Origin of the sequence: Paraburkholderia lacunae (genome assembly GCF_003353175.1) — a bacterium.
Taxonomy (GTDB): Bacteria; Pseudomonadota; Gammaproteobacteria; order Burkholderiales; family Burkholderiaceae; genus Paraburkholderia; species Paraburkholderia lacunae.
Genome location: NZ_QHKS01000001.1, coordinates 1 through 457,381 on the forward strand (window position 1 = coordinate 1; position 457,381 = coordinate 457,381).

Below are 457,381 nucleotides of genomic sequence, written 5' to 3' on the forward strand. Positions count from 1 at the left end.
ACGAACTGCTTCTTCCACTGCGATTTCGTCGAACGGATTCATCGACATCTTCACGTTCGCGATGTCGACGCCCGTGCCGTCCGACTTCACCCGGACTTTCACGTTGTAGTCGACCACTCTCTTGACTGGCACCAGGATTTTCATGCACACGCTCCAAAGTTACGAATACGTCAACCCAGCGAACATTATAGCGACTGCCCTTACGGTAGCCGTGTCGCGGGCGCTTCAGCAGGAGGATATCGCTCCTCTGCGGCGTGACGGCAATATCGAACGGTCGTTCTATTTTAATCTCGAAAAAACCCGGGCGGCAACCCCGGGTTAAGACTTACGACTCTAATTTAGCTTTGCCGCCATGTCTTGCTTCGTCGAATGGCCGTCAGATCACCAGGCGGCGATCACCGACCCGCCGAATTTGCTTTCGACAAACTGCTTCACTTCCGGCGAATGATACGCCGCGACCAGCTTGGCGACCCACGGCTTGTTGCGGTCGGCTTCGCGGATCGCGATGATGTTCACGTACGGCCCCTTCGGGTCCTCGATCGCGATGGCGTCCTGTTTCGGCTTCAGGCCCGCTTCCATTGCGAAGTTGGTGTTGATCGCGGCGGCGTCCACGTCGTTCAGCGAGCGCGGGATTTGCGCAGCGTCGAGTTCGACGATCTTCAGCTTCTTCGGGTTGTCGACGATGTCGAGCGGCGTCGCCTTCAGGCCTGCATCCGCCTTCAGTTTCAGCAGACCCTGCTTTTGCAGCAGCAACAGCGCGCGGCCGCCATTGGTCGGATCGTTCGGCACCGCGATCTTCGCGCCCGGTTGCAACTCGGCGAGCGCCTTCACCTTCTTCGAATAGATGCCCATCGGGTACGTAACCGTGTCGGCCACGCGGATCAGCTTGTAACCGCGGTCCTTCACCTGCGCCTGCAAGTACGGATCGTGCTGGTAGCTGTTCGCGTCGAGGTCGCCGCCGGCGAGCGCCGCGTTCGGCTGCACGTAGTCGGAGAACTCGACGATCTTGATGTTCAGGCCGCTCTTCGCCGCGACCGTCTTCACGACTTCCATGATCTGCGCGTGCGGGCCGCCGGTTACGCCGACCTTGATCGAGTCGTCGGCTTGAGCAGCCGTAGCGGCAGCGAACAGCGACACGGCGCCGAGCGCGGCGGCCAGCTTGAGAATGAAACGACGTTGCATGTTGGACCTTTCCGAATCTATCGATTCTGTTGAGCGGGTTCCGATGACCCTTGTTTACTTATGGCTCAAACGGCGCACGAGCCAATCCCCGAACGACTGCACCAGTTGCACGAAGACGATCAGAATCACCACGACCGTCAACATCACTTCCGGCAGGAAACGCTGATACCCGTAACGGATGCCCAGGTCGCCGAGCCCGCCGCCGCCGATCGCGCCGGCCATCGCCGAATAGCCGACCAGCGAAACGAACGTGATCGTCAAACCGGCTACGACGCCCGGCAGCGATTCCGGCAACAGCACCTTGAAGACAATCTGGCTGGTGGTCGCGCCCATCGCCTGCGCGGCTTCGATCAGACCGCGATCGACTTCGCGCAAAGCGGTTTCGACCAGCCGCGCGATGAACGGCGCAGCGGCGATCGTCAGCGGCACCACGGCCGCGGCCGTGCCGATCGACGAACCCACCACCAGCCGCGTGAACGGAATCACCGCGACCAGCAGGATGATGAACGGCGTCGAGCGCACGGCATTGACGATCACGCCCATCACGCGGTTCACCGCGACGTTCCGCAACACACCCTGGCGATCCGTCAGATACAGCAGCACGCCGAGCGGCAAACCCACCAAAGCGCCGACCAGCCCGGAAATGCCCACCATCACGAGCGTTTCCCAGAACGACTGGACGAACATGTCGAACATTTCACTCAACATACGAGAGCTCCTCTACCACCACACCCTGTTCACGCAGATACGTCAGCGCCTGGGCGACCTTCGCCGGTTCGCCGCCCGCGAGCACCGCGAGCGAGCCGAACGCCTGCCCCTGGATCTCGTCGATCTGGCCATGCAGGATGTTGAAGTCGAGCTCATAGCGGCGAATCGTTTCCGACAGGATCGGCTGATCGACGCCCGAGCCGGTGAAGGCGAGGCGCAGCAAATGGCGGCTGCCGGTCTTCAGGCGTTCGGCCACACGCGCCTTCATCGCGGGCGGCAGCTCCTGGGCGATCACGTCGCCGATCAGCGCGCGCGTGACTTCGTGATGCGGTTGCAGGAACACGTCGATGACCTTGCCCTCTTCGACCACGCGGCCCGCGTCCAGCACCGCGACGCGGTCGCAGACCTGCTTGATCACGTCCATCTGGTGCGTGATCAGCACGACCGTGAGGTTCAGCTCGCGGTTGATGCGCTTGAGCAGTTCGAGAATCGCGCGGGTGGTTTCGGGATCGAGCGCGGAGGTGGCTTCGTCGGAGAGCAGCACTTTCGGCTTGCTCGCCAGCGCACGCGCGATGCCCACGCGCTGTTTCTGCCCGCCGCTGATCTGCGCCGGATAGCGATCCTTCTGCGCCGACAGCCCGACCAGTTCGAGCAGCGGCAGCACGTTCGCCTCGATCTCGTCGCGCTTCATGCCGGCCAGTTCGAGCGGCAACGCCACGTTCTCGTACACCGTACGCGACGACAACAGGTTGAAGTGCTGAAAGATCATGCCGATCTCGCGACGCGCCTCGCGCAATTGCGCGGTGGGCAGCGTCGTCAGATCGCGGCCGTTGACGACGATGTTGCCTTCGGTCGGGCGCGTCAGCAGGTTGATGGTGCGCACGAGCGTACTCTTGCCCGCGCCGCTGCGGCCGATGATGCCGAACACTTCGCCCGCCGGAATCGACAGATTGACGTTGTGCAGCGCCTCGACCCAGCCCCGGGGCCCCTCGAAGCGCTGAGAGATATTGCGTATTTCGATCATGGAAAAACGAAACGGCGGAGGTTGCCAGCGAGCGTTTTGCGCTCCCGACAAGCGGCCGCCGTTGCTTTTATTGGGATTTGAGGCGGCAATTCTACCGCAGCACCGACATACCCTTTAATAATCAATTACGATCTTTTCATAACCAGAGAGAATTAGAGGCACGCCCGGCAAGCGATTCTCGCTGCGCACGACGGCTGCGACTATGATCGGGCGGATCAAAATCAGGACACATGGCGGCTATGGAGACAACCCAACCCAGCAATGCGCGTCCCGCGGCGGAGATCCGCACTGGCGCCCCGTCGAGCTCGACGGTCACGACCAGCGACGGCTTCGAACTGCCGCTCTATCGCTGGCCGGCCGCCGCGCCGCTGCGCGCCACGGTCGCTCTGTTGCATGGGCTGGCGGAACACGCAGGGCGCTACGCCGCGCTGGCAGCGCGCCTGAACGCGGCCGGCATCGAACTGGTCGCGATCGATTTGCGCGGGCACGGGCAAGCGCCCGGCAAACGAGCCTACGTGAAGCGTTTCGACGACTATCTGCTGGATGCGCAGGCCTTGCTCGACGCCGCGGCGCAGAGTTGCGCCCCGCTCTTCCTGATGGGGCACAGCATGGGCGGCGCAGTGGCAGCGCTCTACGCGATCGAGCGCCTCGATCCGACCGGCCGGCGACTGAGCGGCCTGATCCTGTCGAGCCCCGCGCTCGCGCCAGGCCGCGACGTACCGCGCTGGATGCTCACGCTGAGCCAGGTGATCAGCCGCCTGTGGCCGACCTTCCCGGCGATGAAAATCGACGCGGCTTTGCTGTCGCGCCTCGAGTCAGTGGTGAACGCCAATCGCCGCGATCCACTGGTGCACCACGGCTCAATACCCGCGCGCACCGGAGCGGAAATCCTGCTGGCGATGACACGCATAGAACGAGGCCGCGCGGGCTTGCGCGTGCCGCTGCTGGTGTATCACGGCACCGCGGACAAGCTCACCGAACCCGATGGCAGCCGCGATTTCGGCAAGCACGCAGGTTCACCGGACAAGACGCTCACGCTGCACGAGGACAGCTACCACGAAACGATGAACGATCTGGACCGCGACCGGGTGATCGGGGAATTGATTGGGTGGATCGAGGCGCGCCTGCCCAGGACCTGAGCGCTGCGGCGACAGCCTCGCATGACGGCGAGGCGCCGCTAGCGCTTCCAGTCGGGCGCGCGTTTGTCGATGAAAGCCTGCACGCCTTCGAGCGCGGAGTCGTCCATCATGTTGCAGGCCATCGTCTGACCGGCGAGCTGGTACGCCGCTTCAATGCCCATCTCCAGCTGACGGTAGAAGAGGCCCTTGCCGGCGCTGACGGCTTCGACCGGCTTCGCGCAAATGCTGGTGGCGAGTCTCGCGACCTCGGCATCGAGCGCGTCCGCCGGCACCACACGGTTCACAAGACCCTGATGCTTCGCCTCGGCTGCATCGATGAAGTCGCCGGTCAGCAGCATTTCGAGCGCTGCCTTGCGCGACAGGTTGCGCGACAGCGGCACCGAAGGCGTCGCGCAGAAGAGCCCCAGGTTGACGCCGGAGACCGCAAAGCGCGCGGTATCGGCAGCGACCGCGAGATCGCACATCGCCACGAGCTGACAGCCGGCCGCCGTCGCGATGCCGTGCACGCGCGCGATCACCGGCTGCGGCAAGCGCTGGATCGTCAGCATCAGCTTCGTGCAGCGCGCGAACAATGCCTGATAGTAAGGAAGCGCCGGCGCCGCGCGCATTTCCTTCAGATCGTGCCCCGCGCAAAAGGCGCGGCCCGCGCCGGCGATCACGACCACCCGCGCGCCGGACTGCCCGAGCTCGGTCAACGCGGTCTGCAGTTCGTCGAGCAGGCCCTCGGAAAGCGCGTTGAACGCGTCCGGCCGGTTCATCGTCACCAGCACGACGCCCGGCAAGCCGTACGCGCCGTATTCGATCTCCACCAGTGAAGCGCTGCGCATATCGGCATTCATGGCTCGCTCCTTTGAAGTTCGGGGTTGGTTCGCTGCGGCGTTCAGATCCCGGCCAGCGCGCGCACATGCGCGACCACGCTGCGTCCGAGCGCCGACAGGTTATAGCCGCCTTCCAGGCAACTGACGATACGTCCTTGCGCATAACGCCTTGCGATCTCGCGAACCTGGTCGGTGATCCACGCGTAGTCGTCTTCGACGAGGCCCATATTGCCGAGATCGTCCTCGCGGTGCGCGTCAAAGCCGGCCGAAATGAAGATCATCTCCGGCTTGAATTCGTGCAGACGCGGCAGCCACAGCATATCGACCACCTCGCGCACCGCCATGCCGTTCGAGCGCGCCGGCATCGGCACGTTGCACATGTTGGGCGCCTGGTTGTCGGCGCCGGTGAACGGATAGAACGGATGCTGGAAGATGCTGCACATCAGCACGCGCGAATCGCCCGAAAAGGCGGCTTCGGTGCCGTTGCCGTGATGGACGTCGAAGTCGACGATCGCGACGCGCTCCATACCGTGCACCTCGAGCGCATGGCGCGCGGCAATCGCGACGTTGTTGAAGAAGCAGAAACCCATCGCACGCGCCGGCTCGGCATGATGGCCGGGCGGGCGCACGCTGCAAAACGCGTTGTCGTAATGGCCTTCGACGACGGCGTCGGTCGCGGCCACCGCGGCGCCCGCCGCGCGCAGTGCGGCCTGCCAGGTGTGCGGGTTCATCGACGTGTCGGGGTCGATTTCGGCGAGGCCCTCGGCGGGCGAGCGGCTACGGACGTAATCGATGTGCGCCTGGGTATGCACGCGCAATAGTGCGGCTTCGTCGGCAAGCGGCGGCGACTCGCGTTCGATCAGCGAGTCGATGCGGCTTGCGATCAGCTGGTCTTCGATTGCCTGCAGGCGCGCCGGGCATTCGGGATGCCATTGCCCCATATCGTGCAGCAGACAGTCGGCGTGGGAATAAAAGCCTGTTGCCATGGTTCTCTTCTGCACCGCGGCGCCTTCAGGGCGCGCGGCGTGTCTCCGTCCAAGGGCGCGCACCCGCGGCGCGCCAACTATCGTCAAGTTACCACACGATGCGGTTATGACGTGCCAGGCTCAGTTTTGCAGAAGGCGTCGGGTATACTGCCCCCGATCCGTTTTCCCCCGTCTCTTTTGCACCGCGCCCCAGCTCACTATGACCGTCAAGCTTGCTCTGTCTGCACGAACCCGGCTACGCACAACGAACGTCGCCGCCGCACTGTCCGTCGCGTGGTGCGCGTTCACAGCAGCCAGTCCGGCAATGGCGCAAAGCACCGCGCAAAAACCGCCGCTGCTGGTCGCGCAAAGCCAGCCGCAACCGGCGGTGCCGCAAGGGCAAACCTTCGAAGAAGAGATCATCCCGCAGCGCTATGCGGATAATCCCAACGTCGACGCGTTCATCAACGACATGTCCGCGCGCTACGACTTCGACCAGGCCGCGCTGCACGCGCTGTTTGCACGTGTGAGCTATTCGGCGACCGCGGTCAAGCTGGTCACGCCGTCGCCCTCGCCGTCGGTCAAGAACTGGCGCGTGTATCAGTCGCGCTTTCTCGACCAGGTTCGCATCAACGCCGGCGTGCGCTTCTGGCGCGCCAACCAGGCGACGCTGCAACGCGCTTACGAAGAGTTCGGCGTACCGCCGGAAGTGATCGTCGGCATCATCGGCGTGGAGACGATCTACGGCCGCTTCATGGGCAACTTCCGCGTGCTCGATGCGCTGACCACGCTCACTTTCGACTATCCGAACACCGCCAATCGCGCGGATCGTCAGGCGACCTTCCGCAAGAATCTCGAAGACTACCTGGTGTGGACGCGCGATTCGCAAATCGATCCGACCACGGTGCTCGGTTCGTACACCGGCGCAATCGGCATCCCGCAATTCCTGCCCAGCAGCATCGTGCAATACGCGGTGAGCTACGACGGCAACAAGCAGATCGATCTGCGTACGAGCGAGGCGGATGCGATCGGCAGCGTGGCGAACTATCTGCGCCAGAACGGCTGGGAAAACGGCCGGCCCGTGGTATGGAAGATCGGTTCCGACGCGGGCAGCCTGGGCGTTGCGCAAGCTGCCGCGGACGGTCAGCCGGAACCGCACTGGCCGTTGCAGCAACTGCTGCGCGCCGGGCTGGCGATGGACGAGCCGGGGCTCGATATCGCGTCTGAAGCGGGTACGCCGGTGACGGTGGTCGATTTGCCCTCGCCGGGGCGGGGCACCGAATACATGCTGGGCTTGAAGAACTTTTATGTACTGACGCGCTATAACCGCAGCTTCTTTTATGCACTCGCGGTTTATCAGTTAGGCGAGCGGGTCAAAGCGCAGATGGCCGCGAGCGATGCGGCGAACGGCAACCATGCGGCGCCGCCAAATGCGGCTTCGCAGTAGACTGCGCTGCGGGGCCCTGGGTCCCCCGCTGCAACCAGATACAAAAAAGCGCCGGCTGAAACCGGCGCTTTTTTGTTGGTTCGCGCGATCAAGCGCAAGCGGGCATGATCAAGCCGGAAACACACCTGTCGACAGATAACGGTCGCCGCGGTCGCAGACGATAAACACGATCGTCGCGTTCTCGACCTGGCGCGCGACCCGCAGCGCCACTTCGCATGCACCGCCCGACGAAATGCCTGCAAAAATCCCTTCGACGGACGCGAGGCGCCGCGCCATCGCTTCAGCGGCGGCCTGGCCCACGTTCTCGACGCGGTCCACGCGGCTGCGATCGAAAATCTTCGGCAGATACGCTTCCGGCCACTTGCGGATGCCAGGAATGCGCGAGCCCTCTTCCGGCTGCGCGCCGATGATCTCGATCGCCTGATTCTTTTCCTTCAGATAGGCGGAGACGCCCATGATCGTGCCGGTCGTGCCCATCGACGACACGAAGTGCGTGATGCGCCCTTCGGTGTCTCGCCAGATTTCCGGGCCGGTTCCTTCGACGTGCGAGGCCGGATTGTCCGGGTTTGCGAACTGGTCGAGGATGACGCCCTTGCCCTCGCGCTGCATCTGCTCGGCGAGGTCGCGGGCGTATTCCATGCCGCCCGTGACCGGCGTCAATACGATCTGCGCGCCGTAGGCCGCCATGCTCTGACGGCGCTCCACCGAAAGATCCTCCGGCATGATCAGCACCATCTTGTAGCCGCGGATCGCCGCTGCCATCGCCAAAGCGATGCCGGTGTTGCCGCTCGTCGCCTCGATCAGCGTGTCGCCCGGCTTGATGCGGCCGCGTGCTTCCGCTTTCTTGATCATCGACAGTGCCGGGCGGTCCTTCACCGAACCCGCGGGGTTGTTGCCCTCGAGCTTCGCGAGGATCACGTTGTTGCGGTTGCGGATATCGTCATCGGGGAGCCGGACGAGTTGCACGAGCGGCGTATTGCCGATCGTGTCTTCAATCGTTTTATAAGCCATATCGGTTCTGGAGCTGTCGATGCGCGGAGTGTTCAATCCATCGATTCTAAACCACCGTGCGTGAGCCCGCCGCGCGGCCCTTCTGCCCGCATGGATGCAGCGTCGACGTACCGCCGATACATGGAGCCCATTCACCGCGGAAAACCGGCGCAAAAATACACGCAAAAAACCCGCGGCCGAGAACCGCGGGAGCCAGTCATCTGCATGACAGCTGAAGGAGTGTTCCTGCCAACTCCGACCATGAAGGGGAACTACATCAGCAGGCCTTGCGCGCACGGGAGCAGCCCCGCGCACAAGGCCCGCGCGAGGCTATTTCTTCACCGCCACAGTGGCGCTGCTCTTTTGCGTATTGCCCGCAGCGGGCGCGCCTTTGGTTTGGCCAGCCGCCGCAGTCTGCGCGCCAGTAGCCGCGCCAGCCGGACCGACAGCGAGACCCTCCGCCTGCAGGCGCTCGACGGTATGCCCGCCCAAGCCTTTGACGCGCGCGCCGAGATCGGCCGGGTCCTTGAATGGACCATGCGCAGCACGCTCGTCGAGAATGGCTTTCGCTTTGGCGGCACCGATGCCCTTGATGCCGCGCAGCGCATCCTCGTTTGCCGTGTTGACGTCGACCGCCGCATACGCGTGGCCGAAAGCGGCGAGCATGGCCGCGGTAACCAGAATTTTTCGAAACATATGGAATCTCCTCGTACAACCGGTTGGCGACCATCACCAACCGGGAGATTCCAGTTTAAAGAGGGATCCGAAAGATTTACACCTGGCCGAATAGCCAACGTACGTAACGATCGACGCCTTCCTGCACGCTCAAAAACGGCGCGTCATAGCCCGCCGCGTGCAGCTTCGTCAGGTCTGCTTGCGTGAAGCATTGGTACTTGCCGCGCAATGCATCGGGGAACGGAATGTATTCGATCAGCCCGCGCTGCACCTGATCGGCGAGCGACAACGGCGCTTCGTGGTTCAGCGAGCGCAGCGTGTTGACCACCGTGCTCGCGATGTCGTTGAACGGCTGCGCGCGGCCGCTGCCCAGGTTGAAGATGCCCGACTTGTCCGGATTGTCGAAGAAGAACAGATTGACCTTCACCACGTCTTCTACAGAGACGAAATCGCGCGTCTGTTCGCCCGCTGCATAACCGTTGTATTCGCCGAACAGCTTGACCTTGCCTTCGGCGCGGAACTGGTTGAAGTTGTGAAACGCCACCGACGCCATGCGCGCCTTATGCGTTTCACGCGGACCGTACACGTTGAAGTAACGGAAGCCCGCGATCTGGCTCTTTGCGGTGGGCAGCACGCGACGGATCACCTGGTCGAACAGGAACTTCGAATAGCCGTACACGTTCAGCGGCTGCTCGACTTCGCGCTCTTCGACGAAACGGCTCGAGCCACCGTAAGTGGCCGCAGAGGACGCATACAGGAACTGGATGTTCTGCTGCTGGCAGACATCGAGCACGTCGCGGCTATAGCGGAAGTTGTTGTCCATCATGTAGCGGCCGTCGGTTTCCATCGTGTCCGAGCAGGCGCCTTCGTGGAAGATCGCGCGCACTTTGCCGAAGTCGCCGCGCTTGAAGCGTTCGACAAATTCGGTCTTGTCGAGGTAGTCGTCGATTTCGCAGTCGACGAGGTTCTTGAACTTGTCCGCGCGCGTGAGATTGTCGACAGCGATGATGCGTTGCTCGCCGCGCTCGTTGAGCGCCTTCACGAGATTGCTGCCGATAAAGCCGGCCGCGCCGGTGACGATGAGGGTCATGATGGTCCTGCGCTAATGAAGTTCAGTTGACGCTCCGCGGTCTCTGCCCGCGCGCCGCGATCCGGCGCAAAGCAGGAGCCTGAGCGAGCCGCATCAATGAAAGAGTTCGTCGTAGTCGACGGTGGCGGTGCCGAGTTTGCCGACCACGATGCCGGCTGCGCGATTCGCGAGTCCGACCGCCTCGACCAGCGTGAGGCCCGCGCCGAGCATGGCGGCAAGGGTGGCGATCACGGTGTCGCCCGCGCCCGATACATCATACACTTCGCGTGCCACGGCCGAAGCGTGCAGGATGCCGTCGTCGGAGAAGAGCGTCATACCCTCTTCCGAGCGCGTCAACAGCAGCGCCTTGAAATCGAGATCGGCGCGCAATCGAGTCACGCGCGCGATCAGATCTTCTTCGGATTTCCACTGGCCGACCACTTCGCGCAACTCGGCGCGATTCGGCGTGATCAGCGTCGCGCCGCGATAGCGCTCCCAGTCGTCGCCCTTCGGATCGACCAGCACCGGCTTGCCCGCCGCATGCGCCTTCGCAATCATCTGCGTGACGTGCGTGAGACCACCCTTCGCGTAATCGGACATCAGGATCACGTCGTGCGACGGCAGCAAGTCGTCGAAACGGGCGAGGCCCGCGAGCAGCACTTCGTGCGCCGGCGTGTTTTCGAAATCGACGCGCAGCAACTGCTGCTGACGCGACAGCACGCGCAGCTTGATCGTCGTGAGCAACGCGGGATCGCGTTCGAGATGCGACGTCACGCCGCTATCGCCGAGCAGCTGCACGATGCGCTCGCCGGGTTCGTCGTGGCCAACCACGCACAGCAAACCCGCTTGCGCACCGAGCGCCACCGCGTTGCGCGCCACGTTCGCCGCACCGCCGAGCCGGTCTTCCTGCCGCTGCACATGCACGACCGGCACCGGCGCCTCAGGCGAGATGCGGTTCACGTCGCCGAACCAGTAGCGATCGAGCATCACGTCGCCAACTACCAGCACGCGCGCCGCGCCGAGCTGCTCGCGCGACACGACAGTGAGCGCCGGCGCCGGCGTGGACAGAGCGCCCTCAGGCATTGCTGGGGACATCGGCCGGAAGTTCGGAGGGTTGGGCATAAGGGCGTCCAATCGAGTGATAGTCGATGCCGAGCTCGGTCATCGCGTCCGGTTCGTAGAGATTGCGGCCATCGAAAATCAGTGGCGTCTTCAGCACCGATTTCAGATGCACGAAATCCGGGCTCTTGAATTCCTTCCATTCGGTAACGATCACGAGCGCGTCGGCGCCGGTAAGCGTTTCGTCCTGGGTACTCGTGAAATTCAGGCGCGCGAGCTGGTCCGGCGCATCGTGCAAATCGATGGCGAAAACGCGGCGTGCTTCGGTCACCGCGACCGGATCGTACGCGCGAACCTGGGCGCCACGCTTGAGCAATTCAGCGATCACGCGACGGCTCGGCGCTTCGCGCATGTCGTCGGTATTCGGCTTGAACGCGAGGCCCCACACCGCGAACGTGCGGCCGCTCAGATCCTCACCGAGCTTCGCCGTGATCTTGCGGACCAGCACGTCCTTCTGTTTGTAGTTCACTTCCTCGACCGCTTCGAGAATGCGCAGATTGTGACCGATTTCGCTCGCGGTGCGGATCAGCGCCTGCACGTCCTTGGGGAAGCACGAACCACCATAGCCAGCACCGGCATACAGGAAGTGATAGCCGATGCGCGGGTCCGAGCCGATGCCGCGACGCACCGCTTCGATGTCCGCGCCGACGCGATCCGCCAGATTCGACATCTCGTTCATGAACGAGATGCGCGTGGCGAGCATCGCATTGGCGGCGTATTTCGTGAATTCAGCCGAGCGAACGTCCATATACAACGTGCGATCGTGATTGCGATTGAACGGCGCGTACAGACGCTTCATCAGCTCGCGCGCGCGCAGGCCGGCTTCGTCTTCGTCGCTGCCGATCACGATGCGATCGGGGCGCATGAAGTCGTCGACCGCCGCGCCCTCTTTCAGAAACTCAGGATTGGAGACTACCGAGAAGCGGTGCTGCTCACTGTTGGCGAGCCCACGTTTGACCAGTTCCTCCTCGACCACCGCGTGCACGCGCTGCGCGGTGCCGACCGGCACCGTCGATTTGTCGACGATCACCTTGAAGCCGTTCATCGTGCGGCCGATGTTGCGCGCCGCCTCGAGCACGTATTGCAGATCGGCCGAGCCGTCCTCGTCGGGCGGCGTGCCGACGGCGATGAACTGTACGTCGCCGTGCGCGACACTCGCTTCGATGTCCGTTGAAAACGTGATGCGGCGAGCCGCGCGCGTGCGGGCAATGATCTCCTGCAAACCCGGCTCGTGGATTGGCACGCCGCCGTTGTTGAGGATTTCGATCTTGCGCGGGTCGACGTCGAGACAGAAGACGTCGTGGCCGATTTCAGCGAGACACGCGCCAGTGACGAGGCCGACATAGCCTGTGCCGATAATGGTGATTTTCATACGCTTTCCGGTTGAAGGTTCCGGTGATGATTCCCGGTGGTGAAGCCGGTCATGAACACGTTACGAGGTCCGCCCACGCCTGCGCTGTTGCCATGCGCGTAGCGCAGCAATCGCGCAGGCCGACGCACGGCCACCGCGGCGTCAATTCGACGCGGTGATCGGTTCGACGCGACGCGGCGCGTAGGTTTCCCAACCGCTGCAGCCCGGGCACTGCCAGTAGAAAAGCCGCGCCCGAAAGCCGCAATTCTGGCACGTATACCGTGGCAGATTTTTGGTGCGCTGGCGGATCAGCGTACGCATCAACTCCAGTTCGCTGCGCCGCGGCTCTTCCGCGACGGCTTGCTGCGCTTCCAGCAGACGCGTCATGCCCGCCAGATTAGGCGACTTCTGCATCTGCGAGCGCGCCAGCGCATGGGCCGCATCGGGCCCGCGCAACGCCGCGACGTGCTGATACGCAACGTCGAGCAGATCGTTCGACGGGTAGCGATCCACCCACGTGGTCAGCAGATCGGCGCCCTCTTGCGGACGGCCGAGCGCTTCGTAGGCCTTCATCAGTTTTTCGGCGATGAGCGGCAGATACGCCGGATTCTGCTCCTCGACGCGCCGCCATTGGCCGACGGCAGCTTCTTGCGCGCCGCCTGCCGCATCGACGTCGCCGAACAGGATCGTTGCGCGCACGTTGGTCGGATTGGCCTTCAACGCAAGGCCAAGCTGGCGGCGTGCCTCGTCCGGGTTTTTCTGTTGCAGCGCCTCCTGCGCCAGTTCGCAATGGAACTGCGCGATTTCCTTGTCGAGCGATTCGGCGCCCATCGTTTCCAGATGGCGCGCGGTGTCGATCGACTTGACCCAGTCTTTCTCGATTTCGTAGATGGTCAGCAACGCGCGTTGCGCACCCAACGCGTAGTCGCCAGTTTCGAGCGAGCGGAAGGTTTCCTCCGCGCGATCGAGCAGGCCCGCTTTCAGGAAGTCTTGCCCCAGTTCGTAGAGCGCATGATCGCGCTCAGTGACAGGCAGATCCGCACGGCTCAGCAGATTCTGGTGCACGCGGATCGCGCGATCCGTTTCACCGCGGCGCCGGAACAGATTTCCCAGCGCGAAGTGCAACTCGACCGTCTCCGGGTCGAGCTTGACCACTTCGATGAACGCATCGATCGCTTGATCAGGCTGCTCATTGAGCAGGAAATTCAGACCGCGAAAATACGAACGCGGCAGGTTGGCGCTTTCGGACAGCAGCGTCTTGAGGTCGTAGCGCGCGGCCATCCAGCCGAACGCGAAAGCGACGGGTATGACAAGCAGCCACCAGAAGTCTAGATCCATGCGATTAATGCAAAAGAACGGGAAGGCGAAAACCGAAAGCCGCGCGCTTGCCGTACGCGCGGCGGAAGAAAACTTAGATCAGCGGCGGCATCGGCGGTTGTTCGACCACCACCGGCGTTTCGCGCGCCACCCGCAACTCGCGCTTGAGCCGGCCGTTCTCCATGCGCAAACGCACCATGGCCGGCATCGACGACAGCAGTCCGGCCAACAGCCCGACCACGAAAAAGGCGAGCCCGATCAGTATCAGCGGAGCCTGCCATGCGTAGCCAGCCAGGAAATTCAGCGTAGCGGGTTGCGTATTGGAGAGCGCGAGCACCAGCAGCAGCACGAACACCAGTACACGGATCAGCCAGACGATAAATTTCATGAATAGGTCTCTTGACGGCAGTTGCGGGGTGACGCCGGCTTGATGACGCGTCGCGCCACGGTGTTGCCCGCGCCGAAGTGACCCGTATTGTAATTGAAGCCCTCGCGGCTGGGCAGGAACTGGCTGATTGCGGACTTACACGAGCTATATCCTGCTGCGATCGAATGCATTGACCAGGCCTGCTCGATTTCGGGACGCACCGTGCGCGCCAGCGACGCCACACCCAGCGTACTGACGAAAACGCAGACGAAAACGCAGACGAAAACGCAGACGAAAAAAAAAGCGCCCGAAGGCGCTTTTTCTGGTGTTTTGCCGTCTGGCTTTGGCCGCTGACGCAACCGATGCCGCGCTGCAAACCGCACAGCGGAGCATTTACAGGTCGTCGTCATCCGGCTCTTCGGCCTTCAGTGGTTCGCCCGAACGCCGATCGACCCGCTCGCGCAATTCCTTGCCTGGCTTGAAGTGCGGTACATACTTCTCGGGTACCAGCACCTTCTCGCCCGACTTCGGATTACGCCCGACACGGGAAGGACGACGGTTGAGGCCGAAGCTGCCGAAGCCGCGAATTTCGATGCGATGACCGTTGGCAAGCGCCTCCGACATCGCATCAAGCATCGTCTTCACCGCGAAATCCGCATCTTTCAACACAAGCTGCGGGAATCGCGTAGCCAACTGGGCGACCAATTCCGATTTGGTCATACTGCAGCAGACCTCTCAAGAAAACGCCGGACCGCCCCCAAGTTTTCCGCCCCGCAGGAAGTCCCCTTGGGGGATTGCCCCCCTTGGGGGGCCTGACGCGAAGCGACAGGTTGTTTGGGGGCGCTTCTCAATTTACTGGCTCTGGCCGTCGAGCTTGGCCTTCAGCAGTGCGCCGAGGTTCGTCGTGCCGGTTGCAGCCGCGCTGTTGTCCGACGCGAGGCCGCGGATGGCTTCCTGCTGTTCGGCCGAGTCCTTGGCCTTGATCGACAGGTTGATGCCGCGCGACTTGCGATCGATGTTGATGATCATCGCGTTGACCTTGTCGCCTTCCTTCAGCACATTGCGAGCATCTTCCACGCGGTCTTGTGCGATTTCCGAAGCGCGCAGGTAGCCTTCGACTTCAGCCGACAGCTGAACCACTGCACCCTTGGCGTCCACCGACTTGACCACGCCGTCGACGATCGAACCCTTGTCGTTCATTGCAACGAAGTTGCTGAACGGGTCGCCTTCGAGCTGCTTGATACCCAGCGAAATACGTTCCTTCTCGACGTCGATGCCGAGAACGATCGCTTCCACTTCGTCGCCCTTCTTGTACTTGCGAACAGCTTCTTCGCCCGTTTCGCTCCACGACAGGTCCGACAGGTGAACCAGACCGTCGATGCCGCCCGGCAGACCGATGAAGACGCCGAAGTCGGTGATCGACTTGATTGCGCCTTGCAGCTTGTCGCCCTTCTTGAAGTTGCGGCTGAAGTCGTCCCACGGGTTCGGCTTGCATTGCTTCATGCCGAGGCTGATACGGCGGCGGTCTTCGTCGATTTCGAGAACCATGACTTCGACTTCGTCGCCCAGCTGAACAACCTTCGACGGTGCAACGTTCTTGTTCGTCCAGTCCATCTCCGACACGTGGACGAGTCCTTCGATGCCCGATTCCACTTCGACGAATGCGCCGTAGTCGGTGATGTTGGTGACCTTACCGAACAGGCGCGTGCCCGACGGGTAACGGCGCGAGATGCCTTCCCACGGATCGTCGCCCAGTTGCTTGATACCCAGCGAAACGCGGTTCTTCTCTTGATCGAACTTGAGGATCTTCGCGGTGACTTCCTGACCAACCGACAGCACTTCGCTCGGATGACGCACACGACGCCATGCGATATCCGTGATGTGCAGCAGGCCGTCGATACCGCCGAGGTCCACGAACGCGCCGTAGTCGGTGATGTTCTTGACCACGCCTTCCACGATCGCGCCTTCCTTCAGCGTTTCGAGCAGCTTTGCGCGCTCTTCGCCCTGAGTCGCTTCGATCACGGCACGGCGCGACAGCACGACGTTGTTACGCTTGCGGTCGAGCTTGATGACGCGGAATTCGAGGGTCTTGCCTTCGTACGGGGTCGTGTCCTTGACCGGGCGCGTATCAACCAGCGAACCCGGCAGGAACGCGCGGATGCCGTTGACCATGACGGTCATGCCGCCCTTGACCTTGCCCGTGATCGTGCCGGTCACGAGTTCGTTGTTGTCGAGAGCCTTTTCCAGCGACAGCCACGAAGCCAGACGCTTCGCCTTGTCGCGCGACAGGATCGTGTCGCCATAGCCGTTTTCCAGCGCGTCGATCGCGACGGAAACGAAGTCGCCCGCCTGCACTTCTACCTCGCCCGCGTCGTTCAGGAACTCTTCGAGCGGGATGTAGGCTTCGGACTTGAGACCAGCGTTGACGACCACGAAGTTGTGGTCAACGCGCACGACTTCGGCGGAGATCACTTCGCCGGCGCGCATGTCTTGCTTGGTCAGCGACTCTTCGAACAGAGCCGCAAAAGATTCGGTATTCGGGGTAGAGGTTTGCAGGTCGGACATAAAAATCAAAATTTGCATGGTTCTCGCGGTGCCCGGCTGGCCGGACGGCCAGCAATTTCGGCAAGAGTGCGAATGCCACGCGGGGTTAAAGGGTTAATACACGCTCCACGACCATCGCGGAGCACCTACTGACAACACAACTTCTACTGCGCCCGATGTCGATGCGCAACTCGTACATTCATCAAGCATGCGGGACTAAGGCTTCATACCACTGCACCACCTGTTCGACCGCCTGGTCGACCGACAATGCCGAGGTATCAAGCAGCTTTGCATCCGCTGCGGGCTTGAGCGGCGCGGCTGCGCGCTGACTGTCACGCTCGTCGCGCTCACGCAAATCCCGGAGCAAGTCATCTATATTAGCAGAAAATCCTTTTTGGATCAATTGCTTATACCGGCGCGCGGCGCGCGCCTCCACGCTGGCGGTCAAGAACACCTTCAGCACGGCGTCCTGGAAGATCACGGTGCCCATGTCGCGGCCGTCGGCAACCAGCCCCGGCTCCTTGCGAAAAGCCCGCTGACGCGCCACCAGCGCGGCGCGCACGGGAGCGTGCACGGCAATCGCCGAGGCCCGGCTGCCGACTTCCTCCGCGCGAATCTCGGCGGATACATCGACGCCGTCGAGCTGCGCCAGGCCCTCGCGAAAGGTGATGTGCAGGTCGTCGATCAGCATTGCAAGCGCGTCGGCATCGTCCGGCGCGATGTTGTAGCGCATGCTCGCGAGCGCGGCGAGCCGGTACAGCGCACCACTGTCCAGCAAGTGAAAACCGAGGCTCGCGGCAACCAGCGCGGCCACCGTGCCCTTGCCGGAGGCGCTCGGGCCGTCGATCGTGATGACGGGCGTCTGGTGAAAGGGACGGGTCGGTTTCATCGAAAAAGTCGCACGTCAGTCGATTTGGGGTCGAATCAGGGTTGGGCGAGCGCGGTGAAGCGCTCGAAATAGTCAGGGAACGTCTTGCCGACGCACTTCGGATCGTTGATCCGGATCGGCACGCCGCCGAGGCTCACCAGCGAGAAGCACATCGCCATGCGGTGATCGTCGTAGGTGTCGATCGAGGCGTTCGGGATCAGTTTTTCCGGCGGCGTGACGACGAGGTAATCCTCGCCCTCCTCCACTTTGGCGCCGACCTTGCGCAGCTCGGTCGCCATCGCCGCGATCCGGTCGGTTTCCTTCACTCGCCAGCTAGCGATGTTACGCAGCGTGGTGGTGCCGTCGGCGAACAGCGCGGCTACGGCGATCGTCATCGCCGCGTCGGGAATCAGGTTGAAGTCCATGTCGATCGGCTCGAGCTTGCCGTGGTCGTGGCCGACGCCGCGCACCTCGATCCAGTCGTCGCCCATCTGCAGGTTCGCGCCCATCCTGATCAGCGCATCGGCAAAGCCGACATCGCCCTGAATGCTGGCCCGGCCGACGCCCTCCACCCGTAGCGGCCCGCCGCCGAGCGCGCCCGCGGCGAGAAAGTACGACGCCGACGACGCATCGCCTTCCACCATGATCGTGCCCGGCGACTGATAGCGCTGTCCCGCCGGCACGACGAACTGGTGCCAGCCGTGGCGTTCGACCTTGATGCCGAAGCGCTCCATCAGCTTGATCGTGATCTCGATGTACGGCTTCGAGATCAGTTCGCCGTCGACCTGCACGGTCGTGACACCGCTTTCGGTGCGCAACAGCGGCAGTGTCATCAGCAGCGAAGTGAGGAACTGGCTCGACACGTCGCCGCGCACGCGGATCGGCGCGTCGGCGGAAATCTGCCCCGGGCGAATCCGCAGCGGCGGATAACCTTCATTCGCTTCGTAATCGATCCTCGCGCCGATCTGCCGCAAACCGTCGACCAGATCGCCGATCGGCCGCTCGTGCATGCGCGGCACGCCGTGAATGCGATAGTCGCCGCCATTGACCGCGAGTGCCGCCGTGAGCGGACGCACCGCCGTGCCCGCATTGCCGAGGAACAGATCGGCAGTGCGAGCGGTGAACGCGCCGCGCGTGCCGGTGACGACGCAGGTGTCGCCATCGCGCTTCAGACGTACACCGAGCTTTTCGAGCGCGTCGAGCATGACGCGCGTGTCGTCCGAATCGAGCAGGTTGGTGATGGTCGTTTCGCCTTCGGCGAGCGCGGCAAGCAGCAGCACCCGGTTCGAAATGCTCTTCGAGCCTGGCAGACGAACCGTGCCGGACGCACGGGAAAACGGTCCGAGATCGAGGAATTCCATGATTGAGTCCAGTTTCCAGTTATTTCGATGCGTCGCTGGGCGCAACCGCTGCGCCTCGCTGGTCCTGCCATTCGGTACGCGCGACCCGCGAGCGGGCGAACACGGCTTCGAGGGCGGCGCCGTCGGCAGCCTCGATCGCCGTCCGCAAGCGCGCGAGCACCGCTGTGTAGGCATCGAGCTCGTCGAGCAAAGCGACGCGATTCGCGACGCATACGTCGCGCCACATTTCCGGGCTCGACGCGGCAATGCGCGTGAAGTCGCGGAAACCGCCCGCAGCAAAGGCGAATTTCAGCGCGGCGTCGGGCGAATTGAGAATCTGCTCGACCAGCGCGAACGACAGCACGTGCGGCAGATGGCTGACCGACGCGAACACGCGGTCATGCTGCTGCGACGTCATCTCGTGAACGGCGGCGCCGGTGGCGCGCCACATGGCGGCGACACGCGCGACGGCTTCGGCCGAATTCTCCGGCAGCGCGCACAGCACGACGTTGCGGTTCACATACAGATCGGGCAAGGCGGCATCCACACCGCTCGACTCGCGTCCGGCGATCGGATGCCCCGGCACGAACTGGCCGATGCGCGCCCCGAGCGCCGCTCGGGCGGCGGCGACCACGTCGGATTTGGTGCTGCCGGCATCGGTGACGATCGTGTCAGCGTCGAGAAACGGCGCGATGCGTTCGAGCAGAGGCTGAGTCTGCGCGACGGGTGCGGCAAGCAGCACGAAGTCCGCGCCGGACAATGCTTCGCGCAACGCGGCGGCGTCGTTCAGCGCAGCGGTTCCGTCGATCACGCCTAGCTCCAAAGCGCGCGCCGTCGACGCGGACGAACGTCCGACACCGACTACTGTGCGCGCGCCTTCGGCTTCACCCCGCTCGCGCAACGCGCGCGCAAGCGATCCGCCGATCAGGCCGACACCGAAAATCACCAGTTTGTTAAAAGAGAACGCGGCCACGTCGGTCACAGAAAAAGCGCGCCTTTCAGGTAGCGAGGCGCGCGGGTCAAGAACTACCGCTTACGCGGTGGCGAGCGTTTTTTCAAGCGCCACGAGGAACGTTTCATTTTCTTCCGGCAGACCGATCGTGATGCGCAGCCATTGCGGCAAACCGTAATTGCCGACCGGACGCACAATCACGCCCTGCTTCAACAATTCGAGGTTCACGCGGTTGCCGGCTGCGTCGTCGTTGCCGACGCGCACCAGCACGAAGTTGCCGTCCGACGGCACATACTCGAGACCGAGCTTGTCGAACGCCTCGGTCAGACAGCGATAGCCCTGCGCGTTCAACGCCGCGCTCTTTTCCAGAAACGCCTTGTCGTTCAGCGCCGCGATCGCCGCGGCTTGCGCCAGCGTGTTGACGTTGAACGGCTGACGCAGACGGTTCAGCAGATCGGTCAACTCGGGTTGCGCGATCGCGAAACCGACGCGCAAGCCAGCCAGACCAAACGCCTTCGAGAACGTGCGCGACACCAGCAGATTCGGATAACGGCGCACCCACGCGATCGAGTCGTAGCGCTTTTCTTCCGGCAGATATTCGGTGTACGCCTCGTCCAGCACGACGACCACGTTACGCGGCACTTTGTCCAGAAACGCTTCGAGCTTCGCGCCTTCAATGAACGTGCCGGTCGGGTTGTTCGGGTTCGCGACGAAAATGAGGCGCGTGTCGCCGGTGATCGCAGCGAGCATTGCGTCGAGATCGTGACCGTACCTGAGCGCCGGCACAACGATCGCGCGCGCGCCGACGCCTTGCGTGGCCAACGCGTACACGGCGAACGAATACTGCGAATAGACGATCGACTGGTCCTTCTCGACAAACGCGTGCGCCGCGATTTCGAGGATGTCGTTGCTGCCGTTGCCGAGCGTGACCCACTCGGACGGCACGCCGTAGCGCTCGCTCAACGCGGCCTTCAGCTCGAACGCATTGGCGTCCGGATAGCGGCCCAGTTCACTTGCGGCTTGCGCCATGGCGCGCTGCGCCGACTCCGGCATGCCGAGCGGATTTTCGTTCGACGCCAGCTTCACGATAGTCGCTTCGTCGAGGCCGAACTCGCGGGCCACTTCCGAAATCGGTTTGCCGGCGATATAGGGCGCAATCGCGCGCACGTAGGAAGGGCCGAAGGACGTTGTCATGAAATCTCCGAACGACTATTAGTCAATGAATGTGCAGCCGGCGCGCTCGAATGCGATAAGCAAGGCATTAGCGAGCGCGCGGATACGAGCCGAGTATCTTCAGGAACGCGGCCTTCTGGCCGAGTTCGGCGAGCGCGGCGGCAACCGCCGGATCGTCGCGATGACCTTCGACGTCGATGTAGAAGTAGTACTCCCACGTGCCGACGCGCGCCGGACGCGATTCGAAACGGGTCATCGATACGCTGTGGCGCGCGAGCGGCTCGAGCAGCTTGAATACCGCGCCAGGTTCGTTCGCCACAGAAACGATCAGCGACGTCTGATCGTGCCCGCTTGCGCCGGTGCGCTCCTTGCCGATCATCACGAAGCGGGTGCGGTTGTGCGGATCGTCCTGGATCAGCGCGTATGCGACCTGCAAACCGTAGTGCGTCGCGGCGCGATCGCCAGCGATCGCGGCGACCGTCGGATCGTCCGCCGCCATCCGCGCCGCTTCCGCGTTGCTCGACACCGCGTGGCGCTCCAGATGCGGAGCGTTCGTGGAAAGCCAGCGCTGGCATTGGGCGAGAGCCTGCGCATGCGCGCACACGCGCGTCACGCCGGTGAGGCCGCCGTTCAGCGTCAGCAGGTTGTGGTGAATCGGCAAAGCCAGTTCGCCGCCGATCGTGAGCTGCGTTTGCAGCAGCAGATCGAGCGTGCGCGACACCGCGCCTTCAGTCGAATTCTCGACCGGCACGACGCCAAATTCAGCGGCGCCCGCCTCGACCGAGCGAAATACTTCGTCGATCGACGGGCATGGCAGACCTTCGATCGACTGACCGAAGTACTCGTGCATCGCCTGTTCGGTATACGTGCCGACCGGGCCGAGGAAAGCGGCCTTGATCGTTTTTTCGAGGGCGCGGCTCGCGGCCATGATCTCGCGCCAGATCGCGCTGATATGTTCGCTCGCGAGCGGCCCTTCGCTCATGTCCTGCAAGCGCGCGATCACCTGCTGCTCGCGTTCGGGGCGGAACACCGGCGCGTTGAAATGCTTCTTGACCTCGCCCACTTCGAGCGCGACCGCCGCCCGTTGATTGAGCAGCGCGATCAACTGCGCGTCGAGCGCGTCGATGCGTTCGCGAAGCGGTTTGAGTCGGGTATTGAGTTCGTCGTCCATGCGTGAAAACGGCCCTGCCGGGTAACTTGCTGGAAAGGATACGCGCGCCTGAATGCCTGACACTGTCAGGCGCTGCGCTGTTCGAATTCCTTCATGTATTCGACAAGCGCTTTGACGCCTTCGAGCGGGACGGCGTTATAAAGCGACGCCCGCATGCCGCCGACGGACTTGTGGCCCTTTAGCTGCACCATTCCCCGCGCTTTCGCGCCGGCCAGGAAATCTTCGTTGCGCGACTCGTCGGCGAGGAAAAACGGTACGTTCATCCGCGAGCGCGAGCCACGTTCGACCTTGTTCAGATAGAAGCTGCTCGAATCGATCGCGTCGTACAACAGCTTTGACTTTTCGAGGTTGCGCGCCTCCATCGCGGCAAGGCCGCCCTGCTTCTTCAACCACTTGAACACCAGCCCGGCGATGTAGATCGCGTAAGTGGGCGGCGTGTTGTACATCGAATTGTTCTCGGCGACGGTTTTCCACTCGAACGCCGACGGGCAGATCGTTTGCGCGCGATCCAGCATATCTTCGCGCACGATCACGACCGTCACACCCGCCATGCCGATGTTCTTCTGCGCGCCGCCGAACAGCACGCCGTATTTGGCGATGTCCATTGGGCGCGACAGGATGTGCGACGACGCGTCCGCAACCAGCGGAATATCACCCATATCGGGAATCTCGAAGGTCTCGACGCCGTGAATCGTCTCATTGGTGCACAGATGCACGTACGCCGGGTCGGCTGACAGTTGCCATTCGGAGCGTGCCGGCGCGCGCGTGAAGCCGTCCGCCGTCTGGCCGCTCGCCGCGAGATGCACGGTGCCGTACTTTTGCGCTTCCTTGAACGATTTTTGCGACCACGAACCCGTCACGACGAAGTCCGCGCGCGGTTTCGCGCCGAGCAGATTCATCGGGATGATCGCGTTTTCGCCCAGACCGCCGCCTTGCAGGAACAGGATGTGGTGGCTGGCCGGCACCGCGAGCAAATCGCGCAAATCGACGAGCGCTTCCTCGTGGATCGACATGAACTCTTTACCGCGATGGCTCATTTCCATCACGCTCATGCCGCTGCCTTGCCAATCGAGCATCTCGTCGGCCGCCTGGCGCAGCACTTCTTCTGGCATCGCCGCAGGGCCGGCGGAGAAATTAAAGACGCGCATCGTGGAGTTCCCGGAAGCAGGGGCGAAAAAAAACGTAAATCGCGTAAAAATCTGCGAAGTTGCCAACCGCGCAGCTTGACGTCGCAAAGCTGGCAACGCGAATTTGACGACGCAAGTTTGACGACGATTTCGCGCCCAAAAAGATAATGGCCGTCTGCGCGTGTGCGCAAACGGCCATTATCGCATTGTCGCCGCCAACCCGCCAAACCCGGACGCTGTAAAGCGTACCGATCGGCGGCTAGCGCGATGTCAGCGCAGCCTTTCGATCCCGGCTTACTTAGCCGGCTTGACCGATGCGACTTCCTTGTCGGCCTGGTCGCGCGTTGCCTTGATCGATTGCGGCATGTACTTCTGCATCAAGCCATTCACGACGTCGCGGCCAACCTGGTCCTGGACCTGGATGAACTTGCGGCCGGTCGGGCTCTTGTAGAACGTGGTCAGATCCTTGATTTCCGAGGTGCTGTAGTACTTCGCGTAAGCGTCGTACTGAGCTTGCATGGCGTCTTGACGGAAACTGTCCGTTGCGAACACCTGGCCTGCACCGTCAACCAGCTTCGGCACTGCATTCTTTTGCAACGTCGGGACGGAAGCCTGCTTCTGCTTGTCCGTCAGCGTCTTGTTTTCGCTCAGCGCGTCCGACAGGATGGCCGGAACCAGTTGCTTGGCTTGCATTTGCGCGCTGTTGCCGATGGCGCCGACGAGCTTCTGTGCGTCGATTGCGTCCAGCAGATCCTTGATAGCAGCCTGCTTGGTCGGATCAACCGGTGCTGCGGCAGCAGCCGGGGCCGCCGGAGCCTGGCTTTGAAGCGCTTGAGCCATAGCAAAGGTCGGCACGATAGCAGCCAGCAACATCAGTTGTTTGAATCGTTTTTGCATCATTACTCCCTAAGAGAAATTAACCTGAACTGCCAGCTGCGCGGGATACGTATCGGCCCGATACGCCATTCTCCCCTGCACAGCTTTCACCCAATAACTGAGACTGAGAACCGCCGACGAGGATCAGGCCGCACCACCGTCTTCACCGCCGTTGTCGCTTTCAGCGGGACCCTCTGCGTCACCTTCGACATCCACATCTGCTTCCGCCTCAGCAACCTGTTGCAGACCTGAAAGCTTGGTCCCTTCGTCAAGGCTGATGAGTGTAACACCTTGGGTTGCACGCCCCATTTCTCGAATTTCCGACACGCGCGTGCGGATCAGCACGCCCGTATTGGTAATCAGCATGATTTGCGCTTCTGGATCCACCAGCGTGGCGGCAACCACTTTGCCGTTACGCTCCGATGTCTGGATCGCGATCATCCCCTTCGTACCGCGTCCGTGACGGGTGTACTCGGTGATCGGGGTGCGCTTGCCGAAACCGTTTTCGGTTGCGGTGAGCACCGACTGCTGCTCGTCGCCGGCCACCAGCAGCGCGATCACGTTCTGACCGTCTTCGAGCTGCATGCCGCGCACACCACGCGCCTCACGGCCCATCGGACGCACGTCGTTCTCGTCGAAACGCACCGCCTTGCCCGAATCCGAGAACAGCATCACGTCGTGCTCGCCGTCGGTGATGGCAGCACCGATCAGGTAGTCGCCGTCATCCAGACCGACCGCAATAATACCCTTGCGCAGCGGCCGGCTGAAGGCTTCCAGCGGCGTCTTCTTTACGGTTCCCAACGCGGTTGCCATGAAGACGAACTTGTCGGCCGAGAACTCCTTGACCGGCAGCACGACCGTGATCTTCTCGCCGTCCTGCAACGGGAACATATTGACGATCGGCCGGCCGCGAGAGTTCCGCGAACCTTGCGGCACTTCATAAACCTTGACCCAATACACGCGGCCGCGGTTCGAGAAGCACAGAATGTGATCGTGCGTGTTCGCGATGAAAAGCGTGTCGATCCAGTCGTCTTCTTTCATCGAAGTCGCCTGTTTGCCGCGACCACCACGCTTTTGCGCGCGATACTCGGACAACGGCTGCGATTTCACGTAACCCGCATGCGACATGGTCACGACCATTTCTTGCGGCGTGATCAGGTCCTCTGTGTTCAGTTCGGTCGCGTTCAACTCGATCTTCGAGCGGCGCGCGTCGCCGAATTCGGCCTTGATCGACGTGAGTTCGTCGACGATGATCGCCGTAATGCGCTCCGGGCGAGCCAGGATGTCCAGCAGGTCGGCGATCTGCGCCATCACTTCGCGGTACTCGCCGATGATCTTGTCCTGCTCCAGACCGGTCAGGCGCTGCAGACGCATCTGCAGGATTTCCTGAGCCTGGGTGTCGGACAAGCGGTAAAGGCCGTCGGCCTGCATGCCGAACGCCGGATTCAAACCGTCAGGGCGATACGCTTCGCGGCCGCCGGCCGACGCGTTTTCCGCCTCTGCACGCGACAGCATCTCCCGCACCAGCGACGAATCCCACGGACGCGCCATCAATTCCTGCTTGGCGATTGGCGGAGTCGGCGCGGCCTTGATAATCGCGATGAACTCGTCGATGTTCGCGAGCGCGACCGCCAGACCTTCCAGCACATGGCCTCGTTCGCGCGCCTTGCGCAGTTCGTATACAGTGCGCCGCGTCAGCACTTCCCGGCGATGCGACAGGAAGCAGGTCAGCATCTCCTTCAGGTTCAGCAGTTTCGGCTGGCCGTCGACGAGCGCGACCATGTTCATGCCGAACGTGTCCTGAAGCTGGGTTGCCTTATATAGATTGTTGAGGATGACCTCGGGCACTTCGCCGCGCTTCAGCTCGATCACGACGCGCATGCCGCTCTTGTCGGATTCGTCGCGGATATCGGAGATGCCTTCGAGCTTCTTCTCGTTGACCAGTTCGGCGATACGCTCCAGAAGCGAGCGCTTGTTCACCTGATACGGCAGTTCATCGACGATGATCGCCATGCGCTGGCCGCGGTCGATTTCCTCGAAATGCGTGAGCGCGCGCATCACCACGCGGCCACGGCCGGTGCGATAGCCGTCGCGCACGCCGGCCACGCCGTAGATGATGCCGGCGGTCGGGAAGTCGGGCGCCGGGACGATCTCGATCAATTCGTCGATCGTTGCTTCCGGGTTTTTCAGCAGATGCTGACACGCGTCGACAACTTCGTTGAGATTGTGCGGCGGGATATTGGTCGCCATGCCGACCGCAATACCGGACGAGCCATTGATCAGCAGATTGGGAATGCGCGCCGGCAGGATGGCCGGCTCGTTTTCGCTGCCGTCGTAGTTCGGCGTGAAGTCGACCGTTTCCTTGTCGATATCGGCCAGCAGTTCGTGGCCGATCTTCGCCATGCGGATTTCGGTGTACCGCATCGCCGCGGCATTGTCGCCGTCGACCGAGCCGAAGTTGCCCTGACCGTCCACCAGCATGTAGCGCAGCGAGAAATCCTGCGCCATCCGGACGATCGTGTCGTAGACAGCCGTGTCGCCGTGCGGGTGATATTTACCGATGACGTCGCCGACAATACGCGCCGACTTCTTGTACGCCCGGTTCCAGTCGTTGTTCAGTTCGTGCATCGCGTACAGCACGCGCCGGTGCACCGGCTTCAGGCCATCGCGAACATCGGGAAGCGCACGCCCCACAATCACGCTCATCGCGTAATCGAGATACGAACGGCGCATTTCCTCCTCTAGGGAGATTGGCAGAGTCTCTTTGGCGAATTGATCCATTATCCGTATCTTTTACGTGCGAAGACGACGACAACACCGCGCCTTCGCGTAAGCATTGCAGGCGCAACGCATCACGCGATTCTAACATGCCGCGCATCCGCCCCCGACGAGGGTACGTATACCTATTAGCAGGCGCACGCGAAAGCCACCTGGGCGACCGGCGATTGAGCCTGGGCAGGCTCGATTCGTGCATGAGCCAATCCGCCGCTCAGCCATGACTGGCGGCGCCTTCGGCCGATTGCTTCTGTTGCGCATGCACCACAATTGGAGGGTGATTTGATCGGGGGCAGATTTTTTTATCGTTGGAAGGGAACGATATGGCAAAATGCCAACGCACAAAGAGTTAGACACTGCTCGAAGTCTACACAGCACGTTTTTTGTTCTACACCGATGTTATACTTCGAGCAATGTATGACTTGTCTTCGTCAACAGGCTCGCAGTAAACCTGCGGTAATCTCAATTTCGAGAGGAGAAATATGAATAAACTTTCAAAGCTCGCGTTCATTGCAGCTACCGCAGTTATGGCTGCATCCGCCATGGCGCAGTCGGTGCCGGCGTCGCGACAAGCTACGAACGACAACTGGGTGAATGGTACCGGCGAATACGTGTGGATGAACGGCACGAACGAGCTTTGCTGGCGCGATGCATTCTGGACGCCGGCAACGGCCAACGCTAAGTGCGATGGCGCCCTGGTTGCCCAGGCTCCGACCCCGCCGGCTCCGGTCGCACCTCCCGCACCGGCCATCACGAGCCAAAAGATCACGTATCAAGCTGATGCGCTGTTCGACTTTGACAAGGCTATCCTGAAGCCGGCTGGCAAGGAAAAGCTGGACGATCTCGCATCGAAGGTCCAAGGCCTGAACCTGGAAGTTATCGTTGCAACGGGTTACACGGACCGCATCGGTTCGGACAAGTACAACGACCGTCTGTCGCTGCGTCGCGCTCAAGCTGTGAAGTCGTACCTGGTGAGCAAGGGTATCGAAGCCAACCGTATCTACACGGAAGGCAAGGGCAAGCGCAACCCGGTCACGACCGGCTGCAACCAGAAGAACCACAAGCAACTCGTCGCCTGCCTCGCACCGGACCGCCGCGTGGAAGTCGAAGTTGTCGGTACTTCGAAGCAGTAAGCTACAAGTTACCGCAGTATCAAAGCCCCGCTTCGGCGGGGTTTTTTTATGCGGTTGTTCTTTTCGTTGCGTTTTTCGTCGAGCGAAGCAAGCTCGACGAAAAACGCAACGCAATGGCATCGGACGCTCAAACCGGTCACGCGAAGCGGCATTTTGCCGCCCCGTCCGCCGGCCTATATACTCAGGGTTTATCCTCGAGCGCCCGCTCGCCGCTCTCATCGAGGCTGCCTCCCCATGACCAACGCCGATCCCCACGAACTGCAGAAATTTAGCGATCTCGCGCATCGCTGGTGGGACCCCAACGCCGAATTCAAGCCGCTGCACGAACTCAATCCGATCCGCCTTGGCTGGATCGATACGCACGCCCATCTGGCCGGCAAACGTGTTCTGGACATCGGCTGCGGCGGCGGCATTCTGTCGGAATCGATGGCGGGACTGGGCGCGCACGTGAAGGGAATCGACCTGTCGAGTCAGGCACTCGGCGTGGCGGACCTTCACAGCCTTGAAAGCGGTGTAACCGTTAATTACGAAGAAATCGCAGCTGAAGCACTCGCGGCCCGCGAACCCGGCACGTACGACGTCGTAACCTGCATGGAAATGCTCGAGCACGTGCCCGAACCGGCCGCCATCGTCGCTGCCTGCAAGACGTTGGTGAAACCCGGTGGCTGGGTGTTTTTCTCCACGCTGAACCGCAACGTGAAGTCGTACCTGTTCGCCGTGCTCGGCGCCGAATACATCGCGCGGATGCTGCCTAAAGGCACGCACGACTACGCGCGCTTCATCCGTCCCTCGGAATTGGCGAGCTTCGTGCGCGCTGCGGACCTGCGCACAGCCGATATCAAAGGTATCGTGTATAACCCGCTCAGCAAGCACTTCGCTCTGTCCGACGATACGAGCGTGAACTACATGCTCGCCTGCCGTCGCGACGCCTGATCCGCCCCGACCTCTGTCCAATCAATGAGCGATCCCACGCCCCTGCCCCAACGCGAAGACGACGACACCGCGATCAGTCTTTGCGAGGCTGTGCTGTTCGACCTTGACGGCACCCTGGCTGACACCGCGCCCGATCTCGCCGCCGCCGTCAACAAAATGCGCCACGACCGCGGCCTCGACATGGTGCCGCTCGAAGACCTGCGCCCGCTCGCGTCCGCAGGCGCGCGCGGACTGATTGGCGGCGCCTTCGGCATCGGTCCTGACAACCATGAGTTCACGTCGATGCGCGAGGAGTTTCTCGCCAATTACGAGGCGGATTTATGCATCGAGACCACCCTGTTTCCCGGCATCCCCGAATTGCTCGACGAACTCGACGCACGCGGCGTGCGCTGGGGCATCGTGACCAACAAGGTGGCGCGGCTGACCGACCCGCTGGTGGCGCAACTCGGCCTCGATGCGCGCGCGGGCTGCGTGGTCAGCGGCGATACGACACCGCATTCGAAGCCGCATCCGGCGCCATTGCTATACGCCGCCCGCGAACTGGATCTGGCGCCGGAGCGCATTGTCTACGTCGGCGACGACCTGCGCGATGTGCAAGCGGGTTTCGCGGCCGGCATGAAGACAGTGGCAGCCGCGTACGGCTACTGCGGCAACGATATCCCGCCGACGCAATGGCATGCGCAGCACGTCGTACGGTCGCCGGCTGAATTGCAGAAGCTGCTGCGCGAAATCGGCTGAGCCTCGCCTGGCGCGCCGCCGCAACGCAACACGCATTCGCTCAGGTAATCAGCAAAGACGCGGCCGTCAAACTATTGTAAAATCTACGTTGGCCCAGAAGTTTGGGCAACGAACCGCGGGGGCGACCTGGTTTCGACAGGGGTTGCGAAGCGGCTAGGGCATGTCGAGGACCCGTCACCTCGTTAATCAATGGGAAAAACGTAACTGCAAACGACGATACGTTCGCACTGGCAGCCTAAGGGCCGCCGTCCTCTGCCTAGTTCACTGACGGGCTAGTGTCGCAAGACCGGTAGCAATATCGCCAGAGGTCATATACGTCAGTTAAGCCTTGGTGGCGTCACGACATCCGGGTCGAAAATCTAGTGAATCGCCGTAGTGCAGCGTGTTCGTCCGCGTCACTACGGTTAAATCAAATGACAGAACTAAACATGTAGAACTGGTCGTAGAGTGCTTCTGGACGCGGGTTCGATTCCCGCCGCCTCCACCAACACATAGTCCTGACCCAACTCAGGATGTCCGAGAAGCCCCGCCAACTAACGGTTTGCGGGGTTTTTTCTTTTCTTGATCGTCTAAAATCGTCCTGCCTGATCCGGGGGGTAATCGGGGCTTCATGAAATAGACCATTGAAGTCGCAGATCTCCTCCTCAAAATCCTGTCTTGCGTCGCGCAATTCCTGGCGCGGAGCGATGGGCGCTTTACACCTTCCGGCTCGTCGGGGCAGATAGCTAACCGAGCAATGCGACCCTCGTCACTGTTCAGGAAGCTCGACCGTTGATTGAGTTCCGTTCGCAGAAATCACCGCGATAAACTCGACGACGGTCATCTGATAGCGGACTTCTCGACGAACGCCCGGCGTTCTGCAGTCGATATCGGTCAGCACGACAACGCTACCGTCGATCGATGCCTCCAGACGCAATGTGTGAATCTCGCGCGCAGATGTGGCGTCTGTCTCGGACAAGAGCGTCATCGTGCCTGTCGCACCGTGGCTTGGCATGGTCAACTCCTTCTGTTTTCTAGGTCAACACAGCGCCGGTGACATGCGATACGAATTTCAGTGAAATCGCCGTTTTCCTGATCATGCGAATTGCATCGGAGCATCGTACGGAATCGGAATATGACCGTCAATATAAATGCGAACGATTCGCATCTGTATTACTAAACCGTAATCTTCCGCTTTGACCGTGACCAGTGGGATGCCGTGAGGAATGGTGCTGCGCCAAGGTTCGTCTGTAGACCACCCTGTGCCTACTGTCACCCGGCTGCCGCTGGTCAGCGCACGACTTGAGGGTGATCCTTTTCTTTACGCGACGGGCGACCTATGCTCAGCCGTTACGGGTTTATCCGGCCACCCGAGAAACCGGTCCACGCCACGCGGTGTGCATGACGCGATGCCTACCTTTTCCAATCGACCGCTGGGGCAACAGTCCCATCCCTGCAGGGCGTTGCGCCCTAATGCAGCCTCGCTGAGCGTGCAATTTTTGATGGCTGAGAGCGATGCGCTGGAACACATTGCCACGGCTAGCAGAGAGGACAAGAACGGGCTCCGCCAAGCTAACGCTTCGCCAGGCGTCCTCTTTTTCCGCGCGGTCAGTGAGCCATGCCTTGCGGCGCTGACGGCCTATCCCCAGGCATAAGCAGCGAGTTCACCTGCGCCACCTCGTCGATCGTCAGCGATGCGGCCGCCGACTTCAGTTGCAGCAGTGCCAGCAAGGTGTCGTAGCGGGTGCGGATCAGATCGCGGCGAGTTGCATAGAATACGTCCACGGCTCGCAGCACATCGGAACTGGCACGGCTACCCACCTTGAAACCCACTTGCGCTGCTGCGACAGCGGCGCGAGATGTCTGCAACAGCCGCGCCAGTGACTCGGCCCGCACCGTCCCCGAGCGAAACCGCGCCCAGTTCTCGCGCGCCGCTCCCCCCGCCTGACGGGTGGCCGATACCAGGTCGTTTTGCGCCTTGTCCTTGAGCGCCACCGACTCGTCGAGTTTTGCTTCTGTCTCGCCGCCTTCGAAGATGGGAATGGTGATCGCGAACATCGCCGTCGTAGTTGTGGTCGGGCGGGTAAAGCCGCCCGCAGCCCCGGCCGGCGAATGGCTCGCGGTCACACTGACCGTCGGATAATGGTTGGCGCGTGCCTTCTCGACGTCGAACCCGGCGATCTTGCGATCGATCTGCTTAAGTTGCACAACATAGTCGTGCGCTTCCGCCTGGTCAGCCCACGCTTCGCAGCCGTCCGGTTCCAGACGCGGCAAGGTCGCGGTGTTCGACAGACGCGATAGCGCGGACAACGGTTGCCCTGTAAGTTGCTCGAGGGCGAGACGCTTCAACTGCAAATCGTTACGCGCGTCCATGAGCTGCAACTGGGCCTGCTCCCTCCCGGACTGCGCTTCTTGCAAGTCGATCACCGTCGCCTCGCCAGCAGCCTGCCTGCGCCGAAGCTGGTCCATATGCGCGTCGAGCGCCGCGTTATAGTCAATCGCTCTGGCGAACTCATCCTCCGCCGCCAGTTCGTCAAAGTAGGCGCGCGCGGCACGCAAAATCGACGCTTGCTGGGCACGCGCAACGTCGACCACACCGCGCGCCTCGACAAGGCCGGCCTGCCGGTAGGCAGTCCAACGGCTCCAGTCGACAATTGGCTGCGTCAGGTTGACGATCCAGCCGTTCTGCCAATAGCTGGTGCGTGGCAATGCTTCGATTGCCGTGCTGTTATAGGCTCGTCCCCAGCCGCCCTGCACTCGCGGCAGCAGTCCCGCCCGTGCCTTCGGCACAGCCTGCCGCGCTGCGCTTGAAGCGGCGCGCAACGCGGCAAGGTCCGCGTCATGGTCGACAGCTTGCTCGACGACTGAAAGCAGATCGACTGCGCAAGCGTCATTCGAGTGCCCCCACAAACCGACCATGGCAGCAACGCACGCCGCCAGCAACGCCTGCTTATTCATGGGTCACCACGCCGGGATGCGCCCCACCATGCCGCACTTCGCGCAGCAGTTCGCCATCCACAAGTCGGTAGCAGGTGTCGAACGCCGACGCCAGCGACATGTCGTGCGTGATCACGACCACGGTCCGGTCGAGCCGCTGCAGCAGCGCGACAATCCGCCGTACGGATGCCGGATCCAGGTTGGAGGTCGGTTCGTCCAGCAGCAACAGTTCCCGCTGCTGATACAACGCGCGCGCCAACAACAGACGCTGCCGCTGACCTGCGGAAATATTCGCAATCGTGTCGCTGACGACGGTCCGCGTGCGCATCGGCAAGCGCATCACGTCAGCGAGCAACCCGACTTCATCGAGCAGCGCATGGATGCGTGCTTCGTCGGCGTTGCCGGCGAACAGCGAGACATTTTCTGCAATCGAGCCATGCAGAATGAGATCGCCCTGACGCATGTGCACCGCGTGCCGACGAATCTCGTCGACGGTGAGGTTCGACCACGCAATGCCGTTCAGCGTGATCTCCCCCGCCTGGAGCGGCTCAGCGGCTGCCAGCAGCTTGAACAGCGTGGATTTGCCGCTGCCCGACGGCCCGGTAATCACGATCTTGTCGCCCTTGCGAATGGTGATGTTCGCGCGCGTTAGCACCGGCTGATCCGATACGCCATAACGGAACGTGACATCGCGTACGTCGATCTGGTGGAACGTCTGAACCTCCACCGTTTTGTGGCTATCGCTCGCGGGCGTATAGCGTTCCGGTTCGCAGTCGACGATATCGCCAACGCGCGTGACCGGCACACTGAGCATGAAGTACTCGAACGTGGCATTGATGGAACGCGCAAAACGCTCCGACAGCAACGACTTGTAAATCAGGAAGGAATAAAACACGCCCACCGAGATAGCGCCGCCTAGCATGAGCCGTGCGGCAAACCACGTAATGGCCAGCATTTCCACGTAGTTGACGAGCTTCAGGACGGCGTCGCGTGCGCTGGATAGCCGGCCGCTGTGCACCAGCGCCGCGATATAAGCGCGGTATTTCGCCATGAACATGGCCGTGCGCCGCACTTCGCCTTGCGACAGCTTGACGAGCGAAGCAGCTCGTATCGTCTCGAAGAGCGTGTCATCGCAGCGCGCCGATTCTTCGAGTACGAGCGCATGCGTGTCACGCATCCGGGAAAAAAGCAGAAGCGAAATCAACGCGTACAGCGTAAAGAGTCCGAGCGCGATCGCCGTCAACAACCGGCTCTGTATGAGCATCAATGCAAGGGCCAGGATGCCGACAGCGATATCGATGCCCAGCGAGATGAGCGTACGCGTGCAGAATGTGCTGATTTCATCGTGTGCCTTGATGCGCGCAAACAGGTCTCCAACGTGCCGCTTTTCGAAGTAAGGAAGGGGGTTGCGCAACAGGTGAGACACCATACCTTCGGTTGCATTCATCTGTACGAGTCCGTGCGCCAATTCGACCAGGTAACTCTGAACGTACTGGCTGAACGCACCGATGAAAAAAATCGCGCCGAAGGTCACGACGAGCACGTGCAGCAGATTCAGGTTATCCGCGGCCACGACGTTGTCGAGCACGAGGTTGCCCAGATAGGGCATGGCGAGAATTGCGGTCTGGCTGCCAAGCGCGACGAACATCACCTTCGCGGTCCGCGCCCGCAATTGAGGGTTCAACGCTCGCACGCGCGCAAGCGCCGCCGGCACGCGGGACCGTTCTCGCAGCCTGGGCATCGCCGGTGTCGGCGAGCATTCGAGCATGTAACCGGAGATGTTGCTGAGGAAGGTATCCATCGACACGCGGCGGCGGCCGCTCGCCGGGTCGATCACTTGCACATAACCGCGCCCCTGCTTTTCGAAGACGACGAAATGGGCGCCGCCAAAGTGCAGGATCGCACCCTTCTTGATCTCCTTCAGGTCCGATGCGTCGAACTGATAGGCCTGCACAGCCAGACCGAAGTCGACCGCAACGTCGTACAGATCCATTAAGGTCAAACCATTTGCGGAGATCGACCGATACGCTTGCAACTCGCGAACTTCGGTGGCGCGGCCAAAATGCGACAACACCATCGCAAGACACGCATAACCGCACTCGGCCACTTCGTTTTGATAGATTGCGCGCACTTCAACCTCGCAGAATGCGGAAAAACGGCGCCAGCACCCACTCGGCGATCGTGCGGCGCTCGATGACGACGCTTGCGGTCCCAGTCATGCCAGGCAGGATGTCGAAACGTTGCCGCCCGAATTCGAACTGGTTGCCGTTAAGGGTGGCCCACGCCATATAGTCGCCGTCCGGCGCACGCGGTTCGGATGCGCCTGCCGCCGACATGGTCGAGCGCAACGTGGTGCGCGAAATCGAATCGATGCGGGCTTCGTAGCTGCCGAAGCGGGCATAAGGAAACGCATCGAGCTTGAGGCGTACGATCTGTCCTTCATGCACGAAGCCGCGTCGTCGTGACGGGATACGCAGCGCGGCGCGCAGCCCACCGCCTTTGCTTGTGGTGATCACGAGCGCGACATCGGCCGGCGTCAGCGTGCGGCCCGGCACCAGGTCGGAGTATGCGACGACGCCCGCCTTCGGCGCGGAAATGGTCGTGTTCTGACGGTTCTCCTCGAAGCGGATGCGGATGTCCTGTATGTCGCGCGCTTGCCGCGCGTCCATTTCATTCAACTGCGCTGCGAGTTCCATTTGCGTGGTTTTCGCGGCACCCCGTTCCGCGAGCAACTGCTGGCGCCGCGCGGCGCCCTGCGCAACCGCCACCTTTGCCTGGTGCGTGTCCGCCCGCGCCTGCTCGATGCGGTCCACGGTGACGTAGTCCGAGACAGATTCGAGTCGCGCAAGCTTGTGACCGGACTCGTCCACGAGGTGGCGGTTCTGCGCAATCTGCTCGTCAATCGCGCCCAGCTCCGCGCTTCGGCTTCGCTCGGTTAGCCGGGCATTGTCGAGTTGCACGGTCAGCGCGGCCCTGCGTTGGCCATATTGCGCTTCGACGGAATGAATCTGTTCATCGCGCATGTGCTCGTCGAACCGCGGGCGCGGCTGGCCGTTGCTCGTCAGCGTGAGGTCGCGCTCAAGACGAAAGAGCGGCGTGCCAGCCGCCACGCGATCGGTGCTATGCACATACACGTCCGCAACGAGCCCGCTCAATCCCTGAACCTTGACGTCGGAGGGCGAGACGATTTCAGTGCGCACGTCCTGCTTGAGTTCGACCTCGTGCACGAAGGAGAAAATAACCGCCGCAATGACAATCGCTGACGTCGTATAGGCAATCCAGCGGGACGAAACATCCCTGAATTGCGGAAGATTGATGGGTTTCATTATCTGTTCTTGCCAGCCTGAGCCGGCACTACTTTCTTTGAGACCGTCCGACTACCGCACATCACGCCGGCCGCGCAACTTCAGCGACGCGCGTCACTTGCTTGCCGAGAACGAGTACATCGACGGATGCCCGGCAATGAGTGAATGACGGCAGTTATCGATCAACGCATTTTCGATCTGTTGAGCGAGTCGCTGCGGCGCGTCTGGCTGGGTCAGCTCTAAAGGCGCCAGTACTTCACCGCTGAAACGTCCTCGTTCGAACCTGAGATAGAACGGCAGCAACAACGCTTCGAATTGCGCGCCGAGACGAAACACGCCGTTGTGAATTCGGGCGGCACGCCCGAACATCGATACGTCGACGGTCTCCATTGGAAAACGGTAAAGCGCGAACGGCGGCACGTCGGCAAACAGCACGGCTATGCCGCTGCGCCTGAGTGATCGCGCGAGACGCAGGCCGAGGCCGTTGCGATTGTCTTCGCCGTAGGTGTAAAGCACCTGCACGCCGGGAATCTGCGCGTGATCTTCACCGTACTTATTGCGCGGCACGCCCGACACTACAGCGATCGATTCGAGACCAAGCAGTGCCCGCAACTCGTCAATCACGTAAATATTTGCGTATTGCGATACGTAATGAAACGGGGACACGAAGATCGGCCGCCCCGGACTGGCGGCTTGCAATTGGCGAATCAGAGCCGCCAGTTCGTTCGCGACGGACTGCAGATCTGGCCATGCTTCGGCGCCACGCAGGTGCCTGCCGAAGTAAATACGTTGGTCAATCAGTCGCTCACGCAAATCTGTCGTGGCGACGCTGCACGTGTCGATTGGAGCCCCCCCGGCGATGCTCAGGGCGAATTCACAACGCTCGGCGCCGCGCCAGCGAGCGCGGGCGTCAAAGAGTGTTTGAACGCGCCAAGCCACGGCGGCCAGGGGAGCGATAGCGGCTACAGGCAGCCGCGCGATCAACGCACCCTTGGCACGATAAGACTCGCGCACGGTGAAGTTTCTCAACGAAGCCCGCCACATCGTTAGTCTGCTGAAATCCATATTCATGCGGAAGGCGGGAGACCAGCCGCTCAAGGCGGTCTCCCGCGGCATGTCAATTACGCCTTCGCAACCGGTTTCGCCGGCGTCGGCTTCACGGAAGCCTGTGAGCTTCTGCCGCTGTATTTGCAGCAGCCACCGGCAACAGCGGATTTAGCAAGCGCGGTGCGATCGATTTTTTGCATCTTAAACCTCTATTAATAAAGTCAATAAATTTGCCCAGCTGAATTAATACGCCCTGCCGAGCGGGGCGAATCCTAGCACGACAAACTTCCATTGTGGAATGACCGAAAAATGTGGTTTTCGGCGGTCTTGCGAGACGTTTGTATAATTGAAACACCTAACCTTTCGAACCTTGATTCAGGCAGGACACCCTCCCACAACAATAGCTGGAAGCCTTTCGCATCAAGCTTTTCGACGCCCGCCTCGCGGGGCAGTGGTGAGCTACACCGTCACTTGAAAACCAGTTAAACCCGATTCATCTCTTCAATAAAAAACAAATACCGGAATTTTCCATTCATTAATAAGAATAATCAAAATTGGAAATTCACAAAAACCCATAAAACATCCGAAAATCCATTGTATTTCGTCGAAAAATGAACGTCGAACTCCGGAAAATTCTTATTGGCCGAGCGACCCGTACGCTCGGTCAAATCGTTTGGGTCACGCCGAACAACTGTGGCCCCTGCCCAGTACCACCGGACTCAATCGAACGTATCGACGCGCACCCAACTCCGACGAGCCTGTCGGTACCGACGTGCAGTAATTTTCAGCCACAGCGAAAACGTACAAAGCGGCCGGGCGGCACTTCACTACCCGGTTCACCGAGCCAGGCAATGTATTTAAATTCGAGCTGGAATGAGCGCCTGCGTCCGCGCGCCGACATGCTTCGGGAGGTCGGAGGAGCGTACGGTTGAGCCTCAGCCGCAACGGACGCCGAAAGGTCGAATCGGTCGGCACAAATAGGCAAGGAGCACAGAGTAGTTGCGCCGCCGGCACGCGCGGTGTTCGAAAATTGCTAACCCTCGAACAAGGCTCGGCTCTGCTCGTCCTGTTCGAGCCAGAGCCGGCTGTCGGGAAACCAGAATGCATCCGGACGCGGGGGCGACGCGAGCCGCACCCGAAGCGACGGATTGAATATTTTCGACCACGCGGACAAATACGACGGCGTCTTCACGAGAAATCCGCAATTCGAAAGCAGCAAGCTGGAAATCAGCGCTTCACGGCCGATTTCAAGTCCTGGATAGCCGCTGAAATGAACAGGCGTGCTGCCGTTTGCGAGTAGCTTTGCGGGCGCTACCTTGATTGGCTTGCTGAATGGCCACGCGACGAAGAAGTCGATAAACGCCTGCTCGTCGCTCGATACGAAAATACTGGTTAAATGCGGATTTTCCGCGAGCATCGATTCCACCAGCCGGCAAAAGTTGCTTCGGGAAACCGGCACGGCTTCCCGGCTCTTATCCGTGCCTCTGAAATGGGCGCCAAGCGTTGACGGGCCGATTTCGAGCCTTTCACAGATCGAGCTGACCTCATCGAAGATGTGCGCAGCCGGCCGATAATGCGCGAAAAAGAGTTCGCTCGCGCTCTTGAGTTGAAGCCGCTGTTCATACCGCTGGCGAAAGCCCAACTGAACGAGATCGCGAACCGTCGACGTTCTCACATTTTGCGTAGACGTTGTGCCTGATGGCTTCTGCACGGTTTCGAAGAAGGCCGAAAACCAGTCCATTTTTCCCTCGGGATCTCCGTAGATCCCTCTGCGAGCCGAGATTCGCGGAGTCAGTTGTTTTTCGTCGCAATACATCAGAATAAACAGGACCATCTGCATCACTGAGAAAAACCCGGAATTCTCCTGGATCTCAATAGCAAACACGCCCTTGTTCAAACGCTGCGTGGCATGGAGGGACATTCGACTGGGCATCGCCACGGAATGCTTGAACCCCTCGCTGCGCCGGATCTGTTTTGCGCGCTCGACTACCTTTCTCAACATGCCTAACTCCGGATTAATTAGGTGGTAGCTGAAAAACGGAACCTGCCGATTTGCGCTTCAAGACCCATGCAAGTCAGGTCTTGCGTACCAGCACGCAGTCATGCCCCTGGTAATCGCACGCCCAGGAGAAACACCTGACAAGAGCCGGATCGAGAACCGCGGAATGCGAAGAAAAGCGCCGCGCCGATCGCTGTTTCCCTGGATGTTCTGGCCTGAAAGCTGGCCACAAAAAAACGCGTTCAGCATAGCATCATGGCGCTATTTGTTGAGTAAGTTTGGCTCATGTTGGTGAGCCAGCACACTAAGTTCGGCAACCTTTTCCTCGCCCATACTCAACCCACACTCAATCCACACTGAGCGCAGCACGGCGCACCGAAACGGCCTATAAAACAGAAGGCCCACTCGACGAATCATCGAGCGGGCCTGTTTGCTGGCAAGCAGTTCAGCGGCGAATCGAGCCGCCAATGGAATAAATGCACACGTTCGGTCGTTTATTCCCACGCGCGTCCGCACGCCGCGTGCCGCGCGAGACCAACACCAAAATCAGGAGCCGACATCATGCGCAAAACTCTTTTCTGCCTCTCCACGCTCACCCTGCTCGCGCTGCAACAAGCGGCTTTCGCCGAAGCGCCGAAAGTCGTCGATGGCCGTTTCGTCACTGCTGACGGCATGACGCTCTATACCTTCGACAAAGACACCACGCCCGGCGTGAGCGCCTGCACCGGCGGTTGCACGAGCTACTGGCCTGCGGCGGTAGCGGGCCCGTCGGACAAGCCGTCGGGCGACTGGACGCTGATCCCCTCTGCCGACGGCAAACAGCAATGGGCGTACAAAGGTCATCCGCTCTACCGCTACTCCGCCGACAAGCAGACGGGAGACATGAAGGGAGAGGGCTTCAAGGACATGTGGCACACCGCCAAGCCCTGATGATCACCAGCCGCTAGCAGCAACCGGTACGGCAAACGGAAAGCAGACAAGAAAAGCGCCGGCAGAACGCCGGCGCAGCACAAACGAACCAGCGAGGAACCCGCGACGAACCCGCGCGCGAACACCAGCGCGAGCACGAAGACAGTCAGCCTGGATTCACTCGTCTTTAGGACACTGCAGATTGCAGCCGTTCGGATCGCCCAAATCGCCCCGTTTGCGCATGGCTGATTTCTTACCGGACTGATATTTGTCCGAGGGCGCCGATGCGGCGAACGGCATTTGCGGATGCTCAGCAAGGCGGAACTGCTCTTGCAAAATACCGCCCGGCACGCCGGGCGCATTCTGGGCGAAGGCAACCGGAACGGCAGCGAGAAGCGCACCGGCCGTCGCGGCGGCAACACATGCGTGAAGAAGAACGTTCATATCGGGTCAGCGCGGCACAGCGCGCGGTCAAGGCGGAAGCGGAAGCTTAGAGAGTATCCGAAACGAACGCTAGACGCAGCGCCGTCGGCAGCGTCATGTTTTACCGTCGCTTACGCGGCTGCTTCACCGAGCCCCACGTCGAGATCGAGCAGCTTGCCGCAGTAGCTCGGATCGTAGCCTTCGAGTTGTTCGACGCTGTGGCGAAACGCGTCGCCGCGCAGCAGGTCGATCACCGTCGCGAGCGGCGCGCGCTCCAGCCGCGCGCGATCGCAGGCAAAGTAATAGTCCTCGTCGACGATCGGGATGAAGTCGAGCCCGAAGTGATGCGCCGCCGGCTCGACGCCGAAGCCCACATCCGCCATGCCGCTCGCCACGAACGCGGCAATCGCCGAGTGCGTCAGTTCCGTCGACGCATAACCGTTGACCCGATCCGGGTCGACGCCGACCTGCCTCAGCGCGAGATCGAGCAGCATCCGCGTGCCGGAACCGGGCTGGCGATTGACGAAGCGGATATCGTCGCGCGCGAGATCGCGCAAGCCGCCGATGTTCCTGGGATTGCCCTTGCCGAGAAACAGACCCTGCTTGCGCCGTGTCAGATGGACCAGCACGTGACGCTGCGGATCGAGCCAGCGCCGATACGTATCGGCGCACACCGCGCGAAACTCGCCGAGCGGCAAATGGAAGCCGGCCAGATCGCATTCGCCGCGCGCCAGCGCGCTGACCGCGTCCGCGCTGTCGCGGTACTTGATATCGACCGGCAGATCGTGTGCGACCAGCGCCGTCACCAGCGCAGCGACGGCGTAGCCGTGCGACGCGTGAATCCGCACATCGTCGGCGGGGGACGCGAGCCAGCGGTTCAGCTCGCTCGCGACCTCGCTGGCGAGCGCCTGCATATTGCCGTCGAGCCGTTCGCCGCATAGACGCTGCGCACGCAGCACCGCCTGGCCCAATTCGGACAGCACCGAGCCGCGGCCACGCTCCTTCGCAACCAGCGGACCGCCCAAACGCTCTTCGATGCTGCGCAGCAAACCCCATGCGTGCCGGTAGGACAAACCCTTAAGCGCCGCCGCCTGCGCGATGCTGCCGGACTCGTCCACCAGCGCGAGAAGCGGCACCACGTCCGACAGGCTTGCCTCGCGGCCATCGGGACCCCTCACGACCAGCTGCGCCTGACACTCGATCCTGACCATATATGCTGATCTCTTTCCTATTGCACGAGCCGTTTCACCCGCCTATTGTTCGGCTATCCCATATTCATAAACGAAGCATAAATGCACGCATTATGAATGACAAGTGCATATATGACTTTGGAGGAGCCCCACTTGGACGATTCCCTCGCTAGCGCGCCGGATCAACTCGTGCAACGCCACGCCCAACCGGGCAGGTCGTTGCTCGCGGTACTGCACGCGATTCAGGACGAACTCGGCTACGTGCCGCCCGCCACGGTTGCGCCGCTCGCACGCGCCATGAACCTGTCGCGCGCGGAAGTCCACGGCGTCATCACCTACTACCACCACTTCCGCACGCAGCCCGCCGCGCCCGTCACGGTGCAGCTGTGCCGCGCGGAAGCGTGCCGCAGCATGGGTACCGAGGCGCTCGCGCAGCATATCGAGGCGCGCACCGCTTGCCGCTTCGATGGGGAGCACCAGCATGACGCGACGGTGGAACTGGAATCGGTGTATTGCCTCGGCCAATGCGCGCTCTCGCCGGCGCTGATGATCAACGGCACGCTGCACGCGAAAGTCACGCCGCAAAAGTTCGACGCGCTCCTTGCCGCCGCCAGCAAATGTGTGGAGGTAACGGTATGACGCGCGTCTATGTCCCCTGCGATTCGTCGGCGCTGGCGCTCGGCGCCGACGCCCTGGCGCAAGCGATCGAAGCCGAAGCCGCGCGCCGCGGTATGGAAATCGAACTGGTTCGCAACGGCTCACGCGGTCTGCTGTGGCTCGAACCGCTTGTCGAAGTCGCTACGGCTGAGGGCCGCGTTGGCTACGCGAACGTCGAAGAGACCGACGTCGCCTCGCTGTTCGATAGCGGCTTCATCGAAGGCGGCGAGCATGCGCGCCACGTCGGCGTGGTCGACGAAATTCCGTACCTGAAGAAACAGCAGCGCCTGACCTTCGCACGTATCGGCATCACCGACCCGCTGTCCATCGACGACTACGTCGCGCACGGCGGCCTCGAAGGCTTGCGCAACGCGCTGCAAGCCGACGGCGACGCCGCCTGCGAAGCGCTGATCGAATCGGGCCTGCGCGGCCGCGGCGGCGCGGCGTTCCCGGCCGGCATCAAGTGGCGTACGGTGCGCGGCGCGCAGGCGGCGCAGAAGTACATCGTCTGCAACGCGGATGAAGGCGATTCCGGCACCTTCTCCGACCGCCTCGTCATGGAAAGCGACCCGCTCATGCTGATCGAAGGGATGATCATCGCGGGCATCGTGACCGGCGCGACGGTCGGCTACATCTATGTGCGCAGCGAGTATCCGCATTCGATCGCGACGCTCGAAGCCGCGATCGCCAGAGCGCGCGCCGCCGGCTGGCTCGGCGACAGTGTGCTCGGCGCGGCAGCGCATCGCTTCGAGCTGTTCGTCGCGAAGGGCGCAGGCGCTTACGTATGCGGCGAGGAAACCGCGCTGCTCGAATCGCTCGAAGGCAAGCGCGGCATCGTGCGGGCGAAGCCGCCGGTGCCAGCGCTAGTCGGCCTGTTCGGCCAGCCGACCGTGATCAACAACGTCATCACGCTGGCGACGGTGCCGCTCATCTTCGCGCGCGGCGCGGCGTTCTATAAGAACTTCGGCATGGGCCGCTCGCGCGGCACCCTGCCGTTCCAACTGGCGGGCAACGTGAAGCAAGGCGGTCTGGTCGAACTCGCGTTCGGCGTGACGCTGCGCGAATTGATGTACGACTACGGCGGCGGCACGGCAAGCGGCAGGCCGGCGCGTGCGGTGCAAGTGGGCGGCCCGCTCGGCACCTATCTGCCGGAAAGCCAGTGGGACATTCCGATGGATTACGAGGCTTACGCGGCGGTCGGCGCGGTGGTCGGCCACGGCGGCATCGTCGTACATGACGACACCTCGAATCTCGCCGAACTCGCCCAGTACGCGATGCACTTCTGCGCACTCGAATCGTGCGGCAAATGCACGCCGTGCCGGATCGGCTCGACGCGCGGCGTCGAAGTGATCGGCCGGATTCGCAATGGCGACACCTCGACGCGGCAAGTGCAGTTGCTGCGCGATCTGTGCGACACGATGGTGTCCGGATCGCTGTGCGCGATGGGCGGCATGACGCCGTTCCCGGTGCTCTCCGCGCTCGATCATTTCCCCGAAGATTTCGGTCTCGATAACGTGCACGATCACGCGCCCAAAGCGGCCGCGGCCTGATCCAGGAGCCTCACATGTCCGACATGCTCAACTCCCCTGCCGGCGCCCCGCAGGAAGTCCCCCGCTCCGAAGAAGGTCCCCTTGGGGGATTGGGGGGCGGCTGCGGTTCCGGCAATTGCGCGTGCAAGTCGCAAGCCCTGCAAGCGCAACGACGCGCGCCCCGCTCGTTCTTCGACGACACCGACTACGGCACGCCCGAGCGCCACGCCGACGTCGACGTCACGCTCGAAATCGACGGCCAGTCGGTCACGGTGCCGGCCGGCACGTCGGTGATGCGCGCCGCCGTGGAAGCGGGCGTGAACGTGCCGAAGCTCTGTGCGACCGATTCGCTCGAACCGTTCGGCTCCTGCCGGCTGTGTCTGGTCGAGATCGAAGGCAAGCGCGGTTATCCGGCCTCGTGCACGACGCCAGTCGAAGCCGGCATGAAAGTGCGCACGCAGACCGACCGCCTGCAATCGCTGCGCCGCAACGTGATGGAGCTGTACATCTCCGATCACCCGCTCGACTGTCTGACCTGTCCCGCCAACGGCGACTGCGAACTGCAGGACATGGCGGGCGTGACGGGCTTGCGCGAGGTGCGCTACGGCTTCGACGGCTCGAATCATCTGAAGGACAAGAAAGACGAATCGAATCCGTACTTCACGTACGACCCGTCGAAGTGCATCGTCTGCAATCGCTGCGTGCGAGCCTGCGAAGAAACGCAAGGCACGTTCGCCTTGACCATCGCCGGGCGCGGTTTCGAATCGCGCGTGGCGGCGAGCGAAAACCAGCCGTTCATGGAATCGGAGTGCGTGTCGTGCGGCGCTTGCGTCGCGGCCTGCCCGACCGCGACCTTGCAGGAAAAGTCCGTGATCATGCTTGGCCAGTCCGAGCATTCGGTCGTCACCACGTGTGCGTATTGCGGCGTCGGCTGCTCGTTCAAGGCCGAGATGAAGGGCAACCAGGTCGTGCGGATGGTGCCGCACAAGAACGGCCAGGCGAACGAAGGCCACGCCTGCGTGAAAGGCCGCTTCGCGTGGGGTTACGCGACGCACAAGGACCGCATCACAAAGCCGATGATCCGCGCGAAGATCACGGATCCGTGGCGCGAAGTCAGCTGGGAAGAAGCGCTCAATTACGCCGCGTCGGAATTCCGCCGCATCCAGGCGAAACACGGCCGCGATTCGATCGGCGGCATTACCTCGTCGCGTTGCACGAACGAAGAAACGTATCTGGTGCAGAAGCTCGTGCGCGCCGCGTTCGGCAACAACAACGTGGACACGTGCGCGCGCGTGTGCCACTCGCCCACAGGCTACGGCCTGAAGACGACGCTCGGCGAATCGGCCGGCACGCAGACCTTCGCGTCGGTCGATAAAGCCGACGTCATCATGGTGATCGGCGCGAATCCGACCGACGGCCACCCGGTGTTCGGCTCGCGTCTGAAGCGCCGCGTACGCGAAGGCGCGAAGCTGATCGTCGTCGATCCGCGCCGCATCGATATCGTCGATACGCCGCATGTGAAGGCATCGCATCACTTGCAACTGCGTCCGGGCACCAACGTGGCGGTCGTCAACGCGCTCGCGCACGTGATCGTCACCGAGGGGCTGCTCAACGAAGCGTTCATCGCCGAGCGCTGCGATACGCGCGCGTTCCAGCATTGGCGCGACTTTGTCGCGCTGCCGGAGAACGCGCCTGAGGCCACGGAAGAGATCACCGGCGTGCAGGCCCAGGACGTACGCGAAGCCGCCCGCATCTACGCCACCGGCGGCAACGCCGCGATCTACTACGGCCTCGGCGTCACCGAACACGCGCAAGGCTCGACCATGGTGATGGGCATCGCCAACCTCGCGATGGCGACCGGCAACATCGGCCGCGAAGGCGTGGGCGTGAATCCGCTGCGCGGCCAGAACAACGTGCAGGGTTCGTGCGACATGGGCTCGTTCCCGCATGAACTGCCGGGCTATCGCCACATCAGCGACACGGTCACGCGCACGCTGTTCGAAGAGGCCTGGAACGTCACGCTGCAACCGGAACCCGGTCTGCGCATTCCGAACATGTTCGATGCCGCCGTGCACGGCACCTTCAAGGGCCTGTACTGCCAGGGCGAAGACATCGTGCAGTCCGATCCGAACACGCATCATGTGTCGGCGGCGCTGTCGTCGATGGAATGCATCGTCGTGCAGGACATTTTCCTCAACGAGACCGCGAAGTACGCGCACGTGCTGCTGCCGGGCTCGTCGTTCCTCGAAAAGGACGGCACCTTCACCAACGCTGAGCGCCGCATCTCCCGCGTGCGCAAGGTGATGCCGCCGGTGCCGGGTTACGCCGACTGGGAAGTCACGGTGATGCTCGCGCGCGCGCTCGGCTATGAAATGGACTACACGCATCCGTCGCAGATCATGGACGAGATCGCGCGTCTCACGCCGACCTTCCACGGTGTTTCGTACAGGAAGCTCGACGAGCTCGGCAGCATCCAGTGGCCGTGCAACGAGAACGCGCCCGACGGCACGCCGACCATGCACATCGACACCTTCGTACGCGGCAAGGGCAAGTTCGTGATTACGAAGTTCATCGCGTCGCCGGAGAAGGTCACGCGCAAGTTTCCGCTGCTGCTCACCACCGGCCGAATTCTGTCGCAGTACAACGTCGGCGCGCAGACGCGCCGCACCGAGAACTCGCGCTGGCACGACGAAGACCGTCTGGAACTGCATCCGCACGACGCGGAGGAACGCGGCATCAGGACAGGCGATTGGGTCGGCATCGAATCGCGCGCGGGACAAACCGTGTTGCGCGCGAAGGTCACCGAGCGGATGCAACCGGGCGTCGTCTATACGACGTTCCACTTCCCCGAGTCCGGCGCGAACGTGATCACCACCGACAGCTCGGACTGGGCCACCAACTGCCCGGAATACAAGGTCACCGCGGTGCAGGTGATGCCGGTCGAGCAGCCGTCGCAGTGGCAGCAGGACTATTCGCGCTTCAACGCGGAGCAGCTCGATCTGCTGAAGCAGCGCGAGTTGGCCAATGCAACGTCGGGTAAGTGAGGAAAAGTATGAACCACCCCCACGCTCACATACGTTCGCTGCCCCCCGAGGGGGCTCATGCCTCCCTTGGGGCAGCCCGGCAGGAGGCATATATGAACCACCCCCACGCTCACATACGTTCGCTGCCCCCCGAGGGGGCTCATGCCTCCCTTGGGGCGGCCCGGCAGGAGGCATGATGGATGACCAGAACCTGATCGACATGGCGAACCGGATCGGCGATTTTTTCGATTCGATGCCAGACCGCGAAGAAGCGCTCGCCGGCATCGCCGATCATATCCACCGCTTCTGGGAGCCGCGCATGCGGCGCGCGTTGCTGGCATCGCTCGACCACCCGGATGCCAGCGGCATCGCGATGTCGGGCATCGTCAAGGAAGCGCTCGTCAAACATCGCGAGCAGCTGACGCCAGCCGCGGCTTCTTTCGCGTAAGCGCAACGCGCACGGCGGCATCGGCGGCCTCGGTGGCCGCCATTGCGCGACGGCGGCGGCCGGCTCAAAGCGCCGCCTGCTCCGGCACCACCCCGCCGACGGCGAACCACGCCTCGCAGTGCCGCAGCAAGCCATGCAAATCCGAGCCGGTGCGGCCGCGCGCCGCTACGTAACCATCCGGCCGCACCAGGTAGAACGACGGCCGCGTGCGGCCATACGATTCGGCCAGCGGCGGCGCGCCCTCGCCGCTCGTATCCGTCACGCGCCAGATGCGCACCGCGCCCAGCAATACCTTGTCGACCTCGGCGGCGAGCCGATCCAGTTCCGTGTTCAGCGGCGGCTCGTGCTTGGCGGCCGGATCGAGCGGCGTTTCGTCGGCGGGAACAGGGCGCACCAGCAGAAACAGCGAAAAGAACGCTGGGTCGTGCAGATCGAAAATACAGCCGACGCCGGGCGCGCGGCCGAGCGGCCCGTCCACCACATGCACCAGCGCGTCCGGCGCGCGCTCGCCGGCGCGCGGGCCGCCGTCGAGTATGCGTTCGAACGTCAGCGGACTGCGCCGATACTGGATCGACAATTCGCTGATCGTCAAACGCGCCGCATCGCGCAGCGGACCGAGCGCGGCCAGCACCGGCATCACACGTTCGCGCAGCAGCTTCAGCGGTCCGTGATCGGCCTCGGCCATCTGCGTGATGAAGCCGGTTTGCCGCAGCACGTCACGTTCGATCGGATGCCGCTCCAGATTGTAGGTATCGAGCAGGCGGTCCGGCGCCGCGCCGTTGAGCACCCGCGCGATCTTCCAGCCGAGGTTGAAGGCTTCCTGAATGCCCGTGTTCATCCCTTGCGCGCCGGCCGGGCTGTGCACATGAGCGGCGTCGCCGGCAAGGAATACACGTCCGACGCGCAGCCGCTCCACCATCCGGCTGTTCAGATGGAAATACGACGACCACGCCAGGTCCGACACCGTGACCCGTTCGTTGACACGCCGCGCGACCAGCGCCCGGCATTCGTCGAGCGAAGGCGGCGGCACGATGTTCAGCGGCGGCTCGCCGAGCACCGCGGGCGTCGCGGGCGCGGCACTGGCGGCGGGCTCCGCCGGATGATCGGCAATCAGACGATGGCGGCCGTGGCCCATCGGAAACACTGCGACCAGACCTTCACCGGAAGCGAAGATATGAAACTCGTCTTCGGGCCAATCGGTTTCGGCGTGCAGGTCGGCGAGCAGGAAAGTCTGCTCGAAAGTCTTGCCCACAAAGCTCAAACCGAGCCGGTGACGGATCGAGCTATGCGCGCCGTCGGCGGCGATCATGTACGACGGGTGCAGGGTCTCGGTGTGACCGCCGGCGCGGCGCAGCGTCGCCTGAATGCCGGCCGCGCCTTGCGAGAACATTGTCAGTTCGACGCCCCGTTCGATCGTCACGCCGAACGTCGCCAGATGCTCGGTCAACAGGCGCTCAGTGGTCGCCTGGTCAAGAAACAGCAGATACGGATAGCGCGTGTGCAGCGGATCGAAATCGAGCCGCGCGAGGCGGTGCCCATTCGAAAAGAGATTGGCGACGCGCGCCCGATGACCGAGTTCGAGAAACGGCTCGATCAAGCGATGCTGTTCGAGCAGTTCGAGCGTGCGCGCCTGGATGCCGATGGCCCGCGAGTGCGGGTTCGGCTGCATCGCCTTGTCGATCAGACGCACGGGAACGTGGGCACGCGCCAGGCTCATCGCCGCGGCGAGTCCGGTCGGACCCGCGCCGACGATCAGCACCGGTGACGCGTCGTGGGGAGCAGCGTCCATGCGGAACTCCGGAGGCAGCACTGCGCTCTAGTGTACGCCGCCCGCTTGCCGTTCGGCGGTGCGCTGCGTCAATCACGGAGCCGGCGCGGGCTTGACTCAGGATTTGCCCGAACCTCAATGCGCGTGCGGCGGATGATCCATCGCGCAGCGGTGCTCGGTGGTGCCGAGGTCGACTTGCAGCGTCGCGTGCTGCATCGCAAAACGTTCGCGCAGCGCGACGACCATGCCGTCGATCGACTCGTCTCCTGGGTGGCCCGCCGGCATCACCAGATGCGCGCTGAGCGCATTGCCGGTGGTCGACAACGGCCAGACGTGCAGGTCGTGCACGTCGGTGACGCCCGGCTGGCCGGCGAGATAATCGCGGATGCGTTGCAGGTCGACGCCGGGCGGCACGGCGTCGAGCGCGAGCCGCACCGAATCGCGCAGCAGTCCCCAGGTGCCGTACACGACCACCGCGACCACGAGCAGGCTCATCACCGGATCGAGCCAGCTCCAGTTGGTGCCGAGAATCACCAGACCGCTGATTGCGACCGCCGCCGAGATGCCTGCGTCCGCGGCCATATGCAGAAACGCGCCGCGAATGTTCAGGTCTTCCTTCTGGCCGCGCATGAAGAGCCACGCGGAAATCCCATTGACGACCATGCCGAGCGTCGCCACGACGAACACGGCGAGCCCCGCAACCGGCGCCGGATTCATCAGGCGTTCGAGCGCCTCGGCGACGATCAGGCCGCACGCGAACAGCAGCAGCCCCGCATTGGCGAGCGACGCGAGAATGGACGAGCTGCCGTAGCCGAACGTGTAACGCGCCGACGGACGACGCCTGGCGAGCCAGGTGGCGCCCCAGGCGAGCAGCAGGCCGAGCACGTCCGAGAGATTGTGGCCGGCGTCGGCGAGCAACGCGGTGGAATGCGCGATCACGCCGTAGATGCCCTGAATCACCACGATCGCGACGTTCAGCGCGACGGCGAGCGCGAAGGCTCGGCCGTGGCCTGCGACCGGTGCGTGGGCGTGGTGATGGTGGCCGGCGTGACTGTGGCTGTGGTTATGTCCGGCGTGGCCCGCGTGGTGGTCGTCGCCGTGGCTATGCTGATGTCCAGGCTCTGCGTGACCGCCCGCGCCCTGCGCGGGGGTCGAATGGGCGTGAGCCGCGCCATGCTCATGCTCATGCTCATGCTCATGCTCATGCTCATGCTCGTGCTCGTGCTCGTGCTCGTGCCCGGCATGATCGTCAGCGGCAGCGGCCTCGCCGTCGATGCGCGTGTCTTCGCCGTCGATTCCGTCAAGCGCCCCGTCGAACCACACCGGCGCGTGCTCGTCCTCCCGCTCTTCGGCGGCACGGTTCGGGATGGTGGTTTTCTTCATGACAGATCCACAGGAAGTTCGGCGGCCGGTTCGGCCACATGCTCGAGCATACCGGCCAGCATCGCGCTGATGTGACGGTCGGCGGCAAGGTAAAACACCTGCTTGCCCTGCCGCTCCGCACGCACGACACGCGCCGCGCGCAACAGCCGCAGATGGTGGCTCACCAGCGAAGGCGACAAACCCAGCGCCTCGGCAATCGCGCCAACCGCGCGCCGTTCGTCCAGACATGCGAGCACGATGCGCAAGCGCGTCGGATCGCCCAGCAGGCGGAACAGATCGGCCAGCGGCACGATGGTGTCCGGCGAACGGTCTGCGAAGCTGACAGGCAGGGGGATGGAAGCCATAACAAGCACGACATCGACATACATATGAACAGGTATTCACATGATATAAGTGATGACGCACCAGGTCAAATCCGGAGCGGCGCCGACGAGTGTGGGAAAATGCGGCGTTCGCCTTACCCGAAATCCCATCCCTCCGTCATGCAACCTGTTTTTGACCGCGCTTACGCGGCGCATCGTGACGGTCGCCTCGACGACGCCGAGCGCGGCTATCGCGCGACGCTCGACGGCAATCCGACGCACGTCGATGCGCTGCACCTGCTGGGCGTACTGCGCCACCAGCAGGGCCAGCACGCCGAAGCCGCCGAGCTCGTGCGGCGCGCGGTCAACCTGCGCCCGGAAGACGCCGCGCTGCAACTGAACCTCGGCAACGCGCTGAAGGCGCTGGGCAAACTCGACGATGCGATCGAGCAATTTCGCAATGCGCTGACGCTCGCGCCGTCCTTCCCGATGGCGCACTACAACCTCGGCAACGCCTATGCGGCGGCAGGCCGTCACGAAGACGCAGCCGACGCGTTCGAGAAATCGCTGCGTCTGCAGCCGCAGGACGCGTCATCGCATAACAATCTCGGCAACGCGTTGCATGCGCTCGGGCGCCATACGGAGGCGATCGCGTCGTTCCAGCGCGCGCTTGAATTGCGCCCCGGGCATGCGGGCGCGCTCAACAACATGGGCATGTCGCTCAACGCGCTCGGCCACGCGGACGAGGCGATCCCGCGCTTTCGCGCGGCGCTGGCCGCCGAGCCGCGCTTCGTTGCCGCGCATTTCAACCTTGCCAATACGCTCGACGCCACCGGCCGCCACGCGGAAGCCGTCGCCTCGTTCCAGGCGACGCTCGCCTTGCAGCCCAACCTGCCGCCCGCGATCTTCGGCCTCGGCAACGCCCTTGCGGCATCGGGTCGCCATGCGCAGGCGCTGCCGTATTTCGAGCGCTCGGTCGGGTTCGATCCGCAATTCGCGCTCGCGTGGCTGAGTCTGGGCACTACACACCAGGCGCTGGGCGGGCACGCCGCGGCTGTGCGCGCGTTCGATCAAGCGCTGCGCTTGCGCCCCGACCTCGCCTCCGCACATATGAACCGCGCGTTTGCGTGGCTTGCGCAGCGCGATTTCGCGCGTGGACTGCCCGAATACGAATGGCGGCTGCAAAACACGGCACAACCCGTGATGCAGACGCTGCCGCGCTGGCACGGCGAGCCGATCGAAGCGCGCACGCTGTTCGTGCACGCGGAACAGGGTTTCGGCGATACGCTGCAGTTCGTGCGCTTCGTGCCGCTGGCGGCGCAACGCGCGGCCCGCGTCGTACTCGAGGTGCAGCCGCAGTTGCTGCCGCTCCTCGCGCCTGCCGCGCAAGCCTGGCGCGTGACGCTGATCGCCCAGGGCGCAGCGCGTCCGGCCGCGGATCTGCAATGTCCGCTGCTGAGCCTGCCGCTCGCGCTCGGCACGACCTGCGACACGATTCCCGCCCGCATGCCCTACCTCAGCGCCCCCCCGACTTACCGCCGCAAATGGCGCGGCTCGCTTGGCGGCCACGCGAAACGCAAAATCGGCATTGCGTGGTCGGGACGCATCCAGCAGAACGAAAACCGTTCGATGCCGCTCGGCGCGCTCGAGCCGCTCTTCGCACTCGAGGGCATCGACTGGATCGTGCTGCAGCCCGCCCTGAGCGACGACGAAAGCGCCGCGCTCGACGCGCATCCGCGGGCCACGTCGATTCATCGCTTCGATACGCGGATCGGCGACTTTGCGGACACCGCCGCGATCATCGAGCGGCTCGACGCGGTAGTGTCGATCGACACGTCGATTGCTCACCTCGCCGGCGCGCTGAACAAGCCGCTTTGGCTGATGCTGCCGTTCGCGGCGGATTGGCGCTGGTTCGTCGGCGAAACGCGCAGTCCGTGGTATCCGGGCGCGACGCTGTTGCGCCAGCCGCAGCCGGGCGCGTGGGGCGAGCTGGTCGAAGCGGTGGCTGACGAATTGCGCCGCGGCTAGCGGCTGCCGTGCGGTTCAATCCCGTCGTCGGCAACTTCTAGCATCGGCTCGTCTCGACCGGAAAGCCCCGAAAAGTGGCTCTGGTGGCCTGTAAGCGGAAGCTGCTGACAATCCTCAACGCGATTGCAAAAACGAGAAAGCCGTGGGATGAATCCATCCACACGGCTTGACTGGTAAGACGGTTGCTCATTACCCCCGCACTCGTAAGAGCACGGGGTTTTTTGCTGCTGATCCAAAGGCACCCAGGGTGCCTAAGGCAAGCCGACGCTATGCCGCCCGATACTGATTGCGCGACTCCGGCGTGCGATACAGCACCAGCGTGGCAATCAAGCCGCAGATCGCCGCGACGCCGAGGAACAGGCCAGGCGCGGCCTTATTGTTGGTGGTATGAATCAGCAGCGTCGAGATGGCCGGCGTGAAGCCGCCAATCGTGGTCGCGAGACTGTAGGCGAGCGAGAAGCCGGCGGTGCGCACTTCGACCGGCATCACTTCGGTCAGCGCCACCACCATGGCGCCGTTGTAGCTGCCGTACAGGAACGACAGCCACAATTCGACCGCCAGCAACCGCGCGAACGACGGTTCCGCGACCAGCCATTGCAGCGCCGGATAAGCGGTGACGATCGTCAGGGCCGTGAACGCCAGCAGCACCGGACGACGGCCGATGCGGTCCGACAGCGCGCCCGCAAGCGGCAGCCAGATCAGATTCGACAGGCCGATACAGACAGTGACGATCAGCGTATCGATCGACGACAGCTTCAGCACTTCCTTGCCGAAGGTCGGCGTGTAAGCGGTGATCATGTAGAACGACACCGTGGTCATGATGACCATGCCCATGCCGCCCAGCACGGTGCCCCAGTTCGCGGCCATTGTCTTCAGGATCTCGCCCATGCTCGGATGATGCTTGCGCGCGGTGAACTCCTCGGTTTCCTGCAACGAACGGCGGATCAGGAACAGGAACGGCACGATCAGGCAGCCGATCAGGAACGGCACGCGCCAGCCCCAGGCGGTCATCTGGTCGGCCGGCAAAAACTTGTTGAGCAACACGCCGATCAGCGCGGCGAACACCACGGCGACCTGCTGGCTGCCCGACTGCCACGCGCAATAGAATCCCTTGTTGCCCTTGGTGGCGATCTCCGACAGATACACCGAGACGCCGCCCAGTTCGACGCCTGCGGAGAAGCCCTGCAACAGCCGGCCGCCTAGCACGAGCACCGGCGCGAGCACGCCGATCGTCGCATAGCCTGGAATCGACGCGACCGTAAGCGTGCCGAGCGCCATCAGGCCGAGCGTGAGGATCAGGCCTTTACGCCGGCCGTGATGGTCGATGTACGCGCCGAGCACGATCGCGCCCAGCGGCCGCATCAGGAAGCCCGCGCCGAACACGGACAGCGACAGCATCAGCGAGGCGAATTCGTTGCCGCTCGGGAAGTAGGTCTTGGCGATCGCGGATGCGTAATAGCCGTAGACCATGAAGTCGTACATTTCAAGAAAGTTGCCGCTGACGACGCGGAAAACTGTCTTGACCTTGGATTCTTGGGACGAAGCCGGGTTGGCGGGTGACGCGGTAGACATGACACTCTCTGAAAAACCCGTCGCCACACGGACCGGCGGCGATCAGGCAGTTGAAACGATCCACTGCGCTCGGCAAGCGGATGCCACGGCACAATGAAAGGCTGCGCCGGGGGCGCAGGATCCTCAGGCCAAACGCATGACTGCGATATCAGGGTAAACGTTGCGAATTGTCCGAAGTCCGCAACGCGCAATGTTACCGCTCCCGCCGCTGTCGCGTAAAACATACAGTTTCATTGCAAACTCCGCCGGGCGGGCCGCGCAGTACACTTTGCAGTTGAACACTTCCGTTGATTGCCATCCCGATGCAAACTGCCCACGCTATTTCGCTGCGCCCCGCGACCCTCGCGGACGCCGCGCTGATCGCTTCGATCCACAGCATCAGTTGGCAGGCCACTTACCGCGGTCTGTTGCCCGACGCGTTCCTTGACGGCGAAGTCACCAGGGAGCGCGCCGCCTATTGGGAAGCGCGTCTGAGCGCACCGGGCGGCGAGCGCCGCATCGTGCTGATCGCCGAACTCGCGGGTGAGCCGATCGGCTTCGTGTGCGTCGAACGGCAACCGGAGTCGGTGTGGGGCGTGCTGCTCGACAACCTGCACACGCTGCCGGCGCATCAGGGCATCGGCGTGGGCAAGCTGCTGATGCGCGCCGCCGAAGACTGGGCGCGTGCGCAAGGCGAAGCGCAGCTCTATCTATATGTGCTCGAAGGCAATACGGCGGCGATCGGCTTCTATGAACGGCAAGGCTGGCAGTTCGTCGGCGCCGAACCCGATCATATGGGCGGCGTGGATATTACTGCGTTGCGCTATGTGTACCCGCTGGATCGATAGAACTGGCGCGCCTGGTTTGATCGTTGTCCAGACTCATACAAACCGGGACCCTCTTGTCAGACCATCAGACCATCAGACCAGTCCGATCGCCGGTCACGCCGCTTCCCGGCATCATCTTCCGCATCCCGAAGGGTTCATGGTGAAAACGCGCACGTGCCAGCGGGATCGACTGGGTGAATTCCTGTTACAGCGCCCCGCCGACCTCGAACAGGCAGCCAGGATGGTCGAACAGTCAGTGCGCATCGACAACCATGAACCGTGAGCGACCGCATGCCGCTCTCAATTACAAAACGCCCGATGCGGTGCATCGGGCGTTTCAGTGAGCCAGGACTGTCAGCCTATTCCAGGACTTGACAGCTTCCGCCTACTTTTGCGCCGGCAACCCCAGCTCGGTCTGCCGCTGCAACCGCATCACTTCGCTTTGCACCCGACGCAACTGCGCCTGCGCCCTTTCCTTGTCTGCGTGCAGCGCTGCCGCTTCGCCCTGCGTTTGCCGCTGATAATCGTTGACCTTGGCCTGTTGCGTACGGGCGACGTCGAGATCGGCCTGCAGCTGCTTCGCGCGATCTTCCGACAGCGCGATGATGTCCTCGATAAAAGCCTTCTGCGCCTGCAATTGCGTGCGGCGAATCTCGACATCCGCGAGTTGCACGGTTTGCTGGACAAAGCCGGCGTAGACCGCTTCGGCCCGCGCCATGTCTTTTGACTTGATCACACGCCAGAAATGCTTGTCTTGAAATAGCGCGACGTAATACGCCATTTCCTGCGGATAGAAAAACAGGCTCGCACCATAACTGCCGTTATAAGTTGTACGCAGTTCACTCAGCTTCGCGTCGTGAATCATCTGCATCAACTCGGCGACATTGCCTTGTGCATCGCTCGCCGTGCCCGACTCCGATATGCCCGATGCGGATATGCCCGATGCCGGTATGGCCGAGCTGGCGCTGCGTAGCGCGGCGGCGACCGGCTGCGGCGTGAGCGTATTCATGGCCGGCCGGGTGCCGGCCAGAGGCGCGGCTTCGTCATTCGACGCTGCCAGCACGAGGCCGCCTTGCTGCAACAGCGCACACGAGGTCGCGAGCAGCATGGTGCGCCGTACAACTAAGGGGTACTTCATACGTGCATGCTCCATGCAAATCCAAAACAGCCGTGGATTATCGCCCGGATTAGTCATTAAACGAAGCATTCAAGTGTCGCGCGCCCGCACTTTAAATCGAGATAAATCGATAGCGGATGATTTGGCCAGGTGAATCCATCAATCGCGCAATAAACGCTTTCGCAGACGCCCCAAACGCAACGATCCGACTCCTGCGGATGCTTGCAATCCGTGTTGGATTCGCGCCAATCCAACGCTAATCGTGAACCGCAATATGGAGATAGATGGATGGACCCAGGCGCGCGTTATATCGCATACCTGACTATCTTATAAACGCGGATACGAGTGACCGGCAAATCGAACGCCTGCCGGCGATAGGTCTGAAAAAACAAGCGGGAAAGAAGCGAAAGGAAAAATGCTGCACGAGACGCCGCACCCAACAACAGGGTGGCGTCTCGTGCACATCGGCTTCATCAACGCGGATCCAGGAGCGCGGCTTTAAAAGCGCGTCTCGCGCGCCACACGCAGGAACGTATCGAGCAACGGCGTGCAATCGAGCAACTCGGCGCCGCCCGCGCGATGAAACTCCGGGTGCCACTGCACGCCCATCACGAAAGGCGCGCGCCGATAGCGCACGGCCTCGATGATGCCGTCCGACGCCGATACCGCCTCGATATTCAGATCGCGGCCCAGCGACTTGACCGCCTGGTGGTGGATCGAATTGACAATCGCGTCGCGGCGCCCCGGGAACATATTCGCCAGCGTCGAGCCGTCCGGGAAGTGAATGCCGTGGCGATGCTGATCGTAGTTTTCGTTGACGTGCGCGCCGGCGGTCGGCACATCGGTGGCGATGTCCTGGTACAAGGTGCCGCCGAACGCCACGTTGATCAGCTGACAGCCGCGGCATACGCCAAGCACCGGCTTGCCCGACTCGATGAATTCATGCAGCAGTTCGAGTTCGTACATGTCGCGCACCCGATCGCCCGGCCACTCGTGGCTGGTCGCGACTTCAGCATACGATTGCGGCGAGACGTCCGCGCCACCCTGCAACAGCAGGCCGTCGAGATGCTTCGCATAGTCGCGCAAGCGGATGTTGCTCGGATGCAGCATGCCCTGATGGCCGACCGTAGGAATCATGAACACCAGCACGTCGCGCGACATCACCCAGTGCGCGATCGATTCCTCGAGGTATTGCAGCGTCTTGCCGCGCAGCCCCTTCGCACCTGGCTCAGGATGGAAGATGCGCGCCGACACGCCGATGCGCAGCGTGCGCTGCGTGATCCGCTGCCCCGCGCGATCGAACAATTGGCGCGCGCGCGCTGCGATGATGCGGCCGAACACGGTCCACGCCGAATCGTCGCGCTTCAGGTAACGCGGCGGAGACGGCGGCAAAGCATTCGGCGGCGGCGGGTTCGACGCAGTGAAGTCGGGCGCGGCGCCGAAACCCGGCGGCGGCGAGCCGGCCCGACGCGCCGACGAGGTGGCCGGCTCTTCGGCGGCGGGCGCATTGGCTGAAGAATCAGCCGGCAGTGAGCTCGAGCTCGATGCGCCGGGAACCGGCGTTACGGCCGCAGTGGCGGTCTCGTCCGGCCCGAACGAAGCAGCCGCCGTCACCACGTCCTTGATCGGGGATTGGATGGAATCTTCGTGGGAGATCGGCAGAGAGACCGCCGGTTCACCCAGCGTGATGTCGGGCTTCGCCGCCCCCGTGGTTGCGCCGGACGGTGACGCCGATGACGGCGCGGGACCGCCGGGCTTGCCGGCATTTTCAGGTTTGTTTTCGCTCATGACAGTCAGACAGGCGCCTTCCACGCGAACGAATGAATATGCCCTGATTATCCGTCAGCGGGCCAAGCCCCGCAAACCCGCACACAATTGCTCACATTGTTCTGCGCCACGGCGCAAGCCCGACTGGCTTGGTGATCGCCTGGAGATCACCTGGACGATCACCTGGGGATCGCTTAGGGATCCGGCTGTTCGTCGAAGGTTTCGCGCAAGGCGATCTGCATCGCCGCATGGATTTTCACGCACCAACGCCATAGCAGCGCCAGCAGCAGCGCGGCGCAGAGCAGCACCGCGGTCAGCAGGCCGGCTGGCGGCAAGATGCCGCCCGAGAGCGCCGCGACCAGCAGAAACACGCCGGCCATCGAGAGCACCGGCACCAGATCGGAAATCGCGTAGCGGATCGCGCTCGTGAAGCGCCCCGCTATCGCCGGCTGCACGCTCACCTCGGCGAGCAGCAGCGCGAGCGACTTGGTCTTACGATAGACGGCCACCAGGAACGGCATCGAAACGAATAGCGCGAGGCTCCACATCACGACACGCTGCAGCGGCTCGGAGGTCAGCCAGCGCGCGAGCCAGGTGCTGGTGTAAGGCGCGCTATAGGAAACGATCAGAAAAATCGCCGCGACCAGCGCGAGATTCACGGCAATCTGCAGCATGATCCGCCGCGTCATGCTGAACAGCGTCGGCTCGCCGCTGCCGGTGCTCAAGCCGCGCAGCCACTGCCCGTACATGCCGAACACGTTGGCGAGCGTGCGAGGCATCGCCCGGCCAAGGCGCTGGGTCAGCGGATCGGCGGCGCGAATCAGGTACGGCGTGAAGAGCGTGGTCAATGCGGATACGGCAACCGCGATCGGATACAGGAACGCGCTCGTCACCTTCAGCGTCAGTCCGAGCGACGCGATGATGAACGAGAACTCGCCGATCTGCGAGACGGTCATGCCGACCCGCATCGCCGTACGGCCATCCTTGCCGGCCAGAAAAGTGCCGAGCCCGCACGAGACGATCTTGCCGACGATCACCGCCACCGTGATCACCGCGATCGGCCATGCGTAGTCGACCAGCACGGCCGGATTGAGCATCAGGCCGATCGTCACGAAGAAGATCGCGGAAAACGCGTCGCGCAGCGGCGCGATCAGATGCTCGATCCGATGCAGATGGCGCGACTCGGCCATGATCGCGCCGATCAGAAACGCACCGAGTGCGATGCTGTAATTGAGCTTCACCACCAGCAGACAGAAGCCGAAGCAGAAACCGAGCACCGACACCAGCAGCATTTCGTCGCTTCTGGTACGCGCCACGTAGTTCAACGCGCGCGGCACCAGCAGAATGCCGACCACCAGCGACACCGTCATGAACAGCAGCAGCTTGCCGAGCGTAACCACCGCCACACCCGCGCTCAGCTGCCCCGTCTGCGCGATGCCGGACAGCAGCACCAGCATGGCGATGCCGAGAATATCCTCGACGATCAGAATCCCGAACACCAGTTGCGCAAAGCTCTCGCGCTTCAGGCCCAGCTCCGAGAGTGCCTTGACGATGATGGTGGTCGACGAGATCGCCAGAATTGCGCCGAGAAACAGCGAATCCATCGAACTCCAGCCGAACGCGCTGCCGATCTCATAACCGATCCACAGCATCAGCACGATCTCCGAGAGCGCCGCGACGATCGCCGTCGCACCGACCTGGAAGAGTTTGCGCAGACTGAATTCGAGTCCGAGCGAAAACATCAGGAACACCACGCCGAGCTCCCCGAGCGTCTGGATGGTCTGCTCGTCGTGGATCAGCTGGAACGGCGGCGTGTACGGCCCGATGATCACGCCCGCGGCAATGTAACCCAGCACCACCGGCTGTTTCAGGCGATGGAACAGCACGGTGACGACGCCGGCGAGCGCCATCACGACCGCCAGATCCTGAATGAAGCCAATGCCGTGATGCATGGATGTGTCCCTTACAAAAAGTAATGTTCGAAAATGCAGTGTACCGCACGCATGCGACGCGCCGAAAAGCGCAAATGCCGACAGGACCGTGGGTTGGTCATACCAAAAGGGATCACCGGGGTCATCAGACAAAATGTTTTTGGCACGCTGGACACCTGTGAAATATCACAATAATATTTGCCGAATATTTATTTTGGAGTCGAGTGATGCGGCAGGTGTCTTTCAATGTTGTGGAGCGTTCCGGCGGCAGCAGCGCCGAGGTCGTCGAAGTCAATCGTCTGACCATCGCCGGTTGGGCCGGGCGCGACCAGGCCGCGATCGAGCATCACATCGCCGAACTGGCCGAACTCGGCGTGAAGCGGCCTTCAACCACGCCGTGCTTCTACCGCCTCGGCGCGGAACTGCTCACGCAGGCCGAGCAGATCGGCGTGGTCGGCGTGAAATCCAGCGGCGAAGCGGAGTGCGTGCTGGTGCGCGCGAACTCCGGGCTGCTCGTCACCGTCGGCTCCGATCACACCGACCGCGAAGTCGAGGCCTACGGCGTCACGGTGTCCAAGCAGGTCTGCCCGAAACCGGTCGCGCGCGATGCATGGCGCTTCGAGGACGTGTCCGGCCACTGGGATCAATTGGAGTTGCGCGCGTATGCGGTCGCCAACGGCGCGCGGCGCGTCTATCAGCAAGGCAGCGTCGCTTCGCTGCTGCCGGCCGCCGATCTGCTGGAACGCGCACCGCTCGCACAGGGCGCTGCGATGTTCTGCGGCACGCTGACGGTGCAAGGCGGCATCGTCGGGATGACCGACGGCGAGGCGCTCGAACTCGAACTGCACGACCCCGTCCTGAACCGCACGCTGCGCCACGCGTATCGCGTGCGCGCGCTTGCTGTCGTCGAGTGAGGCCTTCATGAACGCCCCTTCGCTATCCGCTGCCGACACCTCTTCTGACGCATCGCTCGAAGCCGCCGCCTTGCGCAAGATCACCTGGCGCATCATGCCGTTCCTGTTTCTCGTCTACGTCCTGTCGTACCTGGATCGCGTCAACATCGGTTACGCGAAGCTGCAGTTCACCGGCGACCTCGGCCTCTCTAACGCGGCGTACGGACTCGGCGCGGGGATCTTCTTCTTCGGCTATTTCGTATTCGAAGTCCCGAGCAATCTGCTGCTGAAGAAGTTCGGCGCGCGTGCCACCATCGCCCGCATCACGATGCTGTGGGGCCTGCTGTCGTGCCTGATGATGTTCGTGCGCTCGGAAACGATGTTCTACGTGCTGCGCTTTTTCCTCGGCGTCGCCGAAGCCGGGCTGGTGCCGGGCGTGGTGCTGTATCTGACCTTCTGGTTTCCGTCCGACCGGCGCGCGCGGATGGTCGCCGTGTTCATGGCGGCGATTCCCGTGGCGGGCATCATCGGCGCGCCGCTGTCGGGCTTTCTGATGTCGGCGCTGCATGAAGCGCACGGCTTGCGCGGCTGGCAGTGGATGTTCCTGATCGAAGGCATTCCGTCGATCCTCGCCGGCTTCTGGGCCTTGGCCATCCTGCGCAACACACCCGCCGAAGCCGCATGGCTCGCCGATGACGAAAAGCGCGTGATCCTTCACCGCCTCTCGCGGGAAAACACCGCCGCAGCGGCGGCCGGCGCCGAACATAGTCTGGCGGCCGCGTTGCGCTCGGGCCGCTTCTGGCTGCTGACGCTGATTTACTTTTGCCTCGTCACCGGCAACGCGGGCTTCTCGTTCTGGCTGCCGCAGATCGTCAAGGATCTCGGCGTGACCAATCTCGTCAGCAACGGCTTCGTCACCGCGATCCCTTATCTGGCGGCGGGCATCGGCATGATCCTGATCGGCCGCTCATCGGATATCACGGGCGAGCGCCGCTGGCACTACGCGGTGTGCTGCTTCATCGGCGCGGCGGGCCTGCTCGGCAGCGCCTCGGTGACGAACTCGATTCCACTCGCCGTCACCGGCTTGTCGATCGCGTATATCGGCATTCTGGCGGGCTTCGGCATCTTCTGGTCGATGTCCACCACGTTCCTGCAAGGCACGGCGGCGGTCGCGGGCATCGCGGTGATCAACTCGATCGCGAACCTCGCCGGCTACGTGAGCCCGTATGTGCTCGGTATCGTCAAGGACGCGACGCATAGCGTGACTTTCGGGCTGGTGCTGATCGCGGGGGCGCTGATCGTCGGCGGGCTGGTCACGCTGACGATGCCGCGCGTCAAGGTGCAGCACGCCGTGGCGGTCACGCCGAGCAATGCCTGATCTGCCATGACGCGGCGGCTCGCCGCGATGCCAGGACGGCGCGGGTGATCCGCCCGGCGCTCACGCCGTCCGCGCAAAACCTTGCTCTACAATGCGGACGACATTGCCCGCTCCCTCTTCACATGACGCTCCTGCAGACTGCCCGCCCTCCGAAGCCCACCCGCGAGACCGCCAGCGCGAGCCTCGCCGAACAGGCCTATGCGTTCGTCAAGCGCGAGATCATCACGATGCGCCTGCGGCCGAGCGAGGTGCTCAACGAAGCGGAATTGATGGCGCTGACCGGCATCGGCCGCACGCCCGTTCATCAGGCATTGCACCGGCTGGTGCATGAAGGCATGCTGACCATCATGCCGCGCAAGGGCATCATGGTGCGCCCGGTTTCGCTCGACGACGTGCTGGCGATCATCGACGTGCGCCTCGTGAACGAGAGCTACTGCGTCGAGCTGGCCGCGCGCCACGCGCAGCCGCACGATTACGATGCGATGCAGGCGTTGCTGGAGCGCTCGGCGGTCTGCGTCGCGGCGCACGATATCGAAGGCATGATGGATATCGACCGCGAGTTTCATCTGGCGATTTCAGCGGCTTCACGCAACCCAGTGCTGGCCGACATTCTGCGCGGCTTGCATGAACGGTCGCTGCGCTTCTGGTTCATTTCGCTGTCCGAGCCGCACCATCTCGAAGATGTGCATCAAGAGCATCTCGAACTGTTTCGCCTGCTGCGCGAACGCGATGCCGAAGGCGCCCGCCAATCGGTGCAAAAGCATATCGAAGCGTTCCGCGCGACGCTATTCAACCGGATTTGACCGAATCCGACCGACCCCAATCGACCCTAATCGGATCTGGACCACCATCATGGCCACTGAATTCACGCCCTTCCCGCCGCTTGCCCAGCTTGCCGCCGATCTCGCCGCCGGCCGCACCACGAGCCGCGCGCTCGTCGAAACCGCGCTCGAACGGATCGCCGATCCGGCTGGCCAGGGCGCGGTCGCCTTCATGCACGTCGATGCCGACAGCGCCCGCGCCGCCGCCGATGCGCACGACCGCCTGCGCGCCGCCGGCACGGTGCTCTCGCCGCTCGCCGGGATTCCGGTCTCGGTCAAGGACCTGTTCGATATCCAGGGCCAAGTGACGCGCGCCGGTTCGGTCGCGCTGGCCGACGCGCCCGCCGCCACCACGGATGCGGTCGCGGTCGCGCGTTTGAAGCGGGCCGGCGCGGTGATCGTCGGGCGCACCAATATGAGCGAGTTCGCGTTTTCCGGCCTCGGCCTGAACCCGCATTACGGCCACCCGCTGTCGCCTTATCGGCGCGGCGTGAAAGGCGACGAGCGGATTTCGGGCGGTTCGTCGTCCGGGGCGGCGGCGTCGGTGGCGGACGGCATGGCGGCCGTCGCGCTCGGCACGGATACCGGCGGCTCGATTCGCATTCCGGCCGCGTTGTGCGGCCTGACCGGCTTCAAGCCGACCGCCGCGCGCATCCCGAAACAGGGCGGCGTGCCGCTGTCGCCGACGCTCGATTCGTTCGGGCCAATCGGCGTCTCGGTGGCGTGCTGCGCGCTGGTCGACCGGATGCTGGCCGGCCTCGAGCCGCGCATCCCGGCGGCCCGGCCGCTCGAAGGCGTGCGTCTCGGTGTGTTGACCCACTATGTGACGGACGGCGTCGAACCGGCGGTTGCCGCCGCGCTGGACACGGCGCTCAAGCATCTGGAAGCGGCCGGCGCGATCGTCACCGAAGTGCGTTTCGCGCCGCTCGACCGCCTGCCCGAAATCAACCGCTTCGGCTTTGCGCCGATCGAAGCGTATGCATGGCACCGCCCGCTGCTGGAGAAGCATCGCGAGCAATACGATCCGCGCGTGCTGGTCCGCATCCTGAAGGGCCAGCCGGCGAGCGCCGCCGACTATCTCGATCTGCTCGCCGAACGCGAGGCGCTGCTCGACGAAGCCGCGCGTACGCTATGGCAGCGTTTCGACGCGGTCGTCGCGCCGACCGTGCCGGTCGTGCCGCCGCGCGTGGCCGATCTGGAACACGACGACGACGCCTTTGGCCGCACCAATGCGCTGATCCTGCGCAACCCGAGCGCCTTCAATTTCCTCGACGCCTGCGCGCTGTCGCTGCCCTGCCATCTGCGCGGCGACGCGCCGGTCGGCCTGATGCTGGCAGGCGCGCCGCACGCCGACGATGCGTTGCTGGCCATCGGGCGCGGCGCCGAAGCGGTGCTCAACGCGATCCGCTGACGCGGGGAATACGCAAAATCGCGCAAAATCGCGCCAAAGCGCGCAAACGCCCGTAGCAGCACGCGAGGGCACGCTAAGCGTCAGGGCAGGGGTTCGCGCTAGAATCGCGGGCACCCGCCCTTTCTCGTTTTTTCCGTCCATCGACAGCCACACGATCCATGAACAACGACAACGCAATGCTGCGCCGCGAGCGCTCCCTGCTGGTTCTGCTTGGCCTGATCTGCATCGGGCTGGTGGCCGGCGCACTGTATTTGCAGTACGTCAAGCACGAAGACCCCTGTCCGCTGTGCATCATCCAGCGTTACTTCTTTCTGCTGATCGCGATTTTTGCGTTCCTCGGCGCGCGCTTCAACAGCTGGCGCGGCGTGCGTCTGCTGGAAGCGATGGCCGCCCTGGCGGCGCTGGCCGGCATCGTGACGGCCGCGCGTCACGTGTATGTTCAGGCGAATCCGGGCTTCAGCTGCGGCTTCGATGCCCTGCAACCGGTGGTCGACAGCTTGCCGCCCGCACGTTGGCTGCCGGGTGTGTTCAAGGTTGCCGGGCTTTGCGAAACGCCGTATCCGCCGATACTCGGCCTTTCTCTGCCGGCATGGTCGCTGGTGGCGTTCGTGGTGGCTTTCGTGCCGCTGGCGCTGAGCCTGTACCGCAATCGCCGCCGGGTCAGCTGATCCTTTAGCGTCGCACGGGCTCTCGCCGAACCGTCCAGGCGGCGCCCGAGGGCCGGCAAAGCTTCCCCGCCGGCCCCCTTCCCCCTCTGCGCCTTTCCCCTCTGCGCCTTTCCCCGCTGCGCCTTTCCCCTCTGCGCCCTTGCCCCTCTGCGCCCTTGCCCGCTGCGCCCCTTCCCCCGCTACGCCCCGCCCCGCAAGGCTTCGCAGCATCCGCCCCCGCCTCACGCAACTTCCCAGTTTTGCCCGAATCGTACTTATCTCATGACCGCTTCCGAATAAGCTTCATGCGATATGGGAAATATTTTCGGGACAAGGTGGTGATATCTTCGAACATGGATGGCGATCTACGTGCGCGAGGCCGGTTTTGGCACGACCCCATGCGTAACGCGCGCCCGGTCCGCAATGTCTTTCGGATTCGCCATGACAACGCAAACCATCCGTTTCTACCATCAGGGGTCCGTCCGTGAAGTCGCGGACGTGCCTGCGTCGCGCACCGTGCTCCAGCACCTGCGCGAGGATTTGCATTGCACCGGCACCAAGGAAGGCTGTGCGGAAGGCGACTGCGGCGCCTGCACCGTCGTGCTCGGCGAGCTGGACAGGCAAGGCGGACTGGCGCTGAAAGCGGTCAACGCGTGCATCCAGTTCCTGCCGACACTCGACGGCAAAGCCCTCTTCACCGTCGAAGACCTGCGCGCCGCCGACGGCGCCCTCCACCCCGTGCAACAGGCCATGGTCGATTGTCACGGCTCGCAATGCGGTTTCTGCACGCCCGGCTTCGTGATGTCGATGTGGGCGCTGTACGAAAACCAGCCGGCCGCCGCGGGCTTGCCCACCCGTGACGAAATCAACGCCGCCTTATCCGGCAATCTGTGCCGCTGCACCGGCTACCGGCCGATCGTCGATGCGGCGCAGAAAATGTTCGACTATTCGCAGTACCCGCGCGTCGTGCTGGACCGGGCAACCATCGCGGAAAAACTGCGCGCGATCCAGCGCCGCGACACTTTCGAATACAGCGCGCCCGACACGCGCGGCGCCGCCTTCGGCACGCCCACCTTCCGCGCGCCGCTCACGCTCGAGGCGTTCGCGACGCTGCGCGCCGCGCATCCTCACGCGCGCCTGCTGGCGGGCAGCACCGACGTCGGCCTGTGGGTCACCAAGCAGTTCCGCGATCTCGGCGACATGCTGTATATCGGCAACGTCGCCGAATTGAAGACGATCGAGCGCGACGCGCAGACGCTGACGATCGGCGCCGCCGTCACGCTCGAAGACGCCTACGCGGCACTCGCGGTCGACTACCCGGAGTTGGCCGAAATGTGGACGCGCTTCGCCTCGCTGCCGATCCGCAATGCCGGCACGCTCGGCGGCAATGTCGCGAACGGTTCGCCGATCGGCGATTCGATGCCCGCGCTGCTCGCGCTCGGCGCCGAAGTCGTGCTGCGGCACGGCCCGACAACCCGCACGCTGCCGCTCGACGCGTTCTACCTCGGCTATCAGAAGAGCGCGCTCGCGGCCGGCGAATTCGTCGCCGCGCTGCGCGTGCCGCGGCCGGCGCGCGATCTGCGCTTTCGCACGTACAAGGTGTCGAAGCGCTACGATCAGGACATCTCCGCGGTGTGCGCCGCGTTCGCGCTGCATATCGGCGAAGACGGCGCGATCAGGCAAGCGCGCATCGCGTTCGGCGGCATGGCCGCCACGCCCAAACGCGCCGAGCAAACCGAAGCCGTGCTGAACGGCGCGACGTGGGACGAAAGCACCGCGCGGCAAGCGATGAACGCACTCGTCGCCGATTACCAGCCGCTCACCGACATGCGCGCCTCGAGCGCCTATCGACTGAAGGTGGCGCGCAACCTGCTGTGGCGCTTCCACCTCGAAACGCGCGACGACGCGCCGCTCGCCCTCTTCGACGTGAATGCGTTCGCGTTCGAAGCCGGCGCGCCCGACGCACCCGTCGAGAAGGAGCCGTCGTGATGAACCGGACCGATGCTTTCGTCGAACATGCTGGAAAGCGGGTTGAACAGCATCCAGCCGTTCATGACCGCGAGACCGCGATCGGCGCGCCGCTACCGCATGAATCCGCCGCGCTGCACGTGAGCGGCGAGGCCACCTACACAGACGACGTCCCCGAACTGCAGGGCACGCTGCACGCGGCGCTCGGACTGTCGCGCCATGCGCACGCACGGATCGTCTCGATCGATCTGGAGGCGGTGAGAACAGCGCCGGGCGTGATCGCCGTGCTGAGCGCCGCGGACATTCCCGGCGAGAACAACTGCGGCCCGGTGCTGCACGACGACCCGATTCTCGCCGTCGACGAAGTGCTGTATCTCGGTCAGCCGGTGTTCGCGGTGATCGCCGAAACGCATGACCTTGCACGGCGCGCCGCCGCGCTCGCAAGGAGCGACGACGTGATCCGCTACGAGCCGCTCGAAGCGATCCTCACGCCCGCCGAAGCCAAGGCCGCGAAACAGTTCGTGCTGCCGCCGCTGCATCTGAAACGTGGCGCGCCCGACGCGAAAATCGCCGCCGCGCCGCATAAGATCAGCGGCACGTTCGAAGTGGGCGGTCAGGAGCAGTTCTATCTCGAAGGTCAGGTCGCCTACGCGGTGCCCAAAGAAATGGACGGCATGCTCGTCTACAGTTCGACGCAGCATCCGAGCGAAATGCAGCAGGTGGTCGCGCATATGCTCGGCTGGCCGGCGCACAACGTCGTTTGCGAATGCCGGCGCATGGGCGGCGGCTTCGGCGGCAAGGAGTCGCAATCGGCGCTGTTCGCCTGTGTCGCCGCGCTGGCAGCGCAACGGCTGCGCCGGCCGGTCAAACTGCGCGCCGATCGCGACGACGATTTCATGATCACCGGCAAGCGGCACGATGCGGTCTACGAATACGAAGCCGGCTTCGACGGCAGCGGCCGCATTCTCGGCGCGCGCGTCGAAATCGCTTTGCGTGCGGGCTATTCGGCCGATCTTTCCGGCGCGGTGGCCACGCGCGCCGTCTGCCACTTCGACAACGCGTACTACCTGTCCGACGTCGATATTGTCGCGCTGTGCTGCAAGACCAATACGCAATCGAACACCGCGTTCCGCGGTTTCGGCGGCCCGCAGGGCGCGCTGGTGATGGAAGTGATGCTCGACAGCATTGCGCGTCAACTGAAATGCGATCCGCTCGACGTGCGGCTCGCCAATTACTACGGGATCGGCAAACGCGATACGACGCCGTACGGACAACGCGTCGAAGACAACATCATCGCGCCGCTGACCGACGACCTGCTGGCCGCGAGCGACTACCGCGCCCGCCGCGCGGCACTGGCCGCCTTCAACGCGAAGAGTCCGGTGCTCAAACGCGGCATCGCGTTCTCGCCGGTGAAGTTCGGCATCTCGTTCAACGTGCCGTTTCTGAATCAGGCGGGTGCGCTGGTGCATGTGTACAAGGACGGCTCGGTGCTCGTCAATCACGGCGGCACTGAGATGGGCCAGGGGCTCAACACGAAGGTCGCGCAAGTGGTGGCGAACGAATTCGGTTTGCCGCTCTCGCGCGTGCGCGTGACGGCGACCGATACGTCGAAGGTCGCCAATACCTCGGCGACCGCCGCCTCGACCGGCAGCGACCTGAACGGCAAAGCCGCCGAAGCCGCCGCTCGAACGATACGCGCACGCCTCGCCGAACTGGCCGCGAAGCAGCTCGGCGGCACCGCGGACGCCGTGGAATTCGCCCACGGCGAAGTGTCGGTGAACGGCGGGGCGATGCCGTTCGAGCAGCTGGTCGGCGCCGCGTATCTGGCGCGCGTGCAGCTGTGGTCCGATGGTTTCTACACGACGCCGAAAGTGCATTGGGACGCGAAAACGCTGACCGGTCACCCGTTTTATTACTTTGCCTATGGCGCGGCGGTGTCGGAAGTCGTGGTCGACACGTTGACCGGCGAATGGAAACTGCTGCGCGCGGACGTGCTGCACGACGCCGGCCAGTCGATCAATCCGGCGATCGACATCGGCCAGGTGGAAGGCGGTTTCATTCAGGGCATGGGCTGGCTCACCACCGAAGAACTGTGGTGGAATCGCGATGGCCGCCTGATGACGCACGCGCCGTCGACGTACAAGATTCCTGCTGTGAGCGATACGCCCGCCGCGTTCCATGTGCGGCTGTATCACAATCAGAACGCCGAGCCGACCGTGTTCCGCTCGAAGGCGGTCGGTGAGCCGCCGTTGTTGCTGCCGTTCTCGGTGTTCCTCGCGATTCGCGACGCGGTTGCGGCTGCGGTGCCCGGCGCGGACAACGCGCCGCCGCTGCGCGCACCCGCCACGCCCGAGGCGATTCTCGATGCGCTGGACGCATTGCGAGCGCCCACGATAACCGCAACGGCAACCGAACCGGTGATCACCGACACAACTGCCTAAGCACGCTGTCAAGCACGTTGGCAAAGCAAAAAGCCATGGCCTGACGTGACACGAACGCTTCAGACCACACTCAACCGGCCGCACGGACACCCCGCGAGGCCACGCATGGAGAACCGCCGGATGCAAGCCTGGCTACCCGATCTGCAACAACTGCTCGCGCACGGCGACGCCGCCGTGCTGGTGACGGTCGCGCGCGTCGAGGGTTCGGCGCCCCGCGAAGCCGGCACCAAGATGATCGTCACGCGCGATTCGGCCAAGCACACGATTGGCGGCGGACACCTCGAATGGAAGGCCATCGAGACCGCTCGCCAGGTGCTGCGCGACGGCATGCGCTCGCCGCATATGCGCCGCCTCGAACGCTTCGCGCTCGGGCCCAGTCTCGGCCAGTGCTGCGGCGGCGCGGTGATTCTCGCGTTCGAGCGCCTCGACATCGGCGACCTCGGCTGGATCACCTCGCTCGCAAAACGCGTGGCTGCGGGTCAATCGACGGTGCGTAGCGTATCATTCGGCCCCGCACCGGATGTGGTGATGCTGTCCGACCCCGAGCCCGGCGTCGATGCCGCCGACTGCCTGCTGTGGGACGGCGCCGGCTTCGACGACAGTAGCGCACTGCTCACCGAGACCATCGCGCCAGGCGACTTCGCAGTCGTGCTGTTCGGCGCGGGTCACGTGGGCGCGGCGCTGGTTCGCGTGCTCGCCACGCTGCCCTGCCGCGTGCGCTGGGTCGATGAACGCGACGCGCAGTTTCCGCCCGCGGACACGCTGCATGCGCCGAACGTGCAGATCGATCCGAACGACGCCCCCGACGAAGCGATCGACCAGGCCGCGCCGAACACGTACTTCATCGTGATGACGCACAACCATGCGCTCGATCTCGAGTTGGCCGAACGCATCTTGCGGCGCGGCGACTTCGCGTTCTTCGGCATGATCGGTTCGCACAGCAAGCGCAAGCAGTTCGAGCATCGGCTGGCCGCGCGCGGCATCGATCCGTCGCGGATCGCGCGGATGAAGTGCCCGCTCGGCGTGGACGGCATCGTCGACAAGTCGCCGGAGATCATCGCGATCTCCGCGGCCGCGCAGGTGTTGCAGGCCGTCGAGGCGAACGCGAACACGCATCATGCGGCGCAGACGGCCTGATAGCCTGATAGCCCGATGATCTGACCGTCTCACGCAACGCTCATTGCATTCCGGCGCAAACGACTCCAACGAACCCCAGAAGAATCGCCCATGAACACCACTACGACTACCCCTACCGCTACGTCGCTCGCCGAAAAAACCGCGCGTGCACCGAAAGCCGAGTTGCATATCCACATTGAAGGCTCGCTCGAACCCGAGCTGATCTTCGCGCTCGCCGAACGCAACGGCGTGAAGCTCGCCTACGACTCGATCGAAGCATTGCGCGCGGCCTATGCGTTCACCGATCTGCAATCGTTCCTCGACATCTATTACGCAGGCGCGAGCGTGCTGCTGCACGAGCAGGACTTCTACGACATGACGATGGCGTATGTCGAACGATGCCTGGCCGATAACGTGATTCACAGCGAAATCTTCTTCGACCCGCAGACGCACACCGAACGCGGCGTGCCGATCGCAACCGTCGTGGCGGGCATCGAACGCGCACTGGCCGACGCCGAACAGCGCGGCATGACGAGCAAGCTGATTCTGTGTTTCCTGCGCCATCTGTCCGAGGAAGATGCACTCGCGACGTTCGACGAGGCGCTGCCGCTCTTCGAGCAGTACAAGCATCGGCTGATCGGCGTCGGGCTGGATTCGTCGGAGCGCGGCCATCCGCCTTCGAAGTTCGAGCGCGTGTTCGCCAGGGCGCGCGCGCTCGGTCTGAAGCTGGTCGCGCACGCGGGCGAGGAAGGTCCGCCGTCGTATATCTACGAAGCGCTCGATCTGCTGAAAGTGGACCGCGTCGATCACGGCGTGCGCAGCATCGAAGATCCGGCGCTGGTCGCGCGCCTCGCCGACACGCGTGTCGCGCTGACCGTGTGTCCGTTGTCGAACCTGAAGCTCTGCGTGTTCGACGACATGACCCAGCACACGCTGAAAGACCTGCTCGACCGCGGCGTCGCCGTCACGGTGAATTCCGACGACCCGGCCTACTTCGGCGGCTACGTGAACGCCAACTATTTCGCCACCATCGACGCGTTGAAGCTCAACGATGCCGAGGTCTACACGATCATCCGTAACAGCTTCGAAGCGTCGTTCGTCACGCCCGAGCAACGCAGCGAACTGATCGCGAAGCTCGACGCGCACTGGCATCAAAGCGGTCCGCACTGACGGGCCGATGTTCGGCGGCCGGCGGCGGCACGGACTCTCAGCCGAAAGGAGAGCCTGGAACGAGCCGCCGTCCGCGCTGTTCAGCTTTTCACATTCGGAGACGGTTTTTCCATGACTCAATCGGCTTACCGCGCACAACTGCTGACCTTCAACGGCGATCCCGCGCAATCGTCCAACGCGGCCGTCTTCAACGAAGACGGCCTGCTGATCGTCGAAGACGGCCATGTGGTCGCGACGGGCGCCTATGCGGCGCTCGCGGCGCAGCTCGCGCCCGGCACCCAGGTGCAGGACATGCGCGACAAGCTGATCGTGCCGGGCTTCATCGATACGCACATCCACTATCCGCAGACCGACATGATCGCGTCGCCGGCGCCGGGGCTGCTGCCCTGGCTCGATACGTACACGTTCCCGACCGAGCGCCGCTTCGGCGACCCGGCCTACGCGCGCGACACGGCGAGCTTTTTCGTCGACGAATTGCTGGCTTGCGGCACCACCACCGCGCTCGTGTATTGCACGGTGCATAAGGATTCGGCCGATGCGCTCTTCACCGAAAGCGAGACGCGCAATCTGCGCATGGTGGCGGGCAAGGTGTTGATGGACCGCAACTGTCCCGAGTTTCTGCGCGACACCGCGCAATCGGGCTATGACGACAGCGCGGAACTGATCGGCCGCTGGCACAATCGCGGACGCCAGATGTATGCGCTCACGCCGCGTTTCGCGCCGACTTCGAGCGAAGCGCAACTCGAAGCGTGCAGCGTGCTGGCGGGCCAGCATCCGGACATCTTCATCCAGAGCCACGTCGCCGAAAACACCGACGAAGTGAAATGGGTCGCCGATCTGTTCCCCGGCCACCGCAGCTATCTGGACATCTACGATCATTACGGCCTGCTGCGCCGCCGCGCGGTGTACGGCCATTGCATCTACCTCGACGAGGAAGACCGCAAGCGCATGGCGCAAACCGGCACGGTTGCGTCGCACTGCCCGACCTCGAACCTGTTCCTCGGCAGCGGCCTGTTCGACTTCGACAAGGCCGATGAAGCCGGCATGCCGATCGGGCTCGCGACCGACGTGGGCGGCGGCACCTCGTTCTCGATGCTGCAAACGATGAACGAAGCGCACAAGGTGGCCCGTCTTAGCGGCCATCATCTGACGGCCACGCGCATGTTCTATCTCGCCACCGCGGGCGCGGCCGAGGCGCTCGATCTGGCGGACAAGGTCGGCACCTTGAAGCCGAAGTCGGAAGCGGATTTCGTCGTGCTCGATCCGCAAGCGACGCCGCTGCTCGCACGCCGCACCGCGCGTACCGGGTCGCTCGAAGAACTGCTGTTCGCGTTCGCGCTGCTCGGCGACGATCGCGCGATCTACGAAACGTATGCGGCGGGCAAGCGCGTGCATCGTCGCGACGGCGGGCGTCAGCCGGCGCCGCATGCGACGCGGATCGCGGCTTGATCCGCGCTTGATCCGATTCAGGCAGTGAATAAAAAACGGCGCTTCGTTTTTCCGAAGCGCCGTTTTTTTGCCTATCCGTCCAATCCGATCACTGCTGCGTGCAAACCTCGTGCAGCGCATTCAGCCGCCTGACCGGATCGGCGACATACGGATTCGTCTCGTCCCACGCATAACCGGCGAGTACCGCGCTGATCATCCGCCGGATCGACGGCGTCTGGTCGGGATAAAAGATGATGTCCTGCAACTCGCCCGTGTACCAGCGCTCGACGAACGCGCGGAACGTATCGATGCCCTTGCGCAAGGGCACGTCGTAGGCAGCGGACCAGTCGACCTGTTCGCCGTCCAGTTGCCGGTTCAGCGTCTGTACAGCCAGATGCGCCGAGCGCAGCGCAATCGTCACACCCGAGGAAAACACTGGATCGAGAAATTCGCCGGCGTTGCCCAGCAGCGCGTAACCCGGTCCGTGCAAACGCTCGACGTTCGCCGCGTAACCGCCGATATGGCGCACCGGCATCAGAAACGGCGCGTTGCCGATCAGCGAGGCAAGCGTGGGTTCCTGCTGGATCAAAGCGCGCAGCTTCGCATCGCGCTCCGCTTCCGGCACATCGAGAAAACTCGCTTCAGCCACACAACCCACCGACGAGCGCCCGCCCGCCAGCGGAATCATCCAGAACCACACGTCGCGGCGCTCCGGATGCGTGGCCACGCAGATCTTGCTGCGATCGGTCGCGCCCGCCGGAATGCCGTCGCGCACGTGCGTGAAAATTGCGGCGCGCGTCGGCATCCGGGTCGGCGCTTCGAGGTTCAGCAAACGCGGCAGCACACGGCCAAAACCGCTCGCATCGAATACAAAGCGCGCCTCGATTTCGTATGCGTTCTGCGCTTCGTCGATCACGTCGAGCAGCGGGTTTGTGTCCGTGCGGCCCGGCTCGCCAGGCTGCATCGCGCGAACCGTGTGGCCGAAGCGCACATCGGCGCCCTGCTGCGCCGCGCAGCGAATCAGCAGATCGTCGAACACCGCGCGCTCGACCTGATACGTGGTGCCCCACCCCGCCGTATGTTTGTCGCGGAAATCGAACGCCGACGATCGATCCCGGTAGATGAAATGCGCGCCGTTCTTGTACTGGAAGCCGGCCTCGACCACCGCTTGCAGCATGCCCGCCTCTTCGAGGTACGCCATGCTTTGCGGCAACAAACTCTCGCCGATCGAGAAGCGCGGGAAATGCTGGCGTTCGAGCACCAGCACCGAGCGGCCCGCTTTGCGCAATAGTGCCGCCGCGACGGCGCCGGCCGGACCGGCGCCGATAATCGCCACGTCGGCGCTCATGCGTGTTGACGAATTCTTGTTCAAGTTTGCCTCGGTCATTCGATCATTTGCCTGCATTTGACGGCGCACTACACCGCCTTACTTGCCATTACAATGACGCGCATCGCAGCAGAAACAACAACCATCTGCGGGGGAAGCCAGCGTGTCGCCATCCGAAACATCCAGCGTGCCTTTCGTGCCGGAAACGGCATTCGGGATATGGTTCCTGCGCACCCATACCTGGGAACATCATGTGCTGCGGGTCGCCATCAACGATCTCAAACGCCTGATCGATACGCCGCTGCCCAGCGCGCCGACGATCGTCGACGTGGGCTGCGGGCAAGGCATTTCGTTCCGCCTGCTCGCCGATGCGTTCAAGCCGCGCCGCATTGTCGGCGTCGATTTTCACGAGCCGTCGCTCGCGCTCGCCGCCGGGGCCGCCAACGCCTGCCGCGATAAAGTCGCCGAGATCGAACTGCTGCACGCCGACTGCGCGAAACTGCCGCTGCCCGATGCCTGCGCCGACATCGTGTTCTGCCATCAAACCTTCCATCATCTCGTCGAGCAGGACCGCGCGCTCGTCGAGTTCCGGCGCGTGCTCAAACCGGGCGGCATCCTGCTGTTCGCCGAATCCACCGACGCGTACATCAAGTCGTGGGTGATCCGCCTGCTGTTCCGCCACCCGATGCAGGTGCAGAAAAGCGCGGACGGCTACCTCGACATGATCCGCGGCGCCGGTTTCGGGTTCGGCCCGCGCAACGTCTCGCTGCCCTATCTCTGGTGGAGCCGCGCGAAAGACTTCGGTCTGCTCGAACGTATCGGCCTGTCCCACCCGCGACCCGGCAAGCGCCGCGAGACGCTGGTCAATGTCGCGGCGATCAAGACCGGCTAGACGTTATAAGCGGCGCAATGCGCCGCCCTCCGACACCTTAGTTGTTCTCGAGCACGACGAGTTGCCCCTTCACCGCGATCGCCGCGGCGCTGCCGCTCACGCCGCAGGTGAAGTCGGTCGGCGAAGCGGTTTCGACGCTGTGAAAGCGCGTGGACACGTCGATCACCGCGTTCGCGTTGCGATCCTGTGCGGCCTTGCGCAGTTTCTGCACGGCTTCGGCGAGGGCCTCGCGGCACGCTTCGTCGGCACCCGCCACCTTGCGCGCGATGCGCACCGAATACGATACGTCGCCCAACTGGCTCCTTACCGCCGGATGCGCCTGCGAGCCGAAATACACCCGCACGCCGCCAGTCTGCTGCGCGCGCGCCGCGTCGAGCGGCAGCGATTTCACGTCGGTGGAGCAGCCCGCCTGCGTCAGCACCACGGCCGCCAGCGCGACCAGTACGAAACTTTTTTTCATTGTTGTTGGCCTAGTTGTCTTTAGAGTTGAAGGTATTTCATGGTCACTTCGTGATCACTTCGTTACCGCTGCCTGGGTACTTCAGCCCCGTTTCCAGGCGTCGAACATCAGGCTCGCGCAACTGCCGCCGAACCCGAATGAAACCGACATCGCCGTGTCGATGCGGGCGTCGCGCGACGCTCGCACCAGCGGCATCTCGCCCACACTCGCATCCGGCGTCTCGAGCCCCGCTGTCCCGGCGATGAAACCGTCGCGCATCATCAGCAGGGTGTAGATCGCCTCGTGCGCACCGCTCGCGCCGAGCGGATGACCGCTCAGGCCTTTGGTCGAAGAAAACGGCGGCACGTCGTCGCCGAATACCGCGCTCAACGCATGCAGTTCCTCGACGTCGCCAAGCGGCGTGGATGGCGCATGCGTGTTGATGTAATCAGGGCGCTTGCCGGCTTCCTGCACGGCGCTACGCATCGCGCGCGCGATGCCGGCCGCGTGCGGCGTGACCATGCTGGCGCCGTCGGTACAGTCGCCGAAACCGGTCAGTTCCGCATAAATGTGCGCGCCGCGCGCCAACGCGTGATCGAGCGATTCGAGCAGCAGCACACCGCCGCCCGAGGCGATCACGAGGCCGTCGCGCGCCGTGTCGTAGGGACGCGATGCATGCTGCGGCGTGTCGTTGAAGCGGCGCGACAGCGCACCCATCGCGTCGAACATCAACGTCATGTTGTCGTGCAGCGCTTCGCTGCCGCCGGCCAGCACGATCTGCTGGCGGCCGGTCTGAATCAGTTGCATGGCCTGGCCGATCGCGAGCGTCGAACTCGTGCACGCGGACGACGGCGAATAGCTCGCGCCCTCGATCCCGAACATCTGCACGACATTCGCCGAAGCGGTGCTGCTCATCGACTGCGGTACCGTATAGGGCGGCACTTTATCGACGCCGCGCGCGGCGGCGATCGCGAGCGCCGCGTCGTAGCTCGCCAGCGAGCCGACGCCCGAGCCGATCACCGCGCCCGCGAACGGCGAGCGCAACGCGGCCGGATCGAGCCCGGCGTCGGCGATCGCCTTGCGGGCCGCGTGGCACGCGAAGCGCGCCGTATCGCCCATGAAGCGTTCGAACTTGCGCTCGAACGGCGGCTCGTCGGCCACCGACGCCACGCCCGCCACCTGGCTCGCCAAGCCGCGCTCGCGCCACGCGCCGATCCGCTCGATGCGCGAGCGGCCCGCGCGCAACGCGGCGGACACTTCGTCGAGCGTATTGCCGAGGCACGACACGATCCCCATGCCGGTGACGACCACCCGTTGCAGCGCCACGCTCATCGGACGCGCCTGAAAATCAGCGACGTATTGATGCCGCCGAACGCGAAGTTGTTGCTCATCACGTGTTCGGCGTCGATCGTGCGTCCGCTGCCGACGATATAGTCGAGCGGCGAACAAGCCGGATCGACGTCGGTCAGATTCAAGGTCGGCGCGTACCAGTTGCGCTTCATCATCTCGATGGTCCACCACGCTTCGAGCGCGCCGCACGCGCCGAGCGTATGGCCGACATAGCTCTTCAGCGAACTGATCGGCATGCGCTCGCCGAAGGTCCGCGCGGTCGCATGGCTTTCGGCGATGTCGCCGCGATCCGTGGAGGTGCCGTGCGCGTTCACGTAGGCGATCGCTTGCGGCGGCAGTTGCGCATCGCTGAGCGCGAGTTGCATAGCGAGCGCCATGGTCTCGGCGGTCGGCTGCGTCATGTGCGCGCCGTCCGAGTTGCAGCCGAAGCCGACGATCTCCGCGTGAATCCGCGCGCCGCGCGCCATCGCGTGTTCGTATTCTTCGAGCACCAGCGTGGCCGCGCCTTCGCCGACCACGAGCCCGTCGCGCGCGGCATCGAACGGACGCGGCGTCAGATGCGGTTCGTCGTTGCGCGTACTGGTCGCGTACAGCGTGTCGAACACGGCAACCGCCGGGCCCGACAATTCTTCCGCGCCGCCCGCCAGCATCAGCGCCTCTTTGCCCGCCTGAATCGTTTCATATGCGTAGCCGATCGCCTGGCTGCCCGACGCGCACGCACACGAGGTCGGCACGATGCGCCCTTTCAGATCCCAGAACAGGCTCACGTTGACCGCCGTGGTGTGCGGCATCATCTGCACGTAGCTGTTCGACGTGACGTCGCTCATCGAGCCGGTTTCGAGCATCGTGCCGAACGCGCGAATCGGCTGGACCGATCCCGACGACGAACCGTAGGCGACGCCCATGCGGCCGTCCTTGATGCGCTCGTCGTCGGCGAGACCGGCGTCGGCCAGCGCCAGTTCGCTCGCGCGCACCGCGTACAGCGACACCGGCCCCATCGAGCGGGTTTTCTTGCGCGGATAGTGCGCGGGCGTGGTGAAGTCCGGCAACGGGCACGCGAGCCGCGTATGCAGCGACTCGAAAAAATCCCACTCGGGCATGCGCCGCACCGCGTTCACGCCGCGCTTCAAGCGCGCTTCGATTTCGTCCCAGCGGTCGCCGAACGCCGTGACGCCGCCCATGCCGGTAATGACGACGCGCTTCATCACACCATCCCGCCGTTGACACCGATCACCTGGCGCGTGACGTACGAGGCCGCATCCGACATCAGGAAGCTGACCACGGACGCCACTTCGGCAGGCTGGCCGACGCGGTTCATCGGCACCGTTCTGAGTGCGTGTTCGAGCGGCACATCGTCGAGCATGCCGGTTTCGATCAAACCGGGCGCGACGCAATTGACGGTGATGTGGCGCGTCGCCAGTTCGACGGCGAGCGCCTTGGTCGCGCCGATCAGACCGGCCTTCGCGGCGCTGTAGTTGACCTGGCCGCGATTGCCCATCACGCCCGACACCGACGCGATCGTGACGATGCGCCCGCCCTTCTTCGCACGCACCATCGGCATGGTCAGCGGATGGACGACGTTGTAGAACGAATCGAGACCCGTCTCGATCACGATGTCCCAGTCTTCTTCGGTGAGCGCCGGGAAGGCGGCGTCGCGGGTCACGCCCGCGCTGCACACGATGCCGTAGTACGGGCCGTTCGCGGCCACGTCGGCTTCGAGCACTTCGCGGCACGCAGCACGCTCGCGCACGTCGAATTGCAGTACGCGCGCCGCGCCGCCTTGCGCGGCGATGCCCGTCGCGACCGCTTCGGCTTCGCTGCGGCCCGTGCGGCAATGCACGGACACCGCGAAACCGTCGGCGGCCAACTTGTACGCAATCGCGCGGCCGATGCCGCGGCTTGCGCCGGTAACGAGAACACGCCGGCTCATGAACTGAAACTCCCCTCGATGAATGACTGAAAATCGGGTGGTTGAAACACTTTGACGACCGCTTCGGCGCAACTCACGTCGCCGTGATGGATCGTGCATTCGTAGGCGCCGTGGCCTTCTTCGCTGCGCAGCAATTCTGTCACGCCGATGCGCAATTGCGCGCCGCTCGTGAAGGCCGGCACGAGCGCCTTGTAGCTGCGCGAGCCGAGCAGCACGCCCGGACGCGCGCCGCCGCCCGCGCGCATCGCCCGCAGCGCGACATGCGCGGCGATCGCCTGCGCCATCAGCTCGATGCCGATCCACGCGGGCATTGCGCCATCGGCGTCCGCATACCATGCGTCGGCGTGCACGGTGGCCAGTGCGCTCAGCGCTTCGTCGCTGAACGTGCTCACCGCGTCGATGAGCAACATGGTGCCGCGATGCGGCAGGATCCTGTCGATCGGTTGCCGCACGAGATCCTGGATAGAGAGCGTCTGAGTCATTGCGCGCGTCACCGGCCGAGGATCAGGCTGACATTGCTGCCGCCAAAGGCAAACGAATTGCTCATCACATACTGCGTGCCTCGTCCGCGCGGCAAAAACTGCTCGCTCTCGACGAGCTCCAGCGCAGGCAGCGCCGGATCCGCTTCGCCGTCCCACAGATGACGCGGCAACGCGACGTTTTCATGCGCCAGCGTCAGCCATGCGAAGCCGAGTTCGGTCGCCCCCGCCGCCCCGAGTTGATGGCCGGTCAGCGGCTTGGTGCCGCTGGTTGCGACGCCGTCGGTGAACACGCGCGCCATCAGATTCGCTTCCATCTGGTCGTTCTTGCGCGTGGCGGTGGCGTGCAGGTTCACATAGCCGATCGCCGACGGCGCGACGCCCGCATCGGCCAGCGCCTCGCGCAACGCGAGTTCGCCGCCGATGCCTTGCGGATCCGGCGCGGAGATGTGATGCGCGTCGCTCGATTCGCCTGCGCCCGCCAGCCTCACCGCGCTTTCGTCCCGGCTCATCAGGAACACGGCGGCGCCTTCGCCGATGTTGATCCCGCAGCGGTTGCGGCTCATTGGATTGCTGCGCACCGTGCTGGTCGATTCGAGCGACGCGAAACCCTGCACCGTCAGCTCGCACAGGGAGTCGACGCCGCCCACCACCACGGCGTCGCAGAGCTGCAATTGCAGCAGCCGGCGCGCCGACACGAAGGCTTTCGCGCTCGACGTGCAAGCGGTCGAGATCGTGTACGCGGGACCGTGCAGACCGAGCGCGGCGGCGGCGAACGGCGCGGCGGTGCCGATCTCCATCTGCCGGTAGTTGAAGTTGGCCGGCAAGTCGCCCGCCTGCGCCTGGTAGACGAATGCGGCCTCGGCCGCCTCGATGCCGGACGTGCTGGTGCCGAGCACCACACCGATTCGATGCGCGTCGTAACGCTCGCGCGCCGCTTCGATCGCGGGTGCGATCTGCGCGAGGGCGGCGAGCAGCAGCCGGTTGTTGCGGCAATCGTAACGGGCGAGCGACGCCGGCGGCGCGAGATCCAGCGGTGCCAACACGCTACCGACAAACGCCTCGCCGATGCCGGTATGCGCATGCGCCATGCCAGGCGCGCGCGCTGCAGCCAGCGCGGGAACAATCGCATCGAGATCGCCGCCGAGCGCGTTGATCATCCCGAGCGCGTGCAAATAAACGGGTGGCGCGTTCATGCGACCCTCCTTGATTCCGATGGCATGCCGATCGGCGCGAGCAGCACCGACACCGCAATGCCGAGCGCAAGCGTGCCGCCGAAGCTCGTCAGCGCGGGCATCGCGCTCATGCTGAGCATGCCGAACGACAGCAGCGTGGTCGCCGCCGACAGCAGCACGCCGGTCCACACCGCGCCGAGATCGGCGTCCGCGCGCAAACAGCCTTCACGCAGGAACACGGCATAGTTTGCGCCGACGCCGAGCACCAGCATCAGCGCGAGCCAGTTGAAAAGATTGAGCGGCACGCGAGCGTAGCCGAATACCGCCAGGGTGACGCCGATCGCGAGCAGCACCGGCAGCGTCACGGCGACGCCGCCGCGCACGCGGTCCCTCAATCCTCCACCCAAGGTGACTTCCTTCGGCGCCCCCTCCAATCCCCCAATCCCCCAAGGGGACTTCCTTCGGGGCGGGGGACTTCCTCCGGGGCGGGTGACTTCCTTCGGGGCGTAACGCAGCATCAGCAGCATCAGCACCAGCGCCAACGCACCGCCGAGCCACCAGCCGCTATCCACGCGATACGCGCCGAACAGCTTCGACACGCTCGCGGCCTTGTCGACAAAAGCGACCCCAGGCAACGCTTGCGCCGCGGCGATCAGCGCCGGTTCGTTTTGCGGGCTCACGCCTTGCGGAATCACGACGGCGGCGTAGGCGCCGGCGGCCCCATCGACAACGCCCAGCCACAAATGCCGGTAGGGTTGCGACCACGGTGCGGCGAGCCACCGATCGACCGTCAGCAGCGGCTGCGGCTTTGCATAGGCGGCGAGCCACGCGTCGGCGACTTCGTCCTTGAAGCCGGCCTGCAGCAGCGTTGCGCGCAATGCCTCCGGATCGTTGAAGACATGCTGCGCGAGCCACGCGCGGTCTTCATTCTGCCGCTTCGCGGACGGCACGAATTGAGCCACCGACTGATAGCTGCCGACCTTGTTCGCGGTGCCGTTCAACGCGTCCAGTTTCGCGCCCAGTGCTTCGGCGCGTTGCAGCACGAGTTCCTGCGTCTCGCCGCGCACGACAAAAAACTGCGCGCTGTTGTCGACGCCGACCGCGTCGCGCACCTTGTTTTCCTGCGCGACCAGCGACGGATCGCGCTGGATCAACAAATGAATATCGTCATCGCTCGTCAGCCGCAACCAGCCCGGAAGCGCGGCGATCAGCAACAGCGCCGCCACGAACCACGCACGCTTGCCGCCGATCGTCCGATGCCACGCCGCGAGCAAGCGCGAGGCCCCGGCGAACAGCCGCCGCGGCCCATGCTTGGGCGCACCCGGGAGCAGCGCCGGCAACAGCCACAGCACGGAGGCGAACGCGGTCACGATGCCGACAATCGCGAAGCACGCGATCTGCCTGAGCGCGGGAAACGGCACCCAGGTCAGGATCGCGTAGCCAAGCAGGCTGGTGGCGAGCGCCACGCTCAAGGCCGGGCGCACTGCGCGGGCGCCGCGGCGCGCGTCCCATCCGCGCCCGCCGCCCAGATAGACGACGAAGTACTGAATCGAATAGTCGATCGCTTCGCCGATCAGGCTCGCGCCGAACACCAGCGTCAACAGATGCAGCTTGCCGAACACCAGCATCGTCACGGCCAGCGCGCAGACGATGCCGAGCGCCGACGAAACGAAGCCAAGCACGAGCAGACGCGGCGAGCGGAACACCCACAGCATCAGTAGCGCGATCCCGCACAGCGACCCGACGCCGATCAGATGCACCTCACGCTCGGACGCGCTGCGCGCCGATTCCGCATAGAACACCGCGCCGGTTCTCGCCACCGAGACATCGGGAAACGCCTGCTTCAACACGCTCTCGCCGTGGGCGAGCGCATCGAGCACGGCGTGCTGCGTCTTCGTTTCGTACGCGGAGCCCGGCAGCGTTGCGACAATCAGCACGCTGGTGGCCGCGCCGCGATGCGCAACCAGCAGGTTGTCGTCGACTTCGAGATTCGAGGTGGCCAGCGGCAGGTCCGCGAGCCAGTGTTCGAGCCAGCCGAACGGGTCGTCGGCGAGCGGCGTCGTCAGGCCGCCACGCAATGGGCTGTAGATGCGTTGAGCAAGCGCGTCGTGCAAAGAGGTGGCCGAAGCTACTGAGCCGACCGAGGCGCTTGAGCCACTTGAGCCGCTTGAGCCACTTGAGCCACTTGAGCCACTTGAGCCACTTGAGCCGCTTGAGCCGCTTGAACCGCCTGTCAGCGCCGCGCGGTCCGCAGGCGTCAGCAGGCCGAAGCGATACGGCAAGTACAACGCGGCAATCCGCGACAGGTCGAACGGCGGCAATTCCGCCGTCACCGAGCCGAACGCCCCGCTCTTCTGCAACGAAGCGCCGAGTTGTCTGGCCGCCGCTTTCGCGTGCGCGTCGTCATTGCTGGTGACGAGAAATACCGTGCGGTCGCCGAGCGCGCTCGCCAGCTTATCGACCGCTTTTTCGGCGACCGGGTCCGCTTCAGTAGCAGGCAACAACGCGAGCAGATTGGTCTGCAACGGCGACGGCCCGGCGAAACGCCAGCCGCAGTACAGCGCCGCGACGAGCGCGAGCAGCAGCCAGGCGGCGCGCATGCCCCACGCCGGTTTCGCGGACCGCTGTTGCAGCACGTCCATTACGGCGCTCCGAGCAAAGTGCGCTCGGCAGGCGTCGGCTCGATGACCGCGGCGCTCTTTGCGAAGTCGAGCTTCGTGACGTCGCCGTTCGCCAGCGTGATGCGCAGGCTTTGCAGATAGTCGCCGCCGTTCATCTGCAAAGCTTTGATCGATTGCGCGAGTTGCGGCTGGTTCGGCGTGAGCTGCATGCGCCATTGCGCGGCGCTGCCTTCGGCTTGCACGTCGAATTGCGAGTACAGCGCCGACAGATCGCCGCCGAGCATCGCGCGCATCATCTTCGACACCTGCGCGACGCCGCGGGTGCCTTGCGCGTTGTGTGCCGTGACACGCTGGCCGCTGGGGTTGATTTCGGCGACGCCTGCATCGGTGATCACGTAAGTGGCTTTGTACGGCGTGTCGATCTGCCAGATCACGCCGCGCTCGCGAAAGAACAGCAACGAGCCGGTGCTGACGAGCGGCTGCTTCATCGCGGCGAGCGTTTGTGTCTGGGTGAATTGCGCGCGAACGCCCTTCGCTTGCGCGAGATGCGAGGCGATAAGCGAGACCAGGGCGGGGTTGCCTGCCTCAGGCGTGGCTGCCGCCGCCAAGGCGGGCATGGCCGCCGTCACGTTTAACGCGAACACCACGCCCGCCGCCATGCCGCGCAATTTCATCGTGCCCATGCGCGCTCCAGTTTGTCGAAAACGACGGGCGGCGACACGAACTGCAATTCCTGGGTCGCGGCATCGACGGCGACCTGAATCGTGTAACCCTTCGTCAGCCGCGTGCCTGATGCGCAGTCGACGATTTCATAGCCTATTTTCAGGCGGTTTTCGTGTTCGAGCAGTTGCGCGCGCACTTCGATCTGCTGACCATAGGTGGCCGGCCGCACATACTTCAGATGTGCCTCGACGATCGGCCACAGATAGCCCGAGGCCTGCATCTCGCGATAGTCGTAGTCGAACGTGCGCAGCAGCGCGGCGCGGCCGATCTCGAAGTACTTCAGATAGTGGCCGTGCCAGCACACGTTCATCGCATCGACATCGTGAAACGGCACTTCGACCGTCGCGCTCGCCGTGAGCACTTTGCGGGATCCGGTCATGCGTTCGCGCCTCCGCGATAGTCGTCCAGCAACTCGCACGCGGCGATGCGCGAGGTCAACGCACGCAGTTCATGTTCCAGCGCGCGGTCTTCATCGACGAACGGCGATTGCGCCGTCACGCTGTCGATGAACCGCTGCAGCGGCGCGGGGACCGGCGTCGCGCTGTCGATCCGCAAGCGCAAGCGCGCCGCCTGCACCGTTGCCAGCGTGTGCGCGGCGGCGACCTGCTCGGTCAACTCCAGCACGCGCAAACAGTCGCGCGCGGCGATCGTGCCCATGCTCACTTTGTCCTGATTGTGCGCTTCGGTCGAACGCGAAAACACGCTGGCAGGCATGGTGTTCTTCAACGCTTCGGCCGTCCATGCGGACGACGAAATCTGCACCGCCTTGAAGCCGTGATTGATCGCGGCGCGCGCCGGCGCGGCGCCCGACAGATTGCGCGGCAAGCCGTTGTTGAAGTTCACGTCGACCAGCAGCGCGAGTTGCCGGTCCATCAGATCGGCGAGATTGGCGACGGCCACCTTTAGCGCGTCCATCGCGAACGCAATATGGCCGCCGTAGAAGTTGCCGCCGTGCAGCACGCGTTCGTTGTCCGGGTCGATCAGCGGGTTGTCGTTGGCGCTGTTCAGTTCGTTCTCGACATCGCGGCGCACCCACGACAAAGCATCGCGCGCGACGCCGATCACATGCGGCGCGCAGCGAATCGAATAGCGGTCCTGCAAGCGATGTCCCGGCGTATCGTCGCGTCCTGCCAGATCGGCGCGAATCCACGCAGCGGCTTCGGCCTGGCCCGCGTGCGGCTTCACTTCGAAGAGCATGGCGTCGAAGTGCGCGGCGCGGCCGTCGAGCGCAACGGTCGAGAGCGCCGTGAGGCGTGCGGTCAGCCGCGTCAAATGATCGGCTCGCGCGAACGCGAGACACGCGAGGCCGGTCATCACCGCCGTGCCGTTCATCAGCGCGAGGCCTTCTTTCGGCGCGAGCGTCAACGGTGAGCGGCCAAGTTCGAGCCACACTTCACGCGCCTCGCGGAAGCGCCCTTCGAACACGACGTCGCGCTCGCCCGCCAATGCGGCGGCGACATACGAGAGCGGCGTCAGATCGCCGCTCGCGCCGACGGAGCCTTCCGACGGAATGCGCGGCAACACGCGATGGTTGATCAGATCGGCCAGCCGTTCGAGCAACACGGTACGCACACCGGAAAAACCATAGGCCAGCGAGTTCAGGCGCGCGGCGATCACCGCAAGCGTCTGCGCGTCGTCGAGATAGGCGCCCATGCCGCAGCCGTGATAGCGCGTCAGTTGCAGCGGCAATGCTTCGACCAGTTCCATCGGCACGTCGACCACGCAAGCGTCGCCGTAACCGGTGTTGACGCCATACACGGTCGCGCCCGCCGCAAGATGCCGCCGCAGGAAATCCGCGCCGCGTTCGATGCGCTCGCACCACGCCGGATCGCCGCTCAACGCAACCGGCGCGCGAAGCCGTGCGATCGCGACGACCTCCTCGATCGTCAGCTTGCGGCCGCCCACAACCACCTGCGTCACCGGCGCCGCCTGAGCTGCCTGTGCGTTCACATTTGCGTCGTCGATCAGATCATGTTCGGCCATTTGCGCCTCGCTTGGGGCTGGCCCAAAAATCGAAAAAGTTGAACCATTGATAAGGCGCCTTGCGGCAATAGTGTTCGAGACGCGCCGCATAACGCTGCGCCCACGCCGCCAGATGCTGCGCGCGCTCGCGGCGCGGCAACTCGATGCGCTCGGCGAACGGCTCGAAATAAAGGTGATAGCCGTCGCGCTCTTTCAGGCAGAAGAACAGAAAGACCGGGCAGCCGAGGGCGTGCGCGAGCACATACGGGCCCTGCGCGAACGGCGCGGCCGAGCCGAGAAATTGCGCTTCGGTCGTGCGGCCCGTTTCGTGCGCGGGCACGCGGTCGCCGACGATCACCAGCAACTCGCCCGCATCGACGCGCTCCTGCATCATCATCGCGGTCTGCGGCCCGAAGTCGCTGACTTCGAGCAGATGCCGCGCGAACTCGCTGTTCGCCGACGCCAGCACGCTATTGAAGCGCCGCGCGTGTTCGGTGTAGACGACCGCCGTGACCTTCGCATGCGCGCCTTGCGCGGCGAGTGCGCGGGTCATCTCCAGATTGCCGAGATGCGCGCCGATCACGAGCGCGCCCTTGCCGCTCGCGACCAGCGCCTCGAAGGCCGACGGATCGTCGAACTGGACGTCCGCGTTGCTGACACGGCCGGACCATGCGGCCAACTTGTCGAAGCCGGATTGCGCGAAGGCCAGCATGTGCCGATACGCCGACAGCCATCCCGGACGCGGCGTGCGCTCCTGCGGCGCGGCTCGGCTGAGACGCGTGAAGTAGTTGCTCGACGCTGCGCGCGCGGCGCGTCCCGTCAGCAGAAAATACGCGACGATCGGATGCAGCCACAGTGCGGTAAAACGCCGGCCGAAGAGCTTGCAGCTGAGCGCGAGCAAGGACATGCCGAGGTGACTGCCGCGCTCGGCGATACGCCACCAGTGCTGCTCTTCCTGCTCACCCGCAGTTGCCGCGCGAACGGACGCACGCCGCGGCATCGCTTTGTGCGCGAGCAGCATCGGCAGACGCCACAGCATGCCGAACACGAGCCGCGTATGACTGCGGCTGATGCGCACGTTGTCCCACAGCACGTCGAAATGCGATACGCCGTCGGTGGCGTAGGTGACGCGTGTGGGAATCGAGCGAAACGCCACGCGCCGCCAATGAAAACGCACGAGAATCTCGATGTCGAAGTCCATCCGCGTCGGCAATCGCACGCTATCGATCAGTTCGCAGACCAGCGCGAGCGGATACAGACGGAAACCGCACATAGAATCGCGGATCGTCAGCGAGAGCGTTTCGATCCACACCCACACATGCGTCAGATAACGGCCGTAGAGGCGCGACTTCGGCACGCTGTCGTCGTAGACCGGACGGCCCAGGATCACCGCGCCCGGTTCGGCTTGCGCGGCTGCGATGAAACGCGGCACGTCGGTGGCGTCGTGCTGGCCGTCGGCGTCGATCTGCAACGCGTGCGTGTAGCCCGCCTGGCGCGCCGCCCGCAGGCCCGCCATCACGGCCGCGCCTTTGCCGCCGTTGACCGGCAGGCGCAGCAGCGTGAGCTGGCCCGCATGGTGTTCGGCGAGCGCGGCGAGCACCTGCTGGGTCGCCTCGTCGCTGCCGTCATCGACGACGAAAAGCGGCAGCCCGTGCAGCGCCAGATTGCCGACGGTCGTGCCGATCGCCTCTTTGTGGTTGTAGATCGGAATGACGATGCACGGGACAAAGCTCATCACGCGGGCTCCCGATACACGATCACACCGGACGCGCATTCGCGTCCGTCCAGCCGGTACGCGAACTGCACGCGCCGACGTGCGGCATCGTGCGCGAGCGTCAGATTCAGCAGCGCGCCCGGCGGCACCGGCGCCATGAATTTGAGCCGGTCGATCGACCCAAGCTGGCGCACCGCCGGCACGTGTTCGGCGGCAAGACGCATCGCCCAGTCGACCTGCACGACGCCCGGCAGAATCGGCAGGCCGGGAAAGTGCCCGGCGAAATGCACGAGCGTCGGCGGCACGCGCAGTTCGTAATGCAGCGTGTCGGCAGAGCGCGCTTCAGCGAGCACTTCGACGCCGTCCGCACGGGCCTCGAAAGCGGCGGCGACGGCGGCCACCGGCAGCTTGCCACGTGCATCGAACGGCAACGTGATGCGAAAGCGCCAATGGCGCGGCAGCACCACCGCATCGAAATACGCGGACAGATGGCGGCGCAGCGTTTGCGCGAGCAGCACGCGGCCCTCGCCGCGCAAGGCCTCGCTACCCGCTTCAGTCAGCGCGACCACCGCGCCGACACGCTCGCGCGACGCGCCTTCCAGCGGCGCGATTGCCGCTTGCGCGACATACGGATGCAGCGCGAGACGCGCTTCGAGTTCCGGCAGCGACACGCGCTTGCCGTCGAGCTTGAGCACGCGATCGAGTCGGCCCTGCAGGCGGAAGCGGCCATCGGCATCGAAGGCGATCTTGTCGTCGGTGCGATGCCAGCCGCTGTGGTCGAGATGGGGCGAGCGAACGTTCAGCGCACCGTCTTCGTCGCGGCGCACTTCGATACCCGCCACCGGTTGCCATGCATCGGTCTGATCCTGGCGGCGCCACGCGATGCCGCCGGTTTCCGTGCTGCCGTAGATTTCGAGCGGCGCGGCGCCGTAGGCGGCGGCGTATTCCTGTGCGGCTTCCAGGGCGAGCGGGCCGCCGGATGAGAACACCGCGCGCGGCGCCGGCGTCAACGCGGCGAAGCCGGGCAACGCCGGCCAGCGCGACAATTGCGCGGGCGTCGAAACGATCGCCGCCGCGCCGCATTGCGCGATTTGCGTTTGCAAATGCAGCGGCTCGATGCTGATCGCGCGGTCGAACGCGCGGCCGGCGGCGAGCGGCCACAACACGCGAAACAGCAAACCGTAGATATGGTGATGCGGCACGCTTGCGAGCATCGTCGCGTCGCCGAGCAAGGCGCCCCACTGCTTTTCGAGCGTATGCACTTCGGCGTTGAATTGCGCGAGCGTCTTGCGGATCGGCTTCGGGGTGCCGCTGCTGCCCGATGTGTAGAGCGTCAACGGGGCTTGCGGATCGATCGCATGATCGATGATTGCTTGCGCTTCAGCCGGCGCCGGCACGAACGCACGCAGGTCCGCATCGGTCAGCACGGCGTCGTAGGCGCCGGCGAGACCGGCAAGATAGCCGGGGGTCGCATTCGCCGGAATCACCGGCTCCTTGCCGCACGCGAACAGCGCGAACAGCGTGCAGGCGAAATCGAACGGATCGTCGATGCACAGCGCGTAACGTTTCGCGTCCTGCTCGCGCAAGCCCGCTACCAGGCTCGACACGCGCGCGCGAAACGCCACGCGATCGAGTACCGTACCGCCGTCGCGGCATACCGGCGCATTCACAGGAGCATGAGCGGCCGCCGTGCCATGCGCTGCCGACAGCAGATCGTGCAGCGCGATCATGCGGCCCCCCTGGGGGGCAGCGAACGAATGTGAGCGTGGGGGTCGTTCATCATGCCTCCGAACGCGCGGCTCGCGGCAGCACCACCAGATAACGCCAGACTACTTCGGCCACCAGCAGCAGGCCGACCAGTCCGTATGCGATCGCGCCGTTGTAGAGCGACCAGTTCGCGCGGCTCCAGTACAAAGCGGTGTAAGCGGACAACGCGCCGTTCAGCACGAAGAACACGCACCACATCTGCGTCACGCGGCGCGTATGGCGCACGGCGGCCGGCGGCAGATCCGGATTGCCCAGCCGGGCGAATTTTTCGATCATCGACGGGCCGCGCACGAGCGTCGCGCCGAACGCGATCAATAGCCCGAGATTGACGAGCGACGGATAGAGGCGCAACAGCAGCTCGCTATTGGTCAGCACGATCGCCGCCGATGCGCAGCTCAGCAACAAGGCCACCGCCCAATCGATCGCTGAGAGCCGCCGCAGCGACGTCGCGACCGCGCCGCTGCCGGCCCAGCGTTGCAGCCACAAAATAGCGAACAGCATGCAGCCGACATAGCGCGGCGTGTCCCAACGCCACGCGCACAGAATCAGCGCGGGATAGGCGAGCTTCAGCACGACCTGAACGACGGTCTTGGTCCAGCTGCGCTCAGTGCCGGGCGTGGCCTCGCCGGGCGGACTGACCGCCGCTTGCATGCGCGAACGCACGGATGGCATCAGCCCTGCGCCGCCAGCAGCGATTCGACCGCGCCGATCACATCGCCGACCGTGCGCACCGACTTGAACTCTTCCGGCTTGATGCGGCGGCCGGTCATTTCCTGCAATTTGATCGCGAGGTCGACGGCGTCGATGCTGTCGAGATCGAGGTCTTCAAACAGGTTCGCCTCGGGCGTCACGCGTTCCGGCTCGATCGCGAAGTTCTCTTTGAAGATGGCACGGATGCGCTCAAGAATATCTGCCTCGGACACGATTTATTCCCCCCTCTTTGTGGTTTCGTTCGCAGCGTGCGCCGCTTCGCGCTGGCTGGCGACCAGCGCGGCCAGTGTACTGATCGAACGGAAGTGCTCACGCGTGCGTTCGTCGTTCGCTGCGATGGTCAGTTGGTATTGTTTGCGCAGCACGATGCCGATTTCGAGCGCGTCGATCGAATCGAGCCCGATGCCGTCGGTATCGAACAACGGTGCATTGTCGTCGATATCGGCGGGACTCAGGTCTTCCAGATCGAGCGCTTCGATCAGAAGCTGTTTAATTTCCAGTTTTAAAGAATCCATAATCGAACAGGTGCCGGGTAATGTGTGCTTCGATGGCGCTTGTCACGCTGCGCGCCGCGAGAGACGGTGAAGTGCCGTGAGCCGCAAAGTGTTCGACGCCAAGCGGCTCGAGCACGTTCACGCGCATCCGGAAAGCACGCGCCGGGACGTCGTACCAGCGCATCTGCTTGGTGAACGCCGGCGGATCGCAATCCATCAGCACCGGCACGATCGGCGCGCCGGCTTTCAGCGCCATGTGCGCGAAACCGCGCGAAAACGCGTGCAGCCGGTTCGGCGCGGGGCTGCGCGTGCCCTCGGGAAAAATGATCATCGTGTAGCCTGCCGCAAGCTGCCGCGCGCCGGCCTCGACGAGTTCCGACGGATCGGCATTGCTCACATATTCAGCCGAGCGCACGATCCCCCAGAAACACGGGTTGCTCCAATGCGCGTTCTTCACCACGCAACAGGCGCGCGGTACCAACGACAGCAGCACCATCACGTCGAGATAGGTCGGGTGATTGGCGACGACAATCGCCGGACCGCCCTCGCGCAACACCTGTGCGCCCGACACCTCGAACTCCATCACGCCGATGCGCTGCAACACCGCGACCAGCACGCGGAAAAACCCATGGATCACACTCGCCACCCCACGCTGACGCGACGCCCGATGCGGCCACAGCCACGCAAACGGGAACACCAGCACCGAGAACAGCACGCCGCAGATGCCGAACACCACGAAGGCCATGCCCGTCGCGCAGAACCGCCAGCCGTAATCAAGCCGCGCGGTCATGCCAGCTCCAATGCCACGTGGCGCCGATGCCTTGCCAGGCGGCGGACTCGCGGGTGTCGAGACAGTGCTGCAGCGCCTGGCTCTGCGTCGCAAACCGCTCGTCCGCGTCTGCCCGGCTCGCCGGGTCCGCCAGGCTTGCCGCCTGCCCCGGCCCGGACGCAACCGCCGCGCCCGCGCCGGACAGCGTGCAGACGAGCTGGCCGGCTGCCGTGTCCTTGTCCAGCAGGATCGCGATCGCGCCGCCCTGCACTTCGTCTTCAATCGTGCCGTACGCGGGATCGGCCGGTTCGTCGGCGTACACCAGCAGCACCGGCGACCCAGGCTGCGCCGCATATTGCGCGTACGCCTCGAGCAGCGCGTAGCCGAGCGTTTCAGCGCCGGCGGAGATCGCGCTGGCGGCCGAGCGGTCGCCGCGCGCAATGCCGAACACGCCGGTCATTGCGTTCAGCACGGACAGGCTGAACGCGGTCGGCGACACCGGCTCCCCCGCGCTGATCGCGCGCAGGATGTCGGTGGTGCGCCGCAATTCGCCGTGGCGCGAGGCAAACACGACCCGCACCTCATCCTGCGCCACGCAATCATGCGCCACTTTCAGGGCGATTCTGGACAAAGTGCTCAGGCGACGCCGCACGATCGGCTCGATAAAGCCAATATCGGGTGCGGCAGATGCGGCAGCAGGCCAGCTAGACCAGCGAGCGACCGGAATGGTCCAGTGCAGATCGGGCATATCGGTGTTCGCGCGTAGAAGCGAGGAGAGGCTGAACGCGCCTGACGGGAAACACGCCGTCACAGCATGTGCGCGCCGCGCGGACCGGCAACCTCCAAACAGGGGTCAATCCAATCTTCTTATGAGGTTCAGCTATATAACGGCACATGGCCCCATTTATTTAGCCGCCATCGCCGTTTTCGGGGTTGGATTGTTCGAAGCTCCCTGTGGTCGCCGGGAATCATACTGAATATTGTGAATTAAATCAGCCACAAAAGACGTATCCATCTGTATCCGTATCGCCGGTGCGACGGACGATTTTGCATCGGTCATGCGGTACTCCAGCGGCATATCTGCGCGCCGCGATTGCGCTGGAACGCCGTTCGCACCGGGCTGTTCAGTCTCACACCCGGCAAATGCGGCCACCCATGCTTTCATTTGCCATTCAATGCGCCTGTTGCAGTTCGGCACACTTCGGCTCGGTGCGGCGATTTCGCTCGCCGCACGGCTTGTGCGCCACAGCTAAGCAGACCCGCGCAGCCGGCTGTTGCGGCGTTTTATGAGCGGCGGCCGTGGCGGATTCAGGCGTCGCGGGAATTCTGTGCTGTTATACTCCGTCCCTCATTGGGGAGTAGCCGCCCCGCGACACGTCCGCGCCGCTGTGATCTGGGTGCGTCGAGCGTGTGATTCGCGGGGGCGCCTGTCAACAGACTTGGCCTGCAAGGCCATGGCAGACGCAGCCTCTGGCCTGGCGAGACCGATGATCCACACGCGCTGCAAGAGGGCCCGGCGCGTCGTGGGTCGTCGCTCGTTCATATCTCGGCCCGGGGAAAATCAAAACGTGGACCACGCTTTTCTTATTTCGACCGGAGCGGTCACGCTCGCCGAAATCGGCGACAAGACGCAATTGCTCTCGCTCGTTCTTGCCGCCCGTTATCGCAAACCGCTGCCGATCATTCTCGGCGTGCTGGTCGCCACCCTCGTCAATCATGCCTGCGCCGGGGCGCTCGGCGCGTGGCTCGGCTCGCTGCTCACCCCTACCATCATGCGCTGGGCGCTGGCCGCGTCGTTCATCGGCATGGGCTTGTGGATTCTGGTGCCCGACAAACTCGACGACGAGGAAGCCAACACCAACCGCACGCATTTCGGCGTGTTCGGCGCAACCGTGGTGACCTTTTTTCTCGCGGAAATGGGCGACAAGACGCAGATCGCGACCGTTGCCCTCGCGGCGCGCTTTCACGATTTCTTCGGCGTGGTGGCGGGCACGACGCTCGGCATGATGATCGCCAACGTGCCGGCGATCCTGCTCGGCGACCGCTTCGCCCACAAGCTGCCGACCCATGTCGTGCACGGCATCGCCGCCGTGATGTTCGTGGTGCTGGGGGCGATGGCGTTGTTCGGCGTCGGCGTCTAGGCGCGGCGGCCAGGTGCTCCTCGCCTGGGCGCGCCAAGCTCCGGAACAGAACGGCCCGGCAGGAATCACCTGCCGGGCCGTTTTTTGTTGCGCCGCAGCGTATGCGTTTCGACGCAGCGTTTGCGCTTTATTGCACCGCCTTCGCGCCTGACGCAGGCGCGGCGGGCGCGACGCCCGTTACGGCAACTTCGTTCGACGACCCGCCGTTTTGGTCGAGCGGAATCTTCACCGTGTGCACGACGCCGTTGCCGAGCGGGAAGTCGGCCAGCGCGCTACGCGCCAGATAAGGCATGGACCGCACCAACGACGATTCGCCGCCGGAGTTGCGCGCTGTCACGTTGTAGACCTCCTTGCCGGTCGTACGCTCGGTGATCCGTACGCCGAGCAGGTGCGTGTAGATCGGGTAGCTCTGATTCACGTATCCGGCCGGGTAAGGTCCCCATGGACCCCACGGATCGAACGGCCGGCCCCAATAGGGCCCCGGCCATGGGTTGTAATAGACCGGCTCGGCGACCGTCACCATGTCCGAGCGAATGCCATACGACAGCCCAACCAGATAACGCGCCTGCGCTGCATCGACCTGACGGAACGCATGCGGCGCGAGTTCGTTCGCGACGACGCGTTCGTAAGTAGAGAGTTCCAGGTTGTTCTTTTGATCGGCCGCGCGGGTGAACGCATAGGTCCGGGTGGCGTCGCTGCCGTTCCAGTCGGAGAACGCCGTGACCTGGGTGGTCACGTAGGTCGTGCAGCCGGACAGCAGCACCGTCAACGCCGCTAGCGACAGCGTAGCGCGGCGGGTCCATCGATCGATTTTCATGGTCTACCTCGTGTTGCCTGTTATCGCCAGTCATGGCCGGGTTCGTTCATGCGCACGCTTTCGCGCGCCAAGGCGCGCCCCGCTAAAGCACGCCTCACGAAAGCGCGCCCGATAATACGCTGACCTGGCGATTCGGTAAAAAGTTCGCCCCGCACGAACCGCCGAGGCTTTGTACAATGGCTCGACAAGCCCGGCTCGCGTGCCCTTCCCGCGCGTGACGGCTCGAGTCCCATCACTACAGAACGCCATGGCCGATACCGCAACGCCCAATGTGATCCGCCGCGCCGATTACGCGCCGCCCGCCTTCCTGATCGACACTGTCGCACTGGAGTTCGATCTGGTCCCCGAACGCACCGTCGTCAAAAATACGATGCGCGTGCGCCGCAATCCGGACGCCGCCCGCGCCGCGCATCTCGAACTGATGGGCGAGCAACTCGAGTTCGTGAGCGCCGCCATCGACGGCTCGCCCTTCACCAATGCGCATGCGCACGAGCACGGCCTGATCCTCGACAACGTGCCGGACGCTTTCGAGCTGACGCTCACCAGCATTTGCAATCCGGCGGAGAACACCACGCTGTCGGGCCTCTATGTGTCGGGCGGCAACTTCTTCACGCAGTGCGAGGCCGAGGGCTTTCGCCGCATCACCTACTTCCTCGACCGCCCGGACGTGATGTCGACCTTCACGGTCACGCTGCGCGCCGGCAAGGCCGACTATCCGGTGCTGCTGTCGAACGGCAATCTGCTTGAAGAAGGCGATCTGCCGGACGGCCGCCATTTCGCGCGTTGGGAAGATCCGTTCAGAAAGCCGAGCTATCTGTTCGCGCTGGTCGCGGGCAAGCTGGTCGCGCTCGAAGAACGCGTGAAGACCGGCTCGGGCAAGGAAAAGCTGCTGCAGGTGTGGGTCGAACCACACGATCTCGACAAGACCCGTCACGCCATGGATTCGCTGATCCACTCGATCCGCTGGGATGAGGAACGCTTCGGGCTCGAACTCGATCTGGACCGCTTCATGATCGTCGCCGTGAGCGACTTCAACATGGGTGCGATGGAGAACAAGGGGCTCAACATCTTCAACACGAAGTACGTGCTGGCGAACCCCGAAACGGCAACGGACACCGACTTCGCGAACATCGAGGCGGTGGTCGGCCACGAGTACTTCCACAATTGGACCGGTAACCGCGTCACGTGCCGCGACTGGTTCCAGCTGAGCCTGAAAGAAGGCCTGACGGTGTTCCGCGATCAGGAATTCTCGGCCGACATGGCAGGCGGCCAGAGCAACGGTAGCGACGAAGCCGCGCGCGCCACCAAACGCATCGAAGACGTGCGCGTGCTGCGCCAGATGCAGTTCGCCGAAGACGCCGGTCCCATGGCGCATCCGGTGCGTCCGGAAAGCTACGTCGAGATCAACAACTTCTACACGATGACCGTCTACGAGAAAGGCTCGGAAGTCGTGCGGATGTATCAGACGTTGTTCGGCCGCGAGGGTTTTCGCAAAGGCATGGACCTGTACTTCAAGCGCCACGACGGCCAGGCGGTGACCTGCGACGATTTCCGTCACGCGCTTGCCGACGCGAACGGCCGCGACCTCGCGCAATTCGAGCGCTGGTATAGCCAGGCCGGCACGCCGCGCGTGTCTGTGCACACGAAGTACGACGCCGCTCAGCAACGCTACAGCGTGTCACTCACGCAAGGTTATGGCGAAACCGCGCCGGCCGCGCGCGAAACACAAAAAGGACCGCTGCTGATCCCGTTCGCGATCGGTTTGATCGATAAGGACGGCAAGGATCTGCCGCTGCAGCTGGAAGGCGAAGCCAACGCGTCGGCCTCCACCACGCGCGTGCTCGAATTCACGCAGACCGAACAGACCTTCACTTTCGTCAACGTGGCGCAAGAACCGCTGCCCTCGCTGCTGCGCAATTTCTCGTCGCCGGTGATCGTCGAATACGACTATTCGGCGGAACAGCTGGCGTTCCTGCTTGCGCACGACAGCGATCCGTTCAACCGTTGGGAAGCCGGCCAACGGCTCGCCACGCGCGAGTTGCTGGCGCTGGCCGGGCGCGCGGCGACCGGCGCGCCGCTGCAACTCGACGATTCGGTCGTTGCCGCATTCGCCCGTGTACTGACCGACGAAACGCTCTCGCCGGCGTTTCGCGAACTGGCGCTGATGCTGCCGTCGGAAACGTACCTGGCCGAGCAGATGGCCGAATCGAATCCAGCCGCGGTTCACGCGGCGCGCCAGTTCGTGCGCAAACGTCTCGCGAACGCGCTGAAGAAGGACTGGCTCGCGGTGTATGAGCAGCATCGCACGCCGGGTGAGTACGAAGCGACGCCTGAGGCCTCCGGTCACCGCACGTTGAAGAATCTCGCGCTGTCGTATCTCGCGGAACTGGACGACCCGGCTGAAGCCGTGCGCCTCGCGTCCGCGCAGTACGACGCGGCCAACAACATGACCGACCGCTCGGCGGCGCTCTCGGCATTGCTCAATGTGTCGGCGGCCAACGGCGGCAGCGCAGAGGCGCAGCAGGCGCTGGACGATTTCTACCAACGCTTCGAAAAGGAGCCGCTCGTCATCGACAAGTGGTTCGCTTTGCAGGCGACGCAACGCGGCAGCGCGCAGCGTCCGGTGATCGACATCGTGCGCAAGCTGATGACGCATCCGGCGTTCAACCTGAAGAACCCGAATCGCGCGCGCTCGCTGATTTTCAGCTTCTGCGCGGCAAATCCGGCGCAGTTCCATGCCGAAGACGGTTCGGGCTATACGTTCTGGGCGGACCAGGTCATCGCGCTCGACGCCCTCAATCCGCAAGTCGCCGCGCGCCTCGCCCGCTCGCTGGAATTGTGGCGCCGCTTCACGCCGATGCTGCGCGACGGCATGCGCGCGGCGCTGGAGAAGGTCGCTGCGCAGGTGAAGTCGCGCGACGTGCGGGAGATCGTGGAGAAGGCACTGGCATGACGATCGTCTGACCGCGCTTCTGGCATCGGAAAGCCGGCACATGTTGCCGGCTTTTTTTCGTCCTGACTTCGTGTCCGCCGTGCGGTTCGCGTTAGCCATCTGGACGACTGTTCGGCTACGACCTGCGCGTCGCCACCACCGCGGCCGGTGAGCAGATCGAACGCGAGATCGAGCCGCTGCCCAAGGCGGACCGCCCCAAAATGCCCAGGATCTCGGCCGTACACGCCCGCGCGGCGGCGCTCGCAGCCCGTCTGAGCGGCACCGTCACGACCATTAACCCGCGCCGCAAGGCCTGCATGCCGCCCGGCAATGCAAAGCCGAACCACGCAGCCGCACGCCCATTCATCTCAAAAGCACGGAGTCGACACAACGAGCGGTTAAAATCGAAACATTCCTCAAGCCTCCCGGAGTACAGCAATGGCTTTGCAACGTCGTACCACTCTCACGAAGTATCTGATCGAGCAGCAGCGCGAGACCAACAACCTGCCCGCCGATCTGCGCCTTTTGATCGAAGTCGTTGCGCGCGCGTGCAAGGCGATCAGCTATCACGTCAGCAAGGGCGCGCTGGGCGATGCGCTCGGCACGGCGGGCAGCGAGAATGTCCAGGGCGAAGTGCAGAAGAAGCTCGACATTCTGTCGAACGAAATCCTGCTCGAAGCGAACGAATGGGGCGGCAACCTGGCCGGCATGGCGTCGGAGGAGATGGAGCAGTTCTTCCCGATTCCAGCCAACTATCCGAAGGGCGAATACCTGCTGGTGTTCGATCCGCTCGACGGCTCGTCGAACATCGACGTCAACGTCTCGATCGGCACGATCTTCTCGGTGCTGCGCTGCCCCGACGGCCAGCAACCCACCGAACAGTCGTTCCTGCAACCCGGCACGCAGCAAGTGGCGGCCGGCTATGCGGTGTATGGCCCGCAAACCGTGCTGGTGCTGACCACCGGCAACGGCGTGAACTGCTTCACGCTCGACCGCGAGCTCGGCTCGTGGGTGCTGACGCAAAGCGACATGCGTATTCCGGTGGAAACGCGTGAATATGCGATCAACGCGTCGAACGCGCGCCATTGGTACGAACCGGTCCAGCAATACGTTGGCGAACTGAATGCCGGTAAAGAAGGCCCGCGCCAGAGCGACTTCAACATGCGCTGGGTCGCGTCGATGGTGGCGGACGTGCACCGTATCCTGAATCGTGGCGGCGTCTTCATGTATCCGGCCGACAAGCGCACGCCGGACAAGCCGGGCAAGCTGCGCCTGATGTACGAAGCCAACCCGATGGCGTTCATCGTCGAACAGGCGGGCGGCGCGGCGACTAATGGCGAGAAGCGCATTCTGGACATTATCCCGAAAAGCCTGCACGAACGTGTGGCCGTGTTCCTCGGCTCGAAGAACGAGGTCGACCGCGTCACGCGCTATCACATCGAAGCAAAAAAGTGAGTATAGGGGCTTGCCAAGCTCATAAAGAAGTCCATATAATCTCGTTTCTCCTGATGCCGGAATAGCTCAGACGGTAGAGCAGCGCATTCGTAATGCGAAGGTCGGGGGTTCGATTCCTCTTTCCGGCACCAACAGATTCAAGCAAAAAGCCCAGTCATTGCGACTGGGCTTTTTGCTTTCTGCAGGACACGCGAGCGCTGCGCCACAAGTTCATTCATTGACACTTCATTCGCACTTCACAGTTGACACTTCAATTGCTGCTCGATGCAGCACTTCCCCAAACAAGGCCAGCGCGTTAATCCACGGTTCAAAAACCCAGTCTGTCGCATTGCGCGATCACAACCAGGTTGCGGGCCATGAAGATATCTTCGGTGAGCGCTTTGTCCTCCTCGGTCCGCTGAGTGCCGTACGCGGAGATCGCCTCCTTCGGCGCCGACGAAAACCATAAGATCCGCCCGGCGCACTCGATTCCAACCTGGCGTCCGTTCCAATAGACAGCGCTTTCCATAGTGAACTCTCCGAAGGGCGAAGATAGCCATCTTCCGTGCCGGTACCTGGGGTGTCCGTTATCCACCGCACTCTGGGTCACAGACAGGCGTCTCAATAATATGGACCGTGCATGCCGCGCTTACCAAGCGTACATCTACCTATGTTGCGAAATGGCTTCACCGCGAGGCCACTGCGAAGATCACCGCGCGGCACGATTGCGGCGAGCGTCACACCGGTGGAATCCGGGCGCATCAATGAGCGCCGCACCGCCGCCTGCCTGAAACAATAAAAGAGCGGCTCGCGGCTTGAACTTGAACGGAACGCGCCATCAGCCGGCGCCGCGCTTTTCCTTCAGGAAATCGATCAGCGCACGCAGCTTGAGCGGCATCTGAGCGCGGCTCGCTGTGTACAGATAGAACCCCGGAAAGCTCGGACACCACGCGTCCAGCACACGCACGAGCCGGCCGTCTTCGAGTTGCTCGCGTACATAGCCGTCGATCACGTGCAGTAGACCGACGCCCTGCTCCGCCGCTTGCACCATCGTGCGCAGATCGTTCGTCACGAGACTGCCGCCCGTCTCGACCTCGAACACGCGCGCCGGGTCGTCCTGCGACGCGAACTCCCATCGATAGATACCACCGCTGGTCGAGAAGCGATAACGCAGGCAATCGTGGGCGGCGAGATCGGAGGGCGTCGCGGGCGGTGCGTAGCGTTTGAAGTACGCCGGCGAGCCTGCCACGACAATGCGAATGTCGCCACTCAAAGGCACCGCGACCATGTCTTGCGCGACGCGCTCGCCAAGCCGGATGCCCGCGTCGAAGCCTGCGCCGACGACGTCGGCGAGGCCGTCGTCGAGTGTCATGTCGAGGCGGATCTGCGGATAGCGGCGCGTGAATTCGGCCAGATGCGGCAGCACCAGCAACTCGCTCGCGACCCTTGGCAGGTTGATGCGCAGCGTGCCGGCCGGCTGATCACGGGCTTCATCGAGGGCTTCGAAAGCGGCCTCGAGCGCCGCCAGCGCTGGCTTCACGCTCGCGAGAAACTGCGCGCCGGCCTCGGTCAACGCCACGCGTCGCGTGGTCCGGTTGAACAGACGCACACTCAACTGCGTCTCGAGCGTGCGGATGGTTTGCGACAGCGCGGACGCCGTCACGCCCGTTTCACCGGCCGCGCGCGTAAAACTGCCGTGATGCGCGACAGACGCGAACGCCATCAGCGCCGGCAACTGAGCAGGATCCATCGCACCCCTATTGTTAAGCGTGACTTCACAATTCTTGCAGACAAGCGGCATTTTTCCACGAAAAGAATCGGCGCACGATAGCCATATCGACTCGTTTCGTTCCGCGTAACCGCCCAAGGAGACTGACATGACGATGAACCGCTATAACCTGCTCGGCCGCTCGGGCCTGCGCGTGAGCCCGATCGCACTCGGCACGATGACCTTCGGCACTGAATGGGGCTGGGGCGCCGAGGAAAAATCGGCGCTGCGCCTCTTCGACCTGTATGTGGATGCGGGCGGCAACTTTGTGGATACAGCCGATCTCTACACCGAAGGCACCAGCGAAAAATGGCTCGGCAAATTCGTCGCGGCGCGCGGCCTGCGTGACCGGCTGGTGATCGCGACCAAATACGGCTACAACGCCGAAACCGGCAATCCGAACGCAGGCGGCAACCACCGCAAGAATCTGCTGCGCGCACTCGACGGTTCGCTCAAGCGCCTTGGTACCGACTACATCGACTTGTACTACCTGCACACGTGGGACCGCGTCACGCCGGTGGACGAAGTGATGCGCGCAATGGACGACGCGGTGCGCGCCGGCAAGATCCGCTACGTCGGCCTGTCTGACACGCCGGCATGGTTCGCCGGGCGCGCACAGACCCTCGCCGACTGGCGAGGCTTCGAACCGGTCGCGGCAATGCAGCTCGAATACTCGATGATCGAGCGCAACGCCGAAAACGAGTTCGCCGATCTCGCCGCCAATCTGGGCATGGGGCTCGTGCCGTGGAGTCCCCTCGGCATGGGCGTACTGTCGGGGAAATATCGGCCTTCGCAAAGCGGAGCGTCTGGCAGCGTTTCAGGTAGCGGACGGCTGGCGAGTGTGGCAAGTGCACCGCCGCCGGGCTTCGACAAACTCACCGAGCGCAATTTTCGGATCGTCGCGGAACTTGAGGCCGTCGCAAACCTGGCAGGCAAGCCGATGGCACAGGTCGCGCTCAACTGGCTGCATCAGAAGCGCGGCGTGTCGAGCATCATCGTCGGCGCGACCAGGCCGGAACAATTGCAGGAGTCGCTCGGCTCACTCGACTTCATGCTTGCACCCGAACTGATCTCCCGGCTCGATGCGGTATCGGAACCCGCTCGCCCGTTCCCGTATTACATGTTCGCCGATGGCCACCAGGCGCGAATTCACGGACAAGTCGAAGTCTCCGATAAATCAGCGGCCTACGCCGCGCCCGTGACGATTTCCGCTCCGCGCACATGACAAGAGGTCGATGATTGCGAGCGCCGCTCACGGCGTACCGACATGCGCTGCGTTCCGCCGGGAACGTGGCGCGTATTTATTTGCGGAGCGTGACCTGAAAAGTATTCTCGCTCGTCAACGATTTCGCCGAATTGTTCGTTAACAAAAAGATTAGGGGCTGATTGAACGGATCGGTAATTAACGAACGTTCGGTTGCGACACAAAAAAAATCATGCCAATGCGGCAGCGCACAAAAACGAATCGGTTTGTTCATATCAACACCTATGAACGAACGATGCCTGGACGTGCGGAAGTTAATCCGCCGAAGGCACGCGGGGCAAGGCTGGGAAGGGTGCGGGAAACAACGGACTATTGGATTGGCGGCGGTGAGAATCGCAGCATGCACAGCCAACCGATAAATTCTATTCAAACATTCCGCCCTCCCGGTTGGCGTGTACCGTTAAAGCAACAAACAACATGCGAGCCGCATCAGAGACTGGTGCAAAACGGGGACCGAGGCAGATAATCGGTTTGTAAAGGAGAGAGATCATGGATGCGAAACCACCGAAGATTCCGACCCCGGATAAAGTTTTTAGTCCGGATCCGGAACCCGCTGGCGTCGAGTTTTTGGGTGCGGAACTGCCTGAGCACGTTCGCGCCTTTTTCGACGAACAACGTAAGTCGTGCGACTCGAAGTAATCATGCGGTGGCGCGATGCAGCATCGGCGTCCGCGCGCTCGGCGCGCGGCGAAGGCAAACACGCGCCTCGCCAATCGTCTTGCATTTATTTCACGATGCCGCCCGCGGCCGTTTGCTTGCGACGCTGAGCCGTGCGGTTCGGCGTCAGGTTGCGTACGCCTTTTGCTTGGCGCTTTTGAACCACTTCTGAATATTTTGGGCGCTTGTTCTGAGCGGTCAATCGCCGCTTGATCGGCGTATCGTCTATTCTTCTGTTTTTTCTTCCGGGGCCGCTCGGCCAAGCTTGCCTTCCATGAACCGTTCGTATCGCTTCGGCGCATCATGCGCGCTCGCGTTGTTCACCGCGCTCGCGTTCGCCCCCGCCTCCGCAATCGCGGACGGCGACGACACCGCCCTCACCAATCTGATTGCGCTGGCTTCGCAACGGCTGGCACTGGCAGAACCCGTCGCGCGTTGGAAGTGGGCAAACCATCAGGCGATCACCGATACGGCACGCGAAAATGCATTGCTCGCCGATGTCGAGAAGCGCGCCGTCGCGGCGAACGTCGATCCGGCGTTTGCCCATGCTTTCTTCCAGGATCAGATCGATGCGAGCAAGGACGTGCAGAACGCCCTGTTTGCCAACTGGCGCAGCACGCGCCCGCCGGAAGGACCGGCGCCCGACCTGGCGAGCAGCACAAGGCCGCAACTGGACCGGCTGACGCAGTCACTGGTGGCCGGGCTCGCGCGCGTACAACCGCTGCGCGCGGCGCAGGATTGCCCATCACGCGTGGCGCAATCGCTTGCCAACTGGAAATCGTTGACCCGTTACGACTCGACTCACTCGAGCGCGCTGACACGCGCACTCGGCCACGTTTGCGAAACCGGAGGTGTCGGCGCGACCGGCTAATCGGCTTATCGGATCACCGCTTTGCGCGTTGCACAAAACGCGCTCAAACGCTCGGCCGAAGCCGTGCGAAGCGACCGGTTAGTCAAGCAACAGTCGGCGCACCCAGCGGCGCCGATGTACCTGCCTGAACGCGCAACGGCATCACCCGCAAGCCGCGCGCAAGGTGAGTCTGCAGAATGCGATAAGTCGAAAGCTCGAACGGCCCAGCGACGCTCGACGCATGCAGCGTCGCCGCCTGCGCGAGCGACGGCGCATGGCCGAGATAGCGCCATCTATCGACAACGTGGAAAGTTCGGGCGAGCGACGCCTCTTCGCGCTCCTCGAAAACAATCGGACCATCGAAAGGCCAAGGTGCGTCCGCCGGATCGCTCTTCACGATACGCGGCATGCGGTTGTGTCCTGGGCGCAGCGTCGCGATCCATTGCGCCTCAGTGAGCAACGCGCCCAATTCGCCGCCGGTTGCGCGCCATTCAACTCGCCGCACCTGCTGCGCGAGCCGTATATCCTTCGATGAACGCCGCTCGCCGGTCAAATGCGAGCGCAACCTCTGACGGACACGCACGCTGCGCCCGACATACAGCGGCAAATCCTCTTCCCCATAGAACGCATAGACACCACATCCGGCCGGCGCGGTATCGAGCAAATCTTCGGTAATGTCGCCGGCGAGCCGATAGCGCCGCGTAGTGCGCTCGATCTGCGCCCGCAAGACGTCGAGCGGCACGAGGCCATGCAGACGCTGCCAGAACTGCCAGATCAGATCAGCGTCTGCAAGCGCCCGGTGACGATCGGACGGCACCAGCGCGTGCCGTTCGACCAGCGCATCGAGTCCATGACGTTTTTCCGCCGGAAACAACGCGCGCGACAGACGCACCGTACACAGCACGTCCGGATCGAATGCAAGCCCGACCCGGCGAAACTCGCTGCGCAGAAAACCGCGGTCGAAACTGGCATTGTGCGCAATGAACAATTTGCCCCTCAGACGCTCAAGAAGGGCCGGCGCGATGGCGTCGAAGGTCGGCGCGCTGCGCACCATCGCATTGGTGATACCGGTGAGCTGCTGAATGAAGGACGGAATCGGCTGCTGAGGGTCGACCAGCGTACTCCAGCGCGACACGCCGGCCGGGCCCACTTCGACCACGCCGACTTCGGTGATGCGATGCTCGCCGGTCGAGCCGCCGGTGGTTTCAAGGTCGACGAACGCGATCGGGACTTCAAGCGCCGGTTCCGGCAGAAACTGTTCAGACATGGAAAAGGATACTTAGGATGCGTGGCTTTGCGGCAAGTATGCACCAGTTGACCGCTCCGCACCCGGCCGGCATTGCATTCTCATAGCTGCCATGTCGCGCAAAAGATAGTATTTGCCACTGGGTCAGGCGCCGCGAACGAACGGCTGAATTATTCTGGTTTTCTGGCGGCCGCATAAAACAATTGGCGTGTTTTCCTCTTTTCGCCGTTTTATTGCACGTTCCGTTCGCACTGGATAGTTAATCACATTATCCGCTATGCAAAATAAACGCGTCGACAATAAAAAAGCCCTCGCCAATGCGAGGGCTTTTTGACGAACCGGCTGCGCGGCGGCAGGCGCCCATCAGCGCTGCGCGCACTACAGCGGCTGAATGTTCGCCGCTTGCTTGCCCTTCGGGCCGGTCTTCACCTCGAAGGAGACACGCTGGTTTTCCTTCAGCGACTTGAAACCTTCACTACGGATTTCCGAAAAGTGCGCGAACAGATCTTCGCCGCCCGAATCCGATGTGATGAAACCAAAGCCCTTAGCATCGTTGAACCATTTTACGATACCAGTTTCCATATTCCAGTTTCCCTCAATGTTTTATAAAAGCGGGCATTGCCTTCAAACCGAACCCTTTGCCATACCGCTCATTAGCGGATATTCCTGACAGCCTGGGCGCCATCAGACTCAGCAATTGAAATTCAGCATTGCCGTTATACGGGGAACAAAGAATAGCCGTCAAGCGAATTTTTCACATGCACTTAACACGTCGCACGATAAGCGAATGCCAAATGAATCGGAAAGCACGAAGAGCATTTTCGGCAAAAAACCGAACAAAAAATACGTCATTATTACTTGATCCGCTTTTGATATGCTCAATGTCGGAAAAAATTTCAGGATCGAAGTTTGAATTATGTAACAAAAAATGTTTTTCGTAAGTGTTTGTCCGAGTTGTTTCGCCTGATAGTTCCCCGCATGATGAAAAAAGCAGTGAATAGTAGTACGTATCGGGAGGTTGCAATGCTGTTCGACAAATTCCGCCACTTCATCACCAGACTCACCCAATCACCTACTAGGACGGTTGCCGATTACCGCGCGGATACCGAATCTGTCCCGGCCGTCGAATTCGACCCCATGTGGCACGGCGATCACTGGCAGAACCTGCTGTCTTCCCCGATGGACGCACGTCGCTACGTGATCGAAGATTGGAGCGTCTCGATTGCGCCCGACTGGACGGAAGCCAACGCGCCAGCGCACTAGGATTCTGGAACGACAGGCGAAAAAAAAGCGCGACGGTGAAGTCGCGCTGACAAAGGTTTGGAGATCTTTTTCGTCAACGAAAAAGTCTGCTTCGGAAAGCAGAAATTTCAGTATAGCGGCTTCTTCATCATCAATTATTCACATAATCGACAATCATCTATTGCGATTACGACAACAATCTGCCCTTGAGATTTATTGCGTTGTTTTTTCACGTCGATTACTGTCGCAAATGAGCAACGCCAATCGGTTGACACGCCTCTCCCTCCGCCTCAAAAACGCTACAAGCCTTTAGCAGCAAGGCTTAAACGCCACCCACCTATCGTTTCCTTTCTCGTAATACTTTATTGCGAAAATTGGAACGCCCACTTTTCAAGTGTCTCTCTACACTCTGCGTAACTGGAAACCGGCGTGCCTGGTGTACAGCGCGCTTCTCACGCGGATTTCGCCTCTCGCAGCGCCCGCGTGAAAAGGTCTCCTTAAAGCCTGGGTTGTAAAACCCACTCTTGCTCTCTCGGAGTTACAAAGATGAAAAAGACACTCATGGTCGCGGCCCTCACGGGCGTTTTTGCAACGGCGGCGCACGCGCAAAGCAGCGTCACGCTGTACGGCTTGATCGACGCCGGCATCACCTATACGAATAACCAGCACGGCCACAGCAACTGGCAAGAAACGAGCGGCTCGGTGAACGGCAGCCGTTGGGGCCTGCGCGGCGCTGAAGATCTGGGCGGCGGTCTGAAGGCCATCTTCACGTTGGAAAACGGCTTCGGCATCAACAACGGCACACTGAAGCAAGGTGGCCGTGAATTCGGCCGTCAAGCGTTCGTCGGCTTGGCAAGCGACCAGTTCGGCGCCGTGACCCTCGGCCGTCAATACGACAGCATGGTGGACTTCGTCGGCCCGCTGTCCCTGACGGGCACGCAATACGGCGGCACGCAGTTCGCCCACCCGTTCGATAACGACAACCTGAACAACTCGTTCCGCGTCAACAACTCGGTCAAGTACACCAGCGCGAACTACGGCGGCTTCAAGGGCGGCGCCATGTACGGCTTCTCGAACCAGGCCGGTGGATTTGCGAACAACCGCGCATACAGCGTTGGTGGAACGTATAACTGGGGCGGCCTGAACGTCGCAGCTGCGTTCATGCAGTTGAACGGCAGCGGCACGGCGAATAGCGGCGGCGCAGTGTCGGACGACTTCACGTTTGCAGCCAAGCGTCAGCAAACCTGGGGCGCAGGCGCGAACTACACGTTCGGCCCGGCAACGGCTGGCCTCCTCTACACGCAGACGAACCTGACGGGCCTGACAGGCCTCAGCTCAGCCGCATCGGGCTTCTCCAATGGCGTCGCGCTGCCGAGCAACAGCGCCCACTTCCAGAACTTCGAAGTGAACGGCCGCTACGCCCTCACGCCGGCACTGAGCGTCGCAGGTTCGTACACCTACACGCGCGCAAGCATCAATGGCGTGCGTCCGAACTACAACCAGTTCAACTTGCAAACGGACTACGCGCTGTCGAAACGTACGGACGTGTATCTGCAAGGCGTGTACCAGCGCGTGAACGAAGGTTCGGGCGAGGTTGCGAACATCAACGGCTTGGGCGCTGCGTCGTCGACAAACAGCCAGGTCGCTGTTACCGCAGGTCTGCGTCACCGCTTCTAAGCGGCTGGCAACGCCCGCTGTATGGAAAGGCGCCGTTCGCGGCGCCTTTTTTTATGGTGCCCTTTTTATGCAGAGAAAGACGTGCTTTTGAAAAGGAGAGCGACAATGGACCGGCTGTCAGACGCTGAATGGGATCGCGTCAGCCATCTGTTCCCAACGGCTGGCGCCAAAAAGATCGTTGGCCGACCGACTGCCGATTCGCGCGCCGTGCTCGAGGCGATCCTGTGGATCGAACGCACGGGCGAGCGCTGGATGTATCTGCCCGCGCACTTTCCACCGCAGCAGACCTGCTACGCCAGATATTTGCAATGGAAACGCAGCGGCACGCTGGACGAGGTTCGCGCGCTGCTCGGCGGCGGCATACACAACTGCGCCGCGCCTGACACCGGCAATTGCGCCGAAACGACCTGAGCCTCACCCTCGCCCGACCGCTTGACGCCTGCTTGACTCCCGCTTGAAGCCCTGACGAGCGGCCTAGCCGCCGGCATCAGGCGGTGGATACTTGACGTCCAGTATGTCGATTGGCTGCGGGCCGGCCGGCGTGTGCAGCGTGACCGTGTCGCCGATCTTCGCCTTGAGCAACGCGCGTGCGATCGGCGAGATCCAGCTCACGTGGCCGAGGTCCAGATCGACCTCGTCGATGCCGACAATGGTCACCGCATGGACCTCGCCGTCTTCCGTCGCGTATTCGACGGTTGCGCCGAAGAAAACCTGATCGACGTTCTCTTGCTTGCTGCTGTCGACCACTTCCGCGAGGTCGAGGCGCTTGGTCAGAAAGCGAATCCGCCGGTCTATTTCGCGCAGACGGCGCTTGCCATAGATGTAATCGCCGTTCTCGGAGCGATCGCCGTTCGACGCCGCCCACGACACCAGCTTGACCACCTCCGGCCGCTCATTGTCGATCAGATGCAGGAGTTCATCGCGCATGCGCCGGTAGCCGGCGGGCGTGATGTAGTTTTTCGTACCCGCGGGAATCTCGGGCTGCGCGACGTCGAGGTCGTCGTCACTCTCTTCACTCGACTCTTTGACAAAGGCCTTGTTCATGATGGTCCGTTAACTGCAGCAAACGACTGCCTATCAAGGGTACACGATCAGGACAATGAGACAAATCGCTGTTACACGCTTCCCTTTTTTAAAAACTTTGCTATAATCTCGTTTCTGCGTGCGGCTGTAGCTCAGTTGGATAGAGTACTTGGCTACGAACCAAGGGGTCGTGGGTTCGAATCCTGCCAGCCGCACCACTTATTTGAGTGGCCTCCCTCTGGGGAGGCCCTTTCGTTTCACCCCAGTTTCATCGCAGTAAAGCGCGATTTACCGTTTTAGCGTGCGGCTGTAGCTCAGTTGGATAGAGTACTTGGCTACGAACCAAGGGGTCGTGGGTTCGAATCCTGCCAGCCGCACCACCTATGAAGGGCCTTCCGATCGGAAGGCCCTTTGTTTTTTCCAGGCAGCGTTTTTCCAGACCGCGCTCTGCCAGACCGCGTCCACATGCATGAATTCCACGGCGGCGTCACTGCAATGCCTATCGCGGCGCCGACTTGATATCGCCTATCTGCACATCGGGCCTCGGCACGTCTTCGAAAGACACCTCGGCATTTCGCTCGCCGACCGGCTCCACTCGCTTGCCGATCAGCGCCTGCGCCTGATGCACCACGTCGTCGACGCTGTCGCCGAAACCGCGTTCGACAAACGCCCACAGCAACGCGATCCGCAGCGAATCCCCTCGCCCCTCCACCGTCCGGTGCCGGCCTTCGAACTCCGCGACACAGTGCGCCACGCCATGACTGATCCGCTCACGCACCTCCAATCGCTGGGCAGACTCCAGCACCGCCGCGGCCGCCTCCCAAGACGTAGGGGGCGTGAAATGGCCACCCCATGGCCGGCTACGGTCGTTGCCGCGGATCGAGACGCTTTCGCCGCTGTCGGTAAAGTGGATTTCGCGCACGAAGTCGTGCAGGCTGCGGACGACCCAATAGTCGAGCGCCGTGCCGGCGAGCTCGGCTACTCTCATGCGAGCTCTCCCTGAAGAACAGGTGAGACTCGTGGGTGGCCGGTGTGTTCAGATTCGAGCCGGTCTGGGTGAAGCAAGCCGAAGCAACCCAAAGCAACCCGGCGCAGCCGTCGGATCAGTAGTCCGCCCGCTCGCGGTCGATCCGCATGCCGCCCTCGTGACGGTGATGCCCTTCCTCGCTCGGCCGTTCGCGGGCGATGCGCATCACGTCCGGATTGGTCCGCACCCGGCGCATCACATTGGCGAGATGAACGCGGTCGCTGACTTGAATCACGAAGCGCAGCACCGTGGATTCCTGCGACAGGTCCTCGTCCATTGCGATGTGGACGATGTTTGCATCCGCTGAAGTAATATCGGCAGCGACGCGGGCGAAAACGCCCTTGGTATTCTTGACCAGCACCTTCACCGCGACGTCGAATAGACGCCCCGGCTGCGGCGCCCAGGCGACGTCGATCCAGCGGCCTGGATCGCGCCGGTGGATACGCTGCGCCACACGGCAGTCCGTAGTGTGGATCGCCATGCCAAGGCCGATGCCGATATAGCCCATGATGTCGTCGCCCGGAATCGGACGGCAGCACGCGGACAGCTGCACGGACATACCTTCAGTGCCGGTAATGACCACCGGCGGCGCATGCGGGGCCGAACCGTCGGAGCGCGAGCCATCGTCGTCGGCGTCGCGGCCGCTCATCAGCACTTCGATGCGCTTGGCCATGACCGCCGCGACACGCCGGCCCAAGCCTATGTCCGCAAAGATTTCCTGACGGTTCTTGTTGCCCGTCCACTGCACCAGCTTTTCCCACGCTTCCGGCGTCACGTCCGACAACGCGAGGCCATAGCCCTTCAGCGCCTGATCGACGAGGCGCTCGCCGAGCTGCACGGATTCGTTCAGCCGCATCGTCTTCAGATAGTGGCGGATCGCCGAACGCGCCTTGCCGGTGCGCACGAAACCCAGCCACGCCGGGTTCGGCTTCGAATACGGCGCCGTGATCACTTCGACGATATCTCCGCTCTTCAGCTCGGTACGCAGCGGCAGCAGTTCATTGTTGATCTTCACAGCGACGCACTGGTTGCCCAGGTCGCTGTGGATCGAATACGCAAAATCGAGCGCCGTGGCGCCGCGCGGCAGCGCCATGATCTTCGACTTTGGCGTAAACACGTAGACCGCATCCGGGAACAGATCGATCTTCACATGCTCGAGGAATTCGCTCGAATCGCCCGCTTCGCTCTGAATGTCGAGCAGCGACTTCAGCCACTGATGCGCGCGTTTCTGCACATCGTTCAGATCCGCGCCACCGTTCTTGTACAGCCAGTGGGCGGCCACGCCCGCCTCGGCGATCTCGTGCATCTTGCGCGTGCGGACCTGGAACTCGATCGGCGCGCCAAACGGGCCGACCAGCGTGGTATGCAACGACTGATAGCCGTTCACCTTCGGGATCGCGATGTAATCCTTGAACTTGCCCGGCACCGGCTTGTAGAGCGCGTGCAGCGCGCCGATGCAGGTGTAGCACTCCAGCGCGCTTTCGACCACCACGCGAAAACCGTACACGTCGAGCACCTGCGAGAACGACAACTGCTTGTCGCGCATCTTCTTATAGATGCTGAAGATGGTTTTCTCGCGGCCAGTGACTTCGGCATCGAGCTTCGCGTCGGCAATCGCGCGTTGCACTGACTCGAGAATCTTGCCGACCACTTCGCGCCGGTTGCCGCGCGCCGCCTTCACCGCTTTTTCGAGCGTGGCGTAACGGTGCGGGTTGAAGTTCGCGAAGCTCAGGTCCTGCAACTCGCGATAGGTGTTGTTCAGGCCGAGCCGGTGCGCGATCGGCGCGTAGATATCCAGCGTTTCGCGCGCCACGCGGCGGCGCTTTTCATGCGGCACGGCACCCAGCGTGCGCATGTTGTGCAGGCGGTCGGCGAGCTTCACCAGAATCACGCGGACGTCACGCGCCATGGCGAGCAGCATCTTGCGGAAGTTCTCCGCCTGCGCCTCTTCGCGATTGCGAAACTCCATCTTGTCCAGCTTCGACAACCCATCGACCAGTTCCGCGACCTTCGCGCCGAAGCGCTCGGCGAGTTCGGCCTTGGTGACGCCCTGGTCTTCCATCACGTCATGCAGCAGCGCCGCCATGATCGCCTGGGCGTCGAGATTCCAGCCGGCGCAGATTTCCGCGACGGCGACAGGATGTGTGATGTAGGGTTCGCCGCTCTGGCGATACTGGCCGAGGTGGGCTTCGTCGCCGAAATGGAACGCCGCCTTGATTTCCTTGATTTCTTCCGGCTGAAGATAGCCGGACAAGGCGGACGTCAGCTTGGCGATCGAAACGACATCATGCCGGCGCGGTTGCTCCGGCGTGGCGGTCGGTCCGAACAGATGGCGAAACGACTGTTCGAGGACCGCGTCGATGTACTTCCGTGCAGACGAAGGTGAGTCGGCGTCGCGTTCCGCTTCCGTAGCGGTGGGCGGGGTCGTACTCATGTTCGCCTCCGTAGCGGTTAGGGTTGGACGCCGGTCTGCACGTTGATGCAATTACGCGTGGCAAATACGTGGCAGTCGAAAACGGAACAATGCGCCTTAAACAGGCACCTTCTTCAGCATTTCGACGCCGACCTGGCCAGCTGCGATTTCACGCAACGCGACGACCGTGGGCTTGTCGCGACTTTCGATCTTCGGCGTGTGGCCTTGAGCGAGCTGACGCGCGCGATAGGTTGCGGCAAGCGCGAGTTCAAAACGATTCGGGATCTGTTTGAGGCAGTCTTCGACGGTAATGCGGGCCATGTTGGGTTCCTTCTCAGTATGTTGCTTATTCTACCTTATGTGCTCGGTACACCGCCGCGCTCACGCGTGCGGCAGGTGAATGCCGAGCTGCACGAAAAGCTGCGTGTGGCGTGCGTATTGCGAGGCGAAGCGCGAGCGCGTCGCGGCCACCAGACACCGCAGTTCGCCGAGCGCGCGCTCGAAGCTGTCGTTGATCACGACGTACTCCGCTTCGGCCGCGTGGGCCATCTCGCTGCCGGCTGCGAGCAGCCGCCGCGTGATCACATTCGGCTCGTCCTGGCCGCGCTTTTTCAAACGCTCTTCGAGCGCGTCGAGCGACGGCGGCAGGATGAAAATTTCGACCGCGTTGTGAAACTGCTTCTTCACCTGCTGCGCGCCTTGCCAGTCGATTTCGAGCAGCACGTCGTGGCCGCTTTTCATCTGCTCTTCGATCCACACGCGCGACGTCGCGTAGTAGTTGCCGTGCACTTCCGCGCTTTCAAGAAACTCGCCGGCCGCGTGACGCGTCAGGAAATCGTCGACGGTTGTGAAGTGATAGTGCTCGCCGTCCTGTTCCTTCGGACGCGGCGGGCGCGTCGTGTATGAGATCGACAGACGGATCGCTTCGTCGCCGGCAAGCAGCGCGTTCACGAGCGTCGACTTGCCCGCGCCCGACGGCGCCACCACCATGAACAGGTTGCCGGGATATGCGCCGGCATAAGGATTGCGCGGTGCGCTGGTTTCGCGTGTGTGGTCGGTCATGTTCGTATTGCTCCAGCCTTATTCCAGATTTTGTACTTGCTCGCGCATCTGTTCGATGAGCAGCTTCAAGGTCATCGACGAATCCGCCAGTTCTTTCGCGGCCGCTTTCGAGCCGAGCGTGTTCGCTTCGCGATTGAGCTCCTGCATCATGAAGTCGAGCCGCTTACCGACCTTGCCGCCCTTCTGGATCACATGACGCGTTTCGTTCAGGTGCGCCGTGAGGCGCGACAGTTCTTCGGCGATGTCGATGCGGATGCCGTACATCGTCACTTCCTGGCGAATCCGCTCATTGATTTCTTCACGCGAGACGATCGTCGCGGCCGTATCCGGCGCGGCGATGCCGAGCGCTTCCTGCAAACGTTCGACGATCTTCTGCTGATGCCTCGCAATCAGTTCCGGCACGAGCGGCGTGATCTTCGTGACGATCGCTTCCATCTCGGTGACGTTGGCGAGCAGCATCGTCGCAAGTTGTGCACCTTCGCGGGCCCGCACGTCGATCAGATCGATAATCGCCTGCTTGCCGCACTCCAGCACTGCGTCGCGCAGCACGTCCGGCGAGACGCCGGTTTCGGCCAGCACGCCCGGCCAACGCAGAATCTCGCCGGTGCGCAGACGCCCCGCTTCCGGGAATGTCGACAGCACGGTGCGCTCGAGCAGCGCGAGTTGCGTCAGCGCATCCCGATTGATCGCACCGGCATTGGCCGACTGCTCGCTGCGCTGCAGGTTGATGCGGATATCGACCTTGCCGCGCGAGAGCTTGTTCATCAGCATTTCGCGCAGCGTCGGTTCGCACACGCGCACGTCTTCCGGCATGCGGAAGTTCAGATCGAGAAAGCGCGAGTTCACCGTGCGCAGTTCGACCGATACGCTCACGCCACCTGTGCCCGAGGCCGCGACGAGTTCGCGCGTGGCGCTCGCATAGCCAGTCATGCTGTAGATCATCGTATTTCTCGCGATTGTGGCCATGCGTTCGACGATGGCCGGAGAGTCGAATCGCCCGGCGTGTACGAGACGCGGGGCAGGGAACCGGCATTATCCCATTTTTGGCGATAGGACCCCTTGGAGAGCCAACGCACAGGCGGGCAGCCGCCGGGCGCATGGCCCACCCCGATCGGCTGTAAAATTGCGCTTTCCCTCACGCTTTTCTTCGACACCCATCCCAACATGACCGACAACACCCAACGCCCCAGCGGCCGCCAGGCCGATCAGCTGCGCGACGTGCGCATTACGCGCCACTACACGAAGCACGCGGAGGGCTCGGTGCTGGTCGAATTCGGCGACACCAAGGTCATCTGTACCGCGAGCATCGCCGAGACCGTTCCGTCGTTTCTGCGTGACCGCGGCCAAGGCTGGCTCACCGCCGAATACGGCATGCTGCCGCGCGCCACCCACACGCGCAGCGACCGCGAAGCGGCGCGTGGAAAACAGACCGGCCGCACCCAGGAAATCCAACGCCTGATCGGGCGCGCACTGCGCTCGGTGTTCGATCTCGAGAAGCTCGGCGCGCGCACGCTGCATATCGACTGCGACGTGATCCAGGCCGACGGCGGCACGCGCACCGCCAGCATTACCGGCGCGTTTGTCGCCGCGCATGACGCCGTATCGAAACTGCTGACGGCCGGCCGCATCGAAAGCTCGCCGATCAGCGATTACGTCGCGGCGATTTCGGTCGGCGTGTACGACGGCCTGGCGGTGCTCGATCTCGACTACGACGAAGACTCGCAATGCGACACCGACATGAACGTCGTGATGACAGGCGCGGGCGGCTTCGTCGAAATTCAGGGCACCGCCGAAGGCGTGCCGTTCTCGCGCGACGAAATGAATGCGCTGCTCGATCTCGCGAGCGAGGGCATCAACATGCTGATCGCGAAGCAGAAGGAAGCGTTGGAGCACAAGAGTGAGTGAAGTTCGTCAAAGCAACGGCGCTGGCGCTTCAGGCTCGCCGTTGAAGAAAGTCGTGCTGGCGTCGAACAACGCGGGCAAGCTGCGCGAGTTCGCGGCGCTGCTCGGCGCGGCCGGCATCGAGCTGATCGCCCAAGGCGAGCTGAACGTGCCGGAGGCGGAAGAGCCGCATCCGACCTTCGTCGAAAACGCGCTGGCCAAGGCGCGCCATGCGGCGAAACTCACCGGCCTGCCCGCCCTCGCCGACGACTCCGGCCTGTGCGTGCGCGCGCTGCGCGGCGCGCCAGGCGTTTACTCGGCGCGTTACGCGCAACTGGCCGGCGGCGAGAAAAGCGACGCGGCGAACAACGCGCGCCTCGTCGCGGCACTGCAAGGCGAGGCCGATCGCCGCGCGTATTACTACTGCGTACTGGCGCTCGTCCGTCACGTGGACGATCCCGAACCGTTGATCGCCGAAGGCCGCTGGCACGGCGAGATTCTCGATACGCCGCGCGGCGCGAACGGTTTCGGCTACGACCCGCACTTCTTCCTGCCGTCGCTGAACGCGAGCGCAGCAGAGGTCGAACCCGCGGTGAAAAACGCCAGCAGCCATCGCGCGATTGCATTGCGGCAACTGCTCGCGCGTTTGACGGAGGAAGCGTGATTCCGATCAAACCGGCGCCCGCCGAGGTCGGCGCAGGCGTCATCAAGGCATTTACCTTGCCGGGCAGCATTCGCCTGACGTCGCTGCCTCCGTTGGCGCTCTACGTGCATTTTCCGTGGTGTGTGCGCAAGTGCCCGTATTGCGATTTCAATTCGCACGAGTGGAAGGGCGACACGTTTCCCGAGGCCGACTACCTCGACGCGTTGCGCGCCGATCTCGAGATGGCGCTGCCGCTCGTGTGGGGACGCCAGGTGCATACGGTGTTCATCGGCGGCGGCACGCCCAGCTTGCTGTCGGCGGCCGGGCTCGACCGGATGCTGTCCGACGTGCGCGCGTTGCTGCCGCTCGACGCCGACGCGGAGATCACGCTCGAGGCGAATCCCGGCACCTTCGAAGCCGCGAAGTTCGCGCAGTTTCGCGCGAGCGGTGTGAATCGCCTGTCAGTGGGAATCCAGAGTTTCAACGAAGCGCATCTGAAGGCGCTCGGCCGGATTCACGACGCGGCGCAAGCCCGTCATGCGGTCGAAGTCGCCTCGACCACCTTCGACAACTTCAATCTCGACCTGATGTTCGCGCTGCCGCAGCAGACGCTGGCCGAATGTCAGGCTGACGTGGAAACGGCGTTGTCGTACGCGCCGCCGCACTTGTCGCTGTATCACCTGACGCTCGAACCGAACACGCTGTTTGCGAAATTCCCGCCCGCGCTGCCCGACGACGACGCCTCCGCCGACATGCAGGACTGGATCCACGAGCGCACGAAGGCGGCGGGCTACGAGCGTTACGAAGTGTCGGCTTACGCGAAGCCGCATCGGCAGAGCAAGCACAACCTGAACTATTGGCGCTTCGGCGACTATCTCGGCATCGGCGCGGGCGCGCATACCAAGCTGTCGTTTCCGAACCGAGTGCTGCGCCAGGCGCGCTACAAGCATCCGGCCACCTTCATCGAGCAGGCGAAAGCCGGTGCGGCGGTACAGGAAGAACACGAGGTCGGGCCGCGTGATCTGCCATTCGAGTTCATGCTGAACGCGCTGCGGCTGGTGGAGGGATTTCCGGTGCATCGCTTCGTCGAACGCACGGGGCTGTCGATGACGTCGATCGAACCGGCTTTGCAGGAAGCGGAAAGGCGCAAGCTGATTACGCGCGATCACGAAAAAATCGCACCGACACCGCTCGGTCAGGCGTTCCTGAACGATCTCCAAGCGCTGTTTCTGAAAGATCCGCAGTGATTGCAGCGCGCCAGAACGCCGCAGCCTGCATTTTTCAGGTTACAATTTGTGGTTTGGAGGTGTGGCCGAGCGGTTTAAGGCACCGGTCTTGAAAACCGGCGAAGGAGCAATCTTTCCGTGAGTTCGAATCTCACCGCCTCCGCCAAACATCCAGTGAATACGGGCCTTCAAGGCCCGTTTCTGTTTGTGCGCCGCATATTCGTGCGCCGCGTGTGCGCCGCGCGACCAGCCCCGCGATGGCCGAACTCCCTCGGTAGCCCACCCCCTCAACTTTCCCCCTTCCCGGCCGATAGCAGAGATATCTGTGCTATCGGCACGCGCCCAGGAGTCGATCATGAAAGTCCATTCGCTAGCCGTCGCACTGGTTTGGGCCGCCGCGGGCATCGGCGCATCTGCCACGTTTGCGGGGACGCTGGCGGTGCTGACCGAAGACGACAGCACCGCCGTGTTCGGTCCGGCCAAGCTATCGAATCTGCAAGACACCGGTGGCAGCGCGAAACTCGGCGCTTCGGCGGCCACACTCGGTATGGACGCGCTGCGCGGCGCAAGCGGCAACATTGGCGTCAATCTCGCCGCCGGGGCGCTGAACGCGCAAGCGAACCAGATCGCGTTGATCGACACCCCAAAAGCCGAGATCGCCACACAGCAGAGCGTTCATACCATCGCACAGTTAACCGGCAGTTCCACCGCCGAACTCGGCGCCGGTGCACTGGCCGGCATGAGCGGCAACATCGGTGTGAACATCGCATCCGGCGTGGGTAACGCGCAGTTCAACGGGCTGGTAGTTCACTAAAGCGCGCACCGCGCCCGCCCCGGCCTAAACCAGCGCGGTCGTCTCGACCTCGATCTTCAGGCCGTAGTGCAATTGGCGGACCGGGACGACCGCACGCGCCGGCCGAGCTTCGCCCGCCCAGCGCGCGTAGAGCTGATTGAAGCTCGCCCAGTGTTCGACATTGACGATATAGACGAGCACCCGCACCAGCTGAGCGATGCTGCTGCGGGCACCTTAGAGCACCGCCGGCACATTGGCCAACACCTGTTCGGCCTGAACCTGGAACGTAGCGCCGGAAAGCTTCTCGCCTTGGGTGTCTATCGGCAACTGTCCCGAGACGAACACAAATCCATTGGCGATCGCGACGTGGCTATAGTGGCCACCCGGTTTCGCGAGAGACGCGGGGTTCTTCGTGTGCGGCAGATGCTTGCTGTGTTGGGTACCCGCCTTGAGAACAACTCCAAAGATGACGGCGCCATCGCGACACATGGAAATGCGCACGACGCTTCACGCGACTCGTCCGCAGGCCGCGTCTCCTTCGCTAAAAGCAATGAACGGAGCGCGCGAACATTGACCGCCGCGGACAATGCAGCGCCTCACGCGATCCACCGATCGCTCCGCTCGAACCGCGCGCCGCTTATCGTTCAACGCTTACCGTGCGAATCAAACCGCGCGCGTCAAGCGCTAAGCATGTCCAGCTTTTCGCGCGCGTCCGCACAACGGCGATTCAGGTCACGGTGCATTAATTGACTATCGAGCAAGGTCGATATATCAGACAAACCGTAATCAAAGCGCAAGACGTATTCGATGTCCGTGTAGTCGTGATATGCGCCGCTGTCAGCCAGCTTCCGCGCTTCGGCGAAGGCAGCCTGTTGCCGCTCGCCGTTCATCAAATATCTGATCGCCATGATTGCCGCTCCGAGGAACAGTGTCCCCATCATAGCAACGCAAATTGGGTCGCACGGTCGCGCGCGCGCAACACCTGGTGTTTTCCGTAGTCGCTCTCGCAGTCACTCTGTAATGCGTCTGTCATGCATGAGTGACGCGCGCAACGGGCCGGCAGAAGTTCGCTGCGCCTCGCTTTAGCGCGGCAGCCGCCGCGCGCCTTGAGCGACGGATTCTGCCTGCCACCCGACGAACCGCCATCAAGCCGCAACGACAGGCGCCTTCGCCCCGTGCCACCTGACGACCAGAATCCGGCCGACGTAACACAGCGTGCCCGCGACGCCTACCACGACGCCCATCCCCGTGGGCGAGCCGTCCTGCCAAAGCCCAACGGCCAGGCTCGACAGCGCGCCAAGCGCCAACTGCACTGCGCCGAATACCGCAGCGGCAGCGCCTGCGTTATGCGGATAGCGATGCATCAGATCGGTGGTGCAATTGGCGGACAGCAAACCCACCACGCCGACCACAAAGAAAAGGCCGAACACGATCGACCATAAGCCGCCCCAGCCTGTCAGCGATACGAGGCAGACAAACAACGACGCGACGCAACTGACGGTAGCCGCGAAAGAAATGATCGGCAACGAGCCAAGCCGGCCCACCAGACGCGTATTCATCAAGTTGCCCAACATGATGCCGACGATATTCAGCGCGAACAAAAACCCGTAATGCTGCGCCGATACATGGAAATACTCGATGTACACGAATGGCGTCGCCGTGATGTAGGCGAACATCGACGCGAACGCCATCCCGCCGCACAGCATGTGCCCCCACGCGACCGGGTCGCGCAGCAACTTGCCGTACGCGCCGAACGATTGCAGCAACGCCGAGTGCGCACGCTTCTCGCGCGGCCAGGTTTCCGGCACTTTGAGGAACGCGGTGACCGCACACACGGTACCGAACAGCGTCAGGGCCACGAAGACGACGCGCCAGCCGCCGAGCAGCAGCAACTGCCCGCCGATCAGCGGCGCCAGCAGCGGCCCGATCGACGTGACGATGGCAAGCATCGACAGCACGCGCGCGGCGTCGCTCGGCCCGTGCGCATCGCGGGCAATGGCGCGCGCCAGCACCGAGGCCGCGCCTGCGCCGAGCGCCTGCACGAAACGGAACGTCACCAGCGCCCCGATCGAAAACGACAGCGCGCACGCGACGCTCGCCAGCGCATACATGACGATGCCGCCGAGCAGCACGGGACGTCGACCGCAAGCATCCGACAGCGGACCATACATCAGCATGCCGATCGAAAAACCGAACATGAAGCTGGTGAGCGTCGTCTGCGCGGCGCCGGTGCCGATCGCGAAGGCCTGCGCGATGGTCGGCAGGCTTGGCAGATACATGTCGATGGAAATCGGCCCGCACGCGGCAAGCGCGCCGAGCAACAGAATCAGCCGGCCATCGGGCCGGCTTCTGGTGGCGTGAGACATGGGAATCCAGATGAAGCGCCCCGCCGTCATGGGTGGCGAAACACGGTGAACCGGGGACAACAGCGGCTTGATGGGCTCAATTGTACGCGACGGTTCAATATTCGCCGCGTCCCGACGTCGTCGGGCGGAACGCCCGAGCACCGCGGCAAGCATGGAAGCGATCGGTTAAGCTGCCGCCTGAACGATTCGTGCGCGACGCAAACGTGCCGCGCCCCTCAACAGCGCTTTCTCCCGACCTTTTCATGACCGCTTTTCTGCTGATCTGGAGCCCCAGGAAATGGCCGTGGCCGGAATTGCCCGACGTGGCGAAGCGGGTGGCCGCGGGCGTGGCGGTGTCGGACGTGTGGGGTTGCGGGTTTGCGCGCGGCATCCTGCCGGGCGACCGCGTGTTCCTGCACCGTGTCGCCCAGGAACCGAAGGGCGTGTTCGGCTCCGGCTACGTGACGCGTGCGCCGTACGAGGTCCCCGATCCGGCGATGAAGCGTGGCTACCGCTTATGCATTGACTTCGTGTACGACTGGCTAGTCGACGCCCACGAAGACGTTGTGATCCCGCGCGAGATGTTGCGCGCACACCCGTTTTCGGTACAGACGTGGGACGCACAGAGCTCGGGCACCGTTATCAAGCCGATCGCCGAAGGCGCGCTGGAAAAGCGCTGGGCCGAGCTGACCGGCAAGCGCAAGCCGCCGAAGCTCGACGCCCCGATGGGACCCGCGCGCTCCAGCAAGGTAACGGCCCACGCGGCGGCGGCAGAGAAAAGCCGCGAAACCGCGCAAGGAATGCAAGTAGTTGAAGAGGCACAGCGCGTCAAACCCGAATCGAGCCGCACCACAACGCCGAGGAAGTCCGCGGCAGAAAGTCACGCACAACCCAAGCCGAAAACGACGGCGAGGACGCCTGCGAAGAAACAGGTGCGTGAAAGCTGAACGGCGGCGACGCCGCCCGGGTGTGAAGCACCGCCAAAGCGCGCCGCGCCGTCGGGGAAGTGCACAGGAACGACGCCGCGAACCCGCCTGAAGGGAAACACACGAAACCTCTTCACGCCGACTCCGGTACAATTTCCCCACCAACCTCCTGCGCCGCGCGAAGCACAAAAACAGCCTCCCGCGCCGCTGCGCAGTCCCGAATCCAAAGGCATCGCCAACACCCATGTCCAGGAACCAAACCCTCTTCGACCGCGCGCAGCGCACCATCCCGGGCGGCGTGAATTCGCCAGTAAGAGCATTCCGCTCGGTGGGCGGCACGCCGCGCTTCATCGAGCGCGCAGAAGGCCCCTACTTCTGGGACGCCGACAAAAAACGCTATATCGACTACATCGGCTCGTGGGGCCCGATGATTCTCGGCCACGTCCATCCGGAAGTACTCGAAGCAGTCCAGCGCGTGCTGGCAAACGGCTTCTCCTTCGGCGCGCCGACCGAATCGGAAGTGGAAATCGCCGAGGAAATCTGCAAGCTGGTGCCGTCGATCGAGCAGGTCCGCATGGTATCGAGCGGCACTGAGGCGACCATGAGCGCGCTGCGTCTTGCGCGCGGCTTCACGAATCGCAGCCGCATCGTCAAGTTCGAAGGCTGCTATCACGGCCACGCGGACAGCTTGCTGGTCAAAGCCGGCTCCGGTCTGCTCACGTTCGGCAATCCGACTTCGGCCGGCGTGCCGGCCGATATCGCCAAACACACCACCGTGCTCGAATACAACAACGTCGCCGAGCTCGAAGAAGCGTTCAAGGCGTTCGGCAACGAGATCGCTTCGGTGATCGTCGAGCCGGTCGCGGGCAACATGAACCTGGTGCGCGCCACCCCCGAATTCCTGCAAGCATTGCGGCGTCTGTGCACCGAGTACGGCTCGGTGCTGATTTTCGACGAAGTGATGTGCGGCTTCCGCGTGGCGCTCGGCGGCGCTCAAGAGGTCTACGGCATCACGCCGGATCTGACGTGTCTCGGCAAAGTGATCGGCGGCGGCATGCCGGCGGCGGCCTTCGGTGGACGGCGCGACATCATGGCCCACCTCGCGCCGCTCGGCGGCGTCTATCAGGCGGGCACGCTGTCGGGCAATCCGATCGCGGTGGCCGCGGGCCTGAAGACGCTGCAACTGATCCAGGCGCCGGGCTTCTATGACACGCTCGCCGCGCGCACCGCGCGTCTCGCGCAAGGTCTCGTGAAAGTCGCGCGCGAAGCGAAGGTGCCGTTCGCCGCTGATTCGCTCGGCGGCATGTTCGGCCTGTACTTCACCGAATCGATCCCGGCGAGCTTTGCCGAGGTCACGAAGAGCGACGTGCCGCGCTTTAACGCGTTCTTCCACAAGATGCTCGACGCGGGCGTGTACTTCGCGCCGTCGGCCTATGAAGCCGGTTTCGTGTCGATCGCGCACGACGACGCGATCGTCGACACCACGATCGAAGCCGCGCGCGGCGCGTTCGCCTCGCTCGCCGTCTGAAGCCGGCGATCAAGCTGGCAGTCGACCGAAACCGAAGCTAACCACAGCCTAGTCACCGTACCCGACCGGACACCGATGTTCTCGCAAACCGATTTCGTCCATATGGAACGCGCGCTCGCGCTGGCCAAGCGCGGCATGTACACGACCGACCCGAATCCGCGCGTCGGTTGCGTGCTCGTCAAGAACGGCGAAGTGATCGGCGAAGGCTTCACGCAACCGGCCGGCCAGGACCATGCCGAAGTCCGCGCGTTGAAGGACGCGCGTTCGCGCGGCCACGATCTGCGCGGCGCGACGGCCTACGTGACGCTCGAGCCGTGCAGCCATTTCGGCCGCACCCCGCCGTGCGCGAGTGCGTTGATCGAGGCGCAGGTCGAGCGTGTGGTCGCGGCGATGGAAGACCCCAATCCGCAGGTCTCCGGACGCGGCCTCAAGATGCTGCGCGACGCCGGCATCGAAGTCCGTTGCGGGCTGCTCGCCAACGAAGCGCACGAACTGAACATCGGTTTCGTGTCGCGCATGACGCGCGGGCGCCCGTGGGTGCGCATGAAAGTGGCGGCGTCGCTGGACGGCCGCACCGGCTTGCCGTCGGGCGCCAGTCAATGGATCACCGGCGAGGCGGCGCGCGCCGACGGCCACGCGTGGCGTGCCCGCGCGTCGGCGATTCTGACCGGCATCGGCACCGTCAGGGAAGACGATCCGCGCATGACCGTGCGCGCCGTCGACACGCCGCGCCAGCCGCAACGCGTGCTGATCGACAGCCAGCTCGACGTGCCGCCTGAAGCGAAGATTCTGGCCGGCGCGCCGACCTTGATCTTCTGCGGCAATCTCGATCAGCGTCATGCCGAGCGCGCCAGCGCGTTGCGCGATCGCGGCGCGGAGATCGTGCAACTGGCGAACGCGGCCGGCAAGGTCGATCTGCCCGCCATGCTGAAAGTGCTTGGCGAGCGCAGCGTCAACGAACTGCACGTCGAGGCGGGCTACAAACTGAACGGCTCGCTGTTGCGCGAAGGCTGCGTCGACGAACTGCTGGTTTATCTCGCCCCGAGCCTGCTCGGCGCGGATTCGATGAGCATGTTCAATCTGAGCGCGCCTGACACGCTGGAAGGCCGCGTGCAACTGAACTTCCACGCGGTCGACCGGATCGGCGACGATCTGCGGATTCTCGCGCGCTTCGTGCCACACGCGCAGGCTGCGCCGGCGCCCCAACCTACTTCGAATTGATCAAGGAACCAGCACGATGTTTACAGGAATCGTCGCGGCAGTCGGCCGCATCGAATCGGTCAAACCCCTCGCTCACGACGGCAAAACGGACGGCGATGCGGGCGTACGCCTGAACGTGGAAGCAGGCGGCCTCGACCTCGACGACGTGCAACTCGGCGACAGCATCACCATTCAGGGCGCCTGCATGACGGTGGTGGCGAAAACGGCGCATTCGTTCGAAGTCGACGTGTCGCGCGAAAGCCTGAACTGCACGGTCGGCTTGGGCGAGCCAGGCGAAGTCAATCTCGAGAAGGCGCTGCGCGCGCATGACCGGCTCGGCGGTCATATCGTGTCAGGGCACGTGGACGGCCTCGGCACGGTCACGCATTTCGCGCCGGTCGGCGAGTCGCATGAGCTACGCGTTGTAGCGCCGCGCGAGATCGGCCGCTATCTGGCGTACAAAGGTTCTATCACTGTCAACGGCGTGAGCTTGACCGTCAACGCGGTTAAAGATCGCGACGACGGCTGCGAGTTTTCGATCAACCTGATTCCTCACACGGTTCAGGTGACCTCGCTGAAGCATCTGCACGAAGGCTCGCAGGTGAATCTGGAGGTCGATCTGATCGCGCGGTACGTGGAGCGGATGCTCGCGTCGTCTCAGGACGGTTACAAGCCCCTGAAGTAGTTCAGTTTTTGGCGAATCGACTGTCTACCGTCGTTTCACCAAAACCAGCCAGATCTACGCTTTGGTGACGGTATACCGTTGTCTTTCCTGAACCGGAGGTGTCCGGCGGCCGCCGCGCGATCTTCTATTCGGGCGACGACAAGGACGCCAAAACGACGGTTCGCTCGCTTATCGAACAGACAGGCTTTTTTGCAGTCGATCTCGGTGCGCTGGATGTGGGTGGCCCGCTGGCTTCGCTGCCATTCGGTCCTCTGGCCGGAGTCGGCTTCGTCCAGGTATGAGGCGATAACGACATTCGGCATGACGCACGGATGTTCAGGACCGGAAAGTGCAAACGCCATCCTCTGCTGCGCGGATGGAGCGCATGCTGAACGCGCCGAAATGATCCCGGAGCCCCCTGCCGCGCAGGGGCCGAGCGGCGCCCTGCCGCCCAACCCGCTCATGCGCTCATCGTTTTATCGAGCATACAGGCTGGCTGCGAGCCGTCGCCAGTCGGCCAAACGGCCTATGCCATCCGTCGCAGGCGACTTGAGGGCGCGCGTGGCGTAAAATACGCGCTTTCCCGAAAATCTCGCCAACATGACGCTCGCCTCCACTCCAGAGATCATTGCCGAACTGAAAGCAGGCCGGATGGTGATCCTCGTCGACGAAGAAGACCGCGAAAACGAGGGCGATCTCGTGATCGCCGCCGAATTCGTCACACCGGAAGCGATCAATTTCATGGCCCGCTACGGTCGCGGCTTGATCTGCCTCACGCTCACGCAGGAACGCTGCAAGCTGCTGAACCTGCCGCTGATGACCTACCGCAACGGCACCCAGTACGGCACGGCGTTCACCGTCAGCATCGAAGCAGCCGAAGGCGTGACCACCGGCATCTCGGCGGCCGACCGCGCCCGCACGATCGCCACGGCGGTCGCGCCGGACGCGAAAGCCGAACATATCGTGCAGCCGGGCCACGTGTTCCCGATCATGGCGCAACCCGGCGGCGTGCTGGTGCGCGCCGGCCACACCGAGGCCGGTTGCGACCTCACCGCGCTGGCGGGCCTCACGCCGGCCGCGGTGATCTGCGAAGTCATCAAGGACGACGGCACGATGGCGCGCCTGCCGGACCTGATGGAATTCGCCAAAGAGCACGGCCTCAAAATCGGCACCATCGCGGATCTGATCCACTACCGCAGCCGCACCGAATCGATCGTCGAGCGCATTTGCGAGCGCACCATGCAAACCGCGCACGGCGCGTTTCGCGCCGTGATGTACCTCGACCAGCCGAGCGGCCAGCCGCATATCGCACTGGTGCGCGGCACGCCGAAGCCTGACGAGGACACGCCGGTGCGTGTGCACGAGCCGCTGTCGGTGCTGGATCTGCTCGAAGTCAGCGAATCCACCCACTCGTGGACGCTGGATGCGGCAATGAAGGAAATCGCCCGGCGCGACCTTGGCGTGATCGTCCTGCTGAACTGCGGCGATTCGAAGGATCATCTGATCGACGTTTTCAAAGCCTTCGACTCGAAAGAAAAAGCCGAGGCGCTCAAGCGCCGGCCGATCGACTTCAAGACTTACGGTATCGGCGCGCAGATTCTGCGCGAACTCGGTGTCGGCAAGATGCAGGTGCTGTCGAACCCGCGCAAGCTGGGCAGCATGTCCGGTTATGGTCTCGAAGTCACCGGTTTCGTGCCGATGCCGGGTAGCGCCGCACAGGTACCGCATCAAGGCTGATCCGGCCCATCACGCGCTCAGCGCTTACTCAAAACACTACGGACTTCACATGGAAATCGGACAATACCAACCGAATCTCGACGGCGACGGACTGCGCATCGGCATCGTCCAGGCGCGTTTTAACGAACCCGTTTGTAACGGCCTCGCCGATTCTTGCATCGAAGAGCTCGAACGCCTCGGCGTCACCGGCGAAGACGTGCTGCTGGTCACCGTGCCGGGCGCGCTGGAAATCCCATTGGCGCTGCAAAAGCTCGCCGAAAGCGCGCAATTCGACGCGCTGATTGCGCTGGGCGCGGTGATTCGCGGCGAGACGTACCACTTCGAACTGGTGTCGAACGAAAGCGGCGCGGGCATCACGCGTATCGGCCTCGACTTCGGCATCCCGGTCGCCAACGCCGTGCTGACCACCGAAACTGACGAGCAAGCCGTCGCGCGTATGACGGAGAAAGGCCGTGACGCCGCGCGCGTGGCGGTCGAAATGGCGAATCTCGCGGTCGCGCTCGAGCAGCTCGGCGGCGACGACGAGGAAGAAGACGAAGAAGAGGAAGAGGCATGAAGAGCGCACGCCGACGCTCCCGCGAACTGGCCACGCAGGGGCTTTACCAGTGGCTGCTGTCGGGCTCGCCCGGCGGTGAAATCGACGCGCAACTGCGTGGCGCGCAAGGTTTCGACAAGGCCGACCACGAACATCTGGACGCCATCCTGCACGGCGTGATCCGCGATTCGGAGGCATTGTCCGCCGATATCGCGCCGTGCCTCGACCGCCCGATCGACCAGCTCTCGCCGGTCGAACGCGCGGTGCTGCTGGTCGCCGCGTTCGAGTTGAAGAATCACGTCGACATCCCCTATCGCGTGGTCATCAACGAAGCGGTCGAACTGGCCAAAACGTTTGGTGGCGCGGACGGCTATAAGTACGTCAACGGCGTGCTGGACAAGCTGTCGGCGCAACTGCGCGTCGCCGAAACGCAAGCGGCCCGCAAGCCTTGAGCGTGAGGCGCATGAACTTAAGCGCCTCGTCGGCAACGCCGCAGCGCAGCCGGCGGCCCGAACGCCGGGTGGTACGCCAAACCGCCGAACGCCGGCTGCTCGCAAGGACAGCGCTACGTTCATGAACGCATGCGCCGCGCGCCGTCCCGCTTTTGCTTCTGAACTGGATTTGATCGCATGAATTCCGTGACCGAACCTCTGGTGCGGCTCGCTGCCCGCGTGGACGCCATCCAGCCTTTCTACGTGATGGAACTGGCCAAGGAAGCCGCGCTGCTCGAGCGCGATGGGCGCGACATCATTCACATGGGAATCGGCGAACCCGATTTCACCGCGCCCGAGCCGGTCATCGAGGCGGCCGCCAGTGCACTGCGCCGCGGTGTCACCCAATACACCAATGCCCTCGGCATCCACGCGCTGCGCGAAGCGATTTCGGCGCACTACGCCGAAGCCTACGGCGTCAGCGTCGATCCGGCGCGAATCGTCGTCACGGCGGGGGCGTCAGCCGCGTTGCTGCTGGCATGCGCGGCACTGGTCGATCGCGACGACGAAGTGCTGATGCCCGACCCGTGCTATCCGTGCAACCGGCATTTCGTGATCGCCGCCGAAGGTAAGCCGGTGATGGTGCCGAGCGGCCCGGCCGAACGTTTCCAGCTGACCGCCGCCGATGTCGAGCGTCTGTGGAACGAGCGGACCCGAGGCGTGCTGCTGGCGTCGCCGTCGAACCCCACAGGCACCTCGATTGAACCGGCCGAACTCGAGCGCATCGTCAAGGCCGTACGCGCACGCGGCGGCTTTACGATCGTCGATGAAATCTACCAGGGCCTGAGCTACGACGCGAAACCCGTCTCGGCGCTGTCCTTCGGCGAGGACGTCATCACCGTGAACAGCTTCTCGAAATACTTCAATATGACCGGCTGGCGTTTGGGCTGGCTGGTGGTGCCGCCGGCGATGGTCGGCGCATTCGAAAAGCTCGCACAGAATCTGTTCATCTGCGCGTCAGCGCTTGCGCAGCACGCGGCGCTCGCCTGTTTCGAACCGCAAACGATCGCGATCTATGAAGCGCGCCGCCTCGAATTCAAACGCCGCCGCGACTTCATTACGCCGGCGCTGGAATCGCTGGGCTTCTCGGTGCCGGTCATGCCTGACGGCGCGTTTTACGTGTACGCCGATTGCAGGACGGTCGCGCACACTGCCGCCGGCGACAGCGCCGCGCTGACCAAGGCGATGCTGCACGATGCGGGCGTGGTGCTGGTGCCCGGCATGGACTTCGGCACGCATGCGCCGAAGGAGTACATCCGGCTCTCGTATGCCACCGCCTATCCGAAGCTGGAAGAAGCGGTCGAGCGGTTGGCGAAGCTGTTCGGGCTGCATTGATCGACCGGGCGCATGGAGCGGCTAGAGGCTTCGTGGAGCCCGATGGGTTATTACCCGGGCGCAGCAAGAGCAACCCCAAACGAAAAAGGACACCGCAGTGTCCTTTTTTATTGCAGCCGCTCTCGCGTCACGCCAATCGGGTCAACAACCTCAAGCGCCCAACTCCGACGCCGACGCCACATGCTTGGGGTTGGAGCTGACGTCGTCCTGCGCGGAAGCAGGCGCCTTCGCCGACGTTGCCTCGCTCAGCGCATGGCTGTTATCGAGGGTGACCTGCACGCGCTTGCCGTTACCCGCTGCCGCAGCCGTCGCCGCGGTCGATGCGGTCAGAGTCGGCGCCTGCGGCGCATTGATCGGCACCTTGCGGCCACGCGCCACATCGCGAAGACGGCCACGCTCGGCCATTACCTTGGCGCCGTAGCCGCCGTCGTCCGGCGAGGTCGAGCCAACATACAAACGCAAACCGCCGGGCAGCGAGCCGCCGCGTGCGATGCAATCCTTCAGCACCAGCGCACCCACCTTGATGTTCGCGAGCGGTTCCAGCGCCGCGCTCTGGCCGCCGAAATACTGGAATTTGTCCGAATGCACTTTGGACATCACCTGCATCAGGCCCTGCGCGCCTACGCCGCTCTCGGCATAGGGGTTGAAGCCCGATTCGATCGCCATCACGGACAGCAGCAGGAGCGGATCGAGCCCGACTTCGCGGCCGGTGTCGAACGCTGCTTTCACGAGTTCGCTGACCGGCTCCTGAGCGACGCGATAGCGCCGCGCGAGATACGACGAAACCAGATCCTGTTCACGGCTCGATACCAGCACGCGATCGTCGCGTGCGTCGGCCGAGACGCGCTGCTTCGGAATCAGCCGCGCCAGCGCGCCGACGCTCTGCATGGAGCGCGGGTCGAGCCCGTTCAGTGCAGCCACACCCATACCGGCCGTGCCGCTGCCGTCGAAAGCGCCGTCGAAGCTGGTGTTGCTGACGGCGACGCCGTTGTTGCCGTTGTTCGAACCGCTAGCGGTTTCGTTGCTGGTCGAATTCGCAGACAGCGAATCGTCGGAGGACGCACGGTTGGGCGGTCCGAAAGCCGGCAGCGGATTGCCCTGCAGCAGACGGGCGGGACCGGCCTGCACAGCGGCCGAAATGACCGGCATCAACTTGGCGGCGAGCGTGCCGCGCCAAGCCGGCATCAGCCACAGCGCGAGTGCCAGCACGACGGCGAAACCGCCGACGATGCTGAACAGGTGATGACTCATTCGCGTCCCGCGACGCAACGCACCACGCACAACTTGCGCGATACGCTCATCGGGACGCCACGATAACCAGGCGTTCATTCAGATCTCCCATGTTGCATGATCCGCGAACTCCGCCGCTGCAACAGGCGGTACCGCACATTCGCAGAGTCAAGACATCGCGCGCTCTGTCTGGTTAGGGCAGCAGCGACGTCGGGAAAACGGCAAATACCGTTTGGGGAGCCATCTTGTAAAGATGGCCGGCGGCATGCCAAAAAACATGCAGGCGGAGGCTCCCACGCGAAAAACCAGCGTCAGTTGACGCTGGCGAGGACTTCATCAAGGCCGTCAAATACCGTGCAGGGGGAGCGGTAAACGGTGACGCGTTGCGTCTGAAGGGACCGGGGGCGGTGATAAAAAAGGTTCACGCCCTGCAACCAATGTGGACGGATTCTATGCAGGGTTTTATAGATCGTCAACACTATGGATAGGTAAAAGTATAACTAATTGTAATAATGAACAGTGTTCAGCGCGTGGAGAACCGCGCGGTGCGCGCCTCTTCAGCTATCTCGATTCCTCTCTGCCAGCTAGGCCATTTGGTCGATCTACGTGCGTCAGTCAACACAGGTAAAATCGACAACCGTTTTGGCGCCGCAAAGCCCTGCCGCGCTCTTCACTTCAGCCGCTCGCGCGGCACTGAACCCGACCAGATGAAATACAAAGACCTGCGCGACTTCGTCGGCCGTCTCGAGGCGATCGGCGAGCTGCGCCGTATCCCGCAATACGTCTCGCCAATCCTGGAAATGACCGAACTGTGCGATCGCGTGCTGCGCGCCGGCGGTCCGGCCTTGCTATTCGAGAGCAAGCAGGAGCATGCGTTCCCGGTGCTCGGCAACCTGTTCGGCACACCGCGCCGTGTCGCGCTCGGCATGGGCATCGACGCGCAAGCCGGTGAAGGGGATGGCGCCGCGCTGGAGTCGCTGCGCGACGTCGGCCGCCTGCTGTCGGCGCTGAAGGAACCGGAGCCGCCCAAAGGGCTCAAGGACGCCGGCAAACTGTTCTCGCTCGCAAAGGCTGTTTGGGACATGGCGCCGAAGACAGTCAGCGCGCCGGCCTGCCAGGAAATCGTTTGGGAGGGCAACGATGTCGACCTCGCGAAACTGCCGATTCAGACCTGCTGGCCGGGCGATGCAGGACCGCTGATCACGTGGGGCCTGACGGTCACGAAAGGCCCGAATAAGAGCCGCCAAAACCTGGGCATATACCGCCAGCAGCTGATCGGGCGTAACAAACTGATCATGCGGTGGCTCGCCCATCGGGGCGGCGCGCTCGATTTCCGCGAGTTCGCGCTACAGAATCCAGGCAAACCGTACCCGGTCGCAGTCGTGCTCGGCGCCGATCCGGCGACCATCCTCGGGGCGGTCACACCGGTGCCCGACACGCTCTCCGAATACCAGTTCGCCGGGCTGCTGCGCGGCGGGCGCACCGAGCTCGCCAAATGCATCACGCCAGGCGTCGATACCTTGCAGGTGCCGGCGCGCGCCGAGATCGTGCTCGAAGGCTTCATCTATCCGCAGGAAGGTGCGCCCTCGCCTGCTCCGGCCGGCGCGCCGCCGCGTCCTGTCAAGGGTGCCTCGGCCGCGTACGAACACGCGTTGGAAGGCCCGTACGGCGACCACACGGGTTACTACAACGAACAGGAGTGGTTCCCCGTCTTCACGGTCGAGCGCATCACGATGCGGCGCGACGCGATCTATCACTCCACCTATACCGGCAAGCCGCCCGACGAACCCGCCGTGCTCGGCGTCGCGCTCAACGAAGTGTTCGTGCCGCTGTTGCAGAAGCAGTTCACCGAAATCACCGATTTCTATCTGCCGCCCGAAGGATGCAGCTACCGGATGGCGATCGTGCAGATGAAGAAGAGCTACCCTGGCCACGCCAAACGGGTGATGTTCGGCGTGTGGAGCTTCCTGCGGCAATTCATGTACACGAAGTTCATCGTCGTGGTCGACGAGGACGTGAATATTCGCGACTGGAAGGAAGTGATCTGGGCAATCACCACGCGCATCGATCCGGCGCGCGACACCGTGCTGGTCGATCGCACGCCGATCGACTATCTGGATTTCGCATCGCCGGTGGCGGGTCTCGGTTCGAAGATGGGACTCGACGCCACCAACAAATGGCCCGGCGAAACCGATCGCGAATGGGGCCGCCCGATCGTGATGGACGACGCGGTCAAACAACGCATCGACACGCTTTGGAACGAGCTGGGGCTGTAAAGCGAGCCTGCAAAGCAATGAATAACAAAAACTGATGGAGCAGTTGCGAGAATGCACGCGTTTTCAATGATGTCGGACGGCTTCTTTCTGTCGTTGTCGTTGTGTCTGGATATCGGTCTCGTCAACGTCGCGATGATTTCGCTGACGCTGTCGCATGGATTCAAACCGGGCTTCTGGCTGGGTCTCGGTTCCTGTATCGGCGATCTGATCTACGCGGCGCTCGCGCTCGCGGGCATGGCGGCGCTGTTGCAGTTCGAGTCGGTACGCTGGATCGTGTGGGTCGGTGGCGCCGCGATTCTGCTCTTCCTCACCTGGAAGATGGCGCGCGAAGCCATGTTCCCGGCATCGGCGCCGCCGGTTGCGGGCGAGGCGGATGCGCATCCACCGCATCGGTCCGCATGGCGCGGTTTTCTGCGCGGCGTGTTGCTGGCGGTATCGTCGCCGTCGGCGATTCTGTGGTTCGCGGCAGTCGGCGGCGCGCTGATCGCGAAAGCCGGTGCGACCAGCGTGACCACTGCGCCGGTGTTCCTCGGCGGCTTCTTTCTCGGCGGCCTGTGCTGGACGATCTTTATCTGCGGACTCGGCAGCCATGGACGCAAACGCGCCGGCACCGGCCTGCTGCGCGCCTGCCACGTGCTGTCGGCACTATTGTTCGCCTACTTCTCGTATAGCGTAATCGTCAACGGATATCGCGATCTGATCGTGCAAACCGCGCACGCGGCGAGCTGAGAAAACGGCTCGCATCGGCGAGCCGTCTTCCGTTGTTCCAGAGCACCCAAGCCGCGGCGTGATACGCATCAGTGCCTATCACGTGCCTATCAGGCGCCTGTCAAGCGAGATACTGCGCCAGCTTCGCCAGATCGACGTTGCCGCCGCTCACCACTACGCCCACCCGCTTGCCCTTCACCGGGACGATGCCGTTGAGCACTGCGGCCGCGGCAAGGCAGCCCGTCGGCTCGACCACGATCTTCATGCGCTGCGCGAAAAAGCGCATCGTCTCGACCAACTGCTCGTCGCTGACCGTTTCGATTCGCGCGACCAGCTTCCGGATGATCGCGAACGTGTAGTCGCCGAGATGGGTGGAGGCGGCGCCGTCGGCGATCGTGCGCGGCGCATCGATATGCACGATCTCGCCGCGCGCGAGCGACTGCTGGCCGTCGTTGCCTGCTTCGGGCTCGATACCGATCACCGTGCACGCCGGGCTCAAGGCCGCCGCCGACAACGCGCTGCCGCCAAGCAGCCCGCCACCGCCGAGGCAAACGAACAGCATGTCGAGCGGTCCGGTTTCTTCGATCAGTTCCTTGACCGCCGTGCCCTGCCCCGCGATCACGTGCGGATGGTCGTACGGCGGAATCAGCGTCATGCCGCGCTCTTCGGCGAGCCGCCGGCCGATCTCTTCGCGACTCTCCGTGTAGCGGTCGTAACCGATCACTTCACCGCCGTAGCCCTTGGTTGCGGCGACTTTGGCGGCGGGCGCGTCATGCGGCATGATGATCGTCGCGCGGATGCCGGCGAGGCGCGCCGACAAGGCAATCGCCTGTGCATGATTGCCCGACGAATACGTCAGCACACCTGCTGCGCGCTGCTGCGCATCGAAATGCGAAATCGCGTTGTAGGCGCCGCGAAACTTGAACGCGCCCATGCGCTGAAAATTTTCACACTTGAAGAACACGGACGCGCCCGTGCGCTCATTGAAAGTGCTCGACGTCAGAACGGGAGTGCGGTGTGCGACGCCTTCGAGACGCGCCGCGGCGTCGAGTACGTCGTCGAAAGTGGGGGCGGGAAGCGCTTGCATCGGCAAAACTCTCCAGAGCGGTGGCTAAACAGCCATTCTCCCAGCTTCGACAACGCTATGGAATGTTACTGCTGTGGCGTGCTGCGGCGGCCTTCGGCCATCAGGACTGGAGCAGCGTCGTGGCAAAACACAAACGGCGTAACCCGGCAATCAAGCCGGCGTTACGCCGTCAGCAACTCATCGAACAATCAACAGGCTACGTTAAAGGAACTGTGGGAGCACGAACCACTCTTCCGCACACGATCAGCGACGATAGTAACCATGCCCGTAATAACCGTGGCGGTAATAGCCACGGTGGTAGTAAGGACCGCCATAGCCGTAATAACCACCCACGACCACAGGCGCCGGCTCGTAATAGACCGGCGGAGCGTAAACCACCGGCGGAGGCGGCGGCGCGTAATAGACGGGCGGCGGCGCGGCATAAACCGGATAAGCCGGCGCGATTGGAATGCCGATACCGATACCGACGGAAACATGAGCCTGAGCAGCAGTGGCGAGCCCCACACCGAGTGCTGCGGCAACGACAAACGGAATGATCTTTTTCACTTCTATTCTCCTGACGCGGCCCACTGGGGTCGCCGACTTGCATGCTTTGCATCCTTTGCATGCTACAAAACCAATGTATCGAAAAAGCCAGCGAGTATCCGTTCACATTTGTTGCAAATTGCAATCGGTAGCAATGGGTCGCAAGCGACGCTCGCATGACGCGGCGCAATCGGGTGACGTAGTGGGCTGAAAACCAAGGCGTTAGGCGGGTCCAACGGGGAGCAACAGGCCGCCTTAGGGGTCCCGGCGCGCCATGCACTGACTTGTCAGTAATCTTTGATTACAAATTAGCTTCAATCCTGACGGCCCAGATGAAAAAATGCCCGGCGCAAGCGCACCGGGCATTTCTTACTTCGAGCGGGCGACGCTATCAGCCTACTTTCACATAGGCGAATTCTCTGGAGACGTTGGGTGGGACGTATGCGCCGCTAATGCGCACGCGAGGGGTCAAGCGCTTCTTCTGATCCCACCAGCGACGGCGCTGCGAGTGCGTCAAGAACCGCAAGTGCTTTCGGTAAGAAAAAATATTCATCGTTACCTCCCGAATCTGACTGCGAGACGAAAAACCCAGAACTGCAACGGCCCAACCGAATCATCAGGAAATTGTGAGCAGTTTTTGAGCCCGCGGGGCGCGCATCGCCGGATGACCGGCCGGCCGCGCCATATCACGCGCAAACTGATCTGAGGAAAGCGGTCGCCCGGCCGCGCCACCGGCGGGCGGATGCGCGATACTTCAGCTTTCCCGTTTCACATGTCTCATCTGGAGCAGGCAACCATGTCCCAGCCCTCTCTGCCGCGTCTCGGTTTCATCGGTGCGGGCCGGCTCGCGCGATGTCTCGCGCACGGCTTCTCTCGCGCCGGCTATCCGGTCACGGCGGTGGCAAGCCGCACGGTAGCCTCGTCCAACCGGCTCGCCAGTCAAATCCAGCATTGCGCGGCATTCGACGATCCGCAACAGGCCGTCGACGCCGCCGATATCATCTTTCTAGCTGTTCCCGATGACAGTATCGGTACGACAGCACACACATTGCGTTTCGTCTCTCCCGCCAAAGCACTCGTTCATTGCAGCGGCGCCTCGCCGGTCGAATTGCTGACGCCGGCGCGCGACCAGGGTGCTGCGATCGGTGGATTTCATCCACTGTACCTGTTTAGCGGCGATCTCGCCGATCTGGAACGCATCGCCGGTTGCTCGGTCACGATCGAGGCCGACGGCGCGCTCAAGGAAGCGCTGACGGCGCTGGCTGTCGCGTTGCGCTGCCACCCGCTATCGATCCCGGCAGGCGGGCGCATGCTATATCACGCCGCCGCGCACTACGCGGCCAGTTTCGCGCTGTGCAGCCTCGCCGAATGTGTCGCGCTGTGGCGCACGCTGGGTTTTGCGGAAGACGACGCGCTGCGCGCCCTGTTGCCGATGCTGGCCGGCACGATCGAAACCGCTCGCGACAAGGGCCTGCCGAATGCGCTGGCGGGTCCGGTATCGCGCGGCGACACCGGTGTCGTGGAAAAGCAGTTGGCGCTGCTGGAAGGTCTGGGCGGCGATCATGCCGCGCTGTACGGTTTGCTGTCCCGGCGCGCAGTGGGACTGGCGGAGCGGCGCACCACGCCGCCTGCTGCGATCGACGCGATCGCCGAGGCCGTCGAAGAATCTCTCAGCCGTTCGCTGAATCAGGCCGCAGCAGGTGCAAGCGTCAAGTAAGCCGTGATAATGTGACGACCGGCGCCGCGCGCAATCCGCAGGCGCCGCGCATCGGGACCAACAGACGAGAACGCACAATGATCAAGGTCAGCATCCTCTATCCGTACCGGGAAAACGGCCACTTCGACGTGGACTATTACTGCGCCACGCACATGCCGCTTGCGGCCAGGCTGTTCGGGCTGTCGCTCAAGGGTTGGTCGGTCGACGTCGGCATCAACGCCGGGCCGCCGGGCACGCCGCCGCCGTATGTCGCCGCGGGACATTTCCTGTTCGACAGCCTGGACGACTTCTACACGGTCTTCAAGCCGGCTTCGGAGCAGTTGGTCGCCGACATTCCCAATTACACGGACGGCGGCAACGGCACGATTCTGATCAGCGAGATCAAGATTTCGCGGTAATTCGCGGCTCGACGATCCGCTTTGCCTGAACACTGAACACCGAACACCACGCTATTGCTTCACCGCGCCACCGCTTGGGACACGCCTGCCCCGCGGATACGGCGCATGAAAGCCCAATGAACATGCCGGCGCGCCAATCGGTCAGCGCCGGCAACCGGCGGCCGATCGCGGCCGTCATCAGAAGGATAAGGACACGAGATGTTTGGCGATATCGCCCGTTTTCTGCTCAATACCGTTTTTACGCTGTTCGGCGCCGCGCTGCTGCTGCGCGCATGGCTGCAAGTCGTGCGCATGCCGCCGTACAACCCTGTGACGAACGCGGTGCTGCAAGCCACCAACTGGATCGTGCTGCCGCTGCGGCGCATCCTGCCGAGCACGCGCAATCTCGACTGGGCGAGCATCGTCGCGGCCCTGATCGCCGCGATCGTCTATGTGGTGCTGATGGTGTGGCTCACCGGCGCCGATCCGCTCACGCTGTTGCCGACCTTGCTGATCGTCGCAGTGCTGACGCTCATCAAATGGGCGCTCAACCTGATCATCTGGCTGACGATCCTGATGGCGCTGCTGTCGTGGCTCAATCCGCGCTCGCCCGCCATGCCGATTCTGTATCAGCTCACCGCGCCGTTCCTGAATCCGCTGCGCCGCGTGGTGCCGCAACTCGGCGGTATCGACCTGTCGCCGATTCTGCTGTTTGTGATTGTGCAGGTACTGTTGATGGTAGTGACGCGCGCCGCCGTTCAGTTGACTTACTTCGTGATCTGAAAAGGCGCTCAGCGTGTAGTAGGGACCCGGGTGGCAGCAACGCGATTTGCGCAAACCACCCGTTCCCGAGTAAAATTGTGCGCTCTGCGGGCGTCGTATAATGGTAATACCCTAGCTTCCCAAGCTAGAGCCGTGGGTTCGATTCCCATCGCCCGCTCCAGATGCTTTCCAGGTTAGGCGGTTCCTGCCGATTGGCCAGGCCGCATAGCAGAAATAGCGAGAAATAGAGAAGGTATCTGCCCAGCCGCACTGCCCTCCTGCTGCATGTATCTCCGCTCGTCGTCCCAAGAAGTGAGTTGAGTTGCGCGAAAGCGCGCTGAACGATGCCACATTCAATGCGCCAATCGCCGCGCAAACTCGCACTTACTTTGTCACCTTCTCCACAGCCTTGATGAGCTTGAATTGGCCTTTGTCCAAGGCGTAGTAGTACGTGCCGCTGCCTGACTCGTTCCTGCTTCCGTGAACCACGATCAACCGGCTGTTGCGCCGGAACTCGATCGGCTCCTGAACATTCACGTCCCAGCAGCACACAGTGAAAGGCACCCACGTGACATGACCGGTTTTCGCATCGATTGCCACGCTCGACAAGCAGGACGCCCCGCAGCCCCAGCTTGCCAGCACATAATGTCCGGCGAAATTCGGCTTCTGATGACTGGCCTCGCGGATACGGGTTGCGTATTCCTTGTCGTCCACGGAGACGAGCCGCACCTTTGCCGCTTTGCCGGAAAACGTGCCGCCGCCCGGAAAATCCTCGAGGCGCGGCATATTCGCATCAACAGCGCGCGCGGCATTCAAACAGCAGATCGCGGAAATAAAGCCTATCCATAGAAACTTTCGCATTTTTCAATACCAGTCAGGTCTTTCCCAAAATGCCCGAGCCGATGCCGCAGACCGTCTATTCCGAGCCGCTCTTCGAGCCATCCGCCGTCTGGACGCACCCTTTTCGGTTGTGCTACCTTACGCGCACTTGCAACGCCCGCTCCACCTTCTGCTGAGCTTTCAGCTGAATCCAGCACGAGCCGCCTCCATGAAGGCGGCTTTTTTGTAGTGGCGGCGATCTGGCGTAGCGTCCTGTGCGAGCGGCGGCCCATGCCGCATGACCGCGCGGACCGCGCCTCACGGCACGCCATGCAGCCTCGAAGCCCCTCACCCTTGTAGCAGCATCGACGATGATCCACGATCCAAACGACGCCGGCCTGCCGGACAACCTCCCGCCGACCAGTGAAACCGAAGGCGAACCCGCCGGCCACGACACCCCCACGGAGGAAGCGCTGCATCGGCGCCGCATTCGCAGCTTTGTCACACGCGCCGGCCGCGTATCGACCGGCCAGCGCCGCGCGATGGATGAACTCGGTCCGCGTTTCGTCGTGCCGTTCACGCCGCAGCAGCCCGACTGGAACAGCGTGTTCGGCCGCGCGGCGCCGCGCGTGCTGGAAATCGGTTTCGGAATGGGCGCGACCACCGCGGAAATCGCCTCGCATCGTCCGGACGACGATTTTCTGGGCGTCGAAGTGCACGAGCCGGGGGTCGGCGCGCTGCTCAAGCTGATGGGCGAGCAAGGCTTGTCGAACATCCGCATCATTCAGCACGATGCCGTCGAAGTGCTCGAACAGATGATCGCCCCGGACAGCCTCGACGGCGTGCACATCTTCTTTCCGGACCCGTGGCACAAGGCGCGCCACCACAAGCGCCGGCTGATCCAGCCGAAGTTCGTCGCCCTGCTCGTCTCGCGTCTGAAGCCGGGCGCGTATCTGCATTGCGCAACCGACTGGCAGAACTACGCCGAACAGATGCTCGAAGTGCTGGGCGGCGAGCCCGCGCTGAAAAACTCCGCCGATGGCTACGCGCCGCGCCCCGAATACCGGCCGGTAACGAAGTTCGAGCGCCGCGGGCTGCGGCTCGGACACGGCGTGTGGGATCTGGTCTTCAGGAAATGCGGCGCGGCGTAACAACGCTAGATAACGCGTTGGCCAAAGAAAAAAGTCCGCAATTCGTCAACTGCACCCCAAAGGTTGGACACCGGTCCAACCTTTGGGGTGTTTTTCATGACGAAGTACAGCGATCTGTTGAAGCTCAAGTTGGTGAAGCAGTACTTGGTTAGCGGCGTCGGAACGCGAGAGCATGCTGATCGACACAGCTAAAAGCTCAGTCCGTCCAGCTCAACGCTCCGCTGTAGCCCACCAGCAGAACCAACAGCCCGAAGCCGATGCGATACCACGCGAACGCGGTGAAGTCGTGCGCGGCAATATAGCGCAGCAGCCAGCGCACGCATGCGAAAGCGCTGACGAAGGCGGCCACGAAGCCGAGCGCAAAGCTGCTGAGCGCGTCCGTAGAGAGCACGTGCCAGCTTTTGTAGAGCTCGTAAGCCGTAGCGCCGAAAATGATCGGAATCGCGAGGAAGAATGAAAACTCCGTGGCGACACGCCGGTCGAGGCCGAACAGCATCCCGCCGATAATCGTCGCGCCCGAGCGCGACGTGCCCGGAATCAGCGCGAAACATTGAGCGAGACCGACTTTCAACGCGTCCAGTGGGGTCAAATCATCGACGCTGTGCACGCGCGCCGCGGCGCCGCCGCCCGCGCGTTGCCGCGCCTCCGCCCACAGGATCGCCACGCCGCCCACCACCAGCGCGAACGCGACCGGCACTGGAGAAAACAGCGCCGCCTTGATGGCCGTTTCGAACAGCAACCCGAGCACGACCGCCGGAATCGTCGCGATGACCACGTTCAGCGCGAAGCGGCGCGCGTCGGGCCGGCTCGGCAAGCCGGTTATCACGCTGCCGATACGGCGGCGAAATTCCCAGCAGACGGCCAGAATCGCGCCGAGCTGGATCACGACATCGAACGTTGTCGCGTGTTCGTCGGTGAAATCGAGCAGACTGCCGACGACGATCAGATGGCCGGTGCTCGACACCGGCAAAAACTCCGTCAACCCTTCGACGACGCCCAGAATCAGCGCCTTGCACGCTATTAGCCAATCCATCCTTGACCCTCATCGCTGTAGATAGTCGAAGCAGGGCCAGCGATGCAGCGCGCGGCCCCGCCGGCCGCACGCGCCGTCATTTCTCGACGATTTGCACGCGTATGCCGTTTGTAAGGATGGTGATTGTACCGGGTTCGTAGTTCACGCCGGCGAATTGCAGCTGTTCGGGTTTGAAGGTGTAGATGGGATAGTTGGTCAGCAACTGCGTGGCGAGCAGCGCGGCGGCGGCATTGATCTGTTGCGTGTAAGCCTGCGCCTGGCCGCTCACGCTCACGTTGTCGACGTTCGGCGACTTCAGCACGACCGACTTGCTGGCGGCGTCGTAGGCCAGTTCGCTCGACAGCGTGAATACGCCGTCGACCGGCTGCTGCATGAACGGGCTGGCGAGCCGCGCATCGAGCTTCACCGACACGCGGTTGGCGTCCGGCAGAAAGCCCACGACCGGATTCATCAGCGCGACATCGAACACCTGCGAAACCGTGCGCCGATACGGAAATTTGCGTTGCACCGCGTCCTGCACCTGCTGCTGCGAGAACGTGTAATGCGACGGGATGAACGGAAAAATCGACGTCGCGCAGGCGCTCAGCGACATCGTGATACCCATCGCCGTGCAGCCTGTCAGCGCTGCTAGCAGGAAGCGGCGCCGGGCCGGCGCAGCGAATCGAGTCATGCGAAATCTCCTGTGGATGCCTTCTCGAGCATGCGTTTGCGTTGTGCAGGATTGCGTGGCTGCGTGCTCCCGCGTCGTACTACTGGCTGCGCATTGCCGGTCGAGTTTGCGTTTCAAGTTGGGTGAGCCACGCGAGCGCTTCTTCGCGGTTCGTGCCGCACATGTCCATCTGCGGTTGCAAGCCGGAACAGCACGCCGGACGTTCTGGCTGGCCGAAGATAGCGCAGCGCAAATCGTCGCCGAGCTGCACGCAGCGCACGCCCGCCGGCTTGCCGTGCGGCATACCCGGAATCGGACTCGAAATCGACGGCGCGATACAGCACGCGCCGCAATCGGGACGGCACGCGTGACCGTCCACGTGAAACGGAGACTCGCGCTTCACGACGTTGTTCGCCCCGCTTTTCACCCCGCTTGTCTCCCAATCGCTCACGACACTTTTCCTGAACTCGAACATGTGCGGCACATCACCAAGACCCGCATTGTGCCATCGCCTCACATGCGACCTTTTTACACAATCTGACCTACGAGGGCTCACGTAAACTCGACGCATACGAAAGGCCACGCTCAAGAGGCGCCCGCGCTGTCCGATCCGGTCCGGTATCTTGCCAGGGCGCCGGCTCCTGCCTCTTCCACGGTGGCCGTCAGACCCGAGCCTCTCATGACCACCGCCGACACGCTCTTCCGCCCCGATCTGCTCGCCAAATACAGCGCGAACGGTCCACGCTATACGTCCTATCCGACCGCCTTGCAGTTCCGCGACGAGTTCGATCCCGCCGACTATTTACGCGCCGCCGCCGACCCGGGTGCCTCCGCCACCGATCTCTCGCTGTACTTCCACATCCCGTTTTGCGACACCGTGTGCTTCTATTGCGGCTGCAACAAGGTCGCTACGAAAAACCGCGCGCACGCGCGTCCGTACGTCGAACGGCTGAAGCGCGAAATGGCTCTGCAGGCGGCGTATCTCGACACGCGGCGCCCGGTGTCGCAACTGCATTGGGGCGGCGGCACGCCGACCTTCCTGTCGCACGACGAAATGGCCGAACTGATGACAGCCGCGCGCAGGCACTTCACGTTGCTGCCCGATGCCGAAGGCGAATATTCAATCGAGGTCGATCCGCGCGAAGCCTCGCCCGAGACCATCGCGCATTTGCGCGAGCTCGGCTTCAATCGGCTCAGTCTCGGGGTGCAGGATTTCGATCCACTGGTGCAGCAAGCGATCAACAGGATTCAACCGCTCACGATGACCGCGTCGGTCATGCAGGCCGCGCGCGACAACGGCTTTCATTCGATCGGCGTCGATCTGATTTACGGCTTGCCGCATCAAACTGTCGAAGGTTTCAGCCGCACGCTCGACACGATGCTCGCGCTCGCCCCTGATCGCCTGTCGGTGTTCGCTTACGCGCACATGCCGCAGCTCTTCAAGATGCAGCGTCAGATGGACCCGGCCACGCTGCCTTCGCCTGCCGTGCGGCTCGCGATCCTGCAACGGGTGGTCGAGCGCTTGACGGGCGCGGGCTACGTCTACATCGGCATGGATCATTTCGCGTTGCCTACCGACGAACTCGCGCGCGCTCAGGCACAGCGCACGCTGCATCGAAATTTTCAGGGCTACAGCACGCGTGCGGAATGCGATCTGATCGGCCTCGGCGCGTCGTCGATCGGCAAGGTCGGCGACGTGTATGCGCAAAACGTCAAGGATCTGCCCGGCTATGCCGCGGCGATCGACGCAGGCCGGCTCGCGATCACGCGCGGCGTGCGGCTCACCGCGGACGATCGTCTGCGCCGCGATGTGATCACGCAACTGATGTGCAATCTCGAGCTGCGCTTCGACGAATTCGAAGCCGCTCACGGGATCCGTTTCATCGATACATTTGCGCCGGAACTGGAACGCCTGCGCGGCTTCGAGGAAGACGGGCTGGTGTCGGTCGGCGGCAGCAAGCTCGAGGTGCGGATGGCCGGACGCATGCTCGTGCGCAACATCGCGATGGTATTCGACCGTTACCTCGGCCAGCACACCTTAGAGCGATTTTCCCGCACGGTCTGAAGACGGTGGAGGCTTCGATAGGGACCGGCTTGCCCGGCGTCGAAATTTCGGCCATAATCTGCGTCTTCGCCGCGCGCCATACCCTGACGCGTGCGCTGCAAGACCTGCCCAGGTGGTGAAATTGGTAGACGCAGGGGACTCAAAATCCCCCGCCGCAAGGCGTGCCGGTTCGATTCCGGCCCTGGGCACCAGAAACACTGCGCAACGCATTGATTTCATTAAAATTCCACATTCAATTGGCGTCAATCTGGCGTAACGGTTTTGTGCGCCGGACGCGGTCGCGTAATGTATCGCGTACGCGCGAGCGGACAGGCCGCCCTGCACCTTCCGTCAAAAGTTTTGCCCTGCGGAAAAAGGTAACCGGAGTAACCGGGCAAATAGAGTCAGCCTCAAAACCTTATCCAGCAACGCTCCCAGCGATCAGCGCAAAGGTAACCAAAGGGTAACTGAAGCGTAACCGGTTAGCTTTTCGCTTACCTCGGGTTTCCCTCGACGGCAATTGCTTATCCTGGACCGTCCGGTAGTTTGATCGAATACCGACTGAAGCGCACAACCTCGCCCCCGATCCCGTCATTGAGCTGCGCGAATCGACGCTGCAACGGTTCGATTTCGTTACGCCCGACTACCTCTGCGGCCGTGTCGGCCGCACCAATTCCGCCCGTATTGCTCGGTACGATCCCCATGAGCTGCGGCGGGATGCGATGCGCCGCGGGCCGCTGTATGCCCGGAAAACGCGCGCGTGGCAGCGGCGGCCGTCATCAAGCTAACGCCGCAATGAAAAGGGTATCCAGGCTAATTGGCAGTTGATTGGAGTTCTGTTACGTTTTCGCTCTACTTTCCAATGCGGAGTGGGACTTGAGCAACGTATACAGCTTCGGTATCCATAATGGATTAACACCCGCCCAGCTATTCTTCCTCGTTATGCTGGATGAATCGGCGAAGGAGATCGGCGTTGAGGATCTAGCATCGCTGGCCGCTGTAATCTCAGGTCTGCCGCTCGTGCCAACGCGTGCGAAACCGGGGGGCGCCACAAAGGGGACTTCGGTCGCATCGATAGTGTCTCGCACGCCGCTACCGTTCGAGATATGTCAAAAAATCCTGCCAACACTTACACTCGCCAGCGTAAGGAATCTCAAGATCATCTTTACACACAAAATTGGCGCCTTCGTTGGGCGCACAATCCCGGTCGTCGGAGAAGTGTTGCTCGCGCGAGATGCATGGATTATTTCGGTCAACACAGTTCATAACTACAACCGGCTCGTGCGACCAGAGGACAAGGTATTCTGATGGATAAGTTGTGGCCCGAGGTTGAAGCTTTCGTTCGCAAAGAGGCCGGCGTATCGGCACGCAAGCTCATTACGCCGTTAACCAGTCTGGAAGATGATCTGGATATCACAGGTGACGATGCGGGCGAGTTTATGGTGCGCTTCTTCGAGCACTTTCGCATCGAGGTGGGAGACTATGATTTCAACCGCTATTTCCTCACCGAGGGCTCTGGCGTGGCACTTCTGTTCACCATGTTTTCGAAGAAGCGGCGAGAAAGCCTCAAAAGAGTCCCCCTAACGGTAGGCATGCTCGTCAACGCGGTGCGGCTTAAGCGATGGGACTCAAGTCAGATCGAACTCTTGCACGACACGTAGCAGGGGTTGTTGGACGCCTCAAAATTGGAGCACCGTCATATGGCGGCCAATACGCCAAAGTTCCGACGTGATTCCGCTTGTGCGCTGGTGCAGGTGAGCACAGACATGGCAAGAAACAGGAACACTTGACTAAAAGATTCCAATGGACACTCCGCTTGTCATCTGCCTTCTCGAACAGTGGCACCAGTTTAATCACCCAGCGATGTAGCGTTGAATGATCGACCGCGATACCGCACTCGGCCATCATCTCTTCACGATTACGCAAACTGAGCTGGTGCGCTATCGCGCGGCGCAGATCCTGTCGATCGAGGGCATCGTGGCGGCATGAAGGGCGAGGCAGTCAAGCGAGTGACGGCCGCTCAGGTCGATGAATTCGGCTTTGCCGCTGACGTTGCGATGGCCGTCGAGGCAAACCGCATGGTCTGCGAAGTGCCAGGGCAGCAGATCGAGGCCCTGGCAGCTCCAACGGAGCGCCCTACCGCTGCGCCACCGGCACACTGCCATCCGCCGCAGCACGCCGGCATTTGAACGCGTAGCCGATCCACATCACGACCAGCCACGCCGGCACGAGCCATACCGATACCGACAAGCCCGGCGTCATCGCCAGAATCACGAGGATCAGCGCCATGAACGCAAGGCAGATCCAGTTGCTGACCGGAAACCAGAACGACTTGAACACCAGCGTCTCGCCCGCCGCGACCATCGCTTTGCGCGACTTCAGGTGCGTCAGGCTGATCAGCGCCCAGTTCAGCACCAGCGCGGCGACGACTAGCGCCATCAGCAGGCCGAGCGCTTCGGCCGGAATCAGATAGTTGACGATCACACAGGTAAACGTGGCGAGCGCCGACAAACCGATCGCCATGTACGGCACGCCGCGGCGGTCGACCTTCATCAGCGCACGCGGCGCATTGCCCTGTTCCGCGAGGCCGTAGAGCATCCGGCTGTTCGCATACACGCCGCTGTTGTACACCGACAGCGCCGCGGTCAGCACCACCACGTTGAGCACATTCGCGGTCAGCGTCGAGCCGATTTGCGAGAAGATCATCACGAAGGGGCTGCCGCCGGCGGCTACCTGATTCCACGGATACAGCGAGAGCAGCACCGTCAACGAGCAGATGTAGAAAATCAGGATCCGGTAGATCACCTGATTCACGGCCTTCGGAATGCTTCGCTGCGGCTTGTCGGCTTCGGCCGCCGTGATACCGATCAACTCCAGGCCGCCGAACGAGAACATGATGACCGCGAGCATCATGAACAGTCCGCGGAAACCGTGCGGGAAAAACCCGTCATGGCTCCAGAGATTGGTGATCGACGCCTGCGGGCCGCCGTGGCCGCTAACGAGCAGATAGCCGCCGAACAGGATCATGCCGATCACCGCTACCACCTTGACGATCGCGAACCAGAACTCGGTTTCGCCGTAGGCTTTGACGTTGGCGAGATTGATCGCGTTGATGCCGACGAAGCACACCAGCGCCGACACCCACGCGGGCACGCCCGGCCACCAGTAATGCACGTAGGTGCCGACCGCGGTCAGCTCGGCCATGCTCACGAGCACGTACAGCACCCAGTAGTTCCAGCCGGACAGAAAACCGGGAAAGTCGCCCCAATATTTGTAGGCGAAGTGGCTGAACGAGCCGGCAACCGGCTCCTGCGCAACCATCTCGCCGAGCTGCCGCATGATCATGAACGCGATGATGCCGCCGATCGCGTAGCCGAGAATCATCGACGGGCCGGCTGCCTGCAATACGCTGGCGGAGCCGAGAAACAAGCCGGTGCCGATCGCCCCGCCCAGCGCGATCAGCTGGATGTGACGATTCTTGAGCCCGCGCTTCAGGCCGTCTTGCTGCTGTGCACTATTCAAAATTGCGCTCCAGTGTATGGATATCGATCACCTGGTCAAACTTGTGGTTTGGCCCGGCAGAACCGCAAATTTTACAGCGGCCGATATTGCCTAAATACTGGGAGCAACCCGGCCCTTGGTTCCGCACCGCACTTAACGGCGACGATATTGATTGACAAGGCGTGCCGCTTCGGTATGTTGCCCTAGTCGAGGTTTCAGCCTTCGGAGATTCAACATGTCGCCCAAACGTCTGATTTGCGCTGCTGCTTTGTGTCTCTGGTTCGCTGGCACCGGCGCCCTGGCGCAAACCGCGGCGCCCGCTGTCGAGCCCGCCGCCGAACCGCCCGCCACGCCGGCCATGGACTCGCAGGAGCTCGAAGCGCCGGCCCCGGCACCCGTACCCGCCGCGCCGGCTCCAGCCCCGGCGGCGGCCGCCACGCCCCCCCCGCCACCCGCGGCGCCGATGACCGGCCCCGTGCGCAACGTCGTGCTGGTTCACGGCGCTTTCGTCGACGGGTCGAGCTGGAATGGCGTCGTCGCGAAGCTGCAGCAGAAGGGCTACCACGTGAGCTCGGTGCAGAACCCGCTCACGTCGCTCGCCGACGATGTCGCCGCCACTCGCCGCGTACTCGCGCGGCAGAATGGTCCGACCATGCTGGTGGGGCACTCATGGGGCGGTGTCGTGATCACCGAAGCGGGCGCGAACGCGCCGAACGTCGCGGGCCTCGTCTACGTGGCGGCGATTGCGCCGGACCTGCACGAATCGACCATGGATCTGATGAAACGCGCAGCGCCCATGCCTGCGGGCCAGGGCATCACCGCGGACGCGACCGGCTTCCTCTGGCTCGACCGCGGCAAGTATCACGCCGACTTCGCGGCCGACGTCCCCGAAAACCTCACGCGCGTGCTCTCCGCCGCGCAACAGCCGATCTCCGCGAAGGCGTTCAACGAGACCGTCAGCCAGGTCGCATGGAAAGAAAAGCCCGCCTGGTACGTGCTGACCACGAAGGATCGCGCCGTGTCGCCCGAAGTCGAGAAATTCATGGCCGACCGGATGCGCGCGAAGATCGTGCCGGTCGCATCGAGTCATCTCGCGCCGGTGTCGCATGCAGGCGCGATCGCCGACGTGATCGATCACGCGGCGAGAGAACTCAGCCGCCAGCAATAGCGGCGCTTAAGCGTTTAGCGCAACATGAACGACATCGCCGACAGGCAGTTCAACATACGCACCGCATGTTCCGCCGATTGCGCATTGAAACGCAGCGTGACGGCGTCGACGCGCGTCAGCGTCGGCCATTGACAGAACAGATCGGCGAGCGCGGTGGTTTGCACGCGCAGTTCACATTCGACGGGCTTCGCTTCGGCGCGCGTGGCTTGCGGCGCATGGCCGGCACTGACGTGCTGCTGCACCACTTCGCGCGCCGCGCATTCGATTGCATCACGCGCGGCGGCCGGCGTTTGGGTGACGCCGCTCGCGTGCCCGGTCGCGCTCTTGGTGACGACAAAACGCGCATCGGGAAAACGCGGCGCCGTTTCCTCGGCGAATACATCGTCGCCGGACAAAAGCGCCACACGTGCGCCATATTCTCGCGCCAGCGCGCCATACAATCCCGCCTCACCGACTTCGACGCCGTTCAGCGAGACCCGCGCGTACGCGAAGCTATTGATCGTGTGCGCGAGGATGCCGCGCGTTTGCGACATCGCGTGATAGCCGATCATGAACACCAGCGCCGCGCCGTATTCGAGCCCGGCCATCATGCCGAGCGTGCGCGGCTTGCCGAGCACCAGCTGAGCGCGCGCATCGAGCAGATCGGGCAGCAGATTGCGGAAGCCGCCGTGCGAGTCGTTGACCCACACGTGCGTCGCGCCGCCGGCGAAGGCGCCTTCGATCGCAGCATTGGCTTCGAGCGTCATCCAGCGGCGCGCGGCTTCGTATTCGGCGTTGCCCGCACGCGTCTGCTCAGGATGGAACACACCGGCTACGCCTTCGATGTCGGCGGAAATCAGAACTTTCATCAGGGAGATTGCTTGAGAAGTTGAGCGAGGTCGGCAGCGGTGTCGTGCAACGACAAACGCCGATGGCCGTCGCGGCCCGTCACCGAAGTGGCGCTCCACAACGCATCGACGATCGCCTGCTCGACGCTGTCCGAACAGGCGCGGAATAACGGATCGAGACGCGCGTGCGCGAGCAGCGGCGGCAGCGCGACGATATCGGCATCGTGCGGCACGGTATAAGCCGTTGAAAACGCCAGCGCGATATCGCCGCTGCCGTGGCCGTACACCGAGCCGGTTCGTGCGAGGCCCGCCGCCGCGCGCAATGACAGACGCTTGAGCTGGCGCGAGTCGAGCGGCGCGTCGGTGGCGACGATCATGATGATCGAGCCTTGCTCGGGTTTGCCAGCCGTGGCGGCGGCTTGGGACACCCGCTCGGCCAGCACGCGGCCGAGCGGCACGCCGTCGATCGTCAGCATCGGCAAACGGCCGAAGTTCGCCAGCACCAATGCGCCGACCGAATAGGAGCGCCCCGATATATCGGCCACGCGCGACGCATTGCCGATCCCGCCCTTCAGATCGAAGCACGACATGCCGCGCCCCGCGCCGACCGAACCGCCGGCCACGTCTGCGCTCGCGGCAGCACAAGCCGCGTTGTAATGCGGTTCGCCCACCGCCAGCGCCTGGATATCGTTCAGGTATCCGTCGTTGCATTCGAACACCAACGGATTCACCGTCGACCACTCGCGTCCGATCCGCGGATTCACTTTGATCGCCGCGCGAATCTGCGCCTGCGCGAGCGCCGCGACGCCAAAGGTATTGGTCAAAGCAATCGGCGTTTCCAGCACGCCGAGCTCTTCGACCTGCACGAGCCCGATGCTTTTTCCAAAGCCGTTGATCACCGACACAGCCGCCGGCACCTTGTCGCGAAACGGATCGCCGCGGTGTGGACGGATCACCGTGACGCCGGTTTGCACAGGACCTTCGTCCAGCGTGCAATGACCGACCGTCACGCCATGCACATCGGCGATCGTGCCGAGCAGACCGCGCGGCAATACGCCGATATGCGGCGCGTTTTCAGCGTTGCCGATACTCATGGCCGGTCGAGTTTCGGATCGAGCGCATCGCGCAATCCGTCGCCGAGCAGGTTGAACGCCAGCACGGTGAGGAAAATCGCGAGACTCGGAAACAGCGCGATATGCGGCGCGGTGACCATATCGGCGCGTGCTTCGTTGAGCATCGCGCCCCACTCGGGCGTCGGCGGTTGCGCGCCGAGTCCGAGAAACGACAGGCTCGCTGCCGTGATGATCGAGGTGCCGATGCGCATCGTGAAGTACACCACCACCGATGAAATCGTCCCCGGCAGAATATGCCGCACGATGATCGTCCAGTCCGATGCGCCGATGCTGCGCGCCGCTTCGATATAGGTCAGTTGCTTGAGCATCAGCGTATTGCCGCGCACGAGACGCGCAAACGCGGGAATGCTGAAAATCGCCACCGCGCAGATCACGTTGATCATGCCGTTGCCGAGAATCGCCACCACGCCGATCGCGAGCAGAATGCCGGGGAATGCGAACAGCACGTCGGCGACGCGCATCGTGATGCGGTCCCACCAGCCTTCGTAGTACCCGGCCAGCAGACCGAAGAAGGTGCCGATCATCGCGCCGATCGCCACCGACAGAAAGCCTGCCTCGAGCGAAATACGCGAGCCCACCAGAATGCGGCTGAAAATGTCGCGGCCCAGCGAATCGACGCCGAACCAGTGCGCGGCTGACGGCCCCGCGTTCAACGCGTCGTAGTCGAAGAAGTTTTCCGGATCGTACGGCACGATGTGCGGCGCAACGATCGCAGCCGCGATCAACAGCAGCACGAAAACGCCGGCGGCAAGCGCCACGTGCTGCTTGCGGAATTTGCGCCAGAACTCGCTCCACGGCGTGCGGATCGCACGTTCTGCCTGGGCGGCTCGCGCCGCATTCGCTTCGGTGGCTGTCGTGCTCATGCGGCCCTCACTTGAAACGGATGGTCGGGTTGATGACGGCGTACAGCACGTCCACGACCAGATTGATGATGATGAATTCGAGCGAGAACAACAGCACTTCGGCCTGAATCACCGGATAGTCACGCATCGACACCGCGGCCACCAGCAGGCGTCCGAGACCGGGCCAGTTGAACACCACCTCGACCATGATCGAGCCGCCGAGCAGAAAGCCGAATTGCAGCCCCATCATCGTGACGACGGGAATCATCGCGTTGCGCAGGCAGTGTTTGACGATCACGAGGTGCTCGGGCACACCTTTGGCGCGCGCGGTGCGTACAAAGTCTTCGTTCATCACTTCGACGAACGAGGCGCGCGTGAATCGCGCCATCACCGCGGCCACGGCCGCGCCGAGCGTGAGCGACGGCAGCACGTAGCTCTGCCATGACCCGTCGCCGACGATCGGCAACCAGCCGAGCTTCACCGAAAAAATCTCCATCAGCAGCATGCCGAGCGCGAAGGCCGGAAACGATATGCCCGACACCGCGATCGTCATGCCGAGCCGGTCCGGCCAGCGATTGCGCCACACAGCGGAGACAATGCCGATGCCCATGCCGAGCACGACCGCCCACACCATGCTGGCCAGTGTGAGCAGCAGCGTCGGCATGAAGCGCTCGCCGATTTCCTGGCTGACCGGCCGCTTGCTGCGCGTAGAGATGCCGAAGTCGCCGTGCGCGATCTTCACGAAGAAGCGGGCGAATTGCTGCGGCATCGGCCTGTCGAGGCCAAGGTCGGCGCGCACCAGCGCGACGGTCGCTTCGTCGGCCTCGGGGCCGGCGGCGAGGCGCGCCGGATCGCCCGGCAGCAGATGCACGAACAGGAACACCAGCACGGCGACGATAAAGAGCGTCGGCAGCAGGCCAAAGAGACGTTTGACGAGGAAGTTCAGCATGAATCCCAATCCGGCAATGAAGCGGGCGACGATGGATCTTCTGGCGCAGTACAGGACCGTCCGGCTGGCGCATTCATGCAGAACACGCCGGGCCGAACGGTCAGCTCATCACCTGATCGCGATGTCGTCGAAATTGAACGAACCGTCCGGCGCTACGTAAGCACCCGACAAACGCTTGCTGCGCGCGTACACGACCTTCTCCTTCACAAGGAAAATCCACGGCGCGTCGGCCCAGATGCGCTTTTGCGCATCCGTGTAGAGGGTGGCCTTCTGCGCGCGGTCGGTGGTTTCGAGCGCCTGCTTCAGATCGCTATCGACCGTGTCGTTCCTGTAGTACGCGGTATTGACCATCTTCGGCGGGAACGACACCGACGCGAGCAGCGGCGTGATCGCCCAATCCGCCTCGCCCGTCGACGACGACCAGCCCGCGTAGTACATCCGCACCGGCGCGGTGGCCGCGTCCTGCGCGCTTTCGACCTTGGCGACGCGCTGGCCCGCTTCGAGCGCTTCGACCTGCGCCTTGATGCCGACCTGTGCCAGTTGCTGCTGCACGAACTGAATCACCTTCTGCGCGGTCGAGTAGTTATAGGCCGACCACAACGTCGTTTCGAAACCGTTCGGATAGCCCGCTTCCTTCAGCAGCTCACGCGCCTTCGCCGGGTCGTACGGCCAGGGACCGAGCTTCGTCGCGTATTCGACGCCTTGCGGCACCACGCCGTCAGCCGGCGTCGCATAACCGGCGAACACGACCTTCGTGAGCGCGTCCTTGTTGATCGCGTAGTTCAGCGCTTCGCGCACCTTCGGGTTGTCGAACGGCTTCTGATTCATGTTCAGGCTGATATAGCGCTGGATGATCGAGGGCGACGCGATCAGATCGACCTTCGGGCTCGACTGCAATTGCGCGGCCTGTTCGAACGGCACCTGGAACGCGAAGTCCGCTTCGCCGGTACGCATCAACGCGGCGCGCGTGTTGTTGTCGACCACCGGTTTCCAGTCGATTGCGTCGACCTTCGGATAACCCTTCTTCCAGTAGCCGGCAAACTTCTTGACCGTCAGGTCGCCTGCCGGGTCCCATTTCACCAGCTCGAACGCACCGGTGCCGACCGGATGGAATGCGATGTCCTTGCCGTACTTCTTCAGCGCGTCAGGCGAAATCATCACCGCCGACGGATGCGCCAGCACGTTGACGAACGCCGAAAACGGCGCCTTCAGCGTGATCTTCACCGTGTACGGATCGACCACTTCGGTCTTCTCGATGCGGCTGAACATGTTGTAGCGCTTGAGCTTGTTCGCCGGATCGGTGACGCGGTCGAAGTTGGCCTTCACCGCCGCGGCGTTGAAATCGGTGCCGTCCTGGAACTTCACGCCCTGGCGCAGCTTGATCGTGTAGACCCTGGCATCCGGGCTCGCCTCATAGCTGTCGGCCAGCACGTTGACCAGCTTCATGTCCTTGTCGAAACCGAACAGGCCTTGATAGAACGACTTGCTGACCGCTTGCGACAGCGTATCGTTGGCGTCGTACGGATCGAGTGACGTGAAGGTCGAGGCCACCGCCATCACGGCAGTCGTCTCGGCATGCGCCACATTGCCCGCGAGCATCGCGAACACTACTGCGCCGCCGCTGACCAGCGCGCGCACACGAAAAGGAGAAGACGGGACCAGCAGGTTCATGAGGTTGGCTCCAGGCTGCGAAATGAAACTGGGTTGTGTGATGCGAATAGAAAGTCGGCTTCAGCAAGCGGGGTTGGATAGGCCGGTTTAACAGGCGGAATTCAATAAGCGCCGCCGACCCGATGCGCTGCGACGAAATGGTCCGGTCCGACAGCGATGAGAGGCGCGACCACCGGCTCGTCGTCGAGCGCGCGAATCGGGCTCGGAATCTCATCGGCGGCGAGCATCCGCCTCGCGTGACGGCGCGCCGGATCGGCCACCGGCACCGCGCCCATCAGCTTCTTCGTGTACGGATGCTGCGGTGCTTCGAACACCGCGCGGCGCGGACCGATCTCGACGATCTGGCCGAGATACATCACTGCGACGCGATGACTCACGCGCTCGACCACCGCCATGTCGTGCGAAATGAACAGATAGGCGACGCCGAGTTCGCGTTGCAGATCGAGCATCAGATTGACGATCTGCGCTTGTACGGAGACGTCCAGCGCGGAAACGGATTCGTCGGCGATCACGACTTTGGGATTCAACGCGAGGGCTCGCGCGATCGCGATGCGTTGCCGTTGCCCGCCGGAGAATTCGTGCGGATAACGGCGCGCGGCCTCGGGCGGCAAGCCGACCTTTTCGAGCAGCCACGCGACCCGCGCCTGAGCTTGCGCGCCTTGTGCGACACCGTGCACGAGCAAGGGCTCCATGATCGAGAAGCCGACCGTCAAACGCGGATTCAACGACGCGAACGGGTCCTGGAAGATGAACTGGATATCCCGGCGCAGCGCCTGCAACGCGGGGCCGGTCAGAGAACTGATTTCCTTGCCGTCGAATTCGATCGAGCCGCTCTGGCTTTCGACGAGGCGCAGCAATGAACGGCCCGTCGTCGATTTGCCGCAACCCGATTCGCCGACCAGCGCCAGCGTCTCGCCGGGACGCAAATCGAAGCTGACCTTTTCGACCGCATGCACGCGGCCTGTCACGCGGCCGAGCAAACCGCTCCTGACTGGAAAGCGCGTGATCAGATCGCGCACGCGCAGAATCGGCGGCGCGTTGTCGCGAATCAGCGGCTGAGTCTCTTCGGCGACGGCGGCAGCAGAACGAACGGCGTCATCGGTACCGGTCAAGGCTGCCTGTTCGAGCGTCAGAATCGGGAACCTGGCGGGCTGATCGGTGCCCTCCATTGCGCCCAGGCGCGGCACGGCTGCAAGCAGCGCTTTCGTATACGGATGCGACGGCGCGGCGAACAGCGCGTCCGACGCGCCCTCTTCCACTTTCTCGCCGCGATACATCACCAGCACGCGATCGGCCACTTCGGCCACCACGCCCATGTCGTGCGTGATAAAGATCACGCCCATGTTCATCTCGTCCTGCAAGCCGCGAATCAGTTGCAGGATCTGCGCCTGAATCGTCACGTCGAGCGCGGTGGTGGGTTCGTCGGCAATCAGCAATGCGGGCTTGCACGACAGGGCCATCGCGATCATCACGCGCTGCCGCATGCCGCCCGACAACTGGTGCGGATAGCGCGCGGCCACGCGGCGCGCTTCGGGAATGCGCACGAGTTCGAGCAGACGCAGCGTTTCCGCCTTTGCGGCGGAACGGCTCTTGCCCTGATGCAGGGCGATCGCTTCACCGATCTGGTCGCCGACCGTGAAGACCGGATTGAGCGAGGTCATCGGCTCCTGGAAAATCATCGCGATATCGGCGCCGCGTATCGAACGCATCGTGCCGGACGACGCTTTCGCCAGATCGAGCACACTGCCGTCGCGGCGCCGGAACGCGATACTGCCGCCGGCAAGGCGCCCGCCGCCATGCTCGATGAGCCGCATCAAGGCGAGCGACGTCACCGATTTACCCGAACCCGATTCGCCGACGATCGCCAGCGTCTCGCCGCGCTCGACGGTCAGCGACAGATTGCGCACCGCGTTGAAGGTGGTCTCGCCGCTGCGAAACGCGACCGACAGATCGTCGACCGCGAGCACGCGTTGCGGCGGCAAGGCTTCGATGAGCGGGCGGGCGCAGTGCGATGGAGTCGGCACGATGGAGTCCTTTGAATTCGAACGCGGCAAACAGGGCTCAAGCGGTGGATCAAGCGGTGGCTCAAGCATTGGCTCAGGCGGTGGCTCAGGCGGAAAAGCGCAAGCGGCGCCTCAGCCAACCGGCCTTAGCGATAAATCGCCGTCACCGGCGTCTCGCCGAGCCGGGCAAAACCGCGATACATACCTTCTGTGTTGAACGGCAGCGCAAGGTTGCCGCGCGCATCGACGGCGACCAGACCGCCGCGGCCGTCGATCTTCGGCAAACGGTTCATCACTACGTCGTGCGCCGCTTCTTCGAGCGACACGTTGCGGTACGCCATCTGCGCGGCGACGTCGTAGGCGGCGACCATGCGCATGAACATCTCGCCGGAGCCCGTGGTCGAGACCGCACAGGTTGCGTCGTCCGCATAGCAGCCCGCGCCGATCAACGGCGTATCGCCGACCCGGCCGACCTGTTTGTTGGTGACGCCGCCCGTCGACGTCGCAGCCGCCAGGTGCCCATGCAGATCGAGCGCGACCGCGCCGACAGTGCCGAACTTGCGATTCGGATCGATCGGTTCGTATTGCATGGGATCTCCATGACCGGCAGCGAGCGCCGCGCCGTCGTGATCGAGCATCGCGCGTGGCTGATCGCGTGCGAGCAGCCATTGCCGATGACGCGCTTCGGTATGGAAATACTCCGGCTCGACGAACTCGAGACCTTGCGCAGCGGCGAATGCTTCCGCGCCTTCACCGGAGAACAGCACATGTTCGCTGCGTTCGAGCACGCGGCGCGCCACCAGCACCGGATTGCGCACGCGCTTCACGCAGCAGATCGCGCCGGCTTCGAGCGTGCTGCCGTCCATGATGGCCGCGTCGAGTTCATGCGTGCCCGCCGCGGTGTACACCGCGCCATGGCCCGCATTGAAGAGCGGACAGTCTTCGAGCAGACGCACGGCTTCGCTGACGGCGTCGAGTGCGCTGCCGCCATCGGCGAGCACGCGCTGACCGGCGCTCAGCACGGCATGCAATGCAGCGTGGTATTCGGCTTCGGCGCCGGCCGGCATCGACGCCCGCAGGATGGTGCCCGCGCCACCGTGAATGGCAATGACTGAGTTGGAGTTCATCGTTTCGCTTTGTTCGATCGGTTCGCGTTGTTTGCGTTGTTCGCTCTGGTGGTGCGGGTAGTCCGGGTAGAAGCGCGCGTGGGCGAGTCCACCGTGTCCGACGGCGCGGCTTGCGGATCGGTGAGCCAGGGCAACACGAATTCGCTGACGCCGGCGGCCGCCTTCACCGAGCGTTTCGCCCGGTAAGCGACCGCGTCGCAGAGCGCCTCGATGACGGCCAGCACGGCGGAATCGGCATTGGCCGCCAGCCGCCGTTCGGCCCGGATATAGAGCGCGATATCGGCGAATTGCGCGAGCGGCGAGCGCGGGCTGTCGGTCAGCGCGAGCACGCGTGCGCCGCGGTCGGCGGCACGCCGCGCGAGTTCGACGGTGTCTTCGACGTAACGGGGAAACGCGATGCCGATCACCAGATCGCCTTCGTCCGATGCGAACAGGCGCCGCGCCGCATGCGAGGGTCCGCCGATCAGCGCGAGCGACTGCACATTGTCGTGATACGGCATCAGACCGTGCTCCATCAGACCGGCGAGAAACGCGCTGGAGCCGTAGCCCAGCACGAACACGCGGCGTGCGGCGATGATCGCTTCGACCGCGGCCTCGGCGACGGCGCTGTCGATCGAGGTGCGGATGGTTTGCAGATTGGCGGCAGCCTGTTCGAGCAGCGCGTCGAGTAGATTCTCGCCGGCCGCAAGCGACTCCTGTGCAGTGCGAAGCCTTTCGATGGGGGCGAGCGTCGCCTCGAAACCCCGCACCAGCGCCTCGCGAAACTGCGGATAACCGTCGAAGCCGAGCGCGCGTGCGAAACGGTTCGCCGTTGCCACCGACGCGCCCACCACGCTGGCCAGTTCGTCGATCCGCATGGTGGCGGCGCGAAACAGATTGGCCAGCACGTAATCGCCCATGCGCCGATGGATCGGCGTCAAAACCGGCATCGCCGCGGTGATGCGCGCAGCGATCGCCTGCTCGGCGGGATTGGATGCAGCGGATGAGTGGTGAATCATTCGAGAGCGCGCGCCGCAGCGGTTTTATACAAGTTGGATGAAATTATATTTACATGAAAACCTCGCCGAAAAAAATTCATTTTCATTTTCGAGGGTTTTCACCGGGGCGCAGCCGACGCCGTGACGCTGCGCGGCGCTCCGCTTCTTGCGGTGTTATTCTTCGCTCGCCATGAATCTCGAAAGCATTCTCTTTACTCAAGGTTTCGGCTCGCGCCGCCAATGCCGAGCGCTGATCGCCGACGGCCGCGTGACAATCGGCGGCCATGCCCATACCGACCCGGACGCCGATCTCGCCACCGCTGACGGCGCGTTCCAGTTCAGCGTCGACGGCGTCGTCTGGCCGTATCGCGAGCATGCCTACCTGCTGCTGAACAAGCCGGCCGGCTACGAATGCTCGCGCGAGCCGCAGCATCATCTGAGCGTATTCAGCCTGCTGCCGCCGCAGTTCGCCGCGCGCGGCGTGCAGTGCGTGGGCAGGCTCGATCAGGACACCACCGGCCTGCTGCTGCTCTCCGACGACGGCAAATTCGTGCATGCGTTCACGTCGCCCAAACGCAAAGTGCCGAAGGTGTACGTGGCGACCACCCGCCATCCGGTCGACGACACGCAACTGAGTGCCTTGCGCGACGGCGTCCTGCTGCACGGCGAACCCAAACCGATCGCAGCCGTAAACGCACGGGCCCGCGGTGACCACGCGCTGGAACTCACCGTGATGGAAGGCAAATATCACCAGGTCAAGCGGATGATCGCCGCGGCGGGCAACCGCTGCGAAGCACTGCATCGCGCGCAGATCGGCGGGCTTGCATTGCCTGCCGCACTTGCAGAAGGCGCGTGGCAATGGCTCGACGAAGCCGACCTCGGATCTTTACGGAGCGGGTAAACAGGTACAGCGCAGGTACAACGCAGGTACCGCGCGCTCAAAGCCTTGAACGGCCGCGAAAAAAATGTTCGCCTCCCCACATAGCGTCTGCTGAGAGCCCTATCGTGCGCTGCGTCGCAGCATGCTCTTCCTTACAACCCCTTCTATACTCGATTAAACAACGACTACAAAGAGTTCAAGGAGGGGCGTCATGATCATCCACGACACCGTCGAGATCTCGTACGCGATGATTGCTTTCACGTGCCTCGGGCTCGTCCTGATTGGCGGACTGCTGGTCGCAATGCGGTTGCGGCACAGATATCATCCGAATCTTATCGGCGCCTTGATCGGCGCGATGCTGTGCTTCCTGCTGCTGGAAGCACTGCCGGCGCTCACGTAAGGCGGCGGGGCCACACGCAGCCGGCCAATGGCCGGCCCGGCGCGAGCGTTTCGCCGGGTAATGCCCGGTGCGGCGGCTTTTTTGCTCGCCGCAAAACCCATTCGATCGAACCGTTCGTGGAGTTCAATCGCGCCCTTTCGCTTCGCCGACGCTTCCCGTGCCGGTTCCGCCGCGAACTTCCCGCAGAAAATGTTCAACGCTCGGATAACGCAGCCGCACGCGCAGTTCTTCTTTGAGACGCCGGTTCACCAGCCGCCTCGACTCTCGCATGAAGGACAGCAAAGTCGGCTCGATCTGCTGCCCAGCCGCCGCGCGCGTGATGCGCGGCGCACGCTCGAGGCCGAACGCATCGGCCACCACGTCGAAGTACTCGCCCATTTTCAGCGACGTGTCGTCGGACGCGTGGATCACGCGCGCCGGCCGGCCGTGCGTGGACATGCGCACCAGAATCGCGGCGAGATCGTCGGCATGGATGTGGTTGGTGTAGACATCTTCGGCATCGATCAAAGCCGGCGTGCGTTTGTCGAGTCGCGCAAGCGGCAGGCGGTTGCCGGCATAAATGCCCGGAATCCGCGCAATGCTTGCCGCGATCGCGCCCCGGGCCGTCGCGCGCCGCAGTTGCCGCTCGGCCGAGACGCGGCGCTTCGCACGCGGATTGGTAGCTTGCAGCGCGCGCGTTTCGTCGATCCATGCACCGCCGCAATCGCCGTAGACGCCCGTCGTGCTCGCATAAACCAGCCGCACGGGCGTGCGCAAACCGGCGGCTCGCCGCACCCCGTCGGGTACAATATTGGCTGCTTCAGATTCCATCCACGCAGCACGAACGCGGCGCTGCCGTGCTACCGGCATGACGGTGCCACGCGCGGCACGTAAGACACGAGGGCCACGAGCGCTCAGCGTCGCGAGTAAGGCACGGGTGCGGCGGTCGTCGTCACCGGTCTTTTGCGGCGGCGCGAGATGCAGCACGGTCGGCGCGAGACCCGCGAGCCGCTTCAGGCTGCGGCGCGCGTCGAGGTCGCCGACCAGCGGGCTCACGCCCGCGGCGCGCAATTCGGCGCGGCGCCCGGCGTGGCTGGTCAGCGCGAAGACATGCGCGTGCGGTTCAAAGAGGGGCACGCAGCGCATGCCGACATCGCCGCATCCGACAATCAACACGCGCGGCCGGCGGAATTTTCGTGTCGCTTTCATGGTGGACGCATTGTAGCCGTCAAGCGCAGCAGGTACCGCGCAGTTGGCGCCGCGGGTCCGACGACGCGGGTCCTACGACGCGGGTCCGACAACGATTACCGACTTTTCGATTTCGAACACTCTATGGCATTTAACGTCACTCTCCGGCAAAGCGGCCGGCAGTTTCAGGTAGAACAGGACGAACCGGTGCTCAGCGCCGCCTTGCGCCAGGGCATCGGCCTGCCGTACGGCTGCAAGAACGGCGCCTGCGGTTCTTGCAAAGGCACGGTGGTCAGCGGCGAGATCGAGCAGCGTCAGCATTCGTCGTCGGCATTGTCGAACGACGAGAAGACGCGCGGCATGGCGCTCTTCTGCTGCGCAACGGCTTGCTCCGATCTCGAAGTGGATATCCGCGAAGTAGCCGGTGTCGGCGACGTGCAGGTCAAGAAGCTGCCGTGCCGCGTCAACGCAATCGAGCGCAAGGCCGACGACGTCGTGGTGCTCAAGCTGCAACTGCCGGCCAACGAACGTCTGCAATATCTGGCCGGACAGTACCTCGAATTCATTCTGAAGGACGGCAAGCGCCGCAGCTATTCGATGGCGAATGCGCCGCACGCGGAAGGTCCGATCGAACTGCACATTCGCCACATGCCCGGCGGCGCCTTCACGGATCACGTGTTCAACACGCTGAAAGAGCGCGACATCCTGCGCTTCGAAGCTCCGCTCGGCACGTTCTTCCTGCGCGAAGAGTCGGACAAGCCGATCGTGCTGCTGGCCTCGGGCACCGGCTTCGCGCCGCTGAAGGCGATCGTCGAGCATGCGGTGTTCAAGAACCTCGCGCGGCCGATGACGCTCTACTGGGGCGCGCGCCGCAAGAAGGATCTGTATCTGCTCGAACTGGCCGATCAATGGGCAAAGGAGATTCCGAACTTCAAGTTCGTGCCGGTGCTGTCGGAGCCGGACGCGAACGATGCGTGGACGGGCCGCGTCGGTTTCGTCCATCGCGCGGTGATCGAGGATCTGCCCGATCTGTCCGCGTACCAGGTCTATGCATGCGGCGCCCCGGTCATGGTCGAATCGGCCCAACGCGATTTCACGCAGCATCATGGCCTGCCGGAAGACGAGTTCTATGCGGATTCGTTTACCAGCGCGGCGGATCTGGCGAACGCGGTTTGAGGGCCGCGCGGCCCGATCTCATGACCCTGCGATCGAGCCGTTCCTGAGCAACATGTCAGCGATAAGGCGGATGCGCAAAAATCCGCCCTGTCGCGAATCCGTGCAAATTCATGGTTTACACCATCGCACGCGATGTCGTATTCTTTCGCGCATGAACCGCATCCAATCCGAACTCCGACGTCGCCGCTCGCCGCTCCCCTAGGGACGCCGCCGGCTTCGTCACGGATTCGCGCCACACAAAGGCGCAAGCTGTTCGAATCATGAAAGCCACGGCATGCCGTGGCTTTTTTGTTTTTCGGCCCTTGTTTCACTTTGGCCAAACCTTCATTCACCCTTCACCCCGTCGTCTGGAGCCTGCCGTCATGAATTTCAATGAGTATCCGATCGAGTCGCTGATGTACATCACAAACCGGCCCGAAATCGTTTTCACGCACGGCAAGGGTTCGTGGCTCTATGACAATAACGGCAAGCGATATCTGGACTTCATCCAGGGCTGGGCGGTCAATAGCCTCGGCCACTGCAACGACGGCATGATCGAAGCGCTGAACAAGCAGGCGCAACTGCTGCTCAATCCGTCGCCCGCGTTCTACAACGCCCCGATGGCGCAGCTCGCCGGTTTGCTCACGCAGCACAGCTGCTTCGACAAGGTGTTCTTCGCCAACAGCGGCGCCGAAGCGAATGAAGGCGCGATCAAGCTCGCGCGCAAGTGGGGCAAGAAATTCAAGGATGGCGCGTTCGAAATCATCACGTTCGATCACAGCTTCCACGGCCGCACGCTCGCGACCATGTCGGCAAGCGGCAAGCCGGGCTGGGACACCATCTACGCACCGCAAGTGCCGGGCTTCCCGAAGGCGGATCTGAACGACATCGCATCGGTGGAAAAGCTCATCAACGCGAACACCGTCGCGGTGATGCTCGAGCCGATTCAAGGCGAAGGCGGCGTGATTCCGGCCACGCGCGAATTCATGCAGCAACTGCGCGCGCTGACCAGACAGCACAACCTGCTGTTGATCGTCGACGAAGTGCAAAGCGGTTGTGGCCGTGCAGGCACCTTGTTCGCGTACGAACTGTCGGGCATCGAGCCGGACATCATGACGCTCGGCAAGGGCATCGGCGGCGGCGTGCCGCTCGCGGCACTGCTGGCCAAGGCCGAGGTCGCCGTGTTCGAAGCGGGCGATCAGGGCGGCACCTACAACGGCAATCCGCTGATGACCGCGGTCGGCTATTCGGTGATCTCGCAACTGACGGCACCGGGTTTCCTCGAAGGCGTGCGCGCGCGTGGCGAGTATCTGCGCACGAAACTGCTGGAGCTGTCGGAAGAACGCGGCTTCAAGGGCGAACGCGGCGAAGGTCTGCTGCGGGCATTGCTGCTCGGCAAGGACATCGGCAACCAGATCGTCGAAAAAGCGCGTCTCATGCAGCCCGACGGCCTGCTCCTGAACGCGGCTCGTCCGAACCTGCTGCGCTTCATGCCGGCGCTGAACGTCACGAAGGAGGAAATCGACCAGATGATGGCGATGCTGCGTTCGATTCTCGACACGCTGTAACCGCTCGGAGCGCACGCATGACGACGGCCGCAACGCTCTCGATCCGCCGCTTCGACGCGGGCGACACCGATGCCGTGGTCGCGCTGTGGCAAGAGGCATTCCCCGAGTACCGGGACGCGACGAAGCCGCAGCGCAATCCGCATCTGTCGATCGCCAACAAGCTGGCGACGCAACCGGAACTGTTCTTTGTCGCCGTGCTCGGCGAGCGCATCGTGGGCACCGTGATGGGCGGCTACGATGGGCACCGGGGATGGTTGTATTCGCTTGCGGTGGATGCTTCGTTGCGTCGGCATGGCATCGGCACGCGTCTCGTCGCGCATGTCGAAAAAACGCTGACCGAACGCGGATGCCCTAAGCTGAATCTGCAGGTACTGTCCGCGAAGGCCGATGTGCGCGCGTTTTATGAAGCGCTCGGTTATCGCACCGACGAAGTGATCAGTCTCGGCAAGCGCCTGGGTGAAGTGGCTGCGTCGGCGGCTTGAGCGCTGGACACGCTCGAATGAGAAAAAGGCCGCATGCGAATGAATACGCATGCGGCCTTTTTCATCGGCACAGCAAACTTACGTCAGCTGGCTCACTCACCCAAGTTATTCACCCGCTCATTCACCCAGATACGCTGCCCGCACCTTCGGATCGTCCAGCATCTGCTTCGCGTCGCCGGACATCGTGACCAGACCCGAGTCCATCACGTAGCCGCGGTTCGCCGCCTGCAACGCGAGACGCGCATTTTGCTCGACCAGCAGCACGGTCATGCCTTCGGCCGAGATCGCGCGCACCACTTCGAAGATCTTCTCGACCATGATCGGCGACAGACCCATCGACGGTTCGTCGAGCAGCAACAGCTTCGGCTTGCTGATGATCGCGCGCGCCATCGCCAGCATCTGCTGCTCGCCGCCCGAGAGCGTGCCCGCGTACTGCGTCGCACGTTCCTTCAGACGCGGGAAGAAGCCGAACATACGATCGACGTCCGCCTTGATGGCGTCCGTATCGTTGCGCAGATAAGCACCCATCTGCATGTTCTCGACGATCGACATGCGCGCGAAAATACCGCGGCCTTCCGGCACCATCGCCAGACCGCGCTTGAGCAGTTCGTGCGCGGGCATACCTTTGATCGACTGGCCCATGTACTCGATGTCGCCTGCCGAGTACGGCTTGAGACCCGTGATCGCCTTCATCGTCGTGGTCTTGCCTGCGCCGTTCGCACCGATCAGCGTCACCAGTTCGCCCTGCGCGACTTCGAGATCGATACCCTTGACTGCCTGGATGCCGCCGTAATTGACCTGCAGGCCCTTGATTTTCAACATTGCCGTAGCCATCAGTGGACCCCCGCGCCGAGATAAGCCTCGATCACCTTCGGGTCCCTCTGCACGTCGTGCGGCAGCCCCTGGGCGATCACCTTGCCGTAGTCGAGCACTGTCATCTGATTGCACAGGCCCATTACCAGTTTCACGTCGTGCTCGATCAGCAGGATCGTGCGGCCGTCACTGCGGATCTTGTCGAGCAGCTTGGTCAGCTCGACCTTCTCCGTCGCGTTCATGCCGGCCGCCGGTTCGTCCAGCGCCAGCAGCTTCGGATCCGTTGCCAGTGCGCGTGCGATCTCCAGACGGCGCTGGTGACCATACGACAGGTTGCGCGACGTGTAGTCCGCGTATTGCAGCACGCCCACATACTCGAGCAATTCCAGCGCGCGCTCCTTGATTTCGCGTTCTTCCTGACGCTCGGCCGGCGTCTGGAACACCGCGCCGATCAGGCCGTGCTTGGTGCGCACGTGACGGCCGACCATCACGTTTTCCAGCGCGGTCATGCCGCCGAACAGGCGGATGTTCTGGAACGTACGGGCAATCCCCGCCTTTGCCACCTGGTACACCGCGGTCGGCGTGTAGTTCGTGCCGTCCAGCTTGAATTCGCCGGAGTCCGGCGTGTACAACCCCGTGATCACGTTGAAGAACGTGGTCTTGCCTGCGCCGTTCGGGCCGATCAGGCCGTAGATCTGGCCTTCCTGGATTTCGAGGCCGACATCGGCCAAGGCCTGCAGGCCGCCAAAGCGCTTGTTCACGCCCTTCACTGACAGTCGGATTTGTTTATCACTCACATTAGCGCTCATATCGTTTCTCCTGTGTCGGCCAGAGTTAGCGCTTTAGCTGTCGACCGGAGTTCACGCTTTAGCGTGTTACTCCGGTCCCATGCAAAGCACTTACTCTGGTCCCATGCATAGCTGTCGACCTGCACAGGCCTCAGGCACGCACCGGCTTCTTGCTGGCGCGTTTCGCCAGTTTCGCAATCTTGTCCTCGTGCTTCGGCGAGGGCCACAGGCCTTCCGAGCGGTACAGCATGATGAGAACCATGGCGAGACCGTACAGCAACTGACGGATCACTTCCGTATCGACGATTTCATGGCCGAAGACCGCGTTTTGCACCGGACCCATCGTCGAGCGCAGGAATTCGGGGAACACGGCAAGCAGCACCGCACCGAGAATCACGCCCGGAATATGGCCCATGCCGCCCAGCACCACGCAGGCCAGCACGACGATCGATTCCCAGAACGTGAACGATTCCGGCGACACAAAGCCCTGGAACGAACCAAACATCGCGCCCGACAGGCCGCCGAACGACGCGCCCATCGCGAACGCGAGCAGCTTCACGTTGCGGGTGTTGATGCCCATCGCCTTCGCTGCGATTTCGTCTTCGCGGATCGCGGCCCATGCGCGACCGATACGCGAATGCTGCAGACGCGTACAGGTCCAGATCACCAGCAGCGAACACAGCACGAACAGGTAGTAGTACATGTACACCGACGGGAACGAGAACCCGAAGAACGTGTGGGTCTGCGCGAGGTTGAAGCCGCCTACCGACACCGGTGCAATGCCGGTGACCCCCTTCGGGCCGTTCGTGATGTTCACCGGACGGTCGAGGTTGTTAATGAAGATCCGGACTATTTCCCCGAAACCCAGCGTCACGATGGCGAGGTAGTCCCCGCGCAGACGCAGCGTCGGTGCACCGAGCAGGATCCCGAACGTCGCAGCCAGTCCCATCGCGATAGGCACGACGAGCCAGATCGGCGTATGCAACCCGGCCGGCGCGAGATGCGCGATCCATTCGAACTGCGTCGACAGGTGCGGCGAGGTCAGCAATGCCGCTGTATAGGCGCCCACCGCATAGAACGCGATGTAGCCCAAATCCAGCAGACCGGCAAAGCCGACCACCACATTGAGGCCCAGCGCGAGCATCACATACAGCATCGCGAAGTCCAGCACGCGCACCCAGTAGTTGCCGCCGGCCGCGCCGATGATCATCGGCGCCGCGATCACGAAGATCGTGGTGATGATGCCGACAGTCAACGTCTTCGTCAGGTTCTTTTCGGGAATGAGCGTCGTGGACGGCTCGATCGGTTGAATTGAGGTCATCTCTCTTTACTCCTTACGCTCGATCCGCAACACGTTCGCCCAACAGGCCCGACGGACGGAACACCAGCACGATGATCAGCACGATGAACGCGAACACGTCCTGGTAGTTACTGCCGAATACCCCGCCCGTGAGGTTGCCGATATAGCCGGCGCCCAGCTGCTCGATGAGACCGAGGATCACCCCGCCCACCATCGCCCCGCCGAGGTTGCCGATCCCGCCGAGCACCGCAGCGGTAAAGGCCTTCATGCCGGGGATGAAGCCCATATAGAAGTGGGCATTGCCGTATTCCGACGCAATCATCACGCCTGCCAGCGCTGCGAGCGCCGAGCCGATCATGAAGGTCGCCGAGATCACGAAGTTCGGATTCACGCCCATCAGGCTCGCGACATTCGGATTCTCAGCGATCGCCCGCATCGCGCGGCCAAGCCTGGTCTTGTGCACGAGCAGCAGCAGACCGCCCATCACGAGGAACGCCACCACGATGATCACGATTTCGGTCATCGAGATCACGGCGCCCGGCGTTGTGTCGGTGGCCTTGATCACGTTGATCGGATCAGTGGGCAACAGCTGCGGGAACGGCAGCGGATTGCGCGACCAGATCATCATCGCGAGGGTTTGCAGCAGGATCGACACCCCGATCGCGGTGATCAGCGGGGCGAGACGCGGTGCTTTACGCAACGGCCGGTAGGCCACGCGCTCGATCGTGTAGCCGACCAGCGAGCAGATAACCGCCGCGATGATCAACGCGATGACGAGCGTCGGCACATTGCCGAGGCCGGGGAAGTGGTTCTGCAGCACGCCTATGGCGGAGAGCGCAACCATCGCGCCCACCATCAACACATCGCCGTGCGCGAAGTTGATGATGCCCAGAATGCCGTAAACCATCGTATAGCCCAGTGCGATGATGGCATAAACGCTGCCAAGCACCAGTCCGTTTAGGATCTGCTGGATGAAGATATCCATTTAATGCTCCTTAGCCCGTGCGGCTGGATTCGCGCTCTTCATCAGCCGGTGGGCGGTGATGCGTTACGCAATCTCAACAGCACTGCGGGTACTGATGTAAAAGACCGGTAAGGGTTATCCGCTGCCCGATTCGTCTTACGACTGGGATGCAGTCGGGGACGAACCGATGGCGGATGCAAAAACGGCACCGTTGGGTGGTTTCGGTGCCGTCAGGCGTAACGTCCCGTCATCACATCTTCACGACGTCGAGAACCGCTTTCTTGCCGTCCTTGAAGTCGTAAAGCGTAATGGCGCCTTCTTTCAAATCACCCTTGTCGTCGAATGCGATGTGGCCGATTACCCCGTTGTAATCGGTGGACGGCATCGCAGCCAGCACCTTGGGCGCCTCGATCGAGTTGGCGCGCTTCATTGCATCGACAATCACGTATACAGCGTCATACGTGAACGGCGCGTAGATCTGCACCGGCGTGTGGAAACGGTCTCCGTATTTCTTTTCGAAGTCCGCTCCCTTGTCCATCTTCGAAAGCGCGGGTCCCGCCTCCGAACAGACCAGGTTCTGCACGGCGGTACCCGCCAGCTCCCCTACCTTGTCGGTGCACACGCCGTCGCCGCCAAGGATTTTTGCCCTGATACCGAGCGCCGCCGCCTGCTTCGTAAACGGCCCGCCCGTCGCGTCCATGCCGCCGAACATGATCACGTCCGGCTGAACACGCTTGATCTTTCCAAGGACGGCTTGAAACTCCGTAGCCCTGTCATTCGTCGCTTCACGCGTGACGATCTTCGCCCCGTTCGCCTGTACCGTCTTCGCGAACTCGTCGGCCAATCCCTTGCCGTACACGGTCGAATCGTCGACGATCGCGATGCGTTTCGCGCCAAGCACCTTCGTTGCGTAGTTGGCCAGCGCCGGGCCCTGCTGGGCGTCGGTCGCGACCACCCGATAAGTTGTCTTGAAGCCTTGCTGCGTATAGCCCGGATTCGTCGACGACGGCGAAATCTGCACGATGCCGGCGTCGCTGTAGATCTTCGAGGCCGGAATCGAGACACCCGAATTCAGGTGCCCGACCACAGCGACGACATGATCGTCGACAAATTTTTCAGCGACCGCCGTTCCCGTTTTCGGATCCGCCGCGTCGTCTTGCGCGTCGAGCTGCAGCTGGATCTTGTGACCGTCGATGGTCAAGCCCTGCGTGTTGATTTCCTCGACCGCCAGACGCGCGCCGTTTTCATTGTCCTTGCCAAGATGCGCGATGCCGCCCGTTAATGGGGCCGCATGACCAATTTTCACGACAGTCACTTCGCTCGCCGACGCTGCTGCCGCCACGGCAGCCGATGCACCCGCGCCCGCTTCGCTTTCCTGCTTCTTGCCGCACGCGGTCAACATCGCAACCGCGGTCGCGATGGACACGGCGTAAGCAAATTTGACTCGCATTAAGTAGGTCTCCTGCGCCTTGCAAAATCCGTTGTTCGGGACCCGGAGGCCTTGAGAACGCGCGCATTGTAACTCCAATTATGCGACGCGCAATATTGTTGAACCGGTGGGGTTTTCCTGCATTGCAACCTTATTTTGAGAACGAAATCGGTCAAAAGGCGCAACCCGGTTGCGACTATTTTCGCGCATCAGTTGCACCACCCTCGCACCCAATCGCATCAAGTGTTGCGGCTATCCAGCGCGATGCCTGATTTCATCGCGGTTCGCGTTAAGTATTACGTTTCCATTGATATCGGCGCATGCGCACTATTTTAGTGCGCCAAAAATCGGCGTGATCGTTTTGACTGCTAAAAATGGGGACGCATCGAAGAAAAATTCAATAAGAACGCAATCGCAATTCAAAATAATTTCTGTGCGGTGGAATCGGAATCGCCACTTTTGCGTGATCTGGCACTTTATTTTTAGCGGAAGCGCCATGTCGCGGACGTAAAAAAAGCGCGCCCCTGGGCGCGCTTTTCTTTCACATGTGTCGGCGGACTGTCAGGCAGGCAAGCCTAGTCCGCGCGGCAGCGGAAACGCGATGTTTTCCTCGATGCCGTCGAGCGCACGCACGTTGCGCACGCCGAGCTCCCGCAACCGGCCGATGACCGCCTGCGCCAGCGCCTCGGGCGCCGAGGCGCCCGCCGTCACGCCGATCCGGCGTTTGCCTTCGACCCAGACCGGATCGATCTGGTCCGGTGAGTCCACCATATAGGAGGGCACGCCGAGCTTTTCGGCCAACTCGCGCAAGCGGTTCGAATTCGAACTATTCGGGCTGCCGACCACGATCACGACGTCGCATTGCGGCGCCATGAACTTCACCGCGTCCTGGCGGTTCTGCGTGGCGTAGCAGATGTCCTGTTTCTTCGGCTCGCGGATCGCCGGGTATTTCGCCTTCAAGGCGCCGATGATCTCGGCCGCATCATCGACCGACAAGGTAGTTTGCGTGACGAACGCAATCCGCTCGGGATCGGCGAGCGTCAACGCCTGCACATCCTCGATGTCTTCCACGAGATGCATGCCCTCGCCGGCCTGGCCCATCGTACCCTCCACTTCGGGGTGCCCCTTGTGGCCGATCATGACGATGTCGAAGCCGTCCTGGCGCATCTTCGCGACTTCGATGTGCACTTTGGTGACGAGCGGACAGGTGGCATCGTACACCCGCAGGCCACGCGATTCCGCCTCGGCGCGCACCGCTTTCGACACGCCGTGAGCGCTGAAAATGACCGTATTGCCGGCCGGCACTTCTTCAAGCTGCTCGATGAAGATTGCGCCCTTTTTGCGCAGATCCTCGACGACGTAAGCGTTGTGGACGATTTCGTGGCGCACGTAGATCGGCGAGCCGTGCAGCTTGATGGCGCGCTCGACGATTTCGATGGCCCGGTCGACGCCGGCACAGAATCCACGCGGCTGCGCCAGCAGGATCTCGGTTTCGGCAAGAGTCGTATCCGTGATGCTCATGTTTACAGAATCCCGATGATTTTCACTTCAAACGCCAGCGCCTGGCCGGCAAGCGGGTGATTGAAATCGAACAGGGCCGACGTTTCGCCGACTTCCTTCAGGACGCCGGCGTAGCGGCCGCCGCCCGGCGCGTTGAATTCGATCAGATCGCCCGGGGAAAAATCCTCCCCGATCATGCTGTTCTCACGCAGCGTAGCCAGCGACACACGCTGGATCAGTTCCGGATTGCGCGGGCCGAACGCCTGACCCGGCGCTAGCTGAAAGGTCGAATGGTGGCCGACCTTCAATCCCAGCAGAATATCTTCCAGCGGCGGCGCGAGTTGGCCGGCCCCAAGCAGAAGCGTAGCCGGCTTGTCGGTAAACGTATTGATGACTTCGGCGCCATCGGCAAGGGAAAGCCGGTAGTGAAGCGTCACATGTGAACCGGGTTTCACTTCGGAAATGTCGATGATGCTCATGCAGTGCTCGCTCAGTCGAAGCGCGCTGCACGCGTGCGCCGCGGGGGCAGTCGACGCGTGTGGCAAACCGTCGGGGTGCCGTGCGCAAAACGCTTATTGTAAGCCACCTAGCGGGCGGCGGCTTGGGTCTGTCGCGGGTCGCCGGAAGTCGTGGGAACCGCCCGCCGCCAATCCGAACAGCGAGGACCAGCATATGGACGATTGCACCTGCACGATATATCAAACGCCTCCCAAACCGGCCATGTCCGGGGCCGGGACGCCGGCTGCCGCGGCACGGCAAGCGGAGTTGCCGGGAACGTTGTCTGAAGCGCGTTGCACAGCGGCCGCCGCGGATGCAGGTACAGCCGCGCCTCGCCCGCCTGCAAGGGGCAAATGGCGCAAAAGCGACATGCCGCGGGAGCGGCTGTTCGACGCAGGGCCCGGCGTGCTGTCCGACACCGAAATGATCGTGCTGGTGCTCGGCTCGGGCCTTCGGGACCACAACGTGTTCGACGTCGCGCGCGCGTTGCTCGACCGCTTCGGCTCGCTGCGCGCGATGCTCGATGCGAGCCACACGGACTTCGACGGCCTGCGCGGCATCGGCCCGGCAAAGAAGGCGCAGCTGCTCGCCATCATGGAGATGGCGCGGCGTTCGCTGATCGACAGAATGCGCAGGCGCTCGCTAATGGACTCGCCCGAGGCCGTGCAGGACTATCTGCGCCTGCTGATCGGCGGCCGTCCGCACGAGGTCTTCGTGTCGCTCTTTCTCGACGCGCGGCACCGGCTGATCCGTTGCGAGGAAAGCGCGCGGGGCACGCTCACGCGCATGGCGGTCTATCCGCGCGAGATCGTGCGGCGAGCGCTGAGCCTGAATGCAGCCAGCCTGATCGTCGCGCATAATCACCCCTCCGGCGCCGTCCAGCCCAGTGCGAGCGACTGCCGGCTGACGCACACGCTGCGCGACGCCCTCGCACTGATCGACGTGCAATTGATCGATCACCTCGTGATCGGCGCCGATCACACGTACTCGTTCGCCCGCGCCGGCTGGCCGTGACAGGGCCTGAGCCAGGACTATGAAAGCACGGCGCCGTATCCGGCATCGCAAATAAGGTTTGATTTTGCGGCTTTTTTTCTGCTAGAATTCCGGTTTGCCTATTTCCAACCCCCTGTTCCGAAGCCATCAAGGCCTTCCGGAAAGGAAAAGCGACTGAATTTCAGCGCGGTTCTTTCCGGGAAACTTTCACGGCGTTCGAACTCAGAATTAGCGTATTAGGAGTGCTCTCATGGCACGCGTATGCCAAGTAACTGGGAAAGCGCCGATGAGCGGCAACAACGTTTCCCACGCGAACAACAAAACCAAGCGCCGGTTCCTGCCGAACCTGCAAAACCGCCGCATTTGGGTGGAAAGCGAAAACCGTTGGGTGCGTCTGCGTATTTCGAACGCCGGCCTGCGCCTGATCGACAAGAACGGTATCGACGCTGTGCTCGCAGATCTGCGCGCACGCGGTGAAGCCTAAGGAGTAAATCATGGCGAAAGGCGCACGCGACAAGATCAAGTTGGAATCGACCGCAGGCACGGGTCACTTCTACACGACCACGAAGAACAAACGCAACATGCCGGAAAAGATGCTGATCAAGAAATTTGATCCGGTCGTCCGTAAGCACGTTGAGTACAAGGAAACCAAGATCAAGTAAATCTTGGCTCCTGCCTGACGAAGGCAAAAGACATGCAAAAAAGCCTCGCACGAATGCGAGGCTTTTTTGTTTTTGGTGACCCGTCCTGAAATAGGTTGACACTTGTTCGAAAGATAGGAGGATTGCCAGATGAAGCAAGGGATCAAGCGAACGCAGCAAGACTAAAGCCTGGCTTTCAAGCTGTCGGCGCACCCAGTGTGCCGTCTTTGCCGTCTTTGCCGTCTTCCCTTTGGCCGTCTCGCCTTTGCCGTCTTTGCCCGCCGCTTAAACAGCGCTTTACCGTTTAAGACAGTCCTAGGCCCATCAGCCAGCTTTCCCTCGCCCGCCGCGGCGCGTATCCTTTCTCGTTTATCGGCGAGCGGATAGCTCGCCGTCATGGCAAAACGAAAGACGGAGATGCAGGCGATGGAATTCGATGTGGCGATTGTCGGTAGCGGTCTGGCAGGTTTGAGCGTCGCGCTCAATCTTGCGCAGACCCGGCGGGTTGCGGTGGTCGCCAAGCGATCGATGACCGAAGGCGCAAGCGACTGGGCTCAAGGCGGCATCGCCGCGGTGCTGGATTCGACGGACAGCATCGAAAATCACGTGCGCGACACGCTGATCGCCGGCGGTGGCCTGTGCGACGAAGCGGCTACCCGCTTCATCGTCGAACACGGGCGCGCGGCAATCGAATGGCTGATCGCGCAAGGCGTGCCGTTCACCAAAGACGACGCCGCCGAACTCGGCTTTCATCTGACACGCGAGGGCGGTCATAGCCATCGGCGGATCATTCATGCAGCGGATGCCACCGGGCATGCCGTTGTCGCCACGCTCAGCGAGCGCGTGCGCAGTCACCCGAACATCACCCTGCTCGAAGACCACTACGCGATCGATCTGATCACGTCGGACCGCCTGGGTCTGCCCGGCCGCCGTTGCCACGGGTTGTACGCGCTCGATCTGCAAAGCGGCCGCACTGTAACGATCGAGGCGCCGCACACCGTGCTCGCCACCGGCGGCGCAGGCAAGGTCTACCTGTACACCACCAATCCCGACACCGCGACCGGCGACGGCATCGCGATGGCCTGGCGCGCGGGTTGCCGCGTGTCGAACATGGAGTTCATCCAGTTCCATCCGACCTGCCTGTTCCACCCGTACGCCAAGTCCTTCCTGATTTCCGAAGCGGTACGCGGCGAAGGGGGCATCCTGAAGCTTCCGGACGGCACGCGCTTCATGCCGAACCACGACGAACGCGCGGAACTCGCGCCGCGCGACATCGTTGCGCGCGCGATCGACTTCGAGATCAAGAAACGCGGCATCGATTGCGTTTATCTCGACATCAGCCATCAGCCGGCCGAATTCCTGCGCGAACACTTTCCGACGATTCTTGCCCGCTGCCTCGAATTCGGCATCGACATCACCAAAGAACCGATCCCGGTCGTCCCCGCCGCGCACTACACATGCGGCGGCGTCGTCACCGATCTGGCGGGACGCACGGATCTCGCGGGACTTTACGCGGTCGGCGAAACGTCTTGCACCGGCCTGCACGGCGCCAACCGGCTCGCCAGCAACTCGTTGCTCGAATGCCTCGTGATCGGACGGTCCGCGGCGCAGGCAATCGAGGAAGAAGGGTTCAGCGCCGCCGTCCATGCACCGCTGCCTGACTGGGACGAAAGCCGCGTATCCGATCCGGACGAAGAAGTGGTGGTTGCGCACAACTGGGACGAGCTGCGCCGGTTGATGTGGAACTACGTCGGGATCGTGCGCACGGACAAGCGGCTCACGCGCGCGAAACATCGGCTTGCGCTGCTGCGCGACGAGATCCACGAGTACTACGCGAACTTCAAGGTGAGCCGCGATCTGCTCGAACTGCGCAACCTGGTCGACGTGGGGTCGCTGATCGTCGACGGCGCGCGCTCGCGGCGCGAAAGCCGCGGCTTGCACTTCAGCCGCGACTGGCCGGCGACCCTGCCCAAAGCGCTGCCGACGGTTCTATCGCCGGAGCACGTACGCAACCGCAACGTGTGATGGGTAGGCGCCGACTAAAAAGGCCATCGCGGATCAACCCATGATGGCCTTTCATTGACTGCAGCAGCGCTTCTACGCTGCTCAGACGATTCGCATCGAGTAATCCGTCGCGCGCACGTCCTTGGTCAACGCACCGATCGACACCCGATCAACGCCCGTTTCCGCGATGGTCCGCACCGTCTCGAAGTTCACGCCGCCGGACACCTCCAGCACCGCCCGCCCCGCCGTCATGCGAACTGCGTCACGCATCGCATCGAACGAGAAGTTGTCCAGCAGAACGGATTGCGCGCGATGCGCCAACGCGGTTTCCAATTGCGCCAGCGTCTCGACTTCGATCTGGATCGACACACCCGCATTCAACGCAATCGCCGCATCCATCGCCGCGCCGACACCGCCGGCCGCTGCGATGTGGTTTTCCTTGATCAGGATGCCGTCGTACAAGGCAAGCCGTTGATTCGCACCGCCGCCCACGCGGACCGCGTATTTCTGCGCAAGCCGCAAGCCCGGCAAGGTCTTGCGCGTGTCGAGGATACGCGTTCGCGTGTGCGCGATTGCGTCGACATAACGGCGCGTTGCGCTTGCCACGCCCGACAGCAGTTGCAGGAAGTTGAGCGCGTTGCGTTCCGCCGTCAGCAACGCACGGACCGGGCCGCGCAGTTCGCAAACCGGCGTGTCCGCCGTCATCCGGTCGCCCTCACGATAACGCCACCGCACGTCAATGCGCGCATCGACCTGGCGCATCACCGCGTTGAACCACGGTACGCCGCAGAGCACCGCATCTTCACGCACGATGATGCGCGCATCGCGCACGTCGTCCGCGGGCACAAGGCGGCCTGTCTGATCGCCGGCGCCGACATCTTCGGCCAGCGCGTCGGCGACGTTGCGCGCCAATGCGGCATCGAACGCCGCGCCGTACTGCGCGTGAATTTCAGCGAACAGCGGCGATACTGCCTCGGCCTGACTGAGCTCAACCGCCCCCATTACGCCGCCCCCACGTTCGAATACAGTTGCGCATCGCGCGCGAGATCGCCGCTCGCCTGTACGCGCTTCTTATGACGCGCGGCGAAGTCGAGCATCCGGTCGATCGGCACACGCGCCCGCTCGCCGACGGCACGATCGACAAAAATCTCGTTGTGACCGCGCTCGAGCACGTCGGCCAGATTCGCGAGGCCGTTCATCGCCATCCACGGGCAATGCGCGCAACTCTTGCACGTCGCGCTGTTGCCCGCGGTCGGCGCTGCAATAAAGGTCTTGCCGGGCGCAGCGAGCTGCATCTTGTGGAGGATGCCGAGATCGGTCGCCACGATGAAATGGGTTGCGTCGAGATTCTGCGCCGCATCGATCAGCTGGGTTGTCGAGCCGACCACGTCTGCCTGCGCGACCACATTGGCCGGCGACTCCGGATGCACCAGCACTTTGGCGCCGGGATACTCGGCACGCAGCAGATCGAGTTCGATGCCCTTGAACTCGTCATGGACAAGACACGAGCCCTGCCACAGCAACATATCCGCGCCCGTCTTGTTCTGGATGTAACTGCCGAGATGCCGATCCGGCGCCCAGATGATCTTTTCGCCGCGCGCATGCAGATCGGCGACGATTTCGAGACCGATCGATGACGTCACCATCCAGTCCGCGCGCGCCTTCACCGCCGCGCTCGTATTCGCGTACACGACGACCGTGCGATCCGGGTGAGCATCACAGAAAGCCGAGAATTCATCGACCGGGCAGCCGAGGTCGAGCGAACAGGTCGCATCGAGATCGGGCATCAGGATGCGCTTGTCCGGACTCAGGATTTTCGCGGTCTCGCCCATGAAGCGCACACCGGCGACCACCAGCGTTTGCGCCTCGTGATCGCGGCCGAGGCGCGCCATCTCCAGCGAATCGGCGACGCAACCACCGGTTTCATCTGCGAGTTCCTGCAATTCCGCGTCGACATAATAGTGCGCGACGAGCACAGCTTTCTCACGCGCAAGCAACGCGCGAATACGCGCCTTCAGCGCCACCTTTTCTTCCACCGACGGCGTGACGGGCACCTTCGCCCACGCCTGCCCGATCCCGCAGGTGCCGCCCTGCGCCTGTGGCCGGTCGTATTCGACGGCCCTGATCGCCTGCTGATCCATGATCTCCTCTGCCTTCGCTCTGCTGCCGGGCTCCGTCAATCGCTGTCCATTGCAATTTCCGTGGCCCAAAAAGCAAAACCCCGCCAACGCGGGGTTTTGTGACGTAACGAAATTTTAATAGATTTCGTGGTCAAGCATAGCGGCGCAGACGCATCGCGAATTCTTGCAGGGCTTTAATGCCGCTCTCCTCAGCGCGATGACACCAGTCTTGCAACTGGATCAGCAATTGATCGCGCGATGCATTCGAGCGTTCCCACATTGCCGCCAGCTCGTTGCGCAACTCGATGTACGTCTTGAGCTTCTGGCTGTTCGCGAAGATTTGCGGCAACTGGCGCTTCTGCGGTTCGTCCAGGCCTGCCTCTTCCTTGTGGAACCAGCTACGCGCGCCGCGCATCACCTGATACTTCTCGCGTGCGCCAACTTCCTTCAGATGCGCCAGTTCCTGGCGGTACGCGCGCTTGAGCGCCTTGCCGTAACGGGCCATCACTTCGTAGCGGTTCGCCAGCACGGCCTGCAGCGTGTCCTGATCGAGCACCAGCTTGCCGGTGGTCAGACGCGGCGTGGGCGCGATCTTCTTCACCTTCGCAAGACGGAACGCCGACATGATGCGGATGTACATCCAGCCGATATCGAACTCGTACCACTTGTTCGACAGCTTGGCCGACGTCGCATACGTATGGTGATTGTTATGCAGCTCTTCGCCGCCGATGATGATGCCCCACGGGAAGATGTTGGTGCTTGCATCCGACGAGTTGAAGTTGCGGTAGCCCCAGAAATGCGCGAGGCCGTTGACCACGCCGGCTGCCCAGAACGGAATCCAGATCATCTGCACGGCCCAGATCGTCAGGCCGACGACGCCGAACAACGCGACATTCAGCACCATCATCAGGCTCACGCCGAGGATCGGATACTTCGTGTAGACGTTGCGTTCCATCCAGTCGTTCGGCGTGCCGTGACTGAACTTGCGCATGGTTTCTTCGTTCTTCGCTTCGGCGCGGTACAGTTCCGCGCCTTCGAGCAGCACCTTCCAGATACCGCGCGTTTGCGGGCTGTGTGGATCTTCTTCGGTTTCGCACTTCGCGTGGTGCTTACGGTGAATCGCGGCCCATTGGCCGGTCAGCATGCCGGTGGTCATCCACAGCCAGAAGCGGAAAAAATGACTGACGACCGGATGCAGCTCCAGCGCCCGGTGCGCCTGGCAGCGGTGCAGATAGACCGTCACGCCAATGATCGTGATGTGCGTCGCGATCAGTGTGTACAGCACAAGTTGCCACCACGAGAAGTGCAACAGACCGTGGGCAAGAAAATCGAGCAAGGAATTCAACAAGGCAATTTACCTGTGGAACAAGAGACACGAGACACACGCAACATGCGCATGTCAAGAAAGTGAAAGCATACAGCGGGATTGGACGATATTCTACTTGAAGCGTTCCAAGTGTTTGTAACAAATAGGGATTTTTTGTGCGGTATCAACCGGAGGGAACCCGCCGACGATCTTTTTGAGACATGCCGGCGGGTTTGACGTGCCGGTCAGAGAGCGTTGTCGGCCTGATTCGCTGCCGGCGTGGTCATTGTTACCGGTCGCGGCATTGCGTCGCTCGCGTTGCCGACGATCCGAACTTCGCGTTGTGCGAACGGAATCGAGATGCCGTGCTCGGAGAACAAACGCCAGATATTGCGATTGACGGCCGAGCGCACGCTCGCTGTGCCGGTTGCCGCATCCTCGATCCAGAAACCGAGTTCGAGATTGATACCGTCGGCGCCGAAGCTGGCGAGATACGGCGTGGGCGCCGGTTCCCGCAACACCCGTGCGACGCCCTCGACAGCTTGCGTGAGCAATCCCATCGCCTGCTCGACATTGGACGTGTACGCGATTTGCACCGCCACCTTCGCCAAGCCGCGGGTCAGATACGACGACTGGTTCTGCACCACATCCGTAATCAGTTTTTCGTTCGGAATCAGCGTTTCGATGCCGTCGAGACCGCGCACCACCGTGTAACGGGTGCGAATCTGCGTGACCATGCCCTGCAAGCCGCTCACGTTGATCGTGTCGCCGATTCGCAGCGAGCGGTCGATCAGGATGATGAAACCCGACACATAGTTGCTGGCGATCTTCTGCAACCCGAACCCGAGCCCCACGCCCAGCGCGCCGCCGAACACGCCCAGCACCGTAATATCGATGCCGACCAGCGACAGGCTGATCAACACCGCCGCCAGCACGAACGCCGCGCGGCCGACCCGCGCCACCACGACTTTCAGATTGGCGTCGAGCGTCGTTGAGCGGATCAGCCGGTCTTCGAACGTTGAGCCAAGCCACATCGCGACGACCATCGTCACGCACACCCACAACAGCCCGGTGATCAGCGAGAGCAGCGTCATGTGCGCGTTGGCGACCCGGAACTGCACGCTGGCCATCCATCGGATCACATCGTCCTGAATGCCCATCACGGTGAGCGCCATGCCGGCCCAGACGACCAGCGAGACGATCTTTTCGACCAGAAACAGCCACGGATGGACCTCGCCATCGTGGCTGAACACCCGTCGCGCGAAGAAAAACACGATGTAAATCAAGCCGATGCCGAACAGCGGCACCAGCGCCAGATCGAGCAGCGACGTATGCATGAACTGGCCGGTGATCGCTCTGGCCACCCAGACGAGCGCCGCGCCAATCAGCGGAAAAAACGCGCGGTTCAGGCTTTCCGCGCCGAAGCGCAGCGTCTGGTAGCGCGTCTGGCGCCGCAGATCGAGCGAGCGCCGCAGCACTCGCGCGAGCAGCCAGGCGATCGCCAGCGTCCCGAACAGTACGCCGACCTGCCACAGCATCACCGGCTGGCCGAAGTCGCGCGCAAGGTCGCCGAACATATGAGAAAAAATGCGGTTTTGCATGATATTGCCGAGGTCCGCGGCGCGCGGCGCTCGAAGAAAGAACGCAGGCGCCGGCAAAGAAGCCTGTTGTGCCTAGTTCTGACGTTCCAGCACGGCGGCGAAGAAGCCGTCGGTGGCGTGGCGGTGCGGCCACAGCGAAAGGTAATCGCCCATTTCCAGATCGATGCGCTGTTCCGCGAGCACGTCGCGCGCGGGTACCAGCGCGAAATCAGGGTGATCGGCGAGGAACTGCTGCACGATCGCTTCGTTTTCCGCTTCGAGGATCGAGCAGGTCGCATAGACGAGCCGGCCGCCCTTCTTCACCAGACGCGCGGCGCTGGCCAGAATCGACGCCTGCTTCGGCGCCAGTTCCGCCACCGATTCCGGCGACTGACGCCACTTCAGATCCGGATTGCGGCGCAGCGTGCCCAGCCCGCTGCACGGCGCATCGACCAGCACACGGTCGATCTTGCCGGCCAGACGCTTGATCTTGGCGTCGTGTTCGCTGTCGATCAGCACCGGATTCACGTTCGAGAGCCCGCTGCGCGCAAGGCGCGGCTTGAGCTTGGCGAGGCGCCGCTCGGAGATGTCGAATGCATAGAGACGCCCGGTGGAGCGCATTGCCGCGCCCAGCGCCAGTGTCTTGCCGCCCCCGCCGGCGCAGAAGTCGACGATCATCTCGCCGCGCTTGGGTGCGACCAGCGAGCACAGCAGCTGGCTGCCTTCGTCCTGGACTTCGACCCAGCCGTGCTGGAACGCGTCGAGTTTGGTGAGCGGCGGCTTGCCGACCACGCGCACGCCGAACGGCGCGAACGGCGTCGCGCCGCCCTCGATACCGGCCTTCGACAGCGCGGTGAGCACGTCGTCGCGGCTCGCCTTGATCGGATTCGCGCGCAGGTCCAGCGGCGCCGGGTAGTTCAGCGCGGCGGCCAGTTGCGCCAGTTCTTCGGCTTCAAATCGCTTGTTCAGCGCCTGGCAGATCCAGTCGGGCAGATTCAGGCGAATCCGCAGCGGCAGGCTCGCCGGATCGATCGTCGCAACGTGTTCGAGCCACTTCGATTCGGCTTCGGACACGAACGGCTTGAGCGCCGTGCGGCCGACTGTCTGCATCAGACCGAGCAAGGCCATGCGGCGCGCAGGGCTGCCCGCGCCGCTTTCGGCCAGATGGGCAAATTCCATACGCCGGCGTAGCACCGCGAAGACCGCCTCGGCGATCACGCCGCGCTCGCCGTGCCCGAGCTTCGGGTGCGCGCGGAAGAAGCGGCTGGTGGTGGCGTCGGCCGGGCCGTTCAGTCTCAGGACTTCAGCCAGCAAAGTCTCGGTTTGTCCAATCAGAAAACCATGCAATCTCATGCGCCCTCTCCGGCGGTGTGACCGGCAAAGAGCCATTGCGGCTCCGGCGGCGTAAGCGTGACACGCAAGCCGTCGAGAGCAAGACGCCCTTCGACGAACCAGCGCACCGCGCGTGGATAAATGATGTGTTCGGTTGCCAGCACGCGCCCGGCGAGCATGGCGGGGGTGTCGCCTGCGAGCACCGGCACCGCCGCCTGCACGACGATCGGCCCGTGATCGAGCTGCGACGTGACAAAATGCACTGACGCGCCGTGCAGCCGCACGCCCGCATCGAGCGCCTGCTGATGGGTTTTAAGGCCCGGGAAGCTTGGCAGCAGCGACGGATGCACGTTCAGCATGCGCCCGGCGTAATGGTCGACGAAACCAGGCGTGAGCACCCGCATGAAGCCGGCGAGCACGACCAGGTCGGGCGTAAAGCCATCGATCTCGCGCGCCAGCGCGGCGTCGAAGCTCTCGCGGTCGGGAAACTGGCGGTGGTCGACCACCGCCGTGGCAATGCCGTGCAACGCCGCGAACGCAAGGCCCGCCGCGTCAGGACGGTTCGCAATCACGGCGGCGACCTGCGCCGGCCAGCCTTCGCGCGAACAGGCGCTCACGATGGCTTCCATGTTGCTGCCCCGCCCGGAAATCAGGATGACGAGTTTTTTCATCCGCGGATTTTATCATTCGGGGACACCGAAACCGCGACGCGCCGCCGTGTCTTGCGCTGAGCGTTTATAATCGATTGTTTTGCGGCACCTCGGCCGCCCTACCTCAAACCCGCTATCGTGAGAGTCTTCCGCGGTCTTCCCAATGCTGAAAGCCGTGCGCCTTGCGCACTGACCATCGGCAACTTCGACGGTGTCCACCGCGGCCATCAGGCTTTGCTCGCCCATGTGCGCGCGGCGGCCGATGCACGCGGCCTGCCCGTCTGCGTGATGACCTTCGAGCCGCACCCGCGCGAGTTCTTCAACCCGGCCGGCGCGCCGCCCCGTATCGCGATGCTGCGCGACAAGCTCGAGGCGCTGCGCACCAACGGCGTCGACCGCGTGGTGGTCGAGCATTTCAATCACACCTTCGCGAGCCAGCCGCCGGATGCGTTCGTCGAGCGGATCATCGTCAACGGACTGCATGCGCGCTGGGTGATGATCGGCGACGACTTCCGCTACGGCTCGAAGCGCGCCGGCGATTTTGCGTCGCTCAAGGCCGCCGGCCAGCAGTACGGTTTCGAAGTCGAGCAGATGGCGACGGTAGCCGATCCGTCCGGCGCACGCATTTCCAGTTCGGGCGTGCGCGCGGCGCTGGTGGCGGGCGACCTCGACTCGGCGCGCGAGGCGCTGGGCCGCGACTATCTGATCAGCGGCCACGTCGTGCACGGCATGAAACTCGGCCGCGATCTCGGTTTCCCCACGCTCAATCTGCCGATCGCGCACAAGCGTCCGGCGCTCGCCGGTATTTTCGTGGTGCGCGTGCATGGCGTGACTGACGAACCGCTGCCGGGCGTCGCGAGCCTCGGGCTGCGCCCCACCGTCGACGATTCCGGCCGCGTGCTGCTCGAAGTGCACCTGCTCGACTGGCACGGCGACGCGTATGGCAAACTCGTGCGCGTCGAATTCCTCAAGAAGCTGCGCGACGAAGAGAAGTACGTCGACCTCGAAACGCTGACCGCCGCCATTGCGCGCGACGTCGCCAACGCCCGCGCATGGTTCGCGGCTGTCGGCGCCGGCACGCCGGGCAGCCGCTCCACCGGTTTCGCCACCTCGGCCACCGACCGAATTAGATAGCCGCCGCGGTACATGCGAGCGCTGTCTGTGCCGCCTGTACCCTCGCAGCGCGCATCGAAGGGCGTCCGTGACTCACGCGACATGCCTGCCGGGCGCGCCCAAACGCCCTGCGCATAATGCGTATACCGCGCCCTGCTGCGCATAGAAAGAATTCACCGCGACCTCATCATGAGCAACAAGAAAGCCGATTCGAAACCGCAGTCACGCTACCCGGTCAACCTGCTCGACACGCCGTTTCCGATGCGTGGCGACCTGCCCAAGCGCGAGCCGCAATGGGTGAAGGACTGGCAGGAACGCAAGGTCTACGAGACGATCCGCGCCGCCTCCCGGGGCCGCAAGAAGTTCATCCTGCACGACGGCCCGCCGTATGCGAACGGCGACATCCACCTCGGCCACGCGGTCAACAAGATCCTCAAGGACATGATCGTCAAGGCGCGCAATCTGGCGGGTTTCGACGCGGTCTACGTGCCGGGCTGGGATTGCCACGGCATGCCGATCGAAATCCAGATCGAAAAGCAGTTCGGCAAGTCGCTGCCGGCCGCCGAAGTCATGCAGAAGGCGCGCGCCTACGCGACCGAACAGATCGAGAAGCAGAAGGGCGGCTTCCGGCGTCTGGGCGTGCTCGGCGACTGGGACAATCCGTACAGGACGATGCACTTCGCGAACGAAGCCGGCGAAATCCGCGCGCTCGCGAAGATCATGGCAAAGGGCTACGTGTTCCGCGGCCTGAAACCGGTCAACTGGTGTTTCGACTGCGGCTCGGCGCTCGCGGAAGCGGAAGTCGAATACAAGGACAAGACCGATCCGACCATCGACGTGATGTTCGGCTTCGCCGAGCCGGAAAAGACCGCACAGGCTTTCGGCCTCGCCGCGCTGCCGCGCAACGAAGGCGGCATCGTGATCTGGACCACCACGCCGTGGACCATCCCTGCCAACCAGGCGTTGAACCTGCATCCGGAAATCGTCTATGCGCTGGTCGATACGCCGCGCGGTCTGCTGATCCTCGCTGAAGAACGTGTCGAGGCCTGCCTGAAGCAATACAGCCTGGAAGGCAGGATCGTCGCGACCACGCCCGGCGCGAAGCTCGTCAACCTGCGCTTCAACCACCCGCTCGCCTCCGCGCATCCGGGCTACAAACGCACGGCGCCGGTCTATCTCGGCGACTACGTGACGACCGAGACCGGTACGGGTATCGTGCACTCGTCGCCGGCGTACGGCGTGGAAGACTTCGTGTCGTGCAAGGCGCACGGCATGGCCGACTCGGACATCATCAATCCGGTGATGGGCGACGGCCGTTATATCGAATCGCTCGCCTTGTTCGGCGGCCTGTCGATCTGGGCGGCAAATCCGCAGATCGTCGAGGCGCTGCAAGCCGCCGGCTCGCTGCTGCGCAGCGAGAAGTACACGCACAGCTACATGCACTGCTGGCGCCACAAGACGCCGATCATCTACCGCGCGACCTCGCAATGGTTCGCCGGCATGGACGTGAAGCCGAACGACACCAGCAAGACGCTGCGCGAAACCGCGCTCGAAGGCATCGAGAACACTGCGTTTTATCCGTCGTGGGGCAAGCAGCGCCTGTTCAGCATGATCGCCAACCGGCCTGACTGGACGCTCTCGCGTCAGCGTCAATGGGGCGTGCCGATGGCGTTCTTCGTGCACAAGGAAACGGGCGAGCTGCATCCGCGCACGCTGGAATTGCTCGAAGAAGTCGCGCAACGCGTCGAGAAGGCCGGCATCGAAGCCTGGCAGACGCTCGACCCGCGCGAGCTGATCGGCGACGACGCGAACATGTACGAAAAGAACCGCGACACGCTGGACGTCTGGTTCGATTCCGGCACAACGCACTGGCACGTGCTGCGCGGCTCACATAAGGACGAACTGCAGTTCCCGGCCGATCTGTATCTGGAAGGCTCGGACCAGCACCGCGGCTGGTTCCACTCGTCGCTCCTGACCGCGTCGATGCTCGACGGCCGTCCGCCGTACAACGCGCTGCTCACGCACGGCTTCACCGTCGACGGCGAAGGCCGCAAGATGAGCAAGTCGCTCGGCAACGGTATCGATCCGCATGACGTGGCGAACCGCCTCGGCGCGGAAATCATCCGTCTGTGGATTGCCTCGACCGACTACTCGGGCGAACTGGCGATCTCCGAGGAAATCCTGAAGCGCGTCACGGAAAGCTATCGTCGCATCCGCAACACGCTGCGCTTCCTGCTCGCGAACCTGTCCGACTTCGATTTCGCGCAGCACGCGCGCCCGGCCGAAGACTGGCTCGAGATCGATCGCTATGCGCTGGCGCTGTCGGCGAATCTGCAAAACGACATCCTCTCGCACTACGACAAGTACGAGTTCCACCCGGTGGTCGCCAAACTGCAGACGTTCTGCTCGGAAGACCTCGGCGGCTTCTATCTGGACGTGCTGAAAGACCGCCTCTACACGACCGCCGCGGAGTCCGTCGCGCGCCGCGCGGCGCAGACCGTGCTGTACCACATCGCGCACGGCCTGCTGCGCCTGATGGCGCCGTTCCTGTCGTTCACCGCCGAAGAAGCGTGGAAGGTGTTCGAGCCGAATAGCGAAACCATCTTCACCGAGACGTATCACGCGTTCCCTGCTGTGCCGGATGCCGGCGCCCTGCTCGACAAATGGACGCTGCTGCGCGCCGCGCGCAGCGATGTGACCAAGGCGCTGGAAGAAGCGCGCGTGGCCAACCTGATCGGTTCGTCGCTGCAGGCGGAAGTCGAAATCCGCGCGAGCGGCGCGCGTTACGACGCGCTCGCGAGCCTCGCCGACGACCTGAAGTTCGTGCTGATCACGTCGGCAGCGAACGTCGTGAAGGTCGGCAGCGAAGCGGACGAAAGCGTCGAAGTGATCGCCTCGAAGTATCTGAAGTGCGAACGCTGCTGGCACTACCGCGCGGACGTCGGCGCGAACGCCGAACACCCCACGCTGTGCGGCCGGTGTTTCAGCAACCTGTTCGGCAACGGTGAGTCGAGGAGCGCGGCATAATGGCGAGAACCGTGTCGAAATCGTCGTCCGGAAGCGGTTCGCTGGCACCCTGGCTCGGCGTCGCGCTGATCGTGATCCTGTTCGATCAGCTGACGAAAATCGCGATCCAGAAGGTGTTTGCCTACGGTGTCGCGCATGAGGTCACGCCGTTTTTCAACCTGATCCTCGTGTACAACCGCGGCGCAGCCTTCAGCTTCCTCGCGATGGCGGGCGGCTGGCAACGCTGGGCGTTCACCGCACTCGGCGTAGTCGCGGCGCTGGTGATCAGCTATCTGCTCAAGCGCCATGGCGCGCAGAAGATGTTCTGTACGGCGCTCTCGCTGATTCTCGGCGGCGCGCTCGGCAACGTGATCGACCGGCTGGCGTACGGGCACGTGATCGACTTTCTCGATTTCCACGTACGCACGTGGCACTGGCCGGCGTTCAATCTCGCCGACAGCGCGATCACGATCGGCGCGATCCTGCTGGTGCTCGACGAGTTGCGGCGCGTGCGCGGCGCGCGCTAACGCCGTTCAGGTTCGCCGCTTGGGTACACGCCTGGGTTCGCTTTGAAGGCCGGCGGCGGTGCAGTGCGCCGCTGCTCGCCACCACGCTTTGTCGGAGGCTTTCGTTGGCAACCGCAGAACTCGCAGGAAAACACCTCGTCCTCGGCATGACGGGCGGGATTGCCTGCTACAAGATCGCCGAGTTCACGCGTCTGCTGACCAAGGCAGGCGCGACCGTGCAGGTCGTGATGACCGAAGCGGCCACGCAGTTCATCACCCCCGTCACCATGCAGGCGCTGTCAGGCCGTACGGTCTACACGAGCCAGTGGGACGCGCGTGTGCCGAACAACATGGCGCACATCGATCTGTCGCGTGAAGCGGATGCGATCGTGATTGCACCCGCCTCCACCGACTTCCTCGCCAGGCTCGCGCACGGCATGGCCGACGACCTGCTGTCGACGCTGTGCGTCGCGCGCGATTGTCCGCTGCTCGTCGTGCCGGCGATGAACCGGCAGATGTGGCAGAACCCCGCGACGCAACGCAATGTCGCGCAACTACGCGCGGACGGTATCGAGGTGCTCGGTCCCGATTCGGGTCCGCAAGCGTGCGGCGAAGTCGGCGACGGGCGGATGTTGGAAGCGTCAGCGACCTATGAAGCGATCGCTTCATTCTTTTCACCCAAAATTCTGACTGGCCGGCGCGTGTTGCTGACAGCCGGCCCGACGTTCGAACCGCTCGATCCGGTACGCGGCATCACCAATCGTTCGAGCGGCAAGATGGGCTTCGCACTGGCTCGCGCGGCGCAGCAAGCGGGCGCCGAGGTGCATCTGGTTGCCGGTCCGGTGGCGCTGGAAACACCGTGGGGCGTGTTTCGCGAAGACGTGCAAACCGCCCAGCAGATGCACGACGCCGTCATGCACGCGGTCGCCGATTGCGACATCTTCATCGGCGTGGCCGCGGTCGCCGACTGGCGCGTCGATCACGCGAGCGAACACAAGATCAAGAAGACTGCCGAGCGCACGATGCCGACTTTTACGTTCGTCGAAAATCCGGATATTCTGGCCTCGGTAGCGAAGCTGCCGCATCCGCCCTTTGCGGTCGGTTTCGCGGCGGAAAGCGGCGAGCTCGAAGTGCATGGCGAAGAAAAGCGCGTGCGCAAGAAGGTGCCGCTTCTGATCGGCAATCTCGGCCCGCTGACCTTCGGCCTCGACGATAACGAAGTGATCCTGTTCGAAGCTGGCGGCGTCACGAGGCTGCCGCGCGCCGACAAGCAGACGCTCGCGCGCGCCTTGATTGCGGAGATCGCGAAGCGTCTGCCCGACCCGAGTCTGAGCCGCTGAAGCCGCTCCGCGGCGAGGCACGCTGAGCATCAACGTGCCTCGCCGCAAGCCGCTCCGGCGCACCGAATCCTCTGGAGCAGTACCGAAATGACGCTACTTTCCGTGCTCGATCAAACGCCCGTGATCGACGGGCACTCAGTGGCGGACGCGATCGCCGCCACCGTCGAACTGGCGCAACTCGCCGACGACCTCGGCTACACGCGCTACTGGTGCGCTGAACACCACGGCCTGCGCGGGGTGTCGAATCCCTGCCCCGAGGTGATGCTCGCGCACCTCGGCAGCGTGACCAGGCGCATCCGTATCGGCTCCGGCGGCGTGATGCTGCCGTACTACAGCCCGTTCAAAGTCGCCGAGCAATTCATGATGCTCGAGGCGCTGTTTCCCAATCGTATCGATCTCGGCGTGGGACGCGCGCCGGGCGGAGACATGCAAACGGCGCAAGCGGTGGCCGCCGGCACCTACAATCGCGGCGACATTTTCCCGCAGCAGGTCGCGGATCTGGTCGGCCTGATGCACGGCACGCTGGCCGAGGGGCATCTTGCGCGCGGCGTGCTGCTGCAACCGCAAGTCGCCACGCGCCCGCAACTCTGGATGCTCGGTTCGAGCGAGTTCGGTGGCCTGCTGGCGGCGCAACTCGGCATCCGCTTCGCGTTTGCGCATTTCATCAACGCGCATTTCGGGCATCAGCTGGCGCTTGCCTATCGTGAGCGCTTCAAAGCCAGCCAGGAAGCCCAGCAGCCGTATCTGGCAGCCGCCGTGTTCGTGATTTGCGCGGACACCGAACATGAGGCCGCCGACCTGGAAAAAGCCGTCGACCTGCGTCGCGTGCAGATGGCCTACGGCCTGAATGCGCCGATTCCGACGGTCGAGCAAGGCGCGGCGCAAGAATTCGGCGAGCGCGAGCAACTGGTGATCGACCGCGAGAAGCCGCGCAGTATCATCGGCACCCCGGAAACCGTGACTGAGCGCCTGCAAGACTTGCAGGCGCAATTCCAGGCCGACGAACTGATCGTCCTCACCGTAGCGGGCAGCTATCGCGCCCGTCTACGTTCCTATGAACTCCTGGCCGACGCGTTCCAACTCGGACGTCAGGCCTCCTCGACCTCTTAAACCTTCGAACCTGCATGAAACTCGACCTGAAGATTCTCGATGCGCGGATGCGCGACCAACTCCCGGCCTACGCAACCACGGGCAGCGCGGGCCTCGACCTGCGCGCCTGCCTCGACGAAGCGTTGACGCTCGCGCCCGGCGACACCGCACTGGTGCCGACGGGTCTGGCGATTCACGTCGGCGATCCCGGTTATGCGGCCTTGATCCTGCCGCGCTCGGGTTTGGGTCATAAGCACGGGATCGTGCTGGGCAATCTGGTCGGCCTGATCGATTCGGATTACCAGGGGCAGCTAATGATTTCGACGTGGAACCGCGGCGAGACCACCTTCGTGCTGAATCCGATGGAGCGCCTCGCGCAACTCGTGATCGTGCCGGTCGTGCAGGCCGCGTTCAACATCGTCGACGATTTCGCGGAAAGCGAACGCGGCGCGGGCGGTTTCGGCAGCACCGGCAAGCACTGATCCATCGCTTCGCTGTGCGGGTCGCGGAGCAAGGTCGTTCAGAACGCAAAAAGCAGAACGGCGCGGGGTTCAACCCGCGCCGTTCTGCTTTCAGATGAAGCTAAACACCAGCCAACTTCGCGCTTACTCGACTTCGACCGCTTCCGGATTCGGATTGCGCGGCGCCGGATGCTCGTCGAAGGTCAGTTGCACCTTGTCGTCCGCATCCACGTCGACCGAAACACGGCCGCCGTTCATCAGCTTGCCGAACAGCAGTTCGTCGGCCAGTGCACGACGGATCGTGTCCTGGATCAGGCGCTGCATTGGCCGTGCGCCCATCAACGGATCGAAACCGTGCTTGGCGAGATGCTTGCGCAGCGCATCGGTGAAAAGCGCATCGACCTTCTTCTCGTGTAACTGATCTTCCAGTTGCATCAGGAACTTGTCGACCACGCGCATGATGATTTCTTCATCGAGCGAGCGGAAGCTGATCGTCGCGTCCAGACGGTTACGGAACTCCGGCGTGAACATGCGCTTGATGTCGACCATTTCGTCGCCGGTTTCCCGGCGATTCGTGAAGCCGATGACCGACTTGCCCATCGCCTCGGCGCCCGCGTTCGTCGTCATGATGATGATGACGTTGCGGAAATCCGCCTTGCGGCCGTTGTTGTCAGTCAGCGTGCCGTGATCCATCACCTGCAGCAGCACGTTGTAGATGTCCGGGTGCGCCTTCTCGATTTCGTCGAGCAGCAGCACGCAATGCGGCTTCTTCGTGACAGCTTCGGTCAGCAGACCGCCCTGGTCGAAACCGACATAGCCCGGCGGCGCGCCGATCAGGCGGCTCACCGCATGACGCTCCATGTATTCCGACATGTCGAAGCGGATCAGTTCGATACCCAGCGTGAACGCCAGTTGCTTCGCCACTTCCGTCTTGCCGACGCCCGTGGGTCCGGAGAACAGGAACGCGCCGATCGGCTTGTCCAGCTTGCCGAGGCCCGCGCGCGCCATCTTGATCGAGGCCGACAACGCGTCGATGGCCGGGTCTTGTCCGAACACCACGCTCTTGAGATCGCGATCCAGCGTTTGCAGCTTGCTGCGGTCGTCTTGCGACACACTTTGCGCCGGCACGCGCGCGATCTTCGAAATGATTTCTTCGATCTCGTTCTTGCCGATCGTCTTCTTCTGCTTCGACTTCGGCAGGATGCGTTGCGCCGCGCCCGCTTCGTCGATCACGTCGATCGCTTTGTCCGGCAAATGACGATCCGTAATGAAGCGCGCCGACAACTCAGCCGCCGCCGACAGCGCACCCGACGAATACTTGACACCGTGATGCTCTTCGAAACGCGACTTCAGGCCGCGCAGGATCGCCACCGTCTGCTCGACGGTCGGCTCGGTCACGTCGATCTTCTGGAACCGGCGCGACAGCGCCGCGTCTTTTTCGAAGATGCCGCGATATTCGGTGAACGTCGTAGCGCCGATGCATTTGAGCGTGCCCGACGACAATGCCGGCTTCAGCAAATTCGATGCATCCAGCGTGCCGCCCGACGCAGCGCCTGCGCCGATCAGCGTATGAATTTCGTCGATGAACAGGATGGCATGCGGACGCTCCTTCAATTCCTTGAGGACCGTCTTCAGACGTTGTTCGAAGTCGCCGCGATACTTGGTGCCGGCGAGCAGCGCGCCCATGTCGAGCGAATACACCTGCGCGTCCGCGAGGATGTCCGGCACTTCGCCGCGCGTAATGCGCCAGGCGAGTCCTTCGGCGATCGCCGTCTTGCCGACGCCGGCCTCACCGACCAGCAGCGGATTGTTCTTGCGGCGACGGCACAGCACCTGAACGACGCGCTCGACTTCCGACTCGCGCCCGATCAACGGGTCGATGCGGCCGTCTTTCGCCATCTGGTTCAGGTTCTGCGTGAACTGCGCCAGCGGGGTTTCCTTCTGCGCGGCGGCCTCGTCGGACTCGGCATTCGCGTCGCTCGCTTTCGCGGCGTCCGTGCTGCTCGTCTTCGCAATGCCGTGCGAGATGAAGTTCACCACATCCAGACGCGTCACGCCCTGCTGTTGCAGGTAGTACACCGCGTGCGAATCCTTCTCGCCGAAGATTGCCACCAGCACGTTCGCGCCGGTCACTTCCTTCTTGCCGTTCGAGGTGGATTGCACATGCATGATGGCGCGCTGAATCACACGCTGAAAGCCTAATGTGGGCTGCGTGTCGACGTCATCCGTGCCGGGCACGGTAGGCGTGTTGTCATGAATGAAGTTGCGCAGGTTCTGGCGCAGATCCTCGATATTGGCCGCGCATGCACGCAACACCTCCGCTGCCGTCGGATTGTCCAACAGCGCCAGCAAAAGATGTTCGACCGTTATGAACTCGTGCCGCGCCTGGCGTGCTTCCATGAACGCCATGTGCAGGCTGACTTCCAGTTCCTGGGCAATCATGCTTCCTCCATCACACACTGCAGCGGATGCCCGGCCTGCCGTGCGTGGGTAACGACTTGCTCGACTTTGGTCGACGCGATGTCCCGCGTATAGACCCCACAAACTCCCCTGCCCTCGCGATGCACCTTCAACATGACCTGCGTTGCGGTTTCACGATCTTTATTGAAATACTCTTGCACGATCATCACGACAAATTCCATTGGCGTGAAGTCGTCATTCAGCAGCACCACCTTGTACATGGAAGGCGGCTTCAGCTTCTTTTCCTGCCGCTCCAGTACGGTGCCGTCCTGCTTGTCCGGGATAATCGCCATACACCCATTCTAAACAACTAGGACAGGCCCGCAATCCTGTCAAAACCCGACCGTCCGGCCGGTGAGCCCGTTCGCCAGCGCCTGATGGGTAACTCCCCCCATGCGTGCGTCATTTCCGCGAGCCGATTGCGGAGCCGGCCCCTATCCAGTGATGCATCGCGGCCGTGCTGCGCCGCAGTCGGATCGAGTATCGCACAACCTGCCGACGTGGGTTGCCAGCAGCGGACAACCCGCAGAGCAGCAGGTGAGTCGATTATGCGACTTTTCAAGACCGCCCGCTTGCGCAACCGCACATAACAAAAGCGGGAAAAACCCTGGAAATCGACTGTTTGCAACGGGGCAACGAGCGTCTCAAAATTTTCTTGACACTCGAATAAAGAGCCTCAACAATCAAGCTGGCACTTTTTTCACTGAGCCATAAATTTCGAAAAAATGCCGATGGTGAGCTTGTGAGGAGGGAGCGGCTGCATCACGCGGTCGTGGAGCTTTTCGAGGGCTCGTGGTAGTGACATGAGTTACAGGGGAAGTTGGAATGGCAACTGGTACGGTCAAATGGTTCAATGACGCAAAAGGTTTCGGATTCATTACGCCTGACGAAGGTGGTGAGGATCTGTTTGCACACTTCTCGGCCATCCAGATGAATGGGTTCAAGACCCTCAAGGAAGGTCAGAAAGTAACCTTCGAGGTCGTGCAAGGCCCGAAAGGCAAGCAGGCATCGAACATCCAGGCACCCGCCTGAAACCGTTCGATACCCGATCCTTTGAAACCCGGCTTCGTGCCGGGTTTCTTTTTTTCGGCTTCCCCCTCTACACCGGCCGGACGCTCACCGCACGCGTCATACCACTTTCAGCGTGCCCATCATGCCGAGGTCCTCGTGTTCGAGGATGTGGCAATGGAACATGCGCTCTCCCGCCATCCGCTGCACGGTAGCGATCCGGACGATCTCGTCCGGCCGCACGTTGACCGTATCGCGCCATGCGCGATACGGCTCGGGCGTGAACGCGCCACCCCACCCCCGCTCGACGATCTGAAACTGTGTGCCGTGCAGATGGAACGGATGATCCATATCGGCGCGGTTCTCGATCGACCAGAGTTCGACTTCGTCGCGCCGGCTGGTGAACGTAATGCGCGATGGGTCGAACACCTGACCGTTGATCATGAAAGTCATACCGGCCGGCATGGTGCTGCCATGCGTGTTGCCATGCCCGGCTGACGCCTTCGGGCCGTGCATCGCAACCATGTCCATCTGCTCGGAGAACACCACGGACTTCTTCGCCACCGCCGTGCCGAGCGGTGCCACGGGGCGCAGTGTCGCCGGTAACTCGCGCGCGCTCGCGCCAGGTGGCGGATTAAAGCTAATGTCGGCGAGCGCACGGACCGGATCGGGTGGCAGGCTGCCGTGCGACATCGCCATCTTCCGGCGGTCGTAGACGTCGGCGCTCAGCACCGCTCGCGAAGGGTTCGCACCCGCGCGGACGATCACCTCGGCGCGCTCGCCAGGCGCCAGCAACAACTCCGTGAGACCGTCGCGCGGCTGCTCCAGCAGGCCGCCGTCTGTGCCCACTTGCGCAAAATGTCGTTCGTCACCGAGCGAAAATCTCAAATAACGGGCACTGCATCCATTCCACAGACGCCAACGCTCGTCCTTTGCGATCTCGATGCGCGGACGGCGTGCGCCGTTCACCAGCACGAACTGGCCTTCCCGGCCGTTCATCCAGTCCATCATGTCGTTCGGCGGGATGACGCCGTCGCTGGCGAGTTTCAGGTCCGAGAAGAACAGATGGCGCTCGGGCCAGCCTGCAAGCGGATCATCAGCGGAACGCACCACGATGGGGCCTGCGAGGCCGCGAAACACCTGCTCAGCCGACATCATGTGCGGATGCGGGTGATACCAGTATGTGCCGGCGCTACCCGGCGGCAACGTGAAGCGGTACACATGCGAAGCGCCCGATGCGACCGGCGTCGACGGATTGCCGTCCTGGTCGGGCGGCACCGGCAAGCCGTGCCAATGAATCGTCGATGCTTGCGGCAGACGGTTGACGAAGCGGATCTCGACGGTGTCGCCTTCGCGGACATCGATCAACGGGCCGACGACCGGACCTTCAGTCTGCGTGACCCGCGCGTTTGCGCTGCCTGGATGGTTGCCCTCGTCGTATTGCCAGAAGGTGGTGGACGGCTTGCCGGGCAGCAGCTTGCGTTTGACCGGTTGTGCGATCAAGGTCGCGCGGAACACGCCTGGCTCGCGGCTTTCGTTGGCGAGCGTACGCAAAGTGGCGAGCGGCGCGCCGGCCGGCAGCGCGTCGGGAGCGGCCAGTACCGCGGTCGCCGGCTTGGCCGCTTGGTGCGCGGACATCGACGGCATGCCGGACATGTCCATGTCACCCATATCGTCCATGCCGGACATCTTGTGCATCGAATGAGCGTCGTGCTGTGCGAACGCGCTGCGCGCGAACAGCGACGCGGCTGCCGCGCTCAACGCGCGGGCGAGAAATTGCCTGCGGATCATGAATGATTTCCTCTGCGTGGTTCAGATAGCGGGACAGGCGCCGGGGCGAGTCCACGCTGGATCGTTCAAGGGCCGGTCTGTGGGACGGAATCGCGACCTTTGCCTTGCGGCGCGCACTGCGTCGGCGCGCGTAACGATCAGGCTATCGGCGGCCGCAACAGGGGCGCATGAACGACGCCGGTGCGCTGCGGCTGCGCAAGCGATTGCGGCAGCGCCGCGCGGAAGGCGCGCGGCTCGTAAGCGAATGCGGCGAACAATGCACCGCAGTGCGCGCCGCACGAGGTCGAACAGCAGGGAGAATGATCATGCCGACAGGACGCCCCGGAAGCGGCCATGCCGGCGCAGTGCGCGGTTTCGCTCACGGCGGTCGACGCATCGTCGACGGAATGGACAATCTGCATCGCGCGAACGCTCTTTGTCGGCGCCGTGGCATCTTCGTGCGCGAACGCACCTTGCGTTGCAAACAACGCGAGGGACAGCACGATGAGGATTCGCCACACAGAGGTCATTGCAGGAATAAGTACGATGCGAGTACAACGCGGGTGCGATGCGCGGAAAACCAGTAGTCGAAGAATCATAACGCAAGCTGCTTTCGCCTCAGCGTGGGCGCGCGCATTCGACACACCGGCAGGTACAAAAAACCCCGGCCGCCTTGCGGCGCCGGGGTCTTCGACTCAGGCCGGATAAACCGGCTCGAACCGCTTACTCGATCATTCTGTGTAAATCACCAGCAAACCAGCGCCGGTGCAAGAGTCAGCAACGACACGCTTCAAATAGTACTCACGAGAGTACTCACTGTCTCGTGGCTGTCCTACTTATCCACAGTGCCAGGGGAGCCAGCCCGATCATCAGGCGACTGGTTGTTGTCGCAATCATGGGCATCCCGGCCCCGCGCGCGCTATCATCAGACCAGTGCCAACCTCGAAAGGATGGTCTATGCACGACGCCGCCACTTGGGCCATCCGCCCGGAATATGCCCTCTTCGTCGCGGACACACAGCGTGCGGCAGACGTCCCTTCGACCTACTCGATGCGCCGCGCCTTGCCCGCGACGGGCGAGCGGCGCATCCGGCTCGGCAATAGCGTCGTCGCTGTCCTCCCCTTCCATGGGGTCGCCGTGCAGCGCGCTAGCGAACTAGGCGCTGCACTTGGGTTCGTGAGCGTCGATAGGTTCGCCCGGTCGTTTCGCGCCGCGCTCGCCGATGGTTCGGTTAGCGGCATCGTCATCGATATCGACTCGCCCGGCGGCGGACTGCAAGCCATCGCGGAGCTCGCCGACGAAATCTATCAGGCGCGCGGCGGTAAGCCGGTCGCCGCCGTCGCAAACAGCATCGCGGCCGGAGCGGCGTACTGGATCGCAAGCGCGGCCAGCAACGTCTACATCACGCCGGGCGGCGAGGTCGGGTCGATTGGCGTATTCGCCACGCATCAGGACTACTCGAAAGCGCTGGAAAACGAAGGCGTGAAAACGACGCTCATCAGCGCGGGCCGTTACAAGACGGAAGGCAGTCCCTTTGCGCCGCTTTCGCCCTCCGCGCGACAGCACCTACAGGCGCGCGTCAACGACGACTATGACCGTTTCGCGCGCGCCGTGTCGCGTAATCGGGGCGTCGATGTCGTGAGGGTGCGCAACGGCATGGGTCAAGGTCGCATCCTCGGGGCTCAGGCCGCAACAGACGAAATGATGGTGGACGGCGTTGCGACGCTAGATGAAGTCGTCAGCAAACTCGCGCAGCGCGTCGTCCCCGTACGTCCGAAACTGTTTGCCATTGGTCTGCTCTGCCGCCCGAACGCCGAGGCTCCATTCTGAGCGACGGTGAGGGTCCGCGACGACGCACAACCGGACGGCTCCGAGCACTGCCTTCGGAGTTTTACTGGCGCACTCGCCCCCTTATAAATCAACGCCTTACGCATCTCGCAAACTGCAAACTGCAGACTGCAGACTGCAGACTGCAAAACCAAGGCTAATCAAGCTCATCCAAGGCCATCCGAGGCTGCCCAAACTGTATTTTCACTGTACTGCCTTCGCGGCACGCTTCACCCATTTCCCGCGCGGCCCCATATACGCCCGATCGATCGCAGCGGAACGGGCCGACGTGAAGAAGAAACAGGAACGGTGCGCGCTTGCCGGGCTCGAATTCCTTGCCAAGCTGTTGACCCCGGCGGCGCGTCGTTAAACATGGTAATTGCCTAATCAGGGCAGTCCACGTTCCACGCGGCAAGGCGCGATCCAATCGCAGGACGCAACAGGGACTAGCCTACTGCGCGCCACCAATCGGCGTGGTGTTCAAGAGTTCTTCCATCCGGCTATCGAGACGCGCCTTTAGTTCAGCGTCATCCTGCACGGCCGTCATGAACCGTGTTGCGGCATGGAAGTAATCACGGACCAACATCGCCACGCTTATCAACACTAGGTCACCGCCATCTGTACGGTGCGGCCCGTTGTCCAAGTACCCGAATTTCTTTGGCGGGTTTTTCTGGCGATGTAGTTCAACGATGGTCGAAAACTGGTGGAGGACGGCGCACCGGGCGGCATAAACATCGCGGCCATCGTACTGATATGGCTGGGTCGCATCGGCCTTTAGATAAGTGTCGACCCATCGGTAAAAGTCTGACCGTCCTTGCTGGGCCTGTCCAACGGGAAGGGCCAACCAAGCCATCGTGTCGATTCCGACATACACCATCGTGAGCGCGGCAATCGTGGCTCCCGCGTCTTGCGCTATGCGAACCTGATTGAGCAAGTTAAGAATCGGCGCGTACCCGTTGTTCGGTGCCATTGCCATATTCGCCTCCCCAAGTGGATCTACTTACAAACCATGTGCAACACGCCGTGATCGTCCGTCGCTGTGCAATCCGTTTTGCTCTCAGATGAACCAGTGTGGTGAAGGTTTGCCCCGAACATAAAGGCGGCAACAAACAGCAGGACTGTGATGCCTTGATGCCGAGTCTCAGGACGCCTCCAGTACGAAGCAGCCGCGTGATGCTTCAATTTCTCTACGAGCGGCACGCCCACTGTCTCAGCGCTCTTTATCCGATCAGCACACGCCTTGACCATCGCTACCCGCCAACCTGCGTTCATTTCTTCATGGTGCTTTGAAAGCTGATGGAAAGCGCCGCGAAACGCACGAAGGTTCTCGTAGACGTATGCCACATCTTTGGCGAGTTCAGGGTCAAGAAGCCCTATCTGCCCCACGTTCGCCTCGAATACTGGACTGCCGGGTTCCGGCCATTCCGGCAAAGTCAGCAGCGCGCCCGTTTCAGCAATGGCGTGAATCTGGGTTAGTCCGTGTTTAATGTCCGGAATGGCCTCTGCATGAGATTTCAGTTCGCCAGCGAGAGCGCCTGCGAGCGCCTGACTATCCCGAAAGCGCCGGAAGTCTTCGGCCAGAAAATTATTGAAGTATCCGCCAACAAGTACACCGAGAAAGGCGATCAGCGCGGCATTGGAGTCAGCCATAATTTTCCTTATTCGAATTGGGCCACGGCTGAGTGTATAGCGAAGAAGGAAATCTGTGGCGACTGCCTTGTCTACCCTAATTGAGAAGTATCACGGCGAGATGGCGGCGGACGCTGAAGACCGACGGCAACTTGCCCAGCAGCGGACCACCATTGCAGCGGCACGTATGAGCCAGAAGAAATAGTGCGACCGCCGTATAAGGGCAGTCCACGTCCCGCGCGACAGCGTCAGAGACCAACGTGCGACGTACGCAAGACGTTACTTAGCCAAACAACTTCAAGGCTAACCGCTGTCCAAAGGCGGTCCACCCCCCATGCGGCAGTGCTAGGGGCCATCGCGCGACTCGCTAATTTGCGGCGGCTTACAAAGCCGCATATACAATCATCTTGTTCGAAGTCAACTCCACCCTACAGAAGGCTCAAGATAATATGTTCGATGATCTTGCGGCGTATTTTTACGAAAATGTAGTGCAGTCGTTTGACGAGTACCGCGACGCGAAAGCGTCCGGGGTTGCAGGCCGGAGCAACGACATTAGAAAGGCGCTGATAGCTGCGTCTGCTTTATTCCATCTCCGTGAGCACCTCCCGTCGGGTTGCAAGATGTCCAGATTCAAAGCAGAGAGAAGATGTCCAGAGTACGGTCTTTTAGCTGATATCGCAAACGCGTCGAAACATCGCAAGCTCACGGCCGACACTCCTCACGGTCGGGCACTGGTGAGGTCCGCGGCCGATTTAACGGAAGAGATAGTCGTCACCCAGTATTCCGATGAGGAGGGGGAGTATCGACACGTCGAGAAACGAGTTATCGCGAAGCTAATCGACGGAACAACCCAAGACGTACTGGATACCCTGACTGAAGTGATGAACTTTTGGCAGACGTACTTGCATGAAAAAGGCATCATCGCAAAGCGAAAAATCTATGTCTCGGATTCGTCTCGACAACCTAAGTCCCGCGCAGAAGCTAACAACGGAAATCTGGGTTTGATAATTACTGCCGGGCTACGCTTTGCAGAATCGGTACGGCTACAAAGATATAACTACGCCACGAGCGGTGTTGAACCGGTTGACCTGACCGGCTCCGAGATGACACTCACAATTCAAAGGCCGCCACAGTACAAGCTCGACTTAGCGGTGACGCACGAGCAGAGCGGGACGACACTGACAAGGACGGTCGAATTGACGGTAGAGGAAAGTGAGACTTTCGCGAGCTTGCAGACAGACGGAGAGCGCAGCTCCTATGCGAACGGCCTACCAAGTATAAAAGCCGCACAAAAGGAGTTGTTGACTGAGGCTCAGTCGCTCCAAGCAAAACAGAACGTATAGAACGAGGCCCTGGCTAATCCCGGACCTTGTGCAACCGCCCGATCGAGATAGTTGGCGAAACCCACGCGGTAACGCTCTGAGCGAGCGGAAGTGCCGTGCGGGGCTTCTACGAGACGTTACCTGCTGCGATCAGCGATCAATCAAGGTCTACGTCGGACCGGGTTCGGCCAATCGTCGCCGCCCAATCGGCCCACAAAACCGTCATTCGGTGGGTTGATCCACACCAAAATCGGACGGAGGCATCTCGGGCCTTGTCCGACGTTCAATGACCCGGCCGGAAGGTCTCGGGGTGTCCACTTTTGCGACAGTATTTGCGCCGGCACAAAAAGGGACGGCATAAACCTCAGTTCGCCCGCCAACGCCAACGCGCGTAGGAGTTCGCATTTGATTGCCCGTCATTAGAGCGCTCACGCAGAAACGCTTGGGTAGTTCTATGTTCCAGGATTGAAGCATTTTTCATATGGTAGCGACGTTCTCCGTGATGCGCAGGGGCGCACCTCAATGAATCAGTTGATTGAGGGCCATTTGGCACGACCTTTGCGACCGCAAGCTCAGATACATAGTCTGCGCGAGTGTGAATCGCGATGACTGCGTCCATCGGCAACAAGACGACAAGCAAAAAGCAGCGCATCCATGTTCGATTCAATAAAAGCGGGCGACCACGAACGATTTTTCGCGCTATAACGAGGGCCGGGTGATGAAGACAAACATTTTGCGGAAAGTGGTGGTAGTGATAGCTTGCGTAGCCTTTATTTCTGGGTGCGCATCGACTGTCGTAGAATCGCAATACTACAAATCCTACTCGGTAGGTATTCAGCAGGTAGCCACTATCGGGCAGTCCTTTCTTATCAATCAGAATGGTTCGATTTCGACAGTGCGGCATTGGGTTGGACTGTTGAATTCGCCGGACGGCTGGCAAGAATCGAAAGTCTATTCACGGGATTTTATTAGGCAGGAACTTGTTTACGGAGGGCGGTCAGGTAACACGATTGATGTGGCCTACCGGGAATTCCGTGGCGGATACGCGACGCCTGCCTTTTACCAAAGTCTTAAGTACGATCTCAGCGCATCCACAAGAATTCGATTTCAGAAATTTACCATCGATGTGGTGCGCGCCGACAACGAAAATATCGTTTATAAAATTGCCTCCGATCGATAAGTTATTCTATTGAAGACTTTAAGGCATTACCGATCTGTGTCAAAAAGTTCAGAATCGAAAGTAATTGAAACCCGACTCGCCAAAGCCCTGCAAGACACCGAGTGCTTAGCGCGAAAATATATATTTAACCAATCGAGGCCGTCATGTTTGATCGTCTTTTGGATAGAATCAACCTACATGGAAGCACCCCAAAGTGGATGAACATAGTTGAAACATTCAAACTTAAATATCCGCAAGTCCGAGTTCACGAAACCACGGTCATTAACGCCATACCACCGGGTTTCTTTTGGGTATGCAGAGACACAAAAGAATATGTCATTGTTCTACAAAAAAACAAAGAAGAATTATTATTCCATTTGACACACTACGCCCAGTCTAGAAGAGAGAACTCCGGTATCGCAAAGGAGCTACTCCGGGAAATCAACTATAGTAGCGCCCTTTGGCGAAACAGAACCAATCTTGACGTGGACGACACATTAAGAAGGGCTGCGCTAAACAACGGAGAAATCCTGCTGAATTGGGGGAATTTTGATTACAAATGCCAAGGAGGCGTTGGTGAATTTTGTGGAAATGGCACAAAAAATGGGGGAACATTTGTCAGCAATTTTGTGTTGAGAGAAGATAGGCATCTCTTCGCAAAGAGATGATAGAACTCTTCGCCATTTTTGTAGTGTGTTCGGCACTTCAGATTCGATGTGCTACCTTGGAAGCTTGACAGAACACAAACCCTGTCCGACTGACGTATGCGACGAAGAACGGGGCTTCGCTGCGCGTAGAAACCTGATGCGCTTTCCTTCGGGTACCTGCCGCGATCGGCGATCTTCGAGGTCTGCAGCGGACGGAGTTCGGCCAGCAGCGGATCGTCGCTAATCTTCCGTCAAAGTCCGCAGATAATGAGTTTGCGGACGCACTCTTCGCGTCTGGTGCGGGGATTTCGTAGCATTTTCTTTAGGCTCATCCCAGAAAGCATGCGGTCTGCTGTTACTTAGCCCTAGGCCGACGAGCCCGGCTGTTCTGTAATATCAAAGAGCGACCAGTCCGGAATTTCACCCCGCATGATGATCTTTTTTGTCAACTGAACGCACAACGACAGACCTCGATCGACGATCTGAGATACCGTGAAGCGTGAGCCCGCGATTGCGTCAGTAGCATTTTCGTCAATACGCCCCGTGTGAACGAGCTTGCTTCGAATCGAGTAGGTCTTGTTGATGATGGCGGCATTGACGATCCGTTCGTCGCGCGAGCCGCCTACCAATCGAACCGTGCGGACTTTGACCTTGTGCGTCATCTCGTTGTTAGCTCCGTCCCCCACAAGAGCTTCGAGCGCGGTGGCCAACTCGACTGCGCGGTCGCCCACGCTCCGACGGCGCTGCGCTTGACTAATTCGTTCGATCGCGACCCGTACATGTTGACGTGTGCCTGCCGGTAACGCGAGGTATGCCCTCACCATCTGCGGGGCCTCGACTGGATCAAGGTTTGGATAGTCCCCGAATTGCGTGGGCATGATCTCCATCAGCGGGTTCATGCTGCTAGGCCACACATTGAAATCAGAGTCGTCAAAAGTAAACCAGAGCATTCCAGGTAGCGAGACCCGTGGGCCGTCTATGGTGAGAACGAGAGCGATTTCGCGTAGGAGCTCGTATGTCGATATGTGGTCGTCATGTTGCGGCGTCGCGCAACCATCGTAAGTAAGCGGTGTGACTCGGCGCTCTATCACAAGAGCAGATTTGGGAGCCGCGAAATCGAGTGCGGACGTGGGCATCCGCCTCCCACCTCCGTACGCGTGCTCGATCACAATCTGTTTTTGCTCGCTCTCCGGAAGTCTTTCCACCAGAACAATCTTTACACCGTCCGTCAGTTGAATGTCGCTCTCAACGGGAACTCCCCACAACGTCAAGATCAATCTGCCTGTTGCATCCGAAGTGGTTAAAATCTTTTGAAGCCACTGAATCGCCTTCTCAGCCGACCCCGAGTGAGCAGCACGGCGAACAAGGAGTTGGTCGATAAAGTTTGGATAAAACCCGGACCCGCCACCTAACCCGCTGCGCATCATTCTCACTTGCTCACCGGGAAATCGGCTGTCCCGAACGATGGCATCCTTAATGCCCGCTGTGAGCTCTTGAAGTTGAGTAACGGCACCCCACCAGACGTTTCTGTCTTCGCTTCGAAGTGCGTCAAGGAACGGAATCTCGACATTCGGATATCGGGTCGAGTCTATCTTATCAAGGGCGCTGCCGAGCAGACGTTCTAGCTCCGGCTCATCGTCTTGAGGTTCAGGTGTTGGGGTGGACATTCCAGGCTCGTGCGGGAGATTGACGACTTATTGTAGCCTTACGAGGGGGCCTGACCAGGCGGGCGGGAGATTGCATTTTTTGACATGCGGCATCACTGATGTGCCATCACGTTCGGGCATCTCCCGTCAAACCGAGTTCGTTGAGATTTGTTGGACGCCTGCGGTTAGCGGCAGAACAACAAGGATCCGGCACCCGCGATGTCTCAAGCGGAACTGACAGCGGACGTATCTACATCGCATCCGAATGGCCCGAACGGGGTCGAGTTCTGTCGCTTGCCGCGTTCCAAACCGGACTCTCTCACGATGCCGCGCTTTTGGTGTGCGCTTTGGAGCCGTCCGGAGGCCTCGATAGCCATCGAGACAGTCACCGCCAACCCCGGGCGCTGCTGGCGCTGTCGCCTTGCGCGGGGCATTCTTTCGTCTGAGGCATAATGGTTTTCGCAGAAAACCAACACTTTGCTTGCGGGGCGACACAATGGACCATCTTTTGGGCGAGGGGGTGCTTGGCATCGTGACCGGCATCTTGACGACGGCGATTCTGTTCACGTTGCGGGCACTTTGGACCAGCAAGCTATCTCCCTTGATTGAAGCCCTTCGCTACAGGGGGTTGAAAGTTGATGGTGTATGGGAGGGCCGTCACAAGGACGACAAAAGCCAATCAGAGAGCCGCCTGAGCTTGAAGCAGAGAGCGCATACGATGTCCGGTACTTTCACCTTCAAGTATCTCGGCCCGGACAAGGAGTTCACGTTGGACTTCGACGTAACTGGCGTTATATGGGAAGGCTACCTAACTCTTAATTTTTTTCCCAACGATCGACGCATCACTTCCTGCGCGACGTCGCTTGTCAAGATCAGAGGTGGCGGCTCAAACATGGTCGGCGCTTTTCTGTTCCGAAATGCGGAAGTCGAAGACGTCGGCGTCGTGCCCTTCAACCTGCGACGCTATGAGCGCGTCGCAGGTTTCAATGCCACAGGGAATGCCGCGCCGCGAGCAGCCGAACTAGGTGCGACGCAGGCAGTCCACAACACGGAAGAAGCTGCACAGCCAGCGGCAGAGCAGCGAGATTGACTCTTTGGTCTGCGCGCAAGCGGACCTGATATCGGATCGTGGAAAACTGCTATATGGAAAAAATCAGAACGTTCGTTGGGAACTTGCTCGGCACGGTGGCTGTTGGCACGGGCCTGTGGATAGCGACGGTTGACCACGTCGCCGCCGCAACAGCATGTATGTCGGCTGGCATCCTCATCCTCCTGCTCGCGAACATCAATCACTTCGAGTTCATCAAGGGGTTCGGTTTTGAGGCCAAGACCAAAAAGCTGGACGAAAAAATCGAGGAAGCCGACCGCCTACTCTCGCAGTTGAGGCTGGCGAGCCAGTTGTTCGCTGATATCTCGGTCCAACTGATGTCGCGAGCGGGGCGTTGGGCGGGACCGATTCCGAAAGCTGAAACGCAGGACCTCGTCACGCGTATTCAGGCGCTTCTAGAGTCTCTTGATGTGAAAAGCGCCGAAATCGACAAGAGCCTCGATCCTTTTCACCGGATCACCCTGCGCGATCTGGCGACATCCGGCTTCAACGCTTTCTTTGCGGAACTGGAGCGGCGCACAACACTCGTCAACGATGCCATGGGACAGCGAGCGGCTGACGAACAGTCGCGAACCGGTGTCCCCATCCCGTCGGATGATCCACAACATCTCGCACTTCAGGCCGAGTGGGAGGCGATTCGTCAGTTCGCCCAAGAGACGCGACAAAAGTTTGAGAGCGCAGACCCGTTTACCCTTGGAACACTTCTCGAACAGTCAGTCAAGAGCGCCCCAAGTTGGATGGACTCGGAACGACGGGCGTTCCTTGCCGCCGTGAAACCAACGCACGACGAATGGAAGTTTTACGCGAAGCATCGACGGATCAACGATGTCGGTGCGTGGCTGGCTCGCGAATATGGCCATTGATCGCCAACCGCACGCCAACTGACCCGAGCGGTGGATTGGTGGCCATAGATGCTCAGCCAGCGCCGGATGGGCACCGATCTGGGCACGGTCAGACCAACAATGTCGCCGTCGTTACGTCTATTTCATGAACTACGCATACCCCCTTGCTTGAAATCGCTTCCATAAAAATTGAGGCTCCCCCACGTTCACCGAGCCCGAGGCTCTAGCGATTCGGACCCCCTAGAGGGGGTGGGCCGCGCGTCAGAACGTGTCGCCAGAGGCCTCGGCGGGTCGCGTCAATGCATCGCACCTGTCGGGACGGCGACGCCTCAAACCGCCTGCTATCGCGTCCTGTCGCTATCGGGTTCCGAGCGCGCCCGACCAAATCCGCCATCGTCCCTGGCCGTCTTGCGGTCATGACAGCGTTTCGACATTGCCTGCCAGTTCGTGCGATCCCAAAAGAGATTCACGTCGCCGCGATGCGGACGAATGTGATCCACGACCGTTGCACGCGTGAGCAGGCGCGCTTGCCTGCATTCGTTGCATTGACACAGGGGATTTGCCCTTAGGAACTGCGCGCGCGCTTTGCGCCAAGCTGCGCCATAAAGCGCCGCTGCATCTTTGTCCCGCCGGGCATTCTCGCGCTTGCGTTGAGCCTGCATATGCGTGGGACATTTGCTGCCCCGACCATTCACAAGCGCGCCGCAGCCCGGATGACTGCACGGTCTGTTAGGTCTACTTGGCATGTGTGTTCACGACAACATAGAAGAAAATGTAAAGCTGCAAATTCGTTGCAGCGGTCTTGAGCGAGTTCGCACTACGTGTGCACACAAGCACATCGGTGATCCGAACGGCGTGGGCTGCACGCAAGCCGCCCGACGCGCCTTAGTTTGGGGCGGTGCACCTATGCCGAGCTGCCACCGCCCATCGTCGACCCGCGATTTAGCTGTCGGCCTAATGCGGATAGCCCGCAACCTCGGCCACGATGTCAGAACCCGGCTTGTCGTGGCGAAGGTCCCACAGCTTGCGCGGAATGAACTCGAATGCGGGACCCATTGCTGCGTCCAAGATTTCCGCACAGCGCGTCACCATGGCATCGCTAGGCATCTCGCCGTCGTGCGCCAGTTCGCGGATTGCGCTCTGCCCGTCGGCAACCTGCTTGCGTGCTGACGCGATGGCATCGCAATTCGACTTCACCGTATACACACGCTGACCGGTCCAGTTGCGGCCCATCACCTCGTCGGTACGGATTGCGTCGCGTAACAAGGTATCGGCGAACGATAAGTCATCCAACGCGTCGGCGAGTTCGGGCGGTGCCTTGCGCTCCAGTTCGGACAAGATATGCTGCCGCTTGCCCTCATCCGTCATCGTCTCAACGACCAAAGCCGCCACCGACGCCTTCTTTTGCCTTTCCGCTTCCTGATAGGCGGTCAGCGCGACCACAAAGTTCGCATCCGCGCGCGCGGCATTCTTCGCCAAGGCGGCGTGCCGGCGTTCGGGGTTCGGCAACGCCTTCAATTCGGCGGCAAGCTCGGCGCGGCGCTTGTCGATTTCCGCGCGCCGACGCGTTTTGAGTTGCTCCACGAGACCCGTTTCGCTCGCGAGCAATTCGAGTTCTGCCAGGCGTTCGGGCAGCGGGTAGTTCTGCTGTTTCATGGTTCAATCCTTTTCAAATTGATAGTGGTTACTGCGGGATCGCCACTGTGTAATCTTCCGCGCGAATCTCTATGCGATACCGGGCAAGCGTCGGTCACGACACGCCACCGCACAGCCGAATCGCATGAGAGAGCGGCATCAAGAAAAAATACTCACGTCTGGCCTCGTCCCACTGAATCCGTTCAAGCAAGGCTATCGGCATTTTCAACTATCCCATGATTAAGACTCCTTATTTACATTCAAACAATACATCCATTTTTGCTGTCACCAACTACTTAGACGGGGTGAACTTCAGATAAAATCCGCGCTTCTATGGCTCAACCCGCATTTCGGGAAAGTCGCCGCTGGGTTTGCTCTGCCCAATCAATTGCGCAGCTTTCCGCAGCGCTTCGCTGTCCCGAAGCACGAGCCGTCGCAGCTGTCGCAGTAGTGCCGATCAGCGAAATCTTCGACACGCCACGAGCGCATTTCGAGCGCGGCGCGTGCGGAAGCGGCGGCCCGCGCGGCTTCGAGTCGTTCGCGGAAGTAGGAGATATTCGGCAAGAGATCGGTCAGCGGCCCGCGCATTGCCCGCGTAAGCACGCCCTCGCGATATGCGTTCGCCCAGCACTCAAGCGCCGATAGCGCTTCGATGATGGCAATCAGCTCGGCGCGCATCCGGCGCACATCGTCTGGTGAGAGGTACGGCCCCCAGGGCAGATAAAGTCCGCCGTCTGGATCGTAGAGTGCGCCGACACAACCGGCCGGAATGCTAGCCGGATCGTACGCGGCATCGGCAGTTTTGGACTTTGCGACAGCGACAGTTGCGACACCTGCGACAGTTAGTCCTCTTTGACCTTCACCTGTCGCAACTGTCGCAGGTGTCGCAGTCGCAAGCTGCTTTTTTCTCTTGGCGTAGACAAGATCGGAAAGGCTCATTTTGCACCTCCATCCAGCAGAGCAGGGTTGACGTGAATTACGATTTGCTTTCCGGCGTGAGCCACGCGAACCCGGTCCAAATCCGTCAGTGCCTTGAGCGCAGCGGCCAGATGATCGCCGTTGCGCAAGGGTCCACCATTTTGAGCATCGCGCCTGCTTATCGCGTCGGTTCGCTGAGTGCCGCAACGCTTGATCAGCCAGGCGTCAAGCTTCGCCGCGTCCATCACATCGTCAGGTACGGCAAGCTCTGAGAAAAACCGTTTCGATTCGCTCAGGTACCACGCAACGATGCTCGATGCACTCTCTAAAGCGTCCAGGCCAATCGGCCCGGTTGCGCCGCTGAACACATGGAACAGCGCCGCCAGCCGCGCCGCGTTGTCTGCCGACTTGCTAGCTACGTCCCGCACGTCGTGAAGGTCGCCGCCGTCAAGCAATTGGACTTCCACGGCATCATGGAACGCTATCCATGCGACCTTCGCATCCGGCGAAAGCGTGAGCATTTGCGGTTGCAAATGGCCGTCATCGTCCATCGGAACCGGCGTGCGCAGAATCTCCCCGATCCGCTGATTGAACATCGCCATATGCGGCCATTGCTCAGGCGCTTCCTTGAACAGCCGGGTGCCTTGTGTCGATTGCGGCCATGCCATCAGGAATCGCGCCATAAAGCCCGTACCGCGCGCAAGCGTCCCGGTCTTTTTGAAGAAGCTTCGAAACGTCGCCTCCTGGACCTGTAGCGCGACGGTCAGTCGTGCACCGTGTACGGCGTACGAATCAGAGGTGCGGCGGTCAATCGTCAACGTGTTGCCGTCCCACAATTGATTCAGCATCGCCAGGTTGCGCATGACGCTATCCGGGCCCATTCCATGCGAACCGAACACGATTCCGGCCTCGGCCGATACGACGCCCCCCGAAGGCCACTGCTTCGCCAGCGAAAACGCGAGCGCCTCGGGCGTCACGTCCGCGTAGATAAGGCGCGGAACGCGTGGCGGCTCCGGCTTGTCGTTCTCAATGTCGCGCAAGTCTGCTTCCAGCGTTACCGTCGATTTGCGAGATTTCGCCTCCTGTTTGATCTTCTCCTTGATCCCGCCCACCTTGGCTTCCCATGCCTGGATATCGGCCTTGAAGTTTTTCAGGACCGGCGTGAACAGCTCCTGTTGCTCGGATTGGTATTCGCGGACTGCTGCGGTAAAGAATGCATCAGAAGTTGACTTGCGCTCGCCAGACTCCGCGATGGTCAGCATGAACAGCGATGCCGGACCAGCCAGGCGTCCAGCACGTTCAACGTCAACGAGTGCCTGAATCGACAGACTGAGTGCCGCGATTGCCGACGATGCGACCATCGGCAAAGGGGCTTGCACGAACCCGCATACCTCCTCCACGGCGGCGCGGATGCACAGCGGCAACGCTTCGACCGGGTATTCAAGCGGCTCGATGCTGACGGTCAGCGGTTGCGGCGTGGGCCATTCTTCGTTTGCGTCACCCCCACGATTCAAGAACGCGTCCCGTGCCGCATTAATCTCGATACGCTCCTTCGCAGCGTCGTTGATGGCGGCGAGGCGCGCGCATTGGTCTTCGGAGATGTAGTCGTTCACAGCTTTCCCTCCTGGGCTTGGCGGGTCATCCACTGAATGGCGCTAGCGACAACGTGTTGAGTAACCCAGTCGCTGTGCTCGCGCCAGTTGTCGGGACCGTGTATAGCTCGGCACCGGGCGAGTTCGCGTTCGATCAGAGTTTCGACTCGCGATTTCAGGACTTGCGAGGCGCTCGTCATTAGCACGCAAATTGTTCGAACGCATCGGCGAGTTCGAGATGGCTGTACAGCGCGCTCACACTGACTCCGCGCGGTAGCCAGCCGGATCAGCCAGAAACGCATCAATGTCGCCAGCACGCCAGCCGACAGCGCGCGGGCCGAGCTGGACGGCCGGTGGAAAGGTCTTGTTGCGAATGCGAGCGTAGATGGTGGAGCGCGAAAGGCCCGTAGCAGATTGGACCTGCTTGCGGCGCAGGATGGTAAGCGCGGTTTTGATTTGTTCGGACATGTTTCACCTGAAATGGATGGTCCCGGAAGGTTCCGGAACATGACTCATTACAGGTGATTCGGACGGCCCGAAACAGTCGGTGGATTTCGGAAAACCCGCCCCCCGATTCTGGCGTAAAGGATGGGCGGATTCGCGCGGCAATGGGTGGGCGGATTACCTGAAACGCAATACCACCAAGGCGTGGAAAGGGAGGGTGGATTATTCGCCGGGGGTCCTGGGTGCGCCGCCCGTCCGTTGCCAGTTCGCCACCTTGGCAGCTTCCTCAATTCCGGTTTCATTCAGTTTCCCTTCATCGTCCGTCAGGCCCAAAAACTCCGCCGCGTGTTCGCGCAGCCATTTCATCAGGGCCTGTCTCGGATGTTTACCGCCGGGGTCGGTAACAGCCTGCCACGCACGCACAGCCGCAGCCAGTTTGGGCGCATAACGCGGGTGGCTTGCGTCCAGATAGTCAGGTGCATCAACGGCATCAGGGAAAAAGAATTCGGATTTCACGCCTCGCAACACGAGCCAGCTTCTCAGGTCTTCAACATCGACGACCGTCGCCGACGGATCCACGTTTCCTACCGGCTGCCACCGGATCTCTGATTCCCACTCCCCATCTAGAGCGACGTGCTTGCACTCCCCAAGGTATCGCTTCTCGGCCTTGAGCGTCCCCCGCTCGACCGCGAGCACAAGCGCCTGCAGCGCCGCGTCGAAGTTTTGCGGCGTTTCCTCCTCAAGACCATCAGAGGCCGAGTTATCTCGACGCCGGAGATGCCAGCGATTGACGCCGGAATCGTCCGGGGCGACGAGGCGGCTTGGTTTTTCACCACATATCAGCGCCGCAGCCCACGTCAACGACAACGTATCCGCAAGCCTGCAGAAATCCAGCTCGTTCATTTGCATCCGTGCACCCTTACGCAAAGGCAATCGATAAATGAAGGGCCACGCCAGCGGGTGATGGAACCCGTTTTCGATTGGCCGATCTGGGCGCTGCCCATAAAGGGTCAGGCCGTTTTCGTCTTGATGTTCACCACGTTGCCAGCCGCCGAGATAGCGGCGTGCCGGTCGATTTCATCAGCCAAGTATTGAAGCGCGCGCCGCCGCTCGGCTTCAAGCTCGTGATGATGATAGCTCGCCGCCGTCTGACTACGCTCAGTGTGGGCCAGCAGCAGTTCAACCACGTCCCGGCTGAATCCGTGTTCGCGCAGCAGCGTTGCGGCGGTGCCTCGGGTGCCATGCGGGGAAAACTCAGGTACGCCGAAGTCCAGTCGCTTGAACAAGTGATTGAGCGTCGCATCAGCCATCGGCACGTTAGCGCGGAAAGCGGACGGGAACACGTATTCCAGATCGCCGGTCAATGCGCGCTGCACCTCCAGCACCTCCAGCGCTTGCGTGGAAAGGTACACACGATGCGGGCGGCGCGACTTCATGCGCTCGGGCGGAATGTCCCATTGCGCTTTATCAGTGTCAATCTCCGACCACTTCGCGCGCAGCACTTCGACCTTGCGAGACATGCTGTACATCAGCAGCTTGACCGCCGCCGTGGTGGACGGGTGCGCACCCTGCTTCCCTACTGCCCGCCAGAAGGCTCCAAGCTCCGATTCGCTCAGATGCCGGTGATGTTCGGCCTTCGGTACCGCAATCACGCCACGCAGCGCTAATGCTGGGTTCGTTTCGACCAACAGCTTCTGGATCGCGTAGTTGTACACCTGCTGAATGAGAACCCGCACGTTTTCCGCGGTGTTCGGCGTGCCGCGCCGCTTCTCGATGATTGCCAGCACATGGGCTGGCTTCACATCCACCAGCGCCTTGCTGCCAATATCAGGCCAAACGAACCGCTCAAGGAGAGAGCGCATTTGCGCACGGTAGCCCTCCGACTTGCTGCCCAGACGCTCATCCAGCCACGTGAGGGAGAACCCCTTGAACTGACGGTCGTCAGCCCCCTGCGATGCCCGCAACTTGCGCTCGGCATCGTCCGCCTGCTTGTGTGCCGCCGGGTCGCTGCCCTGCTCCACCATGGCCCGGTACTCGGCGTGCCGGTCGCGCGCATCCGCCACCGAGATTTCGGGATAGCTGCCAATCAGTACCGAACGGCGCTTTCCCGCGAACACGTATTGGAATCGCCATGCCTTCGACCCGCCCGGATGAACCAGCACGAACAGCCCGCCGCCGTCCGTCAGCTTGTACGGCTGCGCTTTCGGCTTCGCGTTGTTAATCCGGGTGGGTGTCAGCGTGTAGTTGAAGTGGCGCATATGTCGATCCTCAGAAGTGAGTATCTTGAGTATCGGGACGCCCCAAAAATACTCGGCTCCGTACTCACTTTGTGCCGGATAGCACTCACTCTCCCAGGAACACTAGAGACAAAAAACCCCGGCCACACACAGTGTACACCGGGGTTTTTGGGACTTCTCCGGAACACTCCGGAACAATTTTACATATTTTCGATCATCACCTGCCCGAAGCCCGAGCAGGACACTTGCGTCGCGCCTTCCATCAGTCGCGCGAAGTCATACGTGACCCGCTTTTGCAGAATCGACTTTTCCATCGACTTGATGATCAGGTCCGCGGCTTCGATCCAGCCCAGGTGGCGCAGCATCATTTCCGCCGAGAGAATTTCCGACCCCGGATTCACGTAGTCTTTGCCCGCGTACTTCGGCGCGGTGCCGTGCGTGGCTTCGAACATCGCGACCGAATCCGACATGTTCGCGCCCGGCGCGATGCCGATGCCGCCGACTTGCGCCGCCAGCGCATCTGAAACGTAGTCGCCGTTCAGGTTGAGCGTGGCGATCACGTCATATTCAGCCGGACGCAACAGGATCTGCTGCAGGAACGCGTCAGCGATCACGTCCTTGATGACGATGTCGCTGCCCGACTTCGGATTCTTGAACTTCATCCACGGGCCGCCGTCGACGAGTTCCGCGCCGAATTCCTTTTGCGCCAGCGCATAGCCGTAGTCGCGGAATGCGCCTTCCGTGAACTTCATGATGTTGCCCTTGTGCACCAGCGTGACCGAACGGCGATCGTTGTCGATCGCGTACTGGATCGCCTTGCGCACCAGACGCTCCGTGCCCTCGCGCGACACCGGCTTGATGCCGATGCCGGACGTTTCCGGGAAACGGATCTTCTTCACACCCATTTCTTCCTGCAGGAACTTGATGATCTTCCTGGCCTGTTCCGATTCAGCCGGCCACTCGATGCCGGCGTAAATGTCTTCCGAGTTCTCGCGGAAGATCACCATGTTGGTCTTTTCCGGCTCGCGCACCGGCGAAGGCACGCCCTTGAAATACTGCACCGGGCGCAAACAGACATACAGGTCCAACTCCTGCCGCAGCGCAACGTTCAGCGAACGGATGCCGCCACCCACCGGCGTGGTGAGCGGACCTTTGATCGACACGACGTATTCCTTCAGCACCCGCAGCGACTCTTCCGGCAACCACACGTCCGGGCCATACACCTTGGTTGCCTTTTCGCCGGCGTAGATTTCCATCCAGTGGATTTTCTTCTTGCCTGCATACGCTTTTTCAACTGCCGCATCCACCACCTTGAGCATCACCGGGGTGATGTCGGCACCCGTGCCGTCGCCTTCGATAAACGGGATGATCGGCTGGTCGGAAACGTTGAGCGAGAAATCCGCGTTGACAGTGATCTTGTCACCGCCGGTAGGAACCTTGATGTGCTGATACGGCATGATCGGACTCCAGTGATGGCTGTGCTGAAAGCTGATGGGAGACTGCGAAACCGGGCGCTCCTCGCTACGCGCAATGCCGGCCACCCGCGAGCGGCCAGGCCGCTATTCTAGCCCACGCCGGCGCTGGAACGGGCCGGCCGCGGGTCGGGGTTTTCCTACATTGAAAGCGCAAACTGGAGCCGCCTGAATTCTTATATCTTATATAAGATAAAAGACTAGCCGGTACGTATTATGCGTTAACATCCCGCCATTTACTATTGAACCGGGACCGCTCGAGGCTGTGACCGTGCGTCCCCGCCCTGCCGGCGCCCCGCGTCTTTCATCAATCCCGTATGCGCCTTCTCGCTTTGAACAAACCGTTCGGCACCATCTGTCAATTTTCGCCGCACGAAACACGCGCGTCGCTGGCCGACTGGGTCAAGGTGCCTGGCGTCTATCCGGCAGGCCGGCTCGACTCCGACAGTGAAGGATTGCTGCTGCTCACCGACGACGGCGCGCTGCAGGCACGCATCGCCGAGCCGCGCCACAAACTGGTCAAACGTTATTGGGCGCAAGTGGAAGGCGCGGTCGACCAGGCCACTTTGAAGAGGCTCGCGCGCGGCGTCGATCTCGGCGACTACGTGACGCGGCCATGCCGCGCGGAATACGTCGAGCCGGGCGGGACACTCTGGACCCGCACGCCGCCAATCCGCTATCGCGCCGCGATTCCGACCACGTGGATCGAGTTGTCGATCACTGAAGGCAAGAACCGTCAGGTGCGCCGCATGACCGCGGCGGTGGGTTTTCCGACACTGCGGCTGGTGCGCGTCGGCGTTGGCGCGCTCGATATTTTTTCGCTCGGGCTACAACCGGGAGAGAGTGTCGAATTGCCGCTGAAGGCGCCGTGGGACGGCATCGTTTGAACCACATTGCATCCGCATCTGCTGCCTCCTCGCGCCTGTTCGCATTCGCATCGAAAGAGCTAACTCGTTGTATCAGCAAACAAAAACCCGCGTGAAACTCCTGTGAAACACGCGTGAAACAATTACGGCCACGAGTACTGCACGGCGATCCATTCCGTTTGCGCGTCGCCCAATAAATATTCGCGAAAATTTACGTCAACCGGTGCGCGAGCTCACGCGTTATTCGACCCAGATGCCGCCCGAAGCTATCCGGCATTCAGCCTTAAGGGCCTTGGTACAAGCCGCTCTCGCGGCAGGTGCGGGGAGTCTGAGCGCTACAGCAGACGCGTCGAAAATTTGTTCGATGCGCCTGTCAACCGAAAGGTGGATGGCACGTTTACCGACATGACTCTACATATAACCGGGTCATTTGGTTAATCAACTAAAGCTGAGGATTTACAAAATGAACAAACTGATCGCCGCTCTGGTCGCTGGCCTCTTCGCAACGGCAGCATTCGCACAAGCTTCGGCACCGGCAGCAGCTTCGGCAGCTCCGATGGCAGCTCCGGCAGCAGCTGCTTCGTCGGCAAAGAAGACCACGAAGCACGCTCACAAGAAGTCGCACAAGAAGGCAGCAGCTGCAGCTGCAGCTTCGGGCGCTTCGGAGTAAGTTTGTTGTAAAGACGCAGTCAAGAACTAGCTTCATTGCCGTTCTTACGGCGTTGAAAGGCAGATCGCCGCAAGGCTGTCTGCCTTTTTGTTTTTTTGACGCGCTCGCGTAACATTCGCGGGTTAATTTCCAGCAAGGAGTCACGCCGTGCGATTTCCCCTGCGCTCGTTGATTGCGCGCTTCGCTGTTGCCGTTGCACTGCCGCTCGCGGCGATGTCGTTCGCCGCCACGACCGCGGCACCCGCACACGCCCAGCAGATGCCGCCCGGCGCGAAGCAGCCCGGCGATTTCCCGCGCGTGAAGCTGACCGCGGGCATGTTCGTGATCGACGCCGCTGTCGCCGCCAACGACGCGGACCGCGAACAAGGCCTGATGTATCGCACGAATCTGGCGCCGAACGAAGGCATGCTGTTCGTCTTCAACGAAAACGCCGTGCATTGCTTCTGGATGAAGAACACGTTGATCCCGCTGTCGATCGCCTTCATGCGCGCCGACGGCACGGTCACCGACATCGACGAGATGCAGGCCGAGACCACCAACAATCACTGCCCCAAGAACAACGGCGTGTATGTGTTGGAGATGAGCAAAGGCTGGTTCACGTCGAAGGGCATCAAACCGGGGATGAAGATCCAGGGGTTGCCGGCCGCGCAATAAGTTGCGTCGACCTTGGCGGCGCCCCGCCGCTTCGTCAGCCGTCGCTGCCCAGGAAAGCCGGTGCCTTGAGTGAGGCGCCGGCTTTTTCATTTGTTTTCATTGGCGAGGCGACGCGTGCCTGCTGCCGCGCAAGCCCCGTCAGCAGGCGCTGACGTCCAGCTGGCAAGATTCCTGCAAAAGACGGGCCGACGCGCTATCCTAGTATTCTCGACATTGCAGCACCCAGACTGCCCGGGCAGCACAGACTGCCGCCCGGCAAGCGCCTTCAGGCGCGCTATTCCAAGGAGGTTCACGTGCCCCGCAAGACTCCCATCGAGCGCTACCGGAATATCGGCATCAGCGCTCACATCGATGCCGGCAAAACCACCACGACTGAACGCATCCTGTTCTACACCGGCGTGACCCACAAGATCGGCGAGGTTCACGACGGTGCGGCGACGATGGACTGGATGGAACAGGAGCAGGAGCGCGGCATCACCATCACATCGGCGGCCACGACCGCTTTCTGGAAAGGCATGGCCGGCAACTACCCGGAACACCGGATCAACATCATCGACACCCCGGGCCACGTCGACTTCACGATCGAAGTGGAACGCTCGATGCGCGTGCTCGACGGCGCCTGCATGGTGTACGACTCGGTCGGCGGCGTGCAGCCGCAATCCGAAACGGTGTGGCGCCAGGCGAACAAGTACAAGGTGCCGCGCATTGCGTTCGTCAACAAGATGGACCGCGTCGGCGCGGACTTTTTCCGCGTGCAGAGGCAGATCGGCGATCGCCTCAAAGGCGTCGCCGTGCCGATCCAGATTCCGATCGGCGCGGAAGACCATTTCCGGGGCGTGGTCGACCTCGTCAAGATGAAGGCGATCGTCTGGGACGACGAGAGCCAGGGCATCAAGTTCGAGTACCAGGACATTCCCGACGAGCTCGCGGCCACCGCGAAGGAATGGCACGACAAGATGGTCGAGGCCGCGGCTGAAGCGAACGAAGAGCTGCTCGATAAATATCTGCACGGCGCAACGCTGACCGAAGAGGAAATCAAGCACGGCATCCGCGCGCGCACCATCGCCAATGAAATCGTGCCGATGCTGTGCGGCAGTGCGTTCAAGAACAAGGGCGTGCAGGCCATGCTCGACGCGGTGATCGACTACCTGCCGTCGCCGGTCGACATCCCTGCCATTACCGGTCACGACGAGCACGACAACGAAATCGAGCGTCATCCGAAAGACGACGATCCGTTCTCCGCGCTGGCCTTCAAGATCATGACCGATCCGTTCGTCGGCCAGCTGATCTTCTTCCGCGTGTATTCGGGCGTGGTGAATTCGGGCGACACCGTCTACAACGCGATCAAGGAAAAGAAGGAGCGCCTGGGCCGGATCCTGCAGATGCATGCGAACGAGCGCAAGGAAATCAAGGAAGTCTATGCGGGCGACATTGCCGCGGCAGTCGGCCTGAAGGAAGCGACCACCGGCGACACGCTGTGCGATCCGAACCACGTGATCGTCCTCGAAAAGATGATCTTCCCGGAACCGGTGATCTCGCAGGCGGTGGAACCGAAGACCAAGGTCGACCAGGAAAAGATGGGCATCGCGCTGAACCGTCTCGCGCAGGAAGACCCGTCGTTCCGCGTGCAGACCGATGAAGAATCCGGCCAGACGATCATCTCCGGGATGGGCGAACTGCACCTGGAAATTCTGGTCGACCGGATGAAGCGCGAGTTCGGCGTCGAGGCGACCGTCGGCAAGCCGCAGGTTGCGTACCGCGAGACGGTGCGCAACAAGGTCGAGGATGTCGAAGGCAAGTTCGTCAAGCAGTCCGGCGGCCGCGGCCAGTACGGCCATGCGGTGGTCACGCTCGAACCGGCGCCGCAAGGCAAGGGCTACGAATTCGTCGACGCGATCAAGGGCGGTGTGATTCCACGCGAATTCATTCCGGCGGTCGACAAGGGCATTCAGGAAACGCTCAAGGCCGGCGTGCTGGCGGGCTATCCGGTGGTCGACGTGAAGGTGACGCTGACCTTCGGTTCGTACCACGACGTCGACTCGAACGAAAACGCATTCCGTATGGCCGGGTCGATGGCGTTCAAGGACGCGATGCGCAAAGCGAAGCCGGTGCTGCTCGAACCGATGATGGCCGTCGAGGTGGAAACGCCCGAAGACTTCATGGGCAACGTGATGGGCGATCTGTCGAGCCGCCGTGGCATGGTGCAGGGCATGGAAGACATCGCCGGCGGCGGCGGCAAGCTGGTGCGCGCCGAAGTGCCGCTCGCGGAGATGTTCGGCTATTCGACCTCGCTGCGCTCGGCAACCCAGGGCCGCGCCACGTACACGATGGAGTTCAAGCACTACGCCGAAACGCCGGGCAACGTGGCAGAAGCCGTGATCAACGCGAAGCAGAAGTAAGCGCTGAAGCCTCTGCAACACGTCATGTGCCGCACATCATGCCACGCCGGCAACGCTGGCAACTCCGGCACATGACTCGAAGCCCGTCCCTCGTGGACGGGCTTTTTTTCGTCCGCGGCGCGGCTCCCGCCGGTCGGCCACACGCACGTTTTTGAACGTGCAAAAATAGCAGACGGCACCGCGCCCATCGCCGGGACTCGCGTCCAGGAGGAGCCACATCATGAGCCAGCAACACGAACACCCGCATTACCATGACGAGCCACCGTCGGCGCCCGTCGACTGGCGCGAACATGGCGTCAAGGTCATCAAGGGCGACCAGCTCGACAGCAACACTACGCAAACGCCGTGCATGAATCGCGCGGCTGCGATCAATGCCGCACGGGTCGGCGCGCAGAAAATCTGGGCCGGCACCGTGACGATTCATCCGAATGCGAAGACCGGCGCCCATCATCACGGCGCGCTCGAAAGCGTGATCTACGTGGTGCGCGGCCGGGCTCGCATGCGCTGGGGCGAGCATCTCGAGTTCACCGCCGAAGCCGGCCCCGGCGACTTCATCTTCGTGCCGCCGTACGTGCCGCATCAGGAAATCAACGCGAGCACCGAGGACCCGCTCGAATGCGTGGTGGTGCGCAGCGACAACGAAGCGGTGGTGGTGAATCTGAACATCGACGCGGTCGAACAGCCGGAAACGGTCTACTGGGTCGATCCGATTCACAAGCATCCGCACGAACATTAATTCTTTGCCACGCGACTCATGACGCCGACCGCTTCGCTGCGCCCTCGCCTCATCACGCTCTACACCATCCTGATCGCCGCCAATCTGGGCGCGTGGGCGTGGGCGCTGATCGCGTTTCGCCACTATCCGCTGCTGCTCGGCACCGCACTGCTCGCGTATGGTTTCGGGCTGCGTCACGCGGTCGACGCGGATCACATCGCGGCGATCGACGCCGTCACGCGCAAGCTGATGCAGGCGGGCAAGCAGCCGCTCGGCGTCGGCCTGTCGTTTTCGCTGGGCCATTCGACGATCGTGATCGCGGCGACGATCGGCATTGCGTGGACGGCGCATTCGCTGCACGGCCGCTTTGAAACCTTCAAGGCGGTGGGCGGCACGATCGGCACGATCGTATCGGCGGGCTTCCTGCTGGTGCTGGCATGCGTGAACCTCGTGATTCTGCGCGACGTATGGCGCCGTTATCGCCACGTCCAACGCGGCGGCGAACTGACTGCTGAAATCGCGGAGACCATCGCACCGGCCGGTTTGCTGTCGCGCGCATTGCGGCCGTTGTTCCGGCTCGTAACGAAAAGCTGGCACATGTACCCGGTCGGCGTGCTGTTCGGCCTCGGCTTCGACACCGCGACAGAGATCGGCTTGCTGGCGATCGCCGCGGCCGAAGCGGGTAAAGGTCTGCCGCTGTATTCGATTCTGGTGTTCCCCGCGCTCTTCACCGCCGGCATGACGCTCGTCGATTCCACCGACAACGTGCTGATGGTCCACGCCTACGGCTGGGCGATGGACGACCCGAAACGCAAGCTCTACTACAACGCGAGCATCACGTTCGTGTCGGCGGTGGTGGCGATCGTGATCGGCGGCGTCGAAGCCTTGAGCCTCGTATCGGACAAATTGGGGTTGAGCGGCGGCGTATGGGACGCGGTGGCGGACATCAACGAGCGCTTCGGCGTGCTCGGCTATGGCATCGTCGCGGGTTTCATGGCGTGCTGGATCGGCTCCGTGCTGTTCCATCGCTGGCGCCGTCCGGCCGCCGTGGCGCGCTAAATTCACTCGGTCGATCCACGTGGCACATCCAACGTGTCAGCGGCAGCCGGTCGGCAAGAACGCCACCGCAGCAGCGATTCCCACGCTGCGGCACCAATCAGGTCAGCCGCCGTGCGCCATGCGCCGCGCGGCGGAACCAACAAGCGTTGTCGTCACGACACACACGGGTCTGTTTATCCGCCAAACGGTCACCTGACGCGCTCACCGGTACGCCGAATCCGCGGGCAATCGCTTACACTGAAACCGCTTTTCGCCGTTGCAATATCGTCGCCCTGTCGCGTGCATCCGGCGCGGCCCTTCAGAACCGACAACAGAACGGACTGGACACTCCAACGATGAAGACTCCCGCGGATCAATTCCCCGAACTCGACGCAACCCGCCGCACCGCCGATCCCTACGGCAACCACGCCATCGACGAATTCCTCGCGGGCCGCCTCACGCGCCGCGAGCTGCTGCGCTATGCGAGCGTGATCGGTTTGTCGCTGGCCGGCGGCGGCATCCTGAACGCGCCGCGAGCGCGTGCGCAAGGCGCGCAGAGCCCGGCCAACGCGACCATCCGCGTCGCTCATCTGACGCCTGCCGGGGCGGTCGATCCGTTGACCGTCAACGATGCCGCGGGCCTCGCGCTGCTGAATCAAACCGGCGAATTCCTGATCGACGACGACGGCGAGCACCTCGTGCTGAAGCCTGCGCTGGCGCTGTCATGGAAACCGAACGACAAGGGCGACGTGTGGACCTTCAAGCTGCGTCCGAACGTCAAGTTCCACGACGGCCAGCTGTTCACGGCGAAGGACGTCGCCGCCACCTTCAACCGTCTCGCCGATCCGGCCAGCGGTTCGGCGGCGCTCTCGGTGCTAAAAGGCGTGCTGTCGAAAGGCGGCGCGCAAGTGGTCGACGACTACACGGTGGCGTTCCATCTCGACGCGCCGAACGGCAACTTTCCGTATTACGTTTCCTCCGACAATTACAACGCCGTGATCCTGCCTGCCAACTATGCAGGAGGCTATGAAAAGAGCTTCATCGGCACCGGTCCGTTCAAGCTCGAGAAGTATCAGGCGAAGGTCGGCGCGTCGTTCGTGCGCAATCCCGATTACTGGGGCGACAAAGCGTTACCGCAGCGCGTACAGTTCTCGTTCTATGCAGACGAACAGGCGCAAATGCTCGCACTGCAAGGCCACCAGGCCGACGTGATGGGCACCTTCACCGTGCAGGGCGGCGCCGGCATTCTGAACAATCCGGACTTCAAGGCAGTGGGCGTGAAGTCGAGCGCGCATCGGCAAATCCATATGCGCAACGACAATCCGCTGTTCAAGGACAAGCGCGTGCGCCAGGCGCTCGCGTTGTCACTCGATCGCGACGTGCTGGTGCGCGGCCTGTTCAAGGGCCGCGCGCAAGTCGGCAACGACAGCCCGTTTGCGCCGGTGTTTCCGGCGTCGGATGCGGGTGTCCCGCAACGCAGGATCGATATCGCGAAGGCGAAACAACTGCTTGCGCAAGCGGGTGTGCCGAACGGTTTCGACGTGACGCTCACGACCGAAAAATACATGGAGATTCCCGACCTCGCGGTGGTCGTACAGAACGCAGCGAAGGCGATCGGCGTGCGTATCAATCTGAAGGTCGAGAGCCAGTCGCTGTATTACGGCGCGGGCACGCCGGGCAAATCCGATTGGCTCGACTCGCCGCTCGGCATCACCGACTATGGTCATCGCGGCGTGCCGAACGTGTTTCTGAATGCGCCGCTTACCAGCAACGGCACGTGGAACGCCGCGCATTTCAAGAACCCGCAATACGATCAACTGGTCGCGCAGTTCGTCGCGGCGATCGACCTCGACTCGCAGAAGAAACTCTCCGGACAGATCCAGACGCTGCTGCTCGACGAAACACCGTTGATCATTCCGTTCTTCTACGACCAGCTGATCGCGATGCGTAAAGGCGTGAATGGTGTGCGCTTCACCGCGCTCGCGCAGCTCTATTTCGACCGCGCGGTGTTGAGCGCGTAAGCGCACAGCGCTTCGGCAGGAGATCACGATGTCGACCATGGCGCCCCCTTCCGCACCTCGCGCCTCCGGCGGCACGAACGGCAACGCGGGCCGCGTCGCGCGTTTTCTTGCGACGCGCGTGGGTTTGTCGCTGATCACGCTGTGGCTGCTGTCCGTGATCGTATTCGCGGGCGGCCAGTTGCTGCCCGGCGATATCGGCCGCGCGATCCTGGGGCCGCTCGCCGATGCGCGTGCGGTCGCCGCGCTCAATCATCAGCTCGGCGCAGACCGTCCGTTGCTCGCGCAATACATCGAGTGGATCACGCATTTCGCGCGCGGCGACATGGGGCTCTCGTATGCGTACCGCGAGCCGGTCGGGCCGTTTATCGCCGACGCCCTGGCGCATTCCGCGAAGCTCGGTGTGCTCGCCTTTGTCGTCGTAGTCCCGCTCGGCATTGCGGGTGGCGTGTGGTCGGCGATGCATGCGGGACGCTGGCTCGATCGCACGATCAGCATTGCCGGTTTGTCGGCGACCGTGGTGCCGGAGTTCGTCTCGTCGATCGTGCTGATTCTGGTGTTCGGCGTGTGGCTGCGCTGGCTGCCGATCGAAGCGTCGTATCCGCCCGAAGCGAACGCGCTCGAACAGTTGCGATATCTGATTCTGCCGGTGCTGCCGCTCGTGCTGGTGTTCTTCGGCTACATTGCACGCATGGCGCGCGCGGGCACCGTTGAAGCGCTCGATGCCGACTACACGCGCACTGCGATCCTCAAAGGCTTGCCGCGCCATATCGTGATCTGGCGGCACGTGTTGCGCAATGCGCTGCTGCCGACCATCACCGTCGCCGCCACCCAGCTCGGCTACATGATCGGCGGTCTCGTGGTGGTCGAGACGCTGTTCCACTACCAAGGCATCGGCTCGCTGATCTATAACGCCGCAAAGGCCAAAGACTTTCCCATGCTCGAAGCGGGCGTGCTGACCGTCGGTGTGATCTACACCGTCGCCAACCTCGCCGCTGACGCGCTGCATGTGCTGCTCAATCCGCGGCTGCGGGTGCGGAGCGCCGAATGAGCACCCTCGCCCCGCCACCCGCGCCGACAGCGCCGCGCGCCCCCACCGAGCCGCGCTTCGACCAGCTGCGCGTGCTGCTGCGGTCGCCCACATTCGTGGTCGGCGTGCTGATCGTCGCGTGGTGGATCGCCTGTGCGATCGCCGGGCCATGGATCGTGCGCATCGATCCGTATGCGTCCGATCCGCTCAACTCGCTGATGCCGCCCGACAGCACACACTGGTTCGGCACCGACCAGCTCGGCCGCGACGTGTTCTCGCGGGTGATCGTCGGCGCGCGCGACATTCTGACAATCGCGCCGCTGGCGACCTTGCTCGGCACGCTGGCGGGCACTGCGCTGGGATTGATCGTCGGTTACTTCGAGGGCTGGGTCGATAACGTGGTCGGCCGCGCGATCGACGCCGTGCTCGCGTTGCCGCTCGTGATCGTCGCATTGCTCGCGCTGGCCGCGGTCGGTGCGTCGAATTTCACGGTGATCCTCGTGATCGGCATCACCTTCACGCCGATCACCGCGCGCACGGTTCGCGCCGCCGTGTTCGCCGAACGGCATCTCGACTACGTCGCCGCCGCGCAACTGCGCGGAGAACGGGCGCCGTACATCATGTTCGCGGAGATCCTGCCGAACGTGCTGCCGCCCATCATCGTCGAGGCAACCGTGCGCCTCGGTTACGCGATCTTCGCGGTGGCGACGCTGTCGTTTCTCGGCTTCGGCATTCAACCGCCTTCCGCCGACTGGGGACTCGCGCTGTCCGAGTCGTACACGCTGATGGCGGGCGGCGCGTGGTGGACGGTCGTGTTCGCGGCCGGCGCGATCGCCACGCTGGTGGTCGGTGTGAATCTGATTGCCGATAGCGTGCAGGGGGTCCTCGACCGATGAACGGCCCGCCGCCCGCCTCGTTTCCCGCCTTCGACGTGTCGAAGAGCGATCGCACAGATGCGCTGACCGTCGTCGGTCTGACGGTGACGTACCGGATGCGCGGGCGCGACCGCGAAGTGCTGCAAGACGTGTCGTTTCGCGTGCGGCGCGGCGAAGCGTACGGACTCGTCGGCGAATCGGGCTGCGGCAAATCGACAGTGGCGATGGCCGCGCTGCGCTATTTGCCGCGCAACGGCAAGGTCCTGGCCGGCAAGATCATCATTGCCGGCCAGGACGTGCAGAAGCTCGATGCCGATGCGCTGCGCACGATGCGCGCGAACGCGATTTCGATGGTCTACCAGGACCCGGGCCGCGCGCTGAATCCTTCGCTGACGATCGCGCGGCAAGTCACCGAAGCATTCGAAGCCGCGGGTGTCGCGCGTGAGGATGCCGTGCAGCGCACGCTCGACATGCTGCGGCGGGTGCGCATCGCCGCGCCCGAGCGCGTCATGGACAGCTATCCGCACCAGCTATCGGGCGGCATGCAGCAGCGCGTGGTGATCGCGATGGCGCTCGCATCGAACCCGGCGCTGCTGATTCTCGACGAACCGACGACCGGTCTCGACGCCACCGTCGAAGCCGAAGTGCTCGACCTCGTCGCGCAACTGCGCGAAGAACTCGGCACGGCCGTGCTGTTCATCAGCCACAACCTCGCGGTGATCGGGCGGATGTGCGAGCGCGTCGGCGTGCTGTATGCGGGCAAGCTCGTTGAAGAAGGCGCGACTCAGGATGTGTTCGCGCGGCCACGCCATCCTTATACGGTTGGACTGCTGCGCTGCCTGCCCACCGCCGGGCGCAGCAAGGACACCGAGCGGCTCGATACGATCGCGGGCAACCTGCCCTTGCCCGGCTCGGCCATCCATGGCTGCATCTACGCGGACCGTTGCCGCCTCGCCGACGACCGTTGCCGCCGCGAGGCCCCGCCGCCCTATCGGGTGGGCGCGGCTCATGGCGATCAGATGTCGCGTTGCCACTACCACGAACGTGCGACCGAACTGCCGCGTGCGGCATCGCAAGCACTGCCGCCGCAGGAAACCCTCCGGGAAAACGGCCCCCCTGCCCTCGTGCTCCGCGCGGAACAACTCTCGAAGACTTTTCACGTATCCGGCACACCGCTGCGCGCTGTCGACAACGTCTCGATCGATCTCGCGAGCGGTGAGACGCTCGGCCTTGTCGGCGAATCGGGCAGCGGCAAGACGACGCTCGCCAAGCTGATGCTCGGGCTGCTTGCACCGGACCCGGGCAGTGTGCTCGAACTCGACGGCACGCAACTCGCCGCACGCGTTACGCGCCGCAACGACGAGCAGGTCAAGTCGCTGCAGATCGTATTCCAGAATCCGGACTCCGCGCTCAATCGCGCGCATTCGGTGAAGCGTCTGATCGGCCGCGCGCTGTCGCGCCTCGCCGCGCTGCGAGGCCCGGCTATCGACGAACGGCTTGCCACGTTGACGGCCGCCGTACGTTTGCCCGAGCGCTACCTCGGCTCGCGCACGCGGCAATTGTCAGGCGGACTCAAACAGCGTGTGGCGATTGCGCGTGCGTTTGCAGGCGAACCGCGCGTGGTGGTGTGCGACGAGCCGACCTCCGCGCTCGACGTCTCCGTGCAGGCCGCGATCCTGAACCTGCTCGCCGATCTGCAGCGCGAGCGCGGCGTGAGCTACGTGTTCATCTCTCACGATCTGCACGTGGTGCGCTATCTGTCTGATCGAATCGCGGTGCTGTACCTCGGCAGGCTGCTGGAGATCGGGCCTGCGGCCGCGGTGTTCGACGGACCGCATCATCCTTATACGGAAGCGCTTTTATCGTCGGTGCCGACGCTCGACGCCCACGACAGCAAAGCACGCATACGCCTGTCCGGCGATCTGCCGAGCCCGGCAGCGTTGCCATCCGGTTGCGTGTTCCACACGCGCTGCCCGCGCAAGCTCGGGGCGATCTGCGAGCAGCAAGATCCACCGTTTCACGCAGCCGACGCCGACCATGCCGGCGGGCCGCCCGTTCATCGGATTCGCTGCCATATCCCCGTCGATGAATTGCGCGTGCTGCAATCCGCCATCCGCGACGACGACGGCAAGACCACCGGCGACGCGCCGGAAAACGCGACGCGCGACGAATAACGCGGCTTTCTTGCCGCTCGTTTCATCCCCGAAACGTTTTCATGCGGTTTTTCCTCGCGTGCATCGCATCGCCCTATCCCGCGCCACACGCCGCAAGGCTTCTCCGGTAATGGCATGGATATCGCTAAGCATCCGTTCAGACATTCGAAGCTAAAGGAATCGGGAGCGCGGCTACCCCATGCTCGCGCGTGCGGTGGAGCGCCACTGTGCGCATCGCCACGAAACTGCTGAAGCGCAGATAAGCGCACCGGCTGCGTAGCCGCGAAGACAGTGAGGGTGTTTTGCCTGCATCCGCAGAACCGGCTCGGGGGGCGACCAGGTCCGCGCTCAGACAGGCTTCGTGCCGATAAATCGGCGTGAGAGAGATGGCGGCGGCGAGGTGCCGGTGCTCCCTCCGGAGAGACGTAATGAAAAGCAAATCATTCAATCAGTACTACTGCGGGGTTATACGGGGTGCGGCAATCGTGGCCGGCGTGACTTTGCTGATGACTCAGGCCGCGCATTCAGCTTCGAACGAGGCGATCCCCAAGTGGATCGTACTTGCCGCGGCGCCACTGCCCGCAAGCAGTGCGCTTGGCGCCACACAACTCTTACAGGACGACGAGTCGGCGACGAGCGCATTGGCTACCGGCACAGCGCCCGGCGAAATGACCGCTGCCGACGATGCGGCCACCGTCTTCCGGCCAAACGACTGCACAGGTCCCTACAACGCGAACTGCACGCCGCGTGGCGGCGGTAGTGGCAGCAACGGCGCGGCGAGTTCTGGAGGCTCCGGAGGCAGTAGCGCGGGAGCGAGCGGTAATGGCGCTGGCGGCGCGGCGGGCTCGGGTGGCGGCGGAGGAAACTCCGGCGCAGGCGGCGGTAAGGGTGGTGGTGGAAGCGGTGGTGGCGGAAGCGGCGGTGGTGGAAGCGGCGGTGGCGGAAGCGGCGGTGGTGGAAGCAGCGGCGGTGGCAGCAGCGGCGGTGGCAGCAGCGGCGGCGGTAGCAGCGGCGGCGGTAGCAGCGGCGGCGGTAGCAGCGGCGGCGGTAGCAGCGGCGGCGGTAGCAGCGGCGGCGGTAGCAGCGGCGGCGGTAGCAGCGGCGGCGGTAGCAGCGGCGGCGGTAGCAGCGGCGGCGGTAGCAGCGGCGGCGGTAGCAGCGGCGGCGGTAGCAGCGGCGGCGGTAGCAGCGGCGGCGGTAGCAGCGGCGGTGGCAGCAGCGGCGGCGGTAGCAGCGGCGGCGGTAGCAGCGGCGGCGGTAGCAGCGGCGGCGGTAGCAGCGGCGGCGGTAGCAGCGGCGGCGGTAGCAGCGGCGGCGGTAGCAGCGGCGGCGGTAGCAGCGGCGGCGGTAGCAGCGGCGGCGGTAGCAGCGGCGGCGGTAGCAGCGGCGGCGGTAGCAGCGGCGGCGGTAGCAGCGGCGGCGGTAGCAGCGGCGGCGGTAGCAGCGGCGGCGGTAGCAGCGGCGGCGGTAGCAGCGGCGGCGGTAGCAGCGGCGGCGGTAGCAGCGGCGGCGGTAGCAGCGGCGGCGGTAGCAGCGGCGGCGGTAGCAGCGGCGGCGGTAGCAGCGGCGGCGGAAATGGTGGCTGTGGTTGCGGCGGTGGAGCTAACGGCGGTGGGAAAGGTGGTGGCTTCGGCGGTGGCTTCGGCGGCGGATTTGGTGGTGGCTTCGGTGGCGGTTTCGGCGGGGGCTTTGGCGGAGGCTTCGGCGGCGGTCACGGAGGCAAGGGCGGTAGCGGGAATGGCGGCGGGAACGGGCGCTAACAGGCGTCCCGTCCACGGGTAGGGTGCCCCCGGGCCCTGCCCGCCGCCGATGACACACTCCGGCATTCCTGCCACGGCCCGCCTGCATCGGCGGTGATGTCTCGATCCCCCGGTCGAGCATCACCGCCTGAGGCCGGCCGTGTTCATCCGCGAACGGCGGCATGGCGCCGCGCGCCTCTAGCAGCCCCCTCGTCTCTCGCGCACACCTGAAACCAGAACAATCGATGGCAGCGCGGCGCGCCCGGAACCAAAGCGCGGCGATTGCCTCATATCAGATTCAACGTTCGATATGAGGGCCCCACAACATGCAACAAATTGTCCCCCACTCCGCAGTGCGCGCGGCGGCCGGCCTGCTAATGGCCGCCGCCCTCGGCCTCGCATCGCTCGCTCATGCACAAACCCCCGCACGCCCCCCCGCGCAACCGCAAACGCTGTCGCAAGCTGCGCCGCCGGTCGATCCAACTTTCTCCGCCTACTCGCTCGCGCAGACTTGCAAGCAGAAAACCGACAACGTCGCGCAGGGCCAATGCGTCGGCGCGGTTCGCGGCATCATCCGCGGCTATCAGTACGGCGTGCTGTTCCTCGGACAGCGCGCGTCGCTGCCGGCTAACGAAACGCAACGGGTGTCGCTGTGTCTGCGCAACACGCAGGTGTCGTCGATCGTCGATGAGTTCATCGCCGATGCCGCCCAGGTCAATGAAGATGCGCTCAAGCACACGCCCGCGGAAGTCGCCGTGCTGGGTTCGGTACACATGCATCACGACTGCAATTGACGCTTGCGCCGCGAATCGCAACGCCTCGAGCGGCCTCTCGCGTTTCGATAACGGCGCCGCCTTGCCTACAGCATTTCAAGCGGGCGCTGGCGGCGCGGCGGTTTGAAATACGTGTCGATGGCGACGTGTTCCTCGGCGCCGAGTTGCAGTTGCAACGCAAGATGGTTGTCGCGCACGTGCTCGACGCGACCCGCTTTCGGAATCGCGAACACGCCGGGTTGCTGCAACACCCACGCGAGCGCCACCTGGAAAACCGAGACGCCGCGCGCGTCGGCAATGTCGTCGAGCGGCGAGCGCTTTGGCAGGCGTGCATGATCGACCGGGCTGTACGCCATCGCCGGCATATGGCGCGCGGCGAGCCACGGCAACAGATCGAATTCCGCCCCGCGGCGCGCGACGTTGTAGAGAATCTGATTGGTCGCGCACGCTTCACCGCCCGGCGTGGCCACGAGTTCTTCCATGTCGCCGGTATCGAAGTTGCTCACGCCCCAGTGCCGGATCTTGCCCGCGCGGCGCAACGCCTCGAACCCCTCGACGGTCTCTGCGAGCGGCACCGAGCCGCGCCAGTGAAGCAGATACAGATCGAGCCGATCCGTCTTCAGACGTTTGAGGCTCTGTTCGCAAGCCGCGATCACACCGCGCCGGCTGGCGTTGTGCGGATACACCTTGCTGACGAGAAACAGCTGGTCGCGCAGACCGGCAAGCGCTTCGCCGACGAGCGATTCAGTCGCGCCGTCCCCGTACATCTCCGCCGTATCGATCAACGTCATCCCCAATTCGATGCCGCAGCGCAGCGCGGCGATTTCGGCGGCGCGGCGCGCCGGCTGCTCGCCCATCTCCCATGTGCCCTGCCCCAGTTTCGGAATGCGTTCGCCGTCGGGCAAGCTCACGCTGGCGATATCGGTCGTCATGCTTTCTCCTCGAGGTGGCTGAGCGCGCGGTGGTGCACGAGCGCAGTACTCATTTCAGTGGAAATTCCGGTGACGAGTTTAGCTGTTGCATGAGCATTGGATCGGTCACCAGGCAAAAGCCCGCTATAACGGAGCGCGCCGATGTCATAGAATTGCCGCTTGCCCTTCTTGCGTAAGCCCCATGACCTCTGCCTCGGAAGACCGCTGGCGCGACCTGCGCCCGGACCCGGAAAACGACACGCCGCTGTATCTGCAACTTGCTCGCAAGCTCGGCAATGCGATTCACGAGAACCGTTGGAACGCTGGCGAGGCGCTGCCATCGGAGCGCGTACTATCCGAGGCGCTCGGCGTCTCGCGCATTACGTCGCGCAAGGCGATTGCCTTGCTGGTCGAGCAGGGCTTGATCCGCCGCACTCAGGGTGCGGGCAGTTTCATCACGCCGCGCTATGAGGATCCGCTGTCGCGTCTGTCGAGTTTCAGCGAGATGCTGCGGCGGCGCGGCTTCACGCCGAGTTCCAGGTGGCTGTCGCGCGAGATCGTGCCGGCTAACCGGGATGAGGTGATTCAGCTGGGTTTGTCGCCCGCTGCGGCGGTGACCCGTTTGCGCCGCTTGCGCCTGGCGGACGGCATCGTGATGGCTGTGGAGAATTCCACCTTCCCTGCCGCGGTGATTCCCGATCCTCAGGCGATTGGGGATTCGTTGTATACGTACCTGGAGAATCGCGGATTGTCGATCGTTCGCGCGTTGCAGCACTTTCGCGCGGTGAACGCGAATGACGAGATCGCGCAGCAGATGAGCATTGCCCCGAACGAGGCACTGTTGTTGATTACACGGATTGGGTATACCGCCGATCAGCGGGCGATCGAGTTGACCGATACGTATTGCCGCAACGACTACTATGACTTTGTCGCTGAGTTGAGGAAGTAGCGGTTTTTTGCCTTTGGCGGCGGGGAAAAAGCTAAACCCAAGCTAAACCCAAACTAAACCCATTTAGCCTCATGCGCCCCCACCCTGGCCGGCGGCAGCCCAAAAAAAGCAGGCGTCTGCGACAAAAGCTCGGCAGGCGAAACACCCGAAACGCGGCCGAACTCCGAATCGACGCTCGCCAGACAGTCGCGCACGTCGTCGATAGAAACATCGTCGGCCTTCCACCCGTCGGGTAACACACCGAACGACTGCAACCACCGCCCAGTCTGCGCGAGCGAAACCTTGACATGCCAACTCCCGCCTTCGGCGGCGCGCCGCCCAAGTGCGACCATCGCGCCGAAGGCGGCCAGATATCCCGTAGCGTGATCCAGCGCCTGACAAGGCAAATGCTTAGGCTCATCCCACCCCGCCGCCTCGCGCTCAGTAAAAGCAATCCCACTGGCCGACTGCACGAGGCTGTCAAATCCGCGCCGCCCAGCCCAAGGCCCCTCGTGTCCATAAGCGGAAACGGACACATAAACCGTCCCCGGCCGCACCCGCGCCAAGTCTGATGGACCCAACCCGCGCGCAGCCAAAGCCCCCGGCCGGTACGCCTGCAAAAACACATCCGCGTCACCGGCCAAGCCAAGCAACGTCTCGCGCCCGGCCACATCCCGCAAGTCCAGCACCGCCGAGCGCTTACCCCGCCCGTTATCGATCACCAGCGGCGCGATGTTCGGCAAATGCGCCCCGTTGATCAGCAAGACTTCGGCGCCATGCTGCGCAAGCGCCCGCCCCGCCACCGGCCCCGCGATGATGCGCGACAAATCCAGCACCCGTACGCCGGCCAGCGGCCGATCCGCGCGGCCCCGCCCGAGCGGCTCAACCGGCGCGTCGCCGATCCGCTCGATCTCGAACAACGGCAGCCGGTCAATCGCCTTCGCCTGGTCGAGCGCCGCCCACTCGTCGGGCGTGCGAATCAGCGCGGCGCACAAGCCGGCGTCGGCCAGCGTCTGGTCGAGCGTCGCGCCGTCCCAGCCGCGCACCGCGGCGGCCACCGCGGTTCGATCGTTCGCGCAGCCGAGCACCTTCAGCACGCCCTCGAGGTGATGCGGAAAATTCGTATGCAACTGAATCCAGCGGCCGTCGCGGGTCGAGTAAAAACCCGTCACCGGGTCGCGCAAAGCAGGCGGCGGTCCATCGTCGATGCGCAGATAGCGTTCGCTGCGAAACGACGCCAGCGCGCGCCGCATCTCCACCGTCACGCGTTGCCGGCGACCATCGCGCAAACGCAGGCATTCGGCAGCGGCAAGGCCGGTCGCGGCGATGGTCGCCGAGGCCAACGTGCCGACTCGATAGACCGACGGCAGCGCCGGATCGCTGCCCGCAAACGACACGGAATCGAGCGCGGCCGGATCGCAGCCGGCGGTATTCCATAGATACGAGAGAGCGGGTTCGGGCGTCATGGCGTTCGCGTCGAAGCAGAAAGGCAGTGAACCGAGTCTAGAAGTCAGCACTGCTTCAATCAAGTCGCCCACCACGCCGCCCAGCGCGCCACCCGCGCCAGTCCGTTCAAGCCACACCCAGCCAGCGCGGCAGCCAGTTCCAACCCGGCAAAGTGCGCGCGGGCATCGCCGCGGACCGCTCCGAGCCGCTAGCCAGCGCGAAGCGCGCGCCCGCCTCGCCCGAGCTGACCCATGCCACCGCGCCGCGCGGCAACTCGAACGATTCGCCGGCTCCCAGCCAGTAATCTTCGGCGTCACCTTCGACGGTCAGCCAGATTTCGCCCGAGATCACCTTGAAGATCGACGAATGCGCGACACGCCAGGCCGCCGCAGGCTCGCCATGTTCCAGTTCGAAAATACGGACTTCACGCATCGCCTTTCTCCTTCAAAGAACTTCTGTGTTGTCTCATTATTGGCGTGCGATGATCGAAATCACATGCACAGTTCCGAACAGTTTCATCGGAACTGTTCAGTCGAAAAACCGGACAGTTGGCAACGATCGCGTTTTAGGACCGGCGCTCCAGCTCGGGCAGCAGACAGCCCGGCGGTCCAGCGACCAGGAAAGCACCGCATGAAACTCGAAATCGAACTCGATCGCGACAACGGCGTACCGCTCACCGAGCAGATCGTGACGGGCGTCACCACGTGGATCCGCTCGCGCATCGCGCGTCCCGGCTCGAAGCTGCCGTCGATCCGTCAGTTCGCCGCCGATTACGGCGTGAGCCGCTTCCCGGTGATCGAGGCCTATGACCGGCTGGTGTCGCTTGGCTACCTCGACTCGCGCCACGGCTCGGGCTTCTATGTGGCCGACCGCCTGCCGACGGGTATGAGTTGCCAGGGCGCGTCGGACCCGCGCCGCGCCGAGGACGAATCCGGGCACATCATGCAGCAGTTCAATCAACCGGGCGAGACGCTCAAGCTCAGCAGCGGCTCCATTCCCGAAGCGTGGCGCGACATGGACGGCATTGCGCAGGCGATCCGCCATGTCTCGCGCACCGACCCCGCGAGCATGGTCGACTACGCCACGCCGCTCGGCAATCCGACGCTGCGCGAGCATCTGCAAAGCCGCATCGGTCAACTGCGGATTCAGGCTGACGCGTCGCAGATTCTGATCACCAACGGCGCGAGCCAGGCGTTCGATCTGCTGATGCGCTACATGCTGAAACCCGGCGACACGATGTTCGTCGAAGACCCCGGCTACTACAACCTGTACGGCCTGCTGAAGCTGCACGGCGTGAAGCTGATCGGCATTCCGCGCACGCGCAACGGCCCCGATCTCGACGTGCTGCAAGCGCAGCTGCAGTTGCATCGGCCGAAGCTGTTCTTCATCAACACCGTGTTTCACAATCCGACCGGCACCACGGTCGCGCCGCAGGTTGCGTTCCGGCTGCTGCAACTGGCGCGCGAACACGGCTTCTCGATCATCGAAGACGACATCTACGCCGATCTCCAGACCGAAATCACCGACCGGCTCGCCACACTCGATCAACTCGAACACGTGATCTACGTGGGCGGCCTGTCGAAGACGCTGTCGTCGTCGCTGCGGATCGGCTGTGTGGTGGCGAGTCACGCGATCATCAAGGATCTGGTCGATATCAAGATGCTGACGAGTATCGGCGGCTCGCGTTTTGCCGAAGCGGTTGCCGTATCGATGCTGGAGCGCGGCGCGTACCGCAAATATCTGGAGCGGCTGCGCCGGCGCATGCGCGACGCGCTCGTCTCGACCATTCAGACACTCGAAGACGCCGGCTGGGAGCTGTTCGAAAAGCCGGTGGGCGGCAAGTTCGTGTGGGCACGCGTGCCGCATATCGACGATGCCGAGCGGCTGGTGGAATGCGGCGCGCCGCTCGGCGTGACGGTAGTGCCCGGCAGCTATTTCCGCCCCAACGTGGAAGTGAGTCCGTGGATCAGGATTCACGTGGGGTTCGGCAACGACCCGCGCGCCCGGGTGTTTTTCCGCGCCGCCGCCGCGCTACCCCCGCGCTGACCGGCTGAGTCCGCGGATTCTGCGGATTCTGCGGAAAGCACGCCGGAAAGCGCGTCGGAAACACGCGGACAGCACACGGTTCAGGCCGCGGCGCTGCGATCCGCGCCGTCCGCTCGCTGCGCCGGGGCGCGCTTTTCCCTAGAATAGCGGCTCCCCACCCCGTCCCTGCGCGCCTCGCCGCCCTCCATGTCCACGCCGCCCCTGCCCGCTTCCGCCTCGCCCGTCCCTTCGGCTCCCTCGGCCCGCTCGCTGACGGTGATGCTGTGGCTCGTCGCCACCGGCTTCTTCATGCAGACGCTCGACTCGACCATCGTCAACACCGCACTGCCCGCGATGGCAGCGAGCCTCGGCGAACTGCCGTTGCGCATGCAATCGGTGGTGATCGCCTATTCGCTGACGATGGCGGTGATGATCCCGGTGTCCGGCTGGCTCGCCGACAAGCTCGGCACGCGGCGCGTATTCTTCAGCGCGATCCTCGTGTTCTCGGTCGGCTCGCTGCTGTGCGCGAACGCGCATACCTTGAATCAGCTGGTGATCTTTCGCGTGGTGCAGGGCGTGGGCGGCGCGATGCTGCTGCCGGTCGGGAGGCTCGCCGTGCTGCGCACCTTTCCGGCGGAACGCTATCTGCCGGCTTTGTCGTTTGTCGCGATTCCGGGGCTGATCGGGCCGCTGATCGGACCGACGCTCGGCGGCTGGCTCGTGAAGATCGCGTCATGGCACTGGATCTTTCTGATCAATGTGCCGGTGGGGATCGTCGGGTGCATCGCGACGTTCGTCTTCATGCCGGATAGCCGCAACGAACAAACGGGCAGGTTCGATCTGAAAGGCTATCTGCTGCTGATCGTCGGCATGGTGGCGATTTCGGTCGCGCTGGACGGCCATGCCGAGTTCGGCATTCAGCATGCGACTGTGCTGGTGCTGCTGATCCTGAGCCTCGCGTGTTTTGTCGCCTATGGCCTGCACGCGGTGCGCGCGCCCGCGCCGATTTTCTCGCTCGATCTATTCAAGATTCATACCTTCAGCGTCGGCCTGCTGGGCAATCTGTTCGCGCGGATCGGCAGCGGCGCGATGCCCTATCTGATCCCTCTGCTATTGCAGGTGAGTCTCGGCTATAGCGCGTTCGAAGCCGGCATGATGATGCTGCCGGTGGCGGCGGCAGGCATGGCGTCCAAACGCCTCGTCACGAAGCTGATCATCCGGTACAGCTATCGGCGCGTACTGATCGTCAACACGGTGCTGGTGGGCTTGACCATGGCAAGCTTCGCGCTCACGAGCACCGGCCAGCCGCTGTGGCTGCGGGTCGCGCAACTCGCCTTCTTCGGCGGCGTCAACTCGATGCAGTTCACCGCGATGAACACGCTGACACTGAAAGACCTTGGCACCGGCGGCGCGAGCAGCGGCAACAGCCTGTTCTCGCTGGTTCAGATGCTCTCGATGAGCCTCGGCGTGACGGTGGCCGGCGCCTTGCTCGCGACCTTCACCGGCCTGATGCCGCGCGTGACGGCCGCCAACTCGCTGCCCGCGTTTCATGCGACCTTCCTGTGTGTCGGCATCATCACGGCAGGCTCGTCGTGGATCTTCGCGCAGTTGGCGCCGGACATCCGCACGCCCGCGAAAAAGACCGATCCATCGGAGCGCACCTGACCCGCGCACCGCTTTTCAGCGGCTAGTCCGTAGCGAGAAGCGCGCTCGACGCGGCCGCACCGGCGACCCGCAACAGGGCGCGAATCGCACCAGCAAAGTGCGCATCATCGCCTCCACGCACGGGTTGGAGCACAATCGCCGGCACGGAGCGCGCATAACGCGCTTTCCGCATGCGCATAATTCTTGCTCCCCTATCCTGTAAACTCACGTTTTGCGCCGTGCCAGACATGCAGCGCGCCACCTCCACACGACTGACATGATGAGCATGATCGAACTCGATCCTCCCGGCTTCCAGCCACCGCGCCCGATGGCCGGCGACGAAGGCTCCCGGCGCACCGTGCTTTACGGCGGCTACACCGTTTTCAGCGTGTTCCAGCCGGTTTTCTCGGTGTCGCACCGGCGCGCGATCGGTTATCACGCTTCGCTGCGCGCACACGACGAACATGCGCTGCAGGTGCCGTCGCACGAAGTTTTCACGCAAGCCGCGCGGCGCGGCGACCTGCTCGAACTCGGGCGGCTCGCCGAGTCGCTGCACCTGGGCAACTTCAACGCGTTCGACAGCCACGATGAATGGCTTTTCCTGAGCCTGCACCCGGCGGCACTGATGGACACGAGCTACGGCGATGCCTTGCTCGCCGGCCTCAAGGCGCTGGGCTTGCCGCCGCAGCGTGTGGTGCTGGAAGTGTCCGAACAGGCCGGCGGCGAAACCACGCGTTTCGCCGACATCATCGACTCCCTGCGCAAGTCCGGCTTCCTGATCGCGCTCGACGGCTTTGGCGCGAAGCATTCGAACATCGACCGCGTGTGGAATCTGCGTCCCGACATCGTCACGCTGGACCGCTGCATCCTCGCGCAGGCCAGCGAGCATTCGCATATCGAGCGCGTGTTGCCGGGACTCGTTTCGCTGCTGCACGAATCCGGGCAACTGGTGCTGATGGGTGGCCTGACTACCGAGCGCGACGCGCTGATCGCGCTCGAATGCAACGTCGACTTCGTGCAGGGCGCGTACTTCGCCGGGCCGAGCGTCGAGCCAGTCAAGCCGCAAGCCGCGGCCGGCTTGATGGACGCGCTTTCCGCAGCGCTGCGTGAGCGGGTCGCCGCCCGCCAGCGCGCGCAGTCCACGCGGCTCGCCCCGTACGTGACGGCGCTGGAAACCGCGAGCGCGCAACTGATGTCCGGCGAATCGGTCGTACAGGCAACCGCGCCGCTGCTCAAGCTCGGCGAGACGGCGCGCTGCTTCGTGCTCGACGGTTCAGGCCGTCAGATCGGCGACAACGTGCTGCCGCCTGGCCGCGCCTCGCAACGCGCAAAGCGCTTCCGGCCCCTGCTGCATTCGGAAGGCGCGAGCTGGGAGCGCCGGCCGTACTTCATTCAGGCGATGCGCGTGCCCGGCCAGGTGCATCTCACCCCGCCCTATCTGTCGATCAACGAAGCGCATTTGTGCGTGACCGCTTCGATCGCCGCGGATACGCCGTACGGCACGCATGTGCTATGCGTCGATATCAACTGGGAAGTCGCGGCGCACCGTAATTGAGCTCTGCTGGATGCGTGCGAGCAGGCGCGTGAGCGCCGCGCGGCCCAGCACGCGATTGACCGAGCGCAACCGTGCCGCACAGGTCACGGCGCGCAACGCGACGATCCTGGCTGCGCCGTCCGTCGATACGTCGATCACGCCGACCACCTCGCCTTCGAATAGCAGCGCGATACCCATTGCTCCGTCGATCGACACCAACTCGGCATGGCTCGCCAGCCGCGCGAGCGACGTCAACTTGTCCATCCAGCCCAACGCCGCCGGTTCTGGCGCACCTGGAGCCGCACGCGCAGACGCGCACTCCGGCGCATCGCTGACGAGTTCCGGCGCGTCGCTAAAGAGATACAGCAAGCCGGCCCGATCCTGGGCCTCCAGCGCCGTACGCAAGCGTTCCACGATGCGCGCGTGCGCGGCGGGATCCGGCGGTTCCAGCGGCGCGCCCGCACGCTGCAAACGCGCCTTGGCCCGATGCACGATCTGCCGGCAATGGGCCGGCGTGCGCTCGAGGATTTTCGCGATCTCCGCGTAGTCGCACTCGAACGCTTCGTGCAGCACGAACGCCGCCCGCTCGTCGGGCTTCAGACGTTCGAGCAGCAGCATCACGCCGTACGACATCTCCGAGGCGCGCAAAGCCAGTTCTTCCGCCGACGGCGCGAGCTCGTCCAGCCACGGCTCCGGCAGCCAGCCGGCGGCCTGCGAGGCGCGCTCGCGCTGCAGATACCGCAGCCGGTCGATGGCCACGCGCGTGGTGACCGTGGTGAGCCAGGCGGCCGGCGTGAGCACCTCTTGCGTGTCGGCGACGTGCCATTTGAGCCAGACGTCCTGCACCACGTCTTCGGCTTCGGCGCGGCTGCCGAGCATCCGGTACGCCAGCGCGAGCAGCCGAGCGCGCACGGCCTCGAAGCCGGAGGCCTTGTCGATTCCTTGTTCCGTCATTCGTAGACCTCCCAGATCCTGCGTGGTGAAAAGCGCGCGCGCCGCCTGCGCCGTTGTCCGTGCGCGCTGCCGGCATCCTTTTCAGCTTGACGTCCAGGCACCCGCCGATGTGACAGACAGGCGCAAAAATAAATCTGTCACGCCGCCGTGCGCGCCTTCGTCATAGGGACAACTACCGGCGCAGCAGCGGCACGGTTTCCCGATCGACCACCCATTACCGCTAACTACGGCGAACTACCGCGCCACTTGAACGAGACCCACATGCATTCCAGCTATCCATCCGTCACCGGCCTTGGCCTCGTACCCACCGTGATCGAACAATCCGGCCGCGGCGAGCGCGCGTACGACATCTATTCCCGCCTGCTGCGCGAGCGGATCGTGTTCCTGGTCGGTCCGGTGAACGAACAATCGGCCAGTCTGATCGTCGCGCAGCTGTTGTTTCTCGAATCCGAGAATCCCGACAAGGATATTTCCTTTTACATCAATTCGCCGGGCGGCTCGGTGTACGACGGCCTCGCGATCTACGACACCATGCAGTTCATCAAGCCGGAAGTGTCGACGCTGTGCACGGGCTTTGCCGCGAGCATGGGCACCTTCCTGTTGACCGCCGGCCAACGCGGCAAGCGGTATGCGCTGCCGAACGCGCGCATCATGATTCACCAGCCGTCGGGCGGCAGCCAGGGTACGGCCGCGGACGTCGAGATTCAGGCGAAGGAGGTGCTCTATCTGCGCGGACGGCTGAACGCGATGATGGCCGAGCGCACAGGGCGCACGCTCGAGGAGATCGGGCGCGACACCGATCGCGACAATTTCATGTCGGCACACGGCGCGAAGGACTATGGCCTGATCGACGAAGTGCTCGAGACGCGCGCTGCGCTAAGCGATACGCCTCATCACCACGACCGGTAGCGAGGCAAAACACCGGCCTGCGCGCTCATCAAGCGCCCGCGCGGCTCGCGCATCGTTCAAAAGAGCCCTCGATTCCGAGGGTTTGTTGTTTCCCGCATCGGTGCGCGCCGAACACAAAAGCTGATCACCTTCGCAGGAGTCGCTATCATGGTCGCGATTCGTCGAGTTCGACGATCGCTTCAATGGAGGAATACATGGCGTCATCCAGTGAAACCGTCAGCATGGCGCTATTCTGCGACTTCGAAAACGTTGCGCTCGGCGTGCGCGATGCGAAGTACGACAAGTTCGACATCAAGCTGGTGCTCGAGCGTCTGCTGCTCAAAGGCAGCATTGTCGTGAAGAAAGCGTATTGCGACTGGGACCGCTACAAGAGTTTCAAAGGCGCGATGCACGAAGCCAATTTCGAGTTGATCGAAATCCCGCACGTGCGCCAGTCGGGCAAGAATTCGGCCGATATCCGGCTGGTGGTCGACGCGCTCGACCTCTGTTACACAAAATCGCACGTCAATACCTTCGTCATCATCAGCGGCGACTCGGACTTTTCGCCGCTGGTGTCGAAGCTGCGTGAGAACGCCAAGCAGGTGATCGGCGTGGGCGTCCAGCAGTCCACGTCTGACCTGCTGATCGCGAACTGCGACGAGTTTTTCTTTTACGACGACCTCGTACGCGAAAGTCAGCGCACGGTAGCCAAACGCGAGTCGACGCGAGCGCAGCCGAGCGCCCAGCCAACGGCCAAACGCGCGCCGGATGAAGAAAAGAGCCGCAGCAAGGAAGACCTCGAAAAGCGTCGCACCAAAGCGATCGAGATCGCTGTGCAAACGTTCGACGCGCTTGCCTCCGAGCGCGGCGATAGCGGCAAGATCTGGGCATCGGTGCTGAAGAATGCCATCAAGCGCCGCAAGCCGGATTTCAACGAGACGTACTACGGTTTTCGCGCGTTCGGCAATCTGCTCGAAGAAGCTCACGCGCGCGGACTGCTCGAATTCGGCCGCGACGAAAAGTCGGGCGCCTATGTCTATCGGGGCACGGCCGCTAATGTGACGGGCGAAAGCGCGGGCGAGCAGACTGAACAGGCTGAATCGGTTGAGCAGACGGTTGAAACGCAGACAGCGGAAACGGTCGCCGCCGAGTCGGGCGGCAAACATGAGTCACGCCGCAGAGGACGTGGGAATCGCAAGGGAGCGCGTGGTCAGCAGGAGGCCGCTCGCGACGAGCGAGCCTCTGTCGAACGTGGCCGCGAAACTGAAGTGGAAGTGCCAGCCGAAGCGACATCCGAAGCGGTCCTGCAAGCGCCCGCGCTCAGCGAATCCGCTCCTGAACAGCAGAAGCACGCCTGGATAGAGCCGGAAGCCTTTGCCACGGAACCGGTCTTGGTCGCCGAAGAAGAAGGACGAGAAGAAGCGCACGGCAGTCCGGCCAAGCGCCGTAAGGAACGTGCACCGCGCAAGACAGCCGCGAAGAAAACGAAAAAGGCCGCCACGCGAACCATCGATGAAATAGCGGAGATCGCGGCGCCTTCCGAAGCACCCGCGCAGCCGGCGCAAGAAGCAGCACCCGTTGCGGCAAAAAAAGCTGCCCGCAAATCCGCGGCGCGCAGCCGCCGTCCGCGTAAAACGGCGGCGGCGAGCGACGCGGAATGAGCGTCTCGCGCGGGCCTCGCCTCCTCGCAGAAGCGGCTCGCAACAAACGCGGCACATCACGCGCACCAAACAAAAAGCCCCTGTCCGCAACGGACAGGGGCTTTTGTCATATCACGTCGTGAGCGTCGCCACCTGGCGCGGTGCGACGTTCACCGGCAATGTCACGCGAAATTCTTCTCGGCGAATGCCCAGTTCACGATGTTCCAGTACGCTTCGACGAACTTCGGACGCGCATTGCGATAGTCGATGTAGTACGCGTGTTCCCACACGTCGATCGTCAGCAGTGCCTTGGCGTCCGTGGTCAGCGGCGTAGCGGCGTTGCTCGTCGACACCAGGTCGAGCGAACCGTCAGCCTTCTTCACCAGCCATGCCCAGCCCGAGCCGAACGTGCCGACTGCGGTCTTGGCGAATTCTTCCTTGAATTTGTCGAAGGAACCCCACTTGGCGTTGATCGCGTCAGCGAGTGCGCCGCTCGGAGCACCGCCACCTTGCGGCGACACGCTGTTCCAGAAGAACGTGTGATTCCACACTTGCGCTGCATTGTTGAAGAGGCCGCCCGATGCCTTCTTGACGATCTCTTCGAGTGACAGGTTCTCGAACTCGGTACCCTTGATCAGATTGTTCAGGTTAGTCACATAGGTCTGGTGATGCTTGCCGTAGTGAAACTCGAGCGTCTCTTCCGACATGTGCGGAGCGAGAGCGTTTTTCGCGAACGGCAGCGGCGGGAGCGTATGTTCCATGGTGCTTTCCTTCTGTCTGTATCTGTTGTGGGGAGTCTGCGGATAACGCTGTAGAGCACTGGATTGTAGGCGACTTGGAATAACCCCGCAAACGAACGGACTTTATGTCCGGCATCGGCGAACATGCCGTACGGATAGCGTAATTAGTGCTCGCGCCTGCGGTTTGCGGGGTCAAAAATACGGTCTCGGCGAAGTATCAGAAACCGTCGGTAAGGCGTGGTTGCACATCGGCCAGCACGATGTCCGCCGAGCCCTCGGCGAGATGCACGGTCAGGCGCCGCCCGGGTTTCAACGACGACGGCGCACGCACCGCACGGCCGCTTTGTGCATCGAGCATGGCGGCATAGCCGCGTTCCAGCGTGCGTTGCGGACTGAGCACTTCGAGCCGCGCGGCAAGCGTCGCGATACGAGCGGTCTGACGTTCATGCTGGCGTAACAATGCAGCGTCGAGACGCTGCGTGAGGCCCCTCAGTGTCGCCTGATGCGCGGCGAGATCGGGACGCCAGCGCTGCCAGCGCATCTGCAGCAGCGAAAACCGCGCTCGTGCGTCGCGCACCGGGCGCGCACCCGCCGACGCCAGCCGCAAGCTCAGTTGCTGCAAGTGCGTGCGCTGCCGTGCGAGCCGCTCGGCCGGCGAGACGAGCCGGCGTGCGAGCCAGTCGAGTTGTTGGGCGCGCCGCTCCATCATTCGGCCGAAACCGCGGGCGAGCGTCGCATGCCGATGGTCGAGATCGCGCAGCAACAACACGCGCTGCGGACTGACGAGTTCGGCGGCGCCGGTCGGCGTCGGCGCGCGCACGTCGGCGGCAAAATCGGCGATCGTGAAATCGGTTTCGTGACCGACACCGCTCACCACCGGCAACGCGCTTTCCGCAATCGCGCGCGCCAGCACTTCCTCGTTGAAGGCCCACAGGTCTTCGATCGAACCGCCGCCGCGGCACACGATCAGCACGTCGACTTCGCGCCGCGCGTTCGCCGTTTCGACCATCGCGGCGAGTTTCGCGCTGACGCCCGCGCCCTGCACCGGCGCCGGATAAACGATCACCGGAATATGCGGCGCGCGACGGCTCAAGGTGGTCAACACATCGCGCAACGCGGCCGCCTGCAATGACGTCACGATACCGATCGCCCGCGGATGGGCCGGCAACGCGCGTTTGCGCTCAGCGGCAAACAGGCCCTCCGCTTCGAGCTGCGCTTTCAGCCTGAGGAATGCTTCGTAGAGACGCCCCTGCCCCGTGCGGCGCACCGCTTCGACATTCAGCTGCAACTCGCCGCGCGGCTCGTACATCGTCACCAGCGCGCGTACTTCGATGCGGTCGCCTTCGCGCGGCGTGAATTCGGCGTATTGCGCACGACCGCGGAACATCACGCAGCGCATCTGCGCCTGTGCATCCTTGATCGAGAAATACCAATGGCCGCTTGCGGCGCGCGTGAAGTTCGACACTTCGCCGGCGACCCAGACGAGCGGAAACGAGCGTTCGAGCATCGTGCCGATCGCGCGATTGAGCACGGATACGGGAACGACGACCTCGCCGCCGGGCACGGCCGACGAGGAAAAAGGGCTTTCGGGATTCATGCGAGGAATGTGTTTGACTGGCCGGACAGACGATAGACCGAGCGGCCGGCAACGTCCAGCACATCGTATTGATTGTCAAAAGTGTCCACATCGCGGGAGCCCCCAGGCGAATTCCGCCAAATTGGCCGCCAGGCCGCGCAAATCTGAAGCATGTCTTTGATTTATATCGCATTTATATCTCCTCAACGAGAATGATTGCCGATCCGGAGCGCTCGGAATGGCCTTCTCAGCCGATCGGGGGGCAGGTTCTCCACAAAGTTATCCACAGGTTGAGTGCCTCGCCGAAGTGTCGATTCACGGTGCGCCGGCCGGCGCGCGACTTGCCGCGCACGACGCACGCGCGCTAGAGTGCCGGGTTCGACGGCGTGCTGAACGCCCTGCGGCGCGCGCCTTTACGGCACACTGCTGATGGTGTCGGACGCTGGGCAGTGCATGCCGCCACCTCGATTTCAACTGCCTTTTCGATGACTTCGCGATGACTTCGCGATGACTTCGATTGCCCGGAGAACCGCGTTGATGCTTGCCCCGCGTATCGCGCCTAGCGCTTCTACGCCGACGTCCCGGCCCCTTCCGGCGCGTCGCGCGCCGCACATCTGGGCGGCTTGCCGATGAACGATCTGAACAACCGTCTCGAAGCTCGCCTCGCACGCGAATGGCAGCAGCGCGGCCCGTTCGCGTGGGCGCTGACGCCCTTCGCCTGCGTGTTCGGCGCGATTGCCGCCGCGCGCCGCGCCGCTTTCTCGCTCGGCTGGCTGAAATCGGTGCGCGTCGGTGTGCCGGTGGTGGTGGTCGGCAACGTGACCGTCGGCGGCACGGGCAAGACGCCGACGGTGATCGCGCTGGTCGAAGCGTTGCGCGCAGCCGGATTCACGCCCGGCGTGGTGTCGCGCGGCTACGGCGCGCGCGTCAAGGCGCCGACGCCGGTCACGCCCGCGGCGGCGGCGAGCGTCGGCGGCGATGAACCGCTGCTGATCGCACGCCGCACCGGTGCGCCGGTGTGGGTCTGCCCGGACCGCGTTGCGGCCGCCCAGGCGCTGCGCGCCGCCCATCGCGAGGTCGACGTGATCGTCAGCGACGACGGCTTGCAGCATTACCGCCTCGCACGCGATGTCGAACTGGTGGTCTTCGATCACCGGCTCGGCGGCAACGGTTTTCTGCTGCCGGCCGGCCCGCTGCGCGAGCCGCTGTCGCGCCGCCGCGATGCAACGCTGATCAACGATCCCTATGCGCGCGCACTGCCGGCGTGGCCGAACACCTTCGCGCTGCAACTCGCGCCCGCCGACGCCTGGCATCTCGACAATCCCGCGCTGCGCCGGCCGCTCGCGCAATTCAGCGGCGAGCGCGTGCTGGCGGCCGCCGGCATCGGCGCGCCGGAGCGTTTTTTCGCGACGCTGCGCGCCGCCGGCCTCACGCCCGCTACCCGAGCGTTGCCCGATCACTATGCGTTCGAGCGCAATCCTTTTACAGACGTGGACGCCGACGCGATCCTGATAACGGAAAAGGATGCGGTAAAATTAGGGTCCTGGCACGATGCGCGCATCTGGGTTGTCCCGGTCGAAGCCGCGCTCGATCATCGCCTCATCGCATTAGTTGTGGAGAAAGTCCGTGGACGCTCGCCTGCTTGAAATTCTCGTCTGCCCGATCTGCAAGGGCCCGCTCAGCTACGACCGTGCGGCGCAGGAACTGATCTGCAATGCCGACAAGCTCGCCTACCCGATCCGCGACGGCATTCCCGTGATGCTCGTGGACGAAGCCCGGCAAACCGTGGAAGGCACGCCCGTCGACCTGAATCCGGGCTCCGTCGCCTGAGTTTGTGCTGACGGGGTTGCGGCATTTGCCGATCACCCCGCGTTCCCGATCCGCTCTTGCGATCCGCTTCTGCGATCCGCATTTGCGTTCAATTTCGTCAGCGCTCGCATGCAACCCGCAGGCGCTTTCTTCCGGTTTCATCGCCGCCCGCCTTTCCGATGACCCACGCTAACGCCACCACTCCCCCGTTCATCGCCGTCGTGCCGGCCCGGCTCGCCTCGACGCGTCTGCCCAACAAGCCGCTCGCCGATATCGGCGGCAAGCCGATGGTGGTGCGGGTCGCCGAGCGCGCGCGCGAATCGGGCGCACAACAGGTGCTGATCGCCTCCGACGCGCAAGCGGTGCTCGACGTGGCCCGCGAGCACGGCTTCGAAGCCGTTCTGACGCGCGCGGATCATCCGTCGGGCACCGACCGTCTCGCGGAAGTGGCGGCGCAGTTCGGCTGGAGCGACGACACGATCGTGGTGAACGTGCAAGGCGACGAACCGCTGATCGACCCGGCGCTGGTGTGCGGCGTGGCGTCGCACCTCGCGGCCAGCAGCGGCTGCGCGATCGCCACCGCGGCGCATCCGATCGCCGACCCCGCCGAAATCTTCAATCCGAACGTCGTCAAGGTCGTGCTCGATGCGCGCGGCATCGCGCTGTATTTCTCGCGCGCGCCGATTCCCTGGGCACGCGACGCCTATCAGCCGCACTGGCCCAATGTGGCCGCAATGCCCGCGCCGCCTGCGTCCACGGCGGTTCATCGGCATATCGGCCTGTACGCATATCGCGCCCAATTCCTGCGCACTTACCCGAGTCTCGCGATCTCGCCGATCGAGCAGGCCGAAGCGCTCGAACAACTGCGCGCGATGTGGCACGGCGAGCGCATCGCGGTGCTCGTCACCCAGGACGTGCCGCTGCCCGGCGTCGATACGCCCGCCGACCTGGTGCGCGTGCAGGCTTTATTCGGGGCTTGAGCGCAAAAACCCATGGCATAATCGAACGGTTCTGCGCGCCTCCCGCTGGAAGCGAGAGTCAGGGTTTGCACCCGGTCGCGCTGTCGTCGTCTTGCAGCGCCGTCGTTTTCGATGCGCAGCGCGAGGCGCACCGCGGCAGCCGATGCGGGTCCCTCGACGAATCGTGGAATGGCTACAGCGCCGCCAAAGAATTCACATAGATCTGGAGATATCGCATGCGTTTGATCCTTTTGGGTGCTCCCGGAGCGGGCAAGGGCACTCAGGCAAACTTCATCAAGGAAAAGTTCGGCATTCCGCAAATTTCCACCGGCGACATGCTGCGCGCGGCCGTCAAGGCAGGCACGCCGCTTGGCATCGAGGCGAAGCGCTTCATGGATGCCGGCGAACTGGTCACGGACGAACTGATCATCAACCTGGTGAAAGAGCGTCTGCAGCAGCCGGACTGCGCGAACGGCTACCTGTTCGACGGCTTTCCGCGCACGATCCCGCAAGCCGAAGCAATGAAGCAAGCCGGCGTCGCGATCGACTACGTGCTGGAAATCGACGTGCCGTTCGACGAGATCATCGTGCGTATGAGCGGCCGCCGCTCGCACGCCGCGTCGGGCCGCACGTACCACGTCAAGTTCAACCCGCCGAAGGTCGAAGGCGTGGACGACGTGACGGGCGAGCCGCTGATCCAGCGCGACGACGACAAGGAAGAAACGGTCAAGAAGCGTCTGGACGTGTATGTTGCGCAGACCAAGCCGCTGATCGAGTACTACAACAACTGGGCGAAGCACGGCGACCCGTCGTCGCCGCTGAAGGCGCCGCAGTATCGGCGCATTTCCGGGCTCGGCACGGTCGATGAGATTCGTGAACGCGCGTTCGAAGCACTGAAGTAAATTCGCATCGGCGTCAGCCGTTCAGAAACCCGCCCATACCGGCGGGTTTTTTATTGCCGGCCACCGCGTGCGTTGCGCTCGCCGCTCTATACCTCGCCCAGTATTATTTAGCCATCCATAGCGGTTTCTTCGCGAGCCGTCCCGCTGGGCCGGTGCGCCCGTTACCCGCTCCGCTTTCCGCGCTGCAACATAGCCGCTACAATCGTTCATCGAAAAAATATTCGATCTCGACATTACTGAACCGAAGCAAAGGAGAAGACATGGAGATTCGTGACAACGTATTCCTGATCACCGGCGGTGCGTCCGGCCTCGGCGCCGCGACCGCGCGCCTGTTCGTCGAACACGGCGGCAAGGTGGTGCTCGCCGACCTGAACCAGGATGCCGGTGAAGCGCTCGCGAAAGAACTCGGCGGCGTGTTCGTCAAATGCGACGTGAGCCGCGAAGAAGACGCAACGCAAGCGGTCGAAGCTGCCACGAAGCTCGGCACGCTGCGCGGCCTCGTCAATTGCGCCGGCATCGCGCCGGCCATCAAGACGGTCGGCAAGGACGGACCGCATCCGCTCGACTCGTTTGTGCGCACCATCTCGATCAACCTGATCGGCACCTTCAATATGGTCCGGCTCGCTGCCGCTGCAATGTCGAAGAACGAACCCAACGCGAACGGCGAGCGCGGCGTGATCGTCAACACGGCGTCGGTGGCCGCGTATGACGGCCAGATCGGCCAGGCGGCTTACGCGGCGTCGAAAAGCGGCGTGGTCGGCATGACGCTGCCGATCGCGCGCGACCTGTCGCGCAACGCGATCCGCGTGATGACGATCGCCCCAGGCATCTTCGAAACGCCGATGCTGCTCGGCATGCCGCAGGAAGTGCAGGACGCGCTCGGTGCGATGGTGCCGTTCCCGCCGCGTCTGGGCAAACCGGCGGAATACGCAATGCTGGCCAAGCAGATCTTCGACAATCCGATGCTCAACGGCGAAGTGATTCGTCTGGACGGCGCGATCCGCATGCAGCCGAAGTAAGCTGGCATTCACGCAGTGCGTCAGTGCTGCCGCGCCAACGTAAAACGCCTGCGCATGATGTCATGCGCAGGCGTTCTGTTTTGATCGAGAGCGTTTCTAGTCGCGGTCGTTGTGCTGGGTGCGTTGCCGCAACTCGTGCAACTGCGACTCCACCACCGTCGCGTCCTCGGCATCCGGACGGTCGCCGAGATAGCGTTCGAGATCCTCGAGTGCCGGGCGCAGGTAATCGAGCCGCGCGTAAGCAAAGCCACGGTCACGCACTTCTTCGATACTTTCCGGCAACAGGATCACGAGGCGCTGCTGCACCGCCAACAGCCGCTGCCAGCGTTCCGTCTGAAGATAAGTGGACTTCAGATTGCGCAGCATGCGGGCGATGATCTCGCGTCGCGTCGCCGGTTGCAGCAGCACGCGCAGCGCCCGGCCCACCGACTCGCCGGCCGACGCCACATACGGCTCCAGCATCTCCACCATCTCCGATTCGGACAGCGAATGCCCGCTGGTCGGATCGAGCATCACGTCGCCATCGGGCGTCGTCACGCGCAGCAGAAAATGCCCCGGGAAGGACACGCCGCGCACCGGAATGCCGATCTGCTCGGCCATCTCCAGATACAGCACCGCCAGCGAAATCGGAATGCCGCGGCGGCGCTTGAGCACCGCGTTCAGATGGCTGTTATCGGGATCGTAGTAATCGTTGAGGTTGCTGGCGAAACCCAGTTCGCGGAAGAAAAACCGGTTCAGGATGCCGACTTTCTGCTTGATGTCGGCGTCGTCCGGCATGCGGCGCTGAAGACGCACCACCAGTTCGTCGATCTCGGCGAGCGTGCCTTGCAGGTCGAGATCGGGATAAGCGTCCTGCGCGAGCGAGAGCGCCGCCTCGGTCAGCGGCAGGCTGTCGTCTTCGGCGACGAGCGTGCTGAAATAGTCGAGAACCCGCGTCATCGTGATCACTTCACTCGCCTCTTGAAATACGCGTACTTGAAGCCCATCAACCAAAGCATACCGAAATATAGCGCGGCGAACAGGACGAGGCACGCGCCCAGCAAGACGATGCGGTCGACCGGCCGGTTATGCATGCCGATCCAGTCGAAGCTGATCGCCAGCCAATGCATTGCGCCGGCCAGCACGAGGCAGGCACCGAGCAATTGCACGAAAAACTTCAGCCAGCCTTTCGACGGCATATAGATGCCGCGCTTGCGCAGGCCGATGAACAGCAACAGCGCGTTGACGCACGCGCCCAGCCCGACGCTCAGCGTGAGGCCCGCATGCGAGAAAATCGGCACGAACAGGTAGTTGCTCAACTGCGTGACGATCAGCACGCCGACGCCGATCTTCACCGGCGTCTTGATGTCCTGCTTCGCGTAGAAACCGGGCGCGAGGATCTTGATGAGAATCAGACCGACTAGCCCGATGCCGTAAGCCGCCAGCGCGCGGCCGACCATCACGACCGAATTGCCGTCGAACTTGCCGTAATGAAACAGCGTCGCGGTAAGCGGCTCGGCGAAGAAAAACAACGCAATCGCGCTCGGCGCGGCCAGCAGGAAGGTCACGCGCAACCCCCAGTCGAGCAGCGACGAATATTCGTGCGGATCGGCGTCGACGTGTGCTTTCGACAGACTCGGCAACAGGATCGTGCCGAGCGCGACCCCGAGCAGCGCGGTCGGAAACTCCATCAGGCGGTCGGCGTAGTTGATCCACGAAACCGCGCCCGGACCGATCCGCGACGCAATATTGGTGTTGATGATCAGACTGATCTGCGCGACCGAAACGGCGAACATCGCCGGCACCATCTTCGAGAGCACCCGCTTCACGCCGCGATGCGCAAGCGCACGCAGCGGATTGAGGCCGATGCGCGGCACCATGTCGATCTTCTTCAGACCCGGCAGCTGCACCACCAGCTGCAGCACGCCGCCCGCGATCACCGCCCACGCGAGCGCGTACACCGGCGTTTGCAGATGCGGCGCGACGAACACCGCCGCGACGATGAACGCGACGTTCAGCAGGACCGGCGCGAACGCCGGCAGCGAGAAGTTCTTGTAGGTGTTCAGCACGCCCGACGCCAGCGACGTCAGCGAGATGAAAATGATGTACGGGAACATGATGCGCGTCATGGTGACCGCGAGCGCGTAGGCCTGGCCCTCATGCGCCAAACCGGACGCGACGGCGAACACCACGCCCGAGGCCCCCACCACGCCGATCACCGAAAGGATCGCCAACCCCCAGGCGAGCACCGTCGAGGTGGCGTCGACGAGCGCCTTGGTGGCGTCGTGTCCCTGCTGGTTCTTGAACTCGGCGAGAATCGGCACGAAGGCCTGTGAAAACGCACCTTCCGCGGAAATGCGGCGCAGCAGGTTCGGAATGCGGAAGGCGACGTAGAAGGCGTCAGTGAATTGACTGGCGCCGAACGCACGGGCGATCAGCGTTTCGCGGGCCAGTCCGGTCACGCGCGACAGCAGCGTGAAGCCGCTGACCGTCAGCAGGGCTCGGAATAGATTCATGGGGCGCTTATTATACGGGTGCCGCAAGTGCGGACGACGAGCCAGGACGCGATTCGGACCGATTCGAGCCGCAGACGTTCGATCGGAATGCCGATCGAGACGTTATTTGTTGCTTGCGCGGCTGGCCCGCCGGCCAGTCGCGAGCCTCCTGCCATTGCGCCGATAAAACGCACGAACACACACAAACAACACGCACAAACGAGCGCACCAGCAGGCGCGCGGCGGCTTACGGAACGCAAGGCTTCGCCGACCGGACCGGCTCATTCGCGTTGTTCATTCCCCGTTGCCACGTGCCTGATTTTGTTGCTATAATCGCCGGTTTCGAAGCTCGCTCAATTTTCGGACGGGGTCCAAAGTTGCACTTACTAGTGCACTTCGGTGCATTTCAGTGCACTTACTCGGCCTCGAAACACCCCGAACACGGGCCCGCCTTCGCGTAGTTCGATCGATTATTTCGACACTTTTGCGCTCTTGGGCAATCGCTTCCAAGAGTTCGGATCTAAAAGCAGCGCCTCACCACTTGAAGGTCAGGTACTGGAAACAGGAACAGGATAAGGAACCGTCATGGCTAACTCCGCACAAGCACGCAAGCGCGCCCGCCAGGCCGCCAAGGCAAACTCGCACAACTCGGCACTGCGCTCGAAGTTCCGCACGGCTATCAAGGCTGTGCGCAAGGCAATCGAAGCCGGCGACAAGGCTAAGGCCGTCGAGATCTTCCAGGCATCGTCGAAGACCATCGACATCATCGCCGACAAGAAAATCGTTCACAAGAACAAGGCAGCTCGCAACAAGAGCCGTCTGGCAGCAGCCCTCAAGGGTCTGCAAGCGCCCGCAGCACAGTAAATCCGGTCAGCCCGCTTCGGTGGGCTACCTCCTGTTTCCGCTGCAACAGAAAGGCTCGCTTCGGCGGGCTTTTTTGCTTGGAACTGACGGATCCGCACTGCACTGTACCGCGCGACTTGTCGCGTCGCGCTCGCAATTGACGGACCGCCCGCTGAGGCCTCGACCCCCGGTCGTAAAAAAACCCGCTGCCTGCGGGTTTTTTATTTTGCTGATCGGGCCGGCTTGCGCTACAGCACGTGCCTTTTGGCTTGCGGCGTAGCATGCTCGAGTTGCAAATCGCACGCCTCGGTCACGACAAGGTCATTGTCTTTCGCGAAGTTCAGCACGAAATCGAAGGCCATCGGCTCGATGTCGCGCAAGCGCGAATCGAGAATCACGCATTTGAGGTCGCCGATCATGGTGGGCCGGACGTACAACGAGTATTGCAGGTAGGCGTTCGGCCCCTTGCCGCCGGGGCTGGGACCGAAACATGCCATCACGCCCGCGAGCCGCTCCGACCAGTCGCTCGGCCGAAATTTTTTTCCGGTCGAGGTGATGCCCTGAATGAAATATTCGGTTGGGGGTGCTTCGGCCATGTAGGAATACCTGTGTGACTGCCCAGCGAGGTGAGAGCAAAGCGGACGGCAAATCGGCTTTAACTGCCTGAACACGTCGTACACGCCCCTACCGCGAGCCGCGCCACCAGAGACCGCAAAAGAAGGCCGCACACAGCCGCCCTGGCGATCGTCATGAAGGCGCACCGCTAGGACAGCTTTCCGGGCGCGCGAGCCGTGTCCCGCAAGCGAAATACCGGCCTGCTGGGCTTTGGGATAACCCGGGGATTATAGCGCAGGAGACCTTTTTCCGCAGTGCACATAAGTCTCGTCGGAAGGTTGCGCGAGGCTTTCACACGCCTTCAGCAGCCTTTTGGCCGACTCGTCAAACGAGGCAAAATCCTTTATGCTGCCTTGAGTTACCACAAACGACGGCGGCGCCGTCCGGCAATCCTGCCGGGTGAGACCGCCGTATTTGTTTCATGACCGCCAAGAAAATTCGCCACTATCTGCAGTTCAAGGATTTCTCGCTGGACGACTACGAGTACGTGCTGGAACGCGCACGTATTCTGAAGCGTAAATTCAAGAACTACGAGACTTACCATCCGCTGCACGACCGCACGCTCGCGATGATCTTCGAGAAAAACTCGACGCGCACGCGCCTGTCGTTCGAAGCCGGCATCTTCCAACTGGGCGGCCACGCCGTATTCATGAGCACGCGCGATACGCAGCTCGGCCGCGGCGAACCGATCGAAGACGCGGCGCAGGTGATTTCGCGCATGGTCGACATCATCATGATCCGCACGTTCGGCCAGGACATCATCGAGCGCTTTGCCGAGAATTCGCGCGTGCCGGTGATCAACGGGCTGACCAACGAATATCACCCGTGCCAGGTGCTGGCGGACATCTTCACGTACTTCGAGCATCGCGGGCCGATTCGCGGCAAGACGGTCGCGTGGGTCGGCGACGCCAACAACATGTTGTACACGTGGATCGAAGCCGCGCAGATTCTCGGCTTCAAGCTGCGTCTGTCCACGCCGCCGGGCTACAAGCTCGACCACGCACTGGTCGCGCCCGAAAGCGCGCCCTTCTTCCAGGAATTCGACGATCCGCACGAAGCCTGTACGGGCGCCGACCTGGTCACCACAGACGTGTGGACCAGCATGGGCTTCGAAGCCGAAAACGAAGCGCGCAAAAAAGCGTTCGCAGACTGGTGCGTCGATGCCGAAATGATGGCGCGCGCGAATCCGGATGCGCTCTTCATGCATTGCCTGCCCGCACACCGCGGTGAGGAAGTCAGCGCGGAAGTGATCGACGGCCCGCAAAGCGTCGTGTGGGACGAAGCGGAAAACCGTCTGCACGTGCAAAAGGCTTTGCTGGAATATTTGCTGCTCGGCAAGCTGAATCACTGAGCGAGCTATCGCGCAGCATCTGCGTGAAGCGCGGCGGGGCCTCGATATACGAGGCAAGTCAACCACGTCGGCGCCACGCATCCAGCCGAGGTCTGCGGTCGCAAGCGGACCCGGCTACACCGCCGTACCATCCCAAAAACGCGGACACCCGGCGGTTTAGTGTCAAAATAGTGTTTTCCCGCGCTCCGGAACGCCCGGCGTGCCCTGTTTTTCCGCTTTCTCCAGCTACGAGTTCACCATGAGCGATATCAAGAAAGTCGTGCTCGCCTATTCGGGCGGCCTCGACACCTCCGTCATCCTGAAGTGGTTGCAGGACAACTACGACGCCGAAGTCGTCACGTTTACGGCCGACATCGGCCAGGGCGAAGAGCTGGAACCGGCGCGCAAGAAAGCCCTGCAACTCGGCATCAAGCAGGACAACATCTTCATCGAAGACCTGCGCGAAGAGTTCGTGCGCGATTTCGTGTTCCCGATGTTCCGCGCCAACACGATCTACGAAGGCGAGTACCTGCTGGGCACGTCGATCGCGCGTCCGCTGATCGCCAAGCGTCAGATCGAGATCGCCCGCGCAACCGGCGCGCAAGCGGTGTCGCACGGCGCAACCGGCAAAGGCAATGACCAGGTTCGCTTCGAACTCGGCTACTACGCGCTTGAACCGGGCATCAAGGTGATCGCACCGTGGCGCGAATGGGATCTGCTGTCGCGCGAAAAGCTGCTCGCGTACGCCGAAAAGGCCGGCATTCCGATCGAAATGAAGCACAAGCAAGGCGGCGCGCCGTATTCGATGGACGCGAACCTGCTCCACATCTCGTTCGAAGGCCGTCACCTTGAAGATCCGAAGGCCGAAGCCGAGCCGGAAATGTGGCGCTGGACGGTGTCGCCGGAACAGGCGCCGGATCAGGCTGAATACATCGACATCGAATACGAGCACGGCGATCCGGTTGCGATCAATGGCAAGCGTTTGTCGGCGGCTGACATGCTGACCGAACTGAACCGTTTGGGCGGCAAGCATGGTATCGGCCGTCTGGACCTGGTGGAAAACCGTTACGTCGGCATGAAGTCGCGCGGCTGTTACGAAACGCCGGGCGGGACGATCATGCTGAAGGCGCACCGCGGTATCGAGTCGATCACGCTCGACCGTGAAGTAGCCCACCTGAAGGACGACCTGATGGCTCGTTACGCGTCGCTGATTTATAACGGTTACTGGTGGAGCCCGGAGCGCCGTGCGATCCAGGTGCTGATCGACCATACGCAGGAGAAGGTCAACGGCTGGGTGCGTGTGAAGCTGTACAAGGGCAGCGTGTCGGTTGTCGCTCGCGATTCGAAGGAAACGCTGTTCGACAAGACTATCGCCACGTTCGACGACGACGGCGGCGCGTACAACCAGGCCGACGCTGGCGGATTCATCAAGCTGAACGCACTGCGCATGCGGATTGCAGAAAACGCACGTCGTCAGCGCAGCTGAGGACGTGCGTTTCGGTGCAGGCTAACTTCGCGCCAGCGAAGTTAAGCGCCGAAGGCGCGGCCGGAACCAAAACGCCCCGTCAGCGCAGCTGAGGACGTGCGTTTCGGTGCAGGCTAACTTCGCGCCAGCGAAGTTAAGCGCCGAAATCAAAACACACAAGTAAGAAAGGCGCCGGGAGGAAACTCCCGGCGCCTTTATCTTTACGCCATCCGCTCAGCTCAAGCCGTCACAAACAAACCGGCTCCGCGTCCAGCTCAACCCCAAACCGCGTCAGCACATCCTCCTGAATCGCTCGCGCCAGCGCCAACACCTCCGCGCCGCTCGCGCCGCCGCGATTCACCAGCACCAGCGCCTGCCTCTCGTGCACGGCCGCAGCGCCCATCGCACGGCCCTTCCAGCCGCATCGATCGATCAACCAGCCCGCTGCAAGCTTCACCCGGCCATCCGGCTGCGGGTAGGACACGAGCTCCGGCTCCTGCGCCTTCAGCGCTTCGAACTGCGCCACCTCGACCACTGGATTCTTGAAGAAACTCCCCGCGTTGCCGAGTTGCAGCGGGTCGGGCAGCTTGGCGCGCCGAACCGCGACCACCGCATCGAAGATCGCGCGCGCAGTGGGCCGCGCGTCGCCTTGGCCGCTCGCGGCGAGTTCGCGCGCAATATCCGCATACCCGGCCCGCGGTGTCCAAACCTTCGGCAGGCGGAACGTGACCGAGGTAATCACGAAACGGTCACGCCCTTCCCGCTTGAAAAAACTGTCGCGATAACCGAACCGGCACGCCGTAGCGTCGAGTTCGACGGCCTCGCCAGTCGCCAACTCCACCGCCCGCAGCGACGCAAAACGCTCGCACATCTCCAGCCCATACGCGCCGATGTTCTGGATCGGCGCTGCCCCCACCGTGCCCGGAATAAGCGCAAGGTTCTCCAACCCGGGCAATCCTTGCGCCAAAGTCCATGCGACGAAGTCATGCCACGGCTCGCCGGCGGCCGCCTCGACATACCAGGCGTCGTTGTCCTCGCGAACGAGACGGCGGCCTTGCAACGCGACCAGCAAAACCAGCCCGCCAACGTCGCCAGTCAGCACGATATTGCTGCCGCCGCCCAGCACCAGCCGCGGCAAACCCGCCGCACGCGGATCACGCACGGCCGCCATCAGCTGCGCTTCGCGTTCGATCCGGCACGCAAACTGCGCACGAACATCGAAGCCGAAAGTGTTATGGGCCTTCAGCGGATAGCCGGCAATAAAGGTGGCGGAATCGGATTGGAACATCAGAATGAGAAGAATGAAACGACATCTGGCCCCGGCCGCGCGACAATGCGCGGCAGCCTTGGGCAAAAGGGAGTGGCGTCGGTAAAATGACGTCCGGTCCGTGATTATAGCGAGTGCCCCGTGCGCAGCCGTCCGGCCGCGTCACGCACCGCAGCACTATTGGGAGAAAGCAATGCCATCGTTCGACGTCGTCTGCGAAGCGAACATGATCGAAGTCAAGAACGCGATCGAGCAGTCCAACAAGGAAATTTCAACCCGCTTCGACTTCAAAGGGTCGGACGCGCGCGTCGAACACAAGGAAAACGAAATCACGGCCTACGCGGACGACGACTTCAAGCTCGGCCAGGTGAAAGACGTGCTGTTGTCGAAAATGGCCAAGCGCAACGTGGATGTGCGCTTCCTCGACTACGGCAAGATCGAGAAGATCGGCGGCGACAAGGTCAAGCAGGTCATCAAGATCAAGAAGGGCGTGTCCGGCGATCTGTCGAAGAAAATCGTGCGCCTCGTGAAGGACAGCAAGATCAAGGTGCAGGCGAGCATTCAGGGTGACGCGGTGCGTATCACCGGCGCCAAGCGCGACGATCTGCAAAGCGTGATCGCGATGCTGCGCAAGGACGTGACCGACACGCCGCTCGACTTCAACAACTTCCGCGACTAAATCCCGCTCCCGGCGCGCCAACGCGGCGGCCGGGCCAAGGCGCTCCGCCGGTAGGCGCGCCTTGAAGGCACAACTCAGCGGCGTAATCTAACGGCGTGACTCGAGGCTAGCGGCGTGACTTAGCGGCGTGACTCGAGGCGTGACCGGAGGCGCAACGCCCAGCCCCTCAAAGATCGTTGCCCGCCGCCGTGCTCGCTGCCGAGTCGGCCTTTTTCTTGTCGCCGATGCGGCTTTCCTGACCGCGCATCAGCTTGACGATGTTGCCGCGGTGCCGCCACACCAGCAGCGAGCTCATCACGACGATGGCCAGCGCGATGATGTGCGGCCCGAACAGAAAGCCGTCGAAGAGCGGTGCGAACACCGCTGCGGCCAATGCAGCCAGCGACGAATAGCGCGTGAAGAACGCCACGATCAGCCACGTCAGCAAGGTCGCGAGGCCGAGAATCGGGTTGATCGCGAGCAGCACGCCCGCCGCGGTCGCGACGCCCTTGCCGCCCTTGAAGCGGAAGAAGATCGGATACAGGTGACCGAGGAACACGGCGACCGACGCGATCGCCACCGAGGTGTCGTCGAGCCCGTAACGTGCGCCGAAGTGCACGACGAACCACACCGGCAGCCAGCCTTTGAACGCATCGCCGATCAGGGTGAGAATCGCGGCCTTCTTGCTGCCGCTGCGCAGCACGTTGGTGGCGCCCGGATTGCCCGAGCCGTACGAGCGCGGGTCATCCAGCCCCATCGCTGCGCTCACGATCACGGCAAACGACACCGAACCGATCAGGTAGGCAACGACAGCAACGATCAGGTTTTGCATCTGGGACTCTTATATAAGGATCGGCGGTCTGAAACTCGATACCCCAACCGCAACAGGGAACGAAACGGCGCACATTCTACCGAACCCGCCCGCCCGGAAAACATTCAGGCAAACGTCAATCGACGCTCGCGCATTGCACCGGCCTCGCCGCCAGCAATTCGGTCACGACCGCGGGCGCAATGCTGACCAGAAAGCCGCGCCGCCCGCCGTTCAACCACACCCGATCCAGTTCCAGAATCGTGGACTCCACGTACACCGGCATCTGCTTGCGCGTGCCGAACGGCGAGGTGCCGCCGATCAGATAACCGGAATGCCGGTTCGCCACCTCGGGCTTGCACGGCTCGACGCGTTTCGCGCCGATCTGCCGCGCGAGGTTCTTGGTGCTGACGGTACGGTCGCCGTGCATCAACACGATCAGCGGCCTCGCGTGCTCGTCTTCCATTACCAGGGTCTTGACGACGTGATGTTCGTCCACACCGAGCTGGCGCGCCGATTCCCCCGTGCCGCCGTGCTCGACATAATCGTAAGGATGTTCGCCGAAGGTGACGCCGTGACGGCGCAAAAACTGCGTCGCGGGCGTTTCGGAGACGTGTCTGGATTTGCTCATCGGCGCATTGTAAAGGCGAGTTTGCGCAACGGCTATTGGCCGTTCGGCCAATTGTGCGGGCTCGGCGGCTGTGGCACGATCGTTCGAAAATCTTCCGGCGCAACGCATGCCGGGCATCACACCGTTTTCTGGAGACAGCCTTGAGCCTCGCTTCGTCCACCCGTCATGCCGTCGATATTCCCGCGCTGCTGGCCGCGTTGCCCGCGCGTATCGCCGATATTCCCGCGCTCGCGGCCGCGCGCGATCCGCAGCACGTCGCCTTGATCGAGGATGCGCGCCGTCTCACCAGTGCGCAACTGCGGGAAGCCGTCGACGCCGCTGCCGCGCTGCTGCGCGAATGGGGCGTGCGCGGCGGCGATCGCGTGATGATCGTCGCGGAAAACAGCATCGTGCAGATCGTGCTGCTGTTTGCAACCGCGAGGCTCGATGCGTGGGCACTGGTGTCGAACGCACGCCTGTCCGCTACCGAACTCGATACGATCCGTGCACACGCGCAGCCTCGCGTGGTCGCGTATGCGGTCGAAAGCTCGGCCGATGCGCAACAGCACGCGCAGCGCCATCAAGCCCGCCAGGCGCCCGCCATCACGCCGGATATCGGTGCATGGTCCTACGCGGTGGACGACACCGTGAAAGCGGAACCGGTCGAATCCGCCGGCGAGCGCCAATGCGCCGCGCTGATCTACACCACCGGCACAACCGGCGCGCCGAAGGGCGTGATGCTGTCGCACCGCAATCTGCTGTTCATCGCGGCCGTGTCGAGCCGCCTGCGCCAAGTCGGTCCGGACGACGTCGTGTACGCCGTGCTGCCGATCTCGCACGTGTATGGCTTCGCATCGGTTTGCCTCGGCAGTCTGCACGCCGGCGCGACGCTGCGCCTCGCGCCGCGTTTCGCGCCGGAAGCCGTGCGCCGCGCGCTCGCCGAAGAGCGCGTGTCGATCTTCCAGGGCGTCCCGGCCATGCACGCGAAACTGCTCGAACATTTGCAGACCCACGGTCACGCATGGTCCGCGCCACATCTGCGCTTTGCCTATTCGGGCGGCTCGCCGCTCGACGCCGCGCTGAAAGCGCAGGTGGAAAGCGTCTACGGCCTGCCGCTGCACAACGGCTACGGCATGACCGAAAGCAGCCCGACCATTTCACACACCATGCTCGATGCACCGCGCAGCGACTGCTCGGTCGGCGAGGTCATTCCGGGGGTCGAGGTGCGGTTCGTCGGGCTCGACGGCATCGAAGCAGCACCGGGCGCGACCGGCGAGCTGTGGGTGCGCGGACCGAACGTGATGCTCGGCTATTACCGCAACCCGGAGCAAACTCGCGCAACCGTCACCGCCGAGGGCTGGCTCAGGACCGGCGATCTGGCGCGCCAGGACGCGGACGGCGCGTTGCATATCGTCGGGCGCAGCAAGGAGTTGATCATCCGCTCGGGTTTTAACGTCTACCCGGCCGAGGTCGAGCATGTGTTGAACGCGCATCCGGAGGTCGTGCAATCGGCGGTGATCGGACGCGCGGTCGAAGGCAACGAGGAGGTGGTCGCATTCGTCGAATTGACGGCGAGCGCCAAAGTGACGCCCGCAGAACTGATCGCGTGGTGCGGCGCACGTCTCGCGCCGTATAAGCGTCCTGCCGAAGTGAAAGTGCTCGCTGCCCTGCCGGCGGCATCGACGGGCAAGATTCTCAAGCACCGGCTGCGCGAGCTCGTCTAACGCAACGGCAACGATGATGGCAACCGTGACAGCAAGCGCCGATTACCCCCGCGGATGATGCTGCGCGTGCAGCGACTTCAAGCGCTCACGGGCCACGTGCGTATAGATCTGCGTGGTCGAGATATCGGTATGGCCGAGCAGCAGTTGCACGACACGCAGGTCGGCGCCGTGGTTCAGCAAGTGCGTTGCAAACGCGTGCCGCAGCGTGTGCGGCGACAGCGGCGCGTGCACATCGGCCGCCGCGGCGTGCCGCTTGATGATGTTCCAGAACTGCTGACGCGTCATGCCCTCGGCGCGCGTCGTGACGAATAGCGCGTCGGCCGCGCGAGCGCCCAGCAACGCCGGCCGCGCTTCGCGCAGATAACGCTCGAGCCAGCCGTGCGCCTCTTCGCCGAACGGAATCAGGCGCTCTTTCGAGCCCTTGCCCATCACGCGCACCACGCCTTCGTTCAGCCCGATTTCCACCGTCTTCAGCGTGACGAGTTCGGTGACGCGCAAACCGCTCGCGTACATCAGTTCGAGCATCGTGCGGTCGCGCAGTCCCAGCGGCGTGCCGATATCGGGAGCGCCGAGCAGCGCTTCGACCTGCGCTTCGGTGAGAGTCGAAGGAAAACGCGGCGGTTGTTTGGCCGAGCGGATGCGCAGCGTCGGATCGACATTCGCCCGATGCTCGCGCACCGCCCAGCCATAGTAACGGCGGAACACCGAGAGCCGCCGGTTCGCCGAAGTCGATTTGTCTTTCTGACGTGCCGCGCTATAGGCGGTGAGATCGGCTTCGCCGGCGGTATCGAGCGATTTGTTGCGGGTCTGGGCGAGCCATTCGCAAAAAAGCCGCAGATCGCGGCGGTATGCGTCGAGCGTGTTGCGCGACAGACCGTGCTCGAGCCACAACGCGTCGCAGAAAGCGTCGATCGACGCCGAGCTCGCCAGAAACAGGGGGGACGCGGCGGGCGCGTCGTCAGTCAGTGTGTCGCTCATGCGTAGGGAATGCCTTCATGCGCCAGGAGCCAGCGCTTGACGTTGCGAAAGAAGCCGTCTTCGGCGTGATTCGCAAAGCCGCCGATGCCGCTCGAGCTCACCACCCGGTGACACGGAATCACGATCGGAAAATAGTTGGCGCCGCACGCCTGCCCCACCGCACGCGGCGCGCTGCCCACTTGCTTCGCCAATTGCCCGTAGGTCAGCACGACGCCGGGCGGGATGCCGCTGATCGCCTGCCAGACGCGTTTCTGAAACGCGGTGCCGATCGGCGCGAGCGGCAATTCGAACTTGGCGGACGCCCGCTCGAAATAACGCTCGATCTGCTCGACGGCCCGCTTCGCCAACGGCGTGTCCGGCGCGACATTCTGCATCGACTCCGGCAGATAGACGATCGCGCGCACCGCGCCGCCTTCGATGCGGATGCCGACCTTGCCGAACGGCGCATCGATCACTGCGTTGAACATGGTTGCTTGCCTCATGACTGGCACGGTGTTCCAGGTTCCAGGGTAGCGTACCTGCATGGGCTGCAGGCGCTCCAGAAGAAACCAACCAGGAACAGACGCCCCATCGGAATGCCGCTACTTTACGCCGCTTCCAACGCCCATTCCACATGCTCGCGCACCAGCGCGGAAGGGTCGCCGGTGCGCGAGCGCAACGCGGCCACAATTGCCGCGCGCGCATCTTCGCTCAAGCTTTCACGCGGCGCGCGCAGCGCATTGCCCATCCCCACCGCCAGATTGCGCAGCCAACACTCATAGCCGATGCGGCGAATCGCACTGCCCTGCATGCGCGTATCGAACTCGTCCGCACTCCACCCGAACAGCTCGACCAGCGTCGCGCGATCGAGCCCGTGCCGCACGTCGAAATCGGCGACCGGCGCGGCCTGCGCGAACTTGTTCCATGGACACACGAGCTGACAATCGTCGCAGCCATATACACGATTGCCGATCAGCGGCCGCAATTCCAGGGGAATACTGCCCTTCAGTTCAATCGTCAGATATGAAATGCACAAGCGCGCGTCGACCTTATATGGCGCAACGATCGCGCCGGTCGGACACGCGGAGATGCAGCGCGTGCAACTGCCGCAGTGCGAACCCGGGGTTTCGGGTGCCTGTTCGGGCGCGGTGTCGGCATCCGTGGGCAACGGCACATCGACATAGATTTCGCCGAGAAAGAACAGCGAACCGGCGTCGCGTTGCAGCAGCAGCGTGTGCTTGCCGCGCCAGCCGATACCCGCCTTCTGCGCGAGTTCGACTTCCAGCACCGGCGCGGAATCGGTGAACACGCGATAGCCGAACGCGCCGATCTCCGCTTCGATTTTGTCGGCCAGATGTTGCAAACGGTTGCGCATCACCTTGTGATAATCGCGGCCCCGCGCATAGATCGACACCACTGCGGCCGACGGGTCCGCGAGCCGCGCATGTTCGGCGGCGCGCCAGTTTTGCGGCACCGGCGCCGCATCGGACAGCGTGCTTTCGGCCGCCTTTGCGCCCGGCATCTGCGTGGGCAAATAGGCGATGCGGGCGGTAATCACACGTCGCGTGCCGGCCACAAGCTCGGCGGGCCGCGCACGTTTCATCCCGTGTTTCGCCATATAATCCATCTCGCCGTGGCAACCCGCCTCCAGCCATGCTGCAAGCGGCGCTTCGGCAGCGGAGAGATCGGTATCGCTAATGCCGATCGCCCCGAAACCCAGTTCACGGCCCCATGTTTTGATGCGTCGCGCGAGCGCTTCCAGCGCCGCTTCATCGAAATGACGCACAGCACGCGCATCGTCAGCGGACGCAGGCGTGCGGGAAACGGGGGACTTCGGACTTCGGTTCATCACGCCATTTTACGAGAATGCCCGTCAATTCCGATCTCGCGATCCAACCGCCCGCCGATGTCCTGCTCGAACGCACTTTCGCGCTCGCGGACGAAGCCGCCACCCACGCATTCGGCGCGCGGTTCGCGCAGGCGATCGAAAGCGTGCGCGCAATGCTGCAACAAGCGCGGCAACACACGCCGGAGGCCAAGGGTGATGGGACATTCCACGGACTGCAAGTACAGCTCATCGGCGACCTCGGCGCCGGCAAGACCACGCTCGTGCGCGCGACCTTGCGCGGCCTCGGCCACACCGGCCGCGTGCGCAGTCCGACGTACACACTCGTCGAACCGTATGTGCTCGAGCGAGCCGCAGGGGAACTCGCGCTCTATCACTTCGATCTGTACAGATTCACCGATCCGGCCGAATGGGCCGACGCGGGCTTTCGCGAGTACTTCGACCGCGGCGCGATCTGCCTCGTCGAATGGCCGCAACGCGCGGGGCGGCTCCTCGGCTTGCCGGACCTCGTCTTCTCGCTCGAGCTGGACAGCGAGGGCGACGGCCGGGTGCTCGTCGCACGGGCATACAGCGAATCAGGAAAGGCATGTCTCGAAAGATGTTGATCAAACCGTTCCGCTCGATCGAATCGGCGGCTACCGCAACGCATAACTGGCGGCGCCGCCAGATTCTGCGCGCGGGCGCCTCCACGCTGGTGCTCGGCCTCGTTGCGCCGCGTCTCGCGCGAGCCAGTTCCGTGCTCGGCGTGCGCGTCTGGCCGGCGCGGGATTACACGCGCGTGACGATCGAATCGGATCAGCCTTTGCAAAACACCCAGCATCTGCTGCAAGGCCCGGACCGGCTGGTGGTCGATCTGAACGGCCTCGATCTCGATCAGGCGCTCAGGGATCTGGTGTCGAAGATCACGCCGAACGATCCGCAGATTCAATCGGTGCGCGTCGGCCAATATCAGCCGCATGTCGTGCGGATGGTGTTCGACCTGAAGGGTTCGGTAAAGCCGCAGGTGTTCACGCTGACGCCGGTCGGCACGTACAAGTACCGGCTCGTGTTCGACCTGTACCCCGCCGTCGCGCCCGATCCGCTGATGGATCTGCTCGCGCAGACCGAGCGCAAGGAACAGAGCCTGAACGAAAACAGCGCACCGCCGGCCACGCTGAACGGTCCCGGCGCCACGCCGCCCACCGCCGACAACAGCGAAGCGTTCTTCGAGCGCTACGCGCAGAACGGCAGCAGCGGGTCCGCGTCCGGCGTGCCGCGTCCGCCGGTGCACATCTCGCCGACACCCGCGCCCGTTCCGCCGATGCTGGGCAAGCCCGCAGCGCCGGCTACGCCAGCTGCGCCGCCTACCGCAATTGCCCGCAATAAAGGAGCCAACAGCGCAGGCAACAGCGGCGGCATCAATGGCGGCGACAGCGACGGCGACGATACCTACGCGTTCACCGCGCCCAAATCCGGCAAGAGCAACACCGTGCGTCTCCTGACTGTCGCGATCGACCCTGGCCACGGCGGCGAAGACCCGGGCGCGATCGGCGGCTCGGGTACGTACGAGAAACACGTCGCACTCGACATCGCCAAGAAGCTGCGCGCGAAGATCGATGCGCAGCCGAACATGCGCGCAATGATGACGCGAGACGCCGACTTCTTCGTGCCGCTCAATGTGCGCGTGCAGAAAGCACGGCGTGTCGGCGCGGACCTGTTCGTGTCGATCCACGCCGACGCATTCACCACGCCCGAAGCGAAGGGCTCGTCGGTATTCGCGTTGTCGGAGCACGGCGCGTCGAGCGCGGCCGCACGCTGGATGGCGAACAAGGAGAACTCGTCGGACCAGATCGGCGGGATCAACATCAAATCGGCCGACGCGACCGTCAACCGCGCGCTGTTCGATATGTCGACCACCGCGCAGATTCGCGATTCGATGCGCTACGGCGACTTCGTGCTGAAGGAAATCGGCGGCATCAACAAGCTGCATAAGGGTTCGGTCGAACAGGCGGGGTTCGCGGTGCTGAAGGCGCCGGACATTCCGTCGATCCTTGTGGAGACCGCCTTCATCAGCAATCCGGACGAAGAGCGGCGCCTGAACGATGACGCCTATCGCGACAAGATGGCCGATGCGATCATGAGCGGCATCAAGCGTTATTTCGCTGCAAATCCGCCGTTGGCGAAAAACCGCATGACTTGATGCCCGGCGTGTCATCGCGTGTCACCGCGCTGCGCGATGACACGTCACGACTCGCTCGATGGAAAAAAAGCCGCTCGATATGAACCGACCCCGCCAGGTTGGACACCGGTCCAACTTTTGGGGTGCAGTTCACGCATTCAATGAAAACGCGGCTGTTTTTTTCAACTGCGTCACGATGCACTGGCGATCAGCGTGCCGGCGATAATAGTTGCACGACCCGGCCGCGAACACATTCACCGCCAGCCCCGCCATCACCAGCAGCGCGCCGACGACCTGCGCAGCGGACAACCGCTCGTCAAGCAACAGCGACGCCGACGCCAGCCCGACAATCGGCACCAGCAGCGAAAACGGCGCCACCTGGCTCGCCGGATAGCGCGACAACAGCCTGCTCCACAAGCCGTAACCGAGCAGCGTCGCGATGAACGCGAGGTACACCACCGCGAAGATCGACGTAGCGCCGATGCCTGACAACGCCGTGACGATCCGCTGCGGCCCCTCGAATGCATACGAGAGCGCGAAAAACGGCAACGGCGGAATCAGACTGCCCCACACCACCAGCCCGACCAGATCGACATTGCCGAGCTTCTTGGTGACGATGTTGCCGAGCGCCCAGCAACACGCGGCGCACAGCGTGAGGACGAAGCCGGCGAGCGTCATTGCGTGGCCGCCTTGCAGGCCGATCACCGCGAGGCCGCCCGCCGCGATCAGCAGACCGGCGACGTTCGATACGCGAAAGCGCTCGCGCAGAACCAGCGCTGCGAATATCAGCGTGAAAAACGCCTGCGCCTGCAACACGAGCGAAGCGAGCCCGGCCGGCATGCCGACATACATCGCCGAGAACAGAAAAGCGAACTGGCCGAACGAGATGGTCGCGCCGTATGCGAGCAACCAGCGCCACGGCATCTGCGGCCGCTTGACGAAAAACACCGCGGGCACCGCCGCGAGCGTGAAGCGCAACGCGCCGAGCAGCATCGGCGGTACGCCATGCAGCCCCACCTTGATCACGACGAAATTGACGCCCCACGCGATGACGACGACCAGCGCGAGCAGTAGGTCCCTGGGCGACATCCCAGTCTCCATTTAATTGTTGAATCTGGCAGTTTAGCTGAGCCGGACGCGTCGAGCGCTTGCGCGCGTTGCGGATTCACGGAACGCTTGTTCGCTGGGGCGTTGAATCGCCGCATCGCCGCATCGCCGCATCGCCGTATCGCCGTATCGCCGTATCGCCGTATCGCCGTATCGCCATCGCCATCGCCGCACCGCGGGACCGCCAACCGCCGAACCGCTGGTTCGCTGGATCGCTGGATCGCTGGATCGCCGAGCCGCCAGAACAGCGGAACACCGCAAACCGCAGCATTTACCGCACCGCAGTAGAATCGTTCATTGAGCAAAACCCCCAAGCCACCCTTCCCAGCCGAGCCTGTCCATGACCTCTTCGATCAAAGCAGTCCTCAAGCCGCATCTGCGCGACGTCGGCAATCTCACCGTGCGGCGTGTATTGCCGGCAATGGCGGCGCGCCTGATCGGCCCGTTCATTTTCTTCGACCACATGGGCCCCGCGACGCTCGAACCCGGTGTGGGTCTCGACGTGCGGCCGCACCCGCACATCGGCCTCGCGACCGTCACGTATCTGTTCGAAGGCGCGATCATGCATCGCGACAGCCTCGGCTCGGAGCAGAAGATCGTCCCCGGCGACGTCAACTGGATGACCGCCGGCCGCGGCATCGTCCATTCCGAGCGCACGCCGCCCGAAGACCGTGCGAGCGGCCACACGATGCACGGGATCCAGACGTGGGTCGCGCTGCCGCTCGCCGACGAAGACACCGAACCGTCCTTCACCCACCACGCGGCGGATACGTTGCCGGTGGTCGAGCGCAACGGCGTCACGCTGCGCGTCATCGCCGGCACGGCGTTCGGCGAAACCTCGCCGGTGGCGACATTTTCAGGCACGCTCTATGTCGCCGCACAGTTCGCGCCGGGCGGCGCCTTCGCGCTCGAACCGGAGCACGAAGAGCGCGGCGTCTATCTGGCGGACGGCGATCTGGAGATCGACGGCACGCCGCTCGAAGCAGGCCAGATGGCCGTGCTGGCGCTCGACGAAACCGTCACGCTCGCCAGCACCCACGGCGCGCGCGTGATGCTGCTCGGCGGCGAGAAACTGGACGGCGAGCGCTTTATCGAGTGGAATTTCGTCGCCAGTTCGCGGGAAAAGATCGAGGCCGCCAAGACCGCCTGGACGAATCAGGAAATGGGCAAGGTGCCGGGCGAAACCGAATGGATTCCGCTGCCGGTGCGCAAATGAGCGCGCATGAGCGCAAGGTGCGTTGAAATCGCGGTGCTCGGCCCCAACTAAATCAATAATCCGTTTTATCGACGAGGACGCAATGGACACCACTCTGGCCACTTTCGAAAAAGACGTCATTACCGCGTCAACGCTGGCCCCCGTACTGGTCGATTTCTGGGCGCCGTGGTGCGGCCCCTGCAAGACGCTCGGCCCGATGCTGGAAAAACTCGAAGCCGAAGCCGCCGGGAAATGGAAGCTGGTGAAGGTGAACGTCGACGAGAATCAGGAACTGGCGGCGCACTTTCAGGTGCGCAGCATTCCGCACGTCATGGCGTTTGCCGACGGCCGGCCGGTCGATCAGTTCGTCGGCGTGCTGCCGGAAGGTCAGCTGCGCGAGTTTCTCGACCGGCTCGTGCCGCAAGGCGCGGATGTGGCGCTCATGGAAGCGCAGGCCGCGCTCGCCGAAGGTCGCCGCGAAGACGCATACGAAGCGCTGCAAGCCGCGCTCGCCTACGATCCAGGCTTCGACGAAGCGCGCATGAACTTGATCGAACTGCTGCTGGAAGACAATCGGATCGACGAAGCCCGCAATGAAGTCGACTTGCTGTCGTCGAAAACCACCCAAGGCACGGACCCGCGCTTCAACGCGATCAAGACCCGCCTCGACGCCGTGGATGCCGCGGTAGATCTGCCGCCCACCGACGCACTCGAAGCCCGCGTGGCCGCGGACCCGGCCGATCTCGAAGCACGCTTCGATCTGGCTAGCGCGCTGATCGCCCGCCGCAATTACGCGGGCGCACTCGAGCACCTGCTGGCGATCGTGCAGCGTGATCGCACGTTCCGCGACGACATCGGCCGCAAGACGATGCTCTCGGTGTTCGATCTCGCGGCGCACCAGCCGGAGCTGGTATCGCAGTGGCGGCGCAAGCTGAGCGCGTCGCTGTTTTAATGGTGTGGCGTGTTCAGGTGCGGCCCGTTTGATTGATGCGCCGCGCCTGAACCTGCCTCCGCCTCATGGCCGTTTTGACTGCCGCTTCAACCCCAGCTTCAACTCGTCTTTAACAGAGCGCCCTTAACGAAACGCATTTACCAGAGCGCATTTGTCAGAGCGCACTCAGCAGATCTATCCCGCCTGTTTCGCCAACGCCCGCAACACATGCGCGGCCGCCGCAAAACCGAAACTCGCGGTCACACAGACGCTCGAACCGAACCCCGCGCAATTCAGACCGACCGGCCCCGTATGTCCCGGCGACGTGCTCACGTGCTGGGCTTGCTCATCGATATCGCAGACGGCTGCTTCCGGATAGATCAGAGGCTCGTCTGAATACACCGCGCTCACCTTGAACTTCGCTTTCGGACCTCGCGGAAAACCGTGCTGTTTGCGCAGTTGTCCACGCACTTTCGACAGCAACGGGTCCTGGATCGTCAGCGCTAGATCGTCTATGCGAATGCGCGTGGGGTCCAGTTGGCCGCCCGCGCCGCCCACCGTGATCAACGGCAGCTGCTTCTCGACACACCAGGCGATCAACGCGGTTTTCGTGCGTACGCTGTCGATCGCATCGATCACGTAATCAAAATCGCCGCCAAGCGTCGACGCGAAATTATCCGGCTCGACGAAGTCTTCCACCAGCCGCACATCGCAAGACGGATTGATCGCCCCGATGCGTTCAGCCATCGCTTCGACCTTCGGTTTTCCGTAGTTGCCGTCGAGCGCGTGGATCTGTCGGTTAGTGTTGCTCTCGGCGACATTGTCGAGATCGATCAGCGTCAGCGTGCCAACCGCGCTGCGCGCGAGAGCCTCCGCGACCCACGAGCCGACTCCGCCGATGCCGATCACCGCGACGTGCGCACGCTCGAACGCAGCGAGCGCCGGCGCGCCGTACAGCCGGGCGATACCGCCGAAGCGCCGCGCGCGATCGGCGGTTTCACTCCCGTCGAGGCTGGTAGTAAGATCAAATTGCGTGGTGGCGCTGGGCATGATGGAAGGCTCGTTGAAAAGCAGGCAAACAGAACGTGGCAACGCTCAGTAACGACACTCAGTGACGACACTGCGGCGTTCGCAGTCGTATTTTGCCTGATCGCGCTCAAACGCATTGCGCGCGCCGACTGGCGGCGCCAAACCTTGACCAGCCCGCGCGCAAAAATTTCGCTCCTTAGCTATACTGGCCGGACTGTAGCGTTCGCATAAGAAAATGACCACCCTCGCCGAACTTCGAAAAAATTATTCGCTTGGTTCGTTGGACATTGCCGATGTCGACCGCAACCCGTTCCGTCAATTCGAAGCGTGGTTCGCACAAGCGGTCGAAGCCCAACTGCCCGAGCCGAATACGATGACACTGGCCACGGTCGACTCGCGCGGCCGGCCGTCAGCGCGCATCGTCCTGATCAAGGGCGTCGACGAGCGCGGCTTTGTGTTCTTCACCAACTACGAAAGCCGCAAGGGCCGCGAACTCGCCGCCAATCCGTATGCGAGTCTGCTGTTCTACTGGATCGAGCTCGAACGCCAGGTGCGGATCGAAGGCCGCGTCGTCAAGACCAGCGCGGAAGAAAGCGACGCGTATTTCGCGTCGCGCCCGCTCGGTTCCCGTATCGGTGCATGGGCATCGAATCAAAGTCAGGTAATTGAAAGCCGCTCGCAACTCGAAACGCGCGAACGCGAAATCAGCCTGCAATACGGCGACCAACCGCCGCGCCCGCCGCATTGGGGCGGCTATCGTCTGGTACCCGAAGCAATCGAATTCTGGCAAGGCCGTCCGTCGCGTTTGCACGACCGCCTGCTCTACACGCGTTCAAGCGAAAGCAGCGGCTGGCATATCGCACGCCTGTCGCCTTGAACCGGAACACGACGCCTCCGGGCGCGCGGCCTACCAGGGCGCGCGCGAGAGAGGCGCGGAGCGCGCCACTTCGCGGCATAAGAATCACGCGGTGAGCGGCGGTCCACACAGGCTTTGCTTTAATTCAATGGACACGGAGAAATCACATGTTCTGGGAGAAGAAGCTGGCGCAGTGGGTGGAAGACGTAAAAACCAGGGCGAATCTGCCGGCGCGCCTTGTGCTGTGGGACGGCCAGCAACATGACTTCGGGCAGTTTGCCGCGCCCCAGGTCACGCTGCACGTGAAGAGCGCCACGGCGCTGCCCTACCTGCTCGAACCGAGCCTCGACAATCTCGGCGAGGCCTATGTGAAGGGCAAGATCGACATCGAAGGCAAGCTGTCGGACATCATCAACATCAGCTATTCGCTCGCACGCAGCACGGTCACCAGCGCCAGCAAGCTGGCGCGCGTGCGGCGCTACTTCAATCACTCGAAGTCGTCGGACAAGAAGGCGATCCAGTATCACTACGACGTCTCGAACGAGTTCTACAAGCTGTGGCTCGACGAGAACATGGTGTACTCGTGCGCGTACTTCGAGAACGGCAATGAAGATCTCGCCACCGCGCAGATCAGGAAAATCGACCACATCCTCACCAAAATCCAGTTGCAGCCCGGGCAGCGCCTGCTCGATATCGGCTGCGGCTGGGGCGCGCTGGTGCTGCGCGCGGCGCAGAAATTCGGCGCGAAGTGCGTGGGCGTGACGCTGTCGCAAAACCAGTTCGATCTCGCCACCGCGCGCGTGAAAGCCGCGGGCCTCGAAGGCCAGATCGAGATTCGTCTGCAGGATTACCGCGACGTCGAAGGGCAATTCGATCGCATCACCAGCGTCGGCATGTTCGAGCACGTCGGCCGCAAGAATCTGCCGGGCTACTTCCAGAAGATCCGCGATCTGCTCGTCGACGACGGCATCGTGATGAATCACGGCATCACGTCGAGTGATTCCGACAGCGGCGAAACCGCGCTCGGCGGCGGCGAGTTCATCGACCGCTACGTGTTCCCGGACGGCGAACTGCCGCACATCAGCCTCGCGCTGGAAGCGATGCAGCGTGGCGGGCTCGAGGCGGTTGACGTCGAAAGTTTGCGCCGTCACTATGCGCACACGCTGAATATCTGGGCGGAAAACTTCGAGACACACGCGGAAGAAGCCCGCAAGCTGGTCGACGACGAAAAATTCCGCATCTGGCGCGTGTATCTCGCAGGCTGCGCGTACGCGTTCGAAAACGACGACGTCTCGATCTACCAGGTGGTGTGCCGCAAAGCCGGCCGCAGTGCGAAAACCTTGCCGTGGTCGCGCCGCTACATGTACGACAAGCCGCTGTGATACCGTTGCGCCGCGGCGACGTGCCGAATCCAGGTACATCTGGGCACGTGAGGGGTACGTGAGCGGCAGCCACGGCGCAAACTTTAAACAGCAGGTCGAACATCGATGGATCAGAGCGGGACGAGCGGAGTTGAACAATCCTTGAATGTCGAGCACGGCGAGAACGCCGAAGCCGTGCAGTTCGATCTGTTTGGGATGCCGGTGGAGCATACGGCGGCATCGGCGGCATCGGCGACGCCTGCTGCCGCGGGCACGCCGCAGCGCCCGCGTGCCGGAGCCGCGACCGCGACCGCAACCGCAACCGCAACCTCAGCAAGCGAAACGCCTTCCGATACAGAGCAGTCTGATCGGCGGCGCCAGCCGCGTGCAAAAGCAGGCGGCGCCGTCACGCTCTGGCAGGAAGAGGACGCGCGAGACATCACCGCCGAGCCAGACTCCGCCGCCTCGCCGGCCCCTGCCGACGCCCCCAGAAAACGCCGCGCCCGCGACGTCGTGGCCGCCCCGCCCTCCGCCGAACTGCTCGCCCTTGCCGCGCAACTGCCGCCGCAGGTCCATCTCGGCACCTCGACATGGTCGTTTCCGGGTTGGAACGGCATCGTCTACGGCGACAAATACAGCAACAGCAAACTCTCGCGCGACGGTCTCAGCGCCTACGGCGCACATCCGCTTCTGAAGACCGTCAGCATCGACCGGTCGTTTTACCAGGCGCTGACGGTCACCGAATACTTGCGCTACGCACAGCAAGTGCCGGAACAGTTCCGCTTCATCGTCAAAGCGCCGATGACGATCACCGACGCCACCGTTCGCGCCGAACGCGGCGAGCCGGTCTCGCTGAACCCATGCTTTCTGAATGCGCAAATGGCGATCGACGAGTTCGTGACGCCTTGCCTCGAAGGCCTCGGCGCGAAGGCCGGCGCGCTGGTGTTCCAGCTCTCGCCGTTGCCGGATCAGATGCTCGCGCAGCCGGCCGTGTTCATCGAACGCCTGGCCGAATTCCTGACGGCGTTGCCGACGCTGCCGGCAGGCACTTGCTACGCGATCGAAATCCGCGACGCGAGTTTGCTGACGCCGCGCTTTATCCGCACGCTGAAAGCGGCGGGCGTAAGGTATTGCGTGGGGATTCATGCGCGCATGCCTGACCCGCTGCGCCAGGCGGCTGCGCTCGCGCTGCTCGACCGCGAGCCGGCCGGCCCGCTGATCGTGCGCTGGAGTCTGCACAGCGGCTTCAAATACGAGCAAGCGAAGGCCAAGTACGAGCCGTTCAACCAGCTCGTCGACCAGGACCCGTCCACCCGCGCCGCGCTCGCCGAACTGGCCGCGCGCTACGCGCTGGCCGGCCAGCCGGTGGTGATCGCGGTCAACAACAAGGCGGAAGGTTCGGCGCCGTTAAGCTGCGTGGAACTGGCGCGCGCGATCATCGAAGCTTACGCGCGCCTCGCTCATGAGCATGAGCACGAGCCGCATCCGCAGCAAGACCCGCAGCGGGACGAGCATGCGCTGCATCCGCTGGCAGACCCGCAGCCGGACCAGCATGAGTACTTCGAAGGCGAAGGCCAGCTCAGCAGGCAAGGCTGAGCAGCACTGCACGTGCAAACGGCAAACGGCCGACGGCCAGGCAAGCAGCGGCTCACCGAGCCACCGCCCATGCCGTCCCTCGACTTGAACGGCTAGCCGCGCCGCTCAGCTCGCCCTGATCCGATGCGCGAACTTCTGACGAAACTTCGCGACCTTCGGCGCCACCACGAACGAGCAGTACCCCTGATTCGGATGTTGCGCGAAGTAGTTCTGGTGATAAGCCTCGGCCGGCCAGTAGTTGCCGTCGAGCGGCAGCACCTGGGTGACGATCTGGCCGTCGTAGATCCCTTCGGCGCCGATCTCGCGAATCGCCTGCAACGCCGTTTCGCGCTGCGCGTCGGAGTTCGTGAAGATCACCGAGCGGTATTGCGTGCCGACGTCGTTGCCCTGCCGGTTCAACTGGGTCGGATCGTGGATCGCGAAGAAAATGTCGAGAATCTCGCGATAACTGATCTTCGCCGGATCGAAATCGACGTTGACGACTTCCGCGTGACCGGTCTCGCCGTCGCAGACCTGCTCGTAGCTCGGATGCCGCGTCTGGCCGCCCGCATAGCCCGATTCCACCGAGTTCACGCCCTCGACGCCCAGATACACCGCTTCGAGGCACCAGAAACACCCGCCACCGAGGGTGGCGACTTCGCCTGTCTGACTCATGCTGCTCGCTCCTTGATTCTCATGGTCGGCCGATGCCGGTTGGTCGCCCGCCGCTCGCTCGATATCTGCTTGCCCGCAACACTCGTACCGCAATCGAGAATTTCCAGCTTAGCGGTTTTTCCACTCAACGGCAGAGGTCGCGGCCAGTCCGCCGCGATTGCAGTTAAAATTGGGACAAATCGACGATTTTCACTATGACTTTCGAATCATTTGTTTCCGGCCACGCGCACGATGAGTTCACCCGGGAGCTCTCCCGGCTTGCACCGAAGGCTGCCGTCCGATGAAGCGCGCCAGCCCGCCTAATTTCGACCAGGCCGCCTTCAAACAGGCGCTCGGCCAATTCGCCACAGGCGTCACCGTGATCACCACGCGCGCGGCGTCCGGCCAGCTGATCGGCATCACCGCCAGCTCGTTCAATTCGGTCTCGCTCAATCCGCCGCTGGTGTTGTGGAGCCTCGCGACACGCTCGGCGTCGATGCCGGTGTTCCAGGCGAACAGTCATTATGTCGTCAACGTGTTGGCCGCTTCCCAGCTCGATCTGTGCAAGCGGTTCGCCACGGTGAAGGGCGACCGCTTCGAAGGCGTGTCGCATGCCGAAGGCGACACCGGCATGCCGGTGCTCGACGGTGCGCTCGCGTGGTTCGAATGTCATAACCGCAGCCGCTACGAAGAAGGCGACCACGTGATTTTCGTCGGCGAGGTGGAACGCTGCGGCGTGCACGAGAACGCCGCGGAAATCGCGCCGCTGATCTTCCAGAACGGCCAGTTCCACGGACTCAAATCGATCTGACCGCCACGCCGCCACGCCGCCGCGTTTCACGGGCAACGGGCGGCCTGATTCAGTTATGCGGCGCGTTATGGCCGCTGGTTTTCGTCACTAGCGACACCGGCACGCCCGAATCTTCCTTCAGTGTCTGCAGCACGATATTCGAGCGAATATCCATCACACCCGGCGCCTTATACAGGCGTTGCAGCACGAAATCCGAATAGTGTTTGAGATTGTGCGCGAGCACCCGCAGCAGATAGTGGGTCTCGCCGGTCACGACAAACGCGCCGACCACCTCCGGCCAATCCCGCAGCGCTTCCGCAAAGCGCTCGTGCCAGTTCTGCTGGTCGTTGCGCATCGACACCTGCACGAACGCCTCCAGTTCGAAACCCAGCACCTCGCGGTTCAGACAGGCGCGGTAATGCTCGATGACGCCCTGCTCTTCCAGCAGACGCAGGCGCCGTAGACACGCCGACGGCGACAGCGAGATGCGCTCCGCCAGGTCGAGATTGCTGATCCGTCCTTCTTGCTGAAGCACCGTCAAGATACGGCAATCGGTGGCGTCGAGCGAGATCGCGTTCATATTCGGTCTCCCTTTCCCGTTTGCCTCAAATTATGTTCCAAGACAAGGCGAAGAAGGAGATTTTTTCGCAATCACATTTCGCGACAAGCCGCCTATCATTCCCCAATAGACACCTCTAACCGCTGCAGACATGGACACACTCTGGGATATCACCCCCGCCGTCGATACCGCGACGCCGGTCTGGCCAGGCGACACGCCGGTCGGCATCGAGCGCGTGTGGCGCATGGAGGCGGGCTCGCCCGTCAACGTCGCGCGGCTGACGCTGTCGCCGCACACCGGCGCCCACACCGACGCGCCGCTGCACTATGACGCCGAAGGCGCTGCGATCGGCGAGGTCCCGCTCGATGCTTACCTTGGACGCTGCCGCGTGATTCATTGCATCGGCGCTTCGCCCGTTGTGACGCCACAACACCTGGCCGGCTCGCTCGGCGATCTGCCGCCGCGCGTCTTACTGCGCACGTACAACAACGCACCGACCATCGCCTGGGACAGCGCGTTCTGCGCGGTCGCGCCGGAGACCATCGACTTGCTGGCGGCCCGCGGCGTGAAGCTGATCGGTATCGACACGCCGTCGCTCGATCCGCAGGAATCGAAGACGATGGACGCGCATCAGCGGATTCGCGCGCATCGGATGGCGATCCTCGAAGGCATCGTGCTGGACGCCGTTGCGCCCGGCGACTACGAACTGATCGCGCTGCCGCTCAAGCTGACCACGCTCGATGCGAGCCCTGTGCGCGCCGTGCTGCGCGCCTTGCCCGAGTCGCTGTCCACCGCGTTGCCCGACTCTCTCTGATCATTCAGATCTCTCTGACTGGACCACCATGAACCACCGTGACGAAGCACTGGCGCTCGACCGCGCCGACCCGCTCGCCGCCCTGCGCGACCAGTTCGCGCTGTCGCCGGCGACCATCTATCTGGACGGCAACTCGCTCGGCGTGCCGCCGGCCGCCGCCGCTCAGCGCGCGCAGACCGTGATCGGCGCCGAATGGGGCGAAGGCCTGATCCGCAGCTGGAACACCGCCGGCTGGTTCGCGTTGCCGCGCCGCCTCGGCAACAAGCTCGCGCCGCTGATCGGCGCGGCCGACAACGAAGTGGTCGTCACCGATACGATTTCGATCAACCTCTTCAAGCTGCTCTCGGCCGCCGTGCGCGTGGCCAACGCGCGCGATCCGAAGCGCCGCGTGATCGTCTCCGAGCGTTCGAATTTCCCGACCGATCTGTACATCGCGCAAGGGTTGATCGAACAGCTCGACCGCGGCTACGAATTGCGCCTCGTCGACGACCCGTCCGAGTTGCCCGCCGCAATCGGCGACGACACGGCCATCGCGATGATCACGCACGTGAACTACCGCACCGGTTACATGCACGACATGGCCGCGTTGACGAAACTGATTCACGACAAGGGCGCGCTCGCGCTGTGGGACCTCGCGCATTCGGCGGGCGCGGTGCCGGTCGATCTGAACGGCGTTGGCGCCGACTACGCGGTGGGCTGCACGTATAAGTATCTGAACGGCGGTCCGGGTTCGCCGGCCTTCGTGTGGGTGCCGCAGCGTCATCAGAACGAGTTTGCGCAGCCGTTGTCCGGCTGGTGGGGACATCGCGCGCCGTTCAGGATGGACCCGGCATATCAGCCCGACGACGGCATCGGCCGGTTCCTGTGCGGCACGCAGCCGATGGTGTCGATGGCGCTGGTCGAATGCGGACTCGACGTGTTCCTGCAAACCGACATGCAGGCGGTCCGCAAGAAGTCGCTGGCGCTGACCGATCTGTTCATCGAACTGGTCGAAGCGCGTTGCGGCGAGTTTCCGCTCACGCTCGTGACGCCGCGCGAGCATGCGCAGCGCGGCTCGCATGCGAGCTTCGAGCATCCGCATGGTTACGAGGTGATGCAAGCGTTGATCGCGCGCGGCGTGATCGGCGACTATCGCGAGCCGCACGTGTTGCGCTTCGGATTTACGCCGCTGTATACGCGCTTTGTCGATGTGTGGGATGCGGTGGAAACGCTGCGCGACGTGCTGACGCAAGAGAGCTGGCGGGCACCTGAATTTGCCGCGCGCGGCGCTGTGACCTGAGGAGCACGCAATGACCGATCACATGCAAACCCCTGGTCTGCCGGAAGAGAAACCGGCGCAGGGTTGCCCGTTTGGGCATGGCGGCGGTGCGGCGGGTGCGGGTGCTGCTTCCGGCGAAGGCTGGCACGACGCGCAGCTCGATTTTTCGGAGTCGATGAGTTACGGCGATTATCTGTCGCTCGGGACGGTGCTCAATGCGCAGCATCCGCTGTCGCCGGATCACAATGAGATGTTGTTCATCATTCAGCATCAGACGAGCGAACTGTGGATGAAGCTCGCGCTGTATGAATTGCGCGCGGCGCTGAAGGCGGTGCATCGTGACGAGTTGCCGCCGGCGTTCAAGATGCTGGCGCGGGTCTCGCGGATCATGGAGCAGCTCGTGCAGGCATGGAGTGTTCTCGCAACGATGACGCCGTCCGAGTACACGGCGATGCGGCCTTACCTCGGCAGCTCCTCCGGGTTTCAGTCTTATCAGTATCGGCAGATCGAGTTTTTGCTGGGGAACAAGAATGAGCAGATGCTCAAGCCGCATGCGCATCGGGCTGAGGTTTTGGCCGAGGTGAAAGCCTCGCTGGAGGCGCCTTCCTTTTATGATGAAGTCGTTCGGTTGCTGGCGCGCCGCGGGTTTGCCATTTCACCTTCCAGGTTGGAGAGGGATTGGACGCAGCCTACTACTCATGATGCTTCCGTCGAGGCCGCCTGGCTCGAGGTCTATCGGAATCCTGCCCAGCATTGGGAGCTGTACGAGATGGCCGAGGAGCTCGTCGATCTCGAAGATGCTTTTCGCCAATGGCGGTTCCGGCACGTGACCACCGTGGAGAGGATTATTGGGTTTAAACAGGGCACTGGCGGCACCAGCGGGGCGCCTTATCTGCGCAAGATGCTGGATGTGGTGTTGTTTCCTGAGCTTTGGCACGTGAGAACGATGTTGTAGGTGTTGATGCTTGCCTGCACGGCGCGGTGGGTTGTACGCCTGCGGCTCTGGCCTTCTTTTTATCGTTGTGTGCCCGCGGCCAACGCCGCGGGCACACAAGCAACCCGCCGGGAGGGCAAAAAATCACCTGGCGGTATACCCGCCGTCGATTGGCAAACAAACCCCACTAATCATGGAAGCCGCCTCACTGAGCAAAAACGCAACCGGCATTGCCACTTCAAAAGGCTCGGCAAACCGCCGCAAAGGAACAGCCATCAAAGCGGGCTCCCTCCTGGCAGGATCACTCCATGCCTGCACCGCCATAGGCGTCAACGTAACCGTCGGGTTAACGCTATTGACCCGAATCCCGAAAGGCCCTAACTCGATACACAAAGACCGGGTAACAGCATCGAGCGCCGCCTTGGAAGCCGAATAACTCAAATGATCGTCCAGCGCCACAAGCGCGGCCTGACTGGAAACATTCACCATGCTGCCAGCGCGCCTGGCCGCGATCATCCCGCGCGCGACGTGCCGCGCAACCAGCACCGCGCCACGCGCATTCACCGCCATCACACGATCAAAACTAGCCCCGGTGGTATCCACCGCGCGCTCGAGCAAAGCAATCCCCGCACAATTCACCAGCCCGTCAACCGCATTGAGCGATCCCAGCGCTTCGTCAATAGCGGCTTCATCGCTCACGTCGAGCACCAGCGGCTCGCAGCCCGTCTCCTCAGCCAATCGCGCGAGCTCGTGCACGTTCCGCGCCGCCGCAATCACACTCGCGCCACTGGCGCACAGGACCTCGACGGTCGCTCGCCCAATCCCGCTCGATGCGCCCGTCACAAGAATCGAGCGGCCGGAAAAATCGAAAGTTGCGTTCATGATGTCTGCAACCGATGCATCACCGGTTTCAACGCGGGATACAAATCCGTATAAACGCCAAAACGCTGCTCATAGAGAACCATCCGCGCGGCGTCCGGTTGCGCGCGCCCGATCAACGTCACCCACCCGCCTTGCGCCTCTTCACGCGAAATCAACCCGACGCCCACCGCGGCCAGCAACGCCGCCCCCATCGCCGCCTCCACTTCCTGTTCGATCGTGTAGACCGGATAGCCGGTGATGTCGGCAATGATCTGCATCCACAGATCCGAATGCGCAGCGCCGCCGACCACGATCAATTTGTCGTCGAGCGATTGCGCGCCTTTGCGCCCCGCTTCGATGTTGTGCTTCAACGCGAACGACACGCCCTCGAGCACCGCTCGATACAGATGCGCTCGCGTGTGGAACAAGCTCAAGCCGACGAACGCGCCGCTTGCCGCGGCATCCCATACAGGACTGCGCTCGCCCATCAGATACGGCAAAAACAGCACGCCGTCGGCACCCGCCGGAATCCCGGAAGCCGCTTCTTCGAGCAAACGATGCGGATCGCCGTGCGGCGTCGCGCGCGCGGCTTCAGTCTCCGCATGACAGAACTGCTCGCGATACCACGTCACCGATGCACCGGCCGTAATCGCGCCGCCGAAAATGTAGATGTCGCGCTGGCCGTTGAACACATGCGGCATGCTGATCAAACCATACCTCGCATCGACGCTCTGATTGATATAGCCCCAGCACATGCTGGTGCCGATCATCGCCACGTGCTGCCCCGCGCGCGTCACACCCGCGGCGAACGTCGCCACCGCCGCATCGACGCCGCCCGCGACGATCGCCGTCCCCGCTTCGAGTCCCAGCTGTTCGGTCCACTGCGACAGCAAACCGCCCACTACATCCGACGATTCCACCAGCCGCTCCGGCATCATCGTCGCGGGAATCCCGAGCATATCGAGCGCTTCGTCGGACCAGTCACGCTTCGCGATGTCGTAGATGCCACCGATGTTGCCCGCCGAACTATGGTCGACGGCCACTTCGCCGGTCAGCCTGTAGGTCACGTACGCATTGGGTGGCAGGAAGTAACGCGTATGCGCCCACACGTCCGGCTCGTGATCGCGCAGCCACAACATCTTCGTGTAGCCGTAATAGCTGTCCACGCCGTTGCCGGTGATCGTATGGAGCCGTTCGAGATCGACGTTGGTGCGCACCCATTCGACCTGGTCGGTCGCACGCCGGTCCATCCAGATCAGACACGGATAAAGCGGCCGCATGTCGCTATCGACCGGAATGCCCGAGCCGCCGTACAGACTGCTCACGCATACCGCCTTGATCGACTTCGCCGCGACGCCCGCCTCTTGCGCCTTTCGCACGCACGCGGCGATGCACTCCACCACCGCCTTCAACCACACCGCCGGCCATTGCTCGGCCCATCGCGGCTTGGGCGTATCCGGCTGATAGCTCGACGCATGCTGCGCGACAATCGCGCCGTGCTGATCGACCAGCAGCGCCTTGGTGCTCTGCGTGCCGATATCGACGCCGATGACGTAGTCCATAAAGTCTCCGTTAGGTACCGCTTATTCCGAGCGTTCAGGCGTGCGGCTTCATCAATACCTTGATCGAGGCGAGCGAGTTGGCGACCTCGATCGCCTCGTCCCACTCTTCCAGCGAGAAGCCGTGCGTGACAATCCCTTTCGACGTGACGAGCCCGCGCGCCAGCAGATCGATGGCGATCGGATAGCAGTATGGGCCCAAATGCGCGCCGCGCACGTCGAGTTCCTTGCGATCGCCGATCACCGACCAATCCAGCGTAGTCTCTGCGCCGAACACTGAAAACTCGACGAAACGCCCGAGCTTGCGAATCATGTCCATGCCCTGGTTGACGCCGATCGGTGCACCGGTCGTTTCAATGTAGACGTCGCAACCGTAGCCTTCAGTCAGCGAATGGACGATGGCCAGCGCGTCGTCCTGCTTCGGATTGATCGTCACGTCGGCGCCGTATTCGCGCGCCAGTGCAAGACGCTCTTCAACCAGGTCGATCACCACCAGTTTCTTCGGCGTCTTCAGATGCGCGACTTGCGTCATCATCAGACCGAGTGGCCCGGCGCCCGCGATCACCACTACGTCGTCGAGTTGCAGGTCGCCACGATTCACCGTGTGAATGGCGCACGCCAGCGGCTCGATGATCGCGGCATCTTCGAGCGAAATGCCGTCGGGGATCTTGTGGACGATCGCGGTGGACGGAATACGCATGTATTCGGCCATGCCGCCGTCCGCCACTTCGCGCTGGAAGCCAAAGATGTTGTGCACCTCGCACATCCAGTACTGACCGGATTTGCAATAGCGGCACTTGCCGCATGGCACGATCTGTTCGGCGATTACGCGGTCGCCGGTTCGTACGCCGAAGAGTTCGGCCGCGCCCTCGCCGATTTCCTCGACGAAACCGAAGAACTCGTGGCCCGGAATCACCGGCGCTTTGACCCACGGACTTGGGCCGCCCCAGAACATCTTCGCGCCCGAATGGCACTTGCAATCGCTTGCGCAAATTCCACACGCGGCGATGCGAATCACGAGTTCATGGGTTCGTGCACGGGGCCGGGTTACCTGCTCGACGCGATAGTCTTTCGGCGCGTGACAGACGATGGCTGTCATGTTCCGCCTGTCGGTTTGCGAGTCGTAGTGGTTTGTCATTGCATGGTCCTGCTTAGGAAGGGAAGTCGGTGGAGAGTTACTTTCTGCGGTCGCGGCTGATGTAAATCGCGAGCAGGATGATTCCGCCCTTGATCACGTTCTGCACATAGGGATTCACGCCGACCATGTTCAGCCCGTTGTTCAGCACGCCGAGCAGCAGCGCGCCGATCAAGGTGCCGACGATCGAGCCGCGCCCGCCGGAGATCGACGTGCCGCCCATCACCACCGCGGCAATGGCGTCGAGTTCGAAGCCGATGCCCGCGTTCGGCTGGCCGCTCATCAGGCGCGCGGTCAGCACGATCGCGGCGAAAGCGGACGTCAATCCGGCGAGCGTGTAGACAACCAGCTTCACGCGCGCCACTCGCACACCGGACAGACGCGTGGCCTGCTCATTGCCGCCGATCGCGTACACGTAGCGGCCGAACGGCATGCGTTCGAGCAACACCCACGCAATCGCATAGATCGCCACCATGATCACCACTGGCGCCTGGATGCCGACAATCTTGCCGCTGCCGAAGAAGCTGACCCAATCCGGCAAACCGTCGATCGGATAGCCGCCCGTGTAGATCAGCGCGAGACCGCGCGCGATCCCCATCGTCGCGAGCGTGACGATGATCGGCGGCATGCCAGCGTAGGCTACGAAGAAACCGTTCGCCGCGCCGAAGCCCAAACCCACCGCGACACCTAGCGCCAGCGCAGCCGCGGCATTCATCCCGGCGACCATCGAGCCGGCCGCGAGCGTGCCCGCCAGGGCCATCACCGAACCAACCGACAGGTCGATGCCGCCGGTCAGAATCACGCACGTCATGCCGACGGCGATGATCGCGTTGATCGACACCTGGCGCAGCACGTTCTCCAGATTCGCGCCGGAGAGAAAACTGTCACTCGCGAATACCATGACGAGACAGACCACCAGCAAACCGATGAACGGGTAGAACAGCGTCGAGCGTTTCAACGCGGCCCACGTGACGCGCATCGGCGCCCCCGGCGTGTCCCCCAATCCCCCAGACTTCCTTCGGAGCGGTGGACTTCCTTCGGGACGCGGGACCTCCCTCGGGGCGTCGCCGCTGACGGTCGACGTTTTCGGCGAAGAAGAGGGATTAGGCGTGTTCATGTGTCGCTCCACGGGTGCCGGCTGTTGCATAGGTCATCACGGCGTTCGAGTCGATCTCGCCGCCTTCGAGCATCGCCTCGATGCGGCCTTGCCGGAACACGGCGACGCGGTCGCACATGCCGACGATCTCCGGCAGTTCGGACGAGATCATGATGATCGAGTAGCCGCGCGCGGTGAGTTCGCGCATCAGCAGATAGATTTCGGCTTTGGCGCCGACGTCGATGCCGCGCGTCGGTTCGTCGAAGATCAGGATGTTGGTGTGGTGATTCAGCCAGCGCGCGATCACCACCTTCTGCTGATTGCCGCCCGACAGCGTTGCGACCTCGGTATGCATCGTCGGCGCCTTCACGCCGACGCGTTTCATGATGTCCGCGGTCGCGCGTGCTTCGCTGCGCTGGTCGATGAAAAAACGCAGCGAACGGTATTTGCCGAGGTTGTTGATCGAGATGTTCTGCCTGATCGAGAAATCGGTGATCAGGCCTTCGGTCTTGCGGCTTTCAGGCAGGATGCCGACGCCGGCTCGCAACGCGTCGGCGGGATCGGCCAGCTTCGCAGCCGCGCCGTTGATACGGATCTCCTTCACGTAAGCCGGGTCCGCGCCGATCACGGCCAGTGCGGTCTCCGTGCGGCCCGAGCCGACCAGCCCGGCGAAGCCGAGAATCTCGCCTTCACGCAGGGTAAAGCTCAACACCGGGCTGTCTTTACGCAATTGCAGCTTGCCGACTTCGAGCACGATGTGCGCGTCGGCACGCAACGGCGGCTTCAACGGAAAGCTGCTTTCGATGCGGCGCCCCACCATCATCTCGACCAGGCGGCCCACATCGGATTGCGCGACCTCGGTCATGCCGACGTATTGGCCGTCGCGCAATACCGTAATGCGGTCGCACACTTCGAAAATCTCTTCGAGGTGATGCGAGATGAAAATCATCGCGACGCCCTGCTTCTTCAGGTCGCGCATGATCGCGAACAGATGCTCCGCTTCCGCGGGGGTGAGCGTTGCGGTCGGTTCGTCGAGAATCAGAATGCGCGCCTGCAGCGACAATGCCTTGCCGATTTCGACGAACTGCTGCTGCGCGACCGACAATTCGCGAATCGGCACCGCCAGATCGATCGCCACGCCGAGCCGCTCGAAAATCTCCGCCGCTGCGCGCCGCATCTTGCCGCGTTCGAGCAGACCCAGGCCGTTCTTCAGCTCGCGGCCGAGAAACATGTTCTCCACCGCGTTCAGATACGGAATCAGGCTGAACTCCTGAAACACGATGCCGACGCCCGCGACGACCGCATCGTGATAGTTCGTGAAGTGGCGGCCTTTGCCTTCGATCGTGATCGTGCCTTCATCCGGCTGGTAGATGCCGCACAGGATTTTCATCAGTGTCGACTTACCCGCGCCGTTTTCGCCGAGCAATGCGTGAATCTCGCCGCGCGCGATCTCGAGGTGAATGCCTTGCAGCGCCTTCACGCCGGGAAAGCTTTTGGTGATGTTGTCGAGCTTGAGTATCGTGTCCATCGGGTCCTCCTCTGCCGCGAGCCGCCGCGCTTTGACGAAAAAGCACGGCAACCCGCATTCGGCTTACCAGCTGAAACCCTTGGCGTTGTTCTTGTCGACCATCTTCACGTCGACCGGAATCGCTTTCGGCACATTGGCGCCCCACTTCTTCGCCAACGCGACGCCGAGCGCGATGCGCACCTGATCAGCCGGGAACTGCGCGGAGGTTTCGATGAACTTCGAATTCGGTTTCTGGATCGCGGCAATCGCTTCCGGCGCGCCGTCGACACTGGTGAGCTTGATATCCTTGCCCGACGATTCGATTGCCGAGAGCGCGCCCATCGAGCCGCCGTCGTTCACGCTGAACACGCCCTTCAGATTCGGATGCGCCTGAATCATGTTTTCGGTGACCGACAGCGCCGTCGCACGTTCCTGCTTGCCGTTCTGCGTATCGACGAGCTTCACGCCCGGCGCTTTCGCGAGCGCCGCCTTGCAGCCGCGCACGCGTTCGAGAATCGGCACGACCGGAATGCCGTCGAGAATCGCCACTTCGCCGCTGCCGCCAATCGACTTCGCGAGGTACTCGCAAGCCATCTGCCCCGCGTCGAAATTCTTCGAGCCGACAAACGAATCGACGGGACCGTTCGCGTTCGCGTCGACGGCGACCACCACCACACCCGCCTTCTTCGCCGAGCTCACCGCCGACTGAATGCCGGTCGAATCGGTCGGATTCACGAGCAGAATGTCGATCTTCTTTTGCAGCATGTCTTCGACGTCGCTGACCTGTTTGCTGACGTCGTGATGCGCGTCGGTGACGACCACCGCGGCGCCCATCGTCCCCGCCGCTTCGTTCAACGCCTTTTGCATCGTCACGAAGTACGGGTTATTGAGCTCCTGGAACGTCATGCCGATTTTCAGCGGCGCGGCTTGCGCAGCCGGCGCGGCGATGAACGACAGGCCGAGTGCGAGCGTCGCGAAGGTTTTCAACGATGCCTGCTTCGAGGTGAATTGCGTCATGGTTGTCTCCGTTATTTAAAAATGAGCACGTCCCTCGTGCTGTCCTCGACAGCGCGATGCGTGTTGAAACGCGGTTGCAGCGAAACTGAAACGAAACTGAAGCGAAACGCTTCGGCTTAACGCTCAGGCTTAACGCTTGAGCGGGGATGCGTATGGCTAGGTCGGTGGAAAAGCAGCGGCGACGGTACGCGGCAACCCAGGCGCCGCCACGATCGCAGGCGCGTTGTCGATGCCCGCGCCGCGTGCCGCCGCTTCTTCGGAGGCGTCGCGGCTCGCATCGTTCAGTTGCTGATAGCGGCGAAACTTCGAAGGCGCCATGCCCTTTACCGCGAGGAACTGCCGGTTGAAATTCGACAGGTTGTTAAAGCCCGCCTTGAAGCAGATATCGGTGACGCTCAACTCGTCGTCGGTCAGCAACTGGCAAGCGAGGTTGATGCGCATCCGGTTCACGTACTGCACGAACGGCAGCCCGGTGTGACGGCGAAAGTAGCGCGAAAACGCACTGACGCTTTGCCCGGCGAGTTGTGCCAGATCCGACTCGCGCAATTCGCCCGAGAGGTTCTTGCCGATATACGACAGCACGTGATTGATGCGAGTCGACGCAAAGCTGGTCGGATCGGCCTGGTACGCGGGGCTCGCGAGCGTCTCGCGGTCTTCCGCGTTCATCAGTATTTCCAGCATCGACATGAACAGCACGAGGCGGCGCAGCCCGCGCGCCGCCAGCAATTCGAGGAACAACGGCTGGATCGCCGCGCTCGTTTGCGCGCCGAACGACACACCGCGGCGCGAGTCTGCAAGCAGCGCTTCGACCTGCCGCCACTCCGGAAAACTCTCGAGACAGTTCGACACGAACTGCTGGCCGAATTGCACCACCAGATTGCGCTGTGCGATGGTTTCGCCTTCCGGCACGTCGCTGACCCAGTTGTGCGGCAGGTTCGGGCCCATCAACACCAGGTTGCCGGGTGCGAAGCTGCTGATATGGTCGCCGACGAACATCTTGCCGGTCGTCGCGACGATCAGATGGATTTCGTACTCGGGATGAAAATGCCAGCGCACCGTGCGATACGGATAGCCGTGCGACCACGCTTTGAACGATTCGTCGCGCCGTACGGCAACGAGCTCGAGATCGGGTTGCATCGCGTCCTCCTTCCTCCATGAAGCGGCTCGCTGAGGGCGCCGCTGATCTTCGTCTTGTATAGCGAAAAGTAGACTTCCAGCGCGTGATCCACCACTAGAAATGAAACCGCCGACCGATACTTTTTTGCATTCGGGTTAGTCCTCACGAACTCGAAGTCAAATTTGATGCAACGCAATAGCCTCGCCCAGACGCTGCCTACAAAGCGCCGCCAGGCCGCAAACCCCGCCCGGAACCCCGCCGCGCCGCGCTGCGCCACGAAAAGCCGTGCGCGTCGCCTTGACTTTCGTTTCGCCGGGTACGATCATTCGCTCACAACCAGAGCAAATGCTCCACCCCAGAAAAAACGCACGCTTCGAGCCGTGCGATGAAAGACATTCAGGAGACGCACATGAACAGCGGGCAAGGCAGCGGCGCGGCCGCACACGTGATCCTGCACATCGGCGCGGGATCGTTCCATCGCGCGCATCAGGCGTGGTATCTCCATCGACTGAACGAAATGCGGCCACCCGGCGAGCCGCACTGGTCGCTGACAGTCGGCAATATTCGCAGCGACATGAACGCCGTGCTTGATGCGCTCGCCGCGCAAAACGGCGTGTACGCGCTCGAGACCGTCACGCCGCAGGGCGAACGCGCCTACGAGACAATTCGTTCGATCGAGCGCGTGGTGCCGTGGTCCGAGAGTCTCGATGCGCTGATCGAAGCGGGCGCCGATCCGGCTTGCAAGATCATCGCGTTCACGGTCACCGAGGGCGGCTATTACCTTGACGAACACGACGAACTCGACACCGCCAACGCCGATCTCGCCGCCGATCTGAAAGGCGGCCACACCACGATCTACGGCGCGCTCGCGGCCATTCTCGACGCGCGCATGCAGCGCGGCGCCGGCCCGGTCACGCTGCAAACCTGCGACAACCTGCGCAGCAACGGCGAGCGTTTTCACGCCGGCATGAGCGAGTTTCTCGAACGGCGCGGCGCGAACGACCTGGCGCAATGGTTCGACGACTACACGCTGAGCCCCAGCTCGATGGTCGATCGGATCACGCCGCGCCCCACCCCGGACGTGCGCGAACGCGTGAAGGCGGCCACCGGTGTGGACGACGCGTGCCCGGTGATGGGCGAGGCATTCATTCAATGGGTGATCGAAGACCGGTTCATTGCCGGCCGTCCGGCGTGGGAAAAAGTCGGCGCGGAACTGGTCGACTCCGTGCTGCCTTACGAGGAAGCGAAGATCCGCATTCTCAACGCGACACATAGCTGCATCGCGTGGGCGGGCACGCTGGTCGGGCTGAACTACATCCACGAAGGCACGCTGGACCCGGACATTCGCCGGTTCGCCTTCGATTACGTGACCGAAGACGTGATTCCTTGTCTCACGCCGAGTCCGCTCGATCTCGAGCGCTATCGCGACGTGGTGCTCGAACGCTTCAGCAATCCTTATATCCAGGACACCAACCAGCGCGTCGCGGCCGACGGCTTTTCGAAGCTGCCAGGCTTCATCGCGCCGACGCTCGCCGAATGCTTCGAGCGCGGCGTCACGCCTGCGGCGACCGCGATGCTGCCGGCGTTGTTCTTCCGCTTTCTCGACCGCTGGCAGGCCGGCAAGCTGCCGTACGCGTATCAGGATGGCGTGATGGACGAACGCGCCGCGCGCGGCTTCTTCGCGGCGCCCGATCCGCTGCAGGCCTTCGCCGCGGACCGGCTACTGTGGGGCAGCATGGCGCAGACCCCTGAACTGGACAGCGCGTTGGCGGGCGCCTTGGCGCGCGTCGACGTGTGGTTGAGCAAACGCGGCGCGGCTTGATCGCATGCGGCGTGGCATGATTCACTGCGGCAGCCGGCATGGCAACTGACATGGCGATGAGCGCCTGCCGGCGAGGCCGCGAGCATCGTCATGCTGCCGCGGCGTCAGGCGCCCAGCCAGGGTGCCAGGCTTAACGCGCATGGCACCGCGCACCGTGTGCGGCTAAAGTAGCGCATCCCCAACGACGAAGGTTTCGCGCCCATGTATCTTGGCATCGACCTCGGCACGTCCGAAGTGAAAGTCCTGCTGCTCGCCTCCAATGGACGCGTGATCGGCACCGCAGGCTCACCGTTTACCGTATCGCGCCCGCATCAGCGCTGGGCCGAACAGAACCCCGCCGACTGGTGGGCGGGCACGCGTACGGCGTTGGCCGCCTTGCGCGCGAGCCATCCCGACGAATTCGCGCAGATCCGCGGCATCGGGCTCTCGGGGCAAATGCACGGCGCCGTGCTGCTCGACGCGCAGGATCGCGTGCTGCGGCCCGCGATCCTGTGGAACGACATGCGCAGCGACAAGGAATGCGCGGAGCTCACCGAGCGCGCGCCGCAGCTGCACCGCGTCGCCGGCAATCTGGCGATGCCGGGTTTCACCGCGCCGAAGCTGCTGTGGGTCGCGCGCCATGAACCGGAGATCTTCGCGCAAACCGCCTGCGTATTGCTGCCGAAGGATTACCTGCGCCTGCAGCTGACCGGCGGCAAGGTGTCCGATCCATCGGATGCGGCCGGCACGCTGTGGCTCGACGTCGCCAAACGCGACTGGTCCGACGCGCTGCTCGCCGCCTGCGACATGACGCGCGCGCAGATGCCGGGCCTATGCGAAGGCAGCGAGCCGTCCGGCACGCTGCTGCCCGAGGTGGCGCGCGAATTTGGCCTGAGCGACGGCGTGATCGTCGCGGCCGGCGGCGGCGACAATGCGACGAGCGCGATCGGCATCGGCGCGACGCAACCGGGCGACGGCTTCGTGTCGCTCGGCACGTCGGGCGTGCTGTGCGTGGTCGGCGACAGCTTCAGACCGAACCCGGCATCCGCGGTGCACGCGTTCTGCCATGCGATTCCGGATCGCTGGCATCAGATGAGCGTGGTGCTGTCGGCGGCGAGTTGTCTGCGCTGGGTCTGCAAGCTCACCTCCACCGACGAGCCCACGCTGCTCGCCGAAATCGAGGCGCTCGCCCCCGCTGCGTTGAACACCGCGCCGCTGTTCCTGCCGTATCTGTCCGGCGAACGCACGCCGCACAACGACCCGTATGCGCAGGGCGTGTTCTTCGGCATGAATCACGCGACCGATCGCGCGTTGCTCGGCTATGCGGTGCTCGAAGGCGTGACGCTCGCGCTGACCGACGGCCTCGACGCATTGCGCGCCGCCGGCACCGAGGCGAAAGCGCTGTCGCTGCTCGGCGGCGGCGCCCGCAGCGACTACTGGGCGCAACTGCTCGCCGACGCGCTCGACACCGCCACCCGCAAGCACGGCGGCGGCGAAACCGGCGCGGCGCTGGGCGCGGCTCGCCTTGGCTGGCTGGCGGCCGGCGGCGACCCCGTCATCGTGCTGACCAAACCGCCGATCGAAAAGGAGTTCACGCCGAATCCGCAGCGGCACGCCGAGTTGCGCACGCGTCTCGAAGCGTATCGTGCGCTCTACCGCCACGTGCGCCCGCTGTTCGACCCAGCGCGGCAGCCGCTCGCCTGACCCGGCAAACCGCAGCCGGGTTCGCGTCGCGGAGCGAGGCGAACATCGGCTGCTATCATCGGCGCACTTCAAGCGGAACGTCACCGTGCCCAAGTCCACAGAAAAACTCGACCTCGCCACGCGTGCCGCGTGGCTTTACTACGTCGCCGGCAATACCCAGAACGAAATCGCCGAGAAGCTGCAGGTATCGCGTCCGGTCGCGCAACGGCTGGTCGCCTTCGCGGTCGAGAAGAATCTGATCCGCGTGCGCGTCGATCATCAACTGGCCGATTGCCTCGCGCTCGCCGATCAGTTGTCGAAGCGCTACGGCCTGAGCATGTGCGAGGTGGTGCCGATCGACAACGACACTTCCGAGGAAGTCGACCGCAAACTCGCGGTGGCCGGCGCCCAGGTCATGGAACGCTTTCTCGGCGAAGACAAACCGATGGTAGTCGCGGTCAGCAGCGGCCGTACGCTGAAGGCCGCGGTCGATCAGATCGCGCAGCTGGAGCGTCCGCAGCACCGGTTGGTGTCGATGGTCGGGGCGATCGCCTCGGACGGCTCCTCGAACCGCTACGACGTCGCGCTGCACATTTCCGAGAAGACCGGCGGCAAGCATTTCCTGTTGCCCGCGCCGTTGCTCGCCGATAGCGAGGCCGAGCGCGCGCAGTGGTGCAATCACCGGCTGTACCGGATCGTCGAATCGCTTTCGGCTCACGCGGATGTCGCGTTTGTCGGCATTGGCAATATCGGGCCGAAGTGCCCGCTGCACGAAGACGGCTTCATTACGTCGGCGGAAGTGAAGGAGTTGATGCAGAACGGCGCGGTCGCCGAAATGCTCGGCTTGCCGATCGACGCAGCCGGCGCGCACGTCGAATCGCCGACCGGCCGGCGCGTCACCAGCATCGCGCTCGACGCGCCGCCCAAGCGCCCGACCATCGGTTTTGCCGGCGGCGCGCGCAAGCGCGAAGCGGTGATCGCGGTGCTCAAAGGCGGCTGGCTGTCAGGGCTCGTGACGGACGAACTGTGCGCCCGGGCGGCGCTCGACGCGGCCTGAACACAACGCGCTTGCCGGCGCAGCCGATCGAGCCGGGCCTGCCAACCTTCCGTGATCCTGAGCGTGGTTGAAAAAGCAAGCGGCGCGCGCCGCTTGCCCCGCCGCTTGCCCAATCGTCACGCGGCCAGCACCTCGACAATCTTGCGATGGAATGCCTTCCCGTCGCTGTCGAACAGATGGCAATGCTCCGGCGTTGCGCCGAGTTTCTGCACCGCGCCTTTCGACTGGCGATCGAGCGGCGGAATCCGCGCGATCAAACCATCCGGCGCGACGCTCGATTCCGCGTACAGATAAGCCGCGTCGCCGAGCGATTCGACTGCCATCGTGCGGGCCGAGACGCCGTCTTCGGTCGTGCCGACATGCAGATGCTCCGGACGAATGCCGACCGTCACCTTGTCGCCCTGCTTGACAGTGGACGGCTCCACCGCGACGCGCTGCGTCTCGCCGCTTTCATAGAGCACCGTGACGCCGTCGCGCGAGACCGACTGCACCACGCCTTCCATGAAGTTCATTTTCGGCGAGCCGATGAAGCCCGCGACGAAGCGGTTGGCCGGCGCGTGGTAGAGCATCGTCGGGCTGCCGACCTGCTCGACGTTGCCCGCCGACAGCACGACGATCTTGTCGGCCAGCGTCATCGCTTCGACCTGATCGTGCGTCACGTAGATCATCGTGGTCTTCAATTCGTCGTGCAGACGGGCGAATTCGAGGCGCATTTTCACGCGCAGCGCGGCGTCGAGATTCGACAGCGGTTCGTCGAACAGGAACACCTTCGGCTTGCGCGTGATCGCGCGGCCGATCGCGACGCGCTGGCGCTGACCGCCCGAGAGCTGCTTCGGCTTGCGATCGAGCAGGTGGTCGATGTGCAGGATCTTCGCCGCATTGCGCACCGCCGCGTCGATCTCGGGCTTCTTCGTGCCCGCCAGTTTCAGCCCGAACGCCATGTTGTCGTACAGCGTCATGTGCGGATACAGCGCGTACGACTGGAACACCATCGCGATGCCGCGCTTGGCGGGCGGCACGTCGTTCACGCGCGTGCCGTCGATGTTCAGGTCGCCGGCGCTGATGTCTTCGAGGCCGGCGATCATCCGCATCAGTGTCGATTTACCGCAACCGCTCGGGCCCACGAACACGACGAACTCGCCGTCCGCGATGTCGAGATTGATGTCGCGCATCACTTCATTTTCGTCGTAGCGCTTCGCGATATTGCGCAGAGTCAGGCTTGCCATGATGTGTCTCCGTGTAATGCGGTGTGTTGCTATGTGTTGCTGCGTACTGCTTGTCCGTTGCCCTGGCGGCGTTGCTTCGTGTTGCTTCGTGTTGCGTCGCGTTGCTTCGTTTGCTTGCGCCGTCTCGTGCCGTGCTCAGGGCGTGGCCGCCGTCGCGCTTAGCGCCCATTGCGCGACCAGCTCCGGCAATTGCTGCATGTCGTCGAATACGTGACGTGCGCCGGCCGCATGCAACGCGTCGATTTGCGCATCGCTCGCATGACCGCCGCCGATGAAGCCGAGCACCGTCATGCCCGCGGCGCTCGCCGCCGTCACGCCGGTCACGCTGTCTTCCACCACGAGGCAGGCCGCGGGCGCGAGGCCGAGGCCTTGCGCCGCCGCCAGATAGACATCGGGCGCGGGCTTCGGGTTCGGCACCGCATCGGCGCAAAAAAGGCGCTCGCCGAAAAACCTCACGAGGCCGGTGCGCGCAAGCACAGTCTCCACATACGGCCGGAAGCTGTTGCTCGCGCAGGCTTTGGTGAGCGGCACCTGCGCCAGCGCGGCCTCGATGCCCTCGACCGCCGCCGCCTGCATCGCCGCCGCTTCCACCGCGCTGCGGATCGCGTCGATCTCGTCGGCGGACAGGCTTTTGCCGAGTTGCGTCGCCGTGCCTTGCAGCACCTTCTCGATACGCAGGCCGAGCAGCGGCAGCACCACCGGCTCGACGTCGGTATCGGGCCAGCGCGCTTCCAGTTCGTGCACCAGCATGTGCGCCGCCACCGCTTCGCTGTCGATCAGCACGCCGTCGCAATCGCAGATCAGCGCGAAGTTGGCTGCCGTCATTTGACCGCCCCGAAGGTGAGGCCACGCACCAGTTGCTTCTGCGACAACCAGCCGACGATCAGGATCGGCGCGACCGCCAGCAGCGAAGCCGCCGACAGCTTGGCCCAGAACAGCCCCTCAGGACTCGAATACGACGCGATGAACACAGTTAGCGGCGCGGCGTGCGAGCTCGACAGGTTGATGCTCCAGAACGCTTCGTTCCACGACAGGATCACCAGCAGGAGCGCTGTCGACGCGAGCCCCGGCAGCGACATCGGCATCAGCAGATAGACGATTTCCTGCCAGGTCACCGCGCCGTCGATGCGCCCGGCTTCGAGAATGTCGCGGGGAATTTCGGCGAAGTACGTGAACGACATCCACACTGCGATCGGCAGATTGATCAGCGTGTAGACGATCACCAGACCCGACACCGTATCGAGCAGCCCGCTGTTTTTCCACAGCAGATAGATCGGCACCAGCACACCGACCGACGGCATCATCTTGGTCGACAGCATCCACAGCAGCACTTTCTGCGTGCGGCGCGTCGGGAAGAACGCCATCGCGTACGCAGCGGGCACGGCGAGAAGCAGGCACAGCACCGTCACGCCCGCGGAGATCATCACCGAGTTCCATGCGAACGAAAAATAATTGCTGCGCGCGAACACCTCGCGAAAGCTGTCGAACGTCGGGATGAAGAACAGCGACGACGAATACGCCTGCTGCTCGGTCTTGAACGCGGTGATCGTCATCCAGAAGATCGGGAAGAACAGCAGCAGCGCGACCAGCCAGGCGATCACGCCGGGCATGCTGCGGCGAATCCCCTCGAACGGCGACTTGGCCGGCACGATAACGGACACAGCGGGCGTCGCGGCCGACGGCGTAGAGGCAACTTGGCTCATTTTTCGTACTCCCCTTTCAGGTTCTTCGCGAGCATCCGCACGAGGAAGAACGACACGATATTGGCCAGCACCACGGCGAGAATGCCGCCTGCCGAAGCGAGACCGACGTCGAACTGTTGCAGGCCCAGCGAGTAGATCAGGTACGACAGATTGGTGGTCGCGGTGCCCGGACCGCCGCCCGTGGTCGTATAGATCTCGGCGAAGATCGACAGCAGGAAAATCGTCTCCATCATCACGACCACCGCGATCGCCCGTTTCAGGTGAGGCAGCGTGATGTAGAAGAACATCGAGAACGGACCCGCGCCGTCGATGCGCGCCGCTTCCTTCTGCTCCTGATCGAGCGACTGGATCGCGGTGAACAGGATCAGGAACGCGAACGGCAGCCACTGCCACGCGACGATCATGATCACGGCGGTCAGCGGATAGTCGGCGAACCAGTCGATCGGCTGCATGCCCAGCGAGCGCATGCCCTGTGCAATCAGGCCATACACCGGGTGCAAGATCATGTTCTTCCAGATCAGCGCGCTCACTGTCGGCATCACGAAGAACGGCGCGATGGCGAGCAGGCGCGCCACGCCCTGACCGTAGAACTTGCGGTCGAACAGGATTGCCATCAGCACGCCACCCACCACGGTGATCACCAGCACCGAGATGATCAGTTCGAGCGTGTGCCCGATCGACGGTCCGAACGACGGATCGCCGGCGAGAAATTTGTAGTTGTCGAAACCAGCGAAGCCCTTGATATCCGGGTTCAACAGGTTGTAGCGCGAGAACGAAAACCAGATCGTCATCGCGAGCGGAATCGCCATCCACAGCACGAGTACGCCGACCGACGGCGAGACTAGCCAGCGGGCGGAATTGGCCTTGCGGACTTCGCGTTCTTTTTCTGTCTGAGGATGGACATGCATGAGAGGAAGGCGCAGATGACGCATGATTGACCACCTGTTCGGTAATGCGCGGGCCGGCGCCCGAAGCCGCGACGACACCGTACGATGTCGCGGCGCACGTGTGGCGGAAAGGCCCGCTGTGCCGCGTAAGCCGGCTGACGGGCGTCAGCCGGCGCGTGCCACGTAACGGCCGTGGCTTACTTCTGGTAGCCGGCCTGCTTCACCGCGCGATCCGCGGTGGCGTTGCCGGCTGCCAACGCCTGATCGATCGTCATCTGACCGGCAATCGCGCCGGAGATGCTCTGACCAACCACGGTGCCGAACGACTGGAACTCAGGAATCCCGACGAACTGAATTCCGGTGTACGGCACCGGCTTGAGCGTCGGATGCTCCGGATCCGCCGTTTCGATTGCCTTCAGCACGAAGTCGCCGAACGGTGCAGCCTGCTTGTACTCCGGGCGCGCGTAGGTGGATTGACGCGTTCCCGGCGGCACCGAGGCCCAGCCTTCGTCCTTGGCGACCAGTTCGATGTACTGCTTCGAAGTCGCCCACGCGATGAACTTCTTCGCCGCGTCGGGCTGCTTCGACGACTTCGGGATGGCCAACGCCCACGCCCACAGCCAGTGCGAACCCTTCGGCGTGACGGCAATCGGCGCCGCTGCAAAGCCTACCTTGTCGGCGATCTGCGACTGCTGCTTGTTGTAGAGCATGCCGGCCGCAACCGTGGCGTCGATCCACATCGCGCACTTGCCAGAGGACATCAGCGTAAGGTTTTCGTTGAAGCCATTCGAGCTCGCTCCCGGAGGGCCGTCCTTCTTCAACAGATCGACGTAGAACGTCATCGCTTTCTTCCATTCCGGCGAGGTGAGCTGCGCGTTCCATTTCTCGTCGAACCAGCGGCCGCCGAACGTGTTCACCACCGTCGTGCCGTAGGCCATGTTCTCGCCCCAGCCCGCCTTGCCGCGCAGACAGATGCCGTAAATGCCATTGGCTTTGTCCGTGAGCTTGTCGGCGAATTGCGCGATCTGGTCGTAGGTCGGCTGATCGGGCATCTTCAGACCCTTGGCCGCGAACAGATCCTTGCGGTAATACGTCATCGAGCTTTCGACGTAGAACGGCAGCGCGTACAACTGGCCGCCGCTCGAGAGGCCGTCGCGGGCCGTCTTCACGACGTCGTTCAGATCGTAGTCAGCGGGCAGGTTGGTGAGCGGCGTGAGCCAGCCGCGCTTGCCCCATTGCGGCGTTTCGTACTCACCGATCGTCATCACGTCGAACTGACCGCTGCCGGTCGTGATGTCGGTGGTGGCGCGCTGACGCAGCACGTTTTCTTCGAGAATGACCCAGTTCAGCTTGATGTCCGGATTCGCCTGCTCGAAAGCAGGCGAGAGCTTCTTCAGCTCGATCATGTCCGGATTGTTCAAGGTGGCGATCGTCACCGTGGCCGCCGAGGCGTTCAACGCGACGCATGCGACAGCGCCGGCGCCGACCGTCTTCAGCGCGGATTTGAGGACTGGTTTCATGACTTGTCTCCTTTCACGTACGTTATGTGGTGCTGCGTTTGTTCTGCCGTGGTTTCCGGGTTCGTTCGATGGTCCGGGCTCAACTCATCCAGTTGCCGCCGTCGACGTTCAGGGTTTGCGCGGTGATGTAGTCCGCATCCGCCGATGCGAGAAACAATGCGGCGCCGGTCAGATCGTCAGGCACGCCCATACGGCCGAGCGGCACCGCTTCGCCGACGAGACGCTTCTTCTCGCCGAGCGGCCGGTTTTCATAACGGGCGAAGAGCGCATCGACTTCATTCCACATCGGCGTATCGACGACACCCGGCGCGATGCCGTTCACATTGATCTTGTGCGGCGCGAGCGCCAGCGCGGCGGATTGCGTGTAGCTGAGCACGGCGGCTTTGGTCGCGCAGTAGTGCGACACCAGCGCCTCGCCGCGCCGCCCCGCTTGCGACGACATATTGATGATCTTGCCGCCGCGGCCCTGCTCGACCATCTGCCGCGCGACGGCTTGCATCAGGAAGAACATGCCCTTCACGTTGACCGCGAAAAGGCGGTCGAACACGTCCCAGGATTCGTCGAGGAGCGGGCGCATATCGAACAGCGCCGCGTTGTTGAACAGGATATCGATCTGGCCGAACCGCCCCAGCGTGCTCGCGACGATGCGTTCGATGTCGTCGCGGCGCGTCACGTCGGCGCTGACGGCGAGAACGCGGTCGCCATAAGCGGCGAGCAACTCGTGCGCGAAGCTGTCGGCCGGCTTCACGTCGACGAGCACGACCCGGGCACCTTCGTCCAGATATCGACGCGCCACGGCTTCACCGATTCCGCTTGCCGCGCCCGTAAGAATGGCCACCTTGTCCTGCAATCGTGCTGCCACCGCTTGTCTCCGGTTCGTTCGCTTATCGAGGCACGGTGAGCGAACGCTCATTGTGCGAACAATTGCTCTGTTAGTGATCGAATGATCGGATACGCACAGGGTCATGTCAAGGCGCACGACCAGATTTCGATGGTGCAGCGCGGCAGGATTCCAGCACCTCGCCGCCTGCTCGATCCACATTAATACGAGAAATCGCCAACGGCCAATCCGCTTTCCGCTCGAGACGCTGACAAAAATTCGAGATACGTTATATCATTTCGACCTTGCTTCGCTTCGAAGCCTTGCCAGTTCGTCAGGAGGTCCGCGCCGATGGCTACGACGATTGCAGAACATCACGCCGTGCGGCTCGCGCATGCTGAAGCGCACGCCGCCTCGCAAGGTCTCGCGCTCACGCCGCTGCGGCGCCAGGTGTATGCGGCGATCGTCGCCAGCGAGCGGCCGGTCGGCGCCTATGAACTGCTGGAAGCGCTCGAACCGCAGCGCGGGCGCGTGCCGCCCACCACGGTCTACCGCGCGCTGGACTTTCTGCTTGAACACGGCTTCGTCCATCGGATCGAATCGAAGAATGCGTTTTTCGCCTGTTGCGAGGTCGGCGTGCCGCATCGCAGCCAGTTTCTGATCTGCGACCAGTGCAGCACGACCATCGAGATTCCCGGCGGCGAACTCGCCGAACAGCTGTCGCACAGCGCACCGGCGCACGGCTTCGAAGTACACCGCCAGGTGGTCGAACTGAGCGGCCTGTGCGCCGCATGCGCTCGCGCCGCCAGATCCGGCAGCGCGCCGCGATGAACGCGGGCGCCCCGCCATTCCTGACGTTGGTGGTTCATTCAACTCTCACGCAAAAGGGAACAACGATGAAAATAATCGGCTCGATGTGGACCGAGGCGCGCCGTGCGCTGAAGCTGTCGACGTACGTGGCCGCGGGCGCTGCCGCACTGGCGCTCGGTCATGGCGCGCTCGCCGCGGAGGCGAAAATCCCGGTGGTCGCGGCGGAAAATTTCTACGGCGATGTGGTGCAGCAACTGGGCGGCGACCGGGTCGAGGTAACCAGCATCCTCAGCAATCCGGATCAGGACCCGCATCTATTCGAGGCCAGCCCGAAGACCGCGCGCGCGTTGCAGCATGCCAGCCTCGTGGTCTACAACGGCGCCGATTACGATCCGTGGATGGCCAAACTGCTGGCCGCCTCGAAGAGCGCGAAGCGCACCACGATCGTCGCCGCCGAGATCGTCGGCAAGAAAAGCGGCGACAATCCGCACCTCTGGTACGAACCGTCGACCATGCCGGCGGTGGCGCGCGCAGTGAGCGCGGCGCTCGTCGCGGCTGACCCGGCGCACAAGTCGGCGTACGATGCGAACCTCGCGAAGTTTCTCGATTCGCTCAAACCGATCGACGCCAAGGTCGCCGAGCTGCATGGCCGCTATGCGGGCGTGCCGGCGACGGCGACCGAGCCGGTGTTCGGCTATATGTCGGACGCAGTGGGCCTGACGATGCGCAATCTGCACTTCCAGATGGCGACGATGAACAACACCGAAGCAAGCGCGGCCGATATCGCCGCGTTCGAACGCGATCTGCGCGAAAAACGCGTGCGCGTTCTGATCTATAACAGCCAGGCAACCGAGGCCCTGACCAAACGCATGTTGAAGCTCGCGCAGCAATCGAAGGTGCCGACCATGAGCGTCACCGAAACCGAACCGGCCGGCAAGACCTATCAGACGTGGATGCTGACGCAGCTCGACGGGCTCTCCAAGGCGCTGGCCGCGGGCGAGGCCGGCAGCGCGAGTGCCTCCGCCACCAAAGGAAAAACGCAATGAATGCAACTGGCCGCAGCGCGCCAGCCCATCCACCTGCCAATGCACCAGGCCATGCGCGGGGCGGCGCGCCCGTGCTCGAACTCGAGCACGTGACGCTCGAACTCGGCGGTCGCGTGATTCTGCGCGACACCGGTTTCGTGGTGAACCAGGGCGAATTCATTGGCGTGCTCGGGCCGAACGGCGCGGGCAAGACGACGCTGATGCGCGCCGTGCTCGGCCTCGTACCGGCGGTCGGCGGCGCGATTCGCGTGCTGGGGCAGCCGGTCGAGCGCGGCAACGCGTCGATCGGCTATATGCCGCAAACGCGCAGCGCGCTCGCCGGGCGCCGCGTGCGTGGCCGCGATTTCGTCGCGATGGCCGCGGACGGACACCGCTGGGGCCTGCCGCATGCTGACAGCAAAACCCGCGCGGATGTCGAGCGCGTGCTGGATCTGGTCGACGGGCGCGAGCTGGCGGAACGGCCGTTGTCGGAACTGTCGGGCGGCGAGCGTCAGCGCTTGCTGCTTGCGCAATGTCTGCTGGGCAATCCCAAACTGCTGCTGCTCGATGAACCGCTGATCAGCCTCGATCCGCATCATCAGAAGAGCGTGGTCGAACTGGTGCGGCGCGTGCAACTGGAACTCGGCATCGCCGTGCTGTTTTCAGCGCACGAACTGAATCCGCTTCTGAACTCGCTCGATCGCGTGCTGTATCTCGGCAGCGGTGTCGCCGCGCTCGGCACCGTCGATGAAGTGATTACCAGGCCGGTGCTGTCTCGCCTGTACGGTTCGCCGATCGACGTGATGCGCGTGAACGGCCGCATCTTCGTGATGTCGGGCGACGTCGAAGTCGAGAAGCACGATCACGAGCACGAACAGGACGAGAACGGCGGCCACGCGCATTCGCATGCCCATGGCCACGCTCATGGTCACTCAAACCGGCACGACTCAGGCGACGGACACACACACGATGTTTGAATACGATTTCATGGTGAACGCGTTCGCGGCGTCGGGGATTGTCGCGGTGCTGTCCGGGGTGGTCGGCTATTTTCTAGTGATGCGCGGACAGACCTTTGCGGGCCACGCGCTGTCGCACGTCGGCTTCACCGGCGCGACCGGAGCGGTTCTGATCGGCATCTCGCCGATCTGGGGGATGGTCGGCTTCACGCTGGCCGCGGGCGTCGGCATGGGCGCGCTGGGCGAGCGGCTCGCCGGACGCGATGTGGCGATCGGCGTGATCCTGTCGCTGTCGCTCGGCTTCGGTTTGCTGTTCCTGCACTTCTTCACCGCCTACGCGACGCAAGTCACCGCGCTCCTGTTCGGCAATGTGCTCGGCGTGAACGCGTCGACGCTCGGCGTGCTCGCGGGTCTGGGCGTGGTCAGTTTGCTGGCGCTCGCGGCGATCATGCGGCCGCTGTTATTCGCTTCGTTGCAACCGGAATTAGCCGAAGCCAAAGGGGTGTCGTTGCGTCTGGTGTCGGTGCTGTTTCTGGCGATCGCGGCGCTGGCGGTGGCCGCGTGTACGCAGATCGTGGGCGTGCTGCTTGTGTTCACGCTGATGGTCGGCCCGGCCGCCGCGGCGCAAAACATGTCGACGCGGCTCTCGACCGGTCTCGTGCTCGCCGCCGTGTTCGCGCTGGTGCAGGCGTGGCTGGGTCTGACGCTGGCGTTCTATACCGACTGGCCGACGAGCTTCTGGATCACCGTGCTGTCGGCGGTGGTGTATGGCGGGAGTTTGCTGGGGCGGCGCTGAATCGCGCTCGTGGTCATAGCGGCGGCACGCTGACATGCCGTCGCTATCGTTGCGCAGCATGTCAGCCGAGCAGCACCTTCGCGTGATGCGCGATGTGATCTTCGATGAAGGATTGCTGCTTGGGTCTTCATCGTGAGAGCTCGACGGAGTCTGTGAATGCGTGGCGCGTCATGGCGGACTGTCTCGCGGGCGCTCAGTCACCGGCATCCGGTCACGGGCAGCCGGTTTCACCGAACCAGGTTTCGACGCGGCCATAAAGATCGAGAAAGCGCGCGTAACGTCCGGCAAGCGCCGCATCGCCTCGCGGACCGGCGACACGCGTCGCGCCCGGAGCAAGTCCCGCAAGATCGCCCGCATGCCAGTGGCCGCTCGCCAGGCCGCCGAGCATCGCCGCGCCACGCGGTGCCGCGTTCGGGCAATCGACTGCATACAACTCGACGTTCAGCGCGTCGGCGAGCAACTGCCGCCAGCGCGCATCGACGGAACCGCCGCCGGCCAGCTTCAAGGCGTTGACCGGCGCGCCACTCCGACGAATCGCATCGAGCCCGGCGCGCAGCGAGAACGCGACGCCTTCGAAGGCCGCTCGCATCATCGTGCCGCGCGTGTGGTCGAGTGCTAGGCCGAGCCACCCGCCGCGCGCCGCGGGATTGAGCCAGGGCGTACGCTCGCCGGTGAGGTACGGCAGAAACGTGAGCCCTGTTGCCGCGGCGCCGGTGTCGCCAGATGCATCACCGAACGCGTCCCCGAATGCGTCCCGATAGGCATCGGCCCATTCATACGACAGCCACCCGCGCACACGTTCGAGCGCGACGCCGACGTTTTGCATCGCCGCCATCCGATACCAGTGATCGCTCGCCGCGCGATAACGATGCAGACCTCTCGCCGCGCCGGGCGTGTGTTCCGCGAGCACGACGATCTGTCCGCCGGTGCCGGTGGTGAGCAGCGCATCGCCGTCGCGAGCAAGACCGCTGCCGAGCGCCGCACATGGCGTATCGGCGGCGCCGGTGGCGAGCACGATACCGGCGCGCAGACCGAGCGCTTGCGCGGCCTGCTCTGACAACACGCCGCCCGCCGCATACGAGGGAGCCAACGGCGCAAACCATTCATGCGGCAATCCGAGCCGCTCGAGCAACGCGCGATCCCACACGCCTGCGGGATCGGCGAGCGCGGTCGCGCAGGCATCGGACGGATCGGTCGCAACCACGCCGCCCAATGCGACGCGCAGCCAGTCCTTCGGTTGCAATGCCCAGCGCGTCTTATGCGCGGACTGCGGTTCATGCTGCACGATCCAGCGCAGCAGCGGACCGGCCATGCCGGGCGCAACCGGATTGGGTTGCGGCTCGGGCCATAGGTCGAGCAACGCCAGTGCACGCGTGTCGGGCCAGAGCATCGCGGGGCGCACCGCTTCGCCATCGGCGCCGATCAAAACGACGCCGTGCATCTGTCCGGAGAAGCCGATCGCGCGAACCTCGCGGCGCAGCCCGGCGGGCAAGTGCGCCGCCGCTTCGCACAGTGCGCGCCACCAGGTTTGCACCGACGTTTCCGCCCAACCCGGATGCGGCGTATCGAGCGCATAAGCGACGCTTGCCGCCGCTTGCTCGCGGCCATTTTCGTCGACGATTGCTACTTTGAGGGAGCCGGTGCCGAGATCGATGCCAAGAAAACTCATGAGCGAAAAAACGCCAGGTTGGGCAGGGGAATGAGCACGCAGAAGGTGCCGGGCATGCTGCATTTTCCATCATCGCAGGCCCGCTCCGGAAGCGCGCCCGAACTCGCGCGCAAAACCGCGATTCGCGGGTTAACCCCGCCACGCCGCGAGCCGCACGAAAACGGCATTATGCGTAAAGCCGGATAGACCCCATTGATTCTCACACATATCCCATTGCGTCGGGCGACGCCGCGCGCCACCGCTGCATAGGGCTTGCCGACGTTTTACGCGCTGTGCGCATTTCTTTCGGCGCTCAAACGGCCCTCACGCATATCGTCGCCGGGAAGACCGGAATAGGCCCCAGTGGTCTTGTTGCACTTTTTCGTTCCGCATACCTTGGAGCCATCCCAAAACGAGAAAGTGGAGAGAGACAATATGCAATCGAACACGGTTCACCCGTGCGACGAACGGCTGCCCGCGGGCCAGTTGCTCACGCTCGGCATTCAGCACGTTCTGGTGATGTACGCAGGCGCGGTTGCGGTGCCGCTGATCATCGGCGCGGCGCTCAACCTGCCGAAAGACCAGATCGCGTTCCTGATCAGCGCCGATCTCTTTTCCTGCGGCATCGCCACGCTGATTCAGACGCTCGGGCTGTGGATCTTCGGCATCCGTCTGCCGGTCATCATGGGCTGCACGTTCGCCGCCGTCGGTCCGATGGTCGCGATCGGCACCAATCCTTCACTCGGCATTCTCGACATCTTCGGCTCGACGATCGCGGCGGGCGTGGTCGGCATCATCCTCGCGCCCGCGATCGGCAAACTGCTGCGCTTCTTCCCGCCGGTCGTGGTCGGCGTGGTGATCTCGGTGATCGGCCTGTCGCTGATGGAGGTGGGCATCAACTGGGCGGCAGGCGGGCTCGGCAATCCTGATTACGGCAATCCGATCTATCTGGGCCTGGCACTGGTCGTGCTGATGCTCATTCTGTTGATCAACAAGTTCGCCAAGGGCTTTATCGCCAACATCTCGGTGCTGCTGGGCATCGTGGCAGGCTTCGTGATTGCGCTGGCGCTCGGCCGCGTCAACATGGACGGCGTCACGCACGCACCGTGGGTCGGCTTCGTGATGCCGTTCCACTTCGGCCTGCCGCATTTCGATCCGCTCTCGATCGCGACGATGGTCACCGTGATGTTCGTCACCTTCATCGAATCGACCGGCATGTTCCTCGCGGTCGGCGACATGGTCGATCGTCCAGTCGATCAGACGACGCTGGTGCGCGGGCTGCGCGTCGACGGGCTCGGCACGCTGATCGGCGGCATCTTCAACTCATTCCCGCATACTTCATTCTCGCAAAACGTCGGCCTGATCGGCGTGACGGGCGTGAAGAGCCGCTTTGTGTGCGCGATGGGCGGCGTGATCCTGGTGCTGCTGGGTCTGTTCCCGAAGATGGCGCAGGTGGTGGCGTCGGTGCCTGCCTTCGTGCTCGGCGGCGCGGGCATCGTGATGTTCGGCATGGTCGCGGCGAACGGCATCAAGGTGCTGTCGAAGGTCGACTTCGTGAAGAACCACCACAACCTGTTCATCGTCGCGGTGAGCATCGGTCTGGGTCTGGTGCCGGTGGTGTCGCCGCACTTTTTCTCGAAGCTGCCGCCTGCGCTGTCGCCGCTCCTGCATAGCGGGATCTTGCTGGCATCGGTGTCGGCGGTCGTGCTGAACCTGATCTTCAACGGTGTCAGGAGCGCGAAGAAAGCGACGAGCGACATTCGCCGGGCAGGACATGATTTCGACGGACGCGGCGGCCATGAACCGCAGCGCGACGAGATACTGCGTGCGGCGGACTTGCATTGAGTGTCAATAGCCAGCGCCGCACAAACGAGCGCGGCGCAGCGGAAAAAAAACGCCACGGCATACTGAACTGCACCCCAAATCGTTGGACGGGTGTCCAACTTTGCGGGGTCAGTTCATGCCGTGGCGTTTTTTTTTGTTGCTGGCTGCGTGAGGCGGCTTCCCTGCAACAGAAACCCGCCCCGCGCGCCGGCTGCTACGAGCCTTAACCCGCGCTTGCTGCCGAAGCCGCCACCGGTGCGCTTGCCGCGCCATAATCGACCGGTGCATCGGCGGGACGCGGCTGCTCGCCGGCCCGTTCGATCCAGCCGCCGCCCAGCGCCTGATACAGCGTGACCAGGTTCTGCAGACGCTGCATCCGCGCGGTAACCAACAACTGCTGCGACGAATACAGATCGGTCTGCGCGGTCAGCACCGACAGATAGCTGTCGACGCCGTTCGTATAACGCAGATTCGACAGATCCAGCCGGCGCTGTTCGGCAAAGGTATTGCGCTCCAGCGCCTGGATCTGCTGATCGTACGTGCCGCGCGCCGCCAGTCCGTCCGCCACTTCGCGGAAGGCCGTCTGGATTGCCTTTTCGTACGTGGCGATCTGGATGTTCTTCTGCACGTGGGCGAGATCGAGATTGGCCTTGTTCTGGCCGCCTTCGAAGATCGGCAGCGTGATCGACGGCGCGAAGCTCCAGGCCGCCGAACCCGGCTTGAACAGACCGCCGAGCGTGGGGCTGAGCGTGCCGAAACTGCCGGTCAGCGAGACCTTCGGGAAGAACGCCGCACGTGCCGCACCGATGTTCGCGTTAGCCGCGAGCAGATTCTCCTCGGCTTCGGCGATGTCTGGCCGACGCGTCAGCAGATCGGACGGCAAGCCCGCCGGAATATCCGTGAGGAGATTCTGGTTGTCCAGCGTCGAGCCCGGCGGCAGATCGGCCGGCAACGGCTCGCCCACCAGCAGCACCAGCGCGTTTTCAGCCTGAGCCCGCAGACGCGCCTGCGACTGCAGGTTCGCGTTGGCCTGCTCGACCACCGTTTGCGACTGCCGCAAATCGAGTTCCGAACCGGTGCCGGTATCGAATTGCAGCTTGGTGATCCGGTACGACTCCTGCGCGGTCTTCAGCGTGCCCTGCGTGACTTTCAGCAGATCGTCCAGCTCGAGCACCGTCAGGTACTGATTCGCCACCTGCGACACCAGCGAGATTTCCGCCGCCTTGCGCGCTTGAGCGGTAGCCAGATACTGAGCCAGCGCCTGGTCCTTCAGGCTCTGGATCCGCCCGAAGAAGTCGATTTCCCACGATGCGTTCAGACCGACCGAGTAGGAGTTGGAGATCGTCACGCCAGTCGCCGTGAGATCTTTCGGCGTGCGCTGTCTGGTTTGCGACGCCGCCGCGTTGAGCGTCGGGAACAGCGCCGCGCGGGCGATCTGATACTGCGCCTGCGACGCCTGAATATTCAGCACCGACACGCGCAGATCGCGGTTGTTCTTCAGCGCGATTTCGATCAGCCGCTGCAAACGCGCGTCGACGAAGAAATCACGCCAGCCGATGTCGGCGGCGGCCTGGCCATTCGCGCTGCGCGCGGCGCCCGATGCACCAGGCTGCCCCGTCGTGACCGGCTGGGTCGCGCCCGGCTGCGTCTCGTACACGCCGCCGGCCGGGAAGGCCCCCGGCACGGGCGCGGCCGGACGCTCGTACTTCGGCGCCATCGTGCAACCCGCGGCGAGGAACGCGACCGCCACTGCAATCAAAGAGTGTTTTTGCATCTCAATGTCCGTCCTTGCCCGAGCCGTCACCAGCCGATCCGCCACCCTGCGGATCATGCGGATGGTGCTGGTTGTAATGTGCGAGCGCCGCATCCGGGTCTTCCTTCTCACCGCCGAATTTCGCGCGGATCACGACGAAGAACATCGGGATCATGAAAATCGCGAGGAAGGTCGCCGTCAACATCCCGCCGATCACGCCGGTACCGATCGCGTGCTGGCTGGCCGAACCCGCGCCGTTACTGATCGCGAGCGGCATCACGCCGAGAATGAACGCGAGCGAGGTCATCAGAATCGGGCGCAACCGCAAGCGCGCCGCTTCCAGCGCGGCCTCGATCGGCCCCATGCCTTCGCTCTGCTGCAGCTCGCGGGCGAATTCCACGATCAGGATCGCGTTCTTCGCCGACAGCCCCACCGTGGTCAGCAGACCCACCTGGAAGAACACGTCGTTCTCGAGCCCGCGCAGCGTGGCGGCCAGCAACGCCCCCAGCACGCCGAGCGGCACCACCATGATCACCGAGAACGGGATCGACCAGCTTTCATACAGCGCGGCGAGACACAGGAACACGACGAGGATCGAGATGCCGTACAGAATCGGCGCCTGCGAACCGGACTGGCGTTCCTGCAGCGACAGACCCGTCCATTCGTAGCCGATACCCGCGGGCAGCTTCGCCGCGATCGCTTCCATGGCCGACATCGCCTGACCGGTACTCTTGCCAGCGGCAGCGGCGCCCTGGATTTCGACCGCGGAAATGCCGTTGTAGCGTTCGAGCTTCGGCGAACCGTAGGTCCAGATGCCCGAAGCGAACGAGCTGAGCGGCGCCATTCCGCCCGCAGCGTTGCGCACGTACCAGTTGCCCAGGTCTTCCGGATTCATCCGAAACGGCGCGTCGCCCTGCACGTACACCTTCTTGATCCGACCGTCTGTATCGAGGAAGTTGTTGATGTACTGCGAGGCCCACGCGATCGAGAACGTCTGGTCGATCGCCGACAGCGACACACCCAGCGCAGACGCCTTTTCGTGATCGATCGAGATCTTGAACTGCGGCGTATCGTTCAGGCCGTTCGGACGCACGAGTGCCAGCGACGGATCCTTCGACGCCATGCCGAGCAGCATGTTGCGCGCTTCCATCAGCTTCGCGTGGCCCAGACCGCTACGGTCCTGCAACTCGAAGTCGAAGCCCGACGCCGTGCCCAGTTCCGGAATGGACGGCGGATTCACCGGATACACCAGCGCATCCTTGTACGACGAGAAGTGCATGAACATCCGGCCGATCAGCGCCTGGACCTTCTGGTTCGCATGCTGGCGCTGCGCGTAGTCCTTCAGCTTCACGAACACGAGACCGGCATTCTGGCCACGGCCTGCGAAGCTGAAGCCGTTCACCGTGAACGCCGATTCGACGATGTCCTTTTCCTGCGTCAGCACGTAGTCCGAGATGTCCTGGAGGGCGTGAGCCGTGCGCTCCTGAGTCGAGCCGGCCGGCGTTTGCACCATCACGAACATGATCCCCTGGTCTTCATCCGGGAGGAACGACTTCGGCAGCCGCACGAACAGCATGCCCACCGCGACGATCACCACCAGGTAGATGATGAGCCAGCGGCCCGAGCGCTTGATCACGTGGTGCACGCCCGAGTGATACTTGTCGCGGCTCGTTTCGAAAGTCCGGTTGAACCAGCCGAAGAATCCCTTCTTCTCTTCGTGATGACCCTGCGGGATCGGCTTGAGGATCGTCGCGCACAGCGCCGGCGTAAGAATCAGCGCGACCAGCACCGACAGCACCATCGCCGCCACGATCGTCAGCGAGAACTGCCGGTAGATCGCCCCGACCGAGCCGCTCGAGAACGCGACCGGCACGAACACCGCCGACAGCACCAGCGCCACGCCGACCAGCGCACCGGTGATCTGGCCCATCGCCTTGCGGGTTGCGTCGCGTGGCGACAAGCCCTCTTCGGCCATCACCCGCTCGACGTTCTCCACCACCACGATCGCATCGTCCACCAGCAGGCCGATGGCCAGCACGAGACCGAACATCGACAGCGTGTTGATCGAGAAACCCACCACGCTCATGACCGCAAACGTACCCAGCAGCACCACCGGCACGGCGATCGTCGGAATCAGCGTCGCGCGCAGGTTCTGCAGGAACAGATACATCACGAGGAACACGAGCACGATACCTTCGAGCAGCGTCTTCACCACGTCTTCGATCGACAGGCGCACGAACGGCGTCGTGTCATACGGGTACTTCACGACGAGGCCGTGCGGGAAATACTTCGACAGCTCGTCGATCTTCGTCTTCACGTTCTTCGCGGTCTGCAGCGCATTGGCGCCCGTCGCGAGCTGAATGCCGAGACCGGCGGTCGGCTTACCGTTGTAGTGCGTGTCGAAGTTGTAGTTTTCACCGCCCAGCTCGATGCGCGCGACGTCCTTGATGCGCACCTGCGAGCCGTCCTGGTTCACCTTCAGCAGCACGTTGCCGAACTGCTCAGGCGTATTGCGCAGCGTCGCCTCGGTGATGGTCGCCTGCAGCATCTGGCCCGGCACCGAAGGCGTGCCGCCGAGCGAGCCGCCCGCCACCTGGACGTTCTGCGCCTGCAGCGCGGTCTGGACATCGACCGGCGTCAGACCGAAGTTGTTCAGCTTCACCGGGTCGAGCCAGATCCGCATCGCGTACTGCGTGCCGAACAGCGTCACGGTGCCCACGCCGTCGAGACGGCTGATCGCGTCCTTGACGTTCGACGCCACGTAGTTCGAGAGGTCGATCTTGTTCATGCTGCCGTCTTCGGAATTGAACGCCAGCACGAGCAGGAAGCTGCTGCTCGACTTCGTGACGTTGATCCCTTGCTGCTGCACGATTGTCGGCAGAAGCGGCGTGGCGAGCTGCAGCTTGTTCTGCACCTGAACCTGGGCGATGTCCGGATTCGTGCCGGCCGCGAACGTCAGCGTGATGGTCGCCGTACCGGAGTCGTCCGAGGTGGACGACAGGTACAGCAGGTGGTCGAGGCCGCTCATCTGTTGCTCGATCACCTGCGTGACGGTGTCTTCCACCGTCTTCGCCGACGCGCCCGGATACACGGCGCTGATCTGCACCGCCGGCGGAGCGATGGTCGGGTATTGCGCGATCGGCAAGCTGAAGATCGACGCGATGCCCGCGAGCATCAGAATGATGGCGATCACCCATGCAAAAATCGGGCGATCAATAAAGAACTTTGCCATGTAACAGGCTCCCTGTTATTGCGCGGCCGATGCAGCGGAGGCCGGCTGGGCGCCGCTTGCCGGCGGCGCGCCTGCGGCCGCAGTGCCGGAAGCAGGCAGTTGCGCCGGAACCGTCTTGACCGTCATCCCCGGACGCACCTTGTCGGTGCCGAGCACGATCACGCGGTCACCCGGGTTCAGGCCGCTTTCGACCACCCAGTTGGCACCGTACGTCGACGACGTGACCAGCTGGCGCACGGCGACCTTGTTGTCCTGACCGACCACGAGCGCGGTGGGCTGGCCCTTCGGATCGTGCGTAATGCCCGTTTGCGGCACGACGATCGCGCGGTCGTTCACGCCTTCGTCGATGCGCGCGCGCACGAACATGCCTGGCAGCAGCACGCGGTCCTTGTTCTGGAAGATCGCGCGGATCGTGACCGAACCGGTGCCCTGGTCGACCGTCACGTCGGTGAACTGCAGCTTGCCCTGCTCCGAATAGGTGCGGCCGTCTTCAAGAATCAGCGTGACCTTCGCGGCATCCGGCCCGTTCGTCTTCAGGCGGCCTTCCTGCACCTGGCGGCGCAGCTTGAGGCCGTCGAGGCTCGATTGCGTGAGGTCGACATAAACCGGGTCGAGTTGCTGGACCGTCGACATCAGCGTGGCCGCGCTCGCTTGCACATACGCGCCCGGCGTGACCTGAGAGATGCCGACCTGGCCGGTCACCGGCGAGACGACATCCGTATAGCCGAGGTTGATCTGCGCCGTGTCGACCGCGGCCTTGCCGGCGGCTACGTCAGCCGCGGCCTGGCCTTGCGAGGCAACCGCGTTGTCGTAGTCCTGCTTGCTGACCGCGTTGGCCGCGACCAGCACCTTGTAGCGGTTCGCTTGCGCGGTGGTCGACACGAGGTTGGCCTGCGCCTTGGCAAGCGTCGCCTTCGCGTTGTTCAACGTCGCGATGTACGGCGCCGGATCGATCTTGTACAGACGCTGGCCGGCCTTGACCTGGCTGCCTTCGGTGAACTCGCGGCGCAGCACGATGCCGTCGACCCGTGCACGCACTTGCGCGACGAGGAACGCGCTGGTGCGGCCGGGCAATTCAGTGACGACGGGCACCGTCGTCGGCTGGACGGTGACGATGCCCACTTCGGGCGTTTGTTGCGGCGGGGCCGATTGTTTTGGTCCGCACGCTGCCAGCAATACGGCAGCCGTCGCGGCACTGATTAAGCGGAATGGAACCCGTTCGACGCGCATGGAGCGACCTCTGTCAATGACTGAGAATGAAAAAGTGCGCGCATCCCTACCCCGAGGACGACAGCGCAACATGCGTCTTGCGACGCCGGACCGGAAACCCATGGATGCAAACCGAACCTGCAGGGGCATCCTGAGAGAAATGCGCCATACCGGGGAAATGCCGCACGACGCCGCCCGTCCGGGCACGGCGCAAGAACGTTTTGAAAGGCAACAGTGACGGATATTAACTGGTCGTCACTGCTTGGGCCATCCGATCGTGGGATGCTATTATATATACATTCACGAATGCATGTAAAAGTGCGTTTGTATCTCTTGCGGGCGGGGCTCTGCAAGATCGACTCACAAAACGGTTAACTCAAGACAGATTGTCATCGAGCGTACTTAAAACCGCTCGGGAAAACCCCACAATCACGAAAGATCACACCAACATGGTCAGAAGAACCAAAGAAGAGGCACAGGAGACGCGCAACAGCATTCTCGACGCGGCCGAACGGGTATTCTTCGAGAAGGGTGTATCGCGCACGTCGCTGGCCGACATTGCGCAAGCCGCCGGTGTCACGCGCGGCGCGATTTATTGGCATTTCGCGCACAAAGGCGATCTGTTTACCGAGATGTTCGACCGCGTGCTGTTGCCGCTGGACGAGCTCAAGGCCGCCTCGCAAGACCCCAATGAGCCCGACCCGCTCGGGCGTCTGATGGAAATCTGCACGGTCTGTGTGCGCGACACCGCGAACGACCCGCGCCGCCGGCGCGTGTTCGACATCCTGTTTCTCAAATGCGAGTTCGTCGAAGACATGGGCCCGGTGATGGCCCGGTATCAGACCAACATGCGCGAAGGGCTCACGAAAGTCGAAACCGGTCTGCGCAACGCGATCTCCAAAGGGCAAATGCCGGCCGATCTCGACACGAAGCTGGCGGCGTCGATGGTGCATGCGTTCGTCGGCGGTGCGCTGCGCGACATGCTATTCCTGCCCGATGCCACCGATTTCGCCGCGCAAGCGGAGCAGATGGTCGAAGGGATGTTCGACGCACTGCGGCTGAGCCCGGCGCTGCGCAAGGACTACGCGGCGCGGCGCTCCGATCGGGCAGCGAACTAGATAGAGGCGGCGGACCCAAGGCAGCGGGCGGGTGCGCATTCACGCAACCCGCCCGCTGCCGTTTACGCGTGCCTACGCGTGCCGCTATGCGGGTGCCGCTATAGGACGAGTTACCGCTTCACGCCGCCGCCTGGCTGGCGCGCGCCTTCTGGTTCGAGGCGTAGATGTTGCTGCGTTCGAGCGGCGACCCGCCCTTCACTGCCGCGATCCATTGCTCCGTGCTCGCCACCGCCGCGAAGCGTGACTGCAGCACGACGCTGAATACTCGATGAATGTCCTGCGCGCTCGCGAAGCCCGCACTGTTTTCGTACGGCACCGAGCCCGTCGCGTCGTGCAGGAATTCGACCGCGAAACCCATGTGCAATGCGTGATTAATGGTCGAGGCGTCGCAGTTGTGTGTCATGTAGCCGACTACTGTCAGTGTGTCGATCTGCTGCGCGGCGAGCCAGTCAGCCAGATCGGTCCCGGTGAAGGCGCTCGGCAGCGACTTCTCCACGTAGTGATCGCGAGCGCGCGTGCCCACCAGCGGATGCAGTTCTGCGCCGTCGCTGCCGCGCGCGAACAGCGGCGAGGTGGCGGGCGCGAAGTTTTGCACGACCACCGCCGGCACGCCGGCGGCACGCGCCGCATCCATCGCGCGGCCGATGTTGGCGAGCGAGGTTTGCACATCTGGGTATTCGATTGGCAGATCGCCCGTCACGTATTCGTTCTGCACGTCGATGACGATCAGCGCGCGGCGTGGTGTGGTCATGGCAAGACTCCTGTCAGATAAGGCTCGCGCTGCGTGGCCCGGGATGGGCGCTGAACCCGCAGCGGCGATGACGGTATTGTTCGCCTGCCGCAGTCTTACGGACAGCGACCCGAATGACAAGATTCGCTAAGATTGGGCCATCGTTGAATTGAATGGGGTGATAGATGACGGCACCGATCTCTTCTTCAGCCGACGCGGCCACCGCGCCTCGCCACATCGTCGCGGTGGTCGCGTTCAACCGCATCAGCCCGTTCCATCTTTCGGTGCCTTGTGTCGTCTTCGGCGAGGACCGTAGCGGGGGCGGCTTGCCCGACTTCGATTTCCGCGTGTGCGCGGCTGAGACGGGCGCGCTGACCACCACCGCCGGCTTCTCGATCGCCGTCACACATGGGCTCGAAGCGCTCGCCGACGCGCAGACGATCGTCGTGCCGAGCTGGCGCGATCCGGACGAAGTGCCACCCGCTGCCCTGCTCGATGCACTGCGGGCCGCGCATGCACGTGGCGCGCAGCTGGTCGGTTTGTGTCTTGGCGCGTTCGTGCTGGCCGCCGCAGGCATTCTCGACGAGCGGCCGGCGACCACCCACTGGGCGTGGGCCGACGATTTCGCGCGCCGCTATCCGCGCGTGCGCCTCGACCCCGACGTGCTCTACGTCGACGACGGCAACGTGCTGACCTCGGCGGGCACTGCCGCCGGACTCGACTGCTGTCTGCACGTGCTGCGCAAGATGTGCGGCGCGCAGGCGGCGAACCATGTGGCGCGCCGGCTCGTGGTCCCGCCGCATCGGCAGGGTGGCCAGGCGCAATACATCGAGCAGCCGGTGCCGCCGAACGTACGCGGCGACCGGTTGTCGGGCCTGCTCGATTGGGTCAGCGGAAATCTGGACGCGCCGCACACGCTCGACTCGCTCGCCGGGCGCGCGCTGATGAGCCGCCGCACCTTCACACGGCGCTTCCGTCTTGCCACCGGCACGACCGTCGGCGTTTGGCTGCTGTCGCAACGGCTCGCTCGCGCGCAGCAATTGCTCGAAAGCACGGACGAGTCGGTCGAAGCCATTGCGGCAATCGCGGGCTTTGGCTCGACGGCCTCGTTGCGGCAGCATTTCGCGGAGGCGTTCCGCACTTCGCCGTCGGCTTGGCGGCGCGAGTTTCGCGGCGTGTGAACGCGTGTGTGGACACGCGTCAGAGCCTGCGGGGGCCGCCAAGGCCCCGCGCGGCCAACGGCGTTCGTAGCGAGTCGCAGGAATTTCGTAGTCGCGCCGGCGCGACAGCAACACGGCAACTGCGCGGCAACAGCGCGGCAACAGCGCGGCAGCAAGTTGTCTCGGCCTGCGCTAAACCACGCCGTCAGTGCTCGCTGACCCAGCGCGCGACATAGAGCAGCAGCGCGACCAGAAAAATCATCGCCGCCCACGCCCAGTTCGGGACCGCGTGCGGAGTAGGCTCGCGATGTGAAACGCCGTGCGAGACACCGTGCGAGGCGCTGGCGGCGCGCCCGGTCAGCGTAGTGCCATGATCGGGCGGGCGCGGACGCCGCGCGATGCCGCTGAGATTGATCGGCCGCAAAAAGACGTGCTGACGGCGTGCCGACGAACCGCGCGCGCGGTTCGGCCCTTGCCCATGCTTGGCCCGGACAACCGCGCCGAATTCGGTGAAAAAGTCGTCGGCGAGAAGATGCAGCGCGTTTTCGAGCTGCCGCGTCGGCAACTCGGCGAGCGGCCCGGACGACGTCGCCCAGATCGTGTAATCGATCCGCGTGCCGCGCTCCCTGCCGATGCCGAGCGCGGCATCTTCCGCGCGCAGCCTGACTTCGATCTGTCCGCGCAGCGAGCCGATGCCCTCGGCGCGAGCCTTGAAGTTGATGGTGCGGCGCTGCGCCTCCGCCGGCCCGGAGTCCTGGCCGGCGACATGTGCGCGCGCTTCGTAACGCGCGCGCAAAGGTCCGAGCGGCACCGTCAGAATCAGCGCATATTCGCCGCGGCCAAGCCGCGTGAACGACTCGCAGTTGTCGAGGCTGGCACGTAACAAAGCGAGATCCTGCAACGCCTCCCAAACGTCGGAAGGCGCGACCGGAATCCTCAACGCGTTGTTCAGCTCCATGACAGCCTCCCCGGTGAACGCGCGACTGCGGGATCAGGATGTCTGATCGATACGGTCGACGCGCGATGCGTAAAACGCGAGATACCCTTTGATCTGTTGCACCGCTTCGAGCGGCGTCTCATAGCTCCACACGGCGTTTTCGATCAGGCCGTCTTCGGTGCGCAAATGAAAGTACGAAGCATGGCCCTTGAACGGGCAATGCGAAGTATGCGTGGACCGTTCGAGCCGCGCCATGTTCACGTCGGTGCGCGGAAAATAGAACACGTCCGGCAGACCGGTTTCGGCGAGCGTCAGGGCTGCTTGCGTGTCGGCCATCGTGACGCCGCCGTGAATCACACGAACCCGGTGGTGGTTGCCGGTAATGACGACGGTGTGCCCGCCCGAGCTTGCGCAGGCGCCCGGGCCTGGGGTTCCGCGAGGTGTCAAGGCATCGCTCATGTCTCGGCTCCGTGATGGTGTGCGGCCGTGCAAACAAAAAAGCCGCGGGACGCGCCCGCGGCTTCATTATCGACCAAACTCCAGCCGGTTGTGCGGCCTTCCTGCGCTTCGCCAGACGATCCGCCCGGCCAAAGGTCGGGAAAACCAGGCGATTACTGGGTATTCCAGTAGAACGCAGCCTTGGCGCTGCCTTTAGCCGGGACCGTCACCGCCCTCGACTGGTCGCGATCCTTGTATTGCGCGTGAACGGTGTAGCGGCCCGGACGCAGCTTGAGCAGCATGTACGGCCCGCGCGACGTGGCGCTCAGCACCTCGCCGTCATGGGCGTCGACGACCCGCACGTGGACGTCGGCGAGAAAGTCGGAGCCGGGGCCCGTAAAGCGCAACGACAGCGGCCACTGGTTTTGCGCCTGCTGCAACGCCTTCGATTCGTCGAGACCGACGCCGCCTGACACGAACGATACGTCGCCCTGTTGCTGGATTTGCGGCAGGCCGCCACCGTTGGCGTTGCCGGCGCTGGTTTCATCGGTGGTCGTGCCGCCTGTCACTTCGCTGGCCTGCTGCGCATAAGCGCCGCCCGCCAGACCGAGCGTGAGCGCTGCGCATACCGCAGCGGCGACGATGCTTCGCTGATTGCGTTGGGTTTTCATCGGTTCGCCCCCCTTTTAAGGTTCTCGCCATCCGGTCCCCCTGGAGAGGGCCGGATTGACCCAGAAGACGCAACCTGCATGCCAACAAGCTGGGCGCATCGCGCTCAAGCCGCTGCTACGCCGCGCCGGGTGGCACTTGGCGCGGTTTTCGATGGCGCCTGAAGCGGTAAAAGAAAGCCGGTCTGTTGGCAGTAAGTGCAACAGACCGGCAAGCGTTACTTCACGAACCCTGGCGAATTGGTCGGCGTATTGGCCAGCGAATCGGCCAGAACCCGCGCCAAAACTCCGGGCCAACCATCAGACCAAAAGCAGGCCAAAGTCAGACCAGAAATCAGCCAAGATCGACCGGCACAAAGATCTGCGCATTGTCGCGCTGGATCAGCAACGCGATGCTGTTGCCGGCGCCGGCAATCATCTGCTTCAGCTGATCGACGCTCGTCACCGGACGGCCGTTGACCGCGAGAATCACGTCGCCCGGCTGGATGCCGGCGCTTTCAGCCGCCCCGCCCGATTGCTGCACCAGCAGACCGTGCGAGACCGACGCGCCATTCTTCTCTTCCGGCGTGAGCGGCCGAACCGCCACGCCGAGACGGCCTTGCAACTGCGCCGGCTGATCGGCCTTGTCCGAGGCGACCTTCACATCCGACAGCGAGCCGATGGTCACCTTCAGATCCTTGCTGGCCTTGTCGCGCCACACCTGCACGGTGGCCGAGCTGCCCGGCGCGAGACCCGCGACCTGTGCCGGCAGATCGGCCGAGTCGCTTACCGGCTCGCCGTTCACCGACAGGATCACGTCGCCCGGCTGCAAGCCGGCCTTGGCGGCCGGACCGCCCGGATCGACCGAACTGACGAGCGCGCCTTGCGGCTTGCGCATGCCGAACGAATCGGCGAGCGTCTGGTTCATGCCCTGCACCGCGACGCCGAGACGTCCGCGGCTCACGTGGCCGGTCTTGACGATATCGTCCTTGACCTTGATCGCCTCATTGATCGGGATCGCGAACGAAAGGCCCTGGAAGCCGCCGGTCTGCGAGTAGATCATCGAGTTGATGCCGATCACTTCGCCTTGCAGATTGAACAGCGGACCACCGGAGTTGCCCGGATTGACCGGCACGTCGGTCTGGATGAACGGCGTGTAATTTTCGTTAGGCAGCGAGCGCGACTTCGCGCTGATGATGCCTGAGGTCACGGTGTTATCGAAACCGTAAGGCGAGCCGATCGCGACCACCCACTGCCCGACCTTGCTTTGACGCGGGTCGCCGATCTTCACGGTCGGCAGGTTGCCCGCGTCGATCTTCAACACGGCGACGTCCGACTGCTTGTCGGCGCCGACCACCTTGGCGCGGAATTCGCGCTTGTCGGTCAGCCGCACGGTCACGACGTTCGCGCCGTCCACCACGTGCGCGTTGGTCAGGATATAGCCGTCATTGCTGACGATGAATCCCGAGCCCAGGCTCGCGCTCGGCTGATCCGGCGCATCGCCGCCGTCGCCGCCCTGCATGCCCGGCACGCCGCCGAAGAAGTGCTTGTAGAACTGGTAGAAAGGATCGCTCGGATCGATCGGCAATTGATTGCCGCCGCCACCGTTACCGCGCAGCGCGGCCTGCTTGACCACGTGCTTCGCGCTGATGTTGACGACGGCCGGGCCGTAGGTTTCGACCAGCCCCGAGAAATCGGGAATGCCTGTTTTCGCGGCGGCTTCGGCGGGCATCATCGCGGCTTGCGCCGGCGTGATGACCTGCGGCGCGGGAACGTCGCGATGTCCCGCCACATAACCGGCGGACAGCGCAACGGCGAGCGCGACTGCTATGGCGCTACGGGACAAGGTTTTCGCGTTCATCGTGTACTCCTGACTGGGAGAGAGAGGCTTCTGGATGTCACGAAGCGTACGTGGCATCGCTTAAAGGAGTCTTAAGCAGCGGCAGATCGCTTGAGCCCAGATTTAAGCCGGTTTTAAGGCTGTTTCCCGCCGCTTTCCCTACAGGAAGCTGCACGTTCAGAAGCGAACGGTGACCTGCAATCCGCCCGCCCGCGATTCGTCGAGCGTCACCGCCGCGTGGTGTTGCGTGGCGATGCGGCGCACGATCGCGAGGCCGAGGCCGGTGCCCGCCACGTCGGTGCGCACGCGCTTCACGCCGGCGCCGGCGCGATAGAAGCGATCGAACACGCGCTCGCGTTCGGACGGCTCGATGCCCGGCCCGCTGTCGGCGATCCGCACCACCGGGTGCCCGTCTTCCACATGCAGGCTGACGTCGACGCGGCCGCTGCGCGGCGTGTACTTGGTCGCGTTGTCCACGAGGTTGTTGAACATCACACGCAGCGCGTCGGCGTCGCCGGTCACCATGGCCGCCTCGCTCGCCTCGATGCCGAGATCGACGCCACGATTGTGCGCAAGCGGCGCGTAAGCCGCAACGCAGTCGCGCAGCAGCGCGCGCAAATCGATCGCGTCGCTGACGGCCAGACCGTCCGGCTCCGAACGCGCGAGCGCCAGCAACTGTTCGGCAAGACGCGTCGCGCGCATGACACCGGCTTGCAGATCGGTGAGCGCTTCACTGCGCGCCGTGTCGTCTTTCGCGCGCGCCACCAGTTGCGATTGAATCTGCACGGCGGCGAGCGGCGTACGCAGTTCGTGCGCGGCATCGGCGACGAAAGCCTTCTGAATGTCGAGCGTGGTGGCGAGCCGCTCGAGCAGGCCGTTCAACGCGCGCACGAGCGGCTGTACTTCGAGCGGCAAGCCCTGATCGGGCAACGGATCCAACGCTTCAGGGCGACGCGCGTCGAGCGCGCTGGTCACGCGCCGCAGCGGCCGGAGCCCCCGCCCGACGATCATCCACACTGCGAGACCCATCAGCGGCAGCAACACGATCAGCGGCCACAGCGTGCGCAGCGCGACATTCGCCGCCAGCCGGTTGCGCACGGACACCGGCTGCGCCAGCTGCACGACGTTGTCGCCGACGATCGCGCCGTACACGCGCCAATCGCCACGGTCGGTATGCTCGGTCGAAAACCCGAGTTCGGCACGCGGCGCAAGCGGCGCACGCGGACGCGAGTAGTACATCAGCACGCCGTTGCGATTCCAGATTTGCAGCACGATGCCTTCGTCGCCGGTGTCGCGCGAACCGAGCACTTGCGAGAACGGTTCCGACGGCAGCGCCGCGGCGATCTGCTCCAGTTGGTAATCGAACAGTTCATTGGCTTCGGCGAGCGCCTGCCGGTAAATCAGCCAACCCGCAATGCCGACGCCGAGCAGCACCAGCGCCAACAGCCAGAACAACAATTGACGGCGAATCGAACGCATCGGCTCAGGCGTCCTTCGCGATCATGTAGCCGAGACCGCGCACGTTGCGGATCAGATCCGCACCGAGTTTCTTGCGCAGCGCGTGAATGTAGACCTCGACGGTATTGCTGCCGATTTCCTCACCCCAGCCGTACATCTTTTCTTCGAGCTGGCTCTTCGAGAGCACGGCGCCCGGCCGTGCGAGCAGCGCTTCGAGCAGCGCGAATTCACGGGCGGACAACGCGACCGGCGCGCCGTCGAGCGTGACCTGATGCGAGGCCGGATCGAGCGTCAGATTGCCGTGGCGGATCGTCGAATCGCTGCGGCCCGACTGGCGACGAATCAGCGCGCGCATGCGGGCGCCGAGTTCGTCGAGATCGAAAGGTTTGACGAGGTAATCGTCGGCGCCGGCGTCGAGGCCTTTGACGCGATCGGCGACCGCGTCGCGCGCGGTGACGATCAGCACCGGCAGCGCATGGCCGCGCGCGCGCAGTGTACGCAGCACGTCGAGACCGTCGCGTTTGGGCAGGCCGAGGTCGAGCAGCACCAGATCGTAAGGTTGGCTGGCCGCCGCGCTCAGCGCCGCCTCGCCGTCTTCCACCCAGTCGACCGCGAAGCCTTCGCCGCGCAGCGCTTTGCGCACGCCCTCGGCAATCATCCGGTCGTCTTCGACTAGCAAAATGCGCATGGCAGTCCGGCCCTGAAACGTTCATCGATGCCGCATTCTAGCGCCCGCCCCGGAGGTGCGCGTCGCACGACGCTTTTTCACCGCAGCCTCACGGCATGTCACTACAATGGGCGCTTTGCGTCGCGCGGCTGAATGAATGCCCGTCTTCTACGCCCTGAAATCCTGCTTTTTCGCCCGTCCATGACGCACGCTTTCCTGTCTTTTCTCGCACGCCATGTGGCGCCGCGCGCGCTCCGTTGTTCCACTGCCGGTCCCACGCCACGCCGGTTCGCGCTGCGCACGGCGGCGCTGCTGCTCGCCTGCGCCGCGCTCGCCTGCGGCACGGCGCTGCCACTGTCCGCTCAGGCCCGCGTCAAGGCGAAGCATCCGGGCGTCAACGTCAGCACGGTGCTGCCGCAATCCGTGATGGCCGGCTTGCAGCGCGCTCACGTGCCGTTGTCGTCGATCAGCGTGGTGGTCGAAAAGGTCGGCGAACACACGCCGATCGTCGCGCTGAACGCCGGCAAGCCGATGATGCCCGCCTCGACGATGAAACTCGTCACCACCTACTCCGGCCTGTCGATACTCGGCCCGGACTATCGCTGGCGCACCAGCGCCTACGCGGACGGCACGGTGGACGGCAACGGCGTGCTGCACGGCAATCTGTACATTCAGGGCACCGGGGATCCGAAGCTCGTGCCCGAAGAACTGATCGATCTGGTGCAGAAGATCCACAAGGCGGGTATCACCGGCCTCGACGGCGCGCTGGTGCTCGACAAACGCTACTTCGACGCCGCGACGCGCGACCTGCCGCCCTTCGACGACGACACCACCGCGCCGTACAACGTCGGCCCCGATCCGCTGCTGTATGCGTTCAAGTCGTTGTCGTTCACGCTGACGCCGTCGCCGGACGGCAGCGTCGCGATCGACGTGCTGCCCGCGCTCGCGCAGTTGCAGATCGACAATCAGATGCACGCAATCAATGGCCCCTGCCGCGGCGACGCGGCCTCCGTCTCGCCGAGCGTCACGCCACAGCCCAATGGCACGGTGGTGGCGTCGTTCACGGGCGACTACTCGGTGCGCTGCGCTCCGCGCACGATCAATGTTGCCGTACTCGATCACTCCGCGTTCTTCGCGGGCGGCTTCCTCGCGCTGTGGCAGCAGACCGGCGGCACCTTCAGCGGCGCGACCCGCGAAGGCCCGGTGCCCACCGGCGCGCGCCTGATCGCGACGCACCAGGGGCCGATGCTGTCCGACATCGTTCGCGACATCAACAAGTTCAGCAACAACACGATGGCGCGCAACCTGTACCTGACGATCGGCGCGATGGAAGAAACGCCGCCCGCCACGCCGGCCAAATCGGCGCGCGCGATCCAGGCATTTCTGCGCCGCGACGCGATCAACATGGAGTCCCTGACCCTCGACAACGGCTCGGGCCTCTCGCGCGACGAGCACGTCACCGCGCTCGCGCTCGCCGATTTGCTACAGCGGGCCAACGCGAGCCCGGTGGCTCAGGTATTCGTCGGGTCGCTGCCGATCGCGGGCGTCGACGGCACGATGCGCAACCGCTTGAACAACGAGGGCGCGGGCGGCAACGCGCACATCAAGACCGGCACGCTGCGCGATGTGCGGGCGATCGCGGGCTATGTCGCGTCGGCGGACGGCAACAGCTATGTCGTCGTCAGCCTGATCAACGACCCGCATTCGGAAGCAGCGCGCGCCGCGCACGACGCGTTGCTCGAATGGGTGTATCAGGGCCCGGCTCAGGGTTTCGCGCAACCGCTTGCACAGGCCGCTGACCCAGCGCGCAGCAAGCCCAGGAAAAACCCGCACAAGCGCGGGGCTCATTGAGGATTCCTTCTAGCGAAGCCGCACGCGGCAACGCGTCCGAGCGTGTACGCTGTCGGGCAGTGTTTGAGGGGGCGCGGAAAACGCAACGCGCAGTGCATGAGCCGCGCGGGCGTGGCCCAATCAAACGATAACGACAACGTCCGCAGCGGCAAGCGCAGCGGCCAGGGACCATGGAGGAAGACCCGATGCAATTCGATGCCGAATTGCTGCTGCTCGCCATGGCGCCAGTCTTTCTCGCATGCATCGGCTGGGAGGCGTGGCACCTGCGGCGCACGCGCCCCGGCGCACAGCTCTATAGCTGGCGCGACACGCTCTGCAACGCCGCGCTCGCACTGATGCAACAAGCCGCCGACAAGCTCGCGTGGCTCGCTATCATCCCCGTCTACGCGTTTTTCTACGACCGCTATCGTATCCACACGTGGCCGGCGAGCTGGGCCTCGTTCGCCGTGCTGTTCGTCGCTCAGGATCTGCTCTACTACGTGTTTCACCGTTGCAGCCACCGGGTGCGCTGGCTGTGGGCCGCACACGTCGTGCATCACTCGTCGGAGCGGATGAATTTTTCGACCGCGTTCCGCCAGAGCCTGATGTATCCGATCGCCGGCATGTGGCTGTTCTGGGTTCCGCTCGCCGTGCTCGGCTTTGCGCCGACGCAGATCGTCGCGATCGTGCTGATCAATCTCGGCTTCCAGTTCTTCGTGCACACACAGGCGATCGGCAAGCTCGGCTGGCTCGAATATGTGTTCAATACGCCGTCGATTCATCGCGTGCATCACGCGCGCAACGACCGTTATATCGACCGCAATTACGCGGGCGTGCTGGTCATCTGGGATCGCCTGTTCGGCAGCTACGTCGACGAAGATCCGCGCGATGCGCCGGTGTACGGCATCGTCAAGCCGCTTCATACGTACAACCCGCTGAGGGCGACGTTTCACGAATGGGCCGCGATGGCCGCCGATTTCTCGAGCGTGCGTGGCGGGCGCAATAAATTGCGTGCGCTGTTCGCGCCGCCCGCATGGGCCGCGGATTATCACGCGCGCCGCGCCGCCGGGTCAGCGGTGTCGGGCGAAGCATCCAGCATCAATGAAAACAATACGGCCGCGTTTGGAACATCGCGCCGGCCGTAGAAGATTCTGTGAGCTGGCGCCACGCCGCCGACGCGGCGGGCGCCGCCTGCAGCACATGGCATAAGGGCCAAAACATACGAGGAGATGTAGCCAACATGAAACAGACAGCGCTCACGAAACGTCATTTCACGCGCGTCACGCAAGTCGCCATGGCCAGTGCCGCGTTTGCCCTGCTCGCGGCTTGCGGCGGCGGCAGCGACAACAACTCCAGCAGCAGCAGCACGCCGGCAGGCGGCGTCAAATTGCAGGTCGTGTCGTTCGGCGACAGCTTGTCGGACGTCGGCACGTATGCGCCGGTGATCCTGCAGAACTTCGGCGGCGGCCGCTTCACGACCAATCCGGGCGAAGTGTGGACGCAGAAGGTTGCCGAATACTATGGCGACACGCTGACGGCGGCCGCGCTCGGCGGCTTCGGTCAGCCGCTCGTGAGCACGTCGGGCTTTGGCTACGCGCAGGGCGGCGCGCGTGTGGTGGATCCGAACGGCCCGGGTCACGCACCGGCTGGCCAGCCGAGTTACGCGCAGGCCACCACGGTGCCGATCGTCACGCAGGTGCAGAACTATCTGAGCGCGCACGGCAGCTTCAATTCGAATCAGCTGGTGCTGGTGAACGGCGGCGCGAACGACATCTTCACGCAACTCCCGGCGCTGGCGACCGCGATCACGACGGACATCGCCGGCGGCATGAACAGCCAGCTGGCGGTGCAAACGGAAACGCTCAAGACGCTTGGGCCGGTGGCGGTTGCGTTGGCTCAGCAGGTCGGCGTGATCTTGCAGAGCGGCGCGACCCATGTGGTGGTGTCGAATGTGCCGGATATCGGCTCGACGCCGTTGGCGCTGCGGGAGGTCAAGACTTTGGGCGCACAGGCACCGGCTTTGATCACGGGCATCACGCAGGTCTACAACGCCGCGTTTTTCGGTGCGTTGCAGCAGGCCGGCCTCTACAGCAAAGTCATTCCGATCGATGTGTTCACGTGGCAGGACAAGCTGATGGCCAATGCGTCGGCCAGCGGCTTTACCGTGACGAACACGGACACGGCTTGCAATCTGACCGCGATGGCGACGGCCGCGGCCAAGTTTGGCGAACCTGATCCGACGGCGTTTGCTTCTTCGTTGTTCTGCTCACCGCAAACTTTGACGGTCGCGGGTGCGGACCAGACTTATATGTTCGCGGATACCGTGCATCCGACTACGCATGTGCATGCGCTTTTTGCACAGTTTGTGCAGTCGCAGGTTGCTGCTAGCGGGCTTGGGAAATAGTCTGGTTTTTGCCGCTACACGGCGGCGAGGTTTTTGTTTCGCGGAACGCCCGGCTATCTGATTAGCTGGGCGTTTTTGCTTTTTTGCCCGCACAGGGGCGATGGACGGTCCGTCTGCGGCGTGCAACTCAAAGCGCCGCGAAGGCAAACAGAATCAATAAGAACCAACGCCGCAGGCAAGCAACCCGGCCAGGCGTTACGCGTAAAAACCTCAACTTTGCGCTTCAAAGGCGGCCGCCGCTCTCCCGAGCCGGTCATTGACGGCGATCCACTCAATCGTATCCGGCAGCTTCTCAATCAGAATCCGCGACACGTTCGCTCGATCCAGCGCGCGCAGCAAGCCATACAACTCGCGCGCATAAACATGCGGATCCTCAGGCGCGGCAATGAAATGCACGCCATCCGCAGCCATCCACCGCCCAGCGCGAGAAACCCGCGCCACCAACGCCACGCGTTCGCCGCTCTGCCGCGCAGCGAGCAAAGGCTCAAGTACATCGAACGGCAACAACGCCAACGGCGTGCGCGGCGCATAGTGCGCCTTCAACGTCCCGGATGCCCGCGGCGCGGTCGCATCCGACCCATCCGCGAAGCGCGGCACCTCGCCGAGCACATCGGCAATATCTTGCGGCGTCACATGCCCGGGCCTCAGCAGCGCCGGAAACCCCCGCGATAAATCCAGAATCGTCGACTCAATCCCGACATCCGACGCGCCACCGTCCAGCACATGAATCGCGTCGCCAAACTCGTCCCGCACATGCTGTGCCGTAGTCGGACTGACATGGCCAAAACGATTCGCCGACGGCGCAGCCACACCACCATGCCCGCCACGCAACGCGCTGAATGCCTCCAGCAAAGCTTGCGCAACCGGATGCGACGGACACCGCAACCCCACCGAATCCTGTCCGCCGCTCACCGCCGCCGGAATCCTCGCGGCACGCTTCAGAATCAAGGTCAGCGGCCCCGGCCAGAACGCGTCGATCAGGCGCTGCGCCTCGGCAGGCAAATGCTCGACCCAGTAATGCGGATCGCCCTGCGGCGCCAGATGCACGATCACCGGATGATTCGCCGGCCGCCCCTTCGCCGCGTAGATGCGCGCGACCGCGTCCGGACTTTCGGCGTCGCCGCCCAGGCCATAGACGGTCTCGGTCGGAAACGCGACCAGCTCGCCGGCATCCAGCAACGCTGCCGCGTGCTCGATCTGCGCAGCGCTCACAGCGCCCTCGGAGGGTTTGGTTTGATCCGGCATGGCGCTCGCGTCAGCTCGTGAGGATGTGCAGGAGCCGCGCGCAATCGCGAGCGGACGTGCGGGCTTCCTCGAGCGTCGCGGCGGTGAAGTTCACGTGACCCATCTTGCGGCCGCAACGCGCCTCCTCCTTGCCGTACAGATGCAATCGCGCTGCATGCATCGCCGCCACTTCGTGCCACGGCGGCGTGACCGCCGCGCGCTTCGGGCCGTCCGGGAACCAGACGTCACCCAGGATGTTCAGCATCACTGCCGGCGAGTGCTGACGCGTGTCGCCGAGCGGCATGCCGGTCATCGCGCGGACCTGCTGTTCGAACTGGCTGGTTGCGCACGCATCGACCGTGTAGTGGCCCGAATTGTGCGGACGCGGCGCCATTTCGTTGGCCACCAGTGAACCGTCTTCCAGAATGAAGAACTCGACGCACAACACGCCCACATAGCCGAGCTTGTCGGCGATTTGCAGCGCGGCTTGCTGCGCCTGGGCAACCAGCGTCGGGCTCGCATCCGGCGCGGGAACGATGGTATGCGACAGCACGCCGTCGCGATGCGTGTTCTGCGCGAGCGGATACACCACCGACGCGCCGCTCGACGCGCGCGCAATCAGCGCGGACACTTCGAATTTCAGCGGCAAGCGCTTTTCCAGCACGCATGGCACGCCCGCCAGCGACGCATGCGCCTCGCGCACTTCCTCGGCGTTGCGCACACGAATCTGGCCTTTTCCGTCGTAGCCGAGGCGCGCGGTTTTGAGAATGCCGGGCAGCACGGCTTCGAGCTTCGCATCGTCGAGCGCGGCAAGCGCGTCCGACGATTCGATCACCACGTGCGGCGCCACCGTCACACCCGACGACGCGATAAAGCGCTTCTCGGCGATCCGGTCCTGCGCCACCGCGACGCAGCGGCCAGCCGGGCTGACGAAGGTGGTCTTCGCGAGAAAGTCGAGGCTCGCAGCCGGTACGTTCTCGAATTCGGTCGACACCGCGGCGCAGAGCCGCGCTAGCTCGGTGAGCGACGCTTCGTCGTCGTAAGCCGCGCGCAGATGGCGGTCGGCGACGGCGCCCGCCGGACTGCCTTCGTCCGGGTCGAGCACGGCGACGCGATAGCCCATCGCCTGGGCGGCAAAGCAGAACATGCGGCCGAGCTGGCCGCCGCCGACCATGCCAAGCCATGCGCCGGGCAGAATCGGTGAAACCGGTGTGTTGTCTGGGTTCATCTTAGTGGTCGGTCGCGGCCGGGTGCGCATGCGTTCGTGCAATTCGAACACGCTCGCCCGGCCGGGGGTCGGACATGGGGACGTCTAAAAGCAATCAGCCTTTGCGCTTACAGCGCAGGCAGCACCATCGCGTGGGCCGCTTCGTTCTGGCGCACCCGGAACGCTGCCAGTTTCTCCGCATACTCGGCGCTCGTGCCGCTCAGGATCGACACCGCGAACAGCGCCGCATTCGCCGCGCCCGCTTCGCCGATCGCAAACGTCGCGACCGGCACGCCCTTGGGCATCTGCACGATCGAATGCAGCGAATCCACACCCTTCAGATACTTGCTCGCCACCGGCACGCCGAGCACCGGCACCGTGGTCTTGGCGGCCAGCATGCCAGGCAGATGCGCGGCGCCGCCCGCGCCCGCGATGATCGCGCGAATGCCGCGCTCGCGCGCGCTCTGCGCATATGCAAACATCTCGTCAGGCATCCGGTGCGCGGACACGACCTTCGCCTCGTACGGCACGCCGAACTCCTGCAGGATCGCCACGGCGTGCTTCATCACTTCCCAATCGGAACTGGACCCCATCAGCACGCCGACGACGGGCGTGCTATGCGTATGGGCAGTCTGCACTTCACTCATCTTAGGGCTTCCTTGTCTCTCGAACGGCGCGATAACCGGGATTAAGCGAGCTTCTGCCCGGTCAGGCGTTCGAGCGCTTCCTGATACTTCTCGCCCGTCTTCGTGACGACGTCGTCCGGCAGCTTCGGTGCGGGCGGTTCCTTCTTCCATGGCTGGGTTTCCAGCCAGTCGCGCACGAACTGCTTGTCGAACGACGGTGGGTTGGTACCGACCTGATACTGATCCGCCGGCCAGAAGCGCGACGAATCGGCGGTCAGCGCTTCGTCCATCAGATACAGCTTGCCGTGGTTGTCCAGACCGAATTCGAATTTCGTATCCGCGATGATGATGCCACGCGTGGCCGCGTAGTCAGCCGCTTCCTTGTACAGCTTGATCGAGATGTCGCGGATCGTGGCCGACAGTTCGGTGCCGATGCGGCGTTCCATCTCGTTGTAGGTGATGTTTTCGTCGTGATGGCCCATTTCGGCCTTGGCTGCCGGCGTGAAAATCGGCTCGGGCAGCTTTTGCGCATTTTGCAGCCCCGGCGGCAACTCCACGCCGCAAACCGCGCCAGTTGCCTGATAGTCTTTCCAGCCGCTGCCGGCCAGATAACCGCGCACCACCGCTTCGACAAGAATCGGCTCGAGGCGCTTCACCACCACGGCGCGGCCCTTCACCTGCTCGACTTCATCGGCCGCCACCACGGATTCGGGCGCCACACCCGTCAGGTGATTCGGCACGATGTGCTTGAGCTTGTCGAACCAGAAGTTGGCCATCTGGTTCAGCACGCGGCCCTTATTCGGAATCGGCTCGCCCATGATGACGTCGAACGCCGACAGACGGTCGGTCGTGACGATCAGCAACTGGTCGTTGCCCACCGCATAGTTGTCGCGGACTTTACCGCGGCCGAGCAGCGGCAGCGAGCGGAGCGTGGATTCGTAAAGGGTAGACATCGTCGTGGTTCGCTAAAAGTGAGGCAAAAAGTGTGACCGGAACAAAAGGGAAACGCCGTTCCCCGGATGATGCGGGAACGGCGATCTAACGACAACCTGGCCGAACGGCCAGGCGCAGAGCTTATTTATAGCTTAGCGGACGACTTGCGCGAGTTCGCCTGACTTGTACTTCTCCGCGATTTTATCAAGCGAAACCGGCTTGATCTTGCCGGCCTGGCCTTCGCAACCGAATTGCGTGTAGCGCTCGATACAGATCTTCATCGCGGCTTCACGCGCCGGCTTCAGGTAATCGCGCGGATCGAACTTGCCCGGATTCGTCGCCATGTAGCGGCGGATCGCACCGGTGATCGCCAGACGCAGGTCGGTGTCGATGTTGACCTTGCGCACGCCGTTCTTGATGCCTTCCTGGATTTCCTCGACCGGCACGCCATAGGTTTCCTTCATGTCGCCGCCGAATTCGCGGATTTCCGCGAGCAGTTCCTGCGGCACCGACGACGAGCCGTGCATCACCAGATGGGTGTTCGGAATGCGCTGGTGAATTTCCTTGATGCGCTGGATCGACAGAATGTCGCCCGTCGGCTTCTTGCTGAATTTGTACGCGCCGTGGGAGGTGCCGATGGCGATCGCCAGAGCGTCGCACTGGGTCAGCTTGACGAAGTCCGCAGCCTGTTCCGGATCGGTCAGCAGTTGCTCGCGGGTCATCGTGCCTTCCGCGCCGTGGCCGTCTTCCTTGTCGCCCTTCATGGTTTCCAGCGAACCGAGCACGCCCAGTTCCGCTTCCACCGTGATGCCGATCGAATGCGCCGCTTCAACCACCTTGCGCGACACCTCGACGTTGTATTCGTACGAAGCGACCGTCTTGCCGTCGGCTTCGAGCGAACCGTCCATCATCACGCTGGTGAAGCCGCTGCGGATCGCCGCCATACAGACTGCTGGCGACTGGCCGTGGTCCTGGTGCATCACGACCGGAATGTGCGGATACGACTCGACCGCTGCTTCGATCAGGTGGCGCAGGAACGGCTCGCCCGCGTACTTACGCGCGCCGGCCGAAGCTTGCATGATGACCGGAGCGTTGACCTTGTCGGCCGCCGCCATGATCGCCTGCACCTGCTCCAGGTTGTTCACGTTGAATGCCGGCAGGCCGTAGCCGTTTTCGGCAGCATGGTCCAGCAGTTGACGCATTGATACGAGAGGCATGCTGTAACTCCTTAGATTGAAACGAATTCTGTGCCGTCGGCATCTTTTGGGCGATTTTATCGCGAAGCAAACCACCTACCCGTTCGCACCTTCCCCCAAGGCACCCGGCGTGCATTCGCCGCACCCGCGCCCGGAGTCTGTGCGCCGCCTCTCGCAGGCGATGCAGCCTGCTTCGCTCGATCAAGCCCGTACCGATCGTGCAGTCTCCTGTGTCGGCGGGAGTTAGCGCTTTAGCGCTTACTCCCGCCCCACACACCGTGGGTCGGCGGGAGTTAGTGTGTCGACCAGAGTTGGCGCTTTAGCGCCTACTCCGATCCCATGCAAGAAGGTTGCTGCCTGATCAATACGGTTCACCGACCCGTACGATTTTCAGCGTGTTCGTGCCGCCGGCCTGCCCCATCGGCTCGCCGACGGTCAGCACCACCATGTCGCCGCGCGACGCGTAACCCTTGCCCACCACGGTTTCCAGCGCCTGTTGCAAGGCGGTGTCGCGGTCGGTATTGGTGTCCAGATGCAGCGAGGTCACGTTGCGATACAGCGCCATCGCCCGTTCGCTGCCGACCCGCGGCGTGAGCGCGAAAATCGGCACGTGGGTCGAGTGGCGCGACATCCACAACGCGGTCGAGCCCGACTCGGTCAGCGCAACGATCGCCTTCGCACCGAGATGGTAAGCGGTGAACAGCGCACCCATCGCGATCGACTGGTCGATCCGGGTGAACGTGCGGTTCAGGAAATCCTTATCCAGTTCCGACTGCTCCGACTTTTCGGCCTCGACGCAAATGGCCGCCATCGTTTCGATGGTCTGCACCGGGTACTTGCCCGCCGCCGATTCCGCCGACAGCATCACCGCGTCCGTGCCGTCGAGCACGGCGTTGGCGACGTCCGACACTTCGGCACGGGTCGGCACCGGCGCGTAAATCATCGACTCCATCATCTGGGTCGCCGTAATCACGAACTTGTTCGACTCGCGCGCCATCCGGATCATGCGCTTTTGCAGCGCCGGGACTGCGGCATTGCCCACTTCCACGGCCAGATCGCCGCGCGCGACCATGATGCCGTCCGATGCATCGAGAATGCCTTGCAGCGCCGGAATCGCTTCCGCGCGCTCGATCTTCGCGATCATCTTCGGCTTCATGCCGTATGGCGCGCCCGCGATATTCGCGAGTTGGCGCGCCATTTCCATGTCAGTCGCGTTCTTCGGGAACGATACCGCGACAAAATCCGCGCCGATCGACATCGCGGTGCGGATGTCTTCCATGTCTTTCGCGGTCAGCGCCGGCGCCGTCAAGCCGCCGCCCTGGCGGTTGATGCCCTTGTTGTTCGACAGCTCGCCGCCGATCTTCACCGTCGTGTGAATCTCGCTGCCGAGCACGCGAACTACGTTCAGCACGATCAGGCCGTCGTTGAGCAGCAGTACGTCGCCCGGTTTCAGGTCGCGCGGAAGGTCCTTGTAGTCGAGGCCGACGCGATCGTCGTTGCCGAGTTCGCAGTCGGCGTCGAGGATGAACGGGTTGCCCGCGAGCAGCGTGGTCTTGCCGTTTTCGAATTTGCCGACCCGGATCTTCGGGCCTTGCAGGTCAGCCATGATGGCAACTTCGCGGCCCGCCTGACGGGCCGCGTCGCGCACGAATTCGGCGCGCTGGCGGTGATCGTCGGCCGTGCCGTGCGAGAAATTGAGCCGCACCACGTCGAGCCCCGCCTGAATCATTTGCAGCAGGATTTCCGGCGTATTGGAAGCCGGGCCGATGGTGGCGACAATCTTGGTGGCGCGATGCATGAGTCTCCTCGTCTGGATAGGATCGCTGGAAAGAGCGCTGCGAGTCGGATGCGGAGGCTGCGCACCGGAAGATGCTGCCAGGGGCTGCGCGCCGGTTGAACCCAGCGTCGCTTTATGGGGTGAAGCGGTGTTCGATACCAGCACAGGAGGCGCCGGTTGGAGTGCGAGCGCGGCCTCGCTGTCCGGGAGTTCTGCCTGCGATCGAGAGGCTTGTCCATCGGACAATTCCGCAGCTCCGCCGGCAGTGGTCAACTCGCCGAGCGCGAAGGGCGACCCGGATTTTTCTTGCTCGATACCAACCGCGGCGATGGTGGCGGAGCGCGCTGCGCGCTCCCCTGCCGTCGCTGCCGCGGTGGTGCGCGGCGACTTGCCGCCGCGCGCCTTTGCAGACTTTGCCGTGGGGGAACGTGTCGCCACGTTAAGCCCGCGATTCCAGAACTTCGACCGCCGGCAGCTTCTTGCCCTCGAGGAATTCGAGGAAGGCGCCGCCGCCCGTCGAGATGTAGCTGACCTTGTCGTGGATGCCGTACTTGGCGATCGCCGCGAGCGTGTCGCCGCCGCCGGCAATCGAGAACGCCGACGACCGGGCGATCGCGTCAGCCAGCGTCTTCGTGCCGTTGCCGAACTGGTCGAACTCGAACACGCCGACCGGGCCGTTCCACACGATCGTGCCGGCTTTTTCCAGTTGTGCGGCGAGCAGCCTGGCCGTTTCCGGTCCGATGTCGAGGATCATGTCGTCGTCTTGAACGTCGGCGACGGCCTTGATTTCGGCCTTGGCGGTCGGCGAAAACTCCTTGGCCGTGACCACGTCGGTCGGAATCGGCACCGAGGCGCCGCGCGCTTTCGCTGCGTCGATGATGGCCTTGGCTTCGTTCACCAGATCCGCTTCGGCGAGCGACTTGCCGATCTTCAGGCCCGCGGCCAGCATGAACGTATTGGCAATGCCGCCGCCGACGATCAGCTGATCGACCTTCTCGGCCAGCGACTTCAGGATGGTCAGCTTGGTCGACACCTTCGAGCCGGCGACGATCGCCACCAGCGGGCGCTTCGGCGCGCCCAACGCCTTGCCGAGCGCTTCGAGCTCAGCGGCCAGCAGCGGGCCGGCGCACGCGACGGGCGCGTATTTCGCGATGCCGTGGGTGGTGGCCTCGGCGCGGTGCGCGGTGCCGAATGCGTCGTTCACGTAGACGTCGCAGAGCTTCGCCATTTTTTGCGCGAGCTCGTCGGAATCCTTCTTTTCGCCCTTGTTGACGCGGCAGTTTTCCAGCAGCACGGCCTGGCCCGGCACCACGTTCACACCGTTTTCCACCCAGTTCGCGACCAGCGGCACGTCGCGGCCGAGCAGCTCGGCGAGGCGCCTCGCGACCGGGGCGAGCGAGTCTTCCGGCTTGAAATCGCCTTCGGTCGGACGGCCCAGATGCGAGGTGACCATGACGGCGGCGCCTGCGTCCAGCGCGGCCTTGATAGCCGGCACGGAGGCACGGATACGGGTGTCTTCGGTAATGTTGCCTTGGTCGTCCTGCGGCACGTTCAGATCGGCGCGGATGAACACGCGTTTGCCGGATAGCTTGCCTTCGGCGATCAGATCGGAGAGACGCAATACCTTGTTCATGGGCGTGTATGTGCGAGTTGATGAGAAGGCGGTGACGGACGGCGCACTGACGCACAGCGCAAAACAGAACTCCAGCGCTTCGGCACAGCAGCGGCTCCGCTGAATCGGGCGCCGGCGGCTTGCGCCGCGGCTCTCGCGCTGTACACCGGCGCGGTTATCCCGGAAAAGGGCATTTTAACTGATCCCCGTTGCCTTCTGACCCGCCGCTCGGCGAATGTCCCGTATTTGAAAGATGCCGCGCCCATGCCGCAACGCAGCATTTCAAGCCTGCTCAATTACATGACGAGCCGCATGAGCGTGAATACGATCATCCCGACGACGATCGTACCTAGCATGGTGCGGCGCCACAAAAACCACCCGAGACCGGCCAGCGTCGCGTAAAACTCGTGATTCGACGGCGCGAAAGACAGGCCCTCGGGGGTGCTCAGCACGTCGGGGAGCACGACAGCGGCGAGCGCCGCGGCCGGCGCGTAGCGCAGCATTCTTTGCACGCGCTCCGGCAACACGGTTCGCTCGCCGCCGATTAGAAACATCGCGCGTGTCACCGCGGTGACGAAGGTCATGCCGAAAATGTCCAGCCAGATCTGAGTGGACGTCATGGGGAATCTCCGGCGCTGTTGCGGATGCGGCGCAAGTCGGCGCGCTCGGCCATCAGATCGGTCGCACTGCCCGCGATGATCGCCGCGATCACCGCCAGCGGCAGCGCGAGCCGGTACGGCAGGTCGAAGGCCAGCAGCGACACGATGCCGGCGATGCTGACCGCGACCAGCGTCGAGCGCGTCGCGATCGCCGACACCATGATCGGCAGCAGCGCCAGCGTGCCCGCCAGCGCAAGACCCCAGTTGTCCGGAATCAGGCTCGCCAGCAGAATGCCGGCGATCGACGACACCTGCCACGACAGCCAGCTGCAGATCGCCATGCCCCAGTAATAGGCCTCTTTGCCCGGCACGTAACCGGTCGGGAAGCTTTTCTTCTGGAACAGCAGGTAGATCACATCGCCGTTGAAATAGCCGAGCACGATGCGCCGCCACATCGGCAAATAGGAAAAATGCGGCGCGAGACCGACGCTGAAGATCACGAAGCGCGTATTGACCATCGCGGCCGTGAGCAGCACGGTCCACACCGGCAGCTTGGCCGCCAGCAGCGGCAGCACCGCCAGCTGCGACGAGCCGGCGTAGCACAGCAGCGACATGGCGAGCGCCTGCGGCAGTGTGAGCACGGACTTGCTCATCGCAATGCCGGTCACGAGGCCCCAGGAAAAAATCGCCATCAGCGTGGGCGAATAGTCGCGCGCGCCCTGACGGAAGGCACGGCGATCGAGGTTTGACAGGCGAGCGAGCATGAGGCGAAACGCGTTGGCGCCAAACGCGCCGCAACGAAGGGAAGTCGGCGCCAGGTCATCGAGCACCCGCTGGCGCATTCGGAGTTGAATTATGCGTGCGCCGAATTATAGCGCCCGCGATGCGCCCAAATGCCCGTTCCGTGTGCAAAAGACGCTAAAATACCGGTCTTCGCACCACCTCACAAGAAAACGCCGGGCCGCCCCCCGGGTTTTCCGCCCCGCAGGAAGTCCCCCGCCCCGAAGGAAGGAAGTCTCCTGGGGGAATTGAGGGATTGCCCCTCGGGGAGCCTGACGCGCAGCGACAGGATTGGGGGCACTCACAACCGCACCTGCTGGAGAATCGTATGTCAATGGCCGACCGCGACGGCAAGATCTGGATGGATGGCAAGCTCATCGACTGGCGCGATGCCAAGATCCATGTGCTCACCCACACGCTGCACTACGGCATGGGCGTTTTTGAAGGCGTGCGCGCCTACAAGACGGCCGACGGCGGCACCGCGATTTTCCGCCTGAAGGAACACACCAAGCGTCTGCTGAACTCGGCGAAGATCTTCCAGATGGACGTGCCGTTCGACCACGAAACGCTCGCCGCGGCGCAGGTCGAGGTGGTCCGCGCAAACAAGCTGGAATCCTGCTACCTGCGCCCGATCATCTGGGTCGGCTCGGAAAAGCTCGGCGTGTCGGCCAAGGGCAACACGATTCACGTGGCGATCGCCGCCTGGCCGTGGGGTGCTTACCTCGGCGAAGACGGCCTGAAGAAGGGCATTCGCGTGAAGACCTCGTCGTTCACGCGCCATCACGTGAACGTGTCGATGGTCCGCGCCAAGGCGTCGGGCTGGTACGTGAACTCGATCCTCGCCAACCAGGAAGCCACCGCCGACGGCTACGACGAAGCGCTGCTGCTCGACGTGGACGGCTACGTGTCGGAAGGCTCGGGCGAGAACTTCTTCCTCGTGAACAACGGCAAGCTGTACACGCCGGATCTGTCGTCGTGCCTCGACGGCATCACGCGCGACACGGTCATCACGCTGGCGAAAGACGCCGGCATCGAAGTGATCGAAAAACGCATCACGCGCGACGAGGTCTACACCTGCGACGAGGCGTTCTTCACCGGCACCGCCGCCGAAGTCACGCCGATCCGCGAACTCGACAACCGCACGATCGGTTCGGGCGCGCGCGGCCCGATCACCGAGAAGCTGCAAGCGGGCTTCTTCGATATCGTGAACGGCAAGAGCGAGAAGTACGCGCACTGGCTGAGCAAGATCTAACGCGTGCTGCCCCGGCCTTTTCAACGGCGCAACGCACGCACCCTGCATACAACGAGAAAGTCCCCATGAGCGAAATCAAGGAAATGCCGCTGGTCGAACTGTCGGCAAAAGACCTACCGGCGTATTGCCCGAATCCGTCGATGCCGCGCTGGAGCGCCCACCCGCGTGTCTTTATCGACGTGACGCACGGTGAAGCGCGTTGTCCGTACTGCGGTACACGCTACAAGCTGCGCGACGGCGAAGTGGTCAGAGGTCATTGAACACTGAACGCTGAGCGCTTGCGGTCCTGCTTGCGGTCCTGTCGGCTTCGCCCGCTGCCCGGCTGGTCGTTTGACCTGCCGTCGTTGCCCTGGCAGCAGGCGATTGCGCGGGCGCCTCGCAGCAACGCCGCAGCCACAGCCGCGGCGGGTCCGGCCGTGCCGGGTCCGCGCCACGCGCCTCGCGGCTGACTCCCTTTCACAAACCTGAACGCCACGCGCATGGCGCGCGCGGCGCTTCGTTTCGACACCGGACACTCACTCTGATGCGTCGCGCGTTGGTTATCGCACCGAACTGGATCGGTGACGCATTGATGGCGCAGCCGCTGTTCGCGCGCCTCGTGAAATTGCATCCGCGCATCGTGATCGACGCGGTCGCCCCTTCGTGGGTCGCGCCTGTGCTCGAACGGATGCCTGAAATCCGTGACGTCTACGCAACCGATCTCGCGCACGGCAAGCTGCAGATGCTGCGCCGCTGGCAACTGTCGAGCGACTTGCGCGATGTCGGCTACGACGCGGCCTACGTACTGCCGAACTCGCTGAAGTCGGCGCTGATTCCATGGATGGCGGGCATTGCGCTGCGCATCGGCTATACGGGCGAAAGCCGCTACGGCCTGCTGAACGTGCGTCACGCGAATCCGCGCAAGGACGAGCGCCCGCCGATGGTCGGCCACTACGCCGCCCTCGCCTACGCGCCCGGCGCCAAGGTCCCCGACGATCTGCCCATGCCGCGGCTCGACGCCGACCTGAACGAGGCGTCGCGCGTGTCGGCGCGCTTCAATCTGGACACGCGCGTGCCGCTGCTGGTGTTCTGTCCCGGCGCCGAGTACGGTCCGGCCAAGCGCTGGCCGCCCGAGCATTTCGCGGCGCTCGCGCAGATGGTCGGCCAGTCGTTCCCCTACACGCAGATCGTCGCGCTCGGTTCGCCGAAAGACGCGCCGCTTGCGCAGGCGATCGCGGAGAAAGCGCCGAACGTGCGCAACCTGTGCGGCCAGACCGCGCTGGGCGAGGCTTGCGCGCTGATCTCGCGGGCCAACGCGGTCGTCACCAACGATTCCGGCCTGATGCACGTGGCCGCCGCGCTGCGTCGGCCGCTCGTGGCCGTGTACGGCTCGACCGATCCGCGCCACACGCCGCCCTTGTCGGAGCTTGCGAAGGTACAATGGCTCCATCTCGAATGCAGTCCCTGTTTTGAGCGCGAGTGTCCGCTCGGCCATCTGAACTGCCTGAAACAGTTGGGCGCGGAACAGGTATTCGGCGATTTGCGCGGCATGTTGCTCGCGCAACGTTGAACCGACTGACACTTGCACGCAACACCGCACGCATCTGAGCGCGTCGCGTCATGTTCGCGCCTTGCGGCCCGGGCATTCTCGCGCTTGGGTGCGATTGTCCGGCGCCCCGGACTGTCCCGCTGACTGCTGCCCCGCAACCGCGCGCCGCGCACAAGAGACTGACGAGCCATGCCACGTTTTGCCCATATCTTCGAAGCCGCCGCCGATACCCTGAACGCCTACTATCAGGCCGTCGCCGAGGTCAATATCGACAGCTTGATGGGCTTGTGGATCGATGAGGAGTTCGTCAGCTGCATCTGCGCCGACGGCTCGCATCTGCACGGCCTCGACAGCATTCGAGCCGGCTTGCAGATCCAGCTGGAAGCCGCGCCGGTTTCGATCGAACCGCTTGATATCCGCGTGTACGACAGCCTCGGCACCGTCGTCTATGCGATTGCCGAAGCGCACCGGCCGGCCAATCCGGCCGCCTCGCCAACCATGGTGTTCACCACTTACGTGATGGTCCACGAACGCGGCGAATGGCGCATCGCGCATATTCATGCGAGCCCGATGCCGAACGAAACCGCCAGCCAGTTCGCCACGAAGATGCGGCACGGCCAAGGGTCGTTGCACTGACGCTCTGTCGATGCTTCACGTTTTTGTTCCGGCGCCGGTATGAGCACGCCCCACAGGAAGTCCCCCGCCCCGCAGGAAGTCCGCTTGGGGGATTGGGGGACGACGCACGACAACTCCACTTCTTCCGGCACGACGCACGCCGCGGCTGCCGTCGAGGCAACGGTCGATCTGCTTTACCGTGCGCCGCTCTGGCTGCCGAACCGGCATGTGCAGACCATCGTTCCAGCGCTGTTCGCGCGCCGTCCGGCGGTCACATTCCGGCGCGAGCGCTGGGACACACCAGACGGCGATTTCATCGATCTCGATTGGGTGGTGCATGACGGGCGCTCCATTGGCCCATCGGGCGCCGCCGCTTCTCCACAGGTTCCCGCCGACGAGGCCCCGCTGTTCGTGCTGTTTCATGGGCTCGAAGGCAGTTCTGCATCGCACTATGCGATGTCGCTGATGGCCGGTGCGCGCGAGTGTGGCTGGCATGGCGTGGTGCCGCACTTTCGCAGTTGCAGCGGAGCGTTGAATCTGCTGCCGCGTTTTTATCATCTCGCCGACAGCAACGAAGTGGACTGGGTGCTGCGGCGGCTGCGTGCCGCGCATCGCGGGCCGATCGTGGCCGCGGGCGTGTCGCTCGGCGGCAATGTGCTGCTGCGCTGGCTCGGCGAGCGGCGCGAGGACGCTGCGCCGGTACTCTCGGCCGCTGCCGCAATTTCGGCGCCGATCGACGTGCATGCCGGCGGACGCGCGCTGTCGCAGGGATTCGGCATGGTCTATACGCGCAGTTTCCTGAAGACGCTCAAGCAGAAAGCCGAACAGAAGCTCGTCCAGTTTCCGGATCTGTTCGACCGTGACGCGATGCGCTCCAGCCGCACGATGTATGAGTTCGACAACGTGGTGACAGCCCCGCTGCACGGCTTTCGCGATACCGACGACTACTGGAGCCGCGCGACCACGCGGCCCTTGCTGCCGCACATCGCTGTACCGACACTGGTACTGAACGCGCGCAACGACCCGTTCCTGCCGTGCGAGGCGTTACCCTCGCGGCGTGACGTGTCGGCGGCCGTGGAACTCGATCAACCCAGGCACGGCGGTCACGCCGGTTTTATGACCGGACCGTTCCCGGGCCGCATCGACTGGTTGTCGCGGCGCGTGTTCGGCTACCTGGAGCGGTACGTCGATCATGGATGACATCGTCAGGCAGGCCTTGGCCAAATGGCCGGATGTGCCGAGTTGCACGGGCTGGCTATTGCTCGACCGGCGCGGCAACTGGCGCATGAGGGATGAGGCTGCGCAGGCTGGCGGCGCTGCCGGCACGCCGATCCGGCACACGGCGCTGCTGGCGTTCATCAACCGGAATTACGAGGCGGATGAAAGCGGGCAGTGGTTCTTTCAGAACGGGCCGCAGCGGGTTTATGTCGAATTGGCTTATACGCCGTGGGTGGTGAGGTTGTCCGCCGATGCTGGCGGAGCGCTTTCCTTGACTGATCAGGCTGGCGGTGTCTTCGAGCCTTCGGCAGTGTATGTCGACGATGAAGGCGGAGTTCTGTTTGTCGATCGCTCGGCGCCGCCAAGAGTGGCTGTTTTGCATGATCACGATCTCGAAGTTTTTTCTGATCATGCACAGTTGGCTGACGACGGTGTCAGTGGAGCGTTTTTCTGGCGAGACGGGGTTGCTTTGCCGCTGCAGGCTGTGCGGCGGGCGGATGTTGCCGGGCGGTTCGGATTTGTTGTCAGCCCGGCAACGAGGGCTTAACTCTTCTCGTCAAGCCGCTCCTCCCGGTAGCGGCTCTCCATTTCATGTAACCTCGCATCGACGGTGGCGAGATCATAGTATCCGATGGTCTTCATATCCCGCGCCTCCTTCAGTTGCCGGATGGCAGAAAGCCAGGCCCCCTCGAGAGCGAACTTTTCAGCCAACGCGCGATGCTGCGCGAGCGCATCCCCCTTCCCGGCACTCGCCTGCGCGAGATACAACCACCACGCCGGCTGCTTCGGATCAGCTCGCGTTTCCTTCAACGCCAACGCCTGCGCATCGGCAAACCGCCGCATCGTCAGCAAAGTCTGGATATGCATGTCGATCGCCGCATTCGACTGCGGCCAGCGGTTGTGCGCAAGCTCGGCGAGACGAGTGGCCTCGTCATCACGGCCGGCGCGGCGCGCAATATCGGCAGCCAGCACATCCAGACTCGGCGAACTGCGCGCCGCCTCGCCTTCACTGCGCTCACCAGCGACAAATGCCGCACGCGAAGTCGCCAGCGACGCCGCCGCGTCCTCATAACGCTCGAGCAGCATCTGCCCATACGCCATGCCGTACCAGTTCGCGGCAACATTCAGCGCCGTACGGTCCTCGATCTCGGAGCGCAGCCGCGAAACCTCATCGGCGTATTCACTGCGCGAGCGATCCTGCAGCAAGCGTGCCCTCGCCCGCACGAAACCATATTCGGACGCCTGGTGCGGTTGCCGGTACGGCGCGCGACGGGCGCGATCCGCCATGTCGGCCATCCGCTCACCCGTCAGAGGATGCGTGCGCGCGTATGCCGGCACGCCCGTGTCGCTCATCGAGGCACGATCGAGCCGGCCGAAGAACGTCGTCATCGCGTACGGGTCGTAGCCAGCGCCGGTCAGCAACAGAAAACCGACGCGATCCGCCTCATGCTCGGCGGAACGCGAAAAGCGCAACTGATTGTCGACCGCATACGCCTCGCCGCCGACCGCAATCGCACTGCCAAGGTCGCCGCTATGCGCGAGGACACCCGCCAGCACGCCGAACAACACGCCGGCGAGCGCCGCATAACCGCTGTGCTCGCCGGTCGTGATCATCCGCGAAATGTGCCGCTGCAAGACGTGCCCCATCTCGTGCCCGAGCACGGCCGCGAGTTCCGACTCGGTCTGCGTCGTCACGATCAACCCGGTGTTTATGCCGATGAAGCCACCCGGCAACGAGAACGCGTTGATTTGCGCGTCGCGACCCGCGAATACCTCGAAGTCCGGCCGATAGCCGCCGATGTATTGCGCGCTCGCCGCCGCGGCAAGTTTCGCGGCGACCGAGTTCAGGTAGTCGCGCACCAGCCAGTCATCGAGATAGTCAGGGTCGCGGCGCAACGTGCGCATCACGCGCTCGCCGAGCTTGCGCTCGGCTTGCGGCGTCAGCGAACCGGCGCCGCCATTGCCGAGATCGGGCAGTTGCTGCGCGACGATCGGCGCGCGCCAGCCGCTGTTCGCGCCGGCGTTACCCGAGAGGCGGCTCTGCGCGCCGCCGTAGACGCCGAACACGCCCCGCGCGATCGCCGGCGGCACGACGGGTTCGGCATAAGCATTCAGCGGGCCGATTTCCATCGGCGGTTCTTCAGTCTGCGTGTTGGGGCTGACGGCCGAGGCGCTGCGGGATTGCGCGAACGCGCCCGGCTGCGCGACGAGCGCGACGCACAGCAACGCAGCAAGAAACCGTTTCGGACGCATCGCGAGGTTGGTAGAACGGAGTCGAAAGGCGGCGCTCGCCAATCGGACTAAGATAGCGGGCATACGGCAATTGTAGTCAGTCGTCGCGCTGCTATGATAGGCGCCCTCTGAAGGAGCCCAACCATGCCTGAACTCACCCATTTCGACGCCGCCGGCCAGGCGCATATGGTGGACGTCGGCGGCAAGCAGGAGACAAAGCGCATCGCTGTCGCGCGCGGCTCGATCCGCATGCTGCCGGACACGTTCGCGCTGATCCGCGACGGCAACGCGAGAAAGGGCGACGTGATCGGCATCGCGCGCATCGCCGCGATCCAGGGCGCAAAGCGCACCGCCGATCTGATTCCGCTATGTCATCCGCTCGCGCTGACGCGCGTCAAGGTGGACTTCGAGCTCGATGAAACGCTGCCCGGCGTGCATTGCACGGCTCAGGTGGAGACGCTCGGGCGCACCGGCGTGGAGATGGAAGCGCTAACCGCCGTGCAGGTCGGGCTGCTGACGGTGTACGACATGTGCAAGGCGGTGGATCGCGGCATGACGATCACCGATGTGCGTGTGATGGAGAAGCACGGCGGGAAGTCGGGGGATTGGGTGGCGCAGAGTTAAGGCGTTGTTTTCAATGACTTTTTCCCTCGACGCACTTAGCATTGTCCGGCGAAACGGTGCTACCGCTGACGACATCGCGGGCTTACGGAAGGACGCTTAAATCGATCTTGCTCCAATCCTGCTCCACTAGAGGACAGGAATGGCCGCAATTCAGCGTAGAAAAGACAGATGGCAAGCACGAATCCGCCGTCGAGGATTTCCCGTCGAAGTCAAGACCTTTGACACCCGCCAAGATGCTGAACAGTGGGCGCGATCCGTCGAAACCGACATGGATCGGGGAAGTTTCGTCAGTCGCAGTGAAGCCGAAGCGAACACGCTTGAAGACATCATCGAACGCTACATCACTGACGTAATGCCGACACTGAGAAGTGCGACGGACGAAATATCGCGGCTTCGGGCTACTTGCCGCACCAGACTCGCGAAACTTAGCATGGCCGCGTTGACCCCAAAGGCAGTCGCGGCTTATCGGGATGATCGGCTAAAACAAGTGAAGCCCGCCACCGTGATTCGGGAACTGGCCTACCTATCGGCAATCATCAACCATGCGCGTCGAGAATGGGACATCAACATCACGAACCCCGTCGCGTTGATCCGTAAGCCACCATCACCCCAAGGTCGAGATCGGGTGCTGTCCGCCGACGAGGAAGCACGGCTTCTTGCGGAACTTGTCCCGACTGGTCGCATAAACGTGTGGCTGCTTCCCGCAACTATCCTGAGCTTGGAAACAGGTATGCGGCGTGGCGAACTCGTCGAACTGCGGTGGTCGAATGTCAACCTTGAAGTCCAGACCGCTTATCTACCGATGACCAAGAACGGGACAGCACGGACGGTCCCATTGTCCAAGAAAGCGGTTGCCACTCTGGCTGCCCTTCCGCGTTCCATCGACGGCAAGGTCATCCCGGTCAAGGGCAACACGCTGCACGCGGCGTTCAGGAAGGCATGCAAACGTGCTGGCATCGAGGACCTCCACTGGCACGACCTTAGACATACCGCGATTACACGACTGGCGCAGAAACTGCCGAACGTCATCGAACTGGCCGCCGTCTCGGGCCACCGCAGCTTGGCGATGTTGAAGCGGTACTACCATCCGTCAGCTACCGAGTTGGCACGAAAGCTCGGCTGACAGGTCTCAAGGGGCGGCACTCTATGGGTGTCGCCAGTTCTGCCCTGACCTCTTGATGGTTACTGGCCCGGTCGCAGTGATCGGCGGGACACCGGACGCACCAGCATCCTTCGCGCCCTTTCAGAACGGAATCTGGTCATCAAGCGAATCAAACGTTTTGGCACCGGTTGAATGAAACGTGAACTTATCCTCGTTCGTCTCGATCCACAGCCACGCCTTTTCGGTCACGCGGACGCCGGGATAGGAATCCCCCCGTTCATCTTCCAATTCGACAGCCTCAATAAACCCCTTCACCTTCAATCGCCGCATTCCCAGATTGAAGCCCAAGTTGTTCAGCCCCGCACGTTCGCAATCGTTTCGCACGTTCCAGAGCGAAGTAGCACCATCGTCCTGAGCGACGCTGCTGGCGGCAACGACCAAGACATTGAGTTCTTGTGACGAGAGCCCATCAACGCTGGCGACACTTGCCTGTTCCGCCATCTCTTCCAGCACTTCCCCCTGTTCAAGCATCGCTTTCAAACGTTCGGTCAGATTGTCCTTGAATGCCTGAAAGTCCCTTGGAGATTCGGTTTTGTAGGTGACGACGGCCCGGTGCTGGATGTCGAACGGAAACCGTTTCCCGGCCTTTTGCCGTTCATCTGAACAAGCCATCACGACGGGCCGTCCGGCTGCGTAAGCGAACCCAAGCTCATACCAGACGTTCGGATTGTCTTCCGTGATGTCCGCAAGACATACCGCCGCCCGCTTGATGTTCTTCTCGATTGCTTCGACCAACACCGTCGCCGACGAATCCTAATCGACCCGATAGGCCGTCATCCCGGCAGTTTCAATGGCGGGTTTGTACAGATCGTCGAATCGCTTGTTGTAGATGTCGGTGAACGGTTGAATCACGAAGCACATTGGCATAGGACACCCTCACTTTACCCATGGGAGGAATTCAACCGCGAAATCCCATTTCTGCGTCAGGGCGTTCTCGTCAGTTCGATTGACGCTGGACCTACGACCCTCACGGTGACGGATTGTATCGGTTCGAAGTCCGCTTGACACATGGGGAGCCGTGGCCCCAATAATTTGTAACAATCGGAAGGTTAGAAGTCGTCCGACGCTGTTCTTCGTTTCGAGACTTACGTCGCATTCGGCACGAACCCGATCTTCGGAGAAAAACGCAAATGAATGAAGCATCCACCGGCTACCCTGACCTCATCGCAGCAGCCACGGCAGTCCTTGTCGCTGAACAGTCGGTTTCCATCTCGCTGTTACAGCGAAAATTTCGACTGGACTACAACGATGCCCTGCCGCTGATGGACACGCTCGAAAAACGCGGCGTAGTGAGCGCACCTCATTTCAACCGCTTCCGCACCCTTACCCCGGCATATATGAAGCCACTGGCGACGACACCGGATATGTCCAAACGGGAGAAGCACATTCGTCGCGTCTTCGAGACGGCACTGTTTCTCTGGGAAGCCCATGAGGAAGGGCAAGGAGGGAATACCAATGCGATCCGCATTCTCTCGCCGTATGGAAACAATGCGAATACGCGACAACAGCGAAACGTTGTATTTACAACGCTAGATCACGCGCCACACAGATCACTGCTGACAGCAACGAGCGCCCTTGCCAATTGGCTGCCACATGATCGACAAGGGACCGTCGATCACGGTGACATCATGGATGAGCTTACGGCCTTATGTTTGGCAGAGAACCGGGGATACCAGCGCATCACGGACAGAGAAGAGAAGATCGAACGATCCTACGTGCGACTTGCCCGTTACATCCGTCGCATATTGACGGAAGACGCCCCACCGAACACAGAAATCTTTCTGCATTTCATTCCGAATGAGTTCGTACCACGCGGCAAGGGCAAAAATGGCTCAGGATGGGACGAGCACGTTGTTCCGCGTAAGTACCATCTTCAAGCCTGTCTCGAACTATTCAAGGGAGGATGGACGATAGAAGATGTTGCGCGAATCTTGAGGTGCAGCCTCACTGTAGTTCCTATCACTGTAGAGCAGAGCGCACTTCTGGATTCCAGCCTTGGAAACGGCGGATTGGGCTTGAAGGAAACCATGCCGGACGGTTGGCGTATCGGCATCGACTGCATCTATGCACGTCTTCACAAGGCCAACATCGAATTCGAACCAGCAAGCGAGACTGCGGCATGCACGTGCTGATGCCACAGCCACGCACGATGCGGCCTTGGCTATTCGTTTGCTGTCAGTGCAGCAGTTCGCTGCTGACCGACCCCGGTCCAGTGTCGGGCACGGCGGACGCAGTGCCCGACACTGGACCGGGGTCGATCAGCCTGTCTTCGTTGTAGGTCTGAACGATAGATTCCAGCAAGGACGCGAACCGCGTCACGATGGACACAAAGTTCCCGGCGATCAGGCCGTGTGCGTATGGTAGGACGTAAGCCACGGTCAGGTCTTCGTCTCGGTTCGAGGTGACGACCGGCGAGAAAGCCTCTTCATTTAATCTCAGTTCCAGCGCGTGCTTCTGATTGATAGGTGCTTGTTGGTTCAGTGGAAGATGGGTCCGCCAACGCCTTCAGTATCGACTTCAATTCGTCAATATCGATGGCCGGGCGCTGTGTATGAAGCATGGCATGACAATTCGGGCAAACCGGTCGAAGGTCTTCGACGGGATCGACTTCATATTCGACGCCAATGCTTGCGATGTCGGTCAAATGATGTACATGAATAAAGCCCTTCCCCATCGGTCCATAGGCTTTCTCGAAGTCGAAGCTACACACGTAGCACGTCGCTTTCCAATGGCGGATACACTTGGACCTCGCCCTTGGGTCTCGCTCGTATTGATTCACGAGAACTTGCTTTGTCGCTCCCTCAATGAAGGTTTGCTGATCAGCCGGAATCTCATCGGGGTAGACAACAAGCGGTTCGCGGGACACCATGTCCGAGAATTGGTGCTGACTTACATCGCCGCTCAGACCGCACTTTATACAATACTTGTCTGGACTGATTTCAAAGCCGTTTGACTTCAACCAACTGAGCAAATCAACAAGGCTCTCGGACGTAACTTTTGCGTAGTTGTTTCCAGTCCACGGATTTAAACTATTCGGGTTCGATCTATCGGGCAACTTGTGACTTGCTCGATGAATTTTGAGGTAACGGGTTCGTGTCTTGACGGGAGTGCTTTTATAGATATTTGCAAGATATCCTGCTGAATGATTTTGCAACCAAGCCTCGTAACCCACATCGTCATCAACCCAATGGATCGCGCCCATCAATCCCCCATTTATATCAAACATCATATTCGCACGACACAGCACAACTTGCGAAGTTCCATACCTCTCCCACGGGAAAACTAGTTCTGGAACGATTCAAGAATCCCGTTCCTAAAGTAGAGGTAATTTCCGCCACCGTAGACCCATTGTTCATCTGTACCGGAAGCGGTGTGCGTTCGATTGATTCGTTCCGGGCGTCCCCACTTTGACGCCAGAGCTTCCTGCTTAGTCATTCCAAGAATCACGCCCCCTCTCGCTTCTTTGATGGACAATTCATGTTCTTTGGTAGCAGCGCCGTTCGCACCAATTCGGGCGGCGACGGCCAGAGCCATTCCGGCATATGTCCCGGCCAGCGGATCTTTGGCACCCTTTCTCATCAAACAATTCGCAACGGCCAAAGAGGCTTCTCCGGCAATCAAACGATATCGCCCAACGTGAGCATCATCAAGCCGCATTACGCTCGCAGAATAAGGGCAGGGAAGTCCCAAAAACCCCTCTGCCTTCATTTTTGCCGACCAATACTCTCCCGAGTAGATAGGGTTTATTTGAGCAAAGTATGAGTTGGCTTTGGTTATGTCCTGCGTTATCCCGATCCCTTCTGCATAGGCTTGTGCAAGGCCGGCATAAATGTACGGGTAAGGAGAAACTCCATTGACCTTGCCGGTTTTCTCATCGACATTACTCAACCACAGCTTTGTCGCTCGAAGACTATCCCTCGCGACTCCCTCCCCACGAAACAACAACCATGCGTAGAGATTCTTTACGTCGGGGTCGTCGTTTATGTAGGGTTCAAGAGTCTTTGCCGCCAACTCGGGATTTCGCGGCCCACCAAAACCGTAATAGTAAAACTCGGCTTGCTGTAGCCTCGCGTAGTTCACAAGACCTCTTTTTGACGCCTGCGCCCCCTGCGTCTCAACCTGCTGCCAATACGCCAACGCTTTGCTTGGGCTCTGCTGCACTCCCACAGCACCACTTTCGTACAAGTCAGCCAACTTTAGCTTGCCATCAATGGTTCCTTCCGCTTTCATCAAATACGAAAGCCCAAGCGCGGGTACCTTGGCGTGGTGCAAGTAGTAGTCGCCAATCTGTGCATAAGCCTCCAACGTCCCAAGCTGTCCAGCCTTTTCAAGCACCGCCAACCCGCCCTCTGGGTCTTTCGGCACGCCATCTCCGTCCAGCAAACGTTCACCGTAGTCCAGCATGGCCTCCGGATAATCCTTTTTTGCTGCTCGGGACAGGAACTGAAGCGCTTGCTGGTCGCTCTTGGGAAGACCTTCACCATACCTGCTCATCTTGTATCGATAGTACAAAGAAACCGGGTCGTCGTCCCGCGCCGCGAATACTTTCACGGCTTTCGCGTAGTCCTTGGATTCATACGCCTTTACCCCATCTTCAACGCTAGGGGTGCACGCGGAAAGGCTTGCAACCACGGAAATGGCGAAGGCCGATCCCCAAAAAAGTCCGAATCCTGATTGACGCATAGTCCCCCCGATACACCGCACGAGACGAGCCAAACATCGTGGTGTTGATTTATGCTCCTACGATACGGTCTCTGCCGAATCAGGAATGTTCGCTGCCGAACAAGTCATCGCCTGTGCTTCGGGTCTTCCGCGACGGCCAGCCATAGGCAGTGTCAATTAGAACGTTAAACGTCGGTTTTGATCGTTGCAACCACCGGCGCAGTAACCAACTAACGCCGAGAATCGCGAGATGGCGTGCTTCAGTCCGGGTTCAAGAGCGGCTTAACCCCGAAGACAGCCCCGGACCTAATCTGCGTTTCCAATTCATACGCTTGCTTGCTCGTATCGACAACTGCAAACTGGTACTCGAAGTGACGGTGTATGTACGCCTTGGTCAGCCGATCCAGCGTGTTTTCGCCCGATGCGAATTTTCGCAATTCGTCCAGCCCCAAGCTTGGAAGCACAAGTCGATTCGCCACATACACGCAGAACTGGTCGCCGCTGAGCCGCCCGGACGCGTGGCTTGCCAACCGTGTGACCAGCCCGTACTTCTTTCTCTGCGCCAGTTGCGCCTTCTCGAATTCCCTTCCCGACATCCCGCAGTAGATGAACGCATGGTCGTGCCAAATCGCATAGACACCAGCAGCCAGCGCCGGTATTGCAGGATTGGGCCAGTCTTGGAATTTGAACCGCTGAGAAAAGTCTATGGTGCTTTCCGTGTCGCTCATCACGTATCGAATCCGTCATTCCGGTCCGATATGATCGGGTCCCGCCATGAATGAAGCAAGCCGCGATCCGATCTGACCAATCTCCCAACGGTCATCACACGCTCACTTTGACGGATCGACCGTCCCTTTCTTGCCGGTGTAGGGATTCACGTTCCCTTTCGACGACCAGTTATCGTACTTGGTCCCGTTTGGATTGGTTTGGTGATGGCCGCTTACATAGGTGCCGTTGCTGCGCGTGTAGCCGCTGACGTAGTGCTCGCCGCTGCTACTTGAATGGTAGCTGCTGTGTCCGCCGCTGCTGCTTGAATGGTAACTACTGTGTCCGCCGCTGCTGCTTGAATGGTAACTACTGTGTCCGCCGCCCAATCCGGCACCACGCGCAAATGCAGTGGACGAGATCACGCACAAGCAACAGACAGCAATCGATTTTGCTTTCATGGTGGTCCCCGGAAGGTGAGTTTTGAATTGTCGTCAGCTTTTTTACAAGACGTTGCCGATGCCTTGCGATTCTATAACCACGCCCAGAATCGCCCACCTAGCAAAAACACCGATTAAGGCGTCGGTTTGATGACAGCGCCCGGCGAATCGACTAGCTGTCGTTGACCAAGAGCCGGTGAGCCCTATTCATGGCATAGTCCAGCAAGACGACCCCGTTAAACGTGGTTCCAAAATGATGAGAGAAGACGGCGTCATCAATCGACCACGCCGCCGACCCGCTGAATCCCTGCATTACGATCAACAGCCAGACATCTTCAACGCGTTTCCGGTATGCAGCAGCCCTGCGTTCCTTCCTGTCAATCGTGGCCTGCACATCTGCTGGCGATGCCACCGGGACCCACCATGCACTCACCGGCTGCCACCGGGAGCGAGGACAGTTCGGATGGTGATGCAGCCAGACCGACGTGAATAAATCCGACTCGAAATCCGTACCGTCTTTTAATCTAGCCGACAACACATTCGAAGGTATAGAAGTGATCCGGGAACCGACTATCGCCGCAAGGTCGGTCGCCGCAGCATCTTGGTCCTTCGGCCTAAGCGCTGCATGCTCACGAAATACCACCTTCACATCAAGGCAGTCCGCGTTGACGCTGCTCAGAAAACGCTTTTGAGCCTTTTCGCAAATCAACCTACGGGTTTCTTCGACCGCACGCAGCTTTCCGCGTAGCATCTCGGTCACTTCAACGCCGTACTTTCCTCCCGGCGCTGCCACGAGAATATCCGGTTCTTCGCCTGTTGCATCGATGGTCCCCAGCGGCCAGCACGTCAACAATCCCTGAGCACGCTCGAAAAAGAACGATTCCGCAAGCTTTCTGCGTTTGGCTTTGGTCGAATTCACGTCGCACCCTTTCTAGTCAGAGTGTGGCATCCGCCCTTGGACCGCCAACGCAAACTTGGTCGCGAAGTCCACGGCGAAAGCTGCGTCGGATATGGTCAACGCCGATGCATCATGCATACGCTCCCAGTTGTAGTGCCCCCCGATCATACGGTGCATTACGGGTACAACCGATTCGAATCAAACAAGCTCACTGATGTTTACAGCCAAGGCGAGCATTATGGTCATGCGCTCGCTCCCGGCTGCGGCATCATCGAGATACCCTTCAAGTTCGCGGGCGAATCGAATGGCAGCATCGTCGAGTCCAGCGGAAGATGAAGGCGGCCAGCTGCGTGACCGTCTAGAGAGGAGCGCGATTAATTCACCGGTCGCCACGTCAACGGCTTCCGCGCTGTACCCGAACGCTTTTTCGAGGTCTTCTTCCTGCAAACTACACTCGGCGTTCTTCAGACGGGTCCGCACCGCCGTTGATGTCACCAAATCGGCCACGGACAGATCAGAAAACAGCCCGCGCACTGCTATGATCGCTCGGTAGCGAAGCTACGCACATATCTCCGACAGCGAGAAACCATGCGCAAACTCATCTTCGTGTTGTTCTTCCTACTTGCAGTTTCGATCAGATGCTATGCTGAAGACACGCCGCATTATCAAGTCGTGTCGGAATTTGTGCGGGAACTTGTCGAGACTAAAAACTATCAGGACGTAGCGAAAGCCGACTTCGATTCGGCTCGTAAAGAAAACTCGCAAGCAGTGATGATGGCGATCATCCGCAACGGTACGCGCATCAAGCTAAAGCTTGCTGCTACGATCGGTCGGTTGCAGCAGATGCAGTTGAGTCACCCGTTCGAAACACTCCTTCCTACGTTGATCGAGTTCTATAACAGGAAGATCGAGCTATACGATGACATGGTGACGACGGCAAAGACGTTTGCTGACGGACCTAAGCCGGGCGTTGATTACGGAAAACTTTCATCGCATATGCCAGAAGTAACGGCTCAGGTCGAGTATGTTGATGAGTCGATCTTTAAGATGACGCCGCTGGTGTTTGCTTTGATCATCTCCCAGAAGCCGGACAGTCAGAACCACCTTAGCCACTTGAGCATCACCCGAAAGCAAGCGCAGCAATTGCTGACTTCATTGCAGGAAGGGTTTGGCCGGTCAATGAACGCCAAGGAACAGGATTGGACTGTAAGTTCAGCGTCGGTATTGCGCACCTACCTGAGAGACAAGGGCTACAAGTACGCGGACGATCCGTGGCAATAGCCGTGTGACTGACCGGTCCTAACTACGCCACCTGCATCTCAGTGCAGCAGTTCACCACCGGTCGGCGCTGAACTGGCCTCAGCAACGGCTGGCACCGTGCCGGAACCGCCGAAGTCGAATAGCCCGTCATCGTCATAGGTCTGGACGATGAATTCCAGCAATGACGCGAACCTGTTCACGATAGACACGAAGGTTCCGGCAATCAGTCCCCCGCTGAACGGCATTGCATATGCCACGATCAGGTCTTCATCCGTATCGATGGTGAAGACGGGAAGGAACACGTCTTCATTCAGCCGCTTCGCCAGCGCATGTTTCTGGCCGATGGGCGCTTGCCGGTTCAGTGGGAGATACGTGCTGAACCGAATGAACTTTCGGTCCGTGATGATGGAGATGCGATAGCCTACGCCAGTTTCCGTGCGCAGCCGGATGCAATCGGGCTGCACCGCGTAGGGAATCAAGCCGCTATCGCGGAGATGTGCGTCAAGGGTTTCGATAGAAATCTCAGCTTCCGTGAAGATTTTCGTCAATAGGCTCTCCTTCCGTGGATTCTGCCGGTCTTGGTTGAACAACCGGGACGACATCCGGCGTACTGTCGTCCCGCTATGGCAGCCTTGCGGGCTTAGTCGTTCGCCGGACCGGCGAACTTCTTGCCGAACGTGGTCAGATGTACATCCTTGCCAAGGTTGTACTTACGCGTCTCCGCTGGATGTACGCCATCGGATTCATCAACTTCGATGATGCCGTCGATGTCGGTGTAGTTCCAGCTTGCATTCATGCCGCTCGCGGTCGTGCTGGCCTCATATTCGCAGCCATCACACGAACGCTTGTCAGTCAGCGTGACGCGCTCGCTGCCGTCCGTGATCGTGCCGATGACATGTGCGTTCGCTGCCGTCACGCCAGCAGCCAGCAACAAACCGATAATCAATTTCTTCATTGAATTCCCCTTATGTTACCCATATCGACAATCAGTCACATCGCAGACAACGCGTTGATGCGTGCAGCAGTCACATTGAGCAAACACGCTGCATCGTCACACGCGTTGCGTTCCTTCAACCAGTCCCGCTGCTGCTGTTTCAGGGTCGCTTGATCCGCCGATTTGGACGCCGCCGCATGGTACACAGCCGTAAGTCGGCGATCTGCATCCGCCGTCTGCGGACTGGAACAAATCAGCTTCTCGATCTTCGAAGCCGCCTTCGAACAATCGAACGATGCGACGATGGCCGCTGGTGTGGACTGTCCCGCTTCCGGCTGCGTCACATCACTGGCCGGAACCGCTGTACTCTCCGGCACTGGCGATGCCGGTACGTCGGCCACTGCACCATGATCCCCGAGAACCGCCGCAAGGCTTTGCGTCATCGGGCATTGCTGATCGAGCGCAGCAGCCAGCTTCTTGAAGTTTTCATATCGACCGCCGAACACCATGCTGGTCTGCATGGTGAAGCCGATCCGACCCATGTCCTTGTCGCCGACGATTTTTTCGAATGCGTTCATGCGGCACGTGCACTTTTCGACGCCGAGCGACTTGCTGCACGATTGGATCGCGTTGTCCTTGAAGTCCTTGTCCCACGGCTTTGTGTTCACGGATGCGGCGGTGATGTCGGGCGTCGAGAACGATAAGACTTCGTAGTAAGCGGCATACGTCCGCAGCAGCTTGTCCGTCGCAGCATCGCCCCCCGCGTCCACGGAGACGATCTGGACACCTTGTTTCCGCTCGGCTTCATCTGCCGGTGTCGCGACTTGGTACGTGATCGGCATGGTGATCGTCGTATCTGAGACCGGCGCAAAGCCATGAACCTGCATCATGGCCGTGAAGATTTCACTCTGATGCGCCGCCCGTTCCAAGTCGTCCTTCGGAAATTCGATTATGAGATTCGCCGCACACTGGACGTTCTTCGACTGATCGTTGCGTGCCGTCTCATGCATCGCGTCGAGACTCACCTTGATCCGCTTGTCGGCAAGCGCCCACATCAGGTCAGGAATACCGGACTTGGCGAGTTGACCGCTGTACGTATCGGTTACGTATTGCTTCACCGATACTGCGCCACAGTCCAGCTTTGCAGCGCCATCGAACAGGCTGGCGAGACTGAACGACGATCCACCGGATGAAGCGGGTTCGGCGGCGTGGGGGTCATCGTCACCCGAACCATGCGTGACGAATAGAAGACCGAACACGACGAAAGCATATGCGACAGCGCATGCCAGCGCCGCCAGCACCGGCTTCACCATCGACTTCTTCGCATAGGTCTTCCCAAGACCTTCCTTCACATAGCGAACCTGATGTCGTCCCGATGCGACGTACCAAATGAAGAAGTAGATCAACCCGCCGCCGTTGATGAACCCGCGAATGGCGTCATTGCCAGCGGCAGTCTTGCCCGCGAAGCCGACCGTCACTGCCGCCATCGCCGCCAAGACGACGAGACTGACGAGGAACCAGACCTTCGAAGCGGCTGCCCGTTCCGGCTGGCCGAGTGCCTTCCAGTTGGACGCTTGTAGGTACGAACCGAAGGCGGGCGTGAAGACGAAACTGAGACCGGAGACGGTCGATGGATTCCAGATCGCCTGATTTTGAGTGTTCTGCATATAGGTTCCCCCGCGTTGTTGTGCTTCTTCTGGTCCTCGATAGGGACACGCCATCGGTCCCATCACGGACGCAAGTCCGAAACTTTACCGAAAACCAAACTCAAAGTGTGTGGTTTTTGACGAGCGACGCCGGGACACTTCCGGCATGGCTAACCCAACTCAAACATGTGATGCGCAGCGGCTGTTCGCGACGAACATGCGGCGCATTCGTAAAGAGAAAGAGTTGACGCAAGAACGAGTTGCGGAAGCGGCGGGACTGCATCCGAACTACATCAGTTCGGTCGAGCGTGCCGAGCGCAATATTTCGATCTGTAATATCGAGCGGATCGCCATCGCTCTGAATGTCACGATGGCCGAACTCGTTTCGCGATGACGCTGTAGGCTTATGAAGCAGCCGCCGATTGCGCGGTAACCGATTCTCGTGGCTGCATGTTGGTCTGGTGGCTGCTGGTCATGCACCGCGCGACTTGCGACGATCCGACCAGTCAATCAGTGCGCATGGCACGCCATCAGGTCCAATGCCGGTCAGGTCGTTCTGCATCGATGCCATCGACTGCCGTACCCTCATGACGGTTTGACGGCTGGTTTTCATCTCTCGGGCAATCTGCGCGATGGACACACCCGCATTCAGTTGGCCGATGACCGTCGCACGCTGCGCTTCGGAAAGTGCGGACGGACGCCCGAACGTCTTTCCTTCAGTCCGAGCGCGACGAATCCCAGCCTGAGTACGCTCGATCAACAAATCGCGTTCGAATTCGGCGACGGCGTTAATCACTTGCATCGTCATCCGACCAGCCGGACTTGTCAGGTCCACGCCGCCAAGGGCCAGACAGTGGACGCGAACCCCGATAGATGCCAATCGTTCGACCGTTGCACGAACATCAATAGCGTTTCTTCCGAGCCGGTCGAGCTTCGTGACGATCAGCAAGTCTCCTTCTTCCAGCCGATCCAAGAGCTTCGCGAAACCCTTGCGTTCTAGTGCGGGCACGGACCCGGAAACTGTCTCGGTGATGATTCGCTGCTTTGCTACTGTGAACCCGGCTGCTTCGATTTCTTGTACTTGATTGTCCGTCGTCTGATCGACGGTCGATACGCGGCAATAGCAAAATAGTCGAGTCATTGGCACCTGTGTATGTCCGAAATGGGAGTACGAATATTACCAGGTGTCCGATACGTATACAAGCTATATTTCGTACAGGTCAAAACCGGGGTGTACGGCACCGGTCGATTTTGGACATCCCTCCGACCCATTGCGTGGCGCTCGGGTCGAATCTACTTCCGTGCGTAAGAGGGCTACTGCAAGACGCGAATTCACGTCCTTGCGCTGAGACTAGCCTATTCGCCTGCTGCGATGCGCAACATGTGGCCGGCGGTCCTCCTTGGGTGGCTGAACCATGTAGCGGTGCCTACCATCGATTCGCCGTGCGAATCCAAGTTCCATTCCTGATGTGGCAAAATCCACTCTCCGTGCAACCAACATTTATCAAAAAATACCGAAAATCAGTCCATACAAAATCCATTTTAAGAAATACCCCCGGATCGACAAACACACTTCAACAATGAAAATACACTTTGCATTCGGAAGCGACGCAAAAACCGGAAATATCAACTCACAAGCGGAAAAAACACTTGAGTATATATTAATCCCCAAGCGCCTTCGAGGTTCTACTTGCGAGGAATTCATTCCCGCATTTCCCAATCCTAATTCCCTTTGGGGCGACATAGGAAATTCCAAGATTGGAAGTGGCAACGGCATAGTTATTGAAAATTGGAAACGCCCGCCACCGGTTTCATTCCTGCCCAATCAAGTCTGCATGTTTTGCATGACCGACATTCCTTTCCGAAAACTGGCATCCTCACCACATTCGGGTGAGTATGGAAAACTAGGAATTGCGTTTACGAATCAATTCATTAAGAGGATGGCGGCACGTCCAGTCCTTTACTACGAGATCGACGATCTCAAAACTGATCCGCTGGTCCTTCAATATCACGAAGCGCTAGAAAAACACAGCGAAACTCTTGACTTGCTTAGGCGACAACTACTTACATTTCGAAAACCAGCAAAACTTTGGCCTGATTTTCTTGAGTCTAAGGTCGCTAAAATTGAGATCATCAACGGACAAGCAGAGTTATCGGTTTCGCATTACTCAAGATATCCGGTCGGATATGATTTCACGAAGGAGCACGAAGTCAGAATTTGCCTCCAAGCTGACAATCCATATATAGACTTCTCGGAAGAGGACGTCCAATCTCTTATCGCGCCAAACGAGCACATAGCTATGATGTTGCGTCGCGAACTCGAAACAAAATGGAAGGCGATTCCTGAAATATTGATTTTTCCACAAAATTAACCGGCTAGATCTTCAATATTAATCGTTGAAGCACTTCATCGATGGCTAGTTCGATTTGCTTCGCCCAGACACACCGGTGTCCGGTCGGATTTAGAACCACCAAAACACTGGTTCTCGAAGGTATACACGTCTGCTACGAAATTCGTCTAGGGCCTTAAAGAACTAAGGCGAGTGTGCCGACAACCGGTGTGTGGACTAACATTTGTCCCATGACGATTGAACAACCGACTACAAGACACCGGGCTTTTCCGCAATGGCGCACAGCGGCGACGACACGACATCGCAATGACTGTAACAATTGAATTTCTAAGGCAATCTATAGACTCCTCCGCAGCCCTAGCGTGCCAGTGGTTCGAAGCTCAGTCGGCACCGAAAACACGTGAAACGTTCTTTGCGCGGGGACAATTAGGGGACGTAGGAAGCGGTGCGGTCTACGTTTACTACTCGGCTGAAGGAACCGCGTTATATGTCGGACAGACGGGAAGGACCGTTAAGTCACGTCAGCATGACGAGACATCGCCTCACAAGCTAAAAGAATGGTGGAACCAATGGGTCGTCATGCGCTTCGTGAACGTCGAAGACCACATGGACCGCCTCAAATTGGAATTCATGTTAATTTTGGCCTGCCGCCCCAAATACAACCTCGCGCACACTGGTTTTCGTGGACAGCATAAATGAGTTTATTCTCATAATAAATCCACCCTGACAAGTTAAAAACCACCATGCTAAAACTTACACTCGCTTTCATTCAAATTCTTATTGGATTTTATTGGGCTGGTGATATGGCCCGACAGAACCCGAAGATTAATGATTTCGTAGCGCATCTTGAAGACGGCTATGGAAGCTTCAATGATCGCCTAAAAGATATTAAGGTAATTGAAGGGTTGGCCGCCCTAAGAAAGCTCTACGGTTACATTGCCGCAATCTCATTCGTGTTGTTTTTCGTTCTACCAATACTTGTTGGCGCAAATCGCCTCCTAGCCGGATTCATCTCAACGGTTGGAATGGCAAGCGTATTTGGTTGGTTTTCAATAAAATGGTGCATGGACCACAAGAAGGCAGTCGCCGAGGTTGGATCGCAAGCTGGACTTTTGATTTTTGGTCCTGTGATTCTTGGCGCCTTCGACTTACTCATGGGGACTCGATTTATGACAATCCTCTGGGAGAGCCTATCTAGAATACCGGCGCCGGCTGGCTTCCACATCCCATATTTAACCAATCCTATTGCTATCGGCGGATGTCTTTCTCTTCTTTTTGCAGTCTTCCTTGCCGTGTACTACCTAATCGCGTGGGTACTTACAGTACCAGCCGCGTTTTTCTCGGCGGTGCTTGTATTGTTACCAGTAGCAGTCGCAAGAATGGTCCATACTGTCGCGCCGCGAAAAGCCTTTGTTGGTTTTACCTTGGTACTCTTCACGATTGCAACCCTGTGTTTGGTATGGCTTTAAAGAGGAGAACAGTCCCACCTTCACCCGCTTCCTTCAGCTTGGCGACGCCCTATGCCTGTCGGCAACGCCGGTCCTCATAGTCTTTCCGGGCGACGGCAGCCAGCATATCCGGCATCATCGCATTCAGTGTATCCAGCATCCGCCCGGTGATGTCATCGGTCTGGCTGGTCACCCGTCGGTCTGATTAGGATGGTTCGCATATCACCAGACCGATTTGGGTTCCCGCAAGGGGTTTATCGAACCGCCGAAGCACCGGTTCGGCTGATGTATACCCTTCCGGCACCATCACGCAATTTGAAGCGGGACGACGACGGACATCGCCGGAAGCTGGTTAGCCATATCCGTTCCGAAAGGAGCCGCGCTGAAATGTCCTAGCGAAACGCTTACTTGGGTATCATCTTCATGCCGCAGCACGTAACTGGTGCCGTCGAGTTACCTTGATCCTGTACGGGGGTACTCACATCCCACTGGATCATGCGGTAGTGAGATAGATACAAGCGAAAGATCGACGACTTCCGGGGAGCGCCGTGCGCTGGTACGCTGACAATTCAGAGCTAAACGGGATTCGCGACGCAGAGATACCGGACATCCTTGTATTCGGTGGTGTCGCTGTACCCGTGCAGTCCGAGCAAGCTCTTCGGAAGGCCATCGAGGAAGTCAAAGAACGGTTCGGGCATCGCAGAGCGCCGGTGAAGTGGAATTTCAAGGACTTAAAGTCACTTTATGAAAAACAGAATAAGGAAGGCCTGTATACAAGGCTAAGAGATTCGTCCAAGGAATGGAGAGAAGAAGTCTTTAAAGCGGTAAATAATTTCGACTTTACCATTATCATTGCGTGCATAGAGTCCTACAGCATCAAGCGAGACAACATTAAAGACAAGAAGGACATGCTGACACGCCACGTCTTTTCAAACGCACTCATGAGGCTTGGCCTTCACGCACGGGACAGGAAACCCGATTGCGTCCAGGTCGTCCTCGATTGGCCCGACAAGGGAAAATCCAAACCGTTCGATCTGGAATATGCGTCGGCCTTCTCCCACGGGCGAACCTACGACAAGGACGTGAACTACAGTTCCGGTCGGTTGGCGAACCTCGGCTTTCTCGACAGCCCCGTATACGCAAACATGCATCACAGCACCATGCTGCAATTTGCCGATTTAGTCGTGGGGGCCACAAGGGAATTGATCGAGTGCGCATACGAAAAGAAAGAATCGGCTTTTGGTGTTGATGTCCTCAAACACGTTTCGTCTCATTTCCGAGGCGCACCAAAATCCATATGTGGCCGTGGCATTAGCGTTCCCAGCGGAAATGTCAGATTACGAACAGCAATTGAGCGGTTCGTTAAAGAGAACCTGAATAACAGCATCCCAACTCAAATAATGTAAAGCTATATCGCTAACGATATAGTATGCTGACCGCCAGCATTCGACGCGATCACAAGAGCAACGACGCATCAGACCGAAATCTGTGCGACAGCAATCTTTCGATAAACCAACCATGGCACTTGACACATTGATCGCTGCCGGTGCTGCTGTCGCAGCAATAGTCTCGGCTCTTTATGCGTACCGAAGCGCTGATATAGCGAAGAGAGCATTGAAGCTAAGTGAGGCGGATTTCCGCGAGAAACACGACAGCCTCATGCCCTATCTTATCGACGCAGTCACATGGAAATCTGGCGAGTTGCGTATGGCGTCGTTCGCCTGTTCATTCACTAATGGCGCAACGACACCGAATACGCTGATCCGAATTGATCTTGTTATCCACGTGTATGACAAACAGGGCGCGCCATCCGAAATAATCCTGAACCCCACCACCGGCAGCACCCCGCCGAAGTGGGATTTAACCCCGCTGCCAATACCGCTGAATTTGCAGCCAAGATCGACCATCTCAGGTTGGATCAACTTTAAATTACCGAAAAATCTTTATGAAGCGTGGCGGGTTGACATGTATCAGATATTGGCACTTACCTCCACCGGGGAGAAAGAATCACTTGACGCATACATTCTAAAGACCATTGCGGACGAAGATGAATAAAAGTAAATTACAAAACCCGACACCGATAGTTGCTGATGGCGGTATCGCAACGACTGGCGTTGGCGAAGGCAGATTGGTTCCGGCACTCATCTTGGACTGTGATGAAAATCGCCCCTTGCATGAACTCATCGTCCTTCACGAAGATACACCGCCCGGGGACGTTATCGTAACGTGGGGAAGACCCCGGTTCGACAAGTCTGCCGCTTTCCTGGTGCTTGAATTCAAGAGACCGATTCATACGAAAGTGGTTCTTTCATTCGATGTCGCCAAACAAGGCGGACTAGTTGATGGAATCATCCATGCCAGAGGCGTCTACCTGCAATCAAAAGATTTTGGTCGCACCGTTTCGGCTGGCCTCAATAATCCCAAGATACTGGTGGAAATTCCGGCATCAGCAACGTTCCCTGGTTGGGATTCGCAATATCAGGATGTGCTTGTAAAGCAATTTAAGCGGCATGGATTCTCGCGCACGGAAGCCAAACAGGCCGCCGCAGCACATATGTCGCGACTTCGAGAACTATGGCATAGCCGCATGAAGGCTAAATGACCCGCCACTCAACGCTTACGTGTCCAAGAAGTCCCAATCGTTTCCGACGGCCCATCGAAGCGCAGATAGCTTACCGTGAAGCATTTCCAACTCATAGCCGTTAAATACGATCAAATCGTCTTCGTCAAACTCGTCTTCGATCTCTTTGGCAGTCTTCTGCGCACCGGCCCATATGTCGTCAACGATACAGTTTTGACGCTCAGGGTTCGCATACCATTCACCGTGGCTGACAATCTTCACTGCGCCTTCTTCGATCTCTTGCCGATTAGCTAGATAACACCGGTTATACCAGACCTGTTTACGAAGTCTCTTAATGGCTTCGTATATCTCGTCCAATGTACGCGGCTTGTCTTCGCACGCGTCATCATAGTCGTCGTCATCTTCGTCACAAGTGTCGTCGCTATCGCGGTCGGAAACTACCAACGCTTCGATAGGAAGGTGATCGGCTTCAGCACTGCTTTCAGGCAGAAGCTTGTTGTTCTCGTCTTCGTAAAAAAGGGCTTCCACTGAGTTGGAAACGATAATTTTATTTTGATTCATGGTTTGCTTCTATATTAAGTTAATGTGTCCATGCATTCATTGTTGACTACGCCGCGACAGCGGAACACGAAGGAATGCATCGAAATAAAGAGTTATATGCGTGCTTACTTGTGAGTCTGTCTATCGAACATGCAGGCCTGAACAATCCGACAATACGTAAGTGCGCCTTGATCTCCCTCCTTCCCGGAGGGAACCCTACGCCGGGAAAAAGACCAGTGACGAAGTGGCGAACGAAGGTCATTTCTGAAAACTTTTTCTTACTTGATTGATATGAAAAAATTTTCAAAAACAGGTGTTATTCGTCACTTCGTCACTGATCGGTCAAGGCAATTAGTTTGCTTCTGATCTAAATACCGGATGGACCTGCATTCCGAGTGGCGGACCATCATGGAAGATGTGGCGGGAATCGGTAAGGGAAAGACCAATCCAAAACGACTTCTTGTTCGATTCCCGGCTTGTACAACCCTTGTTGCGGAGTGATTTATTGAACTGCCGCAACGTGATTGGTCGTAATCCGCTATCTTGCGCCCACACCTTATAGTTGTCGTAGGCGTCCTTGGTGGAAATATCACCAGCCGATGACTTCGTACACTCGGTAAGCCACTGCGCAATGATGTCTTGGTCTTCTTTGTACGCCGCGCTTGCTTCGAGAATCACACGTGGCGTGTCAGTCAGTCGGCGGCGACGCCATTCCAAGCAACCTCGTGCCATCCACGCGAAGATGTGGGGCATTTCTTGCATCAGCTTGGCCGGAAGTGCTTGATCGCGCTCTTCGGGTGCGAACGTTTTCTTGAAGGGGATGATCCTCAAACGACGGTCGAAGCCACCGTCGTTACCGGAATTGTCCGGCATGTGGTTGCCCGTAATGACGAGCTTCATCACCGGCGTAAATTCAATCGGCGACCCGTAGTTTGCCCGCGCGGTCATCGAATCACCGGCAACAAGGCTCTTAATCCGGGACTGCGCGAACTTGGAATTTTCCTCCGCTTCCGAGGACATCACCATTCGTGCACCGATCAGTGGCACAAGGTCAGGCGTCGCCGCGCCACCCTGCCGACTGGCCCCACACAATGTCTCGGGCGCAACCACTCGGGCGTAGTCGCCCATGATGCGTTTCAAGGTCTCGACAAGTACAGACTTGCCGTTGGCCCCGTGTCCGTACAGAAACACGAAAATATGTTCCTCGGTTGAAGCGGTCAGCAGGTAGCCACAGTACCGGTGCAGCCAGTCGATCAATTCCACGTCACCGACCGAGACTTCTTCCAGAAACCGCTTCCAGCGGACGGCGCGATTCGGGTCCCCGAGTTCGGCCACGTTCATCGACTTAGTTACGTAGTCGTCCGGCGTAGCCGGTCTTGCAATACCGGATCGCAGATCGAGGACCTGTCGGGCATTGTCGAAGCCGATCAGCATCTCGTTCGCGTCGAGGTCCGCGAACGACACCCGAATTTGCGGAAAGGTCTCCAACGACGACACAGAATCACCCACCGTCTTCCGTTGCTGGCATCGGCGAGACCACTTCGCGAATTCAACCGAATGCGACAGGTATTGCCCTACCTCAGCATGCAGCATCTCAGGCAACTTCGTGGCTGCAAGCGTATTGACCCAAGAGCCGTCGGCGTCCCACGTCCACGCGGCGCCATCCCAGACCAACCACTTCCTCACGTCGTATACATACTTCAAGCGGTTTCCGACAAGGTACGCCAATCGCTGCGCGTTGCCATAGTCCGTCAGCGGATATGTCGTGGCTGTGCCGTTACGCACATCGAATCCGGGCAGGCTTGGAACCGTGATCGGGTCTAGGACCTCTGTAACAGGCACGACCTCAGGTCTCAGTGCTCCATGTAGTTGCCGCTCGACTACCTCGATTCCTTCGTCCCGGTGCAAGTCGTTGAAGTCGCCAGTTTCGCGACCATCGGCGAAGGCGGGGTAGACGGCAACTGCATTGGACGCAGCAGCCAGTGCATCGTTGGCATACCGCTCACCGGCGGCAGATTTGTCCAGATCACCGGCAATCAGGATGCGCGAGTTCGGGTATCGCGAACAAAGGCTTTCGGCCACCCGCGCAAGGTTTCCGCCATCGAAACAGACGACCGTCGCGCAGCCAGTCGCTTCGTGCAAGGAACAACCAGTCGCCCAACCTTCACACGCGATCAGCGGCGAACCATCAGCAGGATCGCCCAAGATCATGCGCCCGGACTTCATCTTGCCCTTGGGAAGATACTGCTTTTCTCCGGCATCATCGATGAACTGCAAACTCTGCAAGGCGTCGTCAGGGCCATACACTGGCAGCACCAGTCTGCCGTTCGAAGCCTGTCGTGCGCCGAAGGGCGTGATTCCCTTCTGCGTCACGTATTGGTATGCCGCTTGAAGTTCGGTGCTGTCGGCAAGCATTCGAATGGCGGTCTCTCTTGCCTGAGCGTGTTCGGCTGCGAGTGCTGCCGCAGCCTGTCGGCGTTGTTCTTCTGCGCGTCGGCGAATCTCTTTCAGTTCATTCGCGGACGGCGGCGGCGCATTGGAATCACGTTGTTGCCACACATACGTTTTACCCGTGCGGTAATCGCCGAACGCCGCGCCAGCGCCATCAGGGAAGAGTTTGCACCACCCGGCATCGTCGGTGTCTGTACCGTCGGTCGGAAATCGGACGACCCGACCGGCTTCTAGCCTGCGCTTCGGCGACGGGATTCCTGCTTCGACAAACGCTGTATATACATCTCGGGAAAAAATTACATTTTTGTTAGCTTGATTCATGGATCATTGCGCGTAATCGCGCACATCAGTAAGCATTCCTTATTGACTGAACGACATAGGCGCGAACAGTCGAATCGCCGTCGCATTATTGGCGACAGACGATAAGGAAGCTAGGGCGGTTAGTTCAGTTCTCGGGCGACATCTCGCCAGACGCACAAAAGTCATGCGAAAAGCGACGACTCAATAAGCCTGAGAACGCCTTGGGTACTACTAGGGGGAATTCATGTACCGCTTGACCAGAACAGTCGAAGCGTTGCGGCAGAAGCCGCTCAGTGGTGTTCAGCCGAAGGCGTGAACGAAATCAAAAACTCAGTGATACGCATTATGCCTGAATGGGCCGCACTTGTCAATCCAATTCTTGACATGCGGTCTGTTTCGTGGGCCGCCCGTTATTATCGCAGCAGTGGCAACCGGTCGAAACCAATGCACCTGACTGGCTGACGAACAATCCAGTATCACGGCTACCAGTCGCACCATTGCACCGGACCATTGCAGATACTGTCTGCAATGGTCAGTTGGTACGGCCCGCTGCAACAGTCGCGGGTGCAACAGTCGGCAGCAGCGTTTACCAGTGCTACCACCAATCAACCATCAGTGGTTCGATGGCAACAGGCAACAGGCAACAGGCAACAGGCAACAGGCAACAGGCAATGACGATAGCGCACCACCTGGATCGAGTACCGAGTGCGACGGTCGCAACGGTTCAGCAATCGCCACCTTTGCGACAACCATCGACCCCGGCAGTCCGACTGTTGCTACCAGTTCACCGGTCCATTGCCACCAGTCGAGGACATCCGTCGCGGCACCATTCAGCGTGCTGCTACCACAGAAGAGCGCGGACAGCAGTCACCAGATACCGTCACCATCACCGGCTACCATCTGCGCAGCAACCATCAGTCATTGGTCAGCGTCACCATTCAGTACGCCGCTACCAGTGAAACTGGACTGTGCGACAGTGATACGGACTATCGGTCTACCATTGCAACAGTGGTGCGGTACTGTTGGTCGCAGGGGCCATACCACCGCCATCATTGACTACCGCGAAGTACCAATGGTCAATCGGCCATTGGTGGTACAGCGGACACTGCAAGCGTGTGTAACCAGTCCGTCCACCATTGCTACAGTGCGTCCGTAGCAGTGTGTCATGCAATGGTGCACCAGTCAGCACCATTGCCCGACCTGGTATCAATGGTCGGTGCAGTCAGTGGCCGGTCCACATTGCATTGCAGTCTACCAGTCGGTAACAGTCACCAGACGCGGCACCACTGGTCAATCAGTCTGCCTACCATTGGTACAGTGGTTCCCTATCGTCTGCAATCCAATGGTGCATCAGTCAGTACCATTGTCCGACCGGGCATCAATGTGTAGCGACTACCGCCATATGGCGACAGCCGCAGCCTTCAATGGTCGCAGCGGTCGCGCCAGTCACACATATAGTGTGAACGGATCGTCGCCGGTCGTACCAGTCATCGACAATGGCAACACTGGATCGACCATAGCGCCTTACAATTCGAATTGTTGTCGGGAGGGCATTTGACGATGGACTGGCATGGACTTCAATTTCTCGAAAGCACCGACAACCTTCGGAGCGTAATCCAGCACCATCACGGTTGGCATCCGAACGCCGAACAAGCCCGCGAACTGTCGGCCTGCATACGTCAAGGACGCCTGTTCTACGAGACAGCCTCCACCGCACCTCTCGAAATCAAACCGCTACAGTTGTTCTACGGAATGGTAGCCTTCGCAAAGGCACTCGTCCTCGCCAGCGACCGCCACCAACGCTTGGGAACGATGGTAGGTAGCCACGGCTTGACTGATTGTTCGGCGGCCAACAGTCGATTATCCGACCTGTGCGTTCTGATTCGTGGGCGCGGCACGTTCTCAGCATTCAACGACGTAGTGTCCCGGCTCAACCGGTTGTGCTACTTCGGTGTGGGTAGCCATCCGATGTCAATTGTCTTACCGTGCGCTAACTCAGCGGACCTCGACGGCGTGCGGATGACGTTGAAAGACATCCTCAGCAGGACGCCTGGGTTGGACCGCATTTACCGGGCGACATTCAATACACAGGCAAACGCTGAACCCCTGTGGATTCAAGGACCGTCGATAGACGGCGAACCTTGGACGATACGAATCGATGACGCGTCAATGTTCGACTCTCGCGAATCATTGCGTACAATCGTGAACCGATGGCGTGAGCGCTTCCCGTTCTTGGCGGGCTGGCGCGTATCCACCGCGCAGTGTAGCTGGGGCAAATCGATTATTGTCTTTGCAAACGCTGCCCCGAACGGAGACGATATAGCTGACGACCAACTTGAAGCAAACGGCGCGGCGTTCCAAGTGCGCGGTGGTGTGCCCCGGGAGCACCTGCTCCAAGACATACAGCATCACGTTGATCCAGTTGGTGGCGGCTTTGGAAGCGGCGGGCAGTACGCCATTGCCCCGGTGAACGGCCACTTCCTGTCAGAGTTTTCGCTTCAATACGCCGCGCTCTTTGTCCTTAGCTCTCTGGTACGCTACCGTCCTCAGATTTGGATGCACTCGCTGTCGCAGACCGCTGCGGCGAACCAACCGGCTGATGATGGACCTCTTGCGCTCATAGAAGCGCTGATGTCGCAAAATCAACGGCAAGTGCCACAACTTGTTTGCGAAATCATCAACCCCGGCTTGGCCGCCACAGTGTAATGGTTTTGGGAGTTAAGGCTATGGCGATCAACGATCTGCTGAAACAGGTGCTGGATTTCCGCGATGCCCGCGACTGGCATCAATTTCATACTCTCCGCAATCTGATTGTCTCCACCAGCATTGAAGCCGGTGAGCTACTAGAGACGATACAGTGGAAGACCGATTCAGAGATTGAAGCCCTCCTCCTCGATCCGACACAACGAAACAACCTCAAGCATGAATGCGCCGATGTGTTCATCTACCTTTTGCTAGTCGCCCATACAGCGGGGTTCGATCTCCTCGATGCAGCGTCAGAAAAGCTCAAGCTGAATGCGGAGCGCTACCCAGTGGACAAGGCAAGAGGAACCGCCGCGAAATATTCCGAATTATGATTATCGGAAGCTCTCTCGATGAAACGCCAAAGCCTCACTGGACGGGTGTGCGGATGGATTGGCCGGAGGCGTTAGCTTCTTCCCCTCCAATTCGGCGTAGGACGTGCCGGCAAGTCGCGGGCTGACCATCAAAGCGAACTCCTCCGTGACAGCCAGCAACCCTTCATCAAACAACCGATGTAAGTCCACCCGCAGACAAAGACCGTTCTGCGGATGGTTACTTTGTTCGTTAATGTAGGGCTGGATATGTGCGGCTTCCAGCAACTCCACAACCGATTCACCGAAAACGCAGCAGCGATAGTTGTAGTTGCGAAGTATCTGCTGGCGAAACGCAGACTGCCCCTTCCGGTCCTTGCGTTGAGACGGCTTGCGACTCACGGCGCCAGTTACCATCTCGAAAGCGTTCGTCACGGCACTCCCCCCAAGGTGGGCCGCAAAGCCATCCGCCTCGGGGAAGTATTTGAGTTTGACGATCTGCGGCGGAAAGAGATGACCGAACGTTTCTGGAACAAAGAAGCGGTCGTCATCCAACATAACAACGTCCTCCAACTCGATGCACCCGATCATCGGATTGTCCGTCGCTACGTACCCGTTCGCTCGTCTTTGCGCAAACCCCTCAATCTTCGCAACCAAGTCGGCGTGACTATCGACGCCATTCCCCAGTCCATAGGTATCCCATGCCGCCTCTGCCGTCATATCGACGTAGCGACTGAAAACGCCGTACCCGCCGATCTTGCGCACCGGCGCCTTTAACATGAAATACAGGCGATCCCCCTTTCCAAGACCCTTCACGCCCCATGGAGTCGGTGTCCAGAAATTTACAAAGCGCCCCACCGGTGCCGCTCTAAGCCTCTCAAACCAGTCAAGATCGGTCGGCGCAATCGCAAACATGTAATCCCCGTGTGGATAAGTAGACCATCGCCAATCAGTTACGCCGTCAATGCGTCCGGCGCATCCTTCGATGCCAACAACTGTCCTGTCCTACAGTCGCGATCGGCTGCTGAACATCGAAACGCGGCAATGACTTCACGATCTTCATCGTTTCGAGGCTGACCGTCACGACACGCCGGACCCGCTACTTTAGGACGTTAACGGAGACCGGCTGATCGTCGTCGCCTTCTACTTGGATTTTGTAGCCGCCCGACTTCGATTGAAAGATTATTACGTTCGGCGAATACGCATAGTGGTAATGGTAGTGATAGACGGCCTGTTGAATCACATGTCCGTCCATTAGCTTGTAGATGGTCTCGCCATCCCACCCGTGGAATTCCCCGTCAATCTTCCCTTCGTATGCACTTTGAGCGATGGCAGAAGCAGACGCCAACGAAACCAGCAGTGCCGCAAGAACGACTTTCATAAAAGTCTCCCCCTCTTTCAGATATTGAGGTGTCTGTAAGCACGCGTTCATGGCTCGCTTTCGACGTTCCACCCGTTATGTACCGGATAACGGCAGCGTAGGGAAAGCCTTTAGCCGGCTGCCATGGACCGCGCTTCGGGGTGGGAGATTAAGGAATAGGCTCAATGACACCTGCCCGAGGTATCGGCGGCTTTTCGACTTTCCACAATGCAGGAAATACCCGCAGAATGTCGGTTGGAATCAATTCAGACCGAGGCCGAACAATGGCAACAATGAACGAGCACGGAAACGTGACCGCTAACTGTCCAACTTGCAATGGCGCGTTGACATCATTCATTGTGGGCGATGCACAGCGAGGGCGGTATGGCGAAATATTTCGCCAAGTCGGCAGCGACGGAGAAATATACCGGCTGGCGTGCTGCTCCGGTTGTGGCACTGGCGCACTTATCACACTCGCGACCGCCCGCGATCTGCGCGGTGGTGGGACAGCAGTGCGCATGATCGATTTCTACCCGGAAGCTGAGATTCGGCAAACTTTGCCGGACGCCGTTCCCAAGGGCATCATCAAGGAATTCCGGGAAGGTGAGGAATGTGCAGAAGCCGGGTGCTACCGTGCCGCTGCCGCCTTGTTTCGGTCCGTGCTGGACAAGACGCTTTGCGCCAACGGGTACAAGCTGAAAAAGGGCACGCCGCTCGAACAGCAGATCGACTTGGCCGCCGAAGATGGCGTCATCACTGCATCACGCCGGAAACGCGCCCACGAAGAGATTCGCACCTTGGGAAACTACGTGCTGCACGAAGAGTGGCGGCAAGTCACTCCGTCGGAAGTGAAGGTTGCCAAGGAATACGCGGCATACCTACTGCACGACTTCTACGATGATCGGGAAACCGTGCTGGCGTTGCTTCGAGAGAAGAACCGTTTCGCTGATGAAGACCGGCCATCGGACGATGATGACTGACGGTCAAGCTCGGTCGCGTAAGCGACCATACGTCCCTACGCGTCGGTGGATGTCCACGAACGCCGCATTTCGCGTAAACTCATGTTTAGCGTTGGAAGCGCCGATTTTTCTTGTTCCAATCCTGCTCCAACGCTGCTCCACTCAACCAACTAGATTGGTCAAGATCGAACGAAGCGCAGCCCCTAAGCCTTTGATTCTAAAGACTGTCCCACAAGGCTACGAACGGCATCCAGACATGTGCAAGGCGGTGGATCGCGGCATGACGATCACCGATGTGCGTGTGATGGAGAAGCACGGCGGGAAGTCGGGGGATTGGGTGGCGGCCTGATGGCGGCCTGATGGTGGCCTGATTCGGCCACCATCGGCGCCCCGCTGCGGCGCTGAAGCTCACGGACGACAGCGCGGCATCACTCCTCTTCGCTGTCGTCGTCCTGATTGACATCGCTCGGCGGCATGCCGTACCGCTTCATCAATTCTGCCTTGAAGCCGGTCAGCGTCTTCTGCTCGTCGCACAGTCCATACAGATAGCTGAGCTGCGACGGCCAATCCTTCAATTCCTCGGCAAAAATCTTCAGGCGTTCGACCGTGTCGAATGCCGCCGCCGTATCGCCGCTCAATGCCTGCAGCACCGCATAACGGCGCAGCACGGTTTCGCCCGGCAATAGCGCCATCGCCTGCTTGTGCATCGCGAGTTTGTGTTGCAGGTCCATCGAATTCATCGGCAGCAGCGTCGCGAGGCCATACTCGCCCCACGCCTGGAACAGGAACGACGGGTCCGCGCGGTACTGTTCGGCGGGACGCGAGCCGTAATACAGCACCTCGGCGCGAGCGTAGTCGCGATACACCGGATATAACGCCGCCAGCCCGCCGAACACCACCACCGCGAACGTGCCGAACGACAGGCGGCCAGGCACGAGGCGCAGCGGACGCGTCTCCAACAAACCGAACACGAACATCGCCGGCAGCAGAAAGAACATGTACTGCTGCGGATACTCGACCAGCGCATGCATGACCAGCACGCCGATCAGCGCAATGCCGAATACGCGCGCGGAAGTGTGCGGCGCACGCACGACGCGCACCATCCACGCGACCAGGCCAAACAGCACGATCGCGAGGCCGATCAAGCCGGTTTTCGCGAGCAGATCGATGAAGACGTCATGCGAGTTATTGGCGATCTCGACACCGCCGAGCGCCTTCACATACTCGTACTGGTAGCCCGGAAATTCGCCCCAGCCGACACCCAGCAACGGATGCGTCCTGAACATCGTCCAGCCGTACTTCCACAGCGCGAGGCGCGGAGCGATCTGGCCGGCGTCCTTGAAGCGATCGGTAGCCGACTGCCCGAGTTCGAGGTGGTAGTGCACATTGGCCCAGCGGATCAACGCGTTGATGACGAAGAACAACACCGCGAGTGCGATCGGGATCAGCCATTCGCGGTTGCTGCGGCGTAGAAGCGGCTCATTGCGCGTCTGCGCAAACGCCATCCAGAAACCCGCCACCACGATCACGCCCATCTGCAACCAGGGACCGCGCGATACGGTCAGCGCGAGGCCAACCGCGAAGATCGTCGACACCAGCAGCCAGACGCCGATAGCAAGTTGGCGCGTCTGCGCGAGAAACAGCGCGCCCGCCATGGCAAACGCAATATAAGTGGCGAGGTGATTCGCCTGCGCCATATTGCCGAACGGCCGGCGCTCGACGATCACGTTGTAGGCAACGACGAGCGGCGACACCTTCGCTTCGACGTGAAGCAACTGGATGACCTGGCAGAACACCGCATACAGGCCGCCGATGATCAACGCCCAGGCCGCCCAGCGCAACGCGGTTTCGGTAAGTTTTGTGCGTGTGAAGCCATAGCCGGCATGCGCAGCCATGAAGGCCGCGAGCAGATAGCCGCCGCCGAGCCAGTTCATCGACGGCTGCCTGACTGGCAGCAACGCCGATTGCGCAACCAGCACCAGTCCGAAAAACAGCGGCACCAGCGCGACGACCGGCGATGCGAACGAAATGCGCGGCGTGGCGCTCCACACCAGTAGCACGACGCCCGCGCCGGTCAGCAGGTACAGCGCGAGCGCCGTGAATTCAGCGTAGAACGTCGGAATCGGATAGGTGTGGTTGACGACTGCATAGGGCAGCACCAACGCGAGAGACAGCAGAATGAGAGACAGGTAGCGCGCGAATGGGGTGGGCATTGAGTAACCGGAGGCGTCAGCAACCGGCGCACTATACAAAAAAATTCTTCTGCTGTGCGCCGGACGCGCCGAAATATCCTGAAAATCAGCCTTTTACATTCGGCTACCGCTCAGACAGCGGCTCATGCGCGGCACTCCGGTGGTGCAAGATTCGACGGCAACGTCGGCGCATCGGCCGGCACGGGACCGGCACCCGGCGCAGGTAATGAAGACGCCGTCTTGCCGCCGGCAAAACATTCCCATGTAACCGCGCCAGCTTGCGAAGAACCTTTACTCAACGCGATCCGTGCCGTGGGCGCGCCTACGTTGTCGGGCACCGAAGGCACCAGCGTGAGCGTATTCGAACCAGCCTGCGCCACGCGCGTCGTGAAAGCGACAGTAATCTGGCCGGTGTCCTCGTCGACGCGAATCGACTCGACGTTGCGGGTGGCCGGCGGCGACGCATAACCGCCGCCGAACGCATTGCCGCTGGCGGCGTTCTCGGACACCGCGAGACGCGCGGACGCGGCCAGCGACAAGCCTTCACCAACGCGGCTGCGAGCCAGATAGTCCTGATACGCCGGAATCGCGTAAGCAGCGATCACGCCGACAATCGCCAGCACGATCATCAATTCGATCAGCGTAAAGCCGAAGCCGCCAGGGCGGCAGGCGCGTGCAATTCGCGCGGGCCACTGCGCCCGCCGGGAGCTTGAGCGCGCGGAAAGCGTGGACTGTGGATAAGGGGAATACGGCAAAGTAACGATCATCGGCAGGCTCCTGAAACGAAAAACGCCTGCCCCGCGAATCGGGGACAGGCGTTTCCATCGTAGCCAGCAGCGCTTGCTCTACACAGTCAGCCGGATGGCCAACGTTGCGCTATCCCGGCGCTGCTCCGCCAAGGTTCAGGCCGCCGCGCGTTTGGCGTTGCGGCGCTTGAGCAGATAGCCCAGCACCACGACGAACACCGCACCGGCGATGCTCATACTGTATTCGGCCACCGGCGTATCGAGGATCGGCCAACGGTCGCCCGCCGGATCGTTGATGATCAAACCACCCGCAATCCAGCCGAGCAACGCGGCGCCGAGCGTGATGACGATCGGAAAGCGGTCGAGCAGTTTCAGCACCAGTTGGCTGCCCCACACGATCAGCGGAATGCTGACCACCAGCCCGAAAATCACCAGCGCAAGACGATGTCCTGGATCCGCAGCCTCGGCCGCGCCGGCAATCGCGATCACGTTGTCGAGGCTCATCACCGCGTCCGCAAGGATGATGGTCTTGATCGCCGACATCAGCTTGTCGGCCGGCTTGATGTTCTCGTGAACATCGTGCGCGGGCGCCAGCAGGCGCACGCCGATCCACAGCAGCAGCAGACCGCCGGTAAATTTGAGCAGCGGCACGTCGAGCAGCGCGACCGCGAACGCGATCAGGACGACCCGCAGCAGAATGGCGCCGGCCGTGCCCCACAACACGCCTTGAGTGCGCTGCGCGGGCGGCAGCTTGCGGCAGGCCAGCGCGATCACGACGGCATTGTCGCCCCCGAGCAGGATGTCGATGACGATGATCTGAATGACTGCGCCCCAATGGAGCGTGGCGAAAAACTCGAGCATAGGTGGAGGACTAAGAGGAGGTCGAACGCGCGGCCAACAAAAAAGCGGAGGAGTCGAAAACTCCCCCGCTTATTAAGACTGCACGCTTACGAAAGGATTTCGTAAGCGTATCAAAAACGCGCCGCTGCAGCACGCGAATTTCGATTTACAGCATCGCCTTCAGAAGACGCGCCATTTCCGACGGGTTCTTCGTGACCTTGATGCCGCAGGCGTCCATGATTTCCAGCTTGGCTTCGGCCGTGTCCGCACCGCCCGAGATCAGCGCGCCGGCGTGGCCCATGCGCTTGCCCGGAGGCGCCGTCACACCGGCGATAAAGCCAACCACCGGCTTCTTCATGTTGTCCTTGATCCAGTACGCAGCGTTCGCTTCGTCCGGACCGCCGATCTCACCGATCATGATGACGGCGTCCGTGTCCGGATCGTCGTTGAACATCTTCATCACGTCGATGTGCTTCAGACCGTTGATCGGGTCGCCGCCGATACCGACTGCCGACGATTGGCCGAGGCCGATCGCCGTCAATTGACCCACCGCTTCATACGTCAGCGTGCCCGAACGCGACACGACGCCGATGCGGCCCTTGCGATGGATGTGACCCGGCATGATGCCGATCTTCAGTTCGTCCGGCGTGATCGTGCCGGGGCAGTTCGGTCCGAGCAGCAGCGTCTTGCGGTTTTCGCGACGCATACGGTCCTTGATCTCGATCATGTCGCGCACAGGGATGCCTTCCGTGATACAGATCGCCAGATCCAGATCGGCTTCAACCGCTTCCCAGATCGCAGCAGCAGCGCCTGCCGGCGGCACGTAGATCACCGACACGGTGGCGCCCGTTTCAGCCTTGGCCTCAGCGACGCTCGCGTAGATAGGAATGCCTTCGAAGTCTTCGCCGGCCTTCTTCGGGTTCACGCCTGCAACATACGCTTCACGGCCGTTTGCATATTCACGGCAAGCACGCGTATGGAACTGACCGGTCTTGCCGGTGATGCCCTGCGTGATGACTTTGGTGTCTTTGTTAATCAGAATCGACATGTATTGACCTCTGTTCGTTTGGCGTCGCGCGATTGCGCCACACGGCGAAATGTTCTCCGCCCGCGTCGCTCACGCGCCGCCATTCGTAATCCTGGGTTCCTGGTAAAGGCGCTCTTTACTTGCCTTGAGCGGCCGCGACGACCTTCTGAGCAGCTTCTTCCATGCTGTCCGCCGAGATGATCGGCAGGCCGGATTCGGCGAGCATCTTCTTGCCGAGGTCTTCGTTCGTGCCCTTCATGCGCACGACGAGCGGCACCTGCAGATGAACCGCCTTCGACGCGGCGATCACGCCTTCGGCGATCACGTCGCAGCGCATGATGCCGCCGAAGATGTTCACCAGGATCGCCGTCAGGTTCGGGTTCTTGAGCATCAGCTTGAACGCTTCGGTGACCTTCTCGGTCGTCGCGCCACCGCCCACGTCCAGGAAGTTCGCCGGTTCGCCGCCGAACAGCTTGATGGTGTCCATCGTCGCCATGGCCAGACCTGCGCCGTTCACGAGGCAGCCAATGTTGCCGTCGAGCGAGATGTAGGCGAGGTCGAACTTCGACGCTTCGACTTCAGCCGGATCTTCTTCGTCCAGATCGCGGTACGCGACGATTTCCGGGTGACGGAACAGCGCGTTCGAATCGAAGTTGAATTTCGCGTCCAGCGCGATGACCTTGCCGTCGCCGGTCAGGATCAGCGGGTTGATTTCCGCGAGCGATGCGTCGGTTTCCCAGAATGCCTTGTACAGACCTTGCAGGATCGCGCGCGCTTGCGGGATCGATGCGTCGGGCACGCCGATTTTCTTCGCGAGGTCGTCAGCTTCGGCGTCCTTCAGGCCGGTCGACGGGTCGACAGCCACCTTGTGGATCAGCTCGGGCGTCTTTTCCGCGACTTCTTCGACGTCCATGCCGCCTTCGCTCGATGCCATCACGACGATCTTCTGCGACACGCGATCGATCACGAGGCCGACATACAGTTCCTTCTTGATGTCAGCGCCTTCTTCGATCAGCAGACGATTCACCTTCTGGCCTTCCGGACCGGTCTGGTGCGTGACGAGCTGCATGCCGAGGATCTGGTTCGAGTATTCACGAACCTGTTCCAGCGACTTGGCGACCTTCACGCCGCCGCCCTTGCCACGGCCACCCGCGTGGATCTGAGCCTTCACGACCCATACCGGGCCGCCGAGCTCTTCCGCGGCCTTGACCGCATCATCCACCGAGAAGACCGGCTTGCCGCGCGGTACCGCGACGCCGAATTTCCGCAGGATTTCCTTACCCTGGTACTCGTGAATCTTCATGCGTGATTCCCTTCAGTCTGAGAGTTGGATTGAACTTCGTTTCCGCTGCCGTCGTTCACGCCGGACGCGCCGCTGCCGTTGCCAGTCAGACGGGACGCTCCGTCGCCCGAGCCGGCCGCGCGATCCGCTGAACGCGGCGCGTGGCCATACCAGCGCGGATAAAACTGTTGCACCGCCTCGCCGTCGAAACGCAGCGCGTGGCAGCGTCCCAGCTGGAATGGCGGTTTGTCGTTGGAATGCTCGCCAGCGCCGTTTGTGCCGTTTGTGCTGTCTGCGCCTTTGGCCTGCCCGGTCCTTGAACTCGCCGTTGCGCGCGGCGTACCTTCGCCAGGCGTGCCGTCGTTGGTGTTCCATACGTCGCCGGCGAACGCCTGGATCGCGGCGGTCGGCAAAAGCGCGCACAACTCGGTGAGATGCGTGCAGCCAGCCGTGCCGGCCAGCAAACGGGCGGCATCGCTACGGAAGTTCTGGAACAGATTGAGCCCGATAAGGGCGCGGTAGGCGGGATTACTGGCTTGACACAAGCCTGGATAGGGCACCCAGTCGGACGACGCTTCTGCGTCGACGACATTGAGCTTGCGATCGATGGTGATGCGAAGCCAGAGTTCATGGATCGGCTGACCCTTGGGCCGGACGCCCGACGCAAGCACCACATCGCGTGGTTTTTCGTCGGTCAAGCACGCTTCCACATCCCACAGGCCATCGGCTCGCTCATGGGCTTCCGCTCTGATTGCGCGGCGATGGCGCAACTGACGGGAGACAGGTGGGGAGAGCGGCATGCGGAAAGGAAAGGCCGGATTGGAAAACCAGCGAATCTTAGCATACTGGGTATTTGAGACAGGTCGGAATGCGCAGGGCCGCTGGCGGGCGCGCTTGAGCACGAGGGACCTGGTATCGACGCGGGACTGGCGATAAGGCGAAGGGTGGGTTTGCGTCGCTTGGCGCGCGCCAGGTTGGCGGCAAACTGGCGGCAAACTGGCAGCAAGCGGCAACGCGCACCGCGGCCGGCCTGTCTTTCGAAGCGCTGACCGGACTACGCGGCTTGTCGCTGCGTCACTCTTCGTCGATACCTTTGAGGATTTTGCCGATCGTGGCGCCAGAGAAACCGCGCGACGCCAGAAAGCGCGCCTGCCTGGCACGCTCGGCGGGGCTTTCGGGAAGCTGACCGAACTTCTTTCGCCAGACGGCTTGAGCGCGCACCAGTTCGGTTTCCCGCAATTGCGCGCTGGCCTCTTCGACCAGCGCCTGGTCGACGGCATGCTGCTTCAGTTCGCCGACAATCCGGCTCGCGCCCAACCTCGACGAGCGCCGATGAATCAGACTTTCTGCAAAACGCGCATCCGATAGCCAGTTTTCGGCTTCAAGTGTGTCGAGCAAGGTGTCGAGCGAATCGGTTTCTTCAACGAAAGGCTTGAGCTTGCGCGCGAGTTCGGCGCGGCTGTATTCACGCCGGGACAGATAGCCGAGCGCGCGGCCTTTTAGAGAAAGGGCGGGACGCTGGGATTTTTTGGAGTCATCCTGATCCGGTTTCGCTTCGTCTGGTGCGCGGCGCGAACGGGTGTAGGTAGTTTCAGATGGATCCGCTGCGGACCGTGCGGAAGAATCGGGCTGCCGGCCCCGGCGTGCGGCCCGATCATGTGCGTCAAACGACTCGAACGGATCGTCGTCACGCGGGCCGCCCGCGTGATGTCCAGCATTGGACAACGGCCGGCCCTTGCGTATCACGTGATGGTTACTCTTCTTCGTCCGCGACTTCGGCGCCTGCGCCGGTCACCGCTTCCGCCATGGCATTCACGCCCAGCGACTCACGGATACGGTTTTCGATCTCACGGGCGATGTCCGGATTTTCGCGCAGGAATTCGCGCGCGTTGTCCTTACCCTGACCGATACGTTCGCCGTTGTAGCTATACCAGGCACCGGCCTTGTCGACGATCTTCGCCGACACGCCGAGGTCGATGATTTCGCCCTGACGCGAAATACCTTCGCCGTACAGAATGTCGAAAATCGCTTCGCGGAACGGAGGCGACACTTTGTTCTTGACGACCTTCACGCGCGTTTCGTTGCCGATCACTTCGTCGTTCTTCTTGATCGAACCGATCCGGCGAATATCCAGACGCACCGACGCGTAGAACTTCAGCGCGTTACCGCCCGTGGTGGTTTCCGGGTTGCCGAACATCACACCGATCTTCATGCGGATCTGGTTGATGAAGATCACGAGGCAGTTCGTGCGCTTGATCGTACCGGTGAGCTTGCGCAGCGCCTGCGACATCAGACGCGCTTGCAGACCTGGCAGCGAGTCGCCCATTTCGCCTTCGATTTCAGCCTTCGGCACGAGTGCCGCGACCGAGTCGATCACGATCATGTCGATCGAGCCCGAACGCACTAGTGCGTCGGCGATTTCGAGCGCCTGTTCGCCGGTGTCTGGCTGCGAAACCAGCAGGTCGTTCACGTTCACGCCGAGCTTGCCCGCGTACTGGATGTCCAGTGCGTGTTCCGCGTCGATAAACGCTGCCGTGCCGCCGATCTTCTGCATTTCGGCGATGACTTGCAGCGTGAGCGTGGTTTTACCGGACGACTCCGGGCCATAGATTTCGACGACACGGCCACGCGGCAAACCGCCGACGCCCAGTGCGATGTCGAGGCCGAGCGATCCGGTTGAGACCACCTGGATGTCTTCGACTACCTCACCTGCGCCGAGCCGCATGACCGACCCTTTGCCGAACTGCTTTTCGATCTGCGCGAGTGCGGCAGCGAGTGCCTTGCTCTTTTCAGCAGTCAGTCCAGCCGAGCCTTTCTTGCTTTCTTCCATGAATCGTCCTTTGCTATGATGAACGGCGTCTGAGGCAGATGTGCAGCCCCCTTTTAGCGGACAGCACACGAAACCCAGACACTGTATAAAAAAACAGTAGTTTTGGCAAGCGCGATTCTCGTGCGAACGCGCATTTTTACCGTCGCGCCGCCCAACTACCCACAATTATTTTCGGAGACCGCTGTGCGCCGGGGGACACCCCACGGTGCCGGCAAAGCCAGGCTGGCGCATCATGCGAATTCTGATTGCCGAAGATGACAGCATACTCGCGGACGGTCTGGTTCGATCACTCCGCCAATCGGCCTATGCTGTCGATCACGTGAAAAACGGCGTCGAAGCGGATACCGCGCTGTCGATGCAAACTTTCGATCTGCTGATTCTCGATCTCGGCCTGCCGCGGATGTCCGGGCTCGAGGTGCTGCGCCGTTTGCGCGCGCGTAATTCGAACCTGCCGGTGCTGATCCTGACCGCCGCGGACAGCGTCGACGAACGCGTCAAAGGACTCGATCTCGGCGCCGACGACTACATGGCCAAACCCTTCGCGCTGAACGAGCTCGAAGCGCGCGTGCGCGCGTTGACGCGGCGCGGCGCGGGCGGCGGCCCGACGGTGGTGCGGCACGGCTCGCTGTCGTTCGATCAGGTCGGCCGGATCGCCTCTGTCAATGAGCAGGTCATCGATCTGTCGGCGCGCGAACTGGGTTTGCTCGAAGTGCTGCTGCAGCGGATCGGCCGGCTGGTGTCGAAGGAACAGCTGGTCGACCATCTGTGCGAATGGGGCGAAGAAGTCAGCAACAACGCGATCGAGGTCTACGTGCACAGGCTGCGCAAGAAAATCGAGCCGAGCGGCGTACGCATCATCACCGTGCGCGGCCTGGGTTACTGTCTCGAGAAAGCCGCGCAGCCCGCGAATCCGGCGCCCCCCGCGGCCGACCCCGAGCCGCCCTCCTCGCCCGTGTCTGGCGCGATGCCGGCGAGCCACCACTACAAATAGAGACAGAGGACGCCCATGTCCGCACGCGCAGACCGCGCTACGGCGCACGCGGCGGACCTCGACGAAGCGCGCGACGAGCGCTACGCCAATCCGTTCGCCCCGCCCGACGAAACCGAAGCCGCCGCCGAGGCGCGCCCGCGCTCGCTGTTCGGCGAGATTCTCGACTGGATGCTGGCGCCGCTGCTGCTGCTCTGGCCGATGAGCCTCGCGGTCACCTATCTGGTCGCCAAGTCGATCGCCAATGGGCCGTTCGACCGCGCACTCGAAACCGACGCCTACGTGCTCGCCCGGCAGATTCATCCGGTCAACGGCGTGGCGGAGTTGTCGCTGCCCGACTCCACCCGCGACTTTCTGCGCACCGACAATGTCGACAGCGTGTTCTATCAGGTGCTCGGCACGCGCGGCGAACTGGTGGGCGGCGAGCGCGACATGCCGCTGCCGCACGAGGAAGACCGGCCGCAGCCCGGCCTCGTCGAATTTCGCGACGACGTGCTGCGCGGCAACGATATCCGCGTCGCCTATACGACCGTCGAGTTTCCGCAGACGCCCGGCGCGCAACCGGTGCTGGTGCAAGTCGCCGAGACGCTCGACAAACGCAGCCAGTTGGCCAACGACATCATCAAAGGTGTGATCCTGCCGCAGTTCGTGATTCTGCCGCTGGCGATCCTGCTGGTGTGGTTCGGCCTGTCGCGCGGCCTCGCACCGCTGCACGCGCTGCAAGCGCACATCCGCGCGCGCCGTCCCGACGATCTGTCGCCGCTCGAAGCGCGCCGCGCGCCGCCGGAAATCGAGCCGCTGGTGACGTCGTTCAACGATCTGCTGACGCGCCTCGAACAGAACATGGAGCTGCAAAAGCGCTTCATAGCCGATGCCGCGCATCAGATGAAAACGCCGCTCGCCGGCCTGCGCACGCAAGCCGAACTGGCGTTGCGCCAGGACGCCTCCGATGAAGTACACCGCTCGCTTGAACAGATCGCCACCAGTTCCGAGCACGCGGCGCGCCTCGTCACGCAACTGCTGGCGTTGGCGCGCGCGGAAAACCGCATGTCGGGGCAGATTTTCGCGCCGGTCGAAGTGACCGAGGTAGCGCGCAACGCCGTGCGCGACTGGGTTCAAGCCGCGCTCGCCAAGCAGATGGATCTCGGCTACGAAGCGCCCGACGAACCGGTCGAAGTCGACGGCAATCCGGTCATGCTGCGCGAAATGCTGTCGAATCTGATCGACAACGCGATCCGCTACACGCCGGCTGGCGGGCGCATCACCGTGCGGGTACGTCATGACGCGGCGGCGCGGCTCGTGCATCTGGAAGTGGAAGACACCGGACTCGGCATTCCCGCTGGGGAGCGTGCGCGTGTCGTCGAGCGCTTCTATCGGATTCTCGGCCGCGAAGGCGACGGCAGCGGCCTCGGACTTGCGATCGTCCGCGAGATTGCGAAGATGCATGGCGGCGAGTTGTCCATCGACGACAACGTCTACCAAACCTCGCCGCGGCTCGCCGGAACGCTGGTGCGCGTCAGCTTACGCGTGCTCGAACGGGTACGGGACTTACCCTAAGGCGCGCGCAGCGCAAACTCCAGATCAATATAAATACAGACACTTAGATATAAATTAGCGAAATTTGCCATTTGTTGAACGACGTTATCAAAAACCCTCGGAATCACCCCACCCTATCATTTCACCCCGCCACGTCAGTACGCCGTAAGTTTCCACTCCAATAATCGGTTCCACGGGAACGCCTTTGCCGGCGAACCGCGTGCATAAATCAATATTGGAGACGACATATGGCTACCGTTGGCGGGCAACTCACGCATGCGCCGATGACGCGAGAAGAGAAGCGGGTGATCTTCGCATCGTCGCTGGGTACGGTTTTCGAGTGGTACGACTTCTATCTGGCCGGCTCGCTCGCGGCCTTCATCAGCAAGAGTTTCTTCTCCGGCGTTAATCCGACCGCAGGCTTCATCTTCACGCTACTCAGCTTCGCTGCGGGTTTCGCGGTGCGGCCGTTCGGCGCGATCGTGTTCGGGCGCCTCGGCGATCTGGTTGGACGCAAGTACACGTTCCTCATCACGATCGTGATCATGGGTCTGTCGACGTTCCTGGTCGGCTTTCTGCCGGGCTACGCGGCAATCGGCTTTGCGTCGCCGGTGATCTTCATCGCGATGCGGATGCTGCAAGGCCTCGCGCTTGGCGGCGAGTACGGCGGTGCTGCCACGTACGTGGCCGAACATGCGCCTGCGGGACGCCGCGGCTTCTACACCGCATGGATTCAGACGACCGCCACGCTCGGCCTGTTCCTGTCGCTGCTGGTGATTCTCGGCGTGCGCACGGCAATGGGTGAGGACGCGTTCGGCGTCTGGGGCTGGCGTATTCCGTTCGTCGCATCGATCATCCTGCTCGGCGTGTCGGTGTGGATCCGCCTGCAACTGAATGAATCGCCGGTGTTCGCGCGCATCAAGGCCGAAGGCAAGACCTCGAAGGCGCCGCTGACCGAAGCATTCGGCCAATGGAAGAACCTGAAGGTCGTGATTCTCGCGCTGATCGGCCTGACCGCCGGCCAGGCCGTGGTCTGGTACACGGGTCAGTTCTACGCGCTGTTCTTCCTGACGCAGACGGTGAAGGTCGACGGCGCCACCGCCAACATCCTGATCGCGATCGCGCTGCTGATCGGCACGCCGTTCTTCGTGTTCTTCGGTTCGCTGTCGGACCGGATCGGCCGCAAGCCGATCATCATGGCCGGCCTGCTGATCGCCGCGTGCACGTACTTCCCACTGTTCAAGGCGCTCGCGCACTACACGAACCCGGCACTGGAAACCGCCACCGCGAAGTCGCCGATCGTCGTGATTGCGAATCCGGACGAGTGCTCGTTCCAGTTCAACCCGGTCGGCACGTCGAAGTTCACGACGTCGTGCGATATTGCCAAGAGCGCGCTGTCGAAGGCCGGCTTGAACTACGAGAACGTCGCGGCGCCGACCGGCACGGTGGCGCAGATCAAGGTTGGCGATACCGTGGTCAATGCGTATGACGGCAAGGCCGCCGACGCGAAAGACCAGGCCAAGGTGTTCGACAAGACCATCGCTACGACGCTCAAGACCGCCGGCTACCCGCCGAAGGCCGATCCATCGCAGATCAACTGGCCGATGAGCGTGGTGATCCTGACGATCCTGGTGATCTACGTGACGATGGTGTACGGGCCGATCGCGGCCATGCTGGTGGAGATGTTCCCGACGCGCATCCGCTACACGTCGATGTCGCTGCCGTATCACATCGGCAATGGCTGGTTCGGCGGCTTCCTGCCGGCAACCGCATTCGCGATCGTCGCAGCGAAGGGCAACATCTATTCGGGGCTGTGGTATCCGATCGTGATTGCGTTGATCACCTTCGTGATCGGCATGCTGTTCGTCAAGGAAACCAAGGACTCGGACATCTACGCCCGCGACTGAAAACCTTGTCGGACCGGCTAAGTTGAAAAAATTGGGTCCCGGGGGTTGACAGCCTCCGGCCCCATCCGCATAATCTCGCTTCTTTCGGCGAATTAGCTCAGTTGGTTAGAGCGACGGAATCATAATCCGCAGGTCCGGGGTTCGAGTCCCTGATTCGCCACCAGTTGCAAGAAAAAGCCGCTGCTTCTCACGAAGCAGCGGCTTTTTTGTTCTGGAACGACGCCAATGCGCCCGAACAGGCGCATTACGCATCTAAAGCGGGCGAACGTTTTAGATGCGGGCGATTTTCCGGGAGCGGGTGCTACACGCCTCTGTTACCTTCCTGAGGAGAGTACCCCGCGAAACACCCCTACCTGACCCCCCGCCGCGGTTCGTCGAGCTACTACTTCCGCCGCAAGATTCCGCTCGAGCTGCAAGCCCTGCTTCAACGCAAGGATTTCTGGCTCAGCCTCGAGACGCCCAGCAAGGAGGTGGCCATCACCCGCTTGCCGATGGCCGCCCTCGAATATGAACGCCTGGTCGCCCCGGCCCGGGCCGCAGCCGACGCGGCCAGCGAGCACTGGCTGCCGCATGGCCTGCGGCCCGCGGGCGACGACGAACCCCACCCGTACCACCCGACCGCCTGCCCCGCCGGCTGGACCCCGCTGGCCGACGTCCAGTTGCCTCGGCTGCTCGAGCGGTATCGTGCCCACGCCCTCGCGAGCGAACGGGAATACCGTGTCGCGCTGCTCGCGAAGGACATTCCGGTTGCCGAGGGCGAGCCCGACGAGGAAGCCCGGGCCGCTGCCCGAAAGCGTCTGGCCGAGGAAGGCTACGACAAGGCCGCCCACCTCGACCTGCTCAGGCAGGAAGTGGAACAGCTGAAGGACGCGCGCGCCGGAGAGGACTACGCCGACCTGCGTGAGCAGGTCGAGGAACTGCTGACGTTCGAGCGCGTCTGGCTGCCCGTGGCGTCCGACGGCTTCCGGCGGCTGCTGGTGGAATTCGCGACGGCGCGCCTCGACACGCTGGACGAAGAACTCCGCCGTTACGAGGGCAACGGCCAGCCCGACCCCGAACTCCCCCGCTGGTCGACGAAAACGACACGTGGTCCGCCGCCGTGCAGGGCCGGGTCGCCGAAGCGGCCCCGCAACCCAAGACGGCCGACGAAGTCAGGACGCAGGTCGCCCGGTTCGAGCGGCTGGTCGGCTCGCTCCCCCTGTCCTCGCTGACCGCGGCCCATGTCGAACAGTTCAAGGCAGCGTGCCTCGAGCAGGAAAAGGTCAGCAGGAGCCGCGTGAACACCATCATCTCGCTGCTTTCGCCCGTTATCACCATCGCAATGAAGAAGAAACTGACGATGCTCAGCACGAATCCATTTACCGGCACGAAGTACAGCCGGAAGGCGGTGCGCAGGGACGCCAACCCCGACGCGCAGCGTGACGCCTACACGGTCGACGAACTCAACCGGCTGTACGCATCCCGCGTGTACGTACACGGCCACCGTCCTGGCAAGGGCGGACGCGAGGCCGCCTTCTGGGTACCGCTGCTCGGCTTGTACACTGGCGCGCGCCTGGAGGACCCGTGCCGCCTGCGTACCCGGGACGTCGTGCAGCGCGCCGGCGTGTGGTGTCTGCACCTGCACGACACGAAACGCGAGCACCGGACCGGTGAGGGGAACACCATGCGCTACGTACCCATTCACCGCATGCTCGTGCGCCTCGGATGGCTCGACTACGTCCAGGCCCAGGATGCCGACAGCCTGCTCTTCCCCCATCTCAGCCGCAATAAATATGGGCAGCTCGGGGCGATGTGGAGTACCTGGTTCAACGAGTTTCTTGACAACGATGTCGGCCTCCCCGACCCACGGCTCGACTTTCACAGCTTCCGCCATACCTTCAAGGTCTTTGGACAGCTCTCCGGCATCGACGGCGCGGTGATTGAAGAGCTCCTGGGACACGCGCCGGATGACTGGTACGGTCGCAACGAAGGCGCCGAGAAGCGCCTGCCCTTCGAACTGCTGGTGCAGGCGATGGAAAAGCTGGACTTACCCGGGCTGGAACTCGGTCACCTGATGCGCCGCACATGATGGCGTGAAGAGCCCCCGTGCATGGGCCAGCCGGCAGACAATCTGCGAATGCCGGCGTGCGTAGTGCGGATGGGGGCTAGACGCCCTCTTTGACGCGCTTCAAAAATTCTCTGTGGTCGCGCAACAATTGTTCATTGCGCACCACCACGGCCGGCTGTAACCGCAAACGGCGAAACTCCGCCCGCCACTCCCGTGCGCTGCGTTGCACCGACGTGCTGGGCAAGGCGAATCAGGAATCGGGGGGCTCAGTGGTGGAAATGGCCGAGTCCGAGTACATGGTTGCGGAATTTGTTGCCTGTGTCGCTCATCGCACACAGCCGGTACCAACTGGCGACTGGGCGGAAAGGACGCAACCTTGGCGTCGGTATGGCGCGCCGGTGATTCGCGTCCGACGTTATCTCGGTGGACAGTTCAATGTTTTCACGTGCAGGTTCTGACAGGGATACGACTTCGGCAATTGCGGCGACTTGCCCGAGCTTGAATCGGGAGCCTCGTCGCTAGCGCCGGCTGCCTGAATCGGCACAGCGGAACTCGTGCAGCCCGCGAGGACGGCGACAACCGTCGCCATTGCGATGACGCGTACACAGATTATTGATGCCATTTGCATCTTCGTAGTGCCAGAGAAACTATCACTGCGTCCCCAACCGAGGCTGACCGGTACGCACGTCGCCAGACCCTCAGGCGACGCCGCCGTTTTCGGAAAAATTGCTCTACTGCTGATTGGCCCATGTCGGAGGGGTGGCCTTCATGCGCGCGCGATTCCGCTCAATCGTCGCCTGACTTGGCGGATAGTCGGCGTGACCAGCAGGGACCAGACCATCGCGTCTCGCCTGAATCAGTTCCTGCACTACCTGCTCTCTGGTTTTTCCTTGCTGCTGTGGCTGGATGGTCGGAGCCGTCGCATTGGATGTCGACTGACTGGCGCTGGTCGAGGACGGTAACGTGGTCGAAGCAGTAGATTTAGGGTAGTCGTGGTCCGCATCGGCAAATGCGGACGTGCCAAGCGTTGCAGCGATGAGTGCGGCAGCGATAGTTTTGAGCTTCATATACTCCTCCAGAGCGACGCGGAATCGATAAGAGTTGATCCCGAACGGTTTCTATTCTGGAGAGTGACGTCTGAACGAAACGTGACGCAGAAATGACTTTTTAGCCATCCGAACGACATTTTCAGAACCATACATGCTGAATTCAGTTCGGGAGTCACGAACACGAATTACGCTAACGACGCACGGGAAATAAAAAAGGACCCGACATGTTGTCGAGTCCCGTAAAAGATGGCCTTTGCCTGAAGTCAATCGAAGCAGGATGCAGACTTTATTGACCCCGCGGCGGTGACCATCTGCGTGGACGTGAGAAACGGACTACGACGTACCAGGTAGTGGACTGGACACGAGTACCGCGGCGGCGACCAGTACCCCAGCCAGTACCGCCGATTCGATATGCAACACTGCGGCGAAGCGCTTTAGTGGCTTCACCGGTGGCGTTGACGAGGCATTCTTCAATGATGCGAGCAGCTTGGGCATTTCGAAGAAACGGTTGTGTCCACCGAGCGCGGCAGCCACGAACACCAGCGCGAGCTTCAATAACAGAATCTGTCCATAGCCCGATTCCAGAAGGCCGCCTGGCGACCTGACACCGTGCCAGCCGTTATAGGCGCCTGTGGCAAAAAGAATAACCAGCGCAAGCGTTGCCGCATCCGACAAAGACTGGATATACGCCGCGCTATTGACGCGTTCGCTGCCCGGAACGTTGAAAAACCGCGGCGCAACAACGTAGGTCGTAACCAGCACGAGCCCCACCCAAGCGCTGATGGCGAGAAGGTGCACCCAGTCTGCCCATACAGGCAGGCTGAACCAGCCAGCATCGACTGGATGTCCTCCGTTGCTGCGTGCCAACGCGACACCAGCTAGCCCCAACCAGATGGCCATAGAAAACCGGATTGATTTCCCGGCCTGGATAAAAGAAAGAACGACCACGCATAGCATCAACCCGGCGGCAACCAGCCAGGCGTGACCAAAGCCGGTCTCCACCAGCATCGAGCGAACCGCAGATCCTGCCTCCAGAAGCGTGGACTCGCTCATCAATGCACAATGAATCCAGAAGGCGAACGTACTGCACAGGAGTGCACCGATGGATGCGATGCGCAGAGCGCTGACAAGCCGACGGCTTACACTCGCCTGCCACGGGGACGTCTTGCGTGCAAGCCACCGGTCGCTGAGTAGCGTGCCGACGGCAACCGCAAAGGCCAGGTTTTGCAGGGCAACGAACGTCAGCCGCAGGGTGCCAAGGAGACCGTCATTCATCACTTCACCTGGAACGTGTACGTGCCCTTGGTCTTGTGCGCATCATGTGTCATCACAGCCCACTGCACGGAGTAAGAGCCGGACGACAGCTTCGGAAGCGCAATCGTCAGCACGCGTGGATTGGAAGCGTCTACCTTGGCCTTTTCTTTGGTTATGGCAGCACCGGTCGAATCGGAGACTTTCATCGTGCTGAAAGTTGACTCCAGGTCTTCGTTGAACGTCAGCCGCAGCGAGTCGGGGGCGGTATCGAGTGTGCTGCCGGACGCGGGCACTGCATTTTCGAGCTTCCCGTGTGCTAACGCTGCAACGGGCATGAATGCGATGGCGGCTGCCGTAGCCAGACCCATGAGTTGTTTGCGGGTAAAGGTTTTCATGTTCTTGCGCATCCCGAATAGTCAAAGTGGGTGTTGCCTATGCAACACCCCGTGATTCGTTACTTCTTCTGCAGCTTCGTGACTGTCAGTGCACCGTCCACTTCTTCAGCGACGAAATCAATCTTGTCGCCGACCTTGACCTGCGAAATTATTGCCGGGTCCTTGACCCTGAACACCATCGTCATGGCGTCCATCCCCAGGTTTTCCAGCGGGCCGTGCTTGATGGTCAGCTTTGCGGCTGCCGCGTCGACCTTCCTGATTTCCCCATGCGACATGCCGGCCTTTGCCTCGCCAGCCTGCTTGGCGCCGCTACCGCTCATGTCCATGTTGCCCATTTCGCCAGCCGCATAGGCCGAGGCTGAAATTGCCAGTGCGCAGCCAATTGCAATCGATGCAAATACGTTCTTCATCATGCTTTCTCCAGTGTTTAAAAGACAAAAACGAGCCGGGCAATGTGTCCGGCGGAATCAAAATCAGCTGTCCGGCAACTCGCCGGTGTATTCGTAGGCAACTGTTCCTTTGGGGTGTTTGAACCAGCCTGGGTCGCGATAGTCCTTGCGCCCCAGTCCCTCGCGAACCTTCACCACGGTGAACATGCCGCCCATCTCCAGCGGGCCGAATGGGCCGGTGCCGGTCATCATCGGCAACGTGTTGTCGGGCAGTGGCATCTCCATCTCGCCCATCGCACCGCCTGTGCTGCCCATTGCCATGTAGTCCGGCACTAGCTTGTTGATGCGCTTCGCGAGGTCTTTCTGCGGCACGCCAATCAGGTTCGGTACGGAGTGCCCCATCGCGTTCATCGTGTGATGTGACTTGTGACAGTGAAACGCCCAGTCGCCGGGCCGGTTTGCCGTGAATTCGATGGCGCGCATCTGGCCGACCGCGACATCGGCGGTCACCTCAGGCCAGCGCGCGGCCGGCGGAATCCATCCGCCATCCGTGCCCGCGACCTCGAAGTGATAGCCGTGCAGATGGATGGGGTGATTGGTCATCGTCAGATTGCCGAACCGGATACGCACGCGGTCTCCGGCACGTACCGGCAACGGGTCAATGCCCGGAAAGACCCGCGAATTCCACGTCCACATGTTGAAGTCGGTCATCTCATTGACGCGTGGCGTGAAGCTGCCCGGGTCGATGTCATACGCGGACATGATGAACACGAAGTCGCGGTCGACCTGCATGACGCCAGGGTCTTTGGGATGAACGATGAACGTGCCCATCATCCCCATCGCCATCTGCACCATCTCGTCCGCGTGCGGGTGATACATGAAGGTGCCGTGCCTCTCAAGCTCGAATTCGTAGACGAAAGTCTTGCCCGGAGGAATATGCGGTTGCGTCAAGCCGCCGACACCATCCATGCCCGACGGCAACAACATCCCGTGCCAATGAACGGTGGTGTGCTCCGGCAGCTTGTTGGTCACGAAGATGCGGACCTTATCGCCTTCCACTGCCTCGATGGTTGGGCCCGGTGCCTGCCCGTTGTAACCCCAAAGATTCGCGTTCATGCCCGGCGCCATTTCGCGAACGACCGGCTCAGCAATCAGGTGAAATTCCTTCCAGCCGTTTTTCATGCGCCACGGCAGCGACCAGCCGTTCAGCGTGGCAACGGGCGTGTACGGACGGCCATTGGGAGGCGTGAGCGGCGGTTGCATGGTGGCCTTGGCCATCGTGGGCGCCTCAGGCAGCGACGCAGCACCAGCCTTGCTCACCAATGCTGCGCCGAGCAGAGCGGCCCCCGAGCCGCCGAGAAATTTTCGACGTGACACCATTTCATTTACCTTCTGAATCTGTAGACGACGCCGGTTGCGTCGTGGGCGCGGATGGCGCCGAAGCCACCGCGAGCGGCGGGAGACGGCCACCGACTGCCTGCTGCAGGTCGGTCTCCGCGAGCCAGTAGTCCTTCAACGCATCGATATAGCTGTTCACCGCGCCGACCTGGTCGCGCGAATCCGACAGCAGTTCGAACACGCTCGCGAGCATGCCGTTGTAGCGAAGCAGGAGCTCGTCCGAAATGGTTTTCCGGATTGGCACGACTTCATCGCGGTAGTGCTTCGCGACGTCGTAGTCGGTTACATAGGCCGAATAGGACTCCCGGACTTCAGACCGTGCGTTAATCGCGGTCTCGGCGACACGGTTGACCGACTGCATGTAAATCGCTCCGGCGCGCGCAACCTTCGAGCCGCCCCAGTTGAAGACAGGAATCTCGACGCTGATTTCGTAGCCCTGCTCATGACCGTCGGAGGTCGTGAAATTGTTCTGATATCCGACGTCGAGCGCGTTGATAAAACGCGTCGCCTTGCTGAGACCCAACGAAGACGCGACGCTCTGCGTCTGCAGCTTCGCCGCCTGGATGTCCAGTCGGTTCTGCATCGCGAAGCTCTCGAGGTCGTTCAGCTCAGGCCGGGTCTTGGGAAGGTCAGGCAGGCGGTCGGGAAGCGTGTACTGCGTCCCGGCACCCCACAGGCCCATCGTCCGCGTAAGCTTTTCCCGCGCGGACACAGACTGCTGCCGCATTTTCGCCAGTTGAGCCACTGCGTCTGCATAGAAAGCCTGCTCACGCGCGTAATCGAGCTTGCTGAAGTTGCCGGCCTGCTGCATCCGCAACGCCAGTTCGGCACCAGCTTCCGCCGAATCCTTCACCTGCGCGGCATACGCCGCAGCCTGCTCGGCGGCCACCGCGTTGACATAGGCCCGTCGTGCGTCAGCGGCTACCTTGAGCATCGCATCTGCCGCCAGAAGCTTGGTCTGCTCGAAGCGACGGCTCTCGATGCGCGTCGCCAGCGGCAGTGTGAGCACGTTCAACAATCCGAGCGTGAACGTGCGGTTGATGCTCAGGTCGTTGCCCCCGTGGGTGCGGCTAAAACTGAAGCCGGGGTTCGGGAGCCGTCCGGCCTGAACCAGGTCCGCCTCGGAAATGCCGAGCTCTCCGTACGAGGCCTGCAGGCCCCGGTTGTTCAGCAGCGCAATCTGGACTGCGTCATCCATGCTCAGTGGCCTGGAAAGCAGTTCCTGCGTTCGCTTTGCGACAGCGTCCCGTTCTTCGTCGGTCTTCACCAGTACGGCGTCTTTCCCGAGACGCTCGGAAGCGGTCGTCGAAACGGTATTGAAGCCGCCGTCCTTCGAAAACGTCGTGCAGCCGGCGAGAAACACCAGCGCGCTGGCAACAGCAACGATGCGGCCGCCCGAAAAGAAATGCGAGGTCATTTCGCCGGTCCCTCGTGTTTGGAGCTGTGTTCGTTGTTTTTAGCGTCGGTGCTGCCAGTCGGCATCGCGCCGTGGCTCATCCTTTTCATCCCCGATGAACTCGTCACGGCCTGATTGAGCTCCTGCCAGGTGGGCGCTTTCTTGTCCCGGTATGGCTGGTAGTCCGCGAAGGCAGACGGCACACTGACCGCCGGAACCGATGCGGCAGCGTCGGCCGGGTCAGGAACTGTGGTGGTGGCGTGCACGAGCGCCGGCAACAATGCCGCCGCGCTGAACAGCGCCGCGATAAACATTCGCATGGATTTTTCTCGTCGTAAGTCACCTGGATGGCCGACGCACGACCATCAGGGCGAAATTGCGCATCGCAGCCTGAGGCCGCGACAAAGGACTAGACGAGAGAGGTTCGGGGAGGTCGTTCGATGCCGCTAGTCAGAAACGACACGACGTCGGCCGAGGGAGGAAGCGGAACCGCTAAGTGAGCTATGGTGGCGGGCGTTGCCACTGTCGGGACGGCAGGCAAACCCACACCGAAACAGCAGGAAGCGCATGTTGCGCAAGAGTGCGCATGATGCGAGTCGCCGTGATGATGGCCGTGATGGTCGCCCTCGGCCATCATCACACCATGCGTATGATGGCTGTGAGTGGCCTCATCGGCATCTGCATGCTGCGCGGACGCACCGTCGCTCCCGAAATGCGAATACTCGCACTTCATGGAGACGGCCGCGAATGACTGAACCGGAAGGCTCAGTATCAGCAGCACGATGACGAAGAGTTTGCGCCAATAAGACATGGTTTCGAAGTCTAGCACGCAGCTTACAAAGACTGTATGGTCAGGAATGTGTCGGTGTGTAACCCAGACGTGCTGAGGTCGCAGCGGCTGGGCCCTGGACACGAGCAGAACCTTACCTCCGAGTACGTGACGAAGGCGTGGCCGCAAGATGACTAAATTTTCAGGCAGGCGGAAGATGAAAAAAATGTCATTTTGCCGTCATTTTCGGTACATCCTTCGCCCACTACGCTGCGAGCACCGGACTCCTTGTGTCTCAACTGGCGGCTAGCGCATACCGACAATACTTGCCATGCGGATACTCATAGTCGAAGACGAGCCGAAGATGGCCTCCTACCTCCGCAAGGGACTTACGGAGGCGAGCTACACGGTTGACATCGCTGACAACGGCAAAGACGGTCTCTTTCTCGCATTGCACGAGAACTTCGATTTAATCGTGCTCGACGTGATGCTCCCGGAACTGAACGGCTTCGAGGTACTCAGGCGCCTGAGGGCGCAGAAGCAAACTCCGGTGCTCCTGCTGACGGCAAGAGATACAGTGGAAGACAAGGTGGAGGGACTCGAGCTCGGCGCTGACGACTACCTCTCCAAACCCTTCGCCTACGCGGAGTTTCTGGCGCGCATTCGCTCGCTGCTGCGACGTGCGCCGCGTGGCGTTCGCGACGTGCTGGTAATAGCAGACCTTGAGGTGGACCTTATCAAGCGCCGGGTACACCGAGGTGGAACCCGCATTGACCTTACCGCTCAGGAGTTCGCACTGCTTCAGTTGCTTGCGGAGCGGCAGGGTGAGGTCCTCACGCGCACCTTCATCACGTCGCAAATCTGGGACATGAACTTCGACAGCGACACGAATGTGGTCGACGTTGCCGTCAAGCGCGTGCGCGCCAAGATTGATAACTCGTTTGATAAAAAGTTGCTGCACACGGTTCGAGGCATGGGTTACGTGCTCGAGGACCGGCCGTGACAACCGGTCCCCGCTCGTATTCCTTACTGAAACGGTTAACGCTAGCTTTCTCAGCGGCCGCCATTCTGGTTTTCGCGCTGACAGGTGCATTTCTGTACAACGCGCTGTCGAATGAGTTGCAGCGACGCGATGACATCGAAATCACCGGCAAGCTCAGCCAGTTTCTACAGCTGGCACGAGACGCCGGTTCAGCGCAGGACGTGCGCCATAACCCGTCCGTGTTCCACGAGGTGCTGTTGTCTCACCCGGGCGTCTATCTCGCCATATTCGACCGGCAGGGCGCCGTCCTGCTTCAGCATTCGGACCGGTCGTCGTTCGACCTGGTGACTACGCCAGCTGCCCACCGCCCGAATGCACCGTATGCCTGTGAGCCGCCTGGCATCGGTCCATCCCGCTGTGTCTTTGCCGATGAAACGTTACCGTCCGGCGATTCGGTTCGGGTATTGCTCGTTCGCGCGGCGGCCGACCGCCAGTCCTTGCTGGAAAGCTATCGGATAGATATCTGGCTTGCCGTGGCCGTCGGCGCGGCACTGGTCGGGGCGTTGGGCTACGCGGTTGCCCGGCGCGGTTTTTCACCGGTTAGAAGCATTGGGCGCCAAACTTCACGGATTGAAGCTCACAATCTGAGCGAGCGGCTCGACATTGAGGGAGGGCCAATTGAGCTTCAGGATATCGCGTTCTCGGTCAATCGCATGCTCGACCGGCTCGAGCGCGCGTTCGTCCGACTCTCGCAGTTCTCGTCCGACCTTGCGCATGACATGCGCACGCCTCTCGCCAACGTCATCAGCTCATCGCAGGTCACGCTGTCACGTACTCGAACCACCGAAGAGTACGAAGCGCTCATTGATTCCAATATCGAAGAGTGTGAGCGACTGCAGCGAATGATTGAAAACATGCTGTTCCTCGCACGCACAGACAACGCGCAACAGCTCATCAAGGTCGCAGAGTTCGATGCGGCAAGCGAATTGCGCCGCCTTGCGTCCTACTTTCAGGGTCTCGCCGAAGAGGCAGGCGTGCAAATCGCTGTTGAAGGGAATGCCTGGATAGCTGCGGATGGGACTTTGTTCAGGCGCGCCGTAAGCAATCTGATTTCAAACGCACTCGACCATGCCTTCGCTGGGTCCTCCGTCGAACTGTCCTTGTTTGATTCGCCGGGGTATGCAGTCGTCGAAGTGACGAACCAGGGACATGCGATTGCGCCGGAACACGTCGACCGGATTTTTGAACGTTTCTATCGAGTCGACGCGTCACGGCACGGTTCAGCCCGAAATGCCGGCCTCGGCCTTGCTATCGTGAAATCCATCATGGAACTGCATCGGGGGAAGGTCGACGTCGCAAGCTACGGCGAACGGACGACTTTCACCCTGTATTTTCCCCGTCCTGTCGCTGTCTAGGCGGTTCGGACGCGAATCAGCAGCAGGCGTGCCACGCAGGCACTTGCCCTTCCTACCATGGGAAGGTTCATGCTAAGGGTGCTAATTTGCTACTGGAGGCAAAAATGGAATTCGAGGTTAAGGATATGTCATGCGGCGGGTGCGCCAACTCGATTACGCGCGCCGTCACCAAGGTCGACCCGGCAGCGAGGCTCGACATCGATGTCACCACCAAAATCGTGAAAATCGATTCAGCGTTGCGGCCAGAACGTCTGGTCGCTGTGATTGGGGCGGCAGGATTTCACCCGACGGTCAACGCGTAACCACATCGTCCCACGGAGATAGCTGAAATGCGGTTCCCTTTTTGCGCCTTACTTGTGATGTTCGCGTTTCAGCTTCCCGTTCATGCTGAAAACGTTATCGTGCTGAATTCGGCCGACGCGAGCGTGAGCCTGATTGATGAAGCAACGCAAAAGGTGGTCGATACCTTCCCCGTCGGAAAAGAGCCCCACCATTTGATGGTGACCCCCGACAATCAGTCGCTGATTGTCGCGAACTCCGTGGCCAACAATCTCGTCTTTCTTGACCCGAAGTCTGGCAAGGTTCAAAGGTGGGTGTCCGACATCGAAGACCCGTACCAGCTCGGCTTCTCGTACGATAGGAAATGGTTCGTCACGAACGGCCTGCGGCTTGACCGGGTCGACATCTACCACTACGACGGAAAGAACTTCACGCTGGCCAAACGCGTGCCACTGGCGACGATGCCAAGCCACATGATTTTCTCGGCTGACAGCAAGATTGTTTTCGTCACGTTGCAGGTCTCAGGCGAGGTCGCGGCAATTGACCTCGCTACGCAAACGTTGCTCTGGAAGATGCCGGTCGGCAAAGCGCCGGCGGGTCTCTGGCTCACGCCAGGGGACAAATATCTACTGATTGGAATGACAGGCGCTGACTACGTTGCCGTCATCGATTGGCGCGCGCGCAAAATCGTGAAGACCATTCATACGGACAAGGGCGCCCATAATTTCCGGTCGCTCGTCGACGGGCAGCACATTCTGGTGTCGAACCGGGTCGGTAACACCATCAGCATCCTGGACCAGAACAACCTAACCAACGTTGGGACCATCACCGGTCTGCTGCCGGGCCCCGACGACATGGAACTGACGCCCGACAAGCGATACCTGTGGGTGACCTTCCGGTTCACCCGCTACGTCGGCGTCATCGATATGAAGACGCTAAAGCTCGTCAACACCATCAAGGTCGGAAAATCACCTCACGGCATTTACTTCTATAACCGCGCACCGCTGGTAGAGGAGTCGTCACACAGGAGGTTGCAATGCAGATTGTCACTGCTGTCGGTCACGCCCTCTGGATGTCCTTCACCATGCTGTGGCAGATTTTCTGGGGATTGAGCCTGGGCTTCCTGTTCTCCGCCGTGATTGAAGTTGCCGTCTCGAAGTCAGAGATGTCGAAGCTTCTGCCTGATGCATCGCCTCGCTCGCTGACGGTCGCCAGCTTGCTCGGTGCGGCATCCTCCTCCTGTTCCTATGCAGCCGTCGCGATGGCCCGCTCCATTGTGCGAAAGGGCGGTGACTTCACGGCCGCCATGGCGTTCCAGTTTGCAGCGACGAATCTTGTGCTTGAACTGGGCGTGTTGATGTGGGTGCTGATTTCCTGGCAGTTCGCCGCCGCTGAGTTCATCGGTGGCCCAATCATGATTGTCGTTCTGGCGCTGTTCTTCCGGTTCTTTCTCAAGGACTCGCTCAAAAGCGAAGCCATCGGGCAGGCGGACAAGGGTATCGCCGGCAGCATGGAGGGTCACGCTGCCATGTCGATGGGCGAACAGCACGGGACCTGGAAACAACGTCTCTCATCCAGAGACGGGTGGATAGCTATCAGCCACAGCTACGTCATGAACTGGTCGATGCTCTGGCGCGACATCGGAATGGGGTTGCTCATCGCTGGCGCGCTCGGCGCCTGGGTGCCAGACAGCTTCTGGCAGAAGTTCTTCCTCGTCAGCCATCCAACGGCGGCAATGATTTGGGGTGCGTTTGTCGGCCCCTTGATTTCGGTTGCGTCGTTTACCTGTTCCGTAGGAAACGTGCCGCTCGCTGCGGTGCTGTGGAACGGCGGTATCAGTTTTGGCGGCGTGGCCTCTTTCATCTTTGGCGACCTCATCATTCTTCCCATCCTCAACATCTACAGGAAGTACTACGGCGGCCGGATGACGGTGTTCCTTGCCGTGACCTTCTATCTTGCAATGGTTTCAGCGGCACTCGTGGTCGAAGCGCTGTTCCAGTCCATCGGGTGGGTCCCGACGGAACGGCATACGGCAGTCTTGGACGCAGCGATTACCTTCAACTACACCACCGTGCTCGACATCATCTTCGGCGCAGTCTTCATCGTCTTGACGTTTGAATTTTTCAGGACCGGCGGCCCCGAGATGATGCGAATGATGGAAAAGGGTCAGCACGACCACGGTGGGCATGAGCATCATGCCTCCCATGGCCATACACACCATCAACACCATGGCCACTCAGAATGACCTTCCCCAACAGGAGATTGAAGATGAAAAGTCATTTTTCCATCCGGGTCGTGTTTATCTGCGCAGGTGCGGCCTTAACGATTGCCGCGCTCCCCGCGCGCGCCCAGCAGAGTGCATCCATGCCCGGAATGAATATGTCCAGTTCGGCGGCTGGAATCATCGCGACAAGACACTGACACCAATCCAGCTGTCGGCCCTGCTCACCATGCCGGCCAATCCCGGCTAGCTTGGGCAATGGACAGCCTCGCTGCAGCGGCCGAGGCGGGCATACTTGACGGAGACCGCTTCATTGCCCAACTTTTTGCGAGCAAGAGGATGTGCAAGCGTTCCGGCTGATTCTGCGTGACGCCGGTGCCGACGAGTGGCTGAACGACCGTCATTTCACCGCGTTAAAGAAGTTGGGTTGTGCAGAGCTGGACGCTGTCACCTGCGTCAGCATCGCAAGCCGACGACAAACTTTCCGCCAATGATTCTGCCCGCAAGTTTTGGCTGTGCTCCGGGCAGCGACGCTGGTGTCACGTCTCGAGGAAAATCGTCAGGTAACACTGCAAAACAACCTAGGGGACAACAAGACTCGCTACGATTTCGACGTTCGGATAGAGGCCGATGGCTCGGACGGCATCAATGCGGTAAAGCTGTTTTGTTACGATCTGGCGGTATTGACAGCACAACAAAACCACGAGATGGCGTTCATCTTCCACGACAGCAGACTTTTCAGCGATATAGACCCCAGACAACGTGCCGTGTTGTTCCAGACTGCAAGCTCGGCCTCGTCAAAAGACGGTTTGCAATACATTGCCACAGTCAATCAGGACCAGTTAGACGCGCTTCAGTCTGAACTGTCCCCGAAGGAGGTCGACGAGCTACTAGGCCGGACGGTATTGCGACTGCAAGACGACGGCCCTGAGAGCAAGCTGCTTGGAGTGCAGGTCGATATGCATTACCAGTAATTGAAGTCGGACGCAGGCTAAAGGCTTCATATAGCTTGATGTTCTGGTGGCCCGGTGGTTGGATGTTCATTCGCTTGCCCAGACTTCTTCTGCGTATTCCTGAATTTGCATGACATCAAGCAAGATTTCATCGTCGGGCTGTTCGCCTTCGTTGAGTCGTCCGGCGATTTCGGCAATGTAGTTTCCAATACGATTGATATTCTGTAACCATGCTTGGTCATCGCCGCTTGTTGAATTGGCTTTCATGCTCATCACGGCTTCACGAAGATACTGGGCAAGATTGGTGTAGCCTGCGTCGATGGCACGGTGGGCAAGCTGGTCACGTTCTTCGTTACTGAATCTGATTTCGACACGACGGTCACGGCGATGGATGTTGCCATCGATGCCGGACAATCCGGCTCGCTTCTTGATAGGTGAGGCACCTGCCTGCTCAAATTGAATCTGTTCCATATCGGCTCCTGTTGTTATGGTTATGTAGGCCGAGCATTGCGGTGTCCGTGTCTGCGTCGCAGGTGTAGCTCTTCAGGGGACTGGGGGAACCCCAGATACATCGTTTATCATGGCTTTACCGTGATAAAGGTTGACCTTGCTTAGGCTCTGCGTCGTTCGGCTTTCTATATCAATACCGGATTTTTTCAAGAATGCAAGGGCCATCCGACGAATGGCTTACAAACAGGCAAAACATGCATCGACTGCTGACGAATTTCTAAGCGATGACGTAAACAATGATGAGAGGCGCTTCACTAGTCTGTTATAGGAATGCCACGCGAATTTGATCGAACTAACGTTGAACGTCATCATGGAAATTGATCTTAAGACAGCTCGAATCTTGGCAAAACGATACCTCGGCGGAACTGTTGTGGTTATTCTTCTTTTCTCCGGCACTCTCTGGAAGTTCTTAGATGAAAACAAGCAGCTTGACGAGAAGCGAGAGGCATTGGATGTCCAGGAGCAAAAATTCTCCCAAGCGCAGATCGATTTTGAAAAATATCGATCAAATAATGAAATATTAATCAACCAGAAAAAGCAGGATATTGAAAGACGAGAATTTATCGTTAATCAACTAGAAAAGGAAAATCAGAGCAAGTCAGAGGCCATCCAGCAGCGTGCGAAACAATATAGCGACGCATTTGACAAGATTCAAACTGAGCGGGTGACGCTCGGCGCGGCAGGACAACAGAAGGCGGAGGATGACCATATCAATCAATTGATATCAGATTTTTCCGCAATAGGCGTTAATCTAAATGACCCAATTAATTGCAAGGATAAAGATGCAGTTTTTCGATACAACAAAGCAAAAGCGAATTTTGATGAGATAGTTGGATTTGCTTACGCGCATAAGCTTGACAAAAAATATGATGTGTTTATTAACGGGCAATCGGGTATATTTGATATGTCTTGCAGACCGTCCGTTGTGACCGAGTAATGCTCGACAAGGCCTAAGGGAAGGCAGCGCGACAGGGGTTTCAGCCGTCCAGCTCGGACAGTAAAAAAGAGCCGTTAGGCACGGCTCTTCGTTTGATTGGTTCATGTCGGTTCAGTCCACGATAGCAATGCAGCGATCCCAGTTCGCCGGTTCCGACTTCAACCGACCACCATTGAAGCCCTGATCGAGCACCCGGGCATAGGCCATTTTGTCCGTCTTGAACTGTCGCCAACTCGTCGGGCTTCCACTGTTGCTCTTGCCCGCCACCTGATACCCGAGCAACCGGGGTTCGCCGTTCGCGGTGCCGTAGAGATGGGGCTCAACCTGCCGATAGTGCCCGTCGTAGTAGAATCCGATGAGCTTCTTCTCAAGAACTGCCTGACAAATCGTATCTTCTGTTTTCATTTGCATTCCTTATTAAATAGATTGGTTATTGACTGCATGGAGGTGGTGAACTTACACCACGATCCGGACTACACCTTTACTGCTTGCCTTTGACCTGAGCATTCCATTCGATGATGTGGAACCGTCGCCACCAGCCATCCGAGTGGTCGTCAATGGCGGGCATGTGATTTCCGCAGATGATCCACTTCGCAATCGGCTTGTAGCTGAACGAAGCCTTATGCTTGGGGTTGATGTCGATCAGCCCCTGCGAAATCAGAGTCTTCAAGGCTTGCTGGTTGATTTTCGCCTTCGGTGTTTCGTCACAGATGGCGAGCGATGCCCCGACAATGGAAGTCAGGTCAAAGCCACCCAGCTTATCCAGTCGCATTGCGACAGCCTTCTCATGCAATGCCCGGGCAATGTTGAGCATGACGGACTTGCCGTTACTGCCGCTGCCGATCCACAGCTGGGCACATTGCAGGTTCATATTGCAGAGGGTATAGCCGATGTATTCCTGCACCAATTCCCGCACTTTGATGTCCGGCAACGAGGTGTTCAGATAAATGCTGTTATCGACCAGACGGGCGCGTAGCTTTAAATCGGGTTCACACGCAACCATGCGGCGGAATCTGGTTTATGGCCATGCGCGGAACAAGCCGGTCTCTTTCATGCTGTTCGGCCGGCAGCGACTGCGAGTGTCCGCCATGCTGAAAAAGGTTCCGGCATATGTCCCTCAAAATAGCCAGAACCATTAGCCGGTGCTTTTGCGCCGGCTTCTTTATTTTATGCGTTATCGCCCAGGGCTAATCCCGATCTGAATCGCCACCATTATTGCCGTAATTCCGTATGAGCGACGGCATCGGTATTTATTGCTTGCAGTCGACGGTCAGTCGCAGTCCGCGCACTGTAAATATCGTGGGGCTTTTCCGTGAAAACAAATCTTTCGGAAGCCATTGTCGAACTGGTGAATTGCGGTGTCTTCGCTGTGGACCGCGACCTGCGCATTCTCACGTGGAACCGCTTCATGCAGTCTCACACCGGACGGTTCGCCGAAACCGTCATCGGCATGGATCTTCTTGAGGCGTTTCCGGAATTGCCGCAACAGTGGCTGAGGAGAAAAATCGAGGGCGTGTTCGTGCTCGGCACGCCAGCTTATTCGTCGTGGGAGCATCGCCCTTTTCTCTTCCGCTTCGAGCACTCGCGCCCGATCACCGGCACGATCGACGCGATGCGGCAAAACTGCAGCTTTATCCCGATCGAGGACAATCAGGGAGAAGTCGCGGCGGTCGCGGTAACCATCGTGGATGCCACGGACGTCTGCATCGCATATGGCGAACTGCAAGAGCGGGAGAAGACCGTCTCCAGCGCATTGGCCGAATTGACCGTGCGCAACCGGCAGCTCACCGAGCTTAACGAAGAGCTGGCGCATGCTCATCAGCAACTTCTCCAATCGGAAAAACTGGCCGCCATCGGGCAACTGGCGGCAGGCGTTGCGCACGAAATCAATAACCCCGTGGGTTTCGTGCTGTCGAACCTGAATACCCTTGAGGGCTACATCAGGACGCTCATCCGGTATGCCGAGGATATAGATCGGTTGGTCGGGAAGGCCGCGCCGTCACTCAAGACCGATCTGCGCGCGCTCGCCGAAAACGCTGACCTGGACTACCTGCTTGGCGATGCCCCAACGCTCGTGCAGGAATCCAGGGAGGGCCTCGCCCGCGTCCGCACGATTGTGATCGATCTGCGGGACTTCTCCAGGATCGACAGCACGCATGTATGGGAATGGACCGATATCCATCGCTGCATCGAGTCGACGCTCAACATCGTGCATAACGAAGTGAAGTATCGCGCCCATCTGGTTCGCGATTACGCCGAGCTGCCCTTGGTCCAGTGCATACCCTCGCAGATCAGTCAGGTCGTGTTGAATCTCGTCGTCAACGCCGCGCAGGCGTATAGCGGGAATCATGATCAGCTCAACCCTGCGGCGGGCACGATCACCATCCGCACGGGCGTCGAACCTGCCGACGCATCGCGCGTCTGGTTCGAAGTCGCCGATGCAGCATGCGGCATTCCGCCAGAGCACATCAAACGCATTTTTGATCCCTTCTTCACAACCAAACCGGTTGGTCAGGGAACCGGCCTCGGATTATCGGTGACCTATGGGATCGTCAACGCACATCATGGCCAGATATCCGTAACAAGCACGGTCGGCATGGGAACGACGTTCCGCGTGACGCTTCCGATAGACGCGTCGACGCCCGAAGTAGTCAGCCAGCTAGCGGCGTTTCCAATGCCCGCCGGCGCAGTCAATACACAGTCAACCGGCGCAGCCGGCGATTGCCACATGAGGTAGACCTATGGCTTTGCCTATCCTTGTTGTCGATGATTCGACACTAGCCCGAAAGCTGCTCGTCAGGTCCTTGCCTGAGGACTGGGACGTAGACATCACCCTGGCGTCGGATGGCGCGGCGGCACTGGAACTGTATCGCGCCGGCAAGGGCGCGGTGATATTTCTCGATCTGACCATGCCAGCAATGAACGGATTCGAAGTGCTCGAGGCGATCCAGCACGAAGGGCTCGACGCGTTCGTCATTGTCGTGTCGGCAGATATCCAGGCCGGCGCCGTGGAGCGCGCGAAGGCGCTCGGCGCGATTGGATTCATTAGCAAACCCGTTTCGATTGAAGCCATTCGGCCGATTCTTAAGGAGTACGGTCTCCATGAATGAACAGTTGCTCAACGAGGACCAACGGGACGCGCTCCAGGAGATTTGCAATGTCGGGATGGGCAAGGCAGCTGCCGCACTGGCGAAACTCCTCGGCGCATTCGTTACGTTGTCGGTGCCCGGCATCAGGCTTGTGAGCATCGACCAGCTACGCGATGCGTTGACGAGCCAGGACGACGGCCAACTGCCGCCGGTGCGTCAGGCATTCCAGTCGGACATTTCCGGCGAGACCATTGTGCTGTTCGGCAGGGATGGCCGGCGGGAACTCCAGCAATTGATGGGCTATGACGTCGGAAACACCGACGCAGAAGTCGAAATGTTGTGCGACATTGCCAACCTGCTTGTGGGCGCCTGCGTTCGAAGCGTATTCGAACAGCTTGGCCGGCGCATCTGCTTCTCCGGTCCCACTCTTTTGCCACTTGCCGCAGAGTCTAACGACGGGCTTCTCCTCAACGGACGATGGGCTCTCGCACTGCTGCTCGAGATTCACTTCACGCTCGAGAAAGGGGGATTCGGCGCGCGCATGGTGATGATGTTGCCTGACGCAGCCATCGAGGGAATGAAACATGCCCTCAACCAGTTCCTCGAATCGTTCTAACTTCCCTTGAGCGAAACATCATGCGGCGACGCCTTCGTAGAATCCACAGACCCAGATGCGCAGGCGGCACCCAACTCTGCGAGAAAATTCATGTCCGAACTTCAGGCGACTGACAAGGTACCCGACGAGAGCGAAGCGCTCGCGGCGGCGCAAGAGTCCGTCAAGGCCGCCGTGCCGAGGCTGCTACTGGTGGATGACGAACCGGGGGTCATTTCGTCGCTCAGACGACTGCTCCGTCCGCTGAAATACGAGGTGCTCGCCGCGAACAGCGGTGCTGAGGCCCTCCTGCTGCTTGAATCCGCGCAGATCGATATCATCATTTCGGACATGCGAATGCCCAATATGGACGGCGCTGAGTTTCTGGCCCGCTCCCAGTCTCTCTGCCCGGACGCCATCCGGATACTGCTGACGGGTTATTCGGAAGTCGATGCCGTGGTTCGCGCGGTGAACGAAGGTCACGTCTATCACTACCTGCACAAGCCGTGGGACGATCAGGATCTTCTGCTGACGATACAACGCGGGCTCGAGCAACTCAGCCTGAAACGCGAAGCTGAACGACTGACCCGCCTGCTTCAGTTGCAAAACGAAAAACTGGCTGACTTCAACACCGGGCTGGAACGGGAGGTTCATGCACGCACGGAGGAAATCAGGCAAACCGTCATGTTTCTCGAAGGCGCACAGCAGGATCTGAAAAGCAATTTCCTGACGATGGTGAAGGTGTGCGCGAACATGGTCGAAATGCGCTGTGGCCTCCCGGGCCATTCCGCCAGGATCGGAGAACTCGCGAGACAGCTCGGTGCAGCGCTGGAAATGAGCGACTATGCCTGCAACGAACTGTTGATGGCAGGCCTGTTGCACGGAATCGGCAAGCTCTTTTTGCCCGACGCACTTCTGAAGACGCCCATCGCGAAGATGTCCCCGCATGAAGCGAAGCTCTATCGCCTGCATCCCCTTCAGTGCCAGATGGCTTTAAGCCCCGTGTCGCAGCTTGGCGCTGTGCAAGGCATGATCCGCCACCAGTACGAGCGGTTCGACGGGCGTGGCACGCCCGATGGCCTTTTCGGCGAATCCATTCCGTTGGGCGCCCGCATTCTGGCTCTTGCCCGCGACGTGGAGGATTTACGCATCGGCGCAATCGCGCCACAAAAGATGAGCGACGGCCAGATCGTCTCCACGGTGCGTGCACAATCGGGCATACGCTATGACCCAGTCGTCTCTGAAAAATACATTGATCTGGTAACCAGGCACGCTGAGCTGGCGCCAGAGGGAGTACCAGACCGTCTCGATGCATCTCACCTGAAGGAAGGGATGAAGCTGGCGGAAGACCTCCGAACGTCACGCGGCACGTTGCTGATGACGAAGGGCAAGATACTTTCCGCCGATCAGGTCGCACAGATCCGGCGCTTCGAAATCCATGAAGAGGAGCAGTTCGTCATTCTGGTCGAACGCGGCGAGGCGGAGGCGAACAGGACGCAAGCGGCCTGATCCGGGATAGGCCGCCCAATGGGGCGCTGATGATCAGGCTTTACCGGCGAGGTCGCGCACCCGCGACGGCTCGCGATGTCCAGCGCCTGCCTGCTGACGCCAAACCTCTTTCATTCCCGGGGGGCACCACGATGTCTACCCCTTCGCCTCCTGAATATCAGAAGCGGCCATCTACCCGGCCGCTTCCCCATCCCGAAACTTAAAGCGCCATGTCAGCCGCAGCCTTGGCCGGCCGCGGTGCAGTGACCTCGGGCTTCGAACCCGGCGTCGTGGCGAGGTCGATCTGCGGCGGCGGCGTCAGCTGCAGCACCTGGCTGGTATAGCTCCATTCCTGATACACCCTGGCTGGGCTGTCGTTGAGTTTGGTCCCGTAGCTCGGGACGATCTGACGGATCTTCTCCTGCCACGCCGGCGTCGCCACCTTGTCCTTGAACACCTTCTCGAGCAGGCCGAGCATGATCGGCGCAGCGGTCGAGGCCCCCGGCGACGCGCCCAGCAGACCGGCGATACTGCCATCCTGCGAACTCACGATTTCCGTACCGAGCTTGAGGACGCCGCCCTTCGCGCCGTCGCGCTTGATGATCTGCACTCGCTGACCGGCTTGCCACAGGCGCCAGTCTTCCTTCTTCGCCTGCGGGAAGTATTGCTTCAACGCATTGAAGCGATCGTCATCGGTCAGCATCAGCTGACCCGCCAGGTATTCGACCAACGGGAACTCGTCGACGCCCACGTGCATCATCGGCACGACGTTGTGCATATTGGTGCTGCCCAGCAAATCGAGGTACGAGCCGTTCTTCAGGAATTTGGTCGAGAACGTCGCGAACGGTCCGAACAGAATGATCTTCTTGCCGTCGATGATGCGCGTGTCCAGGTGCGGAACCGACATCGGCGGCGAACCGACGGAAGCCTTGCCGTACGCCTTGGCCAGGTGCCGGCTCACGATCTCCGGATTTTCCGTCACGAGGAACGAACCGCCCACGGGAAACGCACCGTAGTCCCTGGCTTCCGGAATACCCGACGCCTGCAGCAGGTGCAACGCGCCGCCGCCTGCGCCGATGAACACGAACTTCGCGTCGACCTCCTGCGCGGAGTCCCCGGTCTGGGTCTTCACGTAGGACACCCGCCACGTGCCGTCAGCATTGCGCCTGATGCTGCGCACTTCGCTGTTGAGCGAAAGATTGAAGCCGGGCTGGCTCTGCAGGTAGCCGACGAACTGGCGCGTAATCTCGCCGAAGTTCATGTCGGTGCCCACCGGGGACCAGGTCGCCGCGACCTTCTGCTTCGGATCGCGGCCTTCCATCATCAGCGGAACCCACTGCCTGATCTGGTCGAAGTCGTCCGAGTACTTCATGCCGCGGAACAACGGACTTGCCTGCAGCGCGTCGTAGCGATTCTTGAGGAAACGGACATTGTCGTCGCCCCAGACGAAGCTCATGTGCGGCGTCGAATTGATGAACGAGCGCGGATTCCTGAGCACATCGTTCCTGACCTGCCAGGCCCAGAACTGGCGCGACACCTGAAAGGCCTCGTTGATTTCGACGGCCTTCGAAATATCGATCGTGCCGTCCGGCTTCTCGGGCGTGTAGTTGAGCTCGGCCAACGCGGAATGCCCGGTGCCGGCATTGTTCCAGCCATTCGAGCTTTCCTTGGCCACACCGTCCAGACGCTCGATCATCATCATCGACCAGTCGGGCTGAAGCTCATGGAGCCACACGCCCAGCGTCGAACTCATGATGCCGCCGCCCACCAGCAGGACGTCGACCTTTTTCGTCTCGCCGGCTTGCGCGGAAAGTGCACCCACGGAAACAACCAACCCCAAAAAAACCGCTCTTATCGTCTTGATCAAAATGAACAACCCTTCTCAACGTGCACAAAATCCTCACCGGAACTTCCGCTTGAACGGTGTCGGCAAAAAACCTTCCCACATCTCAATCGGAGTTCCGATCAGAGGAATCGAATGCGCCAATAAAAGCCTGCGCGCAGGAAGCTCAAGGACTTCCTGTCGCGTACGGCGACAAATTTTTTGTGTCTCGGGTGCGTAGTGCGTCGCTGGATATGGACGCCGCTTGAAATGAAAACCAACTGCCACAAACGTGAACGGGGCTAGAGCCGACGACACTCAACGGCGCGCGCACCAAAAAAGCGCACTGACCGCAATTGCCGAGCGCGCGGGAGCGACTCGTGAAAACCACCGGATAGCTGCCTCCATTGGAGGGATGGAGGCAGCGGGTGCGTAATATAACTGAAATTGGGATAGCTGAAATCGACAGCAAAAAGATTTTTGGGCCCGGCCCGCTGTCGTATCAATGCCCAACCCTGCAACTTCAAGGAGGTTTCTTGATGAGATTCCGCTCCACCGCGACTACCGCTTCGGCAGTCATTCTCCTCGCCGCATCTTCGTTCGCCGCTCACGCCGAGACAGCACCCGCCGACGGCCAGTGGCGCGCCAGCCCGCTCGCACTCTCCACGCTTTTACAGGACGGCTACAAGATCGTCGCCGTGATCAATGGCGCGCACGGCAGCGCCGGCATGGCCGATACCATTTTCGTCCAGCGCGACCAGAGCGCGTTCAAATGCATCGACCCGTCGCCACCCGATGCCAAGACAAAGGCAGCCTGCTTCGAACTGGTTCAGCCGTCGGGCGCAGCGTCTGAAGCGAAATGAGCGGCGAACCCCGCCGATGCGATCCATCGGCGCATGAAGGACCCGAACTTCGCCACCGGCACCTTCTTCATCTTCGTGATCGGTGCGGTGATGTCCGCGACGCGCGCGCTGCTGCCGCCGATGCTGCAAAACCTGATGAACTATCCGGTCGCGACAACGGACCTCGTCACCGCGCCGAGCGGCGCGGGCACAATGATCGCGATGCTGTTGGCCGGGCGGTTATTGAAACGGATCGACGCGCGGCTGTTGCTGATCCGGCCAGCGCGCAAACAGCCGGATGCATCGCTCGCGCACGCGGCAATGGATTGATTCGACGACCACCTGCACGGCGTTCAGCCTTCGATCCTTCCTCGCGTGACGCCCAGCAATCCCGCCATCGCCGCGCGCGCCGCCACGGCATTGCGTTCTCGGATCGCCTCGAACACCGCCGTATGCTCGGCCAGCGACGCGTTGAACACCTCCGCGCGTTTCGCATTCAGCCGCAGTTGCGCTTCCAGCGTGCGCTCGATCAGCGTGCCGAGCGGAATCAGCAGTTCGTTGCTGCAGGCGGTCAGCACGCTCAAATGAAACTGCAGATCGGCGCGCACCCATTCATCGACATTGCGCGCCGCGACCATCGCCGCATGTGCCGTTGCGAGCGCATCGAAAGTCTCGTCCGTGTGCGAGGCCGCCGCCAAACCCGCCGCGTGCGGCTCGATCATCTCGCGCATCTCCTGCAGCTTGAGCGCGAACGCCATCGGCTCGGCCACGCGCGAGTACCAGTCGAGCACATCGACATCGAGCAGATTCCACGCGTTTTTCGGCCGCACGCGCGTGCCCACGCGCGGCCGCGATTCGATCAGCCCTTTCGACGTCAGCGTACGCAGCGCCTCGCGCAGCACTGTGCGGCTCACGCCGAATGTGTCCATCAACTCCGCCTCGCGCGGCAGGATCGAGTCGGGCGCGTAGTCGCCGCGCAGTATCGCGGTTGCCAGCAAATGGGCGACGCGCCCATGCAGATCGTGCTGAATAGCTTTCTCCCAGCAGCCTTGCGGCGCTATGTCATATCGGAACCCAGGCCGGAACGAGCGGGATTATCCGGCATCCCAACCCTCACACCCAAGGCGCGGAATCCATCGACCCCATCCCAAATTTTCACCAATAGTACTATTAATAGTACTTAAACGAGGTTTTGTTGTAGCATGTGAATCCTCGAAATATTCCGCAGGCGCTCAAGCCGCAAGGAGACGCACACCATGAAAATCACCAGGCTCGAAACTTTCATCGTCCCGCCGCGCTGGTGCTTCCTCAAGATCGAGACCGACGAAGGCATCGTCGGCTGGGGCGAGCCGGTGGTCGAAGGCCGCGCGCATACGGTGGCGGCCGCCGTCGAGGAACTGTCCGACTATCTGATCGGCAAGGACCCGCTGCTGATCGAAGACCATTGGCAGGTGATGTACCGCGCGGGCTTCTACCGCGGCGGCCCGATCACGATGAGCGCGATCGCCGGCGTCGACCAGGCGCTGTGGGACATCAAGGGCAAGCATCACGGCGTGCCGGTTCACGCGCTGCTCGGCGGCCAGGTGCGCGACAGGATCAAGGTGTATTCGTGGATCGGCGGCGACCGCCCGAGCGACGTCGCGAACAACGCGCGCGCCGTGGTCGAACGCGGCTTCAAGGCGGTGAAGATGAACGGCTCTGAGGAGTTGCAGATCATCGACACCTTCGACAAAGTGCAAGGCGTGATCAACAACGTCGCCGCCGTGCGGGAAGCGGTCGGGCCGAACGTCGGCATCGGCGTGGACTTCCATGGCCGCGTGCACAAGCCGATGGCGAAGGTGCTGGCGAAGGAACTCGACCCCTACAAGCTGCTCTTCATCGAAGAGCCGGTGCTGTCGGAGAACGCGGAAGCCTTGCGCGACATCGTCAATCAGACCAGCACGCCGATCGCGCTCGGCGAGCGTCTGTATTCGCGCTGGGACTTCAAGCACATTCTGTCGGGCGGTTACGTCGACATCATTCAGCCGGATGCGTCGCACGCGGGCGGCATCACCGAGTGCCGCAAGATCGCGTCGATGGCCGAAGCGTACGACGTCGCGCTCGCCTTGCACTGCCCACTCGGTCCGATCGCCTTGGCGACCTGCCTGCAGATCGACGCGGTGAGCTACAACGCGTTCATCCAGGAACAGAGCCTCGGCATCCACTACAACCAGGGCAACGATCTGCTCGACTACATCAAGAATCCGGAAGTCTTCAAATACGAAGACGGCTTCGTGTCGATTCCGCAAGGCCCGGGCCTCGGCATCGAAGTCAACGAGGAGAAGGTGCGCGAGATGGCGAAGGTCGGCCACCGCTGGCGTAATCCGGTGTGGCGCCATGAGGATGGCAGCGTCGCCGAATGGTAATTGCGTGAACTGGAACGCCGCCTGAAGGCGGTGTTCTGTTTTCAAGAACCACCCATGACGCCGTCGCGCGTGTTACGCAACGCGTAGCGCGCGCCGTCGCAGTTACGTAACATCCCGGACCGAAACGCTCGAAACACGTCGTTTCCGGCCCTTTCCGGGGCTCGCCTCGAATCGCGCAAAGCCTTACCCAGAAAGGCTTTCAAGCCATCTGTTCGGCACCGGACATACGCTTGGCCCACTCCTTGCTCAAATGCATTCAAACGACAATGCATCGGGGGAGCATCATGGGCGAATTCCTTCCTGACTATCTGATCCGCGAACAGGCCGCCGTGGGCGCACTGGTCGCGTTCGGCGTGCTTCGCATCATCGGCGCGGCGCTCGCGTTCGAACGCGGCTGGCGCATCCAGGTGGTCGAGAAGTGCTTCATCGCCGCCGCGGTGCTGTACTGCCTGCCGCAACTCTTCGACCTGCTGACCCACATGTACGGCTCGCGCGCTGCGGCTGCGGAACTGGAAGGCAAGGCAGCCGGTTGCGCGATTGCGCTGTTCTGCGCGCCGATACTCGGACATCGGCTCGGCTTCGAATAACCCCGCCTTCATCGAGCGGATGTTCTCCATGCGCCTGGCAAGAAGACCCGCGTATCGCCCCGGCGACATACTGACGCTGAAGTCCGGCGGGCTTCCGATGACCGCCACCTGGGCCGGCCCGGTGGTGTTCGCGCCCGGCAACTGGCTGATCTGCCAGTGGTTCGGCGACGACGGCGAACTGCATCAGGACATGTTTCCGGAAGCAACGCTGAAACGGGCGCGCAACACGCTCACTGCCTAGAGGGCAGTAACGGATCAGCCGGCCACCGCCGGGCGACCGTGTGTATTGCGCCGCACGCGTTTGAGGTGCGGCGCTTTTTATGTCGCGCCAGCCGCGAGCGCGACAGCGCTCAGCCCAGCGCGGCGAACGCCGGCACGCTATGCGCCAGCGCGGCCGCCGCGACGAGCACGCCGATCATCGCCAGTGCTTCCAGATACAGCACGTTGACGAAGGTATGCGCATCCATCGTCGATGCGGTGCGGCGCAAACGCGGCAGCGCGAGAAAACGGTTGAGGCCGCCGAGCACCAGCGCCAGCGCAACCAAGGCGAGCTTCAGCGTCAGCACATGACCCCACGTACTGATCTCGATCGCCTCGAACGAGCCGCCCGAGCCGCGCACGCCGTTGAATAGGCCGGTCAGCAACACGAAGCCGACCGCCACCAGCGACACGTTCGACACCTGCGTCGCCGTGCGGATCAGCATGCCGCGCGCGGTGGAGATGCCGAGCGCGGGCAACACCGACAGCCCCGCCGCCATTGCGAGGCCGCCCCATACGCTCGTGACCAGCACATGCAGCGTCTGCATGCCGATCGCCGCCGGAGCCGGTCCGGCGTCGGCCGCATGCCCGAGCGACGCCTTGCCCGCGGCGACCGCGATCACCGCGAGCCACAGCAACGCGTTGCGCACCATGCCCGTGTGATGAGCGATGGCTGTGCCGAGCAGGACCAGCGCGCCCGCGAACGCCACGCTCCAGCCGTAGCCGACGTGCGTTTGCGTCAACACGGTCGGCACGACACCGATCGCAGCGGGCAACCCGACGCCGCTCATCGACGCCGCCTGATACAACAACCAGCCGCAATCCGCGAGCACCAGCACGACGGCGGCCGTCAGCATCGACCGTTGCGCACGCAACCAGGCGGGCCGCGCCGGGGCGATCTTGGCCTGCGCGTCCCTGGCGAGCCACCCGCCGAGCAACGCCGAACCCACGGCAAACGCAAATGCGACATTCATGAGCGCGGCCATGGCGACCTGCCCGATCCACAGTCCGTCGAGGCTCATTTGACGGTGAATGCGAAGTTGCCCTGGGTGCGGTGGCCGTCCGTGGCGACCGCGGTCCAGTGCACCGTGTAGCGGCCCGCCGCCAGCGACGGCAGCGCCAGGTGCAGGACCTTGGCGTCGCTCCTGTCGACTTGCGAGGCAGCCGGCGCGACGGCCTTACCGCTCGCATCGCTCAGTGCGATCTTGCTGAAGGCCGGTTCGAGCGGCTCGGTGAAATGGATCGTCACTTCCGCCGGCGCGGCGACTTCGGCGTTTGCCGCCGGCTCGCTCGACACGAGATGCGCATGCGCAAAAGCCGTGGACGTCAAAGCCAGCGCCGCGGCGCCAAGCGCCAACGCGCGCAGCGCCGGACCAGAAAAATTGAATAGCTTCATGAAAGGCCGATAGCTTGTGGAAAAGAAAAACCGTGAAGGTTGAGCCGAGGGGCGGTTCTGCAGGAGAGATGCCGGCGCGCCCGGAAGTGTACGCTTCGATGGCCGGGGCGCGAGTCGGTTCAACCTGCTTTGTCATGCGCGCCTGTTCGAACTGATGCGAGCCGCCGCGCACACTGCCTGAGAGCCCGACCGAGCATCCAGCGTCGAGATGACTGGCGAGCCGTTGAAGCCGACATCCGCGTCAAACTGTCGCATGCCTGTGACAGCTGGAACCTTCTCTAATGTGACAAATAGTCATCATCACCCTTCGATGATAGAATGCTGCGTCGCCGCAGCGCCGTCTGCCCTTCACACCGAGCCGCTCGAAGTTCGGTCAGGTCCCCGATTTTGATGGAGTTACGCGTGTCTTCAAGACGCATTTTCCGCCCGTTGCTTGCCCTTCTGCTGATCGGCGCCGCGGGTGTCTATAGCGCTGCGAAAGCGCAGACTCAACCGAAGGCCCCCGATACGATGGAAGCGCGCGTGCAAGGTTGCACGGCCTGCCATGGCTCGCACGGCCAAGGTACTGACAACGACTACTTCCCCCGGCTGGCGGGCAAGCCTGCCGACTATCTGTACAACCAGTTGCAGAACTTCCGTGAAGGGCGCCGCAAGTACCCGCCGATGAACTACCTCGTCACGTATCTCTCGGACGACTACCTCCATCAGATCGCTACGTACTTCTCGCAACAACGTCCGCCGTATCCGGCGCCGGCCAAGCCGACGGTGTCGCCGGCCACGCTCGCGCGCGGCCAGCAGATCGTGCTGAACGGCGATGCGTCGAAGCAGATTCCGGCTTGCGCGGCTTGCCACGGCAAGAGCCTCACGGGTATGCAACCGGCTATCCCGGGTCTGGTCGGCCTGCACGCCGACTACATGAGCGCGCAGCTGGGCGCATGGCGCTCGGGTTCGCGTCACGCCATCGCACCGGATTGCATGCACACCATCGCCACCCGTCTGACCGACGAAGACGTGAACGCCGTCGCTGCATGGCTTGCCACGCAAACGGCTCCGCAAAACCCCGTGCCGGCTCCGGCCCGCTCGATGAAGACTCCGCTTGCCTGCGGCAGCGAACCGCAATAAGGCACCGGGAGAGACACTCAAATGAAACGCAAGTCTTTGTTCGCCCTCTCGGCAGTCGTCGTCGTTGCGGCTGCCGCACTCGTTCCCGTCCTGTGGTCGGGCGGCGACAACCTGCATAACGGCACGGCTGTGGCGGCAACGCCCGCCGACCAGGCTGCATTGATCAAGAAGGGCGAGTACCTCGCCCGCGCCGGCGACTGTATCGCCTGCCACACGGTGCGCGGCGGCAAGCAGTTCGCCGGCGGCCTGCCGATGGCCACGCCGTTCGGCACGCTGTTCACGCCGAACATCACGCCTGACGACCAGTACGGTATCGGCAAGTGGACGCAGGACGACTTCTATCGCGCGATGCACACCGGCCGTTCGAAAGACGGCAGCCTGTTGTACCCGGCCTTCCCGTTCACGAGCTATTCGAAAGTCACGCGCGCCGACTCGGACGCGATCTACGCGTACCTGCGCTCGGTGACGCCGGTCAACGTGGCGAGCCGTCCGCACGAACTGAAGTTCCCGTTCAACAACCGCAACCTGCTGATCGGCTGGCGCACGCTGTTCTTCCGTGAAGGCGAGTTCAAGGCCGACCCGACCAAGTCGGTCGAGTGGAACCGCGGCGCGTACCTGATCGAAGGCCTTGGTCACTGCGGAATGTGCCACACGTCGATCAACGCGATGGGCGGTCCGGTCAATTCGGCTGCGTTCGCCGGCGGTCTGATTCCGCTGCAGAACTGGTACGCCCCCTCGTTGACGTCGAACAAGGAAGCTGGCCTCGGCGACTGGGAAACCAAAGACATCGCCAATCTGCTGAAGACCGGTGTGTCGAACCGCGGCGCGGTGTTCGGTCCGATGGCTGAAGTGGTTCACAACAGCCTGCAGTACATGTCGGACGAAGACATCAACGCCATGTCGACGTATCTGAAGACGATTCCGCAAAAGAGCGAGGCGCCGGAAGCGCTGCAACTCGAAACGTCGGAAAAGTTTGGCGGCGAACTGTTGAAGCAAGGTCAGAAGATCTACGGCGACAACTGCGCGAAGTGTCACGCGGACAATGGCCTCGGCATGCCGCCGGCCTTCCCGCCGCTCGCGAACAACCAGTCGATCCAGATGCCGTCGGCGGTCAACCCGATCCGTATGGTGTTGAACGGCGGTTATCCGCCGAGCACGGATGCCAATCCGCATCCGTACGGCATGCCGCCGTTCGCTCAAGCGCTGTCGAATCAGGAAGTGGCGGCCGTTGTGACGTACATCCGGATGTCGTGGGGCAACCACGGTACCGCTGTGTCGCCGCAGCAAGTGTCCGATCTGCGTTCGGCGCCGCTCGACTAAGCAGCGTTAGATGCACCCGGGGCGCGGCCAGCGGAATAACGCGGCCGCGCCCTTCGTTTTTTCAGGACCGGTATCATGTGGGCGCATTGGGTCCGCATTTGCCTTTATGATGCCGCGCAGGAGGAAAGAGCCGTGCATGTCGGTGAGCGTTTCAACAGCATTACCCACCTCGTCGGCGCCGTGCTGTCGGTGGCTGGGCTTGCAGCGCTCGTCACGATGGGCGCGCTCGACGGCGACGCGTACAAGGTGGTCAGTTTCAGTGTCTACGGTGCAATGCTGTTCGTGCTGTATGCTATCTCGACGCTTTACCACAGCGTACGCAACCCGCGCGTGAAAGCCGTTCTGCAAAAATGCGACCATTCGGCGATCTACCTGCTGATCGCCGGCAGCTACACGCCGTTCACGCTAGTCACATTGCGCGGACCGTGGGGCTGGTCGCTATTCGGCGTCAGCTGGGGGCTTGCCGCTCTCGGCATCGTGCAGGAACTGACGCTCGGGCGACGCACCCGCAGCGTTTCGATGGTGCTGTATGTCTTGATGGGATGGCTCGCGCTCGTTGCCGTCCGCCCGCTGGTTCACGCCTTACCGGCAGCGGGTACCGCATGGCTCGTGGCCGGCGGGGTCATCTATAGCGCCGGCATCTACTTCTTCATCAACGACGAGCGCATCCGGCACGGACATGGTATCTGGCACCTGTTCGTACTGGCGGGCAGTCTGTGTCAATTCGTCAGTGTCGCGCGCTACGTCGCGTGACACGCCACGGCGGCGAAATGCAACTTAAGGCCAGTCAACGTGTCTGCATAGCGCGTTGAAGCATTCGGCACGCGTTTGAGCGTGCCGCCGATTTCTCTGCGACCGGAACCGGGCTTCGGCCTCGAGCGCGCCATGCGGGCGTGTTCATGCCGTGCTTGTGGCCACTTGGACCCGCTTGGGTCCGCTTGTGGCTGTCTGGGCCCGTTTGTGCCGTTCGCGAAACTGCATTGCAAAGAGCATTTATGTCTTTTGATTCCCTCGGCTTGTCCGAACCGTTGGTCCGCGCTGTACACGAACTCGGCTACACCACCCCGACTCCGATCCAGACGCAAGCGATTCCCGCCGTGCTCAACGGCGGCGATCTGCTGGCCGGCGCTCAGACCGGCACCGGCAAGACCGCCGGCTTCACGCTGCCGATCCTGCAGCGTCTGAACACCATGCCCGCCGCCGCCACGGCCGCGGGCAAGCGCGCCGTGCGCGCGCTGATCCTCACGCCGACGCGTGAGCTGGCCGCCCAGGTCGAAGAAAGCGTGCGCGCCTATGGCAAGTACCTGAAGCTGAAGTCGACCGTGATGTTCGGCGGCGTCGGCATCAATCCGCAGATCGGTGCGCTGCGCAGCGGCGTGGACATCGTCGTCGCGACGCCCGGCCGTTTGCTCGACCACATGCAGCAGAAGACCATCGACTTGTCGCATCTCGAGATTCTCGTGCTCGACGAAGCCGACCGCATGCTCGACATGGGCTTCATCCACGACATCAAGCGCGTGCTCGCGAAGCTGCCGCCGAAGCGTCAGAACCTGCTGTTCTCGGCCACCTTCTCCGACGAGATCAAGGCGCTCGCCGACAACCTGCTCGACTCGCCGGCGTTAATCGAAGTCGCACGCCGCAACACGACCGCTGAAACGGTCGCGCAAAAGATTCACCCGGTGGATCGCGACAAGAAGCGCGAACTGCTCACGCATCTGATCAAGCAGCACAACTGGTTTCAGGTGCTGGTGTTCACGCGCACCAAGCACGGCGCCAACCGCCTTGCCGAGCAACTGACCAAAGACGGCATCAGCGCGCTGGCGATTCACGGCAACAAGAGCCAGTCGGCCCGTACGCGCGCGCTCGCCGAGTTCAAGGACGGCACGCTGCAAGTGCTGGTCGCAACCGACATCGCCGCGCGCGGCATCGACATCGACCAACTGCCGCACGTGGTCAACTTCGACCTGCCGAACGTGCCGGAAGACTACGTACACCGCATCGGCCGCACGGGCCGCGCGGGTGCGACGGGTGAAGCGATCTCGCTCGTGTGCGTCGACGAACTTCAGTTGTTGAAGGACATCGAGAAACTGATCAAGCGTCCGGTGCCGCAGGAGGTGATCGCGGGCTTCGAGCCGGATCCGAATGCGAAGCCGGAGCCGATTCTGCGCCGCGGTCAGGGGGGCGGCGGCGGCGGTGGCCGTCAGCCGCGTCAGGGGCAAGGCACGCCGAAACGTGACGGCGCCCGACGCGACGACGCATCGGCGAAACCGGCGCAACGTTCGGGGCAGCGTCCGGCGAATGGCCAGCAGCAGCCGAAGCCGCAAAATGCGAAGCCCGCGGGCGCCGGCGGCCAGCCGCGCCGGGACGGCAAGCGTCACGACGACAAGCCGCGCGCAGCATCCCATGAAGGCAGCGCCGCGCAACATGCGCCGCGCAAACCGCAAGGCAGCAATCCGGGCGCCCTGCTGGGCGGCGCTACGAAGCCGCGCAACGATGTACCGCATGGCGGCCACCCGACGCGCAGCGGCCAGCGCGGCCGCTGAGATTCCAAGCCGCCGACTAGCTGGGCGCGGGACGTGATTCCCTAGCGCTTAGCCGCAGCGGCAGCTTGCTTCAGGTGCTCGATCTGCCGTTCCCATCGATCGAGCACCGCCCTCCCTTCCCCTTCAAGCTCAAACGTGATGCCGCCTGTCAGGCGTGCATAACGAACGCTCTGCGCCTCACCGGTATCGATCGAACCGATCAGATATGCGAGGCCACTGTCATCGCCTTTGACGGCCATGAGCGGCGTCACGCGCAACTGCACCTGATAAAACGCTTCATCGCAGACAAACGTCAGCGCTGCCCGGCCGCTTTGCGCCATCGCACGCACTGCCCGCGCTTGCGGCCATAACGCGATGCACAACGTGCGCGAATCGGGCGCATACAACTCGCCGACGCCGAGCAGCGACGTGCGCACATGACCGTTCGTATCGACGGTCAGCAGCGAAGCGGTGAAGCCTTTCTTGCTCGCGAGCGACGAGCCGTCGAACAGCGTGCGGACAGCGTCGGGCCATTCGTCGAACACGATCAGTTCGAGCGGAGGTTCGGGTGTAAGTGAATCGCTCATCGTCTTGATCCGATCAAAGAGAGGGTGACAACGATCAATCATGCCTTGAGAAGCGAATGGCCCGCACAAGCGGGCCATTTTTCGTCATATCGCGAAGCCGCGTCACGCCGGCGGCTTAGCGGAAAAACACATGCTGCGTGATTTTCGCAAGCGGGTAATGCACGCCGGGCTGAATCCTGGCCGGCAGATCGAGCGGCTTGAGCAGCATCTTCACGCACATGTCCGCCGACAGATTGCGGCGCACCAGCGCGTTGATACGCGCCGCGCGCTCACGGTTATAAGCCGAATCGTGGACACGCTCAGGATAACGAATCGCGAATACATGCCGCAATGCGATCTCCGAGTCTTCGTTCTTGATCTCCATCACGCGGCGCATCAACGCGCCGAGCACGGCGAGACGGCCGTTGCCTTCGATCTTGTTGTACTTCTTGAAGTACTTGAAAAAGTGCTTGTAGTGGCGAACTTCGTCGGTACGGATGTTATCCGTGATCTGCTTGAGCACCGGTTCGTCCGAACATTCGCCGATCGCGCGATACAGCGTAGCCGTGCCGGTTTCCACAACACAGCGCGCCACCATCTCGAGCGCGCGGGTCTTTTCGAAGTCTTCCACCGAGCAGGTCAGCGAATACTCTTCGAAGAAATTGCGGAACGCCGTATCCCAATCGAACTCCGGCCAGACGTAAGCGACATACGTCTTGAGCGCCCGGCCGTGCTGCAACTCTTCCGGCTCCCACTCGTTGTTGAGCCAGACCGAGACTTCCGGATCGCCGTCGAAGAAGGTGCTCAGATTGCTGGTGTAGAGATCCGAGCCGCTTTCGATAAATGAAGCGGCGCACAACAGAAGCAGCAGATCTTCGTTAGCGACCGCTTGCTGGCGATCTATGCGGGTGAAGTCGATATCCTCGATCCGCCAGGGCATCACATGGTTCAGCTCAGTGTGCATTGTGTCTTGCTCCGAAAGCTGTATCGACTCGTGGAGCATGCTCGAAACCGCCCGCTCTCGCCAGTGCGGTCCGCCGTGTCAGATACAGCGTCTTGAATTAGAGTTAACCCCTTGTATCTTGCATCTTAGCCGGTGTTTCGCAACTTTGCAGATAACCCAGCACAGACCATGCCGGATCGCGGCAGTTCCAATTCTTCGGTAGTCGAATTATTCAGTCAGAAATAATCGGCGCGCGGACGACGCTAAAAAGCCCGCTCGGGGAGCTGGCTCAGGTGCGGATGCCTTGCGTCGAAGTCAGGCGCGGCAAGGCTCGCGCCGCCACAGGGCGCCGCCGCCAAAGCGCAGGATCACGCGTGCTGAACTCGTTCGGTGTGACGCACATGCCGCCTGCGTCACGCACCGACAACGAGCGACGCGCCCAACAGCATCGCGGCAATCAACACGTGGTAAATCGGCGCAAGCTTGTCGCCAGTCAAATGTATAAACGTCTCCACGACTGTCGGGGCAAAGCCGCCGAAGATCGTCACTCCGATGCTGTAACCGATTGAAAGACCAGTCGAGCGAACTTGCGTCGTGACGATCTCGGACATCAGTGCGATGGCGAGCGTCAACGTCGCCTCGCGGCCTTTGCGGTCGCCGTAGATGCCCAGCACTACGGTGCCCAATGACCGCATCAGGAACGAGATGCCGACAATGGCGATGGCGAGCAACGTCGAGAGCCACTCGTCCTGCAAAGGGAAGAACTGTTTCGCCATGATGGTCGCGAAGTAGCCGTAGACCAGAAAGTCGAACCACTCGGGCGCATTGCCGACCGACGACGAAAACACGATGCGCCGCCCCGTTGCTTTGGAAAGCGGTGCGAGCGTGGAACGCGAGGAGGCTGTCGCGGCTTGCGACACGGGGGTGATGATGTCTCCTGCCCTGCCTGCGTCTGGTATTGAATGCGCTGAGTGCGCTCGCGGCGCGCATTGCCTCGCGCTCGCGCGCAGTTCGTGGCAATCGCGCGCGATGCCTTGTTTTGATCGCCGGGCGGCTCGCTCCGCCACAACGCTTCATGGATCGCCGGCGCGTACAGCAAAGCGCGGCCGCTCGCGCGGCGCCGCGCTTCGTTTGAACCGGTCAGAACCCGGCTGCCAGCCCGTCGCGACGGCTATCGCTCGCCGCCACATAACCACGCTCCGGATCGTTGCGGTCGAGCTTCCAGATGTACTGGCCGGAGCCGAAGTCCATGTACGGATCGTCGATCGACTTGATCGTGTGGCCGAGCTTCTGCAGCGCCTCGGCGGTGTTCGGGTCGAGCGTCGCTTCGATATCGATCGTGAAGTCGCGGTTGACCTTCCAGCGCGGCGCGTCGCACGCGGCCTGCGGCTGCTGGCCGTAGTCGAGCATCCGCACGATCGATTGCAGATGGCCTTGCGGCTGCATGTCGCCGCCCATCACGCCGAAACTCATCACCGCTTCCTGCTTGCCGTCCACCTGTTGCGTGAGGAACGACGGAATGATCGTGTGGAACGGCCGCTTGCCGCCTGCCACCACGTTCGGCGACTTCGGGTCCATCGAGAAACCGCAGCCGCGGTTCTGCAGCGCGATGCCGCTGTCAGGCACCACGACGCCAGAGCCGAAACCCATGTAGTTCGACTGGATGAAGCTGACCATCATGCCGCGTTCGTCAGCCGCCGACATGTAGATCGTGCCGCCGGCCTTCGGCATGCCGAAGTCGAATTGCGTGGCGCGTTTGGGATCGATCAGCCTGGCGCGCGACGTGAGGTACGCGTCATCGAGCATCTGCGCGGGCGTGACGTCCATCGAACGCGGATCGGCGACGTAGCGATAGACGTCGGCAAACGCCAGCTTCATCGCTTCGATCTGCAGATGCTGCGACTCGACGTTGTCGACCGTCAGCGCCTTCACATCGAATTTTTCGAGGATGCCGAGCGCGATCAACGCCGCGATGCCCTGGCCGTTCGGCGGAATCTCGTGCACCGTGTAGCCGCGATAATCCTTGCCGATCGGTTCGACCCAATCCGCGCGGTAGTTGCGCAGATCATCGACGGTCAGCGCGCCGCCGCCTTCGCGCGCAAATGCGGCAATCCGCTCGGCGATCTCGCCTTCGTAGTACGCGCGCGGGCCTTGCTCGGCGAGCATGCGCAGCGTCTTCGCGTGGCCGGGAAAGCGCACCAGTTCGCTGACTTCCGGCGCACGGCCACGCGGCATGAAAGTCTGCGCGAAGCCCGGCTGGTCTTTCAACTCCGGCACCGCCGCCGCCCACTTGTAGCCGACGATGCTCGCCACCGCATGGCCGCGTTCGGCGATGTCAATGGCCGGCTCCATCAGATCGGCAAACGGCAGCGAGCCGAATTTGTGATGCAGGGCCTCCCAGCCGGCGATCACGCCGGGCACCGTCACCGCGTCCCAGCCGCGCTTGGGCTGTCTTGCGAGACCGTTTTCCTCGCCGTACTTGCGCTTGAAGTAATCGACATTCCACGCCGCCGGCGCCACGCCCGACGCGTTCAGGCCATGCAGCTTCGTGCCGTCCCACACGAGCGCGAACGCGTCGCCGCCCAGGCCGCACGACACGGGCTCGACCACCGTGATGGCGGCAGCCGCCGCGATCGCTGCATCGACAGCATTGCCGCCTTTCCACAGCATCCGCAACCCGGCTTGTGCGGCGAGCGGATGCGACGTCGAAACGATATTGCGCGCGAATACAGGCAGACGCGGGCTCGAATAGGGGTTTTGCCAGTTGAAGCCAGTCATGTCGAACACTCTCGAAAGCGCGGCCCGGTGCCCTACGGGCGCCGGAAACCATAGGAGAACGGTAAAACTGAGAACCTAGGATTGCAGCGCGATCCGGCACAAAAAACAAATTCATTTATCAAATGAATAAATGCGCAGATGATCTGAATGGGATCGGCGCGGATCTCAAGTGTGTCGCACAAGTTGGCAGACAAGAGGGGCGAAGGTCTTACAATATCTGACTCCTGTCCACGCATCGATCGCCCTCCGGCAAAGCGGACCGCGCCAGCGGCCGGGCGACGCCGCCCCAAACCGACCACCCGAGACACATGACCCGAGACCCCCGCCTGACTCTCAATGCCCGGCAACAGGAACTGCTGGAGTGGGTGCAACGCGACGGCTTCGTGACCGTGGACGACCTCGCGGCCCACTTCGACGTGACGCCGCAGACGATCCGCCGCGACGTCAACTGGCTCGCCGACATGAACCTGCTGCGCCGCTATCACGGTGGCGCGAGTCTGCCGACCAGTTCCGAGAACGTTTCATACACCGCGCGTCAGCGGATGTTCCATGAAGAGAAACGGCGCATTGCGGCGCTAGTGGCTACTCACATTCCCGATCAGGCGTCGCTCTTCATCAACCTCGGCACCACCACCGAGGAAGTCGCTCGTGCGCTCAACCGGCACCGCGGTTTGCGCGTGATCACCAACAACCTGAACGTCGCCAGCATGATGAGCGGCTATCCGGATTGCGAAGTGCTGGTGACAGGCGGCATCGTGCGGCCGTGGGACAAAGGGATCGTCGGCGAACTGGCGATCGATTTCATCCGCCAGTTCAAAGTGGACTTCGCGATCATCGGCACGTCGAGCATCGAGACGGATGGCACGCTGCGCGATTTCGACACCCGCGAAGTGCGGGTGGCCGAAGCGATCATCCAGCATGCGCGCACGGTCTTCCTCGCCGCCGACAGCTCGAAATTCGGCCGACCGGCGCTGGTTCGCCAAGGCCACCTGGACCAGATCGACGCACTGTTCACCGACGCCGCCCCGCCCGCCGAGATGGCCGAAACCCTGGCCGCCGCGAACTGCCAGGTGTACATCGCGCAGTGAGGCCAGGCATTCTCCGCCATGTTGCAGCGCACGCCAAACTTCGAGTGAAATCAAGGATTTGCTCGCAGCCACAGACCGCCTCGACGGCGCCCAATTGTCAAAGGGAAAATTTACTGGGGCGGATTTGGTGTTTAACGAGCGGTTGACTACACTCCAGTTCCCCGGCGTCCGTTCCGCGTTACGCGTAGTGCCGGTTGTGTGACCGAACCTGTGTATGAGCCGTACCTCCCGCCCAATCCTGTAGCGGACTTCACTGGCACCTGCCAGTCGCCGGCAAGGCTGTCCGCGTTTGCTTGACATGGAGAGAACGATGCTGAGTCCGCATGAATTCGCCACGTTGTTGCTCGTCAAGGACGCTCCCAATCAAGTCGACATGGAGCGAGAAGAACTCGACGCCCTGCTTGAACGCCAGCTCGTGCAACTCGAACGGCTCGCGTCGGGCAACGAACAATGGCGCGTGACCGAAACCGGCGACAGCGCAATCCGAGCCATCAAGCGTTTCTCCTAGTTTTTCCCCGTCGGCCTGCCCGGTCGACGTTCGACAGCACGAAAGCGGGCTGCGCGCCGGTTGTCATTGGCGGTATAAAGCGCGCGCCCTGGAAAACCGCCTCGCCTTCTCTTTCGGCAAAACTGCCGGTCCGCTCGAGCGGACGTTTTATTGTGCCCACCTCATTTACACAGTAAATTGACGCGACGGATCCTCTGCCTTCGCGCATGCCCAAAACACTCTCCTCCCACGACATCCAGCAATTCCGCGAAACCATGCGGCGCGTGGCCGAAAACGCCTTCGCCACGCGCGGCGCGCAGGGCGTGACGATGCGCGAACTGGCAAAAGAACTGGGCTGCAGCGCGATGACGCCCTATCGCTATTTCCGCGACAAGGACGAGATCCTCGCCATGGTCCGCGCCGCGGCGTTCAACCGGTTCGCGGCGCGCCTGGAAGCAGCCGCTGGACAGGCGCCGGACACCCACCCCTCGGCCGTCAGCGACGCGTACGTGGCGTTCGCGCTCGACGAACCGCACGCCTACCGTTTGATGTTCGATCTGACGCAGCAGGATAGCGGCTACCCGGAACTCGCGGCCGCGTCGCAGCGCGCGTGGCACATGCTCAGCTCGCACTTCGAGCGGCTGGTGGCGGCCGGTGTTCTGGAAGGCGATCCGCAATTGATCGGTTACGCGTTCTGGGCGAGCCTGCATGGCTTCACGATGCTCGCGCTCGCCAATCAACTGCCGCTGCCGCGAGCGCAGCAGCCCGCCGCGCTCAAAGCGCCGACGCGCGAAGCCGTACTCGCGCAGATTCGCCAGATGTTGTGGCGCGGCGCGCAACCGCAGCGCACTTAGCCTTGAACGCGAAAATTCAGGAAACCTGGCAGGAAATCAGGCAAGACACCGAACGAAAAATTCAGCCGCTGCGCAAAGTCGGATCGACCGCCGCGCGCCAACTCAACGCCTTGGCACGCTGGTCGATAAAGAACGTCACCCATTGATTGCGTGCCTGCGGATCGCTGCTCGCGCCCAGGCTCCTGTAATGCTGCGCGATCGACGCCTGGAACGCGCAGTAATCATCCTTCGACAGCTTGCCGCGCCGGTTCGCCACGTAAGCGTCGAACAGCGTCACATAAACGCCTTGCGCATCGTTGCCGTAGTCGACTGCCTGGGCGCTGCACATCTGTTGCAACGACGCGAACGACGGCGCGCCCGTCGTCACGTTCAGGCTCGGCGTGCCGACGCATCCCGCGACAAGCGCCGCCGCGCCGATCATCCAAAGTCCACGCATGAATTCACCTCGATAGGGCTGCTGCCGTGAGTATCGTCCGTGCCTGCGCGTCGCGCCACCACCCGAGCCAACCGATTAGAGGATCCCTCAGACAAATCGAACTTTACTTTTTCGAATATGTTCACTAAAGTTCGCAAACGAACACTATCGGTTCGATAGATTTTCCCAACGGCTATCCGGATACGTAGAGGACACAGCAGGTGACGCAAGGCTCAAAGTACGATTTGCTCGTCGTCGGCGGCGGGATCAACGGCGCCGGCATTGCACGCGATGCGGCGGGCCGTGGCCTGTCGGTGTTGCTCTGCGAGCAGGACGATCTGGCGGCGCACACGTCGTCGGCCAGCACGAAGCTGATTCACGGCGGCCTGCGCTACCTCGAATACCGCGAGTTCGGGCTGGTGCGCAAAGCCTTGCAGGAGCGCGAAACGCTGCTGCGCGCGGCGCCGCACATCATGTGGCCGCTGCGCTTCGTGATGCCGCACATGCCCGATCTACGTCCGGCCTGGCTGATCCGCGCCGGCCTCTTCCTTTACGATCACCTCGCCAAACGCGAGCTACTGCCGGGCTCGCGCGGCATCGTCATGCGCAACCATCCGGCCGGCGCGCCGCTGATCGATTCGATCAAACGCGGTTTCGTGTATTCGGACGGCTGGGTCAATGACGCGCGTCTGGTCGTGCTGAACGCGCTGGATGCGCAAGAACGGGGCGCGAAGATTCTCACGCGCACCCGGCTGATCAGCGCAGTGCGCGCCGGCGGTGAATGGCGCGCGCAACTCAGGCGCGCCGACGGCACGATCCTCGACGTGCGCGCCGCTTCGATCGCCAATGCGGCCGGTCCATGGGTCGGCGAACTGCTGCAAGGCGCGCTCGGCCGGGAAGCGACGCACAGCGTGCGTCTCGTGAAAGGCAGTCACATCGTTACGCGCCGCCTGTTCGAACACGATCACGCGTACATCTTTCAGAACCCGGACAAGCGGATCATCTTCGCGATTCCATACGAACACGATTACACGCTGATCGGCACGACCGATATCGAGTATCGCGGCGACCCGTCGCAAGTCGCGATCACGCCGGACGAAACGCAATATCTGTGTGATTCGATCAACCGCTACTTCAAGCAGAAGATCACCCCGCAAGACGTGCGCTGGACCTACTCGGGCGTGCGTCCGCTGCTCGAGGAAGAAGGCGCGGACAACCCGTCGGCGGTCACGCGCGACTACTCGCTCGAACTCGACGCACCCGCGGGCGAAGCGCCGCTGTTGTCGGTGTTCGGCGGCAAGATCACCACCTTCCGCAAGCTGGCCGAAGAAGCCGTGGACAGGCTCGCGCCCACGCTGCAAAACAACACGCGTTCGTGGACGGCCGGCGTGCCGTTGCCCGGCGGCGATATTCCGCAAGCGAACTTCGAGCGCTTTCTCGCCCAGTTCAAGCAGCAGCATGCGTGGCTGCCCGCCGACCTCGCGCATCGCCTCGCTCGCGCGTATGGCACGCGAGTCGGAAAAGTGATCGGCAACGCAAAGTCACTGGCCGAACTCGGCAACGCATTCGCGCCGGGTCTTTACGAAGCCGAACTCGTTTATCTTCGCGACGTCGAGTGGGCGCGCAGCGCGCAGGACGTGTTATGGCGCCGCTCGAAACTCGGTTTGCACGTCGAGCCAGGCACGCTCGATTCGATCACGCACGACATCGACGCGTGGTTCGTGCGCGAACCCGTCGGACACAAGCAGAACGCGTAAGGCCGTGGCAACGCGGCCTAATCGCACAACCTGACACGCTTCACCCCTCGGCTACGGATAAAGCCGGGACGCACCACCGACTGTTGCAGCCCGCTTAAAACAACAAGCCGTTCCCGTCGCCGGTTCGCAAGCCGGCGATTCATAAAACGCATGGAGAAGAGACAATGCAGGATCAATACATCCTCGCGCTCGACCAGGGCACCACCAGCTCCCGCGCAATGCTGTTCGACCGGCTCGGCAATATCGTGTCGACCGCTCAGAAGGAGTTCCAGCAGATCTATCCGCGTCCGGGCTGGGTCGAACACGATCCACAGGAAATCTGGGCAAGTCAAGCCGGCGTCGCCGCCGAAGCCGTCACGCGGGCCGGCATGAACGGCACGTCGATCGCGGCGATCGGCATCACCAATCAGCGTGAAACCACCATCGTGTGGGATCGCGAAACCGGTCACCCCATCTATAACGCGATCGTCTGGCAAGACCGCCGCACCGCCGACTTCTGCGACCAGCTCAAAGAGCAAGGTCTCGAAGAAAAGGTTCGTGCGAAAACCGGCCTGCCGATCGACTCGTATTTCTCGGCCACCAAGATCCGCTGGATTCTCGACAACGTCGAAGGCGCGCGCGAAAAGGCCAGGCAAGGCCGCCTCGCATTCGGCACGGTGGATAGCTGGCTGGTGTGGAATTTCACGAAGGGCGGCCTGCACGTCACGGATGTGACCAACGCGTCGCGCACGATGCTGTTCAACATCCACACGCTGAAGTGGGACGACGAACTGCTCGAAGCGCTCGATATTCCGCGCAACATGTTGCCGGACGTGCGTGCTTCGTCGGAAGTGTACGGGTCGACCAAGACCACCGTGTTCGCCTCGAAGATTCCGCTCGCGGGCATCGCCGGCGACCAGCACGCGGCCCTCTTCGGCCAGATGTGCACGCAGTCGGGCATGGTGAAGAACACCTACGGCACCGGCTGCTTCCTCGTGATGAACACCGGCGACAAGCCAATCGAATCGAAGAACAATCTCGTCACCACGATCGCATGGCAGATCGGCGACCAGATCAATTACGCGCTCGAAGGCAGCATCTTTATCGCGGGCGCTGTCGTGCAGTGGCTGCGCGACGGTCTCGGCATCATCAAGAGCGCGGCGGAAATCGAAACGCTGGCGCGCAGCGTGCCGCATGGCGACGGCGTGTATCTGGTGCCCGCCTTTGCCGGCCTCGGCGCGCCGCACTGGAATGCACGCGCTCGCGGCACGCTGTTCGGCGTGACGCGCGGCACGACCTCGGCGCATATCGCACGCGCCGCGCTCGATTCGATCGCGTACCAATCGCTCGACGTGCTGAAGGCGATGGAAGCCGACTCCGGCATTCGCATCGGCGAATTGCGCGTGGACGGCGGCGCTTGCGCAAACAATCTGCTGATGCAGTTCCAGGCGGACATTCTCGGCGTCGACGCGGTACGCCCGCAGGTTTCGGAAACGACCGCATTGGGCGCGGCGTATCTGGCCGGTCTCGCGGTCGGCTACTGGAAAGACGTGGACGAACTGCAAAGCCAGTGGAAGCTCGACCGCCGCTTCACGCCTGCCCTGCCGCAGGCCGACGTCAAGGCATGCCTCGACGGCTGGCAACGCGCGATTCGCGCCGCGAAGGCCTGGGCCGACACGCCCTGATCGCACCTGGCACCGTTCCATAAAACAGCTTTCGACATAACGAAGCCGCTTTCTCAAGCGGTTTCCCTAATAATCATATTTCGGAGAACCAACCATGTCTCCTTACATTGCAGAATTCATCGGCACGGCCCTCGTGGTGCTGCTCGGCGACGGCGCCGTCGCCAACGTTCTGCTCGCGCGCACCAAAGGCAAGGGCGCGGATCTGATCGTGATCGTGATGGGCTGGGCAATGGCCGTGTTCATCGCCGTCTATGTGACGGCGTCGTTCAGCGGTGCGCATCTGAATCCGGTGGTGACGATCAGCCTCGCGCTGGCCGGCAAGTTCGCATGGACCAAGGTGCCCGGCTACGTCGCGGCACAGATGCTCGGCGGCATGGCGGGCGCCCTGCTCGTCTGGATCGCGTATCGCCAGCACTTTGCGAGGGAAGGCGATGCCGACGTGAAGCTCGGCGTGTTCTGCACGTCGCCGGCGATCCGCAGCGTTCCGAACAACCTGCTCACCGAAATGATCGCGACTTTCGTGCTGATTCTCGGCGTGCTGTATCTGGCATCGCCGCAAGTCGGTCTGGGCGCGCTCGACGCGTTGCCGGTCGGCCTGCTGGTGCTCGGCATCGGCATCTCGCTCGGCGGCCCGACGGGTTACGCGATGAGCCCGGCACGCGATCTGTCGCCGCGTCTGATGCACGCGCTGCTGCCGATTCCGGGTAAGCGCGACAGCGATTGGCACTATGCGTGGATTCCGGTGCTCGGGCCGCTCGCCGGCGGCGCGGCGGCCACCTTGCTGTACCTGTACCTGCACACGCATTGACCGTGCGGCACGCGTAAGCACAGACGGAAAGCGACGCCGCCGCGCAGGCGGCGTCAAAGCACGTATCATGTTGCTTTCAATCTCCGCGCATGGGCTTGCAGTAATCTTGCCCATGCGCTTCTCGCTTTCCGTTTCAACGCATGATCGACCATCTCATCTGTGACTGCGACGGCGTGCTCGTCGACAGCGAAATCATCGCTGACCGCGTGCTCTTCGAAACGCTGTCCGCCGCCTTGCCTGGCCTCGATTTCGAACCCGTCGTCAAAACGGCGTTTGGCCAGCAGACCTCGCGCTTTCTCGAAGACATCGAAAAGTCGTTCGATGTCACGCTGCCCGCGAATTTCCTCGAAACCGTCGAGCACAACGTCGAACTCGCGCTTGCCGCGTCGCTGAGTCCGATCAACGGCGTGCGCGACGCCTTGCAACGCGTGACGCTGCCGGCCGCGGTCGTGTCGAACAGCCGGATGGCGCGCGTGAACGCGTCGGTGCGGCGCGCGGGTTTGCAGCAGATTTTCGGCGAACGGATTTTCAGCGCCGAACAGGTGGCGCGGCCGAAGCCTTTCCCGGATGTGTATCTGTTCGCCGCGAAGACGCTGGGCGTGGAGCCTTCGCGATGCATCGTCGTCGAAGACAGCGTGGCGGGTCTGAATGCGGCGCGCGCGGCGGGTATGAAGACGATCGCGTTCGTCGGCGCGAGCCACATCCCCGACGGCTATGCGGACGCGCTGCGCAAGATGGGCATGACGCGCATCATGAAGCACATGGACGAGTTGCCCGCGCTGATCGAAGCGGGCGTGCGCGGCGAGTTTGGCGACGTGCAGTCGTAACGGCCCGGGCCGTGGCCATTGCCGCCAGCGTAATCGCCACAAAATAGCCGGCTGGCTATGAACCGCAGCCCAAAAGTTGGACACCGGTCCAACTTTGCGGCGTCAGTTCAGTTCACTAGCCGGCTTTTTTAACGAACGCGCGTCAGCGCGTATCTGCAACTCAGGCCTCGTCGGCCACGCATTCCCGTGCCGTCGCCAGCGCCTCGCGGAATTCCACCAGTTCGGCAATCGTCAGCATCGGCAGATTGTGTTGCGCGGCGAAGCGCTCGACGTCGGCGCCGCGCGTCATCGTACCGTCCGCGTTCATCAGTTCGCACAGCACGCCAGCCGGCTTCAGACCCGCGAGAATCGCCAGATCGACCGTGCCTTCGGTGTGGCCGCGGCGCGCCAGCACGCCGCCGGGCATCGCGCGCAACGGGAATACGTGGCCCGGACGCACGATGTCGGCGGGCTTCGCCGTATCGGCGATCGCGGCGCGGATCGTGGTCACACGGTCGAGCGCGGACACCCCCGTCGTCACGCCGTCGCGTGCTTCGATCGAGACAGTGAACGCGGTGCCATGACGGCTTTCGTTGGTGCTGACCATCGGCGGCAGTTCGAGCGCGCGGATCTTGTCCTCGGGCAGGCACAGGCAGACGATGCCGCTGCATTCGCGAATCAGCAACGCCATGGTTTCGACGGAAAGACGCTCGGCGGAAACGATCAGATCGGCTTCGTTCTCACGGTCGTGGTCGTCTTGCAGGACGACGGCGCGGCCATCGCGCAGCGCTTCCAAGGCGGCGGCGATACGCGGCGGGACAGGCTCGGTGGCGAGCAGCGGGAGATCGAAGAATGCATCGTCCTGCAAGGGGACTTCCCTCGGGGCGTTTGCAATCGTTGACGGTTCAGGAAAAGTAGCAAAAGACATGTGAAACGCTCATCGCAAAAGTTGGGCGAAAAACGTTTCAGGGCATTGCAAACAGACAAAGACGCACCGCTGAACGCCGCGCAAAACGACGCTCGCGCACCGCCAACCCCCCAGGCGGCGCCACGGAAACGAACATGACTATCTGCACATCTTCTTCCATCCGGACTCTAACCGTCGGCTCTGGCTTCTCACCAGATCTGCTGACCCCGCCGTGTCTTCCATGCTGCGAAGACGCTTGCCAGGCGGGCGCTCGCGGGCTCGTCGGCTCACGCTTTCGCGTTGCCGACATACCGCCGGTGGGGAATTTCACCCCGCCCTGAAGACGCACTGATTGCCGGATCGACCGGCTGGCGAAGCATACAACAGCCGCGCCGCACGTGCAGCGCAACCCTACAGACCAAACGGACACTTCCGTCTGGCAGCGCACGCGGAACCACGCTCGCGCCGCGCCGACTCACTGAATCAAACCGGCGCGCTCTGCCGCGTCGCCTCGTGAGAGGCGGGCACGTCCCAGCGCGGCGGCGATTCCGCTTTCAGCGTCACACGAAACGCGCGCGCTTCGGTGTCGCCGGGATTGCGCAGAGTGTGCGGCTGATCGGCATCGAAGACGATCGCATCGCCCGTGGCCAGCAATTGACGCTGATCGTGCACGCTGACTTCCAGCGTCCCTTCGCTCACCACCAGGTTCACGGTCGTGCCTGGCGCGCGGCGCGTGCCTGCCTCGGTATGCAGCGGCGCGATGCGCAACTCGTGAAACTCGGCGACGGTCGGCTCGGCTTCCGGATAAAGCGGCCGGGCCGAGTAACGGCCGTTCGAGCTGACCACGCGCGACGAGCGTTCGGCCGGCAAATGCTCGAAGCCGTTCGTCGCGTGACGCCGCAAGAACGCCGCCACCGACACCTTCAGCGCCGCCGCGACCTTGCAGAGCACCTTGATCGACGGCACGCTGCGCGCCGACTCGATCTGCGCGAGCATCGCTCGCGAAACGCCTGAAGCGCGCGCCAATGCGTCGAGCGACAGTTGCCGCTCGGCGCGCAAACGGGCGAGATTCACGCCGACCAGATGTTCCAGTGCATCGAAGGGTTCGGCGGCACGCGGCGACGCTTCGGTGTCAGCCGCGGGATCGCGAACCAGCGCAAGCGGGGAATGCATGATTGCCTCCAGGAGCGCCGCCGGACGGCGGGCAAACGGTTAGTGGAGGCAAGATAGCATCGCGCCTGACTCAGCCCAACGAAGTTATCTTCACACTGTTATCAGCATTGCGGAGGACGATTCCCGCAAAGCTTGCGCGAATTTTTCATATGCGCGTTCACACGCGGATTCGCACGCTCAAGCCCGCTGCGCCACGGTCGCCGCCGGCGCATCCATCCGCGCGGCGAACCACGTCAGCAGCAAAGCGACCGCGCTGACGGCTGCCGCCACCCAGGGCAGGGTATCGAGCGCATGGCCGTGATCGATCACCAGAGCGCCGAGCCACGCGCCGCCCGCATTGCCGACGTTGAACGCGCCGATGTTCAGCGTGGACGCCAGATTCGGCGCCGCGGCCGCCTTCTCGACCACGCGCATCTGCAACGGCGGCACGGTCGCGAACGCGGCGATACCCCACACGAACACGGTAATCGCCGCCGCCACCTGCGAATGGCTGGTGCGCGCGAAGATCGCCATCACCACCGCGAGCGCGACCAGAATGCCCATCAGCGAAGGCATCAGCGCACGGTCCGCGAGCTTGCCGCCCACCGTATTGCCGATCGTCAGGCCGACGCCGAACAGCACGAGAATCAGCGTCACGCCACGCGGCGAGAAGCCGCTCACCTGCTCGAGAATCGGCGCGATGTAGGTGAACACCACGAACACGCCGCCAAAGCCGAGCACCGTCATCGCGAGCGCGGTCCAGACTTGCGGGTCCTTCAGCACGCGCACTTCATGGCCGAGGCCGAGCGGACCGGAATCGTGACGATTCGGCACCAGCGCCGTCACACCCGCCAGCGACAACACGCCGAGCGCGCTGACGATCCAGAACGCGGCACGCCAGCCGAACTCCTGACCGATGAAGGTGCCGAACGGCACGCCCAGCACGTTGGCGAGCGTCAAGCCGGTAAACATCAGCGCAATCGCGCTCGCGCGCTTGTCGGCCGGCACGAGCGAAGCCGCCACCACCGCGCCGATGCCGAAGAACGAGCCGTGCGCAAACGAGGTCACCACGCGCGCGACCATCAGCACCGAATAACCGGACGCGACCGCACACAGCGTATTGCCGACGATGAACACGCCCATCAGCAGTTGCAGCGCGAGCTTGCGCGGCATCTTGCTGGTGATCACCGCGAGCAGCGGTGCGCCGACCGCGACGCCGAGCGCGTAGCCGCTCACGAGCAAACCGGCCGACGGAATCGACACCGCCAGATCGTGCGCGACCTCGGGCAGCAAACCCATGATCACGAACTCGGTCGTGCCGATCGCGAATGCGCTGATCGCCAGCGCCAGTAATGGAATGGGCATCCTTCTTCTCCAGGTTCTAAAGTTGAGCGTGGTGCACATGACGCAGCGCGGTCACGAATTCGACGACCACCCCCGGCGCGAGCGCGACGAACAGTTGCAATTCAGCTTGCTGCGGTCCCATCCGCGGCACTTCGGCGAGCTGGTAGGGCATGTCGGCCGCCTGCAGCCGGCCAAGCAGCGCCTGCCATTCGCCGGTGCTCTCCAGCCGGAACGCAATGTGGTCGATGCGCGGCGCCGAATTTCCCGCCAGAGCCGGAACGGTGGCGTCCACCAGATGAATCACCGGCCGGCCGTTCGCATACAGCCAATTGCCGTCGATCGAAAACGGCGGACGCGCGCCATCCGTCAACCCGACGACGTCGACGAAAAAACGTCGGGCGGTGTCGAGTTCGGCAGTGACGATCGTCGCGTGATCGAGTTGCATGACGTCGGCGCCTCAATGCGCTTAGGGGTTTTCGAGGGGTGCATTGTCGGCGGAGGGCGTCGATTTGATAATTGGCGTAGCATTTGAAGCATTTTCAAATCATTTTGAAATATCGTGATGGATAACCTCGGTGACATCCGCCTGTTCGTCGAAGCGGCGCAGCAGGGCAGCCTGTCGGCGGCGGGCCGCAAGATGGGCCTGACGCCGGCCGCCGCCAGTGCGCGCCTCGCCAAGCTCGAAGCCGGCCTGAAAGCGCGCCTGTTCGAGCGCACCACCCGCCAGTTGCGGCTGACCGACGAAGGCCGCCTGTATCTGAACTGCTGCCGTCAGGCGCTGCAATCGCTCGATGACGCCGAAGCCGCGCTGCAAGCCGGTCAAGGCGTGGTGCGCGGCAAAGTGCGGATTTCCGCGACTTCCGATTTCGGCCGCAATCTGTTGATGCACTGGCTCGACGAGTTCAACGCGCTGTATCCGGAGGTGACGTTCGCGCTGACGCTGTCGGACTCGCTGTCGAATCTGGTGCAGGAGGACATCGATCTGGCAATCCGCTTCGGCGTGCCGCAGGACAGTTCGCTGGTCGCGCGCAAGCTGGCGCCGAACCGGCGCGTGTTGTGCGCGTCGCCGGATTACATCGCGCGGCGCGGCGAGCCGAAAGACCCGCACGATCTGGCGAATTTCGACTGCATCGTGCTCGGCACCGCATCGGGGCCCGTCAATGAATGGCGTTTTACGCGCGGCGACGAAGTGCAGCATTACACCGTGCCCTTCGAGACCGCCCGCGAGACCAACGACGGCGCCGTGGCCCGCGAATGGGCGCTGCGCGGCTACGGGATCGTGATCAAGTCGATGTGGGACGTGGAAGCGGATCTGCGCGCCGACGGCCTGAAAATCCTGCTGCCCGAGTGGCGCTATCCGGACGCGCCGCTGCACGCGCTCTATCACCGCAACCGCTTCATGGCGCCGCGCGTGCGCGTGCTGCTGGATTTCCTCAGCGAGCGCTTCGCGCAGGTGTCCGACGAACTGGAGGGCCTGCTGGGCTTGCCGCCGGAGCGGCCGGAAGCAAAGGCCGCAGCAGAAACCGCACCCGATGAAGGGCTATAATATTGAGCTACGCTGCAAACGTGCATTGAAAGTGGCCCAAGCGTGGCCCCATGTCAGTGACAAATCACTGGGAAGTGCCGCCCCGCGGCCGGTTCGCACGCTGCCCGCACGTTTGGCCTCTCTTCACCTTTAAACGACGCCCCCAGGTTAACCACTGCGACCGGCGAAATTCGATGACCAAGAAAGTTTATGTAAAGACCTTTGGCTGCCAGATGAACGAGTACGATTCCGACAAGATGGTCGACGTACTCGGCGCGGCTGAAGGACTCGTCAAGACCGACACGCCGGAAGACGCGGACGTCATTCTGTTCAACACCTGCTCGGTGCGCGAAAAAGCGCAAGAGAAAGTCTTCTCCGACCTCGGCCGCGTGCGCGAGCTGAAGGAAGCGAATCCCGATCTGATCATTGGCGTGGGCGGCTGCGTAGCAAGCCAGGAAGGCGCGTCGATCGTTGCGCGCGCACCGTATGTCGATCTGGTGTTCGGTCCGCAAACGCTGCACCGTCTTCCGCAGATGATCGACAAGCGCCGTGAAAGCGGCCGCGCGCAAGTCGATATCTCGTTCCCGGAAATCGAAAAGTTCGATCACCTGCCGCCGGCGCGCGTCGAAGGCCCGAGCGCGTTCGTGTCGATCATGGAAGGCTGCAGCAAGTACTGCAGCTACTGCGTCGTGCCCTACACGCGCGGCGAAGAAGTGTCGCGCCCGCTCGATGACGTGCTGACCGAAATCGCCGGCCTCGCCGACCAGGGCGTGCGCGAAGTCACGCTGCTCGGCCAGAACGTGAACGCGTATCGCGGAGGCCTCACGCTCGGCTCGACCGAGATCGCGGACTTCGCCACGCTGATCGAATACGTCGCCGATATTCCGGGCATCGAACGGATTCGCTACACCACGTCGCACCCGAAGGAATTCACGCAGCGCCTGATCGACACCTACGCCAAGGTGCCGAAGCTCGTCAGCCATCTGCATCTGCCGGTGCAGCACGGTTCCGACCGCATCCTGATGGCGATGAAGCGCGGCTACACCGTGCTCGAATACAAGTCGGTAATCCGCAAGCTGCGCGCGATCCGCCCCGACCTGTCGCTGTCCACCGACATGATCGTCGGCTTCCCCGGCGAAACGGAAGAAGACTTCGGCAAGATGATGGCGCTCGTGCACGACATGAAGTACGACACCAGCTTCTCGTTCATCTACAGCCCGCGCCCCGGCACGCCGGCCGCGAATCTGCACGACGACACGCCGCGCGAGGTGAAGCTCAAACGTCTGCAACATTTGCAGGCCACCATCGAAGAAAACGTGCAGCGCATCAGCGACGCGATGGTCGGCAAGGTCGAGCGGATTCTGGTCGAGCGCCCGGCGCGCAAGGACCCGAACGAACTCGCGGGACGCACCGAGAACAATCGCGTGGTGAATTTCCCGGCGCCGGTAGCGTCGCACGCGCGGCTGATCGGCCAGATGGTCGACGTGAAGATCGTCCAGGCGTATCCGCATTCGCTGCGCGGCGAGCTGGTGCTGGTGCACGACGACGCGCCCGCGACCACCCACTGAATTCACTGAGCCACGTCACTGAGCCACGCCACTGAGCCACGTGCCCGCACGACGCCGCCCGTTACGCAACTGAGCGTTTTGAAACCGACAGGATCGATCCACCGCCTTGAAGACCACTCAGCAGCATCTGGAATTCACCGCACCGCGCGATGACAACGCGCGGCTCGCCAACCTCTGCGGACCGCTCGATGAAAATCTGCGGCAGATCGAGCAGGCGCTCGACGTGACGCTGCAACGCCGTGGCCATCGCATCACGATTCGCGGACGCGGCGCGAAACTCGCGCTCACCGCGCTCGAAAACTTCTACAACAACGCACGCGAGCCGCTGTCGGTCGACGACATCCAGCTTGCGCTCGTCGAAGTACGCAATCCGGCGCGCCATCGCACGAACGGCAACGGCAGTGAAGAAGGTGATGCGCGCTTCCCCGGCAATCCGGATCATCCGTTCGACCAACCCGCCGACAACGGCGACGACGACCTCGAAGAACTCGGCCCGAAGCTGTATACGCGGCGTGCCGATCTGCGCGGCCGGACGCCGGCGCAACGCGAATATCTGAAACAGATCGTCTCGCACGATGTGACCTTCGGGGTCGGCCCGGCCGGCACCGGCAAGACGTATCTCGCGGTGGCGTGCGCGGTGGATGCGCTGGAGCGCGATCAGGTCAAGCGCATCGTGCTGACGCGTCCGGCCGTGGAAGCGGGCGAGCGCCTCGGCTTCCTGCCGGGCGATCTGGCGCAGAAGGTCGATCCGTATCTGCGCCCGCTCTACGACGCGCTGTACGACCTGCTCGGCTTCGACAAGACCGCGAAGATGTTCGAGCGGCAGATGATCGAAATCGCGCCGCTCGCGTACATGCGCGGCCGCACGCTGAACCACGCGTTCATCATCCTCGACGAAGCGCAGAACACCACGCCTGAACAGATGAAGATGTTCCTCACGCGGATCGGCTTCGGCTCGAAGGCGGTGGTGACCGGCGACACGACGCAGGTCGATTTGCCGCGCGGCGCGAAGAGCGGGCTGATCGAAGCGCAGCAGGTGCTCTCGGAAGTGCGCGGCATTGCGCTCACGCGCTTCACCAGCGCGGACGTGGTGCGGCATCCGCTGGTCGCGCGAATTGTGGAGGCGTACGATGCGCATGCGCAGAAATCCGTCAATCCGGCGGATTCCCGCTGACCGACGTCGATTTCCGTCGAAAATGCCGTCGCCAGGAAAGCAACAAATCCATCAAGCATGAGCCGCGCCCCGAAACTGACGTTGAATCTGCAATTCCCCGCCTCCAAGGCCTGGCCTGAACACAAGGCGCTGCTGCCGCGCGCCACCGTGGCCCACTGGATCAAGGCGGCGCTTTTCGCGGACGGCGAACTGACGGTACGTTTCGTCGACGCCGAAGAAGGCCGCACGTTGAACCGCACCTATCGCGGCAAGGATTACTCGACCAACGTGCTGACCTTCGCGTACGCCGAATCCGAAGACGATCCGGTGACGGGCGATCTGATCCTGTGCTGCCCGGTGGTCGAGCAGGAAGCCGCCGAACAGGGCAAACCGCTCCTCGCGCACTACGCGCATCTGCTGGTGCACGGCACGCTCCACGCGCAAGGCTACGATCACGAGGTCGAGGAAGAAGCCGAGGAAATGGAAGCGCTCGAAACCGAAATTCTCGGCAAGCTCGGTTTCCCCGATCCGTACCAATAGACACTGACATCATCGCTTGAAGCCCACCGTGAGCACCTCTTCCCCCGAAGCCGACACCCGAACGCCCTGCCCCGACTACCCACCGGCGCTTGGCGAATCGCGGCTGCTGACGGACGAGGAACTGCGCGCGTCGCTCGAATGCACGTTGCGCGACTGGAACCGCAAAAGCGATCTGTGGCTGTTCGGCTATGGCTCGCTGATCTGGAATCCCGGCCTGCCCACTGTCGAAGCGACCCGCTCCAGGGTGCATGGCTATCACCGCGGGCTCTATCTGTGGTCGCGGGTGAATCGCGGCACGCCGGAGCAGCCGGGCCTCGTGCTCGCGCTCGATCGTGGCGGTTCCTGCACCGGGATCGCGTTCCGGCTCGCGGCCGAAGGCGCGATGCCGCATCTCGACGCCTTGTGGCGCCGCGAAATGGCGATGGGTTCGTATCGCCCGGCATGGCTGCCGTGCGTGCTCGCGGACGGCCGGCGCGTCGATGCGCTCGCGTTCGTGATGCGCCGCGACGTGCCGAGCTACACCGGCAAACTTCGCGACGAAGTCGTCAAAACCGTGTTCGGTTGCGCCAGCGGCCGCTACGGCACGACGCTCGATTATGTCAGCCGCACCGTCCATGCGCTGCGCGAAAGCGGCATGCCGGACCGCGCGCTGGAAGCGCTGCTCGAGCGTTGCCACGAGGCAAGCGGTAACGAAAGTCGTGATGAAAGCCGCGACGAAGGCCGCGCGACCGGCGGCGAAGCGGGCAGCGAATTGGACAATCAAGCGGACAATCAGGCGGACGGCCACGCGCGCCTCGCCGTCGGTCGGGCAGCGCGTTCCGAGTAAACCTCCGCACAGGCGCCGCGCCGTTGCGCACGAGCGCCGCGAGCCGCGTTTTTTTGCTCCAGAACGTCTTTTGCCGCGTAATCAGTTAGGATTGACGTACGCCCCTTTGCTAGCGGAGGGGCGGTTTCACAGCGGCTCACTCATCGGCCAGCCCGGCGGGACACGGTCCTGCCATGTGCCTGGTGTATCCTTAATGCTCTGCAACAGCGCGCCCAGTCTCGCCGGGCGCACTACCATGAACGACACGTATCCCAGTCGACGCCATACCGACAAACCGCAAGAAAAGCGCTCACTCCTCGAGCGACTGACCGACTTCATCTCGCCTGAGCCCGACTCGCGCGGCGAGCTTCTGGAAATTCTGCAGGACGCGCATGAGCGCAACCTGATCGACGCCGACTCGCTGTCGATGATCGAGGGCGTGTTCCAGGTTTCCGAACTGTGCGCGCGCGACATCATGGTGCCGCGCGCGCAAATGGACGCGATCAACATCGCGGACAATCCCGCTGAATTCATTCCCTACGTGCTGGAAAAAGCGCACTCGCGTTATCCGGTCTACGAGGGCAATCGCGACAACATCATCGGTGTGCTGCTGGCCAAAGACCTGCTGCGCTATTACGCCGAAGACGAATTCGATGTGCGCGGCATGCTGCGCCCCGCTGTCTTCATTCCGGAGTCGAAGCGCCTGAACGTGCTGCTGCACGACTTCCGTGTGAATCGCAATCACCTCGCGGTGGTGGTCGACGAATACGGCGGCGTGGCCGGTCTGATTACGATCGAAGACGTGCTGGAACAGATCGTCGGCGACATTGAAGACGAATACGATTTCGACGAGGAAAGCGGCAACATCATCGCTTCGCCGGACGGCCGGTTCCGCGTGCGCGCGCTCACCGAGATCGAGCAGTTCAACGAGGCCTTCAGCACGCATTATTCGGACGAGGAAGTCGATACGATCGGCGGCCTTGTCACGCATCACTTCGGACGCGTGCCGCATCGCGGCGAAAAGGTCCGCATCGACGATCTGATCTTCGAGATTCTGCGCGGCGACGCCCGCCAGATCCACATGCTGCTGGTGCGCCGCGATCCGCTTGCCGGCCAGCGCGAGCGCGACGCACAGCACGTGCAGACCTGAACCTGATCAATTTCTCGTTTCTTCAACTTCTCACGCCGACCGCGCAACAATGGCCGACCCGATTACTTCCCGTTCGCGCCGCGGCGTGAGTGCGCCTGCCGCCGAGCAAACACGCGGCCGCGCGCTGCCCCGCTGGCACTATCTCGTCGCTTTGGCCGCCGGCGCGGCCAATACGCTTTCGTTTGCGCCCACGCCGCACGGCGGCTGGCTCGAGCTCGCGATCTTCACATTTTTCTTTGCCTGGCTCACCCGCACGACCGGCTGGAAGAGCGCCGCGCTGACGGGCGGCGCATTCGGCTTCGGCAACTTCGTCACCGGCGTGTGGTGGCTGTACGTCAGCATGCATGACTACGGCGGCATGGCCGCGCCGCTGGCGGGCGCGGCGCTCGTGCTGTTTTCGCTGTATCTGGCGCTCTATCCGGCGCTGGCCGCGGGCGTCTGGTCGTTCTGCGCCGGCCACGCGCGCAACGGCGCGCTCGAGAACGCCCGACCCTTCTCGCCCACCTGGCACGGTGCGCTGGCTTTTGCCAGCGCCTGGGCGATCGGCGAATGGCTGCGCGGCACCGTGTTCACCGGCTTTCCGTGGCTCTCGAGCGGCTACGCGCAGGTGGACGGGCCGCTCGCCGGGTTTGCGCCGGTGGCGGGCGTGTACGGCATCGGCTGGATGCTGGCGCTGGTGGCGGCGTTGCTCGTGCAAGCCTGGGTACGTTTGCGCGAGCCGCTCGGCGCCGTCGGCGGCGCTGGAGCCAAACGCGGCGGCACGCGTGCCGCCGTGCCGGCGCTAGTTGCGGTTGCGCTGCTTGCGGCCGGCATGGTGCTGCCGCTCGCGCATTGGACCGTGCCGGCCAACGCGGCGCTCTCCGTGCGCCTGCTGCAAGGCAACGTCAAGCAGGAGATGAAGTTCGAAGAAGCGGGCATGCGCGCCGCAATCGACCAGTATCAGCAGATGATCACGTCGAAGCCGGCCGACCTGATCGTCACGCCGGAAACGGCCATTCCGGTACTCGCGCAGCAATTGCCGCTGCCGTTCGCGTCGGCGGTGCGCAACTTCTCGGATACGACCGGCACCGCGATCCTGTTCGGCGCGATCGGCGGCACGATCACGCCGGAAGGCCGGCTGGTCGACTATACGAACAGCCTGTTCGGCGTCACGCCGGGCACTCACGACGTGTATCGCTACGACAAGCACCACCTCGTGCCGTTCGGCGAATTCGTGCCGTGGGGTTTCCGCTGGTTCGTCAATCTGATGCGCATTCCGCTCGGCGATTTCGCGCGTGGCGCGCCGGTGCAGAAGCCGTTCGTCGTGCACAACCAGCCGGTCGCCGCCAACATCTGCTACGAGGATATTTTCGGTGAAGAGATCGCGCGAACTATTCGCGAAAGCGCTACGCCCGCCGGCGTGCTGGTCAATTCGACGAATCTCGCCTGGTTCGGCGACACGATCGCGCTGGATCAGCATTTGCAGATTGCCCGCATGCGTTCGCTGGAGACCGGCCGGCCGATGCTGCGCGCAACCAACACCGGCACGACAGCCGCGATCGATGCGAACGGCAAAGTGCTTGGACGCCTGAGCCCGTACACGGTCGGCTCGCTCGACGTGACGGTGCAAGGCACCTCGGGCAGCACGCCTTATGTGACGAGCGGCAACAACACGGTGCTGGCGGTTTCGTTGTTCCTGCTGGCGTTTGGGTTTGCGTTCGGGCCGGGGATCAGGCGGCGGCAAAACGGTACGAACTGAAGCGGCGATAAAACGCCGCTACGGCGCGTCCGGGCTTAATGCACAAAATGCACGCTGGCGCCGTTGAATCGCAAAAAAATGTCAGCCAGGAAAAAGCGCGCGCTCTGAAGACCAGATGCGCGCGCTTCGTCAACAAAAACTCACTTACCGCGGCCCCTACGCCGCCCGCTCAGTTCGCCGGCACCGTATCAATGAACGACTGGCGCAGCGACAGTTTCTGGAAATGCTTGTCCAGATTCGGATACGCTTCGCGCCAGTTCAGCTCGGGCATGCGGAAATCGAGGTAGCCCAGCGCGCAGCCCACAGCGATATCCGCGAGCGAGTAGTGATTGCCCGCGCACCAGGGCTTGCTGCCCAAGCCCTGCGACATCGCGATCAGGCCTTCGTCGATCTTGCGCTGCTGCCGCGCGACCCACGCATCCACACGCTGTTCGGGCGTGCGCTGGGTGCCTTCGAGGCGAATCAGCACCGCCGCGTCCAGGATGCCGTCGGCCAGCGCCTCCCAGCAGCGCACTTCGACACGCTCGCGCCCCGACTGCGGAATCAGCTTGCCGACCGGCGAAAGCGTATCGACGTACTCGCAGATCACCCGCGAATCGAACACCGCTTCACCGTCTTCCATGACAAGGCACGGCACCTTACCGAGCGGGTTGAAGGTGTGAATGGTGGTTTCCGCCGCCCAGACGTTCTCGAGCACCAGCTTGTAGTCGATCTTCTTCTCGGCCAGCACGATCCGCGCTTTACGCGCGTACGGGCTGCCGAGCGAACCGATGAGTTTCATCATCACATCTGCCCTTTTCTTGAATTCGGCGAAAGTATAAGTGGTCGGCGGCATTCCGAGCGCGGAGCCATATGCTGACAGGCCGCGTAAATGCTTGCTGTGGATGGATTGCAACATAGCAACATTGCCGCGCCGAAAGCCGGGCGTCTACCTGGCTAAAGGGCCAATTGACTGAAAGACCGACGAGGGAGGTGCGCCGCACCGCCGCCGTCGCGCGTCTGACCGGCGCCCAGCGCCGGCCTGCCGCCCCGGGCGCGAGGTTGGCGCCGCCACCTCGGCCATCGGGATCCGCACAAAAAAGTCCTCGCATTGGGCGCTACAATCGCACGATGAACCAGCCGACCGAACCCGTCATCGCCATCGACGTTTACCGCCAGCGCCGCGAGCGCGTACTCGCCGCGCTGCGCGCAGCGGGCGGCGGCGTCGCCATCGTACCCACCGCGCCGGAAACGCTGCGCAACCGCGATGCCGATTATCCATACCGGCACGACAGCTACTTCTATTACCTGACCGGTTTCATCGAACCCGAGGCGCTGCTCGTGCTCGACGCAAGCGCGGCGCCCGGCGAGCCGGCCTCGATCCTGTTCTGCCGCGAGAAAAATGTCGAGCGCGAGACGTGGGAAGGCTTCCGTTTCGGCCCGCAAGGCGCGCGCGAGGCGTTTGGCTTCGATGCAGCATTTCCGATCGGCGAAACCGATGCGCATCTGCCGCGCCTTCTGGCGGACAAGCCGGCGCTGCATTACGCGCTCGGCGGCTCGGCAAAACAGGACGAACAGGTGCGCGGCTGGCTCGACGCGGTGCGCGCGCAAGGCCGCAGCGGCGTCGCTGCGCCCACTGCCGCGCGCGATCTGATACCGCTGCTCGACGACATGCGGCTCATCAAGGACGACCACGAACTCGCGATCATGCGCCGCGCCGGCAAGATTTCCGCCCAGGCGCATCGCCGCGCGATGGCCGCGTGCCGGCCAGGCGTGCGCGAGTACGAACTCGAAGCCGAGCTGCTGTACACCTTCCGCAAGTTCGGCGCGCAAGCGCCGGCTTATACGTCGATTGTCGCCGCGGGCGCGAACGCCTGCGTCCTGCACTACCCGGCCGGCAACGCCATCGCGCAGGACGGCGATCTGATCCTGATCGACGCGGCCTGCGAACTCGACGGCTACGCTTCGGACATCACCCGCACGTTCCCCGCCAGCGGCCGCTTCACGCCGGCACAGCGCGAGCTGTACGACATCGTGCTGGCCGCGCAGCAGGCCGCCGTCGACGCCACCCATGCCGGCGCCACCTTCGACGATCCGCATCAGGCCGCCGTGCGTGTGCTGTCGCAGGGCTTGCTCGACACCGGCATCGTCGAGCGGACGAAATTCGCGTCGGTCGACGACGTGATCGCCGAGCGCGCCTATGCGCCGTTCTACATGCACCGCACCGGCCACTGGCTCGGCATGGATGTGCACGATTGCGGCGACTATCGCGAGCGCGGCGCGCCGCGCAACGAAGCGGGCGCGCTGCCGTGGCGCAAGCTGCAGACATCGATGACGCTGACCATCGAGCCCGGTCTCTATATCCGTCCGGCCGAAGGCGTGCCGGAGCGCTACTGGAACATCGGCATCCGCATCGAGGACGACGCGATCGTCACCGCGACCGGCTGCGAATTGATCACGCGCGACGTGCCCGTCGCTGCCGGCGAGATCGAAGCGCTAATGCAGGACGCCCGCGCGGCCCATGAAGCGAGGAAGTAACCCGCAATGAACGACGTATCCCAGCCGGCTGTGATTCTGAAACCCGCCGCGTCCGAGGCCCCGTTCGATTTCGACGTGACCATCGTCGGCGCCGGTCCGGTCGGGCTCGCGCTGGCCGGTTGGCTCACGCGCCGCAGCGCGACGCAGGCGCTGAAAATCGCGCTGATCGACGCACGCGAGCCGGAAGACTCGATCGCCGATCCACGCGCGATCGCCGTGTCGCACGGCAGCCGGATGATTCTCGAACCGCTGCGCTGGCCCGCCGACGCCACCGCGATCCAGCGAATCCACGTGTCACAACGCGGCCACTTCGGCCGCACGCTGATCGATCACAGCGAACACGGCTTGCCGGCGCTCGGTTACGTGCTGCGCTACGGCTCGATCGTGCACGGGCTCGCCGAAGCGGTCCACGCGAGTCCGGTGCACTGGTTCCGCTCGACTTCCGCGTCGGCGCCGGTTCAGGAGCATGACGGCGTCACGCTGCCGATCGAAAGTGCCCATGTCGCGCGCAAACTGCGCACGCGCATTCTGGTGAGCGCCGAAGGCGGTCTGTTCGGCGACCAGAAGACCGGCAAAAGCGCCGGCGACGACAGCACGCGCGATTACGGACAAACTGCGCTGGTCGGCACGGTCAGCGTGTCGGCGCCGCAACCGCACGTTGCGTGGGAGCGCTTCACGTCGCAAGGGCCGATCGCGCTCCTGCCGATGGGCGGCGTGCGCGGCGCGGACTACGCGCTGGTCTGGTGCTGTGCGCCCGGCGAAGCCGCGCGCCGCACGCAACTCTCGGACGCGGACTTCCTGCGCGAGCTCGGCGCCGCCTTCGGCGAACGCATGGGCCGCTTTCTGCAGATCAAAGGACGCGCTTCGTTTCCTTTGGGGCTGAACGCGGTCGATACGATAGTGAAGGGACGCGTGGTCGCGATTGGCAACGCGGCGCAAACGCTGCATCCGGTGGCGGGCCAAGGTCTGAACCTTGGATTGCGTGACGCGCACGCGCTTGCCGACGCGTTCTCGGCTGAAGGCGCGACGCCGCTCGCGCTGGCCGCGTTCGCCCAGCGCCGCGCGCTGGACCGGCGCCTGACGATCGGCGCCACCGACACGCTCGCGCGCCTTTTCACCGTCGACTTCCCGCCGCTGGCCATCGTGCGCGGCCTTGCCCTTACCGCGCTCGAATTCGTCCCGCCGGTGAAAACCGCCCTGGCACGGCAAATGATGTTCGGCCAGCGCCGCTGAGCGCGCCGCCCGCTCGCGCAGCACCGGCGTTCAACGCAGGCTCGCGAGCGGCGCCGGTTCTATGAGCCGGCACACTTTCATAGAAGATTTAATGGGTTACGGCAGTCTCAAGTCCGGTGCCGCTTATCCGTTAACGCTAAAATAGCGGTTTTCCCTCGCAGTTCGCGAACGCTCCGATTGACAGAATCTGAAACGATCGGCGGCGCGCACGTCCACGTCATGCCTACACTCGGCTCCCACAATCTGCGTAACAACCTGTTCGTCGCCCCGATGGCGGGTGTGACCGACCGGCCGTTCCGGCAGCTTTGCAAGCGGCTGGGCGCGGGCTATGCCGTGTCGGAAATGGTGGCGTCGAACGCGCAATTGTGGAAAAGCGAGAAGACCATGCGCCGCGCCAACCACGCCGGCGAGGTCGAGCCGATCGCCGTGCAGATCGCCGGCGCCGATCCGGCCATGATGGCCGAAGCGGCCCGCTACAACGTCGCGAACGGCGCGCAGATCATCGACATCAACATGGGCTGCCCGGCCAAGAAGGTGTGCAACGTCGCGGCCGGCTCGGCGCTGTTGCAGAACGAACCGCTGGTGCAGCGCATCGTCGAGGCCGTGGTGGGCGCAGTGGGTACGGGGCCCGATGCCGTGCCCGTCACGCTGAAAATCCGCACCGGCTGGGATCGCGACAACAAGAACGCGCTCACCGTCGCGCGCCTCGCCGAAGCCGCCGGCATTTCGATGCTGACCGTGCACGGCCGCACGCGCGCCGACCTGTACCACGGCGACGCCGAATACGAGACCATCGCCGCAGTGAAGGCGGCGGTGCGCATTCCGGTGGTCGCCAACGGCGACATTACCTCGCCGCAAAAAGCCCGCGAGGTGCTCGCCGCCACCGGCGCCGACGCCATCATGATCGGCCGCGCGGCGCAGGGGCGCCCGTGGCTGTTCCGCGAGATCGAGCATTTCCTGCAAACGGGCGAATTGCTGCCGCCGCCGCGCATCGACGAAATCCAGCAGGTGATGAACGAGCATCTCGAAGATCACTACGCGTTCTACGGCGAATTTACGGGTGTGCGCACCGCGCGCAAGCACATCGGCTGGTACACTCGCGGCCTTTCTGGCGCCAACGTGTTCCGGCATCGCATGAATACGCTGGACACCACGCGCGAACAACTCCTCGCCGTCAACGAGTTCTTCGACGCACAAAAGGCGATCTCCGATCGCCTCGTCTACGTCGAAGAAACGCTCAACAAGAACGACGGCGAGCCGGACCAAACTGACCGACTAGCAGCATGAGCAAGAACAATATCGAACAATCCGTCCGCGACAGCCTGGGCATGTATTTCCAGGATCTCGACGGCTCCAATCCGCACGACGTTTATGACATGGTCATTTCGTGCGTAGAAAAACCGTTGCTCGAGGTGGTGCTCGAGCAGGCCGGCGGCAATCAGTCGCTGGCCGCCGAGTATCTCGGCATCAACCGCAATACGCTGCGCAAGAAGCTGCAACAGCACGGCTTGTTGTAGTTTCCCGGCGCCCCGCCACGTTCTTCTTCGGCTTTTCGTCTTCATCATGATCAAGCAAGCGCTCATCTCCGTTTCCGACAAGTCCGGCATCGTCGACTTCGCCAAATCGCTGTCGGACCTCGGCGTCAAGATCCTGTCGACCGGCGGCACCGCGAAACTGCTCGCGGACGCGGGCCTCTCCGTCACCGAAGTCGCCGATTACACGGGCTTCCCGGAAATGCTGGACGGTCGCGTGAAAACGCTGCATCCGAAAGTGCACGGCGGCATCCTTGCGCGCCGCGATCTGCCGGAACACATGGCGGCGCTTGAAACGCACGGCATTCCGACGATCGACCTGCTGGTCGTGAATCTGTACCCGTTCGTGCAGACCGTGTCGAAAGAAGAGTGCTCGCTGGAAGACGCGATCGAGAACATCGACATCGGCGGCCCGACCATGCTGCGCTCGGCGGCGAAGAATCATCGCGACGTGACGGTGGTGGTCGATCCCGCCGATTACGCGGTCGTGCTCGATGAAATGCGCGCGAACGGCAATTCGGTGTCGTACCGGACGAACTTCCGTCTCGCCACCAAGGTGTTCGCGCACACCGCGCAGTACGACGGCGCGATCACGAACTACCTGACGAGCCTGACCGACGAGCTTCAACACTCGTCGCGCAACACGTACCCGGCGACCTTCAACCTGGCTTTCAACAAAGTGCAGGACCTGCGCTACGGCGAAAACCCGCACCAGAGTGCCGCGTTCTATCGCGACCTTGCGGTGCCGGCCGGCGCATTGGCGAACTACAACCAGTTGCAAGGCAAGGAACTGTCGTATAACAACATCGCCGATTCGGACGCCGCATGGGAATGCGTGAAGACGTTCGACGTGCCGGCCTGCGTGATCGTCAAGCACGCGAATCCGTGCGGCGTGGCAGTGGGCGCGGACGCGAACGAAGCGTATGCGAAGGCGTTCCAGACCGACCCGACCTCGGCGTTCGGCGGCATCATCGCGTTCAACCGCGAAGTCGATGAAACAGCGGCGCAAGCGGTGGCCAAGCAGTTCGTCGAAGTGCTGATCGCGCCGTCGTTCAGCGCGGCGGCTCGCCAGGTGTTCGCGGCCAAGCAGAACGTGCGCCTGCTCGAAATCTCGCTGGGCGAAGGCCATAACGCGTTCGATCTGAAGCGCGTCGGCGGCGGTCTGCTGGTGCAATCGCTCGATTCGAAGAACGTGCAGCCGCGCGAGTTGCGCGTCGTCACGAAGCGCCACCCCACGCCGAAGGAGATGGACGATCTGCTGTTCGCATGGCGTGTCGCGAAGTACGTGAAGTCGAACGCGATCGTGTTCTGCGGCAACGGCATGACGCTCGGCGTCGGCGCGGGTCAGATGAGCCGCGTGGATTCGGCGCGCATCGCCAGCATCAAGGCGCAGAACGCCGGTCTGACGCTGACCGGTTCGGCGGTGGCGTCGGATGCGTTCTTCCCGTTCCGCGACGGCCTCGACGTGGTCGTGGCAGCGGGCGCGACCTGCGTGATTCAACCTGGCGGTTCGATGCGCGACGACGAAGTGGTCGGCGCGGCAGACGAGCACAACATCGCGATGGTATTGACCGGCGTGCGTCACTTCCGGCATTGATTCACGCATTGCGCGCCATGACGGCCTCCCCGTCATGCGGAAGTTGTGCGATTAGCCCGAGCGAAATTTGAGCGAAATGGCCCGGCAGATTTTCTGCCGGGCCATTTTGTTTTGACCGATCCTCTCAGCTAGTTTTTCAGCTAATTTTTCAGCGATCCTCTGAGCCGTTCTCCGCGCTGTTTTCTTTGGCCGTTGCTCAGTGCCGTTGTAGTATCGCAAGCAATTTGTCTTTACCGCATGTGCGGCACCTCATGAGAATTCTCGGCATCGACCCCGGCTTGCGCGTGACCGGCTTCGGCGTGATCGACCAAAACGGGCACACGCTCAGCTACGTCGCGAGCGGCGTCATCAAGACAGCCGACGCCGATTTGCCGTCGCGCCTCGGCACCATTTTCGAAGGCATTTCGACGCTGATCCGTCAGCATTCGCCCGATCAGTCGGCGATCGAAAAAGTGTTCGTCAACGTCAATCCGCAATCCACCTTGCTGCTCGGGCAGGCGCGCGGCGCCGCCATCTGCGGACTGGTGGCGGGCGGCGTGCCGGTCGCCGAATACACCGCCCTGCAATTGAAGCAGGCGGTAGTCGGCTACGGCCGCGCCACCAAGGAGCAGATGCAGCAGATGGTGGTACGGCTGCTGAACCTTTCCGGCGTGCCCAGCACCGACGCCGCCGACGCTCTCGGCATGGCGATCTGCCATGCGCACGGCGGCACTACGCTCAGTACGCTGGGCGGCATCGCGCCTTCGCTGGCGAAGAAGGGTCTGCGGGTGCGGCGCGGGCGTTTGGTGGGGTAGTCGTCAAGGGGCCGCCTCGAGCCGGTCAACCGCGAACCGGCATAACCTCTGCGCGCGTCTGCTTCGCTACATAGGCGCAGATGCGCGGCTACCGGCTGCTCCGGCTTGCCCTCGTTGTTCCTCAGCACGTTTTTGCGTTACGCTGCCGCGCACCCGCTGCGCTACACTCGCCCTTTCCTTCCCCCTTCTCTCTCGATTGAATCCGCCATGATCGGTCGCATTGCCGGCGTTCTGCTGGAAAAAAACCCACCGCATCTTCTCGTCGACTGCAACGGCGTCGGCTACGAAGTCGATGTGCCGATGAGCACGTTCTACAACCTGCCCTCCGCCGGCGAACGCGTCGTGCTGCTCACGCAAATGATCGTGCGCGAGGACGCCCATCTGCTGTACGGCTTCGGCACCGCCGAGGAACGCACCACCTTCCGCGAACTGCTGAAGATCAGCGGCATCGGCGCGCGCATGGCGCTCGCGGTGCTGTCGGGCATGAGCGTGCACGAACTGGCGCAGACCGTCACGATGCAGGACGCAGCGCGTCTGACGCGCGTGCCGGGCATCGGCAAGAAGACGGCCGAGCGGCTGCTCCTCGAACTGAAGGGCAAGATCGGCGCCGATCTCGGCGCAATGGCGGGCGCGGCGTCGGCATCCGGTCACGCCTCCGATATCCTGAACGCACTGCTCGCATTGGGTTACTCCGAAAAAGAAGCGTTAGCAGCCATCAAGAACGTGCCGGCCGGCACCGGCGTTTCCGAGGGCATCAAGCTTGCGTTGAAGGCGCTATCGAAGGGCTGAACAAAGGTTGAACCTCAGGCCTCGGCGGTTAGCGCCGCGCGGGTCAGCTAATGCTTCGCACACGCCGGCCTGCCGCGCACCCTGGCCATCCGGCCAGGTTCTGCAACGGGCGGCCTGCCAAGGGGGTTTCCTGCGGGGCGCGCGCGGTACAATGGCCGCATGATCGAAACCGACAAACTCGCCGCCGAGCGCATCATCGCGGCCACGCCCGTCTCGCCGAACGAAGAAGCGTTCGAGCGGGCGTTGCGCCCGCGCCAGCTCGACGAATATGTCGGGCAGGAAAAGGTGCGCGGCCAGCTGGAAATTTTCATCGAGGCCGCCAAACGCCGTTCCGAATCGCTCGACCACGTCTTGCTGTTCGGGCCGCCCGGCCTCGGCAAGACCACGCTCGCGCACATCATCGCGCGGGAAATGGGCGTCAATCTGCGGCAAACGTCCGGCCCGGTGCTCGAACGAGCGGGCGACCTCGCCGCACTGCTCACCAACCTCGAAGCCAACGACGTTTTATTCATCGACGAAATTCACCGGCTTTCTCCGGTCGTCGAGGAAATTCTGTACCCGGCGTTGGAGGATTATCAGATCGACATCATGATCGGCGAGGGGCCGGCCGCGCGCAGCGTGAAGCTGGACCTGCAGCCGTTCACGCTGGTCGGCGCGACTACCCGTGCGGGCATGCTGACCAATCCGTTGCGCGACCGCTTCGGCATCGTCTCGCGGCTCGAGTTCTATAACGCTGAGGAACTGGCGCGTATCGTCACGCGTTCGGCGTCGCTGCTAAAAGCGCAGATCCATCCGGACGGAGCGTTCGAGATCGCGAGGCGCGCACGCGGCACGCCACGGATCGCGAACCGGCTGCTGCGGCGCGTGCGCGATTACGCCGAAGTCAAAGCGGACGGCAACATCACCGCGCAGGTGGCGGACGCGGCGCTCAGAATGCTCGACGTGGACGCGGTCGGCTTCGACCTGATGGACCGCAAGCTGCTCGAAGCGATCCTGCACAAGTTCGACGGCGGCCCGGTCGGCGTCGACAACCTGGCGGCGGCGATCGGCGAAGAGCGCGACACGATCGAAGACGTGCTCGAACCGTATCTGATCCAGCAAGGCTTTCTGCAACGTACGCCGCGCGGCCGGATCGCCACGCTGCTGACATACCGGCACTTCGGCCTCGCCGCGCCGGACGCGTCGAGCACGCTGCCCGGCCTGTGGGATTCGGCCGCGACCTGAGCGGGCTTATGCGGCGCGTGAGGCTGATCTAACGATGTCCGATCGAGCGAGGCAACCCACCTCGCGTTGCGTTAGCGCTGATCGAACGGGTCAAATGGATTTAAACGGATTTAGACGGATTCAACCTGACTTGACCGGCGTTGCGGCCGACGGCCGACCGTATCGCGCAAGCGATGCCGCTCTGCCGACATGGGTTCATATAACGGAAGCATCGAGCTGCGTGACTGCGCACTTGCGGTATGTGAACCCGTCGCTGCCGGTTAGCGCCCCGGCTCCGGAACCTTTCTGAAGCTGTCGTCTTCGCCCGGCGCGTCGAGATGCGCCACGTCCGCCCACGACACGAGCGTGGCCTTGTCTCCGTCGAAGTCCACCACGTTCACGCTCGTGTTCAGCAACGCGTAATTGCGCGGCGCGTCGAGTGGCAAACCGCTGGCAAACCGGCGCACACAATCGAGCACGCCGCCATGCGCGACGCACGCAATCCGCCCGCCAGGATGCGCGGCCGCGATCGGCTCTATCGCGTGCAGCACGCGGTGAAAGAACGAGCGTTGCGATTCACCGTCCGGCGGCGCAAAACCCGGATCGCGGGTTTGCCAGTGCGCATATTCGTCGGGAAAACGGACGGCGATCTCGTCGCTGTCATGCCCCTGGAACGCGCCGTATGAACGCTCGCGCAGACCTTCGCGCAGTTGCAGCGGCAAGCCGAGCGTATCCGCGATCGGTTGCGCCGTTTGCTGCGCGCGTTGCAGATCGCTCGAATAGATTGCGTCGAGCCGCGCACCCTGCTTCACTTCATCGGCAATGCGGCGTGCGAGGCGTTGCGCTTGCACCAGACCCGTTGTGGCGAGTGGAATGTCAATGTGCCCCTGGATGCGCTTGATGCGATTCCAGTCGGTTTCGCCGTGCCGGATAAACAGGATCTGCGTGGTCATGGGATGAAATTGGGCGCCAGTGGCCGGTTATGCCGAGCCGCTATTGTCGCAAAAAGCAGTGGGGATCGATGCGCACCCCGGCGTGCGCATCGTGAGACGTTCAGGCGCGCGTCTGCAGCCAGAACGTAACCGGTCCGTCATTGACGAGCGACACCTGCATGTCGGCGCCGAATTCGCCGGTCTCGACGATCGGATGCTTTGCGCGTGCCGACGAGACGAAGTAATCGAACAGGCGCTTGCCTTCGTCAGGCGGCGCTGCCGGCGTGAAGCTCGGGCGCAGGCCGCTGTTCGTGTCCGCGGCCAGCGTGAACTGCGAAACGAGCAGCAGACCGCCCGCGCGCCCGGCGCCGTCGAGATTCTGTACAGACAGATTCATCTTGCCGGCCGCGTCGCTGAACACGCGGTAGCCGAGCACTTTCGCCAGCAGCCGATCGGCCACTGCGTCGGTGTCGCCGCGCTCGGCGCATACGAGCGCGAGCAGCCCCGCTTCGATGGCGCCGGTCACACGGTCGCCGACGCGCACTTCCGCGCGCCGCACGCGTTGGATCAGCGCAATCAACGGCGCCACTCCGGACGATGCAACGCCTGAATCATCATGGAGCCATCAAGCCGTCAGCGTGACGCGCGCAAAGCGGCGCTTGCCGACCTGCACGACGAACTCGCCGGCTTCGACCTTCAGGCCCTTGTCGGACACGGTCGCGCCGTCGATCTTCACGCCGCCCTGCTCGATGTTGCGCAGCGCTTCGCTGGTCGACGGCACGAGGTTGGCCTGCTTGAGCAGCTGGCCGATCGCGAGCGGTGCACCCGCGAGCGTCACCGCCGGGATGTCGTCCGGCACGCCGCCCTTCGCGCGATGGTTGAAGTCCTCGAGCGCGCGCTCGGCGTCGGCCTGCGAGTGGAAGCGCGCGACGATTTCCTGGCCGAGCATCACCTTGAAATCACGCGGATTGCGACCCGCTTCGATCTCGCGCCTGAAGCCGGCGATCTCTTCCATCGGCCGGAACGACAGCAGCTCGAAGTAACGCCACATCAACGTATCGGAAATGCTCATCAGCTTGCCGAACATGTCCGTCGGCTTTTCGCTGATGCCGATATAGTTGTTCTTCGACTTCGACATCTTTTCGACGCCGTCGAGCCCTTCGAGCAGCGGCATCGTCAAGATGCACTGCTGCTCCTGGCCGTATTGCTTCTGCAGTTCGCGGCCCACCAGCAGATTGAATTTCTGGTCCGTGCCGCCGAGTTCCAGGTCGGCATTCAGCGCGACCGAGTCGTAGCCTTGCATCAACGGGTACAGGAACTCGTGAATCGAGATCGGCATGCCGCTCTGATAACGCTTGGTGAAATCTTCACGCTCGAGAATGCGCGCCACCGTGTAGCGCGACGCGAGCTTGATCATGCCGTCGGCGCCAAGCGGCATCGACCACTCGCTGTTGTAGCGGATTTCCGTCTTTTCGCGATCGAGCACCAGGGCGGCCTGCTCGAAATAGGTCTTGGCGTTCGATTCGATCTGCTCGCGCGTGAGCGGCGGGCGCGTGGCGTTACGGCCCGACGGATCGCCGATCAGCGACGTGAAATCGCCGATCAGGAAGATCACCGTGTGGCCGAGATCCTGCAGCTGACGCATCTTGTTCAGTACGACCGTGTGGCCGACGTGGATATCAGGGGCGGTCGGATCGAGCCCGAGCTTGATGCGCAGCGGTGTGCCGGTCGCCTGGCTCTTCGCGAGCTTTTGCGCGAATTCGTCTTCGATCAGCAGTTCGTCGACGCCGCGCTTCGTGACGGCGAGCGCATGACGGACTTCGTCGGTGATCGGGAAGGCGGGGCTTGGCTTAGTGGACTCGGTGCTCATGCTGGAAACGTGAAGTCGCGAAAAAAGGAGATTGTCCCATAGATGCGCGCCGCAGCGCCCACTGACTCCGCCACAAGGCGCGCTTCGCAGGTCGATTTGCCGATTCGGACGCAAATCAGGCGCGCTTCAAGCACAGTTCGAGCACGGTTCGAGCCCAAAACAGGCACGAGGCCGTCACCAGGCCGGCATCACAAAGCTTTATGTTCCTCCTCGCTTGCGTCGATAATCTGCTAAAACGGATCGCAACGAATCATCGAGAGGAGCAGCAACGTGGCGCAAGACCCTGCAGACGGCGTCTACTTTGGACTGATGTCCGGCACGAGCATGGACGGTGTGGATGGCGTGGCCGTCGAATTTGCCAAAGGGAAACCGCCGGTTGTACGGGCCGAGGCGTTCGTCGGCTTCGCGGCAGGTTTGCGCGAGGCGCTGTTCGCGCTGCAACAGCCGGGCGACAACGAGATCGAACGTGAAGCGCTGGCGGCCAATGCGCTCGCCACCCGCTACACGGTGTGCTGCCACGAACTCATGCGCTGCGCCGGATTGTCCGCCGACGACGTCCGTGCGATCGGCGTGCATGGCCAGACTGTGCGGCATCGGCCGGGGAAAGGCTATACGCGACAGATCAACAACCCGGCACTACTCGCGGAAATGACGCACATCGACGTGATCGCCGACTTCCGCAGCCGCGACGTCGCGGCCGGCGGCCAGGGCGCGCCGCTGGTGCCGGCGTTTCACGCAACGGTATTCGGCGCGAAGAACGAAACCCGGGTGGTCTGCAATCTTGGCGGCATCAGCAACATCACAATTCTGAACGCGGCAGGCAGCGTACGCGGCTTCGACTGCGGTCCGGCCAATGCGTTGCTCGACGAGTGGGCGCAGCGCCATCTCGGCAAACCTTTCGACGAAAACGGCCATTTCGCGGCGGACGGCCAGGTCGACCGCACGCTGCTCAATGCCTTGCTCGACGAGCCCTTTTTCGCGCAACAGCCGCCCAAAAGCACCGGCCGCGACCTGTTCAACGCCGAGTGGCTCGACGCGAAACTCCAACCGTTCAGCGCGCTCGCCCCCGCTGACGTGCAAGCGACGCTGACCGCGCTGACCGCGGTGACGGTTGCGCGCGAGATCGAGCGTCATGCGTCGGATGCCAGGGCTGTCTACGTGTGTGGCGGCGGTGCGCGCAATCCGGAGCTGCTGAAGGCGCTGAAGGCGGCGCTGGAGGAAAGCGGTGTAAGCGGCGTGCCGGTGCTGACCACCAACGCGCTAGGCGTGCCACCGAGTCAGGTCGAGCCGCTGGCGTTCGCGTGGCTGGCCATGCGCTGCATGGCGCGCCTGCCGGGCAATTTGCCGGCAGTAACCGGCGCTGCGGGCGAACGCGTACTGGGTGCCATCTATCCGCGCTGACCGCGCGTTTTCCGTTCGCGCGTTTTCCGTTCGTTTTACGCTCACGGAATAAGAAAACGGGGCCAAAGCCCCGTTTTAACAACCTGCCGCTCGACTTGCCATCAAACCGAGAACGACGAGCCACAACCGCAGGTGGTCGTAGCATTCGGGTTCTTGATGACGAACTGCGCGCCGTTGATGTCGTCTTTGTAGTCGATCTCAGCGCCGACTAGATACTGGTAGCTCATCGAATCGATCAGCAGCTGGACGCCGCTCTTGTTCATCACGGTGTCGTCTTCGTTGACGGCTTCGTCGAACGTAAAACCGTACTGAAAGCCCGAGCAGCCGCCGCCCTGCACGAATACGCGCAGTTTCAGGTCCGCGTTGCCTTCTTCTTCGATCAGTTGCTTGACCTTGTCAGCCGCTGCGTCGGTAAAGACGAAGGGGGCGGGCATCTCGGTCACGGGTGTTTCGGTGACTGCGTTCATTCGAACTCTCCAAAAAACTTCTAACCGCTATTGTAGGGCTGATCTCAATATCGTGCTGAAGCCCACAAAATCAATGGGTTCTTCCCGCGACTCTCGTCCCGCGGCGTGGGCGCGGCCAATAAAAAAGCCGCCTTCGCGAAAGCGTCGGCGGCTTTTGCTGCGCTCTGGCCCAAGAGCCGGATCGCACCCGAAGCGATTAACGCTTCGAGAATTGCTTCCTGCGGCGTGCCTTGTGGAAGCCGACCTTCTTACGTTCGACTTCACGAGCATCACGCGTCACGAAGCCAGCATTCGACAGAGCCGGCTTCAGCGTTGCGTCATAGTCCATCAGCGCGCGGGTGATGCCGTGGCGAACCGCACCGGCTTGACCCGTTTCACCGCCACCCGTCACGTTGACCTTGATGTCGAACGTAGCAGCGTGGTTCGTGAGTTCCAGCGGCTGACGCACGATCATCAGCGACGTTTCGCGCGAGAAGTAGTCGGCGATAGGCTTGCCGTTCACAACGATGTCGCCCTTGCCTGCCTTGATGAACACACGTGCGACGGCGCTCTTGCGGCGGCCCGTGCCGTAATTCCAGTTACCGATCATGTGGGCTCCCCTTAGATCTCGAGCGCTTTCGGCTGCTGTGCCGAATGCGGATGCGTTGCTTCGGCGTAGACCTTCAGCTTCTTGATCATCGCGTAGCCGAGCGGGCCCTTCGGCAGCATGCCCTTGACCGCTTTCTCGAGCGCGCGGCCCGGGAAGCGTTCCTGCATCTTGCCGAACGTCGTTTCATAGATACCGCCCGGGTAACCCGAGTGACGGTAGTACTTCTTGTCAGTAACCTTATTGCCCGTGACTTTCAGCTTGCCGGCGTTGATAACGATGATGAAATCACCGGTGTCGACGTGGGGAGTGAATTCAGGCTTGTGCTTGCCGCGAAGACGGTGTGCCACTTCGCTGGCGACACGCCCGAGAACCTTATCCGTCGCGTCAATCACGTACCATTCGCGCGTCACCTCATGGGCTTTTGCGGAAAACGTCTTCATGATCGATCCAAAAAAATTGCTGCGCCCTATGTTTTTCCTGCTTGTAGTGTGCGCATCGAGGCGCGTGCAGGCTCTCCCTGTTCTTCCTCCGCGGGCACGAATGCGGAAAAGCCTTGGATTATAAGGGAAAATTGCGCAGCAAGTCAAAAGCCGCCGGAGCACGTCGAAACCGGCCCGCCCCGGTCAACCCGCCTCCGAACGCTCCTCGCGCGACGGCGCGGCATGTGCCGCCGCGCAACGCCGAACCCCGGCGCGCCTAGGACGGCCGGCCCGCAACAGTCCCCGGTTGAGCCGCCCAACCATCTCGAATAGGGTGGGAACGCGTTGAACAGCGCTCAAGCCGATCTCAAATCCCAGACTGGCTGAGCATCTCGGCACTGACCAACCGGGCATCGGATTGATCCGGTTGATCCATCAACCACTTCGGTGTCACCGGCAAGCCGGCAAAACGCGGGCGAAAAAAAACCCGAACGAGCGGTTCGGGTTTAATCCACCAAAGGAGGAGGTGGAGGAGACAGCGGAGGTTGCAGAACTGCTGCAACCGATGGGATCGATTATATGAGGCCCCCTTGTGCGACGCAAGAACATTTGCATTGCGAAATGCGATTTCATTATGTGAGATTCACAATAACCTGCCATCACACCGGAAATTCTCTTTTAAATCAAATATAAAATCGCCACGGAGCGGCTGCGAAGGTCGACATCGACTAGAGTAAAACCCCTAAATTCATCAGGGCATTCCCGAATCCGCGGAACGTACCGCACCGCAACACGCAAGCGGTCATTGCGCATAATTTCTCACCGAAGTCCCTCCGGGCGGATACGCAAACGCCGGGCTACAATGCCGTCTCGAAGACAAGCGACGCGCGGTGGAGCACAGCATGGAATGCAAAGTGAGCTGGATGGGGCAAGACGGGATGGCGTTCGCCGCCGAGACGGGCAGCGGCCATCTGGTCATGATGGACGGCGCGCCGGAAGGCGGCGGCCGCAATCTCGCGCCGCGTCCGATGGAAATGGTACTGCTCGGCACAGGCGGCTGCACGGCTTACGACGTCGTGATGATCCTGAAGAAAAGCCGCCAGGAAGTGGCCGGTTGCTCGGTGACGCTGAAGGCCGAACGCGCAAGCGAAGATCCGAAGGTGTTCACCAAGATCCACTTCCACTTCACCGTGACCGGCAAGAATCTGAACCCGGCTACCGTCGAGCGGGCCATCAATCTGTCGCACGACAAATACTGCTCTGCGTCGATCATGATCGCGAAAACGGCCGAACTGTCGCACTCGTTCGATATCGTCGCCAGTTGAGCCCGGCGTTTCGGCGCAAATAGCGCTCTTGACGCAGGCAATGGCAGGCACCAAAAGAAAATGCCGACGTCCACACGGACGCCGGCATTTTTCATTCAGTGGCAAAGCAGGCCGATAAGCCGGATTCTGTGCACGCGCCGCGTCCGAAAACGCCGCGCGCGTGGCAGCCATTCCTCTAGGCGCGCCATTGCTGACGCGCTCAAGCTTCCTACCCGCAGACGAGACGGGGGCCCCGTCCTGCATCTCGAAGATGCGCGCCTGCCTACTTGGAATTGCTCCGGGTGGAGGTTACCGTGCCGGTCTGCCTTGCAGCAGCCGCGGTGCGCTCTTACCGCACCGTTTCACCCTTACCTGATCCCGGCTTGCGCCGGGCCATCGGCGGTTTGCTTTCTGTTGCCCTGTTCCGCGTGTCACCACGGATGGCCGTTAGCCATCACCCTGCCCTGTGGAGTCCGGACTTTCCTCGCCCTCCTTGGCCGAAGCCGCAAAGGCCGCGACTGCCTAGCCTGCTTTGCTGGAGCGGATTTTACCACCGCGACGGGCGGCAAGCGGCTTGCGCGGTGGAACTAGCCGACCAGGCGGCATCGCTGACGAGGCCCGCGCCGCGCCCGCCGACGCTTTAGCGCGAACGGCGCCCTGCGCGGAACACCGACGCGTCGTCGTAAAACACGGGCGATTCGTTGTCCGGCCACCAGCCTGGAATGCCCAGCACGGGTAGCGGCGCGAACAGGCGGCTCGTCAACGGTTCGGTATTCAGCAGCGCATGGCTGACCGTTTCGTCCAGCCATGCGTTGCGCGCCAGTGCGGGCCATCCGAAGTAATCAGACGGGACATCGACGATCCACGCGTGACCTGTGCACGCCTTGAACGGTGCGATCAGCTTTTCCAGCAACGCATGACCGAAGCAGCGCACCTCGCAATGCGTGCCCCACGCATCACGCCGGGAAACCAGCAGCGTCTGCCAGTCGAATCCGCGCAGGGCGGCAGCCAATGCCGGGTCCGCGCAAGCGAACAGCAACGCGTTTTCGTCGAATAGAGTCAGCGTATCGCGCACGCCGCCGCGGGTCGGCCCGACGCCTAAAACGTCGATCGCCGCCGACTGCCGCGCGTTCAGCGCCGCCTTGATGCGCGGAAACGCAAACCACATCGACGCGTTGAAGAAGTCATGCAGATTGTGGCGCGTCGGCACGCAGCCGGTCGACGCGATATGCGCCTCGTAAGCCGCGCCTGGCGGCAAATCGTCCTGCGCGATGAACGCGAGGCGCTGGCCGCGGCCGGTGCGCTGCTGCATCGCACCGGCATCCGCGTTCATTTCGGCGAGCAACTCCGCATAGCCTTTGAGCGCGGCCTGCTGCCAACGCTCGCCGCGTTCGGCAAATGGCGCGAACCACGGCTTCGACCAGTCGATATCGGCGAAACCCACGCGCGCCGCCTCCTGCACCTGCATCCAGTCCGACCTCAGACCAGCCGCCAGCCAATCGGCTCGCCGCCGCGCAACGGCACAACCGGCGTATCGCCGACCGGCAATTCAGCGGGCAACGTCCATTCCTCGCGACGCAACGTGACGTGTTCCTCGCTGCGCGGCAGACCGTAGAAATCCGCCCCAAAGAAGCTCGCGAAGCCTTCGAGCTTATCCAGCGCACCCGCTTTATCGAACGCTTCCGCATACAGTGCGAGCGCGTGCAACGCCGTATAGCAGCCGGCGCAGCCGCACGCGTGCTCCTTCAAGCCCTTCGGATGCGGCGCGCTATCGGTGCCGAGGAAGAAGCGCGGATTGCCCGAGGTCGCAGCCTCGACCAGCGCCAAGCGATGCGTCTCGCGCTTCAACACCGGCAGGCAGTAGTAATGCGGGCGAATGCCGCCCTGGAAGATCGCGTTGCGGTTATACAGCAGATGGTGCGCGGTGACCGTCGCGCCCAGCAGACCCGGGGCCACGCCGGCTTCACGAATATAGTCGACAGCGTCCTTCGTGGTGATGTGCTCGAACACCACCTTCAGCGCCGGAAACGCGCGGCGCAGCGGCGTCATCACGCGATCGATGAACACCTTCTCGCGATCGAACAGATCGATCGACGAATCCGTCACCTCGCCGTGCACCAGCAGCGGCATGCCGGTTTCCTGCATGACTTCCAGCGTCGCCGCGCATTTCATGATGTCGGTGACGCCCGCGTCCGAGTTGGTCGTCGCGCCCGCCGGATACAGCTTCACGCCGTGCACGAAGCCGCTTTCGCGAGCGCGGCGGATTTCGTCGGGCGGCGTGTTGTCGGTCAGGTACAACGTCATCAGTGGCTCGAACTTCACGCCGGCCGGAATCGCGGCAACGACGCGCTCGCGGTACGCCTGCGCCATCGCGGTAGTGGTGACCGGCGGCTTCAGGTTCGGCATGATGATCGCGCGGCCGAACTGGCGCGCGGTGTCCGGCAGCACGGCGGCCAGCATCGCGCCGTCACGAACGTGCAAATGCCAATCGTCCGGGCGGGCGAGTGTGAGGGAGTCGAGGCGAGCAGTAGAAGCAGTCATGGCGGGAGGGGGACGAACCTCGGCGACAAAGCCAATCGACGCGTGGATACCGCAGCAAACCGCAGCGTTGCGGCCTGAACACACGTCAATTTAGCTATTTGGCGGTTCTGGCTCGGTGATATGCTTGGAAAATCATCATTGTAACGGCTCGCCCCGTTCACAGGCTTACCCGCAACATGTGCCAACTTCTCGGAATGAACTGCGCCGCGCCGACGGACGTCACTTTCTCGTTCACCGGCTTTGCGGCGCGCGGCGGCGTCACCGATCACCATGCCGACGGCTGGGGCATCGCCTTCTTCGAAGATAAAGCCTGCCGCCTGTTCATCGACCATCAATCGTCGGCCACCTCGCCGATCGCCGAGATGGTCAAGCGCTACCCGATCAAATCGAAGAACACGATTGCGCATATCCGCAAGGCGACCCAAGGGCACATCCTGCTCGAGAACTGCCATCCGTTCATGCGCGAGCTGTGGGGGCGGCACTGGATCTTCGCGCACAACGGCGACCTGAAAAATTATTCGCCCACGCTGACGGGCGTCTATCAGCCTGTCGGCACGACCGATAGCGAGCTCGCGTTCTGCGCGCTGCTACAAGGTTTGCGCAAGGCCTTTCCCGGCTGCCAGCCGCCGCTTGAAGAACTGTTCGCCGCGCTCGGAACGCTCACGCGCGAGATCACGCAGTTCGGCGTGTTCAATTTCCTGATGTCGAACGGCCAGGCGTTGTTCGCGCATTGCTCGACGCACCTGCACTTCATCGTGCGGCGCTGGCCGTTTTCCACGGCGCATCTGGTCGATGCAGACGTGTCGATCGATTTCGCCAAGTACACGACGCCGGAAGATCGCGTCGCCGTGATCGCGACGCAACCGCTCACCGACAACGAAGTTTGGACCGCGTTCCAACCCGGCGACCTGATGATGTTCCAGCACGGCGAAGTGATCGGCCGCGTCAATGTGCCGGTGCCGGCCGGCGTGCTCGAAAAGCTGCGCAATCCGGCGCTGGATGCGTCGGCTTCGGCGACCACGATTGCGGCTTCCGTTGGAGCCGCGGCAATGGCCGAAGTCGACCTCGAGGCGGCGGACGACGCCGCAGCGTTCGAGTCCTGATCCCCGCGGGTCATACTCCAAACGCACGCGAGCACCAAATGAAAAAAGCCGCTTCTCCCCGAAGTGGCTTTTTTCTGCCGAAGCGTGAAGCGTCGCGGCAAACTCAGTGCAGGATCTTCGCCAAAAAGTCCTTGGCGCGATCCGACTTCGGATTCGCGAAGAAGTCTTCCTTGCGGTCGTCTTCGACGATCAAGCCCTTGTCCATGAAGATCACGCGATGCGCGACCTTCTTCGCAAAGCCCATTTCGTGCGTGACGCACATCATCGTCATGCCTTCCTGCGCGAGTTCGACCATCACGTCGAGCACTTCGTTGATCATTTCCGGGTCGAGCGCGGAGGTCGGCTCGTCGAACAGCATCGCGATCGGATCCATCGACAGCGCGCGCGCAATCGCCACACGCTGCTGCTGACCGCCTGACAACTGCCCCGGAAACTTGTCCGCATGCGCACGCAGACCGACGCGATCAAGCAGCTTCAGCCCCTTCGCCGTCGCTTCGTCGTTCGAGCGGCCGAGCACCTTGACCTGTGCGAGCGTCAGGTTCTGCACGATCGACAGATGCGGGAACAGCTCGAAGTGCTGGAACACCATGCCGACTTTCGCGCGCAGCTTCGACAGATTGGTTTTCTTGTCAGTCAGCGATTGATCGTTGATGACGATCTCGCCCTTCTGGAACGGCTCGAGTCCGTTCACGGTTTTGATCAGGGTGGACTTGCCCGAGCCCGACGGCCCGCACACCACCACCACTTCACCTTTTTTGACTTCCGTCGTGCAGTCGGTCAGCACCTGAAACTGGCCGTACCACTTCGAAACATTCTTGATTGAGATCATCTTGCGACCTTTTTCTGAAGACCTTTGACGAGGGTCGACGCGACCACACAGATCACGAAATAACACACGCCCGCGAACAGTACCATTTCGACATTCGTGCCGTCACGGTCGCCAATATTCGTGGCGGTGCGGAAGAAGTCGGCGAGGCTGATCACGTAGACGAGCGACGTATCCTGAAACAGCACGATACCTTGGGTCAGCAGCAGCGGCACCATTGCGCGGAACGCCTGCGGCAGCACGATGAGGCGCATCGCCTGCGGGTAGCTCATGCCGAGCGCAA

The 457,381-nt window shown here is 62.4% G+C and carries 422 protein-coding genes, 7 tRNA genes, 2 other RNA genes, 13 pseudogenes and 2 riboswitches (1 of these 446 cut by a window edge); of the genes and pseudogenes, 214 read left to right on the top strand and 230 right to left on the bottom strand.

What is annotated here, in order from left to right; translation table 11 throughout:
• From DLM46_RS00005 to DLM46_RS00025, 4 genes and pseudogenes are all read right to left on the bottom strand, one after another.
• A pseudogene (locus tag DLM46_RS00005) lies at positions 1-144 on the bottom strand (electron transfer flavoprotein subunit beta/FixA family protein); the annotation flags it as partial.
• Between the two features lie 237 nt (positions 145-381).
• On the bottom strand, positions 382-1,182 hold the full coding sequence (locus DLM46_RS00015; protein WP_115098692.1) for a MetQ/NlpA family ABC transporter substrate-binding protein: 801 nt from the start codon (positions 1,180-1,182) through the stop codon (positions 382-384).
• A 54-nt stretch (positions 1,183-1,236) separates the two neighbouring features.
• Complete coding sequence (locus DLM46_RS00020) at positions 1,237-1,890, bottom strand: methionine ABC transporter permease (protein ID WP_115098693.1); 654 nt, start codon at positions 1,888-1,890, stop codon at positions 1,237-1,239.
• On the bottom strand, positions 1,880-2,914 hold the full coding sequence (locus DLM46_RS00025; protein WP_115098694.1) for a methionine ABC transporter ATP-binding protein: 1,035 nt from the start codon (positions 2,912-2,914) through the stop codon (positions 1,880-1,882). The genes DLM46_RS00020 and DLM46_RS00025 overlap by 11 nt, the downstream gene beginning before the upstream one ends.
• Before the next feature lie 239 nt (positions 2,915-3,153).
• Between DLM46_RS00025 and DLM46_RS00030 the strand changes: the two genes are divergently transcribed.
• Positions 3,154-4,053: an alpha/beta hydrolase gene (locus DLM46_RS00030; RefSeq protein ID WP_115098695.1), complete on the top strand. Its 900-nt coding sequence runs from the start codon at positions 3,154-3,156 to the stop codon at positions 4,051-4,053.
• Between the two features lie 38 nt (positions 4,054-4,091).
• Here DLM46_RS00030 and DLM46_RS00035 read toward each other — a convergent pair whose 3' ends face one another.
• Both DLM46_RS00035 and DLM46_RS00040 read right to left on the bottom strand, forming a co-directional pair.
• On the bottom strand, positions 4,092-4,892 hold the full coding sequence (locus DLM46_RS00035) for an enoyl-CoA hydratase (RefSeq protein WP_115098696.1): 801 nt from the start codon (positions 4,890-4,892) through the stop codon (positions 4,092-4,094).
• A 41-nt stretch (positions 4,893-4,933) separates the two neighbouring features.
• Positions 4,934-5,857: a histone deacetylase family protein gene (locus DLM46_RS00040; RefSeq protein WP_115098697.1), complete on the bottom strand. Its 924-nt coding sequence runs from the start codon at positions 5,855-5,857 to the stop codon at positions 4,934-4,936.
• A gap of 199 nt (positions 5,858-6,056) precedes the next feature.
• On the opposite strand from DLM46_RS00040, the gene mltB reads away from it, so the two are divergent.
• Positions 6,057-7,283 (top strand): lytic murein transglycosylase B, encoded by a 1,227-nt coding sequence (gene mltB, locus DLM46_RS00045; RefSeq protein WP_115098698.1) that lies wholly within the window; start codon positions 6,057-6,059, stop codon positions 7,281-7,283.
• 108 nt (positions 7,284-7,391) lie between these two features.
• Here mltB and cysM read toward each other — a convergent pair whose 3' ends face one another.
• The 18 genes from cysM to gyrA all read right to left on the bottom strand — a co-directional run bounded on the left by cysM (position 7,392) and on the right by gyrA (position 27,003).
• Positions 7,392-8,294 (bottom strand): cysteine synthase CysM, encoded by a 903-nt coding sequence (cysM, locus tag DLM46_RS00050; RefSeq protein WP_115098699.1) that lies wholly within the window; start codon positions 8,292-8,294, stop codon positions 7,392-7,394.
• A gap of 309 nt (positions 8,295-8,603) precedes the next feature.
• Positions 8,604-8,969, bottom strand: a complete 366-nt coding sequence (locus tag DLM46_RS00055; RefSeq protein WP_115098700.1) for a ComEA family DNA-binding protein — start codon at positions 8,967-8,969, stop codon at positions 8,604-8,606.
• A gap of 76 nt (positions 8,970-9,045) precedes the next feature.
• Positions 9,046-10,038 (bottom strand): ADP-glyceromanno-heptose 6-epimerase, encoded by a 993-nt coding sequence (gene rfaD / locus DLM46_RS00060; protein WP_115098701.1) that lies wholly within the window; start codon positions 10,036-10,038, stop codon positions 9,046-9,048.
• A 93-nt stretch (positions 10,039-10,131) separates the two neighbouring features.
• Positions 10,132-11,139: a D-glycero-beta-D-manno-heptose-7-phosphate kinase gene (gene rfaE1, locus DLM46_RS00065; RefSeq protein ID WP_115098702.1), complete on the bottom strand. Its 1,008-nt coding sequence runs from the start codon at positions 11,137-11,139 to the stop codon at positions 10,132-10,134.
• On the bottom strand, positions 11,093-12,508 hold the full coding sequence (locus tag DLM46_RS00070) for a UDP-glucose dehydrogenase family protein (protein WP_115098703.1): 1,416 nt from the start codon (positions 12,506-12,508) through the stop codon (positions 11,093-11,095). Before DLM46_RS00070 ends, rfaE1 begins: the two co-directional genes overlap by 47 nt.
• A 141-nt stretch (positions 12,509-12,649) precedes the next feature.
• Positions 12,650-13,825, bottom strand: a complete 1,176-nt coding sequence (gene lapB / locus DLM46_RS00075) for a lipopolysaccharide assembly protein LapB (RefSeq protein WP_115098704.1) — start codon at positions 13,823-13,825, stop codon at positions 12,650-12,652.
• A gap of 73 nt (positions 13,826-13,898) precedes the next feature.
• On the bottom strand, positions 13,899-14,192 hold the full coding sequence (locus DLM46_RS00080) for a LapA family protein (RefSeq protein WP_115098705.1): 294 nt from the start codon (positions 14,190-14,192) through the stop codon (positions 13,899-13,901).
• The gene (locus tag DLM46_RS00085) at positions 14,189-14,581 is read right to left on the bottom strand and encodes a hypothetical protein (RefSeq protein ID WP_133300275.1); all 393 of its coding nucleotides are present in this window, start codon (positions 14,579-14,581) and stop codon (positions 14,189-14,191) included. Before DLM46_RS00085 ends, DLM46_RS00080 begins: the two co-directional genes overlap by 4 nt.
• Complete coding sequence (locus DLM46_RS00090; RefSeq protein WP_074300394.1) at positions 14,565-14,891, bottom strand: integration host factor subunit beta; 327 nt, start codon at positions 14,889-14,891, stop codon at positions 14,565-14,567. The genes DLM46_RS00085 and DLM46_RS00090 overlap by 17 nt, the downstream gene beginning before the upstream one ends.
• 132 nt (positions 14,892-15,023) lie before the next feature.
• Entirely contained in the window at positions 15,024-16,754 is a 1,731-nt protein-coding gene (gene rpsA / locus DLM46_RS00095) for a 30S ribosomal protein S1 (RefSeq protein WP_115098707.1), read from the bottom strand.
• Between the two features lie 163 nt (positions 16,755-16,917).
• Complete coding sequence (cmk, locus tag DLM46_RS00100; protein ID WP_115098708.1) at positions 16,918-17,604, bottom strand: (d)CMP kinase; 687 nt, start codon at positions 17,602-17,604, stop codon at positions 16,918-16,920.
• Between the two features lie 35 nt (positions 17,605-17,639).
• Positions 17,640-18,944 carry a 3-phosphoshikimate 1-carboxyvinyltransferase gene (gene aroA / locus DLM46_RS00105; RefSeq protein ID WP_115098709.1) on the bottom strand — a complete coding sequence of 435 codons (1,305 nt, stop codon included), beginning with the start codon at positions 18,942-18,944 and terminating at the stop codon, positions 17,640-17,642.
• A 19-nt stretch (positions 18,945-18,963) separates the two neighbouring features.
• Positions 18,964-19,905 (bottom strand): prephenate dehydrogenase, encoded by a 942-nt coding sequence (locus DLM46_RS00110; RefSeq protein ID WP_115098710.1) that lies wholly within the window; start codon positions 19,903-19,905, stop codon positions 18,964-18,966.
• Positions 19,906-19,956: 51 nt separating this feature from the next.
• Positions 19,957-21,069 (bottom strand): histidinol-phosphate transaminase, encoded by a 1,113-nt coding sequence (gene hisC, locus DLM46_RS00115; protein ID WP_115098711.1) that lies wholly within the window; start codon positions 21,067-21,069, stop codon positions 19,957-19,959.
• 67 nt (positions 21,070-21,136) lie between these two features.
• Positions 21,137-22,219 carry a prephenate dehydratase gene (gene pheA / locus DLM46_RS00120; RefSeq protein ID WP_115098712.1) on the bottom strand — a complete coding sequence of 361 codons (1,083 nt, stop codon included), beginning with the start codon at positions 22,217-22,219 and terminating at the stop codon, positions 21,137-21,139.
• A 65-nt stretch (positions 22,220-22,284) separates the two neighbouring features.
• On the bottom strand, positions 22,285-23,367 hold the full coding sequence (serC, locus tag DLM46_RS00125; protein ID WP_115098713.1) for a 3-phosphoserine/phosphohydroxythreonine transaminase: 1,083 nt from the start codon (positions 23,365-23,367) through the stop codon (positions 22,285-22,287).
• Between the two features lie 273 nt (positions 23,368-23,640).
• Positions 23,641-24,243 carry a DUF2059 domain-containing protein gene (locus DLM46_RS00130; RefSeq protein ID WP_115099218.1) on the bottom strand — a complete coding sequence of 201 codons (603 nt, stop codon included), beginning with the start codon at positions 24,241-24,243 and terminating at the stop codon, positions 23,641-23,643.
• Between the two features lie 123 nt (positions 24,244-24,366).
• Positions 24,367-27,003 carry a DNA gyrase subunit A gene (gene gyrA / locus DLM46_RS00135; protein ID WP_115098714.1) on the bottom strand — a complete coding sequence of 879 codons (2,637 nt, stop codon included), beginning with the start codon at positions 27,001-27,003 and terminating at the stop codon, positions 24,367-24,369.
• 476 nt (positions 27,004-27,479) lie between these two features.
• On the opposite strand from gyrA, the gene ompA reads away from it, so the two are divergent.
• The 4 genes from ompA to ssrA all read left to right on the top strand — a co-directional run bounded on the left by ompA (position 27,480) and on the right by ssrA (position 30,288).
• Positions 27,480-28,130, top strand: a complete 651-nt coding sequence (ompA, locus tag DLM46_RS00140; RefSeq protein ID WP_115098715.1) for an outer membrane protein OmpA — start codon at positions 27,480-27,482, stop codon at positions 28,128-28,130.
• A gap of 234 nt (positions 28,131-28,364) precedes the next feature.
• A complete protein-coding gene (gene ubiG, locus DLM46_RS00145) occupies positions 28,365-29,063 on the top strand; it encodes a bifunctional 2-polyprenyl-6-hydroxyphenol methylase/3-demethylubiquinol 3-O-methyltransferase UbiG (RefSeq protein ID WP_115098716.1) in 699 nt (232 codons plus the stop codon).
• Positions 29,064-29,087: 24 nt separating this feature from the next.
• Positions 29,088-29,801 (top strand): HAD family hydrolase, encoded by a 714-nt coding sequence (locus DLM46_RS00150; RefSeq protein WP_115098717.1) that lies wholly within the window; start codon positions 29,088-29,090, stop codon positions 29,799-29,801.
• Positions 29,802-29,918: 117 nt separating this feature from the next.
• Positions 29,919-30,288: a transfer-messenger RNA gene (gene ssrA, locus DLM46_RS00155) on the top strand.
• Positions 30,289-30,549: 261 nt separating this feature from the next.
• On the opposite strand, the gene DLM46_RS00160 is transcribed toward ssrA, so the two are convergent.
• From DLM46_RS00160 to DLM46_RS00185, 6 genes are all read right to left on the bottom strand, one after another.
• Positions 30,550-30,795, bottom strand: coding sequence for a hypothetical protein (locus DLM46_RS00160; RefSeq protein WP_115098718.1), 246 nt, complete (start codon positions 30,793-30,795; stop codon positions 30,550-30,552).
• 593 nt (positions 30,796-31,388) lie between these two features.
• Positions 31,389-32,738, bottom strand: coding sequence for a TolC family protein (locus tag DLM46_RS00165; RefSeq protein WP_115098719.1), 1,350 nt, complete (start codon positions 32,736-32,738; stop codon positions 31,389-31,391).
• A complete protein-coding gene (locus DLM46_RS00170) occupies positions 32,731-34,848 on the bottom strand; it encodes a peptidase domain-containing ABC transporter (protein WP_115098720.1) in 2,118 nt (705 codons plus the stop codon). The genes DLM46_RS00165 and DLM46_RS00170 overlap by 8 nt, the downstream gene beginning before the upstream one ends.
• Before the next feature lies 1 nt (position 34,849).
• Positions 34,850-36,043, bottom strand: coding sequence for a putative HlyD family type I secretion protein (locus tag DLM46_RS00175; RefSeq protein WP_115098721.1), 1,194 nt, complete (start codon positions 36,041-36,043; stop codon positions 34,850-34,852).
• A 93-nt stretch (positions 36,044-36,136) separates the two neighbouring features.
• Complete coding sequence (locus DLM46_RS00180; protein ID WP_244305771.1) at positions 36,137-36,835, bottom strand: lysophospholipid acyltransferase family protein; 699 nt, start codon at positions 36,833-36,835, stop codon at positions 36,137-36,139.
• Positions 36,836-38,102: 1,267 nt separating this feature from the next.
• Positions 38,103-39,071, bottom strand: coding sequence for an O-fucosyltransferase family protein (locus DLM46_RS00185; protein WP_115098723.1), 969 nt, complete (start codon positions 39,069-39,071; stop codon positions 38,103-38,105).
• Positions 39,072-39,629: 558 nt separating this feature from the next.
• On the opposite strand from DLM46_RS00185, the gene DLM46_RS00190 reads away from it, so the two are divergent.
• On the top strand, positions 39,630-39,998 hold the full coding sequence (locus DLM46_RS00190) for a COG4315 family predicted lipoprotein (protein ID WP_115098724.1): 369 nt from the start codon (positions 39,630-39,632) through the stop codon (positions 39,996-39,998).
• 156 nt (positions 39,999-40,154) lie between these two features.
• Here DLM46_RS00190 and DLM46_RS00195 read toward each other — a convergent pair whose 3' ends face one another.
• Positions 40,155-40,421: a hypothetical protein gene (locus DLM46_RS00195; protein ID WP_115098725.1), complete on the bottom strand. Its 267-nt coding sequence runs from the start codon at positions 40,419-40,421 to the stop codon at positions 40,155-40,157.
• Positions 40,422-40,531: 110 nt separating this feature from the next.
• Complete coding sequence (locus tag DLM46_RS00200) at positions 40,532-41,611, bottom strand: substrate-binding domain-containing protein (protein WP_115098726.1); 1,080 nt, start codon at positions 41,609-41,611, stop codon at positions 40,532-40,534.
• Positions 41,612-41,743: 132 nt separating this feature from the next.
• On the opposite strand from DLM46_RS00200, the gene DLM46_RS00205 reads away from it, so the two are divergent.
• From DLM46_RS00205 to DLM46_RS00220, 4 genes are all read left to right on the top strand, one after another.
• Complete coding sequence (locus tag DLM46_RS00205) at positions 41,744-42,229, top strand: NAD(P)H-dependent oxidoreductase subunit E (protein ID WP_115098727.1); 486 nt, start codon at positions 41,744-41,746, stop codon at positions 42,227-42,229.
• Complete coding sequence (locus tag DLM46_RS00210) at positions 42,226-43,797, top strand: formate dehydrogenase beta subunit (protein WP_115098728.1); 1,572 nt, start codon at positions 42,226-42,228, stop codon at positions 43,795-43,797. Before DLM46_RS00205 ends, DLM46_RS00210 begins: the two co-directional genes overlap by 4 nt.
• A 14-nt stretch (positions 43,798-43,811) precedes the next feature.
• Entirely contained in the window at positions 43,812-46,820 is a 3,009-nt protein-coding gene (fdhF, locus tag DLM46_RS00215) for a formate dehydrogenase subunit alpha (RefSeq protein ID WP_244305772.1), read from the top strand.
• Positions 46,821-46,995: 175 nt separating this feature from the next.
• Positions 46,996-47,247 (top strand): formate dehydrogenase subunit delta, encoded by a 252-nt coding sequence (locus DLM46_RS00220; RefSeq protein ID WP_115099221.1) that lies wholly within the window; start codon positions 46,996-46,998, stop codon positions 47,245-47,247.
• Between the two features lie 64 nt (positions 47,248-47,311).
• Here the strand turns inward: DLM46_RS00220 and DLM46_RS00225 are convergent, their stop codons facing one another.
• The 3 genes from DLM46_RS00225 to DLM46_RS00235 all read right to left on the bottom strand — a co-directional run bounded on the left by DLM46_RS00225 (position 47,312) and on the right by DLM46_RS00235 (position 50,742).
• Positions 47,312-49,036 (bottom strand): FAD-dependent monooxygenase, encoded by a 1,725-nt coding sequence (locus tag DLM46_RS00225; protein ID WP_115098730.1) that lies wholly within the window; start codon positions 49,034-49,036, stop codon positions 47,312-47,314.
• A gap of 114 nt (positions 49,037-49,150) precedes the next feature.
• On the bottom strand, positions 49,151-50,398 hold the full coding sequence (locus DLM46_RS00230) for a cation diffusion facilitator family transporter (RefSeq protein ID WP_244305773.1): 1,248 nt from the start codon (positions 50,396-50,398) through the stop codon (positions 49,151-49,153).
• A complete protein-coding gene (locus DLM46_RS00235; protein ID WP_115099225.1) occupies positions 50,395-50,742 on the bottom strand; it encodes an ArsR/SmtB family transcription factor in 348 nt (115 codons plus the stop codon). The genes DLM46_RS00230 and DLM46_RS00235 overlap by 4 nt, the downstream gene beginning before the upstream one ends.
• Positions 50,743-50,880: 138 nt before the next feature.
• On the opposite strand from DLM46_RS00235, the gene DLM46_RS00240 reads away from it, so the two are divergent.
• On the top strand, positions 50,881-52,728 hold the full coding sequence (locus DLM46_RS00240; protein WP_115098731.1) for a tetratricopeptide repeat protein: 1,848 nt from the start codon (positions 50,881-50,883) through the stop codon (positions 52,726-52,728).
• 47 nt (positions 52,729-52,775) lie between these two features.
• Positions 52,776-52,898: pseudogene (locus DLM46_RS40005) on the top strand (IS110 family transposase); the annotation flags it as partial.
• Positions 52,899-52,995: 97 nt separating this feature from the next.
• On the opposite strand, the gene tcuC reads toward DLM46_RS40005, so the two are convergent.
• The gene (tcuC, locus tag DLM46_RS00245; protein ID WP_115098732.1) at positions 52,996-54,300 is read right to left on the bottom strand and encodes an MFS transporter; all 1,305 of its coding nucleotides are present in this window, start codon (positions 54,298-54,300) and stop codon (positions 52,996-52,998) included.
• A gap of 302 nt (positions 54,301-54,602) precedes the next feature.
• Here tcuC and DLM46_RS00250 point away from each other — a divergent pair, with 302 nt between their 5' ends.
• A complete protein-coding gene (locus DLM46_RS00250; RefSeq protein WP_115098733.1) occupies positions 54,603-55,127 on the top strand; it encodes a GNAT family N-acetyltransferase in 525 nt (174 codons plus the stop codon).
• Positions 55,128-55,296: 169 nt separating this feature from the next.
• Positions 55,297-55,450: pseudogene (locus DLM46_RS00255) on the top strand (IS3 family transposase); the annotation flags it as partial.
• A gap of 41 nt (positions 55,451-55,491) precedes the next feature.
• On the opposite strand, the gene DLM46_RS00260 reads toward DLM46_RS00255, so the two are convergent.
• The 3 genes from DLM46_RS00260 to DLM46_RS00270 all read right to left on the bottom strand — a co-directional run bounded on the left by DLM46_RS00260 (position 55,492) and on the right by DLM46_RS00270 (position 59,942).
• Positions 55,492-56,244, bottom strand: coding sequence for a DUF2968 domain-containing protein (locus DLM46_RS00260; RefSeq protein WP_115098734.1), 753 nt, complete (start codon positions 56,242-56,244; stop codon positions 55,492-55,494).
• Positions 56,245-56,721: 477 nt separating this feature from the next.
• A complete protein-coding gene (locus DLM46_RS00265) occupies positions 56,722-58,011 on the bottom strand; it encodes a gamma-glutamyl-gamma-aminobutyrate hydrolase family protein (RefSeq protein WP_115098735.1) in 1,290 nt (429 codons plus the stop codon).
• A gap of 173 nt (positions 58,012-58,184) precedes the next feature.
• Positions 58,185-59,942 carry a cation:proton antiporter gene (locus DLM46_RS00270; RefSeq protein ID WP_115098736.1) on the bottom strand — a complete coding sequence of 586 codons (1,758 nt, stop codon included), beginning with the start codon at positions 59,940-59,942 and terminating at the stop codon, positions 58,185-58,187.
• 206 nt (positions 59,943-60,148) lie between these two features.
• Here DLM46_RS00270 and DLM46_RS00275 point away from each other — a divergent pair, with 206 nt between their 5' ends.
• The 10 genes from DLM46_RS00275 to guaD all read left to right on the top strand — a co-directional run bounded on the left by DLM46_RS00275 (position 60,149) and on the right by guaD (position 73,215).
• On the top strand, positions 60,149-60,835 hold the full coding sequence (locus tag DLM46_RS00275; protein WP_115098737.1) for a DUF2848 domain-containing protein: 687 nt from the start codon (positions 60,149-60,151) through the stop codon (positions 60,833-60,835).
• Between the two features lie 7 nt (positions 60,836-60,842).
• The gene (locus tag DLM46_RS00280) at positions 60,843-62,192 is read left to right on the top strand and encodes an MFS transporter (RefSeq protein WP_115098738.1); all 1,350 of its coding nucleotides are present in this window, start codon (positions 60,843-60,845) and stop codon (positions 62,190-62,192) included.
• 122 nt (positions 62,193-62,314) lie between these two features.
• Entirely contained in the window at positions 62,315-62,995 is a 681-nt protein-coding gene (locus DLM46_RS00285; RefSeq protein ID WP_115098739.1) for a GntR family transcriptional regulator, read from the top strand.
• A gap of 49 nt (positions 62,996-63,044) precedes the next feature.
• On the top strand, positions 63,045-64,424 hold the full coding sequence (locus DLM46_RS00290) for an amidase (protein ID WP_115098740.1): 1,380 nt from the start codon (positions 63,045-63,047) through the stop codon (positions 64,422-64,424).
• 158 nt (positions 64,425-64,582) lie between these two features.
• Positions 64,583-65,092 carry a disulfide bond formation protein B gene (locus DLM46_RS00295; RefSeq protein ID WP_115098741.1) on the top strand — a complete coding sequence of 170 codons (510 nt, stop codon included), beginning with the start codon at positions 64,583-64,585 and terminating at the stop codon, positions 65,090-65,092.
• A 420-nt stretch (positions 65,093-65,512) separates the two neighbouring features.
• Entirely contained in the window at positions 65,513-67,060 is a 1,548-nt protein-coding gene (gene xdhA / locus DLM46_RS00300; RefSeq protein ID WP_208866219.1) for a xanthine dehydrogenase small subunit, read from the top strand.
• Positions 67,060-69,480 (top strand): xanthine dehydrogenase molybdopterin binding subunit, encoded by a 2,421-nt coding sequence (gene xdhB / locus DLM46_RS00305; protein ID WP_115098743.1) that lies wholly within the window; start codon positions 67,060-67,062, stop codon positions 69,478-69,480. Before xdhA ends, xdhB begins: the two co-directional genes overlap by 1 nt.
• A 120-nt stretch (positions 69,481-69,600) precedes the next feature.
• The gene (xdhC, locus tag DLM46_RS00310; RefSeq protein ID WP_115099227.1) at positions 69,601-70,617 is read left to right on the top strand and encodes a xanthine dehydrogenase accessory protein XdhC; all 1,017 of its coding nucleotides are present in this window, start codon (positions 69,601-69,603) and stop codon (positions 70,615-70,617) included.
• Between the two features lie 90 nt (positions 70,618-70,707).
• Positions 70,708-71,766 (top strand): adenosine deaminase, encoded by a 1,059-nt coding sequence (locus tag DLM46_RS00315; protein WP_115098744.1) that lies wholly within the window; start codon positions 70,708-70,710, stop codon positions 71,764-71,766.
• Positions 71,767-71,877: 111 nt separating this feature from the next.
• Positions 71,878-73,215 carry a guanine deaminase gene (gene guaD, locus DLM46_RS00320; protein ID WP_115098745.1) on the top strand — a complete coding sequence of 446 codons (1,338 nt, stop codon included), beginning with the start codon at positions 71,878-71,880 and terminating at the stop codon, positions 73,213-73,215.
• 88 nt (positions 73,216-73,303) lie between these two features.
• On the opposite strand, the gene DLM46_RS00325 is transcribed toward guaD, so the two are convergent.
• Entirely contained in the window at positions 73,304-74,581 is a 1,278-nt protein-coding gene (locus DLM46_RS00325; RefSeq protein WP_208866220.1) for an NAD(P)/FAD-dependent oxidoreductase, read from the bottom strand.
• Between the two features lie 103 nt (positions 74,582-74,684).
• Between DLM46_RS00325 and DLM46_RS00330 the strand changes: the two genes are divergently transcribed.
• Positions 74,685-75,413 carry a class I SAM-dependent methyltransferase gene (locus DLM46_RS00330; RefSeq protein ID WP_115098746.1) on the top strand — a complete coding sequence of 243 codons (729 nt, stop codon included), beginning with the start codon at positions 74,685-74,687 and terminating at the stop codon, positions 75,411-75,413.
• Positions 75,414-75,450: 37 nt separating this feature from the next.
• On the opposite strand, the gene DLM46_RS00335 is transcribed toward DLM46_RS00330, so the two are convergent.
• The 18 genes from DLM46_RS00335 to DLM46_RS38910 all read right to left on the bottom strand — a co-directional run bounded on the left by DLM46_RS00335 (position 75,451) and on the right by DLM46_RS38910 (position 92,712).
• Positions 75,451-75,873: a signal peptidase gene (locus DLM46_RS00335; protein ID WP_115098747.1), complete on the bottom strand. Its 423-nt coding sequence runs from the start codon at positions 75,871-75,873 to the stop codon at positions 75,451-75,453.
• An 81-nt stretch (positions 75,874-75,954) separates the two neighbouring features.
• Complete coding sequence (locus DLM46_RS00340) at positions 75,955-77,184, bottom strand: beta-ketoacyl-[acyl-carrier-protein] synthase family protein (RefSeq protein ID WP_115098748.1); 1,230 nt, start codon at positions 77,182-77,184, stop codon at positions 75,955-75,957.
• Positions 77,181-78,407 (bottom strand): beta-ketoacyl-ACP synthase, encoded by a 1,227-nt coding sequence (locus DLM46_RS00345; RefSeq protein WP_115098749.1) that lies wholly within the window; start codon positions 78,405-78,407, stop codon positions 77,181-77,183. Before DLM46_RS00345 ends, DLM46_RS00340 begins: the two co-directional genes overlap by 4 nt.
• Positions 78,407-79,132 (bottom strand): 3-ketoacyl-ACP reductase FabG2, encoded by a 726-nt coding sequence (locus tag DLM46_RS00350; protein WP_115098750.1) that lies wholly within the window; start codon positions 79,130-79,132, stop codon positions 78,407-78,409. Before DLM46_RS00350 ends, DLM46_RS00345 begins: the two co-directional genes overlap by 1 nt.
• Positions 79,129-79,614 (bottom strand): hotdog family protein, encoded by a 486-nt coding sequence (locus DLM46_RS00355; RefSeq protein ID WP_115098751.1) that lies wholly within the window; start codon positions 79,612-79,614, stop codon positions 79,129-79,131. The genes DLM46_RS00350 and DLM46_RS00355 overlap by 4 nt, the downstream gene beginning before the upstream one ends.
• Positions 79,615-79,622: 8 nt before the next feature.
• Complete coding sequence (locus DLM46_RS00360) at positions 79,623-80,807, bottom strand: beta-ketoacyl-[acyl-carrier-protein] synthase family protein (protein WP_115098752.1); 1,185 nt, start codon at positions 80,805-80,807, stop codon at positions 79,623-79,625.
• Complete coding sequence (locus tag DLM46_RS00365) at positions 80,804-83,428, bottom strand: MMPL family transporter (RefSeq protein WP_115098753.1); 2,625 nt, start codon at positions 83,426-83,428, stop codon at positions 80,804-80,806. Before DLM46_RS00365 ends, DLM46_RS00360 begins: the two co-directional genes overlap by 4 nt.
• Positions 83,428-84,090 carry an outer membrane lipoprotein carrier protein LolA gene (locus tag DLM46_RS00370; protein WP_115098754.1) on the bottom strand — a complete coding sequence of 221 codons (663 nt, stop codon included), beginning with the start codon at positions 84,088-84,090 and terminating at the stop codon, positions 83,428-83,430. Before DLM46_RS00370 ends, DLM46_RS00365 begins: the two co-directional genes overlap by 1 nt.
• Complete coding sequence (locus DLM46_RS00375; RefSeq protein ID WP_115098755.1) at positions 84,078-84,509, bottom strand: acyl-CoA thioesterase; 432 nt, start codon at positions 84,507-84,509, stop codon at positions 84,078-84,080. The genes DLM46_RS00370 and DLM46_RS00375 overlap by 13 nt, the downstream gene beginning before the upstream one ends.
• Positions 84,506-86,113: an HAL/PAL/TAL family ammonia-lyase gene (locus DLM46_RS00380; RefSeq protein ID WP_115098756.1), complete on the bottom strand. Its 1,608-nt coding sequence runs from the start codon at positions 86,111-86,113 to the stop codon at positions 84,506-84,508. The genes DLM46_RS00375 and DLM46_RS00380 overlap by 4 nt, the downstream gene beginning before the upstream one ends.
• Positions 86,100-87,827 carry a glycosyltransferase family 2 protein gene (locus DLM46_RS00385; protein WP_115098757.1) on the bottom strand — a complete coding sequence of 576 codons (1,728 nt, stop codon included), beginning with the start codon at positions 87,825-87,827 and terminating at the stop codon, positions 86,100-86,102. Before DLM46_RS00385 ends, DLM46_RS00380 begins: the two co-directional genes overlap by 14 nt.
• Positions 87,827-89,536 carry an ApeI family dehydratase gene (locus DLM46_RS00390; RefSeq protein ID WP_115098758.1) on the bottom strand — a complete coding sequence of 570 codons (1,710 nt, stop codon included), beginning with the start codon at positions 89,534-89,536 and terminating at the stop codon, positions 87,827-87,829. The genes DLM46_RS00385 and DLM46_RS00390 overlap by 1 nt, the downstream gene beginning before the upstream one ends.
• A gap of 49 nt (positions 89,537-89,585) precedes the next feature.
• Positions 89,586-90,245, bottom strand: a complete 660-nt coding sequence (locus DLM46_RS00395) for a COG4648 family protein (RefSeq protein WP_115098759.1) — start codon at positions 90,243-90,245, stop codon at positions 89,586-89,588.
• Positions 90,245-90,496, bottom strand: a complete 252-nt coding sequence (locus DLM46_RS00400; RefSeq protein WP_115098760.1) for an acyl carrier protein — start codon at positions 90,494-90,496, stop codon at positions 90,245-90,247. The genes DLM46_RS00395 and DLM46_RS00400 overlap by 1 nt, the downstream gene beginning before the upstream one ends.
• A 3-nt stretch (positions 90,497-90,499) precedes the next feature.
• Positions 90,500-90,799, bottom strand: a complete 300-nt coding sequence (locus tag DLM46_RS00405; protein ID WP_115098761.1) for a phosphopantetheine-binding protein — start codon at positions 90,797-90,799, stop codon at positions 90,500-90,502.
• Entirely contained in the window at positions 90,774-91,568 is a 795-nt protein-coding gene (locus tag DLM46_RS00410) for a lysophospholipid acyltransferase family protein (protein WP_115098762.1), read from the bottom strand. Before DLM46_RS00410 ends, DLM46_RS00405 begins: the two co-directional genes overlap by 26 nt.
• Positions 91,552-92,295, bottom strand: coding sequence for a beta-ketoacyl synthase chain length factor (locus tag DLM46_RS00415; RefSeq protein ID WP_115098763.1), 744 nt, complete (start codon positions 92,293-92,295; stop codon positions 91,552-91,554). The genes DLM46_RS00410 and DLM46_RS00415 overlap by 17 nt, the downstream gene beginning before the upstream one ends.
• Before the next feature lie 156 nt (positions 92,296-92,451).
• Complete coding sequence (locus DLM46_RS38910; protein WP_133300276.1) at positions 92,452-92,712, bottom strand: hypothetical protein; 261 nt, start codon at positions 92,710-92,712, stop codon at positions 92,452-92,454.
• A 176-nt stretch (positions 92,713-92,888) separates the two neighbouring features.
• Positions 92,889-93,109: riboswitch (yybP-ykoY riboswitch) on the top strand.
• A 6-nt stretch (positions 93,110-93,115) separates the two neighbouring features.
• Here DLM46_RS38910 and DLM46_RS00420 point away from each other — a divergent pair.
• Complete coding sequence (locus DLM46_RS00420) at positions 93,116-93,688, top strand: TMEM165/GDT1 family protein (RefSeq protein WP_115098764.1); 573 nt, start codon at positions 93,116-93,118, stop codon at positions 93,686-93,688.
• 127 nt (positions 93,689-93,815) lie between these two features.
• Here DLM46_RS00420 and DLM46_RS00425 read toward each other — a convergent pair whose 3' ends face one another.
• Positions 93,816-94,505, bottom strand: a complete 690-nt coding sequence (locus DLM46_RS00425; protein ID WP_115098765.1) for a DUF4136 domain-containing protein — start codon at positions 94,503-94,505, stop codon at positions 93,816-93,818.
• A gap of 247 nt (positions 94,506-94,752) precedes the next feature.
• On the opposite strand from DLM46_RS00425, the gene pepN reads away from it, so the two are divergent.
• The 4 genes and pseudogenes from pepN to DLM46_RS00450 all read left to right on the top strand — a co-directional run bounded on the left by pepN (position 94,753) and on the right by DLM46_RS00450 (position 99,023).
• On the top strand, positions 94,753-97,458 hold the full coding sequence (pepN, locus tag DLM46_RS00435) for an aminopeptidase N (protein ID WP_115098767.1): 2,706 nt from the start codon (positions 94,753-94,755) through the stop codon (positions 97,456-97,458).
• A 116-nt stretch (positions 97,459-97,574) separates the two neighbouring features.
• Positions 97,575-97,748, top strand: a pseudogene (locus DLM46_RS40010) (HigA family addiction module antitoxin); the annotation flags it as partial.
• A gap of 127 nt (positions 97,749-97,875) precedes the next feature.
• Positions 97,876-98,892: a class 1 fructose-bisphosphatase gene (locus DLM46_RS00445; protein WP_115098768.1), complete on the top strand. Its 1,017-nt coding sequence runs from the start codon at positions 97,876-97,878 to the stop codon at positions 98,890-98,892.
• A 55-nt stretch (positions 98,893-98,947) separates the two neighbouring features.
• Positions 98,948-99,023: transfer RNA gene (locus tag DLM46_RS00450), tRNA-Thr, on the top strand.
• Between the two features lie 176 nt (positions 99,024-99,199).
• Here DLM46_RS00450 and DLM46_RS00455 read toward each other — a convergent pair.
• Positions 99,200-99,400 (bottom strand): hypothetical protein, encoded by a 201-nt coding sequence (locus DLM46_RS00455; protein ID WP_115098769.1) that lies wholly within the window; start codon positions 99,398-99,400, stop codon positions 99,200-99,202.
• A 309-nt stretch (positions 99,401-99,709) separates the two neighbouring features.
• A complete protein-coding gene (locus DLM46_RS00460) occupies positions 99,710-100,621 on the bottom strand; it encodes a LysR family transcriptional regulator (RefSeq protein WP_208866221.1) in 912 nt (303 codons plus the stop codon).
• A gap of 127 nt (positions 100,622-100,748) precedes the next feature.
• Between DLM46_RS00460 and DLM46_RS00465 the strand changes: the two genes are divergently transcribed.
• The 3 genes from DLM46_RS00465 (at position 100,749) to DLM46_RS00470 (ending at position 103,431) form a co-directional block, all read left to right on the top strand.
• Positions 100,749-101,864 carry an aldo/keto reductase gene (locus DLM46_RS00465; RefSeq protein WP_115098771.1) on the top strand — a complete coding sequence of 372 codons (1,116 nt, stop codon included), beginning with the start codon at positions 100,749-100,751 and terminating at the stop codon, positions 101,862-101,864.
• A gap of 528 nt (positions 101,865-102,392) precedes the next feature.
• The gene (locus DLM46_RS39245) at positions 102,393-102,542 is read left to right on the top strand and encodes a hypothetical protein (protein WP_028200145.1); all 150 of its coding nucleotides are present in this window, start codon (positions 102,393-102,395) and stop codon (positions 102,540-102,542) included.
• Positions 102,543-102,834: 292 nt separating this feature from the next.
• A complete protein-coding gene (locus DLM46_RS00470) occupies positions 102,835-103,431 on the top strand; it encodes a chorismate mutase (protein ID WP_115098772.1) in 597 nt (198 codons plus the stop codon).
• An 82-nt stretch (positions 103,432-103,513) separates the two neighbouring features.
• Here DLM46_RS00470 and DLM46_RS00475 read toward each other — a convergent pair whose 3' ends face one another.
• Positions 103,514-104,677 carry an exonuclease domain-containing protein gene (locus DLM46_RS00475; RefSeq protein ID WP_115098773.1) on the bottom strand — a complete coding sequence of 388 codons (1,164 nt, stop codon included), beginning with the start codon at positions 104,675-104,677 and terminating at the stop codon, positions 103,514-103,516.
• Between the two features lie 357 nt (positions 104,678-105,034).
• Positions 105,035-105,238: a cold-shock protein gene (locus DLM46_RS00480; RefSeq protein WP_115098774.1), complete on the bottom strand. Its 204-nt coding sequence runs from the start codon at positions 105,236-105,238 to the stop codon at positions 105,035-105,037.
• 441 nt (positions 105,239-105,679) lie between these two features.
• On the opposite strand from DLM46_RS00480, the gene DLM46_RS00485 reads away from it, so the two are divergent.
• From DLM46_RS00485 to DLM46_RS00495, 3 genes are all read left to right on the top strand, one after another.
• Positions 105,680-105,919 (top strand): hypothetical protein, encoded by a 240-nt coding sequence (locus tag DLM46_RS00485; protein ID WP_115098775.1) that lies wholly within the window; start codon positions 105,680-105,682, stop codon positions 105,917-105,919.
• Between the two features lie 525 nt (positions 105,920-106,444).
• Positions 106,445-107,575 carry a porin gene (locus DLM46_RS00490; RefSeq protein WP_115098776.1) on the top strand — a complete coding sequence of 377 codons (1,131 nt, stop codon included), beginning with the start codon at positions 106,445-106,447 and terminating at the stop codon, positions 107,573-107,575.
• 105 nt (positions 107,576-107,680) lie between these two features.
• Complete coding sequence (locus DLM46_RS00495; RefSeq protein ID WP_244305774.1) at positions 107,681-107,986, top strand: transposase; 306 nt, start codon at positions 107,681-107,683, stop codon at positions 107,984-107,986.
• 63 nt (positions 107,987-108,049) lie between these two features.
• Here the strand turns inward: DLM46_RS00495 and greB are convergent, their stop codons facing one another.
• Complete coding sequence (greB, locus tag DLM46_RS00500) at positions 108,050-108,619, bottom strand: transcription elongation factor GreB (protein ID WP_115098777.1); 570 nt, start codon at positions 108,617-108,619, stop codon at positions 108,050-108,052.
• Between the two features lie 120 nt (positions 108,620-108,739).
• Here greB and DLM46_RS00505 point away from each other — a divergent pair.
• A tRNA-Arg gene (locus tag DLM46_RS00505) sits at positions 108,740-108,816 on the top strand.
• Positions 108,817-108,901: 85 nt separating this feature from the next.
• Positions 108,902-108,978 (top strand) — tRNA-Arg (locus DLM46_RS00510).
• Positions 108,979-109,097: 119 nt separating this feature from the next.
• Here the strand turns inward: DLM46_RS00510 and DLM46_RS00515 are convergent.
• The 5 genes from DLM46_RS00515 to DLM46_RS00535 all read right to left on the bottom strand — a co-directional run bounded on the left by DLM46_RS00515 (position 109,098) and on the right by DLM46_RS00535 (position 114,042).
• A complete protein-coding gene (locus DLM46_RS00515; protein ID WP_115098778.1) occupies positions 109,098-109,586 on the bottom strand; it encodes a phage protein NinX family protein in 489 nt (162 codons plus the stop codon).
• A 115-nt stretch (positions 109,587-109,701) separates the two neighbouring features.
• Positions 109,702-112,059, bottom strand: a complete 2,358-nt coding sequence (locus DLM46_RS00520) for a RelA/SpoT family protein (RefSeq protein WP_115098779.1) — start codon at positions 112,057-112,059, stop codon at positions 109,702-109,704.
• Between the two features lie 96 nt (positions 112,060-112,155).
• Positions 112,156-112,359, bottom strand: coding sequence for a DNA-directed RNA polymerase subunit omega (rpoZ, locus tag DLM46_RS00525; RefSeq protein WP_006025620.1), 204 nt, complete (start codon positions 112,357-112,359; stop codon positions 112,156-112,158).
• Between the two features lie 60 nt (positions 112,360-112,419).
• A complete protein-coding gene (gene gmk / locus DLM46_RS00530) occupies positions 112,420-113,100 on the bottom strand; it encodes a guanylate kinase (RefSeq protein WP_115098780.1) in 681 nt (226 codons plus the stop codon).
• Positions 113,101-113,118: 18 nt separating this feature from the next.
• Positions 113,119-114,042: a YicC/YloC family endoribonuclease gene (locus tag DLM46_RS00535; protein WP_115098781.1), complete on the bottom strand. Its 924-nt coding sequence runs from the start codon at positions 114,040-114,042 to the stop codon at positions 113,119-113,121.
• 222 nt (positions 114,043-114,264) lie between these two features.
• Here DLM46_RS00535 and rph point away from each other — a divergent pair, with 222 nt between their 5' ends.
• From rph to DLM46_RS00560, 5 genes are all read left to right on the top strand, one after another.
• Positions 114,265-115,005, top strand: a complete 741-nt coding sequence (gene rph / locus DLM46_RS00540; RefSeq protein ID WP_115099232.1) for a ribonuclease PH — start codon at positions 114,265-114,267, stop codon at positions 115,003-115,005.
• Positions 114,998-115,645 carry an RdgB/HAM1 family non-canonical purine NTP pyrophosphatase gene (gene rdgB / locus DLM46_RS00545; RefSeq protein WP_115098782.1) on the top strand — a complete coding sequence of 216 codons (648 nt, stop codon included), beginning with the start codon at positions 114,998-115,000 and terminating at the stop codon, positions 115,643-115,645. The genes rph and rdgB overlap by 8 nt, the downstream gene beginning before the upstream one ends.
• The gene (gene hemW / locus DLM46_RS00550; protein ID WP_115098783.1) at positions 115,642-116,871 is read left to right on the top strand and encodes a radical SAM family heme chaperone HemW; all 1,230 of its coding nucleotides are present in this window, start codon (positions 115,642-115,644) and stop codon (positions 116,869-116,871) included. Before rdgB ends, hemW begins: the two co-directional genes overlap by 4 nt.
• A 55-nt stretch (positions 116,872-116,926) precedes the next feature.
• A tRNA-Ser gene (locus DLM46_RS00555) sits at positions 116,927-117,016 on the top strand.
• A gap of 189 nt (positions 117,017-117,205) precedes the next feature.
• On the top strand, positions 117,206-117,664 hold the full coding sequence (locus DLM46_RS00560) for a hypothetical protein (RefSeq protein WP_115098784.1): 459 nt from the start codon (positions 117,206-117,208) through the stop codon (positions 117,662-117,664).
• 24 nt (positions 117,665-117,688) lie between these two features.
• Here DLM46_RS00560 and DLM46_RS00565 read toward each other — a convergent pair.
• The 3 genes and pseudogenes from DLM46_RS00565 to DLM46_RS00575 all read right to left on the bottom strand — a co-directional run bounded on the left by DLM46_RS00565 (position 117,689) and on the right by DLM46_RS00575 (position 120,009).
• Positions 117,689-118,132, bottom strand: a pseudogene (locus tag DLM46_RS00565) (RidA family protein).
• A 188-nt stretch (positions 118,133-118,320) separates the two neighbouring features.
• The gene (locus DLM46_RS00570; RefSeq protein WP_115099234.1) at positions 118,321-118,551 is read right to left on the bottom strand and encodes a hypothetical protein; all 231 of its coding nucleotides are present in this window, start codon (positions 118,549-118,551) and stop codon (positions 118,321-118,323) included.
• Positions 118,552-118,788: 237 nt separating this feature from the next.
• A complete protein-coding gene (locus DLM46_RS00575) occupies positions 118,789-120,009 on the bottom strand; it encodes a Bcr/CflA family multidrug efflux MFS transporter (protein WP_115099237.1) in 1,221 nt (406 codons plus the stop codon).
• 242 nt (positions 120,010-120,251) lie between these two features.
• Between DLM46_RS00575 and DLM46_RS00580 the strand changes: the two genes are divergently transcribed.
• From DLM46_RS00580 to DLM46_RS00620, 9 genes are all read left to right on the top strand, one after another.
• On the top strand, positions 120,252-120,935 hold the full coding sequence (locus DLM46_RS00580) for a hypothetical protein (RefSeq protein ID WP_244305776.1): 684 nt from the start codon (positions 120,252-120,254) through the stop codon (positions 120,933-120,935).
• Positions 120,936-121,158: 223 nt separating this feature from the next.
• Positions 121,159-122,442, top strand: coding sequence for a glutamate-1-semialdehyde 2,1-aminomutase (gene hemL / locus DLM46_RS00585; RefSeq protein WP_115098785.1), 1,284 nt, complete (start codon positions 121,159-121,161; stop codon positions 122,440-122,442).
• Positions 122,443-122,517: 75 nt separating this feature from the next.
• Positions 122,518-123,663 carry a bifunctional diaminohydroxyphosphoribosylaminopyrimidine deaminase/5-amino-6-(5-phosphoribosylamino)uracil reductase RibD gene (gene ribD / locus DLM46_RS00590; protein ID WP_115098786.1) on the top strand — a complete coding sequence of 382 codons (1,146 nt, stop codon included), beginning with the start codon at positions 122,518-122,520 and terminating at the stop codon, positions 123,661-123,663.
• A 16-nt stretch (positions 123,664-123,679) separates the two neighbouring features.
• Positions 123,680-124,327 carry a riboflavin synthase gene (locus tag DLM46_RS00595; RefSeq protein ID WP_115098787.1) on the top strand — a complete coding sequence of 216 codons (648 nt, stop codon included), beginning with the start codon at positions 123,680-123,682 and terminating at the stop codon, positions 124,325-124,327.
• A gap of 98 nt (positions 124,328-124,425) precedes the next feature.
• On the top strand, positions 124,426-124,608 hold the full coding sequence (locus DLM46_RS00600; protein ID WP_208866222.1) for an NAD(P)-binding domain-containing protein: 183 nt from the start codon (positions 124,426-124,428) through the stop codon (positions 124,606-124,608).
• A 298-nt stretch (positions 124,609-124,906) separates the two neighbouring features.
• Positions 124,907-126,043 carry a bifunctional 3,4-dihydroxy-2-butanone-4-phosphate synthase/GTP cyclohydrolase II gene (gene ribBA / locus DLM46_RS00605; protein WP_115098788.1) on the top strand — a complete coding sequence of 379 codons (1,137 nt, stop codon included), beginning with the start codon at positions 124,907-124,909 and terminating at the stop codon, positions 126,041-126,043.
• A gap of 49 nt (positions 126,044-126,092) precedes the next feature.
• Positions 126,093-126,599 carry a 6,7-dimethyl-8-ribityllumazine synthase gene (gene ribH / locus DLM46_RS00610; RefSeq protein WP_115098789.1) on the top strand — a complete coding sequence of 169 codons (507 nt, stop codon included), beginning with the start codon at positions 126,093-126,095 and terminating at the stop codon, positions 126,597-126,599.
• Complete coding sequence (nusB, locus tag DLM46_RS00615) at positions 126,596-127,030, top strand: transcription antitermination factor NusB (RefSeq protein WP_115098790.1); 435 nt, start codon at positions 126,596-126,598, stop codon at positions 127,028-127,030. Before ribH ends, nusB begins: the two co-directional genes overlap by 4 nt.
• 177 nt (positions 127,031-127,207) lie before the next feature.
• Positions 127,208-128,404, top strand: a complete 1,197-nt coding sequence (locus DLM46_RS00620) for a pyridoxal phosphate-dependent aminotransferase (RefSeq protein WP_115098791.1) — start codon at positions 127,208-127,210, stop codon at positions 128,402-128,404.
• A gap of 150 nt (positions 128,405-128,554) precedes the next feature.
• Here DLM46_RS00620 and DLM46_RS00625 read toward each other — a convergent pair whose 3' ends face one another.
• Complete coding sequence (locus DLM46_RS00625; protein ID WP_115098792.1) at positions 128,555-129,733, bottom strand: lytic transglycosylase domain-containing protein; 1,179 nt, start codon at positions 129,731-129,733, stop codon at positions 128,555-128,557.
• 608 nt (positions 129,734-130,341) lie between these two features.
• Between DLM46_RS00625 and DLM46_RS00630 the strand changes: the two genes are divergently transcribed.
• On the top strand, positions 130,342-131,910 hold the full coding sequence (locus DLM46_RS00630; protein WP_115099238.1) for a UbiD family decarboxylase: 1,569 nt from the start codon (positions 130,342-130,344) through the stop codon (positions 131,908-131,910).
• Positions 131,911-131,961: 51 nt separating this feature from the next.
• Positions 131,962-132,639 carry a LysE family translocator gene (locus DLM46_RS00635; protein ID WP_115098793.1) on the top strand — a complete coding sequence of 226 codons (678 nt, stop codon included), beginning with the start codon at positions 131,962-131,964 and terminating at the stop codon, positions 132,637-132,639.
• Positions 132,640-132,739: 100 nt separating this feature from the next.
• Here the strand turns inward: DLM46_RS00635 and DLM46_RS00640 are convergent, their stop codons facing one another.
• Together DLM46_RS00640 and DLM46_RS00645 are read right to left on the bottom strand one after the other, a co-directional pair.
• Positions 132,740-133,705: a threo-3-hydroxy-L-aspartate ammonia-lyase gene (locus DLM46_RS00640; protein WP_115098794.1), complete on the bottom strand. Its 966-nt coding sequence runs from the start codon at positions 133,703-133,705 to the stop codon at positions 132,740-132,742.
• Positions 133,706-133,948: 243 nt separating this feature from the next.
• Positions 133,949-134,251: a hypothetical protein gene (locus DLM46_RS00645; protein WP_115098795.1), complete on the bottom strand. Its 303-nt coding sequence runs from the start codon at positions 134,249-134,251 to the stop codon at positions 133,949-133,951.
• A 775-nt stretch (positions 134,252-135,026) separates the two neighbouring features.
• Here DLM46_RS00645 and DLM46_RS00650 point away from each other — a divergent pair.
• The 4 genes from DLM46_RS00650 to DLM46_RS00665 all read left to right on the top strand — a co-directional run bounded on the left by DLM46_RS00650 (position 135,027) and on the right by DLM46_RS00665 (position 137,267).
• Positions 135,027-135,947: a Rossmann-like and DUF2520 domain-containing protein gene (locus tag DLM46_RS00650; protein WP_115098796.1), complete on the top strand. Its 921-nt coding sequence runs from the start codon at positions 135,027-135,029 to the stop codon at positions 135,945-135,947.
• 77 nt (positions 135,948-136,024) lie between these two features.
• Entirely contained in the window at positions 136,025-136,345 is a 321-nt protein-coding gene (locus DLM46_RS00655; protein WP_115098797.1) for an EthD family reductase, read from the top strand.
• Positions 136,346-136,543: 198 nt separating this feature from the next.
• A complete protein-coding gene (locus DLM46_RS00660) occupies positions 136,544-137,107 on the top strand; it encodes a YggT family protein (RefSeq protein WP_115098798.1) in 564 nt (187 codons plus the stop codon).
• Between the two features lie 86 nt (positions 137,108-137,193).
• Positions 137,194-137,267 (top strand) — tRNA-Gly (locus DLM46_RS00665).
• 203 nt (positions 137,268-137,470) lie between these two features.
• Here DLM46_RS00665 and DLM46_RS00670 read toward each other — a convergent pair.
• On the bottom strand, positions 137,471-137,902 hold the full coding sequence (locus tag DLM46_RS00670; RefSeq protein WP_208866223.1) for a hypothetical protein: 432 nt from the start codon (positions 137,900-137,902) through the stop codon (positions 137,471-137,473).
• Between the two features lie 374 nt (positions 137,903-138,276).
• Here DLM46_RS00670 and trmB point away from each other — a divergent pair, with 374 nt between their 5' ends.
• On the top strand, positions 138,277-139,056 hold the full coding sequence (gene trmB / locus DLM46_RS00675) for a tRNA (guanosine(46)-N7)-methyltransferase TrmB (RefSeq protein ID WP_115098800.1): 780 nt from the start codon (positions 138,277-138,279) through the stop codon (positions 139,054-139,056).
• Positions 139,057-139,252: 196 nt separating this feature from the next.
• On the opposite strand, the gene DLM46_RS00680 is transcribed toward trmB, so the two are convergent.
• From DLM46_RS00680 to DLM46_RS00690, 3 genes are all read right to left on the bottom strand, one after another.
• A complete protein-coding gene (locus DLM46_RS00680) occupies positions 139,253-140,089 on the bottom strand; it encodes an undecaprenyl-diphosphate phosphatase (RefSeq protein ID WP_115098801.1) in 837 nt (278 codons plus the stop codon).
• Between the two features lie 76 nt (positions 140,090-140,165).
• Entirely contained in the window at positions 140,166-140,759 is a 594-nt protein-coding gene (locus DLM46_RS00685; RefSeq protein WP_115098802.1) for a DUF1439 domain-containing protein, read from the bottom strand.
• Positions 140,760-140,838: 79 nt separating this feature from the next.
• The gene (locus DLM46_RS00690) at positions 140,839-141,117 is read right to left on the bottom strand and encodes a YkgJ family cysteine cluster protein (RefSeq protein ID WP_425273958.1); all 279 of its coding nucleotides are present in this window, start codon (positions 141,115-141,117) and stop codon (positions 140,839-140,841) included.
• 300 nt (positions 141,118-141,417) lie between these two features.
• Here DLM46_RS00690 and hemN point away from each other — a divergent pair, with 300 nt between their 5' ends.
• Positions 141,418-142,803: an oxygen-independent coproporphyrinogen III oxidase gene (gene hemN / locus DLM46_RS00695; protein WP_115098803.1), complete on the top strand. Its 1,386-nt coding sequence runs from the start codon at positions 141,418-141,420 to the stop codon at positions 142,801-142,803.
• A gap of 106 nt (positions 142,804-142,909) precedes the next feature.
• Positions 142,910-142,994, top strand: a tRNA-Leu gene (locus tag DLM46_RS00700).
• 312 nt (positions 142,995-143,306) lie between these two features.
• On the opposite strand, the pseudogene DLM46_RS40015 reads toward DLM46_RS00700, so the two are convergent.
• Positions 143,307-143,513, bottom strand: a pseudogene (locus DLM46_RS40015) (phage portal protein); the annotation flags it as partial.
• Between the two features lie 145 nt (positions 143,514-143,658).
• Between DLM46_RS40015 and DLM46_RS00710 the strand changes: the two are divergent.
• Together DLM46_RS00710 and DLM46_RS00715 are read left to right on the top strand one after the other, a co-directional pair.
• Positions 143,659-144,090 (top strand): STM2901 family protein, encoded by a 432-nt coding sequence (locus DLM46_RS00710; protein ID WP_115099240.1) that lies wholly within the window; start codon positions 143,659-143,661, stop codon positions 144,088-144,090.
• Positions 144,090-144,443 (top strand): DUF1493 family protein, encoded by a 354-nt coding sequence (locus DLM46_RS00715; protein ID WP_115098804.1) that lies wholly within the window; start codon positions 144,090-144,092, stop codon positions 144,441-144,443. Before DLM46_RS00710 ends, DLM46_RS00715 begins: the two co-directional genes overlap by 1 nt.
• Positions 144,444-144,918: 475 nt before the next feature.
• Here the strand turns inward: DLM46_RS00715 and DLM46_RS00730 are convergent, their stop codons facing one another.
• Entirely contained in the window at positions 144,919-146,304 is a 1,386-nt protein-coding gene (locus tag DLM46_RS00730; RefSeq protein WP_115098806.1) for an amino acid permease, read from the bottom strand.
• A 214-nt stretch (positions 146,305-146,518) separates the two neighbouring features.
• Here DLM46_RS00730 and DLM46_RS00735 point away from each other — a divergent pair, with 214 nt between their 5' ends.
• Positions 146,519-147,451, top strand: a complete 933-nt coding sequence (locus DLM46_RS00735; RefSeq protein ID WP_115098807.1) for an alpha/beta fold hydrolase — start codon at positions 146,519-146,521, stop codon at positions 147,449-147,451.
• Positions 147,452-147,465: 14 nt separating this feature from the next.
• Here DLM46_RS00735 and DLM46_RS00740 read toward each other — a convergent pair whose 3' ends face one another.
• The 8 genes from DLM46_RS00740 to DLM46_RS00775 form a co-directional block, all read right to left on the bottom strand.
• Entirely contained in the window at positions 147,466-148,299 is an 834-nt protein-coding gene (locus tag DLM46_RS00740; protein ID WP_115098808.1) for a M55 family metallopeptidase, read from the bottom strand.
• Entirely contained in the window at positions 148,299-149,372 is a 1,074-nt protein-coding gene (locus DLM46_RS00745) for a DmpA family aminopeptidase (RefSeq protein WP_115098809.1), read from the bottom strand. Before DLM46_RS00745 ends, DLM46_RS00740 begins: the two co-directional genes overlap by 1 nt.
• Positions 149,369-150,274 carry a glutathione ABC transporter permease GsiD gene (gene gsiD / locus DLM46_RS00750; protein ID WP_115098810.1) on the bottom strand — a complete coding sequence of 302 codons (906 nt, stop codon included), beginning with the start codon at positions 150,272-150,274 and terminating at the stop codon, positions 149,369-149,371. Before gsiD ends, DLM46_RS00745 begins: the two co-directional genes overlap by 4 nt.
• Positions 150,275-150,281: 7 nt before the next feature.
• Entirely contained in the window at positions 150,282-151,202 is a 921-nt protein-coding gene (gene gsiC, locus DLM46_RS00755; protein ID WP_115098811.1) for a glutathione ABC transporter permease GsiC, read from the bottom strand.
• Between the two features lie 108 nt (positions 151,203-151,310).
• Positions 151,311-152,873 (bottom strand): glutathione ABC transporter substrate-binding protein GsiB, encoded by a 1,563-nt coding sequence (gsiB, locus tag DLM46_RS00760; RefSeq protein ID WP_115098812.1) that lies wholly within the window; start codon positions 152,871-152,873, stop codon positions 151,311-151,313.
• A gap of 101 nt (positions 152,874-152,974) precedes the next feature.
• On the bottom strand, positions 152,975-154,897 hold the full coding sequence (locus DLM46_RS00765) for a dipeptide ABC transporter ATP-binding protein (protein ID WP_115099241.1): 1,923 nt from the start codon (positions 154,895-154,897) through the stop codon (positions 152,975-152,977).
• Positions 154,898-155,022: 125 nt separating this feature from the next.
• Positions 155,023-156,003 carry an isoaspartyl peptidase/L-asparaginase family protein gene (locus DLM46_RS00770; protein ID WP_115098813.1) on the bottom strand — a complete coding sequence of 327 codons (981 nt, stop codon included), beginning with the start codon at positions 156,001-156,003 and terminating at the stop codon, positions 155,023-155,025.
• Positions 156,000-157,001 (bottom strand): MurR/RpiR family transcriptional regulator, encoded by a 1,002-nt coding sequence (locus DLM46_RS00775; RefSeq protein WP_115098814.1) that lies wholly within the window; start codon positions 156,999-157,001, stop codon positions 156,000-156,002. Before DLM46_RS00775 ends, DLM46_RS00770 begins: the two co-directional genes overlap by 4 nt.
• A gap of 169 nt (positions 157,002-157,170) precedes the next feature.
• Between DLM46_RS00775 and DLM46_RS00780 the strand changes: the two genes are divergently transcribed.
• Together DLM46_RS00780 and DLM46_RS00785 are read left to right on the top strand one after the other, a co-directional pair.
• Positions 157,171-157,881: a pseudouridine synthase gene (locus DLM46_RS00780; RefSeq protein WP_115098815.1), complete on the top strand. Its 711-nt coding sequence runs from the start codon at positions 157,171-157,173 to the stop codon at positions 157,879-157,881.
• 190 nt (positions 157,882-158,071) lie between these two features.
• A complete protein-coding gene (locus tag DLM46_RS00785) occupies positions 158,072-158,260 on the top strand; it encodes a hypothetical protein (protein ID WP_115098816.1) in 189 nt (62 codons plus the stop codon).
• 123 nt (positions 158,261-158,383) lie between these two features.
• Here DLM46_RS00785 and DLM46_RS00790 read toward each other — a convergent pair whose 3' ends face one another.
• Positions 158,384-159,448, bottom strand: a complete 1,065-nt coding sequence (locus DLM46_RS00790; protein WP_115098817.1) for an NAD-dependent epimerase/dehydratase family protein — start codon at positions 159,446-159,448, stop codon at positions 158,384-158,386.
• Positions 159,449-159,571: 123 nt separating this feature from the next.
• Between DLM46_RS00790 and DLM46_RS00795 the strand changes: the two genes are divergently transcribed.
• From DLM46_RS00795 to DLM46_RS00805, 3 genes are all read left to right on the top strand, one after another.
• Positions 159,572-160,603, top strand: a complete 1,032-nt coding sequence (locus DLM46_RS00795) for a CDP-6-deoxy-delta-3,4-glucoseen reductase (protein ID WP_115098818.1) — start codon at positions 159,572-159,574, stop codon at positions 160,601-160,603.
• 362 nt (positions 160,604-160,965) lie between these two features.
• Positions 160,966-162,150 (top strand): acetylornithine transaminase, encoded by a 1,185-nt coding sequence (locus DLM46_RS00800; RefSeq protein WP_115098819.1) that lies wholly within the window; start codon positions 160,966-160,968, stop codon positions 162,148-162,150.
• A gap of 17 nt (positions 162,151-162,167) precedes the next feature.
• Positions 162,168-162,632, top strand: coding sequence for a GNAT family acetyltransferase (locus tag DLM46_RS00805; protein WP_115098820.1), 465 nt, complete (start codon positions 162,168-162,170; stop codon positions 162,630-162,632).
• A gap of 117 nt (positions 162,633-162,749) precedes the next feature.
• Here DLM46_RS00805 and DLM46_RS00810 read toward each other — a convergent pair whose 3' ends face one another.
• From DLM46_RS00810 to DLM46_RS00840, 7 genes are all read right to left on the bottom strand, one after another.
• Complete coding sequence (locus DLM46_RS00810; RefSeq protein ID WP_115098821.1) at positions 162,750-163,466, bottom strand: ABC transporter ATP-binding protein; 717 nt, start codon at positions 163,464-163,466, stop codon at positions 162,750-162,752.
• A complete protein-coding gene (locus tag DLM46_RS00815) occupies positions 163,466-164,242 on the bottom strand; it encodes an ABC transporter ATP-binding protein (RefSeq protein ID WP_165847886.1) in 777 nt (258 codons plus the stop codon). Before DLM46_RS00815 ends, DLM46_RS00810 begins: the two co-directional genes overlap by 1 nt.
• A gap of 142 nt (positions 164,243-164,384) precedes the next feature.
• A complete protein-coding gene (locus tag DLM46_RS00820) occupies positions 164,385-165,554 on the bottom strand; it encodes an ABC transporter permease subunit (protein ID WP_115098823.1) in 1,170 nt (389 codons plus the stop codon).
• A 13-nt stretch (positions 165,555-165,567) separates the two neighbouring features.
• Positions 165,568-166,518 (bottom strand): branched-chain amino acid ABC transporter permease, encoded by a 951-nt coding sequence (locus DLM46_RS00825; RefSeq protein ID WP_115098824.1) that lies wholly within the window; start codon positions 166,516-166,518, stop codon positions 165,568-165,570.
• Positions 166,519-166,747: 229 nt separating this feature from the next.
• Positions 166,748-167,947 carry a branched-chain amino acid ABC transporter substrate-binding protein gene (locus tag DLM46_RS00830; RefSeq protein ID WP_115098825.1) on the bottom strand — a complete coding sequence of 400 codons (1,200 nt, stop codon included), beginning with the start codon at positions 167,945-167,947 and terminating at the stop codon, positions 166,748-166,750.
• A 540-nt stretch (positions 167,948-168,487) separates the two neighbouring features.
• Entirely contained in the window at positions 168,488-169,447 is a 960-nt protein-coding gene (gene ispH / locus DLM46_RS00835) for a 4-hydroxy-3-methylbut-2-enyl diphosphate reductase (protein ID WP_115098826.1), read from the bottom strand.
• Positions 169,448-169,449: 2 nt separating this feature from the next.
• Complete coding sequence (locus tag DLM46_RS00840; protein WP_115098827.1) at positions 169,450-169,905, bottom strand: FKBP-type peptidyl-prolyl cis-trans isomerase; 456 nt, start codon at positions 169,903-169,905, stop codon at positions 169,450-169,452.
• 193 nt (positions 169,906-170,098) lie between these two features.
• Here DLM46_RS00840 and radC point away from each other — a divergent pair, with 193 nt between their 5' ends.
• The 4 genes from radC (at position 170,099) to nadB (ending at position 173,583) form a co-directional block, all read left to right on the top strand.
• On the top strand, positions 170,099-170,938 hold the full coding sequence (gene radC / locus DLM46_RS00845; protein WP_244305777.1) for a RadC family protein: 840 nt from the start codon (positions 170,099-170,101) through the stop codon (positions 170,936-170,938).
• A gap of 229 nt (positions 170,939-171,167) precedes the next feature.
• On the top strand, positions 171,168-171,401 hold the full coding sequence (rpmB, locus tag DLM46_RS00850) for a 50S ribosomal protein L28 (protein ID WP_027198616.1): 234 nt from the start codon (positions 171,168-171,170) through the stop codon (positions 171,399-171,401).
• A 10-nt stretch (positions 171,402-171,411) separates the two neighbouring features.
• Complete coding sequence (gene rpmG, locus DLM46_RS00855; protein ID WP_007180630.1) at positions 171,412-171,579, top strand: 50S ribosomal protein L33; 168 nt, start codon at positions 171,412-171,414, stop codon at positions 171,577-171,579.
• 405 nt (positions 171,580-171,984) lie between these two features.
• Positions 171,985-173,583 (top strand): L-aspartate oxidase, encoded by a 1,599-nt coding sequence (gene nadB / locus DLM46_RS00860; RefSeq protein ID WP_115099243.1) that lies wholly within the window; start codon positions 171,985-171,987, stop codon positions 173,581-173,583.
• 81 nt (positions 173,584-173,664) lie between these two features.
• Here nadB and nadC read toward each other — a convergent pair whose 3' ends face one another.
• From nadC to purN, 6 genes are all read right to left on the bottom strand, one after another.
• The gene (nadC, locus tag DLM46_RS00865) at positions 173,665-174,564 is read right to left on the bottom strand and encodes a carboxylating nicotinate-nucleotide diphosphorylase (protein WP_115098828.1); all 900 of its coding nucleotides are present in this window, start codon (positions 174,562-174,564) and stop codon (positions 173,665-173,667) included.
• Positions 174,564-175,703: a quinolinate synthase NadA gene (gene nadA / locus DLM46_RS00870; RefSeq protein ID WP_115099244.1), complete on the bottom strand. Its 1,140-nt coding sequence runs from the start codon at positions 175,701-175,703 to the stop codon at positions 174,564-174,566. The genes nadC and nadA overlap by 1 nt, the downstream gene beginning before the upstream one ends.
• 130 nt (positions 175,704-175,833) lie before the next feature.
• A complete protein-coding gene (locus DLM46_RS00875; protein WP_115098829.1) occupies positions 175,834-177,030 on the bottom strand; it encodes a DesA family fatty acid desaturase in 1,197 nt (398 codons plus the stop codon).
• A gap of 203 nt (positions 177,031-177,233) precedes the next feature.
• Positions 177,234-178,589: a mechanosensitive ion channel family protein gene (locus DLM46_RS00880; protein WP_115099245.1), complete on the bottom strand. Its 1,356-nt coding sequence runs from the start codon at positions 178,587-178,589 to the stop codon at positions 177,234-177,236.
• A 72-nt stretch (positions 178,590-178,661) separates the two neighbouring features.
• Positions 178,662-179,921: an RsmB/NOP family class I SAM-dependent RNA methyltransferase gene (locus tag DLM46_RS00885; RefSeq protein WP_115098830.1), complete on the bottom strand. Its 1,260-nt coding sequence runs from the start codon at positions 179,919-179,921 to the stop codon at positions 178,662-178,664.
• Positions 179,918-180,571, bottom strand: a complete 654-nt coding sequence (purN, locus tag DLM46_RS00890) for a phosphoribosylglycinamide formyltransferase (RefSeq protein WP_115098831.1) — start codon at positions 180,569-180,571, stop codon at positions 179,918-179,920. Before purN ends, DLM46_RS00885 begins: the two co-directional genes overlap by 4 nt.
• A gap of 117 nt (positions 180,572-180,688) precedes the next feature.
• Between purN and DLM46_RS00895 the strand changes: the two genes are divergently transcribed.
• The 6 genes from DLM46_RS00895 (at position 180,689) to dut (ending at position 188,086) form a co-directional block, all read left to right on the top strand.
• The gene (locus DLM46_RS00895) at positions 180,689-181,684 is read left to right on the top strand and encodes a bifunctional riboflavin kinase/FAD synthetase (protein ID WP_115098832.1); all 996 of its coding nucleotides are present in this window, start codon (positions 180,689-180,691) and stop codon (positions 181,682-181,684) included.
• Between the two features lie 168 nt (positions 181,685-181,852).
• Positions 181,853-184,690 (top strand): isoleucine--tRNA ligase, encoded by a 2,838-nt coding sequence (gene ileS, locus DLM46_RS00900; protein WP_115098833.1) that lies wholly within the window; start codon positions 181,853-181,855, stop codon positions 184,688-184,690.
• The gene (gene lspA / locus DLM46_RS00905) at positions 184,690-185,196 is read left to right on the top strand and encodes a signal peptidase II (protein WP_115098834.1); all 507 of its coding nucleotides are present in this window, start codon (positions 184,690-184,692) and stop codon (positions 185,194-185,196) included. Before ileS ends, lspA begins: the two co-directional genes overlap by 1 nt.
• A 104-nt stretch (positions 185,197-185,300) precedes the next feature.
• Complete coding sequence (coaBC, locus tag DLM46_RS00910) at positions 185,301-186,515, top strand: bifunctional phosphopantothenoylcysteine decarboxylase/phosphopantothenate--cysteine ligase CoaBC (protein WP_115098835.1); 1,215 nt, start codon at positions 185,301-185,303, stop codon at positions 186,513-186,515.
• Positions 186,516-186,602: 87 nt separating this feature from the next.
• Positions 186,603-187,625, top strand: coding sequence for an LLM class flavin-dependent oxidoreductase (locus DLM46_RS00915; RefSeq protein ID WP_115098836.1), 1,023 nt, complete (start codon positions 186,603-186,605; stop codon positions 187,623-187,625).
• A gap of 14 nt (positions 187,626-187,639) precedes the next feature.
• The gene (dut, locus tag DLM46_RS00920) at positions 187,640-188,086 is read left to right on the top strand and encodes a dUTP diphosphatase (protein WP_115098837.1); all 447 of its coding nucleotides are present in this window, start codon (positions 187,640-187,642) and stop codon (positions 188,084-188,086) included.
• Between the two features lie 123 nt (positions 188,087-188,209).
• Here dut and clpA read toward each other — a convergent pair whose 3' ends face one another.
• A complete protein-coding gene (gene clpA, locus DLM46_RS00925) occupies positions 188,210-190,507 on the bottom strand; it encodes an ATP-dependent Clp protease ATP-binding subunit ClpA (RefSeq protein ID WP_115098838.1) in 2,298 nt (765 codons plus the stop codon).
• Positions 190,504-190,818: an ATP-dependent Clp protease adapter ClpS gene (clpS, locus tag DLM46_RS00930; protein WP_006050100.1), complete on the bottom strand. Its 315-nt coding sequence runs from the start codon at positions 190,816-190,818 to the stop codon at positions 190,504-190,506. Before clpS ends, clpA begins: the two co-directional genes overlap by 4 nt.
• Positions 190,819-191,350: 532 nt before the next feature.
• Between clpS and DLM46_RS00935 the strand changes: the two genes are divergently transcribed.
• Positions 191,351-191,557 carry a cold-shock protein gene (locus tag DLM46_RS00935; protein WP_007180614.1) on the top strand — a complete coding sequence of 69 codons (207 nt, stop codon included), beginning with the start codon at positions 191,351-191,353 and terminating at the stop codon, positions 191,555-191,557.
• Between the two features lie 96 nt (positions 191,558-191,653).
• On the opposite strand, the gene DLM46_RS00940 is transcribed toward DLM46_RS00935, so the two are convergent.
• Entirely contained in the window at positions 191,654-193,324 is a 1,671-nt protein-coding gene (locus tag DLM46_RS00940; protein WP_115098839.1) for a multicopper oxidase family protein, read from the bottom strand.
• Between the two features lie 936 nt (positions 193,325-194,260).
• On the opposite strand from DLM46_RS00940, the gene DLM46_RS00950 reads away from it, so the two are divergent.
• Positions 194,261-195,133, top strand: a complete 873-nt coding sequence (locus DLM46_RS00950) for a S49 family peptidase (protein ID WP_115098841.1) — start codon at positions 194,261-194,263, stop codon at positions 195,131-195,133.
• Between the two features lie 448 nt (positions 195,134-195,581).
• Here the strand turns inward: DLM46_RS00950 and DLM46_RS00955 are convergent, their stop codons facing one another.
• Together DLM46_RS00955 and DLM46_RS00960 are read right to left on the bottom strand one after the other, a co-directional pair.
• Complete coding sequence (locus tag DLM46_RS00955; protein WP_133300278.1) at positions 195,582-196,100, bottom strand: hypothetical protein; 519 nt, start codon at positions 196,098-196,100, stop codon at positions 195,582-195,584.
• 26 nt (positions 196,101-196,126) lie between these two features.
• The gene (locus DLM46_RS00960; protein ID WP_115098843.1) at positions 196,127-196,780 is read right to left on the bottom strand and encodes a hypothetical protein; all 654 of its coding nucleotides are present in this window, start codon (positions 196,778-196,780) and stop codon (positions 196,127-196,129) included.
• Between the two features lie 428 nt (positions 196,781-197,208).
• Here DLM46_RS00960 and DLM46_RS00965 point away from each other — a divergent pair, with 428 nt between their 5' ends.
• The 3 genes from DLM46_RS00965 (at position 197,209) to DLM46_RS38915 (ending at position 199,908) form a co-directional block, all read left to right on the top strand.
• Positions 197,209-198,102, top strand: coding sequence for a hypothetical protein (locus DLM46_RS00965; RefSeq protein WP_133300279.1), 894 nt, complete (start codon positions 197,209-197,211; stop codon positions 198,100-198,102).
• Positions 198,103-198,799: 697 nt separating this feature from the next.
• Positions 198,800-199,261, top strand: a complete 462-nt coding sequence (locus tag DLM46_RS00970; RefSeq protein WP_244305778.1) for a hypothetical protein — start codon at positions 198,800-198,802, stop codon at positions 199,259-199,261.
• Positions 199,262-199,404: 143 nt separating this feature from the next.
• Complete coding sequence (locus tag DLM46_RS38915; protein WP_133300280.1) at positions 199,405-199,908, top strand: hypothetical protein; 504 nt, start codon at positions 199,405-199,407, stop codon at positions 199,906-199,908.
• Between the two features lie 344 nt (positions 199,909-200,252).
• Here DLM46_RS38915 and DLM46_RS00975 read toward each other — a convergent pair whose 3' ends face one another.
• Positions 200,253-201,554 carry a HEPN domain-containing protein gene (locus tag DLM46_RS00975; protein WP_115098845.1) on the bottom strand — a complete coding sequence of 434 codons (1,302 nt, stop codon included), beginning with the start codon at positions 201,552-201,554 and terminating at the stop codon, positions 200,253-200,255.
• A gap of 475 nt (positions 201,555-202,029) precedes the next feature.
• On the opposite strand from DLM46_RS00975, the gene DLM46_RS00980 reads away from it, so the two are divergent.
• Together DLM46_RS00980 and DLM46_RS00985 are read left to right on the top strand one after the other, a co-directional pair.
• The gene (locus DLM46_RS00980; RefSeq protein WP_115098846.1) at positions 202,030-202,623 is read left to right on the top strand and encodes a hypothetical protein; all 594 of its coding nucleotides are present in this window, start codon (positions 202,030-202,032) and stop codon (positions 202,621-202,623) included.
• A gap of 53 nt (positions 202,624-202,676) precedes the next feature.
• Positions 202,677-203,504, top strand: coding sequence for a hypothetical protein (locus tag DLM46_RS00985; RefSeq protein ID WP_115098847.1), 828 nt, complete (start codon positions 202,677-202,679; stop codon positions 203,502-203,504).
• A gap of 320 nt (positions 203,505-203,824) precedes the next feature.
• Here DLM46_RS00985 and DLM46_RS00990 read toward each other — a convergent pair whose 3' ends face one another.
• From DLM46_RS00990 to icd, 8 genes are all read right to left on the bottom strand, one after another.
• Positions 203,825-204,229, bottom strand: coding sequence for an HNH endonuclease signature motif containing protein (locus DLM46_RS00990; protein WP_115098848.1), 405 nt, complete (start codon positions 204,227-204,229; stop codon positions 203,825-203,827).
• A gap of 208 nt (positions 204,230-204,437) precedes the next feature.
• Positions 204,438-205,139, bottom strand: a complete 702-nt coding sequence (locus DLM46_RS00995) for a hypothetical protein (protein ID WP_115098849.1) — start codon at positions 205,137-205,139, stop codon at positions 204,438-204,440.
• A 363-nt stretch (positions 205,140-205,502) separates the two neighbouring features.
• On the bottom strand, positions 205,503-206,057 hold the full coding sequence (locus DLM46_RS40020) for a hypothetical protein (RefSeq protein ID WP_244305780.1): 555 nt from the start codon (positions 206,055-206,057) through the stop codon (positions 205,503-205,505).
• Positions 206,054-207,649: a YfjI family protein gene (locus DLM46_RS01005; RefSeq protein WP_115098850.1), complete on the bottom strand. Its 1,596-nt coding sequence runs from the start codon at positions 207,647-207,649 to the stop codon at positions 206,054-206,056. Before DLM46_RS01005 ends, DLM46_RS40020 begins: the two co-directional genes overlap by 4 nt.
• A gap of 234 nt (positions 207,650-207,883) precedes the next feature.
• Entirely contained in the window at positions 207,884-208,096 is a 213-nt protein-coding gene (locus DLM46_RS01015) for a helix-turn-helix transcriptional regulator (RefSeq protein WP_115098852.1), read from the bottom strand.
• A gap of 198 nt (positions 208,097-208,294) precedes the next feature.
• Positions 208,295-208,975 (bottom strand): hypothetical protein, encoded by a 681-nt coding sequence (locus DLM46_RS01020; protein WP_133300281.1) that lies wholly within the window; start codon positions 208,973-208,975, stop codon positions 208,295-208,297.
• Positions 208,976-209,082: 107 nt separating this feature from the next.
• Positions 209,083-210,330: a tyrosine-type recombinase/integrase gene (locus DLM46_RS01025; RefSeq protein ID WP_115098854.1), complete on the bottom strand. Its 1,248-nt coding sequence runs from the start codon at positions 210,328-210,330 to the stop codon at positions 209,083-209,085.
• 179 nt (positions 210,331-210,509) lie between these two features.
• On the bottom strand, positions 210,510-211,766 hold the full coding sequence (gene icd, locus DLM46_RS01030) for an NADP-dependent isocitrate dehydrogenase (RefSeq protein ID WP_115098855.1): 1,257 nt from the start codon (positions 211,764-211,766) through the stop codon (positions 210,510-210,512).
• 332 nt (positions 211,767-212,098) lie between these two features.
• On the opposite strand from icd, the gene DLM46_RS01035 reads away from it, so the two are divergent.
• The 12 genes from DLM46_RS01035 to DLM46_RS01090 all read left to right on the top strand — a co-directional run bounded on the left by DLM46_RS01035 (position 212,099) and on the right by DLM46_RS01090 (position 226,732).
• The gene (locus DLM46_RS01035; protein ID WP_115098856.1) at positions 212,099-212,668 is read left to right on the top strand and encodes a pseudouridine synthase; all 570 of its coding nucleotides are present in this window, start codon (positions 212,099-212,101) and stop codon (positions 212,666-212,668) included.
• 442 nt (positions 212,669-213,110) lie between these two features.
• Positions 213,111-213,317 (top strand): hypothetical protein, encoded by a 207-nt coding sequence (locus DLM46_RS01040; RefSeq protein WP_115098857.1) that lies wholly within the window; start codon positions 213,111-213,113, stop codon positions 213,315-213,317.
• 147 nt (positions 213,318-213,464) lie between these two features.
• Positions 213,465-213,971: a DUF192 domain-containing protein gene (locus DLM46_RS01045; protein WP_115098858.1), complete on the top strand. Its 507-nt coding sequence runs from the start codon at positions 213,465-213,467 to the stop codon at positions 213,969-213,971.
• Positions 213,972-214,264: 293 nt separating this feature from the next.
• Positions 214,265-216,370: an elongation factor G gene (gene fusA, locus DLM46_RS01050; RefSeq protein WP_115098859.1), complete on the top strand. Its 2,106-nt coding sequence runs from the start codon at positions 214,265-214,267 to the stop codon at positions 216,368-216,370.
• Positions 216,371-216,590: 220 nt separating this feature from the next.
• Positions 216,591-217,106 carry a cupin domain-containing protein gene (locus DLM46_RS01055; protein WP_115098860.1) on the top strand — a complete coding sequence of 172 codons (516 nt, stop codon included), beginning with the start codon at positions 216,591-216,593 and terminating at the stop codon, positions 217,104-217,106.
• Between the two features lie 18 nt (positions 217,107-217,124).
• Positions 217,125-218,144: a HoxN/HupN/NixA family nickel/cobalt transporter gene (locus DLM46_RS01060; protein WP_115098861.1), complete on the top strand. Its 1,020-nt coding sequence runs from the start codon at positions 217,125-217,127 to the stop codon at positions 218,142-218,144.
• A 335-nt stretch (positions 218,145-218,479) separates the two neighbouring features.
• Complete coding sequence (locus DLM46_RS01065; protein WP_115098862.1) at positions 218,480-220,144, top strand: ABC transporter substrate-binding protein; 1,665 nt, start codon at positions 218,480-218,482, stop codon at positions 220,142-220,144.
• A gap of 37 nt (positions 220,145-220,181) precedes the next feature.
• Positions 220,182-221,192, top strand: coding sequence for an ABC transporter permease (locus tag DLM46_RS01070; protein ID WP_115099248.1), 1,011 nt, complete (start codon positions 220,182-220,184; stop codon positions 221,190-221,192).
• Positions 221,189-222,067: an ABC transporter permease gene (locus DLM46_RS01075; RefSeq protein ID WP_115098863.1), complete on the top strand. Its 879-nt coding sequence runs from the start codon at positions 221,189-221,191 to the stop codon at positions 222,065-222,067. Before DLM46_RS01070 ends, DLM46_RS01075 begins: the two co-directional genes overlap by 4 nt.
• Positions 222,064-224,220, top strand: a complete 2,157-nt coding sequence (locus DLM46_RS01080) for an ABC transporter ATP-binding protein (protein WP_115098864.1) — start codon at positions 222,064-222,066, stop codon at positions 224,218-224,220. Before DLM46_RS01075 ends, DLM46_RS01080 begins: the two co-directional genes overlap by 4 nt.
• 801 nt (positions 224,221-225,021) lie before the next feature.
• A complete protein-coding gene (locus DLM46_RS39250) occupies positions 225,022-225,981 on the top strand; it encodes a hypothetical protein (RefSeq protein ID WP_165847887.1) in 960 nt (319 codons plus the stop codon).
• 283 nt (positions 225,982-226,264) lie between these two features.
• Positions 226,265-226,732: a hypothetical protein gene (locus DLM46_RS01090; RefSeq protein ID WP_115098865.1), complete on the top strand. Its 468-nt coding sequence runs from the start codon at positions 226,265-226,267 to the stop codon at positions 226,730-226,732.
• A 65-nt stretch (positions 226,733-226,797) separates the two neighbouring features.
• Here the strand turns inward: DLM46_RS01090 and DLM46_RS01095 are convergent, their stop codons facing one another.
• Entirely contained in the window at positions 226,798-227,643 is an 846-nt protein-coding gene (locus tag DLM46_RS01095) for an aldo/keto reductase (protein WP_115098866.1), read from the bottom strand.
• A 181-nt stretch (positions 227,644-227,824) separates the two neighbouring features.
• On the opposite strand from DLM46_RS01095, the gene DLM46_RS01100 reads away from it, so the two are divergent.
• Positions 227,825-228,571: a GntR family transcriptional regulator gene (locus DLM46_RS01100; RefSeq protein ID WP_115098867.1), complete on the top strand. Its 747-nt coding sequence runs from the start codon at positions 227,825-227,827 to the stop codon at positions 228,569-228,571.
• Between the two features lie 53 nt (positions 228,572-228,624).
• Here DLM46_RS01100 and DLM46_RS01105 read toward each other — a convergent pair whose 3' ends face one another.
• Positions 228,625-230,016: a CoA transferase gene (locus DLM46_RS01105; RefSeq protein ID WP_115099249.1), complete on the bottom strand. Its 1,392-nt coding sequence runs from the start codon at positions 230,014-230,016 to the stop codon at positions 228,625-228,627.
• Positions 230,017-230,122: 106 nt separating this feature from the next.
• Positions 230,123-230,428 (bottom strand): DUF2917 domain-containing protein, encoded by a 306-nt coding sequence (locus DLM46_RS01110; protein WP_115098868.1) that lies wholly within the window; start codon positions 230,426-230,428, stop codon positions 230,123-230,125.
• Between the two features lie 198 nt (positions 230,429-230,626).
• Between DLM46_RS01110 and DLM46_RS01115 the strand changes: the two genes are divergently transcribed.
• The 3 genes from DLM46_RS01115 (at position 230,627) to DLM46_RS01125 (ending at position 235,220) form a co-directional block, all read left to right on the top strand.
• Positions 230,627-232,042 (top strand): aminotransferase-like domain-containing protein, encoded by a 1,416-nt coding sequence (locus tag DLM46_RS01115; protein WP_115098869.1) that lies wholly within the window; start codon positions 230,627-230,629, stop codon positions 232,040-232,042.
• A 186-nt stretch (positions 232,043-232,228) separates the two neighbouring features.
• Positions 232,229-233,686 (top strand): multidrug transporter subunit MdtD, encoded by a 1,458-nt coding sequence (mdtD, locus tag DLM46_RS01120; RefSeq protein WP_115098870.1) that lies wholly within the window; start codon positions 232,229-232,231, stop codon positions 233,684-233,686.
• A 259-nt stretch (positions 233,687-233,945) separates the two neighbouring features.
• A complete protein-coding gene (locus DLM46_RS01125) occupies positions 233,946-235,220 on the top strand; it encodes an EAL domain-containing protein (protein WP_115099250.1) in 1,275 nt (424 codons plus the stop codon).
• Here the strand turns inward: DLM46_RS01125 and DLM46_RS01130 are convergent.
• Entirely contained in the window at positions 235,176-236,153 is a 978-nt protein-coding gene (locus tag DLM46_RS01130) for a sigma-70 family RNA polymerase sigma factor (RefSeq protein ID WP_115098871.1), read from the bottom strand. The genes DLM46_RS01125 and DLM46_RS01130 overlap by 45 nt on opposite strands.
• A 261-nt stretch (positions 236,154-236,414) precedes the next feature.
• Between DLM46_RS01130 and clpP the strand changes: the two genes are divergently transcribed.
• A complete protein-coding gene (clpP, locus tag DLM46_RS01135) occupies positions 236,415-237,062 on the top strand; it encodes an ATP-dependent Clp endopeptidase proteolytic subunit ClpP (protein ID WP_115098872.1) in 648 nt (215 codons plus the stop codon).
• A gap of 194 nt (positions 237,063-237,256) precedes the next feature.
• A complete protein-coding gene (locus DLM46_RS01140; RefSeq protein ID WP_115099251.1) occupies positions 237,257-238,702 on the top strand; it encodes an NYN domain-containing protein in 1,446 nt (481 codons plus the stop codon).
• Positions 238,703-238,863: 161 nt separating this feature from the next.
• Here the strand turns inward: DLM46_RS01140 and sodB are convergent, their stop codons facing one another.
• Both sodB and xseA read right to left on the bottom strand, forming a co-directional pair.
• Positions 238,864-239,442 carry a superoxide dismutase [Fe] gene (gene sodB, locus DLM46_RS01145; protein ID WP_115098873.1) on the bottom strand — a complete coding sequence of 193 codons (579 nt, stop codon included), beginning with the start codon at positions 239,440-239,442 and terminating at the stop codon, positions 238,864-238,866.
• Positions 239,443-239,638: 196 nt separating this feature from the next.
• Positions 239,639-241,018: an exodeoxyribonuclease VII large subunit gene (xseA, locus tag DLM46_RS01150; RefSeq protein ID WP_115098874.1), complete on the bottom strand. Its 1,380-nt coding sequence runs from the start codon at positions 241,016-241,018 to the stop codon at positions 239,639-239,641.
• A 608-nt stretch (positions 241,019-241,626) separates the two neighbouring features.
• Here xseA and lpxK point away from each other — a divergent pair.
• The 5 genes from lpxK to DLM46_RS01175 all read left to right on the top strand — a co-directional run bounded on the left by lpxK (position 241,627) and on the right by DLM46_RS01175 (position 245,686).
• The gene (lpxK, locus tag DLM46_RS01155) at positions 241,627-242,643 is read left to right on the top strand and encodes a tetraacyldisaccharide 4'-kinase (protein WP_115098875.1); all 1,017 of its coding nucleotides are present in this window, start codon (positions 241,627-241,629) and stop codon (positions 242,641-242,643) included.
• A complete protein-coding gene (locus DLM46_RS01160) occupies positions 242,624-242,827 on the top strand; it encodes a Trm112 family protein (protein ID WP_007180583.1) in 204 nt (67 codons plus the stop codon). Before lpxK ends, DLM46_RS01160 begins: the two co-directional genes overlap by 20 nt.
• 158 nt (positions 242,828-242,985) lie before the next feature.
• On the top strand, positions 242,986-243,786 hold the full coding sequence (gene kdsB, locus DLM46_RS01165) for a 3-deoxy-manno-octulosonate cytidylyltransferase (protein ID WP_115098876.1): 801 nt from the start codon (positions 242,986-242,988) through the stop codon (positions 243,784-243,786).
• 215 nt (positions 243,787-244,001) lie between these two features.
• Positions 244,002-244,667 (top strand): adenylate kinase, encoded by a 666-nt coding sequence (adk, locus tag DLM46_RS01170; protein ID WP_115098877.1) that lies wholly within the window; start codon positions 244,002-244,004, stop codon positions 244,665-244,667.
• Between the two features lie 260 nt (positions 244,668-244,927).
• Positions 244,928-245,686 carry a 3-hydroxyacyl-CoA dehydrogenase gene (locus DLM46_RS01175; RefSeq protein ID WP_115098878.1) on the top strand — a complete coding sequence of 253 codons (759 nt, stop codon included), beginning with the start codon at positions 244,928-244,930 and terminating at the stop codon, positions 245,684-245,686.
• Between the two features lie 96 nt (positions 245,687-245,782).
• On the opposite strand, the gene DLM46_RS01180 is transcribed toward DLM46_RS01175, so the two are convergent.
• Both DLM46_RS01180 and murJ read right to left on the bottom strand, forming a co-directional pair.
• Entirely contained in the window at positions 245,783-246,625 is an 843-nt protein-coding gene (locus DLM46_RS01180; protein ID WP_115099252.1) for a SirB1 family protein, read from the bottom strand.
• A gap of 5 nt (positions 246,626-246,630) precedes the next feature.
• Positions 246,631-248,181, bottom strand: a complete 1,551-nt coding sequence (gene murJ / locus DLM46_RS01185; protein WP_115098879.1) for a murein biosynthesis integral membrane protein MurJ — start codon at positions 248,179-248,181, stop codon at positions 246,631-246,633.
• A 564-nt stretch (positions 248,182-248,745) separates the two neighbouring features.
• Here murJ and rpsT point away from each other — a divergent pair.
• A complete protein-coding gene (rpsT, locus tag DLM46_RS01190; RefSeq protein ID WP_054034306.1) occupies positions 248,746-249,024 on the top strand; it encodes a 30S ribosomal protein S20 in 279 nt (92 codons plus the stop codon).
• Positions 249,025-249,251: 227 nt separating this feature from the next.
• On the opposite strand, the gene DLM46_RS01195 is transcribed toward rpsT, so the two are convergent.
• Positions 249,252-249,599 (bottom strand): DUF3579 domain-containing protein, encoded by a 348-nt coding sequence (locus DLM46_RS01195; protein WP_115098880.1) that lies wholly within the window; start codon positions 249,597-249,599, stop codon positions 249,252-249,254.
• A gap of 440 nt (positions 249,600-250,039) precedes the next feature.
• On the opposite strand from DLM46_RS01195, the gene argF reads away from it, so the two are divergent.
• Together argF and DLM46_RS01205 are read left to right on the top strand one after the other, a co-directional pair.
• Entirely contained in the window at positions 250,040-250,969 is a 930-nt protein-coding gene (gene argF / locus DLM46_RS01200) for an ornithine carbamoyltransferase (protein ID WP_115098881.1), read from the top strand.
• Positions 250,970-251,207: 238 nt separating this feature from the next.
• A complete protein-coding gene (locus tag DLM46_RS01205) occupies positions 251,208-252,434 on the top strand; it encodes an argininosuccinate synthase (protein ID WP_115098882.1) in 1,227 nt (408 codons plus the stop codon).
• A gap of 226 nt (positions 252,435-252,660) precedes the next feature.
• On the opposite strand, the gene murB is transcribed toward DLM46_RS01205, so the two are convergent.
• A complete protein-coding gene (gene murB / locus DLM46_RS01210; RefSeq protein ID WP_115098883.1) occupies positions 252,661-253,701 on the bottom strand; it encodes a UDP-N-acetylmuramate dehydrogenase in 1,041 nt (346 codons plus the stop codon).
• Between the two features lie 172 nt (positions 253,702-253,873).
• Here murB and DLM46_RS01215 point away from each other — a divergent pair, with 172 nt between their 5' ends.
• Entirely contained in the window at positions 253,874-254,359 is a 486-nt protein-coding gene (locus DLM46_RS01215; protein WP_018421633.1) for a YajQ family cyclic di-GMP-binding protein, read from the top strand.
• A 166-nt stretch (positions 254,360-254,525) separates the two neighbouring features.
• Here DLM46_RS01215 and plsY read toward each other — a convergent pair whose 3' ends face one another.
• Both plsY and DLM46_RS01225 read right to left on the bottom strand, forming a co-directional pair.
• Positions 254,526-255,170: a glycerol-3-phosphate 1-O-acyltransferase PlsY gene (plsY, locus tag DLM46_RS01220; RefSeq protein ID WP_115098884.1), complete on the bottom strand. Its 645-nt coding sequence runs from the start codon at positions 255,168-255,170 to the stop codon at positions 254,526-254,528.
• Between the two features lie 115 nt (positions 255,171-255,285).
• Positions 255,286-255,777, bottom strand: coding sequence for an aminoacyl-tRNA deacylase (locus DLM46_RS01225; RefSeq protein ID WP_115098885.1), 492 nt, complete (start codon positions 255,775-255,777; stop codon positions 255,286-255,288).
• A 140-nt stretch (positions 255,778-255,917) separates the two neighbouring features.
• Here DLM46_RS01225 and DLM46_RS01230 point away from each other — a divergent pair, with 140 nt between their 5' ends.
• Entirely contained in the window at positions 255,918-257,480 is a 1,563-nt protein-coding gene (locus DLM46_RS01230) for a class I adenylate-forming enzyme family protein (protein ID WP_115098886.1), read from the top strand.
• 42 nt (positions 257,481-257,522) lie between these two features.
• Here DLM46_RS01230 and xerD read toward each other — a convergent pair whose 3' ends face one another.
• The 3 genes from xerD to queG form a co-directional block, all read right to left on the bottom strand.
• Entirely contained in the window at positions 257,523-258,458 is a 936-nt protein-coding gene (xerD, locus tag DLM46_RS01235) for a site-specific tyrosine recombinase XerD (RefSeq protein ID WP_115098887.1), read from the bottom strand.
• Positions 258,455-258,925, bottom strand: a complete 471-nt coding sequence (locus tag DLM46_RS01240) for a methylated-DNA--[protein]-cysteine S-methyltransferase (RefSeq protein ID WP_115098888.1) — start codon at positions 258,923-258,925, stop codon at positions 258,455-258,457. The genes xerD and DLM46_RS01240 overlap by 4 nt, the downstream gene beginning before the upstream one ends.
• A 119-nt stretch (positions 258,926-259,044) precedes the next feature.
• On the bottom strand, positions 259,045-260,286 hold the full coding sequence (queG, locus tag DLM46_RS01245) for a tRNA epoxyqueuosine(34) reductase QueG (RefSeq protein WP_115098889.1): 1,242 nt from the start codon (positions 260,284-260,286) through the stop codon (positions 259,045-259,047).
• A gap of 17 nt (positions 260,287-260,303) precedes the next feature.
• Between queG and tsaE the strand changes: the two genes are divergently transcribed.
• Positions 260,304-260,888: a tRNA (adenosine(37)-N6)-threonylcarbamoyltransferase complex ATPase subunit type 1 TsaE gene (gene tsaE / locus DLM46_RS01250; RefSeq protein WP_115098890.1), complete on the top strand. Its 585-nt coding sequence runs from the start codon at positions 260,304-260,306 to the stop codon at positions 260,886-260,888.
• Positions 260,870-262,462, top strand: coding sequence for an N-acetylmuramoyl-L-alanine amidase (locus tag DLM46_RS01255; RefSeq protein ID WP_115098891.1), 1,593 nt, complete (start codon positions 260,870-260,872; stop codon positions 262,460-262,462). Before tsaE ends, DLM46_RS01255 begins: the two co-directional genes overlap by 19 nt.
• 187 nt (positions 262,463-262,649) lie before the next feature.
• Here DLM46_RS01255 and DLM46_RS01260 read toward each other — a convergent pair.
• Positions 262,650-263,530 (bottom strand): annotated as a pseudogene (locus tag DLM46_RS01260) (EamA family transporter).
• A gap of 358 nt (positions 263,531-263,888) precedes the next feature.
• On the opposite strand from DLM46_RS01260, the gene DLM46_RS01270 reads away from it, so the two are divergent.
• Positions 263,889-264,764: a pirin family protein gene (locus DLM46_RS01270; protein WP_115098893.1), complete on the top strand. Its 876-nt coding sequence runs from the start codon at positions 263,889-263,891 to the stop codon at positions 264,762-264,764.
• Between the two features lie 82 nt (positions 264,765-264,846).
• Positions 264,847-265,695, top strand: a complete 849-nt coding sequence (gene trxA / locus DLM46_RS01275; RefSeq protein ID WP_115098894.1) for a thioredoxin — start codon at positions 264,847-264,849, stop codon at positions 265,693-265,695.
• Between the two features lie 174 nt (positions 265,696-265,869).
• Here trxA and tcdA read toward each other — a convergent pair whose 3' ends face one another.
• A complete protein-coding gene (gene tcdA, locus DLM46_RS01280) occupies positions 265,870-266,724 on the bottom strand; it encodes a tRNA cyclic N6-threonylcarbamoyladenosine(37) synthase TcdA (protein WP_115098895.1) in 855 nt (284 codons plus the stop codon).
• Positions 266,725-266,938: 214 nt separating this feature from the next.
• Here tcdA and pdxH point away from each other — a divergent pair, with 214 nt between their 5' ends.
• The 3 genes from pdxH to DLM46_RS01295 all read left to right on the top strand — a co-directional run bounded on the left by pdxH (position 266,939) and on the right by DLM46_RS01295 (position 270,516).
• Positions 266,939-267,580, top strand: a complete 642-nt coding sequence (gene pdxH / locus DLM46_RS01285; protein ID WP_115098896.1) for a pyridoxamine 5'-phosphate oxidase — start codon at positions 266,939-266,941, stop codon at positions 267,578-267,580.
• A gap of 146 nt (positions 267,581-267,726) precedes the next feature.
• Positions 267,727-268,941, top strand: a complete 1,215-nt coding sequence (locus DLM46_RS01290; RefSeq protein ID WP_115098897.1) for an SAM-dependent methyltransferase — start codon at positions 267,727-267,729, stop codon at positions 268,939-268,941.
• 105 nt (positions 268,942-269,046) lie between these two features.
• Complete coding sequence (locus tag DLM46_RS01295) at positions 269,047-270,516, top strand: DUF72 domain-containing protein (RefSeq protein WP_115098898.1); 1,470 nt, start codon at positions 269,047-269,049, stop codon at positions 270,514-270,516.
• A 105-nt stretch (positions 270,517-270,621) separates the two neighbouring features.
• On the opposite strand, the gene msrA is transcribed toward DLM46_RS01295, so the two are convergent.
• Entirely contained in the window at positions 270,622-271,170 is a 549-nt protein-coding gene (gene msrA / locus DLM46_RS01300) for a peptide-methionine (S)-S-oxide reductase MsrA (protein WP_115098899.1), read from the bottom strand.
• A gap of 280 nt (positions 271,171-271,450) precedes the next feature.
• Here msrA and DLM46_RS01305 point away from each other — a divergent pair, with 280 nt between their 5' ends.
• The gene (locus DLM46_RS01305) at positions 271,451-271,960 is read left to right on the top strand and encodes a flavin reductase family protein (protein WP_115098900.1); all 510 of its coding nucleotides are present in this window, start codon (positions 271,451-271,453) and stop codon (positions 271,958-271,960) included.
• 49 nt (positions 271,961-272,009) lie between these two features.
• Here the strand turns inward: DLM46_RS01305 and DLM46_RS01310 are convergent, their stop codons facing one another.
• Entirely contained in the window at positions 272,010-272,519 is a 510-nt protein-coding gene (locus tag DLM46_RS01310; protein ID WP_115098901.1) for an Lrp/AsnC family transcriptional regulator, read from the bottom strand.
• Between the two features lie 130 nt (positions 272,520-272,649).
• On the opposite strand from DLM46_RS01310, the gene kynB reads away from it, so the two are divergent.
• From kynB to kynA, 3 genes are read left to right on the top strand one after another with little or no spacing between them, the layout of a single operon-like run.
• Complete coding sequence (kynB, locus tag DLM46_RS01315) at positions 272,650-273,312, top strand: arylformamidase (protein ID WP_115098902.1); 663 nt, start codon at positions 272,650-272,652, stop codon at positions 273,310-273,312.
• Positions 273,313-273,340: 28 nt separating this feature from the next.
• Positions 273,341-274,591 (top strand): kynureninase, encoded by a 1,251-nt coding sequence (kynU, locus tag DLM46_RS01320; RefSeq protein WP_115098903.1) that lies wholly within the window; start codon positions 273,341-273,343, stop codon positions 274,589-274,591.
• 10 nt (positions 274,592-274,601) lie between these two features.
• Entirely contained in the window at positions 274,602-275,525 is a 924-nt protein-coding gene (gene kynA, locus DLM46_RS01325; RefSeq protein WP_115098904.1) for a tryptophan 2,3-dioxygenase, read from the top strand.
• A 123-nt stretch (positions 275,526-275,648) separates the two neighbouring features.
• Here the strand turns inward: kynA and DLM46_RS01330 are convergent, their stop codons facing one another.
• The 7 genes from DLM46_RS01330 to DLM46_RS01360 all read right to left on the bottom strand — a co-directional run bounded on the left by DLM46_RS01330 (position 275,649) and on the right by DLM46_RS01360 (position 283,816).
• Positions 275,649-276,386 (bottom strand): SDR family oxidoreductase, encoded by a 738-nt coding sequence (locus DLM46_RS01330; protein WP_115098905.1) that lies wholly within the window; start codon positions 276,384-276,386, stop codon positions 275,649-275,651.
• Positions 276,383-277,927, bottom strand: a complete 1,545-nt coding sequence (locus DLM46_RS01335; protein ID WP_115098906.1) for an FGGY-family carbohydrate kinase — start codon at positions 277,925-277,927, stop codon at positions 276,383-276,385. Before DLM46_RS01335 ends, DLM46_RS01330 begins: the two co-directional genes overlap by 4 nt.
• Before the next feature lie 34 nt (positions 277,928-277,961).
• Positions 277,962-279,062, bottom strand: a complete 1,101-nt coding sequence (locus tag DLM46_RS01340) for an alcohol dehydrogenase catalytic domain-containing protein (protein ID WP_115098907.1) — start codon at positions 279,060-279,062, stop codon at positions 277,962-277,964.
• A gap of 37 nt (positions 279,063-279,099) precedes the next feature.
• On the bottom strand, positions 279,100-280,176 hold the full coding sequence (locus tag DLM46_RS01345; protein ID WP_115098908.1) for an ABC transporter permease: 1,077 nt from the start codon (positions 280,174-280,176) through the stop codon (positions 279,100-279,102).
• Positions 280,163-281,683 carry a sugar ABC transporter ATP-binding protein gene (locus DLM46_RS01350; RefSeq protein ID WP_115099253.1) on the bottom strand — a complete coding sequence of 507 codons (1,521 nt, stop codon included), beginning with the start codon at positions 281,681-281,683 and terminating at the stop codon, positions 280,163-280,165. The genes DLM46_RS01345 and DLM46_RS01350 overlap by 14 nt, the downstream gene beginning before the upstream one ends.
• Positions 281,684-281,746: 63 nt before the next feature.
• On the bottom strand, positions 281,747-282,679 hold the full coding sequence (locus tag DLM46_RS01355; protein WP_115098909.1) for an ABC transporter substrate-binding protein: 933 nt from the start codon (positions 282,677-282,679) through the stop codon (positions 281,747-281,749).
• Positions 282,680-282,835: 156 nt separating this feature from the next.
• Positions 282,836-283,816, bottom strand: coding sequence for an AraC family transcriptional regulator (locus tag DLM46_RS01360; RefSeq protein ID WP_115098910.1), 981 nt, complete (start codon positions 283,814-283,816; stop codon positions 282,836-282,838).
• 389 nt (positions 283,817-284,205) lie between these two features.
• Here DLM46_RS01360 and dalD point away from each other — a divergent pair, with 389 nt between their 5' ends.
• From dalD to DLM46_RS01375, 3 genes are all read left to right on the top strand, one after another.
• Positions 284,206-285,618, top strand: coding sequence for a D-arabinitol 4-dehydrogenase (gene dalD / locus DLM46_RS01365; RefSeq protein ID WP_115099254.1), 1,413 nt, complete (start codon positions 284,206-284,208; stop codon positions 285,616-285,618).
• A 201-nt stretch (positions 285,619-285,819) separates the two neighbouring features.
• Positions 285,820-287,301 (top strand): xylulokinase, encoded by a 1,482-nt coding sequence (gene xylB / locus DLM46_RS01370; protein ID WP_115098911.1) that lies wholly within the window; start codon positions 285,820-285,822, stop codon positions 287,299-287,301.
• An 85-nt stretch (positions 287,302-287,386) separates the two neighbouring features.
• On the top strand, positions 287,387-288,337 hold the full coding sequence (locus DLM46_RS01375) for a sugar-binding transcriptional regulator (RefSeq protein WP_115099255.1): 951 nt from the start codon (positions 287,387-287,389) through the stop codon (positions 288,335-288,337).
• A gap of 116 nt (positions 288,338-288,453) precedes the next feature.
• On the opposite strand, the gene DLM46_RS01380 is transcribed toward DLM46_RS01375, so the two are convergent.
• The 6 genes from DLM46_RS01380 to DLM46_RS01405 form a co-directional block, all read right to left on the bottom strand.
• Positions 288,454-289,563 carry an ABC transporter ATP-binding protein gene (locus DLM46_RS01380; protein WP_115098912.1) on the bottom strand — a complete coding sequence of 370 codons (1,110 nt, stop codon included), beginning with the start codon at positions 289,561-289,563 and terminating at the stop codon, positions 288,454-288,456.
• A 135-nt stretch (positions 289,564-289,698) separates the two neighbouring features.
• On the bottom strand, positions 289,699-290,388 hold the full coding sequence (locus tag DLM46_RS01385; protein ID WP_115098913.1) for an HAD family hydrolase: 690 nt from the start codon (positions 290,386-290,388) through the stop codon (positions 289,699-289,701).
• Positions 290,385-291,173, bottom strand: a complete 789-nt coding sequence (locus tag DLM46_RS01390; RefSeq protein WP_244305796.1) for a carbohydrate ABC transporter permease — start codon at positions 291,171-291,173, stop codon at positions 290,385-290,387. Before DLM46_RS01390 ends, DLM46_RS01385 begins: the two co-directional genes overlap by 4 nt.
• An 89-nt stretch (positions 291,174-291,262) precedes the next feature.
• Positions 291,263-292,198 carry a carbohydrate ABC transporter permease gene (locus DLM46_RS01395; protein ID WP_115098915.1) on the bottom strand — a complete coding sequence of 312 codons (936 nt, stop codon included), beginning with the start codon at positions 292,196-292,198 and terminating at the stop codon, positions 291,263-291,265.
• 152 nt (positions 292,199-292,350) lie between these two features.
• On the bottom strand, positions 292,351-293,673 hold the full coding sequence (locus tag DLM46_RS01400) for an ABC transporter substrate-binding protein (protein WP_115098916.1): 1,323 nt from the start codon (positions 293,671-293,673) through the stop codon (positions 292,351-292,353).
• A 79-nt stretch (positions 293,674-293,752) separates the two neighbouring features.
• Positions 293,753-294,535 carry an L-iditol 2-dehydrogenase gene (locus DLM46_RS01405; protein ID WP_244305781.1) on the bottom strand — a complete coding sequence of 261 codons (783 nt, stop codon included), beginning with the start codon at positions 294,533-294,535 and terminating at the stop codon, positions 293,753-293,755.
• A 309-nt stretch (positions 294,536-294,844) separates the two neighbouring features.
• Between DLM46_RS01405 and DLM46_RS01410 the strand changes: the two genes are divergently transcribed.
• The 4 genes from DLM46_RS01410 (at position 294,845) to DLM46_RS01425 (ending at position 298,080) form a co-directional block, all read left to right on the top strand.
• On the top strand, positions 294,845-295,324 hold the full coding sequence (locus tag DLM46_RS01410) for a Fur family transcriptional regulator (protein WP_115098918.1): 480 nt from the start codon (positions 294,845-294,847) through the stop codon (positions 295,322-295,324).
• Between the two features lie 65 nt (positions 295,325-295,389).
• Entirely contained in the window at positions 295,390-296,349 is a 960-nt protein-coding gene (locus DLM46_RS01415) for a metal ABC transporter solute-binding protein (RefSeq protein WP_115099256.1), read from the top strand.
• On the top strand, positions 296,346-297,305 hold the full coding sequence (locus tag DLM46_RS01420) for an ABC transporter ATP-binding protein (RefSeq protein ID WP_208866225.1): 960 nt from the start codon (positions 296,346-296,348) through the stop codon (positions 297,303-297,305). The genes DLM46_RS01415 and DLM46_RS01420 overlap by 4 nt, the downstream gene beginning before the upstream one ends.
• Positions 297,298-298,080: a metal ABC transporter permease gene (locus DLM46_RS01425; RefSeq protein WP_115099257.1), complete on the top strand. Its 783-nt coding sequence runs from the start codon at positions 297,298-297,300 to the stop codon at positions 298,078-298,080. Before DLM46_RS01420 ends, DLM46_RS01425 begins: the two co-directional genes overlap by 8 nt.
• A 211-nt stretch (positions 298,081-298,291) precedes the next feature.
• Here the strand turns inward: DLM46_RS01425 and DLM46_RS01430 are convergent, their stop codons facing one another.
• The gene (locus DLM46_RS01430) at positions 298,292-299,749 is read right to left on the bottom strand and encodes a xylulokinase (RefSeq protein WP_115098920.1); all 1,458 of its coding nucleotides are present in this window, start codon (positions 299,747-299,749) and stop codon (positions 298,292-298,294) included.
• Between the two features lie 30 nt (positions 299,750-299,779).
• On the opposite strand from DLM46_RS01430, the gene DLM46_RS39255 reads away from it, so the two are divergent.
• Positions 299,780-299,935, top strand: coding sequence for a hypothetical protein (locus tag DLM46_RS39255; protein ID WP_165847888.1), 156 nt, complete (start codon positions 299,780-299,782; stop codon positions 299,933-299,935).
• 228 nt (positions 299,936-300,163) lie between these two features.
• Positions 300,164-301,573, top strand: coding sequence for a nucleobase:cation symporter-2 family protein (locus tag DLM46_RS01435; RefSeq protein ID WP_165847889.1), 1,410 nt, complete (start codon positions 300,164-300,166; stop codon positions 301,571-301,573).
• Between the two features lie 202 nt (positions 301,574-301,775).
• Here the strand turns inward: DLM46_RS01435 and DLM46_RS01445 are convergent, their stop codons facing one another.
• From DLM46_RS01445 to DLM46_RS01455, 3 genes are read right to left on the bottom strand one after another with little or no spacing between them, the layout of a single operon-like run.
• Complete coding sequence (locus DLM46_RS01445; RefSeq protein WP_115098923.1) at positions 301,776-303,326, bottom strand: efflux transporter outer membrane subunit; 1,551 nt, start codon at positions 303,324-303,326, stop codon at positions 301,776-301,778.
• 1 nt (position 303,327) lies between these two features.
• The gene (locus DLM46_RS01450; RefSeq protein WP_115098924.1) at positions 303,328-306,537 is read right to left on the bottom strand and encodes an efflux RND transporter permease subunit; all 3,210 of its coding nucleotides are present in this window, start codon (positions 306,535-306,537) and stop codon (positions 303,328-303,330) included.
• Positions 306,538-306,552: 15 nt separating this feature from the next.
• On the bottom strand, positions 306,553-307,767 hold the full coding sequence (locus DLM46_RS01455; RefSeq protein ID WP_115098925.1) for an efflux RND transporter periplasmic adaptor subunit: 1,215 nt from the start codon (positions 307,765-307,767) through the stop codon (positions 306,553-306,555).
• A 428-nt stretch (positions 307,768-308,195) separates the two neighbouring features.
• On the opposite strand from DLM46_RS01455, the gene DLM46_RS01460 reads away from it, so the two are divergent.
• Positions 308,196-308,864 (top strand): TetR family transcriptional regulator, encoded by a 669-nt coding sequence (locus tag DLM46_RS01460; RefSeq protein ID WP_115098926.1) that lies wholly within the window; start codon positions 308,196-308,198, stop codon positions 308,862-308,864.
• A 118-nt stretch (positions 308,865-308,982) separates the two neighbouring features.
• Here the strand turns inward: DLM46_RS01460 and DLM46_RS01465 are convergent, their stop codons facing one another.
• Positions 308,983-309,615: a cysteine hydrolase family protein gene (locus tag DLM46_RS01465; RefSeq protein ID WP_115098927.1), complete on the bottom strand. Its 633-nt coding sequence runs from the start codon at positions 309,613-309,615 to the stop codon at positions 308,983-308,985.
• Positions 309,616-309,779: 164 nt separating this feature from the next.
• Between DLM46_RS01465 and DLM46_RS01470 the strand changes: the two genes are divergently transcribed.
• Positions 309,780-310,775, top strand: a complete 996-nt coding sequence (locus DLM46_RS01470) for a helix-turn-helix domain-containing protein (RefSeq protein ID WP_115098928.1) — start codon at positions 309,780-309,782, stop codon at positions 310,773-310,775.
• 184 nt (positions 310,776-310,959) lie between these two features.
• Here DLM46_RS01470 and DLM46_RS01475 read toward each other — a convergent pair whose 3' ends face one another.
• The 6 genes from DLM46_RS01475 to DLM46_RS01500 all read right to left on the bottom strand — a co-directional run bounded on the left by DLM46_RS01475 (position 310,960) and on the right by DLM46_RS01500 (position 316,762).
• Complete coding sequence (locus DLM46_RS01475) at positions 310,960-311,712, bottom strand: SRPBCC family protein (RefSeq protein ID WP_115098929.1); 753 nt, start codon at positions 311,710-311,712, stop codon at positions 310,960-310,962.
• Positions 311,713-311,745: 33 nt separating this feature from the next.
• The gene (locus DLM46_RS01480) at positions 311,746-312,150 is read right to left on the bottom strand and encodes a DUF427 domain-containing protein (RefSeq protein ID WP_115098930.1); all 405 of its coding nucleotides are present in this window, start codon (positions 312,148-312,150) and stop codon (positions 311,746-311,748) included.
• 152 nt (positions 312,151-312,302) lie between these two features.
• A complete protein-coding gene (locus DLM46_RS01485) occupies positions 312,303-312,800 on the bottom strand; it encodes a carboxypeptidase regulatory-like domain-containing protein (RefSeq protein WP_115098931.1) in 498 nt (165 codons plus the stop codon).
• Positions 312,801-313,131: 331 nt separating this feature from the next.
• Positions 313,132-314,637, bottom strand: a complete 1,506-nt coding sequence (locus DLM46_RS01490; RefSeq protein WP_115098932.1) for a DegQ family serine endoprotease — start codon at positions 314,635-314,637, stop codon at positions 313,132-313,134.
• Between the two features lie 156 nt (positions 314,638-314,793).
• Positions 314,794-316,095 carry an ATP-binding protein gene (locus tag DLM46_RS01495; protein WP_115098933.1) on the bottom strand — a complete coding sequence of 434 codons (1,302 nt, stop codon included), beginning with the start codon at positions 316,093-316,095 and terminating at the stop codon, positions 314,794-314,796.
• Between the two features lie 4 nt (positions 316,096-316,099).
• Positions 316,100-316,762, bottom strand: coding sequence for a response regulator (locus DLM46_RS01500; RefSeq protein WP_115098934.1), 663 nt, complete (start codon positions 316,760-316,762; stop codon positions 316,100-316,102).
• Between the two features lie 180 nt (positions 316,763-316,942).
• Between DLM46_RS01500 and dacB the strand changes: the two genes are divergently transcribed.
• The 3 genes from dacB to DLM46_RS01515 all read left to right on the top strand — a co-directional run bounded on the left by dacB (position 316,943) and on the right by DLM46_RS01515 (position 320,975).
• Positions 316,943-318,592 (top strand): D-alanyl-D-alanine carboxypeptidase/D-alanyl-D-alanine endopeptidase, encoded by a 1,650-nt coding sequence (dacB, locus tag DLM46_RS01505; protein ID WP_115098935.1) that lies wholly within the window; start codon positions 316,943-316,945, stop codon positions 318,590-318,592.
• Positions 318,593-318,777: 185 nt separating this feature from the next.
• Positions 318,778-319,716: a sterol desaturase family protein gene (locus tag DLM46_RS01510; protein WP_115099258.1), complete on the top strand. Its 939-nt coding sequence runs from the start codon at positions 318,778-318,780 to the stop codon at positions 319,714-319,716.
• Positions 319,717-319,811: 95 nt separating this feature from the next.
• Entirely contained in the window at positions 319,812-320,975 is a 1,164-nt protein-coding gene (locus DLM46_RS01515) for an SGNH/GDSL hydrolase family protein (RefSeq protein ID WP_115098936.1), read from the top strand.
• A 210-nt stretch (positions 320,976-321,185) separates the two neighbouring features.
• Here the strand turns inward: DLM46_RS01515 and DLM46_RS01520 are convergent, their stop codons facing one another.
• From DLM46_RS01520 to DLM46_RS01560, 9 genes are all read right to left on the bottom strand, one after another.
• On the bottom strand, positions 321,186-322,220 hold the full coding sequence (locus DLM46_RS01520; RefSeq protein ID WP_115098937.1) for an L-threonylcarbamoyladenylate synthase: 1,035 nt from the start codon (positions 322,218-322,220) through the stop codon (positions 321,186-321,188).
• Positions 322,221-322,230: 10 nt separating this feature from the next.
• A complete protein-coding gene (locus DLM46_RS01525) occupies positions 322,231-323,427 on the bottom strand; it encodes a 5-(carboxyamino)imidazole ribonucleotide synthase (protein WP_115099259.1) in 1,197 nt (398 codons plus the stop codon).
• A gap of 107 nt (positions 323,428-323,534) precedes the next feature.
• Entirely contained in the window at positions 323,535-324,053 is a 519-nt protein-coding gene (gene purE, locus DLM46_RS01530) for a 5-(carboxyamino)imidazole ribonucleotide mutase (protein ID WP_115098938.1), read from the bottom strand.
• A 41-nt stretch (positions 324,054-324,094) separates the two neighbouring features.
• Positions 324,095-324,985 (bottom strand): phosphoribosylaminoimidazolesuccinocarboxamide synthase, encoded by an 891-nt coding sequence (locus tag DLM46_RS01535; protein WP_115098939.1) that lies wholly within the window; start codon positions 324,983-324,985, stop codon positions 324,095-324,097.
• 132 nt (positions 324,986-325,117) lie between these two features.
• Positions 325,118-326,182 (bottom strand): class II fructose-bisphosphate aldolase, encoded by a 1,065-nt coding sequence (gene fba, locus DLM46_RS01540; RefSeq protein ID WP_115098940.1) that lies wholly within the window; start codon positions 326,180-326,182, stop codon positions 325,118-325,120.
• Positions 326,183-326,522: 340 nt separating this feature from the next.
• The gene (gene pyk, locus DLM46_RS01545; protein WP_115098941.1) at positions 326,523-327,959 is read right to left on the bottom strand and encodes a pyruvate kinase; all 1,437 of its coding nucleotides are present in this window, start codon (positions 327,957-327,959) and stop codon (positions 326,523-326,525) included.
• Positions 327,960-328,377: 418 nt separating this feature from the next.
• Positions 328,378-329,571 carry a phosphoglycerate kinase gene (locus tag DLM46_RS01550; RefSeq protein ID WP_115098942.1) on the bottom strand — a complete coding sequence of 398 codons (1,194 nt, stop codon included), beginning with the start codon at positions 329,569-329,571 and terminating at the stop codon, positions 328,378-328,380.
• Between the two features lie 275 nt (positions 329,572-329,846).
• Complete coding sequence (locus tag DLM46_RS01555; protein WP_115098943.1) at positions 329,847-330,170, bottom strand: AzlD domain-containing protein; 324 nt, start codon at positions 330,168-330,170, stop codon at positions 329,847-329,849.
• Entirely contained in the window at positions 330,167-330,913 is a 747-nt protein-coding gene (locus DLM46_RS01560; RefSeq protein WP_115099260.1) for an AzlC family ABC transporter permease, read from the bottom strand. Before DLM46_RS01560 ends, DLM46_RS01555 begins: the two co-directional genes overlap by 4 nt.
• Positions 330,914-331,257: 344 nt before the next feature.
• On the opposite strand from DLM46_RS01560, the gene DLM46_RS01565 reads away from it, so the two are divergent.
• From DLM46_RS01565 to DLM46_RS01590, 6 genes are all read left to right on the top strand, one after another.
• Positions 331,258-332,181, top strand: coding sequence for a branched-chain amino acid transaminase (locus DLM46_RS01565; RefSeq protein ID WP_115098944.1), 924 nt, complete (start codon positions 331,258-331,260; stop codon positions 332,179-332,181).
• Positions 332,182-332,246: 65 nt separating this feature from the next.
• Positions 332,247-332,441 carry a zinc-finger domain-containing protein gene (locus DLM46_RS01570; RefSeq protein WP_115098945.1) on the top strand — a complete coding sequence of 65 codons (195 nt, stop codon included), beginning with the start codon at positions 332,247-332,249 and terminating at the stop codon, positions 332,439-332,441.
• 263 nt (positions 332,442-332,704) lie between these two features.
• Complete coding sequence (gene waaF, locus DLM46_RS01575) at positions 332,705-333,730, top strand: lipopolysaccharide heptosyltransferase II (RefSeq protein ID WP_115098946.1); 1,026 nt, start codon at positions 332,705-332,707, stop codon at positions 333,728-333,730.
• 168 nt (positions 333,731-333,898) lie between these two features.
• Positions 333,899-334,345, top strand: coding sequence for a nuclear transport factor 2 family protein (locus DLM46_RS01580; protein ID WP_115098947.1), 447 nt, complete (start codon positions 333,899-333,901; stop codon positions 334,343-334,345).
• A 39-nt stretch (positions 334,346-334,384) separates the two neighbouring features.
• Entirely contained in the window at positions 334,385-335,524 is a 1,140-nt protein-coding gene (locus DLM46_RS01585; RefSeq protein ID WP_244305782.1) for a YheT family hydrolase, read from the top strand.
• Positions 335,517-336,089: a DUF2946 family protein gene (locus DLM46_RS01590; RefSeq protein WP_115098949.1), complete on the top strand. Its 573-nt coding sequence runs from the start codon at positions 335,517-335,519 to the stop codon at positions 336,087-336,089. The genes DLM46_RS01585 and DLM46_RS01590 overlap by 8 nt, the downstream gene beginning before the upstream one ends.
• On the opposite strand, the gene DLM46_RS01595 is transcribed toward DLM46_RS01590, so the two are convergent.
• Positions 336,086-337,795: a M48 family metalloprotease gene (locus tag DLM46_RS01595; protein ID WP_115098950.1), complete on the bottom strand. Its 1,710-nt coding sequence runs from the start codon at positions 337,793-337,795 to the stop codon at positions 336,086-336,088. The genes DLM46_RS01590 and DLM46_RS01595 overlap by 4 nt on opposite strands.
• A gap of 123 nt (positions 337,796-337,918) precedes the next feature.
• Here DLM46_RS01595 and moaC (DLM46_RS01600) point away from each other — a divergent pair, with 123 nt between their 5' ends.
• Both moaC (DLM46_RS01600) and DLM46_RS01605 read left to right on the top strand, forming a co-directional pair.
• Positions 337,919-338,398 carry a cyclic pyranopterin monophosphate synthase MoaC gene (gene moaC, locus DLM46_RS01600; RefSeq protein WP_115098951.1) on the top strand — a complete coding sequence of 160 codons (480 nt, stop codon included), beginning with the start codon at positions 337,919-337,921 and terminating at the stop codon, positions 338,396-338,398.
• 139 nt (positions 338,399-338,537) lie between these two features.
• On the top strand, positions 338,538-339,521 hold the full coding sequence (locus tag DLM46_RS01605; RefSeq protein ID WP_115098952.1) for a tyrosine-type recombinase/integrase: 984 nt from the start codon (positions 338,538-338,540) through the stop codon (positions 339,519-339,521).
• A 120-nt stretch (positions 339,522-339,641) separates the two neighbouring features.
• On the opposite strand, the gene DLM46_RS01610 is transcribed toward DLM46_RS01605, so the two are convergent.
• Positions 339,642-340,295, bottom strand: a complete 654-nt coding sequence (locus tag DLM46_RS01610; RefSeq protein ID WP_133300282.1) for a TIR domain-containing protein — start codon at positions 340,293-340,295, stop codon at positions 339,642-339,644.
• Between the two features lie 395 nt (positions 340,296-340,690).
• Here DLM46_RS01610 and DLM46_RS01615 point away from each other — a divergent pair, with 395 nt between their 5' ends.
• Positions 340,691-341,692, top strand: coding sequence for a DNA translocase FtsK (locus tag DLM46_RS01615; RefSeq protein ID WP_115098954.1), 1,002 nt, complete (start codon positions 340,691-340,693; stop codon positions 341,690-341,692).
• Positions 341,693-341,735: 43 nt separating this feature from the next.
• On the opposite strand, the gene DLM46_RS38920 is transcribed toward DLM46_RS01615, so the two are convergent.
• From DLM46_RS38920 to DLM46_RS01645, 7 genes are all read right to left on the bottom strand, one after another.
• The gene (locus tag DLM46_RS38920; RefSeq protein ID WP_133300283.1) at positions 341,736-341,936 is read right to left on the bottom strand and encodes a hypothetical protein; all 201 of its coding nucleotides are present in this window, start codon (positions 341,934-341,936) and stop codon (positions 341,736-341,738) included.
• Between the two features lie 49 nt (positions 341,937-341,985).
• Positions 341,986-342,789, bottom strand: coding sequence for an HNH endonuclease (locus tag DLM46_RS01620; RefSeq protein WP_115098955.1), 804 nt, complete (start codon positions 342,787-342,789; stop codon positions 341,986-341,988).
• Positions 342,790-342,842: 53 nt separating this feature from the next.
• A complete protein-coding gene (locus tag DLM46_RS01625; RefSeq protein WP_115098956.1) occupies positions 342,843-344,243 on the bottom strand; it encodes a tetratricopeptide repeat protein in 1,401 nt (466 codons plus the stop codon).
• A gap of 239 nt (positions 344,244-344,482) precedes the next feature.
• Entirely contained in the window at positions 344,483-344,950 is a 468-nt protein-coding gene (locus tag DLM46_RS01630) for a hypothetical protein (RefSeq protein ID WP_165847890.1), read from the bottom strand.
• A 102-nt stretch (positions 344,951-345,052) separates the two neighbouring features.
• A complete protein-coding gene (locus DLM46_RS01635; RefSeq protein ID WP_115098957.1) occupies positions 345,053-345,388 on the bottom strand; it encodes a hypothetical protein in 336 nt (111 codons plus the stop codon).
• Positions 345,389-345,539: 151 nt separating this feature from the next.
• Positions 345,540-346,286: a hypothetical protein gene (locus DLM46_RS01640; protein ID WP_133300284.1), complete on the bottom strand. Its 747-nt coding sequence runs from the start codon at positions 346,284-346,286 to the stop codon at positions 345,540-345,542.
• Between the two features lie 177 nt (positions 346,287-346,463).
• On the bottom strand, positions 346,464-346,799 hold the full coding sequence (locus tag DLM46_RS01645) for a hypothetical protein (RefSeq protein WP_115098959.1): 336 nt from the start codon (positions 346,797-346,799) through the stop codon (positions 346,464-346,466).
• Positions 346,800-346,853: 54 nt separating this feature from the next.
• Between DLM46_RS01645 and DLM46_RS01650 the strand changes: the two genes are divergently transcribed.
• Entirely contained in the window at positions 346,854-347,546 is a 693-nt protein-coding gene (locus tag DLM46_RS01650) for a hypothetical protein (RefSeq protein WP_115098960.1), read from the top strand.
• 38 nt (positions 347,547-347,584) lie between these two features.
• Here the strand turns inward: DLM46_RS01650 and DLM46_RS01655 are convergent, their stop codons facing one another.
• The 3 genes from DLM46_RS01655 to DLM46_RS01665 form a co-directional block, all read right to left on the bottom strand.
• Positions 347,585-348,073, bottom strand: coding sequence for a hypothetical protein (locus DLM46_RS01655; protein ID WP_115098961.1), 489 nt, complete (start codon positions 348,071-348,073; stop codon positions 347,585-347,587).
• 92 nt (positions 348,074-348,165) lie between these two features.
• Positions 348,166-348,480 carry a hypothetical protein gene (locus tag DLM46_RS01660; protein WP_115098962.1) on the bottom strand — a complete coding sequence of 105 codons (315 nt, stop codon included), beginning with the start codon at positions 348,478-348,480 and terminating at the stop codon, positions 348,166-348,168.
• 35 nt (positions 348,481-348,515) lie between these two features.
• On the bottom strand, positions 348,516-350,126 hold the full coding sequence (locus tag DLM46_RS01665; RefSeq protein ID WP_165847891.1) for a lysozyme inhibitor LprI family protein: 1,611 nt from the start codon (positions 350,124-350,126) through the stop codon (positions 348,516-348,518).
• Between the two features lie 196 nt (positions 350,127-350,322).
• On the opposite strand from DLM46_RS01665, the gene DLM46_RS01670 reads away from it, so the two are divergent.
• Positions 350,323-350,499 carry a helix-turn-helix domain-containing protein gene (locus tag DLM46_RS01670; protein WP_244305784.1) on the top strand — a complete coding sequence of 59 codons (177 nt, stop codon included), beginning with the start codon at positions 350,323-350,325 and terminating at the stop codon, positions 350,497-350,499.
• Positions 350,500-350,673: 174 nt separating this feature from the next.
• Here the strand turns inward: DLM46_RS01670 and DLM46_RS01675 are convergent.
• Positions 350,674-351,246 (bottom strand): annotated as a pseudogene (locus tag DLM46_RS01675) (recombinase family protein); the annotation flags it as partial.
• 328 nt (positions 351,247-351,574) lie between these two features.
• Between DLM46_RS01675 and DLM46_RS01680 the strand changes: the two are divergent.
• The 6 genes from DLM46_RS01680 (at position 351,575) to DLM46_RS38925 (ending at position 356,506) form a co-directional block, all read left to right on the top strand.
• Complete coding sequence (locus tag DLM46_RS01680) at positions 351,575-352,477, top strand: abortive infection system antitoxin AbiGi family protein (protein ID WP_133300286.1); 903 nt, start codon at positions 351,575-351,577, stop codon at positions 352,475-352,477.
• Between the two features lie 285 nt (positions 352,478-352,762).
• Positions 352,763-353,155, top strand: coding sequence for a GIY-YIG nuclease family protein (locus DLM46_RS01685; RefSeq protein WP_115098967.1), 393 nt, complete (start codon positions 352,763-352,765; stop codon positions 353,153-353,155).
• Between the two features lie 44 nt (positions 353,156-353,199).
• Positions 353,200-353,925: a hypothetical protein gene (locus DLM46_RS01690; RefSeq protein ID WP_133300287.1), complete on the top strand. Its 726-nt coding sequence runs from the start codon at positions 353,200-353,202 to the stop codon at positions 353,923-353,925.
• A gap of 527 nt (positions 353,926-354,452) precedes the next feature.
• On the top strand, positions 354,453-355,310 hold the full coding sequence (locus DLM46_RS01700) for a DUF3800 domain-containing protein (RefSeq protein ID WP_165847892.1): 858 nt from the start codon (positions 354,453-354,455) through the stop codon (positions 355,308-355,310).
• Between the two features lie 112 nt (positions 355,311-355,422).
• A complete protein-coding gene (locus DLM46_RS01705; protein WP_115098970.1) occupies positions 355,423-355,959 on the top strand; it encodes a hypothetical protein in 537 nt (178 codons plus the stop codon).
• Positions 355,952-356,506 carry a hypothetical protein gene (locus DLM46_RS38925; RefSeq protein ID WP_133300288.1) on the top strand — a complete coding sequence of 185 codons (555 nt, stop codon included), beginning with the start codon at positions 355,952-355,954 and terminating at the stop codon, positions 356,504-356,506. The genes DLM46_RS01705 and DLM46_RS38925 overlap by 8 nt, the downstream gene beginning before the upstream one ends.
• Before the next feature lie 15 nt (positions 356,507-356,521).
• Here DLM46_RS38925 and DLM46_RS01715 read toward each other — a convergent pair whose 3' ends face one another.
• Together DLM46_RS01715 and DLM46_RS01720 are read right to left on the bottom strand one after the other, a co-directional pair.
• Positions 356,522-357,046 carry a hypothetical protein gene (locus tag DLM46_RS01715; protein ID WP_115098972.1) on the bottom strand — a complete coding sequence of 175 codons (525 nt, stop codon included), beginning with the start codon at positions 357,044-357,046 and terminating at the stop codon, positions 356,522-356,524.
• A 330-nt stretch (positions 357,047-357,376) separates the two neighbouring features.
• Positions 357,377-359,797 carry a phage/plasmid primase, P4 family gene (locus DLM46_RS01720; protein WP_115098973.1) on the bottom strand — a complete coding sequence of 807 codons (2,421 nt, stop codon included), beginning with the start codon at positions 359,795-359,797 and terminating at the stop codon, positions 357,377-357,379.
• 1,539 nt (positions 359,798-361,336) lie between these two features.
• Between DLM46_RS01720 and DLM46_RS01725 the strand changes: the two genes are divergently transcribed.
• Together DLM46_RS01725 and DLM46_RS01730 are read left to right on the top strand one after the other, a co-directional pair.
• Positions 361,337-362,482 carry a YaaC family protein gene (locus tag DLM46_RS01725; RefSeq protein WP_115098974.1) on the top strand — a complete coding sequence of 382 codons (1,146 nt, stop codon included), beginning with the start codon at positions 361,337-361,339 and terminating at the stop codon, positions 362,480-362,482.
• Between the two features lie 20 nt (positions 362,483-362,502).
• Complete coding sequence (locus DLM46_RS01730; RefSeq protein ID WP_115099262.1) at positions 362,503-362,853, top strand: nucleotide pyrophosphohydrolase; 351 nt, start codon at positions 362,503-362,505, stop codon at positions 362,851-362,853.
• Here DLM46_RS01730 and DLM46_RS01735 read toward each other — a convergent pair whose 3' ends face one another.
• On the bottom strand, positions 362,854-363,744 hold the full coding sequence (locus tag DLM46_RS01735; protein ID WP_115098975.1) for an HNH endonuclease: 891 nt from the start codon (positions 363,742-363,744) through the stop codon (positions 362,854-362,856).
• A 184-nt stretch (positions 363,745-363,928) separates the two neighbouring features.
• Entirely contained in the window at positions 363,929-364,210 is a 282-nt protein-coding gene (locus DLM46_RS01740; RefSeq protein ID WP_133300290.1) for a hypothetical protein, read from the bottom strand.
• 497 nt (positions 364,211-364,707) lie between these two features.
• Between DLM46_RS01740 and DLM46_RS01745 the strand changes: the two genes are divergently transcribed.
• A complete protein-coding gene (locus DLM46_RS01745; protein WP_244305786.1) occupies positions 364,708-365,169 on the top strand; it encodes a DUF4145 domain-containing protein in 462 nt (153 codons plus the stop codon).
• A 232-nt stretch (positions 365,170-365,401) separates the two neighbouring features.
• Positions 365,402-365,497, top strand: a pseudogene (gene moaC, locus DLM46_RS01750) (cyclic pyranopterin monophosphate synthase MoaC); the annotation flags it as partial.
• Between the two features lie 79 nt (positions 365,498-365,576).
• Here the strand turns inward: moaC (DLM46_RS01750) and DLM46_RS01755 are convergent.
• The 8 genes from DLM46_RS01755 to recA all read right to left on the bottom strand — a co-directional run bounded on the left by DLM46_RS01755 (position 365,577) and on the right by recA (position 374,065).
• The gene (locus tag DLM46_RS01755; protein WP_115098978.1) at positions 365,577-367,361 is read right to left on the bottom strand and encodes a PglL family O-oligosaccharyltransferase; all 1,785 of its coding nucleotides are present in this window, start codon (positions 367,359-367,361) and stop codon (positions 365,577-365,579) included.
• A 122-nt stretch (positions 367,362-367,483) separates the two neighbouring features.
• Entirely contained in the window at positions 367,484-368,107 is a 624-nt protein-coding gene (locus DLM46_RS01760; RefSeq protein WP_115098979.1) for a pilin, read from the bottom strand.
• Positions 368,108-368,242: 135 nt separating this feature from the next.
• The gene (locus DLM46_RS01765; RefSeq protein WP_115098980.1) at positions 368,243-368,947 is read right to left on the bottom strand and encodes a TerC family protein; all 705 of its coding nucleotides are present in this window, start codon (positions 368,945-368,947) and stop codon (positions 368,243-368,245) included.
• Between the two features lie 145 nt (positions 368,948-369,092).
• Entirely contained in the window at positions 369,093-369,974 is an 882-nt protein-coding gene (gene sucD, locus DLM46_RS01770; protein ID WP_115098981.1) for a succinate--CoA ligase subunit alpha, read from the bottom strand.
• A gap of 115 nt (positions 369,975-370,089) precedes the next feature.
• Positions 370,090-371,256: an ADP-forming succinate--CoA ligase subunit beta gene (gene sucC / locus DLM46_RS01775; RefSeq protein WP_115098982.1), complete on the bottom strand. Its 1,167-nt coding sequence runs from the start codon at positions 371,254-371,256 to the stop codon at positions 370,090-370,092.
• A complete protein-coding gene (locus DLM46_RS01780; protein WP_115098983.1) occupies positions 371,253-372,035 on the bottom strand; it encodes a DUF2889 domain-containing protein in 783 nt (260 codons plus the stop codon). Before DLM46_RS01780 ends, sucC begins: the two co-directional genes overlap by 4 nt.
• 274 nt (positions 372,036-372,309) lie before the next feature.
• The gene (gene recX, locus DLM46_RS01785) at positions 372,310-372,981 is read right to left on the bottom strand and encodes a recombination regulator RecX (protein ID WP_115098984.1); all 672 of its coding nucleotides are present in this window, start codon (positions 372,979-372,981) and stop codon (positions 372,310-372,312) included.
• A 7-nt stretch (positions 372,982-372,988) separates the two neighbouring features.
• Entirely contained in the window at positions 372,989-374,065 is a 1,077-nt protein-coding gene (gene recA / locus DLM46_RS01790) for a recombinase RecA (RefSeq protein WP_115098985.1), read from the bottom strand.
• A gap of 232 nt (positions 374,066-374,297) precedes the next feature.
• Between recA and DLM46_RS01795 the strand changes: the two genes are divergently transcribed.
• From DLM46_RS01795 to DLM46_RS01820, 6 genes are all read left to right on the top strand, one after another.
• On the top strand, positions 374,298-375,056 hold the full coding sequence (locus DLM46_RS01795) for a response regulator transcription factor (RefSeq protein ID WP_115099263.1): 759 nt from the start codon (positions 374,298-374,300) through the stop codon (positions 375,054-375,056).
• Positions 375,057-375,071: 15 nt separating this feature from the next.
• The gene (locus DLM46_RS01800) at positions 375,072-376,610 is read left to right on the top strand and encodes a sensor histidine kinase (RefSeq protein WP_115098986.1); all 1,539 of its coding nucleotides are present in this window, start codon (positions 375,072-375,074) and stop codon (positions 376,608-376,610) included.
• Positions 376,611-376,837: 227 nt separating this feature from the next.
• A complete protein-coding gene (locus tag DLM46_RS01805) occupies positions 376,838-378,496 on the top strand; it encodes an MFS transporter (RefSeq protein WP_115098987.1) in 1,659 nt (552 codons plus the stop codon).
• 86 nt (positions 378,497-378,582) lie between these two features.
• A tRNA-Met gene (locus DLM46_RS01810) sits at positions 378,583-378,659 on the top strand.
• A gap of 190 nt (positions 378,660-378,849) precedes the next feature.
• Positions 378,850-379,707, top strand: a complete 858-nt coding sequence (locus DLM46_RS01815) for a DUF6538 domain-containing protein (RefSeq protein ID WP_341868568.1) — start codon at positions 378,850-378,852, stop codon at positions 379,705-379,707.
• A 65-nt stretch (positions 379,708-379,772) separates the two neighbouring features.
• A complete protein-coding gene (locus DLM46_RS01820) occupies positions 379,773-380,564 on the top strand; it encodes a site-specific integrase (protein WP_133300291.1) in 792 nt (263 codons plus the stop codon).
• Positions 380,565-381,274: 710 nt separating this feature from the next.
• Here the strand turns inward: DLM46_RS01820 and DLM46_RS01825 are convergent.
• The 8 genes from DLM46_RS01825 to DLM46_RS40025 all read right to left on the bottom strand — a co-directional run bounded on the left by DLM46_RS01825 (position 381,275) and on the right by DLM46_RS40025 (position 387,235).
• Positions 381,275-381,610 (bottom strand): DUF4148 domain-containing protein, encoded by a 336-nt coding sequence (locus DLM46_RS01825; RefSeq protein WP_115098990.1) that lies wholly within the window; start codon positions 381,608-381,610, stop codon positions 381,275-381,277.
• Positions 381,611-381,925: 315 nt separating this feature from the next.
• A complete protein-coding gene (locus tag DLM46_RS01830) occupies positions 381,926-382,867 on the bottom strand; it encodes a copper resistance D family protein (RefSeq protein ID WP_115098991.1) in 942 nt (313 codons plus the stop codon).
• On the bottom strand, positions 382,867-383,241 hold the full coding sequence (locus DLM46_RS01835; protein ID WP_115099264.1) for a copper resistance CopC family protein: 375 nt from the start codon (positions 383,239-383,241) through the stop codon (positions 382,867-382,869). The genes DLM46_RS01830 and DLM46_RS01835 overlap by 1 nt, the downstream gene beginning before the upstream one ends.
• 59 nt (positions 383,242-383,300) lie before the next feature.
• The gene (locus DLM46_RS01840; RefSeq protein ID WP_115099265.1) at positions 383,301-383,651 is read right to left on the bottom strand and encodes a copper-binding protein; all 351 of its coding nucleotides are present in this window, start codon (positions 383,649-383,651) and stop codon (positions 383,301-383,303) included.
• Between the two features lie 63 nt (positions 383,652-383,714).
• Entirely contained in the window at positions 383,715-385,010 is a 1,296-nt protein-coding gene (locus DLM46_RS01845; protein ID WP_115098992.1) for a multicopper oxidase family protein, read from the bottom strand.
• A gap of 1 nt (position 385,011) precedes the next feature.
• Positions 385,012-386,445, bottom strand: a complete 1,434-nt coding sequence (locus DLM46_RS01850) for a TolC family protein (RefSeq protein ID WP_115098993.1) — start codon at positions 386,443-386,445, stop codon at positions 385,012-385,014.
• Entirely contained in the window at positions 386,442-386,744 is a 303-nt protein-coding gene (locus DLM46_RS01855; protein ID WP_115098994.1) for a hypothetical protein, read from the bottom strand. The genes DLM46_RS01850 and DLM46_RS01855 overlap by 4 nt, the downstream gene beginning before the upstream one ends.
• 89 nt (positions 386,745-386,833) lie before the next feature.
• A complete protein-coding gene (locus tag DLM46_RS40025) occupies positions 386,834-387,235 on the bottom strand; it encodes a DUF2946 family protein (protein ID WP_115099266.1) in 402 nt (133 codons plus the stop codon).
• A gap of 289 nt (positions 387,236-387,524) precedes the next feature.
• On the opposite strand from DLM46_RS40025, the gene DLM46_RS01865 reads away from it, so the two are divergent.
• The 7 genes and pseudogenes from DLM46_RS01865 (at position 387,525) to DLM46_RS01890 (ending at position 393,064) form a co-directional block, all read left to right on the top strand.
• Positions 387,525-388,196, top strand: a complete 672-nt coding sequence (locus DLM46_RS01865; protein ID WP_115098995.1) for a heavy metal response regulator transcription factor — start codon at positions 387,525-387,527, stop codon at positions 388,194-388,196.
• Positions 388,193-389,590 carry a heavy metal sensor histidine kinase gene (locus DLM46_RS01870; RefSeq protein WP_115098996.1) on the top strand — a complete coding sequence of 466 codons (1,398 nt, stop codon included), beginning with the start codon at positions 388,193-388,195 and terminating at the stop codon, positions 389,588-389,590. Before DLM46_RS01865 ends, DLM46_RS01870 begins: the two co-directional genes overlap by 4 nt.
• Before the next feature lie 104 nt (positions 389,591-389,694).
• Entirely contained in the window at positions 389,695-389,892 is a 198-nt protein-coding gene (locus DLM46_RS01875; protein WP_115098997.1) for a heavy-metal-associated domain-containing protein, read from the top strand.
• A 27-nt stretch (positions 389,893-389,919) separates the two neighbouring features.
• Positions 389,920-390,876, top strand: a pseudogene (locus tag DLM46_RS01880) (YVTN family beta-propeller repeat protein); the annotation flags it as partial.
• A 29-nt stretch (positions 390,877-390,905) separates the two neighbouring features.
• A complete protein-coding gene (locus DLM46_RS01885) occupies positions 390,906-392,114 on the top strand; it encodes a permease (protein WP_115098998.1) in 1,209 nt (402 codons plus the stop codon).
• Positions 392,098-392,340: a hypothetical protein gene (locus tag DLM46_RS38930; RefSeq protein ID WP_133300292.1), complete on the top strand. Its 243-nt coding sequence runs from the start codon at positions 392,098-392,100 to the stop codon at positions 392,338-392,340. Before DLM46_RS01885 ends, DLM46_RS38930 begins: the two co-directional genes overlap by 17 nt.
• A gap of 286 nt (positions 392,341-392,626) precedes the next feature.
• A complete protein-coding gene (locus DLM46_RS01890; RefSeq protein ID WP_165847894.1) occupies positions 392,627-393,064 on the top strand; it encodes a DUF2326 domain-containing protein in 438 nt (145 codons plus the stop codon).
• 66 nt (positions 393,065-393,130) lie between these two features.
• Here the strand turns inward: DLM46_RS01890 and DLM46_RS01895 are convergent, their stop codons facing one another.
• Positions 393,131-393,514 (bottom strand): plasmid mobilization protein, encoded by a 384-nt coding sequence (locus DLM46_RS01895; protein WP_115099000.1) that lies wholly within the window; start codon positions 393,512-393,514, stop codon positions 393,131-393,133.
• Positions 393,515-393,863: 349 nt separating this feature from the next.
• Here DLM46_RS01895 and DLM46_RS01900 point away from each other — a divergent pair, with 349 nt between their 5' ends.
• On the top strand, positions 393,864-394,490 hold the full coding sequence (locus tag DLM46_RS01900; protein WP_115099001.1) for a hypothetical protein: 627 nt from the start codon (positions 393,864-393,866) through the stop codon (positions 394,488-394,490).
• A gap of 111 nt (positions 394,491-394,601) precedes the next feature.
• On the opposite strand, the gene DLM46_RS01905 is transcribed toward DLM46_RS01900, so the two are convergent.
• Together DLM46_RS01905 and DLM46_RS01910 are read right to left on the bottom strand one after the other, a co-directional pair.
• A complete protein-coding gene (locus tag DLM46_RS01905) occupies positions 394,602-394,895 on the bottom strand; it encodes a WYL domain-containing protein (RefSeq protein WP_133300293.1) in 294 nt (97 codons plus the stop codon).
• 76 nt (positions 394,896-394,971) lie between these two features.
• On the bottom strand, positions 394,972-395,493 hold the full coding sequence (locus tag DLM46_RS01910) for a DUF5906 domain-containing protein (RefSeq protein ID WP_115099003.1): 522 nt from the start codon (positions 395,491-395,493) through the stop codon (positions 394,972-394,974).
• 309 nt (positions 395,494-395,802) lie between these two features.
• On the opposite strand from DLM46_RS01910, the gene DLM46_RS01915 reads away from it, so the two are divergent.
• The 4 genes from DLM46_RS01915 (at position 395,803) to nosR (ending at position 399,680) form a co-directional block, all read left to right on the top strand.
• Positions 395,803-397,227, top strand: a complete 1,425-nt coding sequence (locus tag DLM46_RS01915) for an ATP-binding protein (RefSeq protein ID WP_115099004.1) — start codon at positions 395,803-395,805, stop codon at positions 397,225-397,227.
• 4 nt (positions 397,228-397,231) lie between these two features.
• Entirely contained in the window at positions 397,232-397,600 is a 369-nt protein-coding gene (locus DLM46_RS01920; RefSeq protein ID WP_115099005.1) for a response regulator, read from the top strand.
• Positions 397,593-398,195, top strand: coding sequence for a chemotaxis protein CheC (locus tag DLM46_RS01925; RefSeq protein WP_115099006.1), 603 nt, complete (start codon positions 397,593-397,595; stop codon positions 398,193-398,195). Before DLM46_RS01920 ends, DLM46_RS01925 begins: the two co-directional genes overlap by 8 nt.
• A 90-nt stretch (positions 398,196-398,285) precedes the next feature.
• On the top strand, positions 398,286-399,680 hold the full coding sequence (gene nosR, locus DLM46_RS01930; protein WP_115099007.1) for a response regulator c-di-GMP phosphodiesterase, NosR family: 1,395 nt from the start codon (positions 398,286-398,288) through the stop codon (positions 399,678-399,680).
• Between the two features lie 199 nt (positions 399,681-399,879).
• Here the strand turns inward: nosR and mqo are convergent, their stop codons facing one another.
• Positions 399,880-401,526, bottom strand: coding sequence for a malate dehydrogenase (quinone) (mqo, locus tag DLM46_RS01935; RefSeq protein WP_115099267.1), 1,647 nt, complete (start codon positions 401,524-401,526; stop codon positions 399,880-399,882).
• Positions 401,527-402,020: 494 nt separating this feature from the next.
• Between mqo and DLM46_RS01940 the strand changes: the two genes are divergently transcribed.
• The gene (locus DLM46_RS01940; RefSeq protein ID WP_115099008.1) at positions 402,021-402,344 is read left to right on the top strand and encodes a hypothetical protein; all 324 of its coding nucleotides are present in this window, start codon (positions 402,021-402,023) and stop codon (positions 402,342-402,344) included.
• A gap of 33 nt (positions 402,345-402,377) precedes the next feature.
• Positions 402,378-402,599, top strand: a pseudogene (locus DLM46_RS01945) (EmrB/QacA family drug resistance transporter); the annotation flags it as partial.
• A 77-nt stretch (positions 402,600-402,676) separates the two neighbouring features.
• Here DLM46_RS01945 and DLM46_RS01950 read toward each other — a convergent pair.
• Positions 402,677-403,354: a FadR/GntR family transcriptional regulator gene (locus tag DLM46_RS01950; protein ID WP_425273959.1), complete on the bottom strand. Its 678-nt coding sequence runs from the start codon at positions 403,352-403,354 to the stop codon at positions 402,677-402,679.
• 225 nt (positions 403,355-403,579) lie between these two features.
• On the opposite strand from DLM46_RS01950, the gene dgoD reads away from it, so the two are divergent.
• The 3 genes from dgoD to DLM46_RS01965 all read left to right on the top strand — a co-directional run bounded on the left by dgoD (position 403,580) and on the right by DLM46_RS01965 (position 405,556).
• Complete coding sequence (gene dgoD, locus DLM46_RS01955) at positions 403,580-404,728, top strand: galactonate dehydratase (protein WP_115099010.1); 1,149 nt, start codon at positions 403,580-403,582, stop codon at positions 404,726-404,728.
• Between the two features lie 284 nt (positions 404,729-405,012).
• Positions 405,013-405,315, top strand: a complete 303-nt coding sequence (locus DLM46_RS01960; RefSeq protein ID WP_115099011.1) for a hypothetical protein — start codon at positions 405,013-405,015, stop codon at positions 405,313-405,315.
• 28 nt (positions 405,316-405,343) lie between these two features.
• On the top strand, positions 405,344-405,556 hold the full coding sequence (locus tag DLM46_RS01965; protein WP_115099268.1) for a YodC family protein: 213 nt from the start codon (positions 405,344-405,346) through the stop codon (positions 405,554-405,556).
• A gap of 109 nt (positions 405,557-405,665) precedes the next feature.
• On the opposite strand, the gene DLM46_RS01970 is transcribed toward DLM46_RS01965, so the two are convergent.
• Entirely contained in the window at positions 405,666-406,595 is a 930-nt protein-coding gene (locus DLM46_RS01970; RefSeq protein ID WP_115099012.1) for a CopD family protein, read from the bottom strand.
• Positions 406,592-406,969: a copper homeostasis periplasmic binding protein CopC gene (gene copC / locus DLM46_RS01975; protein ID WP_115099013.1), complete on the bottom strand. Its 378-nt coding sequence runs from the start codon at positions 406,967-406,969 to the stop codon at positions 406,592-406,594. The genes DLM46_RS01970 and copC overlap by 4 nt, the downstream gene beginning before the upstream one ends.
• A 390-nt stretch (positions 406,970-407,359) precedes the next feature.
• Here copC and DLM46_RS01980 point away from each other — a divergent pair, with 390 nt between their 5' ends.
• From DLM46_RS01980 to DLM46_RS01995, 4 genes are all read left to right on the top strand, one after another.
• Positions 407,360-408,091 (top strand): c-type cytochrome, encoded by a 732-nt coding sequence (locus tag DLM46_RS01980; RefSeq protein ID WP_115099014.1) that lies wholly within the window; start codon positions 407,360-407,362, stop codon positions 408,089-408,091.
• A 21-nt stretch (positions 408,092-408,112) separates the two neighbouring features.
• Entirely contained in the window at positions 408,113-409,411 is a 1,299-nt protein-coding gene (locus tag DLM46_RS01985) for a c-type cytochrome (RefSeq protein ID WP_115099015.1), read from the top strand.
• 132 nt (positions 409,412-409,543) lie between these two features.
• Positions 409,544-410,164 carry a PAQR family membrane homeostasis protein TrhA gene (trhA, locus tag DLM46_RS01990; RefSeq protein ID WP_115099269.1) on the top strand — a complete coding sequence of 207 codons (621 nt, stop codon included), beginning with the start codon at positions 409,544-409,546 and terminating at the stop codon, positions 410,162-410,164.
• Between the two features lie 242 nt (positions 410,165-410,406).
• Positions 410,407-411,954, top strand: a complete 1,548-nt coding sequence (locus tag DLM46_RS01995; protein WP_115099016.1) for a DEAD/DEAH box helicase — start codon at positions 410,407-410,409, stop codon at positions 411,952-411,954.
• Positions 411,955-411,995: 41 nt separating this feature from the next.
• On the opposite strand, the gene DLM46_RS02000 is transcribed toward DLM46_RS01995, so the two are convergent.
• From DLM46_RS02000 to DLM46_RS02015, 4 genes and pseudogenes are all read right to left on the bottom strand, one after another.
• Entirely contained in the window at positions 411,996-412,520 is a 525-nt protein-coding gene (locus DLM46_RS02000) for a hypothetical protein (RefSeq protein WP_115099017.1), read from the bottom strand.
• A gap of 115 nt (positions 412,521-412,635) precedes the next feature.
• Positions 412,636-413,463: a ferritin-like domain-containing protein gene (locus DLM46_RS02005; protein ID WP_115099018.1), complete on the bottom strand. Its 828-nt coding sequence runs from the start codon at positions 413,461-413,463 to the stop codon at positions 412,636-412,638.
• Positions 413,464-414,050: 587 nt separating this feature from the next.
• A pseudogene (locus tag DLM46_RS41195) lies at positions 414,051-414,374 on the bottom strand (MFS transporter); the annotation flags it as partial.
• Between the two features lie 208 nt (positions 414,375-414,582).
• Complete coding sequence (locus DLM46_RS02015) at positions 414,583-416,220, bottom strand: gamma-glutamyltransferase family protein (protein ID WP_115099019.1); 1,638 nt, start codon at positions 416,218-416,220, stop codon at positions 414,583-414,585.
• 308 nt (positions 416,221-416,528) lie between these two features.
• On the opposite strand from DLM46_RS02015, the gene DLM46_RS02020 reads away from it, so the two are divergent.
• The 3 genes from DLM46_RS02020 to DLM46_RS02030 all read left to right on the top strand — a co-directional run bounded on the left by DLM46_RS02020 (position 416,529) and on the right by DLM46_RS02030 (position 418,649).
• The gene (locus DLM46_RS02020; protein ID WP_115099020.1) at positions 416,529-417,308 is read left to right on the top strand and encodes a DeoR/GlpR family DNA-binding transcription regulator; all 780 of its coding nucleotides are present in this window, start codon (positions 416,529-416,531) and stop codon (positions 417,306-417,308) included.
• Positions 417,309-417,618: 310 nt separating this feature from the next.
• Positions 417,619-417,816, top strand: a complete 198-nt coding sequence (locus DLM46_RS02025) for a hypothetical protein (protein WP_165847895.1) — start codon at positions 417,619-417,621, stop codon at positions 417,814-417,816.
• A 206-nt stretch (positions 417,817-418,022) separates the two neighbouring features.
• Positions 418,023-418,649, top strand: a complete 627-nt coding sequence (locus DLM46_RS02030) for a TetR/AcrR family transcriptional regulator (RefSeq protein WP_115099022.1) — start codon at positions 418,023-418,025, stop codon at positions 418,647-418,649.
• Positions 418,650-418,710: 61 nt separating this feature from the next.
• Here DLM46_RS02030 and DLM46_RS02035 read toward each other — a convergent pair whose 3' ends face one another.
• On the bottom strand, positions 418,711-419,085 hold the full coding sequence (locus DLM46_RS02035) for a hypothetical protein (RefSeq protein ID WP_115099023.1): 375 nt from the start codon (positions 419,083-419,085) through the stop codon (positions 418,711-418,713).
• A gap of 200 nt (positions 419,086-419,285) precedes the next feature.
• Between DLM46_RS02035 and glpD the strand changes: the two genes are divergently transcribed.
• The 4 genes from glpD (at position 419,286) to DLM46_RS02055 (ending at position 424,120) form a co-directional block, all read left to right on the top strand.
• Positions 419,286-420,821: a glycerol-3-phosphate dehydrogenase gene (glpD, locus tag DLM46_RS02040; protein WP_115099024.1), complete on the top strand. Its 1,536-nt coding sequence runs from the start codon at positions 419,286-419,288 to the stop codon at positions 420,819-420,821.
• Positions 420,822-420,985: 164 nt separating this feature from the next.
• Entirely contained in the window at positions 420,986-422,485 is a 1,500-nt protein-coding gene (glpK, locus tag DLM46_RS02045) for a glycerol kinase GlpK (protein ID WP_115099025.1), read from the top strand.
• A gap of 94 nt (positions 422,486-422,579) precedes the next feature.
• Positions 422,580-423,293, top strand: coding sequence for an MIP/aquaporin family protein (locus DLM46_RS02050; RefSeq protein ID WP_115099026.1), 714 nt, complete (start codon positions 422,580-422,582; stop codon positions 423,291-423,293).
• A gap of 140 nt (positions 423,294-423,433) precedes the next feature.
• A complete protein-coding gene (locus DLM46_RS02055) occupies positions 423,434-424,120 on the top strand; it encodes an HAD family hydrolase (protein ID WP_115099027.1) in 687 nt (228 codons plus the stop codon).
• 160 nt (positions 424,121-424,280) lie between these two features.
• On the opposite strand, the gene ribB is transcribed toward DLM46_RS02055, so the two are convergent.
• The 4 genes from ribB to DLM46_RS02075 form a co-directional block, all read right to left on the bottom strand.
• Complete coding sequence (gene ribB / locus DLM46_RS02060; RefSeq protein WP_115099028.1) at positions 424,281-425,027, bottom strand: 3,4-dihydroxy-2-butanone-4-phosphate synthase; 747 nt, start codon at positions 425,025-425,027, stop codon at positions 424,281-424,283.
• Positions 425,028-425,171: 144 nt separating this feature from the next.
• Positions 425,172-425,355: riboswitch (FMN riboswitch) on the bottom strand.
• A gap of 134 nt (positions 425,356-425,489) precedes the next feature.
• Positions 425,490-426,179 carry a helix-turn-helix domain-containing protein gene (locus DLM46_RS02065; RefSeq protein WP_115099029.1) on the bottom strand — a complete coding sequence of 230 codons (690 nt, stop codon included), beginning with the start codon at positions 426,177-426,179 and terminating at the stop codon, positions 425,490-425,492.
• 177 nt (positions 426,180-426,356) lie between these two features.
• A complete protein-coding gene (locus DLM46_RS02070; RefSeq protein ID WP_115099030.1) occupies positions 426,357-427,523 on the bottom strand; it encodes an MFS transporter in 1,167 nt (388 codons plus the stop codon).
• A gap of 16 nt (positions 427,524-427,539) precedes the next feature.
• Positions 427,540-427,947, bottom strand: a complete 408-nt coding sequence (locus DLM46_RS02075; protein WP_115099031.1) for a VOC family protein — start codon at positions 427,945-427,947, stop codon at positions 427,540-427,542.
• 117 nt (positions 427,948-428,064) lie between these two features.
• Here DLM46_RS02075 and DLM46_RS02080 point away from each other — a divergent pair, with 117 nt between their 5' ends.
• The 7 genes from DLM46_RS02080 (at position 428,065) to lnt (ending at position 435,981) form a co-directional block, all read left to right on the top strand.
• The gene (locus DLM46_RS02080) at positions 428,065-429,048 is read left to right on the top strand and encodes a LysR family transcriptional regulator (RefSeq protein ID WP_115099032.1); all 984 of its coding nucleotides are present in this window, start codon (positions 428,065-428,067) and stop codon (positions 429,046-429,048) included.
• 173 nt (positions 429,049-429,221) lie between these two features.
• Positions 429,222-430,595: a tRNA (N6-isopentenyl adenosine(37)-C2)-methylthiotransferase MiaB gene (gene miaB, locus DLM46_RS02085; RefSeq protein WP_115099033.1), complete on the top strand. Its 1,374-nt coding sequence runs from the start codon at positions 429,222-429,224 to the stop codon at positions 430,593-430,595.
• A gap of 106 nt (positions 430,596-430,701) precedes the next feature.
• Positions 430,702-431,769: a PhoH family protein gene (locus DLM46_RS02090; RefSeq protein WP_115099034.1), complete on the top strand. Its 1,068-nt coding sequence runs from the start codon at positions 430,702-430,704 to the stop codon at positions 431,767-431,769.
• A gap of 57 nt (positions 431,770-431,826) precedes the next feature.
• Positions 431,827-432,288 (top strand): rRNA maturation RNase YbeY, encoded by a 462-nt coding sequence (gene ybeY, locus DLM46_RS02095; RefSeq protein ID WP_115099035.1) that lies wholly within the window; start codon positions 431,827-431,829, stop codon positions 432,286-432,288.
• Between the two features lie 28 nt (positions 432,289-432,316).
• The gene (locus DLM46_RS02100; protein WP_244305791.1) at positions 432,317-433,114 is read left to right on the top strand and encodes a gamma-glutamylcyclotransferase; all 798 of its coding nucleotides are present in this window, start codon (positions 432,317-432,319) and stop codon (positions 433,112-433,114) included.
• Between the two features lie 235 nt (positions 433,115-433,349).
• A complete protein-coding gene (locus DLM46_RS02105; RefSeq protein ID WP_115099271.1) occupies positions 433,350-434,243 on the top strand; it encodes an HlyC/CorC family transporter in 894 nt (297 codons plus the stop codon).
• A 49-nt stretch (positions 434,244-434,292) separates the two neighbouring features.
• Positions 434,293-435,981, top strand: coding sequence for an apolipoprotein N-acyltransferase (lnt, locus tag DLM46_RS02110; RefSeq protein WP_115099036.1), 1,689 nt, complete (start codon positions 434,293-434,295; stop codon positions 435,979-435,981).
• Positions 435,982-436,150: 169 nt separating this feature from the next.
• Here the strand turns inward: lnt and DLM46_RS02115 are convergent, their stop codons facing one another.
• Positions 436,151-436,765: a glutathione S-transferase family protein gene (locus DLM46_RS02115; RefSeq protein ID WP_115099272.1), complete on the bottom strand. Its 615-nt coding sequence runs from the start codon at positions 436,763-436,765 to the stop codon at positions 436,151-436,153.
• A gap of 326 nt (positions 436,766-437,091) precedes the next feature.
• On the opposite strand from DLM46_RS02115, the gene DLM46_RS02120 reads away from it, so the two are divergent.
• The 9 genes and pseudogenes from DLM46_RS02120 to DLM46_RS40030 all read left to right on the top strand — a co-directional run.
• Positions 437,092-438,498 carry an aminopeptidase P N-terminal domain-containing protein gene (locus DLM46_RS02120; RefSeq protein ID WP_115099037.1) on the top strand — a complete coding sequence of 469 codons (1,407 nt, stop codon included), beginning with the start codon at positions 437,092-437,094 and terminating at the stop codon, positions 438,496-438,498.
• Between the two features lie 6 nt (positions 438,499-438,504).
• A complete protein-coding gene (locus tag DLM46_RS02125; RefSeq protein WP_115099038.1) occupies positions 438,505-439,731 on the top strand; it encodes a UbiH/UbiF/VisC/COQ6 family ubiquinone biosynthesis hydroxylase in 1,227 nt (408 codons plus the stop codon).
• 219 nt (positions 439,732-439,950) lie between these two features.
• Positions 439,951-441,018: a tRNA dihydrouridine synthase DusB gene (gene dusB / locus DLM46_RS02130; protein WP_115099273.1), complete on the top strand. Its 1,068-nt coding sequence runs from the start codon at positions 439,951-439,953 to the stop codon at positions 441,016-441,018.
• Positions 441,015-441,248 (top strand): Fis family transcriptional regulator, encoded by a 234-nt coding sequence (locus tag DLM46_RS02135; protein WP_007180440.1) that lies wholly within the window; start codon positions 441,015-441,017, stop codon positions 441,246-441,248. Before dusB ends, DLM46_RS02135 begins: the two co-directional genes overlap by 4 nt.
• A 46-nt stretch (positions 441,249-441,294) precedes the next feature.
• Positions 441,295-442,860 (top strand): bifunctional phosphoribosylaminoimidazolecarboxamide formyltransferase/IMP cyclohydrolase, encoded by a 1,566-nt coding sequence (gene purH, locus DLM46_RS02140; RefSeq protein WP_115099039.1) that lies wholly within the window; start codon positions 441,295-441,297, stop codon positions 442,858-442,860.
• 251 nt (positions 442,861-443,111) lie between these two features.
• Positions 443,112-443,654, top strand: coding sequence for a crossover junction endodeoxyribonuclease RuvC (gene ruvC / locus DLM46_RS02145; RefSeq protein WP_115099040.1), 543 nt, complete (start codon positions 443,112-443,114; stop codon positions 443,652-443,654).
• Between the two features lie 207 nt (positions 443,655-443,861).
• Positions 443,862-444,443 carry a Holliday junction branch migration protein RuvA gene (ruvA, locus tag DLM46_RS02150; protein WP_115099041.1) on the top strand — a complete coding sequence of 194 codons (582 nt, stop codon included), beginning with the start codon at positions 443,862-443,864 and terminating at the stop codon, positions 444,441-444,443.
• Between the two features lie 159 nt (positions 444,444-444,602).
• On the top strand, positions 444,603-445,667 hold the full coding sequence (gene ruvB, locus DLM46_RS02155) for a Holliday junction branch migration DNA helicase RuvB (protein ID WP_115099042.1): 1,065 nt from the start codon (positions 444,603-444,605) through the stop codon (positions 445,665-445,667).
• A 136-nt stretch (positions 445,668-445,803) separates the two neighbouring features.
• A pseudogene (locus tag DLM46_RS40030) lies at positions 445,804-445,926 on the top strand (oxygenase MpaB family protein); the annotation flags it as partial.
• A 1-nt stretch (position 445,927) separates the two neighbouring features.
• Here DLM46_RS40030 and DLM46_RS02165 read toward each other — a convergent pair.
• From DLM46_RS02165 to tyrS, 3 genes are all read right to left on the bottom strand, one after another.
• On the bottom strand, positions 445,928-446,599 hold the full coding sequence (locus DLM46_RS02165; protein WP_115099043.1) for a histidine phosphatase family protein: 672 nt from the start codon (positions 446,597-446,599) through the stop codon (positions 445,928-445,930).
• A 100-nt stretch (positions 446,600-446,699) separates the two neighbouring features.
• The gene (gene dtd, locus DLM46_RS02170) at positions 446,700-447,158 is read right to left on the bottom strand and encodes a D-aminoacyl-tRNA deacylase (protein ID WP_115099274.1); all 459 of its coding nucleotides are present in this window, start codon (positions 447,156-447,158) and stop codon (positions 446,700-446,702) included.
• Positions 447,159-447,203: 45 nt separating this feature from the next.
• Positions 447,204-448,448, bottom strand: coding sequence for a tyrosine--tRNA ligase (gene tyrS, locus DLM46_RS02175; protein ID WP_115099044.1), 1,245 nt, complete (start codon positions 448,446-448,448; stop codon positions 447,204-447,206).
• 270 nt (positions 448,449-448,718) lie between these two features.
• On the opposite strand from tyrS, the gene DLM46_RS02180 reads away from it, so the two are divergent.
• Positions 448,719-449,849, top strand: coding sequence for an anhydro-N-acetylmuramic acid kinase (locus DLM46_RS02180; RefSeq protein WP_115099045.1), 1,131 nt, complete (start codon positions 448,719-448,721; stop codon positions 449,847-449,849).
• Positions 449,850-449,950: 101 nt separating this feature from the next.
• Here DLM46_RS02180 and erpA read toward each other — a convergent pair whose 3' ends face one another.
• The 3 genes from erpA to rplM form a co-directional block, all read right to left on the bottom strand.
• Positions 449,951-450,316 (bottom strand): iron-sulfur cluster insertion protein ErpA, encoded by a 366-nt coding sequence (erpA, locus tag DLM46_RS02185; RefSeq protein ID WP_013340463.1) that lies wholly within the window; start codon positions 450,314-450,316, stop codon positions 449,951-449,953.
• 196 nt (positions 450,317-450,512) lie between these two features.
• Complete coding sequence (gene rpsI / locus DLM46_RS02190; protein ID WP_115099046.1) at positions 450,513-450,905, bottom strand: 30S ribosomal protein S9; 393 nt, start codon at positions 450,903-450,905, stop codon at positions 450,513-450,515.
• 11 nt (positions 450,906-450,916) lie between these two features.
• On the bottom strand, positions 450,917-451,345 hold the full coding sequence (gene rplM, locus DLM46_RS02195) for a 50S ribosomal protein L13 (protein WP_027198819.1): 429 nt from the start codon (positions 451,343-451,345) through the stop codon (positions 450,917-450,919).
• 881 nt (positions 451,346-452,226) lie between these two features.
• On the opposite strand from rplM, the gene DLM46_RS02200 reads away from it, so the two are divergent.
• Positions 452,227-452,649 (top strand): OsmC family protein, encoded by a 423-nt coding sequence (locus tag DLM46_RS02200; RefSeq protein ID WP_028196390.1) that lies wholly within the window; start codon positions 452,227-452,229, stop codon positions 452,647-452,649.
• A gap of 99 nt (positions 452,650-452,748) precedes the next feature.
• Here DLM46_RS02200 and rnpB read toward each other — a convergent pair.
• From rnpB to pyrC, 3 genes are all read right to left on the bottom strand, one after another.
• An RNA gene (gene rnpB / locus DLM46_RS02205) (RNase P RNA component class A) lies at positions 452,749-453,162 on the bottom strand.
• Positions 453,163-453,268: 106 nt separating this feature from the next.
• Positions 453,269-454,096, bottom strand: coding sequence for a DUF3025 domain-containing protein (locus tag DLM46_RS02210; RefSeq protein WP_115099047.1), 828 nt, complete (start codon positions 454,094-454,096; stop codon positions 453,269-453,271).
• Positions 454,097-454,107: 11 nt separating this feature from the next.
• Positions 454,108-455,169, bottom strand: coding sequence for a dihydroorotase (gene pyrC, locus DLM46_RS02215; RefSeq protein WP_115099048.1), 1,062 nt, complete (start codon positions 455,167-455,169; stop codon positions 454,108-454,110).
• A gap of 176 nt (positions 455,170-455,345) precedes the next feature.
• On the opposite strand from pyrC, the gene DLM46_RS02220 reads away from it, so the two are divergent.
• Entirely contained in the window at positions 455,346-456,272 is a 927-nt protein-coding gene (locus DLM46_RS02220) for a class II glutamine amidotransferase (protein WP_115099049.1), read from the top strand.
• 103 nt (positions 456,273-456,375) lie between these two features.
• Here DLM46_RS02220 and DLM46_RS02225 read toward each other — a convergent pair whose 3' ends face one another.
• Complete coding sequence (locus DLM46_RS02225; RefSeq protein ID WP_115099050.1) at positions 456,376-457,101, bottom strand: amino acid ABC transporter ATP-binding protein; 726 nt, start codon at positions 457,099-457,101, stop codon at positions 456,376-456,378.
• On the bottom strand, positions 457,098-457,381 hold the 3' portion of the coding sequence (gene gltK / locus DLM46_RS02230; RefSeq protein ID WP_115099051.1) for a glutamate/aspartate ABC transporter permease GltK. 394 nt of this gene lie beyond the right edge of the window; 284 of the gene's 678 nt are visible here — the last part of the coding sequence; the start codon falls outside the window, past its right edge; its stop codon occupies positions 457,098-457,100. Before gltK ends, DLM46_RS02225 begins: the two co-directional genes overlap by 4 nt.

Excerpts from the sequence above, each read along its gene's own strand:
- DLM46_RS00385 (WP_115098757.1), bottom strand. The coding sequence starts at position 87,827 with ATGAGCTTTGTCCCGTGCATCGTCATTCCGATCTACAACCACAAAGAG.
- DLM46_RS00280 (WP_115098738.1), top strand. The coding sequence starts at position 60,843 with ATGAACGCCCCTTCGCTATCCGCTGCCGACACCTCTTCTGACGCATCG.
- DLM46_RS02015 (WP_115099019.1), bottom strand. The coding sequence starts at position 416,220 with ATGACTGGCTTCAACTGGCAAAACCCCTATTCGAGCCCGCGTCTGCCT.
- DLM46_RS00295 (WP_115098741.1), top strand. The coding sequence starts at position 64,583 with ATGAACAACGACAACGCAATGCTGCGCCGCGAGCGCTCCCTGCTGGTT.
- DLM46_RS00210 (WP_115098728.1), top strand. The coding sequence starts at position 42,226 with ATGACGCGCGTCTATGTCCCCTGCGATTCGTCGGCGCTGGCGCTCGGC.
- DLM46_RS01510 (WP_115099258.1), top strand. The coding sequence starts at position 318,778 with ATGCAATTCGATGCCGAATTGCTGCTGCTCGCCATGGCGCCAGTCTTT.
- DLM46_RS01920 (WP_115099005.1), top strand. The coding sequence starts at position 397,232 with ATGGCTTTGCCTATCCTTGTTGTCGATGATTCGACACTAGCCCGAAAG.
- DLM46_RS01960 (WP_115099011.1), top strand. The coding sequence starts at position 405,013 with ATGGGCGAATTCCTTCCTGACTATCTGATCCGCGAACAGGCCGCCGTG.
- DLM46_RS01965 (WP_115099268.1), top strand. The coding sequence starts at position 405,344 with ATGCGCCTGGCAAGAAGACCCGCGTATCGCCCCGGCGACATACTGACG.
- icd (WP_115098855.1), bottom strand. The coding sequence starts at position 211,766 with ATGCCGTATCAGCACATCAAGGTTCCTACCGGCGGTGACAAGATCACT.
- DLM46_RS01040 (WP_115098857.1), top strand. The coding sequence starts at position 213,111 with ATGAACAAACTGATCGCCGCTCTGGTCGCTGGCCTCTTCGCAACGGCA.
- DLM46_RS00220 (WP_115099221.1), top strand. The coding sequence starts at position 46,996 with ATGGATGACCAGAACCTGATCGACATGGCGAACCGGATCGGCGATTTT.
- DLM46_RS01585 (WP_244305782.1), top strand. The coding sequence starts at position 334,385 with ATGAGCACGCCCCACAGGAAGTCCCCCGCCCCGCAGGAAGTCCGCTTG.
- DLM46_RS01240 (WP_115098888.1), bottom strand. The coding sequence starts at position 258,925 with ATGTTCAACGCAGTGATCGATGCGCCGTTCGGCAAGGTCGGCATCCGC.
- DLM46_RS00175 (WP_115098721.1), bottom strand. The coding sequence starts at position 36,043 with ATGAAACCCATCAATCTTCCGCAATTCAGGGATGTTTCGTCCCGCTGG.
- sucC (WP_115098982.1), bottom strand. The coding sequence starts at position 371,256 with ATGAAGATTCACGAGTACCAGGGTAAGGAAATCCTGCGGAAATTCGGC.
- DLM46_RS01765 (WP_115098980.1), bottom strand. The coding sequence starts at position 368,947 with ATGCTCGAGTTTTTCGCCACGCTCCATTGGGGCGCAGTCATTCAGATC.
- guaD (WP_115098745.1), top strand. The coding sequence starts at position 71,878 with ATGACTCAATCGGCTTACCGCGCACAACTGCTGACCTTCAACGGCGAT.
- miaB (WP_115099033.1), top strand. The coding sequence starts at position 429,222 with ATGACCAAGAAAGTTTATGTAAAGACCTTTGGCTGCCAGATGAACGAG.
- DLM46_RS00380 (WP_115098756.1), bottom strand. The coding sequence starts at position 86,113 with ATGGCCGAACATGATCTGATCGACGACGCAAATGTGAACGCACAGGCA.
- DLM46_RS01705 (WP_115098970.1), top strand. The coding sequence starts at position 355,423 with ATGGCACTTGACACATTGATCGCTGCCGGTGCTGCTGTCGCAGCAATA.
- kynB (WP_115098902.1), top strand. The coding sequence starts at position 272,650 with ATGGACACACTCTGGGATATCACCCCCGCCGTCGATACCGCGACGCCG.
- ompA (WP_115098715.1), top strand. The coding sequence starts at position 27,480 with ATGAATAAACTTTCAAAGCTCGCGTTCATTGCAGCTACCGCAGTTATG.
- DLM46_RS01630 (WP_165847890.1), bottom strand. The coding sequence starts at position 344,950 with ATGAGCGACACGGAAAGCACCATAGACTTTTCTCAGCGGTTCAAATTC.
- DLM46_RS01795 (WP_115099263.1), top strand. The coding sequence starts at position 374,298 with ATGCGAATTCTGATTGCCGAAGATGACAGCATACTCGCGGACGGTCTG.
- clpP (WP_115098872.1), top strand. The coding sequence starts at position 236,415 with ATGCATTCCAGCTATCCATCCGTCACCGGCCTTGGCCTCGTACCCACC.
- DLM46_RS00595 (WP_115098787.1), top strand. The coding sequence starts at position 123,680 with ATGTTTACAGGAATCGTCGCGGCAGTCGGCCGCATCGAATCGGTCAAA.
- DLM46_RS01900 (WP_115099001.1), top strand. The coding sequence starts at position 393,864 with ATGGAAATTGATCTTAAGACAGCTCGAATCTTGGCAAAACGATACCTC.
- DLM46_RS00190 (WP_115098724.1), top strand. The coding sequence starts at position 39,630 with ATGCGCAAAACTCTTTTCTGCCTCTCCACGCTCACCCTGCTCGCGCTG.
- DLM46_RS01660 (WP_115098962.1), bottom strand. The coding sequence starts at position 348,480 with ATGAAGAAATTGATTATCGGTTTGTTGCTGGCTGCTGGCGTGACGGCA.
- DLM46_RS00350 (WP_115098750.1), bottom strand. The coding sequence starts at position 79,132 with ATGAGCCGGCGTGTTCTCGTTACCGGCGCAAGCCGCGGCATCGGCCGC.
- ybeY (WP_115099035.1), top strand. The coding sequence starts at position 431,827 with ATGAGCCGCGCCCCGAAACTGACGTTGAATCTGCAATTCCCCGCCTCC.
- DLM46_RS00985 (WP_115098847.1), top strand. The coding sequence starts at position 202,677 with ATGGAAAAAATCAGAACGTTCGTTGGGAACTTGCTCGGCACGGTGGCT.
- DLM46_RS00015 (WP_115098692.1), bottom strand. The coding sequence starts at position 1,182 with ATGCAACGTCGTTTCATTCTCAAGCTGGCCGCCGCGCTCGGCGCCGTG.
- DLM46_RS01480 (WP_115098930.1), bottom strand. The coding sequence starts at position 312,150 with ATGAGCGATGCCTTGACACCTCGCGGAACCCCAGGCCCGGGCGCCTGC.
- DLM46_RS01735 (WP_115098975.1), bottom strand. The coding sequence starts at position 363,744 with ATGTTTGCGATTGCGCCGACCGATCTTGACTGGTTTGAGAGGCTTAGA.
- DLM46_RS00740 (WP_115098808.1), bottom strand. The coding sequence starts at position 148,299 with ATGAAAGTTCTGATTTCCGCCGACATCGAAGGCGTAGCCGGTGTGTTC.
- DLM46_RS01455 (WP_115098925.1), bottom strand. The coding sequence starts at position 307,767 with ATGCGCGTCGAACGGGTTCCATTCCGCTTAATCAGTGCCGCGACGGCT.
- DLM46_RS01755 (WP_115098978.1), bottom strand. The coding sequence starts at position 367,361 with ATGCCCACCCCATTCGCGCGCTACCTGTCTCTCATTCTGCTGTCTCTC.
- DLM46_RS01620 (WP_115098955.1), bottom strand. The coding sequence starts at position 342,789 with ATGATGTTTGATATAAATGGGGGATTGATGGGCGCGATCCATTGGGTT.
- DLM46_RS02105 (WP_115099271.1), top strand. The coding sequence starts at position 433,350 with ATGAACGACACGTATCCCAGTCGACGCCATACCGACAAACCGCAAGAA.
- dacB (WP_115098935.1), top strand. The coding sequence starts at position 316,943 with ATGACGCACGCTTTCCTGTCTTTTCTCGCACGCCATGTGGCGCCGCGC.
- DLM46_RS00275 (WP_115098737.1), top strand. The coding sequence starts at position 60,149 with ATGCGGCAGGTGTCTTTCAATGTTGTGGAGCGTTCCGGCGGCAGCAGC.
- DLM46_RS01905 (WP_133300293.1), bottom strand. The coding sequence starts at position 394,895 with ATGAAAACAGAAGATACGATTTGTCAGGCAGTTCTTGAGAAGAAGCTC.
- rpmB (WP_027198616.1), top strand. The coding sequence starts at position 171,168 with ATGGCACGCGTATGCCAAGTAACTGGGAAAGCGCCGATGAGCGGCAAC.
- DLM46_RS01095 (WP_115098866.1), bottom strand. The coding sequence starts at position 227,643 with ATGACGACCGATATCGCCAGCGTGAGCTTGCCCGACGGCGAACGCATT.
- DLM46_RS00970 (WP_244305778.1), top strand. The coding sequence starts at position 198,800 with ATGAAGACAAACATTTTGCGGAAAGTGGTGGTAGTGATAGCTTGCGTA.
- DLM46_RS01525 (WP_115099259.1), bottom strand. The coding sequence starts at position 323,427 with ATGAACCCAGACAACACACCGGTTTCACCGATTCTGCCCGGCGCATGG.
- DLM46_RS01495 (WP_115098933.1), bottom strand. The coding sequence starts at position 316,095 with ATGCGTTCGATTCGCCGTCAATTGTTGTTCTGGCTGTTGGCGCTGGTG.
- DLM46_RS01805 (WP_115098987.1), top strand. The coding sequence starts at position 376,838 with ATGGCTACCGTTGGCGGGCAACTCACGCATGCGCCGATGACGCGAGAA.
- DLM46_RS00040 (WP_115098697.1), bottom strand. The coding sequence starts at position 5,857 with ATGGCAACAGGCTTTTATTCCCACGCCGACTGTCTGCTGCACGATATG.
- DLM46_RS00520 (WP_115098779.1), bottom strand. The coding sequence starts at position 112,059 with ATGAGTACGACCCCGCCCACCGCTACGGAAGCGGAACGCGACGCCGAC.
- DLM46_RS01605 (WP_115098952.1), top strand. The coding sequence starts at position 338,538 with ATGGCCGCAATTCAGCGTAGAAAAGACAGATGGCAAGCACGAATCCGC.
- DLM46_RS39255 (WP_165847888.1), top strand. The coding sequence starts at position 299,780 with ATGAGCACGCAGAAGGTGCCGGGCATGCTGCATTTTCCATCATCGCAG.
- DLM46_RS01055 (WP_115098860.1), top strand. The coding sequence starts at position 216,591 with ATGAGCCAGCAACACGAACACCCGCATTACCATGACGAGCCACCGTCG.
- DLM46_RS02135 (WP_007180440.1), top strand. The coding sequence starts at position 441,015 with ATGAGCAAGAACAATATCGAACAATCCGTCCGCGACAGCCTGGGCATG.
- DLM46_RS01560 (WP_115099260.1), bottom strand. The coding sequence starts at position 330,913 with ATGCTCGCTCGCCTGTCAAACCTCGATCGCCGTGCCTTCCGTCAGGGC.
- DLM46_RS00950 (WP_115098841.1), top strand. The coding sequence starts at position 194,261 with ATGCACGACGCCGCCACTTGGGCCATCCGCCCGGAATATGCCCTCTTC.
- DLM46_RS01895 (WP_115099000.1), bottom strand. The coding sequence starts at position 393,514 with ATGGAACAGATTCAATTTGAGCAGGCAGGTGCCTCACCTATCAAGAAG.
- DLM46_RS00980 (WP_115098846.1), top strand. The coding sequence starts at position 202,030 with ATGGACCATCTTTTGGGCGAGGGGGTGCTTGGCATCGTGACCGGCATC.
- DLM46_RS00270 (WP_115098736.1), bottom strand. The coding sequence starts at position 59,942 with ATGCATCACGGCATTGGCTTCATTCAGGATCTGGCGGTCGTGATGGCG.
- xdhA (WP_208866219.1), top strand. The coding sequence starts at position 65,513 with ATGACAACGCAAACCATCCGTTTCTACCATCAGGGGTCCGTCCGTGAA.
- DLM46_RS00265 (WP_115098735.1), bottom strand. The coding sequence starts at position 58,011 with ATGAGCGAAAACAAACCTGAAAATGCCGGCAAGCCCGGCGGTCCCGCG.
- DLM46_RS00195 (WP_115098725.1), bottom strand. The coding sequence starts at position 40,421 with ATGAACGTTCTTCTTCACGCATGTGTTGCCGCCGCGACGGCCGGTGCG.
- DLM46_RS01690 (WP_133300287.1), top strand. The coding sequence starts at position 353,200 with ATGCTAAAACTTACACTCGCTTTCATTCAAATTCTTATTGGATTTTAT.
- DLM46_RS01125 (WP_115099250.1), top strand. The coding sequence starts at position 233,946 with ATGAGCATGATCGAACTCGATCCTCCCGGCTTCCAGCCACCGCGCCCG.
- mdtD (WP_115098870.1), top strand. The coding sequence starts at position 232,229 with ATGTCCACGCCGCCCCTGCCCGCTTCCGCCTCGCCCGTCCCTTCGGCT.
- DLM46_RS01360 (WP_115098910.1), bottom strand. The coding sequence starts at position 283,816 with ATGCAACCCGATCTCGAGCTCGTTGCCGTACGGCGCGACGAATCGTTC.
- DLM46_RS01015 (WP_115098852.1), bottom strand. The coding sequence starts at position 208,096 with ATGTCCGAACAAATCAAAACCGCGCTTACCATCCTGCGCCGCAAGCAG.
- lpxK (WP_115098875.1), top strand. The coding sequence starts at position 241,627 with ATGAACGATCTGAACAACCGTCTCGAAGCTCGCCTCGCACGCGAATGG.
- DLM46_RS01390 (WP_244305796.1), bottom strand. The coding sequence starts at position 291,173 with ATGCCCGGCGTGATCGCCTGGCTGGTCGCGCTGCTGCTGTTCTTCCCG.
- DLM46_RS02065 (WP_115099029.1), bottom strand. The coding sequence starts at position 426,179 with ATGCATTCCCCGCTTGCGCTGGTTCGCGATCCCGCGGCTGACACCGAA.
- DLM46_RS01295 (WP_115098898.1), top strand. The coding sequence starts at position 269,047 with ATGGATCAGAGCGGGACGAGCGGAGTTGAACAATCCTTGAATGTCGAG.
- ubiG (WP_115098716.1), top strand. The coding sequence starts at position 28,365 with ATGACCAACGCCGATCCCCACGAACTGCAGAAATTTAGCGATCTCGCG.
- DLM46_RS01330 (WP_115098905.1), bottom strand. The coding sequence starts at position 276,386 with ATGAACGCAACTTTCGATTTTTCCGGCCGCTCGATTCTTGTGACGGGC.
- greB (WP_115098777.1), bottom strand. The coding sequence starts at position 108,619 with ATGAACAAGGCCTTTGTCAAAGAGTCGAGTGAAGAGAGTGACGACGAC.
- purH (WP_115099039.1), top strand. The coding sequence starts at position 441,295 with ATGATCAAGCAAGCGCTCATCTCCGTTTCCGACAAGTCCGGCATCGTC.
- DLM46_RS39250 (WP_165847887.1), top strand. The coding sequence starts at position 225,022 with ATGGCGCTGGCGGCGCGGCGGGCTCGGGTGGCGGCGGAGGAAACTCCG.
- dgoD (WP_115099010.1), top strand. The coding sequence starts at position 403,580 with ATGAAAATCACCAGGCTCGAAACTTTCATCGTCCCGCCGCGCTGGTGC.
- DLM46_RS01420 (WP_208866225.1), top strand. The coding sequence starts at position 296,346 with ATGAATGCAACTGGCCGCAGCGCGCCAGCCCATCCACCTGCCAATGCA.
- DLM46_RS01470 (WP_115098928.1), top strand. The coding sequence starts at position 309,780 with ATGACGGCACCGATCTCTTCTTCAGCCGACGCGGCCACCGCGCCTCGC.
- DLM46_RS01445 (WP_115098923.1), bottom strand. The coding sequence starts at position 303,326 with ATGCAAAAACACTCTTTGATTGCAGTGGCGGTCGCGTTCCTCGCCGCG.
- DLM46_RS00570 (WP_115099234.1), bottom strand. The coding sequence starts at position 118,551 with ATGGCGATCAGATATTTGATGAACGGCGAGCGGCAACAGGCTGCCTTC.
- DLM46_RS00745 (WP_115098809.1), bottom strand. The coding sequence starts at position 149,372 with ATGAGTATCGGCAACGCTGAAAACGCGCCGCATATCGGCGTATTGCCG.
- DLM46_RS01415 (WP_115099256.1), top strand. The coding sequence starts at position 295,390 with ATGAAAATAATCGGCTCGATGTGGACCGAGGCGCGCCGTGCGCTGAAG.
- DLM46_RS00735 (WP_115098807.1), top strand. The coding sequence starts at position 146,519 with ATGTCGCCCAAACGTCTGATTTGCGCTGCTGCTTTGTGTCTCTGGTTC.
- DLM46_RS01515 (WP_115098936.1), top strand. The coding sequence starts at position 319,812 with ATGAAACAGACAGCGCTCACGAAACGTCATTTCACGCGCGTCACGCAA.
- rfaD (WP_115098701.1), bottom strand. The coding sequence starts at position 10,038 with ATGACCCTCATCGTCACCGGCGCGGCCGGCTTTATCGGCAGCAATCTC.
- DLM46_RS01985 (WP_115099015.1), top strand. The coding sequence starts at position 408,113 with ATGAAACGCAAGTCTTTGTTCGCCCTCTCGGCAGTCGTCGTCGTTGCG.
- DLM46_RS00795 (WP_115098818.1), top strand. The coding sequence starts at position 159,572 with ATGGCATTTAACGTCACTCTCCGGCAAAGCGGCCGGCAGTTTCAGGTA.
- DLM46_RS00650 (WP_115098796.1), top strand. The coding sequence starts at position 135,027 with ATGTCCCAGCCCTCTCTGCCGCGTCTCGGTTTCATCGGTGCGGGCCGG.
- DLM46_RS38925 (WP_133300288.1), top strand. The coding sequence starts at position 355,952 with ATGAATAAAAGTAAATTACAAAACCCGACACCGATAGTTGCTGATGGC.
- DLM46_RS00630 (WP_115099238.1), top strand. The coding sequence starts at position 130,342 with ATGAAATACAAAGACCTGCGCGACTTCGTCGGCCGTCTCGAGGCGATC.
- cmk (WP_115098708.1), bottom strand. The coding sequence starts at position 17,604 with ATGAAACCGACCCGTCCCTTTCACCAGACGCCCGTCATCACGATCGAC.
- ribH (WP_115098789.1), top strand. The coding sequence starts at position 126,093 with ATGGAAATCGGACAATACCAACCGAATCTCGACGGCGACGGACTGCGC.
- xylB (WP_115098911.1), top strand. The coding sequence starts at position 285,820 with ATGTATCTTGGCATCGACCTCGGCACGTCCGAAGTGAAAGTCCTGCTG.
- gyrA (WP_115098714.1), bottom strand. The coding sequence starts at position 27,003 with ATGGATCAATTCGCCAAAGAGACTCTGCCAATCTCCCTAGAGGAGGAA.
- DLM46_RS01380 (WP_115098912.1), bottom strand. The coding sequence starts at position 289,563 with ATGGCAAGCCTGACTCTGCGCAATATCGCGAAGCGCTACGACGAAAAT.
- ruvB (WP_115099042.1), top strand. The coding sequence starts at position 444,603 with ATGATCGAAACCGACAAACTCGCCGCCGAGCGCATCATCGCGGCCACG.
- DLM46_RS00455 (WP_115098769.1), bottom strand. The coding sequence starts at position 99,400 with ATGGAAAGCGCTGTCTATTGGAACGGACGCCAGGTTGGAATCGAGTGC.
- fba (WP_115098940.1), bottom strand. The coding sequence starts at position 326,182 with ATGCCTCTCGTATCAATGCGTCAACTGCTGGACCATGCTGCCGAAAAC.
- DLM46_RS01670 (WP_244305784.1), top strand. The coding sequence starts at position 350,323 with ATGCGGCGCATTCGTAAAGAGAAAGAGTTGACGCAAGAACGAGTTGCG.
- DLM46_RS01625 (WP_115098956.1), bottom strand. The coding sequence starts at position 344,243 with ATGCGTCAATCAGGATTCGGACTTTTTTGGGGATCGGCCTTCGCCATT.
- DLM46_RS00375 (WP_115098755.1), bottom strand. The coding sequence starts at position 84,509 with ATGACCGGATCCCGCAAAGTGCTCACGGCGAGCGCGACGGTCGAAGTG.
- DLM46_RS00260 (WP_115098734.1), bottom strand. The coding sequence starts at position 56,244 with ATGAAGTACCCCTTAGTTGTACGGCGCACCATGCTGCTCGCGACCTCG.
- DLM46_RS00035 (WP_115098696.1), bottom strand. The coding sequence starts at position 4,892 with ATGAATGCCGATATGCGCAGCGCTTCACTGGTGGAGATCGAATACGGC.
- DLM46_RS01255 (WP_115098891.1), top strand. The coding sequence starts at position 260,870 with ATGTCTCGAAAGATGTTGATCAAACCGTTCCGCTCGATCGAATCGGCG.
- tsaE (WP_115098890.1), top strand. The coding sequence starts at position 260,304 with ATGCCCGTCAATTCCGATCTCGCGATCCAACCGCCCGCCGATGTCCTG.
- DLM46_RS00660 (WP_115098798.1), top strand. The coding sequence starts at position 136,544 with ATGTTTGGCGATATCGCCCGTTTTCTGCTCAATACCGTTTTTACGCTG.
- DLM46_RS00790 (WP_115098817.1), bottom strand. The coding sequence starts at position 159,448 with ATGAAAGCGACACGAAAATTCCGCCGGCCGCGCGTGTTGATTGTCGGA.
- DLM46_RS01925 (WP_115099006.1), top strand. The coding sequence starts at position 397,593 with ATGAATGAACAGTTGCTCAACGAGGACCAACGGGACGCGCTCCAGGAG.
- DLM46_RS01100 (WP_115098867.1), top strand. The coding sequence starts at position 227,825 with ATGACCTCTGCCTCGGAAGACCGCTGGCGCGACCTGCGCCCGGACCCG.
- DLM46_RS01345 (WP_115098908.1), bottom strand. The coding sequence starts at position 280,176 with ATGAACACGCCTAATCCCTCTTCTTCGCCGAAAACGTCGACCGTCAGC.
- DLM46_RS00285 (WP_115098739.1), top strand. The coding sequence starts at position 62,315 with ATGACGCTCCTGCAGACTGCCCGCCCTCCGAAGCCCACCCGCGAGACC.
- rpoZ (WP_006025620.1), bottom strand. The coding sequence starts at position 112,359 with ATGGCCCGCATTACCGTCGAAGACTGCCTCAAACAGATCCCGAATCGT.
- DLM46_RS40020 (WP_244305780.1), bottom strand. The coding sequence starts at position 206,057 with ATGAGCCTTTCCGATCTTGTCTACGCCAAGAGAAAAAAGCAGCTTGCG.
- argF (WP_115098881.1), top strand. The coding sequence starts at position 250,040 with ATGACCGCCAAGAAAATTCGCCACTATCTGCAGTTCAAGGATTTCTCG.
- DLM46_RS01665 (WP_165847891.1), bottom strand. The coding sequence starts at position 350,126 with ATGCAGAACACTCAAAATCAGGCGATCTGGAATCCATCGACCGTCTCC.
- cysM (WP_115098699.1), bottom strand. The coding sequence starts at position 8,294 with ATGGCTTATAAAACGATTGAAGACACGATCGGCAATACGCCGCTCGTG.
- nusB (WP_115098790.1), top strand. The coding sequence starts at position 126,596 with ATGAAGAGCGCACGCCGACGCTCCCGCGAACTGGCCACGCAGGGGCTT.
- msrA (WP_115098899.1), bottom strand. The coding sequence starts at position 271,170 with ATGAGTCAGACAGGCGAAGTCGCCACCCTCGGTGGCGGGTGTTTCTGG.
- DLM46_RS01885 (WP_115098998.1), top strand. The coding sequence starts at position 390,906 with ATGCAGATTGTCACTGCTGTCGGTCACGCCCTCTGGATGTCCTTCACC.
- DLM46_RS00965 (WP_133300279.1), top strand. The coding sequence starts at position 197,209 with ATGTTCGATGATCTTGCGGCGTATTTTTACGAAAATGTAGTGCAGTCG.
- DLM46_RS00335 (WP_115098747.1), bottom strand. The coding sequence starts at position 75,873 with ATGAAAAAAAGTTTCGTACTGGTCGCGCTGGCGGCCGTGGTGCTGACG.
- DLM46_RS00655 (WP_115098797.1), top strand. The coding sequence starts at position 136,025 with ATGATCAAGGTCAGCATCCTCTATCCGTACCGGGAAAACGGCCACTTC.
- DLM46_RS01995 (WP_115099016.1), top strand. The coding sequence starts at position 410,407 with ATGTCTTTTGATTCCCTCGGCTTGTCCGAACCGTTGGTCCGCGCTGTA.
- DLM46_RS00955 (WP_133300278.1), bottom strand. The coding sequence starts at position 196,100 with ATGGCACCGAACAACGGGTACGCGCCGATTCTTAACTTGCTCAATCAG.
- DLM46_RS01035 (WP_115098856.1), top strand. The coding sequence starts at position 212,099 with ATGCGCCTTCTCGCTTTGAACAAACCGTTCGGCACCATCTGTCAATTT.
- DLM46_RS01270 (WP_115098893.1), top strand. The coding sequence starts at position 263,889 with ATGACCTCTTCGATCAAAGCAGTCCTCAAGCCGCATCTGCGCGACGTC.
- DLM46_RS00055 (WP_115098700.1), bottom strand. The coding sequence starts at position 8,969 with ATGTTTCGAAAAATTCTGGTTACCGCGGCCATGCTCGCCGCTTTCGGC.
- tyrS (WP_115099044.1), bottom strand. The coding sequence starts at position 448,448 with ATGAGCACCGAGTCCACTAAGCCAAGCCCCGCCTTCCCGATCACCGAC.
- rpmG (WP_007180630.1), top strand. The coding sequence starts at position 171,412 with ATGGCGAAAGGCGCACGCGACAAGATCAAGTTGGAATCGACCGCAGGC.
- xseA (WP_115098874.1), bottom strand. The coding sequence starts at position 241,018 with ATGAATCCCGAAAGCCCTTTTTCCTCGTCGGCCGTGCCCGGCGGCGAG.
- nadA (WP_115099244.1), bottom strand. The coding sequence starts at position 175,703 with ATGGATCAGCAGGCGATCAGGGCCGTCGAATACGACCGGCCACAGGCG.
- rplM (WP_027198819.1), bottom strand. The coding sequence starts at position 451,345 with ATGAAGACGTTTTCCGCAAAAGCCCATGAGGTGACGCGCGAATGGTAC.
- DLM46_RS00150 (WP_115098717.1), top strand. The coding sequence starts at position 29,088 with ATGAGCGATCCCACGCCCCTGCCCCAACGCGAAGACGACGACACCGCG.
- DLM46_RS00470 (WP_115098772.1), top strand. The coding sequence starts at position 102,835 with ATGAACCGTTCGTATCGCTTCGGCGCATCATGCGCGCTCGCGTTGTTC.
- DLM46_RS01450 (WP_115098924.1), bottom strand. The coding sequence starts at position 306,537 with ATGGCAAAGTTCTTTATTGATCGCCCGATTTTTGCATGGGTGATCGCC.
- mltB (WP_115098698.1), top strand. The coding sequence starts at position 6,057 with ATGACCGTCAAGCTTGCTCTGTCTGCACGAACCCGGCTACGCACAACG.
- tcuC (WP_115098732.1), bottom strand. The coding sequence starts at position 54,300 with ATGTCTACCGCGTCACCCGCCAACCCGGCTTCGTCCCAAGAATCCAAG.
- DLM46_RS00560 (WP_115098784.1), top strand. The coding sequence starts at position 117,206 with ATGAAAGTCCATTCGCTAGCCGTCGCACTGGTTTGGGCCGCCGCGGGC.
- DLM46_RS00340 (WP_115098748.1), bottom strand. The coding sequence starts at position 77,184 with ATGAGCGTGGCGCTGCAACGGGTGGTCGTCACCGGCATGGGGATCGTG.
- DLM46_RS00535 (WP_115098781.1), bottom strand. The coding sequence starts at position 114,042 with ATGATCTACAGCATGACTGGCTATGCGAGCGCCACGCGCGAACTCGTC.
- DLM46_RS00680 (WP_115098801.1), bottom strand. The coding sequence starts at position 140,089 with ATGGATTGGCTAATAGCGTGCAAGGCGCTGATTCTGGGCGTCGTCGAA.
- DLM46_RS01180 (WP_115099252.1), bottom strand. The coding sequence starts at position 246,625 with ATGACGCGGGTTCTCGACTATTTCAGCACGCTCGTCGCCGAAGACGAC.
- DLM46_RS02220 (WP_115099049.1), top strand. The coding sequence starts at position 455,346 with ATGTGCCAACTTCTCGGAATGAACTGCGCCGCGCCGACGGACGTCACT.
- DLM46_RS01845 (WP_115098992.1), bottom strand. The coding sequence starts at position 385,010 with ATGGTGTCACGTCGAAAATTTCTCGGCGGCTCGGGGGCCGCTCTGCTC.
- DLM46_RS01580 (WP_115098947.1), top strand. The coding sequence starts at position 333,899 with ATGCCACGTTTTGCCCATATCTTCGAAGCCGCCGCCGATACCCTGAAC.
- DLM46_RS01385 (WP_115098913.1), bottom strand. The coding sequence starts at position 290,388 with ATGACGGCAGCCAACTTCGCGCTGATCTGCGATTGCGACGGCGTGCTG.
- DLM46_RS01485 (WP_115098931.1), bottom strand. The coding sequence starts at position 312,800 with ATGAAAACCCAACGCAATCAGCGAAGCATCGTCGCCGCTGCGGTATGC.
- DLM46_RS01195 (WP_115098880.1), bottom strand. The coding sequence starts at position 249,599 with ATGGCCGAAGCACCCCCAACCGAATATTTCATTCAGGGCATCACCTCG.
- DLM46_RS00360 (WP_115098752.1), bottom strand. The coding sequence starts at position 80,807 with ATGAACGCGCCACCCGTTTATTTGCACGCGCTCGGGATGATCAACGCG.
- moaC (WP_115098951.1), top strand. The coding sequence starts at position 337,919 with ATGCCTGAACTCACCCATTTCGACGCCGCCGGCCAGGCGCATATGGTG.
- DLM46_RS00620 (WP_115098791.1), top strand. The coding sequence starts at position 127,208 with ATGAATTCCGTGACCGAACCTCTGGTGCGGCTCGCTGCCCGCGTGGAC.
- DLM46_RS00960 (WP_115098843.1), bottom strand. The coding sequence starts at position 196,780 with ATGGCTGACTCCAATGCCGCGCTGATCGCCTTTCTCGGTGTACTTGTT.
- DLM46_RS01745 (WP_244305786.1), top strand. The coding sequence starts at position 364,708 with ATGATCGATTTCTACCCGGAAGCTGAGATTCGGCAAACTTTGCCGGAC.
- DLM46_RS38930 (WP_133300292.1), top strand. The coding sequence starts at position 392,098 with ATGGCCACTCAGAATGACCTTCCCCAACAGGAGATTGAAGATGAAAAG.
- DLM46_RS01970 (WP_115099012.1), bottom strand. The coding sequence starts at position 406,595 with ATGAGCCTCGACGGACTGTGGATCGGGCAGGTCGCCATGGCCGCGCTC.
- DLM46_RS01310 (WP_115098901.1), bottom strand. The coding sequence starts at position 272,519 with ATGAACGCGATCTCGCTCGACGCCACCGATTGCCGTATCTTGACGGTG.
- DLM46_RS01060 (WP_115098861.1), top strand. The coding sequence starts at position 217,125 with ATGACGCCGACCGCTTCGCTGCGCCCTCGCCTCATCACGCTCTACACC.
- DLM46_RS02030 (WP_115099022.1), top strand. The coding sequence starts at position 418,023 with ATGCCCAAAACACTCTCCTCCCACGACATCCAGCAATTCCGCGAAACC.
- sucD (WP_115098981.1), bottom strand. The coding sequence starts at position 369,974 with ATGTCGATTCTGATTAACAAAGACACCAAAGTCATCACGCAGGGCATC.
- DLM46_RS01105 (WP_115099249.1), bottom strand. The coding sequence starts at position 230,016 with ATGACGCCCGAACCCGCTCTCTCGTATCTATGGAATACCGCCGGCTGC.
- DLM46_RS00825 (WP_115098824.1), bottom strand. The coding sequence starts at position 166,518 with ATGGATATCTTCATCCAGCAGATCCTAAACGGACTGGTGCTTGGCAGC.
- DLM46_RS00085 (WP_133300275.1), bottom strand. The coding sequence starts at position 14,581 with ATGACGACGACCTGTAAATGCTCCGCTGTGCGGTTTGCAGCGCGGCAT.
- DLM46_RS00785 (WP_115098816.1), top strand. The coding sequence starts at position 158,072 with ATGATCATCCACGACACCGTCGAGATCTCGTACGCGATGATTGCTTTC.
- ribB (WP_115099028.1), bottom strand. The coding sequence starts at position 425,027 with ATGTCTTTTGCTACTTTTCCTGAACCGTCAACGATTGCAAACGCCCCG.
- DLM46_RS01825 (WP_115098990.1), bottom strand. The coding sequence starts at position 381,610 with ATGAAGCTCAAAACTATCGCTGCCGCACTCATCGCTGCAACGCTTGGC.
- DLM46_RS01140 (WP_115099251.1), top strand. The coding sequence starts at position 237,257 with ATGGCGTCATCCAGTGAAACCGTCAGCATGGCGCTATTCTGCGACTTC.
- DLM46_RS01760 (WP_115098979.1), bottom strand. The coding sequence starts at position 368,107 with ATGATCGTTACTTTGCCGTATTCCCCTTATCCACAGTCCACGCTTTCC.
- DLM46_RS00465 (WP_115098771.1), top strand. The coding sequence starts at position 100,749 with ATGACGATGAACCGCTATAACCTGCTCGGCCGCTCGGGCCTGCGCGTG.
- radC (WP_244305777.1), top strand. The coding sequence starts at position 170,099 with ATGGACGATTGCACCTGCACGATATATCAAACGCCTCCCAAACCGGCC.
- DLM46_RS01430 (WP_115098920.1), bottom strand. The coding sequence starts at position 299,749 with ATGAGTTTTCTTGGCATCGATCTCGGCACCGGCTCCCTCAAAGTAGCA.
- DLM46_RS01780 (WP_115098983.1), bottom strand. The coding sequence starts at position 372,035 with ATGCCGCTCTCCCCACCTGTCTCCCGTCAGTTGCGCCATCGCCGCGCA.
- DLM46_RS01065 (WP_115098862.1), top strand. The coding sequence starts at position 218,480 with ATGAAGACTCCCGCGGATCAATTCCCCGAACTCGACGCAACCCGCCGC.
- DLM46_RS00030 (WP_115098695.1), top strand. The coding sequence starts at position 3,154 with ATGGAGACAACCCAACCCAGCAATGCGCGTCCCGCGGCGGAGATCCGC.
- DLM46_RS00775 (WP_115098814.1), bottom strand. The coding sequence starts at position 157,001 with ATGATTCACCACTCATCCGCTGCATCCAATCCCGCCGAGCAGGCGATC.
- DLM46_RS02125 (WP_115099038.1), top strand. The coding sequence starts at position 438,505 with ATGAACGACGTATCCCAGCCGGCTGTGATTCTGAAACCCGCCGCGTCC.
- DLM46_RS00575 (WP_115099237.1), bottom strand. The coding sequence starts at position 120,009 with ATGTCTCACGCCACCAGAAGCCGGCCCGATGGCCGGCTGATTCTGTTG.
- kdsB (WP_115098876.1), top strand. The coding sequence starts at position 242,986 with ATGACCCACGCTAACGCCACCACTCCCCCGTTCATCGCCGTCGTGCCG.
- DLM46_RS01410 (WP_115098918.1), top strand. The coding sequence starts at position 294,845 with ATGGCTACGACGATTGCAGAACATCACGCCGTGCGGCTCGCGCATGCT.
- DLM46_RS01835 (WP_115099264.1), bottom strand. The coding sequence starts at position 383,241 with ATGAAAACCTTTACCCGCAAACAACTCATGGGTCTGGCTACGGCAGCC.
- DLM46_RS00840 (WP_115098827.1), bottom strand. The coding sequence starts at position 169,905 with ATGAGCATCATCGACATTTCCGAAGTGAAACCCGGTTCACATGTGACG.
- DLM46_RS00225 (WP_115098730.1), bottom strand. The coding sequence starts at position 49,036 with ATGGACGCTGCTCCCCACGACGCGTCACCGGTGCTGATCGTCGGCGCG.
- DLM46_RS01075 (WP_115098863.1), top strand. The coding sequence starts at position 221,189 with ATGAGCACCCTCGCCCCGCCACCCGCGCCGACAGCGCCGCGCGCCCCC.
- DLM46_RS00425 (WP_115098765.1), bottom strand. The coding sequence starts at position 94,505 with ATGAAAATCGATCGATGGACCCGCCGCGCTACGCTGTCGCTAGCGGCG.
- clpA (WP_115098838.1), bottom strand. The coding sequence starts at position 190,507 with ATGATTGCCCAGGAACTGGAAGTCAGCCTGCACATGGCGTTCATGGAA.
- DLM46_RS00235 (WP_115099225.1), bottom strand. The coding sequence starts at position 50,742 with ATGGCTTCCATCCCCCTGCCTGTCAGCTTCGCAGACCGTTCGCCGGAC.
- DLM46_RS01305 (WP_115098900.1), top strand. The coding sequence starts at position 271,451 with ATGAAGCGCGCCAGCCCGCCTAATTTCGACCAGGCCGCCTTCAAACAG.
- rpsI (WP_115099046.1), bottom strand. The coding sequence starts at position 450,905 with ATGATCGGTAACTGGAATTACGGCACGGGCCGCCGCAAGAGCGCCGTC.
- DLM46_RS01490 (WP_115098932.1), bottom strand. The coding sequence starts at position 314,637 with ATGAACGCGAAAACCTTGTCCCGTAGCGCCATAGCAGTCGCGCTCGCC.
- ileS (WP_115098833.1), top strand. The coding sequence starts at position 181,853 with ATGAGCAACAAGAAAGCCGATTCGAAACCGCAGTCACGCTACCCGGTC.
- DLM46_RS01110 (WP_115098868.1), bottom strand. The coding sequence starts at position 230,428 with ATGCGTGAAGTCCGTATTTTCGAACTGGAACATGGCGAGCCTGCGGCG.
- nosR (WP_115099007.1), top strand. The coding sequence starts at position 398,286 with ATGTCCGAACTTCAGGCGACTGACAAGGTACCCGACGAGAGCGAAGCG.
- DLM46_RS02075 (WP_115099031.1), bottom strand. The coding sequence starts at position 427,947 with ATGCAACTCGATCACGCGACGATCGTCACTGCCGAACTCGACACCGCC.
- DLM46_RS38910 (WP_133300276.1), bottom strand. The coding sequence starts at position 92,712 with ATGAAAGCATGGGTGGCCGCATTTGCCGGGTGTGAGACTGAACAGCCC.
- DLM46_RS00025 (WP_115098694.1), bottom strand. The coding sequence starts at position 2,914 with ATGATCGAAATACGCAATATCTCTCAGCGCTTCGAGGGGCCCCGGGGC.
- DLM46_RS00990 (WP_115098848.1), bottom strand. The coding sequence starts at position 204,229 with ATGCCAAGTAGACCTAACAGACCGTGCAGTCATCCGGGCTGCGGCGCG.
- DLM46_RS00830 (WP_115098825.1), bottom strand. The coding sequence starts at position 167,947 with ATGCGAGTCAAATTTGCTTACGCCGTGTCCATCGCGACCGCGGTTGCG.
- plsY (WP_115098884.1), bottom strand. The coding sequence starts at position 255,170 with ATGCAAAACCTGATCGTTGCTGTCGTTGCCTACCTGATCGGTTCGGTG.
- DLM46_RS01850 (WP_115098993.1), bottom strand. The coding sequence starts at position 386,445 with ATGACCTCGCATTTCTTTTCGGGCGGCCGCATCGTTGCTGTTGCCAGC.
- DLM46_RS01070 (WP_115099248.1), top strand. The coding sequence starts at position 220,182 with ATGGCGCCCCCTTCCGCACCTCGCGCCTCCGGCGGCACGAACGGCAAC.
- xerD (WP_115098887.1), bottom strand. The coding sequence starts at position 258,458 with ATGAGCGACACACTGACTGACGACGCGCCCGCCGCGTCCCCCCTGTTT.
- pyk (WP_115098941.1), bottom strand. The coding sequence starts at position 327,959 with ATGCATCGCGCCACCAAGATTGTCGCCACCATCGGCCCGGCTTCCAAT.
- DLM46_RS01980 (WP_115099014.1), top strand. The coding sequence starts at position 407,360 with ATGGAGTTACGCGTGTCTTCAAGACGCATTTTCCGCCCGTTGCTTGCC.
- DLM46_RS01650 (WP_115098960.1), top strand. The coding sequence starts at position 346,854 with ATGCGCAAACTCATCTTCGTGTTGTTCTTCCTACTTGCAGTTTCGATC.
- DLM46_RS01350 (WP_115099253.1), bottom strand. The coding sequence starts at position 281,683 with ATGGACACGATACTCAAGCTCGACAACATCACCAAAAGCTTTCCCGGC.
- DLM46_RS01830 (WP_115098991.1), bottom strand. The coding sequence starts at position 382,867 with ATGAATGACGGTCTCCTTGGCACCCTGCGGCTGACGTTCGTTGCCCTG.
- DLM46_RS02035 (WP_115099023.1), bottom strand. The coding sequence starts at position 419,085 with ATGCGTGGACTTTGGATGATCGGCGCGGCGGCGCTTGTCGCGGGATGC.
- DLM46_RS01435 (WP_165847889.1), top strand. The coding sequence starts at position 300,164 with ATGCAATCGAACACGGTTCACCCGTGCGACGAACGGCTGCCCGCGGGC.
- purN (WP_115098831.1), bottom strand. The coding sequence starts at position 180,571 with ATGAAAAAACTCGTCATCCTGATTTCCGGGCGGGGCAGCAACATGGAA.
- DLM46_RS02025 (WP_165847895.1), top strand. The coding sequence starts at position 417,619 with ATGCTGAGTCCGCATGAATTCGCCACGTTGTTGCTCGTCAAGGACGCT.
- DLM46_RS01715 (WP_115098972.1), bottom strand. The coding sequence starts at position 357,046 with ATGAATCAAAATAAAATTATCGTTTCCAACTCAGTGGAAGCCCTTTTT.
- DLM46_RS00640 (WP_115098794.1), bottom strand. The coding sequence starts at position 133,705 with ATGCAAGCGCTTCCCGCCCCCACTTTCGACGACGTACTCGACGCCGCG.
- gsiB (WP_115098812.1), bottom strand. The coding sequence starts at position 152,873 with ATGAACCTGCTGGTCCCGTCTTCTCCTTTTCGTGTGCGCGCGCTGGTC.
- kynA (WP_115098904.1), top strand. The coding sequence starts at position 274,602 with ATGACCGATCACATGCAAACCCCTGGTCTGCCGGAAGAGAAACCGGCG.
- nadB (WP_115099243.1), top strand. The coding sequence starts at position 171,985 with ATGGAATTCGATGTGGCGATTGTCGGTAGCGGTCTGGCAGGTTTGAGC.
- DLM46_RS00935 (WP_007180614.1), top strand. The coding sequence starts at position 191,351 with ATGGCAACTGGTACGGTCAAATGGTTCAATGACGCAAAAGGTTTCGGA.
- DLM46_RS01720 (WP_115098973.1), bottom strand. The coding sequence starts at position 359,797 with ATGAATCAAGCTAACAAAAATGTAATTTTTTCCCGAGATGTATATACA.
- DLM46_RS00365 (WP_115098753.1), bottom strand. The coding sequence starts at position 83,428 with ATGGACGTGCTGCAACAGCGGTCCGCGAAACCGGCGTGGGGCATGCGC.
- DLM46_RS00580 (WP_244305776.1), top strand. The coding sequence starts at position 120,252 with ATGACCGCTTTTCTGCTGATCTGGAGCCCCAGGAAATGGCCGTGGCCG.
- ruvA (WP_115099041.1), top strand. The coding sequence starts at position 443,862 with ATGATCGGTCGCATTGCCGGCGTTCTGCTGGAAAAAAACCCACCGCAT.
- DLM46_RS00635 (WP_115098793.1), top strand. The coding sequence starts at position 131,962 with ATGCACGCGTTTTCAATGATGTCGGACGGCTTCTTTCTGTCGTTGTCG.
- aroA (WP_115098709.1), bottom strand. The coding sequence starts at position 18,944 with ATGGAATTCCTCGATCTCGGACCGTTTTCCCGTGCGTCCGGCACGGTT.
- ribBA (WP_115098788.1), top strand. The coding sequence starts at position 124,907 with ATGACGCTCGCCTCCACTCCAGAGATCATTGCCGAACTGAAAGCAGGC.
- xdhC (WP_115099227.1), top strand. The coding sequence starts at position 69,601 with ATGCAAGCCTGGCTACCCGATCTGCAACAACTGCTCGCGCACGGCGAC.
- DLM46_RS00315 (WP_115098744.1), top strand. The coding sequence starts at position 70,708 with ATGAACACCACTACGACTACCCCTACCGCTACGTCGCTCGCCGAAAAA.
- DLM46_RS40025 (WP_115099266.1), bottom strand. The coding sequence starts at position 387,235 with ATGTCTTATTGGCGCAAACTCTTCGTCATCGTGCTGCTGATACTGAGC.
- hemN (WP_115098803.1), top strand. The coding sequence starts at position 141,418 with ATGACCACCGCCGACACGCTCTTCCGCCCCGATCTGCTCGCCAAATAC.
- DLM46_RS00445 (WP_115098768.1), top strand. The coding sequence starts at position 97,876 with ATGGCTTTGCAACGTCGTACCACTCTCACGAAGTATCTGATCGAGCAG.
- DLM46_RS01555 (WP_115098943.1), bottom strand. The coding sequence starts at position 330,170 with ATGACGTCCACTCAGATCTGGCTGGACATTTTCGGCATGACCTTCGTC.
- DLM46_RS01570 (WP_115098945.1), top strand. The coding sequence starts at position 332,247 with ATGAGCGAAATCAAGGAAATGCCGCTGGTCGAACTGTCGGCAAAAGAC.
- DLM46_RS02020 (WP_115099020.1), top strand. The coding sequence starts at position 416,529 with ATGACCCGAGACCCCCGCCTGACTCTCAATGCCCGGCAACAGGAACTG.
- ruvC (WP_115099040.1), top strand. The coding sequence starts at position 443,112 with ATGAGAATTCTCGGCATCGACCCCGGCTTGCGCGTGACCGGCTTCGGC.
- trxA (WP_115098894.1), top strand. The coding sequence starts at position 264,847 with ATGGACACCACTCTGGCCACTTTCGAAAAAGACGTCATTACCGCGTCA.
- DLM46_RS01205 (WP_115098882.1), top strand. The coding sequence starts at position 251,208 with ATGAGCGATATCAAGAAAGTCGTGCTCGCCTATTCGGGCGGCCTCGAC.
- hemL (WP_115098785.1), top strand. The coding sequence starts at position 121,159 with ATGTCCAGGAACCAAACCCTCTTCGACCGCGCGCAGCGCACCATCCCG.
- DLM46_RS01290 (WP_115098897.1), top strand. The coding sequence starts at position 267,727 with ATGTTCTGGGAGAAGAAGCTGGCGCAGTGGGTGGAAGACGTAAAAACC.
- DLM46_RS02070 (WP_115099030.1), bottom strand. The coding sequence starts at position 427,523 with ATGCCCATTCCATTACTGGCGCTGGCGATCAGCGCATTCGCGATCGGC.
- DLM46_RS01355 (WP_115098909.1), bottom strand. The coding sequence starts at position 282,679 with ATGACGCAATTCACCTCGAAGCAGGCATCGTTGAAAACCTTCGCGACG.
- DLM46_RS00495 (WP_244305774.1), top strand. The coding sequence starts at position 107,681 with ATGGACCGGCTGTCAGACGCTGAATGGGATCGCGTCAGCCATCTGTTC.
- DLM46_RS00885 (WP_115098830.1), bottom strand. The coding sequence starts at position 179,921 with ATGAGATTGCATGGTTTTCTGATTGGACAAACCGAGACTTTGCTGGCT.
- DLM46_RS00625 (WP_115098792.1), bottom strand. The coding sequence starts at position 129,733 with ATGAACGCCTGGTTATCGTGGCGTCCCGATGAGCGTATCGCGCAAGTT.
- DLM46_RS00460 (WP_208866221.1), bottom strand. The coding sequence starts at position 100,621 with ATGGATCCTGCTCAGTTGCCGGCGCTGATGGCGTTCGCGTCTGTCGCG.
- DLM46_RS00070 (WP_115098703.1), bottom strand. The coding sequence starts at position 12,508 with ATGAAAATCACCATTATCGGCACAGGCTATGTCGGCCTCGTCACTGGC.
- DLM46_RS00130 (WP_115099218.1), bottom strand. The coding sequence starts at position 24,243 with ATGCAAAAACGATTCAAACAACTGATGTTGCTGGCTGCTATCGTGCCG.
- queG (WP_115098889.1), bottom strand. The coding sequence starts at position 260,286 with ATGAACCGAAGTCCGAAGTCCCCCGTTTCCCGCACGCCTGCGTCCGCT.
- DLM46_RS01225 (WP_115098885.1), bottom strand. The coding sequence starts at position 255,777 with ATGAGCAAATCCAGACACGTCTCCGAAACGCCCGCGACGCAGTTTTTG.
- DLM46_RS01025 (WP_115098854.1), bottom strand. The coding sequence starts at position 210,330 with ATGCGCCACTTCAACTACACGCTGACACCCACCCGGATTAACAACGCG.
- DLM46_RS01080 (WP_115098864.1), top strand. The coding sequence starts at position 222,064 with ATGAACGGCCCGCCGCCCGCCTCGTTTCCCGCCTTCGACGTGTCGAAG.
- DLM46_RS01565 (WP_115098944.1), top strand. The coding sequence starts at position 331,258 with ATGTCAATGGCCGACCGCGACGGCAAGATCTGGATGGATGGCAAGCTC.
- DLM46_RS01090 (WP_115098865.1), top strand. The coding sequence starts at position 226,265 with ATGCAACAAATTGTCCCCCACTCCGCAGTGCGCGCGGCGGCCGGCCTG.
- DLM46_RS00230 (WP_244305773.1), bottom strand. The coding sequence starts at position 50,398 with ATGAAGAAAACCACCATCCCGAACCGTGCCGCCGAAGAGCGGGAGGAC.
- DLM46_RS01465 (WP_115098927.1), bottom strand. The coding sequence starts at position 309,615 with ATGACCACACCACGCCGCGCGCTGATCGTCATCGACGTGCAGAACGAA.
- rpsT (WP_054034306.1), top strand. The coding sequence starts at position 248,746 with ATGGCTAACTCCGCACAAGCACGCAAGCGCGCCCGCCAGGCCGCCAAG.
- DLM46_RS00490 (WP_115098776.1), top strand. The coding sequence starts at position 106,445 with ATGAAAAAGACACTCATGGTCGCGGCCCTCACGGGCGTTTTTGCAACG.
- dusB (WP_115099273.1), top strand. The coding sequence starts at position 439,951 with ATGCCTACACTCGGCTCCCACAATCTGCGTAACAACCTGTTCGTCGCC.
- DLM46_RS01020 (WP_133300281.1), bottom strand. The coding sequence starts at position 208,975 with ATGAACGAGCTGGATTTCTGCAGGCTTGCGGATACGTTGTCGTTGACG.
- gsiC (WP_115098811.1), bottom strand. The coding sequence starts at position 151,202 with ATGCTGAACTTCCTCGTCAAACGTCTCTTTGGCCTGCTGCCGACGCTC.
- DLM46_RS01130 (WP_115098871.1), bottom strand. The coding sequence starts at position 236,153 with ATGACGGAACAAGGAATCGACAAGGCCTCCGGCTTCGAGGCCGTGCGC.
- DLM46_RS01910 (WP_115099003.1), bottom strand. The coding sequence starts at position 395,493 with ATGGTTGCGTGTGAACCCGATTTAAAGCTACGCGCCCGTCTGGTCGAT.
- DLM46_RS38915 (WP_133300280.1), top strand. The coding sequence starts at position 199,405 with ATGTTTGATCGTCTTTTGGATAGAATCAACCTACATGGAAGCACCCCA.
- dalD (WP_115099254.1), top strand. The coding sequence starts at position 284,206 with ATGAACAGCGGGCAAGGCAGCGGCGCGGCCGCACACGTGATCCTGCAC.
- pdxH (WP_115098896.1), top strand. The coding sequence starts at position 266,939 with ATGACCACCCTCGCCGAACTTCGAAAAAATTATTCGCTTGGTTCGTTG.
- DLM46_RS01520 (WP_115098937.1), bottom strand. The coding sequence starts at position 322,220 with ATGCCGGATCAAACCAAACCCTCCGAGGGCGCTGTGAGCGCTGCGCAG.
- DLM46_RS00160 (WP_115098718.1), bottom strand. The coding sequence starts at position 30,795 with ATGCCAAGCCACGGTGCGACAGGCACGATGACGCTCTTGTCCGAGACA.
- DLM46_RS01635 (WP_115098957.1), bottom strand. The coding sequence starts at position 345,388 with ATGAAAGCAAAATCGATTGCTGTCTGTTGCTTGTGCGTGATCTCGTCC.
- DLM46_RS01535 (WP_115098939.1), bottom strand. The coding sequence starts at position 324,985 with ATGTCTACCCTTTACGAATCCACGCTCCGCTCGCTGCCGCTGCTCGGC.
- DLM46_RS02080 (WP_115099032.1), top strand. The coding sequence starts at position 428,065 with ATGGATAACCTCGGTGACATCCGCCTGTTCGTCGAAGCGGCGCAGCAG.
- murJ (WP_115098879.1), bottom strand. The coding sequence starts at position 248,181 with ATGAATCTATTCCGAGCCCTGCTGACGGTCAGCGGCTTCACGCTGCTG.
- DLM46_RS02000 (WP_115099017.1), bottom strand. The coding sequence starts at position 412,520 with ATGAGCGATTCACTTACACCCGAACCTCCGCTCGAACTGATCGTGTTC.
- gmk (WP_115098780.1), bottom strand. The coding sequence starts at position 113,100 with ATGACCGACCACACACGCGAAACCAGCGCACCGCGCAATCCTTATGCC.
- DLM46_RS02120 (WP_115099037.1), top strand. The coding sequence starts at position 437,092 with ATGAACCAGCCGACCGAACCCGTCATCGCCATCGACGTTTACCGCCAG.
- nadC (WP_115098828.1), bottom strand. The coding sequence starts at position 174,564 with ATGGGGGCGGTTGAGCTCAGTCAGGCCGAGGCAGTATCGCCGCTGTTC.
- purE (WP_115098938.1), bottom strand. The coding sequence starts at position 324,053 with ATGAGTGAAGTGCAGACTGCCCATACGCATAGCACGCCCGTCGTCGGC.
- murB (WP_115098883.1), bottom strand. The coding sequence starts at position 253,701 with ATGTTCCAATCCGATTCCGCCACCTTTATTGCCGGCTATCCGCTGAAG.
- DLM46_RS00915 (WP_115098836.1), top strand. The coding sequence starts at position 186,603 with ATGACGCTACTTTCCGTGCTCGATCAAACGCCCGTGATCGACGGGCAC.
- DLM46_RS02165 (WP_115099043.1), bottom strand. The coding sequence starts at position 446,599 with ATGACCACGCAGATCCTGTTTATCCGGCACGGCGAAACCGACTGGAAT.
- ispH (WP_115098826.1), bottom strand. The coding sequence starts at position 169,447 with ATGAGCATCACGGATACGACTCTTGCCGAAACCGAGATCCTGCTGGCG.
- serC (WP_115098713.1), bottom strand. The coding sequence starts at position 23,367 with ATGCGCGTCTTTAATTTCTCCGCCGGCCCTGCGGCGATGCCAGAAGAA.
- ribD (WP_115098786.1), top strand. The coding sequence starts at position 122,518 with ATGTTCTCGCAAACCGATTTCGTCCATATGGAACGCGCGCTCGCGCTG.
- DLM46_RS00805 (WP_115098820.1), top strand. The coding sequence starts at position 162,168 with ATGACGACGGCCGCAACGCTCTCGATCCGCCGCTTCGACGCGGGCGAC.
- DLM46_RS01400 (WP_115098916.1), bottom strand. The coding sequence starts at position 293,673 with ATGAAACCAGTCCTCAAATCCGCGCTGAAGACGGTCGGCGCCGGCGCT.
- DLM46_RS00820 (WP_115098823.1), bottom strand. The coding sequence starts at position 165,554 with ATGACCTCAATTCAACCGATCGAGCCGTCCACGACGCTCATTCCCGAA.
- DLM46_RS01175 (WP_115098878.1), top strand. The coding sequence starts at position 244,928 with ATGGAGATTCGTGACAACGTATTCCTGATCACCGGCGGTGCGTCCGGC.
- DLM46_RS02200 (WP_028196390.1), top strand. The coding sequence starts at position 452,227 with ATGGAATGCAAAGTGAGCTGGATGGGGCAAGACGGGATGGCGTTCGCC.
- DLM46_RS01875 (WP_115098997.1), top strand. The coding sequence starts at position 389,695 with ATGGAATTCGAGGTTAAGGATATGTCATGCGGCGGGTGCGCCAACTCG.
- DLM46_RS00880 (WP_115099245.1), bottom strand. The coding sequence starts at position 178,589 with ATGCAAAACCGCATTTTTTCTCATATGTTCGGCGACCTTGCGCGCGAC.
- sodB (WP_115098873.1), bottom strand. The coding sequence starts at position 239,442 with ATGGAACATACGCTCCCGCCGCTGCCGTTCGCGAAAAACGCTCTCGCT.
- clpS (WP_006050100.1), bottom strand. The coding sequence starts at position 190,818 with ATGGCGATTATCCCGGACAAGCAGGACGGCACCGTACTGGAGCGGCAG.
- glpK (WP_115099025.1), top strand. The coding sequence starts at position 420,986 with ATGCAGGATCAATACATCCTCGCGCTCGACCAGGGCACCACCAGCTCC.
- DLM46_RS00940 (WP_115098839.1), bottom strand. The coding sequence starts at position 193,324 with ATGATCCGCAGGCAATTTCTCGCCCGCGCGTTGAGCGCGGCAGCCGCG.
- DLM46_RS00475 (WP_115098773.1), bottom strand. The coding sequence starts at position 104,677 with ATGTCTGAACAGTTTCTGCCGGAACCGGCGCTTGAAGTCCCGATCGCG.
- DLM46_RS00405 (WP_115098761.1), bottom strand. The coding sequence starts at position 90,799 with ATGGATTCTTTAAAACTGGAAATTAAACAGCTTCTGATCGAAGCGCTC.
- DLM46_RS00685 (WP_115098802.1), bottom strand. The coding sequence starts at position 140,759 with ATGACTCGATTCGCTGCGCCGGCCCGGCGCCGCTTCCTGCTAGCAGCG.
- DLM46_RS01840 (WP_115099265.1), bottom strand. The coding sequence starts at position 383,651 with ATGAAGAACGTATTTGCATCGATTGCAATTGGCTGCGCACTGGCAATT.
- DLM46_RS00200 (WP_115098726.1), bottom strand. The coding sequence starts at position 41,611 with ATGGTCAGGATCGAGTGTCAGGCGCAGCTGGTCGTGAGGGGTCCCGAT.
- DLM46_RS01800 (WP_115098986.1), top strand. The coding sequence starts at position 375,072 with ATGTCCGCACGCGCAGACCGCGCTACGGCGCACGCGGCGGACCTCGAC.
- xdhB (WP_115098743.1), top strand. The coding sequence starts at position 67,060 with ATGAACCGGACCGATGCTTTCGTCGAACATGCTGGAAAGCGGGTTGAA.
- DLM46_RS02225 (WP_115099050.1), bottom strand. The coding sequence starts at position 457,101 with ATGATCTCAATCAAGAATGTTTCGAAGTGGTACGGCCAGTTTCAGGTG.
- DLM46_RS01590 (WP_115098949.1), top strand. The coding sequence starts at position 335,517 with ATGGATGACATCGTCAGGCAGGCCTTGGCCAAATGGCCGGATGTGCCG.
- pyrC (WP_115099048.1), bottom strand. The coding sequence starts at position 455,169 with ATGACTGCTTCTACTGCTCGCCTCGACTCCCTCACACTCGCCCGCCCG.
- rph (WP_115099232.1), top strand. The coding sequence starts at position 114,265 with ATGACCGACAACACCCAACGCCCCAGCGGCCGCCAGGCCGATCAGCTG.
- waaF (WP_115098946.1), top strand. The coding sequence starts at position 332,705 with ATGCGTCGCGCGTTGGTTATCGCACCGAACTGGATCGGTGACGCATTG.
- DLM46_RS01730 (WP_115099262.1), top strand. The coding sequence starts at position 362,503 with ATGGCGATCAACGATCTGCTGAAACAGGTGCTGGATTTCCGCGATGCC.
- DLM46_RS00780 (WP_115098815.1), top strand. The coding sequence starts at position 157,171 with ATGAATCTCGAAAGCATTCTCTTTACTCAAGGTTTCGGCTCGCGCCGC.
- fdhF (WP_244305772.1), top strand. The coding sequence starts at position 43,812 with ATGTCCGACATGCTCAACTCCCCTGCCGGCGCCCCGCAGGAAGTCCCC.
- DLM46_RS02050 (WP_115099026.1), top strand. The coding sequence starts at position 422,580 with ATGTCTCCTTACATTGCAGAATTCATCGGCACGGCCCTCGTGGTGCTG.
- hisC (WP_115098711.1), bottom strand. The coding sequence starts at position 21,069 with ATGACAACGTCCTTCGGCCCTTCCTACGTGCGCGCGATTGCGCCCTAT.
- DLM46_RS00770 (WP_115098813.1), bottom strand. The coding sequence starts at position 156,003 with ATGAACTCCAACTCAGTCATTGCCATTCACGGTGGCGCGGGCACCATC.
- DLM46_RS01855 (WP_115098994.1), bottom strand. The coding sequence starts at position 386,744 with ATGCGAATGTTTATCGCGGCGCTGTTCAGCGCGGCGGCATTGTTGCCG.
- DLM46_RS39245 (WP_028200145.1), top strand. The coding sequence starts at position 102,393 with ATGGATGCGAAACCACCGAAGATTCCGACCCCGGATAAAGTTTTTAGT.
- gsiD (WP_115098810.1), bottom strand. The coding sequence starts at position 150,274 with ATGAGCACGACAGCCACCGAAGCGAATGCGGCGCGAGCCGCCCAGGCA.
- lnt (WP_115099036.1), top strand. The coding sequence starts at position 434,293 with ATGGCCGACCCGATTACTTCCCGTTCGCGCCGCGGCGTGAGTGCGCCT.
- DLM46_RS00485 (WP_115098775.1), top strand. The coding sequence starts at position 105,680 with ATGCTGTTCGACAAATTCCGCCACTTCATCACCAGACTCACCCAATCA.
- DLM46_RS01115 (WP_115098869.1), top strand. The coding sequence starts at position 230,627 with ATGAAACTCGAAATCGAACTCGATCGCGACAACGGCGTACCGCTCACC.
- DLM46_RS00240 (WP_115098731.1), top strand. The coding sequence starts at position 50,881 with ATGCAACCTGTTTTTGACCGCGCTTACGCGGCGCATCGTGACGGTCGC.
- DLM46_RS00410 (WP_115098762.1), bottom strand. The coding sequence starts at position 91,568 with ATGACCGCGCGGCTTGATTACGGCTGGCGGTTCTGCGCGACGGGCATG.
- DLM46_RS00290 (WP_115098740.1), top strand. The coding sequence starts at position 63,045 with ATGGCCACTGAATTCACGCCCTTCCCGCCGCTTGCCCAGCTTGCCGCC.
- DLM46_RS00800 (WP_115098819.1), top strand. The coding sequence starts at position 160,966 with ATGAATTTCAATGAGTATCCGATCGAGTCGCTGATGTACATCACAAAC.
- DLM46_RS00345 (WP_115098749.1), bottom strand. The coding sequence starts at position 78,407 with ATGAAGCGCGTCGTCATTACCGGCATGGGCGGCGTCACGGCGTTCGGC.
- DLM46_RS00250 (WP_115098733.1), top strand. The coding sequence starts at position 54,603 with ATGCAAACTGCCCACGCTATTTCGCTGCGCCCCGCGACCCTCGCGGAC.
- rpsA (WP_115098707.1), bottom strand. The coding sequence starts at position 16,754 with ATGCAAATTTTGATTTTTATGTCCGACCTGCAAACCTCTACCCCGAAT.
- dut (WP_115098837.1), top strand. The coding sequence starts at position 187,640 with ATGAAACTCGACCTGAAGATTCTCGATGCGCGGATGCGCGACCAACTC.
- adk (WP_115098877.1), top strand. The coding sequence starts at position 244,002 with ATGCGTTTGATCCTTTTGGGTGCTCCCGGAGCGGGCAAGGGCACTCAG.
- recA (WP_115098985.1), bottom strand. The coding sequence starts at position 374,065 with ATGGAAGAAAGCAAGAAAGGCTCGGCTGGACTGACTGCTGAAAAGAGC.
- DLM46_RS00715 (WP_115098804.1), top strand. The coding sequence starts at position 144,090 with ATGGATAAGTTGTGGCCCGAGGTTGAAGCTTTCGTTCGCAAAGAGGCC.
- DLM46_RS01500 (WP_115098934.1), bottom strand. The coding sequence starts at position 316,762 with ATGCGCATTTTGCTAGTCGAAGACGACCGGATGATTGCCGAGGGCGTG.
- DLM46_RS01940 (WP_115099008.1), top strand. The coding sequence starts at position 402,021 with ATGAGATTCCGCTCCACCGCGACTACCGCTTCGGCAGTCATTCTCCTC.
- DLM46_RS01685 (WP_115098967.1), top strand. The coding sequence starts at position 352,763 with ATGACTGTAACAATTGAATTTCTAAGGCAATCTATAGACTCCTCCGCA.
- DLM46_RS00810 (WP_115098821.1), bottom strand. The coding sequence starts at position 163,466 with ATGGCTACGGCAATGTTGAAAATCAAGGGCCTGCAGGTCAATTACGGC.
- DLM46_RS02210 (WP_115099047.1), bottom strand. The coding sequence starts at position 454,096 with ATGCAGGTGCAGGAGGCGGCGCGCGTGGGTTTCGCCGATATCGACTGG.
- DLM46_RS00390 (WP_115098758.1), bottom strand. The coding sequence starts at position 89,536 with ATGATCGCGCTGCACGATCTGCTGTCGGCAGCGCATGGCACGGCGGCC.
- copC (WP_115099013.1), bottom strand. The coding sequence starts at position 406,969 with ATGAAGCTATTCAATTTTTCTGGTCCGGCGCTGCGCGCGTTGGCGCTT.
- DLM46_RS00415 (WP_115098763.1), bottom strand. The coding sequence starts at position 92,295 with ATGCCCGATCTGCACTGGACCATTCCGGTCGCTCGCTGGTCTAGCTGG.
- DLM46_RS00020 (WP_115098693.1), bottom strand. The coding sequence starts at position 1,890 with ATGTTGAGTGAAATGTTCGACATGTTCGTCCAGTCGTTCTGGGAAACG.
- DLM46_RS01425 (WP_115099257.1), top strand. The coding sequence starts at position 297,298 with ATGTTTGAATACGATTTCATGGTGAACGCGTTCGCGGCGTCGGGGATT.
- DLM46_RS01615 (WP_115098954.1), top strand. The coding sequence starts at position 340,691 with ATGAATGAAGCATCCACCGGCTACCCTGACCTCATCGCAGCAGCCACG.
- DLM46_RS02115 (WP_115099272.1), bottom strand. The coding sequence starts at position 436,765 with ATGATGAAACTCATCGGTTCGCTCGGCAGCCCGTACGCGCGTAAAGCG.
- DLM46_RS00480 (WP_115098774.1), bottom strand. The coding sequence starts at position 105,238 with ATGGAAACTGGTATCGTAAAATGGTTCAACGATGCTAAGGGCTTTGGT.
- DLM46_RS01460 (WP_115098926.1), top strand. The coding sequence starts at position 308,196 with ATGGTCAGAAGAACCAAAGAAGAGGCACAGGAGACGCGCAACAGCATT.
- DLM46_RS00370 (WP_115098754.1), bottom strand. The coding sequence starts at position 84,090 with ATGGGCACGATGAAATTGCGCGGCATGGCGGCGGGCGTGGTGTTCGCG.
- DLM46_RS00515 (WP_115098778.1), bottom strand. The coding sequence starts at position 109,586 with ATGAGAGTAGCCGAGCTCGCCGGCACGGCGCTCGACTATTGGGTCGTC.
- DLM46_RS00325 (WP_208866220.1), bottom strand. The coding sequence starts at position 74,581 with ATGACCGAGGCAAACTTGAACAAGAATTCGTCAACACGCATGAGCGCC.
- DLM46_RS00165 (WP_115098719.1), bottom strand. The coding sequence starts at position 32,738 with ATGAATAAGCAGGCGTTGCTGGCGGCGTGCGTTGCTGCCATGGTCGGT.
- DLM46_RS01395 (WP_115098915.1), bottom strand. The coding sequence starts at position 292,198 with ATGCGTCATCTGCGCCTTCCTCTCATGCATGTCCATCCTCAGACAGAA.
- DLM46_RS00995 (WP_115098849.1), bottom strand. The coding sequence starts at position 205,139 with ATGAAACAGCAGAACTACCCGCTGCCCGAACGCCTGGCAGAACTCGAA.
- DLM46_RS00975 (WP_115098845.1), bottom strand. The coding sequence starts at position 201,554 with ATGTCCACCCCAACACCTGAACCTCAAGACGATGAGCCGGAGCTAGAA.
- erpA (WP_013340463.1), bottom strand. The coding sequence starts at position 450,316 with ATGAACGCAGTCACCGAAACACCCGTGACCGAGATGCCCGCCCCCTTC.
- DLM46_RS02055 (WP_115099027.1), top strand. The coding sequence starts at position 423,434 with ATGATCGACCATCTCATCTGTGACTGCGACGGCGTGCTCGTCGACAGC.
- DLM46_RS01595 (WP_115098950.1), bottom strand. The coding sequence starts at position 337,795 with ATGCGTCCGAAACGGTTTCTTGCTGCGTTGCTGTGCGTCGCGCTCGTC.
- DLM46_RS00080 (WP_115098705.1), bottom strand. The coding sequence starts at position 14,192 with ATGAAATTTATCGTCTGGCTGATCCGTGTACTGGTGTTCGTGCTGCTG.
- DLM46_RS01725 (WP_115098974.1), top strand. The coding sequence starts at position 361,337 with ATGGACTGGCATGGACTTCAATTTCTCGAAAGCACCGACAACCTTCGG.
- DLM46_RS01865 (WP_115098995.1), top strand. The coding sequence starts at position 387,525 with ATGCGGATACTCATAGTCGAAGACGAGCCGAAGATGGCCTCCTACCTC.
- DLM46_RS01215 (WP_018421633.1), top strand. The coding sequence starts at position 253,874 with ATGCCATCGTTCGACGTCGTCTGCGAAGCGAACATGATCGAAGTCAAG.
- DLM46_RS01335 (WP_115098906.1), bottom strand. The coding sequence starts at position 277,927 with ATGGACTACGTCATCGGCGTCGATATCGGCACGCAGAGCACCAAGGCG.
- kynU (WP_115098903.1), top strand. The coding sequence starts at position 273,341 with ATGAACCACCGTGACGAAGCACTGGCGCTCGACCGCGCCGACCCGCTC.
- lapB (WP_115098704.1), bottom strand. The coding sequence starts at position 13,825 with ATGGATCTAGACTTCTGGTGGCTGCTTGTCATACCCGTCGCTTTCGCG.
- DLM46_RS01740 (WP_133300290.1), bottom strand. The coding sequence starts at position 364,210 with ATGAAAGTCGTTCTTGCGGCACTGCTGGTTTCGTTGGCGTCTGCTTCT.
- DLM46_RS01475 (WP_115098929.1), bottom strand. The coding sequence starts at position 311,712 with ATGGAGCTGAACAACGCGTTGAGGATTCCGGTCGCGCCTTCCGACGTT.
- trmB (WP_115098800.1), top strand. The coding sequence starts at position 138,277 with ATGATCCACGATCCAAACGACGCCGGCCTGCCGGACAACCTCCCGCCG.
- lspA (WP_115098834.1), top strand. The coding sequence starts at position 184,690 with ATGGCGAGAACCGTGTCGAAATCGTCGTCCGGAAGCGGTTCGCTGGCA.
- DLM46_RS00090 (WP_074300394.1), bottom strand. The coding sequence starts at position 14,891 with ATGACCAAATCGGAATTGGTCGCCCAGTTGGCTACGCGATTCCCGCAG.
- tcdA (WP_115098895.1), bottom strand. The coding sequence starts at position 266,724 with ATGCCCAGCGCCACCACGCAATTTGATCTTACTACCAGCCTCGACGGG.
- pepN (WP_115098767.1), top strand. The coding sequence starts at position 94,753 with ATGGCCGATACCGCAACGCCCAATGTGATCCGCCGCGCCGATTACGCG.
- DLM46_RS01550 (WP_115098942.1), bottom strand. The coding sequence starts at position 329,571 with ATGAACAAGGTATTGCGTCTCTCCGATCTGATCGCCGAAGGCAAGCTA.
- rfaE1 (WP_115098702.1), bottom strand. The coding sequence starts at position 11,139 with ATGCCCAACCCTCCGAACTTCCGGCCGATGTCCCCAGCAATGCCTGAG.
- DLM46_RS00185 (WP_115098723.1), bottom strand. The coding sequence starts at position 39,071 with ATGTTGAGAAAGGTAGTCGAGCGCGCAAAACAGATCCGGCGCAGCGAG.
- DLM46_RS02005 (WP_115099018.1), bottom strand. The coding sequence starts at position 413,463 with ATGCACACTGAGCTGAACCATGTGATGCCCTGGCGGATCGAGGATATC.
- DLM46_RS01340 (WP_115098907.1), bottom strand. The coding sequence starts at position 279,062 with ATGACAAACCACTACGACTCGCAAACCGACAGGCGGAACATGACAGCC.
- pheA (WP_115098712.1), bottom strand. The coding sequence starts at position 22,219 with ATGGACGACGAACTCAATACCCGACTCAAACCGCTTCGCGAACGCATC.
- DLM46_RS00395 (WP_115098759.1), bottom strand. The coding sequence starts at position 90,245 with ATGCCATCCGTGCGTTCGCGCATGCAAGCGGCGGTCAGTCCGCCCGGC.
- DLM46_RS00355 (WP_115098751.1), bottom strand. The coding sequence starts at position 79,614 with ATGACTCAGACGCTCTCTATCCAGGATCTCGTGCGGCAACCGATCGAC.